The following is a 461,373-nucleotide window of genomic DNA, read 5'->3' on the forward strand; positions in this document are numbered from 1 at the left end:
CCGGGGTGAGGGCCGCGATGGCGGCGTCGGCGTGCCGCGCGAGGGCGCCGCGCACGCCGCCGAGCGCCTGCCACGCCTCGCCGCTCAGGACGTCGCGCGCGGTCGTCCACCAGTCGGCGAGGGCGAGCGCCACGAACGACAGCGCGGCGCCGCCGCCCCGGAGCTCGCGCTGCACCTCGGCCTCGACCTGAGCGAGACCGCGCACCTCGGCGCCGGCGAGCTTCGCCGGGCCGGCGACGAGGTCCTTCACGGCGGCGGCGGCGGGCAGCCCGACGTAGCGCAGCGCCGCGCGCAGGCCCTCGCCGGCCGGCGTGGCGAGGAGCGCCGCGGCGCGATCGTCGGCCTCGTCGAGCACGCCGACGAGCCGGAGCCCGCGCCGCGCGTCGCCGGTCGCGAGCGCGCTCACGAGGGCGGCGAGCCGCCCGTCGCCGAGGGGCGCGATCGGGTCGATGACGAGCGCGACCCCGACGGCCGACGTCATGCAGAACCTGGTGAGCGCGGCGAGGTCTGCGGCCTCGAGCTCGGGCGAGACGGCGGCGAGCGCGCGGGCGAGGGCGCCGTCCGGGTCGCCGTCGGGGGTGAGACGCGCCTCGATCCAGTCGTCCTTGTGGTCGGCGTGGCGGCGCGCGAGGTGGGGCACGAGGCCGGCCGAGGCGAGCGAGGTCTTGCCGGCGCCACGCGGCCCCTGGAGGACGAGGCACGGCTCGAACTCGAGCTCGCGCCCGAGGCGCGCGATGTCGTCGTCGCGCCCGAACAGGAGGCCTTCGTCGGCGGCCGACAGGGGGGCGAGCCCCCTGTACGGCCGGTCCGGGACGCCGTGGGGTCGCTCCCAGACCTCGTCGATCAGCTGCTTCAGCCGCCCCGGCGCGACGCGCCTGTGCGCGGGATCGACGGAGAGCAGGCGCTTCAGCAGCGCGAGGAGGCCGCGCGGCAGCCGCGCGGGGTCGCCCGCGAGGTCGCGCATGGCGCCGCGCAGGGTCGCGCTGCGGAGCTCGGTCCACCAGGCGGAGACGCTCGACGGGTCGGAGCAGTCGTCCGGCTCGTCGGGGACGTCGTGCGGGAGGCGTCCGGTCGCGAGCTGCGCGATGCACACGGCGAGCGCGTAGGCGTCGGTGGCGGCGGTGGGCTCGGCCATCTCGAGCACCTCGGGGGCCATGAAGCCCGGCGTGCCGATGACGTTGCGCGCGACGGCGGGGCTGTCCGCGCCGGCGAAGGCGCGGCGGGTGGAGGCGTAGACGTCGCGCTCGGCGAGGAAGGCGGCGGTGCCGAGCTCGCCGCTGCCGGCGCCGCTGCCGCCGTCTCGGCCGCCGCTGCCGCTGCCGTCGCGGCCGCTGCCGCCGCCGATGCTGACGGCCGGGGGCGCGCCGGGGGCGCGCGAGAGGGGGCCGCCGGGCGGGGTGCCTGCGCGCCGCGAGATGCCGAAGTCGAGGACCTTGAGGGTGCCGTCCTGGGTGAGGAACAGGTTGGCGGGCTTGAGGTCGAGGTGGACGACGCCGCGCGCGTGGATGACGTCGAGCGCGCCGGCGATGTCGCGGGCCCAGGCGACGACGCGGCGCCAGGGGACGCGCCCGCGGTAGCGGATCAGGTCGGCGAGGTTCCTGCCCTCGAGGAGCTCCATCGAGACGAACGGGGTCCTCGCGGCGCCGTGGAGGATGCCGGCGGCGTAGATCGTGACGAGCGAGGGGTGCCGGAACGAGGCGAGGAGCTTGGCCTCTTCGGCCCAGTCCGCGGCCTCGGCGAAGTCCGAGACGAGGAGCTTGAGGGCGACCTCGCGGAACGGGGCGCCGTCGGGCAGGAGCTCCTCGGCGCGCCACACGTCGCCGAAGCCGCCGCGGCCGAGCCGGACGCGGAGGCGGTAGCGGCGGTCGAGCGCGTCGCCGGGCATGTGCCCGAGGCCGCCCGGGGGCAGCGGTACGACGCCCGGGTCGCGGGAGGAGCTGCCCTCGTCGACGAGCGTGCGGTCCATCGCAGGACGACGGTATCACCGGCGCGGGGAGAGATGGACGGTCTCGCTGCGCAGCACACCGCCCGGTGCTCCACGCGCGCCCGCGGCGGCTCGCCTGCCTGCGCGTGGACATCGCCAGCCCGGCACGCGACACTGGCGCGGGCGTGGCGGCACCGCGACGGAAGCTCTCGCCAGGGGAGTATCTCGAGGTCTACCCCGACGGCTCGGTCGTCTGCGGCCGCCCCGAGTTCGAGGATGAGCGGCGCGATACGCTCCCTGAACCCGGCCCTCGTGATCGAGGCGCTCTCCGATTCGAGCGAGGCGTACGATCGCGGCGACAAGTTCGGGGCCGCCGGCGCGGCAGAGCGCCTCCCAGGGGGTAGAACGCCCCCGTGACCTCGGATCGTTCAGACCGTCGTTCACCGGCCGGAGATCGCGCTGCGGCCGGGCGCCCGCGCCCTCCCGCGGCGCGGGAGCTCACGGTCTTCGCCGGCGACGCGGTCGTGGTCCACCCGCTGCCGCCGAGCGGCTCGGTCTCGATCGGCCGCGCCGCCGAGAACGACATCTGCATCCACCACGCGTCCGTCTCGCGCCGGCACGCCGTCCTGCACCTCGATCCCCCGCTCCGGATCGAGGATTCGAGTCGGCCGACGGGGGCACGGTGTTCCTCGACGAGGTGGGCGAATTGCCCAGGGCCACCCAGGTCAAGCTGCTGCGCGTGCTCGAGGAGCGCCAGGTGCTCCGCGTCGGCGGCCGGGTCCCGCGCAGCATCGATGTCCGCTTCCTGTCGGCCACCCACCGCGATCTGGAGGCCGAGGTCGCGCGAGAGGCGTTCCGGCAGGACCTGTACTTCCGGCTCGACGGGGTCACGCTCACGATCCCGCCGCTGCGCGAGCGCGCCCTGGACATCGCGCCACTGGTCCAGCTCTTCGCGGCCAAGGCGAGCCAGTCGTTCGAGCGACCGCACGTCCCCGCCGTCTCGGCCGAGGCCCTCTCGTTGCTCGAGCGCTACTCATGGCCCGGCAATATCCGGGAGCTGCGCAACGTGATCGAGCGCGCCGTCATGCTCTGCACCGGCGACACGCTGCTCCCGGAGCACCTGCCGGCCAAGATGACGACCGGCGGCGCGCCCGCGGCCCCCGCGCGGGGCGCCGACGCGGCGTCAGGCGAACCGCGGGAGCCTCTTCCGCCGCGCGGCGCCGCGGCGAGAGAGGCGGAGCCGAGCGAGAAGCAGCGCATCGTCGAGGCGCTCGAGAAGTGCGTGGGGAACCAGACCTACGCGGCGAAGCTGCTGGGGATCTCGCGGAGAACGCTCGTGTCCCGGATCAAGGAATACGGCCTTCCGAGGCCGCGGAAGCCCAGGATGCCGGCGCCGGATACGTGACCGTCTCGACGCGGCCGAGATCGTCGTAGCCCAGCCTGGCCTCCAGCGGCCGAGATCGTCGTAGCCCAGCCTGGCCTCCAGGGGAGCGCGCTCGCCGTCGATGCGGAGCGAGATCGTCTCGATCTGGCTGAAGCGGGTGTAGCCGTACGTCTTTTCCCCGTCGTGGCTCGTGAGCGCGTGGAGCTCGCCGATGCCGTTCGCCGCGGCATCCCAGGTCCACGTGGTCGTCAGGCGCTTGACGCCGTCCTGGCCCACGCGCGTGTCGGGTCGGCCGAGCGGGTCATAGTCCCACGTGGTCTCGCGTCCGAGCGCATCGGCCTGTGACATCAGCTCGCCGAAGCCGTCGTGGACCGGGACCGTCGTGCCCCGATCGGGGTCGTCGAGATGCCGGACGCGACCGAACGCGTCGCGCGTCGTGCGCGTCACCGCGCCGCCTGGATCGGTGACCGTGTGCAGCATGCCGAACGGGCCGTAACTATACGGTCCGCGTCGGTGATGGTCTTGATGCGCCCCAGCGGAGCCTCCTCGACCAAGGTCACGTGATCGAGCGGGTCGGTGACACACACGCGGAAGCCATCGTGCTCCGTCGTCGTGACCGCGCTTCACAGCGTCGTATGGCGCACTTCGCGACCTACCGCATCGTACTCGTAACGATCGTACAGGATCGCGCTCTCCGGGGTAACTTCCCTTGAACACCTGGTCATAGCCGCTCGGGTGCCTCAGCCCAGAACCCTTTCGAGACCATCCTTGAGATCCGTTCGACTCTCGGGCGCGAAATCGACCACGAACCCGCCCTCGACGCCAAGGGACTCAGCAGCCTTTGCGTCGAGTAAGATTTTTAGCGAGCTTTGTGTCAGAGCCCAAGACATGACGCCGCCGTAGTGCGTCGCTCCTTCCTCCGTACACAGGCAGTACGTATCTAGTCCGAGCCGCCGGTCCTGCTCGTCTGATGACAAGGGCCTCTGAATCTCCAGCCGCGCCCCGCTGCCGTCGGCGTGCTCAGCCAGTATCACCACAAACGCGTTAATATCTGGACACTCCGCTGATGCCAGCGCCTTCGCCTCGAATCTGCGCATGTTACCGTCCTCCCGCCGTCCAGCGCTGGCTCTCCCAGAAGTAGTGGATCTCCGCTCCCGACGACGATGCCGTATTCCTCATTGCGCCCTTGCATGAGGGGCAAGGAGGGTACTGTCCCTGGATGATCATCGTGTCGCCAGCCTGAAGCGGAATTCGCATAGCACGCGCCTCTGCATGTGTCACCAACGATGATCTTGGGAAACCTAGGGCAGCTTCTTCAGCGGTCATTCCGCCGCTCGACAAGGTGTCGGCGAATGTAACATGTCCGCGTCGGTAGACCGTCACATCGGCGACGTGGGGCGGCCGCCCAGAACCGAATGCTGCCCCCCTTGCGGCTCCCGCCGCAGCTGCCGACCCCTCCGCGAGCGCCCCGATCCCTCTTCCCGCACCGAACACCGTCGCCGCGCCGAGGACGATCGTCTTCACGCCCGCCGCGCCCGCTGCCCGATAGTCGCCCCCGCCGATGGCGAGGGCCGTGTCGGCCCCGTTCCGTGCGACCTGGTAGAGCGGGTTGACGGCATTGATCGCGCCGAGGACGCCGGCTTCGTGGTAGCCGTCCCACATCGCGTGGCCGAGCTCGTAGGCGCCGTAACCACCAAACGTCATCGCATTCAGGACCAGCGATTGCGCGAGGCCGAGCGCCAGCTCGCCCGTCCCCTCGGCGGCGCCGAGCAAGCTCTCGCCGACCAGCCTGGCGGGGCTCGTGGCCTCCGTCGACGACAGCGCCGGCTGGGGCACGAAGCCCGAGCTGGTCCCAACCACGCTGACGTCGATCGGCGGCAGGGCGCCGCCCGTCTCGGCAGCCATGGTGTTTGGTTCGGCGTCGGAGCGCGCCTCTTGCTCCGAGGATGGGAGGACCAGCTCGATTTCGATCGGCGGCAGACCGAGCTCGTCCGAAGTGAACTCCGCGCCGGCCGGCAGCGGTGAGCGAGCCCCGTCCTCCGGAAGCGCTCCCTGAAAGCCGCTCGGATCCACGAAGTTGAGCGGGCTGTTGAGCACGTAGCTGTACGGATTCCAGCTCTGCCCGAAGAACGGGAAGGAAACGATCGGATCGGTCGTCAAGAACCGTCCGATCCTGGGATCGTAGATCCTGCCCTTCATGTTCACGAGCCCGAGCTCGTCATCGCTCTCGTGCCCCGTGAACCCCTGCGTCGTCTCGCTGGAGAACGACGCAGGCGGGCGCTCCCCCCACACGGGGTTCCTGCGCTGCCCGAACGGGTCGTAGCTCCGCCGCTCGATCACGTCGCCGTCCTCGTCGGTGAGCGCATCGACCGAGCCGAGGTGATCGACATGCACGTACCGCGTGCCGTCATCCGAGCCTCCCCGGGTCACGATCGCCACCACGCGCTCCGGCGAGTGGACGTGGTACCGATGCTCTACGGTGCCCGACGCCGCCTCGGTGACCCGCTCGTAGAGATCGCCGAAGTAGAGCGTCTCCTTGTCCGGCGTGGTCTTGCGGATCCGCTGCTGGTCGCCGTCGTACGCGAACGTGATGGTGCTCGTGCCCTGCGTGATGCGCTCCGGGAGGTCGAACGGCGTATACCGCACCGTCGTGCCGCCGGGGCGCGCGATCTGATTTCCGACAGCGTCGTAGCCAAAGGTGCCCGTGAAGAGCTCTGTGCTGGTAGCGGCGTGCGGGTGCAACGGGTCGTCGTACGTGAGCGTGCCGACGTCCGACTTGAAGGTGAGATTGCCGTTCAGCGCGTAGTCGTAGCGGAGCGCGCAGGGCGCCGACGCGCTCTCGACCTCGCCGAAGTACGCGCAGGTCAGCCGGTGGATCGCGTCGTACCGGAAGCGCTCCGTCGTGTTCTGGGGCTGGAGCGCGTCGGTGCGGTGGGTGAGATTCAGGCGATCGTCGTAACCATAGTCCAGGTCTTGCACCTCGCCCGCGCCGCTCTGCGTCACCATGTGCCTCAGGCGCTGCTTGTCGGCGAGGTAGCTCCGCTCCGTGACCGCGCCATTTCTTCTTGGATCCGGGCCGGCACATGGTGCGGGCCCGAGCTCCCGGCCGCGAAGACGGGCTCCATTTCGTCGGCGCCGTGGCCGGCGCGGAGCACGAGATCGCGATGAAACTGCCGCACAAGTCGACGAGCGACGCCAAGGAGGGCGCGCCGGCGCCGCCGAACGAAGCGCGGCAAGCCCCGAGCTCCCCGGCGGCTGCGCGCACGGGGCCTCCCAGCCCATGGGCTTCCTGGCCGGGGACGGCGCGGATCGGCGGCATTGCGGTGACGACGGCCACGGCGGCGGCCGGTGCGGTCTTCCTCCTGCGCGCTCACGTCGCCCACGGCGACCTGCGCGAGGGAGACCTCGCGCGCCGCGCGCGGGGCTGGACGTCGCACACCTGCCGGGAAGCCAGCGCCCCCCCCGGCATGCACCGACATTCACGACCAGGTGAACGAGCGGGACCTGTTCGCCACCCTCGGCAAGGTGTCGCTGGTGACGAGCGCCGTGTTCGGCGTGGCGACGGCGGCCTCCTTTTTCACCGAGGTCGCCGTCTTCGGTGCCGGGCCGAAAGCCACGGGGATCCGCGTCGTACCCATGACAACGAGCGAACGGGCAGGGGCGCTCATCGAGGGAGCCTGGTGAGGCGGAGGCGCGTCATGCGTTCTAGATCCATGGGTCGCGGTCGAGGTGTCCTCCGTTCGCTGGCGCCCATCGCGTTCGGCCTGGCCGGCGCGGCCGGCAACACGGGGTGCTACTCGGACAACTGCGCGGACGACTACCTGTGCGAGGTTCCACCGCCGGAGCCGTCTCCTTGTGATGGGAATCCGACGACGGCGATGGCGCTCGACATGTGCGGCGTGTTCGTCAGCGAGGAGGGCAACGACGACAGCCCCGGCACGAAGGACGCGCCGGTGAGGACGCTGCAACGCGCGGTCGGCCTCGCCGCGCACGTTCGACGCAACGGCCAAGCGCCGACCCGGCGCGTGTACGCGTGCGGCGGGTTGTTCGAGGAGGCCATCTCGCTCCCCCAGGGTGTCGACCTCTGGGGCGGCCGTCTGTGTGCCGGCGACGACTGGTCCTATGGAGGGCCGCTCGACGGGCCGAGCCCGTTGACCGTCATCGCGCCGCCCGTGGGGATCCCGGTGCGGGTCCTCGCGGGCGAAGCCGCGGTCCTCGCGGGGGAAGACGCGACGTCGGTGATCTTCGGCGTGCGCGCCGTGGCGGCCGACGCCTCCGCGAGCGATGGCAAATCGTCGATCGCGATGATCCTGGAGCATGGGGCCAGGGCGATCGTGCGGTCGAGCGTGGTGCTCGCAGGCGACGGCAAGGACGGAGAGCCGGGCGAGGACGCGCCGAGCTTCCGCGCGAAGGCCGGCGTGGTTGGGAACGACGGCGCCGACGCCTGCACCGCGGACGCGGCGCGGGGCGCCCTTCCGGTCGTGACCGTGTGCGGCGACGGCATCGAGTCGGCGGGTGGCGAGGGGGGCGATGGAGGCCTCGAGACGGGCGGCGACGGGACGTCAGGATTACCGGAACCGGTTGGGAATCCGGACAACATTGGCCTGGCTGGCGGTGGCGCGTCCGGCATGCCGTGCACCGATGGGCAGGACGGAGCAGCGGGCGCCCCTGCAGAGCGCGCTGCCGGAGCGGTGGACGCCGGCCTCCTGAGCGTCGACGGATGGGTCGGCGTCCGCCGGAAGGACGGGAAGCCGGGCGGCGTCGGCCAGGGCGGTGGCGGGGGTGGTGGCGGCAAAGGGCGCGGCCTCATGAACGCATGTCCGACCGGTCGGCCCCAGGGCGGTGCGGCCGGCGGATCGGGGGGCAGCGGCGGCTGTGGGGGCAAGGGGGGCCAGGGTGGCGACCACGGCGGCGCGAGCATCGCGATTGTGGCATTGCAGGGGAGCGCCCTCACGGTCGAGGACAGCACGGTCCTCGGGGCCAAGGGCGGCAAGGGCGGCGTCGGCGGAACGGGCCAGTGGGGAGGCGCTGGCGCCGGCCCCGGTCGAGGCGGACGCGCTCTTGTGACCGGCACGGCGCTAGGGTGCCGCGGCGGCTTTGGCGGCCACGGCGGCCGCGGCGGCGATGCCGGCGGCGGGCTTGGGGGCCACTCGCTCGGCATCGGCTCGGTGGGCGCCTCCGTGGCGCTTTTGGAGGATGCGACGGTCTTGCCCGGACAGGCCGGCAAGGGGGGCCTCGGCGGCAATTCATCCACGGAAACCACGTCCGGCGAGGGAGACGATGGGATTGCGCGGTTCTGGCACAGGTTCGATGCACCCGATCCGGATCCGCCTCAATGAACCGCCCCGTGCTGGCGCCACACGTCAGGAGATGCACATGAGGAAGGCCACTGCCGCTACCCTGTTCCTTCTGTTGTCACCGTGGGCCACCGGCTGTGGAACTGTGCCCGACGTGAACGACCCTGGCGTGACGCCTTGTGAAGGCACCTCGTGTGCCGACGAGCCGCCCCCGGAGTCGGTCTGCGTCGAGCACGTCGCCGCCGACATCCTCGACGACGGTTGCGGCGTGTTCGTCGCCGGAGCCTTTGGTGGGGGCGACGATGGGAACCCCGGCACCAAGGCGAAGCCGGTGTACACCGTCGAGCTCGCCGTCGAGCTCGCGCGCACTGGACCAGGGCGCGTGTTCCTCTGCAATGACGAATTCGATGTAGAAGAATACATCACGCTGCCCTCCGGCGTGGATCTCCTCGGGGGCTTCGACTGCCGGCGATGGGATCGCGCCCCCCAGACCCTGCGGACCAGGTTTCATCGCTCTTGGACCGTCGAGCCCATGGTGATGGTCGTGCCCGCGGGCCCCGGGGACACGGGGGCCGCGGACGGGGTATCGATGCTCGCCGATCTCGACCTCCGGACGTCTAGCCCGCTCGGCGTGCTCGTCCAGTCCAACACGGTGGTGGAGATCCTGCGGAGCGAGATCGGCGCAGGCGGCACACTGGAAGCCATCGCCGGCGAGAACTGGCCTCAGTACAGCCCGCCGGACGGACCGGATGGCATGTTCGGTGGAGACGCGTGCTCGGCAGCCGTCGTCGCCGGCGGACCTGCACCCGTGAACCGGTGCGAGAGCGGGCACACGAGCATCGGCGGCAAGGGAGGGGACGGGCGGTCCGACAGCGCCGAGGATGGAGGCGACGGTGAGCCCGCTTCAGGGCGGGACCCTTCGCCCTCAGGGGTCGGTGGCACCGCGGAGCAGGACAACGCCGATTGCTACGTCGGATCCGACGGGGGCCCGGGGGCTCCGGGGACGCAGGGGGGGGGCGCCCGGCAAGGGCATCGGGCGCCTCACCGAGACAGGATGGGAGGGCGACACGGGGGGCGAGGGCAGCTGGGGCACGCCGGGCCAGGGCGGCGGCGGCGGCGGCGGTCGCCGGGGCGGGCTTGCCGTGTGCGGCATGGCCTCCAAGGGAGGCGCCGGCGGAGGCTCAGGCGGGGCCGGCGGTTGCGGAGGTCGCGGGGGCCGCGGGGGAGCGAACGGACATCCGACCATCGGCCTCCTCGCGCTTCACGCCCGGGTGACCGTGCGCGACAGCGTGATCACGACGGTCACCGGCGGCTATGGCGGCGACGGCGGGCCCCCCCAGGAAGGCGGCCGAGGCGGCCGAGGCGCACCGGGCGGAGCGCTGGGGGATGGATTCTCCGCCTGTTTCGGCGGCCGGGGCGGCCAAGGAGGGCCCGGCGGCTACGGCGGCCCGGGGCGCGGCGGCGACTCGATCGGCATTGCCTACCTCGACGAGGACCAGCTCACGCTCGAGGGCGTCACCTTCGAGATCGGACGGCCGGGCATGGGCGGCACCAGCTGGAACTACGATGGCAGCACGACGGTGGGAGAGAGCGGCACCTCCGTCGAGACGCTGCGGTTCCCCGAGTCGTTGGAATGAACCCCACGGGTCGAGCAGGCGCGCGCTGGCGATCGAACGCTCGCGCGCGCCGCGCTCTCAGCACCCCCGAGCATCACGACCTGGTCCGACGCTCCATTTCAGCCTCCCTGCCAGGTCACGATCTGGCCGGGCGCTCCTTTCCGGCCCTGCGGCAAGATCACGACCTGGCCAGGCACTCCTTTCCGGCCCTGTGGCAAGGTCACGACCTGGCCAGGCGCTCGCTTCCAGCCCCCCGGCAAGGTCACGACCTGGCCAGGCGCTCGCTTCCAGCCCCCCGGCAAGATCGCGACCTGGCCAGGCGCTCGTTTTCAGCCCCCCGGCAAGGTCGCGTCCTCGCCTGGCGCTCCTTTTCAGCCCTCCGACAAGGTCGCCTCCCACCCGAGAGGCTCCCCGGAACCCGCCGGCCTGGCCAGGATCTGGCCGTCACTTCAAAATTATGCTCCGCGCCAGATCGCGACCTCCGCCATACGTCCGTCATGGACGACCTGCAAAGGCACGCCGCCCCACGGCCTCCAGCATCGCGACCAAAACCTGCTTCGAGGCCAGCGCACGCAGAAAGAGCATTGACACGCTTGCCCCTTTGAAGATGTCCTTGCGGGACACGTTTTGCCCCGAATCAGGAGGTTGATGCGATGTTGAAGCACCTGATGATCGAAGAGATGGTCGCGCTGCTGGCTCCCTGGGTCGAGAACGCGCAGCGGAAGCGGCTGTTCCTCTCGATCCCGGAGATCGCCGGTCTGCACCCCAGGGTGGTCGAGGCGCATGAGACCGTGCTCGCGGTGCGCCCCGCCAAGACCGCTGGTTCGCCCAGGATGGTCGAGCTCACCCAGGAGCTCGCCGTGGTCGATACGCGCCACGACCACCTCGCCAAGGCGGTGTCGTGGGGCATCGACGCGCATCGCGAGCACTGCCTCGCCGGGGAGCCGCCGGACGCCGAGCGCGCCGCCGCCTGTGATCAGGTGCAAGGCAAGCTGTTCCCGAGCGGGCTCAGCATCATCAAGGCGTCGCCAACGGCGGAGTCGGGCAACACCGCGCGGATCGCCCGGCTCCTCGACGAGGAGCCGGCCATCGCCGAGTTCCTGAAGGGGATCCCTGCCGCAGGCAAGACAACGCTGCTCCACACGACGCAGCGGTGGATCAAGGCCGGCAAGGAGCTCTCGGCGATCGAGCACGAGCGGGACGCGCTCGCCGCCAAGGAGAAGACCGCGCCCGTGCCGAACGCGACCATCCTCTCGGCGCGCAGCAAGTGGTTGCGGGTCGTCTCCGCGGTGCTCTCCAACCTGGACCTCTCCGATGCGCCGGCCGAGGCCATCGAGACGATCCGCGGCCCCGTGCTGAAGGCGTCGGAGCGCGCCGGCAAGCGGTACGCCGGCGTCGGGCCGAGCGAGACCGCCGTCGAGGAGCCGCCGGCCCCGGCGGCTCCTGCGGCGCCCAGCGAGGTCGACGCGGCCGGGAGCGATGCCCTCGGCGGCTGAGCTGTCCTGCCCGTGACGCGGGCCGACAGGCCGCGGAAGGCAAGGGGACGCGCCCCGCCCTCTCCGCGCCCCGCCCTCTCCGCGCCCGCCCTCGCCCCGCCGCAGATCGTCGAGCAACGTCTCCACTATCCCCCGGCGCGCGCCGCGCCCCGCTCACTCGTCGCGGAAGCCGAGCCCGAACCGGTCGATGCGCCGCTTGATCATGACCCGGGTGATCCCGAGCTGCCGCGCCGCCTCGGACAGGTTGCCGCGCGCCGCCTTCAGCGCCTCCTCGATGAGCCGCCGCTCCGTCGAATCGAGCGCCTGTCCCTGGCCGAGCGGTTCGCGGCGCTCGATTCGACGGAGCGGCGGCCACCGAGAGCCGCGTGAAGTCCCGTTCGTTGAACGTGAGCAGTACCCCCGCGTCAACTGCCTCCGCCGTCGCCAGATGGATCGCGTCGAAGATCGCGCCCGACCGGAGTCCTTTGGAGGCACAGCGCTCGACAGCCTTCATCTGGATCTGCACGGTCAGCGACACCACCTCGAATCGGTCCAAGAGGTCGCGGATCGCCTCCCAGGCTACGAACGGGGAAATGGGCGGAGACACGGGGAGCTTCGTCAGGTCCGACCACGGCTCGCTGAGCGCGTGCACGCTCACCACGCCATCGATTGCTCCTTCGGACACCGCGCTCAGCCACACGATGGCGCGCGGATGGTCCCGGTGCGAGGCGACCAGGGCCGCGGTGAGCACCGACGTGTCAAAGGCGACCTTCACCGGAGCCCTTCAAGAGCGAGTCGATACGTTCGTCGCGTGCTGAGCGATGATCGGGGATGTCCTCGGAGGCGATCTCGCCGTCGAACACGAGAAACCCGTGCCGCCGCACGAACCGTGGATCCAATCCTGCCTCGCTCGCCCCCGAGTCGCGTGCCTCGGCGCTGTTCGGCTCCGGATCGGCGCGGAGCCTCTCGCGAAGCAACCGCGAGGCTTCTTTCTCCGGGGTCGTGCCCAGCCGTTTGGCCCGGAGCTCAAGTTTCTCCATGACTTCCGGTTCCAGGTTGTCCAGAACGAGCTGCGCCATAGGTCCTCCGGCGTTTGCAGCCGCAGTCTACCTGATCCGCGCTCCGCTGCTCCTCCGGCCGGACGCGCTGCGCTCGAGCGCGATCCGGGCCGCCGTCGCGGTCGACGGCGGCCCGCCTCACGTCGCGCGCGGCGCCCGGAGGCCCCGCGCGCGCCAGGAGCCGCGCGTCAGCCGGTCACGATCCGCTCACAGGCTCATGCAGAGCGTGAGCTGACCCGGCCACTCGATCAGCACGTCGGAGCAGCCGGCGCCCCCGAGCATCGGGGCAAGCTGGAACGGGCCCGATCCGTTGCAATCAGCAGAGTCCATGCCCCAGTCCTGGAGCTCGGTCGACTGATCGCGGTGCGCGATGCAGCAGTTGTCCGACGGCTGGTGCTTGTACGTCTTGCCCACGAACCCGGGCGCGATGCGGCTCAGCGCGCCCTGCGGGGCCAGCGTGTAGCCGGCGTCGCACGCGCCCCCCGAGCCGTCCAGGTAATAGCAGTGCCCGTCGAGCTCGACCTCGGTCGCCGGATCGCACAGGCCGATGTGGCAGGGCGCGCAGGGGCCGCCGCAATCGACGCCCGTCTCGCCCTGGTTCTGGAGGCCATCGTGGCACGTGGGGGCGGCGCCGCCCTCGCCCGAGCACACGACGGAGATCGTCTGGCTCGGCGCCAAGCAGGTCTCGCCGGCCACGCCGCCCCAGTTCTCGTTGCCGATGCACGGCCGCGCTGTGTACCCGCTGGTGCACGCGCACTGCGCGCCGTCCGCGGTGATCTCGAGCACCTCGGAGGTGGGGCCGCAGCCCGCCCCGACGACCCAGGTCCGGCCGTCGCACGCGATCGGCTCCGTCGGCGTCCCGTTGTGGAGCGCCTGGCAGAGCGTGTTCGCCGCCGCGCCCGTGCAGGTCACCCCCTCCGGGTCCTGGCTGCCCCGGATCGTGACGGCCGAGTACTCGCCCGTGAGCGACGCGCGGAACGCGTCCCAGGCGCCGCACTGCTCGGAGGACGGCTGGCCCTGCGTGAACTCCTCCGAGAACTCGACCGTGGTGCCGGTGCAGGGCGCGCAGGGGCCGCCGCAGTCGACGCCCGTCTCGCCCTGGTTCTGGAGGCCGTCGTCGCACGTGGGGGCGGTGCCGCCCTCGCCCCCGCACACGACGGAGATCGTCTGGCTCGGCGCGAAGCAGGTGTCGCCGCCCACGCCGCCCCAGTTCTCGTTGCCGATGCACGGCCGCGCGGTGTACCCGCTGGTGCACGCGCACTGCGCGCCGTCCGCGGTGATCTCGACCACCTCGGAGGTGGGGCCGCAGCCCGTCCCGACGACCCAGCTCCGGCCGTCGCACTCGATTGGCCCCGTCTGCGTCCCATCGTGGAGCGCCTGACAGAGCAGATTCGCCGCCGCGCCCGTGCAGGTCACCCCGCCGGGGTCCTGGCTGCCCCGGATCGTGACGAACGAGTACTCGCCCGTGAGCGACGCGCGGAACGCGTCCCAGGCGCCGCACTGCTCGCTCGACGACTGGTCCTGCGTGAACTCCTCCGAGAACTCGACCGTTGTGCCGGGGGTGCCGCAGTCCGCGGAGACGTGGATGGGGAAGGTCAGCGAGGAGCTCCCGCCCAAGGGGTCCGTCGCCCTCACCCTCACGGTGACATCACCCGGGCCGTCCGGGGTGAACGTCGCGGCGTTGCCGTCGCCCGTGATCGAGCCGGCGCCGGCGGCCAGCTCCCACGTGTAGAAGATCGCGTCGCCGTCGGGATCCTCCGCGACCGCGGTGATCGTGGCCGTTTCGCACCGGGTGATGAACTTGCTCGGCGCGATGTCGAGGTCCTGGAACGCCGGCGGGTCGTTCAGCGCGACGACCGTGTCGAGCCCGCCGTTGCCCGCCCCGAGGCACTGGGACACGAGGAAGAGCTCGGTCGTGGCCTCGGAGATGACGGTCGCGATCCCCTCGGTGGGCCCGCACTCCAGGGAGGGTCCGGCGTTGCCCATCGGCGTCGCGCAGACGCGGTAATCGCCGGGCGGCACCACGAACAGGCCGTCGGCGCCGGCGTGGGTCCCCGCGCCCGGGGGGAGCGCCCCGCCGGGGAGCGCTTCTTCTTCGAGGGGGCTCGTGGTCTCCGCGATGGCGGAGTCGCTGCACCGGCTGCTCGCGTTGACGACCTTGTAGTGGACGGCGGTGACGTCGTGTCGCGCGCCGCCGACGGTGAGCGCCGCCTGGATAGATCCGTTCGCCGCTGATTCTCTTGCTGTGGAACCCCCCTTGTCCGCGTCGCACGCGGAAGCTCCCAGTGCCAGTGCAATGACCATCGATCCGCACGCGCATGCGCGTGCATCAAACCGCTGTGCCATGGCCTCTCCTTGTCCAAGGATGATCGACTTAAGACGAGCACCGCAGTCCCAACGGGGCTGCGGGCGGCTCGGGGCGGCTTCGTCGTTGCCGAACGCCCAGCACGCCCGCAAGCACCGTGTGTGCCACGAAACGTTCTGGAGAGATTCGGCCTCGTGCGCGGGTTGGCGGAGGGGCGCGGCGCGTTCTTGCGTCAGGATCTTGCCGGATCCCGCAAAAGGCTGCGCGGTCGGCCGGCGCGGGGGGTGGCGCGCCGCCGGGCGGTTTCCGGAGTTGATCCATCGCTGGTGGCGTCGTGCCCACCGCGAGACGAGCAGACGAGAGCAAGAACGCCGCGCCCCCGCGGAGCCCTCAGCCCCTCACCCGCCCGCCGCGTCCAGCATCGCCCTCAGCAGCGGCGCCATCCTCCGCGCATCGCAGGGCGCCTTCACCGCCTTTCCCGCCACGACCGCGCTCATATTGCACGCCCCCGGCCGCGGCAGGTGATCCATCCAGTAGAGATCGAACCTGTCGTCCGGCGCGAGCCGCCGCACCATCGGATCGAGCGGCAGCATCAGCCCTTCGCGGAAGCGGGCCAGATAGACAACGTTCGACAGCCGAACCGGCGAGTTCAGCCCGATCCGCCGCCGCGTCCCCGACGCGAACGGGCCTGTGTGATCGATGAACTCCACCGTCTGGAGATCGCCGTAGAGATCCGGCTCCGTCTTCTCGACCGTCACCAGGGTCCACGCGCAGAGCGGCCGCTGCGCCCGGAGCAGCGCGCGGGTCATCTGCTCGAAATCGGGCAGATCCGCGGCCGCCCGCGCCTCGGTGTAGTGACCGTGCGCGAACTGGTTGCGCTCGGCCTGCATCAGGTTCGAGAGCGTCTCGAACGTCTGGTTGTGCGACAGCTTGACGTCGAGCACCTCCCTCGCCATCGAGCCGATCGGATCGTCGCGATCCCCGAACGCCCGCGCGGCCGTGCGCGCGAGCTCGCGCCACGCGCCGAGGGCCAGGCCGTCGCGCGTGCGCGTGCGGCCATAGAGATCGAGCAGCGCGCCCCACCCCGGGGGAACGCCGCCCGCGCCGCCCGCGCCGCTCGGGCTGCTCGGCCTGCCGCCGCTCGCCGGGGCCACCGACCCGCGCCCGCCGCCCGATCCGGCCCCATCGCCCGATCCGCTCGCGCTCGCGCTCCCCCCGCCGCCGCGCCCCGACCCGGGCGGCGCGCTTCCTCCGCTGAAGAACGCCGAGACGAGCACCGTCGCGATGAACCGCCACGTGCCCTCGAGCACGTCGAACAGCATCTTCACCCGCTCGATCGCGCTCGACGCCCCGATCGCCGCCCGCACCCTCCCGGCGATCGGATAGGGCAGGCCCCCGCTCAGCGCCGAGAGCACCCCGTGCGGATCTCCGCACTCGCGCGAGATCTCCTCCGCCCGCGCGCCCGCGTCGGCGCCGTGCAGGAGCTCCCACGACAGGGTCCGCGCGTGCTCGACCCTGCCGTCCAGGATCGGCGGCCGGCCGTGCCAGTCGCACTGCACCGCGCTCGCCATCACCGCCGGATCCGCCTTCCGGGGCACGCACGCGGCGACCACGCCGGGCGCGAGCGGCGCGATCAGCGCGCCGGCGCCCGCGTGGCTCGCGACGACCGCCGCGAGCTCCTGCGCGAGCGCCCCGATGACATGCGGCCCGACGCCGCCGAGCGCGCTCTGCTCCTCGATGCCGAACAGGACCGTCGCCCGGCGCCCGCTCCGCGACGCCTCGATCACCTCGCCCGGCGCGGCGAAGCGCGCGCTCGCCGCGGCGTCGCGGAGCTCCGCCACGGGGGTGGACCCCCCCGGGGCGCACCGCTCGCGCTCCGCCGCGAGCGAGGCGATGGCGTGCAAGCCGAGCTCGACCTCGCGGCCGGCGACGTCCGCCTCCCCGGCCACCGTGAAGTAGCCGCACGCGAACGCCCCGAGCCCCTCCGCCTCGACGGCCTCCAGGGCGCGCCCCGCCGCCGCGGCCGCCTCCGCCGCGCCGCCCCGCACGAGCACCACCGCCGTGCCGTCCGCGTCGCCGACCGGCAGGTCCGGCCAGAGCCGGTGCACCGCGACGAGGGCGGCCGCCGCGGCCGCCGCGCGCGAGGGCGCGCCCGCCTCGATCGGCCGCAGCAGGACGAGCGCGCCCTGGCCCTTCCGCGCGAGGAGCGACGCGCACTCCTGCTCCAGGCCGCCGCGCGCGAGCAGGCCCGTCGCCGGGTCGACCGCCCCGGCGGGGACCGACAGCGCGGCATAGCGGCGGTCGAAGAACGTCGCGCGCATGCCGCCGACGCAGACGAACGTGCCGTGGACGAGCGGCGACTCCTGCCCGCGCGCGAGGTGCCGCGCGCCCACCTGCACGGGCACGCTGCACTCCTCGCGGCGGCGCAGCCACCAGCGCACGCCGTCGTGGCGCAGCGTGGCCGCGAGCCGCGACGCGACGTCGGCGTAGACGAGCTCGTTGCGCTCGTCGCCGACGCGCTCGGCGCGGCCGAGCCGCAGCACGCCGACCGGCTCGAGCCGGAGCTCGTGGAGGTACCCGTCGCGCCCCTCGATCCGCAGCCGATCCGGGGCGGCCACCTCGCCGCGCCACAGCGAGAACCCGGGCGATTGCGTGAGCCAGAGGGTGGCGCCGCTCGCAGCGACCGAGCGCAGCTCCGCCCCGGGCGCGCCCTCGGAGCCGCTCGCCTCGACGGGCGCAGGCGGGATGCTCTCGCCCGCCGGGAAGTCTCCTCCGCTGTCTCGTGCGCCCGTCACGCGTGCCTGTCCATGGTGATCCCGGCGTCCGATCCACGCCGCCCCCGGCGCGCGCCGCCCGAGCGCACGGCGGGCTCCTCGAGCGATTACCGCACCGAGCCTCGGCAAATTCAACGCAAATGCGCCGCTGCGCATTCCTCGATCGCCGTCCGCGTCCCCCTCGATCCCCTCCCCCGCGTCACCCCCCGCCCTGGGTGGTCCTGGCCAGGGTCACCGACAGCGGCCATGGAGCAACGCGCGCGTCACCGTCGAGCTCGGAGCCAGGGAAATTGCTGCGCTCCACGCGAACAACGTAGAGAGAACCGATGGCAAATACACAGAGACCTCACGGAGTCACCTCAGGGCGCCGTAACGCCTTGCGCTTCTTGCTCGATCTGCCCAGGCCGAGGCTCGGGCGCTTGCCACGATTTGCGCTCATCGCCGCGGCGATCGCGCTGACGGCTGGTGCATCGGGGCGCCCCGCGCTGGCCGCAGACCCGGCGCCTGACGGACGATGGGTCTCCGCATGGCACGGCAGCCCGACGCCGGGCGGCACGTTCAACTCGCAGGATTGTCCCTCGGATGTCGGCCTCACCGGCCAGACGGTCCGGAACATCGTCCGCCTGAGCGCCGGCGGGAGCTCGGTGCGCGTGCGGATCTCCAACGCCGGGGGCAGCGAGCCGCTCAAGGTGGGCGCAGCGTCGGTCGCCGCCTCGGCGGGCGGCGCGGCGACGGTCGCCGGGACGTCGAAGCCGCTGCGCTTCGCAGGTCAGGCCTCGATCGTCATCGCCGCGGGCGGCGAAGCGGTGAGCGACCCCGTGGCCCTGAACGTGCAACCCCTCCAGACGCTGGCGGTGAACATCCACCTCCCGGCCAAGACCGGGCCGGCCACGCAGCACTACTTCGCTGCGCAGGACAACTTCCTCGCCGCGGGCAACCAGACCGGGGCCGGCGCTGACAAGCAGTTCACACGGAAGATCTCGTGCTGGATGTTCGCGTCGGGCGTCGACGTCAAGGCCGCGCCGAACGTCGTCGGCACCCTGATCGCGCTCGGCGACTCGATCACCGATGGATATCTCTCGACAAAGAACAACAACCAGCGTTACCCCGACTTCCTCGCGCAGCGCCTGGCCAGCCGGAAGGGGCAGACCCTCTCGGTGGTCAACGCCGGGATCATCGGGAACGAGCTGCTCACCGTCCGCCCCCAGCTCCAGTTCGGCTACCCCGTCCCGGCCCGCCTCGCGCGCGACGTGCTGACCCAGCCCGGCGCGCGCGCCGTCATCCTGCTGGCAGGCATCAACGACATCGGCGACCGCTCCGCGAAGGCCGCGGATCTGATCCCGGTCTACCAGCAGATCATCCAGGCTGCCCGCGCCGCGGGGCTCAAGATCTACGGCGGCACCCTGGTGCCGTTCGCCGGCTCGACCGGGACCTACAAGGGCGATTATGGAACCGCCAAGGGCGAGCAGGAGCGACAGAAGCTGAACACCTGGATCCGCACCAGCAACGCCTTCGACGGCGTGATCGACTTCGACAAGGCGCTGCGAGATCCGGCCGATCCGAGCCGCCTCCTCCCGGCCTACGACGCGGACAAGCTGCACCCGAACGACGCCGGCTACCAGGCGATGGCGAACGCGGTGAACCTGGACGCGATCCTCGCCGACGTCGTCAAGGCGACCTCGCCGTAACCTCTTCAGTCCCGACGCCACAGGCGCGCTGCGGCTTCGAGGGCCGGTGAGCCGCCGCCCACGGGAGGAGGCGGCCCGCCGGCCTTCGCCTCAAGCGCTCTTCGCGGCCGTGACCGGGTCCACGTACGGCGCGACGGCGAGCTGCTCCCACGTGTCGTGGAGACCGTCCAAGTAGATCACCGGCACGCCGGAGAGATCCGCGTCGTCGAGGCAGTTCAGGTTCACGGAGCAATACTCCCCGCCGAGCTCAGGGAGGTTGCCGTGGCCGAAGACGCGGATCCCGCAGGTCTTGCAGAAGCGGGCGTGGCCGGCCTCGGACCGCGAGTGGTCGCCGAGGACCTCCTCGCCGGCGACAAGACGGAAGGCGCTCGGCTTCACGATGACGCCCCACCACCTGGTCTTCGCGCAGATGGTGCAGTTGCACTGCGTCGTCCCGGCGCTCGGGTCGAAGTCGGCCTCGAAGCGAACGGCGCGGCAGGCGCAGCTTCCCCTGTGGGTCCGGGGGCCGAGGGTCGTCGTGGTTTGCGCGGAAGCGGCGTTGCTCATGGGCGGTAACTCCAGGGATGAGGGGGGCGGGGCGCCTTCAGGCGCCTCGCCCGCGGGTTGAGAGGAGGCTACACTCGATTGCGGACAGATTCGGTCCGCAAGGTTCACCGATGAGGAGCGGCACGTGATCCAGACCTCCGCGCGCCTGCTGAAGCTCCTGTCGCGGCTCCAGTCCCGGCGCTTCTGGACGGGCGGCGAGCTCGCCCGCGAGCTCGAGATCACCGAGCGCAGCGTCCGGCGCGACGTGGACCGGCTCCGGAGCCTCGGGTACCCGGTGCACGCGGCCCCCGGGATCGGCGGCGGCTACCAGCTCGGCGCCGGCAAGGAGCTGCCGCCGCTGCCGCTCGAGGACGACGAGGCGGTCGCCGTCGCCGTGGGGCTGCGCGCCGCCGCGACCGGCCCGGTGAAGGGGCTGGAGGAGGCGTCGGTCCGCGCGCTCGCGAAGCTCGAGCAGGTGCTCCCGAAGCGGCTCCGGCGCAAGGTGAGCGCGCTCGATGCCGTGAGCGTGCGGCTCGGCGAGGGCGGGCCCGGCTTCGACGCGGACGCGCTGGCCGTGATGGCGAACGCGTGCCGCGATTCCGAGGTCCTGCGCTTCGAGTACAGCAGCCACGACGGCACGGCGAGCGCGCGCGTCGTCGAGCCCTACCGGCTCGTGCACACGAGCCGCCGCTGGTACCTGCTGGCGTACGACCTCGATCGGGGAGCGTGGCGGACGTTCCGCGTCGATCGCATCCAGGGCAGGCCGAGGACCGGCGGTCGCTTCAAGCCGCGCCCGCTGCCCGCCGAGGACGTGGCCGCCTACGTGTCGCAGTCGGTCTCGACGGACGCGTACCCGTTCCGCGCGCGCGTGACGGTGCACGCCGCCGCGGACGCCGTCTCGACGCAGCTGTCCGGCGTGGCAGGGCGCATCGAGCCGCTGGGGCCGGACCGCTGCGTGGTCCACACCGGCGGCGGGAGCCTCGAGGCGCTCGCATTCCACCTCGGGTTCATGGGGTTCGACTTCGAGGTGCACGAGCCGCGGGAGCTCATCGAGGTCCTCCGCCGTCTGGCCGAGCGTCTCGGCCGGGCCGCGGGGCGGGGCGAAGCGGCGGCGCACGACCCGGGCGAGCGCTGAACGACCGCGGCGCGCGCCCGCTCACTCCGAGAGCGCCGCCGCCATCGTCGCGTCGAGCCCGGCCCCCCGGCCCTCGGCGAAGCGCGCCTCGTGGACGGCATCCCCGAGCGCCGCGCGCGCGGCCCCGGCGCACGCGACGAGCGCCGGCCGCTCGATGGGCGGCACCGGCGTGCCGATGGCCTCGCGGAGCGCCGCCGCGCCGCCGAGGAGGCGGGCGCCGCGCTCCGGCTTGCCCGCCCACACCGCCGCGCGCGCGAGCGCCTCCAGGACGCTCGCCGACCGCCAGAGATCGCCGAGCTCCCGGTGCAGCCGCAGGCTCGCCCGCAGGCGCCGGCCCGCGAGGACGAGATCGCCGCGCTCGATCGCGACGAGCCCCAGGAGGTTGCTCGTCCAGGCGATCCCCTCCTTGAACTTCACCTGCTGCGACAGGCCCTCGCTCTCCTCGCAAAGGCGGGCCGCCTCGTCGAGATCCTCGCGGTAGAACGCCGCGCAGCCGAGGTAGAGCAGCGCCGTCGCGGTCCCCTCGCGATCGCCCGCGCTGCGGAGCTCCGGCAGCGCGAGGCGGCAGGCGCCCTCCGCGCGCGCCGTGTCGCCCGAGAGCCACGCCGCGAAGCCCGAGTAGCCGAGCGCGCGCGCCGCCTCGAGCGTGTCGCCGCGGCGCGTGGCCAGCGCGAGGCTCTCGCCGTGCAGCGAGAGCGCGCGCTCGTAGTCGCCCTGCTCGCGGGCCACGCTCCCGAGGATCTGGATCACCGAGGCGAGCCCGCCCTCGTCCCCGAGCTCGCGGTAGAGCGCCGCGCCCCGCTCGAGCAGCGCGCGCGCCTCGCGGTAGTCGCACTGGAGGAGCGCGAGCGTCCCCGCGCCCCGGAGCGCCGGGGCCACGTGCTCGGGCGCGACGCCCGCGGCGGCCCCGAGCGCCCGGCGGAGCCACGCGCGGCCCTCCTGGTAGTGCCCGTGGATGTACCAGAACCGCGCCATCGCGGCGGCGAGCCGGACCGCAGCGCCCGCGTCTCCGCCCTCGATCGCGAGCTCCAGGGCGAGGCGGAGGTTGTCGTGCTCGAGGTCGAGCGCGGCGAGCCACGCGGCCTGCTCGGGCCCGCGGAGCGCCTCGGCCGCGCGCTCGGCGAGCTCCAGCGAGAGCTCCACGAAGCGCCGGTTGCACGCCGCGGCGGCGCCCTCCTCCGCGAGCCGATCGAGGCCGTACTCGCGGAGGATCGCGAGCATCTGGAACCGGGGCTCCTCGCCCGCGGCCTGGAGCAGCAGGCTCTTGTCGATCAGCGACTCGAGGATCCCGAGCGTGTCGAGCGCCGGGTCGCGGAAGGCGCACATCGGGTCCGCCATGGCCAGCGAGAAGCCGCCCGCGAAGACGGCGAGCGTGCGGAAGGCGAGCTGCTCCTCCGGCTCCAGCAGGCCGTAGCTCCAGTCGATGGCGGCCCGCATGGTCTGCTGGCGCTCGGGCAGGTCGCGCGCGCCGCCCGTGAGCAGGCGGAACGAGCCCGCGGCCCCGGAGGGACGCCCGGCGGCGCCGCGGTCGCGGAGGCGCGCGAGCAGCGCCGCGGGGGTGAGGACCCGGAGGCGCGAGGCGGCGAGCTCGATCGCGAGCGGCAGGCCGTCGAGGCGCGCGCAGATCTCCACGACCTCGGCGACGTTCTCGGGGCCGAGCTGGAAGCCGGGCTTGATCGCGGAGGCCCGGCGGCAGAACAGGCTCACCGCCGAGCTGGCCAGCGCGGCAGAGGCCGTGATCCCGCGCGGCTCCGGCAGCTCCAGCGGCGGCACGACGTAGCGCCGCTCGCCCGAGAGGTTCAGCGCGGCGCGGCTCGTCACGAGGAGCGACAGGCGCGAGCAGCTCGCGGCGAGGTGCGCGATCGCCGGCGCCGCGGCCGTCAGGTGCTCGAGGTTGTCGAGCAGGAGCAGGAGCCGGCGGTCGCGGAGGAAATGCACAACGCGCTCCAGATCCGGCCGCGCGCCGCCGTCGCCGAGGCTGAGCGCCTGCGCGATCGCCGAGGGCACGAGCGCCGGCTCGCGCAGCGACGCGAGGGGGACGAAGCAGACGCCGCCGGGGAACACGGGGACGAGGTCCTCCGCGACCTGGAGCGCGAGCCGGGTCTTGCCGGTGCCGCCGACGCCGGTGAGCGTGAGCAGGCCGGCCCCCGGATCGAGCAGGAGCGCGGCGATCTCGGCGCGCTCGCGGGCGCGGCCCACGAACGGCGTGCGCTGGACCGGCAGGTTGTGGCGAGGCCGCTCGGCCTCCGGCGAGGCGCCCAGCGGCGGCGAGGCGCCCAGCGGCGGCGGGGCGCCCTGCGGCGGCGGAGGGCCCGGCGGCGGGGCGCCCAGCCACGCCGGTAGCGGGCCGGGATCGTGGGGTGTGCCGCCGGGGAAAGGCTGGGAGGGGGCCTCGACCGTCCCCGCAAGCTCCATCGTGGAGGTGCGGAGCATGTCGGTCTCCGCGGGGCCTCCAGCCGACCACGGCCCCCCCGCGCCGGGCGGCTCGGCGGGCACCCTGACCGCCTCGAGCGCGGCGCGCAGCTCGAGGCTCTGCTCGCGGACCGAAGGGAAGCGCCCGGCGGGGTCGCGGTCGCACGACCGCAAGAACCATGCGTCGAACGCGGGCGGGAGCCACCGCCAGCGCGTCGACGGCGGGTAGAGCCGCATGACGAGCAGCGCCACCATCAGCTCGGCCATGCTGTTCGCGGTCCAGTAGATGTCGCCGGTCAGGAGCCGCACGACGATGAGCCCGATCGCCCACACGTCCGCCGCGGGGCCGAGCTGGTCCGAGCGCCCGCGCGCCTGCTCGGGGGCCATGTAGATGGGCGTGCCGATGGCCATGCCCGTCGCCGTGATGCTGCCCGACGCGCCGAGCGCGCCGGGTTCGATCTCCTTGACCAGCCCGAGATCGAGGATCTTCACGCGCTCCCGGCCGTCGTCGCCGATCGCGAGGAAGAGGTTCGCGGGCTTGAGGTCGCGGTGGAAGAGGCCCTGCGCGTGGGCGACCTCGAGGGCGTCGGCGACCTCGCCGAGCCAGCGCTGCACCTCGACGGGCGAGCGCTTGCCCTGGGTGGTGACGAGGTGCTCGAGGTCGTGGCCCTGGAGCAGCTCCATCACCAGGAAGGGCGCGCCGTCGAGCTCGGGGGCGACGCCGGCGTCCAGCATGCGCACGAACCCGGGCGCGTCGAGGAGCCGCATCGCCCGGATCTCGCGCTGGAAGCGGGAAGCCGCCGCGTCTCCGGCCGCGTGCGTCCGGAGCAGGACCTTCACCGCGACCCGGCCGCCGCCGTCGAGGTCGTCGGCCATGTAGACAACGCCCGCGCCGCCCCGACCGATCTCGCTCAGGAGACGGTAGCGGCCACCGAGGACGATCAGGCGATCTGGGGAGCGCATCGGGCGGCCGCGGTAGGGACACGATCTCGCGAGGGCCCGCGGCGCCGGCAGCCTACCACACGGCGCCCGCGGCCCGCCCTCGGCCGCTGCCGACCAGGGTGGTGAGCGGGCGCTCCCTGGCGGTCGACGGAGAACAGCTGTCGCGCCGTCGCGCCGTCGCGGTGAGCCGGAGGCGGATCGCGCCGCGCGAAGCGCTCCCGCGCGCCGCGCGAAGCGGGTATGATCGAGACAGCGTGGAGGGACAGCGCCGAGCACCACCCAGAGCCCGCGCTCCAGCGCGGCGCGCGATCCGGGAGCCGGCGCTCCGCGCCCGGAGGGCCGCCCCCTCGCCGCTCGCCAGGAGAGAGCGCCATGACCAGCCCCGTTGACAAGAACGACGTGTTCCTCATCCCGATGCCCGGCAAGCGCGTCGCGCGCATCCCCGTCGCCGTCCTCGAGCGCTACCTCGACGACGAGACGCGCATGGTGCACGACCCCGGCGAGCCGGAGAGCGACGTGACCGCCCACGCGATGTCCGTCGACCCCGCGACGGGCGCGAGCGTCTGGCACACCGAATGGGAGCTGGGCCCGTGCGATTACACGGACGAGAGCGGGTTCCCGCAGAGCGCCTATGCGTGGCACCGCCACCCGCTCGGGACCGAGTACACCGAGATCTACCAGAAGTGAGCGCACCTCGACCGGCCTTGCCCGTCGCCGCGCGCGCCCGTCGTCCACGCCGACCCGGCGCGGCGCTCCTCGCGGCGGGCGGCGGCGCGCTCGTCCTCGCCGCCGCCTGCATCGAGCGCGGCTACCCCCTCGCCGGGAGCGGGCAGGTCGAGCTCCGCGCCGACGTCGCCGGACCGCTGTTCGCGGCCGACACGCTCGACGCGACGGGCAGGCCGGTGCCGCCCCGCCAGGGCCCGTGGCGCACCGACGTCTCGCTCAAGCTCACCGAGGCGAACGAGCCGGCGTACGGCGCCTACGTCGAGGTCCGCGTGGTCCCGAGCGAGGCGCTCGCGCTGCACCCGGCGGACGGCGCGGAGGGCGACCGGGCCTCGTGCGGCATGAAGGACGGCGCGTTCCGCTGCACCGCCGGCACGCAGGGCTACGCCGGCCTCACCGCGGCCTCCGAGGGCGACTGGTCCGGCGAGGCGCGGCTCGTCGTCGCCTGGGCCGACCGCACCGAGGAGCTCTCGATCACGGTGCTCCCCGCGGGCTTGCCGGAGGACGCCACAAACTTCGCGCTCATCGCGGGGGGCCTCGGCGACAGCGACCGGGTGCTCGCGACGTACCTGCCCCTCGCGTGCACGCTCGGCCCCCTGCCGGACGACCTCGGCGCCACCTGGCGGCCGGGCGCGATCCGGTCGCGCGAGGCGCGCGTCCGCGCGTCGCCCCCCCAGGACGCGCCGGGCGTGGTGGAGCACGCCCCCGTGATCATCGAGTCGCTGCACAGCGAGGCCGCCCTCTCGCTCGCCCCGGATTGCCGCGAGCGGGCCACGCGCCTGCGCGTGCTGCTCGGCGCGACCGGGGAGAGCCCGCCCTTCACCCTGTGCTTCAGCGACCTCGGCGGCGAGGTCAAGCTCGCCGTGAGCTCGGGGCAGAAGGCGATCGAGCCGAACCCCTCGCTCACCGTCGACCCCGAGCCGCGCCTGCTCCGCGTGCGCTCCCTCCGGAGCGTCGTGACCGCGGGGACGCCGGGCGATCTCTTCGAGGTGAGCGCCTACAACGCCGAGCGCGTGCGCATCGCCGTCCCCGTCGACCTCACCGTCGACGACGACCAGGTGATCGCGCTCGGCGGGGCGTCCGTGACCCTGCGCGGCGAGGAGAGCGAGGCGACGATCATCCAGGGCATCGCGGTCGCGCCGGGGACGACGGTGCTGCGGGTGACGCCGCGCCTGCTCGCGCGCCCGGAGTGCTCCTCGGAGCCCATCACCGTCGTCGAGCCCGAGCCGAGGCCCGAGCCGGAGCCCGAGCCCGAACCGGAGCCCGAACCGGAGCCCGAACCGGAGCCCGAGGAAGAAGGGGAGGGCTCGCCGTGAGTGCACGCAAGTCCTCGATATTCCTATCGATCACCGCGCTCGCGGTCGCGCTCGCGGCGCCCGCCACCGCGCCGGCGCAGGACGAGCCCGAGGGCGACGCCGGCGAGGGCGACGCGCCCGCGGGGGGCTCGGCCTCGGCGCGGAGCGCGGCGGGCGCGCTGCCGATGGCCGTCCCCGCCGACTTCGGCGGCAGCCTGCAGGTCGTGCGCGCCCCGGCGGGCACGGCCGGCGCCGCGGCGTCGTCGGCGGGCGGACCGGAGATCTTCCCGGACGCGCGCCGCGTCTGGATGACCGTCCGCGACACCGATCCGGTCCCGATCGAGGCGGCCCGCCGCGGCGGCCGCTGGCTCTGCAGCGGCGGCGGCTGCGCGGCGCAGACCGGCGAGCCCGGGCAGAGCCCCGTCGGCGACCAGGTCCTGCGCTCGATCAAGCTCCAGACCCCGACGCTGCCCCTCCCGCTCACGATCTGGGGGCGGCTCAGCGAGGACGGCCAGCGCCTGCTCGACTTCGATCCGGTGCTCCTCGGCCGCCGCTCGTACCGGCACGTCTGCGCCTACCGGCCGGTCGCCGAGGCCGCGAGGTCCCCCTCCGGCGCGCCGGCCGCGCCGTCGCCCGAGCGCGTCGACGTCTGCCGCGACGGCCGGCCCGAGCCGCCGCCGGCCGACGCGGGCGAGCTCACGCTGGGCATGCAGTGGCCGAAGCAGTCGGAGATGGCCGACTTCCACTACCTCGCCATCGTCGACAGCTGCGGCAACGCCCGGGTGCAGCCGTTCCAGCGCACGTTCACGGTGCCGGTCCTCGAGGTCGCCTCGGGCGCCTGCGGGCGCCCCGACGGCAAGGTGCTCCGCGTCTTCCCGGGCGGCGGCTGGCTCCGCGTCTCCGCCTTCAACCTCCACGCGCCCGCGGCGGGCAACGTGGTCAACGCGACGTACCGGGTCACGATCCCGCCGCTCGAGAACCTCGTCGAGTCGAACCCCGCGCGGCTGCTCTTCCCCGATCCGCTCGCCGACGACCTGAAGGTCGACTGCGGCCCCACGCCGATCGCGCAGCGCGCGGATCTCGGGGGCGCCCCGCCGGGGAGCCACCGTCCGCCCGGGCCCCTGCCCCCGGCCGCCGCCCCGCCGGGGGGCCGGGCGCCTCCGCGCGCCGCGGCCGGTCCGGCGGCGGCGCAGGCCCCCTCGCCGGCGCCGCCGCTCGGCGCCCTGCCGCCGCGCCGGGCGCCCGACGTGGATCCGTCGCGCCCCGGGCCGCAGCCGCTCGCGCACGGCGCGGTCGTCATCTCGCCGGCGCCGCTCCGGCTGGGCAACTGCCGGATCCGGCTGACGGGCCAGACGAAGCACCGCCTCGTGGCGCCGCTCGCGCTCCACGTCTCGCTGACGCGCACCGACCAGCTGCGGGGCGGCGCACCGATCGAGCTCCTCCAGGACGGCACGTGGATCGTCACGCCGAGCAGCGCGGAGTTCCCGCTGCCGCCGCTCGCAGAGGATTTCGACGGGGACGCGCGGCTCCGGCTGGCCGTCTACAGCCATCCGCTGAGCCCGCAAGGCAAGGTGGTGCTCGTCTCCGACGCGGGCCGCGTCGCGAGCTCGCTCCGCTCGAGCGAGCCCGGCGATCCGGAGCGCGCCCGGCGGCTCGTGGGCTCGGTGGCGATCCACTCGGTCCCGCTGTGCGGGGAGGACAACTTCGAGACGCTGGACGCCGCGGGGAGCTGCTTCCGCGCCTACCTGACCGTCCCGGCGATGCTCGCGACCCTGCAGGTCACCCGCGCGCCGTGGGTGGAGAAGCCCCTCGTCACGCGGAGCGTGCTCAGCGCGGTCGGCGTGGCGCTCGCTGTCGATCGCTACGACCCGGTGGAGCGCCGGGCCTTCCCGGTCGCGGCGCAGCTCGGTGGCTTCGTGCAGACGCTCGGCGAGGGGCGGGTCGGGTTGCTCGGCTACGTGGGCGTCGCGCCGACGGTCCCGATCCTCGGCTCGGGGGGCAACACCACGTCGTTCGGCTTCCTGGCGGGGATCGGGCTGGAGTACATCACCAACGAGGCGGGGCCCGACGAAGGGCTCAAGCCGGCCGCGTTCGTCTCCGCGGTCGTGCAGGTGGGCCAGGCCGCCCCGCAGGTCTCCACGAGCGGCCGGGCGAGCTTCGGCACGTACGCGGGCGACTGAGCCGCCGCGCCGCGCGGCGCGCTCTCCGGCGCGGCGCGCGACGCGCGGCGCGCGCTCTAAGGATCGGGCAAGGCCTCGTCCAGCTCGTCGAGCAGGCGCCTGTCGATCGCGGGATCGAGCAGGGCCTCGTCGAGCAGCGTGCGCGCCTCGGGGCGGCGCCCCGCGAGCAGGAGCGCCCGGATCCAGAGCACCTTCCGCTCCACCCCGAAGGCGCTCTGCGGCATCTCGCGCTCGTAGCGCTCGAGCGCCGCGATCGCCCGGGTCGGCTCGCGCCGCTGCACCGCCGCGCTGCACGCCTCGAACAGGGCGATGTCGAGGCTGCTGCCGGGCACCTCGCCCTCGACCGCGGGCACCTCGGGCGCGACCGGCGCCGGAGCGCGCTCCTCCCTGTCGGGCGCGGGGACGCGCGCTCGCCGCTCGACCGGGGTGCGCCTCGGCGGCGCCTGGACGGGCTCCGGGGCCGGCGGCTCCTCGGGCGGCGCCGGCTCCTCGGGCGGCGCCGTCGGCTCGACGGGCGGCGGCGAAGGATGCACGGCGGTGATGATCGCGGGCGCGAGGTGCCTCACCGTCGGTGGCGGCGGCTGCTCCGGGGTCCGGAGCGCCAGCCAGAGCGCCCCGGCCGCCGCCGTGGCCACGACGGGCGCGGCGACGAGGGGCCCGACGCCCACGCTCGGCAGCACCTGCTGGGCGAGCTTCACGAGCCCCTTGAGCCACGCCGCGGCTTCGTTCAGCGCCTTGCCGACGCCGGTCTTCCCTGCGCTGCCCTCCTTGAGCGCCCGCGCCGACTCCTGCACGCGGCGGAGGATCGACAGCTGGACGTCGTCGGGCATGCGCGGCGCGACCTGGGTGGTGGCGAAGAGCGCCGCCGGATCCAGGGGCAGCACGAAGCGCGGGCCCTCTTTCTTCCGCTCCTCGCGCCGGCGCTTCGCGATGAGATCGTGGAATATGGCCATGGCGCGCGCGCGCCACTTGTACGCCGTCGACAGCGGGATGCCGCGCTGCTGCGCGAGATCCGCCATCGGGACGCCCTCGAGGTCGTGCTCGACAAGGATCGAGTGCGCGTCCACGTCGAGCCGATGCAGCAGCTCGATCACCATGAGGCGCTCCTGGTCCGAGATCAACAGCTCGTCCGCGCTCTTGGACTCGTCGACGAGGACCGGGAACTCCTCTTCCTGCACCAGCTCCTCGTAGCGGTGCCGGGCGCGCTCCCGGTAGTGCGCGGCGGTGTGAACCGCGATCCGGTTCAGCCAGCGCTCGGGCCGGGAGATCTCAGGTTTGTAATTGTCGAAGCTCACATACGCAGAAAGCAGGACGTCCTGCGCGAGGTCTGCACGGTCGCGCAGGGGAACTCCCAGGCGCGTCAGCCAGCGCCAGACGAGCATGAATGTTTTTTCACGAAAGAGCAGCTCGAAGGCTCGCTCCTTCTCGGGTGGACCACCTTGGCCCGGGCGGCGAGGTCGTGTCATACACAAGAAAAATTCCGGGCACGGAGGGGGGATTGCCGCTCGGGGCAGGCCACGAGCGGCGAGCGCGGGGGCCTGGCGACCGCTCGCGAGCGCATGGAGGCCTGGATCCGCGCGGGATCCTCGCGCCGGCGGCGTCTCGAGGCGTCCCTGGATCCATCCGAAATTCGAATAATATTCACGCGTACAATTCTTCTGGTGAATGAATCTTTCCGGCTCGCTCCAGGACCCTGAAGGAGGGGCCTTGGGACGTAAGCGCTGGCCGGCGGGATCTGCCAAGATCGTCCCGTGGCGCGAGCCAGGAGCGGGCGCGGCGGGCGGCCCCAGCCGTGTGGCCGCGCGCCAGCACTGCCCATCACGCTCGCGGCATCGGCGCCGAAGCGCGGGCGCTGTTCGCTGCGCAACCGATGTATCTGCGCTGCTCCGTGGCGTGCCGGACAGGCTGCCGCCTCGCTTCGCGACGGGAGCGGGGGAGCAACATTCCGGGTGCGTGCGCGGGCGACTTGGGGCACCCTGGCGCTGCCACGCGGATCCAGCGCATGAACCTCTCTGACTTTTCTCTCGCAGCCATCGCGGCGAGCTCGCGCCGCAACACCATCCGCGAGCTCTGGGACAGGCTGCACCTCCTGCCCGGGGGCAAGCGCCTGTTCAGCCGGCTCATCGGCGCGATGGCGCCGTACACCGGGACGATCCGGGCCGACATCGAGGTCCTCGAGCGCGGCCGCGCGGAGGTATCGATGCGCGACCGGCCCGGGCTGCGCAACCACCTCCGCTCGGTGCACGCCGTCGCGCTCGTCAACCTCGCCGAGCTCACCGCCAACACGGCGCTGGCCTACGCGCTGCCCGACGACGCGCGGTTCATCGTCGCGGGCCTCTCGATCGAGTACCTGAAGAAGGCGCGCGGGACGCTCCGCGCCGTCTGCGAGTGCCCTGTCCCGGACACGAGCGAACGCAGGGAATACCCGATCCCCGTGAGCCTGCGAGACGCGACAGGAGCCGAGGTCGCCCGCGCCGTCCTCCGCAGCCTCGTGGGTCCGAAGAAGCAGCCCTGAGCCACCAGGACACCTGAGCCAGCAGCACACCCGTGCGACGGAGCGGCCCGGTGCTCCAAAGCACCCCTGTGCGACGGAGCGGTCCTGTGCCCGCAGCACCCTTGTGCCTCGGAGCGCCCTGCGCTCCAGGCACCGCTGCGCTCCAGAGCCCCCTGCCCTCGGAGCAATCCTGTGCTTCGCGGCAATCCTGTGTCCCGAGCCACGCTTGAATATCGGGGTTCCACTCACCTCGCTCGAAGCGTCTCACCCAGCACCACACCCGACCAGATTCCAGATTCCAGACAGCGGCTCGGACCAACGCACTCGACAAAGCGCTGTAGGGGTGTTTCGATTCTGTTCATGGAGAACCGCTCAACGATGGTGGCGCTCGCCGCGACGGGGATCTGCGCGATCTTCGCGGCCTGCGGTGGGGCCGATGGCGGCTCGGTCGCCGGCGGCGGGACCGGGGGCGTGGCGGCGACTGGGGCCGGCGCGGGCTCGGGGACGAGCTCCGAGACCGGCTCGGGGACGAGCTCCGAGACCGGCTACGGCCCCGATGAACCGGGAGGAACCAACGCCGGGAACAGCACCGGCACGGGAGAGGGCGCCGGCGGCGACGCCTCGTGCGCGGGCGAGTCGAGCACCGCCGAGATCGTCCCGCTCGACCTCTACATCATGCTCGATGCGTCCGGGTCGATGGACGAGCGGCTCGCGGGGGGCGTCACCAAGTGGGACGCCGTCACCGAGGCGCTCGAGGCCTTCTTCACCGACTCGCAATCGGAGGGGATCGGCGTCGGGCTCCAGTACTTCCCGCTGCCCGACGACGACGTGCCTCGATCCTGCACGACAAACGCGCAGTGCGGCGACAACGGGCCGTGCGCGCTCCGGGTCTGTCGCGACACGTTCTCCACGAGGATGGCGGAGTACTGCGCCACGGACGCGGACTGCTCGGAGAGCGACGCGTGCGTGGACCTCGGCGTCTGCTCCCGCAGCGGCGCTCTCTGCGCGGATGTGGACGCTACCTGCAGCAACCGCGGGGGCACGTGCATGAGGGTGAGCCGGAGCAACTGCGCGAACCCGGACTCGTGCGTCACCGAGGACTACGCGACGCCCGCCGTCTCGATCGAGCCGCTCGACGCCGCGCGGGCCGAGGTGCTCGTCCGGTCGATCGCCCGGACGGATCCCGTCGGGGGCACGCCCACCGCCGGCGCCCTGTCCGGCGCGCTCGCGCAGGCCCGAGCGCACGCCGAGGCGAACCCGACCCACCGGGTCGTCGCCGTGCTCGCCACCGACGGGATGCCCACCGAGTGCAAGCCGAAGGACGCCGACGGCCTGGCGGCGCTCGCGGCCGAGGGGGTGAGCGGCACGCCGAGCATCTCCACCTTCGTGATCGGCGTCTTCGACGGCAACGACGACGGCGCCCAGGCCACGATGGACCGCATCGCCGAGGGCGGCGGGACGGAGTCGGCCTTCTTCATCGACACGAACGAGGACGTGACGCAGGCCTTCCTCGACGCGCTCAGCGCGATCCGCGGCAAGAGCCTGGCGTGCGAGTACCAGGTCCCCGCGCCGTCGGCCGGGCAGACGCTCGATTACGACACGCTCAACGTCCAGCACACCTCGCCGAACGGCGGCGCCGAGTCGACAATCTTCTACGTGGCCGACGAGGCGAGCTGCGACGCGGCCGCCGGCGGCTGGTACTACGACGTCGACCCCGCGACCGGCGGCGCGCCGACGAAGATCGTGATGTGCCCCGCGACCTGCACCCGGTTCCAGGAGGGCGGCCAGGTCCAGCTCCGCGTCGGCTGCAAGACCGAGATCCCGCCGGTCAACTGAGCCCCTTCCCCCTGCGCTCCCGGAGGGGACAGAGATCTCACTCTCTCTGTCCCCTCTGTGCCTCTATGGTCCCAACGCTTCATCCCCCCACGACAGCGGGGACGAGCTTCGGGGATACGGAGCTGGAGGAGCGCTGCCGCGCGGGGCTTCAGGCGTCGACCGCCGGGCGCGCGCCGGGGACCGGGGCGCGCGTGCGCAGCCAGAAGTACGCCGCCGACGCGGCGAAGAGCGCCGCGCAGAGGGAGGCGGTGGCGTAGCTGAAGCCGACGAAGAACTCGATCCACGAGAGCTTCGCCTGGCCGAAGCTCTTGTAGAGCAGCAGCGCCACGCTCCCGAGATAGCCGAACGCGTCGGCCGCGGTGATCAGGAAGCCCGCCGTCGCCACCGAGCCCACCGCGGCGATGAGCCGGTCGAAGAGCACGCAGTTGAACGGGACATACCCCACGTAGAGCCCGAGCCCGACGCTGATCATCCAGGCGACCGGGCCGATGACGCCCGCCTGGTAGAGCGCGGTGCTCAGCCCGGCGAGCACCGCGCCGGCGACCATGATGCCGTGGACCACGACGAGCGCCGTGCGGTTGCTCCGGATCCCCATCATCACCGCGACAGAGACGAGCGCGCCGATGGCCACGGGGATCTCGGCGGTCGTCAGGATCGCCGGCTGATCGGCGTAGTCGAGGGCGTCCCAGATCTCGCGGGCGAAATTGTCCCGGAAATCGCGGTAGGCCGTGAGGACGATGTAGCCGAGGACCAGGGTCGCGAGCCCGCCGGCGTTCGCCGCGACGAACGCGCGCCGCGCGGCGCGGTCCATCGGCGCGCGCCGCGTCCGGAGCGCCTCGTCGTCGGCCGTGGGCGGCGGGATCTGCGCGAGCATCCACACCGAGAGGAGCAGCGGCGGGAAGAAGAGCGCGCCCGTCACCGCGGGCATCCACACCTCCGGCACTCCCCAGCCGAGCGTCAGTTTGCCGATGGTCTTCACGAAGCCGCTGGCGACGATGAAGCTGGCGCAGAGGCCGGCGCCGAGCAGGTCGCTCACGCGGCGGCCCTCGAGGAAGCCGAAGACGAGCCCCCAGACCATGCCGAGCGGCAGCCCGTTCAGCACGAGGAAGAGGGCGGCGTACGGGGTGGGGACGAGCGCGAACAGGACGAGCGCCGCCTCGCTCACGCCGATGCACGTGAGGATGGCGAGGGCGCGCCGCTCGGGCCGCATCTCGGAGACGACCTTGATGCCGAGGAACTTCGAGGCGCAGTACCCGATCACCTGAGCGATGATGTAAAAGCTCTTCAGATCGAGGTCCGGGAGCAGCGGCAGCGCGACCGCGCCCGTGAAGGTCCCGACCGCGAACGGCTTGCGAAAGGCGTACATGCAGAAGTACGTCGCGAACGCGGCGAGCATGGCGAACGCCGAGAACACCGGGGCGGGCGCCCGTTCGAGCCATCTCGTCACGCTTCTCTGGGCCGGCATGGGAGCTCCGAGGAAGGCGGGAGGGTAATCACGGGTGCGCGGCAAGCGCATGGATTTTCGGCGCGGCAAGCGCATGGATTTTCGGCGCGGCAAGCGCATGGATTTTCGGTGCGGCGCACGACCGTTCCCTTCGGCGCGCGTCCGTGCGAGACATGGATCCTGCGCCGTGACCCCCGGCGCGGCCGGGAGGGCACGCCTTGGGAGACCTGTCAGCGCTCGCCGCAACGAAGATCGTGCAGGACGTCGCGCCCGCGGCCCCTTCGCTCGGCCGGGACGAGCGGCTGCGCGGCGCGGTCGCCCTGCTCGCGCTGGGCCTCGCCGCCGGGGGAGCGGGCGAGCTCTCCTACGACCAGCTGAAGCGGCGCTGCCGCGACGCCATGGCGCGGGATCCTGTCGACTCGCTCGCGGTGATGATCCTCGGGAGCTCGTACCTGTTCTACCAGGCCGAGCACGGCGAGAACCCACGGTGCGCCAGCTTCCTGGACGCCCTCCTGTTCATCTCGACCTGCCTGTCCGGCGGCTACGTCGACCGCTTCGCGCACACCGCCGCGGGCAAGGCGATCGCCTCCTTCGTGATGACGATGGGCCCGGCGCTCGCGACCTCCGCGCTCGGCGCGCCGCAGGGCACACAGGATCAGGGCCGGGCGATCGTCGAGCGGCTGGACGGGATCCTCGAGGCGCTGCGCGCGCCGAGGTGAGCGGCGGCGCCGGCGCCGCTGTGTCCGATTGCCTGCGTCGACTCCCTAGGCCATCTCAGGGAGAGCCCTAACTCGCGATGTCGTGGCTGTGGCACAACGTCTCGATGAGACGCTTTGTCGCTCTGGCATGAGGCACTTTGCACCTCGGCGCGTGCGCGGCGGGGCGTAATCTTCCTGAAATCGGAGTGAAACATCGGCCCGCATGGCCTGGAATACCCCTTGCGATGTCCGGGCGCGCCGGGGCATCGGGGCCTGGGCCATTTTCAGGTCACGCGGCGCCGGACAGGCGCGCAGAGCAGGCGGCCCGATCACTGCTGTCCCTCGTGCCCCCGAGCGTCGACCGACGCGTCGACTGGATCACGAGAGAGGAGCGACGCGGCTTCGCTGCCGTGTCGCTCGTATCGCGAGGAAGGCGGAGGAGTCATGCCGAATCGTCAGGGTTGGATCGACGAGGAACATAACGACGGGCGGAGGCACGACGAGGAGAGGTCTGGGCGGCACCAGGGACAGCGAGGGGAGGATGGATATCGAGGCGAGCGCGGGGCCTCGGGCGATGCTAGCTACGGGCATCGTGGCAATTACGAGCAAGTCGTCCAGCGAGACGATCAGCGCCATTCCCGAGGCGGTCAGCACGACTTCCGCGGCGGGTGGGATCAGCGGGAGTTCGGCGGCCGCGGTCACGAGGGTGAGCGCGGCGACGGCGGCGAGCGCGGCTGGGGGGGCCGGCAGGATCGCGGCTGGGCAGAGCGCGAGGATCACGGAGGCCCGCGCCAGGCCTCGGGCGCCCCGCGGGATGACGTCCAGCGAGGAAGTCGCGACGATCTTGGCTCCGGGCGTGGTCACGGAGGCGGCCAGGGCGGCTTCTGTGGCGGCCAGGGCGGCTTCGGCGGCGGCCAGGGCGGTCACGGCGGCCAAGGTCACTTCGGCGTCGGCCAGAGCGGCCACGGCGGCCAAGGCGGCTTCGGCGGCAGCCAAGGCGGTCACGGCGGCGGCCAGGGCGGATCTGGCGGCGGTCAGGGCGGTCACGGCGGTCAGGGCAGCTTCGGTGGCCAGGGTGGACTCGGCGGATATGGCGGCGGCCAGGGTGGATTCGGGGGCAGCCAGCGCGGCTTCGGTGGCCAGGGCGGATTGGGTGGCCAGAGCGGCTATGGCGGCCAGGGCCACTTCGGCGGTGAGCGCGGGTTCGGCGGCGGCCAGAGCGGCTATGGCGGCCAGGGTCACTTCGGCGGTGAGCGCGAGCTCGGCGGCGGCCGGGGCGGCTACGGCGGCCAGGGCCAGGGCGGATTCGGGGGCAGCCAGGGCGGCCACGGTGGCGGCCAGGATGGCTACGGCGGCGGCCAGGGCAGCTTCGGTGGTCAGGGTGGATTCGGCGGCAGCCAGGGCGGCCAGGGCGGCTTCGGCGGCCAGGGTGGATTCGGTGGCCAGGGTGGATCTGGTGGCCGCCAGGGCGGCTTCGGTGGCCAGGGAGGCTTCGGCGGCGGCCAGCACGAAGGCTACGGAGCCCGGGGCGGCCTCCGGCAGTGGGCCGACGACGAGCGCGGCTGGAGCGAGCGATCAGGACACCAGCGTGGGTACGAGGGCCAGGACTCACGCTTCCGCGGCGATCACGGCTATCCGTCCGGCGAACAGCCCTCCGGCGGACAGGGCTCAGGCGGACAGAGCTTCCTCCAGACCGTCGGACTGGGCGGAAACGTCGGCGGTTCGCGCGGCCGCCCGCCCAGAGGATACAAGCGCTCGGACGAACGGATCCGGGAAGACCTCTGCGACCGGATCTCGGATGACCCTGATCTCGACGCGAGCGACGTCGAAGTGAAGGTGCAGAACGGCGAGGTCGTCCTCTCCGGCACCGTCCGCGAGCGCCGCTTCAAGCACCAGCTCGAGGTGCTCGCGGAGCGGATCTCGGGCGTGACCGACGTGCGGAACGAGATCCGGATGTACCGCGAGCAGCAGCAGAACGAGGCGAAGACGAGCGCCGGGCTGTCGTCGAGCGAGCGCTCCGCCGCGGGCACGTCCAGCGCCGCCGCGGGCGCGTCCGGCGCCGCCGCGGGCGCGTTCGGCGCCGCGACCTCCCTCGGCGCCACGTCGCCCTCGGAGACGAAGAACAACGAGTCACGCCGGAACGCCTCCTAGTCATGGGCAGGCGCCGCCCCGCGCCCAGCCGGTGGGGATCGCGCTAGCTGCCTCTGGTTCGGGATCTTCACTCGATTTCTACGCGACGTTCACCTCGGCGCAGCGGACGCTCCGCGTGCACTTCCCGCACGCGCTCAGCGGAGCGCAGCCTCCATGAGGCGCAGCAGATCCTCGAGCTGGACGGGCTTGCTGATGATCCGGAACGCTCCTTCCTTCGAGCAGCGGACGGCGGCGTCGTCGGACGCGAAGCCCGTCACCACGATGACCGGCAGGCTCGGGTGGATCCGCTTCAGGGCGGCCACGGTCTCATCGCCGCCCATGCCCGGCATCCGCAGATCGGTGATCGCCAGATCGAACGCCCCCCTCTTGGCCTGCTCGACCGCCGCTTCGCCGCTCTCGGCGGTAGCGACCTCGTGAGCAGGGCCTCGGGCGCGCGGCGACCTTCGAGATCGAGCCGGCCCGGCGCGGACGGGCGCGCTTCGTTCGATCACGCTGGCGTGCCCGAGATGGGGCACTCAGCCGCGCGCGCCGCTCGCCAGCATTTCCTGAACGGCTGCGAAGCCCTGATCGATCAGCGCAAACAGCACCGCGTTGGCCTTCTTCGCCGAGCCGCCACGATCGAACACACGGACAGCTTCCTGGCGCGCCGTGCGTACCGTCAACACGATCATGCCGGCCGCGAGCCGCGCGAGGCCATCCGGCTCTTTACCGGCGAGCTCGACCGCGAGCCCTTCTGCGGCTTCGTCGTTGAGCTCGCGCAGCCGCGCCTCGAGCGACGGGCTCGCCGCCACGAAGCGCCAGAAGTCGGCGCTGTGGCGGTCGAAATGTGCGAAGGGATGCTTCTGCTCGCGCAGCTCGCCCATGAGCGCACGGAGGGCGGCGATCGGAGCTTGCCCTCGTGGCCTGTCGCGGATCGCCTCGCGAAAGAAGACCAGCTTCAAGTCATCCTGACGATCGAGGATCAGGTCCTCCTTGCGCGCGAAGTAGTTGAAGACCGTCATCCTGGAGACCTGCGCCGCGGCCGCGATCTCGTCGAGCGTCACCGCCTCGAAGCCCCGCGCCATGAAGAGCTCGGTCGCCACGTCGGAGATCCGCTGCCTCGTCTCGCGCTTCTTGCTTTCGCGCCGCTCGCCCATGCCGGCCCATTCTAGCGCACGCGCCACCGGCGCGATACAATTACTTTACTCAGTCCAAAATTCGCTTGTCGAAACGTTATACTGAGTACAAAGTAATCTCCTGACGGGCCCGCGACCAGCGCGGACCCCGCGAAAAGGAGAAGTCCATGCGCGACAATGGCAAGAAGGTGCTCGTCTCCGGGGCGAGCTTCGCCGGGCTCTCGACCGCCCACTGGCTGAGGCGTCTCGGCTACGCCGTCACCGTGGTGGAGCTCGCGCCCGGGCTTCGCTGGGGCGGGACGGCCGTCGACATCAAGGGCAACACCGTCGACATCGTCCGGCGCATGGGGTTGCTCGAGCCCATCCGGGCAAACCGCTCGAGCCTGAAGCGCTGGGATTTCAAGAACGAGCGCGACGTGACCGAGCGCTCGCTGGTGCTCCGAGGCGAAGGCGAGCCAGCTCGGGACGACGAGTTCGAGATCGAACGGGACGTGCTGCTGAGCCTGCTGTTCGATACCGTGAAGGGCGACATCGAGATCGTCTTCGACGCCAGCATCAGGGCGCTGCGCGAGGTGAGCGGCGGCATGGAAGCCACGCTCACCAAGGGCTCAGCGCGCAAGTTCGATCTGGTACTGGGCTGCGACGGCATTCACAGCGCCGTGCGCAAGCTCTGGTTCGGCAACGAGGCCCGGTACACGCACTTCCTCGGGTGCTATTTCTCGATCACGATCGCGGACAAGCTGCTGATCGAGCGAGACACCGCGCAGATGTACAACGTGCCGGGCAAGGCCGTGATGCTCAACGCCTACAAGAACAAGACCGACATCATCCTCTGCTTCGCCTCCGAGCAGGAGGTCCCGTACGACCATCGTGACCCGGACCAGCAACGAAGGATCATCCGCGAGCAGTTCACCGGTCAGGGCTGGCGGACCCCGGAGCTGCTCGAAGAGGTCATGAGCTCGAAGAGCTTCTACTTCGACAAGCTGTGTCAGATACGCATGCCTTCATGGACGAAGGGCCGCGTGGCCCTGGTGGGTGATGCGGGCTACTGCGCTTCGCCCGCTGCCGGCATGGGCGGGTCGCTGGCCATCGACGGCGCGGCGGCGCTGGCGGACGCGCTGCGAGACCGCGACGGCGACTTCGAGCGCGCGTTCCGCGACTACGACCAGGCCTTCCGCCCCTTCATCGACGAGGTCCAGGCGGAGGCGGTGCGCGTCGGGCTGGAGGCACTCGTTCCCATGACCGAAGAGGCCATCCGCGCGAGGAACGCAGCGACGGGTGCGGCCTTCTGAGCTCGCTCCCCGCGTCGGACGTCGCCGGTGCGGAGGGGCGCCGCGGCCCTTTGCTCGGCAGCAGCGCACACGGCTACGTCACCTCCGCCGCTCAGTAGGGTACAGCTATACGGTAGGATGCCTTCCGCTTGGTGCTACGTCGCGGTAATCCCAGGCGTTTCAGGCGTGGAAGACCTGCCTGATCGCATAAGGCCCGTTCTGTCAATGAGCTCATGCAGTCGGACTGCACGAGTCAGGAACGGCTCCGAGAATCTTCACTTTGCGGAACGCGTTTGCTTGTCCTATCCGCCAACGGCAGCTGGACGCCTTCGGCCAGGTTGCCCTTGCCGGGGACGTGGTTGATCTCGAGCCGGATACCGTCCGGATCCTCGAACAGGATCGAGTAATAGCCGGACGCCCACGCGCCCTCCTCGGGCGCGTGCACGAGCTTGCCGCCGAGCGCGGCCAGCGTGCCCGCGAAGAACGCGTGGAAGGCGTCGATGTCCACGCGGCTGCGGGCGCGGAAGCACAGGTGGTGCAGGCCGGGCTTGTACTGGTGAAAGCGGGCGCCGGCGTGCTCCGGGTTCACGGGGCGGATCAACACGCCGGTCTTTCCGCCGATATAATACAGCATGGGCCTCTCGTTCTCGCTGCCCGGATCGTCGTATTGACACTGCATCTCGAAATGCTCGCACAGCGCGCGATAGAACGCGCGGCTGCGCGGGAAGTCGGTGACCGAGAGCTGGATATCGGCGATGCCGGCGAGGTTCATGGCGATCACGGTAGCCCAGGACCGACCGCCGGAGGCGTCCCGCCGTGCACGCCGCGGCGAAGGCGCGGCTGTCGGCGGCCGCGAGCGGGACGGCGCGCTCGGGGTGAGGCGCGCTGGCCGCTCCGCGCGCTCGCTCCTACAAGCGCTCGACGAGGAAGCTCCGTGTCTTGTCGTCGAAGTTCTGAGGGGCGAGGTTCGCGTCTGTCGTGAAGACGCGCTCCTCGGCCGAGTACCGCCAGAGCCCGTCGTAGAGCGTCACCTGGAAGCCGGGGGGGACGCGGACGGAGCTGACCCTCTGGTCCCATGGGGTGCTGAAAAAGAGGCCGGAGCCGACGCCGTACACGAACGATTCGCCCGAGAAGCTGGCGTGCTCGTAGAAGGTGACCACGTCCAGCTGCGGGTCCGAGGCGTGCGAGACGACGAGGCTCGAGATCGCGTCGCTGAAGCCCGCGGCCACGAGATCCGTGTCCGAGGTGAAGACGCGCACCTCGCCCCCGAAGTCGTGGTGGATGAAGGCCGTGACCCGGAGCCCGGCGGGGACCCTGATGGCGCTCGCGCGGTCGTTGCCGATGATCGTCAGGTCCGCGACGTTGTAGCGGCCGATCCCGAAGCCCTGCGAGACGCCGGAGAAGCTCGAGAGATCGTGGAGCACGACCTGGCCGCTGGGGTGGACCGTGGGGCCGCCGGCGATCGTCGCGTCGATCCACGCGCGGTGGCGCGCGACGTCGACGCCGGCGAGCGTCGCGTGCAGGTTCGTGCCGTCCTGGCCGCTCGTGGACGAGAACACGGCGACCTGACGCCCGTCGACGAACCACGGGCCGCCGGAGTCGCCGCTCCAGCCCGAGCCCGTCACGCCCGTCGCCAGGAGCTCGTCGTCGGAGCGCCGGCCATCGATGTGGATGGTCGCCTTCTTGAGCGACGGCGCCATCACCAGCGGCGTGCCCTCGCTCCCCCAGCCGTAAACCGTCGCGTCCCTCCCGTTCACCGCCGGCCCCGCGGGGGCGAGCTGGACGACCGCGCCGCCGGCGTCCTCGGTCAGGTGGAGCAGCGCGATGTCGACGCCGGCCGAGGGCACCTCGACGGCGTCGACCGCGATGCGCCGGCCCTCGCGGTACGTGTTGCTGCCGAGCCGGACCGCCGACGTCTCGCCCTCGTCCGCGATGCAGTGCTGCGCGGTCAGCACCCAGCGCGGCGCGACGAGGGTGCCGGTGCACTGGTAGAAGTCGCCGGTGCTCCCGCGCACGTCGAAGACCTGGACGGCCCAGGGGCTCGCCTCGGCGAGCTCGCCGCCGATGATGGCGGACGAATGCGACTCGAGCGGCTCATCCGACGCGCTTTCAATCGAGCAGCCCGAGGAGAGGCCGAGCGCGGCGCCCGCGCACACCGTGAGACCAAGCTTATGACCAAGTTCTCTCTTCTTCATTCTTCCTCCACATCGTGATTCTGTTCAGACGATCGTTCGCGCCGACGGAGTCCGCCTCCACCAGGAGCCAGCGTTCGTCAGCAATCAGAGTGACGGAGCCTGTGATTACGGCGTGCCCGGCTCGGCGACGGCGTCTCCGAGCAGACCCATGGGCGCATCGGGCCGAAACCGGTGAAGGGACAGCCGGAGCGGCAGGCTCGGAGGCGGGCGTACGAAATCCGCCCGCGACAGCTCAAGCATCACGTCCGGAGCATGCCGCGCTACCCGGAGCGGCGCCAGGCGGCGATCTGGAACGGCCGCGTTCGAGGCGTGGAACGAGGCGGCATCCCGCTGTTCGCATTGAGCTGCATTTTTATGATGGGCGCGCCGGCTCGGTCAGCGCCGGCCGCCTCCAGCGACACCTTCACCCCCTCGGACGTCACCTCCGGCGGCGTGGGAACACGCAGGGTCTCGTCCGGCAGCGCCGTGGCCTCGATCCCGGGCGCGACGTGGTCCTCCGTCGACTGCAGCAGCGTCTGCGGCGAGGTGACGCTGCGGGCGACGTCGAACAAGAGAGGAGCGTTCCATGGGCACCATACTCACCGCAGCGAACTGGATGGAGGGCATCCCGGGCACCACCCCGGTTCAGAACATGAGCATCCCCGGCACCCACGAGTCGTGCTCGCTGTGGGGGGGCGGCCCGACCCAGTGCCAGTGGCTGGAGGTCGGCGACCAGCTGCGACGAGGCATCCGGTTCATCGACCTCCGGTGCGCCCACGCCTACGGGAGCCTGGGCTCCAAGGAGTTCCCCATCTACCACGGTGGCGTCTACCAGTTCACCAACTTCGAGGACGTCCAGCAGGCCTGCATCAAGTTCCTCCAAGCCCACCCCTCCGAGTTCATCCTGATGAACGTCCAGCAGAACATGGTTCCCAACCTGAAGAATCGGACCCCCGACGAGTTCTTCGACACCTTCGTCACGCTCTACAACTCCGCCTACTGGCTGTTCCCGAGTACGATCCAGACCGCCGACGACTGGCGAGGCAAGATCGTCATGGTGCGCACCTACGACTCGGCATCGGGCGCCGGGTGGCCGTCGACCCAGAGCAAGGTCTCAGCCCTGCCGGGTCCGGGCCTGGTGTGGAACGGCTTCGACATCGACGGTACCTCCTCCAACGCCCTGTTCGAGACCCAGAACGGCTGGGAGAAGTGGAGCAACGACCAGGATAAGGAGGCTGCGGTCGAGCAGTACCTCAATCTCGCCTACAATGGCCAGATCTCGCCGGATCGCTTCTTCCTCAACTTTTTCAGCCGCGCCGGCACCGCCTACGTGGGGACCGCGGCCCAGAACATCAACAACTACTTCCAGACCTATCTAGGGAACAACCTGAGCGGAACGGGGCGCCGGTTGGGGATACTGCCGGTCGACTTCACGGGCAACACCGGCTGGACCGGCAGCCTGGAGGAGCTAATCGTCCTCCGGAACACCTTCAAGCCGGGCTACTCGGTGCAGTTCGAGGTGTCGCCTTTCAAGCTCCTGCTGAGCCGGGCGGGCCAGCCGTCGCAGAGGCAGTTCATGGCCATGGGCGAGCACGATTGGGCCATCATCGGCGACCCCGGGAGCCCGGAGATCTTGAGCGCCGACGACCCGATCATCTTCGAGCGATACACCTACGACGGGAAGGACTACTTCAAGCGGAGGGACCATGACCAGTACCTGTCGTGCAGCAGGGAAGGGCCGGTGGGCCTCTACGGCTGGAACGGCGCCAGGACCTTCACCGCCAACGGTCCCGAGCTGCGGTCCGACTACTACGACAACAAGCCGATGCGCGCCAAGAACAACGGGGAGCTGTGGTGCGGCGACGACGGCGACCTGCTGGACGTGGTGTTCGCCCCCGCCTGAAGGAGCCAGTAGGGTACAGCTATACGGTAGGATGCCTTCCGCTTGGTGCTACGTCGCGGTAATCCCAGGCGTTTCAGGCGTGGAAGACCTGCCTGATCGCAGAAGGCCCGTTCTGTCAATGAGCTCGTGCAGTCGGACTGCACGAGTCAGGAACGGCTCCGAGAATCTTCACTTTGCGGAACGCGTTTGCTTGTCCTATCCGCGCGGCACGGTCGAGGGGCTCACGCTCCACGAGTACGAGGCGCTCGGCGCCATCCAGACGAAGATCCCGACCGAGATCATGCTGACCGAGCGCCGCGAGTTCGAGCTCAGCGAGGAGGGCTTCATCGGGCTCACGTTCCGCAAGGACACGGACAACGCGTGCTTCTTCTCCGCGAACTCGGCGCAAAAGCCCGAGTACTTCGGCCAGAGCGATGAGGGGCGCGCCGCCGAGATCAACTACCGGCTCGGCACACAGCTGCCTTACGTCTTCCTCGTCAGCCGGCTCGCCCACTACCTCAAGGTCATGCAGCGCGAGCAGATCGGCACCTGGAAGGAGCGCGGCGACCTCGAGCGCGAGCTGAACGGCTGGCTCAGCCAGTATGTCGCGGACATGGATGTCGTGTCGCCCGCCGTGCGCTCGCGCAGGCCGCTCCGCAAGGGGCGGACCTCTGTCACCGAGGTCGAGGGGAGCGCGGGCTGGTACCGGGTCCACCTCGAGGTGCGCCCGCACCTCAAGTACATGGGGGCCTATTTCACCCTGAGCCTGATGGGCAAGCTCGACCGGGAGTGAGGCCGGGCCCGCTCCGGGCAGATGCGGGCGCGACAGCGCGGGATCCCACGGCGGGCGGCCATCGGCGAGCCCGCGCAACGGCCGGCCCGTGGTAGAGCGCTGTATGCGCACGCACCGACAGCCTGCCGCTCCCCTCGCGCTCACCGTGGCCCTGTCCGCGCTGGCGGCCTGCGGCCCCGCCGCGAGCCCGCCGCCGGCGCCCCCGCCCCCCGCGGTGAAGGCGCTGATGCCGCCGGCGCCGCAGGGCCTCCCTGTCGTCGAAACGAAGCTCGAGAGCGTCGGGCTCGACGAGGCCGCGCTCGACCGATCGGCGAACCCCTGCGAGGACTTCTACCAGTTCGCGTGCGGCGGATGGCTGGCGAAGACCGAGATCCCGGGGGACGAGTCCTACTGGATGCGGAGCTTCAACGAGATCGAGAAGCGCAACGAGGCGGAGCTCCGGCGCATCCTGGAGGACGCCGCGAGCGCCGGCGACCGGGATCCGGTGACCAAGAAGATCGGCGCCTACTACGGCGCGTGCATGGACGAGCCCGCGGTCGAGGCCGCCGGCGCGAAGCCCGTCGCGGACCTCCTCGCGAAGGCGCGGCGGGTGCGCGACCCGAAGGGCCTCGGGGCGCTCGTCACCGAGCTCCACCGCCGCCGCATCTGGGCGCTGTTCGACGTCGAATCCGCGCAGGACATGAAGGACGCGACGCGCGTCATCGCGCAGCTCGACCAGAGCGGGCTCGGCCTGCCAGACCGCGACTACTACCTCAACGAGGACGACAAATCGAAGGCGCTCCGCAAGACTTACGAGGAGCACGTCGCGCGGATGATGCGGCTCGCCGGGGCGCAGGAGGCGGCGGCGAAGGCGGCGGCGCTCGACGTTTTGCAGATCGAGACCGAGCTCGCGAAGATCTCGAAGACGCGGGTCGAGCGGCGGGACCCGGCGGGTCTCTACAACAAGCTCGACCGGGCGGCGCTCGCGAAGGCCGCGCCGGCGTTCTCGTGGGACGCGTATTTCCAGGGGCTCGGCCTCCAGGACGTCAAGGAGGTCAACGTGACCTCCGTCCGGTTCTTCGAGGGGCTCTCCCGGCTGCTCACGTCGGTGAAGCCCGCCGCGTGGCAGAGCTACCTTTCGTGGCACGTGGTGCGCTCCATGGCGCCCGCGCTGCCCAAGGCGTTCGTCGACGAGAGCTTCACGCTGCAGGCCGCGCTCACCGGGCAGAAGGAGGTGCGGCCGCGCTGGAAGCGCTGCGTGGACGCGACCGACAACGCGCTCGGCGAGCTGCTCGCGCAGCCGTTCGTCAAGACGAGCTTCCCCGGCGCGAGCAAGCCTGCGGCCGAGGCGATGGTGCACCAGATCAGCGACGCGTTCGCGCGCAACGTCCGGGCGCTCGACTGGATGGATGAGGGCACGCGGCAGCGCGCGCTCGCCAAGCTCGCCGCGATGGCGTACCTCATCGGATATCCCGACAAGTGGAGGAGCTACGATTTCGAGGTCGATCCGAGGTCGTACGCGAAGAACGCGCTCGCCGCGCGCGCCTTCCACACGCAGTGGGACCTCGGGAAGATCGACAAGCCGCTCGATCGCGACGAGTGGCAGATGAGCCCGCCGACCGTGAACGCCTATTACGACCCGCAGCGCAACCACATGGTCTTCCCGGCTGGCATCCTGCAGCCGCCGTTCTACAGCGTGAGCTCGGCCGCGGCGGTGAACCTCGGCGGCATCGGCATGGTGGTCGGGCACGAGCTCACGCACGGGTTCGACGACGAGGGCTCCCAGTTCGACCAGAAGGGCAACCTGGAGGACTGGTGGTCGAAGGAGGTCGGGGCGGCGTTCAAGGAGAAGACCGCCTGCGTCGAGGCGCAGTACTCGGCCTTCGAGGCGCTGCCGGGGCTGAAGCTGAACGGCAAGCTGACGCTGGGCGAGAACATCGCGGATCTCGGGGGCGTGAAGCTCGCGTTCATGGCGTACCGCGCGATGCGCAAGGGCGCGGCGGAGCAGACGGTCGCGAGCGGCTTCACGGAAGATCAGCAGTTCTTCCTCGCGCACGGGCAGTCCTGGTGCGGCAAGCTGCGCGACGAGGCGCTCCGGCTGATGGTCCAGGTGAACCCGCACTCCCCGCCGCGGTTCCGCGTCAACGGGCCGCTCGCGAACCTCCCGGAGTTCGGCGAGGCCTTCAAGTGCGCGCCGGGCACGCCGATGCGGCCGACCAAGACGTGCGCTGTCTGGTAGCCGCGGGCGGCAGGCTCGGTTAAACGAGCCTCCATGATCCTGATTGGCCAGTACGACTCTCCCTTCGTGCGCCGCGTCGCCCGCGGTGAAGGGCCCCCGGAATCACCGGTCCCACCGTACAGCCACGCTGCTCTGGGCGTCAGTCGTCCCACGCGCAGATGTACGAGGTGTCGATGTTGCCGTCGTCCCAGCTGCCGTCGGCAACCATCTTCACCCAGCGCTCGTTCGCGGGGTTGTCCGGCTGGCCCGGCTGCCAGTGCATGTAGGTCACCGGGCTGCCATTGTCCTCCGACGACGACGGATCAAGGTCGAAAGTGCAACTGCCAGAGCAACCAGGGAAGTCTTGACGGACTCCCCTGAATCGGCCCTGCCGACCGCGCACGACCCAGAATCAGCGCTACCGGCCGGGCCACCAGCCGTGACGGCGCCACCCGTTCCACTGCTCCCGCCGCTTCCGCCTGCGGTGCCGCTTCCGCCTGCGGTGCCGCTCGACCCCGTGCTCCCAGCGGTCCCGCCGCTCGTGCCGCCCTGCCCCTGTCCGCCTCCCCCACCCTCTCCGCCGGTTCCGCCCGCGCCGCCGGTTCCACCCGCGCCGCCGCTTCCGCCCGCCCCACCGCTGCACTCCTCTATCTCGGGATCGACCGGCCCGGTCTTGTCGAGACCCAGAAAGGGGATGACGTACTCAGCGGGGAATAACGCGTCGGATGGGCCGTGATCACCGCCAATCGAGGTGAACGCGTCGAGGACCACGTAGCCGCACTCATTCTCCCAGCGCTGCCGCGTCGCATCGTGATTGCCGAGCCGGACTCCCGTATCGGTCGACGTCGGGCTCGCGCCCACGCCCAGAACATTGGTCCATTGCTTGATGGCCTCCGTGTGGTTCGGGTACCTGATGATAGTGTCCGCGTCGCCGTGGAAAAGCTGCAGCCGCGGGCGATGTCCCGCATACCCGGGGGCCAGCGAACGGGCGATGTCCCCCCACTCTTGCGCGTTGTGGGTCACCGAGCCGCCCGCGCACGCTCCGCTATATCCGCCGCTGTTGCCTGATTCGTTGGCTGCGCGGCACCCGGCCGGCATGCCCGCGAACGCGGCGCCTGCTTTGAAGACGTCCGGGTAGAGGGCAAGCAGGAGCTCGGTCATCATGCCGCCGGACGAATCTCCCGTCGCATAGACGCGATCCGCGTTGCCTCCGTACGTGTCGAGCGCGTACTTCACCATCTGCCTGATGGCGTGACTGTCGCCACCGCCTTCGCGCGTGCGAGTCTTGTCCGAGACGACGTCCCAGCATCTTCCGCTGCTGGGGACGACCATGATGAAGCCATAGTCGTCCGCCGCGTCGACGATGCCCCCGCCCCGCGCCTGACCAAACACTGCACTGGCGGTCCCGCCGCAGTAATGCACCAGAGTCACAATCGGAGGATTCGGCGCCACGTGGTCCGGGGCATAGACGTACATGCTCACGTCACCAGGCAGACCGCTCACCCCCCAGTCCTTGACCTGCTGCAACGTCGCCGCTCCCGCGGAGGGTACCGACCCCAGCATGGCTGCCAGCAAGGCGCCCCAGGCAGTCCAATTTCGGCTCATGATGGAGTTCTCTCCTGTGTGTGAATTTGCTCTCTCGAACCAAGCAAGGTTGCGACAACATGGCGCCGGCGCTGTCACTGGCGAATCGCCACGCTCACCTCAGGTGACAGAAGGTTCCTTACGCGATCCGCCTTCCTCTTGCTGACGATGGCGAAGCAAAAGGATACCGATCGGGTCGATTGTGAGCGTTCACATCAACAACGTCAATTCCAATCGACCGGCACGCGGTGTCCTCCAGCCCGAGGGAGAAGATGCTGGCGGGACGCCTCTGGAGCGCGGCGTCACGAGGAGCGATCCTCCCTCGTTCGCCCTCTCTCGGCGAGGGTGTTCGCCGAGCTCGTCGTCGAGGGAATCCGGGCGCAAGCTCCGGAGCTCGCCGCGGCGGCCGTGAGCTCGTCGCCGGGCCATTTCGGTTGACGCCGCTGATGTGAGCGCTCACAATTGCTCGCGAACCACCCCTTCGCTTTGTCCAGGACAGGCCGTCGAGCGCGCAGGGCGCTCGTCCTCGGGATCGATCCCGGCACGGCTCCGCTCGCTCGAACCAGCTGTGGACCAGGATGTGATCCCGAGCTCCGGACATCGGACCGGGCGGGCGCCGGCGTCCATCGGCGCAGCAACTACGCGGGAAACAGAGGAGCGAGATGGCACGTTCGGGAAGCAGATCGAAAGCACGATTCCTAGTGGCGCTCTTATGGACCTCCGGGTGCAGCGACCCGGTGACGACGACCGGCGGAGACGCAGGACCCGATGCCGAGCCCCCCGCGTGCTCCGAGGGCACCTGGGATCACGATGGCGATAGCGCGACGAGCTGCGTCGCATGGACAGGCTGCACCGCAGGCACCTTCGCTAGCGCCGAGGGCTCGCCCACGGCGGACCGGCGGTGCACGGCGTGCCCGGAGCACACCTTCAGCGACACGATGAACGCGCCGAGCTGCAGGATGCACACGCCCTGCGCGCCTGGGACGAGGCAGACCGCGCCGGGGACGAGCACCACGCCCGCGCAGTGTGACGGCTGCTCGCCGGGCACGTACTGCGCAGGCGGGACCGCCGCGCCTGTCGATTGCGCGGACGGCACCTGGGACGACGACGCCGATCCCGCAACGACATGCGTCGCGTGGACCGACTGCGTGCCAGGGGAGCTCGTCGGCACGGGGGGAAGCAGCACCACGGACCGCAGCTGCGTCAAGTGTACGAACGGCGACCACACGGCCACGATGAATGCAACCAGCTGCTCCCCGGGTGCCTGGGTGCTGAGCTACTTCGGGCCGCATCAGGACGTGGCGAGCGATTCGCTGCATCTCGCCTACAGCACCGACGGGCTAAACTGGTCGACCCTCGCCAATGGCCAGCCTGCGTACCAGCTCACCGGGATGGGCACGAATCACATCCGCGATCCGTTCCTGTTCCGCAAGAACGATGGAACGTACACCTATATCGCCACGGACTGGACGCTCTCGGAGAACGACTCGAACTACTGGAACCATCCGAGCTCCAAGATCTTCGTGGCGGACTCGACCGATCTCATCACCTTCACGAATCCCCGGTTGATCACGCTCACGAACCTTCCGGGCCCCAGGGCCACCCCGATGCACGCGTGGGCCCCGGAGGCTTACTACGACCCCGATCGCAAGCTCTATGCGATCATCTGGTCCGGGAACGACACCACGGGCGCGAACCGCATCTACGTCAGCTACACCGAGGACTTCGTCACCATCGTCAACCCGACACCCGACGTGCTCTTAGATCCGGGCTACAGCGTCATCGACGCGACGATCACGCAATGGAATGACCGCAACTACCTCTTCTTCAAGGACGAGACGGACAGCAGCGGGAGTGCGCTCACCGGATCGGGCAAGGACATCCAGATCGCGCGCTCCTCGACGCTCGCGCTCGATCCGGCGACGTTCACGCGATGGAGTCCGGACTACATCACGCGCGGGTCGACGCAGAGCAGTAGACGAGCGACGGAGGGGCCGTTTGTCATCAAGGATCCGCGGCAGAGTCGATGGTACCTGTTCGCCGACTACTACCTGAACGGCGGTGTGTTCGGGTGCTGGAGCACGACGGATCTCGACGCGGATCCGGGCTCTTGGACGGAGCTCCCGAGCGCGCAGTACCGCTTTCCGTCCGGCGTGCGCCACGCGAACGCGGTCCGGGTCACGCAGGCGGAGCTCGACGCGATCATCGCCCACTACTGAACATTCTACCGGACCCACTGACGGGTAGAGTTTCCCCTTATCATGCGCGCACCGAGATCTTCCCATCCAGAGTGCACTTCCCTCTCTGCGCCACGGGTTGCGCTCACGGCGGCAGCTTTCGCCTTCGCCGCACTGCTCGTGGTGGTCGGGTGCTCGGATGGGCCCTCGACCGATGCGCCGGACGCGTCGACCAATTGATTGCGGATCATGACGGCGGGCACAGCGCTCAGCACCTCGGAGTCCGGCGGGCGGGTGACCGTGCGCGTGGCGCTCGACGGCGCGCCGAGCGCGCCGATCATGGTGCCGGTCTCGAGCTCGGATGCGACCGAAGGCTTCGTCTCGCCGGCGACCATCTCCTTCACGGTGGAAGATTGGAGCGTCCCTCGAGAGATCACGGTCACGGGGGTGGACGATGCGGAGAGCGATGGGGATCAGATCTTCCGCGTCCGCTTCGGGCCCTCGGTCTCTGCAGACCCAGCGTGCGACGGCCTCGTCGCGGAGTCCGCTGACATCACGAACACGGACGACGACGGTCCAGGGACGGCAGCGATCGTCGTCAGCGACCCGTCGGGGACCCTCGCCGAGCGCGGCGCGCCCGTGACATTCACCGTGCTCCTCGCATCGCAGCCGAGCGCGCCCGTGACGATCGCTCTCAGCGTCAGCGACACGACCGAGGCGACGCTGAGCCATGCGGACCTGACGTTCACGGAGGCGAACTGGAGCACGGCGCAGACCGTGACCTTGAGCAGCGTCGATGACTGGCAGGTTGACGGAGCTCAGCCCGTACGCGTCGTCTTCGACTCACCGGCCAGCGAGGACCCCGAGTATGCGGCCCTCGCCTCCCCCGCTGTTCTCGAGCTCTCCAATCTCGACGACGACGTCGGAGGGGGCTACCAGATTCGCACGACGCACAAGGAGGACGCCCCGCTCTACGTCGCGCACTCCTATTATCACGCGATGATCACCAACCTCGACGACAGGGCAAACAACCAGCTTCCTGCCGACTTCCAGTGGAGAGTGGTGCCCGGCCTGGCGAACCCGGATGATCCGACGCTGGTGTCGTTCGAGCCTGTGAGTTTCGGCGGTCGCTACCTGCACGTCGACAGGATGAATTCGACCCGGTACCCGCTGCAGAATGAGACGTCCAACCGGGCTAGCGGGCTCTGGCAGACCCCACCCGAAGAGAGGAGTCACCTTCTGTGGATCGACGTGTTCACGGATACCACCACGTTCCGGAGGGACGCCACGTTCCGGATCGTGCCCGCGCTGAACGGGGATCCGACGATGGTGTCGCTGCAGTGGTACTCAGATGCGACACGTTATCTCCGGCACCTGAACTACCAGATCTATGCGCACGTGCTCGACGGTACGGCGGTCGAGAACTCGGAGGCGTCGTTCGCGCTCGAACCGCTCGGCTATTTGATCTCGCAGCGCGCCGATCCCCACATCAAGCGGCATACGGACGGTTACTACTACTTCACCGCGAGCGTGCCGACGTACGATCACATCGAGATCAGGCGCGCGACCACGATACGAGGCCTGGCCAGCGCGACCCCGAAGGTCGTCTGGACGAAGCACGCGACCGGCCCGATGGCGGCGCACATCTGGGCGCCCGAGCTACATTTCATCGACGGCAAGTGGTACATCTACTTCGCCGCCGGAAGCTCGACCAACATCTGGGCCATTCGCATGTATGCGCTCGAGAACTCATCGGCCAACCCGATGGATGGCACGTGGATCGAGCGAGGGCAGATCGTGACGGACTCGGACACCTTCGCGCTCGACGCGACGACGTTCGAGCACGACGGCAAGCGCTATCTCGTGTGGGCGCAGGAGGACCCCAGCGTCGTGGGCGACAACAGCAGCTTGTTCATCGCGGCCATGGTGAACCCGTGGACGCTGGCCAGGCCCAACGTGCGGATCGCCAGGCCCGAGCACGCCTGGGAGACGGCGGGGTTCGCGGTCAACGAAGGTGCTGCCGTGCTCGAGCGGAATGGGCGGGTCTTCATCAGCTACTCAGCGAGCGCGACGGACGACCGCTACTGCCTCGGCCTGCTCACGGGGAGCGCGACGGACGACCTGCTGAGCGCAAGCTCGTGGACGAAGAACGAGAATCCAGTGTTCGTCAGCGCAAACGGGCTGTATGGCCCGGGCCACAACTCGTTCACGACCTCGGCGGATGGATCGATCGACGTGCTCGTGTACCACGCGCGGAACTACGAGAAGATCACGGGGGACCCGCTCTACGACCCGAACCGTCACACGCGCGTCCAGCGGCTCGAATGGAACGCAGACGGAACGCCGAACTTCGGCGTACCGCTCCTGAACGGCGCGAATACGATTGGCGACTGACTGTTTCGCGGAGGAATCGAGCACGAGCAGCGAGGTGGGGAGCTCAGCACGAGGCGGTGAATTTCACGATCGCATTCCCGCTCGATCGTGAACGAAGCGTCGTTGTTCTGCGTCGTCCCGCCGTCGACCGTCGCCGCGCGACGCCCCGCGCCGCAAGCTCGGGCGGGGACAGGCGGTCTTCGTGCAGTATCAGCGGCCTGGCCATGGCGGTTCCTCGCGACACCCGTCCTTGCGGCGTCGCGCAGACTTGCCGCGCCAAACGACACCGGTTACCGTCGATGACATGAGCTTGGCAGCCTCCCTGTTGCAGATCGATCCCCGAGATGATGTGGCCGTCGCCGTGCGCGGCATAACCGCCGGTGATTCGGTGGCCGGCGCGATCACCGCCCGCGTCGACATCCCCGCCGGGCACAAGGTGGCGCTGCGCGCGATGGCCGCTGGCGAGCTGGTGCGGAAGTACGGCTGGCCAATCGGACGGGCGACAGTGGACATCCAGCCGGGCGACCACGTGCACACGCACAACCTGGCCACCGCGCTCTCCGGCCTCGACACCTACGCCTACGAGCCCACGAACCCTGAGCCCCTTCCTGCCACCGAGGACCGCACCTTCATGGGCTACCGGCGGAAGAACGGGCGGGTGGGCACCCGCAACGAGATCTGGATCCTGTCGACGGTGGGCTGCGTCTCGCGCACCGCCCAGAAGGTGGCCGCCGAGGCGGACAAACGCTTCAAGGGCCGGGTGGACGGGGTCTACGCCCTTACCCATCCCTTCGGCTGCTCCCAGCTGGGGGGCGATCTCGAGGCCACCCGCCGGATGACCGTGGCCCTGGCCGGCCACCCGAACGCGGGCGGAGCGCTGATCATCGGCCTGGGCTGCGAGAACAACCAGCTCGGCCCGCTCCTCGGGAGCGCCTCGCACCTCGATCCCAATCGCCTGCGGTCGTTCACCGCCCAGACGGCCGAGGACGAGCTCGAGGCGGGCCTCGAGGCCGTCGAGGAACTGGTGAGGATCGTCGAGCAGGACCGCCGCGAGCCCTGCCCCGCCTCGGACCTGGTGATCGGTCTCAAGTGCGGCGGCTCGGACGGCTTCTCGGGGCTGACCGCCAACCCGCTGGTGGGCCGCATCGCTGACAAGGTCTGCGCCGCCGGCGGCTCGGCCATCCTGACCGAGATCCCGGAGATCTTCGGCGCCGAGCGCCTGCTCATGACCCGCGCCGAGAGCGAGGCGGTCTATGAGGACATCGTCGGCGTGGTGAACAACTTCAAGAGCTACTTCATCGCCCACGGCGAGCCGGTGTCGGAGAACCCCTCGCCCGGCAACATCGCCGGCGGCATCACAACGCTGGAGGAGAAGTCCCTGGGCGCGGTGCAGAAGGCCGGCCGCGCCCCGGTGACCGAGGTGGTCCATTACGGCGGGCAGATCCGCGGCACGCCGGGCGTGGCTCTGCTGGAGGCCCCCGGCAACGATGCGGTCTCGTCCACAGCGCTCACAGCCGCCGGCGCGACGGTCATCCTCTTCACCACCGGCCGGGGCACGCCCCTCGGTTTCCCCGCGCCGACCCTCAAGCTCGCCACCAACTCCAGCCTAGCCCAGCGCAAGCAGCGCTGGATCGACTTCGACGCCGGCCGCATCGCTTCGGGCGAATCCATGGACGCGGCCGCCGACGCCCTGATGGACCTGGTGTTGGCCACCGCCTCGGGCCGTCCAACCCGCGCCGAGGAGAACGGCGAGCGCGAGATCGCACTTTGGAAGCGGGGCGTCACCCTTTGAGCCGAAAGCGCCTGTCGGAGGCCAGGCTCGGCCTCGCTCCGCCGCACGTCGAACGGCCCGCCTAGCCTCCTCCGGTCACCGAGCCGGATGGACGACCTCATGCTGCGCTATTGGGCGAAAATTCTCTGTCAAACTCCGGGCTGGGGGACCTCGCGGCGATCGGCGCCGACCTGGAGCGGCTCGATCTTGCCGACGATGACGAGGTAGCTGAACGCGCCGAGCAGGCAAAAGCCGCCCGCCACGACGAGCGGGATCGTGAACGATCCCTTGGTCAGCGAGAGCATCACGCCGGTGAACGTCGTGATGACGATGCCGGCCAGATTCGACGCAAAGTTCTGGATGCCGCTGATCGAAGCCACATGGCGCGGCGTGGGCGCGACGTCGCCGGGAAGGGACCAGACGCTGGCGCCAGCGAACGCAAGACTCGCGTAGGAGATGCCGAAGAAGGCGAGCATCAGATAGATGTTGGAGGTCATTGCCGACAACGTGATCGCCGACGACACCAGCATGCCGCCGACCATGCAGGTCTTGCGTGCCGCGGTGAGGCTCCAGCCACGGCGATAGAGCGCGTCGGAGACGAAGCCGCCGATCCAGCCGCCCGGAATCGCCATCAGCGCGGGGATCATGCCGAGCGTGCCGAGCGACTTGAGCGAAAAGCCGCGCGTTTGCACGAGGTAGCTCGGGAACCACGTGATGAAGAAGTAGTTGGTGAAGTTGAGGCAGAAGAAGCCGAGCATCATGCCCCAGAGCGTGCGATGGCGGAAAAGCGACGCCCACGTCACGTTGTTTTGCGCGTCCTCGGCGGGCGCTGCGTGGACGACGTCCTGCTCGCCCGTCATGTCGCCATGTGCGGGGCTGCGGTAGATGACGACCCAGCCGAGGATCCACACCGCGCCGAACAGGCCCGTGATGATGAAGGCCGTCTTCCATCCGAGCGTGTCGACGATGAGCGCGACCAGGGGAATCGACAGCGCCGAGCCGACGCGCGCACCGCTGTCGAAGATGCCCGTCGCGAGCGCGCGCTCGCGCGGCTTGAACCATTGGCTCACAAGCTTGGCGCAGGCCGGGTAGGCGCCGGCTTCGCCTACGCCGAGCAGCAATCGGCAGCCGAACATGGCCGCGACGCTCGACGCGCCGGCGGTCGCCGCGGTGAAGAGCGACCACCAGCCGACGGCGATCGGCAGCGCGATGCGTGCGCCCACACGGTCGACGAACCAGCCGAACGGCATCTGCATGAGCGCGTAGGTCCAGAAGAAGCCGCTCATGATAAACCCCATCTGGGCGGGGCCGATGCCGAGCTCCTTCTCGATCTGGGGCGCCGCGACCGCCAGATTGGCGCGATCGATGTAGTTGATGGCGACGGCGAGAAAGCACAGAAGAAGCACGACCCAACGCATCTTTCTCATCTGCATGTCTCCTTTGATACGGCATCTGTTCGTGCGATCGGCAGCTCTCGCGCGCTGCCCGTCGAGCGGCGCTGCCTTGCGGTACGTCGCGCGGGCGGTGCAACGGCGACCGCATCGGGTTGTCTTGGTTATCGGCGCGGCGATCGCGGCGGCTCGCGCGGCCCGTCGATTGAGCGAAGCCGCCTGTGGCAGCCTCGCATGCTCATGCGGGCACGGCCGCGCGGAGCGCCGCGTGCAGCCGGGGCTGCTCGAGGTTCAGGCCGAGCTCGTGCGCGAGCTCGATCACGGGCCCGAAGCGGCGTCGCTTCTTCTCGCCATGGTTGCGCGCGATATCGGAGAGCCGGTGATCGAGGAATGGGTTCTGGAAGCGCTGGCGCACCTCGTCGAGGTAGGCCCGCGCGGCAGCACCCTTGCCGAGCGCATCGAAGACGGGCACCACCTCGTCGCGCCAGAGCGCCTCGAGATCGGCGCGCAAGGCCGGATCGCGCATCGCGTGCAGCGTGTTCTCGTCCGCGGGGCGCCCGCCGAGCTGCCAGCGCTCGGCGAGGTAGGTGTGCCCGAGGTTCAGCAACAGCAGCTTCAAGCGTTCGTAATGGAGCAGGTCGTCCGTCACGATCATCGCTTCATGCTGGCACGGCAGCACCATCCCCTCGCGCCGCTCGATCGCCCAGAGCGCGTAGGGCTCGGCGATCGCGCCGACGGGGCGGATCGGCTCGGAGACGATCCGGTCGACGAGCGAATTCACCCAGATGCACGTGTGCTCGATGTAGCGCAGGAAGGCGGCATCGGCGTCCCATTGGCGCGCGACGCCGGCGACGAGCGCACGCAGCGTGTCACCGTTGTTCGAGACGAGCTCGCAAGGCAGCAGCGTGAGCGGCGCGGCGCCCGCCTCGAAGCGTGCGCGCAGCAGTACGACGAGCTTCGCGGCGAACCCGCGCGGCACGCCCGCGCCGGGCGCGAGCAATGTCGCTGTGTCCTCGGGCGAGCAGACGTATCCGCTGTCGCTCGTGTTCGAGATCACGACGCGCGCATCCTTCGCGAAGCGCTCGCGCACGAGCGGCCAATCGGTGTTCGCGTCGAGCGCCTCCGTGATCGAGCCGCATTCGATCGTCGTGTCGACGACCTCTTCGCGGCACAGCCCGCGGATCCGCACGGGGTGACGCCCGCGCGCGCGCAGCGCATCGACGCGCGCGCGGCTCTCGGGGTTCGACGTGGTCTGCACCACGGTGACCGTCCCGAGCGCGCTGCCGGCGAGAAGCGCCTCCGAGATGAAAAGGTCCGCGTGGGCCTGCAGGAACCGGCTCGTGCCGAACTGAAGAATCGGATTGCCCATGTCAGTGCTCCGGCGGCTCAGCGGGCGCGCACCCACGCGAGGCTCGTGTCCGCGAGGCTCCCGGTCGCGCTCGGCAACACGGTCGACTCGGGGTCGTGCTTTGAGAGCAGGTTCTTCATCTGCAGAAGCTGGTTGATCGTCTTCATCCGAAATCCCTTCAGTGAAGGCGCCGAATCGCGCACGCTCATGACATGCCCACCATGATCTTGGACGTTCGACCGGGGTGGGCAGCCCAGTCGGCGAGCGCCTCGGGCACGCCTTCGATGGGGATCGATTTCGAGATCAGGATGTTCGGATCGAACGTGCGTCGCTCGAAGAAGGCGATCACGTCCGAGAACTCGTTCAGGCAGTTGCGCGAGCCGAGGATGTCGAGCTCCTTCATCACGAACAGCCTGGTCTCGTAGCTCACCGGCTCTTTGCCGTACCCGATGTACACGACTCGACCGCAAAATTTCACCCACTCCACCGCGTTGCGGTAAGTCGCGGTCGCGCCCACGGCTTCGATCACGACATCCGGCCCGTCGCCGTTCGTCAGGTCCATCACGCGCTCACGTGCATCGGCGTTCCCGAGCACCGCCTCCCGCGCGCCGAGCGCCCTGGCGAGCGCGAACTTTTCGTCCTGCGTGTCGAGCGCGATCACGCGCGCGCCGCGGCTCACCGCGCCGGCGATGGCCCCGAGCCCCACGCCGCCGCAGCCCATCACCAGCACGGTCTCCCCGGCCTCGACGCGCCCTCGCGCCGCCGCGTGAAAGCCTACCGAGAACGGCTCGACGAGCGCGAGCTCCGTGAGGCTCAACTCCCGTGACGTGAAGAGCTTCTGGTACGGCACGGCCACGAGCTCGGTCAGCGCGCCGTCGCGCTGTACGCCCATGGTCTTGTTGTCGCGGCAGGCGTTGCGCCGTCCCGCGCGGCACGAGGGACACCCGCCGCACGCCGTGTACGGCGTGAACGTGACGTCGGTACCGACGCGCCAGTCCGCCTCGACGCCCGAGCCGAGCTCCACGATCGTGCCGGCCACCTCGTGCCCCAGCACCCGAGGGTACGTCACCATCGGGTTCTTGCCCAAGAACGTGTTCAAGTCGGAGCCGCACAAACCGACCCGTTGCACGCGGATCAACACCTCATCGTGCGCCGGTTTGGGCTCGCGGATCTGGCTCACCTGTGCAACCGACGGACCCGTGATCGTCAGGGCTTTCATGATGTCATTGCCTCACTGAGCGACTTCGTTCACTCGCGGCTTTCACGGCGCGCTCCGCAGCCGGGGCCGCTTCGTTCTGCTAAAGAACAGAGCGCCATGTCGAATGGCCGAAGCCGAAGCGACGTGGCGTTGCTCTACGATCCGTGAGCGGGGCGGCAGGCGCCGCCTTCGCCGTGGCGCTCGGAACGCCGCTGTTCAGGGGTGACGCGCGTAGAATTTTTGCGCATTCTTGTACATGACCTTGTCACGTGCTTCCTGACCAAACTCCTTGAGGTAGAGCTCGGCGATCTCGATTTCCGAAGCGAGACTGCCACCCATGTCGACCACGGGCCAGTTGCTGCCCCAGATCAGCCGGTCTTCGCCGAAGGCCTTCATCAGCACGTCGAAGTGCGCCTTGTACGACGCGAGGTCGGTCGGCGCCTTCCAGGGATCGTCCTCGGTGGCGGCCGGGTTGTACATGTCGAAGAACGACGAGAACTTGATGTAGATGTTCGGGTGCCTGGCCAGCCGCTGCATCGCATCGACCCAAGCCGGATCCGGCGTCGGCCCCTTCGCGCCCGCCAGGTGATCGATGATGATACGGAGCTTGGGCACCGCGGTTGCGAGCGCCTCGACCTTGTCCTTCGGGTTCAGGGTGCCGCGGCTGATGATGTCGAGGGTCATGCCCTTGGCCGCGAGCTCCTCCAGCGAGGCGAGTTGCTTGGCGTCGAGCGCCAGCTTCGGGCTCCAGAGGAAGCCGCGAATGCCGACCACGCGCGGGTCCGCGACGAGGCGCGCCAGATCGGCGCTGAAGCTCGGCGAGCCGATCTCGAGCTGCGCGACGAGGAACTTGAAGAAGTCGTTGCCCTTCGTCGCCTCGAGGACCTTGAAGTTGTCGTCGACGACGGGGCTGGCTTCGACGATGCCGGTGCCGATGATGCCATTCTGCTTCGCGATGGCTTCATACTCCGGGGGCAACACGTCGCGGTAAATCGGCTTCTGCTTGGCTTCCGGCCAAACGACGCCGCCCGGACGCGTGACCTGGTAGAGATGGATGTGCGTGTCGAGGATCGGACCACGCTGCTCCGCCGGCACGGCCAGCGGGGCCGCCGCTTTGCTCGCGTCGCCCGCCGTCTCGGGTGGCGTCGCGGTGGTCGCGGAAGACGACGCACACGCCGCGAGCGGCGAGAGCGTCATCATCAGGCACAACTTGGCGAAAGTCGCCGGAATACTCGTGAGTATTTTCATGGTGGAGTCTTTTTGGAGTCGGTGCCGAACGCGATCCCGATAGCGGAGGTGTCGCTGCGCATGACGACCCCCTTATGGCAAAGCAGAATAAGGAGGCCTCAATGTGAACGTTCACATGAGCGATGTCAACACCAATCCGCCCCTGAGGCCAAGCTCGGACTCGGGTGACGGGCAAGTCTCCTCCGGAGCGCCGCGGCAAGAGTGGCGGGCACCGGGCCGCGGTTATGTTCGATGTAGATTCCAATTTCCAATCCGCTTGCCCCCGGTTAAGGGCCTATCCCAGTAGGGAGCATCTGGGATCACCGCTGTCGCGGGCGAGCTGGACGATTCGGTCCCGGTCGTCGCCGTCGACCAACACGACGGCGCGGCGGCGGCGACCCGCCATCTCCTCGACCTTGGGTCATGGGCGCCGTGGCCGGCCGCCGCTGCGCGCCCATCGGGATCGAGGATGGCCTCGCGCCGATCCTTTTTCGTTGACACTCGCAATGTGAACGTTCACAATTTGTCTTGGGGTTTCTCTTCGCGCTCCCCTGAGCAGGCCATCATGCGCGGCGGCTCTTCATCCCTGGGATCGGGATCGATCACCAACCCTGGAGAAGCGACGCTGGAGAACTGTTCGATAATTTTTCCAGCATAGTCGCAGCGCAGCGCCGCACGCTGCCGGCTCGCTTGCCACGCGCACGGCATGGGGCATCGGAGACTGTGTTGAAAGCCTTGTCAAACAGCCCGCTAGTTCAATAACTCATCCATGCATCGAAGGGGCGGCGTTCACTCCACAGCCTGCGGGGCAGAGCTCGGTCGCCTCGACATCCTCGTGAGCAACGCGGGGCGGATCCGCAGGTCGTCAGCCGCCCAGCACTCGGACGAGGACGGCGCTGTGCGCAGAGGCAACCAAGTACATCCACGGCCACGCGCTGGTCGTCGACGGCGGCTGGATGAGCCGTTGAGGAGAAGAAGATGCAGATTCGCAGTGCAAAAGGTTGCCAGTGGGACCAGGTGAGCCTCGGCGAGGTGATGCTGCGCCTCGACCCGGGTGAGCGCCGCGTCCACGCGGCGCGGACGTTCGACGTCGGGGAGGGCGGGGGAGAGTACAACGTGGCGCGGGGGCTCCGGCGCTGCTTCGGGCTCCGCACCGCCATCGTCACGGCGCTCGCGGACAACGCCGTCGGGCGCCTCATCGAGGACCTGATGCTCCAGGGCGGGGTCGACACGTCCTTCCTGCGCTGGGTCGACTACGACGGCGTGGGCCGGGACGTGCGCAACGGCCTCAACTTCACCGAGCGCGGCTTCGGGCCCCGCGCCGCCGCCGGGTGCTCGGACCGCGGCCACAGCGCGGCGTCCAAGCTCAGGCCCGGCGACGTGCCGTGGAAGACGATCTTCGGCGAGCGCGGCGCGCGCTGGTTCCACACCGGCGGCATCTTCTGCGCTCTCTCGGAGACCACGGCCGGCGTGGCGCACGAGGCCATGGAGGTTGCGCGCGCGCATGACGTGCGGATCTCCTACGACCTCAACTACCGGCCCTCGCTGTGGAAGAACTTCGGCGGCCAGCGGCGGGCGCGCGAGGTCAATCGCGCCCTCATGCCGTACGTCGACTGCGTGTTCGGCAACGAGGAGGACTTCGTCGCGGGCCTCGGCTTCGAGGTGTCCGGCGTGGACAGCAGCTACAGCCAGCTCGACACGAGCGGCTTCCGCCGGATGATCTCCGAGGTCGTCGCGGCGTACCCCAACATCTCGGTCGTCGCCACGAGCCTCCGGTCGGCCAGGACCGCCAGCGTGAACGGCTGGGGTGGCATCCTGTACTACGAGGGCGAGTTCCACGAGGTCCCGCAGCGAGACATCGAGATCCTGGACCGCGTGGGCGGCGGCGACTCGTTCGCTTCGGGGATCATCTATGGCCTCTTGACCGAGCAGAGCCCGCAGTGGGCGCTCGAGTGCGGCGTCGCGCACGGCGCGCTGGCGATGTCGACCCCGGGCGACACCTCGATGGCGTCGCTCGCCGAGGTGCGGAGGGCCATGAGCGGAGCCGGCGCGAGGATCGAGCGATGAGCAGGGAGCAAGTCGTCCGCCGCATCGAGGAGATCGGCATCGTCCCCGTCGTGCGCGCGCCGAGCGGAGAGCTCGCCGTGCGGGCCGCTCGCGCGCTGTGCGCGGGCGGCATCGAGGTCGTCGAGATCACGATGACCGTCCCCGACGCCCTGTCCGCCATGCGCGAGATCGCCTCGCGGATGGGGGACCACGTCCTCGTCGGCGCGGGCACCGTGCTCACCGCGGACGCGGCCCGCCGGTGCATCGAGGCCGGCGCCGAGTTCATCGTGAGCCCGGGGCTCGACCTGGAGGTCATCCGCGCGGCGCACGATCTCGGGAAGGCGGTCTTCCCGGGGGCGCTCACGCCGACCGAGGTGATCACCGCGTGGAACGCCGGCGCCGACACGGTGAAGCTGTTCCCGTGCTCCGCGATGGGGGGCGCGAAGTACCTGCGCGCCCTGCGCGCGCCGCTCCCGGAGGTGAAGATGATGCCGACCGGCGGGGTCAACCTGACGACAGCCAGGGATTTCATCGAGGCCGGCGCCGTGGCGCTCGGGGTCGGCGGCGAGCTCGTGGACGCCGCGGCGCTCGCGGCGGGCAAGGACGAGGTCCTCACGGAGCGCGCGCGCGAGTTCATGTCCGTGGTCAGCGCCGCGCGTGCAGAGCTCGAGAACAGCGCGCGGGCGTAGAGAACAGCTCCGGCGGGCGGTGCTCGGCGGGGCAAACGCAGCACCCGCCGGCGGTGCTGCAGCCCCTCCACGTGGCCGTCTAGCTCCTCCGTCGACGCCCTGATGCACGGATGCCGCACCCTTCGCGCCGCCTGCGACGAGGATCGGGACATCAACCGGGCACTACGCAGGCTCAGAGCACCTGACGATACCCCGCTGACACCGTGGCACCGCTCGCGTGCCCGCTCGCTCGAGTGATCCTCGGGTAGCGGCGCGGTGGTCGAGGAAGACGACGCGCACGCCGCGAGCGGCGAGAGCGCCATCATCAGGCACAGCTTGGAGTCGGATGGCTGGCAAGTCTCCTCCGGAGCGGCGCGTCAAGAGGGCGGGCGCAGGGCCACGGTATTGTTCGATGTGGATTCCAATTTCGGGATCGGGGCTCGCCTTGCGCCGGTTCATTTGAGTTGACACGAACAATGTGAACGCTCACAATTTCGTCTCAGGGTGTCCTGCCGGTTTGTCCCGGGTAGCCGTCGTGCGCACCGGACTCTTGGTCCTTGGTATCGGGATCGATCTCTGCACCGATTCTGCTCGGGTGTCGTGAACGCAAGCCATGGCGAGATCGCGGGGGCTCGCCCGCGCTGCGCGCGCTCAGGCGGGGCCGATCCAGGTGAGACAATCCAGGCGGAGGGAACAGCATGGCGATAGGTAGGACGAGTTCGTGGTTCGGATTGACGATGACGGCGTGCCTCGCCGGCGCATGCGGCGGCGCGCAGACCGTCGACACGCCCCCTGCGGCAGCGCCGCCTGCGCCGACGGCGGCCCCCGCGACGGGCGCCTCTCCAGCGGCCCCGGCCGCCAGATCCGAGCTACCTGGTGGTGAAGCAGTGAACGCAAAGCCCGCTCCCGTCTCCAAGTCGCCCTTCGGCAACGCCGATGGCAAAGAGGTGATCCTCTACACGCTCACGAACGCGAACGGCCTGGTCGCGAAGGTGATGACCTACGGCGCGACGGTGACCGAGCTCCACGTCCCCGACAAGACAGGGAAGATGGGCGACATCGTCCTCGGCCACGACAACCTCGACGGGTACCTGAAGAGCAGCCCGTACTTCGGGGCGACGGTCGGCCGCGTGGCCAATCGCATCAAGAACGCGCAGTTCCAGCTCGATGGCAAGACCTACAAGCTCTCCGCGAACAACGGCGCCCACACGCTGCACGGCGGCAAGAAAGGCTGGGACAAGGTCGTCTGGGACGCGGAAGCGACCGAGACGCCGGACGGCCCGTCCATCAAGCTCACGTACGTATCGAAGGACGGGGAAGAAGGATACCCCGGCACGGTCAACGCGACCGCGACCTACACGCTCACCAACAAGAACGAGCTCAGGGTCGAGATGTCGGCCACGACCGACAAGACCACGATCGTCAACATGGCCCACCACGGCTACTGGAACCTGGGAGGGCACGGCTCGGGCTCCGTCGCCGACCAGGAGCTGATGCTGCACGCCGACAGCTACACCCCGCCGGACGCCACCGACATCCCCTCGGGCCAGATCAAGCCGGTGAAGGGGACGCCGCTCGATTTCACCGCCGCCAAGCCGATCGGCAGGGACCTGAAAGCCGTGGGCGGCAAGCCGGTCGGATACGACCACAACCTCGTCATCAGCGGCGACCCGCACAAGCTCCGCGAGGCGGCTCGGGTCAAGGATCCGAAGACCGGTCGGGTGCTGACGATCGAGGCCGATCAGCCGGGGATCCAGTTCTATACCGGCAACTACCTCGACGGGTCGATCAAGGGCAAGGGCGGCGCGGTCTACGACCAGTACAGCGGCTTGTGCCTCGAGCCGCAGAAGTTCCCGAACTCGATCAACGTCCCGGCCTGGAAGAACGAGGTCATCCTCAAGCCAGGCCAGCGCTACGCGCAGACGGTCGTCTTCCGGTTCACCACCGAGTAGCTCGTCGACGGTCACCCGCGCTGCCTCGCCGCGCCTGCGCGCTCACGCGAACGTCACGATCGGCTTCACGTCCGCCGACCGGCGCGCGAGCGCCACGGCCCGACGTCCGTGCCGCACACGCCGATGGCGGGCGGCAACCCAATCCCAGGAGGATTCATGACCCGCTCGATCCCATGCAGTATCTCGCTCCTTGTCGCGCTTGCAATCGCTGCTTGCGGGTCCGACAACGACGCCGCCGACGGCTCGGGCGGCAGCGGAGGAAGAGGAAGCAGCAGCGCTTCGAACAGCAACAGCAGCAGCAGCTCTTCGGACAGCAGCAGCTCTTCGAGCAGCAGCGGCAGCACCTCGGGCGCGGGCGGCACAGACGACCCGAACCCGAGCGGCGGGGGAGGACAGGGCGGGACGGTCGATCCGGTCGGCACCGAAGGCGACGGCGATTTCGAGATCGGGCCTGACTACCAGGACGCCCCGGAGATCAAGAGGGTCGACGGCGTTCCCCAGGGGCGGACGTTCACGTTTTCCCTGTCGTCGCGGGAGAGCGAAATCTTCACCGGCCACGATCCGACTTTGAACGACAACGCCAAGGGGGATTTCAACCGCCGCGTGGAGGTCGCGATCCCCGCGACGTACGTCGACGGCGTGGAGGCGCCGTTCATGGTCGTCCAGGACGCGCGCGACAGGAACGAGATCATCAACACGATCAACAACCTCGTCGCGGACCCGAACAACCGTTTCCCGAGCGTCATCGCCATCTTCGCCGCGAGCGGAGGGGGCGACTCGTACGGCAGCGAGCGGGGGCTCGAATACGATACCATGTCGGACGCCTATCCGAGGTTCGTCGATACGGAGCTCCTCGAGGCGGTCAAGAACGACCAAGCCGTCCACGCCGCGTACCCCAACCTGAAGTTCACGAGCAACCCGGACGGCCGCGCCACGTACGGATGCAGCTCGGGCGGGGCGGCGGCGCTGACCATGGGCTGGTTCGGCCACGACACCTACCGCAAGATCGTCACCTACTCCGGCACGTTCGTCGACCAGCAGAACCCCCGCGCGCCCACCGAGGCCGAGTACCCCGACGGCGCCTGGGAGTACACGGAGGGGCTCATCCGGGAGAACCCGCCCAAGCCGTTGCGCGTCTTCCTGCAGGTCGGCGAGAACGACCTCGGCAGCACCAGGGATGAAGCCAGCCACCACAACTGGGTGATGGCGAACCAGCGCGTGGCGGAGATCCTCAAGGAGAAGGGGTATCATTACCGCTTCGTCTACGCGAAGGGCGCCGCCCACTGCGACGGGAGAGTGATCAGGCAGACGCTCCCCGACACGCTGCGCTGGATGTGGCGGGGCTATCCGGTCGATTGACGGTACGAACCGGTGGCCTGGGTAACGGTTCAGACCGGCAGCCTTGGCTACCTAGGGAGTGTCCTTGCGCGGCGGGATGACGTCGAAGCGCCGGGTCCCCGGCTTCCCCAGGAGGACCTGATCGGCAAAGTCGAAGATGGCGTTCCAGTCCTCCTCGGTGGCGCCGTGCCCGCCGGGCCGGAAGTTCAGCCCCACATGCTCGGGGACGCCGAGGAAGTCGTACACCGGTTGAGCACCGAGGTACGACTGCACGGCCGCGTAGGCCCTTCCGTACTGATCTGTACTGATCTTTGAGCGAGTTGCACATGATGAAGAGCCGCGGCGCGGTGAGGGCGGGCAACCAGTGTTGGTCCGAGGGAAGGCGCTCCGTCCGGTTCCTGAACTCCGGAAGCAGCGGCCCGAACCAATAGGTGTTCTGATCGACGATCTCGGTGATGCCTTGCCCGAGCCCGCCGCCCATCTCGGCGCCGGAGAACCGGAAGGCCATGCCCCCCGCCACCGGGGCCGTGAGCGCGATGCGCTCGTCGAGGGCGCCCGCGAGCAGGACCGCCTGGCCCAGGCGCGACGTGCCCGTGATCATGATCTTGTCCCGATCCACGGCTGGATCGGTCATCAGATAGTCGACAGCGCGGGAGATGCCCCAGGCCCACGCGGAGATGTCCCTCCAGTCGTGGTCCGGGTACGCCGGAAAGAACGCGGTCGACGCGTAGTCGCGGGAGTCCGCGCCGAGCTCCTGGTAGCTGGTGCTACGTCGCGGTAATCCCAGGCGTTTCAGGCGTGGAAGACCTGCCTGATCGCAGAAGGCCCGTTCTGTCAATGAGCTCGTACCGTCGGACTGCACGAGTCAGGAACGGCTCCGAGAATCTTGACTTTGCGGAACGCGTTTGCTTGTCCTATCCGCCCAACCCCGCTGCCTTCGCTGCGCTGCTCGACGCGCTCTACCGCAAGCCCTGGGTGGTCTACGCCAAGCCGCCCTTCGCTGGGCCCGAGCAGGTCTTTGCCTACCTCGGTCGCTATACCCACCGCGTCGGGCTGTCCAATCACCGGCTGCGGTCGATGGATGAGCGCGGCGTGTGCTTCCGGACCCGCGGAGACAAGACCGTGACGCTCTCCGCGGAGGAGTTTCTGCGTCGCTTCCTGCTGCACGTGCTGCCTCATCGCTTCGTGAAGATCCGACACTTCGGCCTGATGGCTGCGTGTCACGCCACCACCACGCTCGAGGTGGCACGCACGAGGATCCTGGCGGCGCCAGACGCAGCGCAGCGCGCTGTCGGGGGAGATGAGCACCGGGAAGGTAGCTCTCACGAGCGCGAGCCCTCTGCGCGCCACGTCGTCAAGGTCGACTGGTGCACGCTGCTCACCGCGCTCACGGGGATCGACCTGTTCATCTGTCCTCGCTGCGGCCAGGCTGCGATGGCTCGCCGCCCGCTGCCGTCGTGCGTCGTCGCCTCTTCCGCTGCTCCTCCGGACACGTCATGAGCATCGCTGGCCTGGGCAAGAGCAACAACACCACCTCCGTCGCGTGGCGGTCAGGCATCGATCCGCCTTCTGCGCCGTCCATGTCGGTGGCGTGCGTGCTGCTGGGCCTCCGTCGGCACCGCGCTCTGTCTCGGCACGTCTGCGCCCGACGTCGTGGCGGCGGGATGCACCACCCGTGCAAGCCCCGCCGCACCCGCCCTCTGCTGCCTTCTCGGGCAGGATCCCCATAGACCTCGCGACCGCCTCGCCCGGCCGCGAACCGGCCCGGTCCAACGCCCTTGGGGCGAAGGCCGCCACCGAAGTGCTCTCCTGACGGTTGGCGGATGCGGCCCGACAAGGCGATGAATCAGACGGGCTTTGCCCGCTGAGTATCGCCAGGGCGTTGGGCCGGCAGAGCGCGGGGACGCAGGCACAATCCCGACACAGGCGGCAGCGCATCGAAGGGTCCGGCAACGGGGCGGCGAGACAGACGGAAACTATGAAAATCGCGGCTGTTTCCGGCGTTCGCTCGTGGTCGAGCGGTTCTTCTGGCGGGATCTCTGACGCACGGAACCAGGTCGAGGCCTGACGCGCCGTCGCTCTCCTCGCCTGCGCGGGGAGCACAGGGCGATGCATTCCGTCTGACCGAGTACGCGCAGGGCGCTTATAGCTCAGCTCCCCGCCGGCGGAGACCTCCGGAGGCCGCGCCGCGGTCGCCGCGCTTCAATGCTGCGCGCGGCGATCGATCGCCTCGATGGCCATCCGGGCCGTGTCGCACACGCGGTCAACGTTGCTGCGGGTGCCGGTCGCGGTGCGCTCGAACGGCTTGGTCTCATCCTCGAGCAGCCGCTCGAGCGCCGGCCGCACCCGCGCGTCGCCGACGTCGCCCAGCATGCGCGCGGCGTCCTGGCGCACGAACGGATCGGCGTGCCTCGTCAGCTCGGTCAGCACCTCGAAGCCCGCGGCGCGGTCCTGCCGGACGAGCGCCCGGCAGGCGCTCATCCGGTGGGAGCGCTCCTCGCCGAGCGCGAACGCCCGCAGCCGCTCCACGAGCGCCGGCGCGTCCACGTGGACGAGCACCTGCAGGCCGTACATCGCCACGCTCGGCTCGGCGTGATCGAGCATCGCCGTCGCGGCGGCGACGAACGCCGCGGCCTCCGACGGCGGCACGCCCCGGCTCGCCATGCCCGCGAGGCGCCAGCCCGCGTCCGTCGCCACGCCCTTGCGCGGGTCGCGGGCGCGCGGCGCGAGGTCGGCCAGCATGATCACCTTCGCCTCGTCCAGGGCGCGGAGGGCCGCCGACGCGATCGAGCCGTCGGCGTCGTCGAGCAGGGCGCGGGCATCGGCGGCCCAGCGCGCGGGATCGCCCTTGCTCACGACCTTCAGCGCCGCCCGGCGCGGCCCCGGCTCCGGATCGCGCAGGAACCGCCGCGCCCGCGCCCCCGCGCCGTCGTCGAATTTGCCGAGCACCTGGAGCGCCTGCTGCCGGACGCCCGCCTCGGGGTGATCGAGCCGCGCGATCACCAGCTCGAGCGTGTCCCCGCCCAGCCGCGGCAGCTGGCACATCGCCGCCAGCGCCGCCGCCACGCGCTCGCCCCGGCGCAGCACGCCGGCCAGCTCGGGCTCGAAGCCCGGCATGCCGGTGCCGAACCAGTGGAACTCGTACCCGGCGAGGAGCTCGTCGAGCCAGCGCTCGTACCAGTCGAGGAAGCCCTCGTTCTCGGGGAAATACGGGCGCCCGCCGTCGAGGTCGACGTACACCACCCGGCCGCGCGCCGGCCCGGTGACCACGAGCTGGCTGAAGTAGCTGCAGCCCTGCATGCCGAGGCTCAGCGTGCCCCGCAGCGCGCGGTCCATCGCCTCGTCCTCGCCGGGCAGGAGCACATCGAGCCAGTCCTCCCCGGGCGGCAGCGTGTCGGGGTGCAGCGGGCACGCGGTGTCGAGGTCGTCGATCGCCTCGTACCGCGCCTCGTCGCACCGCGCGAGCGTCAGGAGCCCGTAGAACGGCCCGGCCCCGCCGTGCCCCACGTGCAGGAGGAACGCGCGGTAGTCCTCGGGCAGCCGCGCCCGCCGCGCGGCCTCGAACGCCGCCACCTCGGCCTCGGTGGCCGGCGGCTTCAGCTCGAAGCGATGAGCGTCGCTGCCAAAACACGAGAGGCCCCGCTCCCGGACCGCGGTCAGCTTGGTGACTATCCCATCGAGGCGCTCGCGCACGGCCTCACGGTAGCACCCGCGAGCGCCGCCGCGCGCCCGCCGGATCACGGCGCCGGGCGCTCGACGGGGGCGGGCGTGGCGCCAGAAGGGCGCCGCGAGGCACGCGCGCCCGCCGCCTGCGGCTGCGCTGGCGGACGTGTCCCCGCGATCTCTGGTAGGCTCGCTGGCCGTCGAGCCGCGCCGACCTCCCGAGCGGAGCGCAGGGCCTCCTGCGGATCGCGAAGGAGCCCGGCGCCATCGTCGTCCGCGATCCGCGGGACGTGATGGGCCCGCGCGACCGCCGCGGGTCGGACTTCATCGCTGCAGCCGATGTCCTCTTCGTCTCTTTCTTTCACCGCGCTCGCCGCGCTCGCGCTCGCCGCGACGGCGGCCGAGGCGCGCGCCAGCGCCGCGGAGGGCGCGGCGAACGCGGGCGGCGTCGAGCTCGACTGGATCGCGCCCGGGGAATGCGCGGATCGAGGGCGCGTGCTGGCCGAGATCGAGCAGCGCCTCGGGCGGTCGTCCGAGGCGAACGGCGAGCCGCCGCTCAAGGCGCGCGCCGTGGTGTCCAGGAACGAGCGCGGGTCGTGGGACCTCCGCCTCACGACGGCGCTCGGCGAGACGACACGGTCGCGCGAGCTCCACGGCGAGACCTGCGCCGAGCTCGCGGACGCGGCGGCGCTGATCATCGCGCTCGCGATCGATCCCGACGCAGCGAGCCGCGGCACCCCGACGGCGGAGCCGGACACCGGCGCGGCGCCAGGCGACATCTCCGGCGCGGGCCGCGTCCGCGCCTCATGCGCGTTCCGAGAAAATCTCGACTGACAGAGACGGATGTTCCTCGCGTCGGTCATGTAGCGATGGATCGCAAGAGACAGGAGGAACCATGAATCGTTCGACCCGCGTCGCGCTCGCGTTGCTCTTCGCGGCTGCCTCGCTCGGGAACACCGGCTGTCAGCCGCAGGATCTGCCCATCGGCGGCGATGAGGCCAGCTCGGGCGGCGGTGAGGCCAGCTCGGGCGGCGAGGGATCCGACGCGGCCGCGCTGCTCGTCGCGCACTGGGAGGGATACGTCGAGAACTTCGAGTTCCGCTCGGGATCGGACGCGGTGCAGCTCGACATCGATACGGTGGAGCGTTCGGCGATCCAGGGGACGGTGCGCTTCGGGGCGGGGCCATCGATGCCCCCGCCCACGGATCCGGACGTGGGTTATCCCCCGAACCCCGGGATAGAGGTTGGTTACGCGCTCGGCCTGCGCTACGATGGCTTCGATTTCACGCTACTGGGCGCGCACCTCAGCGAGAGCCGGCTGCGTTTCTCGATCGCACCCACAGAGCTCTGGAAGGGCTGGTGCGAGCTCCAGACGCCGCGCCTTGTGGTCACCCGGGGCGGCCGAGAGCGCACCTATTTCTGCGAGTCCGACCAGGGCTAGTTGCAAGGCAGCGACGGCTGCTTCCTGGCCGATCAGCCCGTCGACTGTGCCTATATCGATCTGTGCATAAAGGATGTTTGCCATTGTGGCGAGTCCGGGTGCACAGTGGACGCGGAGCTCGCGGAGGAACGGGTCGACTTCGATCTTGAATTCGATCAACAGGAGGCGAACGGCAGCATCGCGATCGAGAGCGCCATTTTTTACAACGTCCGGCTGACGCGCGACCCCTGACGGCGATCGGCTCAGGGACCGGCCGCCTCGACGACGCCGTCATGGTGTGCCGCGCCGTCTGGCACACCGAGGCCCCTCGCCCGCGCGATCCGGGCCGAGATCGGCGGGCGCATCGACCGGACGCCCGGGCATGCTCGTTGCAACTCGCCCGGCATGCCTCGGCACTTATCCCTGGGTCTTGGCTTGCTTAGCTCCCTTCTGCTCGCCGCAGGCTGCTCCGGGAAGGTGGACCCCGCAGGCTCGGGCGGCGGGGACCCGGGCGGAGGCGGTTCGTCTGCGGAGACCGGCGGCGGTGGCGGCGGCGGGCAATTGCCCGTCCGGTGCCTGCTGCCGGCGGATCCGGGTCGGTGTGACGCGGCGTTCCCGAAATACTGGTACGACCCGGCCGCCGGCGCGTGCAGGGAGTTCACCTACGGCGGCTGCGAGGGCAACGAGAACCGCTTCGATTCCCTCGCGGCGTGCGAGGAGGCCTGTCGGGGCGAGCTGCCCGACATAGGCGTCTGCAACGCGCCGAGCGATTGCGTCCTGGTGTCGCGGGGCTGCTGCGGCGCCTGTGACACGGCCGTCGCCGAGAACTTCAGGGCCATCAACCGCGCCGGGACGAAGCTCAACGAGATCATCCAGGGGTGCGGGGGCGTCGCGTGCGGCGCGTGCCCGGAGGTCACCGAGGCGGAGCGCACGACCCAGTACTTCACCGCCACGTGCGAGGCGGGGCGCTGCGTCGTCCTCGACGTGCGCGCGTCGCCGCTGACAGCGTGCGCGGTCGACTCGGACTGCGTCCTGCGCGACGGCCTCGGCTGCTGCGAGGGGTGCGACGGGACAGGCATCGTCGCCCTCAACCGGAGCGCGGGGCTCGATGCCCTGGTCTGTCCCGCCGGCATGGGCGCGTGCCCTCCGTGCGCGCCCGCGTTCCCGGACGGGATGACGGCGGTCTGCTCGTCGGGCAGGTGTCAGCCGCAGATGTCCCCGACACCTTGAACGACGCGGGACGACGAGGAACGACCAGCGCTCCCGGCGTGTGTGGTCAGGCGCTGTCTCGTGAATCGTGGATAAGGCACTTTCCTGCGCCCACCTGGGCGCCTTTCCAGTCTGGGCGCGTCATCGCCGCGCTGCGCCGATTCCGGTGAAGAGCTCCGGCGCATTGGGCGGGACCGACGGAACCGACGGAACCGACCGCTCCACCGTCGCCTCGCATTGACGCTGAGCGCCTGGCCCCGATAGCCATGTTCCATGGAGCGCTCGTAGATTCTTCTTTCTTCGACCTCATTCACGAAGGAGCTCAGCAGGGTACAGCTATACGGTAGGATGCCTTCCGCTTGGTGCTACGTCGCGGTAATCCCAGGCGTTTCAGGCGTGGAAGACCTGCCTGATCGCAGAAGGCCCGTTCTGTCAATGAGCTCGTGCAGTCGGACTGCACGAGTCAGGAACGGCTCCGAGAATCTTGACTTTGCGGAACGCGTTTGCTTGTCCTATCCGCACAGCTGATGGACCTGGTGGAAGACTTCGCCGAGCCTGGGGTCTCGGTGGTCGCCGCGTGCGCCGCGCTGGGAGTGAGCCGTGCGACGTTGTACCGAGGTACGAGCCCGCCGCGGCCACCGGCGATACGAGAGCGCGTGCCGAGTTAGGATTCTCGTGACCGCTGTCTCATCCGCGTTGACAAATTCCACCTCCGTCGACCGAACGAGAATTCGCCGACGTACTTTGGGTTTCGCAGCATCTCGCGAATGGCGAAGTGCATCCAGCCCGCGCCAGCTCGGCGTCGCCCACGAGCGCCCACGTGCTCACCCGCGGATCGGACCGAGGGAGCGAACAGCGAAGGAATAAATTTATAGACCGTGACTCCGGTACTTACAAGCGGTAGGTAAACCCGTACGTCCCCTTTATGGAGAGGCCTAATGAACCGCGCTTCCCTCGTCGTCATTCTCAACTCGTTCGCGTGTGCCTCGGCGCTCGTCGGTTGCTCGTCCGATTCGAGCGACACGCAGGGCTCTGGAGGTAGCGCTCCCAATGGTTCCGCAGGCACCGGTGCCGTGGCCACGGGCGGCTCGGCCACGGGCGGCTCGGACACGGGCGGCTCGGACACGGGCGGCTCGGACACGGGCGGCTCGGACACGGGCGGCTCGGGCACGGGCGGCTCGGGCACGGGCGGCTCGGACACGGGCGGGGCTGCTGGCTCAGGTGGTAGCGGAGCCGGCGGGGCCGGGTCCGGTGGTGGCGCTGGTGGAGGCTCGGACACGGGTACGTTGTCCGCCGGGTGCGGCAAAACGCCGACCATTGACGCCAGCATGTACAATAACGGCAACCCGATCTCGATTACGGCGGCGAATCGGCAACGTCGATACATCCTGAGCGTGCCGGCCAACTACGACAATAAGAAGCCGTACAGATTGGTCATCGCTTGGCATCAGCTCGATGGAAACGACAAGCAGATGTATCAGCAGAACTACTACTGGCTGAAGGACATCGCCGACGCCGCCAGCAGTACGATCTTCGTGGCTCCCAATGGGGAGAAGAACGGAACGCCGTGCACCGGGACTGGCAACGGGGAAAGCGGCTGCGGGTGGCCCGACTCAAGCGGCTCGAACGTGGCACTCGCGGACGCCGTGGTAGAGCAGGTCGAGCAAAATTTCTGTATCGACAAGAGCAAGATCTTCGCAAACGGCTGGAGTTACGGCGGCAGCATGTCCTACCGGACGGCTTGCTCGCGTCCACTCGATGGAACCGGCACTTGGGGTGTCCGCGCCGTCGCCATCTACAACGGAGCGGCGCAGCTCAGTGCCGGCAACTGCAAGCCGAGCGAAGCGGTCGCCTTCTACGCATCCCATGGCACCAACGACAACGTCCTTCAGTACGGTGGCGGTGTCTCGATGGCGCAGACGTACGCCGGGCTGAACGGTTGCACCTGGAAGGAGCCGACAAGGGCCACCGGAAACCACGTGTGCACCAACTTCATGGGCTGCACGACGGGTTATCCGGTCGAGTTCTGCTCCTTCGTGGGACCGCACACGCCTGATCCGCCGCGAGAGGGTGGTCAACGTTGGCAACCGCAAGAGGTTTGGAAGTTCTTCAGTCAGTTCTAGGCTGCCAAGAGTCGAGCCTAAAACCTCTTGAAAGGTCGGATCGAGTGTGAGCTACAGTGCTTTGTGGAAGCCAAGTTTGCCGACGTGCCCGACGCTCTGTGGCGTCGGATCGAGCCGCTGATACGAGCGGAGCCGCCGAAGCCAGTAGGGTACAGCTATACGGTAGGATGCCTTCCGCTTGGTGCTACGTCGCGGTAATCCCAGGCGTTTCAGGCGTGGAAGACCTGCCTGATCGCAGAAGGCCCGTTCTGTCAATGAGCTCGTACCGTCGGACTGCACGAGTCAGAACGGCTCCGAGAATCTTGACTTTGCGGAACGCGTTTGCTTGTCCTATCCGCCCGGCCGAACGCGCTCTTCGTCGTCGCGTCCGTGCAAGCGCTCCCCGAGGAGCTCACCGGGCTCGCCCACACCCTCACCGTCAATTTCCCCTGGGCCTCGCTGCTCTCGGCGCTCGTGCTGCCCGAGGCGCCGGTGATCGAGGCGCTGCGCCGGCTCGTCCGACCGGGCGGGGAGCTCATCGCGCTGCTCAACCAGAGCGTCTTCGACGACCGGCCCTACGCGGCGCGGCTCGGGCTCCCCGAGCTCTCGGACGCGTGGGTCGACGACACGCTGCGCCCCGCCTACCGCGCGGCGGGCTTCGAGATCCGGGCGAACGAGCTCGTCGAGGGGGACATGCCGCACCAGACGAGCTGGGGACAGCACCTCACGCTCGCGTCGGGCCGGAGGACGCGCCTGCTCACGGCCGAGGCGATAGGCTGAGCTCGGCGGTCGACCAGGCCAGAACGGCGGGAACACATCGGCGAGCGCCTGCGAGATCGGCCAGCGCGGCCCGTCGGGACCGGGCTGCAGCCCCGACGATTCGTCGCATGGATTCCAGGGCAGGCGGGAGCGCGCGGGCGTCTCGGGCCGGCAGAGGCGAGGGGCGCCTTCGGACGGCTCGGCTGACGCCGGCGCCCATGGTCACTGCGGTGCTGCGATCGTGATCGAGGGATCGAACCAGTAGTTACCGATGTATTCCCCGCCGATCGCGCAATAAAACTCGAGACCGTACTGGAGCGTTCCCGGCGTGGCGAGCGCCGGAACAAGGATGTACGGGTTGCGCTTCACGGGCGAAGTCAGGCTCGCGTCATGGCGGGTGACCAGGTACTGGTAGCCATTCTCCTGCGCCCACTGCGAGTTCGGCCCGACGACATAGTCATAACCATACGAACTGACGCGGGTGTCCCGGAAGCTGACGTCTCCGATGATCGCATCCCCGCCGGTGAGGTCACCGAGGGTGATCGGATCGGTCTTCCAGGTCATCGCGACGAAGCCCACCGGGGCGCACGCCACGCCGACGTTGGAGTTCGCGTCCTGGACGGAGATGAGGACCTCCTCGTTGAAGTACACAGTCACGGGAGTGTCCCCGCCCTGGTTGGTGTAGGTAGTGGGATCGTTCCCTCTCCCGTACTTGAGAGGAGGGTGCGACCCCGGATAAGTCTTGGGACTGCCAAACTGCCCTCCAGGATTCTGCTTGATAGAATTGCTATCGATCAGAAAAATGATGTGCATTGTCATGTTGTTCTCTCCTATCCTTGGGCGTTGACCGCGCAGACCTGGTACGCAGGCGCGGCAGCGGCGCTCCCCTCGGTCCGGTAGCAGCACCTGCGCGCCTCGCTTCGTTGGCGCGGCGTCACAGCAAGCGACGTAACTGCAAGCGACGTGCCACTTGAGCCGGCACTTCGGGCCCCCAGCGCAAGGGCGCTTCCTCCCCCAAAACCCCCCACAGGCGTCTGGTCGTCCGATCTTCCGGGCACGCCTCGCCCCCCTCGCGGCGCCGGCCTCGCCTCCTGTCGAGAAGCGCCGCTTCATTTCGGGACGCAAGGCTTCATCGCCCCCGCGCGGGTCCCGCTCGACGCGCCCGCCGCAGGTCCGCCTGGATCTCCGCCGGCGCTCCAACGGTCGGATCGGTCCGAGATCGCCCCGAAGCCTCACCGAGCCGTCCAATGGCGGCTGGCATCGCCATTGCAACATTCGCATCAAGGTGGTTGCCCTCGGCCAGGACCCGGACCTCGGCAATCCGAACCCGAAACGTCAACTCCTCCCAATGCAGGAAGCGCAGCGATTCATGACAAGATTCTCTCGAATACTCAGGGCGGCGGCGGCCATCCCCTTCCAGTAGGGTACAGCTATACGGTAGGATGCCTTCCGCTTGGTGCTACGTCGCGGCAATCCCAGACGTTTCAGGCGTGGAAGACCTGCCCCATCGCATAAGGCCCGTTCTGTCAATGAGCTCGTACCGTCGGACTGCACGAGTCAGGAACGGCTCCGAGAATCTTGCCTTTGCGGAACGCGTTTGCTTGTCCTATCCGCACGACTTCGGCCGCTTCGACCTGGCCGAGGAGCCCTGGCCGGCGGATTGAGCCGCCGGGCCGCGGTGTCGTAACGAGTCATGCGTGATCGTCACGGGTGACTCGAGGCCGTCTTCGCGAGCGCCACGAACGTGCGCTTGTCGTCGTGCAGGTTGTTCCAGACGAGGTCGGCCCGGTGATCGCCGTCCACGTCGGCGAGGTGGACCGTGTCCGGGAGCCAGTATCCCTCGGGCTGTTGCCACGCGGCGAGCCCCCGTGTCCAACAAGGCGCGACACCGCCCCGAACAATCCGCGAGATCCCGCCGCAAAGATGCTTGTCTCGAAGGCTGTGAACCGGTGCGAAACAGGCTGTTCGACGTGAAATCGGCTATGCAGGCAGCCCGCGCGCGAGGTGGGTAATCCGCTTCGTGGAGAGCAACATCGGGTCCATTCCGCGGTTCCCCGCCTGGACGGAGCCGAGGCCCCGCGCGCCGGGGGCGACAGCGACAGTCCACTGGAACCGGCCGGCGCTTGTCTGGTAAGAGTGCGGGCCATGGCGACTCGCCGCGATCCGAACGACGATGGAGAGGTGGTCCCGCAGCCGGGGCCGTGGCCGGTGCCCGAGCCATCGCCCTCCCCCGAGCCTTCGCCCAAGCTCTTCCCCGAGCCGCCGCGCAAGAGCGTACCGGCGCCGCCGCCGGAGCGCTTCCCCGAGCCGGCGGCGGAGATCCCGCCCAAACCATTGCGCAAGAACGTCCCGGAGCCGCCGCCGGCGAAGGACACGTTCTCCGATCTGGCGCTGGTCGCCCAGCCACGCGCGGTGCCGCGCGGCGAGCGCATCCACGTGCTCGACGCGATCGGGCCGACGGTCTACGCCTTCGTGAGCAACATCGAAGGGGCCGAGGGCCAGCCGTGGGAGGTCAAGTTCGAGTGTGTCGACGCTCGCTGGATGGATGCCTCGTGGCAAAAGCTGATGTCCACGGCGGCGGGAGCGCGGCTGTTCCGGCTGTTCGACGGCAAGCCGTTCGAGATGGTCTATCCCAAGCTCGGCCTCTCGGACCTGCGTCATCTGTACCTGGTTTATGCCTGGTTCCTCGGCGTTTCCATTGACTCGCCGGTGCTCCAGGGAGCGGCCCCGGTGTCGTTCTTCACGGTCATCCTCCCGCCCGACGATCGCCTCGTCCGTCCCGTCATCAAACACTGCGCCTGGTACGAGCTGAGGCTCGAAGGCGGGGCCCGGGCGGACGAGGCTTATGCCGGCGACTTCGTCGAGTGGGGCGCGACTCCGGACGAGGACGTGCGCAGCGTGCGCCGGGTGGTGACGGCGGCGTTCCGGCGCGTGCCCGCCTCCGGGCGGCGCATCCCGTACGAGACGGAAGGGATGGAGCGAGGCGCGTTCGGGCCGTCGGTGATCCAGGGCGGGCTCAAGGCGCTGCACTTCCCTCAGATCGACCCGCTGCCGGCCGGAGCGGACGCCAACCTGCTCGACGACGACGCGCCGCCGCCCGCGCCGCCGGCCCAGGCGCCGCACGCCGCACCCGCCGCGGCGCCGCGAAGGCCTCGGGCGGTTGCGCCCAGCGTGACGGCCCTGGCGCGGCGAGCCGGACGCTGGTTCGCGGGCGCCACCGCGCTGGTGAAAGGCACGCTGCACGACGTGGTGCAAGACGTCGTCGGCGACCTCACGGCGACGCTGAGCCCGCAGCCGGCCTTCGCGCTGCCAGGGGGCTTCGCGCTGCCAGGCCGCGTCGCGCTGCCAGGTCGCCTCGTTCCGCCGGATCTCGGGGCCAGGCCAGAACCCCTCGCCTACACCGGGAGCCCGCTCAACATCGCGCCGTGGGCCGGGCTGCCGACGATCGCGGGAGCCGGCATCGGGGCCGCCGGGAGTCGGCCGGTGCTGAACCCGATGGCCCGGCTCCTGCCGAACCACGCGCACCAACCTTTCCTCGGCACGCTCAACATCGGCCAGGGCCACTGCACGATGTTCGTCAATCACGACAATCACGTGATTGCCTATTTCGACTTCGGCTATGCGACCGACTTCACCGTGGGCACGGCGCCGGCCGCGCCGACCTCGCCGTGTCTCTGCCGCCGTCCGTTGATCATCCTCTCGCACTGGGACAGCGACCACTGGGCGATGGTGCGGCGCGAGCACCACGCCTTGACGCTGCGCTGGCTCGCCCCGCAGCAGCACATGGGGACAGCCTCGCTCCACGTGATCGCCCGCGTGTTGCAGGCGGGCGGACAGTTCAACCTGTGGCTCGCAGGCGGCGGCGGGGCCGGCTCGCACATGCGCTTTCCGTGGGGCTTCGTCGAGCGCGCCAACGGGCCGACCCCGCTCGACGAGGACAGCCGCAACGACAGCGGGCTGGTCGCCTGGGTGTGTGTGAAGGATCAGATCGGCGGGGCCGAAGCGCCGGCCAACAACGCCGCCGCCGCGGTCCCCGCCGCGGCGGCGAACGTCGCCGCGGCGGCGCCGGCCGCGGCCGCGGGCATCGTCAACTTTCCCAACGTCGCGGGCATCCCCGCCGGCTGGCCGGCCCACCTCGGGCTCGGCGCGGCGATCGGCGCGGCACCGGCGTCTCAGGTCGCGCAGACCTCGGCGACGGCCGCGTACGCGTCGGCGGTGGCCGCGGCGATGGCGGCTCCGGTCCCGGCGATCGCCGCCGCCTGTCAGGCCGTCGCGCAGGCGGTCGCCACCAGCGGAGGCACCGCGCTCGCCGCCGCCGCCGTGGCCCGCAACGTCGCCAACTCGGCGGTGGTCGCGCTCGCCGCGGCGATCGTCGCGGCCGGCGCCGCGCCGCCCGCGAACCATGCGGCGTGGGTGGCCGCGGTCAACGCGCAGCGCGTCGCCGTGGCGAACGAGACCCTGCCGCTGATCGAAGCCGCGGTGAACGCCGTCGTGGCCGCGAACGGGCTGGTCGGGCACGCCGCCCACCGCGCCATTGCCAACGCCGCCGCCGACGTGTTGAGCGGCGCTGCCGCGCCGGGCCTCGGCGACGTCGCCGCGGTGACCCACATCGGCGCGACGCCCCCCGTCATCGTGGCTGCCGACAGCCCCGCCGCGCGCACCCGGAAGCGACGCAACGCCGTCAAGGACATGCTGTTCGGCATCGTCAACAGCGCGGTCAACAACCCTCCCGCGCTCGCTCTCCCGCCGCCCCATCCAGCGATCCCGACCGTGGTCGGCAACCCGGCGCCGTTCACCACACAAGAGCGCTACGTGTTGCTGACGGGCGACGCCAACTACTCGCGCATGCCGACGCAGACGCTGCTCGCCGCCGGCACGCAGACGCCCATCGTCGTCGGCCTGCTCGCCACCCACCACGGCTCGAACCGCGTCGACGGCTCGCAGATCGAGTCGTACTCCATCCCGTGGGCCGGCACGAGCGCCGAGGTCGCCGTCGCCCGCGTCGCACAGACGGTCGCCGCCCGCCCCGGCACCGTCATCGAGATGGCAGTCGCGGCCGCGACACGCTGGGGCAGCGTCGGAACCGCCGCGGCGATCGACGCAGCCGCCGTGGCCGCGGCGAACGGCGCGACCCCGGTGGCGAACGGCGCCACCGCGGCCGTCATCGGCGCGCTCGCCGCCGTCGCCGCCGACGCCAACGCAGCGGCGATCGTCGCCGCTGTAAGCGCTGCGACGCCGCCCGCGGTCCGCTACGCCGCCGCGGCCGTGTGCCTCGTGGAGCGCGTCCGGCTCAACGACTACGCCGCCGCTTTCCCGGCAATCGTCGCCAACGAGCCGGCGGCGGTGGCGTCCGCGGCCGTGGCCGGCTGCACCGCGCAGATCCTCGGCGCTGCCGCCGCCGATCACGCCAACATCATCAACGCGGCCGTGGCCGCCGCGCTCGCGCTCGGGGCGATGGAGCCCAACGCGATCTCGCCGTACGACCTCGGCCGCTACTGTCTCCTGGCTGCGCGTCACGTCTACCCGATGCCACTCGCACCCGTCGTCGGGCTCGTGGCCCTCAGTCAAGCCGCGGAAGCGCACGTCGCCGCCGCGGGCGCGATGGCTCCGTTGATCGGGGGCCAGGTCGTCCAGGCGATGCACCCAGGCGCCCTCTACGCAACGCCGGTCGCCGGTGCGTTGTTCGGTTTGCAGCCGCGCTTCGTCGGGGTCTCTGCCCTCCTCGATTGCCTCTACGCGCGCCGCGCCGCCGCCGTGGTCGCGACCGCCGCGGCCATCCCCGCCGTCGTCGGGGCCTTTCCCCAGACCAACGCCGTCGCCTCGATCGCCGACTGGGCCGCGGTGCTCGGCGCCGAGGCGGGCGCCGCGGCGGCGCTCAACGTCGAGCAACTGGGCATCCGCGCCGCCACGAGCTCGGGTTACCTGGCCGATCCGGTCTACCCCGCGGTGGCGGGAACGGCGGGAGGGCGCATTGCCTACTCTTACGGTCTGAACGGGACCGGACACTGCCACCCGGCCGCACCGGGACCGATGGGCCACCCGCATCCAATCGCGATCGCCAAGTACCGGTCACGCGGCTGGAGAGAGCGGCGCAACACCGTCAACACCGCCGCCAGCCTGCAGCCGGACGCCAGCCCGCACGGCCACATCGCGCTCGGCTGGGAGAACATCGCCGCGGTCGCGCCCGTGCTCGCCGTGGCCCCCGTCGTCGCCGTGCCGGCCCTTGGAATCGTCGGCGTGGCAGGGGTTGCGGCCGTGCCCGGGATCGCGGCCTACGAGGGCCCGCTGCGGCCGGGCGCGGCCCTCGCCGGACACATCCAGTGGAACTGCGCGAACTGCGCCAGGGCCTTCAACTTCGTGGTGTGAGAGGCCGCCCGCCGGGCGGAGCTTCATGCGCCAGGCCGGGCTCGGAGCGCCCCCGAAATCGGACCGACCAATCAGGCAGATGCGCGCTCTCAGGCGCCGTGCACCGTGACGAGGGCTCGTCGCGTTGTTTCGTCGACCACGCCGGTCGGCTCGAGCTCCTGCGCCCGCTGGAACTCCCGCACCGCGGCGATCACCGGCGCCGCCCCTTCAGGCGCGGCTTCCGCCTCGTGCGGCAAGTACCCGAGGCTCACCAGGCGAGCCCGCACGCCCTTCTCCTCGCTCACCGGTGCGAGGTGCCCGAGGGCCAGCTCGTAGCGCTCGGCCTCGCCGATCGCGAGCGTGCCGCGGCGCGCGCCGGGCGGGATCCACGCCTTGACCCGGCCGTCGCTCCCGGTCCGCCCCTCGTGGGCGATGCCGTCGATGGTCAGCACGTAGGCGAGGTCGGCGCGCGGCGCGTTCTCGGCGCGCAGCTCGATGTTGAGCTTCTCGGGCACCCCGCGGCGGCGGAACACGTGCCGCTGCGCCGTCACACACGCCGCCGCGCCCAGGCGCTTGTCCGGGATCTCGACCACGTCGCCCGGGAGCAGCACATTGGGATTGCCGCGAGCCCGGCGCAGCTCGGAGTTCGCGGCGAGCTTCCACAGCGTATCGGGAAAGAAGCCGCGCTCGAAAGCAATGCTGGCGATGCACTCGCCCGGCTCGACCGTATGCTTCTCCGCCATCGAGCGCACGATAGTCGGAGACGCCTTCACTTGGAAGCGCGAACGCCGCCGCCGGGGCCCCCCTCCGCCGCCGGCTCGCGCCGCCAATGACCGAGCACCATGCTCGCTCCGGCGAACCGGCGATGTCCCGGCGACCGCTGGCCGGCGCCCCGTGCAATCGCGGCGCGAGCTCAGTAGGGTGCAGCTATACGGTAGGATGCCTTCCGCTTGGTGCTACGTCGCGGTAATCCCAGGCGTTTCAGGCGTGGAAGACCTGCCTGGTCGCATAAGGTTCGTTCTGTCAATGAGCTCGTACCGTCGGACTGCACGAGTCAGGAACGGCTCCGAGAATCTTGACTTTGCGGAACGCGCTTGCTTGTCCTATCCGCAAAAATTTTGTGAAGGGTGCCAAGGCCCGGGGCGTGGTATTCCCCGCCTTTATTCATCGTCCCATTTCGCTGCGTGGAAAACAGGAGGAAGCCATCATGACCGTGCCCGATCATTTGCGTGATACGTTCGCGCTCCTCTTGCGTGCGTTTCCGGACGGAGTTGCCGAGGATGAGTACATGCCGTTACTCGCAGTCTTGGCACGATACCTGTGCGATGAGAATGTCGTCATTGTCGCCGCGGAGCTCACGGGAAAGAATCGCGGGATCGTGCTGAACGATGTGTACGCAGCGCAGGAACATTCTGAAACCATCGATGTGGACCGAGTCGTTCGGCGTCTAGAGACGGTCGGGTTCAGGGAGTGGCTGAGTAAGGAAGAGTAGAGGTTAGGAGGCGCCCTCGCCCCCATCACCTGTGCTGGCTCCAGAAGATGAATCGAACTCAGGTGACTGCTGTCCCCCTCCGTGCCAGAGTGTGAGGGAGCCTGCGCCGGCGTTCGCACCAGTGGTCTTTACCGAGTAGAGAATCCGCACCGTGCGCCAACACGCCACGTGAAGACGCCGAAGCCGGTGGGGTTGGGGAGATGACAAATCCCCTCATTTTGTGGCCGATTCCAGCGAAAAATTGAACATGAAGGCGGGAAGGCGGGAAGATTTCCCAGAGACTTTGCTTCCCGTCTTCCCGTCTTCATGTGAATTCCCCAAAAATTTGAGGGGATTCCTCAGGTTGGGGAGCCGATCGCCCAGGCCCTGCACCTTCGATAATCCGGTGTTGTTGGTGTTGAGCTTCGCCATCGAGCGATGACCATGCGCCAGGTGCGCAGGCCGCAGATAGGGATGGCGTAGGCCCGGAGCGGATAATGGAGCGGTTCGCAGCGGCGGCTCTCGTTGCAAAGACCACCGTTTCGCCACGTCGCTCGATCCTCCTTCGAGCCCTCGAAAACTCCGAGATTCCGGCCCCTCGATCAGGCCAGTTCCGGCGACGATTGTGGAACAGCCGGGATGGCTCGATGGTGGGTGGTCGGGTGGACGCCGATGGCGCCTTACTTCCCTGCCCTGGCGATTGCGCCGCTCCGCGGCCGGGATTGTCCCTGGCCCCGCGCTGACGCCGTGCCTTTCGCTGGCGCTTCGAGCGCGTGCGCGACCGCTTCGCCGGCGAGCGTGGCCACGGCAGCGAGGCGCTCCGCGCCCACACCCTGTCGCGCCCGCGCGGAGAGGCCCGCCATGGTCGTGCTGACAAGATCGGTCACGCAATCGGCTTGCGCAGGATGGCGTTGCGACACGTACTGGTGGATTGCCTCCTCGGCAGCGCGCTGATACGCCGCTGCCGCACAGCGCGCCTCCGGATCGTCACAGCCCAAGCCTTCCAGCACCATGCAGCCGCGTGCGTCAGGGTCCGCGGCATAGCGCTGTGCGGCATCCATCAGGACGGCCTGAAGCGAATCGGCGACCGGGCGATCCTCGCGCAGCAGCGTGTCCAGCGGCACCCCGTGCTCGCGCGAGTACTGCGCCAGCACCTGCCCGTAGAACGCCGCCTTGCTGCCGTAGGCCGCGTAGAAGCTGGGCGGATTGATCCCGAGCGCCCCAGTCACCGCAGCAATGCTGACCGCGTCGTAGCCCTGTACGTGGAACAGCCGCTGGGCCGTGGACACCGCCGCCTCGGCATCGAAACACCGTGGCCGGCCACGCGGGCGACCTATTTTTGTAGTCATCGCTAAATTTTCCTTGACGGCGTCACTTGGCGACTGTAGCATGCGCTACATAAATCCACAACAGGAGCGGTTCCATGATGTTCAAGCAGAAGCGGGCATTGGTTCTCGGCGGCAGCCGCGGCATCGGTGCGGCCATCGTCCGTCGGCTCGCCGCCGAGGGCGCGCAGGTCAGCTTCACCTATGCCGGATCGGAGGCCGCGGCGCGCCAGGTGGCCAACGAGACCGGCAGCTTGGCGGTGCAGGCCGACAGCGCCGAGCGCGACGTGGTGATCGCCACCGTCCGCGAACACGGGCCACTGGACGTACTGGTGGTCAATGCCGGCATCGGCGTGTTCGGTGATGCCCTAGAACTCGATCCCGATGACGTCGACCGGCTGTTCGCGATCAACATCCACGCCCCCTACCACGCCTCGGTGGAAGCGGCCCGGCAGATGCCGGAGGGCGGTCGCATCGTCATCATCGGCTCGGTCAACGGCGATCGCATGCCCATTCCCGGCATGGCCGCCTATGCGCTGAGCAAGTCGGCCCTGCAGGGCCTCGCACGCGGGCTTGCGCGCGACTTCGGTCCGCGCGGCATCACCATCAACGTGGTCCAGCCGGGCCCGATCGATACCGACGCCAATCCCGCCGACGGCCCCATGAAGGACCTGATGCACAGCTTTATGGCCATCAAGCGCCACGGCCGCCCGGAAGAGGTCGCCGCCATGGTGGCCTGGCTCGCCGGACCGGAAGCCGGCTTCGTGACCGGCGCCATGCACACCATCGACGGTGCGTTAGGGGCTTGAGTGGGAGCTGAGGCAAGGCCGGCCGGTCAGCCGGCCTTGCGGACGAGAGAACTGCCCGACAGACCGGCGCCGAAGGATGCCGCACAAGCCTTTGACAGCTCTACGTGAGCAACACGAACGCGCATCGTGCTCCCGCCATTCTCAGTAGGGTACAGCTATACGGTAGGATGCCTTCCGCTTGGTGCTACGTCGCGGTAATCCCAGGCGTTTCAGGCGTGGAAGACCTGCCTGATCGCATAGGGCCCGTTCTGTCAATGAGCTCGTACCGTCGGACTGCACGAGTCAGGAACGGCTCCGAGAATCTTCACTTTGCGGAACGCGTTTGCTTGTCCTATCCGCCGCGGCGGCGGGCGAGGAGGGCCGGCTCCGCTTCACGGACGGCACGACGGTCGCGCTCGCGCCGGGCAGCGCGCTGCGCGTGGCGGAGGTCGACGCGGCCGGAGCGCGCATGCTGCTCGAGGACGGCCGCGCGTCGCTGCGCGTCGTCCCGCGGCCGAGGGCGCGCTGGTCGGTCGAGGCGGGGCCGTTCGCCGTGCTGGTGACCGGCACGGAGTTCGACGTGGCCTGGACGCACGGCGACGGCACGCTGCGCGTCGACCTGCGCGAGGGGAGCGTGACGGTGCGCGGGCCGCTCGCGCCCGACGGGCTGCCGCTCCGCGCCGGGGCTGCGCGGGAGCGCGCCGGGAAGCTCATCGGAGGCTAGCGCGTCGGCGCCCGCCCCGAGGGCCCAAGGAGCTCAGCGCGCCGTCGGGTCGTTGACGCGCCCCGCGAAGAGGAGCGCCCCCGTCGGCCCATCGCTGATGAAGAAGAAGAACGGGCGGTCCAGGACGATCGCCGCGGGCTCGTGGAAGATGCCCACGCCCGCCGAGGCGAGGACGACCGCCGTCGCCGCCGCCGCCTCCGTCCCGGCCTCGTCGACCCCGATGAATGCCTGGTGAATGACGTCATCGATGTAGATCCCCCGGTTCCCGGTGATGCCCGAGAAGTCGGCGCCGGGGTCGAACGCGATCTCCATGCCGAGCTCGCTGAGCGGCTGCTCGAGAAGGGGGGACGAGCGGAACGAGAACTTCGGCATGGTGATGTCGACCGACCGCTCCTGCATCGAGGCGATGATCTCCTCGAGCGCCGCACCGTCGAGCGACTCCAGGAACGCGTCCGCCGTCCCCTCGGCAGGCAGCACGAGGAACATCGAGACGGGGGTCCCCGCATAAGGGATCTCCACCGCTTCCCAACCGTCGCCGGCGCCGTAGCGCGTCTCCTGCGTGCCGCGCATCATCGGGACGGTGACGCTCGTGGCGTCGCCGCGCCGGAACGTCCCGGGCTTGGTGGCGCGCTCCTCGAACGGCGTGCGCCACGCGGCGTCGAAGTAGATCGCGTTGACGAGCACGTACTCCGTCCCGCCCATGGGCACGCTGGCCAGCAGATTCGATATCTTGCCCTCCGTGTGATGGCTCACCCACTTGTTGATGAGGTCCGCCCCCTCCTCCGCGGAGTCGAAGTTCGCGAGCCGCACGTGCGCCCCATAGTGCTCGCCGAGCACCTTCAAGAACGGCGGCTCGATCCTGAAGCTCTGCGACCAGATCGCGTTGGCCGTGTGGAGCCGGAAGCCGCCTCCCTCCGTTCCGCCGGAGTCCCTGGCGCGCTTCCGGAGCTCGAGGTCCACGGCGTTGAACGCCGGGTGCAGCCGCGCCTGGGGCAGCTCGAACCGCATCGCCTCGGCCATCGCCTCTTCCGTCGTGGTCCGCGCGCCCGCGTAGGTCATCGCGAGCGCTGTCGAGATGCTGAAGGGCGAGTAGACGAGGTTATGGTCCGAGCTCTGGAGCGCGCGCCCGAGATCGAGCGCGAAGCTCGCGTTGTTGCGCGCGAGCGACGCCAGATCCTCCGCCGGGACGCTCGGGTTCTCGACCCGCGGAGCGTCCGAGGGCACAACGCAGCCAGGCTTCGCCTCGAAGCACTCGATCCAGCCCCCGGTCGAGCCGCCCCCTCCCGCCCCGCCGCCGGCCGAGCCGCCCCCTCCCGGTCCCCCGCCCTGCTCCGAGCCGCACCCAACCAGAACCGCCATGAACGCGGCGATCAAGCCCATCGTCGTTCGCATGACGCCGGGACAAAGCAAGCTGCGCGCCCGGAGGACGCTGCGCGGGAATGCTGATGAAACAACGATGTCTTGGCCCCAGTGGTGTGCCACGCGCCGCGAGGGAGTCGGACACAGATTGTGCCATGATGTACCGCCGGCCGCGTGGCCGGTGGTCGACACGCAGCTATGCGCGCGCGTGGCACCGGCGGCTTCCCCTTCCTCCGTCGCGCCCGCGGCGATGTGATGGAGGACAGGGTCGACGTCTACGAGCTGAAGTGATCCGCGGAGGCAGAAGGAGCCGCGCGGCAGGGCGGTCCGGGCGGCACGTTCGGCAAGCGCATCGGAGGCCAGCGCGTCGTCGCCCGGGCTCGTCTCGCGTCACGGCTCCCGGTAGCCCTCGTACTCCCAGGCGAAGTAACGCCGGAGGTTCTCGACGCAGGCGGGCCAGGTCTCGGCCTCGCAGGACGCGACGGTCTTCTCGAGCCAGCGCCAGAGATCGTCGAAGTCGTACCGGCGCATCACGAGCAGCGGGCGGGTGGCGAGGATTCCGTCGCGCGACTCCAGCCGGTCCAGCCCCGCGGCTCCCGGTCAGAAGTGTTACCAGGGCTCCGCTCGTACACCCTCCTGCGCAGCCTCGCCGCCCCTCCTACGCAGCTCCGCCGCCCTCCCACGCAGCCCCGCCGCCCCTCCCACGCAGCCCCGCCGCCCCTCCTGCGCAGCCTCGCCGCCCCTCCTGCGCAGCCTCGCCGCCCCTCCTGCGCAGCTCCGCCACCCTCCTGTGCGCCCCATTCGGTGAACTACGCCACGTTCGCGCGGCTCCTGCGCAGCCTCGTCACCCCTCCTGCGCACCCGCTTGTGTGTCCTACGCAACAGATCGTTCCCTCCTGTGCAGCCTCGCCACCCTTCCTGCGCAGCTCCGCACCCCTCCTGCGCAGCTCCGCACCCCTCCTGCGCACCGATTTCTGTGTCCTTCGCAACACTCTCCCCCTCCTGCGCATCCCCGCCAGCGCCGTGGCCCGCTGCTCGCCGCACGGCGCCGGGCACGCCGCCCCGCTCGACTCCGCGGCACACCGCCGCTCTCAACCCTCAAGCCCGGTACGCCACGCGCGACGTGACGGAAACGTGCTTTCCACTGGCCCATGCCCTGAGTCGCCAATACCTTCGCCAATCCTCCGCCCCTCATTCCGAGGGGCGCCGGCCCCGACAAGGAGGCGTATCTCTACCATGGCAACGAAGGTATCCACCACCACGTCCACCACGTCATCCGCGACCAGCAGGGCTTCAAGGAAGCACGCTTCGCGCGACGCGCAGGGCGCGCCTCGCTCCTCCGCCAGAGCAGCAGCGTACGCGCTCGGCGCCGCCCGGGAGGCCGAGCTCCTCCAAGAGGCCGAGTCGCTCGGCGAGAACACCCTTATTTTTCCCGGCAAGCTCGCCCGGCGCGTCATCTGGGCGAGCCGCATCCAGCTCGCCGCCGAGCGCGACGCGGCGGATCTCGTCCGCACCCCCTTCCCCGAGGACGACCCGCCGCTCACCCTCGAGGAGATCCACGGGCTCCGCGACAAGATCGAGCTCCTGCGCGTCACGCAATCGCGCTGGCAAGCTGCGCATCAGCGCCAGGAGCAGGCCGCCGCGACCTTCGCGAAGCCGGCCGCCGAGGCCGCCCTGCACCGACAAACGCTCCTCCGCTTCTTCGACCTCCGCTTCAAGAAGAGCGCCGAGGGGCAAAAGCGGCTCATGGCGATCCGCGCGGGCAGCGGCGACGCGGATCTGGTCCAGGACGTCTCCGACCTCCTCTTGCTCTGCTCCGAGCACGCCGAGGCCGTCGACAAGGCCCCTCGAGGCGAGGCCGCCGCCGTGGCCCGCCTCCGCGAGCTGTCACCGCTGCTCGCGCGCATGCTCGCCGACAAGACGCTCTCGCCCGAGGCGCTGCGCTCGCGCAAGCTCCGCGACGCCGCGTACACGCTCGTCGTGATCGCCGAGCGAAGGCTGCGCGCCGCCGCGGAGTACTGGTATGCCGGCACTGACAAGATGAAGGCCTATGCGCCTTTCCCCGTCTCCCGTGGCGCCGCGTCCACCGGAGGAGAAGAGGAAGGCGAGACCGCCGCGGAGGACGAGGGCGCGGAGGACGAGGGCGAAACGGAAGACGAAGCGCCGGAAGACGTCGCCCCGGCCGAGGAGGAAGACGAGCAAGGATCGCCCTGAACCGCCGCCGCGGCCAGGCCGCGCCGCGCGCTCGCGCCCTGGCGCTCTGTCCGCAGGCCGATCGGCCCCGGATCGGCGCGCCGCTCCACGGACGCCTGCCGGGACATGTCAAGTCTTTTCGGCGGCATGCCGGACGGCCGAATTTGGCCCCGCTCCTCCCCTCCCTGTGATCCAATCGGGGCGCCGGTCGCGGGCGCCGCATCGCGCCTCGTTCCCCCGCGCCTGCACCCTGCTCGCGTCTGCCCATGGCCGAGGTGCTCGCCGCATCGCTGATGTTCCCTGCCGTGATCTTCACGGTCGTGCTCGCGCTCGCCCTCATCTACTGGCTGTTCGTCCTCGTGGGCGCGCTCGACCTCGACCTGCTCGGCGGCGCCCACGGCGACGCGATGCCCGAGCTCGGCGGGCTCGAGGGCGCCGCCAAGGGCGCGCTCGAGGGCGCCGCCAAGGGCGCGCTCGAGGGCGCCGCCAAGGGCGCGCTCGAAGGCGCCGCCAAGGGCGCGCTCGAGGGCACCGCCAAGGGCGCGGTCGAGGGCGTGGCCGACGCGGCCGACGGCGCGCACGGCCTCGGCTCGGTGCTCGTGGCCCTGGACCTCCACCGCGTGCCCGCGACCGTGACGCTCACGCTGATCGCGGCGTTCGGCTGGTTCACGAGCGCCCTGTCCACGCTGGCCGTCGAGCCGCTCTGGGTCGGCTGGGGGCTGCCGCGCTGGGCGCTCGGCCTCGCGGTGCTCGCGGGGTCGCTCGTCGTCGCCGTGCTGCTCACCTCGCTCGCCGTGCGGCCGCTCGGGCCGCTCTTCGTGACCCGGCACGGCCAGGCGAAGAAGGACCTCGTGGGCCGCGTGTGCGTCATCTCCACCGGGCGCGTCGACGAGCGCTTCGGCCAGGCGGTGATCGACGAAGGCGGCGCGAGCCACATCCTCGACGTCCGGAGCGACACGCCCGGCGCCCTCCGCCGCGGCGACCGCGCGCTGCTCGTGAGCTGGGACCCCGACGGGGAGGTCTTCAGCGTCGAGCCGCTCGATGCCCTGCTCGGCCCGCCCCCTCCCCTCGCCGGGCGGCTTGCGTCCCGCGTGGAAGCGCCCCCGGAGGGCGCCGAGGACGAGCCCACCCCCGCGGTGCGACCCCGGGACGAGCAGCGGCGCGGCGGCTGAACGCCGCTGGCGCGCCGGCGGTTTCGTGTACGCTCTCGCCTGAGGGGGTGTCGTGTGGCCCCCGACCCGGCTCGGAGCGGGCTTGGGCGTTCGACCCTCGCGACGTGAACGCGAGGGTCAGCGCCCTCCCCTCCGCCGAAACGCGAAGGAGCTCCGCGTGCCCAGTTTGACTGTCCCCCTCATTGCCGTCCTCGTCGGTGTCCTCGCCTTCGTCGCCCTCGGGATCCTGGTCATGTACGCCAAGTTCTACCGCCAGGTGGACCAGGGCAAGGCGCTGATCATCAACACCCGAGGCCAGGATCCCATCGTCACCTTCACGGGGACGATGGTCCTGCCGATCATCCACCGCGCCGAGTACATGGATATCTCGGTCAAGACGATCGACATCGATCGGCGCGGCAAGGAGGGCCTCATCTGCAAGGACAACATCCGCGCGGATATCCGGGTCACCTTCTTCGTGCAGGTCAACAAGACCCAGGACGACGTGCGCACGGTCGGGCGGACCATCGGCTGCGTCCGCGCGTCGAACCCGGAGACGCTCGAGCAGCTGTTCGCCGCGAAGTTCTCCGAGGCGCTCAAGACCGTGGGCAAGCGCCTGAACTTCGAGGACCTCTACATGGAGCGGCAGAAGTTCAAGGACGACATCCTCGACGTCATCGGCAAGGACCTGAGCGGGTTCGTGCTCGCCGACGCGGCGATCGACTACCTGGAGCAGACGCCCATCGAGCTGCTCGACAAGCACAACATCATGGATGCCGAGGGCATCCGGAAGATCACCGAGCTCACGGTCACGCAGAACGTGCTGACGAACGATCTCCGCCAGAAGGAGCGGATGGAGATCGGCAGCCAGAACCTGAACTCCGACGAGGCCATCTTCCGCTTCGAGCAGCGCCGGGCCGAGGCCGAGGCGAAGAAGGCGAAGGAGATCGCCGTGTCGCAGGCGCGCGAGCAGAACGAGGCCGCGCGCATCACGAGCGACGAGCGCAAGAAGACGGTGCTCCTCCAGGAGAAGAACGACGAGGAGGCGTTCATCGCCCGCGAGGCGAAGGAGCGCGGCGTCTCGGTCGCCCAGAAGAACAAGGAGCGCGAGATCGCGGTCGAGACCGAGCGCGTCCAGAAGGCGCGCCAGCTCGAGATCGTGAGCCGCGAGCGCGACGTCTCGCTCCAGGAGATCGCCCGCGAGAAGGAGCTCGAGATCCAGCGGAAGGACATCGCCGACGTGGTCCGGGCGCGGATCGCGGTCGAGAAGACGGTGGCCGAGGAGGAGGAGAGGATCAAGGACGTGCGCGCCGTGGCCGAGGCGACGCGCATCAAGGACGTGACGCGCATCAACGCCGAGGCGGAGGCGCAGGAGCAGCTCGTCAAGCACATCAAGGGGGCCGAGGCGAGCGAGGAGGCGGCGAAGTTCCGGGCGCGCGAGAAGCTCCTCACGGCCGACGCCGACCTCGAGGCGAGCGACAAGGCGGCGCGCGCGAAGATCCGCATCGCCGAGGGCGTGCAGGCCGAGTCCGCGGCCGAGGGGCTGGCGCGCATCCGGGTGAAGGAGGCCGACGCGCAGGCGATCGAGAAGCAGGGCTTCGCCGAGGCGCGCGTGGCGCTCGAGAAGATGAACGCCGCCGCCGTCGGCGAGGAGAAGCAGGGCCTCGCGCGGGTGCTCGTGAAGGAGGCGGAGGCGCAGGCGATCGAGAAGCAGGGGCGGGCCGAGGCGCTCGTCACGCGGGAGCGGCTGCTCGCCGAGGCCTCGGGCATCGAGCAGAAGGGGCTCGCGACCGCGAGGACGCGCGAGGCCGAGGCGATCGCCCTCGAGAAGACGGGCCTCGCCGAGGCGACCGCGATCAAGCAGCGGCTCCTGGCCGAGGCGGCCGGCACGGCGGAGAAGGCCGCGGCCATGAAGGCGCTCGACGGGGTCGGGCGCGAGCACGAGGAGTTCCGCCTCCGGCTCGAGAAGGAGCGGGCGGTGGAGCTCGAGGCGCTGCGCATCCGCGCCGAGATCGCGCAGGCGCAGGCCGAGATCCTGCGGGGCGCGTTCGATCAGGCGAAGATCAACATCGTCGGCGGCGACGGGGCGTTCTTCGACCGCTTCGTCAAGGCGATCACCCTCGGCCAGTCGATCGACGGGGTGGTCGATCAGAGCGCCACGGTCCGAGCGTTGGTCGGCGACTACCTGAACGGCAACGCGAGCCTGCCCGAGGACCTGAAGCAGCTCGTCGCGCACCCGTCGCCGAGCGCGAGGTCGTCGGACGGGACGCTGTCGGGGATGCTCACGTCGCTCTTGCCGAGCGCTGACGCCGACGGGAAGAAGAAGATCGAGGCCCTCGCCCAGAAGGCGCGCGAGCTCGGCCTCGACCAGCTCGGGCAGCAGCGAACGCCACGAACCTGAGCGGGGTCGGGAGACGAACCGCCCCGCCAGCCCCGCGCAGGAAGAGCCCCTCGCCGATCCGGCGTGAATCGACCCCGATTTGCCCCAGAGTGATTCACATGAAGGCGGGAAGGCGGGAAGATTATTGATCTTTTCTTCCCGCCTTCATGTTCAAATTAGGCCACCGCCATCTCGTGAGCTCCATCGCGCTCGGCTGGACTCGGGTGATCCTGGAGGGAGTGCGACGGACGGGATTGCCCCGAGCCCAGCGCGCCGATGGCCGCCGCCTTCGCGGCCTCAGGCTCCACAGCGAGGTCGGGGACGACCCCCACCCCGTCGATCGGCTCACCGCCTGGGCGTGCACACCGCCCCACGGTCGCGTGGAGCGCGCCCTCTTCGGTCGAGATCACACGTTGTGCGGTGCCCTTGCCCCACGTGGCCTCGCCCACGACCAGGGCACGGCCGTGGACCTGCAGGCACGCGGCGAAGACCTCCGCCGCCGAGGCCGTCCGCCGGTCCACCAGGAGCGCCAGCGGGAGCGTGCACGGATCGCCGTGGCGGGACCGGTGCACGAGCTCGTCACCGTCCACGTCGACGACACGCACGATCTCCAGGCCCCGATCGAGGAAATCGCCGGCCAGGCGCACGCTGGCGTCCAGGTCACCTCCGGGGCAGCCCCGGAGATCGATCACGAGCGCCAGAATTCCCTCGCCGGTCAGCCGCCGGATCTCGTTGTGGACGAGCGTCGGCAGCGCGCACGAGAAGACGCGGACGCGGAGCACGCCGATCGCGGCAGAGCCCGTCTCCGCCGGCCCCTCCGCGACGATCTCCCCCGGCCCGCACAGCGGCTCCGTCAAGGTCTCCGCGAGCGACGTGAGGGATCCTGCGTCGAGCATCGCCCCGGCCGGCGGGCCGGCGAGGGTGTAGAATACGTTCGTGGCGCTGGGCACCACCACCGCGCCGACACCGTCGTTCATGTTGTTGCCCGTGGTCGGGCAGAGCAGGTTGATCGCGGGGAGGTTGTCGACGTACACGACGGGATTGCCCATCGTGTATTGCCCCGTCCCCTTGACGCTCGGGTGCGCGACGCCCGGGTCGTCGCCAAACGTGACCGGGATCTTCGAGCCCAGGTTGAGCGCGTTGACCATGGAGAGGCGCACGACCGGCGAGAACGGGACGGCCTGCGCGTTGAGCGCGAAGTTGGGATACGGGATCGGCACGACGGCGGGGCCGACCGGCGTGTTGCACACGTCGGGAAAACCGATGTTCATCCCGGCGCCGCGGTTGGAGGCGGTGAGCATCGCCCTTATCCCAGGTGGATCTGCTTGCCGTTGATGGTCACCGTCTCCTCGGTCAGGACGGTGGCGCGCCTGGCGCGGGTGTGCGACTCGTCGTCGACGACCGTGTGCGCCTGCTTGTGGTGCGCGCTGAACAGGCTGGTCACGCGCTGGTAGAGCGAGGCGCACCGCTCCACGATCTCGCCGGCCGTGATCTTCACCTTGTCGACCATCACCTCCAGCCCCTTGCCCGAGATCTCGACGCCGCCGTCGCCCCCGAGGCGCAGCTTCCCGCCCACCGCGCGGACATCGACGTCGCCCGGGAACGCGATCGAGAGGCGGCCGCGCCCGGCGAGGACGCCGATCGCGTAGGTTGCGCCCGGTCCGCCGATGACCAGCAGCACGTCGCCGAGCGACGGCTCGTACGGGAGCGCGAACGCGAAGAACGCGCGCTCGGTGGTGCCGGTCGCGAGCAGCACGGTCGCGCTGTCCGGGCCGAGCGCGGTGACCTCCGCCGGGCCGAGGAACGAGACGGCGCCGCCGGCCGAGGCGAAGATCCCGGCGAGATCCGGACCTGTCTGCGGCGCGCCCATCTGGAGGAAACTGCTGCCCTTCATATCCCTCTCCTTCACTCGTCGTCGAGCCGCTCCGGCATCTGCCAGGACTCGGCCTCGAGCCGCTTGCTGTCCGTGCGCCGCGCGAGCGCCGTGCTCGCGCGGTCCCAGATCGCGCCCTCGTCGAGCACGCAGTGAAGGTTCGCCCGGCCGAGATCGGTCCGCGTGAAATCCGAGCCTCGCAGGTCCGCGTGCGACAGGTCCGCGAAATGCAGCCGCGCGCCGGCGAAGCTCGCGCCCTCGGCCCTGGCCCCGGTCATGATGGACTCGCGGAGATCACAGCCCGAGAGATCGGCGCGCCGGAGCCTCGCCTTCGTGAAGGTCGAGAACCGCAACATGGTGCGGGCGAGGCGCGCGCCCTCGAGATCGGCCTGGCCGAAGAACGCGCCCTTGGCGGCGAGACCCTCGAGGCGCGCGGCGCGCAGATCGGCCTCCATGAAATTGGCCTGCTGGATCACGCAGCCGTCGAGCCGGGCGGCCCCGAGCTTCGCACGGGTGAAATCGCTGCTCGTGAAATCGGCGCCGCGCAGGTCCATGCCCTCGAGGTTGGCGCCGGAGAAGCAACACTGCACCATGGACAGGCCCCGGATCGAGAGCGAGCGAAGGTCCCTGTCGGAGAAGTCCACCCCGTGGAACGTGGCCTTTTCGATGACGGCGCCGTCGAGCGCGGCGCCGTCGAGCACCGTCTGGCGGACGAGCGCGCGCGAGAGGTCGGCGCCCGCGAGGTTCGCCTGAGACAGGAGCACCCGCACGAGGAGCGCGCCGCTCAGGTTGGCGCCCTCGAGGTTGGCGCCGGTCATCATGGTCATCTCCAGGTCCTTGCCGGAGAGATCCACGCCGCGGAGATCCGCGCTGGAGAGGACACAGAACCGCAGCACCGTGCCGGTCAGATCGGCGCCGCGGAGATCACAGCCGGCGAGGATCGTCTTCTCCAGGTGCGCGCCGCGCAGCCGGGCGCCGCGCAGATCGGTGCCGCGGAGCGACGACTCGACCATGCGCACGCCCTCGAGGTCGGCGCCGCGCAGATCGTGGCCCGACAGCTCGGCCCCTTCGAGCTCCCGGCCGCGGAGGTCCGTGCCGGCGAGCGTGGCCTCGTCGAAGACGGCGCGGCTCATCACCCGGGGGAGCCGCGCCTCGCGGAGGTCGGCGCGGAGGAAGATCGCCGTGTTCACCGTCGAGCCGGAGAGATCGGCGCGCGCGAGCACGGCGGACGTGAAGACTGCCTGTTCGATGTGGCAGTCCGTAAGGCGCGCGTCCGTGAGGTTCGCCCGGCTCCATGTCGTGCGGCCCAGCCGTGTGCCCGAGAGATTGGCGCCTTGCAGATCGGCGCCGTCGAGAGAGGCGCCTTCGAGGTCGGCGCCCGAGAGATCGGCGCCACGGAGGTTCGCCCCGGGCAGCGAGGCGCCGCGCAGGCTCGCGCCCCGCAGATCGGCCGCCTCGAGCGTGGAGCGCGCGAGCGCGAGGCCTTCGAGCTTGGCCCCCGCGAGGCGCGCATGGGTGAGATCGACCAGGATCCCCTTCGCGTCCTGGAGACAGGCACCTTCCAGCCGGGCGCCGTGGAGGACGACGCCCATGAGCTGCGCGCCGCGCAGGTCCGCCCGCTCCAGGCTCGCGCCGCGGAGCGTGGCGCGCACGAGCCTCGCGCCGGCGAGGCGCGCCGCGGGGAGATCGCGGCCCGCGAGATCCACGTTCGCGACGAGCGCCCCCTCCAGGGAGCGCCCCGCCCGGACCGCGGCCTCGATCTCGTCGGCGCGTGTCATGCGTGCTCGAACCTCGCGCGCTCCAGGTTGGCGCCGCTCCAGTCACACCCGCGGACGGTGGCGCCGAGGAGCTTGGCGTCGTAGAGGTTGGCGCCCGGCAGGCGCGCGCCGTCGAGCCGGGCCTTGTTGAGCTCCGCGCCGAAGAGGTTGGCGCGCGCGAACCCGGCGCGGAGGAGGCTCGTCCGGTAGAGGCGCGCCTCGGCCAGGTCGGCGCCGTAGAAGCGCGCCTCGTCGGCGATGGCCTCGGTGAAATGAGCGGCCCGGAGGTGGGCGAGGCGGAAATCGGCGCGGCGCAGGAGGGCGCCGGTCCAGATCGAGCCCTCGGCCCGTATGCCGATGAGGTTGGCGTCCTCCAGCGACGAGCCCATGAAGCTCGAGCCGCCGAGGCGCGCGCGGGCCCAGATCGAGCGCGCGGCGCGGCAATCGCGGAAGGCCGACCGGGTGATCTCGGCCTCGGTGAGGTCCGCGGCCTCGAGGACGGCGCCCTCGAAGTCGGCCCGGGAGATGCGCGCGCCGCCGAGCCTGGCCCTCGTGAGATCGGCGTCTGGGAGAGAGACGAACTGCCCGTGTGCGCGCCGCAGGTCCGCTTCCCGCAGGATGGCCCCCTTGAAGCACGCCTGCTCGAGCGACGCGCCCTTGAGAATGGCACCTTCGAGCAGGGCATGGGTCCCGTTGCAGAGCTCGAGATTGCACTGCGCGAGATCCGCGCCGAGCAGGTTGGCCTCGAAGAGCACGGCTCCCTTGAGGCTCGCGCCGGTCAGCCGGGCGCCTTGCAGGCTCGCGCCGGTGAGGATGGCGCCGTCGAGCTTCGCGCCGCGGAGGTCGCGGTCGCGGAGGTCGCGGCCCGTCAGATCCTGCCCGGAGAGGTCGCGACCCGGGCCGGGCTCCTCCGGCGACGGCTCCCGGAGGGTGGGATCGAGCTCTCGAAGGCGCGCGTCGCCCCACAGGGCCTCGGCCTGGGCGAGGAGGCTCAGATCTTCGGGCGTGGCCTGGTTCTGCTGGGCGCGCGCCCGGGCCTTGGTCACCGCTTCGAGCGCGCTCTTCAGCACCTCGCGCAGCGAGACGCGCGGCTTTGCGCCCGGGATGGTCGGCGACACCGGGGGCGGCGTCGTGGCAGCGGGCGCGCCGGACAGGAGCTCGAGGATCCTGGCGCGCATGTCGGTGCCCGGGGGCGCGTTCGCGATCGCGTCGTCGATTCGCTTGCGGACCTGCGCCCGGACGTCGGGCGCGAGAGGGGCGAGCTTCTGCGCGAGGAGGGCGTCCAGCGGGTCGGCTCCGGGCTCGGCCGCCCTCTTCTGCGCGGCCTCGATCTCGCGGCCGCGCGCGACGGCCTCGGCGAGCTGGGGAGACATGTCCTTGAATCCCAGCGGGTCGGCCTCGAAGGCCTCGAGCTGGGCGCGGTAATGGTCCTCGGGGAGGGGGCGCTCGGCCAGAGGCTCCGCGGCGACGAGCGCGAAGGTGATGTCGCTCAGATCGTCCTCGCGCACCTCGGTGAGTCCGCGCCACGAGAGGACGACGCGCTCCGCCTCCAGGTCGGCAAAGAGGGTGTCGAGCACCATCCTCACCTCGCGGAGAGCTCCGTCCCTGTCCTTGACGAAGGCGCGCACGCGCAGCCCTGGCAAGCGAGACGTGTACACGGCGTGGACCGGGTGCAGGCCCTGGAACGAGACCTCCTCGTCGCCGCGCAGGTACGGGAGCTGCTGGTCCGCGGGGGCGGCATTGAAGAAGGACCAGTCGAAGTCCTCGGCGAAGTACGGGGCGCGGGTCCTGCGGTAGGAGGCGCCGTATTCCTTCCCCATCTTGCCGGCGCGCTGAGGCCAGGCGGGGTTGATGGGGCCGAAGCCCGCGGGCTCCGGCCGGTCGTCTCTCGACCGAACGAGAAAGCGCGGGTCCTCGACCGTGGGCAGCTCCCCGGGTCCGAGCCCTTTCCCGGCCGGATTCTTCACGTATCCAGGACCGCCGAAGGCGCCTGTCCAGTCGATCGGCATCTCGACGAAGGGCGCGGGCTCGCCCATGGCGGGGCCGAGGACATGCTCGGTCCAGACGCGCCTGCCGGTGATGCGGAGCGCCTTCGACCACGAGCCCACGGAGAAGCGCACGTCCATCTCGCGGACCGGCCTGCCCCCGGGAGCGTGGCACTTCCCGGCGAGGAGCACGTCGGCACGCAGCTTGAAATCGGCGAAGTCGCCCGGATACAGGCAGTCACCGAGACGCTCGTCGTCTCCGTCGCGGAAGGTCTCGGCCTGGAGAGGGCCCTGGACGATCTGCGGAATGCCCTCGAGCGGCGCCGCCACGGCGCCGTGCCGGAGCGCGAACGTGCCGCGCACGACGAGCGTCATCTCCGGCCGGGGCGGCCTGCGCGAGGTGACCTTCGCCCCGAAGAGCAGGTCCGTCGTGTTCTTCGTGCGCATCGCCGGGGCCCGCGATCAGCCGAGGAAAATGGCCATGGCGAGGCGCTTCATGACGAGGCTCGCGGACATGTCCTGGCCGATGACGGCCGAGTCCGAGTCCCCCATGGTGACCTCGAACTTGTAGCCGATGCGGATGTCGTTGATGGCCTTGGCGACGTTGAGGTCGAGGATGAGCGGCGCGATGCGCATGCCGGTGATGCCGATCGCCGAGATGTCGATCCCGAGCTTCTTGAGGCCGAGGAACAGGTCGAGCGCGGCGCCGATCTGGATGCTCTCGCTGGGGCCGAGGAGGAAGCTGAAGTCGTTTCCGATCAGCATGGACGACGACGTGCCGATCTGCTGGCTGACCGTGTTGCCGATGGTGCTCTCGTTGATGATACCCGCGATGGTCTCGCTGGAGATCGCGCCCGCGACCGTCGATTCGTGGATCGTGGAGACGGGCTTTCCGGTCGAGCCCGTCTGCGAGTCGATGCTGTCCGCCCATGTCTTCTCGGTGATCGTGGGGATGGGTACCTGCTCGGAGCCGGTCTGCGAGTCGATGCTCTGGGCCCACGTCTTCTCGATCAACACCGGGTTTTCACGGGTGACCGTGAAGTCGTTGAGCGGGTTGGGGTTCGTCTCCGGGACGAGGCTGCCCGGGCTCTCGGTGCCGGTGATGCTCTCCTTGAGAGGACCGTAGAACTCCTCCTTGACCTCCCCGTTGTAGATCGCGTGCACATCCCCCTTCTCGGTCTTCTCGTGGACCTTCCACGTGCCGCGGCTCTCGACCCAGGTGATCTCGGTCACGGCGCCGGGGGTGACGCGCCAGTCCTGGACGTGACCGCCCCCCGACTCGTACGAGGTCGTGCCGCCCGTGGCGCCGTCGACGGTGGTCGGATCACCGGTCACCGGGTATCGACCGAGCACGACCATCTTGTAGTTGCCGCGGATCACCTCGATCTTGTCGCCGCGGGTGGTGGAGATGCGGTTGCCGTCCGAGTGGTCGAGCCATCCGCCGCGGGTGTGCAGCTTGGCGCTCTCGGCCTGGCGGTCCGCGACGGGGTGGGCGGAAGGGTCGCGCGGGCGCGTGTCGTCGACGAAACCGTGGACGAGCTTGGCGAGATCGTCGCCGGGCTCGTCGACGATCTGCGGCGGGTCGGAGCCCGGAGCGGTGGGCACGGCCCCGAGGCGGATGTAGCTCGACATCTGGCGGGACGCGATGGTGTCCCCGAGCAGGCTGTCGGTGCCGAAATTCGGAACCACGACGCGAAAGTACTTGCCATTCGACTGGATGTCGTCTCCGCTCATCTCTGGCTCCGTTCGCGTGCCGGTGGACCGGGTGGAAGGCCCGATGATGCGGGTGCGGCGCACGCAACGTCAAGGGTACATTCGCTCGCGCGCCGAGTATGGAAGGGGACGGCGCGGCAAAGGCCTCCGTCGCGATCTTCCCCGTCGGGCCCACCGCCGCGGCGACGGTGTGATTGCGGAGATCCCGCCGGGCTTCGATTTCCGCTGCTTTCACGCGGCGCCACCCGATGCGCTCGGGTTACTGGTTCTTGGTCAGGTAGATCAGGGCGGCGATGCACATCTCGTCGAGCGTGCTCTCGCCGAGGCGCACGTCGACCGGGGCCGGGAGGTGCTGCTCCTTGAGCGCCTTCGCGAGGAACGGGTTGCCTGTCGAGTTGTCGTAGGTGCAGCGCATCGTGAGCAGATCCCCGCCGCGGAGGCGCGGGAGCTCCGCGATGGGGACGTCGTAGTAGAACGCGCGCTGCCACGAGAAATCCCACCGCGGCGTCTGCACCAGGCACTGCTCCCCTGCCCCGCCGGCAGCCCCCTGCTCGTGCTCCAGGCTGACCTTCATGTCCGTGCCGACATAATGCATGTGCGTGCCAGCGCCGTAGAGGTACGTCTCCGAGGCAGACACCGACTCGGGTAGCCTCAATTGCATGGTCTCGACATGATCCTTCGCGCCGGCAGGGATCAGGAACTCGACGCCGTTCGCGTCGTTCGGCCCGGGCAAGAGGCCGCCCCCCTCGGCCAGCGGCGACCCGAAGTTGCCGATCAGCGCGACCCCCATGGCGTACTCCGGCACGCCCTGCGTGAAGCGCATCTGAAGGCGCGTCGTGTCCGGGTCGGCGGTCGCCCCCGCCGGGTGATAATGCACCTGCATCACCAGCCGCGCGCCGACCGGGAGCTCGGCGCCGATGTTCGGCGCGAACTCCAGAGGAACAGCCCCCGGCGCCCACGCGGCCACGAGCTCGCCCGAGAAGCCAGGGCCGCCGAAGCAGTCGTAGCCCCCCTCCTCGTCCGCGAGCTCGTCGGCCACGCCCTCCTTGTCGAGATACACGAGCGCGTGGTGCACCACCTTGCGGTTGCCAGGAAGGACGTGCACGCCGTTGATGTAACGCGTCTCCGCGAGCCCAGGATCCATCACGAAACACCGGAACTGGTCGGCATCGCCGCTCGCGACGAACGGCGCCTCCGGCGAGACCTCCAGCTCGACACCGGCAAGCCCGCCGGCGCCGGCGACGAACGGGGGCGGCGCGGCGGCCGGATCCCCCTCGGGGCCGCCCGCAGCAGCCCACGCCTCGAAGACGGCTATCTCTTCCTCGGTCAGCCGGAGATCATCCCTCCAGCCGTGAGGAGGCTGGCACTCGTCGGTCTCCTCCGCTCCCCACGGCGGCATCGTGCGATCCCGCGTCGAGGCCGCGAGCAGGTTCGCCACCGTGCGGGCGGCGTCGTACGTCGTCAGGCTGAATGGGGCGATGTTCCCGGGGGAATGACAGCTCATGCAGTGCTCCTGCAACAGCGGCTCGACGTCGCGATGGAATGTCGGCGACGTCGCCGTGGAGCCCGGCCCCTCCTCACCAGAACAACCGAGGAGCAACGCCGGCAGGAACACGAGCGACGTGAGCACACCCGATGTCGACTTTCGCATGGAACTCCCTTTCAACAGCCTCCGCCGCGCAGACGTGTCGACGGGATCATGAAGGCCTCATCGCGAGGCAGCCCGGCTTGCATCAGCTCGGATGTCGTGGCGTCGCGACAAGGGGGTCCGTCAGGGGAACCAGAGCAGCTTCTCGGAGGAGGGTTTGTAACAGCTCTCCCTCGCTGCCTCCTCGTCGTCCGTGCAGCTGGACGACGAGAGGCAGTCCGCGATGGCGTGCAGCGCGCCTGCGTTGTACGTGGTCGTGAGCAGCACCCGCTGGGCCGTCTCCAGCTTGTCGACGGCCGTCTTGCAGTCGGCCGCCGACACCTCCTCCTCGCAGCGCGCCGCCCGCTGGCACCGCGCCGCGATCACCTCCTCGCTGCCCGGCCCGTCCGCGCCCATCTCGACCGTGACCCCGTCGTTGCACTCGGTGATGAGCTGGCTGTTGTCCGGGGCATCCGCGCCAGCCGCCTCGTGCCGCGCCGTGAAGCACTTGGTCATCCCGCGCAGGTAGGCCGCCGACGCCGTCGGGTATGCGCCTTTGCACGCCCCGAGGTGCTCCCATGCATCACCCGAGCCGTTCAGCTTGGCGAGCCCCTGGCACCACGCTGCCTGGGCGCTTGTGACATCCGAGCTATCGGGGTAGCTGGCCCCGCCGCCACCGCAGGCGGCGACCAGCAGCGCAGCGATCCCGAGGGCAGGGATCGCGGCAAGGGTCGGAGGTCGGAAGGCGCTCATGCCCGAATGTTTGCCAGGAATGCGCGCGGACCGTCAAGGTTTGTGATGCGCCTGGAGCTCCGCCATCCCTCGACCATCAGCACCGTGTGGGCTCACCGAGCGCGGTGAGGAGGCGGGCGATGCTGCTCGGCTCAGTGAGCAGGGCGACGAGCTTCATCCTGCCCTTGCAGGCCGGGCACTCAAGCACATCGATCCTGCGAACGTCCGGCGCAGCAGCTCGGCCCACGGCCGATAGCCGCCTCGCTTGCGTTCGGGAGCGGGCTCGTCGTCCGCTTTCGCGGGCTGTTGCGGCTTCGCAGGGCGCGGTCCGATGCGCCGGCGCCCCAACGTGGGCGGCTCGCAGGCGCGCGCCCCCCGCGCACTTCACGGTGTGGAAGCGCGAGGGACGCGGGCAGGGGCGGCGCCGTCGGCACGGGCGGGACGCCCGGTGGCAGCGGGGGCGCGGCGGGGGGGGCCCCAAAGCCGCGCTCGAACACGGGCCGACCGCGAGGCGTCTCACCGCGCTCGTCGACCTCGATGTCCAACTCGCCATACATGGCGATGTCCGCGGCGAGGCGACTCAATATCTGGCGGTCCCGCTCGACCGTTCCCTGATGAACGCCCTGACCTTCAGGTGGCCATCGGGTACTGATGAAACGTGCCTCCCGCAGGGCGATGAAGTGAAAGGCGGCCCCTCGATGCGTGGATGGGCGATTCTTGTCGTGTCGCATCTTTCCGGGGGCCCTCGGCGGGATCGTGCGGCGCTGATGAATGCGGTGCCCACGCCGAGCAACGAAGCGATCATGACCAGAGACGCCGAGCGAATCGATTCAGCATCCAGGACCAGCATGGACGCATCGGCCGCCTTGACCATCGCAGCGGTCCTCGCCGCGACGGCGTGTGAGCCGGCAGCGCGCGGGGGCGAAGCAGGCGATGGCCGCAGCGACAACGCTACAGCCGACAGCGGCCATACCGCCAGCGCGCGTGGCGCGCTCGGCGCCGGCGGCGCGGACGGCTGCGAGGCGGCGAGCGGCAGCGGCGGCGAGGGCGGCAGCAGCTCGACCGGCGCCGGCGGCGAGGGCGGCAGCAGCTCGACCGGCAGCAGCATGCCAGGCACGTGCACGCCGGGCTCGGTCGTCGCCTGCTACACCGGCCCCGCCGGGACCGCGGGCGTCGGGCGCTGCGCTCCCGGGACGCAGGCCTGTCGCGCGGACGGTCTTGGCCACGGCCCCTGTACGGGTGAGGTGACGCCCGCCGCAGAGCTCTGCGCCACGCCGGTGGACGAGAGCTGCGACGGCGTCCCCAGCTGCCCTCAGCAGCTACCGTGGGCGCGCGGGTACGGCAGCACTGGCTGGGACAGTGGCATGTCCATCGTGAGCGACGCCTGGGGCAACTACTACGTCTCGGGTGAGTTCGAGGGGACGGTCGACTTCGGCGCCGGCCCCCTCACCAGCGCAGGGCAGTCCGACGTCTTCTTTCTCAAGCTCGATCCTTCGGGCTCGGTGATCTGGAGCAGGCGCTACGGGACCGAGTTCGACGACTGGGGCGGCGTCATGACCGTCGACGGGAATGGCAACATCTTCCTCGCCGGCAGTTACGGCGGCGGCGCGATGGGGCAATTCCCGGGCCCGGATTTCGGCGGGGGCCCGATCTCGGCCGCCGAGGACAGGGGAGCCTTCGTGGCCAAGTTTGACCCCGGCGGCGATCATGTCTGGAGCGCCGGATACACGGTCGTGATCCCCACGTCCATGCAGAGAGTAGCGGAGATCGCCGTCGATGCCCTCGGCGACGTGTACATGATCTACGACATCAGCGACTGGGCGCACCTCACGAAGCTGGGCGCCGGAGGCAGCGGCGTTCTCTGGACACAGCTCGTGCCGGCGTCCGCCGTCAGCAACGGAGCGGTAAGCCTCGCGGTCGACAGCGCCGGCAACGTGATCGTGGCGAACGAGGACCCAATGACTTGCTGCTATGGAGGCCCGCTCTATTTCACTGTCTCCAAGTTCGACTCGACGGGCGCGCTGCTCTGGCAGCGCCTGTTCGAGTCCGACGGATCGGCGATGGCGTCTTCGGTGGCGGTCAATGCGGCGGACGAGGTCCTCGTGGCGGGCTTCACGGACGGTCTCATCGACTTCGGCGGCGGCGTGCTCCCCGCCGGGCCCGTGCTCGTCAAGCTGGATGCTGCAGGCCAGCATCTCTTCAGCCGCTCGGTGCGCTTTGGCGACAAGATCGCCCTCGATTCCGCCGGGGGAATGGTCGTCGCCGGGGGCGGGCTCGCCGGGCTCGACGCGAGCGGGAACGAGCTCTGGTGGGCGGGCTTCGATCCTCTCGTGGACGATATCGCGTTCTCTCCGAATGGCACCGTTGCCATCACCGGAAGCATGACCGATCCGGTGGACTTCGGGACCGGCCCGATCACCTATGCAGATAGTCGCGATATCTTCGTGGCCACGTTCAATCCCTGAGAGCCGCCGTGCCGGTGCACCGCCGGGGCCCCGGCTTCCGACGCCACGCCGCCTGTTCATCCTCGAGCGCGTGCTCAGCCGCCTCGTCGACCTGAGCAGTCACAGGCGAGCGGCGCGGCGGCCCGGGCGAGCCGCCGCGCGCGGATCTCCGTCACGGGTCGATCCGGGTCAGTCGACCTCCTCGTGGCACGTGGCGCTGCAACCGTCGCCGCTCGCGGTGTTGTCGTCGTCGGGTCAGCCGCAACCTGGGTCGGATCGGTGCAACCTCGGATCGGTCCAACCTGGGTCGGGTCGGTGGGTCGGGTCGGTGCAACCTCGGATCGGTCCAACCTGGGTTGGGTCGGCGCAACCTGGGTCGGGTCGGGGCGCCACTCAGCTGATCGTGCCCGTGTTGACGTTGATGTTCCAAGGCGAGGCAGGGATGCCTGCCAGAACGGGCCCAGCCGCAGCCGCGACCGCGCCTCCCATGGGATAGCCGACGCGTGTGGATGCCAAGCGGAGCGGCCCGTAGATGTAGACGTGCCCGTCGCAGCTCAGAACGATGCCTTGCAGGTTGCGCACATAGGCATTTTGTATGTCAGCCTGGCTCGGCGTAGCGTTCCCATGCGTCAATGGGTGGGAGTGAAAATTTGCGATCATCGCATATCCATCGGGGGCGACCTCACCGGAGTAGCTCCCTGGATCCGCGAGATCGATCGCTGCGCCGGTGGCTCGGTCATTGTCTTTCAATGCATTGGAGCGCTTCGTCGAGGCGAGCACGACCTTGTATTCATGGCTGGCCCCGCCCACCTTGAAGAAGATCCAGCCACCGCGCTCTTGGACGGTCTTCCCTTTCAGGTTGATGCTGAGCATCCAGGCTTCCTTCAAGGCATCGCGCACCTTGGAGTCACCGAGGGCATCATTCGCCGTTTTGGCCGCCGCGCCGCCGTACGCGGCGGCGAGTACCGCGTTGTTGAAGCCATGCTGGAGCACCAGCGCTGCGGCCCTCTGAGCCACACGGACAGCTTCTGGAATCCGGGCCTGGGCGGCAGACCGGGCGAGACGCTGCTGCACGACGATCGCCGGATGCGTCAGCCGCGGCACGCCCCCCTTGGACGGGGACTGCGGCGGAATCACCGTCGCCCGGTGCGGCGGCAGGCCCTTCCCTTGCACGACTGTCGCCGGATGCGGCGCCTTCGGCTGCACCGCCGTCGACGGATGAGGAGGCCGCGTGGTGGCACCGCTCGGCGCCGGCTTCGGCTGCGCCACCGTGGCCGGATGCGGCGGCCGCTCGCGCGGCCCGATGGGACGGGAAGGCTCCGATGACATCCTGACCTCTTCATCCGATCGTCGCGGAGCCGGTTCTCGTCGGCCAACTTCTCGGGCACCTCATCAAGCCCGGGCGCGCATCAAGGCAGTCGCAGATAGGACAAGCAAACGCGTTCTGCAAAATCAAGATTCTCGGAGCCGTTCCTGACTCGTGCAGTCCGACTGTACGAGCTCATTGACAGAACGGGCGGCACGGGCGGGGGTTACGGGCTCGGGACGATCGTCATCGGGCGCGAGGTCATGGGTGTTCCCGCCCTCGGGCACGACGGCGCCATTCCCGGCTACGCCACGGAGATGCTGTATTACCCCGAGCAGCAGGCCGCCGTGGTCGCCATCGTGAACTGCGACACAGCGGATCCCGCCCTCATCGCGCTCTCGGCGAGCGGGCTCCTTCTCGACTCCGAGTGAGCCAGGAGGCGCCCCGCCAGGATTCCGAGAGATTCCGCGAGAACGACGGGCGCTGCGACGCTCGCCGTCCGCGCGCGGCGATCGCGCGTGATCCGATGGGCCCGTGCGCACGTTGCTGCCCCTCGCGCTCCTCACCGCGGCGACCCTCGCGGCCTGCGCTCCTGGAACGCCGCCCTGGGGGAAGCCATGGAGACCGCGATCGGGGGCCCGGGGGAGCAGGGCGGCGCCGATCGCTACCGGAAGAGGTAGCAGTAGCTCGCGTCGAGCATCGCGTCGGCGCTGGCGCAGCCCGGGGGCACGCAGTGGCCCTTTTCATAACCGGCGCTGAGGTCGCACTTATACCAGTCCGGGAAGCCCTTGCCCGAGCAGTCCGCGTCCTCGATGCACTCGCTCACGCACTGATCTTCCGCGTCGCAGTACCCGCCGGCCTCCTCGCAGACACCTGGCAGGTTGACGCCTTCCACCTCACACGAGCCGAGGAAGTTGACGCACGTCCCGTGGGAGAAGCTGAACCCGCCCAGCTGGTTGTAGACGCAGGCGGTCAGCCCATTCGCATACGTATCGATGGCGTCGCAGTTGTCGACGCAGAACCACGGCATCTCGCTCACCGCCTCGCGACCCGCCGAGTTACCCGGGTCGGGCAGGCACTTGCCGCCGACCGACGGGCCCCACCCGCTCTGCTCGCTGCCCCAGCAGGAGAGGCTCTCCCCGAGGCCCACGCAGTCGCTGTCGAGCTGACAGGGGCAGCCCAGGTTGGTGTCCTCGCCGCACTCCTGGCAGACAGGGTAGTCCTTGCCCTGCCGGGTGACCTTGCCGCATACCACCTGGTTGCCCGGTGTGGCGGCGGTGCCGTCATCGCAGTACTGACCCAGGCCGTACAGGCCGTTCTTGACGTGGCTGCCGGCTCCGTCGGCGTAGCCGCCGTCGAACGCGGCGTCCTCGGCCTGGACGACGTCGACGTCGGCGCAGGGGCAGCCCACGGTGCCAAAGTACGCAGGGTTCTCCGGGTCGGGGCAGCCGCCGTACTCATAGGGGTTCGGGATCAGCGCCTCCTGGGGGCGATGGCGGCAGGCGTACTCGTCGCGGACGCCGGCCGCGACGTTCTCGGCGTGCTGGAGGTCGACGAACGCAAACCCGTCGGTCGTGCTCAGCCGGCCGTTCGTGAGCTCGAGCCCGATGTACGGGAGCGCGATGTAGGTCTCGATCGGCTTCAGCTTCTCCTCGCACGCCGGCAGATCGGTCGCGACGTCCTGGAGCCACAGCACGACGCGGAGGTCGTCGTCGACGTTCGGGGTGCGGGGTACGACACACCTGGAGAAGATCTCCTCCTGCGTGATGAAGGCGAGCAACGCCGCCTTGACCTGGCAAGCCTCCGAGCTCGGATCGACGCCCTCGTCACAGGCGAGGAGGATCGACGGGTCGTCGACGATCGGCGGTGGAACCGTGAGCGCCGCGAAATCGAGATCGGCGTCGCACTGGCTCATCATGGCGCAGAGCATCGGCATCACCTCGTCGAGCTGAGCCATGGGGATCTTCTGATCGGGGTCGAGCGCGCCGAGCGCCTGGCTCAGGTCGAGCGGGGCGGACCAGTCGATCTCGGACAGCTGAAGCCCGGCGGCCGTCTTCACCGCGTCGATGACATCGATGCTCGGCGCGCTCAGGGGCTGGCCGAAGCTCAGGCGGGCGAGCAGCGCGGCGGGCGCGCTCCGGAAGGGGGCGGCGCCAAGGTCGAAGCCGCCGGGGGCGATCACGCGGTGCCCCAGGCACTCGGCGCCCTCGTCGCATGCCGCCGTGCCCGCCAGGTTGATCGCCACCGCGCCATCGGGGGCGACGTCGACCAGCGCGTCCCCGGCCGGGCAGGCGTCCAGATCCTGGGTGAGCTGCTGGCCTGAGATCGCCTTGTTGATGTCGTGCGCGAGCCGCGACTTGAAGAGCTCCTCGACGCTGCAATCCTTCCCCACGAAGCTGCAGCCGAAGGCGTACACCCAGTCGACGACGTTCAACAGGCCACCCTCGATGCCGACGTCGACCGACGTCGGCGAGACGACGATGGCGTACTTCTCCTTGCCGTTCTTCTTGCCGACCTCCTCGCAGGCGAAGGCCAGCTCGATCTGGAGGCTGAAGTCGCCGAGCGAGGTGTAGAGGGTGCCGCAGTGGTCCGGGCCGTTGCCGAGACCTACGCCGTCGCAGTCGCCGGGGTCGAAGGTCCCGTTGGCGACCTGAAGATCGGCGTCGATGAGGAGCCGCTTGCGATCGCTGCTGCCCTTGATCTCGAGCCAGGGGGAGGGGCTTCGCTCGCTGAGCGGGGCACAGCCGCCGAAGTCGCAGTCGACCTGCCCGCCGTTGCCATGGGTGTCGGCCCAGAAGCCTTGGAGTCCGCGATCGTTGTCGCAGTAAAGGCCGTTCGCACAGCCCTTGGCCTGCGCCGCCAGGACCCGGCCGAACATCCCCTCGATCAGGTGGCTCAGATCCCGGGCGCTGAACTCGAGCACCTCGGGGTTGAAGGCGAGGCGCTTGTTCTCGTCGATGACGACGTGCTTGAAGAGGGCGCTGAGCTCGTTGAAGCTCAAGCCCCAGAGCGGGTTCTTGCGCAGCTCGTCGCCGCCGAAGCCGACGATCCCCGTGTCGCCGGCGCCGCCGGTGGCGCGCAGGAGCGTCGGCTGGGACGTCGCCTTCTTCGCCTCGAAGAGCGGGATGCCGTGCGCCGAGAGGCGGACCTCGTCGATCCACCACTCCCGGGTGTACGACGCGTCGGCGCACGGCACGCCGTGCGGGTTGTCCTTGCAGCGCGTGGCCGGCAGATCGAGCCCGAACTCCAGCTTGTCGATGTCAGCGAGGGTGCGCACGCCCGGCGCATAGACGTTGTAGGTGTCGCTCGTGAACGAGCGGTGATCGCGGAGCCCACGATCGAGGTAGTTGCAGATCGGGGTGGTGTCGTAGTACGGCGGGATGCAGTCGTTGTCGAGCTTGCAGTCCCGGATGCACGTCTTGCACTCGGTGCTCCCCGGGGAGGCGGCGCACGCGCGGCAGGAGCGCTCGCACGTGGCGTTGGCGCAGCGATCGAGGCAGGCCTTGCACGTGGAGCTCTCCGGAGCGGCGACGCAGACGGAGCAGGAGATCTGGCACACGTCGCAGCTCTCCGTCGCCCGCGTGCTCGCGGAGCCCGTCGCGCTCGCCAGATCCGGGGGAGCCTGGGCGCGGAGCGCATCAGCGGCCTGGGGCGAGTCGATCTCTCGCGAGCTCGCGTCGGCGCAGCCGACCAGGAGGGCGGCGAGCGAGATGCTCGCGAGAGCACCTGGATGAAGGGGCGGGGTTCTCGAGGGGGACATCGTATCTAACTCCTTTGCGCCCTGGAGCGCACGCAGGCGGGGCCGCTGGCCGGCGAGGACAGCGACCCCAGTCGTGGTCTACGGAAGCAAGTCGCTCACGCATCGGGCTCGATCCTCATCGGGTAGCAGGGGAGATACCCAGAGGCGCTGCGCGTGGTTCGAGGCGATGGTGTTCAGCCGTCGAAGATCGAATCGTCGCAGCCGCCATCCTCGCCCGAGCATCCGCGACGTCGCGCTGCGCTCGCCACCATGCACCATGTGCTCGCAAGCCGCGTACCAGCGTGCTCCGGCTCGGCCGCCTTGCCGGGGAACAGCGTGTCCCGATCTGTGCTCTGCCCGGATCCCTTCGCGTCGAGCGCCCCGCGATGGTACGCGCGAGTGACGTGCCAGGTGACACGCGCGCGTTACATGTCATCCGCGCATGACACCCGATCCTGGCGCTCGCAGCACGCGAACGTCCGCCGTGCTGTGGCGCGTATCGCCGAGCGCGGACAACCCGCATCGGTATCATGGCCACCGGCTCCCGGCGGACCCGCCCGCGAGACGGTCGCCGCCGCACGTGGCCGCTTCCCGCGCCGGTCCCCGGCGTGCGACCATTGCGCGCCATGGGCAAGGTCACCGCGCTCCACATGGACACCATTACCGACAAATCCGGTCACCAGATGACCGGAATGGCCGTGAGCGTGTGTCTCACCCCTGCCGCGCCGAGCCCCCTGCCGATCCCCTATCCCACGATGGGCACCGTGGCCGAGGGGATCATCGATCCGTGCATGCGCACGAAGATCGAGGGCGCGAAGATCCTCACGGTGGGCGGCTGCATGAAGGCGTGCCACGGCAACGAGCCCGGCACGCTCAAGGAGCTCGTCAGCCTCAACACCGGCGGCCCCTGCTTCCCCTGGCTCGGCGCGCCCAACGTGCTCATCGAGCTCGGCATGGCCGGCATCACCGGCAGCATGGGGCAGATGAACAAGTCAATCACCGTCGGCGCCGGCGCGAGCGCGAGCGGCGCCGGCGGCGGGGGCGGGGGCGGGGGCGGAGAGGAGGCGGCGCCGGCGGGCCGGGCGGGGGCGGGCCGCAGGGCGGGAGCAACGCCGGCGGGGGCGGGGGCGGGAGCAACCAGGGCGCAGGGCCGCCCGGCCCGCCCGCGGCGCCAGGGGCCGACGGTCAAGCCGATGCGGGGCACCCCGTCGACATCGTCACCGGCACGATGTTCACGCCGCCGGAAACGGATTTCCTCCTCCCGGGGCCCCTGCCGGTCGCCTGGATCCGCACGTACCGCACCTCCTCGGTCCTGCGGGAGTGCGGCGTCGGCCGCGGCTGGTCCCACGCCCTGTGCTGGCAGGCCGAGATCCGCGGGGATCGGCTCACCCTGATCGACGAGACCTTCCGCGAGACGACCCTCGCCGTTCCAGCCGGCGACGTCGAGGTGCTGCTCCCCTTCGCGCGGCGCGTGTACTGGGAGGAAGACGCGCTCGTCGTCGACCTCGACGACGGCATCCTCCGCGTCCTCCGGCGCGGGCACGCGCCCGGCACCTTCCGGCTCGCGCAGCTGCGCGATCGGGCCGGCAATCTCGCGGAGATCACCTGGGATGAGCGCGAGGTCGTCCAGCTCGTGGATTCGGTCGGGCGCCGCGCATGGCTCGTCCAGGAGGGCCAGTACAGGAGCTGGTGGGTCGCCGCGGCCGGCGCGGACGGCGTGGAGCACACGACGCGCCTCGTGACGTACGAGCTCGACACGAAGGGAGACCTCGTCCGCGTCATCAACGCCGGCGGCGCGGAGACGCGGTACGCGTACGACGACGAGCACTACCTCGTCCAGGAGCAGCAGCCTGGCGGCCTGCGGTATCATTTCGTGTACGCCGACGTCTCGGGGGAGCGGCGCTGCGTGGAGACCTGGGGCGACCTCGAGGGCGCCGACGTCCTCCAGGAGGTCGGCGCGCCGGAAGCCTCGATGGCGACGCGGCCCAGGGGCCTCTTCCACATGCGCTTCCAGTACGGCCCTGGGCCTCACGAGACCACGGTCATCGACGGCCTCGGCCACAGGTTCCGCTACAAGGGGAACGCGCTCGGCCTCGTGGAGCGATACCAGGATCCGGCGGGCCAGCAGAAGAACCTGTCGTACAACGTCGTCGGCCAGGTCGTCTGCTCCACCACGTCGGACGGGACCGAGCGGCGCACCTACGACGCGAGGGGCCGACTCGCCTCCTTCACGGACGCGATGGGCCGCTCGTTCAGCCTGAAGCGCCGCGAGGACGGCGCCATCGTCGAGGTGCGCGATCCCGCGGGCGCGCTGTATGCCTTCGCCGTCGGCGCTCACGGGCAGATGCTCGAGCGCACCGACCCGCTCGGGGCGAAGACGCGGTACGACCACGACAAGTACGGGCGGGTGATCGCCATCGTCGCGCCCGACGGCTCCGTCGAGTCCTTCGACTACGACGCTCATGGAAACCTCGCCGCGCGGACGCTGCCGGGCGGGGGGACGACGCGGTACACCCACGATCTCTTCGGCCAGCTCGTTCGCGTCGAGATGCCGGAAGGCGCGGTGTACGAGCTCGAGCACGACAGCCGAGGCCTCCCCGTGCGGGTCCGGGCGCCCGGGGGCGTCGTCGTCGAGAAGGCGTACAACGACGCGCGTCGCCCCGTGTCGGCGCGCCATCCGGGCGGCGGCGTCTCGTTCGCGCGCTACGTCGGGCACCTCGTCGTAGAGGAGGTGCAATCGGACGGCGCCCGGTACAGGTTCGGTTACGACGCCCGAGGGCGGCTGTCCTGGGTCAAGAACCCGGCCGGCGAGTCGCTCACCATCGAGCGGGACGGGTGCGGCCGCGTGATCCGGACGAGGACGTTCTCGGGCGTGGAGACGGCCTACGAGCACGACGTGCGCGGCCGTGTCGTGCGCGCCGAGGTGGCCGGAGCGACCGTCCGGAAGATCGCCTACAACGCCAGCGGCGACATGATCCGGCGGGAGGACGGCGATGTCGTGACCACCCTCGATCACGATGACCGCGGCTTCGTCCGCCGCGGCACGCGCGGCGCGACGGAGGTGCTCCTCGAGCGCGACGCCGCGGGGCGCATCGTGAGCGAGGAGCAGCGGGTCGGGGGCTGGCGGTACCGGGTGGATCGGGCGTTCGACGAGAAGGGCTGGGCCACCGCGAAGCGCTACTCGACGGGCTGGCAGGTCCAGATGGCGCGCGGGCCGAGCAGCGCCGTCGAGTCCATCACGCTCGAGTCTGCCGCCGGCGTCGAGCGGATCCTGCGCGAGGTCGACGCCCGCGGGCAGGAGACGACGCGCGTCCGCGAGGGCGGGTATGCCATCCGCACGGAGCGCGACTCCATGGGGCGGCCGATCGTCGTGTCGCTGGAGGACGCCGAGGGGAAGCCCGTCCGCGCGCGCCGCTATGTCTGGAGCAAGCTCGGCCCGCTCGAGCAGATCAGCGACAGCGCCGCGGGCAGGCGCACGTACGAGCTCGACGCCTTCGGACGGCCGCTCGCGGTGAGCGGGCTCGGGGCCCGGGAGCAATTTCGTTACGATCCGAGCGGGACGCCGCTGCGCTCCGGCGAGGATCGCGTGGGGCCGGGCGGGCGCGTGCTCCGCAACGCGGCCGCGGCGTACACGTGGGATGCGCAGGGGCGGCTCGCGTCGCGAGCGCCCGAGGGCGGCTCCCCGGGCTGGACCTACGATTACGACGGGCTCGACGCGCTCGTGCGCGCGACGCGGAGCGACGGGCTCGTCGTCCAGTACCACGTCGACGCGTTCAACCGGCGGCTCGGCGAGGTGAGGAGCGACGGGGCGAGCACCTGGTTCGGCTGGGACGATCAGACCCAGGTCGAGGAGGTGAGCAGCGCGGGCGCCTCGGCGCGGCGGGTGTTCGCCGACGACGAGCTCACCCCGCTGCTCGAGGGCAGCGCCGCGGGCGCGTGGCGGAGCATCGTCACCGACGCGACAGCGACGCCCTGGCTGATGGTCGACCCGACAGGCGCCGCGACGGGCCAGGATCTGGGCGCGCTCGGCGCCGTCACCCGGCGGGAGGGGCCATTCACCGCGCTGCGGTTCGCGGGGCAGCGCCACGATGAGCTCACCGGGCTCACCTACCACCGCGCCAGGTACTACTCCCCGGAGCTCGGGACCTTCACCACGCCCGACCCGCTCTGGATCGACGCCTCGATGTTCGAGCTGGCGTTCGTTCCCAACGTCACGCTCTGGGTGGATCCGCTCGGCCTCGCCATCCTGCTCATGAGCGACGACCCGACCTGCGTGAACGGCGCGAACGCGCGGTCGCGGGCCACGGGGCAGCAGATCGTGCACTATAGCCAGCTCGGGAATCCGAGGGCGCTCGCCGGCGAGAGCGATCTTTACGTCTACGGGCACGGGTCGCCCGGCACGCTCCACTACGCCACGATCCCGGGCGTCACGATCGCCGGCCCCGCCGGCTCGATGCAGCCCTTCACCCGCCGACCCTGACTTCGAGGTCCCATGCCGTCCGTCTGCGCGAGCCTGTCCACGCCGCTCCCGTCGCCCCGGGAAGATCTCGTCTTCTGCGCCGCGTTCGCGCTCGCCTGGGAGCAGCTTCGGGCGCGGTTCGGCCCGATCCGCATGGAGCCTCAGCCGGCCCTGGCCGACGCGCTCAACGCGATGCGGCTCGGCGCCGACGTGGTGGACCCGGCGTGGAGCGTGTCGGGGGCCGGGTTCGGCGGCGAGGGCATCGTGGAGTCGCTGCGCGCCGAGCTCTCCTCGAAGTTCCCCGACGCGAGGCCGGAGTACCTGCCGCAGGCCGTGCCGGCCGATGCCCTGCTGGCGTACGGCTACCTGAGCAAGGTCCTGAAGTTCGGGACGACGTTCGCCGTGCGGGAAGGAACATTCAAGACCTCGCGGGTCCGCGCCTTCGGCCTGGACAACAGTCCGTTTGGCGCGGACCCGGCGCGCAGGACGCAGGTCGTCGTGCACGACAGGGCCACGCCGGAGGACTTCGTGCTCGAGCTCGTCGCCGACGATCCGGACAGCCGCGTCCTCGTCGCGCAGGTCGCGCCGGCGGAGACGCTGGCGGCGACGGTGTCCAGCGCGGCCGCCCGGCTCGATCGGCTCCAGGGAGCGGCGCGGCGGCTCGCGCCGGACGAGGCGCTCGCGATCCCGCGGCTGAGGCTCGATCTGGAGGCGATCTTCGGTGACCTCATCGGCCGGCCCCTGCTCGGCGAGGCGCTGCGAGGGAAGCGCTTCGACGAGGCGAAGCAGCGGGTGCAGTTCCACCTGAACGAGGGCGGCGCCGGCGCGACGGCGGAGGCGGTCGTGGGCTCGTACGGGCCGCCGCCTCCGAGGTCGTTCCTGGTGACACGGCCGTTCCTGGTGCTGCTCCAGCGGCGCGGGGCGAGCGTGCCCTACCTGGCGGCGTGGGTGGAGAGCACGGCCTGGATGGAGGTGCTCGGCCAGGCGGCGCCGCCTGCCGCGCCGCCGCCCGGGTGGGGGGCGCCGCCTGGGTGGGGGCCGCCGCCCTCCGGCAGCGCGACCTAGCGCTGGCCGGCCGCGACGTCATCGAGATCGGGTGCGGCACCGGGCGCAACACGCCGTGGCTCGCCGAGCGCGCCGCGAGCGTGCTCGAGCCGTCGCGCGTGTCGGGCCGGTGCGCGGCGAGGACCGAGCTGCTCCACAGCTCGATCGCGCCCAGATAGGGCGCCGCTCCCGTCCAACGGCTGTACCAGGATGGTACGCGGCATGACCGTCGAGCCCACCACGTTCACCACCATCGAGGACAATGCCCCCGCGGGATGCCGCCCCGAGACGACTTTGCAGCCGTACCTGTTCGTCGTGCTGCACTGCGATCAGCCGCTCGCCGGTGGCGCTCGGCATGGCCTCTCCGACGTCGACCTGGTCACGATCGGCCGCGGGGCAGCGCACGCGGCTGCCCGCACGCGCGATGTTCGGCCATGTCAAGGGCTCCTTCACGGGCGCCGCCCGCGACGAGCCCGGCACCATCCGCCTGCAAATTGGCGCCGATCGAGCCGAACCGGCTAAAGCTCGCCTGCACGCTCTAGCGGGGGACCGGCCGTGTCGCCGGCACGCTGGTTGGCGTCGCGCAGGTCGGGTGGCAGGAGCGAAGCCGTGTCAGCGGCGGAACACGGGGGAGAAGCGCCCTGCGGACGTGACGATGACGTGATCGTGGCCACCGTCGGCCTTGGGAGCGGGAGCGCTGCGGGGAGCTCCGGAGCGAGTGGAGCTCCGGGCCCCCCGCCCTCGTACAGCCGCTCATTCAGGCGCTTGTCTTCTGGCCTCCGCTTGCTCCGAATAGGACAGGGACGGGTTATGGGCTGCCTGCTCGGAGGGCGGCCGGAACTGAAGGCTGTCGATGTACTCGGGGTTTCTATTCCCGACGATGGCGTCGTATATGAATTTGTTGGCCCCGATCTTCCGCTCCACGCACCCAAGCCCGCGTGGTGCTCGTCATGAGCGTCTGTTGGACACCTAAGACGTGGCATCGCAGGTCACAAGCCGGGCGACGATCGAGCGACTTGCCGACGACAACGTGGAGCGCGCGCCCTCCCTGTCCCCTGGCGGAAGATGCCGAACTGACGGCACCCTGACGGATTCCCTCACTTGTGCGGCGTTCTCTTGACGGTTCGGCGCGGCCAATTCGTCCCTGGGCGACGCGGTGCTGGATCGGTCCGGCCCGGAGAGGCGGCCCGCTCAGACGCACACTGGACAAGGACCCTTCGGGGCCCGCCGGGCCCGGCCAGCGGGCCGGCCAGGGCTCAGCGGCCGATGCAGGAAGCGGCGTAAACTACTGGAACCAGACGATTTTCAGCATGCTCGGCGGTCTGGGAGCCGAGCGGCGCGGCGGCCCGGGCGAGCCGCCGCGCTCCGCTCTCCGTCACGGGTCGATCCGGGTCAGTCGACCTCCTGGTGGCACGTGGCGCTGCACCCGTCGCCGCTCGCGGTGTTGTCGTCGTCGCACTGCTCGTACGGCAGCTGCCGCACGCCGTCGCCGCAGTGCGGGCCGAACACGCAACCAGGAGCGCACTCGCCGTAACCGCCGTCGTTCTCCACGTCGTCGCACTGCTCCTGCGGCGCCTGGGTCACGCCGTCGCCGCAGCGCGGACCGTAGACGCAACCGGGAGCGCACTCGCCGTAACCGCCGTCGTTCACGCCGTCGTCGCACTCCTCGCCGAGCTCCGTCTGGGGGAACCCGTCGCCGCAGACGGCCCCGAGCCGGCAGCCGAGGCAGCCCATGCTGCCGTCGTTCACGCCGTCGTCGCACTCCTCGCCCCACTCCTCCTGGGGGATCCCGTCGCCGCACTTCGCCGCGTCGCCGCACTCCGGCGTGCACCCGCCATAGCGGCCGTCGTTCACGCCGTCGTCGCACGTCTCGTCCGGCCTGTGGACCATCGCATCGCCGCACCGCGGCCCGACGAGGCACTCCGGCGTGCACCCGCCATAGCGGCCGTCGTTCACGCCGTCGTCGCACGTCTCGCCGAACTGGCTGTTGATCTCCTCGTCGCCGCACCGGGGCGCCGCCACGCAACCCGGGGCGCAGGCCCCCGAGCCGTAGCCGCCCAGGTTGGTGCCGTCGTCGCAGATCTCGTAGGGCGTCGTCCGGACCCCGTCGCCGCAGTAGAGCCCGAGCGTGCAGGTCGTCGAGCATTTCCCGTAACCAGGGCCGTTCGCCGCCCCGTCGTCGCACTGCTCGTCCGGCGTGACGATCCCGTCGCCGCACACGGGCTCGCAGCGCGAGGGGGCCGCGTTGAAGCCGCCGAGCGTCAGCTTGTAGCTGGACCCGGTGGTGTGCCGCTCCGCCTGGAACACGGCCACCTCGTAGACCCTCCCCTCCGTCAGGCCGAGGTCATCCATGAGCACCGTCCCGCGATCGTCCTCCACGCCGTCGATCTCGCCGGTCCCCATGGGGGCGTGGATGCCGCCGAGGTCGACGCGGAGCCGGTTGTTGACGAACACCCAGACGTCGTCGTCCCCGTAGAAATCGAGCCGCTCCCCGCCGTGGTACTCGAACCAGTAGCGGACCTCGCTCGTGAAGTAGAAGTTGTGGCTGCCCGCAGGAGCCCAGCCGTCGAACGGATCGTTCGCCGGGCGGCTCGCCTCGCGCTGCGCCACCGGCACGGACGTGTGCTGCCAGCCCCTGCCGTCGAGCGGGAAGAACGTGTGATCCTCGTAGACGAACAAGTCCGACGTCCCGACGCGCCCGAGGACGAGCCAGTCCACGACCGGCTTCGAGAGGGTCGAGTCGCTGTACCAGCGGTTGAAATCCGTGGCGTTCGTGAGGAAGCCGTTCGGCCGCGCCGCGGCGAACTGGGGCTTGTTGTTGGCGCCGAGGACGTTCTGCACGATGCCCGTCACGATCGCGTTCGGCCGATTGTCGTTGTCAGGCTCGAAGTTCGGCGCGTCCTCCTTGAAGTCGCGGTACACGATCGGCACGCGGAGCTCGTCGCCCAGGACCACGTCGTTCGTGCAGCTGTACCCCGGCTCGATGGTGCACGTGGACGAGCAGCCGTCGCCGTCCGTCGTGTTGCCGTCGTCGCACGCCTCACCGCCCAGGCGCAGCCCGTCGCCGCACGCCGAGGTGCAGCCGCTGTCGCCGCAGTCCGGCTCGACCTGGCAGAACGGCGTGCAGCCGTCGCCCATCGTGGTGTTGCCGTCGTCGCACGGCTCGGAGCCCTCCTTCTCCCCGTCGTTGCAGACGGTGGCGCGGCAGATGTAACCGCCGGGCGCGGGCTCGCACACGAGGCCCGGCTCCCACTTGCACGTGGCGTCGCACCCGTCGCCGTCCTCCGCGCCGCCGTCGTCGCACTCCTCCCGGGCGACGACCCTCCCGTCGCCGCAGACCGCCGTGCAGCGGCTCCCGGCGCGCGCGCATTCGAACCCAGGCTCGATCTGGCACGTGGCCGAGCACCCGTCGCCCGCGACCCTGTTGCGGTCGTCGCACCCCTCGCCCACGCCGATCTGACCGTCGCCGCAGACGACCGTGAAGACGCAGTTCACGCCGTCGGGGCACACCCAGCCGGCCTCGACCTGGCAGCTCGGCGAGCAGCCGTCCTCCGGCTCCAGGTTGCCGTCGTCGCACCCCTCGCTCGGCCGCAGCAGGCCGTCGCCGCACCGCTCGACCGGCTTGCAAGGCCGCCCCGGGATCGGGCAGGTGATGTTGCCAGGGTCCTCCAGGGCGCAGACCTCGGAGCACCCGTCTCCGCCCACCGCGTTGCCGTCGTCGCAGGTCTCGCCGCCCGAGACCCGCGCGTCGCCGCACGAGTGCAGCCGGTAGCACGGCTGCCCGGGCCCCGGGCACACCCAGTCGCCCGGCTCCCGCTGGCAGCGATCGTCACAGCCGTCGCCCGAGACGGTGTTCCCGTCCTCGCAGCTCTCGCCGGGCTCGATCGCGCCGTTGCCGCACGCGATCGTCGTGCGGCAGGGCTCCCCCGGCTCGCACGCGCAGTACGGCTCTATCTTGCAGGCGCCCGAGCAACAGTCCCCGGGCAGGCTGTTGCCGTCGTCGCACGCCTCGGTCTCCTGGTTGATCTCGCCGTCGCCGCACGCCGGCACCACCGCGTCGCACTCCGGCGGAGGATCCGGCGACTTGCACGGATCGCCGCCGCTGCCGGTGGCCCCCACGGATCCGATGGTGATGAACCCGCCGCCGAGGGCCCCGGAGCTGTCGTCGGTTCCGCCGGTGCCCGTGGCGCCGCCGCCCGCCCCGCCCGCGCCGCTCCCGGCGCCGCCGCTGCCGCCGCCGCCGCCGTCATCCCCGCAGGCGGCGAGCGGACCGGCAAACAGGACGAGGAGCACGGAAGTAAGTCTTTTTCCCAAGCCCATTGATACCACCATCCCAACTCGATGAAGTTCGTCGTGTTGCCCAGGCCGCGCCGCGAGGCGCCCCGGTCGACGAGGTGCGCCGCTGGAGGCGGCGTGGGCTCGCGCGCGCATGCGCGCGGTTCGTCGCCCTCGTCAACGGCCCATCGCAACGCAACACCCCCCGTGGAGCAAGCAGATTTGACGCCGTGGCGGCGTTGCGACGACGCCGTGGCGGCGTTGCGACGCGCCGCCCGCCGGGACGCGGGGGAATCCGCGGGCGGCGCGCCGGCCGACAGGGGGCCAGCCCGGGCTTGACATCCCGGCGCGCCTGGCGGCCGGCGCGCGCCGCGGCCCCCTCGCGGCCCGCGCGCGCCGTGACCCCCCTCACGGCCCACGCGCGCAGCGGCCTGTCTCGCGCCGCCGCGCGGCGCGGTCGCCATCTCGCCCCCCGGACGCGGCGAACGGCTGTAACCTGGCCGCGGACAGGCCGAGGCCCGCGCGGATTCGACGCGGGGGCGGGCATCGAGCCTGACCACACGGAGCATGCATGGTGGCGACAGGGGCCTTGGACGGCGCGGCCCGGACGGCGGGGGCGCCCCCCCCGCAGGCGGCGGAGACGCTGGATGGGGGCAATTACGAGGTCATCCGCCGGCGGCTCGTCGAGCGCGCCGAGGAGCTCGGCCGCCGCGCCGAGGCGCTCAACGCGCGGCGAAAGCAGGTGTTCGGCGGCACCGACCTCGCGCTCCTCGAGAACGCGCGCGTCAGGACCGAAAACAACTGCCTGCCGCGCGACATCGTGAGCATCCGGGGCAAGCTGCTCGTCGGCTACCTCGTGTTCATGGGGCTGAAGGAGGTGAACGTCGACGACGTCTTCAGCCTCCACCGCTTCGCGAGCGAGGGCGGCGCCTTCGACCTGTCGCACGCGCCGCTCGAGGAGAGCGACGCGTTCCTCGGCGACGCCACCTTCGTCAAGGAGTTCAAGGACCTCCACCGCTACGTCAAGGAGCCCCGGCTGCTCCAGCTCCGGCGCAGCGACACGCGGATGCTCGCCGTCTTCCAGGTCGGCGCGACCGAGCGCGACGTCAAGGTGTTCCGCTGGAGCATCGACGCGACAGGGCGCGTCCGCTACCTCGACGCGCGCGGCGACGAGGACAACGTCCGCCCGCGGGCGCACGACTTCGCCTGGACGCAGACCACGCGCGACGACCACGTGCAGGGCAAGCACCCGCACGTCACCATCCTCGGCGAGATCTTCGTCGAGACGGTCGGCGGCGATCTCACCATCAAGGTCGAGAACAACACGGCCACGGGGCTCGGCATCTACCGCGAGCCGGTCGACGACGCGGGCCAGGCGCTCGACGACGCCGACATCCAGTACGCCCGGCTCGGGCCGCTCATCCTGCTCAAGATCAAGCCGTTCCGGGAGCCGTCGTACCGCTACCTCGTCTACAACGGCCGCACCCGGAAGGTCGTGCGCATCGACGCGATCGGCCTCGCCTGCCTGAGCCTCCCGGAGGACCAGGGCATCGTCTTCCCGAACGGCTACTACCTCATCACCGGGGAGATGAAGCGCTTCGAGGGCAGCACCGACAGCCTCGTCTTTGAGCGGGTCATCCGCTCGCCGAACGGGGAAGACGTGCTCTACGTGTTCCACCAGGTCGTGGACGGGCGCTACGTGCTCTTCCCGTACAACCTGATCCGCAAGGAGATCGCGACCCCGATCCAGTGCCACGGGTACAGCCTCTTCGACGACGGCAAGATGGTGATCTTCCGGGCGCTGGGCGAGGAGCCGACCCGCGTCCACCCGATGCAGATCTGGCAGACGCCGTTCATGACCGCGGAGTTCGCGGCGTCGGCGCCGACCGACGGCTCGTACCTCGCGAAGGTCGGCAACGCCGACCTCGTGCGGGGGATCTCGGACGCGCTCAGCATGCGGCGCGCGGCGATGGACGGGTCGCCGACCCGCCAGACGTTCGAGGACCTCATCCGGACCGCCGAGCGGATGACCGACGCCTACTACTGGCTCGGCCACGCCGAGGCGGGCGACCTCCTGTCGACCGTGAACGAGCTCCGGACCGTCTCGGAGAGCATCGTCGACGAGTTCGAGAAGGTCGAGGCCATCAAGGCGCGCGCGGCGAGCGCGCTCGCCGAGACCGAGGCGGCGCAGCGACAGCTGCTCGGCGGGGTGCGGCCCGAGGACGCGGCGAGCGTCGACGCGTTCCTGAAGGCCCTGACCGCGCTGCGGCGGCAGCGGGGGCACCTCATCACGCTCCGCGAGCTCAAGTACATGGACCTCGGCCGCGTCGACGCGCTCGAGGCCGAGATCCTGGCGCGCACCGACGAGGTGAGCGGCGCGTGCGTGACGTTCCTCCTCGGCGACCAGGCGTTCCGGCCGCTGGCCGACCGGCTCGCGGGCCTCATCGCGAAGATCGAGGCGGTCGCGAGGTCGTCCGAGCTCGCCCCGTTCGCCGCGGACCTCGACGGCGTGAACGAGGGGCTCTCGGTGCTCGCCGAGATCGTGGCGGGCCTGAAGGTCGACGACCCCACGGCGCGGACCCGGATCCTGGAGGGGATCAGCGAGGTCTACGCGCAGCTCAACCGCGCGCGCGCGACGCTGAGCGCCCGCGGCAAGGACCTCCGGGGCGCCGAGGGGCGCGCCGAGTTCGGCGCGCAGTTCAAGGTGTTCGGCCAGAGCGTCTCGAGCGCGCTGGCCGTCTGCGACTCGCCCGAGCGCTGCGACGCCGAGCTCTCGAAGCTCCTCGTCCAGCTCGAGGACCTCGAGGGGAAGTTCGGCGAGTTCGACGAGTTCCTCGGCGAGCTCGCCGCGAAGCGCGAGGAGGTGAACGACGCGATCGCCGCGCGGCGGCAGACGCTGCTCGACGAGCGGCAGCGGCGCGTCTCGAACCTCGTCGCCGCGGCGGACCGGATCGTCCAGGGGGTGACGCGCCGGGCGCGCTCGTTCGCGACCGTGGACGAGCTCAACACGTACTTCGCGTCCGACGCCATGGTCGCGAAGATCCGCGATCTCGCGGCGAGCCTGCACGCGCTCGGCGACAGCGTGAAGGGGGACGAGGTCGAGGCGCGGCTCAAGTCGGCGCGGCAGGACGCGCTCCGGGCGCTGCGCGACCGGGAGGACCTGTTCGAGGGCGGCGGCGGCGACGTCATCAAGCTCGGCCGCCACCGCTTCAACGTGAGCACCCAGGCCCTGGAGCTCACGCTGGTCCCGCACGGCGAGGGGCTCGCGCTGCACCTCACCGGGACGGACTTCTTCGAGCCGATCGAGGACCCGGCGCTCGAGAGCGCGCGCGACCTCTGGGGCCAGGAGCTCGTGAGCGAGACCCCGGAGGTCTACCGGGGCGAGCTCCTCGCGGGCTCGATGCTCGCGGACGCGGAGGCGGGGCGCGGCGGGCTCTCGATCGATCGGCTGCGCGAGGCGTCGCTCGGCCCCGGCGGGCTGCTCGCCGCGGTGCGCGCGTACGCGGCGGACCGGCACGACGAGGGCTACGAGCGCGGCGTCCACGACGCGGACGCGGCGCACCTCCTGGAGAAGCTGCTCGCGCTGCGGGCCACGGCGGGGCTGCTCCGCTTCGGCAGCGCGCCGCGGGCGCTCGCCTGCCTGACCTGGGCGGGGCTCGACCCGCGCGCCCGGGATCTCGCGCACCGGCGGGCGCGGAGCCTCGGCCGGCTCGCGGCGCAGCTCGGCGCGGGCGAGGCGCGGGCGGCGCTCGCGGCCGAGCTCGCGGCGGGCGTGGCCGCGGCGGCGGCGGCGCACCGGCTCGCGGCGGACGTGAGCAGCGCGGCGGACGTGCGCGTCGCGGCGCGGTACCTCGTCGAGGAGCTCGCGGCGGAGCACCCGAGGTTCGTGACCAGCGACGCGGCGCTCGATCTGCGCGCCGCGCTGCTCGCGCGCCTCGACCTCGAGGGCGGCCGCGGGGCGCTCGAGGAGGACCTCCGGCAGCTCGAGAAGCACCCGGCCGAGCGGCTGGAGCTCGCGCTGGCGTGGCTGCGGGGGCTCGCCGCGCGAGACGCGGTCAACGATGGGGGCTCGCCCGGCAAGCCGGGCTCTGCCCCCAAACCCCCGTCGGCCCCGCTCGGCCACCTCGCGCTCGAGGCGGCGGTCGTCATGGTGACGGAGCGGCACATCGAGCGCGAGCCGAGCGGGGCCGTGACCGAGGCGCGCGTCGAGGGGCTGCTCGGCCAGCACCCGCGCATCAAGGAGCGCGCGCTCGCGCTGCGGCTCGACGAATTCCTGAGCAGGATCGAGGACTTCCTGCACGAGAGGGCGCCGCGCTACCGCGCCTACAGGAAGGTGCGGAGCGAGATCGCGGAGCGGGAGCGGAGGCGGCTGCGCCTCCAGGAGTTCGCGCCGCGGGTGCTCACGTCGTTCGTGCGCAACCGGCTCATCGACGAGGTGTACCTGCCGCTCGTCGGCGCGAACCTGGCGAAGCAGCTCGGGGCCGCGGGCGACGCGAAGCGCACCGACCTGATGGGCATGCTGCTGCTCATCTCGCCGCCGGGCTACGGCAAGACGACGCTGATGGAGTACGTCGCGAGCAAGCTCGGCCTCGTGTTCATGAAGGTGAACGGGCCGTCGCTCGGCCACGAGGTGACGTCGCTCGACCCGACCGAGGCCCCGAACGCGACCGCGCGCCAGGAGGTCGAGAAGATCAACCTGGCGTTCGAGATGGGCAACAACGTGATGCTCTACCTCGACGACATCCAGCACACGAACACGGAGCTGCTCCAGAAGTTCATCTCGCTCTGCGACGGGCAGCGCCGGATCGAGGGCGTGTGGCGGGGCCGGACGAGGACGTACGACCTGCGCGGCAAGAAGTTCTGCGTGGTGATGGCGGGCAACCCGTACACGGAGTCGGGCGCGCGGTTCCAGATCCCGGACATGCTGTCGAACCGGGCCGACACCTACAACCTGGGCGACATCCTCGACGGCAAGGAGCAGCTGTTCGCGCTGAGCTACCTGGAGAACGCGCTCACGTCGAACCCGACGCTCGCGCCGCTCTCGGGGCGGCCGCCGGGGGACACGCACAAGCTGATCCGGATGGCGCAGGGCGAGCCCGTCGCCACGACGGAGCTCGAGCACGCCTACTCCGCGGCGGAGGTCTCGGAGATCGTCGCCGTGTTCGAGCGGCTCTTCCAGGTGCAGAAGGTGCTCCTGTCGGTGAACCTCGAGTACATCCGGAGCGCGTCGCAGGACGACGCCTTCCGGACGGAGCCGCCGTTCAAGCTGCAGGGCAGCTACCGCAACATGAACAAGCTGGCCGAGAAGGTCGTCGCGGCGCACACGCCCGAGGAGATCGACCGGCTCATCGACGATCACTACGTGAGCGAGTCGCAGACGCTGACGACGGGCGCCGAGCAGAACCTGCTCAAGCTCGGCGAGCTGCGCGGCCGGATGACGCCCGAGCAGAAGGCGCGGTGGGAGGAGATCAGGAAGGGGTACCAGCGCATCAAGCGGATGGGCGGCAAGGAGGACGATCCGGTCGTGCGCGTGACCGGCACGCTCTCGATGCTGGGCGAGCAGCTCGAGGGCATCCGCGGGGCGATCGGCAAGGCGGCCGTGGCGGCGCAGGCGGGCGACGCGCGGGCGCGGGAGATGAAGCAGTGGCTCGCGCCGGAGATCGAGCGGCTCTCCGCGGCGCTCAAGGGGGTCGCGCAGCCGAAGGTCGAGGTGAAGGTCGAGACGGATCGCTCGGTGTCCGAGTTCGTGGGCCACCACCTGTCGCTCGTGGAGCGGATCGTCTCGCCGCTCTCGAAGGCGACGACGCAGAGCGCGTTCGGCATCCGGGCGATCGAGGCGCAGATCGCGGAGCTCGGCCAGGCGCTCCGGTCGCTCGACGAGCGGGTCCGCGCGGCGCGCCCGCAGACCCAGCCGCCGCCGCCGGAGCGGCCTGGTGAAGCAGACCCCACGCGCGGGCGCGGAGGTGCGTGAGCGGATCACAGCACCCGCGCTCCGCAGGCGCGCGGCCGCGGGGCGCTCACCAGGCGGGCGACCGCACGGAGCAGAAGTCTACAAGAGGGGTAGAGAGGGGTCCGTCGTGCGTGTTATCACCATGCCGCGACGCGTATGGTCAGCGGATGGCCTGGACTCGAAGCCCCGCGCTCCGGCGCTGGGCACGTAGGAGCTTCGGCGCATGAAGATGATGACCCTCGGACCCTTTGATGGGAACGCGTGGCTGCTCGGCCGGAAGGTCGAGCGAACGGTCGCGGAGTGGAAGGAGCCCGCGCGGCTCGCGATCCTGGCCTTGCCGAGCGGGGGGAAGCACGAGGAGTACCTCGCCGCGGTCGAGGACGCGACGGGCATCCCGGTGATCGGGGCCACCACGGGCGGGGCGTCGTTCACCGAGCGGGGCTTCACCAGGAGCGGTGTTTCGTGCGCGTTCCTCGGGGGCGCGCACGTCGAGGTGACGTGCGCTGCGGCGCGCGAGCTGCGGGCGGATCACGGCAAGAGCATCCGGGCGGCGCTGAGCGACATGGACGAGGCGGTCTCGAGCAACGGCCCGCGCAGCGGCGCGCCGAGCTCGATCCTGGTGCTGGCGGACGCGTTCGCGTGCGACGGGGACGAGCTCGTGGCGGCGCTCCGGCAGGGGGTGCCGCCGCACACGCGGGTCTTCGGTGGGACGGCGGGCGACGGGTGGACGTTCGAGGGGGCGCGGGTGTTCCTGGGCCGCAAGGCGCTGACGGACGCGGCGGTGCTCGTGCGGCTGACGCACCGGCACCGGGTGAACATCGACGTCGTGCACGGGTTCCGGGCGGCCGAGGGGGGGCGGGATTTCACGATCACGGACATCGAGCGGAACGTGCTCAGGACGCTGGACGGGCAGCCGGCGGCGCGGGTGATCGAGGAGGAGCTGTCGCGGCTCGGGCTGCGCTCGAGCGGCGAGGGGCTGCTCCAGACGATGGCGAAGCACGCGCTCGGGGCGAAGACGCCGTTCGGGGAGGCGCTGAAGATCCGGGGGCCGATCGCGATCCGGGGGGACGGGGCGGTCGTGCTGACCGGCGGGCTGGCCCGGGGGCAGGTGGTGCGGGTGGTGAACGCGACGGCCGACGGGCTGCTCCAGGCGGCGAAGGGGCTATCGACGAAGGTGCTCGGGTCGCTGCCCGCGGTGTCGGGGGCGTTTGTGTTCGACTGTGCGTCGCGGTTCCGGGTGCTGGGGGAGCGGTACCGGGACGAGGTGCGGGCGTTCCTGTCGCCGAGCGGGGCGGCCCATCCGATGTTCGGGATGGCGTGTTACGGGCAGATCGCGAAGTTCGGGGGGAGCGTCGAGGGGTTCCACAACACGAGCGCGGTCATGGTGGCGTGGGGGGAGTCGGACCAGGGGACGGGGCCGGCCAGCGGCTGAGGGGGGCCTTGCCGAGCGGCTCGTGCCCCATCAACGAGCGACGAGATCCTTCATCCGTCGGCTGGGTGTGAGGGGCATGCCGGCGCGCTCGTTCGCGGCCATCTCACCGGGCGCATACGAGAAACGCGCGACGACGGAGGATCGAAATGCACGACGAACCCGGACGCGGTGTGGCCATGACGAAGCATGCGGTGGTGATCGCGGGAGGAGGCCCGACGGGGCTCATGCTGGCGGCCGAGCTCGCGCTCGCACGGGTCGACGTCGCGATCGTCGAGCGGCGCAAGAACCAGGACCTCGTGGGATCGCGGGCAGGCGGTCTGCATTCCCGCACGATCGAGGTGCTCGATCAGCGCGGAGTCGCGGAGCGCTTCCTCTCGCAAGGGAACGTCATGCAGGTGACGGGCTTCGCGATGAACCGCCTCGACCTCAGCGACTTTCCGACTCGCCACAACTACGGGCTCGCGCTGACACAGAATCACATCGAGCGCATCCTCGCCGGCTGGGTCGAGGAGCTGGCGGTACCGACCTATCGCGGCCGCGAGGTGACGGGCTTCGTGCAAGACGACGCCGGCGTCGATGTCGAGCTGAGCGACGGCGGCCGGTTGCGAGCGCAGTACCTCGTCGGATGCGACGGCGGTCGCAGCGTGATCCGCAAGAAATCCGGCATCGACTTTCCGGGATGGGACCCGTCGATCAGTTACCTGATTGCCGAGGTCGACATGACCGAAGAGCCGGCGTGGGGCATGCGCCCCAACGAGAGGGGCATCAATGCCATCGGCAAGCTGGAGGACGGCAAGCGCGTGCGCGTGGTCTTGAACGAGCCGCACGTCAAAAAGGGCGGCGAGGCGACGCTGGACGACCTCCGGCACGCGCTCGTCGCCGTCTATGGGACCGACTTCGGTGTTCACGGCGTCACCTACGTCTCGAGGTTCACCGACATGGCCCGGCAGGCGGCGTCGTACCGGGAGCGACGCGTGCTCCTGGCCGGCGATTCCGCGCACGTGCATGCGCCGACCGGCGGACAAGGACTCAACATCGGTGTCCAGGACGCGGTGAACCTGGGGTGGAAGCTGGCCCAGGTGCTACGCGGCAGCTCGCCGGAGACGCTGCTCGATACCTACCAGGCCGAGCGGCATCCGATCGGTGCGCGCGTGCTGGAGAACAGCCTGGCGCAAGTCGCGCTCATGCGGGGCGACGAACGGACGAAGGTCTTGCAGACGAGGATGTCCGAGCTCTTGAAGATGGCCGAGCCTCGCAAGCACTACGCCGGCATGATGTCCGGCCTGGACATCCACTACGATCTCGGTCCGGGCCACCCGTTGCTCGGTCGTCGCATGCCCGATCTCGATCTGGTGACCGAGCGCGGCTCGACGCGGGTGTTCACGCTTCTGCACGAAGCGCGACCGGTACTGCTCGACCTCGGCGCGCCCGGCGCATTCGACATCGGGCCGTGGGCGGATCGGGTTCGACGGATCGAAGCTCGAACCACCGGGCCGTGGGAGCTGCCCGTGATCGGCCCGGTCGCCGCGCCCACCGCGATGTTGATCCGACCCGACGGCCATGTCGCCTGGGTCGGAGCCGGCACGGATCAGGGCCTTCGGGATGCCTTGACCTGTTGGTTCGGCGCTGGCATCGCGCAAGCCCGCTAGAGATCGGTCTCGGCGTCGCGACCGATCCGGATCGCGATCTTCAGAATCCGAGCGACCGGATCGCCTTGCGGATCGTGTCCGCGCTGGCACGGAGGCCGGCGTCCTCCTCGGGGCTCATCGGTATGGGCAGCTGCGACTCGAGGCCAGACCGGTTCACGATGCACGGCACGCTCAGGCACACATCGTCGATCCCGCGGTAGCCGCTCAGCAGGCTGCTGACGGGCAGCACGCGGTTCTCGTCGCGGAGCAGGGCCTCCAGGATCTTGGCTGTCGCCAGGCCGATCGCGTAGTTCGTCGCGCCCTTGCCGGAGATCACCTGGGCAGCGGCGTTCTTCACGCCGTGGAAGATCGCCGTCCGGTCGCTCGCGCCGATCTTGCCGTGGCCCGGCACCGACCACGCGTCGAGCGGGATGTTCGCGACGCTCGCGCTGCTCCACAGCGGCACCTCGCTGTCGCCGTGCTCGCCGGCGATGTACGCGTGGACGTTCTGCACGGCCACGTTCAGCTGCCGGGCGATCAGGAAGCGGAACCGGCTGCTGTCGAGCACCGTGCCGCTGCCGATCACGCGGGCAGGCGGGAGGCCCGTCAGCTTGAGCGTGACATACGTGATCACGTCGACCGGGTTGGTCACCAGCAGATAGAGCGCGTCCGGCGCGACGGCCAGGAGCTTCGGCAGGAGCTCGCGGCATATCGCGACGTTCGCGGTGGCGAGGTCCATCCGGCTCTGTCCGGGCTTCTGCTTCGCGCCGGCGGTGATGACGACCACGTGCGCCCCGCGACAGACCTCGACGTCATCGCTGCCCTCGAGCGTCGCCGCCGGGACGAACTGCAGGCCGTGGTTCAGGTCGAGCACCTCGGCATCGACCTTGATCCGGTTCACGTCGAAGAGGGCGACCTCCTTCGCCGCGCCGCGGAGCAGGCAGGCGTAAGCGATCGTCGCGCCGACGCTGCCAGCGCCCACGATCGCGACCTTGCTGGGGGAGACAGACGGGTGGTCGGGCATACCGATCGGCTACCGCGGCGGCAGGGCCGGACCAAGCCAAATCAGGGGCCCGACAGGCCGCGACAGGCCGCGTTCGCCCGGGCGGCCGGAGCGAGCGATCTCCGGCGCCCGCTGTGTCCGGTCGCGGGGCTCAGCTCTCCGGGAGCGGCTCGGCGGAGCGCCCCTGGCGCGGCGCTCCCGCGTCGGCCTTGCCGCTCGCGGCGGCGGGCGCCGGGGCGGCCGGCACCGCGACGATCGCCGGCAGGACCAGCGGGGCCATCCTCGGATCGACGGCGGCGCGCGGGTCGATGACGCGCGGATCGAGGGCGAGGCCGGGCTGCGCCGCGGCGGGGCCGAGCGCGACGCCCTCCTCGCGACACGCGCGAAAGAACGCCTTCATCACCTCGGACTCCAGCAGATCGTGGCGCTCGAAGTCGGCGATCCAGAACTTGATGACGTACCGCTGGAAGAGGGGTGTGACGGCGGCGAGCCAGAGCCTGGGCGCCGGCTCGCGGAGGATGTCCGCCACCTGCGCGCAGGCGCGCTGCGCCGCGCGCTCGACGGCCTCCGGGGCGGCGTCGAGCGAGACGAGCATCTCGATGTTGCGCGCGCACGTCCGGTCCGGGGCGCAGAAGTTCTGCACGCGCGCCTTGGCGATGATCGAGTTCGGCAGGATCACGATGTCTCCGGAGAACGTCCTGAGGCGGGTCGAGCGCCAGCCCTCGTAGACGACCTGCCCCTCGATCCCGTCGACGAGGATCCAGTCGCCCGCGCCGAACGAGCGCTCGGAGTGCAAGGCGAGCCCGGCGAAGAGGTTGCCCAGGGTGTCCTGGAGCGCGAAGCCGAGGACCACCGTGATCACGGTCGAGGTCGCGAGCAGCGGCACGAGGTCGACCCCGGTGGCCGCGCCGACGATCGAGAGGCCGGCGACCAGGTAGAGGATCGCGAGCAGGAGGTGCCGTACGAGCGCCGGAATCTGCACCTTCTGGCGCTCGGCGAGCCAGTAGTCGATGATCAGGGTCTCGGCGAACTCGATGACCAGGTACGACGCGAGCGCGAGCTCCAGGAGGAGCACGCCCTTGTGGATCCTGGGCAGCTCGCCCCCGCGCAGGGCAATGTACGTGTGGAGCGCGAGCAGCGCGACGAGCCCGCGCGCCGGCAGCCGCATGCGCCGGAGCAGGAGCTCGTCGAGCGACGTCTGCGTGGCGCGCGCGACGCGCGAGAGCAAGCCGAAGAGCAGGCGGTAGGCGACGAACCCGAGCGCGAGCACGGCGAGCGACAGGCCGAGCGCGACGGGCAGCGAGGCGGGGGAGCGGAAGAGGTCGGCCCAGAGCGCCGGGAGCCGGTCGAGGTTCACGGGGCGTGAGTCTGCCACAAGCGGCGGGCGGGGGGCTTGCGCTGCGCCAGGTCCGTCGCGACGGTCGCGATGCAGCCGCCGGCCCCGACCCAGAAGGACCGGACCGTCGGGGAGGTCCTCGCCGAGGAGGAGGCGAGCGCGGCGGACCTCTTGATTCGCATCCTCAGCAAGAGGCACGAGAGCCGCTCCGTCGTGATCACGACAGATCTCTCCTGCAAGCGGTGGGGCACGGTGTTTGGAGATGCGCCGTGCCTCGGGGCGCTGGTCGACCGCTTCGCCCAGCAGAGCTGGGGACTCCGAGAGGCTCGCAAATTTCGCGACGCAGCGCGGTTGCCTCGTGATGGCTCCCCTGCGTTGCCCGCGCGACGCGTCCGTTTCAAATTTCCGCGGTCCCGGACCGAGAAACCGCTTCGCTTCGAGAGGATCGGTCGACGATCGAGGCGCAGCGAGGGGCGAACGCCGCCGACAATGGAAGAATTCAGCATCAACGGTCTTCTCCCTGTGCTGTCCTGAAGCCGAATCCTGGATGCCAAGCTCCCAAGATGGGATAGGCTAGGTCCCGGCGCTGAGCTCTTTGCGGGCGAGGTTCGCCGCACCGGCGTCGCGACGCCGGCCTACCAATTCCGCCATTCTCTTCAGATCGCGCCCCGGCGCGACGAGGTAACGACCATGACCGAGATGAGCCGCACAGGCCGAGGCACACGCAGACTCCTGCTCCTCCCATTTCTCTTCATCATCGCGGCGTCCGGTTGTGGCGAGTCCGGCGCGACCGGTGAGAACGACAACACCGGAGGGGCCAGTCCGGGGACCGGAGGCGCCTCGACGAGCGGCACGAGCGCGGGGACCGGAGGCGCCGCGGCGGGCAGCACGAGCGCGGGGACCGGAGGCGACGCGGCGGGCAGCACGAGCGCTGGAACTGGAGGTGGCGCCACGGGAGGGACCGCATCGGCTAGCAGCGGGGCAGGCACCGGCGGCGCACCGAGCTCAAGTCCGACGTTTCACGTCTTCATGCTCATGGGCCAGTCGAACATGGCCGGTGTCGCAGACAAACAGGCCAGTGACCAGAATTCTGACGCGCGGCTCAAGGTCCTCGGCGGATGCAATCAGCCGGCCGGACAGTGGAACGTGGCCAATCCGCCGCTCAACGATTGCCCTGGTGAAAAAGGATGGAACCTGTCGACCGCCGTCGACCCGGGCATCTGGTTCGGCAAGACCCTGCTCGGAAAGCTGGCTGAGGGGGATACGATCGGGCTGGTCGGCACCGCTGAGAGCGGTGAGTCGATCAACACGTTCATCTCTGGTGGCTCACATCACCAGATGATCTTGAACAAGATCGCCAAAGCGAAGACGGCTGAGAATGCGCGCTTCGCGGGCATCATCTTCCACCAGGGTGAGTCCGACAGCGGCCAGAGCTCATGGCCCGGCAAGGTCGTCCAGCTCTATAACGAGGTGAAAGCAGCCTGGGGGGCCGACTACGACGTTCCCTTCATTCTTGGAGAGCTCCCCGGGGGCGGATGCTGCAGCGGTCATAACAACCTCGTGCACCAGGCGGCCGACATGTTGCCTCAGGGATACTGGATCACTCAGCAGGGGACCAAGGTCATGGATGAGTACCACTTCGATCATGCGTCCGTTGTTCTCATGGGCACGCGTTATGGCGAGAAGATGATCGAAGCTTTGGGGTGGTAACAAAGCGGCTCGCGGCGGGTGCCCGCGCGACCGAGGCCGCTCGAATCCACTGGATTGGAGCGGCCTTTGATGATGTCGGCCGTGGGGATCGCGGGCTGAGAACGCCTCATTCGTTCGCGTCGTCAGCGCACAGGGACGCCCACGAGCGGGTGGCGATGCCTGCAGTTCTCGATGTCGCAGCCGATCTGCTACCAGTACCACGACACGAGCGGCTTGGCTCTCCTGGCCCCCCTCGTTGATTCTCCGCAAGCTCAACCTCTGAAAGCTGGCCGCCGGGCTCCCTCGCGCGGTGCACGCGAGTTGCCAGGCGGGCGCTGGATCTGACATGCTGAGCCGCATGGTGAGGCAGGTGTTGGGGTGCGCGCTGGGCGTGTTCGTCGTTCAAGGCTGCAGCAGCGTCCCTGACGGACGGCGCTCCGAGAAGACGGTTGACACCGGCACGCAGAAGGTTCGAGCCATCTCGGCCGACGACGCCGCGACGTGTGCGCTGCTGACGAGCGGCGAGGTGACGTGCTGGGGCGGGGGCAACCGCGACGGTCAGCTCGAGCCACCAGCGGGACCGTTCACGCAGATCGCCTTCAGGGGCGACCATGGCTGCGGGCTCCGTCCCGACGGCAGCCTCGGTTGTTGGGGTGACAACTACGGCGGAAAGCTTGACCCACCCGCCAGCCGATTCGCGCAGATCTGCGCCGGCACGTATCACAAGTGCGGGCTCACCAGCGCGGGCGCTATCGAGTGTTGGGGCCAGCTCAGCCGCGGGCTCGACGACTACCCGGCGGCGAGCGGCTTCACGCAAATCGTATGCGGGCAAACCTTGAGCTGTGTGCTCGACGCGGCGGGCTCCGCCACCTGCTGGGGCGACGCCCGGCTCGATCCGCTCATGGTCCCAGCTGGGGAAACGTTCTCTCAGCTCGCGGCCGGCAACTACCATGCGTGCGGGCTACGCGTCTCCGACGGCACGGCGGTGTGCTGGGGCAATGACGAGCACCAGCAGCTCACTGCGCCGACGGGCCCCTTCTCCGCGCTTACCGCCGGCTACGGCTTCTCTTGCGGGCTCGAAGCCGGCGGCGCGGCAACCTGCTGGGGAGAGCGGCCGACGGTCGTCGATGGCGAGCAGGTGTTCATCCCCATGGAGTCGCGACCCAACGACCGCTTTACCAGCATCGAGGGCGGCGCCTTTCACGCCTGCGGCATCAAGGCGGATCAGACGATCACTTGCTGGGGTGACAATTTTTACGGTCAGCTCGAGGCGCCGTAGCGCGCCGCTGCGGCGCCTCGAGCGATTCAATCGCGGCGCGCGCTCACTGGATGCAAGCCACCCCCGGAGCGAGCCCTCTCGGACGACTTCTCGCAAGTTTTCCGAGGGGGCTTGGTCTTCTGTTCCTCAGCAAACCTGATCGGAGCCGCTCAACTATCCATCCATCTTGAAGCTGAGCACCGCGATGAGCGAACCTGTCAGCTTGCTCGCTCCGACGTCCACGCCGCCACCCGACACTTCAGACGGCGATGGCTTCACCCATGTATGCCAACACCCCACCCGAGCGCTCGATCGTGCTCAGGTTGATCTGGGGGCGCAAGGACCTCCGTGGCCAGTACCGATGCTCTACGGGATCCGCCGGACTGGATGGCTCGAGAGCGGACGTTAGGTTTCGCACATGAAGAGCCTGCCCGCTGTCGTCCTCGCTCTGTTTTCCTCGCTCTTCGGCGTCTCGTGCATACTGGATGCCGAGCCAACGAACGCAGGCGATCCGACTGGCGAAGCTCAGCAGCAGTTCCCCATCGTCTCCTTTTCTCACGGAAGGATTTCCCTTTCGGCACCATTGTCAAAGATGACGGCAAGGACGAGGGCGGTGGATGGCAGGAGGCCAAGGCCAACCTGCCATTCTCGAAATTGCATAACCTGCGCCCGGTGCGCCGCTGGACGTGCTCTTTCAGGGTAGGGATGCCGCTACGGACTCAGCGTATGGGGCGAATCCGGCCAAACCGTGCGGCCATGCTCAGCATAGGGATCGCAGAGGACGTCGCACGCCGCATGAACTATAACCTCCCGGAAGGGATCTTCTGCAGTAGGTTCATCGACGAGATGCGGGCGACGTTCAAATCCAAGTACCCGCGGCTCGGCGCCACGGTGATGAGGCCATGATGATAACTCGCTCCGAGCTGCTCGACGTCGTCTACCGCTTCTACCCGCGGGGCGTGCGTAACTTCGAGCGCGTCCACGTGCCTCCCAGCGAGCCCTGCTACGACGACACGGAGGAGCGCCGCCGCCTGGTGGAAGCCGCAAACCGCGGGCGAGCGGAGTACTTGACGTGGAAAGCGATGATCCGCCGCGTGGGGGATCGATACAGCCTTCAGAACGAGTCGCTCAGCCTGTTGGCGGGGGGGGTCGAGCCGGCCTACTCGGCCCGCATCTATCGCCCCGAGGACTCGGGGCCCGTTCCATCGCTCAGCGACAGGGCTTCGCTCAGCTTCCACGTGAGCCTTCTCGGGCCCTATTACGGGATCCACGACAGGGGCGAGCCCGACGAGATCTCGGCGGCGGTCGCAGAAGAGATCGAGGCCACGTACCCCGGCTACCGACCGATCCCACCGGAGCTCGGGAACGAGGTGGTGCCGGATGTGGAGATGGACGGGGCGTTGATGGGCAACGCGACGATCTACGTGTGCCTGTTCTCGGACAAGTGGACTTGGGTGGATCCGGTGTAGCTTCGGCTGGCGCGCGAGCTGCCCGACGCCGAGCGCGCCGGAGGCGTTGGCGCGCGAGCTGCCGGCGGACGCGTGCTGGAGCGTGTGCGCGCTCGCGCCCCACGCGCCTGCCGACCTCGTGCCCGCGCTGGTCCAGGCGTGCGCGGCTGCGCCCTGCTTCCGGCGGCCGATGGTGACGGCGGTCGCGGCGCGCCTGGGCGATCTCGGCCGCGCGGACGACGCGCTCGCGCTCGTGGCGGCGCGGCCCGAGGCATCCGACCGGGTCAAGGCACAGGCTGCCGTGCCGGCGCATCTCCCCGCCGCGGCTCGCGACGCCGTCTGGAGACGGCTGGGACGAGGCGCTCTTCGCGCTGGTCCCGCTGGCCGCCTCGATGACCGAGCGGCACGCGCGCCACCTCTGCCAGCGCCTCCTGCAGCACCTCGACTGGAAGCGGCGCCCCGATCTCCTCGACGACTGGACGAAGGACGACCTCGGGCACCTGGCGCCCTTGTTCGCTCGCGTCGCTGGACCGCAGGGCGTCGCCGCGGTGGCCCGGGAGATTGTCGACGTCGTGGCTTCCCTGAGCGCCTGCGGGGCGCCCCTGCCCGGCCTCTGGGTGCTCCCGCTCCGCCCCCGTGGACGCGTCCTCGGGCCTCGCGTCGTCGTCCTGCAAGGGAGGTCCTCATGGCCCGGCCGACGCACCGGCGGAAGGCGGAGCGGGGGCTCCAGTGGCTGATGGGTCTGCGCAGGAACAAGGCTGATGCGGCGATGGAGCGCCATCGTCCAGCTGGCCATCGAGGACCGCAAGATCCTCCGCGAGCTCGGCTTCAGCCGCTGCAGCGGAGGCAAGGCGTCCGCCATGGGTGCCACGCCGGCTCGGCGGACGTACACTCCCTGCATGAACGACATTCGCGACATCAGCCAGGACGAGGCCCGGGTCGCCGAGCTGGTCCGCTCAGCGAGGCGCGTCGCCGTGCTCGGCATCAAGATCGAGGCGCAGGCGGATCAGCCCGCCTTCTACGTCCCGAGCTACCTGCAGAGCGCGGGCGTGGAGGTGATCCCGGTCCCCGTCTACTACCCCGACGTGAAGACCATCCTCGGCCAGCCGGTCTATCGCCGCGTGGCGGACGTCCCGGGACCGATCGACATCGTCGTCGTCTTCCGGCGCGGCCAGGACGTCACAGCGCACCTCGCCGACCTGCTCGCCGCCCGGCCGCGCGCCGTCTGGCTCCAGCTCGGCATCCGGAACGACAGGGTGGCCGAGCGGCTCGTCGAGGCCGGCATCCTCGTCGTGCAAAGCCGCTGCCTCATGGTCGACCACCGCCGCGTCGTCGGGCAGGGCTGAGGCTCGTTAGGGACATCAGGCACCGAGGGCACGGCGGACGACGAGCGTGAGCCGGTGTCGCCGCCGCGCAGCTACAGCGGCCGGTGCTGCGTCCCCTTGCCGTACGTGATCGACAGGAGGTCCCCCGGCTCGCGCACGATGAACCGGTGCCACGCGCCTTGCGGGACCTTGCACGTCGTCCCGGCGACCAGCGCGACGACCCGCTCGCTGCCCTGCTCCTCCAGCACGACGTCGCTCGCGCCCGACAGGAGACACAGGATCTCGTCCCCGGCCGGGTGCATCTCCCACTGCGGCGTGTCCTCGGTCAGGTGAAACCGCATCACCAGCCAGCCTCCATCGTCCGTGATCCGCCGGATGTCCGCGGCCTTCGAGTCGCCGGACATCAGCTCTTGCCAGAACGTCGGCCTCACCTCGATGGGCAGCGCGTCGCCCCCGTCGGCGAGGTGCAGGTAAGTGCTGCGAAGATCGAACCCGGGCTGTCTCTGATTGGCCATGTCCCTCACGTCGCTCCTGAGCGCCCTCATGCCAGCAGGCCGCCCCTGCCCTGTCAATCCGCTCTCCCCGGCGCCGCCGCGCGCCTCCCCGGCGCGCCCGCCGCCGCTCAGCCCGCCGCGATGTGGAGCCCGCCGGTCTCCACTGAACAAATGCTCCCATCCCGGCCAGGACGCGCTACACTGCGCGCGCAGCGACCGCCTCCTCGCCCGGCGCTGACCACACCATGCCGCGCCCCGTGAACAACCCTCCGAACCCGTGGTCGTCGACGCAGGTCGAGTACCTCGAAGAGGCGCCCCCGGCGACGCTGCAGGTCTTCGAGGAGCAGGCCCGATCCATCGTGACCGCGAACGACAGCCCCGATCTTCCATTCCGGTACAGCGTCAACCCGTACCGGGGCTGCATCCACGCCTGCGCCTACTGCTATGCCCGGCCCTCGCACCAGTACCTCGGCTGGGGCGCCGGGACAGACTTCGACCGCAAGATCGTGGTCAAGGCGAACGCGCCCGAGCTGCTCGAGAAGGAGCTCAACAAGCCGGGCTGGCAGGGCGATACGATCGTGTTCTCCGGCAACGTCGATTGCTACCAGCCGCTCGAGGCGAGCTACGAGCTCACCCGCCGCTGCCTCGAGGTCTGCCTCGCGTTCCGGAACCCCGTCGGGCTCATCACCAAGGGCGCGCTCGTGCGGCGCGACGCCGCCCTGCTCGGCGAGCTCGCGCGGCGCGCGCGCGCCCGCGTCCACTTCAGCATCCCCTTCGCCGACGACGCGGTGGCGCGCAAGATGGAGCCGTACGCGAGCCGCTCATCGCTGCGCTTCGAGGCCATGCGCGCGCTCTCGGACGCGGGCGTGCCGACCGGGATCTCCCTGTCGCCCATGATCCCCGGCCTGAACGACAGCGACGTGCCGGAGCTCCTCGAGCGCGCCCGGGACGCCGGGGCGCAGAGCGCCTTCATGATGCCGCTGCGCCTGCCGCGCGAGGTGCTCCCAGTCTTCGACGAGCGCCTCGAGGAGGCCTTCCCGGACCGCGCCGGCAAGGTCCGCCGCGGCATCCAGGAGATGCGCGGCGGCAAGATGAACGAGGCCGCCTTCGGGGCGCGATTCCAGGGCGCAGGCGCGCGCTGGGCGGCGATCCAGCGGCTGTTCGAGGTGCACTGCCAGCGCCTCGAGCTGAACGCGGCGCGCGTTGGCGACGAGGCGGACGAGGCAAAAGAGCGCTCGACCTTCCGGCGGCCGAGCCGGCAGGGGACGCTGTTCGACCTCTGAATGACCCTTGCGACCGGCGCAAGGAATGGGGTACCAGTGAGAAGGCAGTGCATTTTCGGGGGGGTCGCACCGGCGCGACCCCGCTCGCGCCCTGTCCTGGGCAGGCGGTGATGCCGTCCGCCCGCTGACGAGACCTCATGACCTCTCCCGCCCAGGATCACGCCACAGCCCGCCCGGCCCCACGCCGCAAGCTGCTCCTGAATCCGCGATTCCAGCTCAAGTACACGGGGCTCCTGGTCTCGGTGGTGCTCGCGGTCATGGCGGTGCTCGGACTCGTCATCTGGCAGACCGCGAGCGTCGCGAACGAGCAGGCGCAGTACGCGGCGACCCAGGCGGAGCTCGCGCTCAAAGAGGCGGCCAACAGCGCCAAGATCCTGAAGATGAGCACCGCCGCGCTGGGCGGCGACAACGCCGAGCTCGACAGCACCCTCGACGAGGAGCTCGAGAAGACGAACCGCGAGCACGAGCGCAACCTGGCGGAGGTCGCGAAGCGGCGCGCCGAGGTCGAGGGGCTGCGACAGCGCCTCCTCAACATCCTCGTCGGCGGCGGCGTGTTCCTCCTCGTCGTCCTCGGCGTGCTCGGGATCTTCATCACCCAGCGCATCGTGGGGCCGGTCCACCAGCTGAAGCGCCTCTGCCGCCAGGTGGGCACGACGCGGCTCACCATCGGAGGGGGGCTGCGCAAGGGCGATGAGCTCGGGGACCTCTTCGACACGTTCGTGCAGATGACCTACTCGCTCAAGGCGCTCCAGACAGGCCGGCTCGCGACGCTCGACGCGGCCATCGAGCGGGCCGAGTCGGAGAAGGTCTCGGCCGAGGTGCTCGAGGGGCTGCGCGCGCTCCGGGCGCAGCTCTGCCTCGGGCTCAGCGAGGCCGAGACGGTGCGGCGCCGCGCTCCGAGAGGTGGTGAGTCATGAGCCGGATCGCCGGAGCGGAGACGACATGAAACCTCCCGCATTGATCCAGCAGGCAGCCGGCTTGCTCCGCGCCCGCTTCGATCTGAACGAGTACAACCCGACCCCGATCGTCGACCTCGGCGCGCTCGTGGCGAACGCCGACGGCAACGTGGACGCCGAGGAGATCGACGCCCTGCGGCAGCTGATCGAGCCGATGCTCGGCACCCAGCTCAACGCCGAGCTCGTCCGCTACCTCATCGAGGCGAGCCTGAAGGTGATCGCGGCGGCGGGCGTCGAGCCGCGGGTGCGATTGCTCGCGGAGATCCTCATGGACTGCGACGCGGTGGAGGAGGGCATCCTCGTCGCGCTGGCGGTGGCCCACGCGAGCGAGGGGATCTCCGACGCGGAGCGCGCGGTGATCGAGTCGCTCGCCCGCGCGGCGGAGCTGCCGGCGCGCCGGCTCGATCAGCTGAACGAGCAGGTCCGGGGGGCGTTCGCGGCCTGAGCCGGATCAGGGCGGCCGTCAGGCCTCTTCCTTTGTCGCGAGCAGCCGCGACAGGCGCTCTGCCTCGATGCGGACGGCGATGACCTTCTCCCGGTCGAAGACCACCGCGCCCGGAGCCGCGCCGCGCGGCTTGCGCACGTAGCGGCGCGGGAGATAGCTCACCTCGCACACCGCCTCGCCGCGCGCGTCGCTGAAGTGCGCCGCCAGGGTCGCGGCGTCCACGAGCACGTCGGCGGGGCAGCTCGCCCCTTTCTGGAGCGGCACGACGACGTGCGAGCCGACGACGCCCTTCGCGTGCAGCCAGAGGTCGTGCGGCCGCGCATGCTTCGTCGTGAGCGCGTCGTTGTCCTCGGCGCCCCGGCCGACGAGGATCGCCGCGCCGGACGCGCTCCGGTAAGCATGGAACGGCCGCCGCGGGGCGGCCCGGGCGGCCCGCCGGCCGCGGGCTCCGGGCATCCCCGGCTCACCCGCCCCCGCGGCGCCCACCCCGGCGAGCTCCGCGCGCGCGACGCCGAGGGAGCGCGCGCGCTGCGCGAGCGGATCGAGCGCCTCTGGCCGCGCCGACGCCGCCGCGACGTCCGCGGCGAGCGCGGCGAGCGCCTCGAGGGCGCGCTCGGTCTCGGCGAGGCGCGCGCGCATCACCGCCTCGCCGCGCTGGTAGCGCCGCGCCTTGGCGAAGAAGGCCTCGGCCTGCGCCTTCGCGGGGCGCGCCGGGTCGAGGGCGACCTCGAGCTTGCCGCCGGTCTCCCAGTCGTCGAGGAGCGCTCGCGCCGCCCCCCGCGGGACCCGCGCGCCCTGCGCGAGCAGGAGCTGCCCCGTCTTCTGGAGGCGCGCCACGCTCCCCAGCCGCCCGAGATCGCCGCGCACCGCCTCGGCCCTGCGCTCGATCGCCGCGCGCCGCGCCTTGACGGCGCGCGCGAGCGCCGCCTTCTCCTGCCCGGCGGCGGCGTCGTCGCTCGCCTCGACCAGCGCCGCGCCGGCGGCCAGGGGATCCGCCGGGTAGGCGCTCTCGGCCGGCGGGGCGCTCCCCTGCGGCGGCCAGCGAAGGATGAGGTTGCCGGCGCCGTCCAGCAGGCGCACCTCGCCGCGGCGGCCCGGCGCGAGCTCCAGCCGCGCCGCGGGGCTCAACCCGGGTGAGGCCGCCGCCGCCCCCGGGCTCAACCCGGGTGAGGCCGCCGCCGCCCCAGGGCTCAACCTGGGTGAGGCCGCCGCCCCCGCCGCCCCAGGGCTCAACCCGGGTGAGGCCGCCGCCGCCCCAAGGCTCAACCCGGGTGAGGCCGCGGGCCCCGCGCTCAACCCGGGTGAGGCCACCGCCGCCCCCGGGCTCAACCTGGGTGAGGCCACCGCCGCCCCCGGGCTCAACCTGGGTGAGGCCACCGCCGCCCCCGCTTCGCTCAACAGTTCGCTCTCCTGGTCTTTTTCCACCAGAAGCACATCGCCGGCGATGACGGCGATCCCGTCGCCCCGCACCTCGATGGCCAGCACGCGGCGGCCGACCAGGTGGGCCCGCATGGCCGCCAGCAGCGGATGCGACGCCTCGGCGCGGAGCCGCGGCAGCCGCGGCAGGACCCCCGACCCCGCGACGCGCGGCCCGATGCCGACGCCAAGCACGCGCCGCGCTCCGGCGTACACGGCCAGCGCGACGAGCCCCGTCGCGGGGTTCGCGTGCGCCGCGTCGATCCGCGCCCCCACCCAGCTCGCCATCGCCTCGGCGAGCGCCCCGCCTCGCGCCGCGCTCCCTTGATCGTCCTCCATGGCGAACGCCGCTCGTACCCCTCAGCGGAACCGCTCGAAGATCGGCCCGCAGCAGCCAAGGGCGAGATCGCACGCCGCGCCGTTGTCCTGACAGAAGTCCACCTCCACGCCGTTGACGAGGCAAGAGCAGCGGATGCTGCCGGGCCCGTTCGGCCGGCACTCGGCGGCCAGGTCCACGCCCGGGCACGAGCCCTTGCAGGTGCAGGCCCTGCCGCCGCCGTCGAAGCACGCGATCGCCCCGCAGGCGGGGTCGGACGCACACGCATTGTACTCATCCAGGAGCGGCTGGCACCTGGGCGGGATGACGTTGCAATTGAACACCTCGTCCATCGCGCAATCGAAGAACGGTACGAGCTGGCCGTTGCACTCTGGCGCCGCGGACACCTGCTCATTACAGAAGTCGCCGCAGTCGCCCGGTCCCTGCCCGCACGTCGCCAGGAAGAGCTCGCAGTAGTCCACACACCTCGACCTCGCGTCGCCGCCGCCCACCCCGGTCGAGGTCCCCACCGTCGAGCTCGTCGTCGAGCTCGCGCTGGTGCTTGTCACGCCGACGCCGACCGCACTGGTGCTTGTCACGCCGACGCCGACCGCGCTGGCGCTTGTCGCGCCGGCGCCTCCTGACCCGCCGGGCATCCCGTCGACGACGACGTTTCCACCGCAGGCGCTCCCCCAGGCCAGGACTGCGAGCGCAGCGATACGCGTCCTAAGCAGCGTCATTCCCATGGCGCGAGACTAACCCGACGCGGGCGGGGGCGCGAGCGCCGCGCGAGCGCCGATGACGAGCCGCCGTGCGGCCTCGCGTGCGGCGCGCGCGGCTTTGCGATAGAGAGCCGCCGCGTGCTCCTCGACCTCCTGCTCGCCCCGCTGCTCGCCCAGGCCGACGCGCTGCCCCGACCCGGGCCAGCGGCGTCCTGCCCGCCCGACATGGTGCTCGTGGAGGGCACCCACACGGAGAACGTGCAGCGGATCTGCACGAGCTACCGGGGCGGCCACTGCTTCAGCTTCTTCCCCGGGCTGTTCGCCGCCGAGCCGCGCTTCACGCCGGTGCGCACGTGCATGGACCGCCACGAGTGGCCGAACCGGGCGGGCGCGCTGCCGGTCGTGATGCTCCGCTTCGTCGAGGCCGAGCGGGAGTGCGCCGCCGCCGGCAAGCGCCTCTGCACCGAGTTCGAGTGGGAGCTCGCGTGCGAGGGGCCGTCCGCGCTCCCCTTCCCTTACGGCCACGCGCAGGATCCGGCCGCCTGCAACGTGAGCAAGCCCTACCGGGGCATCAGCGAGCGGCGGCTCGCGTCGAACGACCCGGCGGTGCGGGCCGCCGAGACGCAGCGGCTCTGGCAGGGCGAGCCGTCCGGCTCGTATCCGGCGTGCGTGAGCCCGTACGGCGCGGTCGATCTCGTCGGCAACGTGGAAGAGTGGGTGTCGACGTCGCGACCCGAGTGGCCGCACCGCTCGTCGCTGAAGGGCGGCTACTGGTCCAAGCCGTGGGCGGGGTGCCGCGGGACCAACGACTCGCATGGACCGATGTTCCGGTTCTACGAGATCGGGTTTCGCTGCTGCAAGGATCCAGGAGCGGGGACGTAGCGCCGCGACGTCAGGCCTGCTCGTCGCGCAGCACCTTCTGCACGGCCGGATCGGCGTTCATCCGCGCGAAGACACGCGCGAGATGGGGAAACTCGGCGAGGCCGCCCGCCAGCTTCTCGGCCCAGCCCAGGTAGACGAACAGGTAGGCATCCACGACCGTCCGGCGCGAGCCCACCGGAAAGTCGCGACCGGCGAGCTGGCGGTCGAGGTGCGCCAGCAACGCGCGGATCTTCTTCACGGCGTGCGCCTTGAGGTCGTCCCACTGGCCGCGATCGGAGATGAACCTCTCCGGCGCGAACAGCGGCACGAACGCCTTGTGCACGTCCGACGTCAGGTGCGCGAGCCAGCGCGTGACCTCGGCGCGGCCGCGCGGCGACCCGTCGCCGCCGAGCTTCGCCTCCGGATACGAATCGGCGATGTAGCTCAGGACCGCCGCGCCCTCGGTGAGGACCCAGCCGTCCTCCTCGACGATCGCCGGCACCGCGCCGAGCGGGTTCACGGCGAGATACTCGGCTTCCTTTGTCTGCGGCGCCGTGAGCTTGACGGTCTCATACGGCTTGCCGGTCCACTCCAGCGCGATGTGCGGCCCCAGCGAGCAGGCGCCGGGCATGAAATACAGTTTCATCTTCGGTCTCCTCAGGAATATCGTCTGTTGACTTGCTGTTGAGTTGCGCTGATTGCCCCGCGCTCGGCTTGCGCGACCTGCGCAAGTTGCAGCATCTGTGCCATCGAGAGCAGTTCAAGGGAGCAGAGACGCCTGGCCGCGGGCCGCCTTCGAGAGCCCCGCGCCGTAACCGGCGTGCACGGCGCATTGGCCCGCGCTGCACAGCGCCTCGAGCTCATCACGCCGCCTGTCTGTCCATCGCGGCGGCCCCTCGCGCCGCGTCCCCCGGAGCGCCTCCCTGGCTCCGGCCGTTCCGCTGGGAACCAGGGAGACGCTCCGGGGACAATCTACGAGCGTCCTGCCTTCAGGACCACCAGCGCCAGGACGCCAGCGACGAGCCCCCAGAACGCCGAGCCGATACCGAACGAGCTCACGCCGGAGGCCGTGACAAGAAACGTGATGAGCGCGGGCTCGCGCTCGCGCTCGTGGCCGAGCGCCGACACGAGCCCGTTCCCGATCGTCCCCAGGAGCGCGAACCCGGCGATCGCCAGCACGAGCTCGCGGGGGAGCGCCGCGAATACGGCGCCGATCGTCGCGCCGAACAGCCCGGTCATGATGTAGAACACCCCGGCCGCCACGGCGGCCACGTAGCGCCTGGCCGGGTCCTCGTGCGCTTCCCGGCCGACACAGATGGCGGCCGTGATCGTGGACAGGTTCAGGGCAAAGGCACCGAACGGCGCCAGCAGCAGGGTCGTCGCCCCGGTCCAGCCGACGAGCGGCGAGCTCGACACCTTGTAGCCCGACGTGCGGAGCGCGGCGACCCCAGGCACGTTCTGCGACGCCATCGTGACCACGAACAGCGGCAACGCGACGCCGATCACCGCGTGCAGGGAGAACCGGGGCACGACGAGCACCGGCTCGGCCAGCTCCAGGCGTATGCCGCCCGTGTGCAGCAGGCCCTGGGCGCCCGCGATGGCCACGCCCACGAGCAACGCCGAGATCACCGCGTAACGCGGCAGGAGGCGGCGCCCGAGCAGGTAGGTGCACAGCATGGCCATCGTCATCGCGAACTGGATCTTCATCGCCGCGAAGGCATCCAGGCCGAAGCGCAGCAACACGCCCGAGAGCATGCCAGAGGCGATCGACATCGGAATGCGGTTCAGCGCGCGCTCGAACCAGCCGGTGAACCCGCACAGCGTGATGAGGCCCCCCGAGACGACGAACGCGCCCACCGCCTCGCGCATCGAGACGCCGGCCGTCCCGGTGATCAGCATCGCCGCGCCCGAGGTCGACCACGCGGTCGCGATGGGCATCCGGTAGCGCAGCGACAGCCCGATGCAGGTCAGCCCCATGCCGAGGCCGAGCGCCCACATCCAGGAGCCGATCTCCCTCTCCGTCGCGCCGAGCGCAGCCGCCGCCTGGAAGATGATCGCCGCCGAGCTGGTGAAGCCCACCAGCACCGTCACGAGCCCCGCGTTCACCGCGGACACAGAGAAGTCTTTTACCAGGGCCATGTCGCTTCCGATCGTGGTTCCGGGGGATCAAACGCCTATCCGTCGCTGCTCTCGATCCTGGAAGAACGGGCTGTCCACGATCCGGTCGCCGTCGTTCTGGCAGACATCGAGGTGGAACCTCGTCGGGCCGGGGTACCTGAAATAGTTGCGCGGGATCTCGATCATGTGGGCCCGCGCGCGGTCGTACCTCGACGTCTCGCAGATGAACCGCAAGGAGAACGCGTCCCTCGACTCGAGAGGACCATCGCCCAGCAGGACGCTCCTGTGGATCACGTACTTGTCCATCAGCAAGATGTCCCCGAGCTCGTAATCGTCCTCGACGGCGAAGAACTCGAGCAGGTTGTTCATGCCGGAGGAGTTCAGGGGGCCGTCGCGCAGAGCGACGTAGTCCTCGAACGCGACCCCGCCGGCGTCGATCCGCTCCTGCATGCACCTGAAGACGGCGGGATCGACGTGAGAGTACATGTATTCACCGGAGATGATGTCCTTCGGGACGTACCTCATGCCGCCGCGCTGACCCTTCGTGTCGATGGGGTGGAGGGGCGCCCAGATGGTGCAGGCGTAATCCTCGGTCCTGTGGAAACCGAAGCTCTGCGACTCGATGTGCCACTCGAAGCCCTTGCTGAGATTCCTCTTCAGCTCGAAGCCAACGCCCTGCGTGAAGAACAGACGGTGCCCGGTGAGCGCCGACATCGCCGCGCGGAACCTCCGGTCGCGCAGCAGCTCGTAGATCACCGCGTCGCCGGAGCACAGGTCGTACCCCAGCCTGCTGAAGCCCTTCTGGTAGCTGTCCGTGGGCGTGGAGAGCTCCGCCCTCACCTTGTCCCTCAGGTAGAGGACCATGTCCTCGGAGAAGAATCTCTTCAGAAGAACGAAGCCGGTTTGCCGGTAACTCTCGATGTCTCTCTCCGTGATGCTGAACCTGTCGCTGATCGTTTCCATGAATCGCCCTGTCGTTGACTCGATCGATGTTCGCCCTGATGGCGGTGGTTGGCCCGTGAAGCTCCCGCCTCGTGACGTCGACGCGGCGCATGGACGAGCCGATGCGCCGCGCCGCGAGGCTATGAAGCCCGTTTCATGCTCCGCACGCGAATGCCCCTCATGACGGCCGGGCCGGTCCTCCGGCTCGGCGTGACGGCGCCGAAGACGCCCTCCCGAGCGAGCGACCTGGTGAACTTCGAGAGCCACTCCTCGCCGAGCTCGGAGAACGAGCATCCGAGCCGCCAGAGCAGCTGGTGCGTTCTATCGTGGTTGTAGCGGACGTTGCGCGGCTTCCTCGACGCCCAGAAATACCCCAGCGCGAGGTCCGAGTCCTCCTGCTCCCGGACGGCGCCGAAGACGCTCGAGAACGAGGCGTGCTCCGACCGCTCGAGCGCGATGCCGCTCCTCCGCAGCGCGTCGAAGACCTGCTCGAGGGCGACCTCGTAGGGGCTGTCGACGTGGAACACGCCGCCCCGCGTGTGGGGATCGAGCGAGATCGCGACGATGCCGGCGGCGACCTGGTCGATGGGGCTCAGCGCGATCGTGTCCTCGATCTGCCGCGGCACCTTCCCCACCTTGGCGCAGGCGGCCAGGAGCTGGACGAGGCGGTTCTCCCGAGCGTTGCGCTGGAAGCGTCCGGTCCGCGAGTGCCCCGAGACGTTCCCGGAGCGGTAGATGAAGCCGCGCCCGCCCGCCGCCTCGAAGCCCTTGATCAGGCGCTCCGCCATGTACTTGGTCGACTCGTAGTGGTTCTGGAACTCCTGCCCCACGTCCAGCGAGTCCTCCGAGAAGCTGACGGGCTCCGGGGCGGGATTGACGCCGCTGACCGCCAGCGTGGACATGTAGTGCAGGTCCTTGGGCCGCCGATGCATCGCCAGCTCGATGCAGGTTTGCACCGGAGTCAGGTTGGTCCTGCGAAACTCCTCGTCCGACCCGAACAGCCGGGTATCGGCGGCGAAGTGGTAGATCGCGTCGGTCTCCGCCGCGAGGTGCGCGTACAGCCCCGGAGACAGCCCGAAGAGCTCCAGCGCGACGTCGCCCTCGATCACGGTGCAGCGCCCGACGAGGCGGTCGAGCGACGCGCCGGGGAAATACCAGTCGAACGCCGCGCGCAGCCGCTGCGCCGCCGAGGAGCCCTCCTTCCCGCGGACCAGGCAGTAGACATGCGCCCTCGACCGCGACAGCAGCTCGTGCAGCACATGCACGCCGAGGTAGCCTGTAGCGCCGGTCAGGAGAACCGCGCCGTACGGCGGCCGGAGCCGCGCGGCGGTCTGCGCGACGAGGTCCGGCGGAACGTACGTGATGAGGCCGGTGCGCGTCCCCGGCTCCGCGACGATCCGGGGGGCCGGCGCGCTCCATCCGAGCAGCGCGGCGAGCTCACGCTTCATGTCCTGCATCACCGCTGTCATCTCCGCTCCGCCCCATGTCCCCGGAAAAGACAGGTCCAGCGCGAGCTGGCCGCCGACGATCCGGGCGGTGAGCTTCAGCTCGTGGCCGCGGTGGTTCCTCTTGGCTCGCGCGCGCCCGATGTCGTACCGGGCCGGGGTGACGGGGAAGCGGGGGTCGTGACCGAAATCGATGTCGCCAAGATAATTGTAGCAGACCGCCGCCGACGGCGTGGCCGGCAGCTCTTCCCGGGCGCCGTCCCTGCGCAGCACGCCGTAAGCGACGCCCAGATCACGGACCTCGCGCACCGCCGACGCCGCGGAGGCCACCGTGTGCCGGACGCTCCCCTCGCTCACGTCGATGAGCACCGGGAACGTGGAGGTGTGCCACCCGACGACGCGGCTGACGTCGACCGAGTCGTCGAACGCGACCCGACCGTGGCTCTCGACGTCGACGCCGAGCTCCCTCAGGCCTCGGCGACGCGCCAGGCAGAACGCGAACGTGCCCAGCAAGACCACGTGAATGGGCGTCCCCAGGTCGGTGGTCACGTCCCGCAGCAAGAGTCGAGTCTCCTCCTCGGAGAAGCCGATCCACAGTGTGTGGGCCGCGCCATCGGTGTTCGACGCGTCGTACCTGGGCGCGGTGAGTCGAGCCGCCGCGGCCGTCGCGTCCAGCCATGCGCCGCCGTTGCTGTAGAGCGTGCTCTTGTGCTCCTCGATGTGGGCGACCCAGCCCCAGAAGGTCGTCCGGCTGGGCGCGACGGGCGAGCACGTACCGGCGCGGTGGTCGCTGTACAGCCTCGCCAGCTCGGACACCAGGACCCGCCAGGAGATCATGTCGACCGCGACGTGGTGCGCGACCAGCAAGAGGTGGTCTGGCCCCGACGCGCGCTTGAACAGGTGGCACCGGAGCAGCCGCCCGTCTGCCAGAGAGAGCGACTGCTGCACTCGCTGCGAGACCTCCTCGATGTGATCCTCGAACGAGGCCTCGCTCGTGTTCGCCGCGATGAACGAGACATCCATCGCTCCCTCCGCGTCCTCTGCGGCCACGACGCGACCCAGGTCGCCGAGGGCGTCGCGGCCGTAGGCCGTACGCAGCGAAGCGTGGTTCGAGATGAGCTGCCCGAGGGCCCTGCGCATCACGTCGGCGTCGACCTCCACGCCGCACTCGAGGAGGACCGCCTGGTTGTAGTGGTCGGGAGCGGCCAGCTGTTGACGGAAGAAGAAGTCCTGGGCGGCCGAGAACGAGCGGCTCTCTCCGGCAGCCTGCTTGCCGCTCCGGGGCAGCAGCGCCCGGGCGCCGTCGCGGATGGCCTGGAGCAGGCCCGACACGGTCGGGCTCTTCAGGAACGAGTGCGCGGTCACCGCGTGGCCCTTGACCTGCAGCTCGGCGATGATCTGGATCGCGTCCAGCGAGTCGCCGCCCAGATCGAAGAAGTCGTCGTCGTCGCCGAAGGAATCCACCTGGAGAGCGCGCTGCCACAGCGCGCGCACCTCCTGCCCGAGCGGGGATCCGGCGGGAGGAGCGTCGGCCGGGCGCTCGGCGCCGCGCGGCGGCGCCTCGGCCAGCCGCGACAGCACCTGCTCTTTCAGCGCCTTCAGATCGGTCTTGCCATTCTCGTTGCGCGGGAGCTGCTCCATCGGCAGAAAGACGCTCGGGATCATGTGCTCTGGCACGAGGCGCTCGAGCCGCGTCTTCAGCCAGTCGAGAGGGTCGTCGGGCTTCGGGCCCGTGAGCGCGGCGACGATCCGGTTCTTGCCCCTGACCTCCGGAAAGAAGACGGCCGCCTCGCTGACGCCCTCGACCGTGCGCAGCACGCTCTCGATGTGCTCGAGCTCCACCCGGTAGCCGTTGACCTTGACCTGGCGATCGACGCGCCCGAGGAACAGGGCCACGCCGTCGTCGTCGATCGACACGTAATCTCCGGTCTTGTAGAACCGCCCGGGCGCCTCCTCGCCTGAGCCGATCAGGACGAAGCTCCTCTCGGTGGCGGCGGGATCCCCGACGTAGCCGGCGGCGACGGAGGGGCCTCCGATGTACAGCTCTCCTCTCGCGCCGCTCTCGCGGAACACGCCGTCCTCGCAGCGGACCTTCAACACCGTGCTGCCGAGCGCGCGGCCGATCGGCACCGAGTCCGATCGCAGCTCGGCTATCTGCTGGACTCCCGCGATCGGATAGGCGGTGACGCCCACGGTCGTCTCCGTCGGGCCGTAGTGGTTCGCGAGCGTGCGGACGAGGCCGGAGTCCAGGATCCTCCGGGCGAGGCTGACAGGCAGCGCTTCCCCGCCGAGCACGAGGTAGAGCAGCCGCAGCGCCTCGTCGCGCCGCTCTGTCGCGAGGGAGAAGATCGCGTTCCAGTGGGAAGGCGTGATCTTCAAGAACTGGATCTGGTTGTCGCTCAGGTAGCCGCGCAGCGCGGCCGGGTCCTTTCTCGTCCGTGCGTCGATCAGGTGGAGGCAGCCGCCCGTGTACAGCGAGAGGAACAGCGATGTGTTGCCCAGGTCAGCCGCGAGGGTGCTGGCGTGGGCGTACCGGAGGCCCGGCTCGACGCTCAGGCGGGCGGCGATCGCCGAGGTGTAGTGCGCGATATTGCCGTGGGTGACGGCGACGCCCTTCGGCTTTCCGGTCGAACCGGAGGTGTACAGCACGTAGGCGACCTGCTCCGCGGTCACCGGCGGCAACGCGACCTCGGCGGAGGGGCGGCGCGCGTCGTCGACGCAGATCGCGGGCAAGCCGAGCGCCCGCAGCGAAGCGAGGCGCTCTCGCTCGCAGAGGATGACGCGCGCGTTGATCGACGCGAGGCGGTTCATGTTCTCTGCGGGGTTCCCGTCGTCCTCCACGACCGTGTACGCGGCGCCGGCCTTCATCACGCCGACCAGGGCCACCAGCGCGTCCGCCGTCCGCTGCATGTAGAGCGCGACCAGCGCGCCGTCCGAGTTGCCAGCCTCCGCCAGGAACGCGGCCAGCTCATTCGCCCGCCGCACCAGCTCGCCAAAGCTCAGGCGGCGCTCGCCGGCGACAACGGCGAGGCGGCCTGGCGTGCTGCTGGCGATTGAATCTATCTGATGAATCAACATACTGCGTGTCTTCCTCGAAGATCCCTGCGATGGGTCTCATGGTGTGTTTTGTTCGTGCGCGACAGCTGTAAGTCGAAGCCAGCCGTGTCGACCGCCGGCCGGAGCGCCTCGTCGGCTCGCTCGAGGGTCGGCGCGGTCGGGGGGGTGATCGCGGCCCGTGTCAGGCCGCGCGGATCGTCGACGTCAGCGCGGCGCTCGCGTCGTGGGCGAGGAACGCGGCCCTCGTGGCCGGGAAGTCCATGATTCCGACGCGTTGCAGCAGCTTGACCAGGTTGGCCTTGGTCTTCGTGATGGTTCCGTTCATGCTCGCGAGATAGGTCTCGTTGGTCTCGTCGATCACGCGGCTCACCTGGCTCTCGGCGAGGCCGTACGCGGACAGGACCTTCCGGTCGAAGCCCCGCGCGGGGTCGCCGGCGAGGTAGTCGTCGAGGTAGCTCGGCAGCAGCGTCGCGATGACGGTCTTCGTCGCGTCGGGGAGCCGCGCCCAGTGGGCCTTCGTCAGCCTCGCGAAGTAGTTCGCGTGCCGGCCCTCGTCCGAGACGTGGTCGGTCATGACCTGCGTGAACGTGCGCGTCGCGTCCTTCTCTCGACCGATGCTCAAGAGGTCCTTCGTCAAGGTGTGCTCCGCGAGGCACACGGAGACGAGCTGGAAGTCATGGTGCATGTGCTGCGGCAGGGCCTCGAAGGCGCGCCGTACGGCGTCCAGGTTGCCGTTGGTGTCGGGCACCTCGATGGGCTGGACGCCGCTCAGCGCCTTCATCTGGATGATGAAATCCAGCGCGACGTAGGCGTGGTAGCCCTCGTCGATCACGATGGCCAGCGCCTCTCGCTTCTCGACGTCGCTCGCGCCCTTGATCTCGTTGTTGACGATGTTGAGAGCGCAATCGATGACGTACCGCGTCTCGAGGAGGCCGATCTCGTACATGTACCTGTAGGCCGACTGGGTGAGGACGAACGAGATCGCGTCCTCGCCCAGGCCCGTTACGATGGGGTGCTCGCTCAACGGCTGGCGTGAGCGTGGAAAGATGTACTCGCCGTGGGCGGTGTCCGGCACGACGATCCGCGGGCTGTTGCGGACCGTGGCCGAGGCATACCACCTCTCGACCGATTCCGGATCTGCCGATGCGCTCCGCGCTGCGATGGGGCTCATGAGTGGATCTCCCTTGCGTTCGGGTGAAATGATGGCCTGTGACATGAAGTGCTCTTCGTGATGCGGGCGGCGCGCTCGGAGCGCGTCAGACGGCCGACGTCGGCTGGCCGTCCGCGGCCGCCCGCTCGGCCCTGGACAGCTGGATCGACTCGGCGAGCGCCTCGGCCAGCGAGGTGAGGTCGTCGAGGCTGTGGGCGGCCGATATGAAGATCGGCTCCTCGAGCGAAGGTGGCATCAGGAAGCCGCGCTCCAGCAGACGAGCGTGAACCTTCTTGAAGACGTCGTAGTCCTGGGTCTTGACGTCCCTGTACGACCTCATCGGCTCCCGGCTGTCGCGGAAGGCGACGCCGGCGAGCGCTCCATGGCGGGAGAAGTGAAACGGGATGTGCCGCGCCGCGAGCTGGCGCCGGATCGCGGCCTCGAGCCAGGAGCCTCTGGCGTCCAGCGCCTCGTAGAAGCCGGGGCGCGCCAGCACGTCGAGCGCGGCGTTGCCGGCCGCCATCGTGAGCGGGTTGGCCGCGAACGTCCCGGACTGGAACACCCTGTTGCCGACGGCGACGTGCCGCATGTAGCGCGCCTTTCCTGCGTAGGCGCCGATCGGCGCGCCGCCGCCAATGATCTTCCCGAAGGTCACGAGGTCGGGGTCGATGCCGAGCGAGTTGCAGACACCACCGAAGTTGAACCTGAAGCCGGTGACGACCTCGTCGAAGATGAGCAGCGCGCCGTGACGGTCGCACAGCGCCCTGATCCGCGCGTGAAACCCAGGCCGCGGCTCGACGAAGCCCATGTTGGTGGCGAAGGGCTCGACCAGGACGGCCGCGATCTGGGGGCCGTGCGCGGAGAACAGCGCTTCGAGCTGGTCCTCGTCGTTGTACTCGCACAGCAGCACCTCGCGGTTCAGCTGCTCGGCGACGCCCTGGGTCGCGCCCTTCATCTTCACCGCTGCCGGGCCGAGGTTCAGCGGCGTCGCCAGCAGAGCATCGGAGTGCCCGTGGTACGCGCCGCCGAACTTGACCAGGAGGCTCCTGCCGGTGTGGGCTCTCGCGATGCGCGCGGCGGTCATGACCGCCTCGGTCCCGCTGCACACGAAGCGGATCTTGTCGATCGACGGTGTGCTCGCGACGATCTTCTCCGCGAGCTCATACTCGAGCGCGGTGGAGAGGCCGTAGACGGTGCCCAGAGAGGCCTGTCTGGAGACTGCCTCGACCACCTCGTCTCGCGCATGACCGAGGAGGAGCGCGCCGAACGCGTTCAGGAAGTCGGTGTAGACGTTGCCGTCCACATCCATGATCTTTGACCCTCTGGCCCAGGCGGCGCAGATCGGGTTGCCCCCGACCTGCGCGAACGCGCGCATCGGGGAGCTGACCCCATCCGGCATGACCGAGCGGCCGTGCATGAACAGATTGGCTGATTTGGTGGTGAATCTCATGGTAGATAGATGTCCACTGCGATGGTTGTTCGACGGCTCTGCTCAGCGGGCCCCGGGGCGAGGAACCAGGGAGGAGCTCCGGGGAGAGGCGACTGGCAGGGCCAGTCCGGCACACCCGAGCAAGCTCATGCGCTGACGCGAACGCGTCGGCGATCTCCTGGTCGCTGAGGATCAGGGGCCCGGCTGGGCTGATGACGACGTTGCCTTCGGCGACGCTGCCTTGGCGACGCTGCCTGGCGACGTGGCGTTGCACCGCGCATGCCAGCGGCGATGTGGCCGGAAGTCTCGCCGATCGCCGCGACGGCCGGCGCCGCGCCGTCGCGGTTCGATCACGGCATTGCCCGATCGAGCAAGCGCGTTCCCGCGCTGACGTGCCCGCGATCTCGGGGTCGAGCCTACAGGGAGCCGACGAGCGGCGTCGTGTGGACGCGCGACCGCGTGAAGGGTCGCGGGCGACCCGTGGGGGTCACGTCATCCGCGCAGCCGGCGCAGGAGGGTCTCGACCTGAGCATTCAAGCTTGTGACGACCTCGCCGGCCGGGCGGCTCGAGCTCATGCCGGCCGCCTGTCCGGCCCACAGCGACATGAGCTCCGCGCGTCCTGCTGCCGCGGCAGCCCGCCGGATGTCCGTGGTGAGCTCGTGCTGGATCGGATAGGGCGGGATGGCGTCGTCGTGACGGCTCATCTCGGCGATGAATCGGTTCGCGATGCCGCGCGCTGGCTTGCCCGAGAAGACCCGGGTGAGCACCGTGCTCTCGTCCGTCGCAGAGAGGACCGCGTCCTTGTGCTTCGGGTGAGCGCCGCTCTCCGGGCACGGCAGGAACGCCGTCCCGAGCTGGACCCCTGCCGCCCCGAGCGCCAGGGCGGCCACGATACCCCGGCCATCCATGATCCCCCCGGCGGCGACGACCGGTACGCGGACCTGATCGACGATCTGCGGGAGCAGCGCCACGAGCCCGACCATCGAGCGGTCGACCGGCGCGAGAAACGTCCCTCGATGTCCGCCGGCCTCGGCGCCCTGGGCCACGACGAGATCGACGCCGGCGTCGGCCAGCGCGGCGGCTTCTCGAACGGTTGTCGCGGTCCCCATCACCGAGCAGCCCGCGCTGTGAAGCCGCTGCAACCACGCCGCGGAGAGCACCCCGAACGTGAAGCTGAGGATGGGCACGCGCTCTTCCAGGACGACGTGCAGCTGCTCATCGAGGAGCGGGACGCCCTTGAGCTGGGTCGGCGCTTCGAGCCCGAGCTCTCTCCGATAGACGAGCATCGCCTCGTTGACCTTGTCGACCCCGCTCGCCGCCTCGGCCCGAGGCTCGCCGACGAAGACGTTGACGGCGAAGGGGCGTCCGGTCAGCGCGCGAATCTCCCTGATGGCGCTCCGGATCGCTTCGGCATCCATGTACCCGGCGCCGAGCGAGCCCAGTCCTCCGGCGTTCGCGACCGCGGCGACCAGCTGAGGTGTCGTCACGCCGCCGGCCATCGGCCCCTGGACAATGGGCAACGCGACGCCGAGCGCCCTCGTCAATTGCGTGTCGGGCCACATCTTCAGGACCTCGCGGTGGGTGCCCGATAACAGGGCTTTCTGCGTGGAACCCTAGCGTGGATCTCGGCGCGGGCAACGGAGGATAACGCGCGACGTCGACGCTGAATCCGCCCGCCGGCACACGCCGCTGCCTTGAGCTCTCCCTCTCCCGCGACGAGAAATATTTCAACCAAGCGGCACAGCGAACGCCCCCGCCCCTCCGGCTTCTCTACGGGAACCGTCGCGTCGACGCGCGTCGAGGGCGACGATCTGCCCGGGGACATCGCGGTCGGCGAGCGCATCTACTGGATCGTCGGCGGCAACATCCACGCCGCGAACAAGGACGGCTCCGGCGCAGGGGTGCTCGCGTCGGCGGACTACCCCGCGCGCCTCCTGGTGGACTCCACCTTCGTCTACTGGTACAGCGGCGGCGATAACCAGCTCCAGCGGGTGCGCTCCTCCGGCGGCGCGCCGGAGCCGCTCGCCGACAGCGCCGCTTACGTCCGCAGCCTCGCGCAGGACTGCCGCGCCCTCTACTGGACGACATGGGCTACCGACGAGGCGCCTGCCTCGGTGATCAAGCTGGCCAAGTGAGCCTGCTGACCGGCCGGCGCGCGGCGACCGATAGAAATGGCGGGGGCCGCGAGGCGGAAAGCAACGCCCGGGCAGACCCGACAGCGCTCAGGTATGTGTAGAATGGATCGAACACCGGCCGCGCCGGCGCCCGAATCCCTTCTTGAGCAGAACGGAGGAACGGATCGATGCCCATGGACCTCGAAAAGCCCACCTGTGACGACTCTCTGATACGGCAGCTCTCGTTATCGATCTTTCAGCTGCCCATCCTCAGCGTTGCGGACGAGCTCGGCGTGTTCTCGCATCTCGATCGGGAGCCCACGGGCATCGCGGAGCTGGCCAGACAGCTCTCTCTCAGCTTCCGCGCGACCGAGGCGCTCCTGGCCTCCCTGGCCGGAATGGGGCTCCTGGCCCGGTTTCAGGGCAAGTTCCACCTCACCGAGACGTCCCGCAACTTCTTGCTCCCGGGCAGGCCGTTCTACTGGGGCCACATGTTGCGGTTGATCGGTCAGGTCCCGGTCTCGCACAGCACCCTGCTGGAGACCCTGCGGCGGGACGGGGCCGTCGCGTGGGACGCCGGCAAGGCCATCACGGAGGCGTGGGACCATGTCGACCTGTCGGAGGAGCGGGCGTTCGTCTTCACCCGGGCGATGCACAGCCACTCCTTCGCGACGGCGGTCGGGCTCGCGCAGCGGGTCGAGCTGACGGGCGTGGAGCGCCTGCTCGACGTCGCCGGCGGCTCTGGCTGCTTCAGCATCGCCCTGGCGCGGCAGAATCCGCGCGTGCGGTTCACGGTCGCCGAGCTGCCGCCCGTGTGCAAGACGACGAGGCAGTACGTCGCGGAGCACGGCCTCGAGGAGCGCATCGACGTGGCGGCGCTCGACATGTTCCGCGACGCGTGGCCTCCGGGTCACGACGTGATCTTCTTCGCCAACGTCCTCCACGACTGGGACAGCGCGCGCCGGCAGCGCTTGATCCAGCGCAGCTTCGATGTGTTGCCCCCGGGCGGCCGCGTCCTCATCTACGAGCTCCTGCTCGCGGACGGGCAGGACGGCCCGCTCACGGCGGCGCTGAGCTCCATGAACATGGTGTATCTGACCCCCGGCAAGCAGCTCACGGCCGGCGAGCTCGACGAGCTCGTCCGCGGGTGCGGGTTCACGGACGTGTCCGTCATGCCGGCGTACGCCGGATACTCGCTCATCAGCGCCAGAAAGCCCCTCGATCGCTGAGACCGGCCTTGTGCCGGCTCACGGACGCGTGACTCCGGCGAAACCCTACGGCGCGTTCAGCGGTTGCGCGTGGACGGCGCGCGGGGCGCGTTGCTACCCTCCCCGGCACCATGAACTACCGCAATCTCGGACGCACCGGCCTGAAGGTCAGCCCCCTCTGCCTCGGCACGATGAACTTCGGCCCGGAGACCAGCGAGCCCGACAGCTTCGCCATCATGGACCGGGCCCTGGAGCACGGGATCAATTTCTTCGACACGGCCAACGTGTACGGCCGGAAGCGCGGAGAGGGGATCACCGAGCAGATCGTCGGGCGCTGGCTCGCCCAGGGCGGCGAGCGGCGCGACCGCACCGTCCTCGCCACGAAGGTCTACGGCGCCATGGGCGAAGGGCCGAACGACAGGAGGCTCTCGGCCTATCACATCCGCCGCGCCTGCGAGGAGAGCCTGCGCCGCCTGCAGACCGACCATATCGACCTCTACCAGATGCACCACATCGATCGCGAGACGCCCTGGGACGAGATCTGGCAGGCGATGGAGCAGCTCGTCCGCGAGGGCAAGGTCCTCTACGTCGGCAGCAGCAACTTCGCCGGCTGGCACATCGCGCAGGCGAACGGCCTCGCCGCGCAGCGGCACTTCCTCGGCCTCGTCTCGGAGCAGTGCGTGTACAACCTGAGCGCGCGCACCGTCGAGCTGGAGGTCCTGCCCGCCTGCCGCGCGTTCGGCCTCGGCGTCCTGCCCTGGAGCCCGCTCGCCGGGGGGCTGCTCGGCGGCGCCCTCCAGAAGGCGCGCGAGGGCCGGCGCGCCTCGGCCGACGCGCAGGCGCGCATCGAGAAGAGCCGCGCCAAGCTGGAGGCCTACGAGGCGTTCTGCGCCGAGCTCGGCGAGAAGCCCGCCGACGTGGCCCTGGCCTGGCTGCTCCAGAACCCGGTCGTGACCTCGCCCATCATCGGCCCGCGCACCGCCGAGCAGCTCGACGGGAGCCTTCGCGCCCTCGAGATCCAGCTGACCCCGCAGCACCTGAAGCGCCTCGACGAGGTGTTCCCCGGCCCCGGCGGCGAGGCGCCGGAGGCCTTCGCCTGGTAGCGCCGCGCCGGGAAACGCTCGTGCACAAGGAGATGAACATGAGTCGATGGCGGTATGATCAAGGGCTGCAGGACGTCGGCAACGGCTGCTTTGCGTATCTCCAGCCGGCCGGCACCTGGGGGCTCAGCAACGCGGGGCTCGTCACCTCGGACGGCGAGGCCCTGCTCGTCGACACGCTCTTCGACCTGAAGCGCACGCGCGAGATGCTCGACGCCATGCGCGCGGCGACCCCCGCCGCGGCGCGGATAGGCACGGTCGTGAACACCCACGCGAACGGCGACCATTGCTACGGCAACGCGCTCGTCGAGGGCGCGACGATCATCGCCACGCGCGCCGGCGCCGCCGAGATGGATGAGATCCCCGCGCCGATGCTCGCCATGCTGATGCGACAGGCGCGCAGCGGCGCCGCCGGCGCGCTGGGCGAGTACCTCGTCCATTGCTTCGGCGCCTTCGATTTCGACGGGATCGTCCCCACGGCGCCGACCCGGGTCTTCGAGGGGGAGCTGACCGTCGCGGTCGGGGGCAAGGAGGTCCGCCTCATCGAGGTGGGCCCCTCCCACACGAAGGGCGATCTGCTCGTGCACGTGCCCGCGGACCGCGCGATCTACACGGGAGACATCCTCTTCATCGACGTGACGCCGATCCTGTGGGCAGGGCCCGTCGGCAACTGGATCAAGGCGTGCGACACCATCCTCGCGCTGGACGCCGACGTCATCGTCCCGGGGCACGGGCCCATCACGGATCGCGCCGGCGTGCGCGCGGTCCGCGATTACCTCGTGTACATCCGCGACGAGGCGCGGCGCCGCTACGACGCCGGCATGCCCCCGGCCGACGCCGCCCGCGACATCGCGCTCGCCGACTACGCGAGCTGGAGCGACGCGGAGCGCATCGCGGTGAACGTGCACACGCTCTACCGCGAGTTCAGCGGAGGGAAGCTCACCCCGCCCGGCCCGGTCGAGCTCTTCGGCCTCATGGGCGAGCTCGCGCGACGGCCGCGCTGAAGCAGCCAGAAAGGGTCATTCAATCACCATGGCAAGCGTGAAGGCGTGAAGAAAAGATAAGCCAAGCACACACCAGCCGTCGTCCCTGGCAGCCGGCACATCGCGGCGGCTCGGCCGCGCGCAAAAGGGGCGCCGCCAGCCGCCGAGGACAGAGAGCTTCCCCCGAGCGCGACTCCGGGTCAAGCAGAGGCGATGACGCGCGGACAGCCAATGTCCTTGCCGTCGCGCCGCCGTGGCGCGCCGCGGATCACCCCTTCAGGCCGGTGCGGGCGACGCCCTCGATCACGTACCGCTGCGCGGCGATGAAGACCGCGAGGACCGGGACGCTCGCCACCACCGCGCCCGCCGTGACGAGCGCGTAATCGGTGGCGTGGGCCGCCTGGAGCAGCGCGAGGCCAGGCGACAGCGTGAGCTTCTCCGGGTTGAACAGCACGTAGATGGGCCAGAGAAAGTCGTTCCAGTTGCTCAGCAGGCTGAGCACGGCCAGCGTGGCCAGGGCCGGCTTCGACAGAGGCAGTACAATTTTCCAGAAGACCTGGAGACGGCTGGCGCCGTCGAGCGCGGCGGCCTCCTCGAGCTCCCTCGGGAGCCCGAGGAAGAACTGGCGCAGGAAGAAGACGCCGAACGCCGAGGCGGCCGGCGGCACGACGAGGGCCGGGAGGCTGTCGAGCCAGCCGAGGGCCCGGACGATCAGGTAGTTCGCGGGCAGGAACAGGATCGGCGGGATGAACAGCGTCGCGAGGGCCGCGGCGAGCACGAGCCGCTTGCCGCGGAACTCCATGCGCGCGAGCGCATACGCCGCCGGGGCCGCCGTGGCCAGCACGAGCAGCGCATGGGCCACGGCGGCCAGGACGCTGTTCAGGAGCCAGCGGAGCACCGGCGCCCCGGAGCTCGAGCCCGCGAGCGCCTCGTAGCTCTCGAGCGTCGCCCGCGCGGGCAAGAGCGTGGGCGGCACCGCCGTCGCCTCCGGCGGCGACTTGAGCGAGGTGAGCGCCATCCAGATCACCGGAGCGAGGTAGACAACGGCGAGGAGGAGCAGCGCGGCATACGACAGGACACTCCCGATCTGCCGGCGGCGGACAGGATAGCTGTCGTCGGCCCGCCGGCGCCTCATCGAGCGTCCCCGCCGCCGCGCCGGCCGAAGAACAGGAGCAACATGCCGAGGTTCACGAGCGCGAGCAAGAACGCCTGGACGTAGCTCATGGCCGCCGCGGCGCCGAGGCGGAAGTTACGGAACCCCTCCTCGGCGATGTACATGATCGTCGTGCGCGTCTCGCTGCCAGGACCGCCCCCGGTCATCAGATAGGCCTGCCCAAACATGTTGGCCGACCCGAGGACGGTCATCGTCACGACGAACACGAACACCGGCCTGAGCCCCGGCACCGTGACGTGGCGGAGCTGCTGCCAGCGGGTCGCGCCGTCGATGCGGGCAGCGTCGTAGAGCTCCCGGTGGATGTTCTGCAGCCCGGCCAGGTAGATCACGGCGTTGTAGCCGAGCGTCCACCACACCGTCATGCCCACAAGCGAGACCCACACCCACGGCACCGCCGTGGTCCAGCCCGTGTCGGCGGGCAAACCCAGCTTCCCCAGCAGGTGGTTGATCACGCCGATGTGCGGGTCGAGCAGGAGCCGCCACATCAGGGCCACGACCGCCACGCCGAGCACGTAGGGGGCGAAGAACATCGCCCGGAAGAACGATCGGCCGGGAAATCGCCGGTTGAGCGCGAGGGCGAGCAGCAGCGGGAGCGTCACGAGGACAGGCACGCTCAGCGCCGTGAACAGCGCGGTGGCCCGCAGCGCGCGCCAGAAATTGCCGCGGGTCGGCGAGCCGGACCGGAACAGATCCGCGTAGTTGTCGAGGCCGACCCACGGCCGCGACGGCAGGTAGGGGTCCCAGTCGTGGAGGCTTATCCACGCGCCGAGGACGATCGGCGCCGCGACGAAGAGGCCGAACAGCGCGAGGTACGGCGCGAGGAACAGGTAGGGAGCCCACCGGCGCGGCCGCGCGAGGCCGCGCTCCCGGAGCCGACCGACGCCGGGGGCGCTCTGCGGGACGCCGTCCGCCTCGGCCCGGCCGGGCTCCACGAGGGGGACGTCGACCGCGGTCACAGGGCCCTCGCGAACTTCTTCAGGTTGGTCGCGAGCAGCGCGTCGGCCTCGCGGGCGGCGCGGTTCAGGGCCTCGCGCGGCGCGGCCCGCAGCAGCACGGCCTCGTTCACCGCGAGATCGAGGGTGGACGCGCGCACCGAGTCGACCCCGGGGAACGCCGGCGGGAAGCGGACCACCGGGAGCTGCTCGGCGAAGATCGCCTGCTCCGTCATCCGCCCGAACGCGGCGCTCTCGCGCGCCGCCCGCCGGGCCGGCACCATGCCGGCCCCCGCCCACTCGAGGGAGTGCTCGCTCAGCCAGGCGAGGAACACAACCGACGCCCTCAGGCGGCCGGCGCCGGTCGATGGCTGCCGCGGAAGCACGAGGTGGTGCGCGTTGCCCCAGACCGCCGGCTGCGCGCCGATGACAGGCACCGGGAGGACACCCCACCGGAGCCCGGGGATCGCCCGGTAGATGTTGATCATCCAGATGCCGTTCCAGAGAAAGGCGTTCCGGTTGTTGGTGAAGGCGATGCTGTCGGCGTCCTGGCCGACGTCGCGCGGGCTGTAGCCTCGCCGGACCAGCTCGAGCATGAAGCCGAGCGCCTCGACGCCGGCCTCGGAGTTGAACATCGCCCGGGCGCCGTCCTCCGAGAACAGCTCGCCGCCCGCCTGCCACAGGATCGACTGGAACATCAGCCCGCCGGTGAACAGGACAGGCGACACCCACGATCCCTGGATCCCCCTCTGCCGGAGGTGCTCGAGGACCGCCATGTAGTCGCGCCGGGAGCGAGGCAGCGCGGCGTCGTCGAGGCCGGCGTCGGCCAGCACGGCGCGGTTGTAGTAGAGGCCGAGCGGGTGGATATCGAGGGGGACGCCGTAACGACGGCCCCGGAAGACGCCGGCGTTCCAGAGCGTCTCGGAGAAGTCGGCGGCGCCGAGGCCGAGCGCCTCGGTCACCTCGTCGAGCGGGAGGAGGGTGCGGTGGACCGCGGCCGTGGCCAGCTGGTCGGCGTGCATGACGGCCACGTCGGGGCCGCTCTCGCTGTCGACCGCGGCCGGCAGCTTCTGGTAGAAGTCGCCCCAGCGGTTCACGCTCATCCGCACCGTGATGTTGTCGTGCTCGCGGTTGAACCGCTCGACGAGCCGCTGCATCGGCGGCCGGTCGCCCCCGGTGAAGCCCGTCCAGAACGAGAGCTCGACGGCCGGGCCCGCGTAACCCCGGCTGCCGCCGGCGGCGATGGCGGCCTGCTCCCGCACGTCGACCGGCTCACCGCGACAGCCGAGCAGCAGCAGACCCGCAGTCGCCCCGACGCCGGCGAGGAGCTCGCGACGGCCCGGCAGCCGCCCGGCGTCCCCTCGCGCAATCGGTGCTCGCCCCCTCTGCATCTGCCGTCTGCTCACGCAATCCCACCGCGGAGGGCTCGCTTCCGGCGTGTTGCCCGCGATCGAGCCGAGTCGCAGCTCACCCGGGTCCCCCGGCTGGCACGGCCATTTACACCTGTGTCACCCACCGTCCACAGGAATATTCCCGGAGCGCAGCGGGGACCACGCGACTGTCGGATGTTGCCGTGTTGTTCGTTCTTCGATCTTGAGATTTTCTCCGCCGAAGTCGTCGCTCACCAGGTCAATACCGACCGGGCGAGCTCATCGACGGCTGCGCGGCCGGCGGCGCGCGCTCGCGCCGGCCGCAGGGCGCGCCCACCTCTGCCAGCAGATGAGCCGCGGGGCCGCGGAGGGCCTCCGCGCCCCGCTCACATCGAGAAGCCGTCGCCCTGCCCGTCCGCAGGACCGTCGCCCTGCCCCTTCGCAGGCGGGGTCTTCCCCTCCGCGGAAGGGGTCTCCCCCTCGAGGAGCTCCTCCACCGCCTTCGCGTGCTCGGAGAGCTCGGGCAGCGTGGAACGGTCGTAGTCGGGCGCGACCCAGAAGACCTCGGGCGCGGGCCTGTACTCGCTCGTATAGCGGCGCTCGGCGGCCCTGCCGTCCTTGTAACGGAGCGTGACGTGGGATCGCACGTCGTATCCGCACGAGCCCTTCTGGTGGCGTTTCACCTTGCCCTCGGAGAGCTCGGACTTCACGTAGATGCGGCGGATGAAGTCGTCGGTGTGCTCGGCCGAGATGCGGTGATCGACCTCCGCCACCGGGTCGCCGCCCAGGATCTCGACGCGGAGCACCGTCGGTTCCGGCAGATAGGCGTGGATCATGACCGGGAACGGGAGCGTGTTCCTGATCTTCAGGTCCGACTCGGGGTAGGTCACCATGGCGTCGAGCCCCATCGGGATGTAGGCGCTCGGGCGGGAGTGGCTCTGTCGGTCCGGCGTGTCGAGCGCGCCGAAGAGCGACGCGGCGTAGAGCGTGCTGGAGACCTGGCAGGTCCCCCCGCCGTAACCGGGGACGGTCTCGTCGCCCAGGATCTCCGGCGCGATGGTGAAGCCGTTCTTGCGCGTCCGCGGGCCGACATGGGCGTTGAACGAGAAGGTCTCGCCGGGTGCCAGGATGGTGCCGTCGATCTTGGACGCCGCGTTCTTGATGTTGACGGCGCGCCCGGCCTCCTTCCCGTGCCGCTTGAACTTCGTCTCGTACGCCGCGACGACCCGGCTGACGTCGACGCTCACCAGATCGTCGACGCCGACCGCGGGCGCGATGTACCGGACCGGCAGCTCGATGAGCTCCTCGTCGTCGTGGTCGCCGGCCCGGAGCGCCGCGAGGGAGGCGTCGATGTCGAGCTCGCGGCCGGCCTGCTCCGGGATCTTGCGCCGGTTCGCGAGGTCGACCCGCGCGTCCACGGGCATCCGGTAGACCTGCGGGGCGAGCCGCTCGAGGAGCGCGCGGGCCCTCGCCTCGTCGACGGCCCACACGAGCGGCACGTCGATCCCGCCGCGCCGCGCCCGCCGGGCCTCCCGGAGCCGCCGCGCCCAGGGGCCCTCGTGGCCGACGCGCTGCGCCGCCGCGAGCGTCTCGCCGACGTCGATCGCGACGCCCACCTCACCGAGCGTCGAGGTCAGCTCCACGTCGTCGTGGCGGAGCCGGACGACGCGCGCGCGCAGGGCGTCGCGCCTCGCCTCGAGCCAGACCGCCGGCGAGGCGCCGTCCGGAAGGAAGCGCTCGCCGATCGAGAGGCCGCGGACCACCGGCGAGACCGGCAGCGCGTCGCGCACCGTCAGGGCGGCGCCCACGCCCGCCGAACCGCCGAGCGCCAAGACAAAGACGAGGGCCCTCGTATCCACGGCAGCTCGCCATGGTAGCCGGATCGCGGACGAACTGGAAGATCGCTAGGCCGTCGAGGGCCCTGCCGAGCTCTGGAGCTGCCAGCCGGGCAGCCTCAGCCGCCGCCGACGAAGTGCACGATCTCGATCACGTCGCCCTCGGCGACCTCGGCGGCCGTGTGCTCGGCCCGCGGCACCACCTCGCCATTGCGCTCCACCGCCACGGGCCCCTCGGTCAGCCCGAGCAGCTCGACGAGCCTCCGCACCGTGACCGCCGCCGGCACCTCGCGCGCTTCTCCGTTCACCGTGATCTTCATGGCCTCTTCACCTCGTCCTTACGCGCCGCCTTCGCGCCTCGCCGCCGCCGCCCCCGGCGCGCCGGCCGCGGTCGCCGCGGCGAGCGCCGCCCGGAAGCGCCTCGCGTTCTCCACGTAGCTCGCGGCGCCCAGCCTGCCGAGCTCGGCCTGGTCCGGCCGCACCTCGCCCATCACCTGGGCCGGGTTGCCGCGCACAAGCGACCGCGGCGGGATCACCTTCCCCGGCGGCACCACCGCGCCCGCGGCGATCACCGAGCCCTCGCCGATCACGACGTTGTCGAGCAGGATGCTCCCCATCCCGATCAGGCACCCGTCGCCGACGCGGCAGCCGTGCAGGATCGCGCCGTGCCCGATGGTGACGTCGGCGCCGACGATCGTCTCCGAGACGCCGCTCGTCAGGTGCAGGCACGCGAGGTCCTGCACGTTGGTCCGCGGGCCGATGCGGATCGCGCCGATGTCCCCGCGCAGCACCGCGCCGAACCACACGCTCGCCTCGTCGCCGAGCGTCACGTCGCCGATCACCGTCGCGTTCGGCGCGAGGAACACGTCGCGCCCGAGCCGCGGCGACGCCCCGCCAAGGTCGAGGACGAGCGCCACGTCAGCCCCCCTCGGCGGCGACCACCGGCAGCGAGCGCCGCGTCGGCTCCGCGCCGCCCCGCTGCCGCGGCCGGGCCGCGGCGCGCGCCGCCTCCGTGAGCTCGGCCTGCAGCGAGTGCTTGTTCGCCCGCGCGATCGAGACCTCGACGACCTCGCCGAGCAGATCGAGCTCCCCCGCGCCCTCGATGTGCGCGATCTCGTGGCGCCCCGTCCGGCCCGACCAGAGCGCGCCGCCCTGGCCGCGCGCGCCGCCCGCGCCGCGCTCCTTGTCGCGCCCCTCGACGAGCACCGCCTGCGTCGTCCCCACGAGGCCCGACAGGTGGGCGGCGAGCAGCGCCTCGCTCGCCTCGAACAGGCGCGAAAGCCGCTCGCCCTTCACGCCCTCGGGCACGTCGTCCGGCAGCTTCAGCGCGGGCGTGTGCGGGCGGCGCGAGTACTTGAAGCCGAACAGCCCCTTGAACCCGACCTCGCGCACGAGCGACAGCGTCGCCGCGAAGTCGTCCTCCGTCTCGCCCGAGAAGCCGACGATGATGTCGGTCGAGAGCGTCAGCCCCGGGACCGCCTCCACGAGCGCCCGCGTCCTCGCGACGTACTCGGCGCGCGTGTAGCGGCGGATCATCCGCCGGAGGACCCGATCGCTGCCCGACTGCACCGGCATGTGCACGTGGCGCGGCAGCACGGCGAGCTCGGCGTGGGCGAGGACGAGCGAGGGCGTCAGGTGCCGCGGGTGCGGGCTCGTGTAGCGCAGGCGCGCGAGGCCGGGGACGTCGGCCGCGACGCGCCGGAGCAGCGCCGCGAACTCGCTCTCGTCCGGGTCGTCCGCGCTCGCGCCGGGGGCCCGCGGCAGCGCGCCGAGCGGATCGCGGTAGCTGTTCACCGTCTGGCCGAGGAGGGTGACCTCGCGCGTCCCCGCGGCCACGAGCGCCGCGATCTCGGCGACGATCTCGTCGCTCGACCTGTAGCGCTCCGGCCCGCGGGTGTGCGGGACGATGCAGAACGAGCAGCGCTCGTCGCAGCCCTTCATGATGGTCACGAACGCCGTCGGCGCGGCGCGCGACGAGGGCGACGGCGACGCAAGGAGGAACCGGGGCGCGTCGAGGTCGAACACCGTGCGCGCGACAGGCAGCCCGCCGAGCGCGAGGTCGCCGAGCAGGCCCGGCAGCTCCGGGATGTTGTCGGGCCCCACCACGACGTCGATCGTCCGCATCTGCTTGAGCAGGCGCTCCCCCTCCTGCTGCGCGACGCATCCGGCCACGACGACCACCCGGTCGGTGCGCTCCCGCTTCCAGCGCGCGAGCCGGCCCACCTCGCTCCGCAGCTTCTGCTCGGCCTTCTCGCGCACGCTGCACGTGTTGAGCACGAGCACGTCCGCCTCCTCGGGGCCGCCGGCCTCGGTGTAGCCGGCGCGGCGGAGCACGTCGTGCATCCGCTCGGAGTCGTGCACGTTCATCTGACAGCCGAACGTCGTGATCGAATACCGGGGCATTGAAGCGATGCACCCTCTAACAGAAGGGGCCCGAGGCCGCCACCTCGCGGCGGGAAGCGCCCGTGCGCGGCGCGCCGCGCGCGCGGCGCGCCGCCTCCCGCGCGACGCGACGCTCCCGGGCGGGACAGACGCGGCGCCGGCCCGGCCCGGTGCCCCCAAGCGTCGCGCGCCGCCGAAAGGACGCAGAGCCGGCGCGTTACCATGGTAAAAATCGGGCCGGGAGGAGACCCGATGGCGAAACTGGAAAACCTGGTAGAACTGCTGGATCGCTCACTGAAGCTTCATGGTCCCCAGCCGATCTTCGGTACGAAGACCGAGGGCCGCTGGGACTGGATCACCTATGCCGAGTTCGGGCAGCTCGTCGCCAGGTTTCGCGGCGGCCTGGCGTCGCTCGGCGTCCAGCGGGGCGATCGGGTGGCCCTCATCTCCAACAACCGTGTGGAGTGGGCGGTCTCGGCCTATGCCTGCTTCAGCATGGGCGTCGCCGTCGTGCCGATGTACGAGGCGCAGCTCCCGGGAGAGTGGGCGTTCATCATCAACGACTGCGAGGCCGTGGCCGCGATCGTCGCCACGCCGCAGATCCACGGCAAGTGCAAGGATCTCCCCGAGAAGGCGCCCTCGCTGAAGCACCTCGTCTGTCTGTTCGAGCCCGGCGGGGCGGGCGACGGCGTCCCCGGCGCGCGGACCACCTCGTACAAGGAGCTCCTCGCCGCGGGCGAGGAGAGCCCGGCGCCGGCCATCCAGCCGACGTCGAAGGACACGGCGTGCCTCATCTACACGTCGGGCACGACCGGCAATCCCAAGGGGGTGATCCTCTCGCACGGCAACATCGCCTCCAACGTCTGCGCCGTGCTGGATCTCATCCCGTTCGGCAACGGCGACCGGAGCCTGTCGTTCCTCCCGTGGGCCCACTCGTTCGGCCACACCGGCGAGCTCCACGTGATGATCACGGTCGGCGCGTCGATGGCGCTGAGCGAGTCCGTCGACAAGATCGTCGCGAACCTCGCCGAGGTGCACCCCTCCGTGCTGATGAGCGTCCCGCGGATCTTCAACCGCATCTACGAGGGCGTGCAGAAGCAGATGACGGAGAAGCCCGCGCTCATCCAGGGCCTGTTCCGCGCCGGGCTGCGCGCCGCGACGAGGCAGAACAAGGGCGAGGCCCTCGGCCTCGTCGAGCGGCTCACCCTGGCCGCGGCCGACCGGGTCATCTTCTCGAAGATCCGCGCGAAGTTCGGCGGCAAGCTGAAGTACGCGATCAGCGGCGGGGCGGCGCTCTCCTACCAGGTGGCCGAGTTCGTCGACGCGCTCGGCATCACCGTCTACGAGGGCTACGGCCTCACCGAGACGTCGCCCGTCGCCACGGTGAACTACCCGGGGGCCCGCCGCCTCGGCAGCGTCGGCAAGGCGATCCCGGGGGTGCGGGTCGTCATCGACAAGTCGGAGACGCACGATCCGAAGCAGGGGGAGATCGTCATCTACGGCCCGAACGTCATGGTGGGCTATTACAAGCGCGACGAGGAGAACAAGGCCGTCTTCACCGAGGACGGCGGCTTCCGCACAGGCGATCTGGGCTACCTCGACGACGACGGCTATCTCTACATCACGGGCCGCATCAAGGAGCAGTACAAGCTGGAGAACGGCAAGTACGTCGCGCCGGCCCCGCTCGAGGAGAAGATCAAGCTGTCTCCGCTGATCAACGGCGCGATGATCTACGGCGACAACCGCCCCTTCAACGTGGCGCTGATCGTGCCCGAGATGACGGCGCTCGCCGAGTGGACGCGGGCCCAGGGGCTCTCGTTCGAGTCGCCCGACGCGATGCTGAAGCACCCGCGGGTGGTCGCGCACCTCCAGGCGGAGGTCGACCAGTACGCCACGGATTTCAAGTCCTTCGAGAAGATCAAGAAGATCGCCCTCTCGGCCGAGGACTTCACCGCGGACAACGGGATGCTCACGCCGACCCTGAAGCTGAAGCGGCGCGTGGCGCTCCAGAAGTACGCGCCCGCGCTCGACGCGCTGTACAGCGGCGCGGCGAGGCCCGAGGCGCGCGAGGCCGCGCCGGCCGGCTGATCCGCGGGCGCCCCCCGGCCGGCGCCTCCCGGCCGGTGGCCACCGCCGCCCCCCGCGGTTCCCCTCCCTTTCCCCTCCACGCCCTCTCCCCTCCCGGCGCGCCTTGGCGTAGGCTGGCGCGCGCTGACGCGGGCTTCACGCCGGGTCGACGGACGGGAGCGGCATGACGACGACAGGCACCCAGAGGCGAACGCTGTATCCCGAGATCGAGCCGTACCGCGCCGGGAGGCTCCGCGTCTCCGATCTTCACGAGATCTATTTCGAGGAGTCGGGCAATCCGCGCGGCAAGCCGGTGGTCTTCGTGCATGGCGGCCCCGGGGGCGGCACCGAGCCGAAGCAGCGGCGCTTCTTCGACCCGGCCGTCTACCGGATCGTGCTCTTCGACCAGCGGGGCAGCGGAAGGAGCACGCCGTACGCGAGCCTGGAGGAGAACACCACCTGGCACCTCGTCGCGGACATGGAGGCGCTCCGCGAGCACCTCGGGATCGAGCGCTGGCAGGTGTTCGGCGGCTCGTGGGGGAGCACGCTCTCGCTGGCCTATGCCGAGAAGCACCCGGAGCGGGTGACGGAGCTCGTGCTGCGCGGCATCTTCCTCCTGCGGAAGCAGGAGCTCGACTGGTTCTACCAGCGAGGCGCGAGCGCCATCTTCCCCGACGCATGGGAGGAGTACCTCGGGTTCATCCCCGAGGCCGAGCGGGGCAATCTGCTCACGGCCTACCACCGGCGGCTCACGAGCCCCGATCCCAAGGTGCAGCAGCAGGCGGCGCGGGCGTGGAGCGTCTGGGAGGGGCGGACGAGCTGCCTGTTCACGAACCAGGAGCTGGTCGCGAAGACGTCAGGACAGCAGTTCGCCCTCGCGTTCGCCCGGATCGAGTGCCACTATTTCATGAACAAGGGGTTCTTCACGTCGGAGACGCAGCTGCTCGACGACGCGCACCGGATCCGCCATCTCCCGACGGTCATCGTGCAGGGCCGCTATGATGTCGTCTGTCCGGCGGAGAGCGCGTGGGCGCTCCACCGCGCGCTCCCCCAGTCCGATCTGCGCATCGTGGCGGACGCGGGGCACTCGGCGATGGAGCCCGGCATCCTGCACGAGCTCGTCGAGGCGACCGACCGGTTCCGCTGAGGCGCGCGCGGGCGGAGGGGCGCCGGCCCGAGCGCGCGCCGAGCAGAGCGCGCGCAGGCGACCGAGGGCGACGCCGAGGAGCGGCCCCCTCTCGTACACCGACGACCGTATTTGTCCCTCAACAACTTCCTGAGGGGCTCTCGCCGTCTCCCGCTCTCCTCGAATTCGCGCTGCACGAGGTGGATGAGCCTGCTCGATCCGGTGTCGCGGCGTGCAATCCGGTCGAATCCCGCCGGTCTGGGCTCTCCGGCCGCTTGCGATGTGCGGGGTCGGTCTTTAACGTAGACAAAGCGAAGGGTTGATTCCCTGTGGAGGCTTATGGCAAACAAGGCAGCACGGAAGACGTGGATCCTGGTCTCCGACGCAAGCCGTGCCCAGCTCTACCGTGAAGAGCCTGCGGGCAAGGGCTTTACCCTGCTCGAGTCCTACAATCATGACGAGAGCCGGGCGCGCGTGCGGGATCTGATGGCCGATGCGCACGGCCGGAAGCCGAACGGCACCCCCGGCGGGAACGGCAACCTCGGCGGCGGCGCGGGCGGCCAGTACCTCGGCCGGTCCGGCGCGGCGCCCGAGACCGATCCCAAGGAGGTCGAGAAGCAGAAGTTCGCCCAGGAGCTCGCGGAGGTGCTGGAGAAGGGTCTCAACGAGCACGCCTACGATTCGCTGGTGCTCATCGCGCCGCCGCACTTCCTCGGCCTGCTCCGCAGCACGGTGAGCAAGCAAGTCAGCCATCACATCGAGACGAGCGTCGACAAGGACCTGAGCTGGCTCGACGGCCCCCGGCTCACGGAGCGGCTGCGCGAGCTGCGGGCGGTGTAGCGCCGCTCGCGCGCTCGTCGAAGGTGTAGGCGACGCCGAGCCCCACGACGTTCGCGCGGGCGCCGTACGCGCCGCCGTTGATGGTGTTCGGGTTCTCGGGCGGATTGCCCTGCACCGGGCTCACCTGCGGGAGGCGCGCTTCCCTCGGGTCGACCCTCACGTCCGCGGCGAAGACGTGCGCATAGCTCGCGTCGAGGCGCCACCTCCCGAGGTGCACGCCGAGGCCGGCCGCCGTCGTCAGCTTCGTCGCGTCGATCGTGAGGACCGAGAGGTACTCGGGCGGGACGGCGCTCTGCTCGAGGCTCACGCCGGCGCGCAGCGCCCACCGCTTGCCCGCGAGTTCGAAGGAATACTCGCCGCCGAGCCGCGCGGAGAGCGAGCTCTCGAACCGCCGGGGGACCACGACCGGGGGCACGCGGAACGCCTCGGGGAAGCCGGCGACGTTCCGGAGCACCACCCCGTCGGGCTCGACGCGGATGTCGTCGTGCATGCCCCAGCCCTCGACGCCGAGCCCGAGCTCCACGCGCAGGTCGTCCACGAGCCGCGCCTCCACGCCGGCGCGGAGGATCCAGGGCAGATCGAAGGAGATGTCGGCGTCCTCGCCCTCCTGGACCGCGCGCTCGAAGACGGGCGCCGCGGGGAGCCGCGCCCTGAAGGTGGCCGGCGCGCGCACCCAGACGGGCAGCTGGAAGGCCAGGCCGATGCGCCATCGCGGGGTCGGGATGAAGAGCGCCCCGAGCTGGCCCGTCGGCGCCACGATGGGCCCGACGGTGAGCTCGGAGTGGATGTCCCAGTCCGGATCCTCGGGCGCGCAGAACATCCGCTCCGGGACGCACCCGGAGACCACCATCCGGCTGTTGAGCGTGCCGACCAGCGCGCCGAGCGCGGCGCCGAGGCGCCACTCGGGCGACGGCGCGTACGCCGCGCCGGCCCCGAGGAACGCGAGCGCCGAGCCCTCGAGGGTGAACAGCGCATACCGCTGCGGCGCCGGCATGCCCTTCACCTGCTCCGGGTAGCTGGAGAGGGCCGCGTACGGCGCCCACATCCCGCCCCAGACGACCCATCGCGGGTCGACCCGGAACGACGCCGCGAGCGTGGGGATCGGCAGCACCGGCGCGCTGCCTGTCACGGGATCCATCGTCTGCACGAAGCTCGCGCCCGTCGGCTCGCCGGTGTTCGGATCGACCTGCCGCACGATCGCCTGGCGCGTGTGCTCGCTGCGCCACTCGAACAGCCCGACGTCGAGCAGGACCTGGGTGCCCGCCTCGTAGACGCCCGCGGGGTTGTAGGCGATCGCCCCGAGATCGTCGCCGCCGGCGATGTACGCCCCGCCGCGCGACGACGGCCGGACGCCGCGCTCGGTGAAGTACAGCCCGGCCGCGCCGGCGTCGCCCGCGAGCAGCGCGAGCGCGCCGGCGGCGGAGGCCGCGAGGAGCGTGGCGCGGAGCGTGGATGGACGCGCGCGGGTCACTCGCGAGGCCGCTTCCTGATGATGGTGTAGAGCTGCTCGAGCCCGCGGGTCTCGTCGGTCAGGAAGTCCCTTGCCGTGAGAAACACCTGCCGGTAGTCCTCCGCCATCAGCGGCTCGCCGCTCGCGGCCTCGACGCGGTGCACGTCCGCGAACGCGTCGAGGAACACCTCGAGCGGCGCGCGGCCGTCGTCCATCGGCGTCACGAGCGCCGGGAGGACGTGATCCATCGCGTGATACCGGTCGTACCGATCGTCGTTGAGCGCCCTGAGCGCCTCGAGCCCCGCGTCGGCCGCGCCCGGGCCGCCGGGGTCGCCCGCCGGGGTCAGCGCGGTCGACGCGGCCTTCAGGGCCGGGAGCAGGGTGTCCTCGTCGCCGAGCAGCTGGAGCGCGTCGGCCAGCGTCGCCAGCAGCGCGCGGAGCGGGGCGCCGCCGGCGCCTTCGTCGAGCAGGTAGGTGAGGAACCGCTCGAGCTCCCGCCGCGCCGGCTCGTGGGCGCGGATCGCCTCCGAGACGTCGGCCGCGGCGGCGAACAGCGGGTGGCTCACCATGTCGCTCACCTTCCTGCCGAGCTCCTCCTGCGCCCAGACGCACCGCCCGGTCGTCTCGCGATCGGGGCAGCGCGCGTTCAGCTGCTCGCGGAGGACGCGCAGCACGAGGGCGCCCATCCTCGGCAGCGCGCGGTTCTTGAACCGGGTCTCCGGCCCTGATCCCTCGACCGCGAGGAGCGCGTCGACGAGCTCGTCCGTGGCGCGCTTCCACTGGCCCTTTCGCGCCATCGCGTCGGGCGCTGCGCTCTGCTCGAAGCGCGCGTCGATCCCGTTCAGCGCGTCGGCGAGGAGGGTGAACGCGGTGAGCTGGTCCTGGGTCCGGCCGTCGGCCCACGTCGCGCTTTTCTTTCCCCAGCGGTCGACCATGCCCACGCTGGCCGCGTGACGGGTGCTGAAGAAGATCCGCGCGAGCTTCTCGATCGCCTGCGCCTTCGTCCAGGTCTGCTCGGCCCTGGGGCCGCGCTGCACCGTCACCGGGGCCGACGGGTCGATCAGCATCCCGGCGAACGCCACCGAGGACGCCATGACGTCCTCGGCCTGGAGCGCGTCGGCCAGGAGCGGCTCGTAGCTGTTCACCCCCGCCTCCGAGCAGTACGCGGTGTTCGTCGCCGGCGAGCCGGCCTTGATGCACTCCGGCCCGTGCTCCTTGCCGGGCCAGTGCCGGTACGCCGTGCTGAAGAGATCGATCAGGATCTCCTCGCCGGTGGTGTCCGGGGCGACGTCGGCGAACGCCTTCACGATGGGGCTCAGGTACGCGCCGAGCCCGAGCCGCTCGATGAGGAAGGTCGTCCCCGGGTGGCGGATCCGGATCAGGTTCTCCGGGGAGCTGCACGCGTTCACGCCCAGCGCGTTCTTCGGGCAGTGGATCGTGCCGGCCGGCTCGAGCGTCCCCGAGATGAACAGGTTCGTCGTCGAGTTCGTCAGGTCCCGCAGCGGGTCGAGATCGACGAGCCCCGGGAACCTGCCCGAGTCGGCCCCGAAGTAGATGAGCCGGCTGAGCGCGGCCGGCGTGGGGTGGCCCGTCAGGCCGTCGATGCCGCTCGAGGACTCGAGCACCGAATCGGTCACCACGAGCGCGAGGACGGTGGGCTTGACCTTGAGCTCTGCCTTCTTGCCGTCCCCTTCCGGGAGCAGGGAGTCGAGGTAGAAGGCCGCCAGGTTGTCGATCTGGAACAGCTCGCACTCATCGAACTCGAGGAAGGGCACCGTGACCTCGAAGGCGCTCACCGTCGCGCCCTCCTTGTTGCACTGCCGGACGCCGGCGGTGTCGTGCATGAGGTGCATCAGCCGCTCCATGGCCGAGCGGTTGTCGCCGATCCTGGGCTTCGTCGGGTCCACAGGCGTCCGCGGGTCGGCCGTCGACGGCGCCCCGACCGTGAGGTTGATCGCCGGGCCGTTCAGGACCGCCGGGTCGTAGGCGTACATGTCGCGGCTCCTGAGCATCGTCGCGATCGCGTCGCCCGCGTGCTGCGCGCTGCCGTGCGGGGCGAGGAGCGCGTCGCTCGCGAGCGCCTCCATCAGGCGCGCCACGAGCCCCGGCTGCTCGACGGCCCGGTCGAGCACCACCGCCAGCTCGTCCCAGAGCGGCGCCTCGCCGTCGATCTGCGCGGCCGCCTCCGCGCCCTCGGCGGCCAGCCGGTCGTGCTCGCGGGCGAGATCGCGGATGCGCAGCGCCGCGCCGGTCATGCGGGCGAGCTCCGCCTCGTGGTCCTCGAGCAGCTCGATCAGCGTGAGGAGGAGGACGTCCGAGTCCTTGTCGGCGAGCACCTGGCCGAGCGCGTGCGCGAGGTCGGCGAGCGGCGAGTCCTCGCCGCGGAAGCGGCGGTAGGCGAGGCAGCCGTCGCACGCCTCGCCCGCCGGCACGATGCGGTCGCTGCGGGGGTCGTGGCGGGCCTCCTCGCGGTCGCCGTAGAGCAGGTACGCGCCGGCGAGGGCGTACATGAGGCCTTCGTGCTCGGTCTTCCACGGCTCGGGGTCGTCCTTGCCCGCGTACCGGGTCCCGTCGACGAGCGGCACGATCGCCCGCAGCGCCGCGCCGAGGAGCGTCTCGGAGGTGTCGACGTAGGCGTAGAGCTCCGGCGACAGGCGCCCGAAGTCGTCCCGCGGCGGCGAGGTGACCCCGGGGATGGCGAACGGCGGGTCGATCGCGAGCGGCGCGCGGCGCTCGTCCACGAACCTGCCGGACGCGTCGACGTCGGCGAGCCCATCGCGGTCGGCGTCGGCGAACGGCGCGGGGACCCCGTCGCCCCGGGGGAGGACCCACCCGCGCCCGTCGCGGCGGGCGATGAAGCTCGACGGCGGCGAGGCGAACGCGTCGTGCTCGGCGAGCAGCGCCGCTTGCGCGAGCTCCAGGAGCGTGCGCGGGCGGCTCGGCTGCGCGGTGGGCGCGTCGACCGAGAGCGGCGCCCGCTCCTCCGGCGAGAGCGCGGCCAGCTCCTGCTTGCCGGCCGCGAAGAGCGCCTGGAGCGCGGGCGCCCCCGGCCCGCCGGGGCCGATCGTGTCGAGCGCCGCCACGGTCATCGGGCGCAGGCCGGGGTACGCGAGCGCCGCGCGCACCGCGCCGAGCCCCACCTCCGCCGACCGGTAGCCCTGGCGCCCCCAGATCCTGGAGAGGGCGCAGACGAGCTCCGCCCCCTCCTCGGCCCGGTCGCAGTCGATCGGCGCCCGCTCTCGCCGTGTCTTCTTCTCCCCCTCGTCCCGGGCCGCGTTCTCCGCGCTGCCGTGGATGAACGCGTCAAGGAGCCGCCCGAGCCCCCGCGTCGATGCCGGCAGGACCGCCTCGGCCCCGGGGCTCGGGTCGAACGGGTTCGTCTCGTAGAGCGGCGCGATCGTGTGCGACAGGCTCAGGAAGGCGTCGTGCAGCCGGATCTCGCCGCCCCCTTCGCCGGGCGCGAGGTTGTCGATCTCGACGTCCGGCACCGCGGCGTTGACGGCGCGCACGAGGTCGCCGCGCCACCGCGCCATGGCCTCCACCTTGGCCACGCCGCGCCTGCGCGCCCGCTCCGCCCGCTCGCCGGAGACGGGCGGCAGCAGGGAGACGTCGACCTCGTCCTCGTACCGGCCCTCGCGGTCATAGTGACAGACACGCTGGTACGAGGCGCCCGTGGGGTCCTCGACGAGGCTCGAGGCGCCCACGCGGTCGCAGAGCATGCCGAAGACGTCGTCGCCCAGCCCGTGGCCCACCGCCACCGTGGGCGGCGCCCGCCGCGTCGTGTCGAGCGGCTCATGGCATGAAGCGGCCGCAGCGCCGGACGCGACGAGCGCAGCCAGCCGAAGCACACAAGCGGCCGAGGAACGCAGCGTTCGTCTGCGCATGGACGACAACCTCCCCGAGACACCGCCAGGGTAGACGATTCCGCTCCAGCTGCGTAGGACTTCGTGCCTGTAGGTGAGGGCGGCGATGACGCGGCGCGCATTCTCCAGGCTCACTGCGCGGCGACAGGGACGGCGGCGGGGCGGAGGGTGATAGGCTGCGGGGCGATGGCGACCGCCCAACCCACCCCGCTCACCGCTGTCGTTCTCGCTGCCGGACAAGGGACTCGGATGAAGAGCGCCCGACCGAAGGTGCTCCACGAGCTCTGCGGCCGGCCGATGATCCACCACGTCGTCGACGCGGCCCTGGCCGCCGGCGCCTCGGACGTCGTGGTCGTCGTCGGCCACGGCCGCGACGAGGTCTCCGGCTACCTCGACAGGGCGTTCGGCGCCCAGGGCAAGAACGTCCGCACCGCGCTCCAGGCCGAGCAGCGCGGCACGGGCGACGCGGTGCGCTGCGCCATGCCGCACCTCGAGGCGACCGCCGAGGCGGTGCTGATCCTGTGCGGCGACACGCCGCTGCTCGATCCGGAGCAGCTCACGCAGCTCCGCGGGGCGCTCGACGGCGCGCGCGACGCGCCCATGGCGATGCTCACCGCGCGGGTCGCCGATCCGACGGGCTACGGCCGGATCCTGCGCGACGGCGCGGGCCGCGTGATCGGCATCCGCGAGCACAAGGACGCGAGCCCCGAGGAGCGCGCGATCACCGAGATCAACCCCGGCGTGTACCTCGCCCGCGGCGCCTTCCTGGAGCGCGCGCTGGCCGGGCTGACGACGGACAACGCGCAGGGCGAGCTCTACCTGACCGACATCGTCGCGCAGGCCGCGAAGGCCGGCGGCGCCGCGGTGGTCGTCGCGCGGGACGCCGGCTCGCTCGTGGGCATCAACGACCGCGCGCAGCTCGCCGCCGCCGAGGAGGCGCTCTACGGCCGCATCGCCGACCGGCTGCGCCGGAGCGGCGTCACGATCCGGACGAGCGCCCGCGTCGACGCCGGCGTGGCGGTCGAGCCGGACGCGGTGATCGAGCACGCGGCGGTGCTGCGGGGGCAGACGCGGATCGGCGCGGGCGCGCGCATCGACGTGGGCTCGGTCCTCACGGACGTGGTCGTCGAGGCGGGCGCCACGGTGAAGCCGTACACCGTGGCCTCGCAGTCGTCGATCGGGGCCGGCGCGCAGATCGGGCCGTTCTCGCACCTCCGCCCGGACAGCCAGATCGAGGCCGACGCGCACATCGGCAACTTCGTCGAGACGAAGAAGACGGTGGTCCGCAAGGGCGCGAAGGCGAACCACCTCGCCTACCTCGGCGACGGCGACATCGGCGAGGGCGCGAACGTCGGCGCCGGGACGATCTTCTGCAACTACGACGGCTTCCGGAAGCACCGGACCGAGATCGGCCCCGGCGCCTTCATCGGCAGCGACTCGCAGATCGTGGCGCCGGTGAAGATCGGCGCGGGCGCCTACGTGGCGACGGGCACGACCGTGACCCGCGACGTGCCGGAGGACGCGCTGGCGATCGGCCGGGTGAAGCAGGAGAACAAGGAAGGCTACGCCGCGAAGCTCAAGGCGAGGCTGAAGGGCGCGGCGAAGAAGTAGCGGGCGCGGCGGCGCGACCTCCGACCCCGGGCCGACGAGGTCGCGCGGCATGTCGAGAACCGCGAGATATCCTGTTCTAGCTCACGGTGTCTTCCGCTAGAGAGCTTTTGTCGTCGGTGTCGCGAGCGCTGCGACCCCTCCCACCTTTTGGCTGAAACCGGTGCGGCCAGCAAGTACACTCGCGCGCCATGCCTGTGGCGGCCCTGCTCCTCTTGCCATTTCTCGGAAGCGTACTCACCGCGGTCCTGCCGACGCGGGCACGGTCCGAGCTCGCGGCTTGCGCAGGGCTCGTGTCGGCCGGCGCGGCGATCTGGGTCATCAGCCTGTTCCCGCAGGTGCGTGACGGGGGCGTGATCCGCGAGACGATCTCGTGGGTGCCTTCGCTCGGTCTCGATCTGGTCCTTCGGATCGACGGGTTCGCGTGGATGTTCGCGGTGCTCATCACCGTCATCGGCGCCCTCGTCTGTCTGTACGCGCGCTACTACATGTCCCCCGAGGATCCGGTGGCGCGCCTGTACGCGTTCCTCCTCGCGTTCATGGGCGCAATGCTCGGCGTCGTGCTCTCGGGCAACCTCATTCAGCTCGTCGTCTTCTGGGAGCTCACGAGCCTCGTTTCGTTCCTGCTCATCGGCTACTGGCATCACCGGGTGGACGCGCAGCGGGGGGCGCGGATGGCGCTCACCGTGACCGGCGCGGGCGGGCTCGCGCTCCTCGGAGGCGTGATCCTCCTCGGCCACATCGTCGGCAGCTACGATCTCGATGTGGCCCTCGCCTCGGGCGACCACGTGCGGGCACACCCGCTCTACCCAGCCGCGCTCGTCCTCATCTTACTTGGCGCGCTCACCAAGAGCGCTCAATTCCCGTTTCACTTCTGGCTGCCGCGGGCGATGGCCGCGCCGACGCCGGTGTCCGCCTACCTGCACTCGGCGACCATGGTGAAGGCGGGCGTATTCCTGCTCGCGCGGCTCTGGCCGGTGCTGTCGGGGACCGAGCTGTGGTTCTGGATCGTCAGCGGCGCGGGCATGACGACGCTCCTGCTCGGCGCGTACATCGCGATGTTCCAGAACGATCTGAAGCGCGTGCTCGCCTACTCGACCATCAGCCACCTCGGCCTCATCACGCTCCTCTTCGGGCTCAACAGCTCGCTCGCCGCCGTCGCCGGCGTGTTCCACATCATGAACCATGCGACGTTCAAGGCCTCGCTGTTCATGGCCGCGGGCGTCGTCGACCACGAGACCGGGACGCGCGACATCCGTCGCTTGAATGGCCTGATTCGTTCCATGCCTCGCACCGGCGCGCTGGCGCTCGTGGCGAGCGGCGCGATGGCCGGCGTGCCGCTGCTCAACGGCTTCCTGTCGAAGGAGATGTTCTTCGCCGAGACGATGTTCTTGTCCGCGCACCCCTCGGTGGAGGTGGTGCTCCCGGTGGCGGCGACGATCGCGGCGATCTTCGCGGTCGTGTACTCGCTGCGCTTTGGCTACGACATCTTCTTCGGCCCGCCGTCGACCGATCTCCCTCGCCAGCCGGAGGAGGCCCCGCGGTGGATGCGGACACCGATGGAGCTCCTGGTGCTCAGTTGCCTCATCGTCGGCATCGCGCCGACGATCTCCATCGGGCCATCGCTCGCAGCGGCAGCCCGCCCCGTGGTCGGTGGGACGCTCCCCGAGTACAGCCTCGCCGTATGGCACGGCTTCAACCTGCCTTTCGTCATGAGCCTCGTCGCCATCTCGGGCGGCGTCGTTGGGTACCTCTGGTTGCGCAAGCATCAGGAGCAGGGGCGGCTCCAGGACGCGCCCTTCGTCGGACGGCTCAACGCAAGGCGGCTGTTCGAGAGCGCGCTGTTCGGGCTCACGCGCCTCTCGCGAAGGGTGCTTCGGCTCGTCGGGACTCGACGACTTCAGACGCAGATGTTCGTGATCATCGCGGTTGCGCTCCTCCTCGCGCTCCTCGCGGCGCGTGGCGTCCCGCTGGAGTGGGGCGACCGGGACCGGCTCCCCGCGTCGCCCGCGTTCGTGCTCTTGTGGGTCATCGGCGCGGTCTGCGCGGTCGGCGCTGCCGTGATGGCAAAGTTCCACAGGCTGATCGCGATCACCTTGATGGGCGGCGCGGGCCTCGTCACCTGCCTGACGTTCATGTGGTTCTCGGCGCCCGACCTTGCCCTCACACAGATCGTCGTGGAGGTCATCACCACCATCCTGCTCCTGCTCGGGCTGCGCTGGTTGCCGATGCGCATCGAAGGAATTTCGAGGCCTGTCACGGCCCGCGACAGGATGCGGCGCGGGCGCGATCTGCTGCTCGCGATCGGCGCCGGCAGCGGTCTCGCCGCGCTCTCCTATGCCATGCTGACCCGGCCGGCGCCGCACAGCATCTCACCGTTCTTCCTCAGCCGCGCGCTGCCGGAGGGAGGAGGCGCCAACGTCGTCAACGTCATGCTCGTCGACTTTCGTGCCTTCGACACGCTCGGCGAGATCACGGTCCTCGGCGCGGTCGCGCTCACGGTCTACGCCCTCCTGCGCCGCTTTCGACCGCCCCCGGAGAGCATCGAGCAGCCCCAGCAACAGAGAACTCTTCCGGCCGACGTCGTCACCGACCTCGTGAAGCCGCGCACGGCCGAGGACGCCGCGCGCGGATACATGATGGTGCCGGCGGTCATCGCGCGCCTGCTCCTGCCGGTCTCCTTCCTCGTCGCAGCGCACTTCCTTCTTCGTGGGCACAACGAGCCAGGCGGCGGCTTCGTGGCCGGCCTCGTCGTCGCGATCGCGATGCTCATGCAGTACATGGTCTCGGGGGCGCTCTGGCTGGAGGCGCGCGCGCGCCTCCGTCCGGTGCGGTGGATCGCCGTTGGACTGCTGCTCGGGGCGACCACGGGCCTTGGGGCGCTCGCCGTCGGCTATCCCTTCCTCACGACGCACACCGCGCATGTCAGGCTGCCGCTGGTCGGCGAAGTACACCTGCCGAGCGCCACCTTCTTCGACCTCGGCGTGTTCGCGGTCGTCGTGGGAGCGACGCTCCTCACCCTCACGGCGCTCGCTCACCAGTCGCTGCGTGCACACCGGCGACCAGCACAGAGCCCGGCGTCGTCGACGAGCAAGGGCACGAGCTAGATGGAAGCCCTGCTCGCGCTCGTCATCGGTGTGCTCGGCGGATCCGGGATCTGGCTCGTGCTGCGTCCGCGGACCTTCCAGGTGATCATGGGGCTCACGTTGCTCTCTTACGCGGTGAACCTCTTCATCTTCAGCATGGGGAGCATCTTCATCGACAAGCCACCGCTCGTGCGACCTGGCGTGCCCGCCGATCTTCAGCACTACACGGATCCGATGCCGCAGTCCCTCGTGCTCACGGCCATCGTGATCGGCTTCGCGACCACGGCGCTCTTCCTCGTCGTGCTCCTCGCTTCGCGCGGCTTCAGCGGCACCGACCACGTGGATGGAACGAGGGAGGAGCCATGACCGAGCGCTTCCCGCACATCATCGTCGCGCCCGTCGTGCTGCCGCTGATGACGGCGGCCCTGTTGCTCCTGCTGGGTCAGAAGCGCAAGCGCGCCAAGTCGATCGCCAACATCGGCGCGGCCTTGGCGGGCCTGCTCGTGGCGCTGGAGATCCTGCGCGGCGCCGACGCTGGCGGTTCGTCCGGCGCCGCTGGCGTGTATCTCATGTCGAACTGGGAGGCGCCTTTCGGGATCGTGCTCGTCGCGGACCGGCTCTCTGCGCTCATGCTGGTGCTGGTCGGCGTGGTGAGCCTCTGCGCTGCCCTCTACGCGGAAGCCGCGTGGGGTCGCGCGGGCGCGTACTTCCATGCGCTCTTCCAGATTCAATTGATGGGGCTCAACGGCGCCTTTCTCACGGGGGACCTCTTCAACCTCTTCGTGTTCTTCGAGGTGATGCTCGCGGCGTCGTATGGCCTGCATCTTCATGGATCCGGGTGGCCGCGGGTGCGCTCGGGGCTCCACTACATCGCGGTGAACCTGCTCGCGTCGTCGCTCTTCCTCGTTGGCCTCGCGGTGCTCTACGGCGTCATGGGCACGCTCTCCATGGCCGACATCGCCGAGAAGCTCGCGCTCGTCCCGGCGCGCGATCGCGGGCTCTTGCATGCAGGCGCGGCGGTCCTCGCCGTGGCGTTCCTCATCAAGGCGGCGATCTGGCCCCTCAACGCCTGGCTGGTGCCGGCCTACTCGGCCACGAGCGCGCCTGTCGCGGCGCTCTTCGCGCTGATGACCAAGGTGGGCATCTACGTGCTCTTGCGCTTGTGGACGCTGTTCTTCTCCGCGGGCGCTTCGGCGCAGTTCGGGGGGACAGTCCTGCTCTACGCGGGGCTCGCGACCATCGCCTTCGGCGCGATCGGCCTCATGGCCTCCATGTCCCTCGGGCGCATCGCGGGCTTCTCGGTGATCGTGTCGTCGGGGACGCTCCTCGCGTCGCTCGGGACGGGGACCCCCGCGGTGACGTCGGCGGCGCTGTTCTACATGCTGAGCGCCACGCTGGCGGTGAGCGCTCTCTTCCTCCTCGTCGAGCTGGTGGAGCGCATCGGCTCCGATGGACAGCGGCGGGTGCCGGACCTCGACGTGGAGCCGGGCGAGGACACGAACCTCGACGACGAGGAGGCGCCGCTCGTCGCCCGCGCGTTTCCGGTGTCCATTGCGTTGCTCGGCCTGGCGTTCATGGTCTGCGCCATGCTCGTCGCAGGGCTGCCGCCGCTCTCGGGTTTCGTCGCGAAGGCCTCGTTGCTGACCGCCCTCCTGTCGCCCCGAGGGGACGGCCACGCGAGCGCCGGCGCCCCCATCCCGCCCGCTGCGTGGATGCTCTTCGGGCTGCTGCTCCTCTCGGGGCTCGCGGCCACCATCTCCCTCGCGAGGGCGGGCATTCGATACTTCTGGTCGTCGGGTGGGCGGCTTCCGCCCCGCTTGAAGGCCGTCGAGGCCGCCTCCGTCCTCGGCCTCATCCTCTGCTGCATCTTGCTCACGCTGTGCGCTGAGCCGGTCCTGCGCACCACGAGCGCGACGGCCGCGGGGCTGCACTCGCCGAAGGCGTACATCGAGGCCGTCTTGTCGATGAGGCCTCGTCCGGGACCGACGCGTTCCGTGATCGAAGAGGAGGAGGCGCCGTGATCTTCGTCGAGAAGCTCGTGCCCGCGCCGCTGTTGTCCGCCGCTCTGTTCGCGCTGTGGCTCGCGCTCGCGCGCTCCACGAGCGCGGGCCAGATCGTCCTGGGGCTGGGGCTCGCGCTGGCGGTGCCGCTCCTTACCTCGGCCCTGCGACTGACGAATGTCCGGGTGCGGCGACCGCTGGTCGTCGTGCGCTTCATCCTGAGGGTCGGCTACGACGTTTTGCTTTCGAATTTCGAGATCGCCTGGGACGTGGTCACATGGCGATGGCGGCGACCGCAGTCGAGGTTCGTGATCGTTCCCCTCGATCTGCGTGACCCCCTCGGGCTGGCCGCGTTATCCATGGTGACGACCGTGGTTCCGGGCACCGTGTGGTCGGAGCTCGCGCTCGATCGCAGCGCGCTCTTGCTGCACGTGTGGGATGTCGGTGATGAAGGCGCCTTCGTCGCCCGCTTCAAGGCTCGCTACGAGGAGCCGCTCAGGGAGATCTTCGAATGAGCGCACTTCTGTCTGGCGCAATCGCCTTCGCGCTCGGCTGCTACGCCGTCGCGTCGGTCCTGGTGGTCATCAGGTTGATCCGGGGGCCGCGGGCACAGGATCGCGTGTTCGCGCTCGACTTGCTCTACTTCCACGCGATGCTGGTCATGCTGGTGCTCGGTATTCGTCACCGGAGCGACACGTACTTCGAAGCCGCGTTGCTGATCGCGCTCTTCAGCTTCGTGAGCTCATCCGCGATGGCGAAGTTCATCCTGCGCGGGGAGGTGATTGAATGAACGAGCTCCCCCTCTGGGTCGAGGCGGCGGTCGCTGCGTTGCTCGTGTTGAGCGGCCTGTTCGTGGTCATCTCCGCGCTCGGGTTCCTGCGCCTGCAAGACTTCTTCCTGCGCATGCATCCCCCTGCGCTGGCGTACACCTTCGGCAGCTGGTGCGTGACGCTGGCGAGCATCCTCTACTTCTCGATGATCGAGTCCCGGCTCGTGCTGCACACGTGGCTCATCATCATCATGCTCTCCATCACGGTCCCTGTGACCACGCTGCTCCTGGCACGTGTGGCGCTGTTCCGCCGCCGCGCTGCGCGAGCAGCCGACACTCCGCCTCCGCTCACTCTACCCCGCGACTCCTGAGGGCGGTTCGAGGCTGGGGAGCGGCTCGCGCGCAGCGTCAGCGTCGCGGCGGCGCGCGCCGCCCCGCGGAGCTCAACCGGAGCATCAGGGCGAGCACCTCCGTGGATCCTTGCTCGAGATCGAGGGCGACCGCGGGCCGGCTGTACGTCGCGCGAGGAGCCAGCCGGACCGCCAGAACCGGGAGCTGCCCGCGGCGGATGACGCGCTCCGCGGTCGAGCCGAGGAAGGTGTCCCGGAGCGCGCGGCTGCCGCCACGACCCCGTGAAGCAGCGTGACGCGAGCTCCATCGGCCAGAGGCAGAAGTGCGACCCGGCCGAGGACGCGGTCCGAAATGGGCGTCAGATCGACGGGGACGAGCAACGAATGGAAGCGCTCGGCCTCGCCCGTCTCGGGCTGCCCTTCGCCTGCCCCGGGCTTCCGCAGACTCTCGGTCATCGCGTGGTCTCCTCTCCAGCTGTCTCCGTCAAGAACGCCTTCCGGCCTCGAACGTGACGGTCCCGACGCCCTCTCGGGGCGGCGGGGCGCGTCGTGGGTGCGCAGGCGACGATGGGCAAGACGGCGATCGGATGCGGCAAGATCTGGCGCTGGCGGGCTAGGCGCCCGGCACGCAGGAGCACGACCTCGCCGGCGGCCAGGGCTCAGCGCACGTCACGACGGATCGCGCCCACCCCGGGCTACTCGGCGTCGCCGGCCGCGGCGCTCTCCGCGACCGCGCCGTCGCGCAACGACGGGATGGCGTGGCCCATCCGGAGGCGCTTCGCCTCGAGGTAGGGCGCGGAGAACGGGTTGGCCGGGACGATGGCCGGGGCGCGCGAGGAGATCCGCACGCCGAGCGCGCGGAGCGCCTCCACCTTGTCCGGGTTGTTCGTGAGCAGCCGGATCGACTCGATGCCGAGGTGGTCGATCATCGCCGCGGCGGGCTCGTAGCCGCGGGCGTCGTCGGGCAGGCCGAGGATGCGGTTGGCGTCGACCGTGTCGTGGCCGAACGCCTGGAGCTGGTACGCGCGGATCTTGTTGGCGAGCCCGATGCCGCGCCCCTCCTGCCGCAGGTAGAGGACGACGCCGAGCCCGCGGCGGCCGATCTCGGCCTGGGACGACTCGAGCTGCTCGCGGCAGTCGCACTTCAGCGAGCCGAACACCTCGCTCGTGAGGCACTCGGAGTGGACGCGGAGGGTGACGTCCGACTTGCCGCGCACGTCGCCCATGATCAGGGCGACGTGATCGGGGGAGAGCCCCTGGTCGGAGCTCGCGGCCCCACCCCAGTGGAACACCAACATCTGGAAGACGCCGTGCTTCGTCGGCACGGGCGCCTGGGCGCGAATATCGAGCTGAGGCCGGATCGCCGTCGTCGGGACGTACATCTCGCTCTCCTGGTGGAGGAATCCTGGGTCTCGTGTCAAGCAAGGAACGGCGCATCACGTATGCCCGCTTACCCTGCCGATGTCCGGCCACCCCTGAAGGTGACGTCAATCAAGTAGCGTAAGCCCTGAACAGGGACAAGGTAAGCTCTCCAAGTTGTTGCTCTGGGGGCATACGGGACGCACCTCAGCGGGCTCAGCGCGGCGCGGGCGCCGGTCTGGCCGAGGTCCCGCGCGAGCTGCGCGGCGAGCGGGCGCGCCACCTCCGGGAGGTCGAAGGGCCACGCGCAGCGGAGGGTGGCCGACGGGTGCTCGGCGCGGAGCCGCGCGATGGCCTCGGGGCCGAGGCGCCTCGGCGCCCGCGCCGCGCGCTCCTCAGAACCACTCCGGTCGCATCCTGGCGTACGAGTCGTCGCCCGAGCGGCAGAGCGCCGCGAGCGCCTCGACCCGCGGCAGCTCCGTCGAGAACCAGTACTGCGCCGCGCACAGCTTGCCCTCGTAGAAGCCGGCCGGCGAGGCGCCCCGGGCCAGCCCCTCCCGGGCCGCCGCGGCCATCGCGAGCCACTGCCAGGCGACCACGAGGACCGAGGCGAGCTCCAGGTAATCTGCGCTGTGCCGCAGCATCCGCTCGACGTCGCCGCGGACCCCCGCCTCCGCGAGGTGGGCCGTCAGCTCGCCGAGCAGCGACATCGACGCGCCGAGCCGCTCGCCCCACGCGGGCTCGACCCCGGCCTGCTGCGCGCGGCCGATCGCCTGCTCGACCTCGCCGCCGAGCGCCAGGAGCGCCGCGCCGCCCCCGGCCACGACCTTGCGGCCGAGGAGGTCGAGGCCCTGGATCCCCGTCGTCCCCTCGTGGATCGAGTTGAGCTTCTGGTCCCGGAGCCACGCCTCCGGGAGGTACTCGCTCGAGTAGCCGTAGCCGCCGTGGACCTGGAGCGCGAGGGCGTTCGACTCGAAGCCCTTCTCGGCGGGGAAGGTCTTGGCGATGGGCGTGAGCAGGTCGAGGAGCCGCTGCGCGCGCTCCCGCTCCGCCGCGTCGGCGGCGTGCGCCGCGAGATCGGCGTACCGCGCCGTCGTGGCGAGCAGCGCGAGGCTGCCCTCCACGATGGCCTTCTGCCGGAGCAGCATCCGGCGCACGTCGGCGTGCTCGAGGATCGGCACCTGCGGCGCCGCCGGGTCCTTCGAGCCGAGCCGCCGGCCCTGCGGCCGGACGAGCGCATAGCCGAGCGCCTCGTGGTAGGCCGCCGAGGCGGTCGCCGCGCCGTTCACGCCCACCATGATCCGGGCCTCGTTCATCATCTGGAACATGTAGGCGATGCCCTGGTGGGGGCTGCCCACGAGGTAGCCGTGGCAGTCGTCCCGCTCGCCGAAGCTCATCGCCAGGCTCGGGAGCCCGCGCCAGCCGATCTTGTGGATCACGCCGGCGACCTCCACGTCGTTCGGGACGAGCTGTCCGCCCTCGGTCCCTCGCTCGGGCCGCCGCTTGGGCACGGCGAACAGGCTCACCCCCTTGATGCCCTGCGGCGCGCCCTCGATGCGCGCCAGCACGAGGTGGACGATGTTCTCGGTGAGGTCGTGATCGCCGCCCGAGATGAAGATCTTCGACCCGCGGACGAGGTAGTGCCCGGCCTGGGTCGGCGCCGCGCGCGTCTGCACGTCGGCCAGGCTCGAGCCGGCCTGGGGCTCGGTGAGCGCCATCGTCCCGGTCCACTCGCCGGCGTACATCCGGGTCATGAAGGCGGACCTCAGGGCGTCGTCGCCGAACGCCTCGATCAGGTGCGCCGCCCCGGTCGTCAGCCCGAGGTAGCCGCACGCGCTCAGGTTGGCCGCCTGCAGGTAGGCGCCGGCGAGCGTGGCGACGACGAGCGGCAGCTGCTGGCCTCCCACCGCGGCCGGCCGCGTCGCGGTGAGCATCCCGAGCTCGACCATCGGCCGGAAGACCTGCTTGAGGGCGGGGTGCACCGTGACGGCGCCGCCCTCGAAGCGCGGCGGAGACGCGTCCACCGGCCGATAGGTCGGGAACAGCACCTCCCGCGCGAACCGCCGGCAGCTCTGGAGGTAGAGGTCGAACGTCTCCCGCGCGTGATCGGCGAAATAGGGGAGCTCGCAGAGGCGCGGCGCGTCGAGCACCTCGTAGAGGAGGAACTCGACGTCGCGGTCGTTGAGCAGCGGGTTCTGAGGGGCGGTCATGGGGTCTCTCGCCGGATCCCGTCCGGTCTTCTCGGGTGAGGCGCTCGCCCGAGGATAGCGCGGTCCACGCGAGGTGGATCCCTCAAGCTCCAGCGCTCCTGGACGCCGCCCCCCGTTTCCTGGACGCCGCCCCCCGTTTCCTGGACGCCGCCCCCCGTTCCTGGACGCCGCCCCCCGTTTCCTGGACGCCGCCCCCCGTTTCCTGGACGCCGCCCCCCATTTCCTGGACGCCGCCCCACGCTTCCTGGACGCCGCCCCCCGTTTCCTGGACGCCGCTCCGTACCCTTCATCGACAGCATCCCAAGGACCGCGACCCCGAGCGAGAGCGGCAATGGGTGCGTTCAGGAGGAGGAGGAGGAGGAGCAGGCGTATTCCGATCAGAGCCCAGCCGGGCTCGAGGTCAACACGCCGCCGAGCGAGGTCCAGCTCGACCAGCCGCCATCGTAGTACCTGTGCCAGATGGCGTTGTCGGCGCCGCGCGCGAACACCGTCAGTCGCCCTTCGGGCGTGACCGCGGAGCCGGGCTGGTCGACCATCGCGCCGCCGAGCGAGAACCAGCCGGACCAGCCGCCGTCATAGTACCGGTGCCAGATCGCGTCGTCGGGGCGGCGCGCGAACACCGTCAGTCGCCCCTCGGCCGTGACGACCGCGGAGGGGCCCGACGCGACGGCGCCGCCGAGCGAGATCCAGCTGGACCAGCCGCCGTCGTAGTACCGGTGGACGAGCTCGCCGCTCGTGCTCCTCGCGAAGACGACAAGGCGCCCATCGGCCGTGACGACCGCCGCCGGATCATGCGTGGTCGCGCCGCCGAGCGAGATCCAGCTGGACCAGCCGCCGTCATAGTACTTGTGCCAGATGGCGTTGTCGGTGCCGCGCGCGAACACCGTCAGTCGCCCCTCGCGCGTCACGGTCGCGGCGGGGGCCGAGGCGAGGGTGCCGCCGAGCGAGATCCAGCCGGACCAGCCGCCGTCATAGTACTTGTGCCAGATGGCTTTGTCGGTGCCCTTCGCGAACACCGTCAGGCGGCCCTCCCGCGTGAGCGTGGCGGACGGCGCCGAGGCGAGGGTGCCGCCGAGCGAGGTCCAGCCGGACCAGCCGCCGTCGTAGAACTTGTGCCAGATGGCGCCGTCCGAGCCCTTCGAGAACACGACGAGCCGCTGCGTCACGTCGCGGAGGATCGGGGACTCCTCGATGATCGACGTGATCCTGACGCCGGCGTTGGCGCCTCCGACCGAGGTGCACCCGCCGTTCGTGTGGACGCCGACGAGCTTGCCAGACGGGCCACGCAGCACGCCTGAGCCGGAGTTGCCGCCGAGCGTGTCGAGGGAGCCATACTGGAGATAATCGCCGCTGAAGCTGCTGGCGGGGCCCGCGTCGATCTGCTTGGGCTCGCCGCTCGGGTGGCCGATGACGGCGAGCATGTCGTTGACCGCGGCGTCCGTCGTGGAGACCACCGTGAAGCCGTAGCTCGCGGCGGCGCTCTGCGCGAGCTGCACGACGGCGTAATCCAGGCCGCCTCGCCGGTGCTCGCGCAGGGACACGATGTCGAACGACACCGCGGTCCTGAGGCCGCCGCTCGGGTCCTCCTGGTAACCGAAGTTGACGCGCATCTCGGCGGCCCCCTGGCTCGCCGAGATCGGCGTGTTCGCGGCGGTCCGGGGCCAGGTCCAGCCACCGCCGTCAGGATCGAAGCAATGGCCGGCGGTCAAGAAGAGGTTGTGCGCGATCAGCGTCCCGGAGCAGGTGCGGGTGCCGCTCACGTTGCCCGGGTTCGCGTAGCGGGACGCGAGATCGCTCTTCCATTGGATCTGCCCGACCGGCGCCTGGTGCGCTCCGACGAACCCCGCCGTCACGCCGAGCGTGCCGTCGTACTGCTCGACGTGCTGGAAATCGCTCGTGCTGCCGCAGATGCTGGGCTGGGATACCTCGCCCACGAGCTGCTCGTCGAGATCAGGCGCCGCAACGCAGCCCATCATCATCGCCGATGCCGCCGTCAACGCGCTCGAGACCATTGCGGAATATCGCATGTCGATTCACCTCGGGTGGTGTTCTGCAGGTCGACGGGGAGCCCTCCCGGCGATCGCCGGAGACGGCGGCGGAAGGGGGACGTCCCTGCGTGTCCGGATGAATAGCAACCTTGATGCCACCGGCGCGCGCGCGCCTATCGGGGCGATTCGCTCGCGAAAACGACCGTTGCGCGGGCCTCGAGGCGCCCGGTCAGCGGCTGGAGTCTTCAGGGGTGGCGGCTCGGGCCATCACCTGGAGCAGCGGTCTGCTCCACCCGCATGCCGGGGCCGCGCGACGGCGGCAGCGCGTCGAGCGCCGGCGACGCGGCCAAGTACGACGGCAGGCGGCGGGAGGCAGCGCCCTCGAAGGGCGCCGCCGTTCGGTGGGACGGGTGAAGGGGGGGCGCTGCGCCTACTGCGCTGTGGATCGAGGATCGCGCTCGCAATCGAACGTCAGGTTGGCCTGGTAGGCCGCCGCCCGGTCCTCGGGCTCCGGCAGCAGGATGGTGCGCGTGCAGGGCATGTCGTAGCGCGCATGCACGAGCTCCTGGTACGACGTCACGGCCTGGTCGTACGAGGACCACCGCACGGTGGCGAGGCACGATTTGCTCCGGCAATCCACGTCCGCCACCTGGAAGCTCCCCTGCGCGGCGAGCGCGGAGAGGCTGGCGTTCAACCTGGCGCTCGCCTGGCCGTTCCACGCAGGGTCAGTCGCGTCGGCGGCGTGCATGGCCAGCCAGTCGTGCTCCCGCTGCCGGAGGATGGCGCGTTCCTCCTCGGGATCCATGTCGATAGCACCCGGCTCGACCGCAGGCTCGACCACGACCGCCTGACCGTCCGCCGACGATTCCGGAGACGCCGCGCGGCCGTCACGCGCCGCGGGCGCTCGATCCTGCGAGGAGCTCTCCGCCGGAGGCGATGGAGCCGCCGCGCCCGCGACGCGCTCCGGCTGCACGAGGCTCGAAGCGCCGACGGATGAAATGACGCCCGCGAGCCCCCCGGCGACGATCGGCAGAATGCGCGTCCACGAGGACAATCTTCCCTGATGCTTGGACATGGTTTATCCCTCGGCCTTGAGGCGATCCGTAGATCTCAGTCTGCGTGGGTCGGAGCTCCGCGTCCGCGGGTTCCTAGCCGCGTGGCTCGGAGCTCCGCGTTCGCTTGTCCCTCACAGGTCGTCGACGTGGTAGCCCATGAGCTTGGCGTACCGGCCGCCGTCGGTGCCCGGCAAGATCACCCTGACCTCGGGGAAATAGCCGACGGCTGCGCTCGTCCATGCAGTGGTGGGGGGAGAGAGGGTCACGAAATCCACCTGGGAGATGCCGGAGCTGACCCACGCCCCGCAGGTGGCGCCCACGCTGTTGTGGAAGGTGGCGCAGGCCGTCGCGTCGACGCTATCGACCGTGCTGTTGTCATAGGCGTAGACCCTCAAGTGGGTGACCTGCCCCTTGCTGAACGTGCTGTCGTCGATGATGGGGCACCCGAGGAAGGTCGAGTCCGCTTCGCCGTTGTTGAGCCGCCCCCCGGAGAAAATCGCGTCACCGTAGCAGAACGTCGAGGAGTAGTGCCGGTAAGCCGCGTCGGCGTCGTTGGCGAGGGTCGCGCCGAAGCCGACGAGCGCGGAGAGCACGAAGGGGGCGATCGTCTTGCTTGTCGTGTTCATGTTGTGGGATTCCTTTTGCTGATGGGTGGCTCCTCGGAGCCAGCGGATCTCGAGCACTGCATCCGCATCCCGGGCGCTGCGTCCCGCGATGCTCGCCCGAGGGAATGAGCAGAAAGCGAGCCACGCACGATCGGGCTCTATTTCGAGGGAATGGCGGGGGCGGGTGCGACGCGCCGGGGGCAGTCGACGGAGCCGCAGGCGCGGGGAGCGCCACGCGCCTGTCGCAGCGGCTGGAACAAGGGGCCAGTCAAGCCATGTCGACGGAGGTGACGCGCCATGCGCCGGAGGGCGATCTCCAGGACCTCGCCGACCTCGCGCGCCAGCAGAGGACCGAGCCTACCCGTCCGCGCCCCCGTCTCCACGCAGGCCGTAACGCTTCATCGCGCGCTGGATGAACTTCCGGTTCACCCGCGCGAGCTCCGCCGCGCGCGACACGTTGCCGCCCGTCTGCCGGAGCGCGGCGTCCAGGTAGGCCCTCTCGTACGCCTCGGCCACGCGCTCCCGGCCGGCGAGCAGCGGCTCGGTCAGGTCCACCGCGGGCGGGCCCTGCGCGCCCTCGCTGGGCACGGCCGGCGCCGGGGGGCCGCCCGCGCCGCCGGCCATGCCCAGCGCGAGCGCGCGGGCCAGCGCGTTGCGCAGCTCGCGGACGTTGCCGGGCCACGAGCGCGCCGCGAGCGCCGCCACCTCGTCCACGGAGAGCGACGGCCGCGACCCGGATCGGGGCTTGTGCCCCTCCTCGAAGTGACGGACGAGCAGCGGGATGTCGCCGTGCCGCTCGCGCAGCGGCGGCACGGCGACCTGGAGGACAGCGAGCCGGTAGTAGAGATCCTCGCGAAACCTGCCGCGCTCCACCTCGCGGGCGAGGTTTCTGTTCGTGGCGGCGACGATGCGCACGTCCACCCGCCGCGTCACGTTGGAGCCCACCCGCCGCACCTCGCGCCGCTCGAGAGCCCGCAGGAGCTTGGGCTGCAGATCGAGCGGCAGCTCGCCGACCTCGTCGAGGAACAGGGTGCCGCCGTCCGCCGCCTCGAACGCCCCCGGGCGCTCGGACACGGCGCTGGTGAAGGCGCCCTTCACATGGCCGAACAGCTCGCTCTCGATGAGCGCGGCGCTCACCGCCGAGCAGTCGAAGACCACGAAGGGCCCGCCGTGGCGTGGGCTCTCCTCGTGCACCGCCTCGGCCACGAGCTCCTTGCCGGTGCCGGTCTCGCCCTCGACGAGCACGGTGGCGTCGGTGAGCACGATCCGCTCCAGCACGGCGAAGAGCCGGCGCATGGCCACGCTGCGCCCGAGCATGCCGCCGAAGCGCTCGCGGTGGGAGAGCGGCAGCTCGATGACGTCGCTGAGCATCCGCAGGCGCAGCGTGGTGCCGCCGACGACGATGGCCGCGTCGGGGCGGGCATAGGCGTCCCGCACCTCCACGCCGTCGACCGATGTGCCGTTGCTGCTGCAGTCGTCGATCACGCGGATGCGCTCGCCCTCGACGCGGACGACGAGGTGGCGGCGGCTGACCGTGGGATCCTTGAGGACGAGGTCGCACTCGCGGCCGAGCCCGACGCGCGCCTCCGGCCCGGGCAGATCGGCGACGAGCCCTCGATCCGGGCCGTCCACGACCTCGACGCGGATCTTGCGTGAGGCGAGCCTGTAGGCGCCGTCGCGCTCGATCGGCTTCGTCAGCTCCTCTGCCACGCATCGAAGTATACGCGGGCGGCGCCTCGCCGGGGGAGCCGGCGGCGTGCGCGCCCGGTGCCATGCCGGGGAGCTGCGCTCGCGGCTCCTCGGCGCGCGCTCGGCACGGTGGGCGCAACGATGGCTCGCAGGAGGAAGGGCGATGCGCGGTAGGATGCGGGCCGCAGGCAGCGGCCGTGGAGGCGCGGGACACATGACCCGAGGGAGTGGATGGATCGGAGGCCTGACGTCGCTCCTCGTGGCCTGGCTCGCGCTGGCGGCGAGCGCCCACGCCGCCGAGCCGCGCGGCGCCGTGCTCGGGCCGGGAGATACGACGGCCGCGCTCTGGTACATGAGCGAGGACTACACGGCCGAGGCACGCTGGGCAGAGTCCCGCATCGCGTCCCTCGAGAAGCGGCCATCGAACCGCGGTGGCCTCCCGGGGGATGCGGTCCAACGTGACGCGACGATCTTCCCTGATCTGATGGTTCTCGGGGCCGCGCGGATGGGGGCCGGAGATCACTCCAGCGCCGTGCCGCTGCTCGCCCGCGCCCTCGCCGTGGCGGCGCGCGATCACGCAGCGCAGCCGGAGGACGACGATCGGCGCGGTCGGCTCGCGATGGCCCTCGCGCTGCTCGGCGAGCTGCGCATGAAGCAAGGCGATTACGCCGCTGCGGAGCCGCTCCTCACGCGCGCGACGTCGCTGTGGGGAGAGGCTCATGGCCGGTGGGCTTACCAGGGATTCGTTGGAGCCCTGGACAGCCTCGCTCGCCTGCTCCTGGCAAAGGCGGAGTACGGCCGGGCCGACGCGCTCCTGAGCGCGCTCCCGAAGGGCACGGCCCGCCAGAATCACTTCGTCCTGACCCTGGCGGAGCTCGAGATTGCACGCGCGCAGCACGGGCGCGCCGAGGACCGCCTCCGGAGACAATCGAGCGGGAGATGCGAAGAGGGCGACCGCCCCAGCGCCGCGCGCTGCCTCCAGGACCTCGCCGACATCCACACCGAAGCGGGCGATCCGGCGCTGGCCCGGCCGCTCCTCGAGCGCGCGATCGGCCTCCTCGAGAGGGTGCTCGGCCCGGAGCACCCGAGCCTCGCCGCCGCGCTGGACCGGCTCGCGGCGGTCCAGCTGCTGCAGGGGGCCGAGCCCTCGGAGGTCGAGCCGCTCGTCGAGCGGGCGCTCTCGCTGCGCGACAGGACGCTCGGCAAGGGTCACGTGGGACGGAGCACCTCCCTGATGCTCCGCGGCGATCTCGCGCTGAGGCGCGGCGATCCTGCGGCCGCGGAGCGCGCCTACCGCGACGCGCTCGCGCTCCGCGAGCAGCGCCTCGGCGACAGGCACCCGGGCGTCGCGGAGGCGCTCGCCGCGCTCGGCCAGCTCCGGGAAGAGTGCGGGGAGCCTCGGGCCGCCGAGCCGCTCCATCGGCGCGCGCTCGCCATCGAGGAGGCCGCCTTCGGCCCGGACCATCCGCGCGTCGTCCGCGCCCTGCTGCGGCTCGGCCGGCACCGGCTCGACCAGGGGGCGATCGGCGAGGCCATGGGCCTGCTCGCGCGCGGCGCGGACATCCAGGACCGGCGCGCGCTCGCGCTGCTCCCCGCGGCGAGCGAGGAGCAGAGGACCGCCCTCGCCGGCGCGCTCCGCGACGAGACAGATCTCCTCCTCTCGCTGCACGCGGACAGCGCTCCTTCCGACGCGGAGGCGGCGCGCCTCGCCTTCACCGCGGTGCTCCGGCGCAAGGGCGTGGTCCTCGACGCCGCCGCGGACCGGATCGCCGCGCTCAGGGACCGGAGCCGCCCCGACGACGCGATGCTCCTCCGGCAGCTCGTCTCCGTCGAGGCGCGGCTCGCCGATCTCATCATCCGCCTCCCCTCCTCGGGGCAGCCTGGCGAGCTCCGCGCGTCGATCGACGAGCTCGAGCGAAAGAAGGAGGCGCTTGAAGAAGAGATCGGCCGGCGCGGCGCCCCGCTGCGGATCGACGACGCGCCGGTCACCCTGGACCGCGTGGTCGCCGCCCTGCCGCAGGGAGCGGCGCTCGTCGAGCTCGTCGTGCGCCGCCCGCGCGTGCGCGAGCGCGGCGGCGCCGCGCCGCTCGCCTGGGGCGCGCCGCGGTATGCGGCGTACGTGCTCCACGCGGACGGCCGCGTCGCCTGGGTCGACCTCCGCGACGCGGCGCCGATCGACGCGGCCGCCGGCGACCTGCGGCGCGCCTTCGCCCAGCTGCTCCGTGACCCGCAGCGCGCCGCGCGCGCCGTCGACGAGCGCGTCATGCAGCCGGTGCGGGCGCTGCTCGGCGGCGTCCGCTGGATCTTCCTCAGCCCCGACGGCGAGCTCAACCTGGTCCCCTTCGGCGCGCTCGTCGACGAGCAGGGCAGCTACCTGCTGGAGCACAGCTCGTTCACCTACCTGACGAGCGGCCGCGATCTGCTCCGCGCCCGGCATCACGACCCGCGGCGCGCCGAACCCGGGTTGTCTGCGCTGGTCATCGGGGCGCCGGAGTTCGGCGACGCGACCCGGCACGCGCGCTTCCGCCGCGAGGCCCCGGCCGGCGCGGCGCCGGCGAGGCGGTCGATCGACATGCGCGCGCTGTCCTTCCCGGCCCTCCCCGGCACGCTGCCCGAGGCGACGGCGATCGCGCGGCGGTTCCCGGGGGCGAAGGTGCTCACCGGGCTCGGCGCGACCGAGGAAGCGCTCAAGAGCGCGGCGCACCCGCGGATCCTCCACCTCGCGACGCACGGGTTCTTCCTCCCCGACAGCGAGCACGCGGGCGGGGCCGCCGGCGAGAACCCGCTGCTGCGCGCCGGCGTGGCGCTCGCCTCGGCCAACCGGCCCTACGACGGCCCCGAGGACGGTGTCCTGACCGCGCTGGAGGCCTCGGGCCTGGACCTGTACGGCACGCAGCTTGTCGTGCTGTCCGCCTGCGAGACGGGCCTCGGCGAGGTGAAGCGGGCGGACGGGGTCCACGGCCTGCGGCGAGCGCTGGTGCTCGCCGGGGCGGAGACCCAGGTGATGAGCCTCTGGAAGGTCCAGGACCGCGAGACCCGCAACCTGATGGAGGCCTACTACGAGAAGCTCGCCGCCGGGGGGGGGCCGGGTCGAGGCCATGCGGCAGGCGCAGATCGAGATGCGGTCCCGACCCGGAACGGCACACCCCTTCTACTGGGCTGCGTTCATCGTCTCCGGCGACGGCGCGGCCCTCGACGGCCGCGAGGTGGCGCCGCGGCCGGCCGCGCCGCGCGCCGTGCCCTCCGTGCCGCCCGGGCCCCGCGGCTGCGCGTGCGACGCGGCGGGTACGGGCGCTTTCTCCGGGAGCGCCGGGAGCGGCGCGCTCCTCGCGGCGGGCGTCCTCGTCGGGAGCCTCCGGCGACGGGGCGCCGCCCTGCGGCCACGGGCCGCTCGATCCGCCGTCCGGGAGGCCTGTCCGGGCGGATCACGCCCGCTTCGTCGTGGCGACCCACGCCCGCGCCTCGTCCATCAGCCCGAGCGTGAGCGGGCGCAACGTCACGCCCGACCCGGCGGCCTCGGCGACCGCCTCCTCCAGGGCCGCGACCACGAGCTCGCCGCACCGCGCGAGGTGCAGGAGCTCCCACAGCCGCGCGCCCAGCGCGAGATCGCGGTCGGCCCGGGCCTCCGCGACGCTCCTGGCCGCGCGCGCGTCGGCGAGCGCGTCGTCGTAGCGGCCGGCCAGGGCCAGGATCTCCGCGCGCCGCAGGAGGGTGAGCGCCTGGCGGCGGTCGCGGTGGGCGCGCTGCAGCGCCTCGGCCTCGTCGGCCGCGGCGAGCGCGCCAGGGAGATCTCCGACGCGCCGGAGCGCGTCCGCGCGCAGCGACAGCGCGCTCGCGCGCAGCCCCGGATCGCCGGCCTCCGCCGCGAGCTCGGCGGTGCGCCTGGCCGTCTCCGCGGCCTCGATCGCGCGGCCGTCGCGTAGCAGGAACGCGGCCAGGTTGGTCAGCACGAGGCGAAGCTGGCCGCGCATGCCGTCCGCCTCGGCCTGACCGGCGATCCTCTCGAGCCGCCCGATCGCCTCGCCGAGCCGGCCGCGCTCGGCGTCGAGCACCGCGAGATCCGCCTCGATGTGCAGCCTGTGCCAGCGCGATCCGAGCGCCGAGGCGATCGCGAGCGCGCGCGTGAGGTCCTCCTCGGCCACCGCGAGCTCGCGGCGGTTCGAGGCGTAGTTCAGCTCGAAGCGCAGCACGCGCGCCCCGAACTCCAGCGCCGGCCCGGCGCGCGCCCCGAGCGCCACCGCCTCCCCCGCGAGCTCCATGGCCCGCTCGGGGACGGCGACGCCGGCGAGCGCCATGCGCGCCTCGCAGCGGAGGGCCTCGTCGGGCTGGGCGTCGGCGGCCGCGAGCAGGCCGGGATCGTCGTAGCCCTCCTCGCGCAGGCCCCGCGCCACCTCCAGCCGGCAGAGCCGGCGCCGCAGCGCCACCTCGGCGCGGCGCGCGGGGAACACCGCCGCGCGCGCGTCGAGCGCGTCGAGCCGCCGCCGCGCCTCCTCGGGCTTCCTGCCGCGCAGCAGGGCGCGCACCACGTCGATCTCGGCGGCGGCGCGCTCGTCCGGATCCTCGATGAGCGCGGCGAGGCGCTCGCCGAGCTCCACCGCCTCGGTGAACAGGCCGGCCGACATCGCCGCGGCCATCGCCGGGCCCAGCCAGCGCCGCGCCTCCGGGGCCGCGCCCAGGCGCTCGTAGCCGGAGGCCAGGAACGCGGCGTCGGCGGCCGCCGTGGGGCGGCGGGCGATGGCGTCGAGCAGCGCGCGGTGCAGGCGGCGCAGCCAGGGGCGCGGCCGGACCAGGTTGAGCACGGAGAGGCGCACCATCTCCTGGACGAAGCTGTACTCCGGCCCGTGCTGGCCGGCCCCGGAGGCGGTGAGCAGGCCGGCGTCCACGAGGGGGAGCAGCGCGGCCTCCAGCGCCTCGTCGTCGCGGCCCGCGGCCTCGGTGAGCACGTCCACGCCGAGGCCGCCGCCGTGGAGCGCCACGGCGGCCAGCGCGCGCAGGGCGAGGCGGCCTTCGTCGCTCGCGGGGTCGAGGTAGCTGGCGAGGCGCGCGACCACGAGGTCGGCGACCCCCGGGACGCCGCGGCTCGCGAGGTCGGGCTCGGCGGCATCCCAGGCGCCCGCGCGATAGACGAGCGCGCCGGTCTCGCGCCACGCGACGAGCGCGTGCACGATGAAGAACGGCACGCCGCCCGAGCCGCGCACGACCGCGCGCTCGAGCGCGGGCGCGACGGGGAGCGTGGCCTGGGCGAGGCGCGCGGCGTCCTCGTCGCCGAGCGGGCTGAGGGCGAGGTGCCGTGCGCCGGGGCGGGCGCGCCCGCGCGCCTCGGCGAGCAGCGCGCGCAGGGGTGGCGAAGGGCTCGGCTCGTCGCGCGCGGCCGCGAGGACCAGGAGGCGCGCCGGAGCGCCCCTGCGCGCCACCGTCGCGCCCACGCGCTCGACCAGGAGCCGCAGCAGCGCGAGGGTGTGCGCGTCGGCCCACTGGAGGTCGTCGAGGGCGAGGACCAGCGGCGCCTCGGTGCTCGCCGAGAGCAGCGCGTCCTCCACGCCCTCCAGCGCCGCGGTCGCGTCCGGCGCGCCGGGGAGCACGCTCGGCGAGAGGGCCCGCTCGATCGCGTCCACCACCAGGCCGAGCGCGCTCGCGGCCTCCGGCGGGAGCGCCTCCAGGGCGCGGAGCAGCGGCCGGAGGGGGCCCTTCCGCTCCGGGGAGCAGGCGGCACGCAGGACGCGGTCCGCGCCGAAGCTCTCGCGCTCGAGCGCCGCGGCGAGCAGGTGGGTGCGGCCGACGCCGAGCGGCCCGGTGATCAACGCGGCGCGGACCCCGCCTCCGCGCACCTCCGCGGCGAGGCGCGCGAGCGCCGCGAGGGCGTCGTCGCAGCCGAAGAGCGGGGTGTGCAGGCAGGGCGCGGGCGGCGCGAGGGTCTCGGTCGGCGCCCTCGAGCCCTCGACCTGCGAGGCCGGACGCGAGACCGGCGCGATCGGGCTCCCGACGTGCGCGGCCGGACGCGCCTCAAGCACGGTCGGGCCCTCGACCTGCGGGGCCCGCCCCGCGATCCCGCGCGGGGCGGTGGGCATCGCAGGCTGGGAGTCGAACGCGTCCAGGTCGTGCGGGGCGGCTCTCTCGCCCGGAGGACCATGCTCCGCGCGCCGGAGGTGCGGCAGAACCTCGCCGGTCGAGAGCGCGAGCACGCGCTCGAGCTCGCGCGCGACCCACTCGGCGTGGCGCGGGCGCGCGCGGGGATCGGGATCCAGGAGGAGCGCGGTGAGATCCGCGAGCGGCGCGAGCGCGGGCGTGTCCAGCGGCAGGATCGCGTCGAGCCGGGGCGCACGCCGCCGGGGATGGACGGCCACGGGCCCGCCCGCGGGGTCGAGCGGGACCTGGCCGGTGCACAGGCGCAAGACGGTGGCGCCGAGGGCGTAGAGGTCGGCGGCAGGGGTGGCCGCGCCGCCGAGCAGGATCTCCGGCGCGATGAAGCCGGGGGTGCCGACGAGGAGCGGCGCGGCGGCGCCTCGCGGCCGGAGCGCGGGGTCATCGACGACGATGCCGAAGTCGATCAGCTTGTGGACCGGATGGGCGGCGAGGCCCTGGCCCTCGCCGCGCGCCCCTCTCGGTGCGGCGCGCTCGATGATGTTGGCCGGCTTGACGTCGCGGTGCACGAGGCCGGCGCCGTGCACGGCCGCCAGCGCCCAGGCGACGCCGAGGGCGGCCCTCGCGACCCCATCGGGGCTCAGCGGGCCGGCCTCCGCGAGACGGACATCGAGGCTCACGCCCGCGATGTGCTCCATGGCGAGGCCCACCACGCCCCAGGCGTCGTCGCGGTGCAGGGCATAGAAGCGGACGACGTTCGGGTGCTCGACGCGGCAGAGGGCGCGCGCCTCGTCGAGGATCGCATCGCGCCAGCGCGTGGCGTCCGCCGAGCCCGGGGAGAGGCCCATCGGGAGGAAAAAGAGCTTGATCGCAGCGTCGCGGAGCTTGCGTCCCTCGTAGACCTCGTCTGCCAGCCAGACGGGGGCGAAGCCGCCGCGGCCGATCTGACGGATCAGCCGGAACGGACCGAGCCAGCGATCCGCAGCGGGGCGCTGCAGGAAAGCGGGCGCTACGGAGGAGGTGGGAGACGGCATCCAGCCGGCGACGATGCTACCGCGGCCGGGCCTGCGCCGGATCACGGTTCGTGGGGGACATGTAGGGTCACCCGGCGGGTCTCGAAGGCGGCCGGGGCATGACCGGACCCGGAGTCCGAGCGCGGGTGCGACACGGCAGGGGCGGCGGCGGCGCGGGACGCGCGGCGCCGGGGACGGCGTGGATTGCTGGTTGCCAGGAGGGTGCTCCTTGAGACCCAATCGCCGCACCGCGCGCGCCGGATCGCCGGACGCAAGCGGATGCTGCCCACGTGCAAGCACGGAGAGTTGTCATGTCCCGAAGCCTGATCCTGATGCTTCTCGCGTCGCTCGCCCTCGCGACGACCGCCTGCCAGAGCAGCCTGCCGCAGCCTGCCGACACCCCTGCCGCCGCCACGCCCGCCGGGGCGCGCGAAGGCGCGACCCCGGACACCGCACCTGCAAGCCGCGCGCAGACGACGGCCGCCGGTGAAGCCGAAGAGGACGTCTGCGCGGACCAGCAGCCGACCGGCGATCCGCCGGTATGCCCTTCAGGCTGCGTCTGGGACGAGGGCAAACAGCGGTGTGCGCAGCTCCGCGGCGTGATCGTCGACCAGCGCCCCGAAACGCTGCGGCCCCCGCTCATCCCGGACGTCCGCCCCGTGAAGATCCCGACGCCGTGATCCTTGCGCGCGTTCGGCCGGCACGCTCGTGCTGGCCGCCCGTCGTTGGGCCGAGGTGGGACTCGGTGGCGGCGCCATGGCGGAGGGCGGGGACCCGACCTCCCCACCCAACGACCGGCCCTAGCTCTCCGGCGCGGCGGGGTGCGCCGGACCGGCGGGCGCCCGGCGCCCTGCGCGCCGCGCCCGGAGCCGCGCGACGCGCCCCTGCACGTCGTCGGCGACCACGTAGAACGCCGGCACCACGAGCAGGCTCAGCGCCGTCGAGACGAGGAGGCCGCCGATGACCGCGGCGGCCATCGGGGCCCGGATCTCGGCCCCGGGGCCGAGCGCCAGCGCCGACGGGACCGCGGCCATCAGCGTCGCCGTCGAGGTCATCAGGATCGGGCGCAGCCGCACCGGGCCGGCGCGGAGCATCGCCGTGCGGGCGTCCATGGCCTCCCCTGCCCCGCGCTCGCGCCCCGGTTCATCGTGGGCCGCGCGCCCGCCCTCACGCCTCACCTCGATCGCGTGATCCACGAGGAGGATCGAGTTCTTCTTCACGATCCCCATGAGCAGGAGGATGCCGATCATGCTGAAGATGTTGAGCGTGTGCCCCGAGAGGTGCAGCGCGAAGGCGGCGCCCGCGATCGACAGCGGCAGGATCGTCAGCACCGTGACCGGGTGCAGGAACGAGTTGAACTGGGACGCCAGCACCATGTAGGCGACAAGGATCCCGAGCCCGAGCGCGAAGAGGAGGCCGCCCATAGACTCGCGGAACGTCACGCTCGCGCCGCCCAGCACGAGGCGGTAGCCGGCCGGCAGGTCCCGGCCGAGCTCCTCGACCCGGGCGACCGCCTCGCCCTGGGAGTGCCCGGGCGCGATGTTGCCGAAGATCGAGATCGCGCGCTCCCGGTCGCGGCGCGTGATCGCCTGCAGCGCCGGGAGCTCCTCGTAGGTGACGACCGACGTCAGCGGGACCAGCGCGCCCGACGCGCTCCTCACCTGGATGCGCGCGAGGTCCTCCGGCCGGCTCCGCTGCTCTGCGAGCAGGCGCGCGCGGACGTCGATGCGGCGCCCGTTGTCGTTGAACTTGGCGACGCGCCCGCCGCCGACCAGCGTGTTCAGCGTCGTCGCGATCGCCTCGACGCTCACGCCGAGATCCGCGGCGCGCGCCCGATCCGGCAGGATGCGGAGCTCGGGCATGCCGAGCTGGTAGTCGGTGTCGAGATCCACGACGAGGCCGCTCTGCGCGAGCTCGCCCCGCATGCGCTCGCTGTGCTTCGTGAGCTCTTCAAACGAGGGGCCGCGGATCGAGAACTCGACAGGGAAGCCGCGCTGCGCCGTGAACCCCGACTGCGAGAGGTCCTGGACCACGGCGCGCAGGCCGGGGTAGCCGTTCAGCTCCTTGCGGAGGACGCCCTGGAGGTCGGCCTGCGAGGACGACCGCTCGTCGGCCGGCTTCATCGTGACGAACAGGATGCCCGTGTTCACGGCGCCCCCGCCGAAGCCGCCGACCACGGCGAAGACGCGCGACACCGCCGGGTGCTCGCCCACGAACGCCTCGGCGCGCTGGAAGAGCCGGTCGGTCTCCTCGATATCCGAGCCGACCGCGGTCTGCAGGCGGACCATGAGCCGCCCCTGGTCCTGCGACGGGACGAACTCCGTCGGGAGCCGCTGCATCGTGACGATCGCGCCGGCGAAGAGGAGCGCGCCGAGCAGGACGACCACGAGCGGGAACCGGAGCGCCCGGGCGAGCAGCCAGCCGTAGCCGCGGGCGAGGGAGTCGAAGCCGCGATCGACGAGCCGCCCGAAGCGGCTCCGGCCCTCGCGCGAGACGTCGAGGATCTGCGCGCAGCGGGCCGGCGCGAGGGTGATCGCCTCCAGGTACGAGAGGAGCACGGCGATGCAGAGGGTCACGCCGAACTGGAGGAAGAAGCGGCCGACCACCCCCTCCATGAAGATGATCGGGATGAAGATCGCGACGACCGCGAGCGTCGCGGCGAGCGCCGCGAAGGTGATCTCGGCCGTGCCCTCGCGGGCGGCGCGGACGCGGTCCTTCCCCGCCTCGGCGTGCCGGTGGATGTTCTCGAGCACCATGATCGCGTCGTCGACGACGATGCCGACCGCGAGCGAGAGCCCGAGCAGCGTGAAGGTGTTCAGCGTGAAGCCGAGGAAGTAGATCGCGGCGACCGTGCCGAGCAGCGACATCGGGATCGCGAGGACGACGTTGAGCGTGCTGGAGAGCGAGCCGAGGAACATCCAGCAGACGAGGGCCGTGAGCGCGATGGCCATGCCGAGCTCGAGCTCGATCTCGTGGACCGACTCCTCGATGAACTTGGTCGAGTCGAAGTTCACCCCGACCTCCATCCCCTCGGGCAAGGTCTTCTCGACCTCGGCGAGCGCGGCCCGGACCCCCTGCGCGACCTCGACCGCGTTCGAGCCCCGCTGCTTCCTCACGCCGAGGCCCTGCGCGGGCTGGCCGTTCACCCGGGCGAGCCGGCGGACGTCCTCGAAGCCGTCCTCGACGAGCGCGACGTCCTCCAGGTACACCGTGCCGCGCGCCGACGACGGCGGGCCCGCCGGCTGGACGGCCGCGTCCGCCGGCCGGGCGGCGGGGCCGAGATCGCCCTGGCGGAGGACGATCTTCCTGAAGGTCGCGAGGTCGAGCGCCTCCCCCATCACCCGCACGTTCACCTCCCGGCCCTCGGTCTCGATGCGGCCGGCGGGGAGCTCGATGTGCTGGCGGCGCAGGGCCTCGGTGACCTCGGCGACGGTGAGCCCCCTGGCGGCGAGGCGCTCGGCGTCGAGCCAGATGCGGACGTTGCGCTCGAGGTAGCCGCCCAGGGTCAGCTCGCCGACGCCGGGCACCGTCTGGAGCTTCTCCTTCAGCCGGTAGCGCGCGATGTCGGCGACGAGCTGGGGGGAGAAGGGGCCGGAGAGCCCGACCCACATGATCGGCTGGTCCTCCGGGTTGCTCTTGGAGACGACGGGCGGGTCGAGGTCGAGCGGCAGCCGCCGCTGCGCCTGCGAGATCTTCGTCTGCACGTCCTGGAGCGCGACGTCGACGTCGCGCGACAGGTCGAGCTCGATGGTGACCGAGGCGCTGCCCTGACGCGACGTCGACGTGATCGACCGGATCCCCTCGACCTGGACGGCCGCCTCCTCGAGCGGCTCGACAACGTCGTGCTCCATGATCTCGGGGGCGGCGCCCTCCAGCGTGGCGGAGATGGTGATGGTGGGGAAGTCGACGTCGGGGAACTGGCTGATGCCGATGCGCGACACGGCCACGAGGCCGAAGACGATGGTCGCCGCCATCAGCATCCAGGCGAAGACCGGCTTCCGGAGGCACGCTTCGGTGAGGCTCACGGCGCGCTCCGCGTCGAGCTGGCGGGAGAGATCGCCGGCGCCGAGCCGGCCGGCGCCGGCGATGAGCTCGCGGGGAAGGTCGGCGACGGTGAGCCGGCCGTTGACCCAGGTGGCGCCGCGCCGGCGCCTTCGCCTTGCCTGGCGTGCCCCGCGGCCTGGCCTTCGGGCATGCTGCCGGGCTGCGCGGCGCGGACCTGGGAGCCGTCGCGCAGCGCCTCTGCGCCGCGCACCACAAGGCGCTCCCCCACGGAGAGCCCCGACTTGACCTCGACGCGGCCGTCCGCCGTGCGCAGCCCCAGCGAGAGCACGCGCTCGCGCGCGGTGGTGCCGTCGACCACGTAGGCGAGGAACCCGCGCTCGCTCGGGCGCACGGCGGTCTGCGGGATCACGGGGGCCTCGCCGCTCGCGCCCACGGGCACGGTCACCTCGGCGAAGGTGCCGGGGCGGAGCAGGTCCTTGCCCTCGCCCTGCACCTCGCCGGTCAAGGCGACCATGCGCGTCGCGGGATCCGCCGCGTCGGCGACGTGCGTGAGCTTCGCGGTGTAGGCCCGCGCGTCGCCCTTCACCGTGAAGCGCGCCTCCATGCCGGGCCGGACGCGCGCGGCGTCGGCGCCCGGGATCTGGAAGCGGAGCAGGAGCGGGTCGCGGCGGAGGAGCGTCGCGAGCACCGTGCCGACGGCGACGTGCTGGCCGGTCTGCACGGTGCGCGTCTGGATCTTCCCCTGGATGGGCGCGCGCACGTACGCGTCGCGCAGGTTGAGGAGCGCCTGGTCGACGGCGACCTTCGCTTCGGCGACCTGCGCGGCGGTCGTCGCCGACCTGGAGCGCCACGACGCGACGTCTTCCTTGCTGAAGACGCCCTCGGCGCCCTCGGCCTCGCGCCGCTCGAGGCCCGAGGCGGCCTCGGCCTGCGTGGCGGTCATGCGGTCGAGCGTCGCGCGCGCGGCGCGGACGGCGAGGTTGTACCGGGCCGGATCGATCTCGACGAGCACCTGCCCCGCCTTGACCTCGTCGCCCTCCATGAACCGCACCGCCTCGACGACGCCGGCGACGCGCGCGGTGAGCTGCACCTGCTCGAACGCATCGACCGAGCCGACGGCGGGCACGGCGTACTCGACCCGCTCCGCCGCGACCTGCGCGATCTCGACCGGGAAGCTCATCCCCTGCTTCCCTGGCCTGCGCCCCTGCTCGGGCGAGGCCTCCTCTCCCTTCTTGCAGGCCGGAGAGCCGATGAAGACAAGGCCCGCCACGAGGGCGAGCGCAGCGACGCGAAAAGGTTGGAGCGCCATCGAGCTGGAGGAGTAGCGCAACTCGCGGCCGTGCGCGCGTGCTTAGGCGGGGCGCGTCACGCCGCCCACGAGGCGCCTCGGAGGGGCGCGGCGCTCCCTACAACTTGCTCTCCGGCTTTCCCGCGCTCGGCGGTGGAACCCCGCGCTTCGCGCTCCCGCCTCGCGGCGCCGGGAGAGCGCTTCCGGCGGAGGTCGCCACCGGGATCGAGCTCACGGCAGCCGGTAGCGCCGCCGGCGGCCAGCGCGTGCACCGGTAGTCCCCGAGGACGATGTGCTCGCGCCGGCACCGGACCGAGATGTCCTTGCCCCGCACGATGAGCTGGAAGCTCCGGCCGAGCGAGCTGCGCACGTAGCCAATCAAGAGCTCATCACACGGAGCCTGCACGCCCTCGCACGCCTGGGCCCGCGCCATCGCGTCCACCTCCGGCTCTTCCGCCGCGTAATTGTTGACCAGCGCCAGCATCAGCCCGAGGCCAACGAGCCAGAGAAGAAAGCCGAACGATTGTCCCAGCACACGTCCCATGGAGACGACGTTAAACCTCCTCTCCCATAGAGAAAATCGATTTCATCTCCATGCTCTCGCGAAATGCACCGCGCCGGGCGACCCTGCCGCAGAGCATTTGCGATGATCCACGAATTTTCATTAACGATTTTTTACCGCTGCTCGTAAGCAGTCACGCCGCGACGCCTCGCGTCGCATCCACAGCGCCACCCATGTCGAATTTTTGATGGATCTGATGTGCTGCTCGTAAGTGTGTGAAGGGCGGTCGGTGCACGCCGAGCCACTCTGGTCGATTTGCTGACGGATCTGACGGGCTGCGCGTAAGTGTGTGAACGGTGTGTCGGCCCGCGACGCACATCGCGCTCAGCAGCGCCTGGGCCGGGGTTCCGTCGGGCGCGCGGGGGCGCCGCAGCGCACGGCGCGACGCGGGCGCCTCCCTCGCGCGATCGGGTTCCGCGCCGATGAGGCCGCCCGGGGACCGCTCGCCGCGCCTCCGCGCTCGCGCTCGCGTCGCGACGCATCTACCCTGGGGAGATGCGCCCCACCGTCCTCCTCTGGGACATCGACGGCACCCTGCTCTCCATCGGCGGCGCGGGCCGGCGCGCCATGGAGCGTGCGTTCGCGCGGTATGCCGGCCGGCCCGACGCGTGCGCGTCGTTCTCGTTCGCCGGCATGACCGACAGGGCCATCCTCCGGGCAGGGCTCGAGGCGCTCGGGCGCGAGGTCACCGAGCGCGCGATCGACGCGCTCCTCGCGATCTACGTCGAGATCCTCGCGGAGGAGATGTCGCTCGCCGAGGAGACCCGGATCCACCACGGCGTCGTCGAGGCGCTCGACGCCGCCGCCCGGCGGGCGAGGTGCGCCGTCGGCCTCGGCACGGGGAACGTCCGCGCGGGGGCGCAGGCGAAGCTCACGCGCGTCGGCATCTACGAGCGGTTCGCGTTCGGCGGCTTCGGCTGCGATCACGAGCGCCGCGACGAGCTCCTGCGCATCGGCGCGACGCGCGGAGCGGCGAGGCTCGCGGCGCCGCTCGAGGCGTGCCGCGTCGTGGTCATCGGCGACACGCCGAAGGACATCGCCGCGGCCCGGGCGATCGGCGCCGAGTCGATCGCCGTGGCCACCGGGACCTACGCCCTCGCGGAGCTCGCCGCCTGCGCCCCGACCCACAGCTTCGGCGACCTCGGGGAAAAGGGCGTGTTCGAGGCGCTGCTCGGCTAGCACCCAGCGCGTCGGTGCCCCTCTGAGCGTTCACGGTCGACTTCCGCCCCGATAGACCGGGCTACCGCAGAGATCCGCTGCATCGCGGACCTGCACACCGCCGCGCCGGTGGGGCGCTCGCGCGCCGGTATAAGGACGATGGCCATCCAGAGCATCAGCGCACAGCAGAGCGAGCGGCCATCATCGAGCGCGAGCTATGGATTCACGGGCTGCCAATAGCTTCAAGACATACCGGAGATGCGCTCTGATTGGGTGAGGCGCCGCCGACGCGTCGGGTGCCAGCTCGACAACCTGGCCACCTATCGAAGGGGCCGCGTTCACTCCACAGCTCAATGCACAGCGCTGCGAGGCGTCCCGATCTTGACCAGTCGTCCGGGACGGAACGATTCGCGCGAGGGCGGCGCCGACACGCGCGTCGGTATCCTGCGAATTCGACGCCGCGCAGCTTTCCCATTGCGCGAAATCGTTCTGAAATGCGACATTTCATGGGCGTCGAGGCGGCGGAGCGTCAGGACTGAAGCACGCGCGGGGAGCTCGAAGGCTCACCACCGAAATGGCTTGACATGCGCGAACGCTCTACGGTCTCCTAACCACTTCGAGGATGCACCTGTACGCTTCGGCAAGGTGCAACCCGGCACGACAACCTTTCGTGGGACGGCGACTCGCCTGTTCTACATTGAAGGGCGACGCGATCGGCTGCGGGGGCAGGGCGAGCACGGGGGGGCGGCGCTGGAACCACTGAGTCCTGTTGCGATTGACACGGAGGCCCTCCCGCACGCGCCAAGAGCGCTGTGACGTCAGAGCGACGTTCAATTGAACCACCCAATTCACAACTGCCTGAGACGGAGAAGCGAGCACGAGTATGATGGAGCCCAGCTCGACACCCAACTGGCGCAAATTCGGGTCCAACCTGCCGGCTGGTAGCGATCTCGTACCGCCGGGGGAAGGCTTTCCCGTCGCGAAGATCTTGGCGCTCAACCTCGGCAAGTGGAAGGACACGGCCGGGCTGCAAATCGCGCAGGCGCTTCACCTGTTCGCGTACGGGTACAAGCGCTACCGCGAGGGGAAATTCGTCATCAAGGCCACGTCCGATCTCGGGCTGGGCGCCATCTTCGAGTCCGTCGATGACTGGGAGACCTTCGACCAGTTCGACGAGTTCTTCAAGCCCTGGACCTTCATGCGCAGGCCCCTGGTAGCGACGCGCTGGATGGAGGACGCCGAGTTCGGGCGGCAGCGCCTGGTGGGGATCAATCCGGCGCACATCCGCCGCGCGACGCCGCGCGATCTCTGCGAGTTCCTGAGCGGCGCCGAGCCCCAGCCGGTCACCCTCGCCGACGGTCGCACGCTGGAGATGCTGTGCGAGAGCGGGAAGCTCTACTCCATCGACTATCGCATCTTCAAGGGCATCGTCGACACCGACGTGCAGCAGGAGCTGGGGAAGTATCCGCTGGCTCCGACGTGCATGCTGCACCAGAACGCGGCCGGCGAGCTCTTGCCCGTGGCCATAAGACTGGCGCACTCGCACGGCGGGGACGGGACGCCGCCCGACAAGATCTTCACCCCTCTGGGCCCGGCGGATGACTGGCTCACGGCCAAGATCGCCGTCGCGAGCACCGACGCCATCTACCAGGGCGAAGTGACCCATTTACTCTTCTCGCACCTGATCATGGAGCCGTTCGCGGTGAGCACCTACCGCAACCTGCCCGCGACGCATCCGCTCCATCAGCTGCTCAGGCCGCATTTCTTCAACACCCTGGCCATCAACGAGCTGGCGCGCCGGCGGTTCCTCGGGCGAGGGCGCTTCTTCGGCGTCACCAGCGCCGTGGCCAGCGAGGGCTCTTTCGAGCTCCTGAGGCGCGCCTATGCCGGCTCGGGCGTCGGAGGATACCGTGGCAAGCCCTGGCGGTTCTTCGAGAGCGCGCTCCCCTACGATCTGTCAGCGCGCGACGTGGGCGACTTGAAGAACTATCACTACCGCGACGATGCGCTGCTGCACTGGACCGCGATCCAGGAGTACGTCGAACAGGTCTTGAAGATCGCCTTTCCGACGCCGCGATGTCTGGCGAGCGACGCCAGCCTGCAGAGGTGGGTTCAAGAGCTGGCGTCTCCTGACCTCGGCGACGTGAACGGCCTGCTCCCGCCGGAGAGCTCCGATCAGCTCAAGACGCTCACGAACCTCGACGACCTGGTCGCCATCGTCACCAACATCATCTTCACGGCGACCGCGTACCACGCCGCCGTCAACTTCGGCCAGGCCGATTATTATACCTGGATCCCCAATGCTCAGTTCTCCACCTATCGCCCCTACAGCGATATCCTGAACGGAGACGACAAGCGACAGTTCAAGCCGCTGGAGCGTCTCCCGGGGCGGACACAGAGCATTCGCCAGATGGTGCTCAGCCGCTCGCTCAGCATCGGCCCCCCGCTGACCAGCGCGAGCCTCACGACGATGAAGTGCATGCTGCAAGATCCGGCGGCAAAGCAGGCGTTCGCTCGCTACCGCGAGCGCCTGGCCCACATCGAGCGGGAGATCACCGAGCGCAATCGCACCCGCGAGCAACCGTATCTGTACCTGCTCCCTTCGATGGTCCCCCAGAGCGTCGCGATCTGATCGACCTGCGAGAAAGGAATTCGCCCCATGAGCATCTGCAACGAAGAAGATGAACAAGACGAGAAGGCGGACTCTTCCAAGGCGCCTTTTGACTACCTCGAGGCCCTCCACAGCGCGCTCTTGCACGAGAATGATCCGGTCAAACGGCAGCAGATCGAGGCCGGCATGGTCTTCAAGTGGCTGAAAGAGGAGCCGCTCCCGTTCCTCCGCCAGCTGCGACGCGAGAGGCCCATCTTCGCCAACCCGGCCCTCACGCTCGTGACTCGATACAACGATGTCATCGAGGTGCTCAACACCAACGACGTCTTCACGATCGACAACATCGCGCCCAAGCTGATCGAGGACGTGGGCCAGAACATCCTGGCGATGAACGACTCGCCCAAGTACGAGAAGGAGAAGTCGCTGCTCCGCCTGGCGTTCCCTCGCGCCGATCTGCCCCGCTACCGTCAATTCGTCATAGAGGAGGCGAACCGGCTGCTGACCCACGTCGGCATCGACAGGCCGTTCGACCTCGCCGGGGAATATGCGCTCAAGGTGCCAGCCGCCGCGATGGCGCGATATCTCGGCGTCGGCGAGATACCGACCGAGAAGGTGGTGGCGTGGACCCACGCGCTGTTCCACGACATCTTCCTCAATCCGACCAACGACCCGGCAGCCGTGGGGGCGGCGAAGGCCGCTCGTCAAGAGGCGCTGCCCATGATCGACGCGATGATCGCCGCGCGCAAGAAGCAGCTCGCGCAATCGCCTCCGCCAGAGCAGCCCTCGGTGATGGACCGCTACCTGCTCATGCAGGCGGTCCCCGAAACCTACGAGAGCGACGAGGGGATCCGCGACGTGATCCTGGGGCTGCTCATGGGCTGCGTGGATCTCAGCGGCGGCGCGATCGTCAACGTCCTGGTCGAGCTGATGAAGCGCCCGCGCGTGCTGCGCGAGGCGCTCAACGTGGCGAACGTCGCGGACGACGCCGCCATCACCGGCTATGTGCTGGAGGCGCTACGCTTCCGGCCCCCGTCGGTCGGCGTCACCAGCCGCTGCGTGCGCGAATACACGGTCGGGCTTGGCACGCATCACCAGGCGAAGATCCCCGCCGGCGCGCTGGTGATGGCGTGCAGCGCCTCGGCGATGCACGACCCAGAGCACATCGCGGCCCCGGACGAGTTCAAGCCCGGGCGCCTCGCGAGCAAGAACTACCTGTTCTGGGAGTCAGGGATCCATACGTGCCACGGCAAGTACGTAGCCATTCTGCATATCTCGATCGCCGTCAAACAGCTGCTGCGGGCCGGCGTTCCCTACCGGATCGATCCCACGCCGCGCCACCACGGGTACCCTTCGGCGTTCCGCGTGCGCCTGGCCCCGGTCGAGGGCTGACCACGCGTTCCCGAGGCGGATCTCGTCCACGGGTGCGCTTGCCCTGGCGGGGGGGCGTACCCTCCCACCATCGTGAACCTGTATGGCAATTGGTTCAATTGACCTCTGTCGAAAATTCAGCCGCTCCCGAGGGCGGCAAGGGAGGAGTCGAAATGGCAACACCGCGAGCGCTTTCGGTCGTGGAGTCGTACTATGACGCTTTTCGCGCCGGCGAATCGGCCGCCGTGGCCCTGGCGCTGGCCGCGGTCTTCCATGAGGAGTTCGTCGTCGAGAGCCCCATGGTGCATGCCAAATATGGGGGCCCGCTGCGCGGTCAGGACGCGGTGAAGGCCGCGACCGCCTTTGCGCCCTACCTGAAGCACCTGACGGTCGAGGCCACTTACCTGAGCCCCGACGGTCACTGCGTGGCGACGCTGATCCGCTTCCCGTCGCCCGTCGGCGAGGTCGTTCAGTCGGAGCACTTCGAGATCGATCCGGACACGCCGAAGATCAAGCGCCTGCGCTCCTACTACGACCCGCGCAAGCTCCTGGCGCCCGGCCCGTAGAAGAAATTGCTCGGAATGAGGCCCCGCTCCGGGGTCCCTCCGCTCCCCGCTTCTCCGCTCCCCGCCCCTCTTCTCCCCTCCCGGATCGAAAGATCCGCCAATCCGGCAACAAACGGGGCCCTGCAGCGGTGGTGCCGCTCGCGCTACGACTCGAGCATGGCGAACGAGGCGAAGGACAGTGGACCGATGACAGACGTGGTTGGCGACATGACGAACCGCCTGCTGGCCGATGCAGGCATCGGCGCCGGCATGCGCGTCCTCGACGTGGGCTGCGGTCCCGGGGATGTCTCGTTCCGGATCGCGCAGCTCGTCGGGGAGCAAGGGCAGGTCGTGGGCATCGACCGCGACGCGCGTCCGCTCGCGGCGGCTCGAGACCGGGCGCGCTCGCTCGGCCTCTCGAACATGACCTTCGCCGAGGGCGACCTGGGCGCGCTGGCGCCCGAGCACGGCCTCTTCGACGCGATCGTGGGCAGACGCGTCCTGATGTACCAGCCCGACGCGGTGGCGGCGGTGAAGAGCCTCTCCCGTGCCCTGCGCCCCGGCGGCCTGGTCGTCTTTCAGGAGCACGACACAACGATGGTGCCGGCATCCGTGAAGCCCCTGCCGCTCCACGAGCGCACGCATCGATGGACGTGGGGAACGGTGGAGCGAGAGGGCGCCGACATCCGCATGGGCTTTCATCTCGCGTCCGTGCTCGAGCAGGCGGGCCTCACCGTCGTGAGCGTGCGCGCGGAGGCGGTCGTGCAAACGCCGCAGACGCGCTACCGCACCGCGGCCATCGTCCGCGCGATGCTGCCTCGCATCGTGCAGCAGGGGGTCGCGACCGAAGCCGAGATCGACATCGACACGCTCGAGGAGCGCCTCGTGGAAGAGCGAGCCAAGGCGAACGCCACGTACATCAGCGACATGGTCTTCGGCGCCTGGGCCCGAAAGCCCGCCTGAGAAGGGCCCGCGCTCTCCCGCTCAGCGCGAGCACATCTCGATCAGCATCGTCTCCAGCACCGCCTGCGCCGGGCGGCGGCTGCTCTTCAGCGCGAGATCGGTCTCGGCGAGCATGCGCATCCAGCCGGCGAGCGCGCCCTTCGGGAGCTGGCGGATCGACTGCGCCACGTCGTTCGCCTTGAAGGGGGCCACGCCCGCGCGCTGCGCGGCCTCGGCCTGGCTCGCGCCCGTGGCGAGCGCCGACTCGAACTTCACCATCTGGCGGACCGACCACGAGACCGCCCCGAGCAGGCGCAGCCCTCCGTCGCGGGGGTCGTACGCGTCGGCGAGCGCCGCGAGCGCGCGGTCGAGCCGCCGCCGCCCGAGCGCGTCGATGAGCTCCCAGACCGTGCTCTGCCGGACCCGGATGACCACCTGCGCGATCGCGTCCTCGGTGATCGGCTGCTTCGGCCCGACGTACAGCGAGAGCCGCTCGATCGCGTCGACCACGTAGCCGAGCTCGGGCCCGGCGAGCTCGGCGAGCTGGTCGGCCACGTCGCTCGAGATCGGGTTGCCCTTCTCGCGGGCCATCGACGTGATGAAGCCGGGCAGGGCGCGGCGGTTCAGGGGCTCGCACGCGACGAGGAAGTCGCCCTTCTTGGCGGACGTGACGAGGCGGCGCTGGCCGTGGAGCTTCGCCGCGACGACGACGACGACCGCGCTCGGCGAGGGCGCCTTGGCGTACTCGGCCAGCGCGTCGAGCGGGCTCACCTGCTTCGACGCGCCCCGCTTGCCGCCCGCGCCGCCGCGCTCGTCGTCCCCGTCGTCCACGTCGTCCTTCTTTTCCCAGCGCTCGACGCTGCGGACGAGCACGAAGCGGCGCGGGCCCATCATCGGGAGCATGCGCGCGGCGCCGAGGACCGACTCGATCGGCGCGTCGCCCGCGGTGAACTTGTCCTCGTTGAAGCCGGCGATGCCCCCCTTGGCCGCCGCTTCCCGGATCGCGCTCACCACGCGATCGACAAGCCAGCGCTCCTCCCCCATCACGAGGTAGACCGGGCGAAGGGCGCCGGTCGTCGCTTCCTTCAAGGCTTGGTCGGGCGTCACCGCTCCGCCATCGGGCGTTCAGGCAGGTGCGTCAAGGGCGACGCGCGGGGTCACGGCCCCGGCGGGCCCGGCGCCCGTCACGGCAGCGAGAACGGGACGTCCACGCGCACGCTCGCTCCGGGCGGCGCGACGGCGACCGGCGGGAGCGCGGTGACCAGGCAGGCCGTGATCTCGGGGCGCGAGGTCTCGCGATCCTCGAGGATGCCGCGCGCGATCTGCCGGCCCTGCGCGTCGAACGTCAGGTCGAAGACGTACTTCACCCCGCGCGGCGCCGGGTGCGCCGCGATCGCCGGCCTGTAGCAGCGCTCGACAAGGGCCGGGCGGTGCGCGTCGAGCGCCCGCGCGGCCTGCCTCGCCACCTCCTCGCGCGGCACGCTCGGCGCGCGCCGAGGCGCCGGCGCGCCCTCTCCGGACGCGCCGGCGCGCTCCGCCGGCCCGGCGGAGGACCCCGACCCGGCGCGGTCCGCGGCCGTGCCCCCGGCGGAGCGCGCGTCCGGGGCGACGGCGGCCGGGCCGTGGCGCAGGCCGAGGTAGACCGCGGCGGCGATCAGGGCGCTGCCGAGGAGGATCGCGGTGGGGGTCGAGAGCTGCCTGCCCATGCCTTGGCGTCCCCGCTGAGCCCGGTCGAGCGCCCCCGCTGAGCCCGGGAGAGCGCCCCGCCCGCGCCTGTGCGAGGCCGTCGCTGCTTACCCGGAATGCGCGCCGGCGGCGAGACCGCCGCGTCGCCTTCGTTTGACAGCCGCGTGCCCGGCCACTCAGATGCCGCGCCGTGTGGTCCGTCCTGCTCGTATTCGCCGCCACGTACGTCCTCATCGCGGCGCGCCGCCTGTCGATCCTGCCCATCGGGCGCCCGGCCGGCGCGCTCGCGGGCGCGTGCGCCATGGTCCTCCTGAGCGCGCTCGAGCCCGGCGCCGGCCTGACGCCGCACGAAGCGTTCGCGGCGATCGAGCCGAACACCATCGGCCTCCTGCTCGGCATGATGCTGCTCTCGGCGTCGCTCGACGGGGCCGGGGTGTTCGAGCGCGCCGCCGCGTGGGTCGCGCGGCGGGATCTCTCGCCGGTCCGCCTGCTCTACCTCGTCACGGTGGGCGCCGGGCTCGCCTCCGCGGTGCTGCTGAACGACTCGGTCTGCGTGATGCTGGCGCCGCTCGTCGACCGGACCGCCCGGCGGGCAGGGCTCGATCGGGTGCCGTACCTCCTCGCGCTCGCGATGGGCGCCAACGCCGGCAGCGCGCTCACGCTCGCCGGCAACCCGCAGAACATGCTCGTGGGCCACCTCTCCGGCATCTCGTACCGCACGTACCTGCTGGAGGCCGGCCCCGCCGCGCTTGTCGGGCTCGCCGTCACGGCCGTGATGCTGCACCTCTTGCTCCGGCGCCGCATCGCGGTCCAGGCGTCCGTGCCCCTGCCCGAGCCCGCGCCGGCGCCGGCGCCGGCGCCGGATGTTCGGCCGAGCGCCCTCGTGCCGCTCGCGTGCATCGCGGTCGTGTCGGTGCTGTTCGTGCTCGGCGCGAACCTGGCTTGGACGGCGCTCGGCGGGGCGACCGCGGCGATCCTGCTGCACCGGCGCGACGCGAACGGGCTGTTCGACAGGGTCTCGTGGACCGTGCTCGTGTTCTTCGGCGCCCTCTTCATCGTCGTGGCGGCCCTCCAGAAGACCGGCATGCCCGAGCAGGCGCTGCGCGCGGCGAGCCCCTACCTCCCCGCGGGGCCGACGCTCGGCCTCCTCGGGCTCGGCATCGCGATGCTCGTCGGGTGCCAGATCGTGTCGAACGTCCCCTTCATCCTGCTCGCGGAGTCCTACATCCAGAGCCAGCCCGATCCGCACATCGCCTGGATCGCGACCGCCCTGGTGTCGACCCTCGCGGGCAACTTCACGCTCCTCGGCTCGGTGGCGAACATCATCGTCGTGGAGACCGTGGGCGCCGAGCGCGAGATCGGCTTTCGCGCCTACGCCAGGGTCGGTGTCCCGGTGACGCTGGCCTCGACCGCCGCGGCGCTCCTCTGGCTCCTCTTCGTGCGCTGAGCCGTACCGCCACAACGCCCTGGAAGCACCGTGTCAATCACAGCCGAGCCTGCTCGCGGGGCCGCTGGAGCCGATGCCGCACTGCAGCGCGGGCGAGGCCGCGCCGCTCCGGCGGCCTTCGCCGCACGTCGAGCCACGCGTGGATCAGCGAGATCCCCACGGCCGCACAGAACACGGGTCCCATGGCGAGCATCACGAGAGGGCGCAGGGCCTGTCGCAACGTGCGTGTATTCATGTGGCCCAGCATACGACGCCCAGGGGTCGATCAGTAGCGCGTTGCGTTGAAAACCTTCAATTCTGCTGGTGAAAAGTCGGAGCATCGGCGCAGCAGCACGGCATAACGACGTAAAAATCCCGTATTGCTGGATCCAGATCGATACCGCAACCGTTGACCGACCTCGGCCCTGTGCGCGCGCGGCGAGCGGCTCCGTGCGCGGCAGGGAGGCTCCCGGAGGCGCGCTTGCGCGGCCGATCTCCTTTACAGTGCCGGGCGAACCGCGATCCCCCATCTCCTGGAGAGGCCTGAATGGCGCACGATCTGTCGAAACGAGTTGTCCTTGTCACCGGCGCCTCGCGCGGCCTTGGAGCCGCCATTGCCCGCAGGCTCGGGGCCTCCGGCGCGCGGGTGGCGGTGAACTACTTCGCCGGCCGCGAGGATGCGGGGCGCGTGGTCGAGGAGATCCGCCGGGGCGGCGGCGAGGCCGAGGCGTTCCAGGCCGACGTGCGCGACGAGCAGGAGGTCGTTCGCCTCGTGGACGGGGTGCGGGCGCGCCTCGGTCCGATCGAGGTGCTCGTGATCAACGCGACGGGCCCGCAGCCGCACGTCAAGCTGGAGGATCTGACGTGGCGTCACTGCCTCGACCAGCTCGAGTTCTTCGTGAAGAGCCCGCTCCTCCTCGCGAAGGCGGTGCTCCCCGGGATGAAGGAGCGCCGCGCGGGCCGGATCATCCAGATCGGGTCCGAGGTCTTCGAGCAGGGTGTCCCCGAGTTCTCCAGCTACGTCTCGGCCAAGGGCGCCCAGCTCGGCCTCACGCGCTCCTGGGCGATGGAGCTCGGCCCGCACGGGATCACCGTCAACCTTGTGGCGCCCGGCTGGGTCCCGGTCGAGCGCCACCTCGGCGAGGGCGCGAACCCTGCGGCCATGCAGTCGTATGCCGCGAGCAACCCGCTCCGGCGCATGGGCACGCCGGACGAGATCGGCGATGCCGTCGCCTTCCTCGCGTCCGACGCCGCCAGGTTCATCACGGGCCAGAAGCTGTCCGTGAACGGCGGCAGGACCCTGGCCTGACCCGGCCCCCGGAAGGACCCGCGGCCGAGGATTTCCGGGCGGCGGGCCCGCTCCGCTCCGGGCCGACGGCGTCGCTCTGCGACCACCGGCCGCCGCAGGGCCGGGGGGCCTGTGTCCGCGCAAGGTGGCCTGCCCATTGCTACGCCTGCGCAGCCATCCCCGGCGGCTTCGCCGGAGAGAGGACGACCCCATGAATCGATCTCCTTCTTCCCTCGTTCGCCTCGACTCCTGCCCGCGCAAGACCGCCGCGCTCTTCGCCGGGCTCACCCTGATCGCCGCGTCCGGCTGCGTCACAAAGCAATGCACCGAGATGGGCTGCACCGACGGCCTCTCGATCACCGCCGCGACGGCGAACAAGAGCTGGGCAGCGGGAGAGTACACGCTGGATCTCGTGGTGGATGGCAGCGAGGTGTCGTGCGCCTACAGCTGGACGAACACGCCGCAGCCCGGCGGCGGCGGCGTGTTCGTCCAGTGCAGCCCGACCGTGTCCGTCTCGATCCAGCCCGTGACACGATGCACCGAGAGGTCGGACCGCGACTCCGTATCGCAGTCCTGCGTCCCGATCCCCGGGCAGTTCACGCAGCTGCTCGCGATCCAGGGCACGCCGGCGCGCGTCGACGTCGTGGCGCGGCGGGACGGCGCCGCCCTCGGAGAGCAGAGCTTCACACCCGGGTACCAGACCTCGTACCCGAACGGCGAAGACTGCGGGCCTGCGTGCCGACAGGCCACGCAGGACTGGGTGCTCCCGTAGCCGTCTCCTCCGCCGAGCCGCCGCGCCGGCCCTTCCGCGAGGGCCGCGGCGCTCGGCGGCGCCCGAGATGCCGAACCGCGCCTGCGGAGCGCGCCTCAGCGGCGGCAGCCGATGCGCTCGGTCGCGATGACGACATCGTCGTACAGGATCGTGCGCGCGTCGGAGACGGTGAGGCCGCGCTCCTCCATCTCCGCCCGCCGGCGCGCGTCGGAGTCACGCTCGTAATACGCGTCGAGCATGAAGCTCTTGAAGCGCACGTCCTCGCTCGATCGGAAGTCGAAGCCCTCGAACGGCTCGGGCGGCGTGCACGCGCTGAACTCGCATCCTGCCGTGTGGAACTGGGCGCGGAGCCAGGTGCCGTCGGGGTAGCCGGGGCGGTAATCGCCGATCGGCGCGCCGTCGATCCAGAACGCGAGCGCGCCGTCGCGCTCGCCCACCGTGTTCGCGCGCGCATGCATCTCGATGCAGAACCAGCGGTCGCGCGGGAACGGCGCTTGTCCCGGCGGCTCGAAGACGTTCCCGTAGTAATACGTGGTCCCCTGATCGCCGGCGCATCCGGGCGTGGCGGTCCCGTCGTTACAGCGGCCGGAGCGCATCTTGTACCAGTAGGCGTAGAAGTTGAAGACGTCGTCGGTGTTCGTGTCGAAGTCGAACCAGAAGCCTTCGTCTCCGGCCGGCACCGTGTTCGCGAGGCCGCTCCAGTCCCATTCCTCGGTGCCCGCCGCCATGCGCACCCAGTGGTGCGGGTTCGGCGCGAGCTCGGGGAAGCGCGCGTGAAAGCGCCAGTAGATCGCGTCGACGCGCTCGTGGGTGACCCACGTGGACGACGAGATGTACATGTCCTCCGCGAGGTCGGCCGTTGTCACGGTCGAGCGGAGGTAGCCCTGTCCCCCGTGGGCGGCGGCCGGATCGGCCTCGATGTGCAGGGTGCGCGTGTCGGCGGTGGGCCCGTCCCAGCGCCCCCACCCTGCCTCGAAGTCGTCGTGGAAGAGCACGGCCGGGTCGTCGCGGATCCCCTCGTCGCCCGGGTAGCGCGCGCTCAGCGTGCCCGGCGGCGGCACCGAAGCGTCCTCGTCGCCCCCGCCGCCGTCGCCCGCCCCGCCGCCGTCCGGGGGCGGCGACACACCGCCGTCCATGGACGACGAGGACCCGCCCGCCGGTGCGCCCCCGTCGCCGGTGGCGCTCGACGGGTCGCCGCAGCCCGCGACGATCACCGCGAGCGCCGCCAGGGTCGATTGAAAATGGTTGCTCATCGTTCCACGCACAAGACGGTTCTTCATCCTTCCACGCTACCTGCTCCAGCACATGAGCGCCCGAGCGAGCGCCCCTGTCCGTGACGCGCGCCTTGCCCGGCCGGCGAGCGCCTCCTGAGAGCGCCAGTCCTCCCCCTCCCGTCCCGCGATCCCCTCAGCGCCGCGCCGGCACCACCGCCTCGGCGTCGCACCCGGCCTGCCGCAGCAGGTCGGCTGCGCGCCGCGCGTGCTCCTCGGTCACGTCCACGAGGATCTCCCGCGGCAGCCCCTCGAGGGCGGCCTTCACCTCGTCGAGGTCGCAGCCGACGGCCTGTCGCACCGCCTTCATTGCCGCGATCCGGTCCGGGCCGATCTGCCAGAGGATCACGTGGAACGGGCCCCAGGGGTTCGGCCGTGCCCGCAGCCGGGCGAACGGATCGGCCACGCCGTGCGGGCACTCCGTCACGCGCACGGTGAGGCGCATTCCGTGCTCGCGCGCCAGACGCCGCACGCCCTGCACGCCCTCGACGAGGTCGGAGAAGACGGCGGACAGGTGCCGCGAGCGCCATTCGCCGCTGTGCCACGCGGGCGCGATGGGGGGCCGGCTGTCGTGCTCGCTCCGGGCCGTCCAGGCGGGGAGCTCGGCGGTGACGCGCTGCTCGAACGCGTCGAGCCGCTCGGCCGCCCCGGGGTCGTCCCAGCGCACGTCCTCGGGCCAGTAGCTGAACTCGACGGCCAGCTCCTCGTGGGCATGCTCGAGCTCCGCCTCGACGCGGCCGCCCTTCGCGTAGAACAGCGCTCCGAAGACGGGCGGCATCGTCACCGTGTACGGCGCGTGGACGATGACCTGATGGCCCGCCGCGATCGCCGCGGGCGAGGGCCCGTACTGGGGCCAGTCGTCGCCGTCGCCTCCGTGGTCGTCCGCGCGCAGGCCCTCGCGCTGCGCAAAGGCCTCGAGCGGCGACTCTCCCTCGGGCGCAGCGGCCTCCGGCGCCGCGTCGCGCGCGCCGAGCCAGGCAGAGTGAGCGTCACAGACCTCCTGCACGAGCCGCGCGACCTCCTCGGCCGTGGCGGCGTCACGGAAGGAGCCGACGATCGTGTAGCTGCCGCTGTTGTTGCTGGCGAAGGCGTTGAAGAGGCGGATTCTCATGGTTCAACCTGCGAGAGGAAGGCTCCGCGGCCCGGCATCGAGGCCGAACCCGGCGGCCCGGGCGCAGCCGGGGTCGCGCGCCGGGGCGGCGAGGGAGGCGCGCTCCTGCTCCCAGACGCGGAGCACCTCGGCGGCCGTCGCGACGGGGAACGAGGCGTGATGAAAGCTGCACGGCGCGAGCCGCCCGTCGCTCGTCAGGACGATGAACTCGCGTCCTGCCGGGCACGGGCCCGGCGCGAAGAGGCGCGGGACGGCCTCCATCCGCTCGCCCCAGCAGACATCGAGCTTGAGCGTCATGCGCCCTTCCAGCGCGCGGCCGAGCGCCCGGACGCGCCGCGCGAGGTCCGCGGCCTGGGCGGGAGAGAGGTGGAGCGCGCGATCGCGGCCGTTGTACGAGAGGAGCAGCGCGTCGCGGCAGCCGCGCTCGAGCAGATCGAAGACGACCTCTTCCATCCGCGCGAGGCGCGCCGGCGTCACGAGCCAGTTGACGCCGAAGCGGGCGCGGCGCGCGGCGAGGCGGGCGATGACCGGGCGGTTGTCGACGTCGTCGTACACGGAGAGGCGGATCTGCCCGACGTGCGGGACGAGCGCGGCGAGGAGCCGATCGGTGAGCCCGGTGCCGTTCGTGGTGAGGCTGACGGCGAGCGCGGTCTCCTCGTCGAGGCGCCGGACCAGATCGGCGAAGCCCTTGAAGACGAGCGGCTCGCCGCCCCCGAAGGCCACCTCGAGCGCGCCCGCGCGGCAGAGGTCGCGGAGCATGGCGAAGGCGCCGCCCGCGGTCCAGACGCTGTCGGCCCCGGCGTCGCGCGAGCAGAAGGAACAGGCAAGATTGCAGGCGTTCGTGATCGCGAACTGGACGACCCGCGGAGCGCGCATGCGCAGGTGAGCCGTCTCGGGGCCATCGCATAGCGCCGTGAGGCCGGAGCGCCGCTCGAACAGCAGGAGAGCGCCGTCGAGCGGGAACCGGCGGAGGTGGGCGAGCGCCGGCGGGACGGCGATGGCGTCTTCGGGACGCTGGTCCATGCGAAGCAGCATACCGAATGAGGGTCTACAGGAGGGGAGCTCCCGCCCGTGCAGCTCGGCCGGCTCGGGCAACGCGGGGTCGATGCCGCCGAGAGCTATCCACTGGGAGCGGACTTTGCTCTGATGAGCGTCTTCATGTTCCGCCTCCGCACCGTTCGCGCGAAGCTCATCGTCCTCGTCGCGCTCTCGTCGCTCGCGACGCTCGCGGCCCTCCCCGTGCTGTCGTGGGTGATGCACCGGCAGCTCATCGCGCAGATCAGCGAGCGCGTCCCGCAGGCGATCCGCAACTTCCGGCTGGAGCTCAGGCAGCAGCAGCGCGCCGTCTCGACGAGCTCGCGCCAGGCGTCTCGTACGCGCGAGCTCGTCGAGGGGCTCCGGCTGTGGAACGAGGCGGCCGTGGGAACGGCGCTCGAGGCCGTCATCGACGCTCATCCGAACGTCGCCATCGCCGCCTTCGACGAGCTCGGCGATCTCGTCGCGGCGAGGGGGTTCGACGCGCCACCGCCGAGCACGGACGAGGTCCCCGGGCTCGCGGAGGGCCTCTCGGGCATCGACGAGATGGAAGACCTGCGGGACGTGCTCGTCCACGGGTGCGATGGACAGCCCGGCTCGCCGCCTGCATACCTGGTCGCCCAGCGCGCGAGGAGCGACGCCGGATCGCTGCTCGCCTGCATCCCCATCGATCCCACGTACTTCAGCGAGGTGGCGACGAAGCTCGGCGTGGAGATCGCGCTCGTCGAGCCGTCCGGTAAGAGGATCACGGGCACGGCACGTTTCCCGACCGAGCTGCTCCAGGGCGCCGTCATCGGCGACGAGGCCCACCCCACGATCGTCGAGGACGCGAGCTCGCTGTGGGCCCTCTCCCGCTTCGCCCCCCGATCGCTGCGCGGCAAGGTCGGTGATTTCTCGATCGTCATGGCGCTCGACGTGAGCGATGTCCGGAAGATCGTGCGCCAGAACCTGACCTTCGCGGCCGGCGTGCTCACCTTCACGGCGATCGTCGCGCTGCTCCTCGGCGCGCGCCTCGCGACAACGATGTCGCGCGCGCTCTCCCGCGTGAACGTGGCGCTCAAGCAGCTCGAGCACCAGCAGTACGTCCACGTGGAGGCGTTGAAGACCGGAGACGAGCTGGAGGATCTCGCGACCGGCTTCAACTCGATGGTCGACGGCCTCAAGGAGCGCGACAAGCTCCGCAGCACCTTCGGCAAGTACATGACCGAAGCCGTGCTCGATCACCTGCTCGCCGGCAAAGTGCAGCTCGGCGGCGAGACGCTCACCGTCTCGATCCTCTTCTGCGATATCCGGAGCTTCACGACGATCAGCGAGAAGATGAACGCCCAGGAGCTCGTGGGGCTCCTGAACGAGTACTTCACCGAGATGGTGGCCATCATCCTCGACGAGGGCGGGGTCGTCGACAAGTACATCGGCGACGCGATCATGGCGGTCTTCGGCGCGCCCGTCCCCAAGCCGAACGACGCCGTGCGCGCCGTGCGCGCGGCCATCCGCATGCGCGCGGCGCTCGAGCGCTTCAACGGGCGCCTCGCCGCGCGGGGCATCCCGGATCTCAAGACCGGTGTCGGGATCCACACCGGCGAGGTCGTCGCGGGCAACATCGGGTCTGAAGCGCGCATGGAGTACACCGTCATCGGCGACGCCGTGAACCTCGCCTCGCGCCTGGAGACCGCGACAAAGGAGCTCGGCGTGAGCGTGCTCCTCAGCGAGGAGACTCACCTCCTCGTGAAGGAGGTCTTCAACACGCGTCCCGTCAGCGAGATCACGGTCAAAGGCCGCGTGCAGCCGGTGATGACCTACGCGGTGGTGGACCTCTGAAGGCCATCGTGCTCCCTCAGCGGCGCCGGCGGCCACGGGGCGTCGCTATAGACGCCCCTGGTGCCACAGGGAGAGGAGGTCCATCGATGTCGCGACGGCGATATGGATCGCGCAGCCGCCCCAGATCGAGCCGCTCTTCAGGCTCACGGTGCCGAGGATGAACCCGGCGATCACCGAGCCGAGCGCCTCGGGCAACGGCTTGCCGAAGTGGATCATCGCGTAAGGCACCATCATGGCGAAGATCGAGGCGTAGCCGAGCGCACGGCGGATGCCGTGGATGAAGAAGCCGCGGTAGAAGAACTCGAGCGCGACGAACTGCGCGGCGTAGAGGGCCTCCCATGCCCAGAACCACGGCCACAGGTCCTCGCCCCGCCCGAGCTTGTAATAGGGGTACTTCGCCTGGAAGGCCGGCGAGAGCGACGCGGCGTAGAGGATCGGCGCCATGACGGCGAAGAAGAAGGCATAGACGTAGATGTGCCGGGCCGTCCCGCGGACGCGCAGGCCGAGGCTCGTTATCGGCACCCGCAGCACGAAGCGCGCGACGAGGAGGGTCGGGACCAGGTAGCCGATGATGCGGCCCACCGCCCAGACGGTCCGCTGGTGAAAGCGACGGTCCGGGGAGGTGTTCAGCGCGTCGTGGAGCCCCGCCGCGGCGTCATCGAGGCCCACGGCGCGCAGGCCCTGGACCATCCAGCGCGTGTCGTTCTCGTTGCAGGCGAACCGGACGAAGAGGAGCACGCCGATCACGGTGAGAAAGACGCTCACCATGCGGCGGGTGACCTCTCCCGCCGGCGTGGTGGCCCGGTGGAGCGCCGCCTCGGCGTCGAGCCGGTCGCGCAGGTCGATTACGTACTCCTGCCAGATCCCGCGGAAAAAGCCTGCGATCACGCGCCGTGCTTATCACCGCCGGTACCCCTGGCACAATCCGGCGCGGGGACGATCGCGCCGGGCTTGGGCATCACGCACGGGACATCCAGGCCCCCGGGAAACAGCGCCGTGGCGCCGAAGGGGGCGGGCGGAGGCGGCGGATCCGGGATCCGCGGCGCTCTCCCCTCGGCGGCTTCACTGCACGGAGGTGGGATTGACGATGATCTCGACGCGCCGGTTGTTGGCGCGGCCCTCGGCGCTCGAGTTGTCCGCCACGGCGCGATCCGGCCCGTGGCCGACGGTCGAGATCTTGTCCGCGGGCAGACCCACGCTGACCAGGTGGGCCTTCACGGAGTCGGCGCGATCGAGCGAGAGCTTGCGGTTCGCCTGGGCGGAGCCGGTCGAGTCGGTGTGCCCCTCGATCCGCAGGGGCGGCGACCCCTGATCCTTCAGGGTGGTCGCGACCTGGTTGAGCTTCTCCTTGGCGATCGGCAGGAGCTCGGACTTGCCCGAGGCGAAGAGCACAGCGCCGGAGAGCGTGATGACCACGCCGCGCTTCTCCTCCTTCACCGCGGCGATCTCCTTGAGGCTCGCGAGCGCCGCGTTCGCGACGCGCTCGGCCTCGCGCCGCGCCGCCTCGGCCTCCTGGCGCCCCTTCTCGGCCACGGTGCGCGCGCTCTCCGCCTGGACCCGCGCGCTCTCCGCCTGGAGCCGCGCGCTCTCCGCCTGGGCGCGCGCCTGGCGCTCCCGCTCGATCTGCTGCTGGCCGCTCTGCAGCGCGTCCTTCGCGCTGGCGAGCTGCTGCTGCGAGAGCTCCTTGTAGGCGTCCTCGGCCGCGGCCTTGTCGCGCTGCGCCTGCTGCAACGCCGCCGCCGCCTCGGCCTCCCGCGCCTTGCGATCGGCGATGTAGGCGAGGTCGCGCGCCTGCTGGGACTCGGCGTCCTCGTTGAACGCCCCCTCGGCGCGGGAGAGCGCCTGCTTCGCCGTGTCGAGCTGGGCGGGCGCGAGGGTCGCCGCGGAGCCCTGGGCCGCGCGCGTGTAGCTGGCGCGGGCGTCGACGAGCTCCTTCGGCGGGATCGCCGCGCTGCACCCCGAGGCCGCAACGAGCGCGGCGCAGAGCGCGAACGACCGGCCCCGCAACGGTCGGTTCTTCATTCCAGAAGCCATCACCTTCACCTCGCGCTTCACTGGACCCCCGCCTGCTTCAGCTTCTCGACCTGCTTCAGCGCCTCCTGCGCCTGGGCCTGCGTGGAGCGCGCCTTGGCGATCGCGAGCGCGAGCTCGGCGTCGGCCTCGGCGCGCTCGAGGAGCCGCAGGGCGGACTCGTTGTCCTCGGCCGCCATCTGCTGCCTGGCCTTGTCGAGCTGCTCGCGGGCGAGCTTGAGGTGGAGGGTGGCCTGGGGATCGGTCTCGGCGCCCACCTCGTCGGCCGCGCGGATGGCGGCCTGGGACGCGGCGAGCTGGTCGTTCGGCGGAGGCACGGAACCGCCGCAACCGACGAGGGCGAGGCCGAGCAATGCAGCGAGCACCGCGGCCGGGCTCGCGAGACGGCGTATGGCTGGCTTGATGTTCGGGCTTCGGTTCACCCGGCGTTTGTACAACACCTGAGGTCCCCGATAAATCAGGAAACCCATGCACTTGCTGGCGATCGTCGTCGTCGCGCGAGCTTGCTCGGTCGCCGCCGCCGCGCGCGTCACGGCGCGCCGCGCCGGATCCACGCTCGATCTGCGCTGGATCCGCGCGGGATCGAGCCACGTGCGTCCGTGTGCGCTCCGGCGCCGGCGCGCGCGGCCGAGCTCGCCTAGTCGACGTGCATCGAGCTCGCGCGGACGATCCGGATCCGCGCGTCGCGCGCGTCGGGCTGGTTGACCGCGCGCGCGAAATCGGGCGCGGCGGGGGAGGCCACCTCGACGACGGACGCGGTGGAGCCGATCCGGATCGCGCCGATCTGACGGCTCGATACGCCGCCACGGCGGCAAACGAGGGCGAGCAGGCGCCGGGGATCCGCGCCGTGGCGCTCCCCCCAGTTGACCTGGAAGGGCACGAAGGGCAGCCGCGGGGATTGCTCGCCGTCGGCGCGATGCGCGGCGGGGCGGCCGCGCGGCGGGGCCTCGGACCACGGCGGCCCGGCGGGGCGACCGCGCGGCGGGGCCCCGGACCACGGCGGCCCGGCGGGGCGGCCGCGCGGCGGGGCCCCGGACCACGGCGGCCCGGCGGGGCGGCCGCGCGGCGCAAGCCCCTCGGAGCGCGGCGCGACGGCGGTGACGGGCTGCGGAGCGCAGGGGCCGGTGTGCTTCGCCCGCGCGAGGAGGGCCGCAACGAGCTCGGTCGCGTCCATGTCCGCGAGCAGCCGCGCGGCGAGCTGCTTGAGCCGCGCGTCGGGCACGAGGCCCGACGGCGCGCGGGGCTCGCGCGCCTCGCGTCCGCCCGACGCGTCCGCGTTGCTCACGCCCTCCGCGCCCGCGTCGCCCGCGTCGCCCGCGTCGCCCGCGACAGCGTTGCTCACGACCGCGTCGTCCGCGTCCGCGTCGTCCGCGTCCGCGTTGCTCACGCCCTCCGCTGCCGCGGCGTCCGCGCCGCCCCAGCGCGCGGCGGCGAGCTCGGCGACGAGCCGCTCGTCGGCGGCGCGCAGCACGTCCTCCGGCGACGGGGCGGGCCGGAACGTGGCCTCGACGCGCGCGCGACGGAACAGCCTCAGCGCGTGCTCGCGCGCGAACGGCGCGACCAGCAGCACGCTCATCCCCTTGCGGCCCGCCCGCCCGGTGCGGCCGCTCCGGTGCGTGAAGATCTCGGGGTCGCCCGGGGGATCGGCGTGGATGACGCGCCCGACCTCGGGCACGTCGATGCCGCGCGCGGCCACGTCGGTGGCGACGAGGGTGGTGACCGCGCCCGAGCGGAACGCGTCGAGGGTGCGCGTGCGCTCGCGCTGCTCGAGGTCGCCGCTCAGGGCGCGCGCGGGCAGGCCGAGCCCGGTGAGCTTGTCGGCGAGCTCGGCGGCGCCCTCGCGCGTGCGCACGAAGACGAGGGTGCGCTCGCCGGGCGCGAGGAGCAGCAGGTTCACGAGGGCCGCGTCGCGCTCCGACGGCAAGACGAGGTGGGCGACGTGCGCGATGTCGACGTTGGCCGCGCCGGGGCGCGTGCCCTGCACGCTCGCCGGGTCCCGCTGGAAGCGGTCGGCGAGCGCGCGGACCTCGCGCGAGAAGGTGGCCGAGACGAGGTGGGTCTGGCGGTCCTCGGGCATCTTGCCGGCGATCGCCTCGAGCTCGTCGCGGAAGCCGAGGTCGAGCATCTGGTCCGCCTCGTCGAGCACGAGGGTGAGGACGCCGCGCGGATCGATGGTCCCGCGCTCCAGGTGGTCGACCATGCGGCCGGGCGTGCCGGCGATGACGAGCGGGTCGCGGCGCAGCGAGCGCGCCTCGGCGCCGAAGCTCGTGCCGCCGGTGACGCACGCGACGCGCACGCCGATGGCCGCGAGGAGCCAGCTGAGCTCGCCGGCGATCTGCGCGGCCAGCTCGCGGGTCGGCGCGATGATCACCGCGGCCGGGGCCGCGGCGGTCCGGGGCGCGGCGTCGGGCGCCGCCGCGGCGGCGCGCTCGGCGAGGACGCGCTCGAGGCGGGGGGCGAGCGCGAGGCCGATGGCCACGGTCTTTCCTGAGCCGGTCTGCGACGAGACGCGGAGGTCGCGTCCGGCGAGCTCAGGGGCGAGGACGGCCTGTTGAACGGGGGTGAGGGAGGTGAAACCGCGGCGGGCGAGCGCGCCCGCGAGCGGCGCGGGCAAGGCGTCGAGCATTGAGTCTGGATTCATGAAAGCCGCGCAATCTAGCAGAAGCTGGACGGTTGTCGCGGCCAATCGCTCGGCGAGCGCGGAAGGGGCCGCGTGTGCGACGGGCGCGTCGTCCGTGCGTCGTCCGTGCGTCGTCCGTGCCACGTTTCCGTGCGTCGTCCGCGCGCGGCTTGCGGGGCGGGAATGCGTGTGCTGGCGGTGCGGCGGGGATGCGCCGCGCGGTCACGCGACCGCACGGCGCCTCCAGATCACTCGGCGCTCGCCTTGGCCTTCTCGTCGAGCCAGGCCACCGTCCACGCGAACGGGCTGTTCCAGTTGATGGTGATCTCGTTGACCGACCACGCCTCGATGTCGTCGATGTAGCACTTCTGCGGGACGCACTTCGCGCGCTCCTCCGTCTCGCCGAGCGCCGCTTTCGCCACGTCATCCTCCAGCCCGGAGTTCGGCCCGCCGGACACCGCGCCGGGCGGAGGGGACGGGTACTCGGGGTCGATCTGGGCAGCCCAGAAGCGATGATGCGGGTTCTCGAGCGGGCTCTCGCCGTAGCCGGAGACATAGGACTTGTCCATCGGGTTGCGCCCGAGGAGGTAATCCGCGCCCGACGCCACGCCGTCGAAGTACCTCTGCTCGCCGGTGAAGTCGTGCGCCAGGGCGAGGACCAGCATGTTGTTGAGCACGAACGAGTTCGAGCCCCAGGGATACCCCCTCTGGTCCGCCTTGAAGGGCACCCGGTACCCCTCCGACCCGATGTTCTCGAGGTACTTGTCGGCGAGGGCGACAAGCTTGGTCCGGACCGCCTCGCGCTCCGCCGCGGCGTGCTGGGCCTCGACCACGGCGAGCGAGATGGCGCCCAGCCCGTCGACCTGGCCCCACGTCATGGCGCTGAACGTGCCGTCCACGCCGATGAGCTCCTCGGTGTACGGCGACGCCGCGAGCTCGGTCTTGTACGCGGCGTCGCCCGTGGTGAGGAAGAGCTCGGCGGCCGCCCAGTAGAACTCGTCGCTCAGCTCGCCATCGCCGTAGGCGCCGCCGCCCACGACCATGCCCTCGTTCGGGATGACCGCCGGGTTCGCCTTCGCCGCGGTCCACGCCCGCTTCGCGGCCTCCAGGCACTTCGCCGAGTACGCGGCGTCGAGCTCGCTCCAGATGCGCGCGGCCTGGGCCGCGGTGGCGGCCAGGTTGAGCGTCGCCGCGGTGCTGACCGGCCGCAGGCGCCGCGGCTGCTGATCCTCGTGCGGCGCCAGCGGCAGGCCGGTCCACTCCACGTCGTGGATCTTGTGGTGCACCATGCCCGCGTTGGCCTCGCCTGCGGGCACCTGCATCTTGAGCATGAAGTCGAGCTCCCACCGGGCCTCGTCGAGGATGTCGGGGATCTGGTTCGCGCTCTCGGGGATCTTCAGCTTGCCGTCGCCGAAGTCGCCGGCCGTGGACCCGAGCGCGACGAACCGCTCGTACTGGTTCAGCAGCGTCCAGGCCGAGATACCGCCGTTGACCACGTACTTGCCGTGATCGCCGGCGTCGTACCACCCGCCGGTGACGTCGAGCGAGTACGCGCAGCCGATGCCGTCGGCGCACGGCGCCTCGTCCGGCAGGTGCCCCGCCGGGCGGGCATGGCTCGGGCCGACGTACTGCCCCAGGATCTCGATGCCAGAGCGGTTGTGATAAAAGTACGCGAGCGCGTCGTACTTCATCTGAGAATAGAGGGTCGGGCTCACGTCGAACGGATGGCTCGACACCTCCCCGACCCGGAGCTCGTAGCCCTCGCCGGCGGTCGTGAAATCGCTGAAGTCGATGGTGTGCACGTGCTCGCCGGAGGCGGCGTCGTCGCCCACGACCCGGGTCGCCCCGCTGTCGACCACCGCGCCGCCGGCGTCGACGAGCTCCCACGCATGCGGCTTGTCCGCCGCGGCGACGACCGTGGCCACCTTGGCGGCGTTCGGCAGGTATCCGACCTGATTGACGCGGATCAGCTCGGTGCCAGAAGGCGGCACCGTCTCGACCGGCGCCTCGCCACCGGCGCCGCCCGCGCCGCCCGAGGCCCCCGCACCCCCCGCACCCCCCGCGCCGCCCGAGGCCCCCGCGCCGCCCGCGCCCCCCGCGCCCCCCGCGCCCCCCGAACCGTTCGAGGCGTTGTCGTCGCCGCAGCCAACTGCGGTGAGGCCGCCCACGAGCGCCAGAAGGAGCGACCCTCCCAAGGACAGCCATGAGCGCCTCCAACCAGCCGACCTAGAAGCAAAAAGCATAATGAGCATCTCCGGATGAAGTTGACAGCCGTGCAGCAGAGGACGATGCGCACGGAACGTTACGACGGCGCAACCTTCAATGGAGCCGGTGTGATTGTCAAGCGCAGACATGCACTCCGGGCGCGGTACGATCACCCGACTTCGTCAACTCGAGATCACGCATCGCGGCGTCATCGAGATCGCGCGTTGCGGCGTCGCTGGACGCGCCGCAACCGTGGACAGGTCGCGCTCGCACACCAAAGACACAAATTTACAGAAAAATTCAAACGCTCGGGTCGCAGGATCCGCGCCCCGCGCCCGCGGATCCACCCCCATTTACTGTCTGTTTTCGAAGCTTTATGCGCGTTCGCCGACCCGTCCTGGGGGGTCGGCCGCGACCCCACGGAGCGGCGCTGTCAGTAGTGCCAGGGAAAGCGCTTGAAATCCGGACGGCGCTTGTCTAGAAAAGCATCCCTGCCTTCCTGAGCCTCGTCCGTACCGTAAGCGAGCCGCGTCGCCTCGCCGGCGAAGAGCTGCTGTCCGACGAGCCCCTCGTCAGGCAGGTTGAAACCATATTTCAACATCCGCATCGCGGTCGGGCTCTTCGAGTTGATGAGCGCCCCCCAGCGCAGCGCCTCGTCCTCGAGCTCGGCGTGAGGGACGACGGCGTTGACCATCCCCATCGCCGCCGCCTGCTCCGCCGTGTAATCGAGCCCCAGGAAGAAGATCTCCCGCGCCTTCTTCTGCCCGACCTGCCGCGCGAGCAGCGCCGAGCCATAACCGCTGTCGAAGCTCGCCACGTCCGGGTCCGTCTGCTTGAACATCGCGTGCTCGCGGCTCGCCAGCGTCATGTCGCAGACCACGTGGAGGCTGTGGCCGCCGCCGGCCGCCCAGCCGGGCACGACGGCGATGACGACCTTCGGCGTGAACCGGATGAGCCGCTGCACCTCCAGGATGTGGAGTCGACCGAGCCGCGCCGGATCCGCCTGCCCCGCGCTCTCGCCCTCGTACTTGTAACCGTCTTTCCCGCGGATGCGCTGATCGCCGCCGGAGCAGAACGCCCAGCCGCCGTCCTTCGGAGAGGGTCCGTTGCCGGTGATCAGCACACAGCCCACGTCGGCGGTCGTGCGCGCGTGCTCGAGCGCGGTGTACAGCTCATCGACCGTGCGGGGACGAAAGGCATTGCGCACCTCGGGCCGGTTGAACGCAATGCGCACGGTGCCCTGATCCACGGCGCGGTGATAGGTGAGATCCTCGAACGAGAACCCGTCGACCTCGCGCCAGCGCGCCGGGTTGAAAATCGCAGAGACGGTCATGGTCCACTCCTTTGGGCGCGGACCGTACCCGCCTCACCAGGGCCTGGCAACCGCGGCGACACCGACAGTGGGCGCGAGCCAGCGGCGCACACGCACCCCCGACCCCGGCCGCCCCTCGTGGCTCTCTGGGCGCCTGCGACGACGCCCTTGACATGGAAATCGATCTCGTGGACAAGCAAGCTTCGACGTACTGGTGGGATCGACTCTGCCTGGACGCGGGCGCCTGCGCGCTCCGACCAGACGGCGTGGGCAACGTTCACGAGCATCTGGGCAGGGACATCGCAGGAAGCGGGCGAGCGCGACGAGGAGCGCGCGCCGCCCACGCAGGGGAGGACACGGGCTTGAGCCACGAAAAGATGTTCCAGGTGTCGGCTGGGCTCCTGGCTACCGCGGACGCGCGCGGCCACTTCCACGATCTGAGCCCTGCTTGGGAGCGGGCCCTCGGCTGGTCGCTCGACGAGCTCAGGGCCAGGCCGTTCATCGAGTTCGTCCACCCAGGCGACCGGGAGGCCACGCTCGCGGAGACCGCCGCCCTGTTCGAGGGTCGCACGACATCCCGGTTCGACAATCGCTATGTGTGCAAGGACGGGTCGTACCGGTGGCTCGGCTGGGCCGCCCGTGTCGACATGGATGCTCCCCCCGCCGAGCGCCTCATCCATGCCATGGCGCTCGACCTGACGAGCGACCGCGAGCGGACAGAGCAGCTCGCGCAGGTGGCGGAGCTCGCAAGAGTGTACGAGCGGCTGTTCCGGGTCTCGGTGGGCCTGCTCGTGACCCTGGACTCGAACGGGTACTTCCGCCACGCAAACCCGGCCTGGGAGCGCACCCTCGGCTGGTCCCCCGAGGAGATGACCGCAAAGCCGTTCATCGACTTCGTCCATGTCGACGATCGCGAGTCCACGGTCGCCGAGGCCGCCGCCCTCTTCGAGGGCCGCACGACCATCCGCTTCGACAACCGCTACGCGTGCAAGGACGGCTCCTACAAGTGGCTCGCGTGGACCGCGCACCTGGACGGGGCCGAGGATCCGGCGAGCCGCCTCGTCTATGCCACCGCCCACGACGTCACGCCCTACCGGGAGCTGCTCGGAGAGTTCGAACGGACGCTCGCGCGGCTCCGCGACTCGATGCAGGCGATGTCGACGCCGCTCATCCCGATCACCGATCGCATCGTGGTCATGCCGCTCATCGGTCAGATGGACTCGGAGCGGGTCGGCCAGGTGATGTCGGTCGCGCTCGACGGAGTCCAGTCGACCCAGACGCAGATCGTCATCCTCGATGTGACAGGGCTCAAGGAGATCGACACGCGGGTCGCCTCCGCGCTCGTCGACACCGCGAGGGCGCTGCAGCTGCTCGGCGCAAGGACCATCCTGACCGGCATCCGGCCGGCGGTGGCGCAGACGCTCGTCGGGCTCGGGCTCGACCTGGCCGGCGTCATCACGAAAAGCACCCTCCAGAGCGCCATCTCCTTCGCGCTGCAAAGCGGCCAGGCCCCGGCCCTCGCCCTGTAACGGTCGCGCGCCGGCGCCGCGGCCGTGCCGCGCCGGCTCCGCCCCCCTGCCCCGCCGCGATCCGCGCGCGGCCGATGCGCGCGGCGCGGCGGCTGGTGTATAAGGCCGCGTGGTGTGCGCGCGTGTTCCCGGAGGTCGCATGGTGCTCGGCAGAGGTCCGGTCGCAGGGGCCTGCTGCGCAACCATCGTGTTGTTCGCCGCCGCACCGGCCTGCTCGACGAAGGTGCGGAGGTTCGAGGCGGAGGGCGCCGGAGGCGACGGGGGCGGCGCCTCGGCGAGCGGCGGCGGCAGCGCCTCGGCGAGCGGCGGCGGGGGCGGCTCGACGGCGAGCGGGGGCGGCGGGCGGCCGTGCGAGCCCGGGAGCCAAAATGGCTGTTACGGCGGGCCGCCCGACACGCTGAACCGCGGCGCCTGCCGCGGCGGCGTGAGGACCTGCGGCGAGGAGGGAGACGGATTCGGCCCGTGCGCCGGAGAGGTGTTGCCGGCGCCCGAGCGCTGCAACACCGCCGAGGACGAGGACTGCGACGGCGTGGTCAACCAGGGGTGCGTCTACCCGAGCTGCGCCGACGTTCCCCCCGGCCTGCCGAGCGGCGTTGTTCTCCTCGATCTGGACGGGCCCGGCCCAGAGCCGGAGTTCCCCGCCTACTGCGATCTGGCGACGGACGGCGGCGGCTGGGCGCTCGTCTACAACAGCGTCGGCTCCGAGGCGGGAGCGACGCTTCCGTTCTGGAACATCCCTTACGCCGAGCGGCTCGGGACCCGGGGAGCCCCGGACATCTCGCAGAACTTCTACCGCGGCTCGCTCTATTTCGTCGGTCGAGAGTACCGCGACGAGATCGAGGACATCGAGGGAACCGTCAAGGAGGCCATGCGCGCGACCGCCGAAGGCATCGACTCGGCGACCATGAAGCTCCTCCGCCCCGCGCACGTCTCGGGGAACGCCGACATCTACGTCGCGCATTTCCTCTCGGGGTGGTCGTCTCACGACCACGACGGCGACCCTGACCCGGGGAACTGTGCGCTCGAGTTCCTGAACGTCACCCAGCACTACGCGCAGTGCTGGGAATACAACCTCGGCGCGGACGCGGACGAGCCGCTCGACGACGGCGGCTGGGGTCCTCACCTCGGGGCGCACATCGCGGAGCGGCTCGGGCTCGCCGGCGACGACACACGCTTCACGCGGGTGCGGCGAATCTCTCGCTGGACGCGGTGGTGAGCTGGGCAGCAGGCGCACATCCGCGGATTTGGTGACAATTTTCGGGCGGCTCGGTATGCTGGCCCGGCCATGCGCTTCTATGCACTATGTTTGCTCATGCTCTTCGCGGGCCTCTGCCTGGCGAGCTGCTGGAACAGCGGCGCCTGCGTGGAGGGAGACGCGTGCGAGTGCTCCAACGGAGACGAGTGTTACCTCGGCTGCGACGGTGACTTTTGCGACCAGCGCTGCTTCCAGATGGATCGCTGCGGCGCGGTCTGCGAGCACGGGTGCTCGTTCGAGTGCTTCGACGTCAACGAGTGCTCGTCCTCCTGCGGCGACGACTGCGATCTCGACTGCCACAACACCGCGTCGTGCGGGGCCATCTGCGACCGCGGCTGCCGGTACGAGTGCCACGACACGAGCCGGTGCGGCGTCAGCGTCGGGTCGAGCAGCGTCGTGACCTGCCGGAACGTGGGGACCTGCGAGATCGAGTGCCGGGGCTCGTGCCGTGTGTTCTGCGAGAACGTGAGCGGCGAGTGCCGCGTCACCTGCCCCGACGGCGAGGCTCCGGTCCTGTGCACGGACCGCTCGCTCGCGTGCGGCGGATGCTGAGGAGACCGAGACCATGCAGACAGCGATGACATCGCAGCTCCGCGCGCCGCGCCTGCTGGCCGCCGCGCTCTCGTTCGTGGCGCTGACCGTCGGATGGGCCGAGGTCGGGGAAGCGCAGATGACGATCAAGCGCCCGGGCGACCGCCCCGACTACAAGGTCGAGCTCGAGCCGCACCTGCTCATCGCGCCGTTCGAGCCGCTCGGCCCCGGCGTCGGGACGGGCGTCGGCGCCGGCTTCCGCGCCACCATCGAGCTCGCGCCCGACGGCTTCATCAAGCGCATCAACGACTCGGTCGGGATCGGCTTCGGCATCGACGGCATCCATTACGGGGGCAACGGGAACTACCGCGGCGACTGCAGGCGCTTCGAGAACGGGCCCGCGGGCACGCGCGTCTGCACCGAGGTCGACACGTACGGGGACGCGTCGAACTACGTGTTCGGCTCGGTCGTGATGCAGTGGAACTTCTGGCTCCACCGGCGATGGTCGGTGTTCGGCGAGCCGGGGCTGTCGTTCTATCTCGGCGACCTGGGGCGCGATCCGTATCCCGGGGTCTCTCCGGTGGTGTTCGTCGGAGGTCGCTTTCACTTCACGGAGAACCTCACGCTCACGATGCGGCTCGGGTATCCCGCGTTCTCGCTCGGCGTGTCGTTCCTCCTGTGAGGTGCGCCGCCGGAGGGCGCGCGCTCCCGTCCACCCCCCGGCCGGAGCGCCGCGCCCGTTCCCCGCAGCGCCGGCCGACCTGATATCCTGCGCCGCATGCCGGAGACGCCGCGATCCGAAGAGCCGCTCGGCTCGGCCTACATCGAGGACCTCACGGTGCCGCGGGTCGGAGCGCCGGCCACAGGGCCCGTGGAGGAGCTCTCGAGCTCGGCCCTCGCCGAGGACGTCGAGGCGGCGGTCCTCGCCGAGGGCGTCGAGGCGGCGGTCCTCGCCGAGGGCGTCGAGGCGGCGGACGCCGCCGGCGGCGCGGGCGGCGACGCGCTGATCGGGAGCCTGATCTCGGGGCGCTACCGCGTGGAAGCGCTCATCGGGGAGGGCGGGATGGGCGCCGTCTACCGCGGCGAGCAGGTGCACCTCCGCAAGCACGTCGCGATCAAGCTGCTCAGGCCGCTCGCCCGGCGGATGCCGGAGCTCGTGGCGCGGTTCGAGCGCGAGGCCGTGGCGGGCGCCCACATCCGGCACCCGAACGTCGTCGCGGCCATCGACTTCGGCCAGCTGGACGACGCGTCGTTCTTCCTCATCCTCGAGTACGTCGAGGGCACGCCGCTCAAGGACGTGATCGCGGCGGGGCGGCTCCAGCCCGCGCGGGCGCTCCGCATCGCGCGCCAGCTCGCGTCTGCGCTCTCGGCGACGCACGAGAAGGGCATCGTCCACCGCGACGTGAAGCCGCTGAACATCCTGCTCGACGCGCACGACCAGGTCAGGCTCATCGATTTCGGGCTCGCGAAGGTGGATGTCGATCTCCTGTCCAGCCAGCGCCGCGAGACGACGAGCCCGAGGCCCGCGCTCACGAGCGCCGGCGAGGTGTTCGGCACGCTCGCGTACCTGGCGCCGGAGGCGCTGCGCGGGATGGATGCGGTCGATGCGCGCGCGGACCTGTATGCGCTCGGGCTCGTGCTCTACGAGATGCTCACCGGACGGCACCCCTTCGACACGAAGAACATCGTGGAGCGGCTCAAGCAGCAGGGCCCGGATGGCCCGCCGCCCCTCCGCCTGCGCGCTCCGGATCTTGTGGTGCCCTACGAGGTCGAGCAGGTCGTGGCGCGGCTCATGGAACACGACGCGTCGTTCCGCTACCAGACGGCGGCCGACGCGATCGCGGCGCTCGACGATGGGCTCGCGGCGCTCGCGCGGGCGACGGCGCCGGCGGCGGTCGGGAGCGGGGCGCACGCGGGGGCGGCGGCGGGGGCGCACGCAGCCCAGGGGGCGCAGGCGGCGGCGGGGGCGCAGGCCCTCCAGGGGACGCAGGCAGCGCAAGGGACGCACGCAGCCCAAGGGACGCAGGCCGCGCAAAGGGCGCACGCAGCCCAGGGGGCGCACGCAGCCCAGGAGGCCCCCAGGGCGGCCCAGGGGGCTCCCAGGGCCCTGGCGCCGCCTGCCTGGTCAGGGCCCCGGAAGACCCTGCTCGCGCACGCGCACCGCCGCTCCGCGCCCTCGGCGGGCTGGGTGCCCCTCGCGGCGGCGCTGGCGGCCGTGACGGTGCTCGCGATCGGCGGCGCGACCTGGCTCGTCCTCCGGCAGCCCAGTGCGACCACGGCGGCGCCGGCCCCCGCCTCCGTGGTGGAGCCCCCGCCCGCGCCGGCAGCACCGCCTCCGGCAACGACGGCGAGCGCGCCGCCCGAGGAGGACGACGACCGAGGCGCCGCGGGGCTGCGCGCTCAGCTCAGCCGGGCGGTGGCGATCAGGAACTGGGTGCTCGGGGCGCAGTCGATGCTGGCCCTGGCGGAGGCCGACCCGGAGCTGATCCTGAGCCGGGGCCTGCGCGAAGAGGTCCTGTCCACGGTGGCGGGCATCGCGTTCGAGGAGGGCAATCCGGCGGCGGACGAGGTCTTCGACCTGCTCACGAACCGGCTCGGCAGCGGCGGCCTGGACGTGCTGCTCGACATCACGCGCGCGCGCGGGGGTACGAAGTCGGCCCGGCGCGCCAGCGAGATCCTGACGCGTCCCGCGGTGATGGCGCGCGCGACCCCCGCGCTCCGCGTCACGTTCGCGTTCCGCAAGGCCACGTGCAACGGCAAGCGAGCGCTGTTCGGCCGCGCCGCGGCCGAGGGCGACGAGCGCACGCTCTTCGAGCTCCAGGTGCTGCACGGCGCGCGGTGCAGGCGCACCGACCCGTGCTGCTTCCGCGAGGACAAGGCGATCGCCGAGGCCATCCAGCAGCTGAAGGCGCGCCTCGGGACGTAGCGAGCGCGCGCGGCGAGCCGCGCCACCAGCGACCCGGCGCGGCGAGGGCCCCGCGCAGCTCGCCGGAGCTCTCGCCGCACCGCGGGGAAGCACCCCTCTTCATGCCGGCTTCGGGCCGTTGCGGACCGCTGACTCGAAGCGAGCAAAGCTCGGGCTGCGCCGCAGCTCTTGCACCGAGAGCCGCTGCGCGATCTCCTCGGAGACACGGGCCGTGTAGATCTCTCCCGGCCCCTCCTTGAGCAGGTGGATCAGGTGTCTCTTCGGGTTCACGATCTCGTCAGGCTGGCTGGTGTCGACGTTCCCGAGGTCCCGCCCTAGGTAGTCACGGAGCGATGCCGCACAGGCGAAGAACCAGGCTTCGAGGTGCCACTTCGCCGCAACGGTAAGGATGGGGACCGGAACGCGATGCCCTACCGCGCTCGCCTTCAAGTCCTCCTCGAACCGAGCCACGACATCCTGCGGGTCCTTCGCGTCGGCGTCGAGCAGGATGACGAACTTGTCAGGTCGGTCCGTCGGCGGCTTCTCGTACCACGCGCTGAGGAGGAGCCTGCATGCATTCTCGCCGGTGATGGCCCGGTTGCGCGAGGGCGTTCGGATCGGCTCGTCGACGAGCGTGCCGTGCTCGCCGAGGTGTCGCAGAAGGTGAGGCAAGGCGAGCCGCTCGGTCTCTCCTGAAGCGATGACGACGACCCGCTTGGCCATGGCTCAGGCCCCGAACCCCTTGGTCTCGTAAAACTCCCCCAGTCCGAAGCCGGACGCATCCAGCGCTGCGTCCACCGCCTCCGGGTGCTGCTCGCGCTCGATGGTGGTGCCGTCCGGCGTACGCCGGACGACGGCGACCTCCTCGGGCTTGGGCAAGCAGTCGAGCAACAGCGGAGAGTGGGTGGTGACCAGGATCTGCGCGCGCTCGCTCGCGTCTCGGAGGTACTCGGCGAAGGCCCTGAGCGCCGAGGGATGGACATGGTTCTCCGGCTCCTCGACCCCCACGAGGCTCGCGTCGGCCTCGCCGAGGAGCGCGGTCATCATTGCGAGGATGCGGAGCGTGCCGCTCGACGCGCCTACCTGGTGCACGTTGTAGGAAAGACCGGACTCGCGCTGGACGAAGTAGACGCGCCCATCGATGTCCGACACCCGGAGCACGATCTGCTCCGGCACGCCGAGCACCCGGCGCGTGGCCGTGACGATCCGATTCAATGCCTCGCCGCCGTCCGGCCCCTTCTGCAGCGCATAGAGCCGAGCTGCAAGGTTGCGCCCGAACGTATCGAGCCGGTCGGCATCCGACACGTTCGACGCACGCCGCAGGAGCGGCGGGCTCGGATCGAAGAACCCCCATCGCTGAACGAAAGCGCCGAGGCGCCTCGCCGGAAACGACTCGTCCGCGCTGGCGACGGCGAGGGCGCAGGCGGTGGGAGCGAGCGCCAGGCTGACTTTGTTGCTCGTGGCCTGGCTCGACCACCACCATGCCTTGCCAGCGTTCGCCTCGAGCAGGTGGCCTGGTGGACCCCCATCATTGATCTGATAGAGGCGCTCCCACGTCGCAAAGCCGCCGTTCACCCGCCGGAAGCCCACGGTCCACTCGTAGCGCTTCCCCTCATCCTCGTAGTGCGTCTCGAGGGAGACCTCGCCGGCGACTTCGCCTTTCCAGGCGAGGTGCACGATACCGCCGCGGTCTGCGACGCTGTCGGCGAAGTCCTTGGCCCTGACGCCCTCCGACAGGAAGCGGAGCGCGTCGAGGACGTTGCTCTTGCCGCTCGCGTTGGTGCCGATGAGCACGTTCAGGCCGCCAAACGAGGTGTCGACGTGCTTGAGGCTGCGGTAGCGGTCTGCTCGGAGGGTCGTCAGCTTCATGGGTGGCTCGCCGGCGCGCGTTGCCAGCGCACGTTATGCCCATTTTCCCGCTCGGGCAAGGGCCGCCACGGCATCGCTCTCGGGGTCGGAACCGAGGCGCCGAGGTCTGCATGCCGAGGCGGCGTGCTCACCCACGCGCAGCGCCGAGGGTCGAGGTCGGGTCCGTCGGCGCGTGAGCGCGCCTCGAGGCGGAGGAGGCCAGCAGATCCTGGATGGCTCGGGCACCGCGCGGGCGGCGCAGCGGCCTCTTCTCGGTCGGGGTCGAGCACGTGGCGGCGCTCAGGAACGAAAAGAGCTTGAACGAGCCGCCGGCCTCCCCTGTAAACTGTCCCTTCGGGGGAGGGGGAAGGGGAAAGAGGACACATGGCCAGATACGGGTATAGCTTCGTCCCCGACCGGGGATTCAGCGCCTTCTCGCGCGATCTGGACGAGGGCGCGTGGAAAGACGTCTCCATCAAGAAGTACGACACGCTCGATCGCATGCCGCCGCAGCTCGTGGAGGCGCCGCGGCCCGTCGCGTGGAAGCTCCGCGCCACCTGGTGCATCGCCGTGGTCGACGAGGCGCTCGGCATCGGCTCGGCCAGCGAGCTCGCCGCGCTCGACGCCGAGTGGGACGCGGCGCAGCGCGCGCTGCACCACTTCGTCGCCTCGGCGGAAGAGGGCGAGGACCCGGCGGTCCGCGAGGCAGCGACCCGGATCCGCTCGGTCATGCTCAAGGGCAACGGCACCGAGCAGACCCGCCTCGGGTACGACGCCGAGGTCGACTTCGGGCGCTTCCAGGCGGCGGCCGCGAGAAAATCGATGGAGGCCGACATCAAGAAGATCGGCGCCGGTGCGCACCTGAAGCGCATCGAGAAGGCCACCGAAGCGCTCGCCAAAGGCATCGGCCGAGGCGGCGGGGAGAAGCGGCCGGGGACGCGGGCGAAGCGCCTGCGCGCGGCCACCAGCGGGTGTGTGACGGCGTTCAATGCCATCCATGACGAGATCACGTGGCTCCTCGCTCAGTCCGCGCCCGGCAAGCAGCGGCAGCAGCTCGAAGCGCTCCATGCTCCCTTTCTCGCGCTGCTCGAGCGCTACCCGCCCCCCGCGCGCTCGGCCGCGATGGACGACGGCGAGGGTGAAGAGGAAGTCGTCACGGAGGAGCCAGCGGACGACGAGGAGGAGCCGGCGAGCGCCCCGCCCTGAGCGCAGCCTCGATCTGAAGGGACATCCTCACGGCGTGCACCGCCGCCCGGCATCCGCTCTCCGGCCCGATCAGGACGCCTTCCGGCCGCCGCCCGGCCCAGCTTGGAGCTCGCTGACTGCTCCCGTTCCCAGCCCGGACGCGACCCGTCCGCTGCCCTTCCCAGCCCGGACGTGACCCGTCCGCCGCCCTTCCCAGCCCGGACGCTACCTGTCCGCTGCCCTTCCCAGCCCGAACGCGACCCGTCCGCCGCCCTTCCCAGCCCGGACGTTACCCGTCCGCTGCCCTCCTCCGCCCGGACGCGATGTGTCCCTCACGGTCCCCAGCGGGGCTCGTCGCGCCCGAGGGGCGACAGTGGCGTGTCCGTGTGGAGGGCACGGCGGCATGGCCCCCCGCGTCAGGCCCCCCGCGCGCCGGCGTCCGTCAGCGCCGGTCAGAGCAGGCCGCAACCCGGGTAGAGCGGGAGGAGATCGACGTCGCGTAGCTCGGTCCGGATCGTCTCCGAGAAGCTCGGCCCGAGCAGCGGCCCGAGCAGCGGCCCGAGCAGCGGGAGCGTGTGGCACGTCTGGTCGCCGGCAGCGTTCTCCGTGCAGGCCAGGTCGCAGAGCCCGAGGAAGGCGATCCCGCACGTCGGCACATGGCCGCAGAGCCTCTCCAGCGCGAGGAGGCTGAGATCGAGCGGGCAGCTCAGCGAGACCCTCGAGAGCTCCCCCGTCAGATCGGGATCGATGCAGGCAAACCCGGCAACGGGCCCAGGAACGAAGGCGTTACCGTACATCGTGGCGTCCCGCACGATGAAATCCACGAAGGGCTCCTCGTCCAGGGGACACTCGAGGACCGGGTGGCCGCCCTTCAGCAAGATATCGACATGCTCGCCGGAACCGTTCAGGTGCTGGAAGATGCACGCCGAGACCCAGCGCTGCTCCGAGGTGTTGAGAGCACGACCGGTCCACCCCGGCGCGAATCCAAAGGCACCGGAGAACACATCGCCGTCCGGCCCATAGACGACCTGCTCCGAGGACAGCGCGCAGCGCACCGTGTAGTCGAGCACGCTCTTCCCGCCGTCGGTGCCGAGCAGCGGCGTCGCGACCAGGACGGCGCCGGCGCCGACGAGCGCAGCGCCGCCGAGCGCCCGGAACGCCGCACGGTTCGGCGTCGCCCAGAAGTGGGCGGGATCCAGGCCGTTCGCGCCGATGGGCACCACCGTGCGAGGTAGGAGCGGCATCTCCGCCGTCTCGACCGGCTCGACGTCCGATGGCCCGACACATCCAGCCGTGAGCACACAGGCACCAAGAAGACACACTGCGACGAAGCGAATCGAGGACATTCCGCGCTCCTTCGAGATGATTACAGCGGTAGATACACGCCGACAATCTCGCTCTTTCCCAAACGCTCAGTATTTCATTTTCCAGGAAGACGCGCAATGCTGAAAAGCGTTACACACTGTTTGCCCGGATATCGGGTCTCAGGTCTCAGGTCTCGGGTCTCGGGTTTCGGGTTTCGGGTTTCGGGTTTCGGGCTTCGGGTCTCAGGCTTCGGGTTTCGGGTCCCGCGTATCGCGTCTCGGGTCTCGCCCGAACGCGGCGCGAGAACAACCGTTGTCGAGTCAGGCCGGCAGGGTTGGACGAACGTCCGGAGCCCGGGACCCCTCCTCCAGCCTGCGCTCCAGCTCGCCGAAGCGGGACAGCCACATGGGGCTCTCGCCGCGGCGCTCCCGCGCGCTCGCGAGCGCTTCCTCGGCCTCCGCGGTGTGTCCCCGACGAAGCGCCATTCGAGCACGCCAGTAGAGGAGCAGCAGCGTGTTCTCGACAAAGGGCTGGTCCTTCGCGAGCTGGATCGCCTCGCTCCACGAGACAGAGGATGAGTTGGCCGGCCGGAGCCCGACCTCGGAGAGCACGAGCTTGAGCAACGTGTAGTCCGGGACGTCGCCCGGCCCGAGGACGCAGGAGCGCTCGATCCACAGGACGAGCTGGCTCGCCTGCTCGTACTCGTCGAGGACGAGGTGGATCTGCCCGAGCAGGATCGCCGTGTGAGGCATCGGGCGCTCCGAGGCCTGCTCCTCCAGCCACCGGGCGCGCCGCGCGAGCGCGAGCGCCTCGCGCTGCCTGTCGCTCCAGTGAAGCAGCACCGCGACGTTGTACGAAGCCATCTTCTCGAGCCACGGATTGCCGATCTCGCGCGCGAGATCGACGGCCCGGCGGAGATCGTCGACCGCGCCCGGCAGAGACCACCTCCAGGCCCACAGCGCGATGCGGTTGATGTACGCCGCGCAGAGGTGAAATCGATCGCCGGCCGCCGAGAGCAGGGTGATGAGATCCCCGAACGCCCGCTCGGCCTCCTCGCGGCGGCCCGCCGACGCGAGCAGGAACGACAGCATGAGCAGGGCGAGGACGCGCGCGTCGTAGTGCCCCGACGCCGCGGCGCGCCCGGCGCAGCCGGTGAGCTCCGCGATCGACGCGTCGAGCCGCCCCCGCCGCCACAAGGTCCGGCCCTCGGCGACCCGGAGGAGCAACGCGAGCTCGGGCGAGCGCTCCGCGTCGACGAGCGGCCGCGCCTCCTCCACCCGGCGCGCCGACTCGTCGAAGTCGAAGGCCCAGTCGAGCGCGATCGCGTCCTCGAGCAGGAGGGTCGCCGTGAGGTGCGCGTCGCCGAGCGCCTCGGCCAGCGCGAGCGCCTCGCCGAAATCGCCGCGCGCCTCCTGGACGCGGCACATGCGGTACCGGCTCCTGCCGCGCCCGGCGAGGCCGCGCGCGCGCCGGCGCGCGTCGCCCCGCTCGGCGACGTGGAGCGCGGCGTCGTAGCGCTGGTCCGCCTCGACGGCGTCGTGGCGCGCGGACGCGAGATCGCCGAGCGCGAGGTAGGCGTCGGCGGCCTCGGCGCGCTCGCCGCAGACGGCCGCGTGGCGCGCGAGCGCGCGGAGCCCGTCGGTCGAGCCGGCCGCCACCTGCGCCCGCCAGTACTCGAGGGCGCTCCGGTGGATCTCGGCGCGGTGCGCCGGGTCGAACATCTCGTAGACAGCCTCCTGGAAGACCGCGTTATGGAACGCGTGCCGGTCGCCGCCCGCGCCGCCGCCGCCCTGGCCGTCGCGCTGCAGGATCCGCCGCTCGACGAGCGCCCCCAGGCCGAAGCCCGCGTCGACCATCGAGCCGGCGCCGCCCGCGCGCTCGAGGCCGTCCAGCACCGCCTCGAGCTCGGCGCGATCGAACGACATGCCGAGCGCCGAGCAGACCCGGGCGCACGCCGCGAGCTCCGCCGGCAGCTCGTCGAGCTGCCGCGCCGCGAGCCACTGCCACGCCGGCGCGGGCGGCAGCGCCGCGACCTCCGCGGTCGCGACGTAAAAGCCGCCGCCGGCGCGCCGGCGCACGATCCCCGCGTACTTGAGCGAGCGGACGATCCGGCGCAGGCAGTCCGGGTTGCCGCCCGCCCAGTCGGCCAGCCGGCGGAGCGTCTCCGCGGGCGGGTACTCGGCCGGCAGGAGCAGGCGCGAGGCGAGATCCATCGCCGCCTCCTCCGCGAGCGGCGCGAGCGTCACGCGGGTGTGGCGCTGGTTGCGCTGGCCCCAGCTGGGGCGGGCCTGCTCGAAGCGAGGGCGCGCGGTCACGACCACCCAGAGCGGGGTGCCCTCGCCGTCGAGCGTGGCGTACTCGAGGGCGTCGAGGAGCACGTCGTCCGCCTGGTCGGCGTCGTCGAGGATCACGGCGAGCGGGCCGCGGCGCGCCCGCTGGCGGAGCGCGTCGGCGAGCGCCAGCATCAGGCCGTGGCGGGCCGCCCCGGACAGCAGCCCGCCCCCCGGGCCGGCCCAGCCGAGCGCCGCCGCGACCGCCTCCCAGGTGGCGCCCCCGTTCGTCTCGCCGAGCCGCTCCACGCAGAACCCCCGCGGATCGTCGGGGATCTCGTCCGGCGCATCGAGCGCGACGCGCAGGAGCGCGCGCACCGCCTGCGCGGCGCCGCCATGGATGGGGTGGAGCGCGCGCACCACAACCACGCGCACGTCCGGGACCGGCACGCCGGCGATGCAGGCGGCCTCGGCCGTGAGGCGCGTCTTGCCCAGGCCGGCGTCGCCGATCAGCGTGAACAGGCCGGGACACGTCCCGTCGAAGGCGTCTGTCGCGCTGCCGGCGAGCGCCGAGAGCACGTCGTCTCGGCCGAGCAGCGGCGGCTCGCTCAGGCTCTCCGGGGCGTCCGGCGGCGTGGGGGCGAGCTCGTCTTCGGGCAGCGCGCGCTGGAACTCCTCGGTCATGACGAGGCCGCGCCAGGGCTCGGCGGGGAGCCACGTCTCGGGGCGCTCGACCGGGGCGCCATAGGCGGCGTGCAGGCCGCCGGCGACCCGGCGCAGGCGCACGCTGGCGAGGTGCAGCGCCACGCGCGCGCCGTCGCCCTCCGTGAGCTCGCGCGCCGCGGCGAGGGCGGCGCGGGCCGGGTCGTCGACGTCCCTCGCGGAGAACACGGCGAGGCAGCGCCGCCCCCGCTGCCGCGCGATGAACCCCCGGCGGCTGCCGACCGCCGCGATCACCGGCCCCGCGCCGGCCTCGACGAAGAGCAGCGCGACCGGCTGCCGCCCCTCGGCGGCGGCCGTCGCGACGTCATCGCCCGGCCTCGACGACCGCGGCGAGGAGCGCGGCGCCGACGGCGGCGGGAGGGTGTCGCCGGACCGGCGCGCGCGCAGGGCGTGCAAGGTGCGGCGAAGCGCGGCGGCGCTGTCCGGGCGGCGGCTCGGGTCCTTGGCGAGGCAGGCGAGCGTGAGCTCCTCGAGCCCCTCGGGGACGTCCGCGAGGTCGCTCGGGCGCGGCGGGCGCAGCGCCAGGTGGCCGTGCTCGACGGCGTTCTCGTCCCCGACGAACGGCGGGCGCAGGGTGAGCAGCTCGAACAGGATGACGCCGAACGCATAGATGTCCGCGCGCGCGTCGATCCTCGCTGCGTCGCCCCGGAGCTGCTCCGGGGCCATGTACTCCGGCGTCCCCACGATGGCGCCGGCGCGCGTCGCGTGGACCGACGAGGCGGGCTGGCCGTCGGCAAGGGCGAGCTTCGCCAGGCCGAAATCGAGCAGCACGGCGCGGCCGCTCGAGCCGAGCAGGAAGACGTTCTCCGGCTTGAGATCGCGGTGGACGACCCCGGCCGCGTGCGCCGCCTCGAGCACCGCGAGGATCGCGTCCGCGCGCCCGGCGGCGCGGTCCGGGTCGAGCGGGGCGCGCAGCGCCGCGAGCTCCTCGGCCAGGGTCCGGCCGAAGAGCCGCTCCATCGCGAGGTAAGACCGGCCGTCGGCGAGCTCGCCGTGGGCGTACAGCTGCGCGACGTGCGGCCCCCCAACGCGCTCGAGGAGCCAGGCCTCGCACCGGAACCGCTCGCGGAAGCTCGACGCCGACTGCCGCGCCACCTTGATGGCGGCCGGCGCGCCGTCGTGGTCCCGCTCCGCGGCCCAGACGTCCGAGAAGCCGCCGCGACCGAGCGGGCCGAGCACCGCGAAGCCCTCGAGCACGGGCGCCGCGGCCTCCACGGCCTCGCGCTCGCCGGGCGGCGGCGTGAAGCCGTCTCTGGCGCAGGGCGCGCCATCGGCGAGCCGCCCGTGACATACGGCGCATCGATGCATGATTCGGCTCGATCTCGGGGCAGCCGACGGTCACGTTGGACGCCGGCTTACGGCTACAGTAACGCGCGAAGTCAACCGCTGTCATGTATGAAGACCTCCCGCCAAGACAATGAGTCGCCGCCCGCCGCGCCGGCGGCGGACGCGCCCGCCACGGGCGAGGCGCCGGCCGGCACGGTGCCGACATGGAACCTCGACACGCACGATCTGGCGGGCGAGGGTCCGGGCATCCCGATCGCCGTGGCGCCGCGGGCGGGCGAGTACCTCCTCGACGGGGTCATCGCCGAAGGCGGGTTCGGCGTCGTCTACCGCGCGGCGCACCGGACGAGCGGGGCGCCGGCGGCGGTCAAGATCATGCACGCCGAGCTGATCTCGCGCATCGACGTGGTGCTCCGCTTCCAGCGCGAGGTGGACGCGATCAAGCAGATCCGGCACCCGAACGTCGTCGAGATCCTCGACGTCGGGCGGCTCGACGACGGGCGGCCCTACTACGCGATGGAGCTGCTGCAGGGCAGGAGCCTCGAGCAGCACCTGCTCTCGCGCGGCCGGGTCCCGGCGGACGAGGCGCTCGCGATCCTCGACCCGCTCTGCAGCGCGCTCGCCGCGGTCCACGCGCTCGGGATCATCCACCGGGACGTGAAGCCCTCGAACGTGATCCTGTGCGAGGAGGGCGGGGGGCTCAGGGTCGTGCTGCTCGACTTCGGCATCGCGAAGCTGCTCGGCGCGACGGATCTCTCGCTCACCTCGTCGCGGCACGTCGTGGGGACCCCGGCGTTCATGTCGCCCGAGCAGCTGCTCAACCGGCCGGTCGACATGCGGACCGACGTCTACGCGCTCGGCGCGCTGCTCTACACGATGGTCGCGGGCTCCATGCCGTTCTCGGCGAGCGCGTACCCCGTGCTGCGCCACCTGCACCTCCACCAGGCGCCGCCCCGCCCGAGCCTGCACGCGCCGGTCGATCCGGCGTTCGACGACATCGTGGTGCGGGCCATGAGCAAGGACCCCGCGGGCCGCCATCCGGACGTCACCGCGTTCCTGGAGGACGTGCGGGCCGCCACGGCGCGGGTCCTGCGCGCCGGGGCGAAGGAGGCGGGGCGCATCCGGCGCCTCGCGATCGGGATGCTCGTCGAGGTCCTCGCCGACACCCGGGCGCTCGAGGCCCCCACCGACTCTTTCCTGACCGATTTCGAGGCGGTGCTCCCGCAGGCGATCGCCCACCTCGCGACCGCGGGGTTCTCGCCGCTCGCGGTCACGAGCACCAGCGTGCTGCTGTCGGCGGACTGGCCGCGCGACGAGCGCGGCGCCGAGGAGGCGCGCCGCAGCGCGATCGCGGCCGCGCTCGCGCTGTACGAGCGGCTCGCCGGGCCCGACGGGCGCGACCGGAGGGTCGGCGTGCGCTTCTGCCTCCACGCCGGCGACGTGGTGGTCACCGAGGACGGCTCCGTGGTGGGCGGGAACGTCCTCGAGCTCTCGTCGTGCCTCCAGGAGGCGGCGGATCCGGGCGTCTACGCGTCGCCGGCCACGCTGGACGGCCTCAACTTCGCGTCGAACCGGGCCTCGGCGGCCCCGGGCGCGGCGATCCCGATGCGCCGCGTTGTCGCTCCGCCGCCGGCGGGACGCGCCGCGGCGCCCGCGTAGCGGCGGGCGCCGACGCGGCGCCGCCTGGCAGCGGGCGCCGCGGCGCGCGGAGGTGAGGTGCGGGTGGGACCGGGGCGGGCGGGGGTCAGCGGGCGGGCTTGACGAACTTGAGGGTCATCCGGTCGCTCTCGCCGATGGCCGCGTAGCGCGCGCGGTCCTTGTCGCCGAGCCGGAAATTCGGCGCCAGCGCCCAGACCCCTTCCGGGTAGTCCTTCGTGTCCTTCGGATTGGCGTTCACCTCGGACTTGCCGCCGAGCTTGAAGCCGGCCGACTCGACCTTCTGGATCACCCACGCTTCCGGGAGGTACCCCTGCTTCGCGCTCTCGTCGGGGTTCGCGTCGGCCTGGGCGCGGTGCTGCACGATGCCGAAGACGCCGCCCGGCTTGAGCGCCTTGAACGCCTCGGCGACGTAGGTGTCGAATTTGCCGACCCGGTGCCAGCCGTGCGCCTCGCGAATGGCGAGGATGATGTCGGCCTTGCCCTCGATCCCGAGCTTCGGGTCCTCGCGGTCGATCACGACGACATCGACCTTGCCGAACAGGTCGGGCGACTTGTCGAGCAGGCGCCTCACCCGCTTTCCATAGAGGGTGTTGCGCGACTCCGCGGGGCCGTTCGGATCCAGCGACGTGACGATGAGCTTGCCCTTCTTCGCGAGCACCGGCGCGAGCAGCTCGGTGTACCAGCCCTCGCCTGCCCCGAGCTCGACGACGGTGCTCGCCGGCTTGAGGCCGAAGAACTCCAGGGTCTCGACGGGGTGCCGGGCCGCGTCCCGCTCGGCGTTGCCCGGGACGCGGTGCTTCCCCTTGAGCGCCGCGCGCAGCGCCGCGCCCGCGCTCGGGTGATTGGCAGCGACGAGCGCCTTGACCTGGGCCTTGAGCGCGTCGTCGAAGCGCGCGGCCTCCTGGTCGGCTTTGGCCTCCATGGCCTTCATGTCCTCGGCGAGCTTGGCGAGCTCTGCCTTCTTCTTCTCCTCTGCCGGGTCCACCTGGGGCGGGGTCGCCGCCTCGGGCTGCGCGGCCGGAACGGCCGGCGTGGGCTGCGTGGGGGCCGGCGGCGCGGGCGGCGGGGCGCTCTCGACGGGCGGCGGATTGGACGCGCAGGCGGCGAGCGCGCCGGCGAGGACGAACGGCAAGGTCCTTGAAGTGATGTGCATGCACGGCTGCGTAGACCGAAGGAAGGACGGCCGCAAGCGTCCACGGCGGCCGGGGCGGCGCGAGCAGCCGTGTCCATCCCCGGGCGCGGTGCGGGCTCACCGCAGCGCGGGGTGGTCATCCAGAGTTTTGCGAGTCAGTCGCCAGTCGCGGAGCGGGCCCGCCGGGCGCACTCATTCCTGGCCGGGCGCCCTCATTCCTGAGGAAAAACAAGGGGAACGACGGCGATGTTCCGCGTTGACCGGGCGACAGGGCCGGGGTAGCGTACGCGGTCCGGGGGGGGCAGCTCGCACATTCACGCAGGTGGTTGATGCCGCTCAAGGTCCATAACACGCTCACGAGGAAGAAGGAGCCATTCGTCTCCGCCCAGCCGAAGATCGTGCGCATTTACACATGCGGTCTCACGGTCTACGCGCCGATGCACATCGGTCATGCGCGTACCTACTGTTTCTGGGACGTCTTCCGCCGCTACCTCGAGTACCGCGGCTATCACGTGTTGAGCATCATCAACTACACGGACATCGACGACCGCATCATGCAGCGCGCGAGCGAGCGCGAGGGCGCCGTCGACGTCGCCGAGCGGAACATCGCGGCGTTCCGGCGCGACTGCCGCAAGCTCCACATCAAGGACTACGCCGTCTACACGCGCGCCACCGACTTCGTCGACGAGCAGGTCGACATGGTGAAGCGCCTGATCGACAAGGGCCACGCGTACACGGTGAACGGCGAGGTCTTCTACGAAGTCTCGACGTGCGCGTCTTACGGTGAGCTCTCGGGGCGCAAGGTCGACGAGCAGGAGGTCGGGGCGAGCGGCCGTGTCGAGGAGGACTTCGCGCGAAAACGGCACCCGGCGGACTTCAGCCTCTGGAAGCCGACCGCCGCCGGCCAGCCGAGCTGGCAGACCGGGGCGGACGCGTGGCCGACGGGGCGCCCCGGCTGGCACATCGAGTGCTCGGCGATGAGCACGGCGCTGCTCGGCGACCACTTCGACGTCCACGGGGGCGGCATCGACAACATGTTCCCGCACCACGAGAACGAGATCGCGCAGAGCGAGCCGCTCTGCGGGAGGCCCTGGGTGCGCTACTGGCTGCACCCCGAGCACCTCGATCTCAAGGAGGTGAAGATGTCGAAGAGCCTCGGGAATGTCGTCTCCATCGAGGAGCTCCTGTCGAGGCACGAGCACGACGAGGCGCGGTGGTTCTTCGTGACGCACCATTACCGGTGCAAGCTCCCGTTCGGCTGGGATCTGCTCCAGCAGAGCGCTCAGGGCTACGCGCGCATCAAGAAGCTCGCGGCGGTCCTCGCCGAGAAGCTGCGCGGCGCGGCGGAGGAGCCCCTCGCCCCCGGCGCCTATGCGTCGCAGCGGCCCGAGGAGGAGCGGTTCCCGAGGATGCGCCACCAGTATGTCCACGGCCGGTTCAAGGAGCACACCGAGCGGTTCATCGGGCGCTTCATCGAGGCGATGGACGACGACCTGAACACGCCGAACGCTGTGGCGGCCTTCTTCGACTACGTGAGCGCGCTCTATTCGGCGGGGATCGAGCAGTGCGACGACCGCGCCTCGCTGCTCGCGGTCTACCGCGCGATCGCGCGTCACCTCTGGGTCTTCGGGGTGGAGATCGCCGAGCCGGCGCTCTATCCGGTGCTCGTGGCCGACTACGCGCTCGTCCCTTCCGAGGGCGAAGCGGGGCGCGGGGGCGACGCCGCCATCGACCGGCTGCTCGCGATGCGCCAGGCCGCGCGGAAGGCGAAGGACTTCGCCAAGGCCGACGCCATCCGCACCCTGCTCGCCGAGGCCGGCGTCGTCCTGGAAGACACCCCCTCCGGGCCCCGCTGGACATCGTCCTGAGGAGCACTCACTGAGGAGCACTCCCGCTTCGGATACGGGCCCATCTCGACGTTTTCGGTGCTCGGCGTACAAGAGTACGCCTCCGCGCCGAAAACGCCGATCTGGGCCCGTCTCCTGTGCGGGAGCGCTCCGCTAACGGGGGGTTCAGAGGTTGGGGGTGAGGAGGTCCGGGGGCGCGGCGGAAACCTGCTGGGGGGACGGCGGGAGACCGCAAACGACGCCTCTTGGGGCTTGGGGATTCGATCCGAAGACCGCGGCCGTTCGCGGGAACGACGAGGACGGGCCGTGACGAGACGGAACGGTCGGCGACCTCCTCCTTATATGAGATAGGGGTGGGCGCCCCCTCCTTATAAGGAGACGTCGAGGCGAGCCGACGCTGGGAGAGCGCGGCGCGGCGCATCGAGGCGGTGGCGCGGCCGGCTTATAGAAGCGGCGGGGCGACGATCGACCAACGCGGCCACGAGCGCGGCACGGCGGACGGCAAAGGCATGGCCCCCGGGACGAAGTGCGACAGGCGCGCGGCTCCGGGGAGGAGCGTTGTTGGATGCGCGGCGAGACAGCACGCGCACCAATCGGACGCGTGGAAAACGTGCTTGTCTGATCTCGAGCCCCCGCCGGTCCCGTAAATATGGTGTGCCAGCTGTGCCAGTGTCGGGCTCCCACGACATGGCCAGGCACGCTGGACTCGACGCAGCAGGGGAAAATCGACCTCCAGGACCGGGCATATCCATTGCCAAGCAGGCGCTCTGCACCAGCACCCAAACCCGAACAGCCCGGTCGGGTCTGACAGACACCTGCTCGCGCCTCCGGTCACAGAACAAGCTGCGGCCGGAAGGCGCTCGTGCAGCCAACTCTTACCTAACGAGAACGCAGATGCGGAAACTCTCCTTCGGCTTCGCCCACCCCCATGCAATCAACACCAGCTCGGCTGCGATCCTCGCCCTGCTCGCCCTCGGCGCCGCCGCATGCGGAAGCTATGGCGTCGATGAAGGCTCACTCGACAATGCAGAACAAGCGCTCGACGAGGCGGTCAGCGCGTCAAGCGTCGTCAGCGTCAGCGTCGGCGTCGGCGGCGGCGGCACCGGCGGCTTCGGCACCGGCACCAGCAGCACCGGCGTCGGCGGCGGCACAGGCGGCGGACCCGTCGATCCGCCCCCGGTCGGGCCGCCGGCCGTCGGATTCTGGCAGTTCGACGATTGCGACAGCTCGACGTCGGATCTGCTCGATTCGTCAGGCAATGACATGACAGCCTCCCGCTCGGCCAGCGCCGCGTGCGCTCAGGGCGTCAGCGGCCTCGCCATCTCCTTCGACCGCAAGAACGACACGGTCGCCGCCGACGACAATCCCAGCTTCACGTTCGGACAGAACCTCGCGGTCGCGGCGTGGGTCAACCCGACCTCGGTGTCCGGGTCGGCGGTGCGGACGATCGTGCAGGAACGGGGCGGCGGAGACACTAGCTTCTCGCTCGACATCCGGAATGACCAGGCGCGGTTCGCCGTGACCCTGACCAACGGGCGGACGATCACCTCCCGCGCCCCCATCCAGGCCAACGTGTGGACGCACGTCGCGGGCATCTACGACGGCAGGTTCGTGCGGCTCTTCCTGAACGGCGAGCAGGTCGGCCAGATCAGCGCCATCGGCACGATCGCCGACATCAACGCGCCCATCCACATCGGCAGCAACCCGCAGAAGCAGCAGCGCTTCAAGGGCCTGATCGACGAGGTGTGGGTCTCCGCGTCCCCGACGACCGGCAACGAGATCGCCCAGCTCTCCTGCCTCAGCCGCCCCACGACGTTCACCGTCACGCCGGAGAGCAGCGGCCCGGTCGCCCCGAACACGCCGGTGACGTACCAGATCGCCGTCACCAACAACGACGTCGGCGCGTGCGTTCCGGGGGACTACCTGATCCAGCTCTTCAGCCAGTCGCCGGGCATCAACGCCTTCGTGGATCCCCAGTTCCTCCCCGGCGTCCCGCCCGGGAGCACGGCGACGTTCGCGGCCACCGTGACCGGCACCGAGGACGCGGACCCCGGCGCCCACCAGCTCCCCTTCGACGTGATCAACTTCAACTCGCCCGAGTTCATCGTCGGCTCAGGGGCCCTCAACTTCGAGCTCGCCGAGCCCACGGGCTGCTTCGTCCGGACGAGCCGCGAGATCTTCGTGAAGGACCTCAGCGTGGTCGAGGATCCCCTCCGCACGACGTTCGACGGGCCGCCAGGAGACCCCCGGACGGGCGCGTGGACGTTCGCGCGCCTCATGGAGGACATGGCGCCCACGCCCGCAGACGCGCCGGCCATGGTCGAGCAGATGTTCACTACCTGGCTGACCGATCAGGTCGTGAACGGGTTCACGCTGCCGGCGCGCCCGTTCATTCAACAGGTCGTGCTCGACGAGTGGCCGAGGAGCCCTGACGGGTCCCTCGACCTGCAGCAGGCGCCGCTCTTGCTGCTGGGCATCGTCAACCGGATCGACGTGCGGAACCTCGCCGAAGGTCACGCCGGCGAAGGGAGGTTCGTGTTCGGCGTCGTCAGCCAGGGCTTCCCGCAACAGTTCACCATCATCCTGGAGTACAAGCTCCCCGCGTCGACCGAGGCGGACGTCCTCGACTGGGCGAACTCCTGGCACGCCCTCGGCAGCCTGCCCTTCCCGTCCGAGGAGTACAACGCCGCACTCCAGGACATCACCACGCAGTTCGCGGGCCGGAACGCCGCGCCCGGCAGGCCGAACGGGAGCTCGCTCGGGCAGCTCCGCACGAACGAGATCGCGCTGGCGTCCCCGTGGGAGCTGCGCGAGTTCGTCCTCTCGGCCCAGACGGGCTTCCTGCGCCCGGAGACCGTCAAGCTGACGCCGGACATCACGTTCGACGGGTCGGCCACGCTCGCGGACTTTGTGAACCAGAACGAGGCGGCGATCGTCGCGGAGCAGCACACGGTGCCCGAGACGTTCCAGGGGAGCCCGTTCCTCGGCGGCTCGTCGTTCAACAACCTGACGGCGTGGACGGCCCCGGGCATCCTCAACAACGAGGCGCGACACAAGTTCTCCCTCAACACCTGCAACGGGTGCCACGGGGCGCAGGAGACGGGGACGGGCTTCCTGCACGTGAACCCGAGGTTCCTCGGGAACGAGACCTCGCTGTCGGGCTTCATGACGGGCATCAACATCCCTGATCCGGTGACCGGCGAGCCGCGGACGTTGAACGATCTCGGGCGCCGCAATGCGGATCTGAAGGCGCTCGTCTGCGAACCTGTCCCGACCTTCGCAGGCGCCGCGGCCGCGGCGCGGGGCGCCGCGCCGGCCGCGAGCCGCTCGGCGTTCATCCGCCGCGGCATCGGGCGCGTGCACTGACCCGTTAAAGCCCCGGCGCGAGAGGGGCGGCGGCGCGGCCGGGGAGCCGCGCCCGCCGCCCCCAGCACGAGCGCGCGCCCCGCCTCCGCGACGGCGAGCGCCGGACACCCCCCTTCGATGCGCCGCCGCTTCAGCCGTCGAGGCCCGCGCAGGAGAGCCGCGCTCCGGGCGGGAGCTCCAGCCCGAAGCGGCTCTTCAAGACGTCGAGGAGCTCGGCGTCGCCGAGCTCGAAGCGCTCGAAGTGGCCGCCCCGGAGCACCCCCAGCTGGCGGTTGCGCAGCGTCAGACGAGCCTCCGGCGAGGGGAGCGCCGCGACCACATTGCTCACGAACAGCGAGCTCGGGTGGCTCGACGTGTAATGGTTCGCCAGCTCGTAGTCGATCGGGAAGTGCTCCTCGAGCGTGAACGCGTAGAGGTCCTGCCACGGCTCGCGCGCCCTCGACTCGAGCACCCACAACGGGCCCTCCCGGCGCAGGCCGACCACGTCGTGCGCCTGCACCTGGCTCTCCCCCTCGACGAGCCGGATGGGCTGCGTCAGGCCCGCACCGCCGAAGCCGACGTCCGCGACGAACGGCCCTTCGGGCAGCTCGACCAGGGACAGCATATGAGTCCGCGGGCCGATGTCGCTCCGCTGGAACCGCACCCGCGCGATGAGCGTCGTGGCCTTGAATCCGATCCGGCGCAGCGCCGCGACGAACAGGGTGTTCTGCTCGAAGCAGTAGCCGCCGCGGCGCGCCCCGACGAGCTTGGCCTGCACGCTGGCCAGGTCGATGCGGATCGGGCGGCCGAGCAGGATATCGAGGTTCTCGAAAGGGATGGAGTGGGCGTGCGCTGTGTGCAGCGCATCGAGCGCCTCCCGCGTGGCGGCGAGCGCCCCGCGGTAGCCGATGCGGGCGAGATAGGCGTCGAGGTCGAGCGAGGCGATGTCCTGTGCGGGCTGATGCATCGGGTCCGTCCAGCAAGGATACGCCCGTCACCAACGGCGGGCCAGACGGAAGTTCCGCCGCCCGGGCGGACGGGGCGGCCAGCGCGATGCCGTCCTCCCCTCCCGCACGCGCGAGCCCGCGTCGCCGCTCAGCTATACTTGCAGTCCGCCCTCTTGGCGCCCTGGCGGTTCAACTCCGCTCCTTCATCAAGCCTTCTAACGTCCTCCCGGCTCAGCGCGCCGTCACGACCCCTGCGCGTCGGGAAAGAGCCTCTGGAAGGTGTCCTTGTCGATCGCCTTCTCGAGCGCCGCCTGGACCGAGATGGTGTCCTTCTTGACGAGCCGCTCGAGCGCCATGTCCATCGTCTGCATGCCGGCGGAGCGGCCGGCCTGCATCAGGTTCGCTATCTGGAACGTCTTCCCCTCGCGGATCATCGCGGACAGCGCGCTGGATCCGACGAGGATCTCGTGCGCGGCGACGCGGGCCGCGCCGTCCTTCGTGCGGAGGAGCTGCTGGGCGATGATCGCGGCGAGGCTCTCGGACAGCATGCCGCGGACCTGGAGCTGCTCGTCGGCGGGGAACGCGTTGATGATGCGGTCGATCGTCGCGGCGGCGCTGTTCGTGTGGACGGTGCCGAAGACGAGGACGCCGAAGCTCGCGAGCTGCAAGGCGAGCTTCATCGTCTCGTTCGTCCTGAGCTCGCCGATCAGGATCACGTCGGCGTCCTCCCGCCCGGCGCTGCGGATCGCGCTCGCGAAGCTGCCCGCGTCGGGGCCGACCTCGCGGTGCGTGATCTGGGCACGGATGGGGCTGTGCACGAACTCGACCGGATCCTCGATCGTGAGGATATGGCAGGCGCGCGAGCGGTTGATGTGGTCGATCATCGCCGCCAGCGTCGTCGACTTGCCGGAGCCGGTCGGCCCCGTGATCAGGACGAGCCCGCTCGGCCGCTCCGACAGCCGGCGGATGGTCTCGGGGCAGCCGAGGTCGTCCAGGGAGAGGATCTTGCTCGGGATGGTGCGGAAGACGGCCGCGAGCCCGGTGGTCTTGTAGAAGTAGTTGGCGCGAAAACGGGCCTTGTCCGCGTACGAATAGGCGAAGTCGAGGTCGAGCTCGTCGACGATCCGCCGCCGCTCCTCGGAGGTCGTGATCTCGAAGAGGAGCGCCTCCATCTCGGCCGCGTCGAGGGGCGTGTCGCGCAGGGCGAGGAGCTCGCCGCGGGCGCGGACGAGCGGCGGATAGCCGATGCCGAGGTGCAGGTCGCTGCCCTTCCTGGACAGGAGCTCGTCGAACAGGCGATCGATCCTGGCCACGCTAGCCTCCCTTCTTCCCGAAGAGCGCGCCCGCGCGCTCGAACAGCCCCTTGCCCGCCTCGGTGACGGCGGGCCTCGACGCCTCGGAAGGCGAGGCGGGAGGCCTCCTGTCCGGCGCGAGCACGGGCTGCCTCCTGCCGGCGAGGACCGCCTCGAGCTCGTCCGGCGCCTCGGCCACCGCGAGCGCGGCCTCCAGCGTGGTCTTGCCGGCGCGGACGAGCTCGGCCAGCGAGTCGTCGAGGCGGATGATCCCGAGGCCCTTCCCCCGCTGCTGGAGGCTCGGGATCTGGAACGTCTTGGAGTCACGGATGAGGTTCCAGAGCGCGACCGAGCCGGGCAGGAGCTCGGCGGCGGCGATCATGCGCTTGCCGTCCGTGCTCGGCAGCAGCCGCTGGCTGACGATGAGCCGGAGGCCGCCCGCGAGGGTGACGCGGACCTGCTGCTGATCGCCGGGCGGGAAGAGATCGATCAGCCGATCGATGGTCTTCGCCGCGCTCGGGGTGTTCATCGTGCCGAGGACGAGGTGGCCCGTCTCGCTCGCCGCCAGCGCCATGCGCACCGTCGCCGTGTCCCTGAGCTCGCCGACGACGATGACGTCGGGGTCCTCGCGCAGCGAGGCCTTGAGCGCGTTCTCGAAGGAGCGGGTGTGCGTGCCGACCTCGCGCTGGCTGATCATCGCCTGGCCGCGCGCGTGAACGAACTCGACGGGATCCTCGACCGTGATGATGTGGTGGCTGGTCTCGCGGTTCAGGATGTCGACGATCGCGGTCAGCGTCGTGGTCTTGCCGTGGCCCGTCGGCCCGGTGATCACGATGAGGCCCTGATGGTGGCGGGTGGCGAGCCCGATGGCGTCGGGCATGCCGAGCGACGCGAGGGTCGGGATGCTGCGCGCGATCAGGCGGAAGCAGCCCTTGTAGCCCTGGCGGTGGCGCGCGATGTTGACCCGGAAGCGGCCGAGCGCGCCGAGCTCCAGCGCGAAGTCGCAGGAGCCCTCGCTCGCGAGGACCGGAGAGAGACGCGCGGGGACGCGCGGGAGCAGGAGGGACTCGACGGCCGCCGGGTCGAGCGGCTCCCCGTGCGGCACGAGCTCGCCCCCCGCCCGCAGGAGCGGCGGGCGGCCGGCGACGAGGTGGAGATCGCTCGCCCCCTGATCGCGCGCCATGGCGAGCAACCCGTCGAGGGCGCCCGCCCGGATGTCGGTGGACGAGGGCCGCGCGCGCGGGCCCGCCGCGGCCGCCCGCGCGGCGGCGCGGGGCTCGGCCGGCGGCGGCGGGGCGCCGCGGAGGTCGAGCGCGATCTCGGAGGAGCTCGTGCTCTTCGCGTCCGGATCGCGCGGCGGCGGGCGCTGCACCTCCTCGATCGGGAGGTGCTCCCGCATGGAGAGCTGCTGCGAAGGGCGGGCCGGCGGCGCGGCGGCCGCGGTCCCGGGCGCGGCGGACGACGGCTGCATCCGCGTCATGCGGGCGTGCACGAGGTCGCCCTGGCGCGCGGCGACGACCGAGATGGCGCCGATGCCCTCGATGCGGATGTGCCACTGCGATGGCTTCGCGCCGAGCGCCTCGATGAAGCGGCCGCCGCCGAGGGCGCTGAGGAGCGAGAGGATGTCCTCGGTGGAGAGGGCGCCGGGATCGACCGCCTGGAAGGCGCCCGAGATCTTCACGCTGGGCATGCGCCCCGTGGCCACGGCGAACTCGGTCACCTCGGGGCGATTCAGTTGCGAGAGCCAGGATCGAAGGGCGTTCATCGTAGTCGCTCGTCTCCGCAAGGCGACTCTATCAACGATGAGGCGCGGCGTTCCAAAATGTCGTCCGGCGACGGCGAGATCCGGAGGGCGGCCTCACCCGCGCCGCGCGCGGCCCGCGCAGGCCGCGCCGACGGCGCGCCGCCCCCCCCCGGGCGACGACGACCGCGCCGGCCGCGGCGCGGCGCGACCGAGCGCGAGCGCACGCCCGCGTGCGCGCTCAGCCGAGAGGCGATGTCGGGGCTACTGGATCGCGAGCTTGAGCCGCGCGCCCTTCACGAAGTGGCCCGGCGCCTTGCCCTTCTCCCCGGCCGGCGCCTGCTCCTCCGAGTCGATGGTGAGCTGCATGTTGCCGGTCACCTCGATCTTCTTCATGGTCACCCTGGCGATCTCGACCCACTTCGTGGGACTCGCGCCCTTGGGGTCCCCGATCCTGCGGAAGAGCACCGCCTTCGTCCCTGCGGCGACCGGCGTCGCGGTGGTGGCGACGAGCGGCAGCAGCGTCGCGACCTTCCCCGCTCGGGAGACCAGCGTGCCATAGACCTCCACGGAGTAGCTGTCCCACTCGCCCGCACCGGACGAACGGGCGAGCTCTGCCGGAGCCGCGCTCTCCGCGGCCCCGACCGCCGCCGGCGCGCCTCCGGGCGCGGGCTGCCGCGGCCCGACCGGGCGCTCTGCCGAGGCCGCGATCGGCATGGCAGAGAGGAGCGCGGCCGCACCGGCCGCGACGAGGGATCGAGAGCACCTGGAGAGCCAACCAACAACCGTCTTCATGCACTCCGCTCCTTCGTTCCAATGAGACCCCACGGCCCTCGTCCACCCGGCGAGGCCGCAAACTCCCCGGTCATGAAACTTCTCATCCTGCACGAGACTGACACTCTCCGCAACTCATTTCTCTGTCTCACGGAGCGCGTCACCGCCGCCACGGCATCACCAGCATCACCAGCATCACCACCGGCATCAAAGATCCCGGACTCCGGTGCTGGCCGCCCCGGCGAGGCGGATCAACCTCCGGGGGGGGGAGCGGCGCACGCAGGAGCGCACCGCGCGCTCGCCCGAGCTCGCTCGGTCATCCGGCTTGCCTGTTGTTCTGGCTCGCCCGCCGTTCTCGCGTCCTCGTTCCGGCTGCCTGGTTACCCGGCTCGACCGCTCGCCTGGGCTCTCCGGCTCGCCTGGCTGGCTCCGCCCACGGGTAGGTCAGCGCGCTTCGCGCGAGGCGCGCTCTCGATGAGCGAGAGGCCCGCGCGAGCGACCGGCGCGCTCGGTCCAAGCTCGCCGTATCTCATTCTGACCCGTCCGACGAAACCAGCTGCGCACAGCACCGCGACCTCTCCCTCTTCAACATCGCTCCGGGATCATCCCCGTTGCCTTCCAACATCGCCGACGCGAAAATCGATGTCGGAGTAAAAGTCGCGTTTCAATCAAGATATCATGGCTCCGTCAAAGCAGAACAGAAATTTTCGAACGCAGGCGATTCTGGTGCGCCCCCGTGCGTCCATGTACGCTTGACGCCTGGTAACGCGCGCGCGCGCCTGGTAACGCGCGCCGCGCGCCGCGCGGCTGTAGGATGACCGCGGAGGAGGAGAGCCATGCCCACGGTCGCCGATCACGACGACAGCCTCCTCGCCGAGCACTACTCCAGGATGTTCGGGGACTACGACGCCAAGGTCGCCGAGCAGCGGGCGCTGTTCGAGCGCCTCGGCGTGCGCCCCGAGGGCCCCTCGGAGGCCATCGACCTCGGGGGCGGCTCGGGCCTTCAGTCCCTCGCGCTGGCGCAGCTCGGCTTCCGGGTGACGGCGGTGAACACCTAGGACAGGCCCCTCGCCGAGCTCGCCTCGCGCCGCGGGCAGCTCGCCGTCGACGTCGTGCGAGGGGATCCCCTCGATGCGCTGGAGCGCTCGGGGCGTCCCTGCGAGCTCGCCGTGTGCATGGGCGACACGCTCCCTCACCTGGACAGCAACGCCGACGTGGAGCGGATGTTCGCCGGCTGCCGCCGCTGTTCCACCGCTCGTTCCACCTCTCATTCCACCTTTCATTCCACCTCTCATCGCTCTTCCAGCGGTATCCATTCTCCCGGCCCCCCCGGGCCGGACCGACGACACGATCCCGGTAAATCTCGTAATCCACGCGGGGCGACCGAGCCGGGCCAGACGCGACCAATTCTATTTGACGGCGATCTCACAAAGTCACAAAGTCGCTCACCCGGATCGCTCTCCGGATTGCGCGGCCAGTCCACGGCGGACGGCCGCGATCCGGCGCAGTGGAGACGCACGGACGCGCTCGGCGTCCAGGGCGAGGCGCGCGGGTACGCCCATACCGAGGAGAGAACAACCTTGATCAGTCGGAGACTGCTCGGAGATGTCGGCTGGGCTGCGGTGGCGCTTGGCGTCGCTGGTTGCGGAGACCCGGGCGTCGAGGCGCTCGAGGAAGAAAGTCATGAATCTGCAGGTTCGGAGCTGAACGACCATCCGACGAGCGGCAGGACCGTATACGCCGATGTCGTCGCGCTCGATCAGGTCTACGTGTACAACCGATTCGGGTCCTTCAACCCCGCGGGGATGATCTACGCGCTCAAGCGGGACGTCGTGCCGATCCGGCCGCACGAGCCGCTCGGCCCGGGCAACGCGAGGTTGCGCCCCGGCAAGCGACCCAGGCCGCTCGTGCTCCGCGTGAACGTCGGCGACGGCCTGAAGATCAGGTTCACCAACCTGCTCAGGCCGGCGGACAGACGTCCTGACGACTCGACAAGGACAAGGAGCGCGTCGGTGCACGTCACCGGGCTCGAGATCAAGGACATCGAGTCGCTCGGCGGCAACGTCGGGCGGGGGTCCGACTCCCTCGCCGAGCCCGGCGAGACGCGCGTCTACGAGCTCTTCGCCAACCGGGAGGGGACATTCTTGATGCACAGCGCCGGCGCGATGGCCGGCGGCGAGGGGGACGGCGGACAGACCGTCCTCGGGCTGTTCGGCGCGGTCAACGTCGAGCCCGCGGGGGCGGTCCCGTACCGGTCGCAGGTCACGGCCGAGGAGCTCGCGGCCGCCTCGCTGCCCGCGCCGAACCCCGACGGGACACCCAGGATCGACTACGACGCGCTGGACGAGGACGGCGAGCCGATCCTCAGGATGATCAACGACCATGACGAGATCGTTCACGGCGATCTCAACGCGATCATCGCCGGCTACGAAGACAGCCAGCTCGACGGCCGATCCCCGGTGGCGAGAGGCCGGTTCCGCGAGCTCACGGTGCTGTTCCACGACGAGCTGAAGGCCGTCCAGGCGTTCGCGGAGCTCGATCGAGACGAGACCTTCCACGGCGTGCGCGACGGATTCGGGGTCAACTACGGCTCCTCCGGGCTCGGTTCCATCCTCCTCGCCAACCGGGCGAGGCTCGGCCCCAGCAAGGAGTGTGTCGAGTGCAAGTTCGAGGAGTTCTTCCTGAGCTCCTGGCCCAACGGCGACCCGGCGATGCTCGTCGAGCGCGACAGGCGCGGCAAGGCGAAGCGGGCGCTGTTCCCGGAGGACCCCTCGAACGTCCATCACGCGTACCTCGGCGACCCCGTCTGGTTCAGGAACCTCCACGCAGGGCCGAAGGAGACGCACGTCTTCCACCTCCACGCGCACCAGTGGCAGAAGGCCCCGAACAACGAAAACGGCATCACCCTGGACTCGCAGAGCATCGGCCCGGGCGCGGCCTTCACCTACAACATCAACAGGGGCGGCAACCGCGTCCTGACGCCCGGCGACGCGATCTTCCACTGCCACCTGTACCCCCACTTCGCGCAGGGCATGTGGGGGCTCCTCCGCAACCACGATGTCTTCGAGGCAGGCACGCGCGACCGGTTCCTGCCGGACGGCGAGATCAAGGACGGGACGCCCACGCCCGCCGTCGTGCCGATCCCCGAGCTCGCGATGCCGCCCATGCCGACCTACAAGCCCACCGTCGTAAAGCTCCCCGGCGGCGGCAAGGAGGTGCGGAAGGCGATGCCGGGGTATCCGTTCTACATCGCTGCCCTGGAGGGCCACAGGGCCTCTCAGCCGCCGCTCGACATCGCCGTCGACGGCGGGCTCCCGCGCCACGTCATCACCAGCGTGCCGCCGGACGGCGCGGTGTTCGGCAGAGACGGCAGGTTCGATGTGGACCTCGAGGAGGCCAACCTCAAGCTGCTGCCGAACGAGGGGACGCCCGAGGAGCGAGCGGCTCAGGACTTCCATTCCGGCAGGTTCCCGGGGGCCACGTCCGTCACGACGACGGACGGGTTCCCCGCGAAGGCCTATCCGGCGTTCACGCCGGAGGGCGAGCCGTCGCAGTTCGCCGTCAACGGCCAGCCGCCGGCGCCGGGCGCGCCCTACGCGAACCCCTGCCCCCCGAACACGCCGGAGCGCTTGTACCGGAGCGCCTTCATCCAGCTCGACGGCGTGGTCAACCGGCGCGGGTGGCACGACCCGCAGATGCGCTTGATGGTCCTCGAGGACGACATCGAGGCCACCCTGTCGGGCGCCCGGCCGCCGGAGCCGCTGTTCATCCGCGCCAACTCGGGGGAGTGCGTCGTCTCCGAGGCGACGAACCTCATGCCCGACGCGGTGGCACAGGACGCGTTCCAGATCTTCTCGCCGACCGATACCGCCGGCCAGCACATTCACCTCGTGAAGTTCGACGTCACCTCCTCGGACGGCTCGGCCAACGGGTTCAACTACGAGGACGGGACGTTCGCGCCGCAGGAGGTGGTCCAGCGCATCGCGGCGGCCAACAACCGCGGCGGCGCCCTGGCCGCGGACGGCTCGGTCGAGGAGCGCGGCGCCCGCGTCGCGCTGACCGCGCGGCCGCACCCGCGCATCCACAGCAAGGTGCTCGGCCTGCAGACCACGACGCAGCGCTGGTGGGCCAATCCGGTGGTGAACCAGCAGGACCAGGATCGCACCCTCAACACCTCCTTCTCGCACGACCATTTCGGCCCCTCGTCGCACCAGCAGCACGGCCTCTACCTGGCCCTCGTCATCGAGCCGACCGGCTCGGTCTGGCGCGACCCCGAGACCGGGACCGTGTTCGGCTCGCGCGCCGACGGCGGTCCCACGAGCTTCCGCGCCGACATCCTCCCGCCGGCCGGCTCGACGCAGCGGCCCTTCCGCGAGTACAACCTCGCGCTCGCCGACTTCGCCCTGCTCTACGACGAGTGCGACGATCCGGTGAACCCGCCGACCACGCAGGAGGCCCCGCTCCCGCTGGCGGTCGACCACCGCGACGTCCTCGCGCCGGAGGTGATCTCCGCGGCCGATCCCGGCGGCGGGCTCATGAACTACCGCAACGAGCCGATCCCGCTGCGCATCGCCGAGCGCGACTGCCGGACGGGCCTCGTGAAACAGAAGCGGGGCGAAGAGGGCGAGATGCACAACGTGTTCAGCTCCCACGTCCACGGCGATCCGTACACGCCCGTGCTCGCGGCGCACGAGGGCGACGACATCCGGGTGCGCCTCGTCCAGGGCGCGCAGGAGGAACAGCACGTCTTCACGGTCCACGGACAGAGGTGGTTCAAGGAGTTCAGCGATCCGGACAGCGGCTACTCGAACGGTCAGCCCATCGGCCTCTCCGAGCACTTCGAGTTCGGGCTCACGCCCCCGGTGTCCGCGCGGGGCGACAGCGGCCCCGGCGACTACCTCTACCAGAGCGCGCCCACCGACGACCTGTGGGACGGGATCTGGGGGATCATGAGGGTGCGGCCGCGGAGCGACCCGGCCCTGCTGCCCTTGCCCGAATCGCCGGGCGCGCCGCGCGGGATGCGGCGCTTCCGGACCTGCCCGGAGGGCGCGCCCGTGACGAGCTATGTCGTCCACGCGATCACCGCAAAAGGCAACCTGCCCGGCGATCGCCTCACCTACAACGAGAGGTTCGATCTCTACGACCCCGACGCCATCCTGTTCGTCCGCGCCGAGGATCTGCCCGACCTCCGCGCCGGGCGCCTCGCCCCGGAGCCGCTCATCCTGCGCGCCGCGGCCGGCGACTGCATCCAGGTCACGCTCGTCAACGAGCTGCCGATCCAGCTGCCCAAGACGCCGCACTGGAACTACGGCCCGCCGATCGTCGACGGCTTCAACACGAACCAGGTCAGGCCGTCCAACCACGTCTCGCTCCACCCGCAGCTCGTCGCCTACGACGTCAGGACCGACGACGGCGCCAACGTCGGGTTCAACGAGGAGCAGACCGTCGCCCCCGGCGACTCCCGCGAGTACACGTGGTATGCTGGAGAGTTCTCCCAGAAGGACGGCAGGTGGGGCCCCGTCGAGCCCCGGGCCGTCGAGTACGGCGCCATCAACCTCAGGGACATGGCCGACGTCGTGAACCACGGCATGCACGGCGCCGTCGGCGCCCTCATCATCGAGCCCCAGGGCGCCACCTGGCGCGCCGATCCGGGCACCCACGCGCAGGCGGAGGTCACCTTCAAGGATGTCTACGGGTACACGCGCTCGTTCCGGGAGCACGTGCTCGTCTTTCAGGACGAGGTCGCCTTGCACTCGGGCGACCCGCGGTTCCAGTGCCTCGATGCGGGTCTCAACTGCGGTACCGCCATCCGGAACTACGACGGCGAGGACGACTCGGAGGACACGGGCCACGAGGCCTTCAACTACCGCACCGAGCCGTTCTGGGCGCGGCTCGGGATCAGGCCCGAGCTCGCGAGGGTGCTGCTCAACGAGAAGGACCTGAGCGACATCTTCAGCTCCCGCGTCCACGGCGACCCGGCGACGCCGATCTTCACGGCCCGCGCCACGCAGAAGGTGCGCGTGCGCGTCGTGCAGCCGTCCGGCCACCGGCGCCAGCACGCCTTCAGCCTCTGGGGCGCGCAGTGGCCGCACAACCCCTTCGCCAAGGGGGAGCGCTCCCGCCGCATCGGAGAGAACCCGGAGGTGCTGAACATCGGAGTCGAGGCCCCCATCAGCGCCATGACGCACCACAACCTGGTTCCGTTCTCCGGAGCCGGCGGGAGGTTCGCCGTCCCCGGCGACCGGCTCTACCTCGATCAGCCGAGCTTCAAGGTCTCGGACGGGCTCTGGGGCATCTTCCGGGTGACGCGGTAGACCCCGTGACCGCCTTCCCCACGCCGGCTCCCGCCGATCGCTGATCCATTCAGCCTACCATGGCGCCGGCCGGCGCTCGGCGGAGGCGGCCTCCTCCACGCCGGCGCGGCGCCGTGCAGACGCGAGACACGGTAAGCCCGCACGCGAGCCGGTCAAACGAGCTTTCGCCGAGACACACGGTTTCGTACGCGCCGGATCTCTCGTCTCCACCCGAGCTCGACATCGAGTTCGCTCTGTCCGCGGGAGATGCCGGCCTGAGCGGCGAAATCCATTGACCCCGATAGGGTACGCCGACAGATTTGTGAGCCACAACACAGGTTGATGGTCTCGGCCGATCTCGGGGACGGTCACGCTCCAATCTCCTGTGGGTGCGCGTGGGACATGCTCGATGTCCGAAGCCAGGCGTGCAGGTGGGGCATGCCGAGGAGAGAAACGTTGATTTCGAACAGGCTGCTTGGAGCTCTCGGCTGGGCTGCGGTGGTGCTCGGGCTCGCGGGTTGCGCCGACGAAGGCGCTCCGCCGGCAGAGGACGAGACCGCGGACCTGGCGGCCGAGTCGGGGGCTCACGGCGCGCGGGCGAGCGGCAGGACCGTATACGCCGATGTCGTCGCGCTCGATCAGGTCTACGTGTACAACCGATTCGGGTCCTTCAACCCGGCGGGGATGATCTACGCGCTTGCGCGGGATGTCGTGCCCATCCGGCCGGATGAGCCGCTCGGCCCGGGCAACGCGAGGTTGCGCCCGGGCAAGCGACCCAGGCCGCTCGTGCTGCGCGTCAACGTCGGCGACAGCCTGAAGATCAGGTTCACCAACCTGCTCGCGCCGGGCAGGCGTCCGGACGACTCTCCCAGGACAAGGAGCGCGTCCGTGCACGTCACGGGGCTCGACATCGCGAACATCGAGTCGCTCGGCGGCAACGTCGGGCGGAGCCCAGACTCCCTCGCCGAGCCCGGCGAGACGCGCGTCTACGAGCTCTTCGCCAACCGGGAGGGGACGTTCCTCATGCATAGCACCGGCGCCATGGCCGGCGGCCAGGGGAACGGCGGGCAGATCGTCCAGGGGCTGTTCGGCGCGGTCCACGTCGAGCCCCCGTGGGCGGTCGCGTACCGGTCGCAGGTCACGGCCGAGGAGCTCGCGGCCGCCTCGCTGCCCACGCCGAACCCCGACGGGACACCCAGGCTCGACTACGACGCCGTGGACGGGCACGGCGAGCCGATCCTCAGGATGATCAACGATCGCGACGAGATCGTGCACGGCGATCTCAACGCGATCATCGCCGGCTACCAGGCGAGCCAGCTGGACGGTGCGCCCCCGCTGATTCCAGGCCGCTTCCGCGAGCTCACGGTCCTGTTCCACGACGAGCTGAACGTCGTCCAGGCGTTCCCGGAGCTCGAGCAGGACGAGGCGTTCCAGGGCGTGCGCGACGGCTTCGGGATCAACTACGGCGCCTCCGGGTTCGGCTCCATTCTCCTCGCCAACCGGGCGAGGCTCGGCCCCAGCAAGGAGTGTATCGAGTGCAAGTTCGAGGAGTTCTTCCTGAGCTCCTGGCCCAACGGGGATCCGGCGATGATCGTCGAGCGGGACAGGAACCGTAACGCGATCCAGGCGCTGTTCCCCGACGACCCCTCGAACGTCCATCACGCGTACCTCGGCGACCCCGTCTGGTTCAGGAACCTCCACGCAGGGCCGAAGGAGACCCACGTCTTCCACCTGCACGCCCACCAGTGGCTACGGGCGCCGAACAACGACAACGGCAGCACGATCGACTCGCAGAGCATCGGCCCGGGCGGCGCCTTCACCTACAACATCGGCCGGGCTGGCGGCCGTGCCCTGGGCGCCGGAGACGCGATCTTCCACTGCCACCTCTATCCTCACTTCACGCAGGGTATGTGGGGGCTCCTCCGCAACCACGATGTCTTCGAGGCCGGCACGCGCGACCGGCTCCTTCCCGACGGCGAGATCAAGCACGGGACGCCCACGCCCGCCGTCGTGCCGATCCCCGAGCTCGCGATGCCGCCCATGCCGACCTACGCGTCCACCGCCGTGCAGCTCCCCGACGGCGCGATCGCGGCGCGTCCGCCCATGCCGGGGTATCCGTTCTACATCGCTGCCCTGGAAGGCCACAGGCCCCCTCAGCCACCGCTCGATCTCGCCGCCGACGGCGGGCTCCCGCGCCACGTCGTCACCAGCGTGCCGCCGGACGGCGCGGTGCTCGGCGAGCGCGGCAGGTTCGATGTGACGCTCGAGGCGGCCAACCTCAAGCTGCTCCCCCAGGAAGGGACCCCCTTCGAGCTGTCGGCCCAGGCGTTCCACTCCGGCCGGTTCCCGGGGGCGCGACCCGTCATGAGCGGTGGGTTCCCCACGAGCGTCTATCCTGCGTTCACGCCGGAGGGCGCTCTGTCGCAGTTCGCCGTCAACGGCCAGCCGCCGGCGCCGGGCGCGTTCTACACGAACCCCTGCCCGCAGGGGACACCCGAGCGCAGGTACCGCAGCGCGTTCGTCCAGATCGACGGCGTGGTCAACGGGCGCGGATGGCACGACGCCCAGATGCGCCTCATGGTCCTCGAGGACGACATCCACGCGACCCTGTCGGGCGTCAGGCCTCCTGAGCCGCTGTTCTTCCGCGCCAACTCGGGGGAATGCGTCGTCTCGGAGACGACGAACCTCATGCCCGACGCGCTGAAAGAGGACCCGTTCCAGATCTTCACGCCCACCGACATCATCGGCCAGCACATCCACCTCGTGAAGTTCGACATCACCTCCTCCGACGGCGGCGCCAACGGCTTCAACTACGAGGACGGCACGTTCGCGGCCCAGGAGGTCGTGCAGCGCATCGAGGCGGCCAACGCCGTCGGCGGCGCCCTCGCCGCCGACGGCACGCTGAGCGAGCACGGCGCGCGCGTCGCGCTGACCCCGCGGCCGCACCCGCGCATCTACAGCCCGGTGCTCGGGCTGCAGACCACCGTTCAGCGCTGGTGGGCCGATCCAATCTTGAACCAGCAGAACGTGGAGCGCACCCTCAACACCGTGCTGTCCCACGACCATTTCGGTCCCTCGTCGCACCAGCACCACGGCCTCTACCTGGCCCTCATCATCGAGCCGCGCGGCTCGGTCTGGCGCGATCCGGAGACCGGCGTCGTGTTCGGCTCGCGCGCCGACGGCGGGCCCACGAGCTTCCGCGCGGACATCCTCCCGCCGAGCGGCTCCTCGCTCGCGCCGTTCCGGGAGTTCAACCTCGCGCTCGCCGACTTTGCCCTCCTCTTCGACGAGTGCGGGCGGCCGGTGAACCCGCCGACCACGGAGGAGGCGCCGCTCCCGCTCGCGGTCGACCACCGCGACATCTTCGCCCCGGAGGTGATCTCGGCGCGCGACCCCGGCGGACAGCTCATGAACTACCGCAACGAGCCGATCCCGCTCCGCATCGCCGAGCGCGACTGCGGCACGGGGCGCGTGCGGCAGAAGCCCGGGGAGGTGGGCGAGATGCACAACGTGTTCAGCTCGCGAGTCCACGGCGACCCGTTCACGCCCCTGCTCCTCGCCAACGAGGGAGACGACATCCGGGTGCGCCTCATCCAGGGCGCGCAGGAGGAACAGCACGTCTTCTCGATTCACGGCCAGCGGTGGCTCACCGAGATCGACGATCCGGACAGCGGCTACTCGAACGGTCAGCCCATCGGCCTCTCCGAGCACTTCGCGTTCGGGCTCGGAGGATCGGGCGCCGCGCTCGGCGAGATCGGCGCCGGCGACTACCTCTACCAGAGCGCGCCCACCGACGACCTGTGGGACGGCGTCTGGGGCCTCCTCAGGGTGAGGCCGCACGGCGCGCCGGGCCTCTTGCCGCTGCCCTCGCACCCGCGCTGGATACCGCGCGCGCAGCGAGGCTTCGAGACCTGCCCGGCGAGCGCGCCGGTCACGAGGTATGTCGTCCACGCGATCACCGCGAAGGGCAACCTGCCAGACGGCCGCCTCATCTACAACAAGGTGTTCGATCTCTACGACCCCGACGCCATCCTGTTCGTCCGCGCCGAGGATCTGCCCGATCTCCGCGCCGGGCGCCGGGCCCCGGAGCCGCTCATCCTGCGCGCCGCCGCCGGCGATTGCATCCAGGTCACGCTCGTCAACGACCTGCCCTTCGAGCTGCCCAAGACGCCGCACTGGAACTACAGCCCGCCGATCGTCGACGGCTTCAACACGAACCAGGTGCGGCCCTCGAACCACGTCTCGCTCCACCCGCAGCTCGTCGCCTACGACGTCAGGACCGACGACGGCGCCAACGTCGGGTTCAACGAGGGGCAGACCGTCGCCCCCGGCGAATTCCGCCAGTACACCTGGTATGCCGGCGAGCTCTCCCAGCGAGACGGCGCGTCGGGCCCCGTCGAGCCCCGAGCCGTCGAGTACGGCGCCATCAACCTCAGGGACATGGCCGACGTCGTGAACCACGGCATGCACGGCGCCGTCGGCGCCCTCATCATCGAGCCCCAGGGCGCCGCCTGGCGCAGCGATCCGGGCACCCACGCCCAGGCGGACGTCGTGTTCACGGACGAGCATGGAGCCACGCGCTCGTTCCGGGACCTCGTGGCCGTCTACCAGGACGAGGTCGGCCTGCACTCGCGGAACCCGAGGTTCCGGTGCCTCGATCCGCGGCTCAACTGCGGCACGGCCCTCCGGAACCAGGACGGCGAGGACGACGCGGAGGACACGGGCCACGAGGCCTTCAACTACCGCACCGAGCCGTTCTGGGCGCGGCTCGGGATCAGGCCCGAGCTCGCGAGCGAGGCGCTCAATGGCCAGAACCTGCGCGATATCTTCAGCTCCCGCGTCCACGGCGACCCGGTGACGCCGATCTTCATGGCCAGCGCCGTCCAGAAGGTCCGCCTGCGCATCGTGCAGCCGTCCGGCCACCGGCGCCAGCACGCCTTCAGCCTCTGGAACACGGCGTGGCCGCACAACCCCTTCGCCGAAGGAGAGCGCTCCCGGCGCATCGGCGAGAACCGCGAAGTGCTGAACTTCGCCGTGGAGAACCCCATAGGACCCATGACTCACCGCAATATCGTCCCGTTCCTCCCGGCAGGCGGGGAGCTCCTCGTCACCGGCGACCGGCTCTACAACGAACAGTCGACCCCCATGCTCGCGAACGGGCTCTGGGGCCTCTTCCGGGTGGTGCCGTGAGGCCCTCGAGCGCTTCGCGCCGCCTCCCGCTGACCGCAGGGCTCCTCGGCGCCGTCGTGGCGCTGGCCTGCGGCCGGCGGGAGCCGCCTCCCCCACCCCCCGATCCGGCCCCGGCCCCCGTCGAGGCCCGCGGCGAAGGCGAACCAGGTCCGGACGTGAGCCGGGTCGAGCGAGAGGGGCTGTCGATCGCCTTCGAGCTCCGGCCGCTCCACGGCGCCGGAGGGCGCCCGGAGGCGCGCTCCGACGCGACGGCCGTCTTCACGATCACCGACGCTGCCACGGGCGCGCCCGCGCGCGACCTGTCGCCGCTCGCGTGGATGACGAGGCGCGCGGGCGCGCCGCCCGACGAGGCGGGGTGCCAGGAGAAGATCAAGAGCTTCATGGGCGGGCTCATGGCCGTCCGCCCTGACGTGGACATGAACGCTTACCTGCTGTGGACCCAGAACGAGGACAACACGCTGTCGGTCATCAACCCGCAGCTCGCGTTCAATCGGAGCAAGCTGCGCAGCCTCGTCACGCTCGCGGCCGGCTCCACGTCGGTCGCGCTCCACCCGGACGGGAGCCGCCTCTACGTGACGCTCCAGAACGGGCGAGGCCTCGCCGTCGTCGACACGAGGCGCAGCCTGGTGGCGGCCAACGTGCCTGTCGGCGCGGCGCCGATGCGCATCGCGGTGGCGCCGGACGGGCGCACCGTGTGGGTCGGAAACGACGGCGACGGGACGGTCAGCGTCGTCGACGCGCGCGTGGCGGAGGTGCTGAAGACGCTGCAGGTCGGCGCCGGACATCACGAGATCACCTTCTCGCACGGCGGGCGCACCGCCTGGATCACGAGCCGCGACGCCGGCGCCGTCACGGCCGTGGACACCGGCACGCTCGAGCCCGTCGCCGAGATCGAGATCGGCGAGGGGGCCGTCGCCGTCGCGGCGAGCGACGCCGCCGGCGCCGTCTACGTGGCGAACGAGGCCAAGGGCGAGGTCGTGATCCTCGACGCCGAGCGCCGCGCCGTCGCCGGCCGTATCGCGGTGAAGGCCGGCGTCAGCGCGATCCAGTTCGCGCCGGGCGGCCGCTTCGCCTTCGCGCTGAACCCCGCGAAGGGCGAGGTGTCGATCCTCGACGCCTCCGTGGGAGCGCTCGCGCACACGCTCACCGGCTTCGCGAGCCCCGACGCGATCACCTTCACGAAGACGTTCGCCTACGTGAGGAACCTCGGCGAGAGCAGGGTCTCGCTCGTCGAGCTGCCCTCCCTGGAGCGGCCCGGCAAGCCGGCGGTCGTCGAGGTCCAGGTCGGCCAGGGGGCACCCCGGACGGCGAACGGCGTCGGGAGCGCCGCGCCGTTCGCCGTCGTGCCCGACGGCAACGGCGCCATCGTCGCGAGCCCGGCCGACAAGGCCCTTTACTACTACGTCGAGGGCATGATGGCGCCGATGGGCACGCTCTCGAACTACGGGCGAGAGCCCCGCGCGGCGCTCATCGAGGATCGCTCGCTCAAGGAGGTGCAGCCCGGCGTGTACGCCACCACGGTCCGGCTCGGCGACGAGGGCGCGTACGATGTCGAGCTCCTGCTCGGCGGCCGCCGCCTCGCCGCGTGCCTCGAGGGGACCGTCGCGCCGTCGGCCGTCCCGGCCGAGGACCGCTCGCCCGGGCTCACCGTCGAGCCGCTCTTCGACGGCAGCGTCGATATCGAGGTCTCGAAGCCGGCGACGCTGCGCTTCCACGCGAGGCCGAAGGCCTCGGCGCCGCCCCTCGAAGCCAAGGAGATGAACGTCATGATCTTCCAGTTCCCGGTCGGCTTCCGAGACATCGTGCGGCCCCGCGCCGAGCCGGACGGCGCCTTCTCGGTGACGTTCACGCCCCCCGAGCCCGGCCAGTACCGCTTCCTGGTGGAGGCCGAGTCGCGCAACGCCCCGCTCGGCGCGCTGCCGTTCGTCGATCTCCACGCCGGCTCGCCCGGCGCCGCGCCGGCGGCGGGAGGCGGGCGATGAGGCGCGCCGCGCCCCTGCTGGCGGCGGCGCTCGCGCTCGCGCTGCCGTGCGCGAGCCCGGCCGCGGAGCCTGTGCCGGACCGGACCCGCGCCCGGATCGGCGCCTCGCCCGCCGGCGACGACGCCGCGGCCGCGGCGTACTTCACCGACACGGAGCTCGTCGATCAGGACGGGCGCGCGCGGCGGTTCTACACCGACCTCCTGCGCGGCCGGAAGGTCCTCATCCACTTCGCCTTCACCTCGTGCAAGGGCGCGTGCCCGACGATGGCGGCGAACCTCGCGCGCGTGCAGGCCCTGCTCGGCAAGCGCGCCGGCAAGGAGGTCGCGATCCTCACGATCACCGTCGACCCCGTGAACGACACGCCGAAGGTGCTCAAGCGGTTCGCCGCAAAGTTCAGCGCGGGCGACGGCTGGCGCTTCCTGACCGGGACCCCGGACAACGTGGAGAAGGTCCTCGGGCGCCTCGGCGGGCTCACGAAGAAGCCGGACGAGCACACCTCGACGCTGCTCATCGGCGACGTGACGACCGGCATGTGGCTGAAGACGCTCGCCACCGAGCGCCCCGAGACGATCGTGCAGCTCGTGGATCACATCAACGACAAGCCGTGAGGTGCATGTGGGTCATCTCGTGACGAAGCGGCGGCGCCGCGCCCTCGCCGCCGCGCTCTCGGCGCTCGGCCTCGCCGCCGCGCTGAAGGGCGCCGCGGCCGTCCGCGACGCGCCCGCGCCCGCCCCCGACGACGCGGCCTCGTGCGCCGAGCTCAGCCCGGCGGCGCTCCGCGGCAGGCGCATCTTCCACCACGGGGCCCTCGCCTCGGGGGAGCCGGTCGAGGGGCGCCTCGGCGCGAGCGGCGCCGCGCTGCACGGCAAGGCGGCGGCGTGCGCCGGCTGCCACGGCCGGAGCGGCGACGGCACGTCGGAGGGCGGCGTCGCGGCGCCGCCGCTCACCCCCGAGCAGCTCTTCGCGGCCGATCGCGCGGGGGGCGCCTACACCGCAGAGACGCTCGCGTCCGCCGTTCGCGACGGGAGGGCGCCGGCGGCGCGGGACCTTTACCTCGTCATGCCGCGCTACCGGCTCGACCGCGCGCAGCTCGACGATCTCTTCGCTTACCTGCGCTGCGTCGGCCGCGACGCCGATCCGGGCGTCTCGCTGGAGGCGCTCCGGCTCGGCGCCGCGCTCCCGCTCACCGGGCGCTTCGCGGCGGCGGGCGCCGCGGCCCGCGACGTGCTCGCCGCGGCGTTCGCGGAGGTGAACGCGCAGGGCGGCGTGTTCCGGCGGCGGCTCGAGCTCGTTGTGGCCGACAGCGAGGACACCCTCGACGGCGCGGCCGCGACCTCGCGCCTCCTCGACCAGCGGGTCTTCGCGCTGGTCGGCAGCGTGTGGAGCGGCGACGGCGACGCGGCGGCGCGCCTCGCCGCCGACGAGGTGCCGCTCGTCGGACCGCTCGGGTCCGGGCTCCCCGCCTCGGACCCGGGCGATGGCGTCGTGTTCCATCTCCAGCCCGGCCTCGACACGCTCGCGCGCGTCGCCGTCGCGCACCTCGCCGGCGCCCCTGCGCCCTCCGGCGCCGGGGCCCTGCTCGTCGTCCATCCGGCGGGCCCGCGCGGGGACGCCTTCCTCCGCGGGGCGCGCTCCGAGGCGCTGCGGCGCGGCCTCCCTGCCCCTGTCTCGCTCCCCTTCGAGCCCGGCCGCTTCGACGCCGCCGCGGCGACCGACGCCGCGGCGCGGCTGCGGCCGCGGGCCGTCCTGCTCGTCGGCGAGGGAGACGAGCTCTCCCGGTGGCTCGCGGCGCCGTCGCCCTCGGCGAGCCCGCGCCCCGCCCTCTACGCGCCCGCTTTCCTGATGCCGCGCGATCCCGGGTCGCTCCGGCTCGCCGCCGCCGCGCGGCTCCTGCTCGTCCATGCGAGCCCCGCCGACGACGCCGAGCGGCTCGATCTGCTCTCGCTCGCCTCGTTCCTCGAGCGCCACCGCATCCCGCCGCGGCACACCGCCTTCCAGGCGAGCGCGTACGCCGCCGCCCGCGTCCTCGTCGAGGCGCTCAAGCGCGCCGGCGCCCACCTCACCCGGCCCGGCCTCGTCGCGGCGCTCGAGGGGCTCCGGGGCTTCGATCCCGGCCCCGGTCCGGCGATCACCTTCGGGAGGAACCGGCGCGTCGGCGCGTACGGGGCGAGCCTCACCGGCGTCGATCCGGCGTCGAACGACGTCTCGCCCGTGTCCGCGTGGGTCGAGGTGGTCCCCTGACGCCGACGCCGCCTGTCGGCTAGGCGCGAAGGCTGGAACGGAGTAGGTTCCGGGCATGGCCGGATACCGCAGTCGTACATCCACCCAGGGACGCAACATGGCAGGGGCGCGCGCGCTATGGCGCGCCACCGGCATGAAGGACGCGGACTTCGAGAAGCCGATCGTCGCGATTGCCAACAGCTTCACGCAGTTCGTTCCGGGGCACGTCCACCTCCACGACGTGGGGCAGCGGGCGAAGAAGGTCATCGACGCCTCGGGCGGGTGGGGCGTCGAGTTCAACACGATCGCGATCGACGACGGCATCGCGATGGGCCACGCCGGCATGCTGTACTCGCTGCCGAGCCGGGAGCTCATCGCCGACAGCGTCGAGTACATGGTCAATGCGCACTGCGCCGACGCGCTGCTCTGCATCTCGAACTGCGACAAGATCACGCCCGGCATGCTGCTCGCGGCCATGCGGCTCAACGTCCCGACCGTCTTCGTCTCCGGCGGTCCGATGGAGGCGGGCAAGCTCGTCGGGACGCACGACCGCGACGGCAAGCCGCTCGTCCGCAAGCTCGACCTCATCGATCCGATGATCGCCGCGAGCGACGAGAAGGTGAGCGACGCGGATCTCGCCGCGATGGAGCGGTCCGCGTGCCCGACCTGCGGCTCGTGCTCCGGCATGTTCACGGCGAACAGCATGAACTGCCTCAACGAGGCGCTCGGGCTGGCGCTGCCCGGCAACGGCACGCTGCTCGCGACGCACGCGGCGCGCTGGGGGCTCTTCGAGGCGGCGTCGAAGCGCGTCGTCGAGCTCGCGCAGAGGTACTATGTCGACGGGGACGCCTCGGTGCTGCCGCGGAGCATCGCGACGTTCGAGGCGTTCGAGAACGCGATGGCGCTCGACATCGCGATGGGCGGCTCGACGAACACGGTGCTCCACCTCCTGGCGATCGCCCGCGAGGCGCAGGTGGACTTCAAGATGGCGGACATCGACCGGATGTCGCGCAAGGTGCCCAACATCTGCAAGGTGGCGCCGTCGTCGCACTACCACGTCGAGGACGTGCACCGCGCGGGCGGCGTGCTGACGATCGTCGGGGAGCTCGACCGCGCGGGGCTCATCCACCGGCAGGTCGGCACGGTGCACGCGCGCACGCTGGGCGAGGCGATCGACGAGAACGACCTCCGTCGCCCCACGGCGGCGGCGGCCGCGAAGAAGCGCTCGCTCGCCGCGCCGGGCGGCGTCCCGACCACGGTCGCGTTCTCGCAGGACAAGTACTTCGCCGACACCGACGACGACGCCCAGAAGGGGTGCATCCGCGACGTCGATCACGCGTACAGCCGCGAGGGCGGCCTCGCCGTGCTCTACGGCAACATCGCGGCGGACGGCTGCATCGTGAAGACCGCGGGCGTCGATCCCGAGATCTGGAAGTTCGAGGGGCCTGCGCGGGTGTTCCAGTCGCAGGAGGCGGCGTGCGACGCGATCTGGGACAACCAGGTCGGCTCGGGCGACGTGGTCGTCATCGTCTACGAGGGCCCGAAGGGCGGCCCCGGCATGCAGGAGATGCTCTATCCGACGTCGTTCCTGAAGGGGAAGGGCCTCGGCAAGGCGTGCGCCCTCATCACGGACGGCCGGTTCAGCGGCGGGACCTCGGGCCTGAGCATCGGGCACGTCTCGCCCGAGGCGGCCGAAGGCGGGACCATCGGGCTCATCGAGGAGGGCGATCGCATCCGGATCGACATCCCCGCCCGGACCATCGATGTCCTCGTCAGCGACGCGGAGCTCGAGCGCCGCCGCCGCGCCGTCGAGGCGCGGGGCGCCGATGCGTTCAAGCCGAACCGTGACCGGAAGGTCTCCCCTGCCCTGCGGGCCTACGCGCTCATGGCCACGAGCGCCGCCAACGGCGCTGTCCGCGACGTCAGCCAGATCGAGCCCGGCCGGCGCGCAGGCGACGCCGCCGCCCAGCGCAAGTAGCCGAGCCCGGTGCTGTCGAGTCGCCGCGTCCGCGTCGATCCACCACCGACGCGACGACGCGGCCCGCCGGGTGACGTATCATGGCGTACATGAGACAATTGGTGCTCCTCGTGTCCGTCTCTCTCGTGTCGGGTTGCAGCCCGATCATCCGTGATTTCTCCGGTGACCACGGGGCCGGGAGCGGCGGAAGTGGGTCCGAGGGCAGCGGCGGCGACGGCGGCGTCAGCAGCACCAGCACCAGCAGCAGCACCACCGGCAGCGGCGGCGGCGGTGACGGCGGCGGCGCGACGGGCACCTGCGTCGACCCGGTGGAGGACTGCCCGCCGGCGCAGAGCGCCTGCATCGAGGTGGCGTGCGGCGAGGGCATGTGCGCGGAGCTGCCGCGGCCGGCGCGGACGCCCTGTGGATCGGACGGCGGCGCCGCGTGCGATGGCGCCGGGGCCTGCGTCCTGTGCGAGGGCGGCACGGCGTGCGGCGAGTGCGGGGAGCCGGGTTGCCCGAACACGTGCGGCTCGCCGGACGTGCTGGCGATGCCTCGGAGCTGCGCCGGCGGCGGGCCGGGCGCCGGGGACAGCTGCGGTCCCGGCGAGGCGAGCTGCTGCGGCAACAGACTGGTCCCCTGCGGCACGTACCTGATGAGCTACGACGGTGAATCGAGCACGGATGACTCGTTCCCTGCGGCCGTCAGCGATTTCCGCCTCGACAGGTTCGAGATCACGGTGGGGCGATTCCGGGCGTTCGTGGAAGCCGGGCGGGGCGTGCAGGAGAGCCCGCCCGCGATCGGGGCTGGCCGTCACCCTCACGTCGACGGCAGCGGGTGGATCGCCGGATGGAACCAGCGGCTCGCGCCGAACACCGCGATGCTGAGATCGGCGCTGCAATGCAATGGTGATCGCCTGTGGACATGGACCGACGAGCCGGGAGCGAACGAGGAGCTCCCGATCAATTGCATCACCTGGTTCGAGGCCTTCGCGTTCTGCTCGTGGGACGGCGGCCGCCTGCCCTCCGAGGCGGAGTGGAACTACGCGGCCGCTGGGGGCGACGAGCAAAGGCCGTATCCCTGGGGCTCCGGGATCGACGGCGCGCGCGCCGCCTATGGGTGCACCGGCGACGGGAGCGCCGCGGGAGATTGCGCGCTGAGCGACATCCTGCCGGTGGGGTCGAAGCCGACCGGAGACGGGCGATGGGGGCACTCGGACCTGGCCGGCAACCTGTGGGAGTGGACGATGGACTGGTGGCGCGACGCGCTCCCCACGTCGTGCATCGACTGCGTGCATCGCGTGGACGGCGAGCGCGACGCGACGCGGGTCACGCGCGGCGGGAGCTACCGTGCGCCGGCGTCGGACCTGCGCGCGGGCAACCGCGATTACAGCTACCCCTTCGACCGGGTCAACAACATCGGCGCCCGCTGCGCGCGGGACCTGTAGCTCCGCGGAGCGCCGCGCTCGCCTCGCTGCCTGCGCGCCCGCCGCGCTCGCCTCGCCCACCGGCGCGAGCGCGCCGCGATCACGGGCCCCTTTCGCCGGCCGCGGCGGCCTCCTCGGGCCAGGCGTTCTCGGAGACGAGCTCCGGGAGCGGGCGCCGCGCTGCCCAGCCGCACGCCTCGAGCATGGGGCGATCGTAGAACGCCCCCACGTGACCGACGCACAGGATGGCGAGCGGCCTGCTGCCCGGCGGCATGCCGAGCAGCGCGGCCAGCCCTTCCGGCTCGAAGAGCGATACCCATCCCACGCCGAGCCCCTCCGCGCGCGCCGCGAGCCACAGGTTCTGGATGGCCGCGGCCACCGAGGCGACATCCATCTCGGGCAGCGTGCGGCGGCCGAACACGTGCGCCTCGCGCCCCGCCATGAGGCCGGCGACGAGCAGCTCGCCGCACTCCAGGATGCCCTCGACCTTGAGGCGCATGAACTCGTCCTCGCGCTCCCCGAGCGCGCGCGCCGTGGCGAGGCGCTCCGCCTCGACGAGCGCGTGGATGTCGCGCCGGAGCTCCGGCGCCGTGATCCGCACGAACCGCCAGGGCTGCATCATGCCCACGCTCGGCGCGGCGTGCGCGGCCGCGAGCAGCCTGGCGAGCGCGTCGGGGTCCACCGGCTCGGGCAGGAAGTGGCGCATGTCGCGCCGCTCGTGGATGGCGCGATACACGGCGGCGATCTCCGGATCGTTGAAGCGGTGGCTCGACATGGTCCCTCGCGCCGCGCGCCGAGCCGCGGGACCGCGGGACCGCGGCGAGCCCGGCGCTGCGGACCGGGACTGCGTAGCACCGTCCGTGCGCGGCCGCGTCAGCGCGCGCGAGGCGCAGACCACCGCGGCCGCGCGGCGCCGTCCGGGGCGCGGCGCGCGGCGGCGCGGGACGGCTGACCGCTCGGCTTCGATCGCCGGGCGCGGCGTGCGATCTCGACGCAGGGGAGCAGCGTGCTAGAGCGCGCGGCCGTGGAGTCATCGATGAGACAGGCACCGGCGCGGCACATCACCGTCGTGGGCGCAGGGGTGATCGGGTTGACCACGGCGGTCGTCCTCCAGCGCGACGGGCACCGCGTGCAGGTGATCGCGGCGGAGCGCGGCGAGCGCACGACGTCCGCTGTCGCGGCCGCGCTGTGGCACCCGTTCGCGGCGGACCCGCCCGAGCGCGTCAACGCCTGGTCGCGGGCGAGCCTCGATGAGCTCACGCGCATCGCAGGGGAGCACCCCGAGGCGGGCGTGGATCTCCTGACCACGCGCGAGGCGTCGGACCGCACGCAGCTGCCCTGGTGGGCCCCGAGCGCCCCGGACCTCGCGCTCGAGCCTGGGCCGCACCCGCTGGGCGCGCCGTACAGCTTCCGGTTCACGGCGCCGCGCATCGAGCCGTCGCTGCACCTGCCCTGGCTGGAGTCGCAGCTCCACAGCCCGGTGCGCATCGAGCGCGTGCAATCGCTCGCCGAGGTCGAGGGCGACGACGTCGTGAATTGCACCGGGCTCGGGGCGCGCGCCCTCACCGGCGACGGCGAGCTCCTCGCCCTTTACGGCCAGGTAGCCCTCGTCGAGCCAGGCGAGATCCCCCTAGATGTCGCACTGGGTGACGAAAGGGACGAATCCGCGCTCGTCTATGTCGTCCCGCGGCGTCGCGAGATCGTGATTGGCGGCTGTGTCATTCCGTCCCCCGACGACCGCCCGCTGACGCCCGACCCCGAGCGTACTGACGCAATGCTCCAGCGGGTGCGCGCGGCCGGTCTTCGACCAGGCCGCTTGCTCGGAGCGCGCGCCGGCCTGCGCCCGTATCGGAGCGCCGTGCGGCTCGAGCGCGAAGGCCGCGTGATCCACAATTACGGCCACGGTGGCGCGGGGTACACGCTGGCGTGGGGTTGTGCCAGCGAGGTGAGCGCGATGCTGCGGCACGTCTAGAAGGAAAAGCGAAACAAACGGCTCCCCTGCACGTTTTCGACGGTGTCGGCATGCTCAGCGCCACGCCTCCGGGCCGGCTCCGCACAGGCAGCCAAGCCGCGCGCTCCGCTCACGTGGCCAGCCACAACGGCGGCGAGAACCACGGCCACCGCGACCTCTGTGAAAGCCGCCCAGCAGAAGAGTCCGCTTCTGGAATCCAGCCAACCAGAAGCCCAACGCATTGCTCCGAAAGTCTCGTTGTGCTCCTGTTGCGAGGCTGCTAGATTGGATTCGTGCTCGTCTGCGAGCAACTCCCGCCTTCTCTCGCAGCGGAAACGCCCATGGCGCTCCCTGTTCATTCGAGAGAATGGCCGTGGAGGACCTCGCTCTGGAGATCGCCGGCCGCTGACGACCTCTCGGTGCGATCCCTGGAGCGCGGTCCCGAGTGGTCGAACGTTCGCTTGCGCTCGATCCGGCGTCCATCGTCCGCTGTCACAAGAGTGAAGATCCGAAGCTTCCCCCGGGAGTGTTGAACGCCATGAACAACGACGAGAATCGACTCAGTCGTCCATCGGGGCGGCCAGCGGCCTGCAGTTTCACGATGAACAACGACGAGCCTCGTTCCAGCCGGCCCTCGGGACGGCCTTCGGGGCGATCGTCAGGGCGGCCTTCAGGGAGGCCGTCCGGGCGGCCCGCGATCTGGAGCGTGCTGCCGCTGGCGAGCGGCCTGCTGCAGACCCGGCCGATCGAGTGGCCGACGCTCGCGCTCTTCGCGGGGTCGTGTGCCCTCTGGGCGGCGGCGGTCTACGCCGGCGTCACGGGCTGGGTGTCGGCGGCGCCGGCGGTGCTCGGGGCGGCGGTGGCCGCGTATGCCGCGTTCACGCCGATGCACGAGGCCGCGCACCGGTCGCTGGCGCGCTCCGCGCTGCTGAACGGCGTGGTCGGACGGCTGTCGGGGCTGCTGCTCATGGCGCCGTTCCTGGCGGTGCGTCACTTCCACATCGAGCATCACAAGCACACGAACGAGGAGGACCGGGATCCCGACCACTGGAGCGGGCGCGGCCCGTGGTATCTCCTCCCGCTCCGCTGGGCGACGCAGGACCTCCACTACTACTACCTGTTCCTGCGCTCGTACCGCGCGCAGAAGCGCAGCGAGCGGATCGAGACGATCGCGACGCTCGCGGCGATGCTCGCGCTCGTGGCGCTGGCCTTCGGGCTCGGCTACGGCGAGCTCGCGCTCCTCTACTGGATCGTGCCGGCGCGGATGGCGATCTTCTTCCTCGCGTTCGCCTTCGACTACCTGCCTCACTACCCTCACGGCGTCACGGCAGCGCAGAACCGGTATCGCGCGACGCGCGCGATCGACAGCGCGCTCTTCAACGTGCTGCTCTTCGGGCAGACGTATCACCTGATCCATCACCTCTACCCGGCGGTGCCGTTCTTCCGCTACCGGACCGTGTGGAAGTACCAGCGCGAGGAGCTCATGAAGCTCCAGTCGGAGAGCCTCGCCCCGCCCCGCGCGCCCTTGCCCCTGATCGCGGCAGGCAGCCTCGCCGCGCCGCGGGCGCCCACGATCCACACCGTCCACTCCGTGCAGGGGGCGGCCGAGCTCGACGCCCTCTGATCCGCGCGGCGCGGCAAGCGTGACCGCGGACCGCCAAGACACAAAGAGAGAGAAAATTCCGCCTCTCTCATCTATCTTCTCCCAGGCGTCCTCCGCGTACCGGCGTCTCGACTCTTTCCCGTCCGAGGACGACCTGGCAGCTCGACTCATTCTCTTCCGAGCGCGGCCTATATGCCTCTTCCGAGCGCGGCCTATATGCGCGCCCGGCGGCGCGCACGCAGCGCTCTCGGTGGCAGCAATGCCTCCCGGAAGAGCAGCGCCTCTGTCACGGCGCGGCGGTCGAGCGCGACCCTGAACGCGCCGGGGGCCGGCGCGAACGCGTCGGGACGCCGCTCGCTCGTGCCGAGCGCCGGGATCGCGGCGCGCGCCCGGGTCAAGATCAGCAGCGCCCTCTCGGGCGCCTGGTGCGCCGCCTGCACCGCGCCCGCGAGGAGCGCCCGCGCGTCGCGGACCGCGGGGACCCGGCCGGCGAGCAGCGCGTCGCGCGCGCGCAGGCCCTCCTGGTGCGCGTGCGGGCCGTAGCCGAGCCCGCTGATGTCCTGCAGACCGAAGCCCGACAGGGCCACGAGCGGTCCGGCATAGAGGCGCTCCACGAGCCGCTCGGCCATCTCGGTGAAGGGCGACAGCGGAAACGCGTGCCACGCGCTCCCCGCGGGCAAGAGCAGCTCGTCGAGGTCCACCTCGGCGTGGCGGCGCGCCCACGCCTCCCTCAGCGCGCCCGCGGCATCGCCGAGCCCGGCCCGATCGAGGACCATGCACCCGATGAGCACCCGCAGGTGCGGCGGAGGGTGCTCGTCATAGCGCGCGCCGCCCGCGTTGGTCTGGATCGCGAGCGACGCGTACGGATAGTCCTCCTCGAAGAACAGCTCGCTCATCGTGAGCACGTAGGCGGGGCCGAACATGAGCGTTCCGAAGACGTCGCAGAAGATCTCCTCGAACCACGCGCCGAACACCCGCCCGAGCTCGGAAGGCCCGGCGCGATCGTCGTCCAGGGCGAGCGGGCGCGCTCGCTCGCTCCGGTCGGGCAGGCCGAGCTCGCGGCGCAGGGCCGGCTCCAGGCCGTCGATCGACGCCAGGAAATCATGGCCTATCTCGTGCGCGAGCGCCGGCCAGCGCAGCGGCGTCGAGAAGAAGTCGGCGGGGAGGAAGATGGGCGCGATCGACGTCGGGATGAAGCCCGTCCAGATGGAGAGCTCGAAGCGCGTGAGCTGCGTGGCCGGCAATCCGCTCCGGAGCGGCAACCCCTCCGCCCGCGCGAACGCGATCACCGGGGCGTAGCAGGCGTCGGCGAGGGCGTCCGCGTCGCCGAGCTCGGGCAGGAGCGAGGGGTCGCGGCGCTGCCGCGCGAGCACCGCGATCTCGCTCACCACGAGCTCGATGTCATCCGCCGCGGCCTCCACCTCGCGCGCTCCTAGGCCCGCGTCGACGGCCGCGCGCAGCCGCGCGATCTCGCGCGGGACGAACGTGGTGAGCACGTCCGCGAAGCGCCGGTTCGCGCGCTCGTGGCGCACCGCCTCGCCGAGCGCGGCGGCGCTCCGATCGAGCTCGGCGAGCCGCGACAGCGCCGCGCGCAGCCGGGCTGCATCGGGCGCCAGCGGGGCACCGAACGGCACCGCCGCCCGCGGCGCCGCGCTCCGCCGCGCGGCCCCGGCGAGCGGCGCGTCGCCCTGCGGCTCGTCCGCGCTCGCTGGCAGCGTACCGCGCCGCGCCTCGACCGCGGCCGCGGCCGCGGCCTCGCGGAGCGCTTCGGCGCGCGCGGCGCGCTCCGCGCGCCGGCTGCCGATCTTGATCGCGGCCTGGATGATCAGCCACGCCGCCGCGATGAGGTAGCCGACGTACCGCTCGAGGTCATCCATGGCGCCCGTCCAGCGTCCTCGGGATGTTGCCAGCCGACCGGCCGCCCGAGCGCGGTCGCATGCGGCGACAGCGCGCGCGCCGGGCCGAGCACCTCGGCCAGCACGAAGCGCCGCACGAGCCCCTCGCGGCGGCCGAGCCACGCGAGGAGCGGGCTCGCAGCGTCCCGCGGCGGCATCTCACGACTCCCCGACGGGGTCGGGCTTGCCCCCCGCGGTGCCGGCGATGCCCTGGCGCATCTCGGTGTCCGCGATGACGTTGCGCATGTTGTAGTAATCCATGACGCCGAGCTTGCCCGTGCGGAGCGCCTCCGCGACGGCGAGCGGGATCATCGACTCCGCCTCGACGAGCTTCGCCCGCATCTCCTGCGTCCTGGCCTTCATCTCCTGCTCCTGCGCCACCGCCAGCGCGCGGCGCGACTCCGCCCGGGCCTGCGCGACCTGCTTGTCCGCCTCGGCCTGCTCCGTCTGGAGCTTCGCGCCGATGTTGGAGCCCACGTCCACGTCAGCGATGTCGATCGAGAGGATCTCGAACGCCGTCCCCGCGTCGAGCCCCTTCTTGAGCACGTTCTTCGAGATGGTGTCGGGGTTCTCGAGGACGTGCTTGTAGTCGTTGGCCGAGCCGATGGTCGAGACCACGCCCTCGCCGACGCGGGCGAGCACCGTCTGCTCGCCCGCGCCGCCGACGAGGCGATCGATGTTGGCGCGCACCGTCACGCGCGCGATCGCGAGGAGCTGGATGCCGTCCTTGGCCACCGCCGAGACCTTCGGGGTCTCGATGACCCGCGGGTTCACCGACATCGCCACCGCCTCGAGCACGTTGCGGCCGGCGAGGTCGATCGCCGCCGCGCGCGAGAAATCGAGCGCTATCCCCGCCTTGCCCGCCGAGATGAGCGCGTAGACGACCGCCTCCACCCGCCCGCGGGCCAGGTAGTGCGCCTCGAGCATGTCGATCGACACCCCCTCGAGGCCGGCCTTCACGGCGCTGATCCGCGCGTTGACGATCTGATCGGGCGGCACCCGGCGCAGGCGCATCGCGATGAGCGTCAGCATCGAGACCGCGGCGCCCGACGCCTGCGCGGCGATCCACAGCCGGAGCGGTATCATGTACAGCGTCGCGACGATGGCGACGAGCACGAGCCCGCCGATCACGATGACCGAGATGATCTCCATATCCACTCTTCAACCCGTCCTGTCCGTGAAGGGCCGCCTCTCGCGCGCGCCCTAGGGCTCCTGCGGCTCGACGACGACCCGATTCCCCTCCACGCTCGCGACACGCACCGGCGTGCCGGCCTCCACGTAGAGGCCGTCGGTCATGACATCGACCGCGCGATCCTCGATCTCGACCGTACCGGCGGGGCGCAGCGGCGTGAGCGCCCTGCCCTCCTTGCCGATCAGCGCGGCGAGCCGCGCGTCCGGGCCGCGCCCGCCCTGGTGGGTCTCGAGCAGCACCATCCTGCGGCCCACCCGGGTCCTCGGGACGGCCCAGAACAGGAGCCCCGTCGCGCAGACGCCCGCGCCGAGCGCGAGCAGGCCGTAGCCGGTCCCGAGGGCCGCCCACGCGAGCGCGACCGCCCCGAGCACCGCGGCGCCGCCGAGGACCCCGACGAGGCCGATGCCGGGCAGGACGAGCACCTCGATGGCGAGCAGCACGAGGCCCGCCACGAGCAAGGCGACGACGAGCAGCGCCGGCGTCACGCGCCGGCCTCCTCGCCCGAGCCGCCCGCGATCGCCCGCACGACGAGCCGGCCCGCGTCCGCCCGGATCACGCGGACGCGGGCGCCCGCCTCGACGTAACCGAGCTCCGAGAGCGCCTCCACGCGCCGACCGTCGAGCGAGACCTTGCCCGAGGGGCGCAGATCGGTGTCGGCCGTGACGACCCTGCCCACAGCCGACGCGAGCGACGCGGGCGCCGCCGCGCTCCCGGAAGGTCCCTCGGTGGCGACGGCGCGGATCGCCGTGTCCAGGACGAGGCGCCGCCCGAGCCGCGTCCTCGGCGCGACGCGGGCGGCGACCACGGCGAGCACCGCCGTCGCGGCGAGGGAGACGCTCGCCGTGGCGAGCGCGCGCGGCAGCCAGCCGGCGTGCCACGCGACGTCGATCGGCACGCGCTCGAGATCGAGGAGCGCGAGGAGGAGGGCGAGCGCCACGCACCCTGCGCCCACGACGCCGGGCACGACGTGCCCCGGGGCGAGGATCTCCACCGCGATGAGGATCGCGCCGGCGACGAAGAGCGCGATCTCCTCCCAGCCGGCGAGCTTCACGACGTGGTGCCCGAAGAAGAACAGCGCGAGGCACGAGAGCCCGACGACGAGCGAGACGCCGTGCCCCGGCGCGTAGAGCTCGAGGAGGATGCCGAGCATCCCGAGGGTCATGAGGATCCCGGAGAGCGTCGGATCGGAGAGGAAGCGCGCGAGCTCTTCGGCGAAGCTGGGGCGCGGGCGCGCGATCTCGCCGGGCGACGGGCGGCCCAGGGCGCCGAAGAGCTCCGCCTCGCTGCCGGCCTGCACCTCGGCGACGCCCCACGCGAGCGCCTGCGCGCCGTCGAGCGTGAGCAGCTTCCCCTTCTCGTCGAGCCCGGGGACCTCCGCGTCGGCGTCGACCATGGCCTCGGCGATGTCGCCGCGCCGCCCCTTCGCCTCCGCGGTCGCGCGCATCTCCTTGCGCATGTACGACACGACCTTCTCGGCGACGGGCTTCATCTCCCCGCCCTCGCCGAGCTGCACCGGCGTCGCCGCCCCGAGCGTCGCGCCTGGGGCCACCGCGATGACGTCGCAGGCGAACGAGATGAGCGCGCCGGCCGAGATCGCGCGCGGGTTGACCCAGCACACGGTGCGGGCGCGGGCCCGGAGCAGCGCGTCCCGGATGGCGAGCGCGGCGTCGATGCGCCCGCCGAGCGTGCTGATGTCGAGCACGAGGAGATCGCCCTCCCCCTGGGCGGCGACCACGCGCTCCAGGAACGGCGAGAGGCCGAGGTCGATCGCGCCGGCGATCGCGACCACGGTGACCTTCCCCTCGCCGGGGATCGGCGGCAACGGCCGCGGCCCCGGCGGCGCGGGGGCGCCGGTCGCTCCCGCCCCACCGGCGGCCCCCGCGGCGGGCGCGGGCGCCGCATCGCCGCGCGCGGGGCGACACAGGGCCATCGTCGCGAGCAACGCGAGGAGCGGGATCGCGAGCCGCCCCCGCCGCGCGGCCTGTTCCAGCAGGCGCCACAAACCAGTCAAGCCCACCCCCTTCGACGGCGGCGCGGCGCTCGCCGCGCACCCGAGGTTCACGCCAAAGAACGTCGGGACGATGGTAGCGCACGCCGGCGCGCCACGATACCCCCATGCTCAGCCGCCGCGCGCCATGAACCTCGCGACCACGTCCGCGAACTCCGCTGGTCGCCCCACGATCCAGTCGTGGCTCCCCTTCGCGGAGACAACAAGGGTCGAGTCCGGGATCAGGCGCTGGATGGCGAGCGCCGAGCCGAGCGGCACCGTGAGGTCGCGCGCGCCCCAGGCCAGCAGCGTCCTCACGCGCACGCGCGCGGCGTAGCCGCTCAGGTCCGCCGTCGCGGCGATCCGCAGGAGGCTCAGCGCGCTCCGCGTGTGGCAGAGCAGGTTGTGGAGGAAAGCGGGCGCCGCCGGCACGGAGAAGCGCGGCACGAACAGCGTGTCGGTCGCGCGCCAGAGGGCGAGCGCCAGGATCGAGCCAGGCGGGTTGACTCCGACGGAATCGGCAAGCACGAGCCCCGATAGCCGCTCGGGGTACAGGGCGCCGGTGACCAGCGCCGCCGCGCCCGAGAGCGAGTGGCCGATCAGCGTGACGCGCTCGAGCTGCAAAGCCCGCAGCGTGTCGGCGACGCAGCGCGCGTACCGTTCCATCGTCCACGGCGCGCGCAGCCGCGAGCCGCGGCCCGAGCCGGGCAGCTCCACGACGATCACCCGGGCGCGCCGCGCGATCGCGTCCACCGTGGACCGGTAGGTCATGCCGCTGACCAGCATGCTGGGCAGAAGCACCACCGGCGTCCCGGCGCCCGTCTCGGTCACATAGACGATCTCGTCCCCGACCCGGATCTCCCGCCCGCGGGTCTCCTCCCGCGCCGCTCGCTTCGCCGCAGGATCCGCGGAGATGCGTGGGCTCTTCTCTCTTCGATCCCGCCGCGGGACAGACAACCCGGTGGCGCCGAGCGAGCGTCCAGCGCACGGTTCCACCTTTCCATGTCGTCGAACACGCTGGCCCATGGAGGGGCAAGCCGATGCCGGGCGTGTGCCAGCGCGGGCGCGGCGCCGGTGCGAAGTCGCGACACGGAGCGCGCGGCGCGAGCCACCACGCGCGAAAACCTGGAAGGTCGTTGAGCCCGTCCCGCGCCGCGCTAAGCTCTTCGCAACAGCAGCAATCTCCAGGCTCATGGGAGCCAGCAGGCGTGTCGTCACGGGCCGAGAGCCCGCCGGCGCCTGCTCGGACAACCAGCTCTTCTGGAATGATAGAGGCGAAATGTTGAGGTTCCGCTCCACGTCCGGAGATCGGAAGACAGCTGAGCTCAGGGTCTCGGTGCTCTCGGTCTCCGCTGCGATGTCCGCCCTCTCTCAGGGTGCATGGGGGACGGAAGCGCCGCCCGCGGCAGAGGTCCAGTGGGCGTATGCGCTCGTCGCTGCGCTCGGGTATCTGCCCGCCGCGGTCGAGATCGCCGCCGCCACGCTGCGACGAACGGGGATGTCGACCGAGGCGTACCTGCGGAAAAATGCGACGTATCTGGATCCAGAAGGGCCCGGGGACGAGATCCTGGCTGTGGTCTTCGGTGACGCGCTGGAGTCCCTCGGCCAGGAGGCGCGCGGCGTTGTGCAAGCGCTCGCCGCGCTGCCCGCGGCGGGGGTTCCGCTCGAGGTGGTCGCCGCCGCGGCGGGGAAGCCCGCGCCTTCCGCCGCGCGGCCGCTCCAGCTGCTCGTGCATGGCCGGCTCGTGTCGCTCGATCAGGCCACGCAGACCTACCGGGTGACGCCGCTCGTGCGCGCCGTGGCCCGAAAGGAGGTGGTCGGCGACGCCGAGCGCTGGGACGCGCTGCACCGCGGGGTGGCGGACGCGATGCAGGCGCTCCTCTTCTGGACGGCCGCGGCCGAGGGGCGACCCGAGGCGGCGATGCGCCGGCGCATCGCCGGCGAGCTCTTCGAGGCCCTCGACATCGCCGCGTTCCGGGACGGCGCGCGCGGCGCCGACGTGCTGGCGCGGGCGCTCGTCGACGCCTGCACGGTGCTCGATCTCGGGCTCACGTCCGAGGTCCAGCAGCGGTTGCTCGACGAGGCGGCGCGCCTCTGCGGCGACGCGCTCCCCGAGCTGCGCGAGCGCGCGCTCGCGGCGATCGAGGGCGCGCGGCGCGCGGAGCTCGCGAGCAAGCGGCGGGGCACCTTCGGGACGCTCCGGGCCACGCCGGCCGCCCGCGAGCGCGGCCGCCCGGGCCACCGCGACGTCCTTCGCAGGGCGGTGCGCGCGAACGCGCAGCGCGCCGCGGCGCGGAGCGCGCCGGTCGAGGACGACGCCCTCCGCGGCGCGAAGGAGCTCCTCGCGCGCGGCGCCCTGCGCCTCCGCGAGGGCGCGCTCGAGGACGCCGCGGCGGACTGCGGCGAGGCGCTCGCCGCGTTCGAGGCGGCCGGGGACGGGCGCGGGCAGGCGACGGCGCTCCTGCTCCGCGGCGACCTGTACCGGCGGCAGGGGGATCTCGCGGCCTCCTTGCGCGACGAGGAGCGGGCGCTCTCGCTCTTCAAGACGGCGGCCGACCGGACCGGAGAGGCGATGGGGCTGCTCGCGCGCGGCAACCTCCGGCTCGACCAGGACGACGCGCAGGGCGCCGCGAGCGACTACGGCTGCGCGCTCATGCTCCTCAGGACCTGCCGCGATCGCCCGGGCGAGGCCAACGTGCTGAAGGCGCGCGGCGATCTGTGCCTCCGGCAGGGGGATCTCGCGGGCGCGGCGCGCGACTACGACCGGGCGCTCTACATCCTCGAGGGCGTGGAGGAGCGCGTCCTCAGCCAGCTCCGCGCGCCCCCGAGCGGCGTCGATGAGCGCCGCGGGGCGAGCGGCCGCGCCGCGCGCGAGATCCTCCCGCAGGCCGAGCTCCTCCGTGCGCTCGGGTGCGAGCAGGCCCACGCGCGCACGTGGCAGGCCCGCGGCGACCTGCGCCTGCGAGAGCACCAGACGGCGCTCGCGGCGCGCGACTACGGCAATGCGATCCTGCTGTACCGAGACAGCGGCGATCGCCCGGGCGAGGCCGCCGCGCTCAAGGTCCGCGGCGACCTGCGCCGCCAGCGGGGCGCGCTCCCGGGCGCGCAGCGCGACTACGAGGATGCGCTCCGGCTCTTCGAAGCGCTCGGGGACGGCGCTGGCCAGGCGGCCGTGCTCAGGGCGCGCGCCGACCTGCGCTGCGAGCAGGGCGACACCGCCGGAGCGGCGCTCGACTACACGAGGGCGCTCGCGCTCGTCGACGCGACGGGCGACCGCGCCGATCAGATGAGCGTAACGAGCGTCCTCACGGGCACCTCGCATCGCGAGGACTCGCCTCGCCCCGCCACAGCGGCTGTCCCGCGGTGAGAACGCGCCGCCCGGGCCCTCGGAGCGACCCGCGCGCCTGAGCCGCGACATCGAGGCACCTTTACGCAGCCCGAGGCGGTCGAGGTCGGGATTCAGCGCTCATCGATGGTTGGCGCGACGCGTGACGCCGTCTCACGAGCGCTGGACTGTTCCTGCTTTGTGACTTCGTTGTTCGTCCGTCCTGCGCTAGGGTTCCGCGTGTCCGGATATTTCGCCCCGGCACCGAGGTGGCCCCGTGCGACGTCGTCGCTCCTTCGTCGGCATCAGCTTCGCTTTGCTCTCGCTCCTGCCCAGGGCGGCGCTCGCCTTGCCGACGGTGACCGGCTCCACGCCGGAGCTCGGAGCGTGGGACGCGCCCCGCGGCGCCCCCCTGCGCGACGACGGGATCGCCCCGGACGCGACGCCCGGGGACGGCGTCTTCACGGCGGCCGTGTCGTTCGCGGCGCGGGGCGACGTCGAGTACAAGATCTCGCGGAACGGCGTCGATCTCGACGATGGCGGCGCGGGCGCGGCCAGCGGTGAGCGCCTGCGCTTCACGCTGGCCGGCGGGACACCGCCCTACGATGTCACCTTCTACTACGACACGCGCGACCTGACCGCACAAGGGTTCTTACCGGCGAGGGAATCGGCCTCGGACTCGCGCAACGCCTCGATCGATGCCGACGGCGCGCCGCAGGTGTGGGTCGCCGTCGGAGACTGGCAGGGTTCAGTGGGCGACACCGACTGGAACCCTCACTCATCGCTCACGGTCGCGCGCGACGATGGCCGCCTCGGGGATCGTCGCGCGGGCGATGAGGTCTATACGTACCGCTTCGTGGCCCGGACGGCGCTCTCCGGTGCGTCCTTCAAGTTCGCGGCGCAGGGCCCGTGGAGCACGAGGCTCGGCGCGAACGGCTGGAGCTACGCCCCGCGAGACTCCTCGAACGGCGTTTTCAGCGCGGCGCCCGGGCAGGTCGTCACGCTGGAGCTCGACGCGCTCCACGGCCGGATGCGCGCGCAGGTGTCGAGCCCCGCGAAGCTCCTCCTGACGGAGCTCCTCGTCCACCCGACGGCCGCGGAGTTCGTCGAGATCTACAACCCGGGCAGAGGCGCGGTCGACCTCTCGGACTACTACCTCGCTGATTACCGCTTCTACTACCAGCTCGTCACGCCGAGCCCCACGCTCCCGAACACGAACGATTTCCTTGTGCGCTTCCCGGACGGCGCCGTGATCGGCCCCGGTGAGATCCAGACCGTGTCGCTCGGAGGCGCCGAGTGCTACCGCATGGGGTGCAACGAGACCAGGGCGTTCGAGGGCTGGGGCTCGCACCCGACTTACGAGATCCACAGCACGGCCACCTATGGCGAGGGGGGGAGCAAGTCGGCCGCCGCCGTGCCCGACATGCGGCTGCCGCTCCAGGCATCGGTGGGAGAGACGCGCGGGCTGACGAACGATCATGAGTGCCTGATCCTCTTTTATTGGGACGGCGTGAGCGACCTCGTGAGGGACGTCGATTACGTCTTCTATGGCGGGACGGGGCCGAACGCGCCTGTCGACAAGACGGGTGTGTCGATCGACGGACCGGACCCCGGGAGCGCGCCGAGCGCCTACCTGGACGACGCGGCGGACGACGTCGCGCTGCACGCGCCGCTCTCGACCGCGGGCGGGAGCTGCCGGCAGGACTTCACCGAAGGCGCCCAGACCGCGAGCGGGGGAAATGGAGTGACCGGCGCTGTCGAGACCGGCGAGCCCTTGTCGTCGACCTGGACCGCATGCGCCGTCCCGACGCCCGGCGCCATCGATTTCGACGGCGACGGCGTGCTCCTGGGCGACAACTGCCCCCTGACGGAGAACCCGCGTCAGGAGGATTCGGACGGCAATGGCATCGGCGACGCCTGCGATATCGACGATGATCAGGATGGCCTGTACAACGACGCGGACAACTGCCCCAAGGTGGCCAATCCCGGCCAGGAGGACTCGGACGGCGACGGGACCGGCGACGCCTGCGACGACGATGGCCTCGACTCGGACGGCGACGGCGTGCTCGACAGCGCGGACAGCTGCCCTGCCGTCCCGAACCCGGACCAGGCCGACACCGACGCTGACGGCGTGGGCGACGCGTGCGACAACTGCAAGGCCAGGGAGAACCCCGCCCAGACCGACACGGACGGCGACGGCATAGGCGACGACTGCGACACGGACGACGACAACGACTTCGTGAGCGACATCGATGACGCCTGCCCGACCGAGGCCGGGCCGGCCGCGACCCGGGGTTGCCCAGGGGCGGAGGGCGGCGGCGGGGCGGCCTCGAGCGCGGCGAGCTCATCGAGCGACGCGTCTTCCTCGTCGGGCAGCGGCGGCGGGCTCGACGGCGGCGGCGACGGCTGCGACTGTCGCGCCGCGGGCGGCTCGCCGGCGGGCGGCTCGCCGGCGCCGTGGCTCGCGCTGCTCGGCGGCATGCTGCGGATCGCGCGCGGCCGGCGGCGCGCGTGAGCGGGGCTTCGGGTCAGCTGCCGAGCCACTGCCGCGCGAGCTCGATCGTGCGGGCGTTGTCGGGGACATCGCGGAGGAAGCGCTCGCGCCAGGTCGGATCGCTGAGCTTCTCGGCGCGCGCGAGCAGGGCCGCCCTGGCCGACGCGATCGCGATGGCGGCCTCCTCGCGGCGACCGTGCGCCGCCAGCGCCTCGGCGAATGCCAGGCGGACGAGCGACTCGCCCTCTTCGATGGCACCGAACGACTCCAGCATGGCGCTCGCTTCGGCGGCCGTCCTGACGGCCTCGTCGACGTGCCCGCGCCCGAGCAGCACGCGCGCAAGGATGGCGAATGCCTGCACGCCGAGCGTCGGCGCGCCGGGAGAGAGCGCCACGGCAGCGCGCACCTCGCGCTCGGCGGTCTCCAGATCGCCGGCGGCGAGGGCGATCCTCGCGATGCAGCAACGAAAGATCATCTCCAGGCGCGCTCCGCTCGCTCGCTGGCTCGGCAGGACGCCTGCCTCCGCGAGCGCCCACGCCTCGACCAGCTGACCGCGGCTCGCGAGGACCTGCGCGAGACTCGACTCCACGATGAGCTTCAAATCGTGCAGCTGTAGCCGGTCGGTCTCCTCCCGGGCCGCGCGCAGCGTCGACTCTGCCCTCTCGAAGTCGCCTAGCTCCGCGTAGGCAAACCCGAGATTCGCGCGGTTGCTACACGCGTTGCGGCGATCGCCGGCCTGCTCGAAGGCGAGCACCGCGGCCTCCAGGCCGCTCACGCCGGCGCTCAGATCACCGGTACACATCGCGTGGTAACAGCGCGCTTCCTGGAGGTGCGTGAGCACCTTCAGGTCCTGTGCCTCTTCTCGCGCGAGAGCGCGCTCGGCGGTCTCAAGCAGAGCATTCCCTTCGGCATAACGCCCCCCCAGGATCAGCACGGTCGCGCCCTCGACCAGACAGGAGAGCTTGACGCACTGCGCGCCGTCTACGGCCGGAGCCTCCGCCGCCACGGTCATCCAGCGCTCGACGTCATCGAACCATCCCAGCTTGGAAGAGGCGATGGCCACCTGCGTGATGGCCGAGAACCATACGGTCGAACCGCGCTCGAGCCGCTCGATCGCCTCGGTGCCTCGCTCCACCGCGAGGGCGGCATCGCCGCGCCACGCATGGGCTTCGGCCTGGACGCCGCGAAGCCTGCCCGCGGTATTTCCGGCAGCGCCGCAGCCGATACCGCGGTTAGCCCGCTCCAGCGTCGTCGCCAGATCGTTACCACGGAGCGCCTCTTCGGCGGCGCGCAGGTACGCATCCGCCGCCCGCGCCGGCGCGCCGCCGATCTCGAAGTGTTCCGCGAGCGCCATCGCGTCCGCGACCCCGGCCCGCTCCAGCCAGTCGCCCGCGAGACCATGCCCGACGCGACGGTCGCGCTCGGTGAGCATCTCGTAAGCGGCCTCCCGCACCAGCGCGTGGCGGAACCCGTACTCGACCTCGCCCGCGATCCGCGCCTCGTGGCGCCGCTGCACGAGCTCCCGCCGCGCGAGCTCGGCGAGCCGCGTCGCCGCCGGCGCGCCGCCCACGAGGGCCGCGACCCCGCCTTCCCAGAACGTCTCGCCGAAGACGCTCGCCGCGCGCAGCACGCGCCGCTCCTCGACCTCCAGCGTCTCGAGCCGCGCCTGCACCATCGCCAGCGCCGTCTCGGGCATGCCCTCGCTCCTGCCCTCGGCGACCGCGCGGATCTGCTCCTCCAGCACGAACGCATTGCCGTCGGCGCGCGCGAGCAGCTCTTCCACCTGCTCGTCCCCCACGCCGTCGCCGAGCACTTCACGCACCAGCCGCTCGCTCGCGCGCCGCGGCAGCGGCGCAAGACGGAGCCGGAGGCCGTTTCGCTCGCTCCACAGCGCCGGGAAGAGCGCGTCGACCTCCGGGCGGGCGAGCGCCAGCACGAAGAACGGCAGGTCCCTGGCGTGCCTTAACGCCGCGTCGACCAGGGTCACCGTGGGCAGGTCGCCCCAGTGCAGGTCCTCCAGCACCAGCAGCACCGGCTGTCGCTGGCACTCGGCCCGGACGAAGTCCTCGAACGCCTGGCGAAGGCGGTCGCTCATCAGCATCGGGTTCTGGCGCGCCGCGCGGAGCTGCGCATCGCTCTCGTCCGCGAACGCCGCCCCCACGAGCTCGCCGAGGAACGCCGCGACCTGCGGGCCCTTGCTCCGGAACGCGTCGAGCCGCTCGACCCGGGCGAGCACCTTGCGCCGCCGCGCCTCGAGCGGCTCGCCGTCGAGGAGGCCCAGGGCGCGGCGGAGCGCCCGGGCGAGCAGGCCGAACGCCGAGCCGGCCGCCATGGGATCGGCCCTGCCGATCCAGACCTCGGCGGCCTCGCTCCGCGCCTCGAGGGCGTGAAGGAACTCCCACGCCAGGCGCGACTTGCCGAGGCCCGGGGTGCCCACGACGACCACGGCGTTCGCGGAGGGCTCGTCCACGCAATGGCGCCACTCGGTCGCGAGCTGCAACAGCTCGCGCTCTCGCCCCACGCACGGCGTCGGCTTGCCGAGCAGCCGAGGCACGGTGTCCGGCTCCTCCTTCGGGCCGCGAAGCCAGCACCCTCCGGGCCCCCGTACCGTCTCGAAGCGGCTCGCGAGCAGGCTCGCCGTCGCGTCGTCGAGCCGGATCTCCCGGGGCAGCGGGCCGTCGCGCCCGGCGATGAGCTGCGCGACCCGATCGACCAGCTCGCCGACCGGCAGCTTCCCCTCGATCTCTGCCAGCCCCGTCGCGACGGACATGGGCACCCCGCCGAGCACCGTCCGGAGCGCGAGCGCGCAATGGGCCGCCCGCGTGGCGAGATCCGTCGGGGACTCGGCGCCGGACAGCGCGATGAGCAGCCAGCGCGACTGCAGCCGATCGACGCTCCCACCGTGGCGCGCCGCGATGTCGCGCAGCGCCTCGGCCCGCGCGGCGCCGTCGGCCTCCGAGAGCGTGGCGTCCGTCTCGGCGCTGCCGTCTTCGGCCAGGAGGACGCACATGACCCGGCGCTCGGCCGTCGTGATCTCCTCGCTCGGCGCGGGCGGCGCCGCGACCGCGCTCGCTCCGGCGGAGAGCCCATCACCGGCCGCGGCCGCGAGCTCCGCCGCGACGGCGGCGCCGTCGCGCGGCCGGTCCCCCGCCTCTTTCGACAGCATCCGCGTCACCAGGCGCTCGAACGGCTCCGGGATGTCGCCGCGGAGCTCCCCGAGCCGCGGCGGCTCTTCCAGGACGACCTTGATAAGCAGCGCGAGCGCGCTGTTGCCGAGGAACGGCGGGCGCCCCGCGATGCACTCGAACAGGACGCACCCGAGCGCGAACACGTCGGCCCGGGCGTCGATGGACAACTCGCCGCGCGCCTGCTCTGGGGCCATGTACCCGGGCGTGCCGAGCACCGCGCCGGGCGACGTGAGGCTCTGCGCGAGCCGGAGATCGCGGGCGATGCCGAAGTCGAGCAGCGTGGCGCGCTCGACGGCGCCGGCGACGAGCATCAGGTTGCTCGGCTTGAGGTCGCGGTGAACGATGCCGAGCCGGTGGACGGCGCCGAGCGTCGTCGCCACGCGGGCGGCCAGCGTCGCGCTCTCGGCGAGCGTGAGCGGCGCTTCGGCGAGCCGCTCCTCGAGGGTGACGCCGTCGAGCCACTCCATCGCCAGGTAGGGCTGTCCAGCGCCGGTCATGCCGTGCGCGACGTACTGCACGACCCCCGGCAGCCGGAGGGTGACGAGCGCCTCCGCCTCCCGCACGAACCGGCGCAGGTCGTGCGCGCTCGCGCCCTGCAGCACCTTGAGCGCGACCGCCTCGCCCGACAGCCGGTCGCGCGCGCGATACACGTCCCCCATCCCGCCGGCGCCGGCGAGCCGCTCGATCTCGAACCGATCCTCGATCACGTCCGCAGCGCGCATGGCGCTCTCCGTGTACTTCGCAGCCAGCCGGGCTCCTAGCTCCCTCGCTGCCGCTCCAGCCGCTCCCTCATCCAGTTGGGGATCCTCCCGGCTGCCTGGATCGCCCTCGCCAGCGCCGCTTCCCCCTCGACGTGACGGCCGCGCCGCGAGCGCGCCCGCGCCCGCGCCTCGATGACCTCGATCTGCTCCTGGCCCACGGAGGAGCGGGCGGACCGCTCCTCGAGCTCATCCCACTCCTCGTCGCTGGCATCGCGCGTCGCCAGGTCGATCATCGACCACTGTACCTCTTCCGCGGGGGCCATCTCGATGCCCCCGCGCCCCTCGGCGATGGTCTTCGCCTGCTGAGCCCGGATGGTCTCGATGATCTCCCGCGCCTTGCCCTCTTCGCCTCGATAGAGGAGCAGCCTCGCCTGGAGCAGCTGCACCAGCGGACGCGCTTCCTCCCCCCGCTGCTGGCGCTCCAGGTGCGCGGCCCGCTCCACGTGCGGCATCGCCATCTCCAGGTTGCCCATCATGTAAAGGTACTCGCCGAGGTTGAACTCCCCCATGAGCTCCATCGCCCCGATGCCCAGCTCGCGCGAGAGGGCGAGGAGACGGCACATGTCCAGGATCATCCCCTCGTTGTCGCCGAGGCACGCGCGCAGGAGCGCCCGGTTGTTGATGGCCGGCCCGAGGTGCAGGAGATCGCCGCGCGCTTCGCACATCCGGATGGCCCGATCCAGCGCCACCCCCGCCTCGTCCAGCTTGCCCAGCCCCTGGTAGATGAAACCGAGGACGAGCAGCGACACCACCAGCGTCTCGTAGCCCTCGTCGCCCAGCGCTTCCGCCTGCGCCGCCGCGCGCTCGAACTCCCGCGCCGCCTCTTCCTCCCGGCTCTCTCGATGGAGCGACAGCGCCACCCCCATCGACAGGCGCGCCGAGAGCGCCGGAGGCAGCTCGCCGCTCGCGAGCGCCTTCGCCTGCTCCACCCGCTCCTTCGATCGCCCGTGGTCGACCATCCAGTCGAGCGCGATGGCCTCGTCGAGCAGGATCTCGATCTGCTCGATCGCCTCGCCCTCCTCGATCGCCATCACGCGCGCGCGATCGAGATCCCCGAGCGCGTCGTGGTAGCGACCGAGCCGGTAGCGCATCAGCCCCCGGCCCCGGTACGCTGCCCTCCGCCGCGCGCCGCGATCGTCGACCGGCTGCGCCAGCGCGCGGCTGTAGTGGAGCTCCGCCTCGATATAGGCGTGCCGCACCCGCGCCCGCGCGGCCAGCTCCAGGTAGGCCTCCTCCGCCACCGCCGAGAGCCCCGCCTCGGCCGCGTGGTACGCGATCTTGAACCGCCGCTGCTCCCGGTTCTCGTGGGTCGCCTCGCGGTGGTGCTCGTAGGCAGCCAGATGGATCCGCCGCCGCTCGGCCTCGGCGACCCCCTGTGCGATCGCCTCCCGCACCAGCGCGTGACGGAGCCCGAGCCGGCCCTTCCGGTCGACCACCAGCACGCCCGCCGCGAGCAGCCGCTCGGTCCCGACCCGCGCGTCGAGCGGGAAAGCCGCGCCCTCGCCGCGCCGATCGAGGTGGCGCAGCACACCCGCGATCTCGTCGGGCGACACCTCGGCACCGAGCAGCGAGACGAGCCGCGCGTGCGCGCCGAGGGCCGGCCCGAGCGCCGCGATCTCCCCCTGCGCCAGCGGATCGAGGAGCGGCAGCACCGGGAGGCGATCGAGCTCGTCGGTCGCCAGGTACCACGCGTCGCCCCGCGGGTGCCGGCGCAGGATCCCCTCGCGCTTCAGCCCGTGAACGAGCTCCACGAGGAGCAGCGGCACCCGCTGCGCGCGCTCGAGGAGGTGGTCGATCGCCGGCTCCGGCACGTCCCGCGCGGGCAGGAGCAGCCGGCGGCAGAGCGCCCGCGCGCTGTCGACGTCCAGAGGGTCGAGCCGCACGACCTCGCGCCGCGCCGCCCGCTCGCCCCAGGAGGGGTGCGCCTCGGCGAAGGCGGGGCGCCCCATCGCGCAGATCCAGAGCGGCGTGGCCCCGTCCCCGAGCGCCGCAAACTCGAGCGCCGCCAGCGTCGCGTCGTGCGCGAACTGCGCGTCGTCGACGATGACGACGAGGGGCGCAGCGGCCATGCGCCGGCGCAGGCACTCGCCCGCCGCACGCACCCGTGCCGAGCGCAGCGCGCCGGGAACGGCCTTGAGCGCCTCGATATCCCGGCAGAACTCGCCGCCCGTCCGCTCGTCCACCCATCCGAGCGCCATCGCCAGCCCCGATCCGAGCTCATCGCCTAGCGCGGAGCCGAGCCGCTCCGCGAGCGCCGCGCGGACGCCGCTCTCGGGGGGCGCCTCGGGGACGTCGAGCGCCTCGCGCACGAGTTCCTGGAGCGTCGCGTCCGCGGCGCCGCTCGTGGGCTCCTGCCCGCGCAGCTCGATCAGCTTGGCCTGGGGCAGGCGCGACCGCAGCTGCTTGCCGAGCTCGACGAAGAGGCGGCTCTTCCCGTACCCGGGCTCGCCGATCACCGACACGACCGTGGGCTGCCTCAGCCGAAGCGCCTCCTCGGCGCCGTGGAGGAGCTGATCGAGGATCTCGCGGCGGCCGATGAACGCGCCGGGGCCCGTCGTTTCCCGCGCGTCGTCGCCGGGCCGGGGCTCCGCCCCGCGCGCAAGCTCGTCCTCCGGCGCGGCGAAGGGTGCCTCCGGGAGCGCGGCCGCTGCCGCGGGGGTGAGGAACGGCCCCGGCGGTCCGGAGGCGGCCGGCCACCGCTCGGCGCGCGAGAAGAGCGGGCTCAGGAACCGCCGAGCCCCGCCGGGGCGGGTCTGGACCGACACGGGCGCGAGATCGATGAGCACCCGCTCGCACAGCCCGCCGCGCAGCAGCTCGTCGGCCGCGCGCCTGGCGTGGCGCGCGGGGCTCGCCGCGCCCTCGTAGCCGAAGACCGCCGCGTAGCGCGAGCCGGACGCGTGCGCGAGCTCGCCGCCGAGCGCCCGGATCCTGCGCTGCACGGCCATCCGGTCCGCGACGCCCTCGAAGAACAGCAGCCCCACCGCGCGGCGCTCTGCGCCGGCCAGGGAGCGAGGTCCGTCGCGCTCGCTCACCGCGAGCTCGTCCCCGAGCGCGCGCTCGACCGCGCGGCGGAGATCGGCCGCGCTCGCGGGCCGCTCGCCCCGGTCCTTTTCGAGGCAGCGGTGCACCACCTCCTCGATCGCCCGCGGCACGGCCGCGCGCGCCGACAGGCGCGGCGGCCTGCGGCTCCGGTGGTCCTCCAGCACCGCCGCGCGGGGCCCCCAGAACGGAGGCCGGCCCGCGAAGAGCTCGTACAGGATGACGCCCATCGCGTAGATATCGGCGCGCGCGTCGAGATCTGCGCGGCCGGCGGACTGCTCCGGCGCCGTGTACTCCGCGGTCCCCAGGGCCAGGTCATCTCCCTGCGCGCCGCCGGGCCGCCCCACGACGCGAGCGATGCCGAGGTCGATGAGGGTCGCCTTTCCCGCGTGATCGACGAAGATGTTTTCGGGCTTGAGATCGCAGTGCACGTAGCCGCGCGCGTGGACGACCTCGAGGGCCGCGAGCGTCGCGAGGCCGAGCCGGGCGGCCTCCTCGAGCCGCGGCGCCGGCCGCGCGGCGAGGCGGGCGGCGAGCGTGGGCGCGGCGACGAGCTCGATCACCGCGTACGGCGAGCCGTCGTCCAGCGCGCCGAATGCGTGCACGGCCGGCACGTGGGGAGCCCCGACGGCGAGGAGCGCCTCGATCTCGCGCCGGAGCCGCGGGCCGGCACCGCGGCGATCGACGCGCGCGAGCTTGATCGCCGCCGGCTGCCCGCCGTCCTCGGGCTCGGCCTCGAACACGGTGCCGAAGCCGCCTTGCCCCAGGACCCTGCGTGTCCGGTAGCCCGGGAAGCGAGGCAGCGAGACGGAGACGACCTCGGTGAGGTCGAGCACGGTCGCGTCGTCCGGCAGCGACGACTCACCCGCCGCCGGGCACTCGGGGCACGAGCCCTGGTTCCGCCGCCCGCAGGACGGGCAACGCCGATATTCCGGGGGTGCGCGCTCGGGATCCTGGTGCCGCTGGACCTCGGAGCCCATGCTCCATCCTACGGCGCCAGGAACGACGTGATCACCACATCCGTGCGCGCCGTGGACGAGATCGCGGGGTTGTCGAGACATCGAAGGTAGAAGCCGCCTGCGGAGCTATCCCAGCTGCACACAGTATCGCATGAGCCCGCGAGCGCGATGGGCCCACACGGCTCCGTGATCGGCGCCCCGGTCACCGGGTCGGCACCGATGTGACCTGCCGCACAATCGCGCTTCATCGCCCGCGCGTGCGTGACGCCTGCCGGCGAGTAGCAGGCCCGCACGTGGGGCGTCGATGTGAACAGATTTCCCCAGAACGCGCCCTCTTTGACCGGGTAGCTCGAGCGCTCCGAGGCCGACGAGGCCAGGGATACCTGGGTGCCGCGCAAGGAGATCATCACCGAGACGCCATACCAGTTCGTGCGCGCGGCGAGGCACGCGGAGATGTAGCGCTGGTGGAATGGATCCGTGAGCGGACCGTAGATCCACCAGTCCGCGATCCCGAGGTAGCCGCTGTACGTCTCCCGTCGATTCGTCCCACCGCTGTCGGTCCACGTGAACGAGAACGACTGGTCCTTCCTCAGCGCGCAGCTCACGACGTACTGAAGGAGCTGCCTTGACAGGACGCCCTCGGGTCCTGGATTCTGGATGGCTGTGCGCGCGGTCGCGCTGAGCGCGCCCGGGTTGAGCGCCTTCTCGCTGAGCTGGCTCGGGACGAGCGCGCCGGAGAGAAGCGCGTTCATGTTGATCAGATTGGGCAGCGAGCCGTTCCCGGCCAGGATGGCCGCCTCCCCCTCCCCGATTGGCTCCGCCGCCTCTTCGTCGAGCTCGGCGTCGAGCTCGGCCCCGATGCAGGCGGTAGTAACCAGAGGTATTGCGAGGAGCGCAACAGCTCGTGGACAGTAAAGAAACATCTCGTTCCCCCTTTCGATGATGGGTCCAGGCGTTTCAGGTCGAGTGACGGCCAAGTTTAAGTTACCATTTGGAAACGCTCCTGAGCGTGCCGGTTCATCAAATATCTTCCTCGAAGGGGACAGCAGCGCGCTGGCGTCCCCCGGTGGTCCCGATGGCCCGCATGGTCCGCATGGCCGCGCGGCTCCGGTGGCCCCGTGACGCGCCGCGCGGTGAGGCGAGATGGCGAAAGAGGACGAGACGAGGCCGTTTTCGGAGTTCGAGCGGACCATCGCGCGCGGCGAGCTCCCGGCGGGGACCCTGGCTGGCGAATACATCCTCGAAGGATTCATCGCGCGCGGCGGCTGCGGCGTCGTCTATGCGGCGAGGCACGCTCGTTCAGGGAAGCCCGCCGCGGTCAAGGTGCTGAGCGAGGCGGTAGCTCATTCGCGCCGTGTGGTCGAGCGATTCGCACGTGAGATCGAGGCCTTGCAGCTGATCTCCCACCCCAACATCGTAGAAATATACGAAGTGGGTGAGCTGAACGACCACCAGCCGTTCTACGTGATGGAGCGTCTGGAGGGGATGACGCTCGACGCGCTGATCAGGGCCGAAACGCGGCTCGCGCCCCGGGAGGCGCTCGAGCTGTTCGAGCCCATCTGCGCGGCGCTCGGGGCCGCGCACGCCGCTGGAATCGTTCACCGCGACGTGAAGGCCAGCAACATCTTCATCTCCTCCGGCAAACCACGAAGCGTGAAGCTGCTCGATTTCGGGATCGCGAAATTGATGGGACCCGAGGAGGGCTCGACCTGGCTGACCACCGCCGGAAGAATGCCCGGGACGCCATCCATCATGGCGCCCGAGCAGATCCTGGGCGGTCCCATTGATGCTCGGGTGGATGTCTATGCGCTCGGCGTGCTTCTCCATCGCATGCTGGTCGGAAGATTACCCTTCCACACCCATGACATGGACGAGATGGTGCGGAAGCACCTCGAGGAGCCGCCGATGCCCCCGAGCCTGCGGGTGCCGCTTCCTCTCGAGCTCGACGCGGTGGTGCTGCGTTGCATGGAGAAGCGTCGGGAGCGGCGGTTCGGCTCGGTCGAGGAGCTGGTGCGGGCGCTCCGGGAGGCGATCGGCGAGCCCGCGTCGGGGGCGAGGGGCGGGCCCGATCCGGCGCAGCCGGCGGTGGGCGTGTACCTGGAGGTGCGGACGCGCGGCGACTCCGACGACCTCGACGAGGCGCTCGCGGCCGATATCGGGCAGGTGCTCGACGCGGCCGAGTCGCAGCTCGAGCGCGCGGGGTTCATCCTGGCCTCGACGACCGGCAACGAGGTGCTCGGCGTGCGTCTCCTGCCCGCCGGGACGGACGAGGAGCGCAGCGCGCGGCGCGCGGCGCTCCAGGTCGCGACGGCGCTGCACGAGGCGGTGGTCCATCGCGCGGGGGCGGACGCGCGCGTGCACGTCAACGTGAGCGTTCACGCGGACGACGTGCAGGTGCGCCCGGCAGCGCAGCCCGAGATCCTCGGGGGCGCGCTGATGTGCGCGGGGCGATGGGCGTCGGCCGACGAGGAGCAGGAGGTCTTCGCGACGCCGAGCGCGACAGCGGGCCTCATCGGCGACGAGCTGCCGTAGCTTCGCGCCGCCCGGCGGCACCTCGGCGCAAGCTCACTGCCGGCGCGCGCCGCCAGGCGGCACTTCGACGTAAGCCATCTTCCTCCAGACCGCCGCCGGGCGGCACTTCGACGTGAGCCATCTTCCTTCAAACCGCCGCCGGGCGGCACTTCGATGTGAGCCATCTTCCTCCAGACCGCCGCCGGGCGGCACTTCGATGTAATCGACATCACTCTACATCGCCGTTCGGTGGCACATTGACGTAAAGCACCTCACTTCAATCGCCGCTTCCCACCCGTTCTGCGCAAGCAGACAGCCGCGCACCTGCCGGCAGGCGGCGCTCAAGGGTAGATGGCTTACGTTTACAAGCCGGCATGCGGCGATCGAGAGAAGCTCGCTTCGCAAGCTGGAGCGCGTCCGATCAACGCAGAGGCGCAAAGCGACGGAGGGGAAATGCACGAGAAGGCGGCCGCGCGCGCGCCGGTGTCCACCTCCAGCCCGCGGCAGCGCCGGAGCGAGCGAGGGACGCTGTCTCGCTCTTCAGGCGGCGCTGGCGGTCGATCGCGCGGTCGCCACGAGGCCGCCGGCGGTCACGAGGGCGCAGGCGGCGAGCAGCTGGGGGCTCGCCTCGGCGTGGCCGGCGAGGCAGAGGAGCAGCGTCGAGAGGACCGGCGCGCCGTAGGACAGCACGCCGAGCTGCGGGACGTCGCCGTGCTTCGTCGCGTGGTCCCAGGCGAAGAACGCGACGCCCACGGGGCCGAGCCCGAGCGCGAGCAGGCCGAGCGCCTGGCCGGCCGTGGGCGCGACCGTGCGCTCGAGGGCGAGGTGCCCGGCGAGGCCGAGGACGGCGGTCGCGGCGCAGGGGCCCGCGAGGGCGTCGGCGGGGACGTCGGCGAAGCGGCGCTGGAGCACCGAGTACGTCGACCAGATGAGCGCGCAGCCGAGCGCGGCCAGGTAGCCGGGCGCGTGCGCGGCGCTCGGGCGGACGGCGCCTCCGGCGGCGAGGACCGTCCAGACGCCCGCGAGCCCGAGCAGCGCCCCGGCCACATGCCTGAAGCGCAGGCGGCCACCGGGGAGCGCCGCCGAGAGCAGGACGATGAGCAGCGGCCACAGGTACGAGATGACGCTGACCTGCACGGGCGGCGCGGCGGTGAGCGCGTAGAAGTAGAGCGCGTGGTAGCCGAACAGGCCGCCCACGCCGACGAGCCACCCGCCGAGCGGCTGGCGGAGCGCGCCCAGGCCGCCCCGGCCGCGCCGGGCGAGCCGCGCCGCGCCGAGGAGCGCCGCGATCGCGAAGGTCGACGCGAGCACCTGGAGCGGCGGCAGGCGGCTCACCGAGGTCGCGAGCAGCGTGAAGCTGCCCCAGAGGCCGATGGCCGCGACGCCCGCCAGGGTGGCGGCTCGCCGCGAGGGTCGCGTCGACGAAGTCGCCTCCGGCAGGACGGGGGGAGCCGCGTCCGGCAGGGCGGGGGGAGCCGCGTCCGGCAGGACGGGGGGAGCCGCGTCCGGCAGGACGGGGGGAGCCGCGTCCGGCAGGACGGGGGAGGTCGTGTCCGGCATGGCGCGGAGAATGGCGCGCCTGCCGGCCGCCGTGTACTGGATGAACACGCTGGACCCAGGCCGCGTGATGAAGCGCGCCACGTGAGCCCGCCCCCGCGGCCGAGCGCGTTTCGCTGGACGTTCGGCCGCGACTCGCGAATCTTTGGCGGCATGAAACTCACGAGCGTCGCCGCAGAAACCGTGCAGTTCGCGAGCCGAGGCGAGTACGCCGCGCCCTCGGGCGCGACGATCCGCATCCGCGATCGCGTGCTCGCCGCGGTGAAGGGCAGCGTGCTTTACCGGCCCGGTTCACTCGACACCTGGGAGCCGAAGGAGCGCCTCGAGCGCCCGGCGACGATCGAGGTCACCGGCGAGACCACGGCGGCGGCCGGGCGGCGACTCGTCGAGCAGGAGGGTGAGGGCCGCGTGGCGATCCTCAATTTCGCGTCCGGCAAGAACCCCGGGGGCGGCTTCCTGCGCGGGGCCAAGGCCCAGGAAGAGGACCTCGCCAGGTGCTCCGCGCTCTACGCCTGCCTGGTCGAGCAGCGCGACTACTACGACCAGAACCGCGCCTCGGGGAGCCTCCTGTACACCGACCACCTCATCTACTCGCCGGATGTGCCGTTCTTCCGCGACGAGCAGCACGCCCTGCTGGAGCGGCCCTTCGCGCTGTCGATCATCACCGTGCCGGCGCCGAACGCCGGGGAGGCGCTCCAGCGCGACGAGGGGTCGGAGCAGGACATCCGCGCGGCCCTGGAGCGCCGCGCGGCCATGGTGCTCGCGGCGGCAGGCGCGCACGGGCACCGGTGCCTCGTGCTCGGCGCCTGGGGGTGCGGCGTCTTCCGCAACGACTCGGTCGAGGTCGCCGACGTCTTCGCCCTGTGGCTCGGGCACCCGCGCTTCCGCGGCGCGTTCTCGCGCGTGGTGTTCGCGGTGTACGACCGGGCCGCCGACCAGCCGAACTACCGGGCGTTCCGGGACCGGTTCGCGGGGGCGTAGGCGTGCACCGTCGCGGGCACGAGCGAGCCCGCGACCCCCGCGACCCCCGCGACCCCCGCGACCCCCCGAATCACCCGCGCGCCGGCCACACCACACGGTGGGAGAGCTACGCCGGGCTGCGTCGAGGTCGCCATTCCCATCCACCTTCAATGGAATAGTCGAGGACAGAAACCGCGCGCCTGCTGCTTTCGAATTGTCGGGTCGTGATTGAGGAGCGACAATCACGGTTCCGCCTTGAGGACGATTGACAGCAAGCTCGCCGTCCGCTTCGCGGCGGCCGCCTTCTCCGCGTCGCTCCCGCTCCTCGGCGCGTGCGCGTCGACCGCGCCCGCGCCGCGGGCCGTCCGGCCTGCGGCCCCCGCGCCGCTCCTCCAGCGCTTTGCCAGCGAGCCCGCGCCGGCGCCCCGCTTCGTCGATCCGGAGCGCGGGCGGAAGCTCCGCGCGGCGACGTCCGACGTGCAGGCGCTGGCGCAGCGCACCGCCGAGAGGGAGCGCCTGCCCGCCCTGGCGCTCGGCGTCGTCATCGACGAGGAGCTCGCGATCCAGAAGGTGATCGGCGTGCGCGACGTCACGCTGGGCGGAGCGGTCGACGAGCACACGCGCTTCCGCATCGGCTCCATCACGAAGGCGCTCACCGCGGCGGCGATCCTGCGGCTCCGCGACGAAGGGCGGCTGTCGATCGACGCCCCGGCCGCGCGCTACCTGCCCGCGCTCGCCGGCGTCGTCTACCCGACGCGCGACTCGCGGCCGATGACGGTGCGCGACCTGCTCACGCACAGCTCCGGCCTGCCCCGGCTCGGCGTGTTCTCCCCCGCGTCGACGGCGCGCGACGTCACCGAGCGCGAGATCCTGGCCACCCTCGACGGCTTCGGGCTCGAGAGCGCGCCCGGCACCGAGACGTCCTACTCGAACCTCGGCTACTCGCTCCTCGGGCTGCTCGTCGGGCGCGCCGCGGGCGTGCCGTACCGGCGCTACATGAGCGACGCGCTGCTCGCGCCGCTCGGCATGCGCGACGCCGCGTGGGACGCCTCGCAGGTGCCGGCCGGCGCGCTCGCGTCGCCGCACGCGCGCGGCGTCGGCGGCGCGGTGACGCCGATCCAGCCGTGGCGGCTCGGCGCCTCCGAGTCGACCGCGGGCCTCTACGCGAGCCTCTCCGACATGGGTCGATTCATCGGGCTCCAGCTCGCCGCCTGGCCCGCCCGCGACGCGCCCGAGGCCGGGGTCCTGCGGCGGAGCACCGTGCGCGAGTCGCACATGATGGCGCGCAACGGCTCGGCGTTCCCGGCGGCCGGCGGCGCCGACGGCCCGGGGCTCGGCTGGCACGTGCGCGAGGACTGCGACCTCGGCCACGTGGTCTTCCACAACGGCCTCATCGATGGCTTCTCCGCCTCGGTGATGGTCCTCCCGCAGCGCGGCGTCGGCGTCGTCGCGCTCGCCAACGTGGCCGGCGCCGATCTCGAGTCGCTCAACACGAAGGTGCTCGGCAGGCTCGTGGCGACCGGCGCGATGGTCGCGCGCGTCGTCCCGCCCTCCCCGTCGGTGCGGCGCGCGGCGCAGGCGGTCGCCTCGGTCATCGGCCGAGCGCGGACGGACCTGCTCGATCGCAGGCTCCGGCCCGGCTGGTTCCCCGAGGATCACCTCGCGTCGCTGCGGCAGGAGCTGCGCGACGTCGGCGCGAGGGTGGGCCCGTGCGCGCTCGACGGCTCCGCGATGGTGGAGAGCGCCACGTCGGCGCGCTTCGGCCTGCGCTGCGAGCGCGGCGCGCTCTCGGTGGCCGTGCGCGTCGACACCTCGCCGGACCCGCGGATCACCGCGTTCAGCGTCGAGGAGCAGACGGGGGCTATCGCCTTGGAAGGCGAGCGCTCACGCGCCCGCCCGTCGCGCTGCCGCTGAGCTCGCCGGCGGCCCCGGCCATCGCGCCACGCCCGTGGCAGAGCGCCGCCGCGCGAAGGCCCGGCAGAGCTCGCGATGGCGCCGTGACGACGCCGCGATGGAGCAGCCTGTTTTCGGCGGCAGTCGTGCGGCTGGCTCGCCTCGTGCAGTCCGCCGCCGGCGCTCGCACCCACGGATTGCCGCTGTCCACGAGACTCGGGACAACGGAGCTCGCTTCAGCCCGCTACCACGCCCATCTCGGGCGGTAGCGAGGCGACAGATCACCATGCGAACTCTCGTTCACACTCTTGCGCTCTCGCCCCTGCTCGCCCCAACGGAGATGGGTCCCGGCGGCGCCGGCACCGGCGACATGACGGGCACCGGGGCCCCGGGTACCGGGACGACGGGCACCGGCAGCAGCGTGACGGGCACCGGGACCCCGGGCACGGGTACGGGCGCCGGCGTCCCCGGCGGCTTCCGCGGCGACACGAGCAGCGGCACGCAGTCGCCCACGACGGGCTCGCAGCAGGGCAATCCACCGAACAAGAAGGGTGGAACGCCCGGCACCGGCACCCAGAGCCCGGGCGCGGGCCCCGGCGCCACGGGCAGCGCCCCGGGTTCCGGCGGCGCGCGCTGATCCGGCGGCGCTGCCGCCGTCCTCTCGCCCGGCGGCTCGCGTGGCCCGCGCGCGCGACCGCAGGAATGACGCGACGCCCCGGCGGCGGGCGCGCCGAGCGAGACACGCCATGAAGGAAGAGATCGCCAAGGCGCGAGGAGGCCCCGAGACTTCCTTTTCTCGGCGTCCTTGCCGCCTTGGCAGTTTGTCGCGCTCTCGTCCGATCACCGCCCTGACGCGGCGGAGGCAGCGCCGGAGCTCGCCGCGCCACCTGCCCTGAGATCACCCGGAGATCGCGAGGGTTGCAACCACGTCGCGCAGCATGGTATTCGGCTCGACCGATCCCGAGGATCGGCTAGTCTAGTCGCGCCCATCGCTCCGGACGTCGAACCGTCCCCCTCACCTGCGGAGGTCCGCTTGAAGCACAACGACGTGGTGGTCTTGATCCTCGGCGGCGGCGTCGGTAGCCGCCTCTACCCGCTCACCAAGCTGCGCTCGAAGCCGGCCGTCCCGACCGGCGGCAAGTACCGACTGGTCGACATCCCGATCAGCAACTGCCTCAACTCGGGCTTCAATCGCATTCACATCCTCACGCAGTACAACTCGGTCTCGCTCCACAACCACATCACGCAGACGTATCGATTCGACGTCTTCTCCGCGGGCGCGGTGCAGATCCTCGCCGCCGAGCAGACGCCGGACCACAGCGACTGGTACCTGGGCACCGCCGACGCGGTCCGCAAGCAGCTGGGCGAGGTCAAGTCGCCGAACCCGCGCGACGTCATGATCCTCTCGGGCGACCACCTCTACCGCATGGACTACGAGCCTTTCCTCGCGCACCACCGCGAGACCCGGGCCGACGTCACGCTCGCCGTGCGGCCCGTCCCGACCGCCGAGGTGTCGCGCCTCGGCATCGTGGACACCGACGACAGCGGGCGGGTGATCAAGTTCGTCGAGAAGCCGAAGGAGATGAAGCTGCTCGACGGCGTGCGGCGGTTGCCCGATCCGAAGTACCCGTGGCTCGCCTCGATGGGCGTCTACATCTTCAGCGCGAAGGCGCTCTACGAGATGCTCGAGCGCGACAACGCCTCCGATTTCGGCAACCACATCCTGCCCCGCGCGCTCGACAGCCACCGGATGGTGACCTACACGTTCGACGGGTACTGGGAGGACATCGGCACGATCCGGAGCTATTACGAGGCCAGCCTCGCCCTCACCGACACGAATCCTCCGTTCTCCTTCTACGATCCGCACCGGCCGATCTACACCCGCCCGCAGTTCTTCCCCCCGGCCCACGTCAGCGCCGGCTCGGTCCTCGACCAGGTGCTCCTCGCCGAGGGGAGCCGGATCATCGAGTCGAAGATCTCCCGGTCGATCGTGGGGCAGCTCTCCTCGATCGGGCCTCACGTCACGATGTCGAACACGGTCATGATGGGCGCGGACTACGAGTTCCTGTTCCAGGCCCAGGGCCCCGAGAGCAGCAGGGGTCTCCCGCCCATCGGCATCGGCCGGGGGTGCAGGATCGACGGCGCGATCATCGACAAGAACGCGCGCATCGGCGAGGGGGTGGTGATCCGCAACATCCCCGATCGAGAGGACTCCGACACCGAGTACTACGCGGCCCGGGAGGGCATCGTCGTCGTCCCGAAGAACGCCGTCGTGCCCCCGGGCACGATCATCTGAGAGGCCGCACGGTCATCTGAGAGGCCGCCCCGCGAAGCCGGCGGCGCGCTCGCCCGCGCAGGTCGGCGCCGCCGCGCCCGCGCGTCCGTAACAACCCGCCACGATGCCGCCCGGCATGGCGCTCTGCGCCGTCCGGGGCGCCATCGCCTCGCCGTCCGTCGATCCCGGGCGATCCCGGGCGATCCCGGGCGATCCCGGGCGATGCGCGCCCCTCCGGGGGCCTGGGCGGCGGCGCGCTGGTGGGGCCCCCGCGCGGGCGCCCTGCCGCGCCCGCCCACTGGCCCCTCGTCGGCTGGGCCCCGGTCTGGTAAAGAGCGCCTTCATGCGAATCTGCATCCTCGGCGCTACGGGCCTCGTCGGTCGCGAGACCATCACCCTCATCGCGCGGGCCTGGCCCGGCGCAACGCTCGCCCTCTTCGCGAGCCGCGACCAGGAGCTCACCCTGGACGGCAAGTCGTACGAGGTGCTCAGCGCGTCGCGGCTCGAGGCGCAGGACGCGCCCCGCGGGGACCTCGCGTTCGTGGCCCTGGATGACGAGCACAGCAAGCGGTACGTGCCGCGGCTGCTCGACCTCGGGTACCGCGTGATCGACAAGAGCAACACGTTCCGCGCCGACCCGAAGGTGCCGCTCGTCGCCGCGGGGGTGAACTCGAGCATCGTCGACGACTCGGTCCGGCTCGTGGCCAATCCGAACTGCACGACCATCCCGCTCACGCTCGCGCTCTCGCCCCTGCGCCGGGAGTTCGGGCTGAGCGCGGTCACGGTGAGCACCTACCAGGCGGTGAGCGGCGCCGGCATCGCCGCCCTCGACGCGTTCATCGCGGACGCGCGCGACGGCTACCAGGCCCTCGACCGGCTGGGCCTCCCGTTCAAGCTCTCGGGCTACGCCGCCAACACCGTCCCGCACAACGGCGGCACCGACGAGAGCGGCTTCTCCTCGGAGGAGCGGAAGCTCATCTTCGAGAGCCGCAAGATCCTGGGCATGCCCGAGCTCGGCATCTCCGCGCAGTGCTGCCGCGTCGCCGTCGCCGTGGGCCACTACGAGAACGCGTGGGTGACGTTCGAGCGCCCGGTGGACCTCGAGCGCGTCGCGAGCCTCCTGAGCGATCCGGCGCAGTCGCCCTATGTGAAGCACCTCGCCGGCGCCGCGGGCGAGGGCCTGAGCGCGCTCCACTGCGTGCAGGACCGCGACCGCGCGCTGGTCGGGCGGATCCGCCCGGATGCACGGGACCGCGACCGGAAGAGCGTGTGCCTCACGGTGGTCGGGGACAACCTGCGGCTCGGCGCGGCCACGAACGCGGTCCGCGTCGCGACGCGCTGGTTCAAGAGCGCCGATCAGGACCTCCAGGCCCCGTGACCGACACGCGATCTCCCCTGGAGGACTCGAGACGATGACGACCCCCAAGGCGCTCATGATCCTCGTCGCCGGGCCCTATCGCTCCGGCACAAACGATGACCCCGTCCTGATCGCCGCCAACGTTCACGCCATGAACGACATGGCCGTTCGCCTGTTTCGCGCCGGCCATCTCCCTGTCCTCGGCGAGTGGTTCGCGCTGCCGCTCATCGAGCACGCCGGGTCGCGGGAGATCGGCGACGAGATCTTCAACGAGATCTTCCACCCCGTCGCCCGCCGGCTCGTCGCTCGCTGCGACGCTTGCCTGCGGATCGGCGGCGCCTCGAAGGGAGCCGACGAGATGGTCGAGCTGTCCCGATCCATGGGCAAACAGATCTTCTTCAGCCTGGACGAAGTACCGAGCTGCGGCTAGCCGCGCGGGGCCCGCGGCGGCGCGGCCTCTTCATGGCGCCATCGCCGGCCAGCCGGCGCCGACGGGGAGCGCCTGCACGTCGGGGAACAGCAGGTAACCGCGCTTCCCGTCCCGCGTCTGCCTGTGCGGCGGCGACGGCGCGGCCGCGGCGGCGCTCGCGCGCACGGCGCGCCCGAGCGCGGTCGCGCCGTCGAGCGCCTGGCTGAGCGCGGCCAGCGCCTGCGCCAGCTCGGAGAGCGGCGTATCGCCCGACGTGCCCCGCGCGACGAGCGCGTCGATCTCGCGGCTCCGCACCCCGAAGTCCGACGGCAGCGGGTGCGCGCGCGGCGCCCTGAGCGCGGCGTCGAGGAGCTGGCGCTTCGCCGCGGCGCCCGCCTCGCCGAAGCCCACGACGAGCTCGAAGAGCGCCGACGCGACGCCGAAGCCGGGCTCGAGGCCCTCGCGGCCCTGGATCAGGAAGGCCCCGATCCCCAGATCATCGAGGTACTCGAGCCCCGTATAGCTCGGCGTCGCCGAGCGCTCCGTCTCGGGCAGGGGCGGCGCGACGCGCACCTCGCCGCTCTCGAACACGACGACGCGCGCGTACGTGAAGCCGGCGTGCGGCACCGCGAGCCGCACGCGCGCGAGCTGCGCGGCGACCTCGGCCGCCGCGCCGATCTCGAAGCGCGCGCCCGGCAGGTAGCGCGCGATGCCCGCCAGCGTCATGCCCGCCGCGTCGGGCCAGGGGCAGACCGCGACGTGGCGCGGCGCGGCCTCCGCCTCGCCCGGCGCGCACACGCGCTCCAGGCCGAACGAGGTGGGCGCGACGAGCGGCGGCCGCTGGCCCTCCACCCGCCGCAGGTCGCCGAACAGCCAGGCGCGGTTCTCCCCGTGGTGCTCGGGCGCGAGCATCCGCGCGCCGACGAGCAGCGCAACCGTGCCCCCGGCGCGCGCGAGCCAGGCCTCGGGCACCGAGAGGTGCTCGTACAGGTAGGCCTCGACGATGAGCTGCCATTCGCGGGGCGGCTCGGGCGGGAGGGACGCAGCGGTTCGGTACATGGCGGGTGCGAGGCCTCGAAGAACAGCATGCTCGGCCCCGGATCCACGCGCAAAGCGGGCGAGCGCGAGAGATAGCGTATCCAAGCCGGGACCGCCGCGAAACACGGCCATGCGCCGCTGCCGCCGATGGGCCCGCGCTCCGCCAGAGGCATCATCATTATCCATCTCCGGCGTGCCCGACGCGCGATCTCGCGCGTCGCGGCGCCCGCGCGAGATCGCCGATCCCCTGCCCCATCGCAGCGCCGCGCCAGCGCTCGGCGCCCGTCGGCGCGCGGGCGCCCCGGTCACGCGAGCCGCTTCACCCAGGCCAGGACGAAGTCGCGGAACACGGCCACGTTCCGCGCCACGTGCCGCGCGCTCGGATAGACGAGGTACACGGCCCCCGCGCGCTGCGACCACTCGGGCAGCACATGGACGAGGCGCCCGCTCGCCAGGTCGGCCGCGGCGAAGGCGCGCGGGAGCGGACCGATGCCGCCCCCCGCGCGGAGCACCGCGCGGATGAGCTGGACGTTGTCGGTGACGATGCGCCCGGTCGACATCGCGTCGCGCACCGAGCTCGCGTCATCGACCGGCCACTGGCCGCGCCGGGCGCTCGGGACGAACACCACCCGCTCGTGGTCGACCAGCTCGTCGAACGCGCGGGGCAGGCCGCGGCGCCCGAGGTACGAAGGGGCGGCGAAGAGCTGCAGGTGCGAGTCGAGCAGCTTGCGCGCGACAAGCGAGGAGTCCGGTAGATCGAGCGTCGCCCGGATGGCGACGTCGAAGCCCTCGCGCAGCAGGTCGACCCGGCGCGAGGACAGGTCCACCTCCACGGAGAGCAGCGGATACCGCGCGCAGAACTCGACAAGCAGGTCGCCCACGAAGGACTCGCCGCCGTCGGGCGGCGCGCTGAGCCGGATCAGGCCCTGCGGCTGGCCCTGGTAGGCGTCGAGCGCCTGGGCCGCGTCGCGGAGGCCGGCGATGTGGGGCGCCACGTCGCCGAAGAAGCGGCGGCCCGCCTCGGTCAGCGCGACGGCGCGCGGCGACCGGTGGAGGAGCCGCACCTTGAGGCCCTCCTCCAGGCGCGTCACCGCGCGGCTCACCGTCGACTTCGGGACCCCGAGCTGCGCGGCCGCGGCCGTGAACGAGCCGAGCTCCGCCACCTTGACGAACGCGGCGATCTCGTCGAGCTGGGGCGATCGGGGCGACTGCGCTCGGGCGGCCGTGCGGGGGCCGGGCATGCGGGGACCTCACGAGGGTTGGGCGGCTTCGGTCGGGCGCGCGATCAGGTGGCGCAGGTCGCGAAGGCAGGCAGGTGGCGAGGGCAGGTTGCTAAAACGCAACGCTGAGTTGAACCGTTGCACAATAGCACCTGGCTCGCCGCGCGCCCATAGAGAGGAAGCGGGCGCTCCGAGCCGGAGCGCCCGCCTCACCTCAGCGAGGCTCATCATGAACATCGTCAAGCGTTTCGCTCCCGCCGCTGCCCGCACCCTTTTCGGGCTCGTGTTCTTCGTCTTCGGGCTCAACGGCTTCCTGCAGTTCCTGCCGCAACCCCCGGCGCCCGAGGCCGCCGCCAGCTTCGGGGCCGCGCTGGCCGCGACCGGTTACATGTTCCCGCTGATCAAGGGGACCGAGGTCGTCGCGGGCGCCCTGCTGCTCTCGAACCGCTACGTCCCGCTCGCGCTGGCGCTCCTCGCGCCCATCGTCGTGAACATCGTCGCTTTCCACACCTTCCTCACGCCGCCCAACCCGGCCGCCTGGCTCATCCTCGCCCTCGAGCTCTACCTCGCCTTCGCCTACCGCGCGGCGTTCCGCCCGATGCTCGCCGCGCGCGTCGACGCTGGTGTCGCGGCGAGCTCCAGCGTGGAGCGCGGCAAGCTCGGCCCCGTCGAGAGCGCCGCCTGAGCCATGGCGCGCCCGCCGTCCACCTGCGCCGTCTCCAGCGCGCCTTCGTGACGTTACCCGCAGGGCAGGATGCGCAGCACCCGGATCCTGGTGCTCGTGCTGCCCGGCGCCGCGAAGGCCACGCTTCCGTCGGGGAATGCCACGAAGTCCTGGTATCGATTGCCGAGCACGTCGACCTGCAGCGGCGCGCCTTCGGCCTCCCCGGTGGCACGATCGCGCGTCTGCACGTACAGCGTGCGCTCCGGGTCGTTGCGGGCGATATCGCCGGCGCGCGGGGTGCTCTCCCAGGCCGCGAGCAGGCGCGAGCCGCCGTAGGCGGCCAGGTGCGGAGCGCGGTGGTTCAGGCCCGCGTCGTCGGCGATCGTGATGTCCTTGTCCGCAGCGCCGTCGGTGAAGTGGAGCAGCCGCACGTCCGCGAGCCCGTTCGACCCCGCCGGCTGGCCCGGGCGGATATCGCTCGTCGTGAGCCAGTAGCCGCCGCCTTTCGCCGTCACGAGGTTGCCCAGGTTCGAGTAGGCGAGATCGACCGGAGCGATGGTCGTGTAATCGGGCGCGAGCGCGATACGATTGTTGTTGTCGGTCTTGCACACCGTCACGAACTTGCCGGCGCTGGGGTCCCAGATAATGCGCTCGTAGCCGCTGTGGCTGCAGCCCCAGTCGAAGCCGTCCCGCTGCAGCTCCCCGCCGGCGTCGACGACCTTCATGCGATCGCCCTGGTGGATGTTGATGCACCCCCCTTGCGAGACGCTGATCGCGGCGCCGAAATAGGCCGCATAGCGCGCGCCGTCGAAGGCGATGCGGCCGTGGTGGGCGTACCACCAGATCATGAACACGCTGGGACCGGTGGGGCCGGTCGAGTAGGGCGGCAGCGCGGCGCTCGAGCTGGTGAGCTTGGTCGCCCAGGTCTCGCGCGCGCCGTCGAAGCGGACCATGTACATGTCGTGGCAGGGGACCGGAGGGGACGGCGGCGTGCCGCACAGGTTCGCCGGTACGCCGCAATTCAACGTTCCGCCGCCCTCGGCGTCGCGGGTGAGCAGCAGCACGCCGCCCGCGTCATCGGCGACCAGATCGGCGAGATCGTTCGCCGGCAGGCCGAGCGAGGGGCCCACGGCCCGATCACCTGCGTCGAGCTGGACGACGTGGACCTGATCGTCGTCGCTCATCCATGCGAGGCGCGACCCGCCGGACGGCATCGGCGAGATGACGAGCGGCATCAGCGCGGCCTCGTCCTCGCTGTTGATCACGCGGACTCCGACGTCGATCTCGGTGATGCGGATACGGTCCTGGGTGACGCCGCACGCGCCTGGCCCAGGATCGCCGCCCGCGCCGCCGCCGCTCGCGCTCGACGCCCCCGCGCCGCCGCCGCTCGCGCTCGACGCCCCCGCGCCGCCGCCGCTCGCGCTCGACGCCCCCGCGCCGCCGCCGCTCGCGCTCGACGCCCCCGCGCCGCCGCCGCTCGCGCTCGACGCCCCCGCGCCGCCGCCGCTCGCCGTCGAGCCCGACTCTCCAGTGCAGCCCGCGGGCAAGACGACGAGAATCAGCGACCAGGCGACTCGCATGCATCGTATCGACATGGCACCAAGCTACGTCTCGCATGCATTGCAACGCAAGCATTCCACGAAGAGCAGAAATGTTCCGGCGACTCTCCCCTTCGCTGTCGCGCCCAGACACTCCGAGGTGAATTCCTCCGGAACGCCATGACACGACGGCGGCCACCGGCTCCCCGCCGAACGGCGCCGTCAAAGGCGCCAGACGCACAGGTCCACCCACGTCGTATCCCCTCTCCTGCACAGTCGGGAGGTGCGGGCAGCGTGCTCCTCCCTTTGCGACTCGTCACCGCAGGTGCGCAGGCACTCATCTCCATGCGGCTCGTCGCCCCATCGGCCTGTCCAGAGACCTCACCTGCCTGGATACCGCGGCAGCACCTCGGACCAGAACAGGCATCAAGGACAGACATCCACGCACCCCGCCACAGCGAGATTCGTCCTGCCGCAACGTGTCCTCGTGGTATCATCCGGGACACAACCACCGCCGGCCACGCCGTGCCGCCAGGGCACGTCCACGTCAGTCAAGGGGAATGATGCTGACGATCTCCGGTTATCAAGCGGTCGCCAAGATCTACGAGAGCGGCAATTCGCTCGTCTACCGAGGCCGGTGCGCCGGCGACGAGCGCCCCGTCATCCTCAAGCTCTTGCGCACAGACTATCCCAGCCAGACGGAGCTCACGCGCTACAGGCATGAATACGCGGTGCTCCGCAACCTGCATGTGCCGGGCGTCGTCGGGGCGCTCGACCTGTGCCGGAACGAGAGAGGGCTCCTCCTCGTCCTCGAGGATTTCGGAGGCCACTCGCTGGCGCACCACCTGCAAAACGTGCAAAACGGCCGATTCGACGCCGCGAACTTCCTCCCCCTCGCGATCGGGATCACGCGCGCCCTCCACGACGTCCATGAGGACGGAATTATACACAAGGATATCAATCCTTCCAACATCGTATTCAACCGCGAGGCGGGTACGGTCAAGATCATCGACTTCGGCATCTCGACGCGGCTCTCGCGGGAGGAGCTGTCGAGCAAGAGCCCCACCGTGTTCGAGGGGACCCTCGCCTACATCTCTCCCGAGCAGACCGGCCGCATGAACCGGGCGCTCGACCATCGCACCGATCTCTACTCGCTCGGGGCCACATTCTACGAGCTCCTCACGGGCGCCCCGCCCTTCGGCGCGGCGGACGCCATGGAGCTCGTGCACTGCCATATCGCCCTCGATCCCACCCCGCCGCGCGCGCGATGCCCGAGCGTACCGGAGGCCCTGTCGGACGTTGTAATAAAGCTCATGGCGAAGACGGCCGAGGGCCGTTACCAGAGCACGGCGGGCCTCCTCCACGACCTGGAGGAATGCCAGCGGCGCCTCGACGCCGCGGGCGAGATCGCCCCGTTCCCGCTGGGCCGCGCCGACGCCTCCGGCGACCTCCGCATCCCGCAGCAGCTCTACGGGCGCCAGCTCGAGGTAGAGGCGCTGCTCGAGGCGTTCGATCGCGTCGCGCGCGGCGGCACCGAGCTGATGCTCATCGCCGGGTACTCGGGGGTCGGCAAGTCGGCGCTGGCGCACGAGCTGTACAAGCCGATCACCGGGGCGCGCGGGTACTTCGTCGCCGGCAAGTACGACCAGCTGAAGCGGAGCACCCCGTACACCGCGATCACCAGCGCGTTCCGCGACCTCGTGCGGCAGATCGTGGCCGAGCCCGAGGCGCAGTTCGCGCTGTGGCGCTCGAAGATCAAGGCGGCGCTCGGGGTGAACGGGCAAGTCCTCGTCGACGTGATCCCGGAGATCGAGCTCATCGTGGGCGAGCAGCCGCCCGTCCAGGCGCTCGGGCCCGCCGAGTCCCAGAACCGCTTCGTCCGCGTCCTCCAGAACTTCGTCCGCGTGTTCTGCGACGCCGAGCGCCCGCTGGCCGTCTTCCTCGACGACCTGCAGTGGGCCGACGCGGCGTCGCTCCGGGTCATCGAGCTCCTGATGACGGACGCCGAGCTGCGCGGGCTGCTCGTGATCGGCGCCTACCGCGACAACGAGGTCGGGGCCGCTCACCCGCTCTCGGCCGCGCTCGCCGCCCTGCGACGCGAGGGGGCCGTCGTGCGCGAGATCTCCCCGGGGCCGCTCGGCACCGAGATGGTCTGCCGGATGCTCGCGGACGCGCTGCGCGCCGAGGCCGCGGCGGTCACGCCGCTCGGCGCGCTGGTCGCGCGGAAGACCGGCGGCAACCCGTTCTTCGTCAACGAGTTCCTCCGCACGCTGCACCAGACCGGATGCCTGCGGTACGACGCCGGCCGCGCGGCGTGGACATGGGACGTCGCCTACATCGAGTCCAGGAACATCACGGACAACGTCGTCGACCTGATGATCGGCAAGCTCCGCGGGCTCCCGGCGGACACGCAGCGAGCGCTCATGTCGGCGTCATGCCTCGGCAACCGCTTCGATCTGGACAGGCTCGCTGTCATCCTCGAGGCGACGCGCGGCGAGGTCCACCGGCACCTCCTGCCCGCGCTGCACGAGGGCCTCATCGTCCCGCTGTCGCCGATGGAGCCCGCGGCCCCGGACGATCTCGGCGCGCCGCTCGTCTTCCCGGACCACAGGTTCCTCCACGATCGCGTCCAGCAGGCGGCGTACGCCATGATCGAGGAGGACGAGCGCAGCGGCCTCCACGCCGACATCGGCCGGCTCCTCTTGCGGAGCCTGGGCGGGCGCGACCCCGTGGAGGAGGTCTTCGACATCGTCTACCACCTGAACCGCGGCGCCGACCTCCTGAGCGACGCCGCCGAGCGGAGGCGCCTCGCGGAGCTGAACCTCCTCGCGGGCCGGCGCGCGCTGCTCTCCGCCGCCTTCGACGCCGCGCGCGGCTACTTCGCCGAGGGCCTCGCGCTGCTGCCCGCGGGCGCCTGGCAGCGCGATCACGCGCTGACGAGCGCGCTGCACCTCGGCGCCGCCGAGGCCGCGTGCATGAACGCCGACTGGCGCGCCATGAAGGAGCTCGTGGACGCGGCCCTGGGCGAGATCCGCGACGTGATGAGCAGGAGCAAGCTCTACGAGCTCCTGATCCTCTATCACCACACCCAGGCGGAGTTCCGCGAGGCCGTGGACACCGCCGTGGAGGCGCTCGCGCAGCTCGGCGAGGCGTTCCCCGCGAGCCCCGGCATGCAGGACTTCCTCGACGCCTACACGAAGACGACGAAGCAGGTCGCCGCGCTCGGCCAGGGGCGCCTCGCCGAGCTCCCCCCGATGACGGAGGCCCCGAAGCAGGCGGCGCTCGTGATCCTCCGGCGCGCGATCCACGCGTCGTACTTCGCCGCGCCGGAGATGCTCGGGCTCTTCATCTGCCGCGCGCTCGACCTGACGATGGAGCACGGCGAGTCGCCGCTCTCGTCCTATGCGCTCGCGGCGTTCAGCGTCCTCGTCAACGCCGGCGTGGGCGACATCAGGACGGGAGCCCAGTTCGGCGAGCTCTCGATCGAGGTGCACCGGCGCCGGGACGAGCCGCTCTACAAGGCGAGCGTCTACAACTTCTATTACGGCCTCTCGCGGCACTTCTACCGTCCGGCGCGCGAGAGCCAGGCGCCGCTCATCGAGGGATACCTGAGCTACGCCGAGAACGGCGACGCCGAGAGCGCCGCGTACTGCCTGATCAACGCCTTCGTCTGCGGCGCCGTCTCCGGGCAGAACCTCCTCGAGCTCGAGTCGATGTTCGAGAGGTACATCGAGGAGGTCTTCAAGTTCAAGCAAGAGCAGGTCATCAACCAGCTCAGCGTGTGGCGGCAGGTCATCCGGAACCTCACCGGCAGGTCCGAGCTCGGGGCGAAGATCAAGGGAGAGTTCTTCGACGCCGAGCAGGCGCTCCCCGGCCTGTACGCGACGAGGAACTTCAACACGGTCAACTACATCCATACGGCGCAGGCCATGCTCTATTTCGTCTTCGGCGAATACGAGCTCGCTTACAAGCACGCTGCCGAGACGGAGCCGACCCTCGGCGCGAGCACGGGCAAGGTGTTCACGCCGCTGCACACCTTCTATTACTCCCTCGCCATGACGGCGCTCTACCCGGCGGCCTCGCCCGAAGACAAGAAGCGCTATCGCGCCAAGGTGTCGGAGAACCAGGCGAAGCTCAGGTCGCTGTCCGAGACGTGCGCCGAGAACTTCCTGCACCGGCACCTGCTCGTCGAGGCCGAGCTCGCGCGGCTCGACGGCCGCGTGGCGGAGGCCCTGGACCTGTACGATCGCGCCATCGCGTCGGCGTCGGAGCACGACTACGTGAACGAGGCCGCGGTGGCCTGCGAGCTGGCGGGCCGGTTCTGGCTCGCGCAGGGCAAGGAGAAGCTCGCGCGCGTGTACCTCGCGGACGCGAGCTACAATTACAACCTCTGGGGCGCCGTCCGCAAGGCGCAGGACCTGGCGGAGCGGTATCCAGAGCTCGCCCCGCGCGAGGCGGTCTCGCAGCGATCACCGGGGGTCGCGCCCTCGCGGACGTTCGTCACGACGACCTCGCTCGGCGCGTCCCGCCTCGACCTGCGGACGGTGCTGAAGGCCGCGCAGGCGATCTCCGGGGAGATCGTGCTCGACCGGCTCCTCGTCAAGCTCATGTCGGTCGCCATGGAGAACGCCGGCGCCCAGCGCGGCTGCCTCGTGCTCCACGACAGCGACGGATTGCGGGTCGAGGCCGAGGTCGACTGGACCGACGGCCGCGACGACGCGCGCTTCCCGGGGCTGCTCCTCGACCAGGCCGCGGCGCGCGATCGCCCGCTCGTCTCGGCCGGGATCGTGCAGTACGTCGCGCGGACGGGCGAGAGCGTCGTCCTCGCCGACGCCTCGACAGACAGGCAATTCCAGCGCGACGACTACGTCGCGCTGCGCCGCCCCAGGTCGGTGCTGTGCGCGCCCCTCATCCACCACAGCGGCCTTTACGGGGCCATCTACCTCGAGAACAACACCGCGACCGGCACGTTCACCCAGGATCGGCTGGAGCTCCTCACGATGCTGTCCTCGCAGATGGCGATATCCATCGAGAACGCGAAGCTCTACACCGGCGTGGAGCAGAAGGTCCGCGAGCGCACGGCGGAGCTCGAGGAGGCCCACGCGACGATCGTCCGGCTGGAGCGCGAGGCGGTCGAGAACCAGATGGCGGGGGGCTTCGCGCACGAGATGCGCAACGCCCTCTCGGGGGCCGCGATGGTGCTCGGGTCGGTGACCCAGGGCGGCCAGACGCTGTGCGCGAAGAACGCGGCCCGGCTCGGTGAGCTCTTCGACCTGCTCAAGGACGACATCCCCGAGGGCAAGCTCAAGCCGGTCCTCGCCCGGCTGGGCGACATCGAGGAGGCCGAGGAGACGCTGGACAGCGTGCTCTGCATGGTGGGCGACTGCACGGCGCGCGCGCTGAGCGTCACGAACAGCATCCTGGAGTACTCGAAGCTCGGCGTCGCGCTCGTCGGCAACGAGGTCGTGAGCCTCCGCCGCATCGTCGAGTCGGTCGCGGCGCGGCACCGCGACGAGTTCGCGCGTCAGAGCGTGTCGGTCGAGCTCGACATCCGCGGCGGCTCGGCGGTCCTCGGGTACGAGTCGCACTTCGACTCCATCGTGAACAACATCGTCCTGAACGCGCGCGACGCGCTGCTCCTTGTCGACGACGGCCGCGGCCGGCGGGTGCGGATCGAGACGGTCGATGAGGGGGAGTTCCAGGTCCTCACCGTCAGCGACAACGCGGACGGGATCTCCGCCGACAACCTGTCGAAGATCTTCCAGCCGTTCTTCTCGACGAAGCCGACGACCGGCGTGGGCCTGGGGCTCAGCTTCGTCTCTCGCACCGTGGCGATGTACGGCGGGACGATCGACGTCGACAGCGACGCGGAGCGCGGCACGACGTTCGTCGTCCGGCTCCCGCGCGCGGTGCCCCGTGGACAGTCGCAGCCGGCCGGCGCCAGCGCCAGCCGTATCGAGCTCAACCTCGCCGGGAACTGAAAAGGGGGCGCCAAGATGACATCGGCGAAATTTACCAGGCGCTTTCGCGGGACCTCGGACGAGGCGCCGGAGGCGCCCCAGCGGGAGCGGCCGATCGTGGTCGTGATCGACGACGACCCGCGGATGCGGTCCGCGCTCGCGTTCACGCTGCGGCACGACTACGACGTGCGCCTGTACGCGAGCGCTCAGGAGGGCATCGCCGCCGTGACGGAGATGACCAGCCTGGTCATCCTGGACATCCGCATGCCGGGGATCGATGGGCTCACTGCGTACCTGAAGATCAGGGCGCTGTACCCGAAGGTGCCTATCATCTTCTACACCGCGTTCCAGGACATCCTGGAGAAGCAAGACCTGCTCTCGACCCACAAGGCGTTCGGCTATTTCGACAAGAACGGCGACGTGTCGGGGCTCAAGGCGGCGGTGGAGAAGGCCGTGCAGCACCACAGCGTTGTCTCGACCATGGCGAGCGCGCAGAAGCTCGTGCGCGGGCTCATGCCCCCGGACGACCACTGACCGGCGCGTCCGGCGCGCGGCCGCGGGATGGCAGGCATCGCGAGGGGCTGCGATCCGTCGTGACGGCCCCCAGCATCCCGGGTGTTCCGACGGATCGCCACGGTTCGCCACCGCAAATTCCTCCTTGGGGGAGGAGGGATCAGGGCAGGGTGTCCTCGCGGGCGATCGAGGACGCCCGGAAGCCGGCCACCTGCGCGTCCACCTCGGCCTGCGACAGGAGGATGTCTTTCGCGAAATAAACCCAGTCGACGTCCTCGGCGTACGTCCGCGGGCCGGACTCTCCGGCAGCGAGCTCGTCAAACCATAGATTGAAGTCGAGGTGCTGGTTCGTTTCGGGGACGTAGGCGGCGTCGTGCGTGAAAAGCAGCGTGCCTTCGATGTAGTACTGGATGCCTGACTCGGCGATCTGGATGAGGAGCCTCTTCCAGCCCGACTGGTCCCCCGCTACGTGGTTCGATTGCGTGCTCTCCAGCGAGGCCGTCTCCCACGAGGTGAGCCACAACGTGCTCGTGTTGCCCTGTCCCCACCCGCCGTTGGGCATGTACTCGAAATCCTGCTCCGAATAGTTGGGATCGGTCTCGGGGTCGTTGATCCACGGGCTGATCGTGAAGAACGTCTCGACCAGCTTGTCGCCGAGGTGCCGGGTCCCGGTCAGGGGAGTGTTGCTGAATTTCACCCTGGCGGAGTAAGTCCCGAGGCGGAACTTGTCGTCGTTGGACTGGAGCTCCGCGTGCGAGGTGCTCGCGCCGGATCCGCTCGTTGTCGCCTTGAGCCGCAGCAGCCTGTTCGAGGCGAGATCGGGATCGTCGATGAACGACACATTGGACGCCGGCCATTGCGCGCCGGCGACCCCGGGCGCTCCGTCGGTCGTCCGCACCCACCACCGGCTCGTGAGATTGCGATCGGCGTTGCCGGTGTACGTGAAGTCGTCGAAGAACGCGGCCGACACCGTGACGCCGCCGCCGCCGCTGCCGCCATCTCCGCCGCTGCCGTCTCCGCCGCTGCCGCCTGCGCCGCCGTCTCCGCCGCTGCCGCCTGCGCCGCCGTCTCCGCCGCTGCCGCCTGCGCCGCTGCCGCCTGCGCCGCCGTCTCCGCCGCTGCCGCCTGCGCCGCCGCTGCCGCCTGCGCCGCCGTCTCCGCCGCTGCCGCCTGCGTCGCCGCCGTTGCCGCCATCTCCGCCGCTGCCGCCGCTGCCGCCGCTACCCCCGTCACCGCCGCTGCCCCCGCCACCGACGCCGGTGTCGCTCGTGCAAGCCAACAGCACCTGCGCCGCAAGAAGCGCCGCCCCCGCAACATGGGCGAAATGCCCACCGCGGGGCGCCCGCGCCGTCGCAGCAACGGTCCTCCGGGATTCGTGATCCATTTCCATCGAGCTTGTTCCCTTCCAGGCCGAGCGTCCCATCCACCGGGATCGAGCGCTGTACCTCAGCGCTCCCGCAGGCATTTGCGGATGTCGACGGAGACGGCCGCCACGATGATGACGCCCTCGATGATCTGCTGCCAGTAGGCCGACACCCCGAGGACGACGATGCCGTCGTTGAGGACCTCGAAGAGGAGCACCTCGGCGCGCTGGGCGATCGCCTTGGTGGCCTGGCCGGCCCAGCGCCGGAGATGGTTGCGTAGCGCAACTTTTCTACCCGGAGATGGTTGCGTATCGCAACGATCTGTGTTTCCATCGGAGGGTGACAACGAGAGAGCTCCGCTCCGAGGTCCGCGCCTTCGTGCGCGGCTTCGGTCTCCTGGACGAGGAGCGCACGCCGTGCGGCGTCCGGGTGGCGCCGCGCGAGGCCCACGCCCTGACGATCCTCGCGGACGCCGAGCGGGCGGGCGTGCAGCTCTCCCAGAGCGACCTGCGGGGGGCGCTCGGCATCGACAAGAGCAACGTCACCCGGCTGATCCAGCGCCTCCGCGAGGACGGCCGGGTGGAGCAGGACGTCAGCGAGGAGGACGGGCGGGTCCGTCGCCTGCGGCTCACCTCGGCCGGGCGCCGGACGGCGGGGCGCCTGGAGGAGCAGAGCCTGCGGAGGTTCCAGTCGATCCTGGACGCCATTCCCTGCGAGGAGCGCGCCGCCGTGGTGAGTGCGTTGCACGTCTTGAACAGCGCGCTCTCGCGCGTGACCGAGGAGCAGCCCCATGCAAGCGATACGAGCGATTCTCTCTAGCGCTCTTCTCGGAGCTCTCCTGATGTCCCCGATCGCCGCCTGCACACCCTCGAGCGAGGCCGCCGCGGAGCCCGCGCCGGGCGCGCCGGCGGCGGTGCCGGTCCGCTCGTTCGGCGCGCTCCGCGCGATCATGCACGAGGGGCAGACGGGGCCCGCCGTGCGCATCGGCGATGTCGTGCCGGGCCCGCACGCGTTCGGGATCGGGGCGCTCAGCGAGCTGCGCGGGGAGGTGACCGTCGTCGACGACGCGATCTGGACCTCCTATGCGCGCGACGACGGGACCCTCGACGTGCGCCCCGCCGGGGCGGAGGAGCGGGCGACGCTCTTCGTGGTGGCGAATGTCGCGCGGTGGCAGGAGGCGACGCTCGACGCCGACGTGCCGGACGGGCAGATCGACGCGCGCATCGAGGCGCTCCTGCGGGAGCGCGGCCTCGACACGGAGGGCGCTGTCCCGGTCCAGGTGCGCGGGGGCTTCCGCGATCTCAGCTGGCATGTCATCGACGGGAGAAAGCTCGCCCCCGGCGGCGGCCACGCGGACCATGTCCGGGCGTCGGTGAGCGGGACGCTCCCCGCCGCCGAGGGGACGCTGGTGGGCTTCTTCTCGAAGCGCCACCACGGTGTCTTCACGCACATGGGGTCGAACACGCATTTCCACGTCGTCCTGCCGGAGCGATCGCTGATGGGCCACGTGGACGGCGTGACGCTCGCTCGCGGCGCGCGCGTCCTCCTGCCGGCGCCTTGAAGCTTGACCTCGCGCGCCCGCGCGCCCTCTGGCACGGAGGTTGATACCGCATCTCCCCATGAATGCCAGACACCGCTGCCGGCCATGTCCCATCACCCGGACGCACGTCGCGGCCGATCGCCGCTCCCCGCCGGGGCGCGATGGCCTGTCCGGTCGAGGCAGGCCGCGCGCCGTTGGCGCCCGGCTCCGGGGCACCGGCGGGGGGCGGCGTGCGCGCACGTGATCTCGGCGTCGCGCCCGGGATCTTCGACCCGGGCCCGCTGAACGCGATCACCGACGTGGGCGGCGTGCGCGTCGGGCACGCCACGGTCGTCGAAGGCGACGCGATCCGCACAGGCGTCACCGCCGTCCTCCCGCACGGGGCGAACCTCTACCTCGATCGCGTCCCCGCGGCGATCCACGTGGGCAACGGGTTCGGCAAGCTCGTCGGCTCGACGCAGGTCCGCGAGCTGGGCGAGCTGGAGACTCCCCTCCTCCTCACGAGCACGCTTTGCGTGTTCCGGGCGGCGGACGCGCTCGTCGAGTGGATGCTGGCGCAGCCCGGCATGGAGGAGGTCCGCTCGCTCAACCCGGTCGTCGGCGAGACAAACGACGGCGTGCTCAACGCGATCCGGCTCCGGCCGATCACCGCCGAGCACGTGCGCGCGGCGCTCACCTCGGCGCGCGAAGGGCCCGTGCCGGAGGGGTGCGTCGGCGCGGGCACGGGGACGATCGCGTTCGGGTGGAAGGGCGGGATCGGCACCGCCTCGCGGGCGCTGCCGGCGTCGCTCGGCGGCGCCTCTGTCGGCGTGCTCGTTCAGTCGAACTTCGGCGGCGTGCTGCAGGTGATGGGGGCGCCTGTCGGCGAGGAGCTCGGCCGGTACGCATTTCGGTCGGAGATCGAGCCGAACCAGGAATCGAACCAGGAAGTCGAACCGGATCAGGGCGGCGGATCCATCCTCATCGTGGTCGCGACAGACGCGCCGCTGTCGGACCGCAACCTCGGACGCCTCGCGGCCCGCGCGATCCTGGGCCTGTCGCGCACGGGCTCCTCCGCCGCAAACGGATCCGGAGACTACGCTGTCGCCTTTTCGACGAGCACCTCGGTCCGGCGCCCCTCCGGCGCGAAGCAGCTCGTGACGACGGTGCTCGCCAACGAGGAGATGTCTGCGCTGTTCCAGGCCGTGATCGAGGCCAGCGAAGAGGCCATTTACAACTCGCTCTTCACGGCTCAGACCACCGCCGGAAACGGCCGTACGGTGGAAGCCATTCCTCTGGATCGGGTCCGTGAGGTGCTGTCCAGGTACGGCGTCCCGCGGCGCGACGGCCGCTCTCGGCGGGAGTGACGCGAGGGCGTCGCAGGCGAGCCGGCGCGACAGGGCGCCGCAATTTGCCCGTGGCGAAGCGCGGCGCTTTGGGCAACATCTCGATCCACGCCTGCGCCTCGGAGGCCGCTCCGGCCTTCCGAAGATCTCTTTATGCCTCAGAGTCCACGTTACCTCGTGCTGGAGGTCCTGCACACCGGGGCAGACACGATCCTGTACCGAGCGCGACGCAACGAAGACGGACTACCGGTCGTGCTCAAGGTCCTGTGGCGCGACCACGCCAGCCCTCAGGCCCTCGGGCGGCTGCGCCACGAGCACGAGGTGGCCAGCCGGCTCGACGTGCCCGTCATCGTCAAGGCGCACGCGATCGAGGCGTTCGGCGACCAGGTGGCCCTGGTCCTGGAGGACTTCGGCGGCCGCTCGCTCGACCAGCTCCTCGACGGGCCGATGCCGCTCGAGCGCTTCCTCCCCCTCGCCCTGCGCCTCTCCGGCGCGCTCGCCGAGCTGCATCGGCACCATATCATCCACAAGGATATCAAGCCCCAGAACCTGCTCTACAACCCCGACACCGGGGAGGTGAAGATCACCGATCTCGGGATCGCCCGCCTCTCGCCCCGCGCGCCGGAGGACCTCGCCCACGACGCGTTCGTCGCGGGGACGCTGGCGTACATGGCGCCGGAGCAAACAGGCCGGATGAACCGCTCCATCGACGAGCGGACCGACCTGTACTCCCTCGGCGTCACCTTCTACGAGATGCTGACTGGCACCCTGCCCTTCCAGGCGAGCGACCCCGTGGAGTGGGTGCATTGCCACATCGCCCTGACGCCGCCCTCGCCTCACGCGATCGTCCCCTCGATTCCCCCGCAGCTGTCGGCGGTCGTGCTCAAGCTGCTGGCCAAGGCCGCCGAGGAGCGTTATCAGAGCGCGCTCGGCCTCCGGCACGACCTCGACCTCTGCTTCGCCCAGCTCCGGTCGCGCGGCGCCATCGAGGCCTTTCCGCTCGGGCAGCGCGACGTCTCGGACCGGTTCCAGATCCCGCAGCGGCTCTACGGCCGCGAGCGCGAGGTCGAGGCGCTGCTCGTCGTCTTCGAGCGCGTCGTGGCCCAGGGCCTACCGGAGCTCGTGCTCGTGTCGGGCTACTCCGGCGTCGGCAAGTCGTCGCTCGTGGCCGAGCTGCACGGGCCGGTCGTGCGCGAGCGCGGCTTCTTCCTCTCCGGCAAGTTCGAGCAGCTCAAGCGGGACGTCCCCTACCACGCCTTCCTCCAGGCGTTCCGCGGGCTCGTGCAGGAGATCCTGTGCGTGAGCGAGCAGGAGCTCGAGCGCTGGCGCCTGCGCCTGCGGGAGGCCCTCGGCGCGAGCGGCGGGCTCCTCACCGGCGTGCTCCCCGAGCTCGAGCTGCTCCTCGGCCCGCAGCAGCCCGTGCCCGAGCTCCCTGCGGTCGAGGCCCGGCACCGGTTGCACGCAACGCTCCAGCGCTTCGTCGCCGCGTGCGTCCAGAAGGAGCACCCGATGGTGCTCTTCATCGACGACCTCCAGTGGGCCGACGCCGGGAGCCTCCAGCTGCTCGAGCAGCTCGTCACGTACGCCGAGGCCGAGCACCTCCTGCTGATCGGCGCCTACCGGGACAACGAGATCGGCCCGGCGCACCCGCTCGCGCTCATGCTGGCCGACGCGCGGAAGCGCGGCGCCCGCGTCACCGACATCGTCCTCGCGCCGCTCTCTCCGTCCGACGTCGGCGCGCTCGTCGCCGGCGCGGTGCACGCCCCGGCCGAGCAGGTCGAGCCGCTCTCGCAACTGGTCTACGAGAAGACCGGCGGCAACCCCTTCTTCGCGATCCAGTTCCTGATGGAGCTGCACCAGGAGGGGCTCGTCGCCTTCGACGCGGAGGCGGGGACCTTTCGCTGGGACATCGCCGCGATCCGCGACAAGGGCTTCAGCGACAACGTCGTCGACCTGATGGTGGGCAAGCTGAAGCGGCTCTCCGCCCCGGCGCAGGAGGCGCTCAAGCTCGCCGCGTGCCTCGGCAGCAGCCTGATCCTCGACACCCTCGCGGTGGTCGCGAAGCGCCCGGCGACGGAGCTCGGCGAGGCGCTCGCGGAGGCCGTGCGGGAGGGGCTGCTCCTCCGCCGCAACGGCGCGTACCGGTTCCTCCACGACCGGGTGCAGCAGGCCGCCCAGGCGCTCATCCCTGCGACGCAGCTCGCCGAGGTGCACCTCTGCATCGGCCGGCTGCTGTTGAAGGGGCGGAGCGCGGCGGAGCGCGAAGATGCGCTCTTCGACATCGTGGGCCACCTCAACCGCGGCGCCGCGCTCATCCGATCTCCGGCGGAGCGGGACGAGCTCGCCGCGCTGAACCTCCGCGCCGGCAGGAGGGCCAAGGCCGCGGCGGCCCACGAGACCGCCGCCGCCCTCTTCGCCGCGGGCATGGCCCTCCTCCCCGAGGAGCGCTGGGAGACGCAGTACGAGCTCGCCCACGACCTCAGCCTGGAGCGCGCGCACGCCGCGTACGTCATCGGCAGCTTCGAAGAAGCCGAGCGGCTGCTCGGAGAGCTCATGGCTCGCACGAGGACCAAGGTCGAGAGGGCCGCTGTCGTCGAGCTCGCCGTCGCGCTGAACGTCACCCGCGGACAAGTCGCGCGCGCCGTGGAGATCGGGCTCTCGTGCCTCCGCGCCTGGGACATCGAGGTATCGCCCTCTGTCACCGACGCGCAGGTCGAAGAGGAGACCGAGAGCGTCTGGCAGATCCTGGGCGATCGGTCCATCGAGGGCCTGATCCATCTGCCCGCCATGACGCACCCGGAGATCAAGATCGCGATGGCCGTCCTCCGGGGCGTGGCCATCCCGGCGTGGTTCGTGGACCAGAACCTGCATTATCTGCTCGTCATGCGCATGGTCAAGCTCAGCCTCCGCCACGGCAACGCCGAGAGCTCCGCCCACGCGTACGCCGCCTTCGCGCGGGTGCTCGCCCCGCGGTTCGGGCGATACAAGGAGGCTTATCTGTTCGGCAAGCTCGCCTGCGACCTGGCGGACAGGAGCCCCGTCCTCGCCATAAAGTCCCCGGTGTTCACGCTGTTCGGACAGCAGATCGTCTTCTGGACGCGCCACTACAGAGAGACCTATTCCTATACTCGACTCGGCTTCAACGCCGCGATGGAGTGCGGCGACTGGAACAATGCCTGTTACAACTGCATCTGGGCGCCGACGTTCCCGCTGCTCTGCGGTGAGCCGCTGGAGGACGTCCTCCACCAGACCGAGGACCGCCTCGGCTTCGTGCGCAAGGCCGGTTACGCATTCGTCCATGACATCCTCCTCGGCGTCCGGTACCTCATCCAGACGCTGCGCGGGCGGCCGGTCCATTTCTCGATGCTGGATGGGTCCGAGCTGGACCGGGCGGCCTTCGAGGCGCGGCTCCTGGCGGGGGACTCGCGCAGCGCTCACAGCCAGTACTACAGCCTGAAGGCGCAGGCGCTGTTCGTCCTCGGCTCTCCGGGCGAGGCGCTCACGGCGTCGTCCCGTGTGATCGTCGATTACGATTGGAGGAACGACGCGCACGCGCTCGTCGTCGAGAGCTTCTATTACCACGCGCTCGCGCTCGCCGCGGTCTGCGGCGAGGCACAGCCGCCCGAGGAGCTCCCCCGGGCGCTCCTCGACTGCGAGCGGCAGCTCGGCGCGTGGGCGGAGAGCTGCCCGCCGAACTTCCGCCACAAGCACGCCCTGGTCCGCGCCGAGATCGCCCGTCTCCTGGGGCAAGAAGGGGAGGCCATCCGGCTCTACGAGCAGGCGGCCTCGTCGGCGCGGGAGCACGGCTTCGTCCAGCACGAGGCCATCGCCTGCGAGCTCGCCGCGGGCTTCTACCGCGCGCGCGGCCTGTCCACGCCCGAAGGCGCCTACCTGCGAAAGGCCCGCGCCGGCTATTTCCGCTGGGGCGCCCACGCCAAGGTGGAGCAGCTCGACCAGCGCTACCCCGACCTCGTCGAGCGCAAGCCGATCGCCCCCACGGTCACCTTCGCCGTGCGGGCCGAGCAGTTCGACGTCCTGTCGGTGGTCAAGGCCGCGCAGAGCATCTCCGGCGAGCTCAAGCTCCCGCGCCTGCTCGAGATGCTGCTGCGCATCGTGGTCGAGCACGCGGGCGCCGAGGAGGGCTATGTGCTCCTGGTCCGGGAAGATCGCCTGTCGACCGCGGCGGCGATCGCGGCGTCCGGAGGCGAGGCGCGGCTGCTCGACGCGGGCGAGGAGGCGGCGGCGGCGCTGCCGCGGTCCATCCTCAACTACGTTCGCCGGAGCCACGAGCGCGTGCTGCTCGACGACGCCGCCGTCAGGCACCCGTTCTCGGAGGACGAGTATTTCACCCGGAAGAGGCCGAGGTCGGTGCTGTGTCTCCCGATCGTGCGGCAGGCCCGGCTGCTCGGCCTGCTCTACCTGGAGAACAGGCTCGTCGCCGGGGTGTTCACCCCTGCGCGGCTCAGCGTGCTCGAGCTGCTCGCCTCGCAATCGGCCATCTCGCTGGAGAACGCCATGCTCTATTCCCAGGTCGAGCAGGAGAACGCCGAGCGCCGGCGGGCGGAGCACGCGCTCAAGGCCAACCAGGCGACCCTCCAGGCGATCGTCGACAACTCGGCCGCGGCAGTCTACCTCAAGAACCATGAGGGCCGGTATGTGCTCGCCAACCGGCAGACGGGCAAGGCCGTGGGGCTGTCGAGCCATGAGGTCCTCGGAAAGACCGACGTCGAGCTCTTTCCTGGGCCGACCGTCGAGACCCTCCAGAGCAACGACCGGCGCGTGCTCGAGGCGGGCAAACCGCTGGAGTTCGAGGAGGAGATATGGCTGGAGGACGGGCCGCACACCTTCCTGTCGGTCAAGTTCCCGCTCGGCGAGGAGCTCATGCCGGGCGTGCTGTGCGGCATCTCCACCGACATCACCGAGCTCAAGCGGGCCGAGCGGGCGGAGCGCTTCCTGGCCGAGGCGGGCCGCAGGCTGATGGCCCTCGGCTACAGCGCGACCCTCGACAGCGTGGCGCAGCTCGCGGTGCCCGAGCTGGCCGACCAGTGCGTCGTCGACGTGCGCCTCGATCACGACGCCCCGGGACACACGGCCACCGCGGGCGTGCCGGACGAGCAGGTCGACGCCGTGAAGGACGCGCTGCGGCCCCTGCTCGCGGCGTCGCCGATCCGGCCCGAGGTGGGCGACGTCGGCGCCGCGCCGCTCCTGCGGCAGCTCGGCATTCACGCGTTCCTCCGGGTTCCGCTCCTCGCGCGCGACCGGTGCTTCGGCGTCATGACCTTGCTGGCGACCGCGCCCTGGCGCCGTTGCGGCCCTGCCGACCTGTGGCTGGCCGAGGAGCTGGGGAGTCGCGCGGCGCTCGCGCTCGACAACGCCCGTCTGTTCGCCGAGGCGCAGAAGGCCATCGAGCGGCGGGACGAGTTCCTCCTCGTCGCCTCGCACGAGCTCAAGACCCCGCTGACCTCGCTGAAGATGCAGTCGCACCTCATCGAGCGGCTGCTGCGTCGCTACCAGCGGGCCGAGATCGCCCCCGAGCGCATCGACGCGGCGCTCCAGGTCCTCAATCGCCAGATCGCGCGGCTCGCGCACCTGGTCAACGAGCTGCTCGACGTGACCCGGCTCAGCGCCGGGCGGCTGACGCTCGTGCGCGCGCCGGTCGATCTGGCGGCCCTGACGCGCGAGGTCGTCGAGCGGATGAGCCAGCAGCTCGCCGACGCCCGCTGCGGTGTCCAGCTCGATCTGGACGAGCCCGTGGTCGGGCGCTGGGATCCGTCTCGCGTGGAGCAGGTCCTCATCAACCTCCTGTCGAACGCGATGAAGTACGGCGCCGGCGGCCCCATTCATGTCGTCGTGCGCGGGCAGCCGGATCGAGCGACGCTCGTGGTCCGGGATCACGGGATGGGCATCGCGGAGGCGGATCAGGCCAGGATCTTCGAGCGCTTCGAGCGCGCGGTGTCGGTCCGCAACTTCGGCGGCCTCGGCCTCGGGCTCTACATCGTCCGCTGGATCGTGACCTCGCACGGCGGCACCATCCGCGTGGAGAGCGCGCCGGGCGCCGGCGCCACGTTCATCGTGGAGCTCCCTCTGGATGTGGCCGAGACCGGGACGGAGACGGACAGCCGGAGTGCCGTGCTCCCGTCGGCGTAGGGCGTCCGGCGGGGATCGCGCAGAGCGATTGACCAGCACCGGACGTCTGGCCGTCCGTGGTCGGACGTCTGACCACCGCATCGCGCCTCACGCCGGCGGCGCGGAGAGCGCCTCGGCCAGCGCGTCGCCGAGGTGAGCGGCGTCGTTCCAGACGACGACGCGGTAGCCGCTGCTCGGGTCGTGCTCGATCAGGGAGACGCCCGTGTTCGCCAGCACCTGCAGCGCCTTCAGCCCGCCGGCGTCCATCTGGAGTATCCGCCCGACAGCGGTCTTGATGGCCGCGCCGTGGGATACCAGCCCGACCGCCTCGCCCGCGTGTCGCTCCGCGATCCGGTCGAGCGCGCGCATCATGCGATCGCCGAGCTCCGCGTACGTCTCGCCGCCCCCGCGCCGGACATCGACGCCGCGCCGCCATGCAGCCCACTCCTCGGGGAAGCGCGCCTGCACGTCGGCGCGGCTGAGCCCCTGCCAGGCGCCGAGGTTCACCTCCCGCAGCGCTGGGTCCGCGACGGCCTCGAGGCCCAGCGCCGAGGCCAGGCGCTCCGCCGTCTCCTCGGCGCGCTCGAGGTCGGAGCAGTAGACCGCCGAGAGCCGGATCCGCGCGCCGACGAGCCGCTCCGCGAGCCGCGCGGCCTGTTCGCGCCCGCGCGCGCTGAGCCCGCGCCCCGCCTGTCCCTGGAAGACCTGCGCGCGGTTGTCGTCGGTCTCCCCGTGCCGGATGAGCATCAGCTTCGTGGTGGCGTGCACGATGGCCGCACTGTAGCAGGGCGCGACGGCGCTGACAGGCGCTCTGCTCCTCTGATAGGGTAGCCCCCTCCAGGAGACCGCCATGCCTCGCTTGAACCAGATCATCGCCATCGAGAAGGGCGTCAAGGCCCGCTCCCACCAGCGCCTCACCGAGGCGCACCACGCGCTGCAGAAGCCGGCGCTGCTCTCCGGGATCACGCGCACCTACAGGCCGAAGGACGAGGAGGGGGAGCAGCTCCCGCCCGAGGCGACGAGGGTGCAGGCGAAGGCCGAGGAGATCATCCGGAGCACGGTCGACATCCTGGGCGAGCTCTTCGACGTCACGGCCACAAAGGACTACGCCAACTGCAAGGCGCGCGCGGACGTGGTGGTCGACGGCAAGGTGCTGCTCACGGGGGCGCCGGTGACCTACCTGCTCTTCCTGGAGAAGCAGCTCGTCGACCTGCAGACCTTCATCAAGAAGCTGCCGGTGCTCGACGCGTCCGAGAGCTGGACGTTCGATCCCTCGGCGGACTCCTGGGCGACCGAGCCGGTGCAGACCGCGCGGACCAAGAAGATCCCGCGCAACCACGTCAAGGCCGAGGCGACGGACAAGCACCCCGCGCAGGTGGAGGTCTATCACGAGGATGTCGTGGTCGGTTACTGGAAGACGGTGAAGTTCTCGGGCGCGCTGCCGGCGCGGCGCATCAACGAGCTGCTCGATCGGGTGGAGAAGCTGCAGAAGGCGGTCAAGTTCGCCCGCGAGGAGGCGAACAACCAGGCGGCCGAGGAGCAGAAGGTCGGGGCCGCCGTCCTCGGGTTCATCTTCGGCGCCTGACGCGCGCCCGCTCCCCTGCACCGGCGGCGCTTGCGCCGCGGCCGCCGGGGCGATATCGTAGCGGCGGAGTGCAAGTTGAAGCTCAAGCTCAGCTTGATGGGCACAGCGCCCCAGTGCAGGTTCGAGCCCTGCCCCCGCCATCTCATCGTCGTCTTCACGGCGGGGTAGCCCAACTCGGTAGAGGCAGCGCTGGCCCGTTCAATGGTCTCAAGCTCTCACTCCAGGCTCGAGCATTCGCCGCCGATCATCCAATCGAACGGGAAGAGGCTAAAATCGTCGGATGCTGGTTCAATTCCAGCCTGGCCAGCCCGCGCCGCGGTGAGGCGATGCCTCTCCTCGCGCGGCGCCGGGGCGTCCCCGCCCCGGCGCGCAGATCACAATGGCCGGTAGTTCAATGGCAGAGCACGACGGTGTGAGGACTGACCTCTGACCTTAAACGTGTGGGTGTGCGCAGATGGCGGCAAACCGAGGCCCGGGGCTAGGCCACAGTCCCGGGCCTCACCTATTTCAGGCGCCACCGGCTCGCGGGCGCCGTCCCCGCGGAGGTCAAACGCCGGTTGACGGCTCTGCCGGCTGCCGGTCCGGTGAGCGCCCGGACGACGAGGCCTCCTCCAGCGCGAGCTTCGCAGGGAGGCGCGCGCTCGGAAACAGCAGATGCGCGAGGACCGGCGAGAGCGCCGCAAGCGCAGCCGCCAGGCTGAAGTGCAACGGATAGCCGAGGCGCCCCGCCGAGAACCCGCTCGCGGCCGAGGCGACCCCCGTGGCGATCACCACCGCGCTGGCCTGAACTGTGTAGTCCGTGGCGGCGCTCTCCCGATCGGTCCAGTCCATCATGCACGTGAAGAGCGCCGCCGTGGCCATCCCCCCGGCGAAGTGCTCGAACGCGCAGAGCGCCGTCAGCAGCGGCACCCCTGCATCTGCGCGGGCGACGTACGCGTACCCGAGCACGCTCGCCGCCTGGAGGACCGCGAAGCCGACGAGCGACGATCGCCGCCCGAGCCGCAGCACAAGCGCCCCACCGGTCAGCGCGCCGAGCAGCCCCGCCACGAAGCCCACCGTCCCGAGCAGCCAGCCGATATCCGCGAGGGAGAGGCCGAGATCGGACAGGAACGGCCGGAGCATGCCGACCGCAAAGGCGTCGCCGAGCTTGTACACGACGATGAGCGCGAGCACCCGCCGGGCATGAGGGCGCTTCCAGAACGAGGCGGCAATGGCGGCAGCGGACGAGGGGGGTCGCGCCCCCTCGCGCCCGCCCCCCGCCTCGCGGGCGAGCAGCGTGGGGACGCTCAGGAGCGCGATGAACAGCGCCATGATGGCGAAGGTGAGCCGCCAGCCCAGCCGCTCGAAGAAGACGAGCAGCCCCCCTCCGCCCACGATCATCCCGGCCCGATAGCCGGCCACCTGGATGCCGTTGGCCCAGCCCCGCTCGCCCGGCTCCAGCATGTCCACCGCCAGGCCGTCGGTGGCGATGTCCTGGGTCGCCGAGAGCAGATTGACGATCAGCACCGCCACGAGGACAGAGGAGAGCCCCTCTCCCGGCTCCCGCAGCGAGACGAGCCCGAGCACGACGATCGTGAGCCCTTGCAGGGGGAGGATCCACGAGCGGCGGCGCCCGAGCCGGGGAAAGAAGAAGCGATCGACGAGCGGCGCCCAGAGGAACTTGAGCGCCCACGGGAGCGCGAGCAGCGAGGCGAGGCCGATGCCCTCCAGCGAGATCCCCTGCTTGCGCAGGAGGACGGGGAGCGCCTGGGTGAAGAACCCGAACGGGAGGCCCTGGCACATGTAGAGCGACGTCAAGAGCCCGAGCCGTCGCAAGGACAGGTGGGGAAAGCGCATCAGCGGCTCGCCTTCCTGGTGGCCGACGAGAGGCCGAAGAGCCCCGACGCCATCGCCCACGTCGCGTCGGCGGCCGAGCCTGGGGGGATGAGATCGCGCGCCGTGGCCGCGAGCACGAAATACCCCTGGATGGTGGCCACGATGGCCGCCGCCGCGGCGTCCACGTCGCCGCGCGCGCAGGAGAACACCCGCTCCCGCGCGCCGCGCCGCGCGATCGCGGCGAGCCTCTTGACCGCGCTCTCGAGCGCTCCCGCGAACGCCTTTTGCACCTCGGCGTCCCGGAGCGCCTCGCCGCTCACGCAGATCCAGCACGCGAGCGCCTGCGGGTCGGCCCCCTCGCCCACCCGCAGGTGCGCGTCGATGAACGCGCGGAGCTCGGCCTCCGGATCGCCCGCCGCGGGAGCGAGCCGCCGCTCGATCCGGTCGGCATGCTCCTGCACGAGCAATGCGACGGCGGCGAGCAGGATCTCTCGCTTGCTCTCGAAGTGGTAGTGGACGAGCCCCGGCGCGAGGTGAGCCGCCGCCGCGATGGCCCCGATGGACGCCCCCTCATAGCCGCGCTCCGCCATGACCTTCAACAGAGCGCGCGCGATCTGGGCTCGACGTTCGGCGGTGTTGGACGGGCGAGGCATCCTGCCGCTCCTGCGCCCGCTGGCGCACGGGTATGTTGGTTGTTCGTACAACCAACTTATGAAGCGACCTCGGCCGCCTGTCAAGGAGGGGCTCGGGGCGCTCGAGCAGGATCGCGCCGGGCGGGCTGCAGAGGCGGCAGCTACGGCATCCCGCCATCGAGGAGCTGGTTCGATGATGTCGCGTCCTCTCTCGCTGATGATCGCAGGGCAGCTCTCCTGCGCCTGCCTCGTCTCCTCGTCCTGCGCGCCGTCGTCGCCCCCCGGCGACCCAGGCGGACAGGGCGGCGGCGGCTCGGGGGCAGGTGGGGGCGGCGGCGGAGAGGCCGGCGCTGGCGGAGAGGCCGGCGCTGCCAGGGGCTGTCGGCCGTTTCGCTGCCCGAGGCCGAGGACTCGGCAGGCAACGTGGGGAAGCCGTTCGACTACCTGCTGCCCGAGTGAGCCACGTCGCTCGCCGGCCGAGGCGGCGCCGGCCTCGGGAGCACGAACCCTTCCGCCGCGAACCCTTCGGACCCCCCTGGCCCCGTCCGGCGGAACCCGAGCTTCTCGAGCACCCTGACCGACGCGGTATTCTCGAGCATCGCATGCGCGACGAGGCGCGGGAGCCCGAGATCCTCGAACGCATACCGGATGCACGCCGCGGCCGACTCCGTGGCGTAGCCCTGGCCCCAGTGCTTCCGGAGGAAGCGGTATCCGAGATCCGCGAGCTCGTCGTCCTCGTGCCACTTCAGCCCGCACCAGCCGAGCTTCTCCCCCGTCTCCCGGTCCGAGACGATGAACCGGCCCATGCGGAAGGCCTCGAACTGGTGCGCGAGCCGCGCGAGCACCGCGCGCGCCTCGTCCTCGCTGGCGAACGCGGGGTCCCCCGTGTAGCGGAGCACCTCGGGATCGGCGCTCATCTCCATCATGAACGGGAGGTCGGAGGGCCGGTGGGGGCGGAGGCTCAGGCGTTCCGTCGAGAGGACAGCGGGGTAGTCGTCAGGTTCGTTCCTGTCGAGGGCGACCATCCTGCGATTTTACCGGGTTCGCCACGGCGATGCACCCGCGGCGTCGACCGGGCGGGAGCGTCGCCCCGGATCGGGCCCTGACACGGTGCGGCCACGGTCGCTCCGGGTGCCTTGTGCGGCCGGCGCGGGGCCCGCGCTCGACGGCGGCCGCCCTCGTCGGGCGCTCCCCGGGCGCCCGGTGCGACGACGATGTCAGGCAGGGGACGCTCACCGTCCGCGCAAAGCGCGAGCTGCACGCGCCGTTCGCAGCGGCACAGAACTTGTTTCGTACGGACGCATATGGCCTCTCCCAACTCCATCGACAAGATCCTGCGTCATGTCCTGTCGCTCTCGCTCGCGCCCCTCGTCGGCGGGTGCGGGATCGACACAAGCGGCTTCGAGACCCTCCCTTGCGCGGCCGACGGCCGCACCCCGTACCTGGCGGGGGTCGAGCCCGGGGCTCCTGCCGACTACATCGAGCTACGGATGTCCACGGGCCCGGGGGGCCCGACGACGAGCACGCTCGAGTTCGTGGGCGAGAAGTGCTCCGGGGCGGCGGACAGGCCGGCGTGCGAGGAGAAGATCGCTGCGGCCACGTCCAGCAAGGGGTTCCACCTCGGAGATTGCGTGGATTTCTGCCCGGATCACGTCCTGATCGTCAACACAGGCGACGAGGTGACCGTCCTCGATACGCGGGACGGGGTGATGGCGTGGCTCGGCCCCGTGAACACGCCCGCGGACGCGGTGCTCGCCGCGTCGCTGGCGGACTACACGGTCCGCTGCAGCAAGCCTGACGAGGGCGGCGTCCGGCCTGCCGGGGACGCATACGAGGTGCTCGCGACGAGGTACACGGAGATCTGTGATCCGATCGAGCGCACGCTCTATGTGCTCGCGGTGGACGCGGGCGGCGATGTGCAGGAGCTGGAATCCGAGGTGATCGAGTCGGAGTCGGGCGCCTGCGTCGGCCGGAGGCCGGCGGGGCTGCTGCGGACCGCGGGCCGGGGCGCGACGCAGGTCGGGGCGTATTTCGCGAACGTGGCGCAGCTCGAGGCGGCGAGCGTCCGGGCCTTCGAGGTGCTCGGGCGCGAGCTCGTCCATCACGGGGCGCCGCGGCCGCTCGTGGAGCGGGCGCGCATCGCCGGGCGCGACGAGGTGCGGCACGCGCGGGTGATGCGGCGCCTTTCGGCCCGTTACGGCGGCCGCTGGCAGCCGCCGCGGGTGGAGCCGAGGCCGGTCCGATCGCTGGAGGAGCTCGCGATCGACAATGCGACGGAGGGGTGCATACGGGAGACGTACGGCGCGCTGGTCGGCATGTGGCAGGGGCGCGTCGCGCAGGATCCGCTGGTCCGGCGCGTGATGACGCGCATCGCGCGCGACGAGGCGCGGCACGCGAAGCTCTCGTGGGCGATCGACGTCTGGGTGCGGCCGCGGCTCTCGGCCGCCGAGCGGCGGCGCGTCGAGGAGGCGCGGCGCGGGGCGCTCGCCGCGCTCGAGGACGAGGCGCGGCGCGACGTCGATCGGGCGCTCGTGGTCCACGCCGGGATGCCGGATGTGCAGGCGGCGAGGAGGCTCTCGCGGAATTTCGCCGAAGCGATCGCCGCCGGCGGCTAGCCGGCGCGCCGGCGAGTCATTCTCCGCGTTCCAGATGAAACGCTGGGTGTTCCGGCGGCGACTCGATTCGCCCGACATCCCTCCGGAACGCTGAAACCATCTCCTCATTTTCGCGGTGATGCTCTCCTGGCGCCGTTGCGCGCTCGCGGGCGCGAGCTGCTGTTTTTCCAGGCGTTCGCCGTGCTCGGCCCTCGCTCGAACCTCGCAGAGCGCGCGGGCTTCGCGGGCTTCGCGGCGGCCCTCGGGCGCTCCGCGGGCGCGGGCCGGCGGGAGCCGTGGTTGTCAACCCCTCAGCAGGGGGCTTGGTGAACCGCCCCCATTAACTTAGGATCGCTCCAGACACAGCGGGTTGGCGACTGGAGCCTTCGAGCGCTGGCAGCATCTGGCTACGCCCGCGTCGTGGCGTGACCCGCCATGTGTCGTATCGACGCATCGCCCTGGCTTTTCGTGCCGGCAATTGGTGGGACTTTCGTAGAGAAATCGGGGCTGGGCAAGGGCGGAGATCCGCCTCGGAGTCGCCCTTCGTCCGATTCGCTCGCCTGTGGGCTCCACCTCATCTGAACACGACTGTGTGCGGGAATCGAGCGCACCGAAGCTCGAAATCGATAGAAAGGCGGACTCACATGCAAAAATATCGAACGAGTGCGGTTTCTGCTGGAATCGTCGCCGGGCTTGCGGGCGTGATGGTCAGCGCAGGCGTGGGCTGGGCCGGCGAGGCAGAGCAGACCAAAGGATTCGTGGGTCAGCAGGCCTTCAAGGGAGAGCGCGGTCCTCAGGGGCCGGCGGGGCCCAAGGGTGAGCGCGGTCCTCAGGGGCCGGCGGGGCCCAAGGGCGAGCGCGGCGAGCCGGGCGCGCATGGGAAGGCGGGGCTCGTCGGCCCTCAGGGCCTCAAGGGCATTGACGGCACGCACGGCCATCAGGGGCTCAAGGGCGAGATCGGCCCTCAGGGCTTCAAGGGCGTCGACGGCGCGCGCGGTCCTCAGGGGCCGGCGGGGCCCAAGGGCGAGCGCGGTCCTCAGGGGCCCAAGGGTGAGCGCGGCGAGCCGGGCGCGCAGGGACAGGCGGGGCTCGTCGGCCCTCAGGGCCTCAAGGGCATTGACGGCACGCACGGCCATCAGGGGCTCAAGGGCGAGATCGGCCCTCAGGGCTTCAAGGGCGTCGACGGCGCGCGCGGTCCTCAGGGGCCGGCGGGGCCCAAGGGCGAGCGCGGTCCTCAGGGGCCCAAGGGTGAGCGCGGCGAGCCGGGCGCGCAGGGGCAGGCGGGGCTCGTCGGCCCTCAGGGCCTCAAGGGCATTGACGGCACGCACGGCCGTCAGGGGCTCAAGGGCGAGATGGGCCCTCAGGGTCTCAAGGGCATTGACGGCACCCACGGCCGTCAGGGGCTCAAGGGCGAGATGGGCCCTCAGGGCCTCAAGGGCGTCGACGGCGCGCGCGGTCCTCAGGGGCCGGCGGGCCCTCAGGGGCCCAAGGGCGAGCGCGGCGAGCCGGGCGCGCAGGGGCAGGCGGGGCTCGTCGGCCCTCAGGGTCTCAAGGGCATTGACGGCACCCACGGCCGTCAGGGGCTCAAGGGCGAGATGGGCCCTCAGGGTCTCAAGGGCATTGACGGCACCCACGGCCGTCAGGGGCTCAAGGGCGAGATGGGCCCTCAGGGCCTCAAGGGCGTCGACGGCGCGCGCGGTCCTCAGGGGCCGGCGGGGCCCAAGGGCGAGCGCGGTCCTCAGGGGCCGGCGGGCCCTCAGGGGCCCAAGGGCGAGCGCGGCGAGCCGGGCGCACAGGGGCAGGCGGGGCTCGTCGGCCCTCAGGGCCTCAAGGGCATTGACGGCACGCACGGCCGTCAGGGGCTCAAGGGCGAGATGGGCCCTCAGGGCCTCAAGGGCGTCGACGGCGCGCGCGGTCCTCAGGGGCCCAAGGGCGAGCGCGGCGAGCCGGGCGCGCAGGGGCAGGCGGGGCTCGTCGGCCCTCAGGGCCTCAAGGGCATTGACGGCACGCACGGCCGTCAGGGGCTCAAGGGCGAGATGGGCCCTCAGGGCCTCAAGGGCGTCGATGGTGCGCGCGGTCCTCAGGGGTCCGTGGGACCCAAGGGCGAGATGGGCCCTCAGGGCCTCAAGGGCGTCGATGGTGCGCGCGGTCCTCAGGGGTCCGTGGGACCCAAGGGCGAGATGGGCCCTCAGGGCTTCAAGGGCGCCGACGGTGCGCGTGGTCCTCAGGGCCCCATGGGACCCAAGGGCGAGGTGGGTCCCCAGGGTCTCAAGGGCGAGCGCGGTCCCCAGGGTCTCACGGGTGCCATCGGTCCCCAGGGCCTCAAGGGCGAGCACGGTCCTCAGGGCCTCCAGGGTCCCAAGGGCGAGCGCGGTCCTCAGGGGCCGGCCGGGCCGGTCGGACCCAAGGGCGAGATGGGCCCTCAGGGCCACCAGGGGCCCAAGGGCGAGGTCGGTCCCCACGGTCTCAAGGGCGAGCGCGGTCCCCAGGGTCTCACGGGTGCCATCGGTCCCCAGGGCCTCAAGGGCGAGCACGGTCCTCAGGGCCTCCAGGGTCCCAAGGGCGAGCGCGGTCCTCAGGGGCCGGCCGGGCCGGTCGGACCCAAGGGCGAGATGGGCCCTCAGGGCCACCAGGGGCCCAAGGGCGAGGTCGGTCCCCACGGTCTCAAGGGCGAGCGCGGTCCCCAGGGTCTCACGGGTGCCATCGGTCCCCAGGGCCTCAAGGGCGAGCACGGTCCTCAGGGCCTCAAGGGCGTCGACGGCGCGCGCGGTCCTCAGGGGCCGGCCGGGCCGGTCGGACCCAAGGGCGAGATGGGCCCTCAGGGCCGCCAGGGGCCCAAGGGCGAGGTCGGTCCCCAGGGTCCCAAGGGCGAGCGCGGTCCCCAGGGCCCCGCGGGCACCATCGGTCCCCAGGGCCTCAAGGGCGTTGATGGCGCAAGGGGCCCCCAGGGTCTCCAGGGCCTCAAGGGCGTTGATGGCGCAAGGGGCCCCCAGGGTCTCCAGGGCCTCAAGGGCGTTGATGGCGCAAGGGGCCCCCAGGGTCTCCAGGGCCTCAAGGGCGAGATCGGTACCCAGGGCTTCAAGGGCACCGACGGCGCACGGGGCCTCCAGGGGTCCCAGGGGCCCAAGGGCGAGATCGGCGCGCAGGGACCCATGGGCCCCCCCGGAATCGCCAAGATCCGCGTGGTCTCCGTGACGCGCGAGGCAGGGCCGACAAGCACGTTCGTCAACGTCAAGGCGCTCTGCAACGCGGGTGAAGTCGTGATCAGCGGTGGATTCTCGATCTCCGGCGGAGCCCAGGCGACCAGCAGGGTGGTTGAGAACTCGCCGTTCGACGCCACCGACCAAGGCCGCCCGGGCTGGACCTCGACCGCCGTGTTCGAGAACGGCTACGGCAAGAAGGGGCAGACGGTGGCGCTGACCACCTTCGCGGTCTGCGCCGAGGTGCCCGAGCGCTGACGCCGAACGACCGCAGGGCCATGCTCACGTGACCGTGAGCCCCACCTCTCGACCAGCTGCCCTCTGTCCCCCCCACCACAGCCCTGAGGACAGGGGACAGCTGGCTCAGCCCCGCAGCCTTGCTCCCCACACACCGCACGGCGAGCGGCCGCGCCGCCGCCGCGCACGCCCCGCCCTCATCCCCCTCCGCCGCGGACAGCAGCGAGCTGACGCCTCCACGCCCACCAGGACCCCCCGACGCGCCCCGGATCCTCCCCACAACGTAGGACAGCTCACGCCATCGGAGCACCAGGACCCGGGTGCCGGGTGGGGCCGTGGTGCAGCTTGCACGCTTTTCGCAAGGAGCCCGGTCGGTGACATCGTGAACATTCGGCTCTTCAACGGCACCGAAAAAAATGCGCGGCTTCCGCGAGATTTGCCGGAATTCCGGCGCGTCGTGGCTGCTGCGCACGATCGCGGCGCCGCGACGCGTGGCGCCACGGCGGCGCCCTTTGTCACAGCTGTCGTCATGTGCCACAGCAGACCTTTCACGTAGTCGACTGACCGGCTGGTGAAGGCATCCCCTCACTTCAACCCAGAGGTACGAGGCATGTTGGAGAGAACCACGGAGAAAGCTCCTTGCCTCATCGACTCTGTGGTAACCTCCCCCACGAACGAGGACACGAAGGAGGGGTTTCTCTCAGGTCAGACCACATGCGTCAGAGCGCCCCCTAGAGGGAAACCATGAGTGTAGATTGCCCTATGAAGACGACCCAGCATGCACCGATGACCCGAGCGCACCACAACCGTCTTGTGATCGCGCACGTGCTGAACTCCTTCCAGGTGGGAGGCGCGGAGCAGGTCGTGGTGGATCTGGCCGGGCTGCAGCGCGCGGCGGGGCATGAGGTGATGGTCGTGGGCATCGAGACGAACCCCGATGGGCCGCGCGCGGCGCAGCTCCGGGAGCGCGACGTCGCGGTGCACATGATGCCGAAGCGCCCCGGCTTCGACCTCAAGCTCCCCGGGAAGCTCGCGGCGTTCTTCGCCAAGCATGGTGTCTCCATCGTGCACTCGCACAATCAGCTGCCGCTCATCTACGCGACGGCCGCGGGCCGGCTCCACCGCGTGCCCGTGTGCCACACGCTGCATGGCGCCATGTTCGATCAGGGCCGCAGGGCCTGGCTGCGGCACATGGCGGCCAGGTTCGCCGACGCGCACGTGGCCGTGTCGCAGCCGACGGCCGACTTCATGCTGAAGCACAACGAGGTCCCGAGCTCGAAGCTGCACGTGGTCCTGAACGGGATCGATCTCTCCCGGTTCAGGCCGGACTCCGTGGCCCGGCGCCGCATCCGGACCGAGCTCGGCATCCCCCAGGACGCGTGGGTCGCCGGGGCGGTCGGGCGCCTGTCGCAGGTCAAGAACCACGCCCTCCTGCTCCGCGCGGCCGCGGGTGTTCTGTCGGACAACGGGCGCCTCCTCCTCGTCGGAGACGGACCGGAGGCCGCCTCGCTGCGCGCCCTCGCCGAGGAGCTCGGCATCGGCGACCGCGTCGTCTTCGCCGGCGAGCGGCACGACGTGCCGGAGCTCCTCTCCGCGAGCGACGTCTTCGTCCTGTCGTCGACGTCGGAGGGGCTGCCGCTTTCCATGGTGGAGGCCATGGCCACCGGCCTGCCCGTGGTCTCGACCGCCGTGGGCGGCATCCCTGCCCTGATCACCGACGGAGAGACAGGCTTCCTCGTGCCCTCGGACGACGTCGACACGCTCGCCGCGAAGCTCGCCGAGCTCAAGGCAGATCCCCGGCGGTCCGCAGCGATGGGCAAGCGAGGGCGGAAGCTCGCGGTGGGGCGCTACTCGGCGGAGCGCATGATGGCGAGCTACATGGATATCTACGAGACGCTCCTCTCCCGGCGGGAGTCGGAGCGACGCGCCGTGCTGCGGCCGAGCGAGCTGCTCGCCGGCCTGAACGCGTAGCCCGCGCGCTCAGGCGAAATGCGCGCCCCGGAGCGAGCCCGGGCTGAGGGCGGGGCCCCTGGCCGCCCGACGCTCGCTTCAAGGCGCGCGGGGGATCGTCGAGAGCGCACCCGGGATCGTGGAGAGCGACGCCGGCGACGAGAGCCCCGGCGTCCGGGGGGGCCGCGTCGGGGTCTGGGGGCGACCTGACGGCGATCGCGCATCGAGCGCGCCGGGGTCGCGCACCTCCGTCGAAGGCGCGAGCGACCCCCGCGGCGGCGGTGGCATGACGGTGCTCCGGGGCAGCGGCACGAGGGTGCTCCGCGCGGGCGGCACGAGGGTGCTCCGCGCGGGCGGCGCGACCGCGACCGCAGCCTGCGCCTCGCGCACCGCCGCCAGCATCGACCGCGCGTCGGGCCAGCGATCCGCCTGCGCGAACTCGAGCGCCCGGTCCACCACCCGCACCACGACAGGGTGCATCGACGGCTGGATCCTCGCGAGCGACGGGATCGGGCACGTCATGCGCAGGAAGAAGAGCTCGTTGACGGTCGACGCGTCCTGCACGTACCGGTTCGTGAGCAGCGAGAACATCGTCGCCCCCAGCGCCCAGATGTCCGTCCGCGCATCGACGAGATCCCAGCGCGCGCGCGCCTGCTCGGGCGGCATGTACGCCGGCGTCCCCATCGCCCGCAGCCCCACCAGCGACGTCTGCCCCGAGGGGACCCGCAGGCGCGCGATGCCGAAATCGAGGAGCTTCACCGAGTAATCGCGCGTGAGGAAGATGTTGTCGGGCTTCAGATCCCGGTGAACGACCTCGTTATCGTGCGCGGTCGCGAGCACGTCGAGGATCTGCTCGCTCAGGGAGAGGACCTCGGCAGGAGGCAGCGGGCCCTCCTGCGCCTTCCAGCGCTGGAGGAGGGTCTCTCCCTCCAGGAGCTCCATCACCAGGAAGGGCGACCCATCCTCGGTCACGTCGTCCGCGAGCACCGCCACGACCCCGGGGTGATTCACGGTGCTCACGATCGCCTTCTCGCGGAGGAACCGGGCCCGATCGACCTTGTCCCTCGCCCGATCAGGGTGCAGCAGCTTGATCGCGACCCGCTGGCCGCTCCGGTGCGTCGCGGCATACACGGCGGCCATCCCCCCGAGGCCGATCAGCGCGTCCAGCCGCCACGCGCCGTTGAGCACCGCCCCCACGCGTGCCTGCGCCCTCTGGCCATGCGTGACATTCTCGAAGTCCATGGCTGGTTCTCTCTGTGTGCCATCGGACAACCGACGCCTGGAACGGGCGGTGTCCAAAAGCAGCTCATTTCATGGAAAAATTCAGCAAGACCTGCGCCACGGCGACCCGCGTCCAGGACCGCGGGCGAACGGGCCGAGCGCATGGGGCGAATTGCCCCATGCGGCAAGATGCCACGACCCTTGCGCCGGGCCTGCCTGAGGCCGCGATTGGCCCCCCTGGCAGCGTCCGTCGCGGTATCGGGCTCAGTGGAGGCCCCTCATCGTCGGGTCGCCCAGCTTGAACGCAGACAGCGCCTGGCGCATGAAGACCGGCACGGAGACGTAGCTCTCGAGCGCGACGCAGGCGCGGTTCGAGGTGCACGTGCAGCTGTAGAAATCGCTGTAATCGTCGTCGTCTGCGGCGGAGTCCTCCTCGCAGCCGGGCACGCCGTCGCTCAGGACCTCACCGTCCGGCGTGATGGCGGCGACCGTCGGATCCCACCGCACGATCGGCTGCCCGCTCTCCGGGCTCAGCTTCACCTTGTGCCAGTCCGCCTTGCCGTCGCCGTCGAGGTCGGGACCTGCCTCCGTGACATACGCCCTGGCCAGGAGCTCATTCCCATGCTCCAGGACGCGCGCGCCGATGCCCTTCTGCACGACCTTGCCGAAGATGGTCTCGGTCCCGTACGTCTTCGCCACAAACACCTTCCCGGACGGATGGTGGAGCTCGATCCGGTTCGGGAACGCAGGATCGGTGTCTGCCCCGGTCTCCCAGACGTGCATCATGTCCAGCCACCTCTGCTTCTGGTTCTCGGGGAGGTAGAGGAGGGTCCAGGCGATGAGGAACTTCTGCTGCTCCCAGCCGATCTGCGGGTCGACGATGGCGACCTTGGCCGGGGCCCGCGGGTTCCACGGCGCGCTGTCGACCGCGCCGTACGCGCTGCAGACGATGCTCCCCGCGCCGGGGAAGCAGCTCTCCGGCCCGCTCTCGCTCCACCACGAGGTCCAGCCGAGCGCGCTGGCCGGATACCCGCTCGCATCCCGGACAGGCCGGCCGCGGTCGTCCGCCTCGACGCGCACGCCCTTGATGGCGTCGTCGCCCGTGAGGTTGTTGCCGAGCCAGCGGCGGTACCCTTCCGGGAACACGTCGGCGAGAGAGACAGCGCGGTAGCGCGCGTCGAGGAAGTCGTGCCGCGAGTCGCTGATGAAGTTGTCGACCGACTCGGTCATCAGCATCGCCACCCACGCCTTGTCGTAATAGGAGCCGGCGTTCATCGTGTACGACGAGTCGTACTCGCCCTTGTCCTCCGCGAGCGCGTTCTCGAGCGGCTTGCCGCCCAGGGCGATGTCGCCGAAATACCCTGTCGCGCCGTTCGGAACGACCACCACCGTCGCCCCGGGCTCGCCGAAGACGTCGCTCGATGACCGGAGGACGGTGTCCCCTGCCGGCAGGAAGTGCTCGCCCGGCTGCGGGCGCGCCATCTGGAGCGCGAAGTGATCGAACGCGATCCCGGCCGCGAGGATGTTCTCCTTGAAGGTGCTGCCCGCGGCGTGGACCCAGAACGTGTCGAAGTCGTAACCACGGTCCAGCGCGAACTCGCGGTAGATGTTCGCGACCAGCCCGAGGCCCTTCGCGCCGTCGCGCATCTTCGCGTTGTAGCGGTTCAAGGTCCGCTCCGACGCCGCGCGCACGCTGAAGGCCTGCCGGTCGCGGCGGTAGTTGTCGAAGATGTGATTCACCTCCTGCTGCGTGATGAAGAAGTTGAAGAGCTCGTACGCGTCCGCGCCGCTGTCGTGCCGGTACACGCTCAGGTTGCCGAGGTCGGCCCACCGGTCCGTCGCGAACCCGTAGGGCACGCGGGTGCGCCCCGCGGGATCCACCGAGGGCCCCTTCACGCCGTCCGGCGTCTCCAGCGCGCGCCACGTCACATAATCGACCTTTTGCTGCCGGCACCGCGTGTACTTGCCGTCGACCGGCACGATCTGCCCATCGAGCACAGGGTGCCAGACGCCGTCCCGCTCCTCGTTCCAGCCCGAGGGTATGTACGCGCTCGGGTCGACCTCGACGCAGCTCCCCGGCTGGATCAGGTCGTATTTGTTCTGCAGGTCGGAGTAGTGGATGTCCTCGTCGTCGTACTCGGGCTGCAAGCCGAGGACGCCGCCGAAGTCGTCGACCTTGGCGAGCATGCCCTTGCCGCGCGGGGTCGTCGCCTTGTAGCTCGGGTCGGCGTGCACGGAGATGACGTCGCCGTAGAACATGCGGGCCGCGGCGAAGTCGTAGGCGCCGAGTCCGATGAGGTCCTGCGTGGGCTCGCCGGCGTAATCCATGGTCGACGAGTGCATGAACATCCAGAGCAGGTTCTTCCGCTCGTTCTCGGTGACGGGGTCGTAGTAGCGCGGCCCGACGCAGGCCTCGCCGTCCTCCGAGAGCGTCTCGCACAGCGTCTTCACCCGCCCGTCGTTCGTGCGCAGCTGCCAGTACTGCGGCCGGTAGCCCCAGGCGTCGGACGAGCTCACGAAGTTGTGGCGCAGGCCGACGGAGTGGCCCATCTCGTGGAGGATCACCGCGTAGTGCGCCCGCTGCGCGAGGTAGCGCCGCATCGCCTCGGCGCGCCGCACCTTCTGCGCGGCGTCTCCCTCGCCGAAGCGGCCGTGCTTGCTCGCGAATTTCTCCTCGAGGATGTCCGCCAGGTTGGCCGTCGCGAGCGGCGCCGGGGCCTCGTGCATGACGCACGCGCCGCGCTCGGCGAGCGCGAGCTCCCGCAGGTTCCTGAGCTCGCGCTGCACGCTCGGGTTCGCCCCTCGGAGCGGCGAGGCGAAGCGCATCACCTCGTCCGTGAGCGGCAGCGCCTCCACGCCGGTGAGCTCCTGGATCATCTTCGTCGTGAGCTCGGCCTCCAGCTCGGTGCCCACCGCGGATCGGCGGCGCGCCTCGTAGACCGCGCGCATGCTGTCCGGCGCCGTCGCGTCGGCCGCGATCGCGCGCACCTCCTTCGAGAGCCGCCGGAGGCTCTCGCGCAGCGCTGGATCGCGCGCCATCTGGCCGGACGCGTCCTCCGCGCCCACCCCGGCGGACCGGGAGATCCGCCGCGCGATCTCCTCGCGCGTGAGCCGCGGCAGCGCGCCGCCCTTCGACGCGCCGTCGCTCGCCTGCGCCCAGTCCCGGACGTAGTCGCCGTCGGTGACCTCCTCGGTCTTCAGCTCTCCCTTGATGTAACGGGCCGTGTCGACGACGCCCTGGCTCCACATGTCGCTGACGTGCGTCCAGACGTTGATGCTCGACGCGATCTTCTCGCCGGTGAGCGGGTCTTCCGAGTCGCTGTAGATGCCCCAGGCCGAGGGCGACTGCGGCGCCTCGAAGTTGTTGATCTGGTGATAGCGCAGGTCGCCGATCCGCGCGTTCAGCGCCTCACGGCACGCCTTCATCAGCGCGGGATCGCGCCCCGCCTCCTTGCGGCGCTCGTCGCCGCACATCCTGGCGGTCACGCCCTCCGGGAGCCGGGGGCCGCCGCACGCCTCCGGGTCGGTCGCCTCGACCGGGCTATGACAGACAACGATCGCCTCGGGCATCTTGGCGAGCGCGACGACGCCAGGCGCGTAGCCGCGTCGTTTTCCGAGCTCGTCGGCCAGGGCGTCGCACCCCTGCCCCTCCCGCGCCCCGCCGCGCCGGCACGCGTCGACCTCGCGCGCGAGCGCGATGGCGTCGGCGCTGTCGTCCATCTGCCCGTCGTAGATCGGGAACTCCGCCCTGCAGCGCGCCGCGTCGCCCGCCGTCCGGACGCACTCGGCGTACCTGGCGGTGACGACGGCGCTGCGCAGGGCGACATCCCACTCGTGGGCTGCCCAGTCCGTGGCGTCGAAGTAGTCGGGGTGGCTGCTCGACGTCACGTACCACGGCTGCGGCACGGCCTTCCGCCGCTGGTACGGCAGGGTGCATCGCTGCTTGAAGGTGTCGCACCGCGAGCCGGGGCCCACCGTCACCTGCGCCCCCTCCTGGTCCATCATCGCCCCGGTGACCGCCTCGCACTCGTCCTCGGTCCCGTTCTTGTCGTCATCGCGGTGCGGATCGGCGGAGGCGGGGGTGGTCTCGGGCGTGAAGCAGGGGATCTCGCCCGTCATGCGCTCCGGATCGGCGTAGTAGTGGCTGCGTTCCCAGAGGTTGTACCGCGTGATCATGCGGTGCCACTTGGCGTCGCTCATGCCGTAGTTGCGCGCGTAGCCGAAGCGCTCGCGCACGAAGGGGCCGAACGCCCGGAAGCGGTAGCCGTCCCACTCGGCCGGCTCGTAGTCCCGCTCGACGACGCGGCGGAAGGACTGCCGGAGCGTGACCTCGACCGGGTTGCAGGACCCCACCGGCGCGGTGCCGCCGGGGAAGTCCGCGTCGAGCATGCAGGCCGGGAAGCTGTCGATGCCCCACCCGAGGTGGCTCAGATCGATGAGCTGCGGCATCGCGAAGGCCTTGTTTGTGACGTCGAAATATCCCGCCTCGGGGTCGAAGTGGGGCGCGTCCGGGTGGCTCGGGTCGCTGACGTAATAGGAGAGCGGCTCGTACTTCACGCCGCCGTAGACGCCGATGAGCGACAGGGTATCGAAGTCGTAGGAGTCGACGTTCAGGTTCTTCGACCAGTCGACCCGCAGGTACTCCCGCGCATACCAGGGACGGTCGGTCGTGTTTTCGACGACGACGTTGCTCTCTTCCCCCGTCGCCCGGTTGTAATCGCGCTGGACGTCGAAATGCGAGAGGATCTTGTACGCGACGGCCACGACACCGTCATCCGTGGCCGCGCCGGCTCCCTTGCCGTCGGTGTCGTTCACGCGCTCGTAGGTGAGGCGCCCGATCAGGAGATCTTCCTGGATGATCCACTTGATGCGCGCGACCTCCGCCTGCGCGTACGAGGACGAGAACAGCCCGTCCTGCGAGGCGCCGTAGCCCACGTCGACCACCGTGGTCCGCGTCCAGAACTCCGGATCGTCCTCTTTGCTCTGCAGATCGGCGCCGACGAAGAACGATTTCGCCAGCGCGTTCGCCTGCACCTGGCTGATCGGCGCCCGCTCCTCGGCGCAGCCCGCGCTCAAGCCCACGGCTGCCGCGAGCAGTGCCAGTCTCACGATCCAACTCATCGCAGAGTCCTCCTCTTGCAGCTCGGTCCCGAGCGCGCGTGCCCCCATGAGAACCTCGGCGTCCGCACGCGATCTGCCGTGACGGCCGCCCCGGTTGCGCGATTGGCGTCTCTGCTCGCCCTCACCGGGGCTGCGGCACATCGCGTGCCACGCGCCTCAAAGCGCCCTTGTTCGCAGCAAACCCCTGCTCGTACGGTGTCTCGTCGACCTCCGCCGTGCGACCGCGCGGCGCCGCCAGCGTTAGCGGACTGACGCCTTCGCCCGCCCGCTCGCGGAACGTCCCAGGCGAGTCGGCGGGGGCCCCGCTCCGCCCCACGAGCCTCCGCTCCGGGGGCCGAGCAGCCCGGCCCCCGCTCCTCCCCTCCGCCTCCCCTCCGCTCCCCTCGCCTCTCTCCGCCCGCTGCGGTATCGACAACCTCACCCGACCGGGAGGAACACCTTGCCTGAGGGAGACGTCCTGCTCTCGAACGCCGACGGCGCCATCCGGGCGCTCGGCCCCGCCGTGCTCGTCTGCGAGTGCCATGGCGACGGCATCGACCTCGCCGTACGTCGCGTCGCCGCGTTCGCGCTGACCGCCTCGCTCATCATCGTGGGCATCGTGGCGGCGCGCGCGGCCCCCTTTCCCATCCTCTTCATCGCGGTCACGTGGACCGCAGGGGCCACCGCGGCGCTGCTCGTCGTCCGGCGGCGCCGCCGGCGCCACGGCCTGTTCCGCCTCGACTTCGAGCGGGCCGAGCTCGTCCAGGAAGGCCGCGGCTTCCGGCGGGTCTTTCCGATCCAGGCGATCGTCGGCATCTCGACCCCGCCGGCCTGGGACGCCGAGGTCGACGAGCCGGGCCTCGCGCCGCGCTGGCTGCTCCTTCGCCTGTCGACCGGGGAGCAGCTGCGCCTGGGCAGGGCGCCCGCGTACGCGCTCGGCCCCGCGCTCGCCTTCCTCAAGCGGGCCGGCGTCGAGGCGTGAGGCCACGCCCGCCGCCGTGCCGTCAGGGCCCGGACAGGCTGGGGTAAGCCGGACCGAATTCCCTGACCATGGTCCGGCTATCCGAGAGGAACGGCGTCTTCATCGCCTCGTCCTGGTAGATCGGCCTGACGATGCAGGTGTTGCTGCCGCCGCACTGCCCCGGATCGGGCTTGGGGAAGAGCACGTCCGCCACGAGCCAGAACCTGTCGCCCGAGTCCTCCGGGAGGAACGAGACGGGCTGCTCCGGGTCGTAGAAGCCGGTCGGCCCGAGGTCGGCCCCGAGCTCGCCGTTGCAGAAGATCTTGACCCGCGGGTGCACGTCCGTCGACGCGGTGCCGCCGAAGTAATGCACGGCGATCCGCATCCAGCCGTCCTTGGGCGGGAAGTCGACGTTGATGTTCTCCGGCGCGCAGAAATTCGGATTGTCAGGGTCGGTGATGCGATGAACGCAGGAGATGTTGTCGAGGTCGAGCCGCGGGTTGTGGCACCCCTGGCCGTTGGCGCGCCACGCGTCCCCCACGCCGCGGGGCGCGTAGAAGCACGTGTTGTTGGCCTCCTCCGGATCCAGATACCAGTTCACCGGCTCGGGCGGCGTCGCCCCGTCGTCGAACCAGCGGATGGACGAGCCGCCCAGGAAGCCGTCGAGCGTGCAGTTCCCGTAACCGCACGCGACGCTCGAGCCGCCGATCGTCCAGGGCTGCGTGTTGTTCGGCTTGTGGAGGTAGAGGTCCAGATCGACGCTGGCCCGATCGTGCTCCCACTCGAGCTCGACGCGGAGGCCGCGGGCGCCGACGAACAGCGGGTAGGCGCAGGTCGCGGTCTCGCCGCCCGCCACGCGCTTCGTGTACGTGACCGTGTACTCGCCCGACTGCAGCGGCTTGAAGTCGTCCGCCGGATCCGTCCCGCCCACCGAGGGGCACGGGTCCACGCCCGGTGGACAGGCCACCGTCCAGACCTCGGAGCCCGCGAGCGCATCCTCGCTGAACGACCCGGTGCCCTCCTTCAGGTCGACCTTCGCCAGCGGAGCCGTCTGCATCGGGTGGCAGCCCGTGCCATCGTTCATGTGGCAGCTCTCGTCCGCGTGCACGCCGCCAACGCACGAACCCCACGAGCCTGTCTCAGCGCAGAGCTGGGTCCCGGGGAAGCACCCCGGGCTGTGCCGGAACGATGGGTCGCCGCGAAAGCAGGAGTGCGCCTGGCCGGGGATGCACGGGCACGTCTCGTCGATTTCACCGTCGCAGTCGTCGTCGAGCCCGTCATGGTCCACGCCGAGCTCATCCACGCCGCAAAGCTCCGTCGGGCCGCAGGCGCTCCCGCACGGGTTGACCTCCACGTGGGGCGTCTCCTGGGTCGACCCCCCATCGATGTTGATCAGACCGCCGAAGCCCTCCGACGCGCCCGTCGGGCCGCCCGCCCCGTCCCCGGCGGCGCCCGCCCCGCCGGCGCCGCCCGCCCCGCCGGCGTTCGCGCTGCCCCCCGTCGTCCTGTCCAATGCGAACCGCTCGCCCTCGGCGCTGCAGCCGGCCGCGATGCCGGCGCCCGACGCGGCGGCTGCGAGGACGACCGGGAACACGGAGAGGACACGAAGACGAGACATGATACCTCCACTCGGGGACTTCGGCGCGGGATCGCAGCGGGCCTGCGTCCGCTCAGCACCACAGCGAAGAACACCGTTGGCAAAGCGGCGACGCTGCAGCCCGGCGACACGCGAGAATGCGCGCCCAGGGATGGCAGACCACGAAGCCTCGATCCTCTTCCGGTGAGAGCCGGAACCGGTGTGCGGGCTCGACAGGTGACGTGCAGGACTCACCGGCTCCCTAGCATGGTTCTCCGGCCGGCGTCGGAGATAACGAGCAGCCGGGAGCCGGAGAAGCGCGCTCTCCGGAGGCGCCGAGTCACGCAAATCACTATCCAGTCAATCATTACAGGGTTATTGCCTGCCGTCAGGCGCGCCAGCGCTCCGTTCCGAGCGCTCGAGCCCGCCGGCTCGCGCGCCGCCAGCCGCAGCGCCGGAGACGCAGCGGCAGCGCTCGCTCGATTGCGGCAGCGCTCGCTCGAGCGGCGGAGGCTGCGGTGGTCCGGATGCGGGGGCGCCCGTCGCGCCCGCGGCTCAGGGCAGCTTCGGGTAGGCTGGACCGAAGCTCGTCTCGACGTCTTCCTCGGTGGTGAGCAGCGGCGTCTTGCTGCCGGTATTCCGGTAGATCGGCTGGACGATGCAGTTCGCCTGACCGCACTCGTCCGACTTGGGGAAGAGCACGTCGGCCACGAGCCAGAACGTGTCTCTCGCGCCCGCGGGCGCGAAGGTGACGGGCCGCTCGGGGCCGTAGAACCCGGTGGGCCCGAGATCGGCTCCGAGGGCGCCGTTGCAGAAGATCTTGATCCGCGGGTGGATATCGCCGGGCGACGCGCTTGCGCGATAGTAATGTACGCCGATCCGCATCCACTGGTCCTTCGGCGGAAAATCGATGTTGATGTTCTCGGGGGCGCAGAAGCCGGGGTCATCGGGGCTGTCCACGGTGGGGTCGCACTCCCCCCTGTTGTCGAGGTCGAGCCGCGGGCTGTGGCAGCCGAGCCTGTGCGCGCGCCACGCGTCCCCCACGCCCTGGGGGGCGTAGAAGCAGCTGTTGTTGCTCTCCAACGGGTCGAGGAACCAGTTCACCGGATCCGGCGGCGTCGCGCTGTTGGTGAACCAGCTGACTCCCGAGCGCTTCACGAAGTGCTCGATTGTGCAGTTGTTCCAGCCGCAGTCCTCCGACGAGCCCGAGGTCGCCCAGGGCTGCGTGCTGTTCGGCCTGTGGAGGTGCAGGTCGAGATCGACGCCGCCGACGTCGTGCTCCCACTCGAGCTCGACGCGCAGGCCGCCCGCGCTGACGAAGAGCGGATACTGGCAGCTCTGCGTCTCGCCGCTCGCGACACGCTTCGTGTAGGTGACGGTGTACTCGCCCGATTGCAGCGGCTTGAAATCGTCCGCTGGATCCGACCCGTCCACGCCGGGGCACGGGTCGATGCCCTCGGGGCATTCGACCGTCCACACCTCGGAGCCCGCGACCGCATCCGCGCTGAAGGTGCCGGTGCCCGGCTTGAGGTTGACATCGGCGAAGGGCGACGCCTGGATCGGGTGACACGCGGCGTCGCTGTTCGCATAGCAGCCCTCGTCGGCGTGCACGCCGCCGAGGCACGGCCCCCACGTGCCGGTCTCGCCGCAGAGCTGGGAGCCGGGGAAGCAGCCCTCGGCGTTCCGGAACGACGGGTCCCCGCGGAAGCAGGAGTGCGCCTGGCCGGGGAGGCAGTGGCAGTCCTCGTCGATCTCACCGTCGCAGTCGTCATCCAGGCCGAGGTTCGCGCCGGCGCACAGCTCCTGCGCGCCGCACGCGCTCCCGCACGGGTTCACCGTCACGACGTCGGGGGGCACCTGCCCTCCATCGACGTTGAGCAGCCCGCCCGCCCCGTCCGCCTCGTCCGCCCCGCCCAGGCCGCCGGCACCCCCTGTGTCGTCACCTCCGCTCGAGTCGCGCCCGCCGGGATTGCCCGTCGCGCTACAGCCGACCGCGATGCCGGCGCTCGACACCGCAGCGCCCGCGATGATGAGGAGCGAGGAGGAGAAACGAAGTCGACCCATGAAACCTCCATTCGAGGGCAATGCGGTGACCCAGCGGGTTAACCCCCCGCCCGCCACCCCCGGCATTCCACAGCTCACACGAGCGTAGCAAAATCAGCAAGCGACAGCTGCACTGTAGCGCAGCAGGGAAACGAGGCCCTCGCATCGCGCGCCGCCGTCGATCCGAGCGCCGTCGATTGGCTACATGTCAGGCGAGCCGGGGCGTTCGGCGAGCCGCAGGCCTGGCCGCCGACACGTGGCGTCCTGTCGCGCCGAGGAGCGGCGCGCTGGAACAGCGCGTCACCACGGGCCAGGAGAGTCCTGTTGCATTGCGTTGCAGCCTGCAGGACGGCGCCATCAGGACGGACGCGCGCCCGCTGACGAAGGGGCACTCTACCCGAGGATCGGCAGCTGCCTGCTGCCCTTGGCCCTCGTCGGCTGGGGCTGCTGCGGCTCCTGCTGCGGCTGCGTCGCGGGCGGAGCGGCGGTGTCCTCGATGTGCACGCCGGACCGGAAGCGCTGCTCTCCCCCCGCGATCTTCCGGTGCGCCAGCGAGTGCTGCATGAAGTTCAGCGGAAAGAAGCCGGCCAGCTGAATCCAGCTCGACTGCCGCGTCAGGGTGAACCTGCGCCAGATCGAGGACGGCGAGTAGAATTTCGTCCATGCCGACACCCAGCCCTCCCGGAGCCGCTCCCGGGACATCTGCTTGGGCACGAAATAGGGTGAGCCGGCGTCGTGGTCGCGGCGCAGCCACCAGCGCTCGTCCGTGAGGCGGCCCTCCGCCTTCAGGCGGCGGTACAGCTGCGTCGCCGGATACGGGGTGAGGATGGCATACAGCGCCATCGTCAGCTTCATGTCGATGCCGAACTCCACGGTGCGATCGAACACCTCGGGATCGTCCGTATCGAACCCGAAGACGAAGCTCCCCCAGACCGAGATGCCGTGCTCGTGGAGCATCGCCATCGTTTCCTTGTACTGCGAGGGCCGGTTCTGCCGCTTGCCGGTGAACTTGACCGTCTCCTCGTCGATGCTCTCGAAGCCGATGAAGAGCGCCTTGCACCCGCTCTCGGCCATGAGCTTCACGTTCTCGAGGCGCTTGACCGCGGCGAGCGAGCACTGGCCAATCCAGTGCTTCTTCATCGGCGCCATCCGGGTGAACAGCTCCTTCGAGTAGGCCCGGTGGATCATCACGTTGTCGTCCGCGAACATGATGAGCTTGCCGAGCGTACCGAGCTCGCTCAGCACCTCGTCGGTCGGGCGGAACCGCATCGTGGTGCCGTTCGCCGTCGACACGCTGCAGAACTCGCACGGGTACGGGCAGCCGCGCATCGTCTGCACGACCTGGAACGGGATGTACTTCTTGGAGGTGAACAGGTCGCGCCGCGGCGGGGGCCTGCCGGCCAGGCTCGGCAGCTCGGGGCGGTAGATGGGTTTGAGCTCGCCGCGCTTCGCGTCCGCGAGCAGGACGGGCCACGCGTCCTCCGCCTCGCCGACCACGACGGCGTCCGCGTGCTGCATGGCCTCGTCAGGACAGGCCGTGGGGTGGATGCCCCCGAGCACCACCTTGACGCCGCGCCTCCGGTAAGCGGCGGCGATATCGTAGCTCCTGCGGGCGGTCTTGCTGTCGACGCTGATGCCGACGAGATCGACGTCCTTGACGTCGCGCTGGAGGTCGAAGGGCTGCACGACGTCATCGGTGTAGATGACCTCGTCCTCGGGGGGCGTGAGCGCCGCGAGGGTGCCGAGCCCCACCCGGGGCAGGTAGGCGGAATCTTCGCTTGCCGTGGCGATGAGCTCGATCTGCATGGCCGATCGTGTTTATCACGGCGCCGGGCCGCGCCGTACCTCCCGCGCGGCGCGCGCCGACAAGGCGAAGAACTTCTTGCTGGCGGCGCTGGAGCGCGAGGCGTCCCTGCGTCCGGCAAGGACGACGAGGCCGCGGCGGTGTGACGCTGGGGTGAGCCGCGGCGCCGGCCGCTCAGTCCTGCTCCTGCTTCGCGCCGATGCCGTGGCGGCGGAGGTAGGCCCGGACGTGCGCCCGCTCCATGCCCGCGCGCCGCGCCATCTCGCTCACGTTGCCCTTCGCGTCCTCGGACAGGGCGGCGAAATAGTCGCGCTCGAACCGCGCGAGGACGTCGCGCTTCGCTTCCTGGAACTGGCGGCCCTTGAGCGAAGCGAACGAGCTGTTGAACGAGCCGCCGCCGGCCGGGTGGATCGACGGCGACGAGTTGCCGTGCACCGGCGTCTCGGTGAGCGCGCCGAGGTGCGCCGCGACGTCGATCTCCTCGCCCTCGCCCGCGAGCGCGAACGCGACGGCGACCGCGTTCCTGAGCTCGCGCACGTTGCCCGGCCAGTCGTGGCGCATCAGCCGCTCGAGCGTGCTGTTCGCGATGCGCTCGTAGGCGCTCTCGTCGCCGAGATCCTTCAGCATCCGGCGGACGAGCACCGGGATGTCCTCCACGCGCTGCCGGAGCGCCGGCAGCTCGATCTTGATCTGCGCGACGCGGAAGTAGAGGTCGCTCCGGAAGTTGCCGCCGTTGACGGCGCGCACGAGGTCGCGGCGCGTCGCCGCGAGCACCCGCACGTCGACCTCGCGGTAGCTCGACCCGCCGACGCTCTTGATGCGGCGCTCGGCGAGCGCGCGGAGGAGCTTCGGCTGCACCTCGAGCGGCAGCTCTCCGAGCTCGTCGAGGAAGATCGTGCCGCCGTCCGCCTCGAGGAACGGCGAGAGGCGCTTGTCGACCGCGCCGGTGAACGCGCCGCGCTCGTGGCCGAACAGCGTCGCCTCGGCCAAGGTCGGCGGGATCGAGCCGCAGTCCACGACGACGAACGGCTTCTTCGAGCGGGCGCTCGCCAGGTGCAGCGCCTGGGCGACGAGCTCCTTGCCCGTCCCGGTCTCGCCCGTGATGAGCACCGTGAGGTCGGTCGGCGCCATCTTGGAGAGGCGCTCGAAGATGGCGCGCATCCCGGGGCTGCTGGCCACGAGCGGGCCGAACGACGGGATCGCCGAGACCGTGATGCGCTCGGGTCGCAGCGGCTCGAACTGGATCTCGGTCTCGCCGAGCCGGAGCTTCGTGCTCGTGAGCAGGTAGATGTCGCCGACCCGCACGCCGCCGACGAACGTCCCGTTCCTGCTGTCGAGGTCGCGCACGCGGACGCCCTGCTCGGTGGCGACGAACTCGGCGTGCACAGCGCTCACCTTGGCGTCGTCGACGACCAGCTGGCAGGCCGCGTTGCGGCCCACGATGACGGGATCGGTGCCGATCTCCAGCCACCCGCCGCCGCGAGCGGCCGACGACTTCGTCGGACGGATACGCCCGCCGCGCACCTCGACCCTGTTCTTCGTGCCTACCGTGGCGTCGAGCAACTCAGTTCCTCTCTGTCTTGCGGCGCGAAGGTGGGCCCTCCGGCCGGGGAATCTCTGCGCCCCCCCTCCTGCTCGGCGGCGCCGGGGGCACCGCGCCTCCGGCCCGGCTCGGCGGCGCCGGGGGTGCTGCGACCCCCGTCCTGCTCGGCGGCGCGGGCGGTGCTGCGACCCCCGTCCTGCTCGGCGGCGCCGGCGGGGCTGCGACCCCCGTCCTGCTCGGCGGCGCCGGCGGGGCCGCGACCCCCGTCCTGCTCGGCGGCGCGGGCGGTGCTGCGACCCCCGTCCTGCTCGGCGGCGCCGGCGGGGCCGCGACCCCCGTCCTGCTCGGCGGCGCCGGCGGGGCCGCGACCCCCGTCCTGCTCGGCGGCGCCGGCGGCACCGCACCTCCGGCCCGGCTCGGCAGCGGCGGGGGCGCCGCGATCCCCGTCCTGCTCGGCGGCGGCGGTACAACGCTCCCCGCCCTGCTCGGCGGCGGCGGCGGCACAACGCTCCCCGTCCTGCTCGGCGGCGGCGGCGGCACAACGCTCCCCGCCCTGCTCGGCGGCGCCGGCGGCACAACGCTCCCCGTCCTGCTCGGCGACGGCGGCGGCGGCGGCGAGCTCTGGCCGACGTCGGCGAAGCCGCCGTTCTCGGTCATCGTCGGGGGGCCGTCGACGACCGTGGGGTTGTCTTCCAGAAACGCATCGGGCAGCTCCGACGGGTACCGGCTCCGCTGCGAGCGGCGCATCGCGCGCGAAATGTTCACCGGCTGGATGGCGCGCCAGCTCGCGAGCGCCTCCGCCGCGGTGCTGAAGCGCCCCTCGCGCCGGCGATCGAGCGCCCGCTCGAGGAAGCGCTCGATGCCCACCGGCCACTTCTCGCCGGTCGCCTCGGCGAGCGACGGCGCCGGGCGGTCGAGCTTCATCGCGACGAGCACCGCGGCCGTCGCGCCCTCGAACGGCAGCCGCCCGGACAGGGCCCGGAAGGCCACCGCGCCGACCGCGTAGATGTCAGCCCGCTCGTCGGCCCGCGCGGCGCCCCGCACCTGCTCCGGCGCCATGTACGCGAACGAGCCCAGCGTCGCGTCGAAGGCCGTGAGCGTCGGCTCCTCCTTCTCACGCCGCGTGAGCTTGGAGATGCCGAAGTCGAGGATCTTCGCGCGCTCGCGCCGATCGGGCAGGCCGAGGTGCTCCAGGTAGATGTTTCCAGGCTTGAGATCGCGGTGAATGACCCCGGCGGCGTGCGCCGCCACGAGCCCCTGGATCACGTCGTCGATGATCGGGCCGACCTCGCTGAACGGCAGGTACTGCTCGCGCTTCAGCCGATCCGCCAGCGACTCGCCGTCGAGCTGCTCGAACACGAGCAGGTGCGCGCCGTCGTTCGCCTCTCCGACGTCGAGCAGCTGGCAGACGTACGGGCTCTTGATGGCCGAGGCGATCTTCGCCTCGCGGTCGAAGCGCCGCACGAGGTCGGGCTTCATCGCGGCGCGCGCCAGCAGGACCTTGATGGCCACCTGCTGCATGTCCGATTCCCGTGTCGCCGCCCAGACTTCGCCCATGCCGCCCCGCCCGAGTAAGCGGGTGACACGGTAACCAGCAACAAGGTCGCCCGGGTGGATCGCCACGTAACCTGGATCGGGACCGTACCACCGCGGACCCAGAACAGGTGAGAAAAAAGCGAGCGCCCAGGTAAACCCTGTGATTCCCGGAGCGAGCAGAACCGATCACGGAGCGGCACCACATCGCGCGCGGAGCGACGGCTCGCCTTGGTTCGGTGGACCACACAACGGCCGGCGCGGCGCGCCCTCGATCCGACGTGGCGGCGGGGCAGCGTGGCCGCGGCTCGGAATCCCGGGAGGAACTCGAGGAGCCGCGGCACTAGCCCGATGCGACATGATTCTGTAGGCTCGCCGCGCCATGCCGCGCACCGCCGAGGACGTTGAAACCTACCTCCTGCAGCTCGATCGCCGGTTCGAGAACGACGCCGGTACCTACCTCGTCTCGGGGGGCCCTGACGCGCCGCCGATCGCGATCCGCATCGATCCGCCGATCGTGGCGGTCCGCGTCTCGATCGGCTCCGTCCCCCCCGACGACGCCCACCAGACCAGGCTCTTCCGCCGCCTGCTCGAGTACAACGCGACGGATCTGATGCACGCTTCGTACGGGATCGAGGCGGGCACCATCGTCCTGTCGGCGGCGCTGGAGCTCGAGAACCTCGACATGAACGAGCTCGAGGCGATCCTCAGCGACATCGATCTCGCGCTCGCCCGCCATGTCCCCGTGCTGCACGATCTCGCGCTGAGCTGACCTGCCGCGACGTTCGACCCTGCGCTACCCGTGAGTTGGAGCTGATCTATGGGAATTTTCGCGCGCCTTGCGACCCTCATCAAGTCGAACCTGAACGACCTCATCAGCCGCTCGGAGGACCCCGAGAAGATGCTGAACCAGGTCGTCATCGACATGGCAAACCAGCTGATCGAGGCGAAGAAGCAGGTCGCCGTCTCGATCGCCGACGAGAAGCGGCTGGCGAAGCAGGCCGAGCAGGAGGCGGCCCACGCCGCCGAGTGGGAGCGCAGGGCGATGCTCGCGATCAAGGCGGGCGACGACGCGCTGGCCAAGGAGGCGCTGAACCGCAAGAAGGAGCACGACCAGCTCGCCACCACCTACAAGGACCAGTGGCAGAAGCAGAAGCAGGCGGTCGACCAGCTGAAGACGGCGCTGCGCCTCCTCAACGGCAAGATCGAGGAGGCGAAGCGCAAGAAGAACGTGCTCATCGCCCGGAAGAAGCGGGCCGAGGCGCAGAAGGCGATCCAGGAGACCATGAGCGGTCTCAACAACGCCTCCGCCTTCGAGACGTTCGACCGGATGTCGACCAAGATCGACCAGATCGAGGCCGAGGCGGAGGCCGCCACGGAGATCGCCGAGCAGTACACGGGCGACACGCTGGCGCACAAGTTCGGGCAGCTCGAGGCGACGGCGGGCGCGGACGACGAGCTGCTCGCGCTCAAGCGGAAGATGGGCGTGCTCCCGCCCGAGCCGCCGCCCGCCGCGACGCCGCCGCAGGTGCGCGTGGCCGGGGCGGGCGGCGCGCCGGCCGGCCCCCAGCAGGCCGAGCAGGACGAGCTCGCGGCGGCCATCGCGGAGCTCGAGGCCGAAGAACAACGTGAACAAGCCAGGATGAAGCGCTAGAGCACGCCCGCCCATGAGCCACGCCGCCACGGCGCTCCGCCGGACCGAGTCGAACGCCGCCCCCTCCGCTCCCATTCCCGTACACGCCGAAGAGGTCGGCGCCTTCCTCGAACGCGTCGGCGTGAGCTCGTCCGGCGGGCTCTCCGAGGCCGAGGCGCAGAAGCGCCTCGAGGAGCACGGGAAGAACCGCCTGCCGGAGACGAAGAAGAAGAGCGCGCTCCTCCGGCTCCTCGAGCAGTTCGCGAACCCGCTCGTCCTCACGCTCCTCGCCGCGGCGACGATCGCCGTCGTCGTCGGCTTCACGGCCGACAAGAGCGAGAGCTTCCTCCACAGGTTCGGCGACGCGATCGCCATCCTGCTCATCGTGATCCTGAACGCGTTCCTCGGTTACTACCAGGAGCGGCGCGCGGAGGCGGCCCTGGAGGCCCTCCAGAAGCTCAGCGCCCCGAACGCGCGCGTGCGCCGCGGCGGCAAGACCGTGATCATCGCGGCCGAGGACGTCGCGCCCGGCGACATCCTCGAGATCGAGGCGGGTGACTCGGTCGCGGCCGACGCGCGGCTCGTGCAGACGATCAGCCTCGCGACCGAGGAGGCGGCGCTGACGGGCGAGAGCGCGGCCGCGGTCAAGGACGCGCTCGCCCCGGTCGCGCACGACGCGCCGCTCGGCGACCGGGTCACGATGATCTTCACGGGCACGAGCATCGTGCGCGGCAAGGGCCGCGCGGTGGTGACCGCGACCGGCGTGCACACCGAGCTCGGCCGCATCGGCGAGATGATCCGCTCGGTCGGCGAGCAGAAGACGCCCCTCGAGGAGCGCCTCGATCGCTTCGGCTCGATGATCCTGCGGGTGTGCCTGGCGCTGTCCGCGGTGCTCCTCGGCTGGGGCTTCATCCGGGGCGGCCGGCCGTGGCACGAGCTCCTGCTCGAGGGCGTGAGCCTCGCCGTGGCCGCCATCCCCGAGGGGCTGCCCGCGATCACGACGATCACGCTCGCGCTCGGGATGCAGCGCATGGCGAAGCGCGGGGCGATCGTGCGCAAGCTGCCCGCGGTCGAGACGCTGGGCGCCGCGACGATCATCGCCTCGGACAAGACGGGCACGCTCACCCAGAACGAGATGACCGTCCGCAACGTGTACGCCGGCGGCCACCGCTTCACGGTCGCCGGCGAGGGGTACAACCCGGTCGGCGCGCTGCGCGACGAGGGCGGCGCGGAGGTCGTCGACCCCTCGGCGCCCCTCGGCTACCTGTTCGCGACGGTCGCGCTCTGCAACAACGCGTCGCTCAACGAGGACCAGGCGACGGGCCGCTGGAACATCGTCGGCGACCCGACCGAGGGGGCGCTGCTCACGCTGGCCGCGAAGGGCGGCCACTCGCGCGAGTCGGTGGCGCCGTCGCACGCGTTCGTGCACGAGCTGCCCTTCGACAGCGATCGCAAGCGGATGACGGTGATCACGCGCGACGAGCGCGGCCGCGACATCGCGCACGTGAAGGGGAGCGTCGACGTGCTCCTGCCGCTCTGCGTGAAGTTCGCCGACGACAAGGGCGTGCGGGCGCTGACCGAGGACGACCGGAGCGCGATCACCGCCGAGGCGGATCGCATGAGCGCGTCCGCGCTGCGCGTGCTCGCGATCTGCCGTCGCGTGCGGGTCAGCCGCGACGAGAACGACGTCGAGCGCGAGCTCACGTTCCTCGGCCTGGTCGGGATGATGGACCCGCCGCGGCAGGGGGTGAAGGAGGCGGTGGCCGAGTGCCGTCGCGCCGGCATCCGCGCCGTCATGATCACCGGCGACCACCGGCTCACCGCGACGGCGATCGCCAAGGAGATCGGGCTCTGGGACGAGGGCGACGAGGCGCTCAGCGGCGCGGAGCTCGCGGCGATGAGCGACGAGGAGCTCGCGCGGCGGATCATGCACGTGCGCGTCTTCGCCCGGACGACGGCGGAGCAGAAGCTCCGGCTCGTGCGGGCGTTCAAGGCGCACGGCCACATCGTGGCGATGACGGGCGACGGCGTGAACGACGCGCCCGCGCTCCGCGAGGCGCACATCGGCGTGGCGATGGGGCGCGGCGGCACCGACGTGGCGCGGCAGGCGGCGGATCTCGTGCTGGCGGACGACAACTTCGCGACCATCGTCGAGGCGGTGCGCGAGGGGCGCGCCATCTACCGCAACATCCAGAAATTCATCTTCTTTCTCCTCTCGTCGAACATGGGCCTCCTCGTGGCGGTGTTCGTCGTCTCGTTCTTCGGCAAGTGGCCTCCGCTGACGCCGCTCATGATCCTCTGGATCAACCTCGTGACGAACGGCTTGCCGGCGCTCGCGCTCGGCATCGATCCGCCGGATCCGAAGCTCATGAGCGAGGCGCCGCGGCCGCGCGACGAGGGCCTGCTCATCAAGCGCGACTACCTGGGGATCCTGTACGTCGGCGCCTTCATGGGGCTCGCGGCGGTGGCGCTCTACGCGACGTCGGACCAGACCGAGGACGGGCTGCTCCGCACGCGCGCCGTCGCCTTCTCGCTGCTCGCGCTGTCGCCGCTCTTCCACGCCTGGAGCTGCCGGAGCCCGGTGATCTCGATCTTCGCGTCGAAGCCGCTCGTCAGCCTGCCGCTCCTGCTGGCGGTGGCGGCCAGCGCGGTGATCCACCTTGTCGCGCTGCTCGTGCCCGCGCTGCGCCCGGTCTTCCGCACGTACGAGATGTCGTCGAGCGAGTGGATGCTCCTGCTCATCCTCTCGGCGCTCATCGTGCCGGCCGTCGAGATCGCGAAGCTCGTGTACCGCTGGATCCGCCCTGCCGACGCCGCCGCTGCCCGCCTCCCCGCCTCCGCCGGCTCCCGCTGACCCGCCGCTCTGGGCCGGCGCCGCCGGCCCCTCTCCTTCTCCGTTCCCCCTTCCCTCCCCCCTCCCCCGCCGCGTCGAGGTAGCCGCCTCGGCCGCGCCGGGGGCGCTGCCTCGAGCGGCTCGTGGCGGCGTCGGGCCCGCGCGCGAAGCGATCCGGAAACAAAGTGCTCGTGGTAAGAACAAGCGGGCGCGGAGAGGCGTCCAAACCCGAGCTTATGAGACGTAGAACACCCTATCTCCGTGCGCCGGGGGCTCCGGCCCTCGGTTTCCGCCTCGCCGCGCTCGCGCCGGCCGCGCTGGCCGTGCTGGCGGTCGCCGCTCCCCCCGCCCTCGCCGCCGGCGCGCCGCTCGCGGCGCCGCTCGTCGAGTCGAAATGGCTCAAGTTCGACGGGATCCCGAAGGAGTGGCCGGTGGCGCTCACCTCCCTCGGCATCAAGGTGAAGGGCAAGCCGAGCAAGGCCGATCTCGCCGCGCATGCGGCCATCGCCTACGACGACGCGCGGATCTACGTGGCGGCCGACGTGACCGATGACGCGCTGCGCGGCGGCGCGGATCACGTGAAGCTCGTCCTTGGCTTCCCGGGCGGGAAGGTCCGCGAGGTCGCGCTCTACCCGGGCCAGCCGGGCAAGACCGCGGGCAGCGTGAAGCTCCCGGGCGGCAAGGCGGTGGCGGGGGCGAAGGTGATCGAGGCGCCGCGGAGCGGCGGGTACACGCTGGAGGCGAGCGTCCCCTGGTCGGCGTTCCCCGAGGCGGCGACGACCCGGGTCGGGCTGCGGGCGGGGCTCTTCGTCCACGACGCCGACGGCGCCGGGGGGGTCGACGCGATCGTCGGCAGCGCCGCCTCGGAGGCGTACGGGGCGCTGTCGCCGCTCGCGACCGAGCCGGAGCTCGCGCTCACCGACGGCCTGCTGAGGAGCAAGGGCATCCGCGGCGCCCCGAAGTACGACCTCGTCGTCGACGTCGCCGGCGACGCGATGCGAGAGCGGGTGATCGTGCACGAGCGCTTCCTTGTCGTCCTTGGCCCCGGGTTCCGGAAGGGGGCGCAGTACTACTTCGAGGACCTCGGGGTCGACGCCAGCGACGGGATGCTGCCGTCGCTCACGGCGCGCGACCTGACGGGCGACGGCCAGGCCGAGCTCATCCTGAGGAAGCGCTCCGGCAGCGGCGCCAGGTACCGCGAGGTGATGCACGTCGTGCAGTTCGGCGCCGGCGACACGCCGAAGCCGATCTTCCAGCACGAGGTCGCGATCTCGACGGAGAAGGGCTCGGTCGTCAACGAGGTCGAGTTCGTGCCCGACGGCGCGAGGATGGCGATCCGCGTGGAGCCGGGCAAGGCGACCCGGTACGACGCGAGCAACTACGCCGAGGGGGTGGAGACGACGTACGACCCGCTGCTCTTGCCGTGGGGGTCGATCAAGTCGCAGCTCTACAAGCTCACCGGGGGGGTGTTCACGAAGGCGAGCGAGCAGCGGCAGGCGCCGGCCGCGGCGGCGCGCCCCGCGGCGAAGGCCGACGAGGCGCGGGGCGCGGCGAAGCCGCCCGCGCTGTCGCCGGCGGAGATGCTCGACAAGGTGTACGCGCTCTACCGGCGCGACCGCGGCGCCTCGTCGAGCAAGCCGCGGTTCGATCTCGGCGCCGACGTGGCCGGGGGTCGCGAGCCCGAGCGGGTGCTCCTGCACGACCGCGATCTCGTGGTGTTCGGGAAGGGCTTCCGGGGCGGCGCGGGGTACGCGTTCATGACGCTCGCGCAGTTCGCTTCCCCGGGCGACATCCGCTCGGTGAGCGCGCGCGATCTCACCGGCGACGGCAAGGCGGAGATCATCGTCCACGGCACCGTCCGCGCGGCGGCGCCCAAGGACGCGGGCGGCGGGACGGTGGATCGCGACGTGGTGCTCATCTTCCGGCTCGAGGGTGAGAGCATCCAGCGGATCTTCGCGGCCGAGGTCGCGCGCAGCATCGACGGCAAGAAGATCGCCGGCGAGCTCAAGTTCGTGCGCGTGGACGACAAGGTGGGGATCGAGCTCGCCCCCGGGCGGGCCATCGAGTGGACGGAGCAGACGTATCCGTTCAACCAGGACAAGGGCCCTGTCGGCGGCTTCGAGCCGCTGCTCCTGCCGTGGGGGGGAGCGCAGCCGGTGCGGTACGTCTGGAATGGGTCCACCTTCGCCAAGTAGGCGGGGCCGGCGATCGGCCGCTGCGCCCGATCGGGGGCGGCGGCCCCTGTGTCTGCGCGATTCGCCTGCTCCTGAAGAAGGCGTGACGAAAGCTTACCTGTCGTCGTAATGCGATGAGACATGGACGTGAGAGGCCTCTCGCGGTCATGTTTTCTTGTCCTGCCCCGGAGGTGGCCGACGAAGAGGACGACGATCTGCTACACTTGCTTGGTCACGGCGCGGCGCGAACGCTCGAGGCCCGCCGGTGGTTGGCCGAGCAGGTCGGTGCAGAGGAGAGCGCTATGGCGATGCGCGAGCTGGAAGGCTTCGACGAGGTGCTGCGGACGCTGCTGACGAAGCTGCCGATCGAGGCGTTGCTGCCAGCGCTGCCGATGGAGGAGTTGCTCGCCGGGGTGCCGCCCGAGCAGCGGGTCGCGGGGCTGACGCCCGAGCAGCGGCTCCTCCTGGCTCCCGACGAGGTGCTGCGGCTACTCCCAGACGACTACCTGCGCTCGCTGCCGGAGGATGTCCGGGCGCAGATCCGCGCCCGGATCGGCCGTCCGCTCTAGCGAGGAGCGGGATGCTTCCCGTCAGGTGCCGCTGCGAGGGTGGAACTCCTGATTGAGAGCGCGCGCGTAGAACGCGGCTTCTCGCGCCACGCGCTTCCAGTCCGGTCCGAACAGAGACTCCATGGACCGAAGAGCGAGCGGGCAGAGCTCGGGCGACCGCTCACCGCCCGAGAGCGCAGCGGAACCTAGCCCGCGGAGTCGCCGCATCCGCTCGACGTCTTCCGCGGTGATGGCCGTAGGCCCATGCAGGCGACCGCGAATCTGCTCCGCCATCGCCCCCTCGACGGCGATCAGGGTGTTTTCCCACGCCACGGGATCCACCTGGAGATCGGCGTCGCCGCGTTCGATCGCGTCGGCGAGGATGCGGATGTAGCCGCCTGCGAAGAGAACGGCCGTAGTCGCCCAGTCGAGCAGATCCTCTTGGTCTTCAGTGAGGGGTTGATCCGGGTGAGGCATACCCGGAGTCTAGTCCAGTCTCACGATGGGGAAGGGCGCGGCGTACATGGGGCCGCTTGGGGCCGACACGGGTGCGCCCTCCCCTCCCGCCCCCTCCGTCGCGCGGCGCCGGTGCGCCCGCAGCGGAGCTCGACAGGTTGACGACTTCCGACGCAGCCGAGCACCCGCAAGAAGCCCTGAAGCGGCCGGGCGGAGGCCGCCGCGTGCGGCTTGGGGTGATTGAAGAGGACCGCGTTCGCGTGGCCGTTTGCCGTTCACGGTCGCGTCATCCGGCGGGCTCTGGCAGGCAGCAGACGGTCGTCGGGCGCGCCTCGCCGCCGGCCGGGTCGCAGAACCCCACGTGATTGACCTCCAATTCGGCGCGGATGCTGCCGAGCGCCGCACCCTCCTCCTCGGGACGCAGGCAGCGATCGACCTCGCCGGCAGTCACCGTCGTCGTCCCGAGGAGCGCGTCTTCGCTGCACGCGCGATCCGAGTAGGCGCTCACCCGCGCGACGCACTCCCTCGGCGTGCGGCTGGGCACGCAGACGCACGGCTCGCAGCTCCGCGTGAGGTCCCGGTTATAGAAGATGAACTTTTCCGAGAACACGGGCCGCTCCCCCGGACCGGCGGGCGGGTAGCATCCGCGATCCCCCTCCAACCCGATCATGCAGTAGCGCCACCCGGGGGGCACGTTGGCCTCTTGCTGGTTGAGCATGCAGACATCCCCGCCCACTGGACACTCGAAGTGGGCCACCCCGCCACTGCACGCGATCGCGATCTTGGCAGGGCCCGCCGGCGGAGAGGGCTCGTCCACGGTGAACGGCGTGCACGAACCATCCGGCCCCGGCGCGATCCAGATCGCGCTGAACTCGTCTGCCGGCACGGTCCCTGGAGACGTGCACTCGCCTCGCCAGTTCCGGGGCGGATTGAACGGCCGGAGCGTCTCCGCCGGGGTGTTCTCGCACGAGGCGTCCGAGTGCGCCGCAACCAGCTCCGGCATGTAGCAGAGCGGAACGCTGCATCCACACTTGGGACAGGGCTCCTCGCCCGGCCGCACCGACCGCAGCCGGGAGAATACCGTCGGAGCGATCTTCTGCGTGTTGCGACGCTGAAGGTCGTATCCGGTGAGGTCTCCGCACGACGGCTCGGGCTCGTCAGGGTCTCCGATCCACAGGAGCAGCGGATTGTAGAAGCCGACCATCGGCCCTATCACGCACCTCCCGGCGCAGACGCCGTTGCTGGTGCCGTCCTCGTTGGTGATGTGGCAGAGATTCCCCGGGAGGCCGCACGGCGGCTCTGCGCTGCCACAGCCGCTCGCGACGAGCACGCCGCCCAGGCCCCCCAGCGACAGCGTGATCGACGCTCGCAGGAGCCACCGCCTTCTGTTCCAAATCATCGCTACCTCACCGCCTTCCCCGCGCGCTCCCGAGGAGCCCGTGCACGCTGAACCACCGGTTGGCTCCTGCCGCGGGCGGCGCGCCCGCCGCCCGCCGGTGTTCTCGACCAGGCCCTCACGGCGCCTCCAGCGCCTTCGGCAGGCAGCAGACCGTCTTGGCGTCGCCGACCACCTTGTCGTGGATGCGATCGCCACCCGTCGGCTTGCACGTCCCGGGCTCGTTCGAGAGCCACGTCGCACTCACGCTGCTCAACGTCGAGCCCGACACGGGATCGACACAGATCCCTTGTCTCTCGTTCACATCGATGCCGACGAGCACGTCGCTGCAGGCGCCGTCCTCCCACGCGACCACGAGCGCCTCGCACCGGCTCGCCGCCGGCGCCTCGCAGGTGCACGGCGAGCAACCCGGCGTGGTCTCCAGGTTCACATAGAACACCCCTAGCTTGTCCGAGAAGATCTTCCGAGGGTCCGCCCCTCCCTCGGGCTGCTGGCAGCCGAGATCCCCCGCCCCGACGATGCAATGGCGCCACCCGTCGGGCAGATGGGCCGGCTGCTGCTCGAGCATGCAGAGCTCCCCCTGCCCCGGACACAGCTCGTCTTCCACCACGCTGTCGCATGCGACGGCGACCTCGCCCACGCCTCTCGAGAGGGGCTGCGGGGGCTCGTCGGCCACGATCGGCGTGCACGGCTCCCAGATCGCTGGACCGATCGAGAGCGAGCCAAGCTGCTCCGCCGCCACCATGCCGGGCGACACACACGAGCCGTCCCAGCCTGCCGGCGGGAGGAACGACGTCTGCGTCCCCGCGCTGCCGTCGCCGCACGCCTCGATCGACGTCGCCGTCACGGTCTGCGGGAGCGCGCACGCAGGCGCCGTGCACGCGCAGGCGGGGCAGCCGTGCGTCGGCTCCGGCATGGCCCGCGCGAAGAGCGTCCGCGTGGCGCCGCCGAACGAGATCCGCTCGCCGGTCCCGGGGACGATCCGCACGAGCTCGGCGCACGACGCCGGCGCGAGCACCTCGGGCCCCGTCCAGACGAGCGTCGGCGCGCCGAACGAGGCCGACGGCGCGTGGACGCACTGCCCCCAGCAGTGCCCGTTGCTTGTGCCGTCGTCGTTCCGGATTTCGCACGCGACCGCCTCCGCGCAGTCGTACGCCCCGGCGCCGCTGCACCCACTGACCGCCGCCACCCCTCCGAAGCCGAGGAGCCAAAGCCCTGCCAGCCCTCTCTGCCGCACGCTCCGCATCGGTACTGCTCCTTCCGGCTCCGGCGCAGCCTCACCAGCTGCCGGAGAAGATCACGCCCCCGCCATGGCTCGCCGCGAGCGGCGCCGCGCGCACGGCGCGCTTTCCCGGCTCCGGCGCCCACAGGAGCGACGAGAGCGCGACCGCGCCGACGACGCCGGCGCCGATGAAGCTCCCCCATGCCGCGGCCTCCATTGTGTCGCGCGCGTCGTTCATCTCGAGCAGCGCACCGCATGGTTCGGTGTATGCCTTGGACAAGCATGCCGCCGCCCCGTTGCGCTGGCGGATCTGGGCGGCCTGCGCCTCCGCCTCCCCGCCGCGCACCGCCGCTGCCACGGCGAAGCCCGTACCCAGCACAACCCCGGCCGACGCGAGCGCGATCCCGCCGACGCGGAACACCGTGCCCGCCGACGGGCCCCCGGGCGCAGCGGCCGGCGCAGGCGCAACCGGCGCAGCGGCCGGCGCAGGCGCAGCCGCAGCCAGCGGCGGGGGCTCGGGCTCCAGATGAAGGCCGATCATCGCCTCCCGGCCCCGCTGCGCCTCGAACGGATAGACCTCATCGACATACCCCTCGAGCCTGCCGCGCGCCTCGTGCCGCCCCGGCTCGACGTAAACGAAGTACATGCCCTGTCCGCTGCCGATCCGCCGGCCGTCGATGAACACCTCGGCCTCGGGCCGGTTCACCGCGACGGTCGCGGGTGACACCTCGCGCTCCGCCCGCTGGAGCCCGTCGGAGAAGCGCCGCCGCACCGCCGGCGCGAGCGTCTCCGGCTCCAGCAGCGACTCCCGGAGGTGCTCCGCCGCATCCCGGAACCGCCCGAGCGCGAGCTCGGAGAGCCCGAGCTCCCCCGCGACCTCCGGCCGCGGATCCGCCTGCCACGCGGCGCGATACGCCGCCTCGGCTTCCGCCCACCGCCTCGCGCGGCGCGCCCTCTCGCCTCGCGCAAACGCCTCCTCGGCCCCGGAGCGCGCCGCGGCCGCTCCGGACGGTCCAGCAGGATGATCTTCGCCGGCAGACACCGCCGCGAGACTCCACACGACAGATGCAGCGGCCACCGCGAGGAGCAACCGGCCCGTGGAGCCCATCTCGCCGGCACACTACGGCTGAGGCTCCATGCGGTCAAGCTGCCTTGGCCCGGAGCGAACGATGAAATCAGCTCAACCGTCAGCCAATTTTGGTAGCTCCTCCGGAATGCTCCGCGCTCCCCTCCACAGCATGATCCAGAGCGCGCACACGCGAGCGCGATCGGCCTGGATCGGCCCGGTCCGGCTCGACGTTTTTCAAATGTCGAACAGACGCGCCACGTAACTGGACTGATATGGGGAAACCTTCTCGCAAGACCGACGCCGCCGCCGAGGGCTCACCGCTCACCCTCGAGACGATCATGGCCGAGCACCAGGACGCCATCCGCCGCTACGTGGAGCGGCGGGGTTTCCGGGGCGCGGATCGGGACGACATGGTCCAGGAGATCTTCCACGGCGCCGCGCGGTCGTTGCCCCGGTTCGATCCCCGCCTTGCCAGCGTGCGCACCTGGCTCCTGCGGATCGCGTTCAACCTCACCTCCAACGAGCGCAAGCGCGCCCATCGCCGACACGAGGCGCTGTGGCCGGACGAGGCGCTGGACGGGCTCCCCAGCGATGCGCCGGACTCCGAGACACGGCTCATCGAGGCGCAACGGAGCGACCTCCTCGCGGAGCTGCTCCTGGACGTCCCTCCGATGCGGCGTGAGATCCTCGTCGCGCACGACCTGGAGGAGGAGGCGGTCCAGGTCATCGCCGACGAGCGCGCGATCCCGCGCAACACCGCGTGGAACCACCTCCGGCTCGCGCGGCTGAGCCTCGACGCCGCCGCGCGGCGATGGCGGGCGCGGAACCGCGGCCGAGGCGCGCTGCTCGCGCCGCTCGCCATCGCGTTCGGCGCGGGCGAAGCGCGCGTGTCGTCGGAGCCGGTCCACGGAGGCCCGCTGCGGCGGCTGCTCGGCTGGGCTCGCCGCGCCCTCGGGCGCGCGCCGTCCCGCGGCGATGCCAGCCAGGCAGCGAGCTCGCAAGGCATATCGCGGGTGGCGACACGCGCTGTCGGAAGATCGGTGACCAACGCCGCCGCCGGCGTCGCGGCGGGCGCTCTCGTGCTGTTCGCCCCGGGTGGGACAGGCGATGTTGCGACGCCGCCAGCCGACGCGGTCTCGCGGAGCTCACCGCAGCTCCAGGCGGCCGTTCAGCGCGGCAGGGCCCTCCCCTGGGCTCCGGCGCGTCCGCCGGATCCACAGGCCGCCGGCGCCGCGGGCGGCGCTCCGCCGGATCCACAGGCCGCCGGAGCCGCGGGCGGCGTTCCCGAGGCGACAGGCCGCAGCCCGTCGAGCCTGCGGCGAGCGCCCGATCCGCTCCAGGGCGGCGGCGCCCTGTCCGAGCGCGAGGACCGGCTGTGGCGAGAGGCCATCGCGACGCTCACCTCGGGAGGAGGAGACGCGGCGCGCCGGCTGCTCGAGCAACACCGGCGCGAGTTCCCCCGGGGCGTCCACGCAGCTGCCCGCGAGGCGCTCCTGCGACGCCGGCCGGCCTCCGCGCGCCCCGAGTGACGCGGTGGGGGTCGGCTGCGAAGGCGAAGGCTGCCGCCCGTCGCTCAGGCCCGAGGGGTCCACGCCGGCGCCGGGGGTGGCTGGATTTCAACAGGAAGGCAGGAAGGCGGGAAGGCGAGCAGAAAAGCTCAATCATCTTCCCGGCTTCTCGCCTTCCTGTGAACCTCTCCGGGCAACTCCGGCGCGACCCCCGTGCGTCGGATTCCTGCCATGGTCTTGCGAAGGGCAGCCGCGCTCGGCGAGCATCGGCTCGTTTGGCTCAACCCAAGGAGGCGCCTGTGGCAGACCCCTACATCGATCCTTTCGAGACGAAGATTTACGGTAAGTTCGCGCGCGAGCAGATGGCCGCTGTCCTGATCGGCAAGCTCCCTGCGCTCGACGGCATGGTCGAGTTCGCGATCGGCAAGCAGCTCATGGCCGATCAGGCGATGTCCGACGTCCTCGATCGCCAGCCCAGGCCCGCGCCGGAGCTCGACAGCGGCGCGGTGCTCGAGGAGGCGCGGGACGTCATCGTGCGGTTCGCCTCGTACCTCGACTCGCTCAAGGGCAGGCCGGTCGATCCAAAGGTGTTCTTCCGCGGCGAGATGCCGAGCGTCCTCGCGCGCCGGCGGCTCACGAAGCTGACCGCGGCGGTCGGGCACATCGCCGACGAGCTGGAGAAGCACCGCGAGAAGATCCGGGGCGCGGAGGTGTGGCAGGCCGAGCTCAGGGAGGCGCACGAGAAGCTCGGGATCATCGAGCGGCAGCAGCGCGCCACGCGCGTCGAGCGGCTCGAGCTCGGCCCCGAGGTGTCGACCGCGCGCGAGGCCTGGCTGGGTGTCTACAACGCGAACAAGAGCCTCGTGCGCGGGCTGCTCGCCCACCTGGGCAAGCCCGAGCTCCTGCCGCTCCTCTTCGACGACCTGGCCGAGGTCCACCGCGTGAGCGGCGTGAGCGACGCGCTCCCGCCCGGCCAGCCGGCCGCGCCGCCCGTGGCGGCGGCCGGGCCGGCGGGCCAGCAGGAGGGCTCGCCGGACGCGTGAGCCTGCGGCCCGCTGCAACGCTTGATGCAAGCGTTGCAGCGGGCGACTCGGTCGCCGAGTCGGCCGTTTCAAGGCTTGAGACGGCCGACTCGGCGGGCCAGCGGGGCGGATCAAGGCTTGAGATGGGCGACTCGGCGGCCGAGTCGACCGTTTCAAGGCTTGAGATCGCCGACTGGGCGACCGAGTCGGGCGTTTCAAGCCTTGAAGCGGGTGACTGCGTGCAGGAGAGGGCGATTTCAAGGCGCTCACCGCGCAGCAAGACGATGCAGGGGGCTGGGTGGACAACCTTCCGGCGCTCCCCCGAACGGTACGCCGCGCAACGACGGAGCTCTCCGGCCACCCTCCCCGCAGCGCTTCGCCATCCGCTCCGACCGGAACGGAGTGGAACGTCGCGAGCCCGATCGAGCACGGATCCGACTGTCACGCGGGGGAATCGTCCCCGTTCCGATGCTGCTGGAGGAACGTGAGAAACTGCTCGGCCCGTTCGATGAGATCGTCGTACGTCAGGATGGCGAGGCCGGCGAGGAAGCCGTTCTCGAGGCGCAGGCGCTCGCGCTCGGCGTCGCTCTGATAGCGCCCGATCACGACGAAGCCGCGGGGGCGCTGGAGATGCACCGTGATGCCCCTGCGCCCGTCGTATCCGAGCGGCCCTCGGGGCTCCTTCTCCGCCGCATCGTAGTAGGACATGAGCTGGCCTATCGCTCGGGCGCACTCCAGGCTATGATGGAGCCAGCCGTTGTAGTCCTTGAACACGGGGTCGCTCGGGCGCTTGAGCTCCCAGAGGTCGGGGAAGCCGTCCCAGCGGATCGCGAGGAGATCGATCTCCCCGCCGCGCGTGATCGGGTACGGCGAACGGACGTCCTGGTACTCGGGCCCGAGGATCGCACCCCAGTGCTGGTGGATGAACTTGCGATACACGTCCTCGGATTCGTTTCGATCGACGAGAGCGCGAAACTCGCGGACGGTGCGGCTCATCTTGAAGGCCGGGCTGGCGAGCGCGACGTTCACGGCCTTCGGCAAGGCGCGGCGGAGATCGTCGTCCTTGAAGACGAACGGAGCGCCGTGCGTCCGCCGCATCGCGCGGCGGATGAGCTCGGGCTGGTTGTGGGCAGTCACGATGCACACGGGGCGAAACGGGTCAGCGGCGAGGAGCGCGTCGAGCACGCGGAAGCCGTGCTCGACGTTCTCGTCGGAGAGGCCCGGCGCAGAGGGGATCTGCAGGTCGAGCAGGACCGCGTCGGGGCCGAAGGTGGCCGCCTTGTCCAGCGCCTCGGAGGCATCGAGGGCGTGCTCGGCCGTGAATCCATTGAGCTGGAGCACGCGCAGAAAATCACCGGCCGTGGCCTTGTTGTCCTCGACGAGGAGCACCTTCGGGGCGTTCTTTTGGTTCATGATGCATCCCTCCACGTGACAAACCGTGCGAAGAAGCAGGTCCCCTCGCGCTCGGGGTCGAGCCCCACGTACGCGCCGAGCTGGGCCGCATAGCGCCGCGCGATGGCGAGCCCCAGCCCCGTACCGAGCGGTTGGTCGCCGCCCTTCTTGGTCGTCACGTAGGGCTCGAAGATGCGTTCCCGATCCTCCGCGCGAATACCGGGGCCGTTGTCGACGATGTCCAGGCGGACGGTATCGCCCTCCAGGATCGCGCGGATCCACAAGCGAGGCGCAGGGCTGGATGCGACTGCGTGGAACGCGTTCTCCAACAGGCAGTGGAGTATCTCGCGCAGCCCCGCGCGGTTGGCCCGCACGCGGAGCGCGGCGGAGATCGCGATCTCACAACCAGCATCCGGGCACCTCTGCCGGAGCGGTGCGACGACATCGATCACGATGTCGTGGAGAGCGAGGCCCTCCGGAGCGTCATTCGGGACTTCCTGCCACCGCCCGGTCTGCTCGGCGAGCGCCGACTGGAATGCGATCTCCTCGTCGATTCGGCGGAACTCATACTTGAACTTCGCCACGTCTAACGCGCCGAGATTTTCCCGAATATTTTGCACATTCATCAAGATCGCGCCGACGGAGCGCTTGAGTTGATGAGCGAGCGTCAGCTGGAGGCGGCGCTCCACCTCGGCCTCGATCTCGGCGCGAACCTCGGCGCCTCGCCCCTCCGCGAACCGGGCCGCCGCCTCTGGGGAGAGGATCGACAGGAACAGGAACACGTACTCCCTGGGGAACTGGTGACGACTCAGAGAGCCGACGTTACCGGCGAGGATCTCGCGCGCCACCCTACGCGCGATGAGGTGGTCGCGGATCAGCGCATTCATCCGGACGCGGCCTTGGCTGTCTATCTTGTACCATGCGAGGATCTGCTCTCGCAGTTCACCCCATGTTCGCTGCGACGCGATTGGGCGGTCGGGCCCGACGGAAATCCACCCGAGCGAGAACTGAGTCAGCGCCGCTTCTTCCAGCGGCATAAGTTGCGCCAGCAGAGCCTTCCCGTCCGGAAAAGCGTCATGCAAGAGCTTGACGATATAATCGTGAACCACATACGCTATCCATTGCGCAGGGCTGCTCGACGCCACATCCCGGCAAATGAGAACGGACTCCAGCAATCGTTGCACATTGGCAGGCGCGTCGGTCAGATCTTTGAATTCCGGGTCACGCTCGCGAGCCGCGAGAAATCGAGCGGTCAAGGCCGACGAAGCCAGCCTGTCACTGAACCAGCGCTGGACATCGCTCGACGCCGGCGCACATACCCTCACACACTTACCTGGCAGGTAGTTGCGGACGCGCTTTTCGTAATCGTAGACTTCCGAACGCTCGAGGCAAACCAACGACGGTGGGCTCCCACGCAACAATTCATCGATATCATCATGCACGCGAATAGCGAACCCGTGCTCGTAAGCCAGGTGCGCTGCTCCGGTCGGAGAATACCTTGCGAGCAGCACCGTGTCGTCCGGTTCGCGCAAGGACCGCAGGCCGATCTCATAAATGGCCTGCTCGACGACCGCCGAGCGGCCGGTCAGATCGTCGTATGATAGCAAGATAGTGGAGGACGTCGGCCTGCTGCTCACCCACTCTTTGAGCCAAGCTACGGCGTCAGGATATCCCATCTCAGGATCGTCGATGCGCCGCGACAAGTACCTCCCCGGCTCGCCCTTCGCCTCATACGCCTTCATGTGCTCACGTATGCCGTCCGCGATCCCTGAGACCTCGAGGACCAGTCTACGGTACGAGATCGCAGCGCAGACATCTGCCCTCAGGTCTGCTGTGTACCCAGGCGGCAGGCTGCCGCCTTCCATCACGACCCCGAGCGCACGATCGGCCGCCGTCGCCCGACGCTTCTCATCGAGCTCCGCCAGCGCGGCATCGAAGCCCTCGGGGCAGCGCATCCAGACGCGGAAGTACGTTCTCGGCCGCACTAGCCCCTTCCGCGGCGTCGCGAACCAATCCACGCTCCCCGGCTCGAGGCCGACCGCCTGCGACACCTCATAATCCGCCGCCTCGAACAGACGGGCGACCGCGTTGTCGCCCGCCAGCATGGGCGTGTGCTCGTCGTCGTTCATGGGCTGCACATCCTCCATGGCACGCACGCGCTCGGGCGCGCAACGTCCCCCTGCATGCCGAGGACCGATCGGACGAAGCGCAGGAGTGCTCGTCCCCCTTCGCGAGCGCGCCCGCGCGCCGCCGCCTCAGATCACCCGGTCCACGAGCGGCTCCCCCCGCTCGAACCGCCGCAGGTTCGCCAGGAAATGCTCGACCTGCGCCTCCGGCTCCTCGCGCCGCCCGCCGGCGGTGTGCGGCGTGATGAAGCAGCCCGGTGCGCGCCAGAGCGGGTGCTCGGGCGGCAGCGGCTCGGGATCCGTCACGTCGAGGTACGCGCCCGCGAGGCGGCGCGCCCCGAGCGCCTCGAGCAGCGCCGCCTGGTCGACCGTGGCGCCCCGGCCGACGTTGAAGAACCACGCGTCGGGGCGCATCCGCGCGAGGAGCGCGCGCGAGACGAGCCGCCTCGTGCTCTCGGCGTCAGGCAGGGTCGAGACCACGTGGTCCGCCCACGCGAAGGCGTCGCCGAGCGCCTCCCTCGCGACGACACGGCCAGGCTCGTCGCCGCGGGGATGGGACCGCAGGATGCGCAGATCCACCTCGAACGGGGCGAGCAGCGCGGCGAGGCGGCGGCCGATGGCGCCGAAGCCGAGGAGCAGCACCCGCCGGCCGCGGAGGAGCGCGCTCCGCGAACGCACGGGCGCGTCGGGCCAGCCGCGCGGGCCGAGCTGGTTCTCGAGGCACTCGGGCAGCCGCCGGGAGGCCGCGAGCAGGAACGCGAGCGCGTGCTCCGCGCAAGGGTCGGCGTAGACACCGCTGCTCGTCGTGAGGACGGCGCCGCGGGCCGCGAGCGCGGCGCGCACGGAGGCCACATCGTAACGGGCATAGCCGGCGGTGCTGAGGTGCACCCAGCGCAGGCGCGGGGCCGCGCAGACGTCGTCCGGATGCGGCTGGCCAAAGACCACATCGGCGCCCAGAACGACCGGATCCGGCGCGACGACGGCGAGGTTCGCCGCCGAGCGCGCCGCAGGCAGCGCGAGCGCGTGCGGCGCGACCCCCTCGGCGAGCAGGCGGGCCGCCTCCGCCGGGAAGACGGTGGTGCAGGCGATGACGATCGGATCCATGGACGCCCCGCTCACCCGTGCACCGCGCGACCGAACTCGCGCATCCACGCATCCTCGTCCGCGGTGAGCGGCCCCTTCGCGAGCGCGTCGAGGTTCTCCTCCACCTCGGCGCGGGTCTTCGGCCCCGTCAGCGCGAGATCCACGTGCGGGCTGGAGAGCTGGAATCGATAGCAGTCGCCCGCCGTCATCGCCGGGCCCGCCCAGCCCTTCGGCTCCTTCAAGAGGCGCCGCCACGCCGTCGCCGTGTAGGCGAGGACGCTCGGCCTCGCGTCGCGCACGTGCGGGAAGATGTCCCGCTCCGCCCCCGGATGCGCGGCGTTGTAGCGGATCATCAGCAGGTCGAGCGGCGAGGACGCCGCGAGCCGGCCCGCACGCGGGCGGTCATGGATGCTCACCCCGAGCGCGCCCACCTTGCCGCTCTCGCGCAGGTGCACGAGCTCGCGCTCGGTCGCGCTCGTCCACGCGGAGCCGACGCCGAGCCAGCTGAGCAGGTAGACGTCGAGGTGATCGGTCCCGAGCTCGCGCAGGAGCTTCTCGACCCCCCTGCGCACGCCCCAGCCGAACCAGCCGACCTGCGCATAGCCGACCACCGCCACGCGATCGCGGCGCTGCTTCAGCGCCTCGCGCAGCGGATTGCCGAGCCCGCGCGCGCGCAGCGTCCAGAGGAAGAGGTTGACGCCGCGATCCATCGCCGCGCGCACGCCGCCCTCGTCGATGCCGTAGCTCGCCGCGAGGCCGAGCCGGAAGATACGCTTGCCGCGGAACGCGGTCGGCGCGCGGTGGAGCCAGTCGTCCATGCGCCGGAGCTTACACCACCTGGCGCCGGCGCTCGCGCCGCGTGCGCCACGTGCGCAACGTGCGCAACGTGCGCAACGTGCGCAACGTCAGTCGATGTCGTCGTACGCTCGGTACAGGAGGCCCGGGATGCGCGGCGTGCGGACGTCGAAGCCGAAGCCGCGATCGACCGCCTCGAAGAGCTCGATCTTGTACGCGAGCCCCTCGGGCTCGCCGACGTTGGACGAGCGGTGGCGCTCTCGCCAGAGGCCCTCGGACCGGACGAGCGGGAAGCCGCGCGTCGCCAGGGCGACAGCGAACGTCCCCGGGCCGAGATACGGCACGTCGGAGGGCTCGCCGCGATAGGCCTCCATCCGGGGCGACTCCACCCACCCGAGCCGGTCGCCCTCGGCCGAGGCGCGGATGAGGTGCTCCTTCCGGCCGTCGACGACGACGCTGAACGTGGCCTCCCGCTCGCCGATCTCGATGTCGTGCGCAGGCAGCCCGCGGCGCCACGTGAAGACGAGCGCGTCCGTCCAGCCGGCGACCCACATGCCCAGGCCGAGATAGAACCGCACCGCCGGCTGCCACGCCCAGCAGGTCTGCACGCGCACGCCAGGCACGCCGTGGGCCCACGCGACGACGTCCGCGCGGCGCAGCGCGGCGCCCGCGACGCCGCGCCCGCGGTGGGCGGGGAGCACGTAGAGGCTCGAGACCTCGATCAGCCGCTCCCCGCGGGCGCCCGTCGACAGCGCGATGGTGCCGACCCGACTGCCACCCTGCATGAGCCAGTACGGACGCACGTAGCGGGCGCCCGCGTGAGGCGTCCCGAGCAGCGCGCCGTCGCGCGTCGCCCTCGGCTCCCAGACGGCGCGCAGCTCGGCGCCGCGCGCCACCGGATCGACGCGCGCGAAGAAGCGGTTCTCGACGAGCGACGCGAGCTCGCAATCCATCCACAGGCACGTCTGTCGGTCATCCATCACCAGGGGCGCGATCGTGCCGCCCGCGACGAGCGCCGCGTGGATCGCACCCATGGGTCGATCGGCGTCGTCGTCCCCCGGAGCGCTCATCGCGCGACGCTACCACGCCGAGCGGTCCGCACGGAGCGCCGCTCGGGTCCACACGGCGGCCGGGGGCCGCTCCCGGCGCGCCACACATTCGCCGCCCACGACGGCCCCGACCTGTGCGAGACTCGCCGCGACCGATGGGCCAGGACAGCTCTCCCCGGTGCGCCGGCTGCAGCGCTCCGCTCCCGGAGAACGCCCGCTTCTGCCCCTCGTGCGGCCACCTCGTCACCGATCCCGGCCCCGGCCTCGCCGCGACGGCGTTCCCCCCCACGCAGCTCGGCGCCGGAGGGCTGCCGCCCCCCTCGCTGCCGCTGCCGCCGGTGCGGCTCCTGCCCGGCACGGAGATCAGCGTCTACCGCATCGAGTCGACGCTCGGCGAGGGCGGCATGGGCGTCGTCTACCGGGCCCACGACCGGGCGCGCGAGCGCGTCGTGGCCGTCAAATGCCTGCACTCGAACCTCTCCGGCAACCCCGAGATCCGGCGGCGGTTCGCGCGGGAAGCGCGGGTGCTCCGCTCCTGGAGCCACGACAACGTCGTCGCCGTCTACGACTTCGTCGAGCGCGAGCACCTGCTCGCGATCATCATGGAGTACGTCGAGGGGTCGACCCTGGTGCGGCACCTCGAGCGGTGGCGCGGGCGCATCCCCTTCCAGGAGATCCGCGCGCTGTTCGGCGGGGTCCTCGACGCGATGGATGAGGGGCACCGGATGGGCATCATCCACCGCGACCTCAAGCCCGACAACATCCTCGTCACGACCGGTAGAGACGGCCTGATGCCCAAGATCGTCGACTTCGGCATCGCCAAGATCCTCGAGGGGACGACCTACACCCTGAGCGGCGCGTTCCTCGGGACGTGCTGTTACATGTCGCCCGAGCAGGTGAAGAGCCCCCACGCCGCGGACCCGCGCTCGGACATCTACTCTCTCGGCGTGACGCTCTACAAGCTGTCGACAGGGCAGGTGCCGTTCGACAGCCCCAACCACTTTGCCGTGATGATGGCCCACGTCGCCGATCCGCCGGCGCCGCCCTCGTCGCTCCGCCCCGACCTCCCGCCGGCGCTCGACCGGCTCATCCTCGACGCGCTCGCGAAGGACCCGGCCGGGCGGCCGGCGTCGTGCGCGGAGTTCCGGGCGCGGCTCGACGAGGCGCTCACGGAGTTCTCGCCCTCGCCGGCGCGGCCCTCGTCCGACGGGCGCGAGCTCGCGCCGACGGTCCGCGAGAAGACCGGCGAGCAGATGCTCCTCGTCCCCGGCGGACCGTTCCTGAGCGGGCAGCAGCGCAGGAAGCTCCATGTCGACGCCTTCTACATGGATCGCACGCCGGTCACGAACCGGCAGTTCAAGGCGTTCGTCGACGTGACGGGATATCGCCCCGACGACGCCGACGCGAGCCGGTTCCTCTCCCATTTCAGGCGCGGCGAGATCCCCGCGGGCCTCGAGGACCACCCCGTGGTCTACGTGTCGTGGGACGACGCGCGGGCCTACGCCAACTGGGCCGGCAAGCGCCTGCCGACCGAGGCCGAGTGGGAGAAGGCCGCGCGCGGCTCCGACGGCCGCAGATACCCCTGGGGGCGCGCCGAGCCGGGGCCGGCGCGCGCGAACTACGACAACCGCGAGGGCGGGACGGTGCCAGTCGGCTCGACGCCGGGCAGCGCCTCGCCCTACGGCATCCTCGACCTCGCCGGCAACGTGTGGGAGTGGTGTGAAGACTACGACGATCCGCACTTCTATGCGGACGGCCCCTCCCACAACCCGCGCAACACGCGGCCTCCGGACAGGCCGCTGCTCGTGATGCGCGGCGGCTCGTGGATGTACGGCGCGCAGTCGCTCCGCACCTGGGCGCGTATGAGCTTCGAGGCGCACTACCGCTTCGCCGACGGCGGCTTCCGCTGCGTGCGCACGGCCTCGTCGAGCTGATCGACGCGGGCGCGGCGGCTCACGCGCTCCTGGCCAACCGGCGCCGGCGCGGATAGAACGCCGGGCGCAGATGACGAAGGCGATGGCGAGCGGCGGCGTCCGCGTGCGGCTGACCGGCATCCGGCGCGTCTTTCCGGTGCTGGACGACGCCGGCCGCGCGCGGGGGGGCAGCGCCTCCGGCCTCGTCGTGCTCGACGGCCTCGATCTCGACGTCGCGCCGGGCGCGTTCGTCGCGCTGCTCGGGCCCTCCGGGTGCGGCAAATCCACCTTGCTGCGCCTCGTCGCCGGGCTCGACCGCGCCGACGCCGGCGCGACCGTCGTGGAGGTCGAGGAGGGCGCTAGCGGCGCGGGCGGCGCGCGCGCGCCCATCGCGTACGTCTTCCAGGACGCGCACCTCCTGCCGTGGCGGAGCGTCCTCGAGAACACCGCCCTGCCGCTCGAGCTCGCCGGGGCGCCGGTCGAGGAGCGCCGCGCCGCCGCGCGGGCCGCGCTGCTCCAGGTGGGCCTCGCCGACGCGGGCGCGCGGTACCCGGCCGAGCTCTCCGGCGGCATGCGCATGCGCGTGTCGCTGGCCCGCGCGATGGTGACGCGCCCGCGGCTGCTCCTGCTCGACGAGCCGTTCGCCGCGCTCGACGAGCTCACCCGGAGCCGGCTCGACGATCAGCTCCGCGCCCTGTGGGCCGAGCTCGGGATGACGGTGCTCTTCGTGACCCACTCGATCACCGAGGCCGCCTACCTCGCCGAGCGCGCCGTCGTGCTGTCCCCGCGCCCGGCGCGCATCGTCGCCGACCGCGCGCTCTCGCTGCCGGCGGAGCGAACCGCCGCGCTGCGCACCGAGCCGGCGTTCGCGCGCGAGGTGCGCGCGCTGCAGGAGGCCCTCGAGCGCGGCGGGGCGTGACGCGCGGGCCAGGAAGCGAAAGGGCGGCTCGACGCGCCCGGGCGTTCCTCGCGTAAACCCTCGCCGCCGCGCCCACCGTGGCCGTCCCGCACGGCGCGCGCGGCGCGCTCCCCCGCGCCACGGACGTCGGCCGCGGGCGACGCCCATCGTGGGCAGAGCTCCCACTCGCCGCACGAAGTCGCGCGCGAACGCGCTTCCATGCCGACTGCGCGCCCGTACAATCGCCTCATGCCCACGTGCCCCCGGCGGATGCTTCCCCTCGCGCTTCCTTGGTTATGGCTCGCTGCAACGGCCTGCAGCAATCCTGAGATCGTGACGAGCCCGGGCGAGGGCGGCGGGGGTGGCGGCAGCACGAGCGGAGGCACAGGCGGCGGGTTCGTCGGGACAACGGTCGGCAGCGGCGGGGCGGGCGGCGTCGAGAGCGGCTGTGGGGACGTGGACTGCCGGCCGGATCAGCGCTGTGAGATGGAGGACGGACAGGGCACCTGCGTCGACAACACCTGCGCCGACCTCACCTGCGACCCGACCGAGCAATGCCAGATGACCCCGGAAGGGGGCGCCATCTGCGTGGATATCAGCTGCGAGGACGACCTCGGCTGCCCCTTCAACCAGTTCTGCAACGGCACCATCTGCGTCGCCGACGCCTGCACCGCCGGCGAGCGGACGTGCGACGGCGAGCGCCTCCTCTCGTGCGTCTCCAACGGCAGCACCACGAGCGAGCTCTTCACGTGCGGCGGCGAGGCCTACTACGAGAGCACCTGCACCGACGACGGCATGGGGAACGCGAGCTGCCCCTGCGAGGACGACTGGGACTGCCCCACCTACGCCGCCTGCGAGGTCGGCTCCTGCTCCGGCACCGGCGCCGCGCCCACGTGCCTCTTGCCCCCGGAGCCGTTCGAGAGCGTCCTGCCGCAGGTCGAGTTCACGTGGGGCGGGAAGAGCCGCGCCAACACGGACGCCGTCGGCAGCCCGTTCCCGGTCTCGGCGCAGAACGTCATGACCCCGCTCGTCGCCAACCTCGACGACGACAACGGCGACGGGCTCATCAACGAGCTCGACTTCCCCGAGATCATCTTCACGACGTTCTGCGGCTCGACGTACAGAGACAGCGGGGTCCTCCGCGCGATCCACGGCGGCGGGCCCGACAAGGGGCGCGACTACTTCGCGGTGCTCGGGGCGCAGGTATGGCACGAAGGCGACCCCATCAACCCGTCCTACCTCTGCGCCGACGCGACGCTGATGCCGACCGCCTCGCTGGCCGTCGGCGATCTCGACGGCGACGGCATCCCGGAGATCGTCGCGATCACCGAGTCGCGAGGGCTCCAGATCTTCACCAACACGGGCGAGACCCGGCTCGTCGCGAACGACCTCTGGCTAGCCGCCGACTACTACAACGAGCCGGCGCCGGCGATCGCCAACATCGACGGAGAGGGGCTCCCGGAGATCGTTGTCGGGGCGCACGTGTTCACGCTCCGCGTCGACGCCACGACCCGCGCGCTCTCGATCGTCGACAAGTTCAGGGGCAGGGAGGCGCAGGGTATCCAGGGGGATCCGGCGAACGCGGCCAACCGGCTCGGCCCCATCGCGTGCGTGGCGAACCTCAAGGACGACCACCGGCTGGAGATCGTCGCGGGCAGCACCGCCTACGCCCTGCCCCGCCCGCCGGAGGGCGTGAAGAGCAGGGCCGAGTGCGCGCCCCCCTACACGGACCCGGAGGCGACCGCGTTCTGCAACGGGGAGCTCGTCGTGGTCTGGGACGGGCAGGCCGTCAACGGCGTGGACGAGCTCGGCGCGAAGAAGATCCCGGACCTCCGCCGCGACGGGTTCTGCGCCGTGGCCGACGTCCTCGGGGCCGACCAGAGCGCCGCGCCCGGACCGAGCAACCCGCTCGACCAGCTTCCGGAGGTGATCCTGTTCAACAACGGGTATTTCTTCGTGCTGAACGGGCAGGACGGCAAGATCGCGCGCAGCATGGCGATGGGCGCGAGCGCCAATTTCGACGGCGGGGCGCCGAACGTGGACGACTTCGACGGCGACGGCTTCCCCGAGGTCGGCACGGCGTTCGGCGGGCGCTACGTGATGCTCGACCTCCAGGAACCGACGGCGGAGTGCCCGGAGTGGCCGAACGCGCTCAACGACAACGGCTCGGGGACAGCCAACCCCGCGCGGACGCCGAACGGGAAGGCGTGCACGACCGACGAGGAATGCGGCGGCACCGGCGCGGCGACCTGCAACACGCAGCGGGGCACCTGCGTCTGCTACCACAACGGCTGGCGGCGCGTCATCGAGGACAACTCCAGCCGCGCCACCGGGTCGAGCGTGTTCGACTTCAACGGCGACGGCGCCGCCGAGGTCATCTACAACGACGAGTGCTATTTCCGCATCTACGACGGCGTGACCGCGGACGTCCTGTTCAAGGAGCACTCCCCGAGCCGCACGCGGACCGAGTACCCGGTCGTGGCCGACGTCGACAACGATGGCAACGCCGAGATCGTGTTCGCCACCTCGAACGAGTCCGACAACTGCCGCGAGGGCGTCGATTACAACAACGGCCTCGAGGTCTGGGGCAGCCCCACCGACACCTGGGTCTCGGCCCGCCGCATCTGGAACCAGCACAGCTACCACGTGACGAACGTGCTCGAGAGCGGCGGCATCCCCGTGCGCGAGCCCGAGAGCTGGAAGACGTACGGCGGCCGCGTCTACAACACCTACCGCTCGAACCCGCGGTCGTACGGGATCGCGCCGGACCTCGCGCTGGACGCCATCCAGATCTCGTCGCCCGACGCGGCCTGCGGCGAGCTCACCAACAACGTCGAGATCACCGTGCGCGTCAAGAACGAGGGCGATCTGCGCGTGGGCCCCGGCGTCGTCCTCAGCTTCTACGGCGAGTGGGACGCCGCGGACGGCTGGGAGGCGCTCCTCGACGCGACCCTCGTCCCGCTGGAGGCGGTCCTCCAGACAAGCATCGAGCCGCACAGCTCGCTGCTCCTCACGGTGAGCTACGACGCCGCGAACAGCCCGCTGGCGATGCTGCCCGGCCGCGTGCGCGCGGTCGTCGACGAGAAAGCCCTCGAGCGCGAGTGCAACGAGAGCAACAACGAGCAGATCGTGGTCGTGGACGAGGGCGACGCGCTGCCGGACCTCCAGATCGAGCTCGGCCGGGTGACGGACGTGAAGTGCAGCACGCAGGAGGTCGACGTCCCGACGACGGTCACAAACGTCGGCTCCGCGCCCGCGAGCGACGTGCGGATCCGGTACTACGCCGGCGATCCCGGTCAGGGCGGGACGGTGCTCCACGAGGAGGTCCTCGCGGGGCCGATCGCGCCGGGGGCGCGCGTGAGCCTCACCGCCACCATCGACGAGTTCCCGTGGAACCTCTCGATCCTGATCTACGGCGTCGTCGACCCGGACGGCGCGATCGACGAGTGCAACGACGGGAACAACAAGGACGCCGCCTCGGACAAGGTGGCGTGTGAGCGCGTCGACTGACGCGGCGCCGTCCGGCCGCCGGGGCCTCCCGCCGGCGGCCGGGCGCGCGCCGCGCCCGTGGGGCTCCCGCGGCGGCGCACGGCGCCCCTGGACGACCGCGGCGGCACACGAACCCCCCGCTCTCCCGGGGCGCAGTGCTATGCCTCTGCCCCCGCGGCGCCGCGCACCGCGCCGCTCCTGACGGCGCGCGCCGCGCCGCCCAAGCCCCCAAAGCGCCATGCTCGGAACGTCCAACCTCGCGAAATCCTTCGGTGATCGGACCCTCTTCGAGGGCGTCTCGCTCAAGCTGAACCCGGGGTCCCGCTACGGCCTCGTGGGCGCCAACGGCTCGGGGAAGACCACCTTCCTCAAGATCGTGGCCGGCGACGAGCCCGCGACCGAGGGGAACGTCAGCCTGCCGAAGGACGCCCGCGTGGGCGTGCTCCGGCAGGACCGGTTCCTCGACGACGACCAGATCATCCTGGATCTCGCGATGATGGGCGATCGCGTCGTCTGGGACGCGCTCGTCGAGTCGCGCCGCCTCGCGGAGGAAGGCGGCGACGCCGGCCGGGTCGCCGACCTCGAGGACCGCATCCGCGCCCACGACGGCTACACCCTGGAGGCGCGCGCGAGCGCCGTCCTCGAGGGGCTCGGCATCCCCGTGGAGGCCCACCGCAGGTCGCTCTCCACGCTGTCGGGCGGCTTCAAGCTGCGCGTGCTCCTCGCCCAGGTCCTCCTCGGCGGCTCGGACGTGCTCCTGCTCGACGAGCCCACGAACCACCTCGACATCCTGTCGATCCGGTGGCTCGAGAAGTTCCTCGCCGGCTACAAGGGGTGCGCCGTCGTCATCTCGCACGACCAGCGCTTCCTCGACAACGTCGCCACGCACATCCTCGACGTCGACTACGAGACCATCACGCTCTACACGGGCAACTACGCCGCCTTCGTGGTCGAGAAGCAGGCGATCCGCGAGCGCAAGCAGGCCGAGATCGCGCGCGCCGAGAAGATCATCGCCGACAAGCGCGCGTTCGTGGAGCGGTTCGGCGCCAAGGCGACCAAGGCGCGCCAGGCGCAGAGCCGGCTCAAGCAGATCGAGAAGATCGAGGTCGAGGAGCTCGCCGACACGTCGCGGCGCACCCCGGCGTTCCGGTTCGCGGTCCAGAGGCCGAGCGGGCGCGACGTGCTCGAGGCGCGGGGCATCTCGAAGGCGTACGGCGACAAGCAGGTGCTGCGCGACGTGTCGCTGTCGGTGCGACGGGGCGAGCGGGTCGCGGTGATCGGGCCGAACGGGCTCGGCAAATCCACGCTGCTCAAGATCCTCGTGGACCGCCTCGCGCCCGACGCCGGCGGCGCGTCGTGGGGGCACGAGGTGCGCGTCGGCTACTTCGCCCAGGACCACCGCGAGCTGCTCGTCGACGGATCGATGACGCCGCTCTCCTTCCTGTGGGAGGCGTGCCCCGACGAGTCGCCGAGCTACGTCCGCGGCCAGCTCGGCAAGGCGCTGTTCTCGGGCGACGACGTGGAGAAGAGCGTCGGCTCGCTCTCCGGCGGCGAGGCGGCGCGGCTCATCTTCTGCCGGATCCTCGTCGAGCGGCCCAACGTGCTCGTGCTCGACGAGCCGACAAACCACCTCGATCTCGAGGCGATCCACGGGCTCGTCGAGGGGCTCAAGGCCTTCGAGGGGACGGTGCTCTTCGTCTCGCACGATCGCTTCTTCGTGTCCGAGCTGGCGACGCGCATCCTCGAGGTCACGAAGGCTGGGCCGCGCGATTTCCCCGGCACCTACGAGGAGTACCTGGCCGGCTGCGGCGACGATCACCTCGACGCCGACACGGTGGTGCTCAAGGCGAAGCGCGAGCACCAGAAGGCGGCCGCCGCGCCCGAGGCGGGCGGCTCCTGGGAGGAGCAGAAGCGGCGGCGCAACCGGCAGAAGGAGCTACCGGGGCGGCGCGACAAGGTGCTCGCGGCGATCGAGGCGGCGGAGGCGCGGAAGAAGGCGATCCACGACCTCTACTGCAGCGACGGGTTCTTCGAGCGCACGGGGCAGGCGGAGATCGCGGCGCTGAACGCCGAGGAGGAGGCGCTCGGGCCGCGCATCGACGCGCTCATGGCCGAGTGGGAGCAGCTGGAGCAGGAGATCGCGGAGCTCGGGGCGCCCTAGTCTCGCCGACGAGCCATCAGGCTGGGATCTGCGCGATGTCCTCGCGGTCCCAGTGGCGGTGCTGCGCGATCGCCCGGAGGAGCTCGTGGGTGAACGGCGCGAGCCCGGCGGGATCGCGCAGGGTGACCACGCCCTTGTCGGAGAGGAGCGGGCCCGCGGCCGGCGTGTCGGCCAGCGCCACGCCGCGGATGAGCGACGACGAGAGGAGCGCGACGCCGTCGCCCGTCGCCCCGATCGCCTTGCAGTGCTTGAACGCCTCGTTGACGAAGTGGACCGCCTCGCCGATCGCCGCGAGCGCCTCCACGCTGGCGCGCCCGCCGGGGACGTAGACCGCGTCGAACATGACGGATTTCGTCGTGAGCAGCGTCCTGTCCGCCTCCACGGTGCTGCCGTCGTCCGCGAGGATCGGTCCGAGGCGCGTCGACACGACCTGCGCATGCGCCCCGGCCGCCTCGAGCGCCGCCCGCACCGCCGCGAGCTCGGCGCCGCTGAACCCGTCGGCCGCGAGCACGGCGACGAGCCGGCTCTTCACCGTGTCCTTCACCGTGTTCTCCATGCTGAGCGCCGGCGATGCGTCCACGGAGCGCTTGCCCGTGGCCTTGCCCTTCGACGGCGCCTGGGGCCGGCCCGCGGGCGGCGCGACGCCGACGCCCTCGGCGACGAGCCTGCCGAGCTGGGTGTCGACCTCGCCGAGCCGCGCGACCATGCGCTCGCGGACGTCCCGGGTCGCGACCTTGCCGAGCTCGAAGCGCGCCGCGCGGACCAGGTGCTTCTTCTCGGGCACAGAGAGGCTGTTCCAGAAGAGCCTCGGCTGGGTGATGTGGTCCTTGAACGTCTCGCTCCGCTCGCGCAGCTTGAGCCCGACGACCCGCTCGGGGTAGTGCACGAAGGCGCCCGTCTGCCACGACGCCGTCACGGGGCAGCCGCCGGCGAGCGAGTTCGGGACGTAGTGCGCGCGCCCCTGCTTGATCCGCTGCTGCATGAAGCCGTCCCGGTTCTGGTTGTGCACCGGGGCGAGGGGGCGGTTGATGGGGATCTGCGGGAAGTTCGGGCCGCCGAGCCGAAGGAGCTGGGTGTCGAGGTACGAGAAGTTCCGGACGTGGAGCAGGGGATCGTCGGAGAAGTCGATCCCGGGCACGACGTTGGCCGTGTGGAACGCGACCTGCTCGGTCTCGGCGAAGAAGTTGTCCGGGTTGCGGTTCAGCGTCAGCTTGCCGATGCGGCGCACCGGCACGAGCTCCTCCGGCACGATCTTCGTCGCGTCGAGCAGATCGAAGTCGAAGGCGAACTCGTCCTCTTCCTCGATGATCTGCACCCCGAGCTCGTACTCGGGATAATCCCCCCGCTCGATGGCGTCCCAGAGATCGCGGCGGTGGTAGTCCGGATCCCTGCCGGCGAGCTCCTGCGCTTCGTCCCAGACGAGGGAGTGCACGCCGAGGAGCGGCTTCCAGTGCAGCTTGACGAAGCGCGATTTGCCCTGCGCGTTGACGAAGCGGAAGCTGTGGACGCCGAAGCCCTCCATCATGCGGAAGCTCCGCGGGATGGCGCGATCCGAGAGCACCCACAGGGCCATGTGGGTCGACTCCGGCATCAGCGAGATGAAGTCCCAGAAGGTGTCGTGAGCGGACGAGGCCTGTGGGATTTCCCGGTCCGGCTCCGGCTTGATCGCGTGGATGACGTCCGGGAACTTGATGCCGTCCTGAATGAAGAAGACCGGGATGTTGTTGCCGACGAGGTCGAAGTTCCCCTCCTCGGTGTAGAACTTCGTCGCGAAGCCGCGCACGTCGCGGACCGTGTCCGCCGACCCGCGCGAGCCGACCACGGTGGAGAACCGGACGAAGACCGGCGTCTTGGCGCTCGGGTCCTGAAGGAACCCCGCCCGCGTGTACTCGGCCATCGGCTCATAGACCTGGAAGTAGCCGTGCGCCCCCGAGCCCCGCGCGTGGACGACGCGCTCCGGGATCCGCTCATGGTCAAAATGCGTAATCTTTTCCCGTAGATGAAAATCCTCAAGGAGTGTTGGCCCTCTGGCCCCTGCCTTGAGTGAGTCATCGGTGCTGTCGATCCGGATGCCCTGGTCAGTCGAGAGGACTGTGCCTGTCAGGTCCTCGCGGTGGGGTTCCAGGCTCGCGACCTTGCTGTTCGGGTCGATGCTCGGGCTTTGGTTCTTCTTCCCTTGGTCGGCCATGCGTCCTCCTCGTCCTCCTGCCGGTCCAGGCCCGCAGCAGGTGCCGATTGGATGCGACCGACAGCCCCCCGTCGCACCAGACGCAACTCTTCCTCTCCGCCCCCTCTACGCGCCGGACAGACCCCCCCTCTCCCGGACGAGCGCCAACTCACGACCCCCCGACCGCCAGCTCACGACCCCCCGACCGCCAGCTCACGACCCCCCGAGCGGCGGCTCACCCGCACAGGAGACGGGCCCAGATCGGCGTTTTCGGCGCGGAGGCGTACTCCAGTACGCCGAGCACCGAAAACGTCGAGATGGGCCCGTATCCGAAGCGGGTGAGCCGCCGCTCGCTCAGTGGGAGCGGGATTTGCGGCTGGCCATGTCGATGCCGACGGCGAGGATGAGGATCACGCCCTTGATGATCGGCTGCCAGAAGCTCTCGGTGTTCATCAGGCTCATGCCGTTGTCGAGCGACGCCATGACGAGCGCGCCGAGCAGCGCGCCCCAGATGGTGCCCTGCCCGCCGAGGAGCGACGTGCCCCCGATCACCGCGGCCGCGATGGCGTCGAGCTCCATCATCCGGCCGGCGTCCGAGGTCGCCGAGCCGACCCGGGCGGTGAGCACGATGCCCGCGATCGCCGCCATCACGCCCATCAGCGTGAACACCGCGATGAGGTGACGATCGATGTTGATGCCGGAGTAGAAGGCCGCCTCGCGGTTGCCGCCGATCGCGTAGAGGTGCCGCCCGAACGTTGTGTGCTTCGCCAGCACCGTGAACGCGCCCGCGAGCAGGATGACGACCAGCACGGGGAACGGGACACCCTGGTAGGAGTTCATCAGCGCGGCGAACGCGAGGGTGAACGCGGTGAGCCCGATCCACGGAAGGCGCGCCGAGCCGGTCGCGCGCGCCGCCTTGTACAGCAGCACGACGGAGAGGAGGCCCGCGCCCGCCCAGCCGAGCGCGTGCGGCACGTACGCCTGGCCGACGAACAGGTAGGGACGCGCCGGCGACACGGAGACGCCCCCGGTGGTGCCGAGCATGGCGCCCTGGAAGATGAGCATCCCGCCGAGCGTGACGATGAAGGGGGGAATGCGCAGACGCGCCACGAGGGTCCCCTGCACGAAGCCAAGGAACGCCCCGAGGGCGAGCGGCAGGAGGAAGGCAGCCGGCAGCGGCCAGTCGAGGTTCACGTAGATGATCGCCGACGTGGCGCCGAGCAGGCCGGCCAGCGCGCCCACCGAGAGGTCGATCTGCCCCGCGACGATGACCATCACCATGCCGATGGCCAGGATCGAGGTCACCGACATCTGCCGCGCGAGCAGCGTCAGGTTGCGCGACGTCACGAACGTCCCGTCGGTCGTGATCGAGAAGGCGACCCAGATCGCGATGAGCGAGCCCACCATCGAGAGGGCGCGCCAGGGGATACGCACGCGAAGCTTCGCCTCGCTCATTCCGTCACCTTCCTCGTTGCTGCAGCCATCACGCGCTCGGCGGTGGCGTCCTTCCGGTCGAGGCAGGCGGTCGCCCTGCCCTGGGTGAGGACCAGCACGCGGTGGCTCATGCCGAGCAGCTCCGGCAGATCGGAGGAGACGAGCACCACGGCGAGCCCGTCCGAAGCGAGCTTGTGAATGAGCTGGTAGATCTCCGCCTTCGCCCCGACGTCGATGCCCCGGGTCGGCTCGTCGAGCAGGAGCACGCGCGGCCCCGTCATCAGCCACTTGCCGATGACGATCTTCTGCTGGTTGCCGCCCGAGAGCTGGTTCGCGAGCGCGAGCGGCCCCGGCGCCTTGGTCCTGAGCGCCCTCATCTGCTCGACCGCCGTGGACTCCCGCGCGGCGTGATCGAGGAAGAGCCCCTTCACGAACCGGCGCAGGGTCGCGAGCGTGATGTTGTCGAGGAGGGTCGCCTCGAGCACGAGGCCGTAGCGCTTGCGATCCTCGCTGACGAGCGCGATGCCCGCCTCGATGGCCTGGGCGGGCGCCGTGAACGGCGGCGACGCGGGCCCTCCGCGGACCGAGATCGCGCCGGTGACGCGGCTCTGGGCCGCGCCGAAGATCGTCGAGACGAGCGCGGTGCGCCCGGCGCCCATGAGGCCGCCGACGCCCAGCACCTCGCCGGCGCGCACCTCGAAGCTCACGTCGCGCAGCACGAACCGCCCGGGGTTCCCCGCTTCCTCGACCGACCAGCGCTCGACCGAGAGCGCGACGGGGCCCTCCGGCGGCGGCGGGCAGGGATAGAGGTTCGTCACCTCGCGCCCGACCATGAACGAGATGACCTTGTCCGGCGAGAGCTCGGTCCGCGGCTGCGTCGTGATCGATTTGCCGTCCCGGAGGACCGTGATGCGGTCGGCGATCTCGAAGACCTCCTCGAGACGGTGGCTGATGTAGATGCAGGAGACGCCGCGGGAGCGCAGGTCGCGCAGCAGACCGAGCAGCGTCCTCACGCCGGAGTCGGTGAGCGCCGCCGTGGGCTCGTCGAGGACGAGGATCTTCGCGTCCTTGAGCAGCGCCTTCGCGATCTCGACCATCTGCTGCTGGCCGATGCCAAGGTCATTGATCGGGCGCTCGGGGTCGACGTCGAGCCCCACGCGCGCGAGCGCCTGCCGCGCCACGGCCCGCACCGCGTCCCAGTCGATGAGCCCTCCCCGGACGGGCTCGCGCCCGAGCACGAGGTTCTCGGCCACGGTGAGGTCGGGGACGAGCGCGAGCTCCTGCGCGATGAGCGCGATCCGGTGCTCCTCGGCGCCGCGCATGCTGCGGAACTCCACGACGCGGCCGTTCAAGCGGATCTCGCCGCCGTACGTGCCGGCCGGGTAGTAGCCGCACAGGGTCTTGATGAGGGTGCTCTTGCCCGCGCCGTTCTCGCCGCAGAGGGCGTGAATCTCGCCCTCCTGGAGGTCGAACGATACGCCGTCGAGGGCTTTCACGCCCGGGAACTGCTTCGTTATCGATGCGAGCTCGAGGAGAGGCATTGTCCTGGGAACAGGTGCGGAAGCGCGGCCACGTTTGCCCGGGACACGCCCGCGATGCAAGCACTTATTTCGGGCGGCGCATCGGCGACGCACGGACGAGCTGCGCGGGCCGTCGTCGCCATCGCCGTCGCCCGGGCCAGCTGGAAGCGCAGGACGCGCAGAGCGAATGACGGCCCGCGGCGCGACGGCCCCTGGGGGGAGGCCGGCGCGAGGGCGCTCAGTTGTAGAAGCCGAGGTCGTCGATGTAGAGGTCGAACGAGGCCGCGTCGGTGATCTGGAACTGGATGGAGTAAAGCTTCGTCGCGTCGATCTGCGCGGTGCCCGCCGGATCGCCCCAGCCGCCCTGCTTCATGTCCGCGAAAGGAATGGTGAACTGCTGCCACTCCTCGGTGACGGCGAGGTCCTTTTTCCACGGGTCGCACTGGTCGGAGCAGGCACCGCCGACCGGGTCCGTGCCCGGGTCCGAGATCAGGACGACCGCGCCCGTGCCGGAGCCCGGACCGACCTTGGCCCAGAGGGTGATTCCGGTGTACGCCGAGGCGTCATATTCGGTCTTGGCCCCATCCGCGCTGCTCAGATCGAAGCCGAACCCGATGCCCCAGCCCTCGAAGCCCGTGCCCCAGGAGCGCGCCGCGTGCGCGCTCTGCCCGCGCGCCGGATCGAGCTCCGCCATGGTGAAAGGCGTCTCCCCCGTCCCCTCCGGATCGGGCGGAGGATTCTGCGTGGCCCCCTCCGTCCCGTCATTGAAGGTGTACCAGTAGCCGACCCGACCCCCCGCGGGCAGGAGGGCGTTGTCGCCGTCCTCCATGTCATCGATCATCTCGATCGTCTGGGGACCGCCGCCCGAGCCCGTCGTCGCCGAGGTGCTCGCGGCCGTCGAGGTCGAGGTGGTGGGGTCCGTGGTCCCCGTCGTCGTGGTCGACGGATCCACGGTGCCCGAGGTGGCGCTGCCCGCGCCGCCCGCGCCGCCCGCGCCCCCGGAGCCGCCGCCGTCGTCGTCGCCGCACGCCGCGAACGCCGCCACGGCCAGCCCGGCGATCGCCAAGTTAAATCCGCGCAGAAAAACTCTAGTCTTCATACGTTCGAGTCTCCGTAATCCGCCAAGTGCTCATCAGGAGTCGCCTTAAGCCGGACATCATGTGAGTTAAGGAGCGTCCTGGCGCGCCGAGTATCGCCCGAAATTTCAGGCACCGCAACCTCCTTCTCTCCACGCTGCAATCCGTCTTTCTCGCGTACGCCGCGAAAGGGAGCGATCGCGCGGAGCTCCTTGCTGGGGCCGCTCGCAACGGCGGTGGAGCGTTCGGAGCATCGTTGAGACGTGAGCGGCTGGATCATCGCGAGTGGCCGGCGGCTTGCAACGCGCCTTCGCGGGCTCTCTGGACGAGGCTCGAGGGGGGGAAGATGGCAAAAAAGAAGGCTGTCCTGCGAGCGCGCGCCGCGGCGCAACGGGCGGAGCAGAGCGCGGTCCGGGAGCGGAGCGCGGGCGAGGGCGCGCCCCCGCCGGAGCAGGAGAGGGCCTCGCCGGGAGCGCAGGTGTTCGCCGCAGGGCCGAGCGAGCCGTGCGCGCCGCTGCCGCGAAGGAGGGGAATCGCGCGGCGGCTCTGGAGCCGCGTGGAGACGGCGGCATACCGCGCCTTCGAGCGGATCTCCGGGCTGTCCGAGGAGCGGCCGGCGCTCGGGGTCGAGATGGCGGCGCCGGTGCTGCGGGCGCTCGGGGTGCGCGCGCCGCGGATCGCGAGCAGCGTGACGGTGGGCCGGGCGCGCGCGGCGGTGCTTTGCGCGCTGTACGACGCGGAGGGCGTGCGGCGCTATCTGCAGCGGGTCGCGCGCGTGGAGATGGGCGTGGCCGAGGGGACCTCGACGATCTGGACCTCCGGCATGGGAGGCCGGGAGCGCGGGAGGACAGGGCTCGTGTCGCTCGCCGAGGCGCCGGGCGCGCGGGGCACCGAGATCCGGGTGGTCCTGCCCGGCGCGCGGCCGAGGGGGCGGCTCGCCCGCGCGGTCGGCGCGCTGCTCGCGGAGGTCCCGAGGCGGCGGCTGCGGGGCGATCTGCGGCGGTTGAGGCAATGGATCGAGATCGGAGAGATCCCGACGACGGTGGGGCAGCCGTCCGGCCGGACAGGCCGTGGAAGGATGTGATCATGCGAGCGATCTGCTGGAACGGGGTGAATGACGTCGTCGTCGAGTCGGTGCCGGAGCCGAGGCTCCTCGGCCCGCACGACGCCATCGTCCGCGTCTCGCTGTCGTCGGTCTGCGGCTCGGATCTGCACCTGCTCCACGGGTACGTCCCGACGATGAAGGAGGGAGACATCCTCGGGCACGAGTTCCTCGGCGAGGTCGTGGAGACCGGCGCGGAGGTGAAGCGGGTGCGGCGGGGCGATCGGGTGGTCGTGGCGTCCATCATCGGGTGCGGGCGGTGCGCGTATTGCCAGAGCGAGCTGTGGTCGCTCTGCGAGAACTCGAACCCTCACCACGTGGTGGCGGACCGGGTGTTCGGGGACACGACGGCCGCGATCTTCGGCTACTCGCACGCCTTCGGCGGGGTCGCGGGGAGCCACGCCGAGTACGTGCGCGTGCCGTTCGCGGATCACGGCGCGTTCAAGGTGCCCGACGGGGTGCGGGACGAGAGCGCCCTGTTCGCCTCCGACGCGCTCTCGACGGGCTACATGGCGGCCGAGCTCTGCGACATCCGCCCGGGCCAGGTCGTGGCCGTGTGGGGGTGCGGCGGCGTCGGTCAGATGGCGATCAAGAGCGCCTATCTCCTCGGCGCCGAGCGCGTGATCGCGATCGACAGGGTCCCGGACCGCCTGGCGATGGCGAAGGCGCACGGGGGCGCCGAGGTCCTGAGCTACGCCGAGGTCGACGTGCAGGAGGCGCTCCGCGAGATGACGGGCGGGCGCGGCCCCGACGCCTGCATCGACGCGGTCGGCATGGAGGCCGACGGCGCGGGCCTGCAGTACGCGTACGACCGGGTGAAGCAGACGTTCCGGCTGCAGAACGACCGCCCGCTCGTGGTGCGCGAGGCGATGCTGGCCTGCCGCAAGGGCGGCACGGTGTCGATCGTGGGCGTCTATTCCGGGTTCGCCGACAAGATCCCGCTCGGCGCGCTCATGAACAAGGCGCTGATCGTCAGGACCGGTCAGCAGCACGGACAGCGGTACATCCCGAGGCTGCTCGAGCTCATGCAGCGCGGCGACATCGATCCGTCGTACCTCGTGACGCACCGGATGTGCCTTGACGACGGGCCGCGCGGATACCGGCTGTTCGACGAGCGCGCGGAAGGGTGCATGCGCGCGGTGTTCGCTCCCTGACGCCGGGCCACGGAGGGAGCGGTCTTCACGGAACCATGGTTGAGCCCGGGAGGAGTGGAGGACGGAGAGAGAGTGAACCGCCAAGGCGCCAGGGACGCCAAGAGAGAGCGATCTCTCGAGAGCTCCTGGCGTCCTGGCGGTGTCGCGCTGGAAAGAGCGGGGAGCTAGCGACCCTGCCCTGACGACGTGCCCTGCTGCTTCTCCAGCGTCGCCAGGATCGTCCGCGCATGCTCCAGGTGGCTCGCCACCTCATCACGAATGCGCTGGAGCTCCTCCTTCAGGGCCGGCGCTTCCGCCTTCGGGATGAGCTGCTCGTCCAGCATCCGCAGGGCGTAGCGGTGCGTCATCACCTGGGTGGCCATGAACACCCGGTCGAATTTCTTGGCCGGCTGTTTGCGAAGGTAATTCGCGAAGACCGGCGAGTGCCCGGTGAGCATCGCGCTCACCCGCGTCGGCTGCACCTGGATCCTGTGACGCCGGAGAAGCGCGCTCAGACGGCGCTCCGCATGGGTGTGGGATTCGAGCATCTCCCTGGCGAAATCCTTGACCTCGCGCGACCGCGCCTGCTCGCGGGCGATCGTCGCCAGGGTGATCTCGACCTGGTTGCTGGCCGAGATGATCCCGGCGATGGCGCCGTCCGACACCTGGACCTGCGCGCGCTGCGAAATCGCCTGCTGCTGCTGCGGCCTCCGCTGCTGGGAGATCTGCGCACCTTGCTGGGCGTAACCTCCCCGCCCGGTCGCGTGCGCGGAGCTGGCGATGACGCTCGCGGCGAGCGCGGCGATCACCGCGACGCGATGCTTGAAATGATGACGCATGATGGTGGATTCCCTTCCTTGATTTCCACGGAGCGCTTCACGGATCCATCCGTGGACGCCCGCGGTTCACGACGTCTCAAACATCAAGCAAGCCGCGGACCCGCTCTCGACGGAATCGGCGCGACCGCGCTGCTCACCTCGATCCACGCAGGGAGGGCGATCGCCGCGCACCCGGCGAGCGCTCGTCGCCGCGTCTCAAGCCTTCACGGCGAAGAGGGAGTCTTCGCCGTCATCCATGCGAGAGAGATCGCCTCCGCGAAAGGCGTCCTCTCCGGCGGAGGCCGGCTCCCTCGGCCCTCGCGCTCCTCCGGGAAATCCCGGGCGCGGGGGGCTTGCGGGGGGCGGGCCCCGGTGGTCAAGTGTGGCGTGGCGCGGAGCGGTCCCGGGCCGCCCGCGCGCCGGCGACGAGCTCGCACGGAGGCCCCCGCGCACCCGCACATGCCTGACCGCGGCTTCATCCTCACGCCCACCTACCGGGTCGTCGCCGGTTGCCCGGAAATCCATCTGTACGCGATGATGGAGGACGGCACCCCGGCGCTCGTCATCGAGGACCGGTTCAGGCCTTACTTCTTCGTGCGCGAGAGCGACGCGGACATCGCGCGGCGGCTCGCGGGCAACCGCGTCTCCCCGGAGGCGCTCGAGACGCTCGACGGCGAGCCGGTCCTGCGCATCGACGCCGCGCTCCCGCGGGACGTCGCGGCGCTGCGCGACAAGCTGGCCGAGGCCGGCGCCGACGCCCTCGAGGCGGACGTGCGCTTCGCCTACCGCTTCCTCATCGATCGCGGCATCCGCGGGGCGTTCGCGGTGTCGGGGCCGTTCGAGCTCCGCCCAGGCGTCGGGCGCGTGTACCGCGACCCCGAGCTCGTCCCCGCGACCTTCGTGCCGGCGCTGCGCGTGCTGTCGCTCGACATCGAGACGAGCCTCGACGGCGAGCACCTCTTTTCAATAGGCCTCGCGGGGGCGGGCGGCGAGCGCTGCCTCCTCGTCCGCGACGAGCCCGTGCCCGGCGGCCTGCCCGCCTACGTCGAGCGCTTCCCCGACGAGCGATCGCTCCTCGAGCGGTTCCTCGCGTACGTCGCGAAGGCGGATCCCGACGTCCTCACCGGCTGGAACATCCCCGACTTCGATCTGCCCGCCCTCCAGCGCTACTGCCGCCGCGCCGGGCTCTCGTGCGCGCTCGGGCGGGGCGCTGACGAGATCGCGATCCTGCGCGATCCGGGCTTCTCGCGCGAGGCGCGCGCCATCCTCCCGGGGCGCGTGGTGCTCGACGGCCTCGCGCTCCTCCGCAGCGCCTTCATGCGCCTCGACGATTACCGCCTCGAGACCGCCGCGCAGACGATCCTCGGGCGCGGCAAGCTGTTCGGGTCCGAGGACCGAGGCGCCCAGATCGAGGCGTCGTACCGCGACGACCCGGCCCGGCTCGCGGCCTACAACCTCGAGGACGCCCGCCTCGTCCGGGATCTGCTGGAGAAGACCGGGCTGATCGAGCTGTCGGTGCGGAGGAGCCTGCTCACGGGCATGCAGGTCGACCGCGTGGGCGCGCAGATCGCCGCGATCGACTCGCTGTACCTGCCCGCGCTCCGCGCCCGCGGCAAGGTGGCGCCGTCGGTGTCGAGGGAGGCGCCGGACGAGGAGGTCGAGATCGCCGGCGGCCTCGTGCTCGAGCCGATCCCGGGGCTGTACCGCAACATCGTTGTGTACGATTACAAGAGCCTCTATCCGAGCCTCATTCGCACCTTCAACATCGATCCGCTGACGTTCGTCGCCGGGGACGGCGCGCCGCCCGAGGCGCTCATCGTGACGCCGGGCGGCGCGGCGTTCCGGCGCGGCGATCCGGGCATCCTCCCCGAGCTCGTCGCGCGGCTCTGGGACGAGCGGGCCGACGCGCGGCGGGCGGGCGACGAGCGGGGCGCGATGGCGATCAAGATCCTCATGAACTCGCTCTTCGGCGTGCTCGGCTCCCCGGCCTCGCGCCTGTTCTCTCCGCCCGTCGCGAACGCCATCACGAGCGCCGGCCAGCACGTCATCCGGCTGACGGCCGAGGCGGTGCGGAAGGCCGGACACCGGGTCCTCTATGGCGACACCGACTCGCTCTTCGTCGATATCGGCGAGCCAGACGCCGCGCGCGCCCTCGCCCGCGCCGAGGAGCTCCGCGACGCCGTCTCGGGGTCGGTCGCCGCCGAGATCGGGAGGACCTTCGGGTGCGAGAGCCGGCTGGAGCTCGAGTTCGAGAAGGTCTATGCGCGCTTCCTCCTGCCCGAGCTGCGCGGCGCCGCGCAGGGCAGCAAGAAGCGGTATGCGGGCCTCGTCGCCGGGGAGGGCGGCGGCAAGCTCGAGATCGTCGGGCTCGAGGCGGTCCGGCGGGACGCGAGCGCCGTGGCGCGGCGCTTCCAGCGGGAGCTGCTCGATCTCGTGTTCCACGATCGCCCGGTCGAGGGCTTCGTGCGGGCCTTCGTGACGGAGCTGCGCGCGGGGCGGTTCGACGCGGAGCTCGTGTACAAGAAGGCGCTGCGGAAGCCGCTCGGCGCCTACACGAAGACGACGCCGCCGCACGTCAAGGCGGCGCGCAAGCTGAGCGGGGACGTGGGGCGGATCGTGACCTACGTGATCACGCGCGCGGGCCCCGAGCCGGCGGGCCAGACGACCGCGCCGCCGGACTACGACCATTACGTGTCGCAGCAGCTCAAGCCGATCGCGGACTCGGTGCTGCGGTGGCTGGGCGGGCCCGATTTCGACGCGATGACCGGCGCGCGGCGGCAGCTGTCGCTCTTCTGACCCGGCGATCCGGCGCCGCGTCCTCACGGCGCCGCCGCGCCCGGGCTCACTCGACCGACAGCGCGTCGGCGACCATCGCGCGCGCCTCGTCGAGCACGCGATCGAGGTGCGCCTGGTCCTTGAAGCTCTCCGCGTAGATCTTGTAGACGTCCTCGGTGCCCGAGGGCCGCGCGGCGAACCAGCCGTTCTCGGCGACGACCTTGAGGCCGCCGATCTCGCCGCCGTTGCCGGGCGCGCGCGTGAGCTTCGCGGTGATCGGCTCGCCCGCGAGGGAGGTGGCGCGCACCGCGTCGGGGGAGAGCTTCTTGAGCACGCTCTTCTGGCTCGGCGTGGCGGGCGCGTCGATGCGGGTGTAGAGCGGCGCGCCGAAGCGCTCGGTCAGGTCGCGGTAGTGCTCGGCGGGGTCGCGGCCGGTGCGCGCGAGGATCTCGGCGGCGAGCAGGTCGAGAATGATGCCGTCCTTGTCCGTCGACCACACCTGCCCGTTGCGCCGCAGGAACGAGGCCCCCGCGCTCTCCTCGCCGCCGAAGCCGAGCGAGCCGTCGAGCAGCCCGTCGACGAACCACTTGAAGCCGACCGGCACCTCGCGCAGCGGGCGGCCGAGGTGCTTCGCCACCCGGTCGATCATGCTGCTCGAGACGAGCGTCTTGCCCACGGCCGCGTCAGGCCGCCAGAGCGGGCGGTTCTGGTACAGATAGGAGATCGCCACGGCGAGGTAGTGATTCGGGTTCATCAGCCCGGCGCTGCGCGTGACGATGCCGTGGCGATCCGAGTCGGCGTCGTTGCCGAACGCGAGATCGTAGTCGTCCTTGAGCGCGATGAGGTTCGCCATCGCGTACGGCGACGAGCAGTCCATGCGGATCTTGCCGTCGTGATCGAGGGGCATGAAGCTGAAGGTGGGGTCGATGACCTGGTTCACCACGGTCAGATCCAGCCCGAACTTCTCGGCGATCGGCCCCCAGTACGCGATGTTCGAGCCGCCGAGCGGGTCGACGCCGAGGCGCAGCTTGGCGCCGCGCACGGCCTCGAGATCCACGACGTTGCCGAGATCGGCGACGTAGGAGCCGATGTAATCGTACGGGTGGGTCGTCGGCGCGTGCAGCGCGGTCTCGTAGGGGATGCGCTTCACGCCCGCGTTGCCGGCGCGGAGCAGCTCGTTGGCGCGGTCCTCGATCCAGCCGGTGACGGCGGTGTCGGCGGGGCCGCCGTTGGGCGGGTTGTACTTGATGCCGCCGTCGTCGGGCGGGTTGTGCGAGGGCGTGATCACCACGCCGTCGGCGAGCCCCGAGGTGCGCCCGCGGTTCTGGGTGAGGATCGCGTGCGAGATGACCGGCGTCGGCGTGACGCCGTTGTGCTCGGCGAAGAGCACGTCGACGCCGTTGGCCGCGAAGACCTCGATGACGGAGCGCTGCGCCGGCTCCGAGAGCGCGTGCGTGTCCATGCCGAGGTAGAGCGAGCCCGTCGTGCCCTGCTTCGCGCGGTAGTCGCAGATGCCCTGGGCGATCGCGAGGACGTGGGCCTCGTTGAAGCTGCGCCGCGCGGCCGAGCCGCGGTGACCGGAGGTGCCGAAGGCGACGCGCTGCTGCGGGTCGCTCGGGTCGGGGACCTCGCTGTAGTACTGCGCGCGCAGCTTGTCCGGATCGATCAGCACATCGGGCGGGGCTTTACGGCCCGCGAAGGGGTGGAGCGGCATGAGCCTCCGCATAGCCGAGCGCGCGGGACGAGCAAAGCCTTCCGCGCGGCGCTGCGGCCGCTCCGCCTTTCGGCGCACCGGACGCCGCGGCGAGCGCGCGGCGCGCCGGGAGGCCTCCTTTCCTGCTGCGATGCGCGCCGCGTCCCGGTATCCTCGTCGGGCGATCACACGACGGACGGCGATGCCGCGCTCGAGGGAGGCTTGCCGTCTCCGCAGGATCCCCGGCCGCCCGCGAGGCCCCTGTCGAGCCGTGTCCAGGCCGTCGTCAACTTCTGCGGACCGACGGACATGGAGGCCTTCTTCGCCTCGGCCAGCACCCCCGAGGAGATCGCCGAGATGCATGGCCGGCTCGATCCGCTCTTCAACGGCCCTCCGCCGGAGCGCGCGGACCTCGTGCGCTCGGCCTCCGCGATCCACCATGTCGACGCGCGGGATCCCCCGTTCCTGTTGATGCACGGCACGCGCGACGAGGTGGTTCCGTTCCGCCTCTCGGAGGCGATGCACGGGGCGCTCTTGCGCGCGGGCGCGCCGAGCGTGCTCGTCCCTGTCGCGGCATGGGGGCACGGCTTCCGTGGCGCCGAGATCGACCGGCGCGTGCTGGCGTTCCTCGACAGGCACCTCTGGCGCGCGCCCATCGTCGTCTCCAGCGAGCCGGTGCGCGCCGAGCGCACGCCCGACTGACGGCCCATGGTGCCCGGCAACGAGCCGCTCAGGCTGCTGCTCCTCCCCGGCCTCGACGGCACCGGCGCGCTCTTCGAGCCGTTCCTCGAGGCGCTGTCCGGCGACATCGCGCCGAAGGTGGTCTCCTACCCTGCGGACAGGGCGCTCCGCGACGCGCTCGAGGAGCTCGTCGCGGAGCGCCTCCCCGCGGACGGGCCGTACGCGCTGCTCGGCGAGTCGTTCTCGGGGCCGCTCGCGCTCCGCCTGGCCTGCCGGCGCCCCGGCGAGCTCGTCGGCGTCGTCCTGGTGGCCACCTTCGTCACGAACCCGGTGTGGCTCGTCCCGTCGCTCGCGCGGCACCTCGTCGGTCCGTGGCTCTTCCGCCGGCGCGCGCCGGCGTTCGTCTCGCGCCGCTACCTCGTCGGCGCGGGCGCCACCGCCGCGTGGATCGAGCGCGTGGCCGCGAACGTGGCGACCGTCGACCCCGCGGTGATGGCGGCGCGCGTGCGCGAGGTGCTCTCGGTGGACGCGCGCGCGCTGCTCCAGCGCTGCGCCGCGCCGCTGCTCTACCTGGGCGCCGCGGGCGACGCGCTGGTGCCGCCGCGCGTGCTCCGCGAGCTCCGCCGCCTGCGGCCCGACCTCGAGTCCGTCACGGTGGACGCGCCGCACCTCGTGCTGCAGCTCGCGCCGGAGGCGTCGGCGCAGGCCACAGAGGGGTTCCTGAGGCGCGCGGCAGCACTGCCCAGGAGCGCAGCGCCCGGCTGTCCGGGCGGCCTCTAGTGCGCCGAACCTGCTGAAGATCCTCCGGCGAGGGGTCGGTACCCATCATCGCCCGTGCATCGTCGCTCCAAATTTCGAGCGAGGCTTCGTAGCAGGAACGCAACGCAGCCGAGTGTTAACGCAAACAATCCGGCGCGCATACGCTGACCTCCGTCCGGCTGAAGCAAGCGGACGTGTGCTGTACGGGGACTACCGGGGCCCCTTCGCGTCGTCCAGCAGGTCATCGGACGAGGCGCCGGACTTTGTGACGATTCAGAGAGCGATGTTCCTGCATCGCAGCCGACCTTTACTGGACTCAATTCAAGGAGATCCTACTGATGGAACAGAGACATGCAGGCGTGAGAGCGCTCGTTGGTGCTGCCTTTGCCCTTCTGGCAGCTGTCGTTTCTTCGGGCTGTATTTACGAAGCTGCCGAGGAGGAGAAGACGGAAGAGTCCGCGAGCGCGCTCTATGACAGCCCGCAGCTTGTGGGGAGCGGCGTGCTGGCGTTGCAGGCCGCGCAGAACCTGACACAAGCCAACGGAAACCTGTGGGAATACTGCGGCCTGGTGGTCCGGAAGGCCAACGGCCAGTACCGCGCCGGAGCCCCGGTGACACAGAATTCCCAGACGTTCTGCTCCGCGAGCATCTCGCTCTCTGCGGGTGAAAGCGTCGTCGGCTACTATCACACGCACCCTGCAGGGGTGGACACCGAGTTCAGCCCCGAGGACATAGCCGACGCCGAGGCCGACAGTCGCATGTATTTCGTGGCGTGCAGCGATGGCTGTGGGTACAGATATGACCCTGCGACGAATATCACCTCGCATCTAGGTTGCTCGTTCTGACAAATCCAGTAGCATCGATCGAAGTCGCAAAAACCGCTCCGCTCGGCCCGCTGCAAGGAGGAGGTCTTCATGCGCATGACGTGGTTGCACTGTATCGGCGGCGTTGCTGCTGCGACGTTCAGTCTCTGCTCATGCGCAGCCAGGAGCGCGAGAGAAGCCGCACCGACGAAGGTAGACCATGGCGTCCACCAACCGGCCACAGGCGCTGCCGATGGGCAGGGGGCCGGGCGTGGGGCTCCGTGGCCCGGTTGGGTCGCTGTCCCGGACCCCCAAACCCGTCCGGACGACATCGAGTGCGCCGGGCAGCTGTCAGCACCGATGTGGGGTCTCCGGCGCGATGACGGGGGACGCGTGCTCCCTGTCCAGGTGGGCAAGTGGGCTCCCGTCGTAGACCCCCTCCCGGTCGAGCTGCCAGCTGAGCTTCGTTCCAGCATCCCCGCCGACGCTGCACGTCGCGTTATCGATGTGGACGATGGCTGGCTGGTCGCGGTCGACAAAGGGGAGTTCGGCGCGGGTCTCTTCTGGGTCGACAAGACGGGGATGCGAGGCCGACGCATCGACTCGGCGCTCGACGAGCGTATCCGATGGATCTCACGCGTCACGTTCGGGCTCATCGGGGTCGCCGGGCTGTGCCATGGCGAGGCGTGCGCGAGGCACACGAAGCTCTATCGAATCGACCGCAACGAGCGAGGTGACTGGGCGCTGACGCCGCACGCAGATGTCGTCGGCTGCCCCGCCGCGCGCGTGCTCGATCCAGGCGCCGATGCGGTGCTCATCGGCACATGCGGCGCCCTGTACCGGGTGACCAAGGCGGGCGTGGATACGGTGGGCCAGTGGTCGAACCTGCTGATACCGCGCGCGTTCGAGGCATCGGTGACAGGGGATGCGCACGGCGACTATCACGTGAGCTTCGGCCGGCTGATCGCACGGTTCTCGGGCAGCGGAAAGCCGGACTGGTTCGCTCCGACGTCCTGCGCGAGCGTGCAGCGTGATGCAGGCGGAGCGTGCTCCTGCGTCCAATGACCGCGCCGAGGCTGACCGGGCCAGCGCCGTCGCGCTCGACTCCCCGCACGACTTCCTGACGAAGCCGATGGCCCCCGAGGCGTGATGTTCGGCGACGCGAAGATCGCCGCCCGCCGCCGAGGAGGTGAGCCAGCCCGCGGCGGGCTCAGGACCTGCGGTTCACAGCGGGCGCTGCGCCGCGAGCGACTCGAGCCACGCCGCGCACGCGACGTCGTCTGCGGGCGGCTGCACGCCCTTCAGGAGATACCACGCCTCCCGGTGCTGCGCGCGGGCGCCGGGCTCCACGCGCTGCAGCGGGCCGAGCGCCTCCACCTCGAGCATGTCCGCGTTCGTGAACGTCTCGAAATTGACCCCCATGTCCGGGTACGTGGCGCCCTCGATGAACGGGAACCGCTTCAGGAACACGTTCCCGTGGTTCGCGTACGCCGCGTAGCCCTGGCTCATGAGCATACCCACCTTCTGCGGGGCCTCGCCGGCGACCTGCCGCAGGCGCAGCACGCGCTTGCCCCAGGTCCACCGGGGATCGCTCATGTCGGTGTACGGCCAGAGCACGAGCGGCCGCGCCGGCAAGAGGCGGTCGGGGTGCGGGAAGAACGGCGCGTGCGGGAACAGGCACTCACCGCCGCCCGCCATCACGGTGAGCGACCAGGGCGTGAGCTCGACCGCATAGGCGCCGTGGTTCTCGATCGTATGATCGAGGACGAACCTGCCCGCCGCGGCGTCCGCCGTGATGCGGATCTCCTTCTGCATCCCGTACTTGTCCGGCGCGGGGCGGAACACGTGCGCGCCGTTCTCCTCCCGATACTCCACCGGGTCGTTGTCGGGCTGCAGCGTCCGCTGCTCGTCCTCCGGGCCGATCCAGAGCCGGTGGCCACCGTAGAACCTGTACCTGGTCCCGCCCGTCGCGCCCTGATCTTCGGGGATCTCGGACAGCTCGTTCGGACCGCCGATGACGCCGTACCGCATGATCCGCGGGCCGATGTCGAGCGTGACGACGAGCTCCGTGTCGCCACAGACGAGGCGCGCGGCGCGCTTCCAACCGCCGTAGGGGATGATCTCCATGAGGGAGGTCTCGTACCGCAGAACCCGATCGCGGTTCAACCCCGACAGCCGGGCGAGCTCTTGGCGCAGGGCCTCCGGAAGGCCCGCACGCGGCGCGCTCGGAGCCGGCGCGGCCCCGCAGCGGTTCGCTCGCTCAGGGCCGGTCGCCGGCGAAGCGCTCCGGAGGAGCGAAGTCGGCCGGACGACCGCCGAGGCCGGCCGCGATCGCGCGCTCCCAGTAGCGGCCGCCGAGGCCGAGCGCGAAGTCCTGCAGCGACGGCAGCGCGTGCGCGCGGCTCGATGCGGCGGCGACGGCGCGGAGCAGCGGCACGGCGAGGAGCAAGCTCTGCCGCGGCACCCCGAGCTGCTCGGCGAGCTCTTCGCCCAGGACGGCGCGGGATACGCAGCAGAAGATGGCCATGATCCGCTCGGCGCGCCGGCGCTCGCCGTCGCTCCGCGCGCTGCGGATGCTGTGGGTGACCAGCGCGTCGACGAGCAGGCGCGAGTCGTTGTCCGGCGCGCCCTGCGTGGCGAAGATCATCTCGGCCAGGCGTCTCGCCTCGGCGCACGACCCCGGGATGAGCTCCGGCTCGACGCCGATGACGTAGGCCACGTAGCGCCAGAGATGGACGAGGTCCTCTTTCTGGTCGGGCGGGATGTGGTAGCCGAGCTTGTCGAAGCCGTCGAGCACCGCGACCGAGAAGAGCAGCGCTGTCGCGACCATGTCGTGCTGGTTGATCGGCTCGCCCCAGAGCGATGTCTGCCACCGGCCGCTCGCGCGGATGAGGCGCCGCACCTGGGCGTGCATGATGCGCACCTTCACGGTGATCGCGAAGCCATCGCCGGAGCGGCGCATGCCGTTCGCCTGGCTCACGGCATAGACGAACCGGCTCGTCTCGCCGAGGCGGCGCCCGGCCTGCTCGCGGAGCCTCCCCGAGAAGACGAGCGGCTTGTTCCCTCCGGGCGAGGCGTACCCGAGGAGGAGCGCCTGCATCGCGAGCAGGACCCCCCCGAGCGCGCCCGTGCGCAGGAACGCCGTCCCGCCGCGGTTCACCGCCTCCCAGTCCACCCAGAGGGGAACGTGGTCGACCGCCGCGAAGAGCGCCCGCAGCTCGGCCGGGGCGTCCTTGGCGACGTGGTCGACGCCGCGCGCGAGGGCGGCCTCGAGGAGGCCAAAGCCCTGGCCCGTGGGCATCGACGCGAACGCCTCCACGACGGCGTCGGCCGTCGGATCGACGCGGAGCAGGAAGGGCGCGAGGCGATCGAGCTGGTCGCCGAAGCGACGGCGGGCATCTGCGGTGTCCTGGAACCGAGCAGGGATCGTCGCGTTCTTCATGCGGTGATACGGAATCCCTTGGCACACCGACGGCGTTCCGCAAAGACGAGCCCGCGCGGCCGGCGCCGCCTTCCGGCGAGCACTTCCCTGGAGCCGTGAGCGGCGATGGGGTGCCAGCCCGGGCGCCGCCCCACAGCGTCGCGGGTCGCCCAGCTCGGTAGTCGACACCCTGCATGGCGGCAGGGCGCCATCCCCCTCGTGAGGTGAATTGGAGAGGTGAATTCCACGATCGCGCGGTCAGCGCAGCGCGCTTTCGTTGTCTCCACCGCCGTGAGGCTCCGCCGCGCTCAGGTCTCCGTCCGGCGCGGCGCCTCGATCTGCCCGGTGCCGCGGCGGATCACCTCGGCGATGTCGTACGTCTTGCGCTGCGCCAGGCAGAACCTGAGGCCCTCCCGCAGGCTGCGCATCGGGTTCAGCTCATCGAACGAGACGCCGAGGGTGACGAGCGTCGCTGCGACGTGACCGCCCAGCCCGGTGAGGACGCAGCGCGCGCCGAGGAGCTGCACCGCCTGGGCGAGCTTGACGAGGTGCAGGGCGGTCATCGAGTCGATGACCGTGACGCCGGTGAGGTCGAGGATCACCCACTCGACGTCGCTGTCGTCCGCCACGCGGGCGAGGAGCCGCTCGGTCACCTCGACGGCCCGCACCGAGTCGAAGAGCCCGACGAGCGGGAGCGTGAGGATGCCGTGCCAGATGTCGATGATCGGCACCGAGAGCTCCCGGATGGCGCTGTCCTGGCGCTGGATGGTCTCCAGCTGGCTCTCGAGCTCCCGCTTCGAGGCAGCGAGCGCGGTGAGCGCCAGCGCGCTCTGCTGCGCCGTGGTGGAGAGCTCGGAGAGAAAGACCCTCAGCGCCTCCTCGATCACCCCGAAGGCGTCCTGTTCGACAGCCTCGAGCTGCTTCAAGGCGAGCGCGATCTCTCCCGTCGATGCGAGCGCGACCGCATCGATGACGCGTTGCATCCGACGCTCCTCGAAAGAGATCATGTTCTCGGATTCTTGCATGGGCTCCTGTGCGCTCAGCAGGGGTTGACCGGGAGGCCTCGGTGCTCCTTCGCGGCGTCGAGGCGCGGTGCCGCCCCCAACGGCGGCCGGCGCGGCCTGACCGCGTGCACCAGGCCACACAACTACACCTGCTTCGATATCCTACCTGATGGCCCGCCTTGGGAATTTGCCTTCGACCAGAGACAGACAAATAGCTCATCCTCGTCACGGCTGGAAGGAACCAGCTCGTGGGATCGGCTGAGCCGCGGCTCGCCTTCGTGGGTCGGCCCACGAACAGGCGGGCTCATCGTTCTTCGAGCGCCTCTCCAAGGCAGGCGGGCAAGGGGGGGTGGCTCGCGCTCAATCGACCGTGCGAGCACAGCGGAATCCGGTCGAGACGTCGCCCGCCTCGCGGTCGTACGCGAGGCGGAAGGTCGACTTCGCCGTGCTCGCCGAGAAGTCCCACGATCCGCCGCGGAGCACGCCCTTGCTGCCGGTCGCCGGCACGCGGGGATCGGTCTGGGCGCCCTTCGTATAGACGCCTGGATCCCAGCCGTCGGCCACCCACTCCCAGACATTGCCCGCCATGTCGAGCGCGCCCGACGGGCTCGCCCCGGCCTGCGCCGAGCCGACCTCCTGGGTGCCTTTGCCGCGCGCGCCGCAGCCCTGTCCGGGAGGCCGCGACACGATCGCGTGCGCGCACCCCGGCGGCTCGTTGCCCCACGGGTACTCGCGGCCGTCGGCGCCGCGCGCGGCGTACTCCCATTCGGCCTCGGTCGGGAGCCGCTTGCCGACGAAGGCGCAGTACGCGGCCGCCTGCGCCTGATCGACGCACGAGATCGGGTGCTGCGACTTCGCGGGATCCCCCGCGGTGCAGAGCGCGCCGCGCTGCTCGACGTCCGCGTCGGTCGCGCGGGGGCCGTGCAGGCCGCTCGGCGTGCACCGGCCCGCCTCGACGCAGCGCTGGTAGGCGGCGACCGTGACCTCGGTGCGATCGAGGTCGAACGCGCGGGTCAGCGTCACCTCGTGCGGCGGCCGCTCGGATTTGCCGCCCTTTGCGCTGCCCATCGTGAACCGACCCGCGAGCACCCGGACCATGTCCGGCGGCGGCGCCTTCACCGGCGGCGCGGCCAGACCGCCGCGCGCGCGCGCCGGCGGCGCGTCGTCGGGGGCGCGGTGCAGGAAGAACGCGACGGCGCCCGCGCCGGCAGCGGCGGCCAGCGCGGCCACCGAGACGACCACGGGCAGCAGGCCGCGCCGCCGGGCGGCCCCGGCGGCCGCGGGCGCGGCGGGTGGCGACCCCGGAGGCAGCGGCCCCGGCGGCGCGCTCGCGGTGAGGGCGCGCATCGTGGTGGCGGGCGGGGCGGGCGGCGCGCCTGCCGGTGCAGGCAGCGCTGCGGGCGCGGACGTCGCGGCCATCGCGGCCTCGAGCGCTCCCCAGAGCTCGCCCGCCGTGCGGTAGCGCTCGCGCGGCTCGACCGAGAGCGCGCGGCGCACCACCGCCTCGACGGCGTCGGGCGCGCTCACGCCCGCGCCGCGCAGGCTCGGGCGGAACGCCGGATCGGTCGCGGCGATGTAGAGCTGCGTGACGTCGCTCCCGAGGAGGGCGCGGTTGCCCGACGCGACCTCGATGAGCACCAGGGCGAGCGCGAAGACATCGGTCCACGGCCCCGTCGCGCCGAAGCGGTGGTGGAACTGCTCCGGCGCGCCGTAGTGGACCGTGAAGGCCCGGAGCGCGCTCCCCGTCTCGGCCATCGCGTGCGTCATGCTCGACAGCTCGCTGAGCACCTTGGCGATGCCGAAGTCGAGGACCTTCATCGTGCGCCGGCCGCCGATGTCCGCGAGGAACAGGTTCGCCGGCTTGATGTCGCGGTGGGCGACGCCCTGCGTGTGCGCGACCTCGAGCGCCTGCGCCGCGGGCGCGAGCAGGGCAACCGCCTCGGCGAGCGGGCGCGCCGCATCGCCGCGGGCGCGCCGCGCGGCGATGTCGTGGTCGAGCGGCGCGCCGTCGAGCCACTCGAGCACGAGGTACGGCGTCCACTCGCCCGACGGCGAGACCGCGGCGCCCGTGTCGAGGGCCTGCACGATGCCGGCGCTCGCCCGGGAGAGGCGGTGGAGGAGCCGGCCCTCGTTGAGGAGCATCCGCTGGAACGCCTCGCGCTCGGCCGGAGCCAGCGCCCCGAGCTGCTTCAGGCACTTGACCGCCACCGGCTCATCGAACCCGAGGTGGTGGCCGCGGTAGACGACCCCGAACCCGCCCTCGCCGACCACGGCGTCGAGCCGGTATTTGCCGCCGATCGTCGCGCCCACCCAGCCGAAGGGATCCGAAGGTGCCATCGCCCGGCGCGAGTCTACACCGGGCGCCGCGGCCGCGCGGAAATCGCGCCGTGCTCGGGTGTGGAGAGCCCGGATGTCGTCATTGCGTTTCAGGGCTCGAGAGGAGCCCGAGACGATCCGGAGGAGGCCTGTGTCCCCGAGCCCCCCTCAGCGCGCCCGCGCCTCGAACCCGCCCGGGCTCAGCGCCCGATCGAAGAACGCGCACAGCTCCTCGTGCCGCGCCCGCGCATCGGCGCGGCCTATCTCGATGAGCCGCCCGGCGAACTCCCCGTCGAACAGCAGGTACGACAGGAAGTCGGCCTCGCGCTGCTCGTCCCCGTCGGCGAGGCGCCGCATCACGCGGCCGAGCACGCTCGTGGTCCGCGCGCGGAACGCCGGCGAGCGCACGAAATCCGCCGCCAGGCTGCCGATGTTCTTGGAGGCGCGGATGAGCAGCGACCGCATCGGCCGGAGCGTGCGCCCCGGCGGGAGCCCGAGCTCGTCGTTCAGGTCGTCGATGAAGCCCTCGCCGTAGCGGCGCCGCCCCGCCTCGAGGATGCCGTTGATGCTCTCCAGGCGCGCCAGGTCGTTGTCGATCCGGTCGAGCATCAGCGCGTTCAGCGTCTTCCCGAGCAGGAAGAGCGGCCCGGGGAAGCCCGGCGCGTCGCGCTCGTCCGCCGCCGAGGCCGGCTCGATGTACCGCGGATTGACGACGATCACGCCGTCGGCCCCGAGGCGCCGCGCCGGCGACAGCGGGACGTTCTGGCGCAGCCCGCCGTCGCAGTAGAGCTCGCCGTCGATGCTCACCGGGCGGAACAGGATGGGGAGCGCGGACGAGGCGAGCGCGTGCTCGGCGCGGATCGCGGTGGCGCGCGGGGAGATCGTCGGATCGTGGCTCCAGGGCGGCAGGCCGGGCTCGCGGCGGTGGACGAAGACGACGGTGCGGCCGCTCTTGACCAGCGTCGTCGACACGGTCACCGCCGACAGGAGCCCTCGCTCGAGGTGGCCGTCGATCCGCTCGAAGGGGACGGCCTCCGCGATCTGCCGCTCGAGGCCCGACGTGTCGAGGATCGCCGCGTGGCCGCCGCTCGAGGGTGCGCTCGCGGCGCCGCCGCGGAGCAGGTCGTGCCCGACCGCGAGCACGCCGCGCACGTCGAGGCGCACGAGGTCGTCGATGCGCAGGCGCGTCCACACCGCGGCGAGCCGCCGCGCGCGGCTCCGCCCCTCGTCCGCGAACGCGGCGAGCCCGCAGACGTTGATGGCCCCGACCGAGGTGCCGCACAGGATGTCGAGCGGCGCCTCGCGGCCGAGGTCGCGCGAGACCTCCTCGAGGATGTGCTGCACGATGCCGACCTCGTAAGCGCCGCGGGCGGCGCCGCCGGCCAGGACGAGCGCGATCTTGGGGGCGCGGCCATTCCGGGTCGAAGCGGGCGAGAGGGCGACCATGCTCTCAGAGTACCATGAGCGCCAGCGCGACACCGACCCTGAAAAGCGCGCCTCGCGCGGCGCCATGCTACATCCGCCGTGCGCTCGGACACGGAGGCGCCCGATGACAGCAATCTACCTCGTCCTTGCCTACCTCCTCGGAGCGATCCCGACAGGCTACCTCTTTGCGCGGTTCGTCAAAGGGATCGACATCCGCACGGTGGGCTCAGGGAACATCGGCGCGACGAACGTCCTGCGCGCGTTCGGCTGGAGACCCGGCCTGGTCGTCATGGCCGCGGACGTGGCGAAGGGCGCGCTCGCCGCCGGTCCCCTCGCGTCGTGGCTCTCCGCCGCGCCGGGCGGGTGGGTCGCGGCGGCGGGCGGCCTCACCGCGGTGCTCGGCCACGACTACACGGTCTTCCTCGGGATGCGCGGCGGCAAGGGCGTCGCGACGTCCTGCGGTGCGCTGCTCGTGCTGGCGCCGCGCTCCACGCTCGCCACCCTCGCCGTCTTCGCGATCGTCGTGCGGGCGACCCGCTGGGTCTCGGCGGGCTCCCTCGTCGGCGCGCTCGTCCTGCCGGCGTTCCTCTGGCTCCTCGGCGAGCGGGACGCCCCGGTCCTCTGCCTCTCGCTCCTCCTCTGCGCGTTCATCTGGCTGAAGCACACCCCGAACATCCGGCGGATCATCGCGGGCACCGAGAGCACGATCTCGTTCGGGAAGCGGCCCGACGGCGGCGCGAGCGCCGACGCGCCGCGCGAGGACGAGCGGCGCTGACGCCGCAGGCCGGCCGGGGCCGCGGGCTTCGTCAGCTCACTTGGCGATCGTCTTCGCGTAGAGGACCGCGCCTTGCTTGTCGATGAACTCGAAGCGCAGCGTGCGCCCCTCGGACTCCAGGTAGGCGAAGCCCTCGGTCCCGTCCGTGTAGAAGAGCTGCCCCGGCTCCCTCGGGGCCGAGGCCGCCGCTCGGCGGATCTTCGAGCCGGCGCCGCTGACGGCGAAATAGGTGCCCGGACAGCGCTCGTCGCGCCCCTTGTCGATGAGCTCGAGATTGTGGTCGTGGCCGCTCATGTACATGTCGGCCCTGCAGTAGATCGCGCGCTGCATGTCGAACATCCCGTCCAGCCCGAACTGTTGATTTTCGGCGGCGTGCGCCCCCGACGTGTAGCGGGGGTGATGGCCGAAGACGATCTTCCACCGGGCGTCCGAGGCGGCGACCCGCGCGCTCATGTCGAGCGCCTGTTCATCGGAGGTGAAGTCGACGGTATCGATCCCGAAGAGATGGACGTGCCCGACGCGAACATCGTAGTACGCGGCGGGCATGTGCCATTTGTCGGTCATCCGCGTGCCCGGCCCGTCGCCCCGCGGCAGCAGCGAATAATCGATCTGCGCTTGCCGCACGCCGTTGCTGCTGGGGCCGTGATCGTGGTTGCCGAGGACTGCGTAGAACGGGAGGCCGTTCAGGCCCGGCCGATCGTAGGGTTGCTCGAACTTCGGGCCCCACTGCGCGTCGCTGGTGTCGACAACGCCGTGATTGTAGAAGTTGTCGCCGTTCATCATCACGGCGTGGCAGCCCCCGACCTCGAGGCACTTGTCGCTCATCCGATCGGCGACCTGGTGCTGCGCGAGGTTGCCCTCGCCGGTGTCGCCGATAGCGATGATCCTGACGACCTTGAGCGGCGCGTCGACGAGCCTGGCGCCGCCCGCGCCGCCCTCTTCCGCGCCCCCACCGTTGCTCGCGGCGCTGCTCGGCGCGGCGCCGCCGCCCTCGCCCGCTGCGTCGCCCGCGCCTGTCGAGTAGCCGCCTGTTCCGGCCTGCGCTCCGCCGCCGGGAGCCGTCGCGCCGTCCGCCCCGCCGCAGCCCGCGCCGCAGGCGACGGCCGGCAACATGGAGAGGACGAGGGCAGCCATGGCCCCCGGAGCTCCGGCGAAACGACAACCTGTACGGAGATGCGTCATCGGTGCGCATTCTAGCCAGGGCTGGCCTCCGGTGATCATCCACCGGCGCGTCCGTTCGCTCTGGCGCACGAGCAGGCTCCATTTTCGCTTGACACCAGCGAGGCCACAATCTATCGAAATTGAACATAACTTTCAATATCAACAATGGAGCCCTCGTGAGCCCGGAGATGCCCCCTGTCCTGAGCCCGTCCCCCTGCGCAGCGCTCGCTGCTTTCCCCTGGTCCGCGGCTCGCCGCGCCATCGCGAGGTGCTGATCGATCGCGTGCGCGGGGTGGATGGATTGCCTCCGCGGCGCGGGCGACGTGCCGACGCTCCTCATCGCCGAGGGCGCCCTGGCCGGCCAGTCGCCCGAGCTCGTCGACGCCTTCTTCACGCGCGCCTCCCTGCGCCTCGCGACGGGGACGGAGCTCCTCCTCGATCTCGACGCGTCGCCGCCGCTGCGGATCCCGCCGCGAAAGCGCGCCTGCCTGGAGCTCCCCACGCTCGATGGATCCGTGGCGCGCTACCCGCGGCTGCGGCCGTTCGGCGGGGACGAGGCCGCGCCGGCGCTCGGGCGGGCGCTGCGCGAAGCGAGCAGGGCGGCGCGCCTGCTCCAGGACGGAGGCGCGCCGTCCGTCCTCCACCTTCGCTTCGCGTGAGCCCCGATGTCGATCGTCGAACCCCAGCTCACGAACGATCCGCGCAACGGCGGCGCACGCAGGGCGCGCGCCGGCTCAGTACACGCGGAACTGACCGCTCAGCGTCAACAGCGAGAGCAGGTGGAGCATCCCCGAGTAATAGCGCGGCTGCCCCGTCGTCAGCTCGGTCGCCCACGCCGCCTCGATAAACTTGGCGCGCTCCTCGCTCGTCGCGACAAGGCCGGTGACGCCGTTCATGACGATGAGCGCAGACTCCCGTGCACCGAGCGCCACGCCGTCGAGCGTGTAGGACCCAACGTAGTAGTCCATGCCCTTGCTCGAGAAGAACGCCAGCAGCCGGTCGGCCTCCTCCACCTGCCACGGGTCGACCCCGAACCAGACGTGGTCGAGCGCGATGTTCAGCAGCGCCCGGTAGGACTCCGAACCGAACCTCTCCGAGCCGGTCACCGGTGTGCCGTCGAAGCGGGCGCGCACCGGGATGAGCCCGGTGCGCGGGTGCGCGACCGCCTTCCAGTGCTCGCGCGCGCGGGCCGCAGCCTCGGACCAGAACGGGTCGCCCGTGGCCTGCGCCCAGAGCTCGTAGTACGCGGGCATCGCGGCGGATGGGCGGGTGATGTCCGCCGCGTCGACGTGCGGGACGTCGAAGACGAGCTTCGTCTCCGCGTCGAAGGTGTTCGTCACGCCGTCGTCGACGCCGCCGTTCAGCGTCTCCTTGTGGCGCATCACCTCGAGCAGGGCGATCGCGTCCGCTCCATAGTCGATGCCCCCGGTGCCGCTCCCCCAGCGGCCGTGGGCGAAGAGCAGCGCCATCGCGAGCTGCTGGAGGCCGAACGGATCGGTGCACCGCACCGTTCTACCTGCCGGGGTGTCGCACCACGACCTGAAGTAACCCTCGCTGGGGCCGGACGTGCGCTCTAGCCAGACCTTGGCGTACCTCCAGAGCCGATCGAACTCGCGCCGCTTGTCGAGCTCGACCGTGATGATCATGCCGAAGCCGATGCCCTCGGTGCGCACCTGCTCGTGCAGGACATCCCAGATGTAGGCCCTGTCGGTGTTGGACAGGTCCGGGTAGAAGATGGCCTCGGTCCATGGATCGCCGTAGAAGAGCTGATTGAAGCGATCGTCGATCTTCTCCGCGATCTCCTCGTCCGTCTTGCCGAGCACGTCGCGGAGCGCGTTGGGGTACTCCGGTGGACCGGTCAGCGGGCGGAGCTCATCGCTGGTCATCCGGTCGTGGCCCAGCCAATCCACCGTTGTCCCACATGCAGGCAACGCGCAGAGCGCCAACGGAGCACATACAATGCCCGACGCTACGCGGAACCAACGGAGGGGGGCGGGACAGCGCATGACCCGGAGTTTAATCAGTTACATAGCGCCGAACCCTGGAGGCAAGCACGCTGTTCGGATGCCGGCGCAGAAACGTCTCGGCGCGCTGCGACGCCGCGTCCGGCCGGCCGCTCTTCGCGAGCGCGTCAATCCGCAAGACCTCGGCCTCGAGCGCCATCCGGCCGCGCGGATGCTCCCTGGAGTAGGCGTCCAGGAGCGCGAGCGCGCCCTGCGCGTTGCCGCTCGCGAGCGTCGTGCGCGCCGCATCCAGCGCGCTGAGCTCCGCCTGGAGCGCCGTGCTCGAGGCGGACGGCTTCGGGGCGACCCTGGGGGCCGCGCCGCCGCTGTCGCCGGCGCGCGCCGGGGCGGGGAGCTCCTCCGGCGGAGCCTCCACGGGCGCCGCCTGGGCCGCCGGGGTCGGGCGCGGCGCGGCCCGCGCGATCGGGTCCGCGAGCGCGCCGCCGAAGCGGTGGACCGCGAGGGGCTCCGGCGCCTGTTGCCCGCGCCAGGCGAGATAGCCGGCCGGGATGCCGGCCAGCACGCCCACCGTCGAGAGCGCGACGAGGATCTTTGTCCAGCCGAGCTTCACGGCGAGCGACGAGGACGCAGCGGCCGTCCCCGCCGCGGAGACCGCAGCAGGCGCGACGACGCTGGCCGACAGCGCGGCGGCGCCGGCGAGGCCCAGCGCGGCCATCGTCTTCGCGCGCGTCTCCGGTGAAGTCTGGTACGACGCGCCGGCGCTCAGCAGCGCGCGCTCGAGCGGGCTGTCGCTCTCTTCCAGCATGCGGCGTGGTTCACTCATCGTCTCACCTCGCTCGTCGCAACGAGCTCGAGCGCGCGGACGCGCTCGCGAAAATCGACCCTGGCCCTTCGTAGCCGAGAGGCCACGGTACCCTGCGGGATCCCCAGCACGCCGGCGATCTCCACCATGCTCATCTCCTCGAATTCGTACAGCACGAACACGGTCCGCAGGTCCGACTCCATCTTGTCGAGTACCTGGTCCAGCATCTGCCGCGCGTGCTTCTGGCTGGTAAGCTGCTCCGGTGTCGCGCCGTCCACGACCTCCGGCGGCTCGGCCGCCGGAAACTCCCGCCGGCGCGCGGCGCTGCGTCGCGCGTGGGCGGCCACGTGAAGCGCTGTCTGGAGAAGAAAGCTCTTCTCGGCCCCCGGCCGGACATCGTCCAGCCGCTGGGCGGCGGCGATGAAGGTGCGCTGCACCGCATCATCGATCTCGGCGGCGGGGGTCCCCGCGTTGCGGAGCACCCGCCCGATGAAGTCGAGATGCGCGTCCACCATCCGGCGCAGGCGCGCATCCCGTTGTCTCAAGCTCGCTGCCGAAGGTTTCACGTTCGCCGGCTCCATTTCAGGCAAAGCAGGCGATGTCAGGACTTCGGCGACCATGTTTCCACTCACCACGAGGCGGGACATGAGACCAGGGAACAGGCGTTCCGCACGGACGACGACCGGCGGCAGTCAGCGCGGAGCAGGTGCGTCGGGTCGGGGTGGGCACCGTGCCTGCCGCGCTGCTTCCTGATGCCGTCCATGTCTCATAATTCCCAGGCTGCATCGAGTTGATCACGGAAGTACCGCCTCAGAAGCTGTGCACGATCCCGACGGCCGCCATCGGCGAGATCACAGGCGTTTCACCGACCGTTTCCGTCGGCAAGGAAATGGTGAAGCGCCGACGAACGAGCGGCACGCCGATCCCCGCCTCGATTTCGAAGGCGGTGCCCCCGCCGAGCGGCACGGCGGCGCGCGCGAGGGCCCCGAGGCTCCACCACGACCGCACGGCGGACCTCGGGTTCGACATGTCTTCCCCCGTCGCCGTGAACCAGCCGCCGCTGGCCACGACACACGGCTCCGCGCTGAAGATGTCGGCGATCTGCCAGCGCAGGGGGCAGGCGGTGAGCACAGCGGCCGTCCAGTGGATCAGGGCGTTGTCGGTGCCCTGCAGGATGTCGTTTCGGGTGTATGTCAGCGAGAGGCCGAGTGAAGGGCTCAGCGCGCTGTCCGTGTGCAAGGTCGCCCGGGCGACGAGCGCGCCGCCCAGGCTCGCGTAGGGCGAGACGACCTGCGTCACCAGGGCCTGCGCTCCGAGCCCGAACGTGAACGGCCGCCCCTGGCGCGGGGCCTCGGGCGGCGGCGGCGGGGGCGACGGGGGCGGCGAGGGCGGCGGCAGGGGCGCTGTCACCTCGGCCACCTCGTCGAGCGCGAGCGCCGCGGTGAGCGAGAGCGCCTGGATCACGACCTCGCACGACGTGGCCTCGACCGTGCGGGTGTCCGTCGCGCCGCGCTCGTGGATCACGCGCAGCTCGCCGTGGACCCTGGACCCGACGCGCATCAGCCGCACGCGCACTTCCCAGCCGCCCTCTCCGTCCTCCGCCTGCCGCACGCGATCCGATCGGGCGCGGATGCCGTCGTAGAGATCGTCGACCGTCGCGCAGCCCGCCGGCGCGTCGAAGTCGAGGCGAATGGGGATCGGCGTCGGCGCCGCGGTGGCCGAGGACCAGCCGAGGACGACGAGCTCGATGAACGAGATGCCGTCACCGGAAGCCACGGGCGCGAAGGTGCCACGAACCGCTCGCAAACCGCCAGACGCTCATGCAGTCCCCGGCTGGGCCGTGCAAAAATCCACGCGGCGACGCGTTGCGGTGGGGGTGTGCGGGCGGGCGCTGTGAGCCAGGTCATCGCCCGAGCGCGAGATCACGCTCGATCTCCCCCGAGGCGCTCGAGCACCTCGCGCAGCGAGCCGAGCTCCTCGTCCGCGCCGGTGAAGTCCGACAGCGCGGTGAGCGGCGACGGGACGACCCAGCACGCGAGGCCCGCCGCCTTGGCCGACCGGAGCCCGCGCTCGGAGTCCTCGATGACGAGGACATCCTGCGCGGCGAGTCCCAGCCGCTCGCAGGCGACCCGGTACGGCTCGGGATCCGGCTTGGCGCGCGCGTACTGGTCCCGCGTGAGCGCGAACTCGAACCACGCGAGGAGGCCCGTCGTCGCGTGCGCGCGGTGGAACGGCTCGGGCTTGCTGCTCGTGACGATGGCCATGCGGAAGCGCGCGGCGAGCGTCGCGACGATCTCACGCACGCCGGGCAACAGGAGGTCTCCGCCCGCGATGAGCTCGAGATAGCGGCGGTCCCTCTCGTCGGCCAGCCGCCGCACCGCCGCATCATCGACCCCGCGCGCGCTGGCGAGGTGCCAGGCGCCGCGCGCCTCGACGAGGAACAGCTGGCGATAGTCCTCGACGGTGAGCTCGACGCCGACCGACGCGATCGTCTCGCGCGTCGCCTGGAAGTAGAGCCCTTCCGTGTCGACGAGGACGCCGTCGTTGTCCCAGAGGATGGCCTTGAACACGCGGGGCGTTCCTAGCGCCGCCCCTCCAGGCCGGCAAGCGAGCCTCGCGGAGCGGGCCCTACCCCTCGATGAGCCGCCGTTCGGCGAGGATGCGCCCGCGGGCGAGGGCGAAGACGGGCAGGAACGCGGCGCCCGTGGCGAGGACGAGGAGCGGCGGGAGGAGGAGGATCCCGCCCGGCAAGAGGCTCGCGAGCGTCGCGTAGCCGAGCGCGCGGGCGGCGCCCTTGGGAGCGCCGGCGGCGAGCTCGTACGTCGACGCCGCGTGGATCGCGCGCGCGTAGCGGAAGGCGAGGTACGCGATGAGGGCGTGCACGTGGCCCACGAGGACCAGGGCGGCGCGCACCCAGCCGTCGAAGTCCTCGGTCAGGCCGCTCAGCGTGGCGTACCAGCCCTCGAAGCAGCAGTAGATCACGAAGTGCAGCGTGAGCGGCGCGAGCGCCACGAAGCCGGCGAGCGGGAGCGCGACGCTGCGGCGCTCCTCTGCGTCGATCATGCCGCGCACGCGCGCCTCGGGCGCCGCGGCCTCGATCCGCGCGCGGTCCGCGTGCACGTCGCCGCTCCGCTGGATCTCGCGGGAGAGCGCGCGCCGGAGCCTCCCGTCGGCGAGCTCCCGGCCCGCGAGGCCGGCGAGCGCAGACGTCGCCCACGCGGCGAGGAGCGCGATCGTGGCGGCGCCGTCGTCGAGGACGCCGAGCAGGGGGGGCGCGGCCGCGGCCATGACCACGAGGGCCGCGCCGCCGAGGGCGACCTGGCCGGCCAGCGTTCGGGCGACGCGGCGACCGTACAGGCGACGGAGGGACTCCGGGATGGCGTCGACCTGCTCGCGGTGGCGCGCGAGGAGCGACTCGATATGTAGGCGGGCAACGTCCTCATCGTCTCGGTACGTGGCTCTCATGACAGGTTCCCCTCGGGCCCGGTGAACCCGGTAAACGCCGGCAGACCGCGGCGGTTTCCCGGTGCCCTTCGCTCAGGCGGTTCAGCAAGCCCGGTGCCTGGTAAAATACCCTTGTTTTCAGGCATATTCCGGGAACCGTCGCCCAGCCGGTGGGCGGCCGGCGTCCACGCCGTGGACACCTCCGGCAGCCGCGCATCGCCCGGAGCAAGCAGGCGGCCTTGCTGAAGGCCCCACCGTCTCCCGGCCGTCCTGCTTATCCGTGGGCGAGCGAAGGCAGCGAGACGGCGAGACGTGCGCGATCGCGAAATACAAAGTTCGTGACTTCGCCGCCGGAGTTGGTGCTACCCTCGATCAAGGTGGATTTTTTACCAACGCGTCCACCGAGGCGGTGCTCCCATGGGTGACAAATCTCCGAAGGCCAAAGATCGTCAGAAGAAGCAGGACACTGCGGACAAGAACCAGAAGAAAGCAGCCGCGGCAGCCAAGGCGTCGCCGGCTCCGGCCGCGCCCGCCAAGAAGGGCAAGTAGTCGGGCCGAGAGGCGCCGCGCTCGGCGCGGTTCACGCCCCGCCTCGACAAGACCCGCTCTCGCCCAAGCCCACCCTCCGCCCGCCGTCGCGGGTGTTCCGGACGCATAGAGATCCACCGCGGTCAGGCACCGGCCGCGCGATGCGTCGCTCTCCACCCCATCTCTCATCGAGCGCGCAGGGCGCTCGCGCCCTCTTCCTGGCGCGGCGGCGTCGCGCTATGAGGCTCGAGCCGTGCGACCGACTCTGCTCCAGGCCGTGGCGCCGCCGCTCGCCGCGCTCGTGCTCTTGCTCGCGCTCTGGGAGGTGCTCGCCCGCGCGCTCGACATCCCCGCCTATCTCCTGCCGCCCCCCTCGGACGTGGCGCGCGCGGGCGCGAGGGACGCCGCTACCCTGCTCGCCGGCGCCCTCACCACCGCCAAGGCGGCGCTCGCCGGCTTCTGCCTCAGCGCTGCGGTCGGCGTGCTCGCCGCCATCGCGCTCGCCTCGTCGCGCCCGCTCGAGAGGGCGCTCTACCCCTATACCGTCTTCCTGCAGACCGTCCCGATCGTCGCCATTGCCCCGCTGCTCGTGCTCTGGTGCGGCCCCGGCCTGCGCGCGGTCGCGGTCTCGGCGTTCATCGTCTCCGTGTTCCCGGTCATCGCGAACACGCTCACCGGCCTGCGCTCCGTCGAGCCCGCGCTGCGCGATCTCTTCCGGCTCTACGGCGCCCGCCGCTTCGCCATGCTCCGCAAGCTCGAGCTGCCCTCGGCGCTCCCCCACATCGTGACCGGGCTCCGGATCGCGGCGGGCCTCGCCGTCATCGGCGCCATCGTCGGAGAGTTCGTCGCCGGCTTCTCGGAGGACGCCGCCGGCCTGGGCATCCTGGTCCTGTCCGCCTACCGCCAGCTGCGCACGGATCTGCTCTTCGCCGCCGTGCTGCTCGCCTCCGCGCTCGGCCTCGCGCTGTTCGGCGCCGTCGACCTCGCCGGCAAGCGGCTCTTGCGGCGCTGGCATCCTTCGGAGATCAATCGCTGATGCACTCCCGTGACAGTCGCCGGCTGGTCCTCCAGCGCCTCGCCTCCCTCATCGCCGTCCCCCTCTTCGCCCCCGCGTGCTCGCGGTCGCCGGAAGGCGATGGACGCTCATCGGCCCCCTCCCCTCAGGGAAGCGCGCCGGCCGCGCCCGCCCAGGGCGCGCAGGGCGCGCAGGGCGCGCCTGCCCAGGGCGCGCCGGCCGCGAAGGTGAAGCTCGCGCTCAACTGGGTCCCGGAGCCCGAGTTCGGCGGGTTCTACGCGGCGCGCGAGACCGGCGCGTTCGCGAAGGAGGGGCTCGAGGTCGAGATCCTCGGCGGCGGCGCCGGCGTGCCGGTCGTCCAGATGGTGGCCGGCGGGCAGGTCGATTTCGGCCTCTCCGGCGCCGACGAGGTGCTCACCGCCCGCGCCCGCGGGGCGGACGTGCTCCCCCTCTTCGCCGTGTTCCAGACCTCGCCGCAGGCCATCATGACCCACGAGAGCCGCGGCGCGAAGGGCATCGCCGACATCCTCGCGTCGGGCGGCACGCTCGCGATCGAGCCGGGGCTGCCTTACGCGGCGTACCTCAAGAAGAAGTACGGGTTCAACAAGGTGAAGGTCGTCCCGTACGACGGCGGCGTCGCCCGCTTCGTCGCCGACAAGGACTTCTCGCAGCAGTGCTTCATCACCGCCGAGCCGATCGCGGCCAAGCGCAAGGGGAGCGATCCCGCCGCGTTCCTCGTGGCCAGCGAGGGGTTCAACCCGTACGTGGTGGTCGTGATCACGCGCGCGGCGCTCTGGAAGGAGAACCCGGAGCGCGTCCGCGCGTTCATCCGCGCCACGCGGGAGGGCTGGCGCACCTACCTGCACGATCCGAAGCGCGCCAACGAGGTCATGGCCCCGCTCAACACCGCGATGGACGCGGAGACCTTCGTCGCCGCGGCGGAGGCGCAGCGGCCGCTCATCGAGACCCCCGAGACCCAGGAGAAGGGCCTCGGCGTGATGACCCGCGAACGCTGGGAGACGCTCGCGAAGCAGCTCGTGGACCTCGGCGTGCTCGAGAAGGTGCCGCCGATCGACGATCTGCTCGTCGCCGCGCGCTGATCGGAGCGGCAGGCCAGCCGGCGCGCAGCGCGAGGCGAGATCTCGGCCCGCGACTTCGTCTAGAATGCGGCTCGCGCGCGCGTCGCGCCCCCCACGGCGCTGCCGCGCCACAACGCAAGGGAAAGCGCCCTCCATGGCTTCCACGCATCGACCTCGGGCCAGCCGGCTCCCGTCCGCCTCGCTGCCCCCCGCGGCGGCGTACGTGCCTGCCGCTGTCGTCGTCGCCGTCGCCGTCGCCTCCGGGGCGTGCGGCGAGGAGTTCACGGCGCGCCCGCCCGACATGTCGACGACCTCCAGCACCAACGGCAGCGGCGGCGGCGGCAGCGGCGGCAGCGGCGGCAGCGGCGGCGGGTGCCCGGGCGGCGGCGAGGTGTGCGGCGACACGTGCGTCGACACGAGGACCGACGCGGAGCACTGCGGCGCGTGCGACGTCGTCTGCTCGGCCTTCGACGGCCTGCCCAGCTGCCGCGACGGCGTCTGCCAGTCGCCGGCGTGCGAGGAGAACCGCGGCAGCTGCGACAAGGACCCCGAGAACGGCTGCGAGGTGGATCTCCTCACGAGCCTCTCGCACTGCGGCAGCTGCGACAACCCCTGCAAGGGCCAGTGCAGGCAGGGTGCCTGCGTCGTGCCCACGCACATCTCGGCCGGCACCGATTACACCTGCGCGGTGCTCAGCGACGGCACGGTCTGGTGCTGGGGCAGGAACACCTGGGGCAACATCGGCGACGGCACGCTGCAGCAGGATCGGCCGATCCCGAGGCAGGTCGTCGGCCTCGGCGGCGGCGCCGCCAAGGTCGCGACGAGCATCTCGTCGGCGCGGTCGCACACCTGCGCGGTGCTGACCGACGGCGCCGTGGCGTGCTGGGGCGCAGGCAACAGCGGGCAGCTCGGCGACGGCGAGGCGACGAACTCCCTCTCTCCCGTGCGCGCCGAGGAGCTCGCGGGCGCGACCCAGGTCGCCGTCGGCGGGAGCCACACCTGCGCGGTGACGACGTCGCGCAATCTCTTTTGCTGGGGCGAAGGCAGCTCCGGCCAGCTCGGTTACGGCGACGAGGCCGATCTGTACGTGCCCACCGTGGTCCTGGACGGCGTGGCCTCGGTGAGCGCCGGCCTCTCGCACACCTGCGCGGGCATGATCGAGCGGATGGGCGAGCGGCGGATGAGCTGCTGGGGCCACAACCAGAGCGGCCAGCTCGGCTCCGGCACCTTCGAGGCGTCGAGCGTCCCGAAGACCCTCCCGGGCCTCACCCGCGTCGCGCTCACGGCCGCGGGCGCCTTGCACACGTGCGCCGCGCCGGCGACCGGCGTGGCCTCCTGCTGGGGTGAGGGAGCGCAGTTCCGCCTCGGGACAGGCACCGAGAACGTCGAGGCGGCGCCGCGCGAGATCCCGGATCTCGTGGACGTGAGCCGGCTCGCGCTCGGCGCGAGGCACTCCGGCGCGGTGCTGGCCAGCGGCGACGTGCTCCTGTGGGGCGACAACACGAAGGGTCAGCTCGGCAACGGGACGCAGGATCCATTGTTGCTCCCGCAGCCGCTCGAGCTGACCGACGTTGTCGAGCTGGCCCTCGGAGCGGACCACAGCTGCGCGCTCAGGCGCACGGGCGAGATGCTCTGCTGGGGAGACAACAGGAACGGCGAGCTGGGCGACGGGACCATCGAGCCGCGGCTCGTGCCGACGCCCGTCGCCTGGCCGGCGCGGCCGTAGACGCGGGGTCCGGCGGGTGAGACGTCGAGGCCAGCGCGGCGCGCCGGGCCACGACGTCTCGCCCGCCGGCATCGACGCGATCTGGACCTGCGCAATCCAGACAAGCTGACCAGGCGCGGGGCGGCGCTCCCGCTGCTCCCGTCACACGGCCCGTACCCGACGCCGTTGCGTGATCGACGCCGGCGCGCCGCGTCGCGCCGAGCCGGCGCCGACAAGACATCGCTTGGTGCGCGAATCAATCACATTCGATCACAGGACGACACGCGCCTGTTAGCCACTCATGTCAACACGTGGTAGCACGTGGTCCAGCGGGGGCGCAAACGCGTAAAGCCGCAGATTCAATCATAGTAAAGACAGGAGCCTGACCGCATCGCGCAGCCGCCTCACCGCGACTTCATGATCGAAGGAAATTTACCTCGACAGCCGATTGGCTCATCGGCATATACTCCAGCCATCATGGACGCGTCTTCGGCTTGACGAAGCCGGGCCGATCGCACCTTGGCATCTCGATGGCGTTCATTTCGACAACCCCGGTCCGTGGACCACGGACCCAGGAGGGAGCATGTCGCATTTTATGCAGTCAAAACTATCGCGCTCGAGCAGAACTGGGCTTGTTTGCGGCGCGCTGACGCTGCTTTCCATCGCGTCGGCGCTGATCGCAGATTCGGCCCGGGCGCACGGGGAATGGCACGGCCAGATCAAGACGTTCGCGACGTTCCCGGCGTCTCCCGGGTTCCCTGAGGGGATCGCGGTCGATGGCAATCGGGTCTTCGTGTCTGGCCCGGCGACGTTCGGCACCGCGGGTCAGGGGCCGTCGAAGATCTTCGTTCACGACAGGGACAGCAAGGTCCTGAAGGGCACGATCACGGTGGCGGGCGAGGCGCTCGGCGCGGAGCATGCGCTGAGCTGCATCGCGGTCGACGGCCAGGGCCGTGTCTATGCGCTCAGCACGCAGCTGGGACTGCTGCGCTTCACCAAGACTGGACACGGATATGTCCAGGAGACCTACGGCGCTCCGCTGCCGGATCTGCCGGCGTGCGTGGCGGCCGCGCCGGGAGAGGCGTGCTCGCCGACGCCCTTCGAGGTGCCGCCGATCCCGAACGACATCGTCTTCGACGAGGAGGGCTATGCCTATGTGACCGACTCGTTCCAGGCGACGATCTTCCGCTATGCGCCCGGGGGCGGCGCGCCGCAGATCTGGTTCCAGAGCCAGGCGCTCGCCGGAGCGCCCCCCCAGCCGTTCGGCGTGAACGGGATCAGGCTCGATCCGCTGCGGGAGCACGTCTATGTCTCGGTGACCTTCTCCCTGTCGGATCCGAGCCTCGGGTCCATCTACCGGCTCCCCTTGGTCGACGCCCCGGAGGAGGCCGATCTGGAGCTGGTCCACGACTACACCGCCGGCGAGGCGCCCGACGGGTTCGCGTTCGGCCAATCGGGGAAGCTCTATGTCACGCTCGCCGCGGCCAACGCCATCTCGGTGCTCGACGAGCACGGGGTCGAGGAGGCGCGCATCGAGAGCTCGCCCGGAGACGAGATGCCCCTCGACGCGCCCGCCAACGTCGCCTTCAACGACGCGGCGAAGATGCTGCTCATCGTGAACCACGCGCTCCTCAGCGGGAACCCGGACCACTTCGGGGTGCTGAGGGTGTGGGTCGGCGACAAGGCAGATCCGCTGGAGAAGCCGTGGCTTCCTTGAGGCGAGGCGGGTAGCCCGCGGGCGGCCCCGTCCCGCGGAAGGGGGCTCATCGCGCGGGGCGGGGGAGCGGAAGGGGGCTCATCGCGCGGGGCGGGGAGACTGACAGCACCCCCCCTCGAGGCGAGGCCCCCTCAGGCGAGCCCCCCGCGCCTCCGCACGATCCAGTGCGCGCCGAGGGCCGCGGCCGCCGCGACCGTCCAGGCCCAGGGGGGCAGGAGCGGCGCGACGTGGCGCTCGGCCGCCACCTGCGTGGCGGCCGGCAGCGGCAGCGAGCCGGCGGCCGACGGCAGCACCGACGCGCCGCCCGTCGCCCTGGCGATCTCCTCCAGGCGCGCGACGTCCGGGCGCGGATCCGCCCACTCGTCGCCGCCGCGCTCGCACGCGAAGTCGCGCCTCGTCGTGGCGCCCTTCGCGTCGCCGGCGGCGCCCTCCGCCGGGACGATCTCCACCGTGGCCGCGTAGCCGCCAGGCTCGAGGCGGCCGGCCGCGAGCTCGATCGGCTCGCCGCCCTCCCCGATCCGCGCGCTCAGCGTCTTCACGACCGTGCCGCTGCCGAGGCGCGCGATCGTCACCCTGGCCTCGCCCCGCTGCCCCGCGAGCGGGCGCAGCACGAGCGCCGTCTCCTCGCCCGCGAGGCAGCCGCCGCGCGGCTCGATCGCGGCGGGCTCGAAGCGCGGGTCGCGCATGAGCCAGCCGAGCAGGGCGTCCCAGAACGCGCCGTGCGCGCGGCCCGCCGAGCTCGAGGCGAACGCGCTGAAGAGCAGGCGGTGGCTGCCGTCGAGCGTCAGCGCGATCGTCCGGCCGCTCTCGTGCTCGCCGAGCGAGAGCACCGGCATCGGCGCGCCCGAGGCCGTCGTGCGCGTCGGGTGCGTCATCAGCACCATCGCCCCGGGGAGCGGATCGCCGACCACGTTGGTCCCCGGCATCTCCGGCATCTCGTCGCCGATCAGCGCGAGCAGCGGCGCGAGCACCGGCGCCGTGCGGCCCGCGGCGGTGATGCGCGGCACGAAGGCGCCGAGATCCGGGGGCGCGCGGCCGATGTCGAGATCCACCGGCAGCACGCGGGCGAGCCGCGTGCGCGCGTAGTTGCCCTGCACGAAGGCGTTCGGGCCGCCCACCATGATGAGGCCCCCGCCCTTGTCGACATACTGGGCCAGCGCCGGCAGGTGCTTGGTCAGGCCGTACGGCGCGGCGTCGAAGTCCTGCAAGACGACCGCGTCGAAGCTGGACAGGTGCACGCTGAAGAGCTCGTCCACCGGGAAGGGGATCAGCGCGAGCTCGTCGGACGACGCGTTCACCTCATCGCCCGGGGTGCGCAGGATGAAGAACGCCACGACGTCGACCGAGGCGTCGGCCTTGAGCCACATCCGGAGCGCGCGCACGTCGTACGTCGGCCGGCCCGCCACGTGGAGCACCCGGATGCGATCGCGCGCGACGTCGAGCGTGACGTAGCGGACGTCGTTCTCGGGGAGCTCGTCGCCGTCCGGCGCGTCGATCGCCACCTCCAGGATGCGCCTGCCGGCGCGGTCGAGCGTCACGCCGAGCTCGACCGTGCCGACGCCTCCCTCGACGTGCGCCGTGCCCGTCGCGAGCGTCGTGGGCGCGCCCTGCTCGCGCAGCTCGCGGGCGACGACGGGGACCGCGTCGCACGCGAGGCCGCCGCTGCAGCCGATGTCGATCCGGAGCGAGAGCGGCTGGTGGGCGACGGCGGCGCCGGAGGTCCGGACCGCGCGGACGCTGGCGTCGCGCACGGACTCGGTCGCCACCGCGACCGTGTGCACCGGGACGTCGAGCCCCTCCAGCGCGGCCCGCGTCGCCGCGGCGGTGCCCTCCGCGCCCGGGCGGTCGAGGCGGCCATCCGAGACGACGACGAACGCCGACGGCCGCTCGTCCGCGGCGCGGGCGAGCGCCTCGAGGGCGGCGCTGAGGTCCGAGCGGCGCTGCGGCCGGCCTCGCGCCGGCGTCGCGGCCAGCGCGGCGGGCGCAGGAGCGCCGGCGCTCCCGCCCGGCGCCGGCGCGGGGCCTGCGCTCCCGCCCGGCGCCGGCGCGGGGCCTGCGCTCCCGCCCGGCGCGGGCGCGAGGCCGCCGGGATCGCCTGCCTGCGCGTCAGCCGGCAGCGGCGCTCCCTCGCCGAACAGGTAGCGGGAGAGCCGGACGTCGGAGCGCTTCCCGAGCTCCGCGAGCGCCAGCTGGGCGCTGTCGCGGCGGGTCCCCGCGAGGCCGGGCAGGTCCATGGACCGGGAGCCGTCGACAAGCACAACGACCTTCGGGCCCACGAGGCTCCCGCGCGACACGACCGCGACCGGGCGGAGGATGGCGGCGAGCAGGCAGAGCACGGCGAGCGCGCCCGTGAGCGCCGTGCCGAGCGCCGCGCCGCGGCCGCCGCCCGCCCCCGCGGCGGCCCGGCCGCGCGAGCGGACGAGCTCCAGCACGAGCAGCCCGAAGCTCAGCGCGGCGACGACGCAGGCGACGGCGACGACCGGCGAGGAGAGATCCCCCGAGGGCGCGAAGCTCCGCGTCACGGCCGCTCCGGGAGCGAGCGAGCAGAGCGAGCAGGAGAGGGCGAAGAGGGTGGCCCGCTGGATGCGCCGGCTGCGTGGGAACGCGACAGCGCGAGCAGCGAGTCGAGGGCGCGCGACACGGGCGGAGCCTAGTACATCGGGCCGAGGGTGTCCCAGCCCGGCGCTCACATCGACGCCGCGTGTCCCAGCCCAGCACCGCCTCTGCGGCGACCTGCCAGGCAACATCGAACAGCCCTGCCAGCGACCTTGAAACGCCGGCGACGCTCCGCGTAGGCTCGTAATCTTGTCGAAGATGCGCGACGATCTGGGCGAAGCCGGGCGGCTTGGAGAAGAAAACGCGGAGCTGCGCGCGCGCGTGGCGGAGCTGGAGAAGGCGCTGGCGGAGCGGTCCGACGGTCGCGCGCCGGACGGCGCGGCGCCGAACGGAGCTGCGCCAGACGACGGGGCGCTGAACGGCGCGGGGAGCGCGGACGCTCACGCCGCGCTCGACGGCCTGCCCACGGCGGTGCCAGCGGTTGTCTACTGGCGCCTGGACGGCACGGTGACACGCTGGAACGACGCGGCCGAGCGCATGTTCGGCTGGAGCGCGGGCGAGGCCGTCGGCCGCAGGCTGACCGACCTCGTGGCCGCGGATCCCGTGTCCCCTGCCGCGGTGCGGGCGTTCGAGTTCACGCGGGAAGAGAGCCGGTTCGCCGCGACAGCGAGCGCGGCCAGGACGAAAGAGGGAAACGCGCTCGTCTGCCGGTGGACCTACGCCGTGCTGCGCGACGACCGGGGCGACGCGCGCGAGATCGCCGCGATCGTCGACGACACCGGCGACCAGCGACGGAGGGAGCGGACGGTGCACGGGCGCTACCAGATGCTCCTGCAGCTCGTGGACAACGCGCGCAGCTCCATCTTCGTCAAGGACATCGCGGGGCGCTACGTCTTCGTCAACCGCGCCTATGCGCAGACCTTGCAGAAGCACGGCGTCGAGCTCATCGGAAGAGATGACAGGGAGGGCTCCATGCCCCCCGAGATCGCCGAGATGCTCGCGGAGAAGGAGCGAGAGGTGATGGCCGGCGGTCAGGTCATGCAGTTCGAAGAGGTGCTGCCGCTCGGCGACGATCGACTCCATTATTTCACGGTCAAATTCCCGATCCACGACGAGCACGGCGAGCCGATCGGCCTCGGCGGCGTCGTGACCGAGATCACCACCCTGAAGCGCGCGGAGGCCGAGCGGGCCGCGCTTCAGGAGGAGATCATCGCCGGGCAACAGGCCGCCCTGCGGGAGCTGTCCACGCCGCTCATCCCGCTCGCCGACGGGGTGGTGGCGATGCCGCTGGTGGGGACGATCGACAGCGGGCGCGCGGAGCAGATCATGGAGACGTTGCTCTCGGGCATCACGAGACAGGGCGCCCACACCGCGATCCTGGACATCACCGGCGTGCGCGCCGTCGACACGCTCGTCGCGGACGCGCTGACGCGGACCGCGCGCGCCGCCCAGCTGCTCGGCACCCGCGTGGTGCTCACGGGCGTCCGCCCGGAGGTGGCCCAGACGCTTGTCACGCTCGGCGTGGACCTCTCCGGGATCACGACGCTGAGCACCTTGCAGAGCGGCATCGCGCACGCCCTGCGTCACGCCCGGCGGTGACGGCGAGCTCCTCGATCGGCAGGGCCGGTGAGCCCGGCGACGGTGAAGCGGTCGCGCCCGTCGACGGGCCCGCCGGTTCGCGACGTGGTGGGATCAACCCGGCCGGTCAAAAACGAGGAGCGAGGGAGGTCGCGACCAGCACCGGCGCTCGTCTGCGAGGCCGAGGAAGGGTCGGGACCTATCGCGGAGGATGAAATTCAGCCTGTAAGAAGGTCCCGATCAAAAGAATTGAATTTTTTCATACAAATGGAGAGTTCGTGACCCCGTCGCAGGCTCCCGTGGAGGCACCGTGGTGGGTCGGGACCTCGCGGGCGGCATCAGCGCGACGAGGCGCGACGGTCCGGACCTCTCACGGATTCAACTCGTGGCAGCAGTGGCGCAATGCCCCTGTCGGCCCATGCTGCGTTGAGCTCAAGATGTGCCATGGGCGAGGCAGCTTCTACCGGGTCGAGGCTGTCTCGGTGCTCGGTCCGTCCTGCTCGCCGAACGAGAACGCGCCCGTGATGCCGAGGTGAAGCGACGTGAAGGCGCCGCCGTAATCCCTCGCCCACATCGCTCCGAAGCCCGCGTGCCCGCCGACCCGGAACCCGCGCGACAGGGCGGCATCCACGGCCAGACCGACGTCCATCAGCGGAGCCTGCGCGCGGCGCTCGTAGCCGTCGGTGTCGCCGGTGATCCACGCGTATCCGCCGCGCGCGAACAGCGACGGGACGACCCGGTCGCCGACGCCGAGGCGCAGGCCGCCGAGGAGACGGAAGGCCAACGGATTCGACGGCAGGAGCGAGGAGCCGTCGGCGACGCCGTCTCCCTGCGCGATGAACACGAATCCCGCGCCGGCCTCGGGGGCGAGGAAGACGCCCTTGCCCAGATCGACCTCGTACCCTGCTCGAGCTGTCATACCGAACGTCGCACCGTTCCAGTCGGCGGCCTCCCCGACCGCGTGGCCGACGTCGACGTCCCCTGACACCGTGGGCGCCGCGATCGCTGGATGGCTCAGCAGCGCGATCGCCGCAAAGGATGCTCCGAGAAGAAGAACGTGTCTCATGGGGTCACCTCGTCCAGAGGCGCCTTAGCAACCGCCATACCCGGCCGCGGAGCGGGGGCGCGTCAGGATCCGCCGCTCAGCCGCCCTGCGCGAGGTACCGCAGGAGCGCGGCCTCGTCGCTCGTGATCAGCCGCTTGATGCTGTCCCTCCTCGCATAGCGCTGGGCCTGCAGCTCGCCGACGACGCTCTGCACGAGCACGCCGACCCTGCGGAAGCCCTGGAACCAGAGCGGCCGGAGGCGGTCGAGGGCAGCCTCGAACGCGGGATCGTTCCGGCCAGGAGCGGCGCGGATGTCGAGGAGGAGGGCATACCGCGAGCGGCCCAGCCCATCCATGCAACGGCAGACCGACGCCATCGAGGCCTCGAGCTCCTCGATCGAGGCGAACGGCTTGCTGCTGCGCACATTCCAGACGATGCCCAGCGGCGCGTCGACCAGGACCGCGTAGTCGTCGTTCTGCCAGACCGGCTTCGGCGCGGGGGCGAGACGATCCGGCATGTCAGCTCAGGGCGCTCGGGGGCGCCCGGGCACGGAGCGGGGTCGCGCATCGTCGATCGCGCGGCGGCGCATCAGGAACGGCGCGTGCACCTGATCGTCCTTGTAGTTCGAGCAGAGCACGTACATCGCGATGTTCACCGCGAGCCGGAACGCGCGCTCGCGCTGCGCCTCGCCCCCGGGCGTGACATCGACGCTCGAACCGCCGCCATCGGAGCGCGCCAGCGCGCCGGCGAGGTCGTGGTCGGAGAAGATCACCTGCGGCAGGCCGCCGCGCACGATCGCCGAGAGCTTCTGCGGGCCCTCGACGCGGCCGACGGCGCGCGGGAGGAGATAGAAGGAGCGGAAGACGACGTTCTCCGTGCCGATCGGGATGGGCGAGCCCTCCGGAAGGACACGGGCGATCTCGCGCCGCGCGGCGCGGCCGAACGCGCCGCTCCCCGGGGCGAAGTCGTCGACGAAGAGCACGCCGCCCAGCGCGAGGAAGCGCCGCAGACCGAAGACCTCGCGCTCGGTGAGCGGCGGGAGATCACCCTCGCCGCCCCAGAGCGCGAACGGCTCGGCCAGGAGCGCCGGGTCGTCGGCGCGGACCGTGGTCGGGTTGCGACGCGCGGGCGCGCTCGTCCGGCGCTCCAGCTCGAACGACCAGCGCGCCGGCGCGGTGGCGCGCACGCCCTCCCACCGCGCGTTGCCCGTGAGCAGCGGCCGCGGGTTCCACGCCCCCTCCTCGCCGAAGGCGCGCGCCGGACGCGGCACGGCCGAGAGAAGCAACGCCGAGACCAGCACAAGCGCCGCCGCGGCGAGGCGGCGAGGCGGCACCGCCGCGACGAGGCGGCCTGGCGCCGCCGCGACGAGGCGGCCTGGCGCCGCCGCGGCGAGGCGGCCGAGCCCGGAGGCGCCGGCTCTGGCGAGCCACCGTTTCAATCGAAGTCCTCGACCCGCCATACACCCGCCTCGCGCCGGAGCTTCACCTCGTGCCCACCCGGGATCTGAACCGTCGCGGAGTCGCCCGCAATCCGGACCTCGAGGCCCTCGGGCTGGGCGAGCCCCTCGACGAGCGAGCGGAGGTCGCTCTCGATGGCGCTGCGCGTGGCCGGCGTGAGGACCCGCAGCAGGCCGGCGTAGCTGCGGCGCGCGAGGACGCGGCGGAGCTGCTCGAGCGCCTGCTCGGGGGTGCGGCCGCCCGCGGGCAGCGCGTCGGCCGCCGAGATCCGGAAGGCGCGCTCGCGGTCGTCGAGCTCGAGCGTCGCGATCTCGCCGTCCGGGTAGCGCACCCGGGCGCGGGTCCTGACCACCACCCCGGGCGCCGTGACGCTCCTGGCCTGCTCGGCGAGCTCGGCGCGCGCCTCGGCCACCCGCCGCCGCACCTCCTCGCGCGACGTCGCGGTGCGGCTCCGCTCGCTCAGCATCCCGTAGATGGCGTCGGCGTCGCCGCGCGCCGCCGCGTCGGCGTAGGCCCGCACCGCCTCCTTCGGGTCGGGGAGCGAGGACGACGCGCACGCGAGGCCGGTGAGCGGCGCGAGGAGCGCGAGCAGCGAGGTGAGGGCACGCGGCACGGGCCGAGCCTAGTACATCGGCGCCGGCGCGTCCCGGCGCCGTCGAGACACGTGGAGACCCGGCCGTGGTAAGGCGGCGCCCTCCGCGCCTCGATCTCCTCCACGACCTGAACGAAGCCATCGCCGCATGACCGACGTTGTTGGAAAGCTCTGGGGGTTCTGCCACACGCTCCGCCACGACGGCATCGATCATGGAGACTACATCGAGCAGATCACGTACCTGCTCTTCCTGAAGATGGCCGCCGAGCGAGGCCTCGATCTCTCGCGCGTCGAGCCCAGGGCGCCCCGCGGCGAGGTCGGGACGATGGATTGCTCCTGGCCGGCCCTGCGCGCGACGAGCGGGCAGGCGCTGCTCGACCGCTACGCCGAGGTCCTCCGGCGCCTCGACCAGGCCCCCGGCGTGCTGGGGGAGATCTACGCGGGCTCGCAGCCGCGCTTCAAGAGCCCCGCGAACCTCCAGCGGCTCGTCGACCTCATCGACGACGTCGCGTGGACGCGCCTCGGCGTGGACATCCAGGCCGCGGCGTACGAGGGGCTCCTCGAGAAGGCCGCCGCCGAGGGGAAGAAGGGCGCGGGGCAGTACTTCACGCCCCGCGTCCTGATCCAGTCGATCGTGCGGTGCATGCGGCCCGACCCGCGGGGAAAGCCGGGCTTCGCCCTGTGCGACCCGGCGTGCGGCACCGGAGGGTTCCTTGTCGCCGCCTGGGAATGGCTCGAGGCCGAGGCGCGGGGGACGCTCGATCGGGAGGCGGCGGGCCGGGTCAAATCCACTGTGTTCTTCGGAAACGAGCTCGTCGCGCGCCCCCGCCGGCTCGCCCTCATGAACCTGTACCTCCACGGGATCGAGCCGAGGATCGCCCTCGGCGACTCGATCGACGCCCCGCCGCCGCCGCCCGAAGAGCGGTTCGACGTGATCCTGACGAACCCGCCGTTCGGCACGAAGGGGGCGCACAAGGCGCCGGCCCGCGAGGACTTCGCGATCGCGACGGCGAACAAGCAGCTCAACTTCATCCAGCACGTGCTGACGATCCTGAAGCCCGGCGGCCGGGCGGCGATGGTCCTGCCAGACAACTGCCTGTTCGCGGACCAGGCAGGCGCCGTGCTCGAGATCCTCGCCGAGGGCTGCGATCTGCACACGGTGCTCCGCCTGCCGCGCGGGACGTTCACCCCGTACAGCCCCGGCGTGAAGGCCAACGTCGTCTTCTTCACGAAGGGTCGCGCGACGGAGAAGGTCTGGATCTACGACGCGCGGACGGGCGTCCCGTCGATCACAAAGAAGGATCGGCCGCTCTCGCCGGCGCACTTCGCCGAGTTCGAGCGGTGCTACGGCGGCGACCCGGAGGGGCGGGCGCGGCGCGAGGCGGCGAGCTCCAGCGAGGGTCGCTTTCGGAGCTTCGAGCTCCGCGAGGTCGAGGAGCGCGAGTTCAAGCTCGACGGGTTCAAATGGCTCCGGGAGGAGTCGCCCGACGACGCCGGCGAGCTGCCGGAGCCGGAGGAGCTGGCGACCGACGCGATCCAGGAGCTGGAAGAGGCGGTCGCCGCGCTGAACCGCGTGCTGGCGCTGCTCGAGGGCGGGGCGAAGGCGGCGGAGGCGTGAGCGGGCGCCTGCCCGAGGGGTGGGCCGAGACGACGCTCGCGTCGCTCTGCTCCCACCGGACCGGGAGCTCGAAGCTCATCAAGGGGAGGCTCCACGCCGAGCAGCGGCCCGGGCGCTTCCAGGCGTTCAGCGCGTCCGGCCCCGACGTGTGGTCCGACCGCTGGGAGCACGAGGGCGAGGCGATCGTCGTCTCCGCCGTGGGGACGCGGTGCGGGAAGGCGTTCAAGGCGCGCGGGCGGTGGTCGGCGATCGCGAACACCCACGTGGTCTGGCCGGACCCGCGGGCCATCGACGTCGACTACCTGTTCCTCCACCTCAACGACGAGGGCTTCTGGGCGAAGGGCGGCTCCGCGCAGCCGTTCGTGAAGGTGCGCGAGACCTTCGAGCGCCCCTTCGCGCTGCCTCCCCTCCCCGAGCAGCGCCGCATCGTCGCGAAGGTCGAGGCCCTGCTCGGCGAGGTGGACGCGGCGAGGGCCCGGCTGGCCAGGGCGTCGCTCGTCGTCAGGCGGCTCCGGCAGGCCGTGCTGGCGGCGGCGTGCTCGGGCAGGCTCACCGAGGACCTCCGCGCGCCGGACGCCGCCGCGCCGCCCTCCGCCGAGCTCCCGGAGGCCCTGCAGCGCTCGTGGCCGGCGGCGCCGGGCGCGGGGAGCGACGGCGGCTCGACGCGGCGCCTGCCGGCGTCGTGGGCCCTCTGCCCGTTCGGCGCCCTCGTCGACAACCACGACGGGCGGCGCGTCCCGGTGAACTCCACGGTTCGAGGGGGGCGCCGGGGTTCATATCCCTATTACGGCGCGTCGGGGATCATCGACTCGATCGATGGCTATCTGTTCGACGGCGACTACCTGCTCGTCGCCGAGGACGGCGCGAACCTCCTGTCCAGGAGCACCGCGGTGGCCTTCGCCGCGAGCGGGCGGTTCTGGGTGAACAACCACGCTCATGTCGTCCAGCCGAAGGCCGGCGTGGTCCTCGGGTACCTCGAGCTGCTCCTGAACTCGCTCGATCTCCAGCACCACGTGACCGGCTCGGCGCAGCCGAAGCTCACGCAGGCGGCGCTGAACGGCATCCCTGCCCCGCTGCCGCCGAGCGAGGAGCAGGCGGAGATCGTGCGCCGCGCGCAGGCGCTCTTCGCGCTCGCCGGCGCGGTCGAGCAGCGCGTGACCGCCGCCGCAGCCCGGGCCGACAGGCTCGCGCAGACGATCCTCGCCCGGGCGTTCTCGGGCGAGCTCGTCCCCACCGAGGCGGAGCTCTCCCGCGCAGAGGGCCGGGACTACGAGCCGGCGGAGGCGCTCCTCTGCCGCGTCCAGAGCGCGCGGGCGGGAGCCGGGGCGAGGAGGAGCGCCGGCCGGCGCTAGGACACAGATCGCTTGAAGACCGAGCTGGCGGCCGCCCAGGCCATCTGGGCGGCGTAGGCGAACCCCTCCGCGGTGACCTCGTAGCGATCCAGGTCGTCCCTGGTCATGCCGACATCCTACTACCGCGCTGCCACCGGGATCCCACAACCTGCGGGGGGCGCTACCCGCCGGCGCGCCGCCCCGCCTCGCCGCTCGGGATCAGGGTGGGTGTCGTGGCCTCGCCGGCCGAGGACACCGGCGAGCGCTCCCGGCGCCTCAGGCGCGCTCCGCGAAGAAGCGGGCGTTGATCTCCCGGTAATGTCCCCACTCGGCCGGCAGCTCGTCCTCATCGAAGATGGCGCTCACGGGGCACTCGCCCTCGCAGGCGCCGCAGGAGATGCACGACTCGGGATCGATGTAGAGCTGGAGGCGCGCAAGGCGCGTCGTCCGCTCTTCTTCTGGGATGCGCGCGATCTCGTCGATCGGGAGCGGGCCGTGGATGCACTCGACGGGGCAGACGGAGACACACGCGGTGTCGCAGGTGGCGATGCAGGGCTCGGCGATGACATAGGCCATGAAGGGTCCTTTCCGCGGAACGGTCGTCCGCGCTCTCCTCTCCTTGCTCGGTTTTGCATTTGCACGGCGCGTACCCGCGGCCCGAGCGGCCCTTTCCCGGGCCTGCGCTGGCCTTGTGCTGCCCGGGCAACGCCCCTACGGTGCCGCGCAACGCCATTTCGGTGGCGTCGCTCCGCGCACGATGACCGCCCCCGCCGATCGCGCCGTTCTCCTGCTCGCCGACCTCGGCGAGGCCGCAGCGCGCGCGCACACGGAGGCGACGCTCGTCCCCGCGGTGAGCGCCGTGCTCGCGCGCCACCTCCCGCTCCGGCGGCTCGATCTCCGCCGCGGCGCGGCCGCGCCGGGCGCGCCGGAGATCCGGCGCGAGGCGGGCGGCGAGACGCTCGCCGTCTTCGCGCTCCGCGACGCGGACGGCGCCGTCGGCTGCGCCACGATGGCGCTCGGCGAGGGCGCGACGCTCGAGCTCTCGCCCGCGCTGCTCGAGGCGCTGGGCCGCCTGCTCGCCGTGGCGCTCCGGCAGGTGCAGGTCCTCGGGCGCGTCGCGGCGATCGCGCGCCGCGCGCAGGGCGAGAAGCGGGCGCTGAAGGAGGAGCTCGACCGCGTCGCCCTGCCCCGGGAGGTGGTCGCGGCGAGCCCGGCGATGCGGGCGATCTTCCAGGAGATGGTGCCGCTCGTGGCGCGGCAGGACACGACCGTGCTCGTGCGCGGCGAGACGGGCACCGGCAAGGAGGTGATCGCGCGCCGCATCCACGCGCTCTCGCGCCGCGCGGAGCGGGCGTTCCTCGCGGTGAACTGCGGCGCGCTGCCCGAGGGGCTCGTCGAGAGCGCGCTCTTCGGCCACGAGCGCGGCGCGTTCACCGGCGCCGCGGCGCGGCACCACGGGATGTTCGAGCGCGCAAACGGCGGGACGCTGCTGCTCGACGAGGTCGGCGAGCTGCCCAAGGCGGCGCAGGCGAAGCTCCTGCGCGTGCTCCAGGAGGGCGAGATCGAGCGCGTCGGCGGCGAGGGCGCGGTGCGCGTCTCGGTGCGGGTGATCGCCGCGACGCACAGGCCGCTCGAGGCCATGGTGGCGAGCGGGGCGTTCCGTGAGGACCTGTATTACCGGCTGCAGGTGTTTCCCATCGTCGTCCCCCCGCTGCGGGAGCGGCCCGAGGACCTGGAGCCCCTCACGCGGGTCATCGTGGAGAAGGTCGCGGCGAGCTTCGGCCGGCCGCCGCCGCGGGTGAGCGCGGCGGCGATGGCGCGGCTGCGGGCGCACGGCTGGCCGGGCAACGTGCGGGAGCTGGAGAACGTGATCGAGCGGTCGATGGTGATGTCGACCGGGGACGAGCTCATCCTGTCAGCGCCGCTCGCCGCGGCCCCCCGCGCGGCGGGGCGCGCGATGACGTACAGGGAGGCGGCGCAGCGCTGCATCGAGGAGGCGCTGCGGGCCTCGGGCGGGAAGATCTACGGGGAGGACGGGGCGGCCGCGGCGCTCGGGCTGAAGCCGACGACGCTGCAAAGCAAGATGCGGAAGCTCGGGATCCGGAGGGAGGGGGGCGAGAAGGGCTGACTCGAGGCCAGCGCAGCCGGACGCCGGACAGCGATGGCCCCGGCGCCATCTTCATCAGCACGAGCGCGCGCGCGCGATCGCGATGACGATCGCGCGCGCGTGCGCGAGGCCCTGCGTGACCACGCCTCGTTCGCAGCTACACAGCCAGTTTCCAGCCATCAGAAGGTGGTTTGCAGGCCTATCGCTCCAGGCCCGAGCACCGGGGTCAGCGCCGCGCGCGAGCCCGCCGTCGGCCCCCGGGGTGGCAGCATCAGCAGGCCGGCGACGCCGACGCCGGCGCCGACGGCGAGGACCGCGAAGCCGGCGTTGGAGACGTTGGCCAGCGTGTTGGCCGTGCTGAGCTCGCCGCGCCGGCTCGGAGGGCAGCGGTCGTCCGGACACGCCTCGGCGAGCGCCCCGGACTTCGAGAGCGTGAGCGCGCCCGCGACGGCCCCGACCACCAGGCCGACCGCGCCGACGCTGAACCCCGTGGCCATCAGCACCGTCCCGGTGCTCCCCGCCTGCGGCCTCGGCGCGGGCGCCGGGCCCGCCGCGCGCGGCGCCAGCGCAGCGGGCGGCGCGTCCTCCAGCGCCGGGACGGTGACGACGATCGTGGCGCGCTCGGGCGGCACCTCGACGTCGGTCGACCACGCCCTCTTCCCCGGCGCCGCAGCGGCGACGCGGTGCTGGCCTGGATCGATGGGGAACGGCGCGTTCAGGGCAGCGCCGCTCAGCGGCTCGCCGTCGAGGGTGAGGCGCAGGCTCGCGGGCGGCGCAGCCATCCTGACCTCGAGCCGCGCGAGCCGCTTCTCCAGCGCCTCGCGCTGCGCGCGCGCGAAGCCCTCACGGTCCTTCCGGCCTTCGCGCCGCGCGACCTCCTCCACCGAGCTCAGCTCGGCCCAGGCGGTCGCGAGCTTCCCCACCTTCTCGTGACAGACGGCGAGGTTGAGGAGCGTCCCGGGCTTCGGCTCGATGCGCTGGCTCTCCTCGAACTTGTCGCAGGCCTCGGGGTACTTCCCGTCCTTGAAGAGGTCGCGCCCCTGCCGAAAGAGCACCTCGGCCACGGGCTTGACCGCGCGTTGCGCGGACGCCGCGCCCGACAGCGCGACGGCCCCGAGCAGCACGCCGGAGCCAAGGAACGAGAGCCCTCGCTTCATGTTCCCGACTCACTCACGCTGGTCGAGGAGCCTCTCCACGCGACCCTGGCTCAACCCCCCGGCGCGCGGGGTCGCGGCGCGCGGAGCCGCGGCGCGTGGAGTCGCGGCGCGTGGGGTCGCGGAGCGCGGCACCGGCGCGGCACTCGGGGCCGCTGGGGCAGCCGAGGCGAGCGGCAGCGCGGCGGCGGACGAGGCGAGCGGCGGCGGCGCCGGCGCGGCGGCGGACGAGGCGAGCGGCGGCGGCGCCGGCGCGGCGGCGGCCGTGGCGCGCGGCGGCGACACGGCGGAGGCCGAGGCGCGCGGCGGCGCCGGCGCGGCGGCGGACGAGGCGAGCGCCACGGCGCTCGAGCCGTCCAGCGGGGGGAGCCCGGAGGGACGCCCGGCCGCCCACATCCACGTCGCGGCGAGGAGCCCCGCGGCGGTCGCGACCAGGAGCTTCCAGCGCCTCGCCGCAGTCGCCCGTGCGGCCGGAACGATCGACGGCGCCTCGACGGCGGCCAGCTCGCGCAGCGACGAACGATCGCCCGCGTCCTCTCCTCGCACCGGGTCCACCCCCCCGGCGGGCGGCCCTGCCGGGGGGAGGGTCGCGCCTCCAGGGCTCGCCATCGTCCCGGCCATGCTCTCGGCGACCGCGATGGCCGATCCCCCGGGCGCGATCGAGGGCTCCGGCGTCGGGCCGGTACCGGCGTCCGAGCAGCGGTCCGGCGCCCAGCCCCCGGCGGTCGCCGAGGGCCCCGTCTCAAAGGGAACGCCCGTCTCCAGGGTGATCGCGTCCTCCCTCGCCGCAGGCGCGGGCCCCGGGCTCCACGTCGCGCTCACCGGCGCCACATCCTCGGTGGCCGGAGACACCCCTCCCGGCGTCCACGTCGCGCTCGCCGGCGCCACAACCTCGGTGGCCGAAGGCTCCATGGCCGATGACGCCAGCCCCGACGTCCACGTCGCGCTCGCCGGCGCCACAACCTCGGTTGTCGAGCGCATCTCTCCCGGAGCCCACGTCGCGACCGGGAGCGCCGAGACGGGCTCCTCCGGCGCGCGGCCCCGCAGGAGCCCGATCCCGCGCGCGGCGTCCAGCAGCGCGGCGACTGCCCTGCTCGCGCTCGGAGGCCTGTCGCCCGCGCGCTTCTCGAGCATGGCGAGCACCGGCAGGTCGAGCTCGCGCGGCAGATCGGCGCAGACGCTCGACATCCGCGGCGGAGGATTCGATACGTGCTTGTACATCATCTCCACGGCGGACTCGCCGGTGAACAGATGCTTTCCCGTCAACATCTTGTGAATCATCACGCCGAGCGCATAGATGTCCGCCGGCGGCCCGATCCGCTGCCCGCGCGCTTGCTCGGGCGCCATGTACTGCGGCGTGCCCAGCACGACCCCGGTGCTCGTCTCCTCCGAGCCGTCCGCGAGCTTCGCGATCCCGAAGTCGAGCAGCTTCGGGAACCAGGTCCCGTCGCGCTCCGCCGCGAGGAAGACGTTGTCCGGCTTCAGATCCCGGTGCGTGATCCCCGCCTCGTGCACGGCGTCGAGCGCGTCGGCGATGCCCCGCAGGATGGGGACGATCGTCGGGAACGGCAGCCGCCTCCTGCGCCGGCACAGCTCGCCCAGCGTGAGGCCGTCGAGCAGCTCCATGACGAAGTAGTGCCGCTGCAGCTCCTGGAGCACGCCGAAGGAGAAGATATCGATGATGTTGCGCTGGCGGATCCGGTTCACCGCGCGCGCCTCGGCGACGAACCTGGCGACGGCCTGAGGCTGCGCGGCAAAGCGCCCGTTCAGGACCTTGATGGCGACCTGCTTGCCGATGATCGGGTGCTCGCCGGCGTAGACCTCTCCAAACGTGCCTGCGCCGAGCTTCCGCTCGATGCGGTACTCGCCGACCATGGTGTGCGCCGCGAGGAGCGGCTCGGCGGGGAGGCTCAGCCGCGCGGGCAGCAGCGGATTGCCGTCTGCCGCACACGTCGTCACATCCTCATCGTACACTGCACCGCACTTGGGGCACGTCGCCATACTGAGCCATGGAAGCTAGGGGTCGCGTGGTCCCGGTTGCCCCGCGCGGGGCAGGTCGTCATGCAAAGCCCTAGAATATCGGGGGCGCGCGGTCTTGGCTACCCCTATCCCCGGCGCCGCCGGGCGCCGTTCTCATCGGCGCGTCTCACTCACGTGCCCGCAAGCGGCACGCGCCCGCAAGCGGCACGCGCCCGCAAGCGGCACGCGCCCGCAAGCGGCACGCGCCCGCAAGCGGCGCGCGCCCGCCGCGTGCGTCCACGCCGCCGCCGCGCCTCCCCGCACGGAGCACGGCGCAGCGCGGCACGGCGCCCGCGTGGATCACTGGCATACCTGCGACATGCACGAGCACGAGCTCCCGCACTCCTGATCGATGATGGTGGTCTCGAGGATGCAAGCAGCAACGCAAATATTCGTTCCACATTCAAATTTCACATTGCTCGCGCACCCCGACCGGCCGCACTCGAGATAACACGGGCCGTCATGGCTGCATCGCATGAGCAGGCCTTGACACCCACCGTCGCCGCAGACGATCTCGCACGGGTGCGGCCCTATGCAGACCACGCTGATGTTGTTGCACTGACCGTTGCACTCGAGCCTCGCCGGGCGCTCCTTCGCGTCGAGCATCCGGTCCTCGACGCACTCGCCTTCGGTGTCGCACCGGGTGACGCACTTGCCACCTTGGCAGTGCTCGCAGCCGTCGCACGGGGCCGGATCGGAAGGGCTCGCCCCGCACGCCATGCACGTCGCGGTCATCGTGTCGCAGACCGCGGCGTCGACGCAGCCGTCGAAGATCGAGCAGCTCGTGGCGCACGCCGTCCCGCCCAGGTTGCAGGCGTAGGACCCGCAGCTCTTCGGCTCGGCGGAGCACGTCCCGTCGCCCCTGCAGGTGCCCGGAGGCGTGGCGATGCCGTCCTCGCACGTCCCGCCGCACCGGGTGCCCGCCGGCCCGCAGTCGCCGATGACGCCGCCCACCGACGGGTCGACGTTCATCCCGTCGATACCCGAGACGAGCTGGCAGCCCACCGCCGTGAGGCTCACGATCAGCGCCAGCGCGCCGCGGGCAGCAAGCGCTATCGAGTCAAGGTCGTTCATCCTGGCGTGGAGTTCAGCCCAGAGGAGCGCCCCGAACAAGCTCGACCTTCAGCGCCCGAGCGGCCGAGCTCAGGCGTGGTGGATTTTTCTTCCCTGGGTCCACGCTGCGGCGCGACGGACCCGCGCCGCCGTCCTGTTCCGGGCACGATCGCCGGCGGGCCGACCGGCGCGAGCGGGACGCGCTTGCCCCCCCGGGCGGCCGGCACCATAGCCGACGGGCCGCGCGCTGCCGCGCTGGCGCGCGGTCGGCCGCGTGCCAGCGCGGCAGCGCGAGATCCGAGCCGCAATGAGGACGTGCCCGTGATCTCGGCATGAAGGTAGATGCGATGCCGTACTTTGTTTTCCGGAATTTCCCCGACAATACGCCGATCCCCGATGACTGCTACAGCTGCGACGGTGAACCGGACTGGGCGGCGTTGCTGGAGTGGATATGCCCCGACCTCTCGCCCGACGAGGCGGAGCGGCTCGCCGCCGTCGGCGAGGCGAGCGGAGACCGGCCGGGCATCTCGAGCCTGAAGCGGCTCATCGAGGAGCACGCGACACCGCAGGCGCGCCGTGAGGAGCGCCCGGACGCGACGGCGTGAGGGGGCGATGGCGAAGATCATCGACCCTCGGCGTCACACGTGGTGTAGCACCCCGGTGGACAGCTTCGGCCTGCTGGTCGATGCCGACGAGTATTACCCCGAGTTCTACCGGGTCGCGTCCGGGGCGCGGCGCTACATGCTCCTCGCCGGCTGGCAGTTCGACAGCGACGTCGCCCTGCTCCGCGGCGGGCGCGAGGCGGGGGTGTCGGGCCCGATCACCCTGCTCAAGTTCCTGGACCACCTCTGCGAGATCACCCCGGATCTCCAGATCTTCATCCTGGCCTGGGACTTCCACCTCGTGTTCGCGCTCGAGCGCGAGTGGCTCCAGCAGCTCGTCTTCGAGTGGACGAACCATCGCCTGCACTTCCTCTTCGACTCCACCCACGTCGAGCGCGCCTCGCACCACCAGAAGTTCGTGGTCGTCGACGGCGAGCTCTCCTTTCTCGGCGGCCTCGACCTCTGCGACCACCGCTGGGACGACCGCAGCCACACGAACAAGAACCCGCTCCGCGTCAGCCGCGGAGAGCCGCACAAGCCGTTTCACGACGTCCAGGCCTACGTGCGCAGCCGCGAGGTCGCCCGGGCGCTGACCGAGATCTTCACGGATCGCTGGCGGCGCGCCGGCGGCGTGGCCATGACGCTGCCGGACATCGAGGCGGCCGACCCGACGTTCCCCGACTACCGGCCCGAGGGCGGTATCCCCCTCGCGGCGCGGCACGTGACGCTGAGCCGCACCGATCCGCACGGCGCGCCCACCGGCGCTCCGCACTGCATGGAGATACGCGACCTCTACCTCGACGCCATCGACGCCGCCGAGCGCTTCATCTACGTCGAGACGCAGTACTTCAGCTCTCACGTGATCGCCGAGGGGATCGTGCGGCGGATGCGCGCCGAGGGCCGGCCGCTCCTCGACGTGGTGCTCGTGCTGAACATGGAGGCCGAGACGATGAAGGAGCAGATCGCCGTCGGGCTCTCCCAGGCCAAGGTGCTCGGCACGCTGCGCGAGGCGGCGGCCGAGACCGGCCACCGTCTCGGCGTCTACTACACCCTGCCGGCCTGCGGCGAGGACGAGACGGCCGAGCGCGCCACGTACATCCATTCCAAGGTGATGATCGTCGACGACCGCTTCCTCACGGTGGGCTCCGCCAACCTGACGAACCGCAGCCTCTCGATCGACACCGAGATCAACGCCTCGGTCGAGACCGACGATCCCGACGACGCGCTGGGCCGCTCGATCCGCAGGGCGCGCGCGTCGCTCATCGGCGAGCACCTCGGCGACACCGAGCTCGACCCGGTGGACGACCTCGTCGCGCACCTCGACGGGCTGGCGAGCCCCGCGACCGGGCCGCGCACGCCGGGGAGCTCGTGCCGGCTGAGGCTCCACCCGTCGCCGACGGCGGACGAGCGCGCCCTGCTCGAGGTGATCGACCCGCATCAGCTGCCGTTCGACCCCGCCGCGGTCGAGGCCATCGACAAGCACAACGGCTCGCTCTTCGTGGGCGGGCTCGGCACGCTCTGGCGCCACCTCTTCAGCAGCCGCAGCGACGCCGGCAGCAGCGATGCCGGCAGCAGCGACACAGGCAGCAGCGACGCCGGCAGCAGCGACACAGGCCGCAGCGACGCGAGCCACAGCGACGCCACCTAGCCGCACAGGCGGCGCTCCGCCCGCACCGTTGCCGGCCGCCGGTGGCACATGATATGCTGGTGTACTGTAAGCCTGCAGCCAGTTTCTTCGGGTTGTCTCTCGAAGTGGAAGCGTTGACGCGACGAGGAGTATGCAAGAGGCAGAGATCAAGATCGGTGGCATTTCGGTGCGCGACCTGGCGGAGCAGTACGGTACGCCGCTCTATGCCTACGACGCCGAGCGCATCCGGGAGAACTTCCGTCGACTCACGCGCGCGCTGAGCAGCTGTTACCCGGAGGTGTCCGTCTTCTACGCCATCAAAGCGTGCAACAACCTGGAGATAGCGAAGCTCCTGGTCGAGCAGGGCTCCGGCGTGGACGCCGCGAGCCCGAACGAGATCCGCCTGGCGCAGGCGCTCGGGCTCTCGGGCGAGCAGATCATCTACACGGGCAACAGCCTCTCGGACGACGACCTGACCGCTGGGCTGCGCGCCGGGGTGATCTTCAACGTGGATGACCACGGCATCCTGCGGCGCCTGTTCTCGCTCGGGCGGCCGCGCTGCATGTCCTTCAGGATCAACCCGAGCGGCGAGGACATCGCGACGCCCGATCTGAAGCCGTTCGCTGGCCCGTCCGCGAAGTTCGGGATCCACCCGCGCTACGTGGAGGAGGCCTACCGCACGGCGCTGGAGAACGGGGTCGAGCGGCTCGGGGTGCACATGATGCCTCACTCGCAGGCGAACAAGCCGGAGAGCTTCGCACATGTCACCGGCAAGCTGCTCGACCTGATCGGCCCGGTCGCCCGGAAGCTCGGCTTCGACCTCGCGTTCCTGGACATCGGCGGCGGGCTCGGCATCCCCTACCGCAGGGAGCAGCCGACGCTCGACGTGGACGCGGTCGCCCGCGAGATCGCCGCGATGGTGCAGAAGAAGTGCGCCGAGCACGGCCTGAAGGCGCCCCGCCTCGTCATGGAGCCGGGGCGCTACTTCGTCGGGGACGCGGGCAGCGTGCTCGGGCGGGTGATCTCGATCAAGCAGGGATACCGGACGATCATCGGCACCGACATCTCGATGAACACGATGGCGCGGCCGGTGATGTACGGCGCTTACCACGAGGTGCGGATCAACGGCCGCCGCGGCCAGACCGCCCCGATGGCGATGACGGGCCAGGTCTGCGAGAACACCGATATGTGGATCAGCGAGCGCGAGTTCCCCGCGGACGTCGCCGAGGGGGACGTGGTCGTCCTGATGGACGCCGGCGCGTACGGCCACGTGATGAGCTACGACTACAACGGCCGGCTGCGACCGGCCGAGGTGCTCATCGAGGGCGGGCGGAGCCGGCTCATCCGGCGGCGCGACACGTTCGAGGACATGGTCTCGCGGATGTGCCTGTCCGACGACATCAAGGAGCGGCTGCGCACGACGGTCGTGGGGGATCCGGCGAGCACGGCGGGGCGCGGCTGAGCGGCTGAGGACCGGGGCGAGAGGCGCACGCCCGGAGGCTTTGCCGGGCTGCCCGGCCCCCTCGCAGGGGTTTGCCGGGCTGCCCGGCCCCCTCGCAGGGGCCTACCGCGCTCGCGAGAGCAAGAGCTGGATCCGGCGCGTCACGGGAACGGGCCGAGCGGAGCCGGGGAGCCAGGCGCGCCGATGCCGGTGGCCGGAGGGGGAAAGGCGCCGAGCGGCGAGCCCGGAAAACCACCGCCCGCGACCGGAGGGGGAAAGAGGCCGGGCTGCGGGCCCGGAAAACCGCCGCCCGCGACCGGAGGGGGAAAGAGGCCGGGCTGCGGGCCCGGGAGACCGACGGCGATGGGGACGCTCGGAGGGCCAGGGCTCTCGCACGGGAAACAGATGACGTTGCCGCGGCCAGTCAGGATGGCGCCGTGAGGGCACCCGTGGGCCCAGGGTGTATAATCGAAGCTGGCAGGCTCGGTGACACAGGTGTTCACCACGGCGACATACGTGGTCCCCGGCGGACAGTGGTGGCAGTGATGAGCGGCGGACGCCTCACCCACGCTCTCCTCGGCGTCCGCAGGCGCCGCGACGGCGGACAGGTCCCCCCGCTCATCCCCATCCACCTCGTCCGTCGCCGCCATGCAGCCAGCGATCACCGTCGACAACGAGGCAGCGAGCAGCACGACGATCTTCGTCGATTCAGCCATGTGGAATCTCCTGATTGAAGGGGAGACAAGATCGCTCGATCTCCTGCCCTGAAACCGACAGAGTCGTCACGACGGAGCTGACCAGCCCCAACTACTTTGGATGACACCGGCAGCTCGTCAAGCGCGCTGGCGGAGCGCCAGGAGACAGCGACTCACACCTGGATTTGCGCGAATCCAGCGATGAACAATCCGCCCACCGGCGGTTCGATCAGCGCGCATGTCGACCGGCGCCGCTCGTGATCTACCCTGTTTTCTTGTATACGTGGCTCATGCCGTTCACGTTCGTCTGCATCGATCACGTGCAGCTCGTCAGGCCGCCGACGCCCGCGACCTGGCCTTGCTCGCGTGACGGTTCGCCGGCCGGGACAGCCCGAGGTTCTCCCGCAGCGTGCGGCCCTCGTACTCCGTTCGGAACAGCCCACGACGCCGCAGCTCCGGGATCACCAGCTCGACGAACTCATCCAGCCCGCCCGGGAGCCACGGCGGCATGACGTTGAACCCGTCGGCCCCGCCCTGCGTGAACCACGCCTCCAGCTGGTCCGCGATCTGCTCCACCGAGCCGACGAGCGTCCAGTGCCCGCGCGCTCCCGCCACCCAGAGATAGAGCTCGCGGATGGTGAAGTTGCGCTTGCGGGCGATGTCGAACATCAGCGCTTGCCGGCTCTTGTTGTTGTTGGTCTCCGGCAGATCGGGCAGCGGACCGTCCACCGGGTACCCCGACAGATCGATCCCGCCCGACAGACCCGAGAGCAGCGACAGGCCGACCTCCGGCAAGATGAGGTCCTGCAGCTCCTGGTACTTCGCCCTGGCCTCCGACTCCGTCCGGGCGACCACGGGGAACACCCCCGGCATGATCTTCAGCTGGTCGGGGTGGCGACCGTACCTGGCCATCCGGCCCTTGACGTCGGCGTAGAAGGCCTGCGCATCCTCCAGCGTCTGCTGCGCGGTGAAGATCACCTCGGCCGTCTCCGCCGCGAGATCCCTGCCCGCCTCCGACGATCCCGCCTGCACGATCACCGGGTGCCCCTGGGGCGGACGCGGGATGTTGAGCGGCCCCCGAACGGAGAAGAACTTCCCCTTGTGATCGAGCGTGTGCAGCTTGTCCGGGTCGTAGTAGGCCCCCGACGCCTTGTCGCGGAGGAAGGCGTCGTCCTCCCAGCTGTCCCAGAGGCCGGTGACCACGTCGACGAACTCGCGCGCCCGGGCATACCGCTGCGCATGGTCGGGGTGGGCGTCGAGCCCGAAGTTCCCCGCCGCCTCGCCCCCACCGGTGGTGACCACGTTCCACCCTGCCCGCCCCTGGCTGAGGTGGTCCAGCGAGGCGAACTTGCGGGCCAGCAGGTAAGGCTCCTCGTACGTGGTCGACGCCGTGGCGATGAAGCCGATGCGCTCGGTGACGGCCGCGAGCGCGGAGAACAGCGTGACCGGCTCGAAGCTGGCCCCGTAGGCGGTGCGGCCCTGCGCCCCCGGCCGGTTCTGCAGCGCGAGCCCGTCCGCGAGGAACACGGCGTCGAACCTGGCCCGCTCCGCCGTCTGCGTGATGCGCTTGTAATGACCGAAGCGGATGCCTCCATCGGCCTGCGCTTGCGGGTGCCGCCAGGCGGCCACGTGGTGTCCTGCGCCAGGTAAGAAGGCGCCCAAACGGATCTGCCGCGGATTGTCGCTCATGGGTTGTCCTCGGTCTCGGTGCTGGCGCTCGCGCGCGGACGTGCCGTCCTGCGCGCCGTGCGTGCCCTGCGTGCCTTGCTTGCCCTGCCTGAGCGCAAGCGGCGTGCCCGCGAGCGGGACCACGGGCGCGCCGGCGCAGAGCGAGGCACCGCCGCCCCCGGCGCGACGACGGCGTGCTGCGGGAGCAGCACCGGACCACCAGCGCTGCGGAAGCGCTGCTGGCAGGGAAGCACCCGCCCGGCCGGAAGGCCCGAGCGCGGCGGCAGCGCGGGCTACTGCCAGCGGAAGAGCTTGAGGGCGAGCGCGAAGCAGACGGCGCCCCAGCCGACCAGCACCGCGAGCTCGGGCGCGAGCGCGGCGAGGGGCGTGGCCTCGAGCATCACGCCGCGGAGCGCGTCGTTGAGCGCGGTGAGGGGCAGCGCCTGGATGAAGGGCTGGGCCGCGGCCGGGAAGCGCTCGGTCGAGAAGAAGACGCCGGAGAAGATCCACATCGGGAACATCGCCAGGTTGGTCAGGCCCGAGACGCCCTCGAGCGTCCGCGGCCGCGCCGCGATGAGCAGGCCGAGCCCGACGAACGAGAGCGCGCCGACCACGATGACCAGCGCGAGCGCGGCGAGCGAGCCGGCGATCGGCACGCCGAGGGCGAGGACCGCGAACAGCAGCAAGGCGATGACCTCGATCGCCAGGAACACGAGCCGCGCCCCGAGGTGCGCGACAAGGAGCTGCCAGCGCTTCATCGGCGCCGCCACGAACAGCTTCAGGAGCTTGCCGATGCGCTGCTGCACGATCGAGAAGCCGATCGCCCAGATCCCGGTCGACATCAGGTTCATGCCGAGCAGCCCGGGCACGAGGAAATCGATGTAGCGCGAGCCCCTCTCGGTCATCTCGAGCGCTGCCGGGCGGAACGCGTCCGCGCGCCCCGCCGCCCGCTGGAGCGCCTCGTCGACCTCGAGCCGGGCGATGCGGCTCTCCTGCCGCGTCGGATCGAACCAGTACGTGGGCGGATCGGTGGCCAGCACGACCAGCGCGACCTTGCCGGCCCGGAGCTCCTGCTGCGCCTGCTCCCGCGGGACCACCCGGGCGACGACCTGCCCGGAGGCCTCGAGCGCGGCGCGCCGCGCCTCGGCCCCGGCGCCCACCTCGACGCTCACCGGCAGCGGCGCCGCGGCCTGGTCCCGGAACGCGACGGCCAGCGCCGACGAGAGCAGGATGGGGAACACGAGCATCCAGAAGAGCGCCTCGGGCTCGCGCAGGAACTCCGCCACCCGCGCCCGGATGAGGAGCACGAGCGGCGCGCCGCGCAGCGAGCGGAACCACCGCGCCATCACGCCGCCTCCTCGCCCGCGAGCTTCCGCCCGGCGAGCGCCATGAACACGTCCTCCAGGCTCGCGTGGTGCGTCGCGAGCCGGCGCGGCGCGGCGCCGCGCGCGGCGCAGAGCGCGAGCAGCGGCGGGAGCACGCGCGCCACGTCACGCACCGTCAGCCGGAGCGCCCCGTCCGCGAAGCGCAGGGCCTCCACCCCGGGCAGCGCCCTGAGCTCCTCCTCGGCGATCTCGCCGTCCACCTCGACCTCCACGACGTGCTCGGCGCCCAGCGACGCGACGAGCGCCGCCGGCGTGCCGAGCGAGAGCAGCCGCCCGCGGTCGACGATCGCGACGCGGTCGCAGAGCCGCGCGGCCTCCTCCATGTAGTGCGTGGTCAGGAGGATCGTGCGGCCGCGCGCCTTCAGGTCCTCGACGACGTCCCAGATCTCGCGGCGCGACGCCGGGTCGAGGCCGGTGCTCGGCTCGTCGAGGAAGAGCACCTCCGGGTCGCCCGCGAGCGCGCAGGCGAGCGAGAGCCGCTGCTTCTGCCCGCCCGACAGCCCGCGCACGAACGCGCCCGCCTTCTCCTGCAAGGACACGCAGCGCAGCGCCTCCTCCGGCTCGAGCCCGCGCGGGTAGAAGCTGCGGAACAGCGCGATCACCTCGCGGACCCGGAGCTTGTCCGGGAAGCGCGTCTCCTGGAGCTGGATGCCGAGGCGCTGGCGCAGCGCGATGCCGTCCCCCGCCCAGCGCTCGCCCAGCACCTCGACCTCCCCGGCGTCGGGGCGGGTCAGCCCCTCGAGGATCTCCACCGTGGTCGTCTTGCCCGCGCCGTTCGGGCCGAGCAGGCCGAAGCACTCGCCGCGCCGCACCTCGAGGTCGAGCCCGTTCACGGCCACGACATCGCCGTAACGCTTGACCAGGCCGCGGCAGACCAGGGCGGGAGAGCCAGACACGGGGCGCATGTATCGCAAGGAACGCCGAAAAGGAACCGCCGCGCGCAACGGCCGGGCGGCGCGTGCGGGGCGGAGACGTGCTCCGGATCGCCCGCGGCGCACGGAGCGCGCCTGCAAGCGCCCACAGGAGCGCCGGAAAATTCGACAGGCGACGCGACGCATTGCCTCTCCGGAGAATCGAATCTCAGCAGAGCCTGCGGTAAGCGCGACGAGCGTGGCCCTGCAAGGAACCATCCGGTCCGAGATCGTGGCTGGTCGGTCTGCAATCTCAGAGCGACGGAGTGGGGGGCGCGTAGTGAGCGATGAAGAGGGAGTGGTGCCCGTGCACTGCGGCGAGGTCATCGCGGACCGCTATCGGGTCGAGCGGCTGCTCGGGATCGGCGGGATGGGGGCCGTCGTCGCGGCGCGGCACCTGTCTTTGGGCGAGCTCGTGGCGATCAAATTCATGCGGGCGGAGCACTGCGGCAACGCGGCGCTGCTGAGGCGGTTCCAGCGCGAGGCGCGCGGGATGTTCCGGCTGAAGACCGAGCACGTGCCGCGGGTCCACGACCTGGGCGCGCTCGCGCCGAGGCCGGGGATCGCGCTGCCGGTCCCGTACATCGTGATGGAGCACCTCTCGGGCAACGATCTCCGCTCGATCGTGGAGCGCCGCGGGCGGCTGCCGGTGGACGAGGCGGCCGAGTACGTCCGTCAGGCCTGCGTCGCGCTGATGGAGGCGCACGCGCTCGGGATGGTGCACAGGGATCTGAAGCCCGCGAACCTGTTCCTGACGTACCGGACCGACGGCACGCCGCTCATCAAGGTGCTCGACTTCGGCGTCGCGAAGTTCTCGTGCGCGAGGCCCGAGGAGGACGGGCTCGAGATGACGACGGCGCGGTCGGTCATGGGCTCGCGCCGCTACATGGCGCCCGAGCAGATGCTCACGCCCAAGGACGTGGATCTGCGCGCGGACCTGTGGGCGCTCGGGGTCGTGCTGTACCAGCTCGTGAGCGGCGCGCTGCCGTTCGGCGCGGAGACGCTGGAGCAGCTCGTGCTCGTGGTGTCGGAGCAGGCGCCCCGGCCGCTCCGGAACGTGTGCGCCGATCTGCCCGAGGGGTTCGAGGAGATCGTGATGGGCTGCCTGGAGAAGAACCGGGCCCGCCGTCCGGCCTCGGCCCGCGAGCTCGCGACCGCGCTCGCGCCGTTCGCGCTGCGCGGGCCGCCCGACGCGACGCTGCCCACGGCGGTCCAGCGGAGCCAGCCGACGTTCACATGGCTGGACGAGGGACCGCCCACGACCGCCTTCCGGCCGCCCACGAGCGCCTTCCGGCCGCCCGCGACCGCCGTTCGGCCGTCCGAGGCGCAGGGGTCCGGGGTCCTCCGCCGCCCCAGGCGGGCATGGCTGGCGGCCGGCGCCTTCTCCGCGAGCGCCGCGCTGGCCATGACCGTCCTTCCGCCCGGGTGGCCGCGCACGGGGGGGGTCACCTGGACCGACCGCGCCGGCGCGCAGCACCTCGCGGCGGTGCCGCAGGGGCTCGCCGCGGAGCCGCAGGGGACCCCCGTGGCAGGCGGGCCGCTCCACGCGCCCCGCGCCGCGGCTGGCGGCGCGCCGCACGGCGGCGCGTGCGGCGCGCCCGAACCCGACGCGAGAGATGCGCCGCCGGCCGCGTTCGACGGCGCCGGCCCCGTCGCACCCGCGAGGGGGGCGCCGCTCGCGCGGGCGAACGCAGGGAGGCCGTCGCGCGCGCCCGCGCGCGCGGCGCTCGCGGCCGGGACGCGGGTGGGCCTGGCGCCGCAGGGCCTGGCGCCGCAGGGCCTGGCGCCGCAGGCGGCCCCGGCGCAGGCCGCTCCGGGGCCCGCGCCCACGACGTCGTCTGCTGCGGCGCCGCCGCCCGGTCGGGACTCCGCGGCCGGCGCTCCGGTCCACGTGGCAGGGCCCAGCCTCGGCGCGAACGCTCCGACGGTGGGGGCGCCGGACAGCCCCTGGTGATCGCCATGCGCCGAGGAGCTCTCCCGAAGGTCTGCAGCTCGCGCCCGCGCCGGCTCGCCTGCGCCCTCGCGGCGCTGTCGCTGTCGCTCTCGCCGGCGAGCGGGGCGGCTTCCGAGCCCGGCTCGAGGCCCCCCAACCCGGGACAGCCCAACCCGGGACAGCTCAACCCGGGACAGCTCAACCCGGGACAGCTCAACCCGGGACAGCTCAACCCGGGACAGCCCAACCCGGGACAGCTCAACCCGGGTCAGCCCAACCCGGGTCAGCCCGGGGGACACAAGGAGCAGGTGCTCGCGCTGTATCAGGTCGCCCGACAGCTGCTCGACGCGGGGCGCGTCGCCGAGGCGTGCGCCGTGCTCGAACAGGGCAGGACCCTCGATCCGACGGCGATCAACCTCCTCCTGCGGCTCGGCGAGTGCCTCGCGCGCGCGGGCAGGACCGCGGGCGCCTGGAACGTCTTCAGCGAGGCCGCGGCCATCGCGAAGAGCGCGGGCGACCCCCGCGCCGCGCGCGCGGCTGCGCTCGCGGCTGCGCTCGAGCCGCGGCTCTCGCGCATGGCGATCGAGCCGCCCGCGGCCGGCGCCGCGCCGGGGCTGGAGATCCGGCGCGACGGCGTGCTGATCCTGCCCGCCCAGTGGGGGCAGGCGCTCCCGGTCGATCCCGGGACCCACACGGTCGAGGCGCGTGCGCCCGGCAGAAGGCGCTGGTCCACCGCGCGCGCCGTCCCGCCGGACGGCGCGCGCGTGGTGATCCACGTGCCCCCCCTGGAGCAGGAGCCGCCCCCGCGCGCGCTCTCCGCGGCGCTGCCGGGCCCCCGCCGGCAGGCGCCTCCCGTCCTGGGGAGCGCCGGCCGCGGCGACGGCGGCGACACCGGCGGCCGCGCGCAGCGGATGATCGCGCTCGCGACCGGCGGCGCCGGCCTCGTGGGGCTCGGCCTCGGCGCCGTGTTCGGCGCGGAGGCGATCGCCCGCCGGGACGCCTCGAACCGGGGCCACTGCGACGCGCGCAACCGCTGCGACGCCGCCGGGGTCGCGCTGCGCGAGGACGCCCAGTCCGCCGGCACCGCCTCGACGATCGCCTTCTCGGCCGGCACCGCCGCGCTGCTCGCGGCCGGCCTGCTCCTCTGGACCGCGCCGCCCCGCGCCGCCGCCCCGCCCGCGCACCGCGCCACGGCGGCGGCCGCCGCCGGCCCCGGGGCGTTCTCGCTCGTCGTGGGCGGGAGCTACTGACGTGGGCGCGCGCGGCGCGATCGGGATCGGCGGGCGCCTCTCGCTCGTGGCGCTCGGCTGCGCCGGGTGCAACACGCTGCTCGGCCTCGAGGACGGCCTCCTCGTCGACGAGCGCTGCGAGCCGCTCTCGGCCGTCGCCTGCTACACCGGGCCGCCGACGACCGAGGGGATCGGCGCCTGCCAGACGGGCCTCCGGCGATGCAACGCCGCCGGCGACGGCTACGGCCCCTGCGAGGGCGAGGTGACGCCCGCCCCCGAGCGCTGCGGCAACGCGGCCGACGACGACTGCGACGGCGCGGTCGACGAGGCGGACGGCGACGCCGGCGACCCCGCGGCCGGCGACGGCGAGGTCTGCGCCTGCGGCCCGGGGACGGTCGAGGTGTGCCCTTACGGCGGGCCGCCGGGGACCGTGGGCGTCGGCGCGTGCAGCGCCGGCCGGCGCACCTGCGGCGGCGACGGCCGCTGGGGCGCCTGCACCGGCGAGGTCACGCCGCGGGCCGAGGACTGCACGACGCCGGCCGACGAGGACTGCAGCGGCGGCGGCGACTGCGGCGCGGTGCTCCCCGGGGGGCTCCTCGGCGCGCTCCTCGGCGGCTCCGGTCAGCAGCGGGCGCGGGCGCTCGCGGCGGGCCGCGGGGGCTTCGCGATCCTGGGCGGCGAGTTCGAGGGCTCCCTCGACCTCGGCGCCGGGCCGATCGCGACCGGCGCCGAGCGGGACGTCTTCGTGGCGCGGATCGAGGCCGACGGCGCGGTCGCGTGGGTGCGGCGGCTCGTCGACGAGGGGCAAGGCGCGCTGCAGGCGCTCGCGGTGGACGCCGGGGGCGAGATCGCGATCGCGGGCGACCTCGTGGGGGTGATGGGCGCCGCCGGGCTCACCGCGCCCGCGCAGCAAGGGTTCGTGGTCAAGCTGGACGCGGGAGGCGGGCTGCGCTGGGGGACGTTGCTCCCCGGCAAACCGCAGGACGTCGCGGTCTCGGCCGCGGGCGACGTCGTGGTCGCGTCGGCGCTCCTCGGGCACGGCGGGAGCGACGTGGCGGTGGCCAGGCTCAGCGCGGCGGGCGTGCCCCTCTGGACGCGGGTGTTCGGCGGCGCGGGGACGCAGGAGCCGACGGGCGTGGCCGTGGACGCGCGCGGGGATGTGGTCCTGACGGGGACCTTCGAGGACGACCTCGACTTCGGCGAGGGGGCGCCCCGGCTGTCGTCCGCGGGGATGAGCGACGTGTTCCTGGCCAAGCTCGACGAGCGCGGCGAGCACGTCGCGTCGCTGGCCTTCGGTGACGGCCGCCGGCAGTACGGGGGCGACATCGAGATCGGGCCGGGCGGCGAGATCGCGCTGAGCGGGACGTTCGAGGGGCTCCTCGACCTGGGCAGCGGCACGCTGTTCTCGGAGGGGCTCTCGGCGTTCGTTGTCGAGCTCGGGGCCGCGCGAGAGCACCGCTTCAGCCGGGCCTACCCGGCGGAGCAGCCGCCGCGCCTCGCGCTCGAGGCGGACGGCGGGCTCGTCCTCGCCGGCAGCGTCGAGGGCCCGACCGATCTCGGCGGCGGCCCCCTCGACGGCGCCGGCCGCGGCAGCGACATCGTGGCGGCGCGGCTCGATGCCGAGGGGCGCCACGTGTGGAGCAAGCGGCTCGGCCCGGGCGCCGGGCGCAGCGGCGGGCGCCGGTCGGCGGCGGGCGTCGCGGCCTCCGTGGACCGCGGTCACGTCCTGCTCGCGGGGACGGTCGAGGGGAGCGTGGACCTCGACGGCGCCGCGGCGCAGTCGACCGCGGCCGACATCCTGGTGGTGCGGCTCGCGCCGTGAGGCCCCCGGAGCGCTGAGCAGGCGGCCATGTCGCGCAGGAGAGCGGCCGAGCCCGGAGCCACCTTCGCGTCGGGCCCACAAAACACGACAGGCGACCTGCGAGAGGCCGCCTGTCCTGCCCGGTCAGGCCGGAGAGCGGTAGATCACTCGCAGGAGTTGAAGCACGCGGTGAGCGCCTGGCAGCCCTCGGCCGCCTCGCAGGCCGTGTAGGCGTCGTCGTAGCACGAGCCCGTGTCCGCCTCCTCGATGACGCACAACTCGCAATCGGTGTTGCTCACTTCCACGTTCACCTCCCCGTCTTCGCCGCAGACGTCGGTCATGAGATCCGTGGTGTCGCAGAACGCGGCGCACCGACTTTCTGCCGCGCAGCCGCAATGCAAGAAGGTCAGCGCATTGAACGCCTCCGTCTCGCTGGGACGTGCTTCAGAACAGCAGGTCATGCACGCCTGGGCCTCCAGGCTGGAGCACTCATTGCCCCCGCCCTCACCGCCCGTGCCGCTATCCTCACCGCCCTCGCCGCCGGCGCCCGACGTGGTGCTCGTGGAGGTGCTCGTCGAGCCGCCCGTGCCGCCCTCACCGCCCGTGCCGCCGTCGCCGTCGGTGATCGTACAGGCCGCCATCGCACACACGCTGACCAGGATCGCCGCAAAACCAAGAGCTTTCATGAATGAATCCTCCGACAAGAAGAGTTGCGCTGCTCATGTGGAAGGACGCGTCGAGCGACGCCGCCCGGCAGCCCTTCCTGTGCACTTCAGCGCCGCCGTTGGCGCCGGGTTCTGTTCCTACACCAGAAATTTACGCGATGGTATCCGCTGCGTGCTCACAGCTGCGCCTTGCGGGCGCCCCCCCGGAGGCGTTCGAAGAGCGCGCGCTTCCGCGAGATGCGCCCGCCAGGCGCGTGTGAGCGATCCACCATCAGCAAACTTGTGAAGCAAGAGCAGATCCTAGCACGGAGGCGACGTGGGGGATCAAGTGTGTCGCGTAGATAACCTGCTCTCCGGGAACCACGACGAGCGCAGGCGTCCTCAGCGGCTCATGCGCGACACCGGGGCCGACAGAGCTCGCTCGTGCGGCATCCTCGTACAGGGGAGCAGCGCCCAGGCGAGCGAACGGCCCAGCCAGGCCGGTTTGCAGCAGCGCGTCATTCCGGCGTTCCCGCGGCTCGTCCGGGCTGTCCCGCCGAGGCCAGAGCGCCGGCGCGGCGCCCGGGCAAGCTGCTTTGAGCTCACGCGAAGTGCGCTGAGCTCACGCGAGGAAGGGAGAGCGCTGGATCGCCGCGCGGCGGGCGGCGCTACGAGCCGCCCGCGGCGCGCCGCATGGCGCAGTCGAGGTCGCCTTTGCAGGGGTCGCTCGCCGCGCGCGCGCCGCCCTGGCTCGGCGGCGGTGCGGCGGCGCCGGCGGCCGGTCCGCTGCTCCCGCCGGTGCGCTTCGCCGCGGCCTTGCCCGCGCCTGCCGGGGCGGCGGGCCGGGCCTTCGCCCCGCGGGCGGCGCGCTCCTTCGCCTTGTCGCCCGACTTTGCCGGAGGCGCCGCCGCGATCGCGGCCGGGGCGTTCGCCTCCGCCTTCGGCAGGTGCGACAGCGCCGCGCTCGCCGCGGATCGCACCCCGGGCTGCGCGGCCGCGTGGAGCGTCTCGCGCGGGGCGCCGAGCCACACCGCGCTGGCGACGACCGCGGCGCCGACGAGGCCCATGACGCCATAGCGCACCCCCGCCGCCCGCCGCGCGCGCGACGGGCGCAGGTCGATCGGGACCTCGGACGGCACCGGCGTGAGATCAGGCGACCTGAACGCCGGCAGCTCGGGCGCGCCGAACGGAAAGAGATCCAGGTAGCTGCTGCGCTCCTGTTCATCGCCGGCGGCCGGTCCGTGGATATCCACCGTCCCGGAGCCCTTCGGGCCCTGATCGACCCGCGCGCCGGCCACCTTCGTGGTCGCTGCCTGCTCCACCGCGAGCAGCGCGCTCAGGGAGATCACCACCGAGTTCTCGTCCCGCGGCCCGGCCACGACGCTGTTCGGCGTCGCTCCACCGCTCGCGGATCGCCCATCCGTCTCACCGGGCATGTGATTCGTGCTTCTCATACGCTCCACCCCGTCTGCCGTCCGTGTCGCTCGAGCACAGGGCGCAGACAGCATCCATCAATGTACCTGGGCTCCACCGCTCTTGATACAAGTTTTTTACTGCACTGGAGAGCGCACCTCATCGCAACAGCGCCGGAGCGCTCAGCGCTCGTGCGCTCGGAGGCCAGAGCTCCCCACACCGTATCGGCGCCGGCGACACCTGGCGTGGCGCGCGCGCCTCGCTGCCGGGGCCGGCGCTCCGGAGCCAACGCCTGCCCGGCCGCGCAGGCGCCTCGGACGGCCCTGCCCTTCGCCCTTCCGCGCGCCGCCCTGCCCGCCCGCGCGCGGCCCGCGTCCGTGCCCGCAGCCGCCGCCGTCGAGGCGGCGCGCGCGAGACTCGCTTTGTGATCGGGGACCCAAATGGCCGGCGGAAAGCGCGCCTCGTCGCCCGACCGGTCGACATTTCATCTCGAGGAAACCTCGAGGAAACATGGCACTCGGCATTAGACATTTCACCGCGACATCGTGTCGCTGGCCCCTGTCCGAGGGCCGAGCCCTGCTGCGCAGGGCGGTCCTTCGGTGTCCAGCCGGGAGTCTCCAGTTGTCGACTCCCGAGCTTTCCCACGGCTCTCGTGCAGTCGGATCGCCGCGTCGATGCAGGGCATTGAACGCGCACCGGCACCCAAGGAGGATGCGTTGAATATGTTCACGTCTGGGTTGGACGTTGAGGAGCGGCCGGCGACGGGCTCCTTTCGGCGGCGGGCGGTCTGCTTCGCGGCGGCGGCCCTCGCCGGCGCGGCCCTGCTCTCCGCCTGCGACAAGGAGGGCGAGGGGGCGCCGGCGCCCGGGACGGCGCCCGCGGCGCCCGCCTCGGACAGCGCCACCATCAAGGTCGGCGTGCTCCACTCGCTGAGCGGCACGATGTCGATCAGCGAGGTGGCCGTGAAGGACGCGACGATCCTCGCCATCGAGGAGATCAACAAGGCGGGCGGCGTGCTCGGCAAGCAGATCACGCCCGTGATCGAGGACGGCGCCAGCGACTGGCCCACGTTCAACGAGAAGGCCAGAAAGCTCATCCAGCAGGACGGGGTGGCCGTCGTGTTCGGCGGGTGGACCAGCGCCAGCCGCAAGGCGATGCTGCCCTCGTTCGAGGAGCTGAACGGCCTGCTCTTCTACCCGGTCCAGTACGAGGGCCTCGAGCAGTCGCCCAACATCTTCTACACCGGCGCCGAGCCGAGCCAGCAGATCGTCCCCGCGATCGACTACCTGCTGGAGCAGGGCAAGAAGCGCATCTACCTGCTCGGCTCGGACTACGTCTTTCCGCGCACGGCCAACAAGATCATCAAGGCCCAGCTCGCGGCGAAGGGCGGCGAGCTCGCCGGCGAGGAGTACCTGCCGCTCGGCGGGACCGAGGTCAGCACGATCATCAGCAAGATCGGCGCGGCCAAGCCGGACGCCGTCTTCAACACGCTGAACGGCGACAGCAACGTGGCGTTCTTCAAGCAGTTCAAGGACGCCGGCTACACGGTCGACAAGATGACGGTCCTCTCGGTGAGCGTCGCCGAGGAGGAGGTGCGCGGCATCGGCGCCGAGAACATCGCCGGACACCTCGTCTCGTGGAACTACTACCAGACCACGGAGACCCCCGAGAACCAGAAGTTCGTCGAGGCGTACAAGGCCAAGTACGGCGCCGCGCGCGTCACGGACGATCCCATCGAGGCGGGCTATTTCGGGGTCTACCTCTGGAAGCTGGCCGTCGAGAAGGCGAAGTCCACGGAGGTGGCCAAGGTGAAGGAGGCCGCGAGCGCCGGAGACATCGAGTACGCCGCGCCCGGGGGGCTCGTCCGGCTCGACGGGAAGAACCAGCACACCTGGAAGACGGTGCGTATCGGCCAGGTGCGCAAGGACGGCCTCATCCAGGAGGTCTGGAGCTCGGGCAAGCCGGTCCAGCCGGACCCGTACCTCGCCGCATACCCCTGGGCGAAGGAGCTGGCCGCGAAGTAGCGCGGCCGGAGGCGGCAGTCCCGCCCTCGAAGCCCGAGGGCCCGACCACGGAGGCGCAGAGCGCACAGGGGGCTCGTCGTGATGCCCGCTGTGCCTCTGCGGCTCTTACCTCTCTTGCGCGGCGTCTCAACCTGTTCGGTGCTCTAGCATGAACGAAGTTCTCCTCCACGCCTTCAACGGCCTGAGCCTGGGCTCGATCCTCCTGCTCATCTCGATGGGCCTCGCGTTCTCGTTCGGGCTGATGAACGTGATCAACATGGCCCACGGCGAGTTCATCATGGCGGGGGCCTACACGACGTACGTCGTCGGGCAGCACCTTGCGCCGCTCGTCGGGGGGACGGACGCCGGGCTCTGGTTCCTGCTCGCGCTGCCGGCCTCGTTCCTCGTGGCCGGCGTGCTCGGGCTCCTGCTCGAGCTCACGATCGTGCGCTTTCTCTATGGCAGGCCGCTCGACACGCTGCTCGCCACGTGGGGGGTCGGCCTCGTGCTGCAGCAGGCCGCGCGCAGCCTGTTCGGCGCGTCCAACGTGCAGGTCTCGAGCCCGTCGTGGCTGAGCGGCGGCGTCGCGCTCTCGGGCGGGGTGCAGCTGCCCTACAAGCGCGTCTTCC

General features: G+C 71.3%; 323 protein-coding genes and 8 pseudogenes (2 of these 331 cut by a window edge). 162 read left to right on the forward strand and 169 right to left on the reverse strand.

Translation table 11 applies throughout. The annotated features are described in order from the left end of the window. Positions 1-1,966 carry the start of an nSTAND1 domain-containing NTPase gene (locus WMF17_RS26975; RefSeq protein ID WP_437644021.1) on the reverse strand. 2,684 nt of this gene lie to the left of the window's left edge, so 1,966 of the gene's 4,650 nt are visible here — the first part of the coding sequence; its start codon is at positions 1,964-1,966; its stop codon lies beyond the left edge, outside the window. 234 nt (positions 1,967-2,200) lie between these two features. Here WMF17_RS26975 and WMF17_RS26980 point away from each other — a divergent pair, with 234 nt between their 5' ends. From WMF17_RS26980 to WMF17_RS26990, 3 genes and pseudogenes are all read left to right on the forward strand, one after another. Continuing rightward, a complete protein-coding gene (locus WMF17_RS26980) occupies positions 2,201-2,341 on the forward strand; it encodes a hypothetical protein (RefSeq protein ID WP_437644023.1) in 141 nt (46 codons plus the stop codon). Between the two features lie 107 nt (positions 2,342-2,448). Next, positions 2,449-2,535: pseudogene (locus WMF17_RS26985) on the forward strand (hypothetical protein); the annotation flags it as partial. Between the two features lie 71 nt (positions 2,536-2,606). After that, complete coding sequence (locus WMF17_RS26990) at positions 2,607-3,329, forward strand: sigma 54-interacting transcriptional regulator (RefSeq protein ID WP_437644025.1); 723 nt, start codon at positions 2,607-2,609, stop codon at positions 3,327-3,329. 719 nt (positions 3,330-4,048) lie between these two features. Here the strand turns inward: WMF17_RS26990 and WMF17_RS26995 are convergent. Together WMF17_RS26995 and WMF17_RS27000 are read right to left on the reverse strand one after the other, a co-directional pair. Then, a complete protein-coding gene (locus tag WMF17_RS26995) occupies positions 4,049-4,405 on the reverse strand; it encodes an Imm10 family immunity protein (RefSeq protein ID WP_437644027.1) in 357 nt (118 codons plus the stop codon). A gap of 1 nt (position 4,406) precedes the next feature. Next, positions 4,407-6,314: an RHS repeat-associated core domain-containing protein gene (locus WMF17_RS27000; RefSeq protein ID WP_437644028.1), complete on the reverse strand. Its 1,908-nt coding sequence runs from the start codon at positions 6,312-6,314 to the stop codon at positions 4,407-4,409. A 483-nt stretch (positions 6,315-6,797) separates the two neighbouring features. Between WMF17_RS27000 and WMF17_RS27005 the strand changes: the two genes are divergently transcribed. Together WMF17_RS27005 and WMF17_RS27010 are read left to right on the forward strand one after the other, a co-directional pair. Then, positions 6,798-6,992: a hypothetical protein gene (locus tag WMF17_RS27005; protein WP_437644030.1), complete on the forward strand. Its 195-nt coding sequence runs from the start codon at positions 6,798-6,800 to the stop codon at positions 6,990-6,992. A gap of 14 nt (positions 6,993-7,006) precedes the next feature. Beyond that, the gene (locus WMF17_RS27010; RefSeq protein ID WP_437644032.1) at positions 7,007-8,647 is read left to right on the forward strand and encodes a hypothetical protein; all 1,641 of its coding nucleotides are present in this window, start codon (positions 7,007-7,009) and stop codon (positions 8,645-8,647) included. A 76-nt stretch (positions 8,648-8,723) separates the two neighbouring features. Here WMF17_RS27010 and WMF17_RS27015 read toward each other — a convergent pair whose 3' ends face one another. Beyond that, positions 8,724-9,116 (reverse strand): hypothetical protein, encoded by a 393-nt coding sequence (locus tag WMF17_RS27015; protein WP_437644034.1) that lies wholly within the window; start codon positions 9,114-9,116, stop codon positions 8,724-8,726. A 766-nt stretch (positions 9,117-9,882) separates the two neighbouring features. Between WMF17_RS27015 and WMF17_RS27020 the strand changes: the two genes are divergently transcribed. Then, entirely contained in the window at positions 9,883-10,242 is a 360-nt protein-coding gene (locus tag WMF17_RS27020; RefSeq protein WP_437644036.1) for a hypothetical protein, read from the forward strand. Between the two features lie 632 nt (positions 10,243-10,874). Then, positions 10,875-11,717 (forward strand): hypothetical protein, encoded by an 843-nt coding sequence (locus tag WMF17_RS27025; protein ID WP_437596040.1) that lies wholly within the window; start codon positions 10,875-10,877, stop codon positions 11,715-11,717. A 153-nt stretch (positions 11,718-11,870) separates the two neighbouring features. Here the strand turns inward: WMF17_RS27025 and WMF17_RS27030 are convergent, their stop codons facing one another. The 5 genes and pseudogenes from WMF17_RS27030 to WMF17_RS27050 all read right to left on the reverse strand — a co-directional run bounded on the left by WMF17_RS27030 (position 11,871) and on the right by WMF17_RS27050 (position 17,854). After that, a complete protein-coding gene (locus WMF17_RS27030) occupies positions 11,871-12,125 on the reverse strand; it encodes a helix-turn-helix domain-containing protein (protein WP_437596041.1) in 255 nt (84 codons plus the stop codon). Positions 12,126-12,135: 10 nt separating this feature from the next. After that, a pseudogene (locus tag WMF17_RS27035) lies at positions 12,136-12,471 on the reverse strand (type II toxin-antitoxin system VapC family toxin); the annotation flags it as partial. Further along, positions 12,455-12,775: a hypothetical protein gene (locus tag WMF17_RS27040; RefSeq protein ID WP_437596042.1), complete on the reverse strand. Its 321-nt coding sequence runs from the start codon at positions 12,773-12,775 to the stop codon at positions 12,455-12,457. The gene WMF17_RS27040 and the pseudogene WMF17_RS27035, both read right to left, overlap by 17 nt. A 186-nt stretch (positions 12,776-12,961) precedes the next feature. After that, positions 12,962-15,058 (reverse strand): PKD domain-containing protein, encoded by a 2,097-nt coding sequence (locus WMF17_RS27045; protein WP_437644038.1) that lies wholly within the window; start codon positions 15,056-15,058, stop codon positions 12,962-12,964. Positions 15,059-15,457: 399 nt separating this feature from the next. Then, positions 15,458-17,854: a hypothetical protein gene (locus tag WMF17_RS27050; protein WP_437644040.1), complete on the reverse strand. Its 2,397-nt coding sequence runs from the start codon at positions 17,852-17,854 to the stop codon at positions 15,458-15,460. A gap of 398 nt (positions 17,855-18,252) precedes the next feature. Here WMF17_RS27050 and WMF17_RS27055 point away from each other — a divergent pair, with 398 nt between their 5' ends. After that, a complete protein-coding gene (locus WMF17_RS27055) occupies positions 18,253-19,521 on the forward strand; it encodes an SGNH/GDSL hydrolase family protein (protein ID WP_437644041.1) in 1,269 nt (422 codons plus the stop codon). A 90-nt stretch (positions 19,522-19,611) separates the two neighbouring features. On the opposite strand, the gene WMF17_RS27060 is transcribed toward WMF17_RS27055, so the two are convergent. Further along, positions 19,612-20,067, reverse strand: a complete 456-nt coding sequence (locus WMF17_RS27060; RefSeq protein WP_437596046.1) for a GFA family protein — start codon at positions 20,065-20,067, stop codon at positions 19,612-19,614. A 124-nt stretch (positions 20,068-20,191) separates the two neighbouring features. Here WMF17_RS27060 and WMF17_RS27065 point away from each other — a divergent pair, with 124 nt between their 5' ends. After that, positions 20,192-21,181, forward strand: coding sequence for a helix-turn-helix transcriptional regulator (locus tag WMF17_RS27065; protein ID WP_437596047.1), 990 nt, complete (start codon positions 20,192-20,194; stop codon positions 21,179-21,181). Between the two features lie 21 nt (positions 21,182-21,202). Here WMF17_RS27065 and WMF17_RS27070 read toward each other — a convergent pair whose 3' ends face one another. Further along, positions 21,203-24,556, reverse strand: a complete 3,354-nt coding sequence (locus WMF17_RS27070; RefSeq protein WP_437644043.1) for a protein kinase domain-containing protein — start codon at positions 24,554-24,556, stop codon at positions 21,203-21,205. A 351-nt stretch (positions 24,557-24,907) separates the two neighbouring features. Here WMF17_RS27070 and WMF17_RS27075 point away from each other — a divergent pair, with 351 nt between their 5' ends. Genes WMF17_RS27075 through WMF17_RS27085 form a run of 3 tightly spaced genes read left to right on the forward strand, consistent with a single transcriptional unit; the run spans position 24,908 to position 28,733 of the window. After that, positions 24,908-25,222, forward strand: a complete 315-nt coding sequence (locus WMF17_RS27075) for a hypothetical protein (RefSeq protein ID WP_437596049.1) — start codon at positions 24,908-24,910, stop codon at positions 25,220-25,222. Beyond that, entirely contained in the window at positions 25,219-26,574 is a 1,356-nt protein-coding gene (locus tag WMF17_RS27080) for a hypothetical protein (protein WP_437644045.1), read from the forward strand. The genes WMF17_RS27075 and WMF17_RS27080 overlap by 4 nt, the downstream gene beginning before the upstream one ends. Further along, positions 26,571-28,733: a hypothetical protein gene (locus WMF17_RS27085; RefSeq protein WP_437596052.1), complete on the forward strand. Its 2,163-nt coding sequence runs from the start codon at positions 26,571-26,573 to the stop codon at positions 28,731-28,733. The genes WMF17_RS27080 and WMF17_RS27085 overlap by 4 nt, the downstream gene beginning before the upstream one ends. A 56-nt stretch (positions 28,734-28,789) precedes the next feature. Here WMF17_RS27085 and WMF17_RS27090 read toward each other — a convergent pair whose 3' ends face one another. After that, positions 28,790-30,115: an RNA polymerase sigma factor gene (locus WMF17_RS27090; RefSeq protein WP_437596053.1), complete on the reverse strand. Its 1,326-nt coding sequence runs from the start codon at positions 30,113-30,115 to the stop codon at positions 28,790-28,792. Positions 30,116-30,735: 620 nt separating this feature from the next. On the opposite strand from WMF17_RS27090, the gene WMF17_RS27095 reads away from it, so the two are divergent. Beyond that, positions 30,736-31,248 (forward strand): hotdog fold domain-containing protein, encoded by a 513-nt coding sequence (locus WMF17_RS27095; protein WP_437573822.1) that lies wholly within the window; start codon positions 30,736-30,738, stop codon positions 31,246-31,248. A gap of 339 nt (positions 31,249-31,587) precedes the next feature. After that, the gene (locus tag WMF17_RS27100) at positions 31,588-33,063 is read left to right on the forward strand and encodes a hypothetical protein (RefSeq protein WP_437644047.1); all 1,476 of its coding nucleotides are present in this window, start codon (positions 31,588-31,590) and stop codon (positions 33,061-33,063) included. Positions 33,064-33,211: 148 nt separating this feature from the next. Here the strand turns inward: WMF17_RS27100 and WMF17_RS27105 are convergent, their stop codons facing one another. Continuing rightward, a complete protein-coding gene (locus WMF17_RS27105) occupies positions 33,212-34,528 on the reverse strand; it encodes a DUF5690 family protein (RefSeq protein ID WP_437644049.1) in 1,317 nt (438 codons plus the stop codon). 197 nt (positions 34,529-34,725) lie between these two features. On the opposite strand from WMF17_RS27105, the gene WMF17_RS27110 reads away from it, so the two are divergent. After that, positions 34,726-35,226 carry a hypothetical protein gene (locus WMF17_RS27110; protein ID WP_437596056.1) on the forward strand — a complete coding sequence of 167 codons (501 nt, stop codon included), beginning with the start codon at positions 34,726-34,728 and terminating at the stop codon, positions 35,224-35,226. A gap of 357 nt (positions 35,227-35,583) precedes the next feature. On the opposite strand, the gene WMF17_RS27115 is transcribed toward WMF17_RS27110, so the two are convergent. Further along, positions 35,584-36,714: a hypothetical protein gene (locus tag WMF17_RS27115; RefSeq protein WP_437651479.1), complete on the reverse strand. Its 1,131-nt coding sequence runs from the start codon at positions 36,712-36,714 to the stop codon at positions 35,584-35,586. 258 nt (positions 36,715-36,972) lie between these two features. Here WMF17_RS27115 and WMF17_RS27120 point away from each other — a divergent pair, with 258 nt between their 5' ends. Further along, entirely contained in the window at positions 36,973-37,356 is a 384-nt protein-coding gene (locus WMF17_RS27120) for a BON domain-containing protein (RefSeq protein ID WP_437651400.1), read from the forward strand. Between the two features lie 134 nt (positions 37,357-37,490). Here WMF17_RS27120 and WMF17_RS27125 read toward each other — a convergent pair whose 3' ends face one another. Both WMF17_RS27125 and WMF17_RS27130 read right to left on the reverse strand, forming a co-directional pair. Then, the gene (locus WMF17_RS27125; protein ID WP_437644050.1) at positions 37,491-37,847 is read right to left on the reverse strand and encodes a response regulator; all 357 of its coding nucleotides are present in this window, start codon (positions 37,845-37,847) and stop codon (positions 37,491-37,493) included. A gap of 24 nt (positions 37,848-37,871) precedes the next feature. Further along, positions 37,872-38,492: a TetR/AcrR family transcriptional regulator gene (locus WMF17_RS27130; protein WP_437644052.1), complete on the reverse strand. Its 621-nt coding sequence runs from the start codon at positions 38,490-38,492 to the stop codon at positions 37,872-37,874. A 146-nt stretch (positions 38,493-38,638) separates the two neighbouring features. Between WMF17_RS27130 and WMF17_RS27135 the strand changes: the two genes are divergently transcribed. After that, entirely contained in the window at positions 38,639-39,763 is a 1,125-nt protein-coding gene (locus WMF17_RS27135) for an FAD-dependent monooxygenase (RefSeq protein WP_437644054.1), read from the forward strand. Positions 39,764-39,995: 232 nt separating this feature from the next. Here WMF17_RS27135 and WMF17_RS27140 read toward each other — a convergent pair whose 3' ends face one another. The 3 genes from WMF17_RS27140 to WMF17_RS27150 all read right to left on the reverse strand — a co-directional run bounded on the left by WMF17_RS27140 (position 39,996) and on the right by WMF17_RS27150 (position 42,488). Then, positions 39,996-40,514, reverse strand: a complete 519-nt coding sequence (locus tag WMF17_RS27140) for a VOC family protein (protein ID WP_437644056.1) — start codon at positions 40,512-40,514, stop codon at positions 39,996-39,998. Positions 40,515-40,650: 136 nt separating this feature from the next. Then, the gene (locus tag WMF17_RS27145; protein ID WP_437644058.1) at positions 40,651-41,937 is read right to left on the reverse strand and encodes a trypsin-like serine protease; all 1,287 of its coding nucleotides are present in this window, start codon (positions 41,935-41,937) and stop codon (positions 40,651-40,653) included. A 260-nt stretch (positions 41,938-42,197) separates the two neighbouring features. Then, the gene (locus WMF17_RS27150) at positions 42,198-42,488 is read right to left on the reverse strand and encodes a hypothetical protein (RefSeq protein ID WP_437644059.1); all 291 of its coding nucleotides are present in this window, start codon (positions 42,486-42,488) and stop codon (positions 42,198-42,200) included. A gap of 14 nt (positions 42,489-42,502) precedes the next feature. Between WMF17_RS27150 and WMF17_RS27155 the strand changes: the two genes are divergently transcribed. From WMF17_RS27155 to WMF17_RS27165, 3 genes and pseudogenes are all read left to right on the forward strand, one after another. After that, positions 42,503-43,819, forward strand: a complete 1,317-nt coding sequence (locus WMF17_RS27155) for a phosphatidylinositol-specific phospholipase C domain-containing protein (protein ID WP_437644060.1) — start codon at positions 42,503-42,505, stop codon at positions 43,817-43,819. 205 nt (positions 43,820-44,024) lie between these two features. Next, a pseudogene (locus WMF17_RS27160) lies at positions 44,025-44,591 on the forward strand (type VI secretion system contractile sheath domain-containing protein); the annotation flags it as partial. Between the two features lie 103 nt (positions 44,592-44,694). Continuing rightward, positions 44,695-46,809 (forward strand): M13 family metallopeptidase, encoded by a 2,115-nt coding sequence (locus WMF17_RS27165; RefSeq protein WP_437596062.1) that lies wholly within the window; start codon positions 44,695-44,697, stop codon positions 46,807-46,809. Positions 46,810-46,948: 139 nt separating this feature from the next. Here the strand turns inward: WMF17_RS27165 and WMF17_RS27170 are convergent, their stop codons facing one another. From WMF17_RS27170 to WMF17_RS27180, 3 genes are all read right to left on the reverse strand, one after another. Beyond that, the gene (locus WMF17_RS27170) at positions 46,949-47,080 is read right to left on the reverse strand and encodes a hypothetical protein (protein WP_437596063.1); all 132 of its coding nucleotides are present in this window, start codon (positions 47,078-47,080) and stop codon (positions 46,949-46,951) included. Next, positions 47,077-48,393: an extracellular catalytic domain type 1 short-chain-length polyhydroxyalkanoate depolymerase gene (locus tag WMF17_RS27175; RefSeq protein WP_437644062.1), complete on the reverse strand. Its 1,317-nt coding sequence runs from the start codon at positions 48,391-48,393 to the stop codon at positions 47,077-47,079. Before WMF17_RS27175 ends, WMF17_RS27170 begins: the two co-directional genes overlap by 4 nt. Before the next feature lie 784 nt (positions 48,394-49,177). Beyond that, positions 49,178-49,561 (reverse strand): hypothetical protein, encoded by a 384-nt coding sequence (locus WMF17_RS27180; protein ID WP_437644064.1) that lies wholly within the window; start codon positions 49,559-49,561, stop codon positions 49,178-49,180. Positions 49,562-49,640: 79 nt separating this feature from the next. Between WMF17_RS27180 and WMF17_RS27185 the strand changes: the two genes are divergently transcribed. The 3 genes from WMF17_RS27185 (at position 49,641) to WMF17_RS27195 (ending at position 54,714) form a co-directional block, all read left to right on the forward strand. Continuing rightward, a complete protein-coding gene (locus WMF17_RS27185; RefSeq protein ID WP_437596066.1) occupies positions 49,641-50,591 on the forward strand; it encodes a glycoside hydrolase family 43 protein in 951 nt (316 codons plus the stop codon). Positions 50,592-50,798: 207 nt separating this feature from the next. Next, positions 50,799-52,943: a family 43 glycosylhydrolase gene (locus WMF17_RS27190; protein WP_437596067.1), complete on the forward strand. Its 2,145-nt coding sequence runs from the start codon at positions 50,799-50,801 to the stop codon at positions 52,941-52,943. Positions 52,944-53,226: 283 nt separating this feature from the next. Beyond that, entirely contained in the window at positions 53,227-54,714 is a 1,488-nt protein-coding gene (locus WMF17_RS27195; protein WP_437644066.1) for a UxaA family hydrolase, read from the forward strand. A 128-nt stretch (positions 54,715-54,842) separates the two neighbouring features. Here the strand turns inward: WMF17_RS27195 and WMF17_RS27200 are convergent, their stop codons facing one another. The 6 genes from WMF17_RS27200 to WMF17_RS27225 form a co-directional block, all read right to left on the reverse strand. Next, on the reverse strand, positions 54,843-56,120 hold the full coding sequence (locus WMF17_RS27200) for an MFS transporter (RefSeq protein WP_437596069.1): 1,278 nt from the start codon (positions 56,118-56,120) through the stop codon (positions 54,843-54,845). 202 nt (positions 56,121-56,322) lie between these two features. Next, positions 56,323-57,453 carry a mannitol dehydrogenase family protein gene (locus WMF17_RS27205; RefSeq protein WP_437596070.1) on the reverse strand — a complete coding sequence of 377 codons (1,131 nt, stop codon included), beginning with the start codon at positions 57,451-57,453 and terminating at the stop codon, positions 56,323-56,325. 17 nt (positions 57,454-57,470) lie between these two features. Further along, positions 57,471-57,599: a hypothetical protein gene (locus WMF17_RS27210; protein ID WP_437596071.1), complete on the reverse strand. Its 129-nt coding sequence runs from the start codon at positions 57,597-57,599 to the stop codon at positions 57,471-57,473. A gap of 38 nt (positions 57,600-57,637) precedes the next feature. Continuing rightward, on the reverse strand, positions 57,638-58,651 hold the full coding sequence (locus tag WMF17_RS27215; protein WP_437596072.1) for a zinc-binding alcohol dehydrogenase family protein: 1,014 nt from the start codon (positions 58,649-58,651) through the stop codon (positions 57,638-57,640). A gap of 195 nt (positions 58,652-58,846) precedes the next feature. Then, positions 58,847-59,878 (reverse strand): amidohydrolase family protein, encoded by a 1,032-nt coding sequence (locus WMF17_RS27220; RefSeq protein WP_437596073.1) that lies wholly within the window; start codon positions 59,876-59,878, stop codon positions 58,847-58,849. Between the two features lie 495 nt (positions 59,879-60,373). Next, positions 60,374-60,565: a hypothetical protein gene (locus WMF17_RS27225; RefSeq protein ID WP_437596074.1), complete on the reverse strand. Its 192-nt coding sequence runs from the start codon at positions 60,563-60,565 to the stop codon at positions 60,374-60,376. A 270-nt stretch (positions 60,566-60,835) separates the two neighbouring features. Between WMF17_RS27225 and WMF17_RS27230 the strand changes: the two genes are divergently transcribed. From WMF17_RS27230 to WMF17_RS27245, 4 genes are all read left to right on the forward strand, one after another. Further along, entirely contained in the window at positions 60,836-61,924 is a 1,089-nt protein-coding gene (locus WMF17_RS27230) for a PfkB family carbohydrate kinase (RefSeq protein WP_437596075.1), read from the forward strand. Further along, entirely contained in the window at positions 61,921-62,592 is a 672-nt protein-coding gene (locus WMF17_RS27235) for a bifunctional 4-hydroxy-2-oxoglutarate aldolase/2-dehydro-3-deoxy-phosphogluconate aldolase (protein WP_437596076.1), read from the forward strand. The genes WMF17_RS27230 and WMF17_RS27235 overlap by 4 nt, the downstream gene beginning before the upstream one ends. A gap of 866 nt (positions 62,593-63,458) precedes the next feature. Then, positions 63,459-64,523 (forward strand): aldose epimerase family protein, encoded by a 1,065-nt coding sequence (locus tag WMF17_RS27240; protein WP_437596077.1) that lies wholly within the window; start codon positions 63,459-63,461, stop codon positions 64,521-64,523. Positions 64,524-64,679: 156 nt separating this feature from the next. Beyond that, positions 64,680-65,882, forward strand: coding sequence for an alpha/beta hydrolase (locus tag WMF17_RS27245; RefSeq protein ID WP_437596078.1), 1,203 nt, complete (start codon positions 64,680-64,682; stop codon positions 65,880-65,882). A gap of 51 nt (positions 65,883-65,933) precedes the next feature. Here the strand turns inward: WMF17_RS27245 and WMF17_RS27250 are convergent, their stop codons facing one another. Beyond that, positions 65,934-66,134 carry a hypothetical protein gene (locus WMF17_RS27250; RefSeq protein WP_437604387.1) on the reverse strand — a complete coding sequence of 67 codons (201 nt, stop codon included), beginning with the start codon at positions 66,132-66,134 and terminating at the stop codon, positions 65,934-65,936. Between the two features lie 46 nt (positions 66,135-66,180). After that, positions 66,181-66,723: pseudogene (locus WMF17_RS27255) on the reverse strand (glucuronyl esterase domain-containing protein); the annotation flags it as partial. Positions 66,724-66,794: 71 nt separating this feature from the next. Here WMF17_RS27255 and WMF17_RS27260 point away from each other — a divergent pair. Then, positions 66,795-67,133, forward strand: a pseudogene (locus WMF17_RS27260) (transposase); the annotation flags it as partial. Positions 67,134-68,063: 930 nt separating this feature from the next. Here the strand turns inward: WMF17_RS27260 and WMF17_RS27265 are convergent. Then, positions 68,064-69,554 carry a HEAT repeat domain-containing protein gene (locus WMF17_RS27265; RefSeq protein WP_437644068.1) on the reverse strand — a complete coding sequence of 497 codons (1,491 nt, stop codon included), beginning with the start codon at positions 69,552-69,554 and terminating at the stop codon, positions 68,064-68,066. A gap of 309 nt (positions 69,555-69,863) precedes the next feature. Between WMF17_RS27265 and WMF17_RS27270 the strand changes: the two genes are divergently transcribed. The 6 genes from WMF17_RS27270 to WMF17_RS27295 all read left to right on the forward strand — a co-directional run bounded on the left by WMF17_RS27270 (position 69,864) and on the right by WMF17_RS27295 (position 75,035). Then, complete coding sequence (locus WMF17_RS27270; protein WP_437596080.1) at positions 69,864-70,358, forward strand: hypothetical protein; 495 nt, start codon at positions 69,864-69,866, stop codon at positions 70,356-70,358. A gap of 61 nt (positions 70,359-70,419) precedes the next feature. Then, the gene (locus tag WMF17_RS27275; protein ID WP_437644070.1) at positions 70,420-70,965 is read left to right on the forward strand and encodes a hypothetical protein; all 546 of its coding nucleotides are present in this window, start codon (positions 70,420-70,422) and stop codon (positions 70,963-70,965) included. Beyond that, complete coding sequence (locus WMF17_RS27280; RefSeq protein ID WP_437596082.1) at positions 70,966-71,196, forward strand: hypothetical protein; 231 nt, start codon at positions 70,966-70,968, stop codon at positions 71,194-71,196. It begins immediately after the preceding gene. Between the two features lie 183 nt (positions 71,197-71,379). Next, positions 71,380-72,174, forward strand: a complete 795-nt coding sequence (locus tag WMF17_RS27285; protein WP_437596083.1) for a BPTI/Kunitz domain-containing protein — start codon at positions 71,380-71,382, stop codon at positions 72,172-72,174. Positions 72,175-73,091: 917 nt separating this feature from the next. Continuing rightward, positions 73,092-74,276 (forward strand): alpha/beta hydrolase family esterase, encoded by a 1,185-nt coding sequence (locus tag WMF17_RS27290; RefSeq protein ID WP_437644071.1) that lies wholly within the window; start codon positions 73,092-73,094, stop codon positions 74,274-74,276. A 321-nt stretch (positions 74,277-74,597) separates the two neighbouring features. Next, positions 74,598-75,035, forward strand: coding sequence for a hypothetical protein (locus WMF17_RS27295; protein WP_437596085.1), 438 nt, complete (start codon positions 74,598-74,600; stop codon positions 75,033-75,035). Positions 75,036-75,236: 201 nt separating this feature from the next. Here WMF17_RS27295 and WMF17_RS27300 read toward each other — a convergent pair whose 3' ends face one another. Next, positions 75,237-75,671 carry a hypothetical protein gene (locus WMF17_RS27300; RefSeq protein ID WP_437644073.1) on the reverse strand — a complete coding sequence of 145 codons (435 nt, stop codon included), beginning with the start codon at positions 75,669-75,671 and terminating at the stop codon, positions 75,237-75,239. Between the two features lie 1,347 nt (positions 75,672-77,018). Between WMF17_RS27300 and WMF17_RS27305 the strand changes: the two genes are divergently transcribed. Beyond that, positions 77,019-81,380 (forward strand): hypothetical protein, encoded by a 4,362-nt coding sequence (locus WMF17_RS27305; protein ID WP_437644075.1) that lies wholly within the window; start codon positions 77,019-77,021, stop codon positions 81,378-81,380. An 89-nt stretch (positions 81,381-81,469) separates the two neighbouring features. Here the strand turns inward: WMF17_RS27305 and WMF17_RS27310 are convergent, their stop codons facing one another. Further along, a complete protein-coding gene (locus WMF17_RS27310) occupies positions 81,470-82,102 on the reverse strand; it encodes a peptidoglycan-binding protein (protein WP_437596088.1) in 633 nt (210 codons plus the stop codon). 377 nt (positions 82,103-82,479) lie between these two features. Here WMF17_RS27310 and WMF17_RS27315 point away from each other — a divergent pair, with 377 nt between their 5' ends. Further along, positions 82,480-82,851 carry a DUF3349 domain-containing protein gene (locus WMF17_RS27315; RefSeq protein WP_437644077.1) on the forward strand — a complete coding sequence of 124 codons (372 nt, stop codon included), beginning with the start codon at positions 82,480-82,482 and terminating at the stop codon, positions 82,849-82,851. A 213-nt stretch (positions 82,852-83,064) separates the two neighbouring features. On the opposite strand, the gene WMF17_RS27320 is transcribed toward WMF17_RS27315, so the two are convergent. Together WMF17_RS27320 and WMF17_RS27325 are read right to left on the reverse strand one after the other, a co-directional pair. Beyond that, positions 83,065-83,262, reverse strand: a complete 198-nt coding sequence (locus tag WMF17_RS27320; RefSeq protein ID WP_437596090.1) for a hypothetical protein — start codon at positions 83,260-83,262, stop codon at positions 83,065-83,067. A 248-nt stretch (positions 83,263-83,510) separates the two neighbouring features. Beyond that, complete coding sequence (locus WMF17_RS27325; RefSeq protein WP_437596091.1) at positions 83,511-84,179, reverse strand: TetR/AcrR family transcriptional regulator; 669 nt, start codon at positions 84,177-84,179, stop codon at positions 83,511-83,513. A 74-nt stretch (positions 84,180-84,253) separates the two neighbouring features. Here WMF17_RS27325 and bdcA point away from each other — a divergent pair, with 74 nt between their 5' ends. Both bdcA and WMF17_RS27335 read left to right on the forward strand, forming a co-directional pair. Continuing rightward, positions 84,254-84,964 carry an SDR family oxidoreductase gene (gene bdcA / locus WMF17_RS27330; protein ID WP_437596093.1) on the forward strand — a complete coding sequence of 237 codons (711 nt, stop codon included), beginning with the start codon at positions 84,254-84,256 and terminating at the stop codon, positions 84,962-84,964. A 322-nt stretch (positions 84,965-85,286) separates the two neighbouring features. Beyond that, positions 85,287-85,667 carry a FecR domain-containing protein gene (locus WMF17_RS27335; RefSeq protein ID WP_437596094.1) on the forward strand — a complete coding sequence of 127 codons (381 nt, stop codon included), beginning with the start codon at positions 85,287-85,289 and terminating at the stop codon, positions 85,665-85,667. Positions 85,668-85,700: 33 nt separating this feature from the next. Here WMF17_RS27335 and WMF17_RS27340 read toward each other — a convergent pair whose 3' ends face one another. Together WMF17_RS27340 and WMF17_RS27345 are read right to left on the reverse strand one after the other, a co-directional pair. Next, on the reverse strand, positions 85,701-87,026 hold the full coding sequence (locus WMF17_RS27340; protein WP_437644079.1) for a serpin family protein: 1,326 nt from the start codon (positions 87,024-87,026) through the stop codon (positions 85,701-85,703). A gap of 390 nt (positions 87,027-87,416) precedes the next feature. Beyond that, positions 87,417-87,611, reverse strand: coding sequence for an Imm8 family immunity protein (locus WMF17_RS27345; RefSeq protein WP_437604315.1), 195 nt, complete (start codon positions 87,609-87,611; stop codon positions 87,417-87,419). A 651-nt stretch (positions 87,612-88,262) separates the two neighbouring features. On the opposite strand from WMF17_RS27345, the gene WMF17_RS27350 reads away from it, so the two are divergent. The 3 genes from WMF17_RS27350 (at position 88,263) to WMF17_RS27360 (ending at position 92,771) form a co-directional block, all read left to right on the forward strand. Beyond that, positions 88,263-89,240, forward strand: coding sequence for an ATPase (locus tag WMF17_RS27350; RefSeq protein WP_437596097.1), 978 nt, complete (start codon positions 88,263-88,265; stop codon positions 89,238-89,240). 245 nt (positions 89,241-89,485) lie between these two features. Then, a complete protein-coding gene (locus tag WMF17_RS27355; RefSeq protein WP_437596098.1) occupies positions 89,486-90,391 on the forward strand; it encodes a glycine zipper family protein in 906 nt (301 codons plus the stop codon). Between the two features lie 157 nt (positions 90,392-90,548). Then, positions 90,549-92,771, forward strand: coding sequence for a hypothetical protein (locus WMF17_RS27360; RefSeq protein WP_437596099.1), 2,223 nt, complete (start codon positions 90,549-90,551; stop codon positions 92,769-92,771). Between the two features lie 155 nt (positions 92,772-92,926). Here WMF17_RS27360 and WMF17_RS27365 read toward each other — a convergent pair whose 3' ends face one another. From WMF17_RS27365 to WMF17_RS27395, 7 genes are all read right to left on the reverse strand, one after another. Beyond that, entirely contained in the window at positions 92,927-94,051 is a 1,125-nt protein-coding gene (locus WMF17_RS27365; protein ID WP_437596100.1) for a S41 family peptidase, read from the reverse strand. A gap of 5 nt (positions 94,052-94,056) precedes the next feature. After that, positions 94,057-94,644: a DUF3540 domain-containing protein gene (locus WMF17_RS27370; RefSeq protein ID WP_437596101.1), complete on the reverse strand. Its 588-nt coding sequence runs from the start codon at positions 94,642-94,644 to the stop codon at positions 94,057-94,059. 11 nt (positions 94,645-94,655) lie between these two features. Then, a complete protein-coding gene (locus WMF17_RS27375; protein ID WP_437644081.1) occupies positions 94,656-96,401 on the reverse strand; it encodes a pentapeptide repeat-containing protein in 1,746 nt (581 codons plus the stop codon). Continuing rightward, positions 96,398-98,812: a DUF2169 domain-containing protein gene (locus tag WMF17_RS27380; RefSeq protein WP_437644083.1), complete on the reverse strand. Its 2,415-nt coding sequence runs from the start codon at positions 98,810-98,812 to the stop codon at positions 96,398-96,400. Before WMF17_RS27380 ends, WMF17_RS27375 begins: the two co-directional genes overlap by 4 nt. A gap of 15 nt (positions 98,813-98,827) precedes the next feature. After that, positions 98,828-100,099 (reverse strand): hypothetical protein, encoded by a 1,272-nt coding sequence (locus tag WMF17_RS27385; protein WP_437596105.1) that lies wholly within the window; start codon positions 100,097-100,099, stop codon positions 98,828-98,830. Between the two features lie 238 nt (positions 100,100-100,337). Next, positions 100,338-101,729: a hypothetical protein gene (locus tag WMF17_RS27390; protein ID WP_437644085.1), complete on the reverse strand. Its 1,392-nt coding sequence runs from the start codon at positions 101,727-101,729 to the stop codon at positions 100,338-100,340. A gap of 120 nt (positions 101,730-101,849) precedes the next feature. After that, on the reverse strand, positions 101,850-102,458 hold the full coding sequence (locus WMF17_RS27395; RefSeq protein ID WP_437644087.1) for a hypothetical protein: 609 nt from the start codon (positions 102,456-102,458) through the stop codon (positions 101,850-101,852). An 845-nt stretch (positions 102,459-103,303) separates the two neighbouring features. Here WMF17_RS27395 and WMF17_RS27400 point away from each other — a divergent pair. After that, positions 103,304-104,902, forward strand: a complete 1,599-nt coding sequence (locus WMF17_RS27400; protein WP_437644088.1) for a hypothetical protein — start codon at positions 103,304-103,306, stop codon at positions 104,900-104,902. Positions 104,903-105,070: 168 nt separating this feature from the next. Here the strand turns inward: WMF17_RS27400 and WMF17_RS27405 are convergent. Both WMF17_RS27405 and WMF17_RS27410 read right to left on the reverse strand, forming a co-directional pair. Next, positions 105,071-105,133 (reverse strand): annotated as a pseudogene (locus WMF17_RS27405) (hypothetical protein); the annotation flags it as partial. A 141-nt stretch (positions 105,134-105,274) separates the two neighbouring features. Further along, positions 105,275-106,210: a Mov34/MPN/PAD-1 family protein gene (locus tag WMF17_RS27410; protein ID WP_437644089.1), complete on the reverse strand. Its 936-nt coding sequence runs from the start codon at positions 106,208-106,210 to the stop codon at positions 105,275-105,277. A 240-nt stretch (positions 106,211-106,450) separates the two neighbouring features. Here WMF17_RS27410 and WMF17_RS27415 point away from each other — a divergent pair, with 240 nt between their 5' ends. Beyond that, the gene (locus tag WMF17_RS27415) at positions 106,451-106,618 is read left to right on the forward strand and encodes a hypothetical protein (protein ID WP_437596110.1); all 168 of its coding nucleotides are present in this window, start codon (positions 106,451-106,453) and stop codon (positions 106,616-106,618) included. A gap of 233 nt (positions 106,619-106,851) precedes the next feature. Here WMF17_RS27415 and WMF17_RS27420 read toward each other — a convergent pair whose 3' ends face one another. Then, positions 106,852-109,947, reverse strand: a complete 3,096-nt coding sequence (locus WMF17_RS27420; protein ID WP_437644091.1) for a hypothetical protein — start codon at positions 109,945-109,947, stop codon at positions 106,852-106,854. 671 nt (positions 109,948-110,618) lie between these two features. On the opposite strand from WMF17_RS27420, the pseudogene WMF17_RS27425 reads away from it, so the two are divergent. The 4 genes and pseudogenes from WMF17_RS27425 to WMF17_RS27440 form a co-directional block, all read left to right on the forward strand. Continuing rightward, positions 110,619-110,873: pseudogene (locus tag WMF17_RS27425) on the forward strand (PAAR-like domain-containing protein); the annotation flags it as partial. After that, positions 110,774-114,406 carry a DUF6531 domain-containing protein gene (locus tag WMF17_RS27430; protein ID WP_437644093.1) on the forward strand — a complete coding sequence of 1,211 codons (3,633 nt, stop codon included), beginning with the start codon at positions 110,774-110,776 and terminating at the stop codon, positions 114,404-114,406. The pseudogene WMF17_RS27425 and the gene WMF17_RS27430, both read left to right, overlap by 100 nt. Positions 114,407-114,418: 12 nt before the next feature. Further along, entirely contained in the window at positions 114,419-115,450 is a 1,032-nt protein-coding gene (locus WMF17_RS27435; protein ID WP_437644095.1) for a hypothetical protein, read from the forward strand. Further along, positions 115,417-115,608, forward strand: coding sequence for a hypothetical protein (locus WMF17_RS27440; protein ID WP_437644097.1), 192 nt, complete (start codon positions 115,417-115,419; stop codon positions 115,606-115,608). Before WMF17_RS27435 ends, WMF17_RS27440 begins: the two co-directional genes overlap by 34 nt. Before the next feature lie 1,213 nt (positions 115,609-116,821). On the opposite strand, the gene WMF17_RS27445 is transcribed toward WMF17_RS27440, so the two are convergent. Further along, complete coding sequence (locus tag WMF17_RS27445) at positions 116,822-119,761, reverse strand: DUF4215 domain-containing protein (RefSeq protein ID WP_437644099.1); 2,940 nt, start codon at positions 119,759-119,761, stop codon at positions 116,822-116,824. Positions 119,762-120,275: 514 nt separating this feature from the next. Here WMF17_RS27445 and WMF17_RS27450 point away from each other — a divergent pair. The 3 genes from WMF17_RS27450 to WMF17_RS27460 all read left to right on the forward strand — a co-directional run bounded on the left by WMF17_RS27450 (position 120,276) and on the right by WMF17_RS27460 (position 128,735). Then, the gene (locus WMF17_RS27450) at positions 120,276-125,675 is read left to right on the forward strand and encodes a DNA repair ATPase (protein WP_437644100.1); all 5,400 of its coding nucleotides are present in this window, start codon (positions 120,276-120,278) and stop codon (positions 125,673-125,675) included. Positions 125,676-125,877: 202 nt separating this feature from the next. Beyond that, the gene (locus WMF17_RS27455; RefSeq protein WP_437644101.1) at positions 125,878-127,086 is read left to right on the forward strand and encodes an FIST signal transduction protein; all 1,209 of its coding nucleotides are present in this window, start codon (positions 125,878-125,880) and stop codon (positions 127,084-127,086) included. A 146-nt stretch (positions 127,087-127,232) separates the two neighbouring features. Next, the gene (locus WMF17_RS27460) at positions 127,233-128,735 is read left to right on the forward strand and encodes an FAD-dependent monooxygenase (RefSeq protein WP_437644102.1); all 1,503 of its coding nucleotides are present in this window, start codon (positions 127,233-127,235) and stop codon (positions 128,733-128,735) included. Between the two features lie 40 nt (positions 128,736-128,775). Here the strand turns inward: WMF17_RS27460 and WMF17_RS27465 are convergent, their stop codons facing one another. The 3 genes from WMF17_RS27465 to WMF17_RS27475 form a co-directional block, all read right to left on the reverse strand. Continuing rightward, positions 128,776-129,738, reverse strand: a complete 963-nt coding sequence (locus WMF17_RS27465; RefSeq protein WP_437644103.1) for an L-lactate dehydrogenase — start codon at positions 129,736-129,738, stop codon at positions 128,776-128,778. A gap of 130 nt (positions 129,739-129,868) precedes the next feature. Next, the gene (locus WMF17_RS27470) at positions 129,869-131,074 is read right to left on the reverse strand and encodes a mechanosensitive ion channel family protein (RefSeq protein WP_437644104.1); all 1,206 of its coding nucleotides are present in this window, start codon (positions 131,072-131,074) and stop codon (positions 129,869-129,871) included. Then, a complete protein-coding gene (locus tag WMF17_RS27475; RefSeq protein ID WP_437651480.1) occupies positions 131,071-131,274 on the reverse strand; it encodes a hypothetical protein in 204 nt (67 codons plus the stop codon). The genes WMF17_RS27470 and WMF17_RS27475 overlap by 4 nt, the downstream gene beginning before the upstream one ends. Between WMF17_RS27475 and WMF17_RS27480 the strand changes: the two genes are divergently transcribed. The 6 genes from WMF17_RS27480 (at position 131,267) to WMF17_RS27505 (ending at position 136,794) form a co-directional block, all read left to right on the forward strand. Beyond that, positions 131,267-131,587, forward strand: a complete 321-nt coding sequence (locus tag WMF17_RS27480) for a hypothetical protein (RefSeq protein ID WP_437644105.1) — start codon at positions 131,267-131,269, stop codon at positions 131,585-131,587. The two genes, WMF17_RS27475 and WMF17_RS27480, sit on opposite strands and share 8 nt — an antisense overlap. 495 nt (positions 131,588-132,082) lie before the next feature. Continuing rightward, positions 132,083-132,763 (forward strand): sialate O-acetylesterase, encoded by a 681-nt coding sequence (locus tag WMF17_RS27485; protein ID WP_437596125.1) that lies wholly within the window; start codon positions 132,083-132,085, stop codon positions 132,761-132,763. A gap of 325 nt (positions 132,764-133,088) precedes the next feature. Further along, positions 133,089-134,021: an RCC1 domain-containing protein gene (locus tag WMF17_RS27490; RefSeq protein WP_437596126.1), complete on the forward strand. Its 933-nt coding sequence runs from the start codon at positions 133,089-133,091 to the stop codon at positions 134,019-134,021. 881 nt (positions 134,022-134,902) lie between these two features. Continuing rightward, positions 134,903-135,469, forward strand: coding sequence for a hypothetical protein (locus WMF17_RS27495; protein ID WP_437596128.1), 567 nt, complete (start codon positions 134,903-134,905; stop codon positions 135,467-135,469). 371 nt (positions 135,470-135,840) lie between these two features. Further along, positions 135,841-136,185, forward strand: a complete 345-nt coding sequence (locus tag WMF17_RS27500; RefSeq protein ID WP_437644106.1) for a hypothetical protein — start codon at positions 135,841-135,843, stop codon at positions 136,183-136,185. A 162-nt stretch (positions 136,186-136,347) separates the two neighbouring features. Further along, complete coding sequence (locus WMF17_RS27505) at positions 136,348-136,794, forward strand: CoA-binding protein (protein WP_437604316.1); 447 nt, start codon at positions 136,348-136,350, stop codon at positions 136,792-136,794. A gap of 71 nt (positions 136,795-136,865) precedes the next feature. On the opposite strand, the gene WMF17_RS27510 is transcribed toward WMF17_RS27505, so the two are convergent. Next, on the reverse strand, positions 136,866-137,288 hold the full coding sequence (locus tag WMF17_RS27510; protein WP_437596130.1) for a cupin domain-containing protein: 423 nt from the start codon (positions 137,286-137,288) through the stop codon (positions 136,866-136,868). A 224-nt stretch (positions 137,289-137,512) separates the two neighbouring features. On the opposite strand from WMF17_RS27510, the gene WMF17_RS27515 reads away from it, so the two are divergent. From WMF17_RS27515 to WMF17_RS27525, 3 genes are all read left to right on the forward strand, one after another. Continuing rightward, complete coding sequence (locus tag WMF17_RS27515) at positions 137,513-138,550, forward strand: PA0069 family radical SAM protein (RefSeq protein WP_437596132.1); 1,038 nt, start codon at positions 137,513-137,515, stop codon at positions 138,548-138,550. 137 nt (positions 138,551-138,687) lie between these two features. Then, the gene (locus WMF17_RS27520) at positions 138,688-139,467 is read left to right on the forward strand and encodes a HAMP domain-containing protein (protein ID WP_437596133.1); all 780 of its coding nucleotides are present in this window, start codon (positions 138,688-138,690) and stop codon (positions 139,465-139,467) included. A 25-nt stretch (positions 139,468-139,492) separates the two neighbouring features. Then, the gene (locus WMF17_RS27525) at positions 139,493-139,951 is read left to right on the forward strand and encodes a tellurite resistance TerB family protein (RefSeq protein WP_437596134.1); all 459 of its coding nucleotides are present in this window, start codon (positions 139,493-139,495) and stop codon (positions 139,949-139,951) included. 18 nt (positions 139,952-139,969) lie between these two features. Here WMF17_RS27525 and WMF17_RS27530 read toward each other — a convergent pair whose 3' ends face one another. Together WMF17_RS27530 and WMF17_RS27535 are read right to left on the reverse strand one after the other, a co-directional pair. Continuing rightward, positions 139,970-141,706 (reverse strand): NFACT RNA binding domain-containing protein, encoded by a 1,737-nt coding sequence (locus WMF17_RS27530; RefSeq protein WP_437644107.1) that lies wholly within the window; start codon positions 141,704-141,706, stop codon positions 139,970-139,972. 21 nt (positions 141,707-141,727) lie between these two features. Continuing rightward, entirely contained in the window at positions 141,728-142,429 is a 702-nt protein-coding gene (locus tag WMF17_RS27535) for a hypothetical protein (protein WP_437644108.1), read from the reverse strand. Between the two features lie 114 nt (positions 142,430-142,543). Here WMF17_RS27535 and WMF17_RS27540 point away from each other — a divergent pair, with 114 nt between their 5' ends. Next, entirely contained in the window at positions 142,544-143,287 is a 744-nt protein-coding gene (locus WMF17_RS27540; protein WP_437644109.1) for a formylglycine-generating enzyme family protein, read from the forward strand. A gap of 10 nt (positions 143,288-143,297) precedes the next feature. On the opposite strand, the gene WMF17_RS27545 is transcribed toward WMF17_RS27540, so the two are convergent. The 7 genes from WMF17_RS27545 to WMF17_RS27575 all read right to left on the reverse strand — a co-directional run bounded on the left by WMF17_RS27545 (position 143,298) and on the right by WMF17_RS27575 (position 154,970). Beyond that, on the reverse strand, positions 143,298-143,912 hold the full coding sequence (locus WMF17_RS27545; RefSeq protein ID WP_437596138.1) for a glutathione S-transferase family protein: 615 nt from the start codon (positions 143,910-143,912) through the stop codon (positions 143,298-143,300). Positions 143,913-144,238: 326 nt separating this feature from the next. Continuing rightward, positions 144,239-145,417, reverse strand: a complete 1,179-nt coding sequence (locus WMF17_RS27550) for a benzoate/H(+) symporter BenE family transporter (RefSeq protein WP_437651402.1) — start codon at positions 145,415-145,417, stop codon at positions 144,239-144,241. 15 nt (positions 145,418-145,432) lie between these two features. Further along, positions 145,433-146,347: a hypothetical protein gene (locus WMF17_RS27555; protein WP_437644110.1), complete on the reverse strand. Its 915-nt coding sequence runs from the start codon at positions 146,345-146,347 to the stop codon at positions 145,433-145,435. Between the two features lie 119 nt (positions 146,348-146,466). Continuing rightward, positions 146,467-150,849 (reverse strand): amino acid adenylation domain-containing protein, encoded by a 4,383-nt coding sequence (locus WMF17_RS27560; RefSeq protein ID WP_437644111.1) that lies wholly within the window; start codon positions 150,847-150,849, stop codon positions 146,467-146,469. A gap of 160 nt (positions 150,850-151,009) precedes the next feature. Continuing rightward, complete coding sequence (locus WMF17_RS27565) at positions 151,010-151,999, reverse strand: diiron oxygenase (protein WP_437596142.1); 990 nt, start codon at positions 151,997-151,999, stop codon at positions 151,010-151,012. A gap of 85 nt (positions 152,000-152,084) precedes the next feature. Beyond that, complete coding sequence (locus WMF17_RS27570; RefSeq protein WP_437644112.1) at positions 152,085-153,428, reverse strand: aspartate aminotransferase family protein; 1,344 nt, start codon at positions 153,426-153,428, stop codon at positions 152,085-152,087. A gap of 471 nt (positions 153,429-153,899) precedes the next feature. Further along, entirely contained in the window at positions 153,900-154,970 is a 1,071-nt protein-coding gene (locus WMF17_RS27575) for an NAD(P)H-dependent flavin oxidoreductase (RefSeq protein ID WP_437644113.1), read from the reverse strand. 132 nt (positions 154,971-155,102) lie between these two features. Here WMF17_RS27575 and WMF17_RS27580 point away from each other — a divergent pair, with 132 nt between their 5' ends. The 4 genes from WMF17_RS27580 to WMF17_RS27595 all read left to right on the forward strand — a co-directional run bounded on the left by WMF17_RS27580 (position 155,103) and on the right by WMF17_RS27595 (position 158,834). Further along, complete coding sequence (locus tag WMF17_RS27580; protein WP_437596145.1) at positions 155,103-155,543, forward strand: hypothetical protein; 441 nt, start codon at positions 155,103-155,105, stop codon at positions 155,541-155,543. A 167-nt stretch (positions 155,544-155,710) separates the two neighbouring features. Continuing rightward, complete coding sequence (locus WMF17_RS27585; protein WP_437644114.1) at positions 155,711-156,751, forward strand: methyltransferase; 1,041 nt, start codon at positions 155,711-155,713, stop codon at positions 156,749-156,751. Positions 156,752-156,861: 110 nt separating this feature from the next. Then, positions 156,862-157,833 carry an aldo/keto reductase gene (locus tag WMF17_RS27590; protein ID WP_437596147.1) on the forward strand — a complete coding sequence of 324 codons (972 nt, stop codon included), beginning with the start codon at positions 156,862-156,864 and terminating at the stop codon, positions 157,831-157,833. Between the two features lie 38 nt (positions 157,834-157,871). Next, positions 157,872-158,834 (forward strand): MBL fold metallo-hydrolase, encoded by a 963-nt coding sequence (locus tag WMF17_RS27595; protein ID WP_437596148.1) that lies wholly within the window; start codon positions 157,872-157,874, stop codon positions 158,832-158,834. 247 nt (positions 158,835-159,081) lie between these two features. On the opposite strand, the gene WMF17_RS27600 is transcribed toward WMF17_RS27595, so the two are convergent. From WMF17_RS27600 to miaB, 7 genes are all read right to left on the reverse strand, one after another. Then, a complete protein-coding gene (locus tag WMF17_RS27600; protein WP_437596149.1) occupies positions 159,082-159,948 on the reverse strand; it encodes a carbohydrate ABC transporter permease in 867 nt (288 codons plus the stop codon). Then, a complete protein-coding gene (locus WMF17_RS27605) occupies positions 159,945-160,943 on the reverse strand; it encodes a carbohydrate ABC transporter permease (RefSeq protein ID WP_437596150.1) in 999 nt (332 codons plus the stop codon). Before WMF17_RS27605 ends, WMF17_RS27600 begins: the two co-directional genes overlap by 4 nt. Beyond that, positions 160,940-162,310: an ABC transporter substrate-binding protein gene (locus tag WMF17_RS27610; protein ID WP_437596151.1), complete on the reverse strand. Its 1,371-nt coding sequence runs from the start codon at positions 162,308-162,310 to the stop codon at positions 160,940-160,942. Before WMF17_RS27610 ends, WMF17_RS27605 begins: the two co-directional genes overlap by 4 nt. 365 nt (positions 162,311-162,675) lie before the next feature. Then, positions 162,676-164,121, reverse strand: a complete 1,446-nt coding sequence (locus WMF17_RS27615; protein WP_437644115.1) for a VanW family protein — start codon at positions 164,119-164,121, stop codon at positions 162,676-162,678. A gap of 122 nt (positions 164,122-164,243) precedes the next feature. Beyond that, positions 164,244-164,444, reverse strand: coding sequence for a sulfur carrier protein ThiS (gene thiS, locus WMF17_RS27620; RefSeq protein WP_437596153.1), 201 nt, complete (start codon positions 164,442-164,444; stop codon positions 164,244-164,246). 18 nt (positions 164,445-164,462) lie between these two features. Then, positions 164,463-165,041: a gamma carbonic anhydrase family protein gene (locus WMF17_RS27625; protein WP_437644116.1), complete on the reverse strand. Its 579-nt coding sequence runs from the start codon at positions 165,039-165,041 to the stop codon at positions 164,463-164,465. 1 nt (position 165,042) lies between these two features. After that, positions 165,043-166,527: a tRNA (N6-isopentenyl adenosine(37)-C2)-methylthiotransferase MiaB gene (gene miaB, locus WMF17_RS27630; RefSeq protein WP_437596155.1), complete on the reverse strand. Its 1,485-nt coding sequence runs from the start codon at positions 166,525-166,527 to the stop codon at positions 165,043-165,045. Between the two features lie 231 nt (positions 166,528-166,758). On the opposite strand from miaB, the gene WMF17_RS27635 reads away from it, so the two are divergent. From WMF17_RS27635 to WMF17_RS27645, 3 genes are all read left to right on the forward strand, one after another. Then, entirely contained in the window at positions 166,759-168,594 is a 1,836-nt protein-coding gene (locus WMF17_RS27635) for an AMP-dependent synthetase/ligase (protein ID WP_437596156.1), read from the forward strand. A gap of 163 nt (positions 168,595-168,757) precedes the next feature. After that, entirely contained in the window at positions 168,758-169,720 is a 963-nt protein-coding gene (gene pip / locus WMF17_RS27640; protein ID WP_437596157.1) for a prolyl aminopeptidase, read from the forward strand. Between the two features lie 318 nt (positions 169,721-170,038). Further along, positions 170,039-170,539, forward strand: a complete 501-nt coding sequence (locus WMF17_RS27645; RefSeq protein ID WP_437596158.1) for a host attachment protein — start codon at positions 170,039-170,041, stop codon at positions 170,537-170,539. Here the strand turns inward: WMF17_RS27645 and WMF17_RS27650 are convergent. Beyond that, on the reverse strand, positions 170,505-172,010 hold the full coding sequence (locus WMF17_RS27650) for an OmpP1/FadL family transporter (RefSeq protein ID WP_437596159.1): 1,506 nt from the start codon (positions 172,008-172,010) through the stop codon (positions 170,505-170,507). The two genes, WMF17_RS27645 and WMF17_RS27650, sit on opposite strands and share 35 nt — an antisense overlap. Beyond that, positions 172,007-175,873: a hypothetical protein gene (locus tag WMF17_RS27655; RefSeq protein WP_437644117.1), complete on the reverse strand. Its 3,867-nt coding sequence runs from the start codon at positions 175,871-175,873 to the stop codon at positions 172,007-172,009. Before WMF17_RS27655 ends, WMF17_RS27650 begins: the two co-directional genes overlap by 4 nt. Before the next feature lie 228 nt (positions 175,874-176,101). Here WMF17_RS27655 and glmU point away from each other — a divergent pair, with 228 nt between their 5' ends. From glmU to WMF17_RS27690, 7 genes are all read left to right on the forward strand, one after another. Next, on the forward strand, positions 176,102-177,463 hold the full coding sequence (gene glmU, locus WMF17_RS27660) for a bifunctional UDP-N-acetylglucosamine diphosphorylase/glucosamine-1-phosphate N-acetyltransferase GlmU (RefSeq protein ID WP_437644118.1): 1,362 nt from the start codon (positions 176,102-176,104) through the stop codon (positions 177,461-177,463). 188 nt (positions 177,464-177,651) lie between these two features. Then, positions 177,652-180,567 (forward strand): monovalent cation/H+ antiporter subunit A, encoded by a 2,916-nt coding sequence (locus WMF17_RS27665; protein WP_437644119.1) that lies wholly within the window; start codon positions 177,652-177,654, stop codon positions 180,565-180,567. Beyond that, the gene (locus WMF17_RS27670) at positions 180,568-180,912 is read left to right on the forward strand and encodes a Na+/H+ antiporter subunit C (protein ID WP_433927340.1); all 345 of its coding nucleotides are present in this window, start codon (positions 180,568-180,570) and stop codon (positions 180,910-180,912) included. It abuts the gene before it with no gap. Then, on the forward strand, positions 180,909-182,567 hold the full coding sequence (locus WMF17_RS27675; RefSeq protein WP_437644120.1) for a monovalent cation/H+ antiporter subunit D: 1,659 nt from the start codon (positions 180,909-180,911) through the stop codon (positions 182,565-182,567). Before WMF17_RS27670 ends, WMF17_RS27675 begins: the two co-directional genes overlap by 4 nt. Next, a complete protein-coding gene (locus tag WMF17_RS27680) occupies positions 182,567-183,061 on the forward strand; it encodes a Na+/H+ antiporter subunit E (RefSeq protein WP_437604318.1) in 495 nt (164 codons plus the stop codon). The genes WMF17_RS27675 and WMF17_RS27680 overlap by 1 nt, the downstream gene beginning before the upstream one ends. Then, entirely contained in the window at positions 183,058-183,336 is a 279-nt protein-coding gene (locus tag WMF17_RS27685; protein ID WP_433927343.1) for a K+/H+ antiporter subunit F, read from the forward strand. The genes WMF17_RS27680 and WMF17_RS27685 overlap by 4 nt, the downstream gene beginning before the upstream one ends. Further along, positions 183,333-183,686: a Na+/H+ antiporter subunit G gene (locus tag WMF17_RS27690; RefSeq protein ID WP_437596164.1), complete on the forward strand. Its 354-nt coding sequence runs from the start codon at positions 183,333-183,335 to the stop codon at positions 183,684-183,686. Before WMF17_RS27685 ends, WMF17_RS27690 begins: the two co-directional genes overlap by 4 nt. 674 nt (positions 183,687-184,360) lie before the next feature. Here WMF17_RS27690 and ribA read toward each other — a convergent pair. The 6 genes from ribA to WMF17_RS27720 all read right to left on the reverse strand — a co-directional run bounded on the left by ribA (position 184,361) and on the right by WMF17_RS27720 (position 192,592). Then, positions 184,361-185,047 (reverse strand): GTP cyclohydrolase II, encoded by a 687-nt coding sequence (ribA, locus tag WMF17_RS27695; protein ID WP_437596165.1) that lies wholly within the window; start codon positions 185,045-185,047, stop codon positions 184,361-184,363. A 372-nt stretch (positions 185,048-185,419) separates the two neighbouring features. Then, complete coding sequence (locus tag WMF17_RS27700) at positions 185,420-187,234, reverse strand: acyl-CoA dehydrogenase (RefSeq protein WP_437596166.1); 1,815 nt, start codon at positions 187,232-187,234, stop codon at positions 185,420-185,422. Positions 187,235-187,611: 377 nt separating this feature from the next. Further along, positions 187,612-189,261 (reverse strand): trypsin-like peptidase domain-containing protein, encoded by a 1,650-nt coding sequence (locus tag WMF17_RS27705; protein WP_437596167.1) that lies wholly within the window; start codon positions 189,259-189,261, stop codon positions 187,612-187,614. A gap of 391 nt (positions 189,262-189,652) precedes the next feature. Beyond that, positions 189,653-190,297, reverse strand: coding sequence for a hypothetical protein (locus tag WMF17_RS27710; protein ID WP_437596168.1), 645 nt, complete (start codon positions 190,295-190,297; stop codon positions 189,653-189,655). A 111-nt stretch (positions 190,298-190,408) separates the two neighbouring features. Then, a complete protein-coding gene (locus tag WMF17_RS27715) occupies positions 190,409-190,903 on the reverse strand; it encodes a hypothetical protein (protein WP_437596169.1) in 495 nt (164 codons plus the stop codon). A 336-nt stretch (positions 190,904-191,239) separates the two neighbouring features. Then, positions 191,240-192,592, reverse strand: coding sequence for a sigma 54-interacting transcriptional regulator (locus WMF17_RS27720; RefSeq protein ID WP_437596170.1), 1,353 nt, complete (start codon positions 192,590-192,592; stop codon positions 191,240-191,242). Between the two features lie 598 nt (positions 192,593-193,190). On the opposite strand from WMF17_RS27720, the pseudogene WMF17_RS27725 reads away from it, so the two are divergent. Then, a pseudogene (locus WMF17_RS27725) lies at positions 193,191-195,635 on the forward strand (CHAT domain-containing protein); the annotation flags it as partial. Positions 195,636-195,996: 361 nt separating this feature from the next. Here WMF17_RS27725 and WMF17_RS27730 read toward each other — a convergent pair. Beyond that, entirely contained in the window at positions 195,997-199,686 is a 3,690-nt protein-coding gene (locus WMF17_RS27730) for a serine/threonine-protein kinase (protein WP_437644121.1), read from the reverse strand. A 290-nt stretch (positions 199,687-199,976) separates the two neighbouring features. On the opposite strand from WMF17_RS27730, the gene WMF17_RS27735 reads away from it, so the two are divergent. Further along, positions 199,977-200,345, forward strand: coding sequence for a hypothetical protein (locus WMF17_RS27735; RefSeq protein ID WP_437596172.1), 369 nt, complete (start codon positions 199,977-199,979; stop codon positions 200,343-200,345). Positions 200,346-200,465: 120 nt separating this feature from the next. Here the strand turns inward: WMF17_RS27735 and WMF17_RS27740 are convergent, their stop codons facing one another. The 3 genes from WMF17_RS27740 to WMF17_RS27750 all read right to left on the reverse strand — a co-directional run bounded on the left by WMF17_RS27740 (position 200,466) and on the right by WMF17_RS27750 (position 205,502). After that, positions 200,466-203,690 carry an efflux RND transporter permease subunit gene (locus WMF17_RS27740; protein ID WP_437644122.1) on the reverse strand — a complete coding sequence of 1,075 codons (3,225 nt, stop codon included), beginning with the start codon at positions 203,688-203,690 and terminating at the stop codon, positions 200,466-200,468. Beyond that, the gene (locus tag WMF17_RS27745) at positions 203,687-204,979 is read right to left on the reverse strand and encodes an efflux RND transporter periplasmic adaptor subunit (RefSeq protein ID WP_437644123.1); all 1,293 of its coding nucleotides are present in this window, start codon (positions 204,977-204,979) and stop codon (positions 203,687-203,689) included. The genes WMF17_RS27740 and WMF17_RS27745 overlap by 4 nt, the downstream gene beginning before the upstream one ends. 97 nt (positions 204,980-205,076) lie before the next feature. After that, a complete protein-coding gene (locus WMF17_RS27750; protein WP_437644124.1) occupies positions 205,077-205,502 on the reverse strand; it encodes a hypothetical protein in 426 nt (141 codons plus the stop codon). 513 nt (positions 205,503-206,015) lie between these two features. Here WMF17_RS27750 and WMF17_RS27755 point away from each other — a divergent pair. The 5 genes from WMF17_RS27755 (at position 206,016) to WMF17_RS27775 (ending at position 212,165) form a co-directional block, all read left to right on the forward strand. After that, positions 206,016-206,699 (forward strand): HAD family hydrolase, encoded by a 684-nt coding sequence (locus WMF17_RS27755; RefSeq protein ID WP_437596176.1) that lies wholly within the window; start codon positions 206,016-206,018, stop codon positions 206,697-206,699. An 862-nt stretch (positions 206,700-207,561) separates the two neighbouring features. Then, positions 207,562-209,310, forward strand: a complete 1,749-nt coding sequence (locus WMF17_RS27760; RefSeq protein ID WP_437596177.1) for a lipoxygenase family protein — start codon at positions 207,562-207,564, stop codon at positions 209,308-209,310. Positions 209,311-209,337: 27 nt separating this feature from the next. Continuing rightward, positions 209,338-210,678, forward strand: a complete 1,341-nt coding sequence (locus tag WMF17_RS27765) for a cytochrome P450 (RefSeq protein ID WP_437644125.1) — start codon at positions 209,338-209,340, stop codon at positions 210,676-210,678. A gap of 152 nt (positions 210,679-210,830) precedes the next feature. After that, positions 210,831-211,223 (forward strand): nuclear transport factor 2 family protein, encoded by a 393-nt coding sequence (locus WMF17_RS27770; RefSeq protein ID WP_437573951.1) that lies wholly within the window; start codon positions 210,831-210,833, stop codon positions 211,221-211,223. Between the two features lie 186 nt (positions 211,224-211,409). After that, positions 211,410-212,165: a class I SAM-dependent methyltransferase gene (locus WMF17_RS27775; protein ID WP_437596179.1), complete on the forward strand. Its 756-nt coding sequence runs from the start codon at positions 211,410-211,412 to the stop codon at positions 212,163-212,165. A 21-nt stretch (positions 212,166-212,186) separates the two neighbouring features. Here WMF17_RS27775 and holA read toward each other — a convergent pair whose 3' ends face one another. After that, the gene (gene holA / locus WMF17_RS27780) at positions 212,187-213,233 is read right to left on the reverse strand and encodes a DNA polymerase III subunit delta (RefSeq protein WP_437644126.1); all 1,047 of its coding nucleotides are present in this window, start codon (positions 213,231-213,233) and stop codon (positions 212,187-212,189) included. Between the two features lie 95 nt (positions 213,234-213,328). Continuing rightward, positions 213,329-213,850, reverse strand: a complete 522-nt coding sequence (locus tag WMF17_RS27785; protein WP_437644127.1) for a hypothetical protein — start codon at positions 213,848-213,850, stop codon at positions 213,329-213,331. Positions 213,851-214,020: 170 nt separating this feature from the next. Between WMF17_RS27785 and WMF17_RS27790 the strand changes: the two genes are divergently transcribed. Continuing rightward, positions 214,021-215,277 (forward strand): SLC13 family permease, encoded by a 1,257-nt coding sequence (locus tag WMF17_RS27790; protein ID WP_437644128.1) that lies wholly within the window; start codon positions 214,021-214,023, stop codon positions 215,275-215,277. Positions 215,278-215,314: 37 nt separating this feature from the next. Here the strand turns inward: WMF17_RS27790 and WMF17_RS27795 are convergent, their stop codons facing one another. Further along, positions 215,315-215,512 (reverse strand): hypothetical protein, encoded by a 198-nt coding sequence (locus WMF17_RS27795; protein WP_437596183.1) that lies wholly within the window; start codon positions 215,510-215,512, stop codon positions 215,315-215,317. 291 nt (positions 215,513-215,803) lie between these two features. On the opposite strand from WMF17_RS27795, the gene WMF17_RS27800 reads away from it, so the two are divergent. Beyond that, positions 215,804-216,565: an SDR family oxidoreductase gene (locus WMF17_RS27800; RefSeq protein WP_437596184.1), complete on the forward strand. Its 762-nt coding sequence runs from the start codon at positions 215,804-215,806 to the stop codon at positions 216,563-216,565. Positions 216,566-216,755: 190 nt separating this feature from the next. After that, positions 216,756-217,316, forward strand: coding sequence for a hypothetical protein (locus tag WMF17_RS27805; RefSeq protein WP_437644129.1), 561 nt, complete (start codon positions 216,756-216,758; stop codon positions 217,314-217,316). 95 nt (positions 217,317-217,411) lie between these two features. On the opposite strand, the gene WMF17_RS27810 is transcribed toward WMF17_RS27805, so the two are convergent. From WMF17_RS27810 to WMF17_RS27820, 3 genes are all read right to left on the reverse strand, one after another. Beyond that, positions 217,412-218,596, reverse strand: coding sequence for a hypothetical protein (locus tag WMF17_RS27810; protein WP_437644130.1), 1,185 nt, complete (start codon positions 218,594-218,596; stop codon positions 217,412-217,414). Between the two features lie 127 nt (positions 218,597-218,723). After that, entirely contained in the window at positions 218,724-219,698 is a 975-nt protein-coding gene (locus tag WMF17_RS27815) for a ribosomal protein L7/L12 (RefSeq protein WP_437596187.1), read from the reverse strand. Positions 219,699-219,701: 3 nt separating this feature from the next. Next, positions 219,702-220,721, reverse strand: coding sequence for a radical SAM protein (locus WMF17_RS27820; RefSeq protein ID WP_437596188.1), 1,020 nt, complete (start codon positions 220,719-220,721; stop codon positions 219,702-219,704). Between the two features lie 123 nt (positions 220,722-220,844). Between WMF17_RS27820 and WMF17_RS27825 the strand changes: the two genes are divergently transcribed. Beyond that, positions 220,845-222,551, forward strand: a complete 1,707-nt coding sequence (locus WMF17_RS27825; RefSeq protein ID WP_437596189.1) for an adenylate/guanylate cyclase domain-containing protein — start codon at positions 220,845-220,847, stop codon at positions 222,549-222,551. Between the two features lie 45 nt (positions 222,552-222,596). Here the strand turns inward: WMF17_RS27825 and WMF17_RS27830 are convergent, their stop codons facing one another. The 6 genes from WMF17_RS27830 to WMF17_RS27855 all read right to left on the reverse strand — a co-directional run bounded on the left by WMF17_RS27830 (position 222,597) and on the right by WMF17_RS27855 (position 230,740). Continuing rightward, entirely contained in the window at positions 222,597-223,439 is an 843-nt protein-coding gene (locus WMF17_RS27830; RefSeq protein ID WP_437596190.1) for a CPBP family glutamic-type intramembrane protease, read from the reverse strand. A gap of 174 nt (positions 223,440-223,613) precedes the next feature. Further along, entirely contained in the window at positions 223,614-224,573 is a 960-nt protein-coding gene (locus WMF17_RS27835; protein ID WP_437644131.1) for an OmpA family protein, read from the reverse strand. Positions 224,574-224,602: 29 nt separating this feature from the next. Then, positions 224,603-225,004, reverse strand: coding sequence for a DUF4398 domain-containing protein (locus WMF17_RS27840; RefSeq protein ID WP_437596192.1), 402 nt, complete (start codon positions 225,002-225,004; stop codon positions 224,603-224,605). Between the two features lie 215 nt (positions 225,005-225,219). Beyond that, complete coding sequence (locus WMF17_RS27845) at positions 225,220-227,223, reverse strand: DEAD/DEAH box helicase (RefSeq protein WP_437644132.1); 2,004 nt, start codon at positions 227,221-227,223, stop codon at positions 225,220-225,222. Between the two features lie 227 nt (positions 227,224-227,450). Continuing rightward, positions 227,451-229,370, reverse strand: a complete 1,920-nt coding sequence (locus WMF17_RS27850; RefSeq protein WP_437644133.1) for a glycoside hydrolase family 9 protein — start codon at positions 229,368-229,370, stop codon at positions 227,451-227,453. 470 nt (positions 229,371-229,840) lie between these two features. Next, entirely contained in the window at positions 229,841-230,740 is a 900-nt protein-coding gene (locus tag WMF17_RS27855) for a 1,4-dihydroxy-2-naphthoyl-CoA synthase (protein WP_437596195.1), read from the reverse strand. Between the two features lie 341 nt (positions 230,741-231,081). On the opposite strand from WMF17_RS27855, the gene WMF17_RS27860 reads away from it, so the two are divergent. The 5 genes from WMF17_RS27860 (at position 231,082) to WMF17_RS27880 (ending at position 236,960) form a co-directional block, all read left to right on the forward strand. Then, positions 231,082-232,248, forward strand: a complete 1,167-nt coding sequence (locus WMF17_RS27860; protein ID WP_437596196.1) for a PAS domain-containing protein — start codon at positions 231,082-231,084, stop codon at positions 232,246-232,248. A gap of 139 nt (positions 232,249-232,387) precedes the next feature. Continuing rightward, positions 232,388-233,464, forward strand: coding sequence for a fibrinogen-like YCDxxxxGGGW domain-containing protein (locus WMF17_RS27865; RefSeq protein ID WP_437644134.1), 1,077 nt, complete (start codon positions 232,388-232,390; stop codon positions 233,462-233,464). Positions 233,465-233,533: 69 nt separating this feature from the next. Further along, a complete protein-coding gene (locus WMF17_RS27870; protein WP_437644135.1) occupies positions 233,534-234,055 on the forward strand; it encodes a hypothetical protein in 522 nt (173 codons plus the stop codon). Positions 234,056-234,068: 13 nt separating this feature from the next. Then, positions 234,069-234,716, forward strand: a complete 648-nt coding sequence (locus tag WMF17_RS27875) for a hypothetical protein (RefSeq protein ID WP_437596199.1) — start codon at positions 234,069-234,071, stop codon at positions 234,714-234,716. A 96-nt stretch (positions 234,717-234,812) separates the two neighbouring features. Further along, positions 234,813-236,960: a protein kinase domain-containing protein gene (locus tag WMF17_RS27880; protein WP_437644136.1), complete on the forward strand. Its 2,148-nt coding sequence runs from the start codon at positions 234,813-234,815 to the stop codon at positions 236,958-236,960. A 99-nt stretch (positions 236,961-237,059) separates the two neighbouring features. Here WMF17_RS27880 and WMF17_RS27885 read toward each other — a convergent pair whose 3' ends face one another. Both WMF17_RS27885 and WMF17_RS27890 read right to left on the reverse strand, forming a co-directional pair. Further along, entirely contained in the window at positions 237,060-237,662 is a 603-nt protein-coding gene (locus tag WMF17_RS27885; RefSeq protein WP_437596201.1) for a DUF4276 family protein, read from the reverse strand. A gap of 3 nt (positions 237,663-237,665) precedes the next feature. Then, positions 237,666-238,808, reverse strand: a complete 1,143-nt coding sequence (locus tag WMF17_RS27890; protein WP_437644137.1) for an AAA family ATPase — start codon at positions 238,806-238,808, stop codon at positions 237,666-237,668. Between the two features lie 363 nt (positions 238,809-239,171). On the opposite strand from WMF17_RS27890, the gene WMF17_RS27895 reads away from it, so the two are divergent. Then, the gene (locus WMF17_RS27895; RefSeq protein WP_437644138.1) at positions 239,172-239,993 is read left to right on the forward strand and encodes a hypothetical protein; all 822 of its coding nucleotides are present in this window, start codon (positions 239,172-239,174) and stop codon (positions 239,991-239,993) included. A gap of 431 nt (positions 239,994-240,424) precedes the next feature. Here WMF17_RS27895 and WMF17_RS27900 read toward each other — a convergent pair whose 3' ends face one another. Both WMF17_RS27900 and WMF17_RS27905 read right to left on the reverse strand, forming a co-directional pair. Further along, positions 240,425-241,216 (reverse strand): hypothetical protein, encoded by a 792-nt coding sequence (locus WMF17_RS27900; protein ID WP_437644139.1) that lies wholly within the window; start codon positions 241,214-241,216, stop codon positions 240,425-240,427. 381 nt (positions 241,217-241,597) lie between these two features. Then, entirely contained in the window at positions 241,598-245,578 is a 3,981-nt protein-coding gene (locus WMF17_RS27905; protein ID WP_437644140.1) for a protein kinase domain-containing protein, read from the reverse strand. Between the two features lie 87 nt (positions 245,579-245,665). Between WMF17_RS27905 and WMF17_RS27910 the strand changes: the two genes are divergently transcribed. Further along, a complete protein-coding gene (locus tag WMF17_RS27910; RefSeq protein WP_437644141.1) occupies positions 245,666-247,213 on the forward strand; it encodes a protein kinase domain-containing protein in 1,548 nt (515 codons plus the stop codon). 85 nt (positions 247,214-247,298) lie between these two features. Here the strand turns inward: WMF17_RS27910 and WMF17_RS27915 are convergent, their stop codons facing one another. Further along, positions 247,299-248,366, reverse strand: a complete 1,068-nt coding sequence (locus WMF17_RS27915) for a class I SAM-dependent methyltransferase (protein ID WP_437596206.1) — start codon at positions 248,364-248,366, stop codon at positions 247,299-247,301. A gap of 308 nt (positions 248,367-248,674) precedes the next feature. Here WMF17_RS27915 and cysS point away from each other — a divergent pair, with 308 nt between their 5' ends. Further along, positions 248,675-250,213 carry a cysteine--tRNA ligase gene (cysS, locus tag WMF17_RS27920; RefSeq protein ID WP_437596207.1) on the forward strand — a complete coding sequence of 513 codons (1,539 nt, stop codon included), beginning with the start codon at positions 248,675-248,677 and terminating at the stop codon, positions 250,211-250,213. An 873-nt stretch (positions 250,214-251,086) separates the two neighbouring features. Continuing rightward, on the forward strand, positions 251,087-253,558 hold the full coding sequence (locus WMF17_RS27925; RefSeq protein ID WP_437644142.1) for a LamG-like jellyroll fold domain-containing protein: 2,472 nt from the start codon (positions 251,087-251,089) through the stop codon (positions 253,556-253,558). Positions 253,559-253,688: 130 nt separating this feature from the next. Here the strand turns inward: WMF17_RS27925 and WMF17_RS27930 are convergent, their stop codons facing one another. The 4 genes from WMF17_RS27930 to WMF17_RS27945 all read right to left on the reverse strand — a co-directional run bounded on the left by WMF17_RS27930 (position 253,689) and on the right by WMF17_RS27945 (position 258,312). Next, on the reverse strand, positions 253,689-254,504 hold the full coding sequence (locus WMF17_RS27930) for an arylamine N-acetyltransferase family protein (RefSeq protein ID WP_437596208.1): 816 nt from the start codon (positions 254,502-254,504) through the stop codon (positions 253,689-253,691). A 222-nt stretch (positions 254,505-254,726) separates the two neighbouring features. Next, on the reverse strand, positions 254,727-255,797 hold the full coding sequence (locus WMF17_RS27935) for a type IV pilus twitching motility protein PilT (protein WP_437596209.1): 1,071 nt from the start codon (positions 255,795-255,797) through the stop codon (positions 254,727-254,729). A 1-nt stretch (position 255,798) separates the two neighbouring features. Continuing rightward, positions 255,799-257,541 carry a type IV pilus twitching motility protein PilT gene (locus WMF17_RS27940; RefSeq protein ID WP_437644143.1) on the reverse strand — a complete coding sequence of 581 codons (1,743 nt, stop codon included), beginning with the start codon at positions 257,539-257,541 and terminating at the stop codon, positions 255,799-255,801. Positions 257,542-257,781: 240 nt separating this feature from the next. Further along, on the reverse strand, positions 257,782-258,312 hold the full coding sequence (locus tag WMF17_RS27945) for a hypothetical protein (RefSeq protein ID WP_437596211.1): 531 nt from the start codon (positions 258,310-258,312) through the stop codon (positions 257,782-257,784). An 815-nt stretch (positions 258,313-259,127) separates the two neighbouring features. Between WMF17_RS27945 and WMF17_RS27950 the strand changes: the two genes are divergently transcribed. The 8 genes from WMF17_RS27950 (at position 259,128) to WMF17_RS27985 (ending at position 277,381) form a co-directional block, all read left to right on the forward strand. Continuing rightward, complete coding sequence (locus tag WMF17_RS27950) at positions 259,128-259,349, forward strand: hypothetical protein (RefSeq protein ID WP_437644144.1); 222 nt, start codon at positions 259,128-259,130, stop codon at positions 259,347-259,349. A 522-nt stretch (positions 259,350-259,871) separates the two neighbouring features. Further along, entirely contained in the window at positions 259,872-264,605 is a 4,734-nt protein-coding gene (locus tag WMF17_RS27955) for a multicopper oxidase domain-containing protein (protein WP_437644145.1), read from the forward strand. Between the two features lie 435 nt (positions 264,606-265,040). Continuing rightward, a complete protein-coding gene (locus tag WMF17_RS27960; protein ID WP_437644146.1) occupies positions 265,041-269,774 on the forward strand; it encodes a copper oxidase in 4,734 nt (1,577 codons plus the stop codon). Further along, positions 269,771-271,756, forward strand: a complete 1,986-nt coding sequence (locus WMF17_RS27965; RefSeq protein WP_437644147.1) for a YncE family protein — start codon at positions 269,771-269,773, stop codon at positions 271,754-271,756. Before WMF17_RS27960 ends, WMF17_RS27965 begins: the two co-directional genes overlap by 4 nt. After that, positions 271,753-272,364: an SCO family protein gene (locus WMF17_RS27970; protein WP_437644148.1), complete on the forward strand. Its 612-nt coding sequence runs from the start codon at positions 271,753-271,755 to the stop codon at positions 272,362-272,364. The genes WMF17_RS27965 and WMF17_RS27970 overlap by 4 nt, the downstream gene beginning before the upstream one ends. A 19-nt stretch (positions 272,365-272,383) precedes the next feature. After that, complete coding sequence (locus WMF17_RS27975; protein WP_437644149.1) at positions 272,384-273,997, forward strand: cytochrome c/ABC transporter substrate-binding protein; 1,614 nt, start codon at positions 272,384-272,386, stop codon at positions 273,995-273,997. A 55-nt stretch (positions 273,998-274,052) separates the two neighbouring features. Beyond that, a complete protein-coding gene (gene ilvD, locus WMF17_RS27980; RefSeq protein WP_437596217.1) occupies positions 274,053-275,954 on the forward strand; it encodes a dihydroxy-acid dehydratase in 1,902 nt (633 codons plus the stop codon). 89 nt (positions 275,955-276,043) lie between these two features. Continuing rightward, positions 276,044-277,381: a formylglycine-generating enzyme family protein gene (locus tag WMF17_RS27985; protein ID WP_437644150.1), complete on the forward strand. Its 1,338-nt coding sequence runs from the start codon at positions 276,044-276,046 to the stop codon at positions 277,379-277,381. 79 nt (positions 277,382-277,460) lie between these two features. On the opposite strand, the gene bluB is transcribed toward WMF17_RS27985, so the two are convergent. Then, complete coding sequence (bluB, locus tag WMF17_RS27990; RefSeq protein ID WP_437596219.1) at positions 277,461-278,135, reverse strand: 5,6-dimethylbenzimidazole synthase; 675 nt, start codon at positions 278,133-278,135, stop codon at positions 277,461-277,463. Between the two features lie 261 nt (positions 278,136-278,396). On the opposite strand from bluB, the gene WMF17_RS27995 reads away from it, so the two are divergent. Both WMF17_RS27995 and WMF17_RS28000 read left to right on the forward strand, forming a co-directional pair. Beyond that, positions 278,397-279,332 carry an FAD-dependent oxidoreductase gene (locus WMF17_RS27995; protein ID WP_437644151.1) on the forward strand — a complete coding sequence of 312 codons (936 nt, stop codon included), beginning with the start codon at positions 278,397-278,399 and terminating at the stop codon, positions 279,330-279,332. 685 nt (positions 279,333-280,017) lie between these two features. Continuing rightward, positions 280,018-280,935 (forward strand): fatty acid desaturase, encoded by a 918-nt coding sequence (locus WMF17_RS28000; protein ID WP_437596221.1) that lies wholly within the window; start codon positions 280,018-280,020, stop codon positions 280,933-280,935. A gap of 191 nt (positions 280,936-281,126) precedes the next feature. Here the strand turns inward: WMF17_RS28000 and WMF17_RS28005 are convergent, their stop codons facing one another. The 5 genes from WMF17_RS28005 to WMF17_RS28025 form a co-directional block, all read right to left on the reverse strand. Continuing rightward, on the reverse strand, positions 281,127-282,791 hold the full coding sequence (locus tag WMF17_RS28005) for a hypothetical protein (RefSeq protein WP_437644152.1): 1,665 nt from the start codon (positions 282,789-282,791) through the stop codon (positions 281,127-281,129). 177 nt (positions 282,792-282,968) lie between these two features. Beyond that, positions 282,969-283,961, reverse strand: a complete 993-nt coding sequence (gene floA, locus WMF17_RS28010; protein ID WP_437494947.1) for a flotillin-like protein FloA — start codon at positions 283,959-283,961, stop codon at positions 282,969-282,971. Positions 283,962-284,012: 51 nt separating this feature from the next. Next, the gene (locus WMF17_RS28015; protein ID WP_437596223.1) at positions 284,013-284,486 is read right to left on the reverse strand and encodes an NfeD family protein; all 474 of its coding nucleotides are present in this window, start codon (positions 284,484-284,486) and stop codon (positions 284,013-284,015) included. Next, positions 284,483-286,063 carry an NfeD family protein gene (locus WMF17_RS28020; protein WP_437644153.1) on the reverse strand — a complete coding sequence of 527 codons (1,581 nt, stop codon included), beginning with the start codon at positions 286,061-286,063 and terminating at the stop codon, positions 284,483-284,485. Before WMF17_RS28020 ends, WMF17_RS28015 begins: the two co-directional genes overlap by 4 nt. A gap of 57 nt (positions 286,064-286,120) precedes the next feature. After that, positions 286,121-286,984 carry an alpha/beta fold hydrolase gene (locus WMF17_RS28025; protein WP_437644154.1) on the reverse strand — a complete coding sequence of 288 codons (864 nt, stop codon included), beginning with the start codon at positions 286,982-286,984 and terminating at the stop codon, positions 286,121-286,123. A gap of 361 nt (positions 286,985-287,345) precedes the next feature. On the opposite strand from WMF17_RS28025, the gene WMF17_RS28030 reads away from it, so the two are divergent. After that, the gene (locus WMF17_RS28030) at positions 287,346-289,355 is read left to right on the forward strand and encodes a hypothetical protein (RefSeq protein WP_437644155.1); all 2,010 of its coding nucleotides are present in this window, start codon (positions 287,346-287,348) and stop codon (positions 289,353-289,355) included. A gap of 235 nt (positions 289,356-289,590) precedes the next feature. Continuing rightward, complete coding sequence (locus WMF17_RS28035) at positions 289,591-291,828, forward strand: thrombospondin type 3 repeat-containing protein (RefSeq protein WP_437644156.1); 2,238 nt, start codon at positions 289,591-289,593, stop codon at positions 291,826-291,828. 13 nt (positions 291,829-291,841) lie between these two features. On the opposite strand, the gene WMF17_RS28040 is transcribed toward WMF17_RS28035, so the two are convergent. Genes WMF17_RS28040 through WMF17_RS28050 form a run of 3 tightly spaced genes read right to left on the reverse strand, consistent with a single transcriptional unit; the run spans position 291,842 to position 300,506 of the window. Beyond that, a complete protein-coding gene (locus WMF17_RS28040) occupies positions 291,842-295,717 on the reverse strand; it encodes a protein kinase domain-containing protein (protein WP_437644157.1) in 3,876 nt (1,291 codons plus the stop codon). A 35-nt stretch (positions 295,718-295,752) separates the two neighbouring features. Continuing rightward, positions 295,753-299,775: a serine/threonine-protein kinase gene (locus tag WMF17_RS28045; protein ID WP_437644158.1), complete on the reverse strand. Its 4,023-nt coding sequence runs from the start codon at positions 299,773-299,775 to the stop codon at positions 295,753-295,755. Between the two features lie 8 nt (positions 299,776-299,783). After that, complete coding sequence (locus WMF17_RS28050) at positions 299,784-300,506, reverse strand: hypothetical protein (RefSeq protein ID WP_437644159.1); 723 nt, start codon at positions 300,504-300,506, stop codon at positions 299,784-299,786. A gap of 391 nt (positions 300,507-300,897) precedes the next feature. Here WMF17_RS28050 and WMF17_RS28055 point away from each other — a divergent pair, with 391 nt between their 5' ends. Beyond that, on the forward strand, positions 300,898-302,286 hold the full coding sequence (locus WMF17_RS28055) for a serine/threonine protein kinase (protein WP_437644160.1): 1,389 nt from the start codon (positions 300,898-300,900) through the stop codon (positions 302,284-302,286). A 519-nt stretch (positions 302,287-302,805) separates the two neighbouring features. On the opposite strand, the gene yddG is transcribed toward WMF17_RS28055, so the two are convergent. Beyond that, a complete protein-coding gene (gene yddG, locus WMF17_RS28060; RefSeq protein ID WP_437644161.1) occupies positions 302,806-303,906 on the reverse strand; it encodes an aromatic amino acid exporter YddG in 1,101 nt (366 codons plus the stop codon). A 69-nt stretch (positions 303,907-303,975) separates the two neighbouring features. Between yddG and WMF17_RS28065 the strand changes: the two genes are divergently transcribed. From WMF17_RS28065 to WMF17_RS28090, 6 genes are all read left to right on the forward strand, one after another. Further along, the gene (locus WMF17_RS28065) at positions 303,976-304,803 is read left to right on the forward strand and encodes a TIGR02452 family protein (RefSeq protein ID WP_437644162.1); all 828 of its coding nucleotides are present in this window, start codon (positions 303,976-303,978) and stop codon (positions 304,801-304,803) included. 234 nt (positions 304,804-305,037) lie between these two features. Then, complete coding sequence (locus WMF17_RS28070; RefSeq protein ID WP_437596234.1) at positions 305,038-306,696, forward strand: serine hydrolase domain-containing protein; 1,659 nt, start codon at positions 305,038-305,040, stop codon at positions 306,694-306,696. Positions 306,697-306,961: 265 nt separating this feature from the next. Further along, positions 306,962-307,312 (forward strand): hypothetical protein, encoded by a 351-nt coding sequence (locus WMF17_RS28075; protein WP_437644163.1) that lies wholly within the window; start codon positions 306,962-306,964, stop codon positions 307,310-307,312. 396 nt (positions 307,313-307,708) lie between these two features. Continuing rightward, a complete protein-coding gene (glgC, locus tag WMF17_RS28080; RefSeq protein ID WP_437644164.1) occupies positions 307,709-308,971 on the forward strand; it encodes a glucose-1-phosphate adenylyltransferase in 1,263 nt (420 codons plus the stop codon). Between the two features lie 322 nt (positions 308,972-309,293). Further along, positions 309,294-310,328, forward strand: a complete 1,035-nt coding sequence (locus WMF17_RS28085; RefSeq protein WP_437596237.1) for an aspartate-semialdehyde dehydrogenase — start codon at positions 309,294-309,296, stop codon at positions 310,326-310,328. A 34-nt stretch (positions 310,329-310,362) separates the two neighbouring features. Further along, positions 310,363-310,737 carry a DUF4406 domain-containing protein gene (locus WMF17_RS28090; RefSeq protein ID WP_437644165.1) on the forward strand — a complete coding sequence of 125 codons (375 nt, stop codon included), beginning with the start codon at positions 310,363-310,365 and terminating at the stop codon, positions 310,735-310,737. Positions 310,738-310,767: 30 nt separating this feature from the next. Here WMF17_RS28090 and WMF17_RS28095 read toward each other — a convergent pair whose 3' ends face one another. Beyond that, positions 310,768-311,775 carry a hypothetical protein gene (locus WMF17_RS28095; protein ID WP_437644166.1) on the reverse strand — a complete coding sequence of 336 codons (1,008 nt, stop codon included), beginning with the start codon at positions 311,773-311,775 and terminating at the stop codon, positions 310,768-310,770. Between the two features lie 284 nt (positions 311,776-312,059). Next, positions 312,060-312,995 (reverse strand): LysR family transcriptional regulator, encoded by a 936-nt coding sequence (locus WMF17_RS28100; RefSeq protein ID WP_437644167.1) that lies wholly within the window; start codon positions 312,993-312,995, stop codon positions 312,060-312,062. Positions 312,996-313,203: 208 nt separating this feature from the next. Here WMF17_RS28100 and WMF17_RS28105 point away from each other — a divergent pair, with 208 nt between their 5' ends. Then, positions 313,204-313,659, forward strand: coding sequence for a DoxX family protein (locus WMF17_RS28105; RefSeq protein WP_437644168.1), 456 nt, complete (start codon positions 313,204-313,206; stop codon positions 313,657-313,659). Between the two features lie 53 nt (positions 313,660-313,712). On the opposite strand, the gene WMF17_RS28110 is transcribed toward WMF17_RS28105, so the two are convergent. Further along, positions 313,713-315,218 (reverse strand): hypothetical protein, encoded by a 1,506-nt coding sequence (locus WMF17_RS28110; RefSeq protein ID WP_437644169.1) that lies wholly within the window; start codon positions 315,216-315,218, stop codon positions 313,713-313,715. A 521-nt stretch (positions 315,219-315,739) separates the two neighbouring features. On the opposite strand from WMF17_RS28110, the gene WMF17_RS28115 reads away from it, so the two are divergent. Next, positions 315,740-321,157, forward strand: coding sequence for a trifunctional serine/threonine-protein kinase/ATP-binding protein/sensor histidine kinase (locus WMF17_RS28115; protein ID WP_437651404.1), 5,418 nt, complete (start codon positions 315,740-315,742; stop codon positions 321,155-321,157). A 15-nt stretch (positions 321,158-321,172) separates the two neighbouring features. After that, positions 321,173-321,670 carry a response regulator gene (locus WMF17_RS28120; protein ID WP_437644170.1) on the forward strand — a complete coding sequence of 166 codons (498 nt, stop codon included), beginning with the start codon at positions 321,173-321,175 and terminating at the stop codon, positions 321,668-321,670. Between the two features lie 139 nt (positions 321,671-321,809). Here the strand turns inward: WMF17_RS28120 and WMF17_RS28125 are convergent, their stop codons facing one another. Next, positions 321,810-322,934 carry a glycoside hydrolase family 16 protein gene (locus tag WMF17_RS28125; RefSeq protein ID WP_437644171.1) on the reverse strand — a complete coding sequence of 375 codons (1,125 nt, stop codon included), beginning with the start codon at positions 322,932-322,934 and terminating at the stop codon, positions 321,810-321,812. Between the two features lie 161 nt (positions 322,935-323,095). Further along, the gene (locus tag WMF17_RS28130; RefSeq protein WP_437644172.1) at positions 323,096-323,230 is read right to left on the reverse strand and encodes a hypothetical protein; all 135 of its coding nucleotides are present in this window, start codon (positions 323,228-323,230) and stop codon (positions 323,096-323,098) included. A 122-nt stretch (positions 323,231-323,352) separates the two neighbouring features. Here WMF17_RS28130 and WMF17_RS28135 point away from each other — a divergent pair, with 122 nt between their 5' ends. The 4 genes from WMF17_RS28135 to WMF17_RS28150 all read left to right on the forward strand — a co-directional run bounded on the left by WMF17_RS28135 (position 323,353) and on the right by WMF17_RS28150 (position 332,025). Further along, entirely contained in the window at positions 323,353-323,832 is a 480-nt protein-coding gene (locus WMF17_RS28135) for a MarR family winged helix-turn-helix transcriptional regulator (RefSeq protein WP_437596245.1), read from the forward strand. A gap of 22 nt (positions 323,833-323,854) precedes the next feature. Next, positions 323,855-324,574 (forward strand): acetolactate decarboxylase, encoded by a 720-nt coding sequence (locus tag WMF17_RS28140; protein WP_437596246.1) that lies wholly within the window; start codon positions 323,855-323,857, stop codon positions 324,572-324,574. 209 nt (positions 324,575-324,783) lie between these two features. Then, entirely contained in the window at positions 324,784-325,899 is a 1,116-nt protein-coding gene (locus WMF17_RS28145; RefSeq protein WP_437644173.1) for a P1 family peptidase, read from the forward strand. 132 nt (positions 325,900-326,031) lie between these two features. Then, the gene (locus tag WMF17_RS28150) at positions 326,032-332,025 is read left to right on the forward strand and encodes an AAA family ATPase (RefSeq protein WP_437644174.1); all 5,994 of its coding nucleotides are present in this window, start codon (positions 326,032-326,034) and stop codon (positions 332,023-332,025) included. Positions 332,026-332,112: 87 nt separating this feature from the next. On the opposite strand, the gene WMF17_RS28155 is transcribed toward WMF17_RS28150, so the two are convergent. After that, on the reverse strand, positions 332,113-332,772 hold the full coding sequence (locus WMF17_RS28155; RefSeq protein WP_437596249.1) for a histidine phosphatase family protein: 660 nt from the start codon (positions 332,770-332,772) through the stop codon (positions 332,113-332,115). A gap of 82 nt (positions 332,773-332,854) precedes the next feature. On the opposite strand from WMF17_RS28155, the gene WMF17_RS28160 reads away from it, so the two are divergent. Beyond that, positions 332,855-333,589 carry a DUF7873 family protein gene (locus WMF17_RS28160; protein ID WP_437596250.1) on the forward strand — a complete coding sequence of 245 codons (735 nt, stop codon included), beginning with the start codon at positions 332,855-332,857 and terminating at the stop codon, positions 333,587-333,589. 546 nt (positions 333,590-334,135) lie between these two features. Here WMF17_RS28160 and WMF17_RS28165 read toward each other — a convergent pair. The 3 genes from WMF17_RS28165 to WMF17_RS28175 all read right to left on the reverse strand — a co-directional run bounded on the left by WMF17_RS28165 (position 334,136) and on the right by WMF17_RS28175 (position 337,061). Continuing rightward, on the reverse strand, positions 334,136-335,425 hold the full coding sequence (locus WMF17_RS28165; RefSeq protein ID WP_437644175.1) for an MFS transporter: 1,290 nt from the start codon (positions 335,423-335,425) through the stop codon (positions 334,136-334,138). After that, complete coding sequence (locus tag WMF17_RS28170) at positions 335,425-336,057, reverse strand: TetR family transcriptional regulator (RefSeq protein ID WP_437644176.1); 633 nt, start codon at positions 336,055-336,057, stop codon at positions 335,425-335,427. Before WMF17_RS28170 ends, WMF17_RS28165 begins: the two co-directional genes overlap by 1 nt. 419 nt (positions 336,058-336,476) lie before the next feature. Further along, a complete protein-coding gene (locus tag WMF17_RS28175) occupies positions 336,477-337,061 on the reverse strand; it encodes a GNAT family N-acetyltransferase (RefSeq protein WP_437644177.1) in 585 nt (194 codons plus the stop codon). Positions 337,062-337,340: 279 nt separating this feature from the next. On the opposite strand from WMF17_RS28175, the gene WMF17_RS28180 reads away from it, so the two are divergent. From WMF17_RS28180 to WMF17_RS28190, 3 genes are all read left to right on the forward strand, one after another. After that, positions 337,341-338,651, forward strand: coding sequence for a ferritin-like domain-containing protein (locus WMF17_RS28180; RefSeq protein WP_437644178.1), 1,311 nt, complete (start codon positions 337,341-337,343; stop codon positions 338,649-338,651). A 737-nt stretch (positions 338,652-339,388) separates the two neighbouring features. Beyond that, entirely contained in the window at positions 339,389-342,088 is a 2,700-nt protein-coding gene (locus tag WMF17_RS28185; RefSeq protein WP_437644179.1) for a collagen-like triple helix repeat-containing protein, read from the forward strand. Positions 342,089-342,853: 765 nt separating this feature from the next. Further along, positions 342,854-344,038, forward strand: a complete 1,185-nt coding sequence (locus WMF17_RS28190; protein WP_437596256.1) for a glycosyltransferase — start codon at positions 342,854-342,856, stop codon at positions 344,036-344,038. A 78-nt stretch (positions 344,039-344,116) separates the two neighbouring features. Here WMF17_RS28190 and WMF17_RS28195 read toward each other — a convergent pair whose 3' ends face one another. Beyond that, positions 344,117-345,259 carry a serine/threonine-protein kinase gene (locus tag WMF17_RS28195; RefSeq protein WP_437644180.1) on the reverse strand — a complete coding sequence of 381 codons (1,143 nt, stop codon included), beginning with the start codon at positions 345,257-345,259 and terminating at the stop codon, positions 344,117-344,119. A gap of 243 nt (positions 345,260-345,502) precedes the next feature. Beyond that, positions 345,503-350,347, reverse strand: a complete 4,845-nt coding sequence (locus tag WMF17_RS28200; protein WP_437596258.1) for a hypothetical protein — start codon at positions 350,345-350,347, stop codon at positions 345,503-345,505. 451 nt (positions 350,348-350,798) lie between these two features. Between WMF17_RS28200 and WMF17_RS28205 the strand changes: the two genes are divergently transcribed. After that, positions 350,799-351,320, forward strand: a complete 522-nt coding sequence (locus tag WMF17_RS28205) for a hypothetical protein (RefSeq protein WP_437596259.1) — start codon at positions 350,799-350,801, stop codon at positions 351,318-351,320. Positions 351,321-351,342: 22 nt separating this feature from the next. Here the strand turns inward: WMF17_RS28205 and WMF17_RS28210 are convergent, their stop codons facing one another. The 5 genes from WMF17_RS28210 to WMF17_RS28230 all read right to left on the reverse strand — a co-directional run bounded on the left by WMF17_RS28210 (position 351,343) and on the right by WMF17_RS28230 (position 359,888). Further along, positions 351,343-352,917: a hypothetical protein gene (locus WMF17_RS28210; protein WP_437644181.1), complete on the reverse strand. Its 1,575-nt coding sequence runs from the start codon at positions 352,915-352,917 to the stop codon at positions 351,343-351,345. Between the two features lie 513 nt (positions 352,918-353,430). Then, the gene (locus WMF17_RS28215) at positions 353,431-354,939 is read right to left on the reverse strand and encodes a hypothetical protein (protein ID WP_437644182.1); all 1,509 of its coding nucleotides are present in this window, start codon (positions 354,937-354,939) and stop codon (positions 353,431-353,433) included. 372 nt (positions 354,940-355,311) lie between these two features. Then, complete coding sequence (locus WMF17_RS28220) at positions 355,312-356,724, reverse strand: B12-binding domain-containing radical SAM protein (RefSeq protein WP_437644183.1); 1,413 nt, start codon at positions 356,722-356,724, stop codon at positions 355,312-355,314. A 172-nt stretch (positions 356,725-356,896) separates the two neighbouring features. Then, complete coding sequence (locus tag WMF17_RS28225; protein WP_437596263.1) at positions 356,897-358,285, reverse strand: sigma 54-interacting transcriptional regulator; 1,389 nt, start codon at positions 358,283-358,285, stop codon at positions 356,897-356,899. 1 nt (position 358,286) lies between these two features. Next, positions 358,287-359,888 carry a protein kinase domain-containing protein gene (locus WMF17_RS28230; protein WP_437644184.1) on the reverse strand — a complete coding sequence of 534 codons (1,602 nt, stop codon included), beginning with the start codon at positions 359,886-359,888 and terminating at the stop codon, positions 358,287-358,289. A gap of 292 nt (positions 359,889-360,180) precedes the next feature. Here WMF17_RS28230 and WMF17_RS28235 point away from each other — a divergent pair, with 292 nt between their 5' ends. From WMF17_RS28235 to WMF17_RS28255, 5 genes are all read left to right on the forward strand, one after another. Then, positions 360,181-360,570, forward strand: coding sequence for a CesT family type III secretion system chaperone (locus tag WMF17_RS28235; protein WP_437477700.1), 390 nt, complete (start codon positions 360,181-360,183; stop codon positions 360,568-360,570). A gap of 48 nt (positions 360,571-360,618) precedes the next feature. Further along, complete coding sequence (locus WMF17_RS28240; protein WP_437596265.1) at positions 360,619-361,452, forward strand: PspA/IM30 family protein; 834 nt, start codon at positions 360,619-360,621, stop codon at positions 361,450-361,452. Positions 361,453-361,465: 13 nt separating this feature from the next. Beyond that, complete coding sequence (locus WMF17_RS28245; RefSeq protein ID WP_437644185.1) at positions 361,466-364,285, forward strand: cation-translocating P-type ATPase; 2,820 nt, start codon at positions 361,466-361,468, stop codon at positions 364,283-364,285. A gap of 215 nt (positions 364,286-364,500) precedes the next feature. Continuing rightward, positions 364,501-366,459 (forward strand): hypothetical protein, encoded by a 1,959-nt coding sequence (locus tag WMF17_RS28250; RefSeq protein WP_437644186.1) that lies wholly within the window; start codon positions 364,501-364,503, stop codon positions 366,457-366,459. A gap of 170 nt (positions 366,460-366,629) precedes the next feature. Continuing rightward, positions 366,630-367,007, forward strand: coding sequence for a hypothetical protein (locus tag WMF17_RS28255; RefSeq protein ID WP_437644187.1), 378 nt, complete (start codon positions 366,630-366,632; stop codon positions 367,005-367,007). Positions 367,008-367,028: 21 nt separating this feature from the next. On the opposite strand, the gene WMF17_RS28260 is transcribed toward WMF17_RS28255, so the two are convergent. The 4 genes from WMF17_RS28260 to WMF17_RS28275 all read right to left on the reverse strand — a co-directional run bounded on the left by WMF17_RS28260 (position 367,029) and on the right by WMF17_RS28275 (position 371,102). After that, entirely contained in the window at positions 367,029-367,463 is a 435-nt protein-coding gene (locus WMF17_RS28260) for a hypothetical protein (RefSeq protein WP_437644188.1), read from the reverse strand. Positions 367,464-367,728: 265 nt separating this feature from the next. Next, a complete protein-coding gene (locus WMF17_RS28265; RefSeq protein WP_437644189.1) occupies positions 367,729-368,841 on the reverse strand; it encodes a hypothetical protein in 1,113 nt (370 codons plus the stop codon). Between the two features lie 115 nt (positions 368,842-368,956). After that, positions 368,957-370,027 (reverse strand): hypothetical protein, encoded by a 1,071-nt coding sequence (locus tag WMF17_RS28270; protein WP_437644190.1) that lies wholly within the window; start codon positions 370,025-370,027, stop codon positions 368,957-368,959. Between the two features lie 88 nt (positions 370,028-370,115). Beyond that, complete coding sequence (locus WMF17_RS28275) at positions 370,116-371,102, reverse strand: hypothetical protein (RefSeq protein WP_437644191.1); 987 nt, start codon at positions 371,100-371,102, stop codon at positions 370,116-370,118. Between the two features lie 299 nt (positions 371,103-371,401). Here WMF17_RS28275 and WMF17_RS28280 point away from each other — a divergent pair, with 299 nt between their 5' ends. Further along, positions 371,402-372,658 carry an RNA polymerase sigma factor gene (locus tag WMF17_RS28280; RefSeq protein WP_437644192.1) on the forward strand — a complete coding sequence of 419 codons (1,257 nt, stop codon included), beginning with the start codon at positions 371,402-371,404 and terminating at the stop codon, positions 372,656-372,658. A gap of 278 nt (positions 372,659-372,936) precedes the next feature. Continuing rightward, entirely contained in the window at positions 372,937-373,680 is a 744-nt protein-coding gene (locus WMF17_RS28285; RefSeq protein ID WP_437644193.1) for a hypothetical protein, read from the forward strand. A 420-nt stretch (positions 373,681-374,100) separates the two neighbouring features. On the opposite strand, the gene WMF17_RS28290 is transcribed toward WMF17_RS28285, so the two are convergent. The 5 genes from WMF17_RS28290 to WMF17_RS28310 all read right to left on the reverse strand — a co-directional run bounded on the left by WMF17_RS28290 (position 374,101) and on the right by WMF17_RS28310 (position 380,125). After that, positions 374,101-375,072, reverse strand: coding sequence for a Shedu anti-phage system protein SduA domain-containing protein (locus tag WMF17_RS28290; protein ID WP_437644194.1), 972 nt, complete (start codon positions 375,070-375,072; stop codon positions 374,101-374,103). After that, positions 375,069-377,180 carry a sensor histidine kinase gene (locus WMF17_RS28295; RefSeq protein ID WP_437644195.1) on the reverse strand — a complete coding sequence of 704 codons (2,112 nt, stop codon included), beginning with the start codon at positions 377,178-377,180 and terminating at the stop codon, positions 375,069-375,071. The genes WMF17_RS28290 and WMF17_RS28295 overlap by 4 nt, the downstream gene beginning before the upstream one ends. 126 nt (positions 377,181-377,306) lie before the next feature. Next, entirely contained in the window at positions 377,307-378,281 is a 975-nt protein-coding gene (locus WMF17_RS28300; RefSeq protein ID WP_437644196.1) for an NAD(P)-dependent oxidoreductase, read from the reverse strand. 11 nt (positions 378,282-378,292) lie between these two features. Then, entirely contained in the window at positions 378,293-379,078 is a 786-nt protein-coding gene (locus tag WMF17_RS28305) for an aldo/keto reductase (RefSeq protein ID WP_437596281.1), read from the reverse strand. An 87-nt stretch (positions 379,079-379,165) separates the two neighbouring features. After that, a complete protein-coding gene (locus WMF17_RS28310; RefSeq protein ID WP_437644197.1) occupies positions 379,166-380,125 on the reverse strand; it encodes a GNAT family N-acetyltransferase in 960 nt (319 codons plus the stop codon). Positions 380,126-380,259: 134 nt separating this feature from the next. On the opposite strand from WMF17_RS28310, the gene WMF17_RS28315 reads away from it, so the two are divergent. From WMF17_RS28315 to WMF17_RS28330, 4 genes are all read left to right on the forward strand, one after another. Continuing rightward, on the forward strand, positions 380,260-382,038 hold the full coding sequence (locus WMF17_RS28315; protein ID WP_437644198.1) for an SUMF1/EgtB/PvdO family nonheme iron enzyme: 1,779 nt from the start codon (positions 380,260-380,262) through the stop codon (positions 382,036-382,038). Between the two features lie 70 nt (positions 382,039-382,108). Next, positions 382,109-382,936, forward strand: coding sequence for an ABC transporter ATP-binding protein (locus WMF17_RS28320; RefSeq protein WP_437644199.1), 828 nt, complete (start codon positions 382,109-382,111; stop codon positions 382,934-382,936). 312 nt (positions 382,937-383,248) lie between these two features. After that, entirely contained in the window at positions 383,249-386,425 is a 3,177-nt protein-coding gene (locus tag WMF17_RS28325; RefSeq protein WP_437644200.1) for an FG-GAP-like repeat-containing protein, read from the forward strand. 217 nt (positions 386,426-386,642) lie between these two features. Further along, on the forward strand, positions 386,643-388,565 hold the full coding sequence (locus WMF17_RS28330; protein ID WP_437596286.1) for an ABC-F family ATP-binding cassette domain-containing protein: 1,923 nt from the start codon (positions 386,643-386,645) through the stop codon (positions 388,563-388,565). A 16-nt stretch (positions 388,566-388,581) separates the two neighbouring features. Here WMF17_RS28330 and WMF17_RS28335 read toward each other — a convergent pair whose 3' ends face one another. From WMF17_RS28335 to WMF17_RS28350, 4 genes are all read right to left on the reverse strand, one after another. Then, positions 388,582-390,753 carry a catalase gene (locus tag WMF17_RS28335; RefSeq protein WP_437644201.1) on the reverse strand — a complete coding sequence of 724 codons (2,172 nt, stop codon included), beginning with the start codon at positions 390,751-390,753 and terminating at the stop codon, positions 388,582-388,584. 333 nt (positions 390,754-391,086) lie between these two features. Beyond that, positions 391,087-392,187 carry a sugar ABC transporter permease gene (locus WMF17_RS28340; RefSeq protein WP_437596288.1) on the reverse strand — a complete coding sequence of 367 codons (1,101 nt, stop codon included), beginning with the start codon at positions 392,185-392,187 and terminating at the stop codon, positions 391,087-391,089. Then, a complete protein-coding gene (locus tag WMF17_RS28345) occupies positions 392,184-393,707 on the reverse strand; it encodes a sugar ABC transporter ATP-binding protein (protein ID WP_437596289.1) in 1,524 nt (507 codons plus the stop codon). Before WMF17_RS28345 ends, WMF17_RS28340 begins: the two co-directional genes overlap by 4 nt. A 217-nt stretch (positions 393,708-393,924) precedes the next feature. Then, positions 393,925-394,752 carry a hypothetical protein gene (locus tag WMF17_RS28350; protein WP_437644202.1) on the reverse strand — a complete coding sequence of 276 codons (828 nt, stop codon included), beginning with the start codon at positions 394,750-394,752 and terminating at the stop codon, positions 393,925-393,927. A gap of 356 nt (positions 394,753-395,108) precedes the next feature. Between WMF17_RS28350 and WMF17_RS28355 the strand changes: the two genes are divergently transcribed. Further along, on the forward strand, positions 395,109-395,846 hold the full coding sequence (locus WMF17_RS28355) for a hypothetical protein (RefSeq protein ID WP_437644203.1): 738 nt from the start codon (positions 395,109-395,111) through the stop codon (positions 395,844-395,846). A 2-nt stretch (positions 395,847-395,848) separates the two neighbouring features. Further along, positions 395,849-397,018, forward strand: a complete 1,170-nt coding sequence (locus WMF17_RS28360; protein WP_437644204.1) for a zinc-dependent alcohol dehydrogenase — start codon at positions 395,849-395,851, stop codon at positions 397,016-397,018. A 164-nt stretch (positions 397,019-397,182) separates the two neighbouring features. On the opposite strand, the gene WMF17_RS28365 is transcribed toward WMF17_RS28360, so the two are convergent. Continuing rightward, positions 397,183-397,836, reverse strand: a complete 654-nt coding sequence (locus tag WMF17_RS28365; RefSeq protein WP_437596293.1) for a DUF4142 domain-containing protein — start codon at positions 397,834-397,836, stop codon at positions 397,183-397,185. Between the two features lie 438 nt (positions 397,837-398,274). Between WMF17_RS28365 and WMF17_RS28370 the strand changes: the two genes are divergently transcribed. Further along, positions 398,275-400,611: a DNA polymerase II gene (locus tag WMF17_RS28370; RefSeq protein ID WP_437596294.1), complete on the forward strand. Its 2,337-nt coding sequence runs from the start codon at positions 398,275-398,277 to the stop codon at positions 400,609-400,611. A 46-nt stretch (positions 400,612-400,657) separates the two neighbouring features. Here WMF17_RS28370 and pgm read toward each other — a convergent pair whose 3' ends face one another. Further along, on the reverse strand, positions 400,658-402,304 hold the full coding sequence (gene pgm / locus WMF17_RS28375) for a phosphoglucomutase (alpha-D-glucose-1,6-bisphosphate-dependent) (protein WP_437644205.1): 1,647 nt from the start codon (positions 402,302-402,304) through the stop codon (positions 400,658-400,660). 201 nt (positions 402,305-402,505) lie between these two features. Here pgm and WMF17_RS28380 point away from each other — a divergent pair, with 201 nt between their 5' ends. From WMF17_RS28380 to WMF17_RS28395, 4 genes are all read left to right on the forward strand, one after another. Continuing rightward, positions 402,506-402,985: a prolyl oligopeptidase family serine peptidase gene (locus WMF17_RS28380; protein WP_437596296.1), complete on the forward strand. Its 480-nt coding sequence runs from the start codon at positions 402,506-402,508 to the stop codon at positions 402,983-402,985. Between the two features lie 6 nt (positions 402,986-402,991). Continuing rightward, positions 402,992-403,744: an alpha/beta fold hydrolase gene (locus WMF17_RS28385; RefSeq protein WP_437644206.1), complete on the forward strand. Its 753-nt coding sequence runs from the start codon at positions 402,992-402,994 to the stop codon at positions 403,742-403,744. A gap of 317 nt (positions 403,745-404,061) precedes the next feature. Further along, the gene (locus WMF17_RS28390; protein ID WP_437644207.1) at positions 404,062-404,568 is read left to right on the forward strand and encodes a DUF4329 domain-containing protein; all 507 of its coding nucleotides are present in this window, start codon (positions 404,062-404,064) and stop codon (positions 404,566-404,568) included. 366 nt (positions 404,569-404,934) lie between these two features. Then, positions 404,935-405,591, forward strand: coding sequence for a hypothetical protein (locus WMF17_RS28395; RefSeq protein ID WP_437596299.1), 657 nt, complete (start codon positions 404,935-404,937; stop codon positions 405,589-405,591). 159 nt (positions 405,592-405,750) lie between these two features. Here WMF17_RS28395 and WMF17_RS28400 read toward each other — a convergent pair whose 3' ends face one another. The 5 genes from WMF17_RS28400 to WMF17_RS28420 all read right to left on the reverse strand — a co-directional run bounded on the left by WMF17_RS28400 (position 405,751) and on the right by WMF17_RS28420 (position 412,713). After that, positions 405,751-406,653, reverse strand: coding sequence for a hypothetical protein (locus WMF17_RS28400; protein ID WP_437644208.1), 903 nt, complete (start codon positions 406,651-406,653; stop codon positions 405,751-405,753). 133 nt (positions 406,654-406,786) lie between these two features. After that, positions 406,787-407,968 carry an oxygenase MpaB family protein gene (locus WMF17_RS28405; protein ID WP_437596301.1) on the reverse strand — a complete coding sequence of 394 codons (1,182 nt, stop codon included), beginning with the start codon at positions 407,966-407,968 and terminating at the stop codon, positions 406,787-406,789. Positions 407,969-408,255: 287 nt separating this feature from the next. Beyond that, the gene (locus WMF17_RS28410; protein ID WP_437644209.1) at positions 408,256-408,930 is read right to left on the reverse strand and encodes an STAS domain-containing protein; all 675 of its coding nucleotides are present in this window, start codon (positions 408,928-408,930) and stop codon (positions 408,256-408,258) included. 381 nt (positions 408,931-409,311) lie between these two features. Next, complete coding sequence (locus WMF17_RS28415; RefSeq protein WP_437644210.1) at positions 409,312-411,288, reverse strand: SUMF1/EgtB/PvdO family nonheme iron enzyme; 1,977 nt, start codon at positions 411,286-411,288, stop codon at positions 409,312-409,314. A 147-nt stretch (positions 411,289-411,435) separates the two neighbouring features. After that, positions 411,436-412,713: a patatin-like phospholipase family protein gene (locus WMF17_RS28420; RefSeq protein WP_437596304.1), complete on the reverse strand. Its 1,278-nt coding sequence runs from the start codon at positions 412,711-412,713 to the stop codon at positions 411,436-411,438. Between the two features lie 103 nt (positions 412,714-412,816). On the opposite strand from WMF17_RS28420, the gene plsY reads away from it, so the two are divergent. After that, on the forward strand, positions 412,817-413,467 hold the full coding sequence (gene plsY, locus WMF17_RS28425; RefSeq protein ID WP_437596305.1) for a glycerol-3-phosphate 1-O-acyltransferase PlsY: 651 nt from the start codon (positions 412,817-412,819) through the stop codon (positions 413,465-413,467). Positions 413,468-413,503: 36 nt separating this feature from the next. On the opposite strand, the gene WMF17_RS28430 is transcribed toward plsY, so the two are convergent. Next, positions 413,504-414,601 carry a metallophosphoesterase gene (locus tag WMF17_RS28430; RefSeq protein WP_437644211.1) on the reverse strand — a complete coding sequence of 366 codons (1,098 nt, stop codon included), beginning with the start codon at positions 414,599-414,601 and terminating at the stop codon, positions 413,504-413,506. A gap of 323 nt (positions 414,602-414,924) precedes the next feature. Between WMF17_RS28430 and WMF17_RS28435 the strand changes: the two genes are divergently transcribed. Then, positions 414,925-415,287: a hypothetical protein gene (locus tag WMF17_RS28435; protein WP_437644212.1), complete on the forward strand. Its 363-nt coding sequence runs from the start codon at positions 414,925-414,927 to the stop codon at positions 415,285-415,287. A gap of 75 nt (positions 415,288-415,362) precedes the next feature. Here the strand turns inward: WMF17_RS28435 and WMF17_RS28440 are convergent, their stop codons facing one another. The 6 genes from WMF17_RS28440 to WMF17_RS28465 all read right to left on the reverse strand — a co-directional run bounded on the left by WMF17_RS28440 (position 415,363) and on the right by WMF17_RS28465 (position 420,682). Further along, positions 415,363-416,538, reverse strand: coding sequence for a glycosyl hydrolase family 8 (locus tag WMF17_RS28440; RefSeq protein WP_437644213.1), 1,176 nt, complete (start codon positions 416,536-416,538; stop codon positions 415,363-415,365). Between the two features lie 106 nt (positions 416,539-416,644). Beyond that, positions 416,645-417,415, reverse strand: coding sequence for a hypothetical protein (locus tag WMF17_RS28445; RefSeq protein WP_437596310.1), 771 nt, complete (start codon positions 417,413-417,415; stop codon positions 416,645-416,647). Further along, the gene (locus WMF17_RS28450) at positions 417,412-418,014 is read right to left on the reverse strand and encodes an RNA polymerase sigma factor (RefSeq protein WP_437596311.1); all 603 of its coding nucleotides are present in this window, start codon (positions 418,012-418,014) and stop codon (positions 417,412-417,414) included. Before WMF17_RS28450 ends, WMF17_RS28445 begins: the two co-directional genes overlap by 4 nt. 190 nt (positions 418,015-418,204) lie before the next feature. After that, the gene (locus WMF17_RS28455) at positions 418,205-419,170 is read right to left on the reverse strand and encodes a hypothetical protein (protein ID WP_437644214.1); all 966 of its coding nucleotides are present in this window, start codon (positions 419,168-419,170) and stop codon (positions 418,205-418,207) included. Positions 419,171-419,316: 146 nt separating this feature from the next. Then, positions 419,317-419,964, reverse strand: coding sequence for an HAD family hydrolase (locus tag WMF17_RS28460; protein ID WP_437596314.1), 648 nt, complete (start codon positions 419,962-419,964; stop codon positions 419,317-419,319). Between the two features lie 58 nt (positions 419,965-420,022). Then, a complete protein-coding gene (locus tag WMF17_RS28465) occupies positions 420,023-420,682 on the reverse strand; it encodes a hypothetical protein (RefSeq protein WP_437644215.1) in 660 nt (219 codons plus the stop codon). 573 nt (positions 420,683-421,255) lie between these two features. On the opposite strand from WMF17_RS28465, the gene WMF17_RS28470 reads away from it, so the two are divergent. The 5 genes from WMF17_RS28470 (at position 421,256) to WMF17_RS28490 (ending at position 426,882) form a co-directional block, all read left to right on the forward strand. After that, on the forward strand, positions 421,256-421,387 hold the full coding sequence (locus WMF17_RS28470) for a hypothetical protein (protein WP_437574097.1): 132 nt from the start codon (positions 421,256-421,258) through the stop codon (positions 421,385-421,387). 232 nt (positions 421,388-421,619) lie between these two features. Next, a complete protein-coding gene (locus tag WMF17_RS28475; RefSeq protein WP_437644216.1) occupies positions 421,620-422,402 on the forward strand; it encodes an ABC transporter permease in 783 nt (260 codons plus the stop codon). Continuing rightward, positions 422,402-423,481 (forward strand): ABC transporter substrate-binding protein, encoded by a 1,080-nt coding sequence (locus tag WMF17_RS28480; protein WP_437644217.1) that lies wholly within the window; start codon positions 422,402-422,404, stop codon positions 423,479-423,481. The genes WMF17_RS28475 and WMF17_RS28480 overlap by 1 nt, the downstream gene beginning before the upstream one ends. Before the next feature lie 133 nt (positions 423,482-423,614). Beyond that, the gene (locus WMF17_RS28485; protein WP_437644218.1) at positions 423,615-425,186 is read left to right on the forward strand and encodes a hypothetical protein; all 1,572 of its coding nucleotides are present in this window, start codon (positions 423,615-423,617) and stop codon (positions 425,184-425,186) included. Between the two features lie 574 nt (positions 425,187-425,760). After that, positions 425,761-426,882 (forward strand): SMP-30/gluconolactonase/LRE family protein, encoded by a 1,122-nt coding sequence (locus WMF17_RS28490; RefSeq protein ID WP_437596319.1) that lies wholly within the window; start codon positions 425,761-425,763, stop codon positions 426,880-426,882. A 131-nt stretch (positions 426,883-427,013) separates the two neighbouring features. Here WMF17_RS28490 and WMF17_RS28495 read toward each other — a convergent pair whose 3' ends face one another. Then, on the reverse strand, positions 427,014-429,404 hold the full coding sequence (locus WMF17_RS28495) for a glutamine amidotransferase (protein WP_437596320.1): 2,391 nt from the start codon (positions 429,402-429,404) through the stop codon (positions 427,014-427,016). Between the two features lie 292 nt (positions 429,405-429,696). Between WMF17_RS28495 and WMF17_RS28500 the strand changes: the two genes are divergently transcribed. Then, complete coding sequence (locus WMF17_RS28500; protein WP_437596322.1) at positions 429,697-431,037, forward strand: PAS domain-containing protein; 1,341 nt, start codon at positions 429,697-429,699, stop codon at positions 431,035-431,037. Between the two features lie 439 nt (positions 431,038-431,476). Here WMF17_RS28500 and WMF17_RS28505 read toward each other — a convergent pair whose 3' ends face one another. The 4 genes from WMF17_RS28505 to WMF17_RS28520 form a co-directional block, all read right to left on the reverse strand. Then, positions 431,477-432,082 carry a hypothetical protein gene (locus WMF17_RS28505; RefSeq protein WP_437596324.1) on the reverse strand — a complete coding sequence of 202 codons (606 nt, stop codon included), beginning with the start codon at positions 432,080-432,082 and terminating at the stop codon, positions 431,477-431,479. Between the two features lie 76 nt (positions 432,083-432,158). Beyond that, the gene (locus WMF17_RS28510; RefSeq protein WP_437596325.1) at positions 432,159-432,578 is read right to left on the reverse strand and encodes a hypothetical protein; all 420 of its coding nucleotides are present in this window, start codon (positions 432,576-432,578) and stop codon (positions 432,159-432,161) included. A gap of 6 nt (positions 432,579-432,584) precedes the next feature. Beyond that, complete coding sequence (locus WMF17_RS28515; RefSeq protein WP_437596327.1) at positions 432,585-433,499, reverse strand: DUF4159 domain-containing protein; 915 nt, start codon at positions 433,497-433,499, stop codon at positions 432,585-432,587. Beyond that, positions 433,496-434,131: a hypothetical protein gene (locus WMF17_RS28520; RefSeq protein WP_437596329.1), complete on the reverse strand. Its 636-nt coding sequence runs from the start codon at positions 434,129-434,131 to the stop codon at positions 433,496-433,498. The genes WMF17_RS28515 and WMF17_RS28520 overlap by 4 nt, the downstream gene beginning before the upstream one ends. A 127-nt stretch (positions 434,132-434,258) precedes the next feature. Here WMF17_RS28520 and WMF17_RS28525 point away from each other — a divergent pair, with 127 nt between their 5' ends. Beyond that, positions 434,259-435,728, forward strand: coding sequence for an N-6 DNA methylase (locus WMF17_RS28525; RefSeq protein ID WP_437596330.1), 1,470 nt, complete (start codon positions 434,259-434,261; stop codon positions 435,726-435,728). Next, positions 435,725-437,080: a restriction endonuclease subunit S gene (locus WMF17_RS28530; protein ID WP_437644219.1), complete on the forward strand. Its 1,356-nt coding sequence runs from the start codon at positions 435,725-435,727 to the stop codon at positions 437,078-437,080. Before WMF17_RS28525 ends, WMF17_RS28530 begins: the two co-directional genes overlap by 4 nt. 255 nt (positions 437,081-437,335) lie before the next feature. Here the strand turns inward: WMF17_RS28530 and WMF17_RS28535 are convergent, their stop codons facing one another. After that, positions 437,336-437,635: a 4Fe-4S dicluster domain-containing protein gene (locus tag WMF17_RS28535; RefSeq protein WP_437644220.1), complete on the reverse strand. Its 300-nt coding sequence runs from the start codon at positions 437,633-437,635 to the stop codon at positions 437,336-437,338. A gap of 181 nt (positions 437,636-437,816) precedes the next feature. Between WMF17_RS28535 and WMF17_RS28540 the strand changes: the two genes are divergently transcribed. Next, complete coding sequence (locus WMF17_RS28540) at positions 437,817-439,187, forward strand: sigma-54 interaction domain-containing protein (RefSeq protein ID WP_437644221.1); 1,371 nt, start codon at positions 437,817-437,819, stop codon at positions 439,185-439,187. A 158-nt stretch (positions 439,188-439,345) separates the two neighbouring features. Here WMF17_RS28540 and WMF17_RS28545 read toward each other — a convergent pair whose 3' ends face one another. The 3 genes from WMF17_RS28545 to WMF17_RS28555 form a co-directional block, all read right to left on the reverse strand. Beyond that, the gene (locus WMF17_RS28545; protein WP_437644222.1) at positions 439,346-440,323 is read right to left on the reverse strand and encodes a hypothetical protein; all 978 of its coding nucleotides are present in this window, start codon (positions 440,321-440,323) and stop codon (positions 439,346-439,348) included. A gap of 9 nt (positions 440,324-440,332) precedes the next feature. Then, the gene (locus tag WMF17_RS28550) at positions 440,333-442,279 is read right to left on the reverse strand and encodes a protein kinase domain-containing protein (RefSeq protein WP_437644223.1); all 1,947 of its coding nucleotides are present in this window, start codon (positions 442,277-442,279) and stop codon (positions 440,333-440,335) included. Between the two features lie 360 nt (positions 442,280-442,639). Then, positions 442,640-443,413 carry a hypothetical protein gene (locus tag WMF17_RS28555; RefSeq protein ID WP_437644224.1) on the reverse strand — a complete coding sequence of 258 codons (774 nt, stop codon included), beginning with the start codon at positions 443,411-443,413 and terminating at the stop codon, positions 442,640-442,642. A 326-nt stretch (positions 443,414-443,739) separates the two neighbouring features. On the opposite strand from WMF17_RS28555, the gene WMF17_RS28560 reads away from it, so the two are divergent. The 3 genes from WMF17_RS28560 (at position 443,740) to lysA (ending at position 447,083) form a co-directional block, all read left to right on the forward strand. Next, complete coding sequence (locus tag WMF17_RS28560) at positions 443,740-443,997, forward strand: hypothetical protein (protein WP_437596339.1); 258 nt, start codon at positions 443,740-443,742, stop codon at positions 443,995-443,997. A gap of 7 nt (positions 443,998-444,004) precedes the next feature. Next, positions 444,005-445,642, forward strand: a complete 1,638-nt coding sequence (locus WMF17_RS28565; RefSeq protein ID WP_437644225.1) for a phospholipase D-like domain-containing protein — start codon at positions 444,005-444,007, stop codon at positions 445,640-445,642. Between the two features lie 130 nt (positions 445,643-445,772). Then, the gene (gene lysA / locus WMF17_RS28570) at positions 445,773-447,083 is read left to right on the forward strand and encodes a diaminopimelate decarboxylase (RefSeq protein WP_437644226.1); all 1,311 of its coding nucleotides are present in this window, start codon (positions 445,773-445,775) and stop codon (positions 447,081-447,083) included. Between the two features lie 140 nt (positions 447,084-447,223). Here the strand turns inward: lysA and WMF17_RS28575 are convergent, their stop codons facing one another. The 4 genes from WMF17_RS28575 to WMF17_RS28590 all read right to left on the reverse strand — a co-directional run bounded on the left by WMF17_RS28575 (position 447,224) and on the right by WMF17_RS28590 (position 451,715). Beyond that, positions 447,224-447,778 (reverse strand): hypothetical protein, encoded by a 555-nt coding sequence (locus WMF17_RS28575; protein WP_437596342.1) that lies wholly within the window; start codon positions 447,776-447,778, stop codon positions 447,224-447,226. Positions 447,779-448,087: 309 nt separating this feature from the next. Then, positions 448,088-449,446 (reverse strand): LLM class flavin-dependent oxidoreductase, encoded by a 1,359-nt coding sequence (locus tag WMF17_RS28580; RefSeq protein WP_437644227.1) that lies wholly within the window; start codon positions 449,444-449,446, stop codon positions 448,088-448,090. A 272-nt stretch (positions 449,447-449,718) separates the two neighbouring features. After that, complete coding sequence (locus WMF17_RS28585) at positions 449,719-450,771, reverse strand: ABC transporter permease (protein ID WP_437644228.1); 1,053 nt, start codon at positions 450,769-450,771, stop codon at positions 449,719-449,721. Next, on the reverse strand, positions 450,771-451,715 hold the full coding sequence (locus WMF17_RS28590; RefSeq protein WP_437644229.1) for an ATP-binding cassette domain-containing protein: 945 nt from the start codon (positions 451,713-451,715) through the stop codon (positions 450,771-450,773). Before WMF17_RS28590 ends, WMF17_RS28585 begins: the two co-directional genes overlap by 1 nt. A 313-nt stretch (positions 451,716-452,028) precedes the next feature. Between WMF17_RS28590 and WMF17_RS28595 the strand changes: the two genes are divergently transcribed. The 3 genes from WMF17_RS28595 to WMF17_RS28605 are packed head-to-tail and all read left to right on the forward strand — an operon-like array spanning position 452,029 to position 456,705. Continuing rightward, positions 452,029-453,675 (forward strand): protein kinase domain-containing protein, encoded by a 1,647-nt coding sequence (locus WMF17_RS28595; protein ID WP_437644230.1) that lies wholly within the window; start codon positions 452,029-452,031, stop codon positions 453,673-453,675. 5 nt (positions 453,676-453,680) lie between these two features. Beyond that, complete coding sequence (locus WMF17_RS28600) at positions 453,681-454,904, forward strand: tetratricopeptide repeat protein (RefSeq protein WP_437644231.1); 1,224 nt, start codon at positions 453,681-453,683, stop codon at positions 454,902-454,904. A 1-nt stretch (position 454,905) separates the two neighbouring features. After that, a complete protein-coding gene (locus WMF17_RS28605; RefSeq protein ID WP_437644232.1) occupies positions 454,906-456,705 on the forward strand; it encodes a hypothetical protein in 1,800 nt (599 codons plus the stop codon). Between the two features lie 143 nt (positions 456,706-456,848). Here the strand turns inward: WMF17_RS28605 and WMF17_RS28610 are convergent, their stop codons facing one another. Continuing rightward, complete coding sequence (locus WMF17_RS28610; protein ID WP_437644233.1) at positions 456,849-457,370, reverse strand: hypothetical protein; 522 nt, start codon at positions 457,368-457,370, stop codon at positions 456,849-456,851. Positions 457,371-457,996: 626 nt separating this feature from the next. Further along, entirely contained in the window at positions 457,997-458,782 is a 786-nt protein-coding gene (locus WMF17_RS28615; RefSeq protein WP_437644234.1) for a hypothetical protein, read from the reverse strand. A gap of 681 nt (positions 458,783-459,463) precedes the next feature. Here WMF17_RS28615 and urtA point away from each other — a divergent pair. Continuing rightward, on the forward strand, positions 459,464-460,765 hold the full coding sequence (urtA, locus tag WMF17_RS28620) for an urea ABC transporter substrate-binding protein (RefSeq protein ID WP_437596351.1): 1,302 nt from the start codon (positions 459,464-459,466) through the stop codon (positions 460,763-460,765). A gap of 148 nt (positions 460,766-460,913) precedes the next feature. Further along, positions 460,914-461,373: the 5' portion of an urea ABC transporter permease subunit UrtB gene (urtB, locus tag WMF17_RS28625; protein WP_437596352.1), read on the forward strand. 437 nt of this gene lie beyond the right edge of the window; the window shows 460 of its 897 coding nt (coding positions 1-460); its start codon is at positions 460,914-460,916; the stop codon falls past the right edge of the window.

The sequence above is a fragment of the Sorangium sp. So ce362 genome, assembly GCF_051519845.1.
GTDB lineage: Bacteria > Myxococcota_A > Polyangia > Polyangiales > Polyangiaceae > Sorangium.

What these genes read in the sequence shown, in the direction of transcription:
- WMF17_RS28470 (WP_437574097.1), top strand. Translation starts at nt 421,256, where the DNA reads ATGGGTGACAAATCTCCGAAGGCCAAAGATCGTCAGAAGAAGCAGGAC.
- WMF17_RS28465 (WP_437644215.1), bottom strand. Translation starts at nt 420,682, where the DNA reads ATGGCCGCGGCCGCGCCCCCCCTGCTCGGCGTCCTCGACGACGGCGCC.
- WMF17_RS27940 (WP_437644143.1), bottom strand. Translation starts at nt 257,541, where the DNA reads ATGAACGCCCTTCGATCCTGGCTCTCGCAACTGAATCGCCCCGAGGTG.
- WMF17_RS27095 (WP_437573822.1), top strand. Translation starts at nt 30,736, where the DNA reads ATGAACCTCTCTGACTTTTCTCTCGCAGCCATCGCGGCGAGCTCGCGC.
- WMF17_RS27945 (WP_437596211.1), bottom strand. Translation starts at nt 258,312, where the DNA reads ATGAAGACGGTTGTTGGTTGGCTCTCCAGGTGCTCTCGATCCCTCGTC.
- WMF17_RS27895 (WP_437644138.1), top strand. Translation starts at nt 239,172, where the DNA reads ATGGCCAGATACGGGTATAGCTTCGTCCCCGACCGGGGATTCAGCGCC.
- WMF17_RS28615 (WP_437644234.1), bottom strand. Translation starts at nt 458,782, where the DNA reads ATGAGAAGCACGAATCACATGCCCGGTGAGACGGATGGGCGATCCGCG.
- WMF17_RS27570 (WP_437644112.1), bottom strand. Translation starts at nt 153,428, where the DNA reads ATGAGATTCACCACCAAATCAGCCAATCTGTTCATGCACGGCCGCTCG.
- WMF17_RS27805 (WP_437644129.1), top strand. Translation starts at nt 216,756, where the DNA reads ATGAATCGATCTCCTTCTTCCCTCGTTCGCCTCGACTCCTGCCCGCGC.
- WMF17_RS28420 (WP_437596304.1), bottom strand. Translation starts at nt 412,713, where the DNA reads ATGGTCGCCCTCTCGCCCGCTTCGACCCGGAATGGCCGCGCCCCCAAG.
- WMF17_RS28150 (WP_437644174.1), top strand. Translation starts at nt 326,032, where the DNA reads ATGCCTCAGAGTCCACGTTACCTCGTGCTGGAGGTCCTGCACACCGGG.
- WMF17_RS28050 (WP_437644159.1), bottom strand. Translation starts at nt 300,506, where the DNA reads ATGAACGCGCTTCTCTCCGGCGCGCTCGTCCCGAGCCAGCTCAGCGAG.
- WMF17_RS28065 (WP_437644162.1), top strand. Translation starts at nt 303,976, where the DNA reads ATGAAACTCACGAGCGTCGCCGCAGAAACCGTGCAGTTCGCGAGCCGA.
- WMF17_RS27760 (WP_437596177.1), top strand. Translation starts at nt 207,562, where the DNA reads ATGATGGAGCCCAGCTCGACACCCAACTGGCGCAAATTCGGGTCCAAC.
- WMF17_RS27060 (WP_437596046.1), bottom strand. Translation starts at nt 20,067, where the DNA reads ATGAGCAACGCCGCTTCCGCGCAAACCACGACGACCCTCGGCCCCCGG.
- WMF17_RS27365 (WP_437596100.1), bottom strand. Translation starts at nt 94,051, where the DNA reads ATGCTCACCGCCTCCAACCGCGGCGCCGGGATGAACATCGGTTTTCCC.
- WMF17_RS28290 (WP_437644194.1), bottom strand. Translation starts at nt 375,072, where the DNA reads ATGAACCAAAAGAACGCCCCGAAGGTGCTCCTCGTCGAGGACAACAAG.
- WMF17_RS27395 (WP_437644087.1), bottom strand. Translation starts at nt 102,458, where the DNA reads ATGAGCGCCTTCCGACCTCCGACCCTTGCCGCGATCCCTGCCCTCGGG.
- WMF17_RS27930 (WP_437596208.1), bottom strand. Translation starts at nt 254,504, where the DNA reads ATGCATCAGCCCGCACAGGACATCGCCTCGCTCGACCTCGACGCCTAT.
- WMF17_RS28210 (WP_437644181.1), bottom strand. Translation starts at nt 352,917, where the DNA reads ATGTCTCGTCTTCGTGTCCTCTCCGTGTTCCCGGTCGTCCTCGCAGCC.
- WMF17_RS28265 (WP_437644189.1), bottom strand. Translation starts at nt 368,841, where the DNA reads ATGATTTGGAACAGAAGGCGGTGGCTCCTGCGAGCGTCGATCACGCTG.
- WMF17_RS27900 (WP_437644139.1), bottom strand. Translation starts at nt 241,216, where the DNA reads ATGCCGCTCCTACCTCGCACGGTGGTGCCCATCGGCGCGAACGGCCTG.
- pip (WP_437596157.1), top strand. Translation starts at nt 168,758, where the DNA reads ATGACGACGACAGGCACCCAGAGGCGAACGCTGTATCCCGAGATCGAG.
- bluB (WP_437596219.1), bottom strand. Translation starts at nt 278,135, where the DNA reads ATGTCGAGCCACCGCTTCAACGATCCGGAGATCGCCGCCGTGTATCGC.
- WMF17_RS27380 (WP_437644083.1), bottom strand. Translation starts at nt 98,812, where the DNA reads ATGCGCACGAAGAACACGACGGACCTGCTCTTCGGGGCGAAGGTCACC.
- WMF17_RS27555 (WP_437644110.1), bottom strand. Translation starts at nt 146,347, where the DNA reads ATGGAAACGATCAGCGACAGGTTCAGCATCACGGAGAGAGACATCGAG.
- WMF17_RS27490 (WP_437596126.1), top strand. Translation starts at nt 133,089, where the DNA reads ATGCTGAGCCGCATGGTGAGGCAGGTGTTGGGGTGCGCGCTGGGCGTG.
- WMF17_RS27500 (WP_437644106.1), top strand. Translation starts at nt 135,841, where the DNA reads ATGACCGAGCGGCACGCGCGCCACCTCTGCCAGCGCCTCCTGCAGCAC.
- WMF17_RS27870 (WP_437644135.1), top strand. Translation starts at nt 233,534, where the DNA reads ATGCGCTTCTATGCACTATGTTTGCTCATGCTCTTCGCGGGCCTCTGC.
- miaB (WP_437596155.1), bottom strand. Translation starts at nt 166,527, where the DNA reads ATGCCCCGGTATTCGATCACGACGTTCGGCTGTCAGATGAACGTGCAC.
- WMF17_RS27670 (WP_433927340.1), top strand. Translation starts at nt 180,568, where the DNA reads ATGGAAGCCCTGCTCGCGCTCGTCATCGGTGTGCTCGGCGGATCCGGG.
- WMF17_RS27220 (WP_437596073.1), bottom strand. Translation starts at nt 59,878, where the DNA reads ATGAAAATACTCACGAGTATTCCGGCGACTTTCGCCAAGTTGTGCCTG.
- WMF17_RS27910 (WP_437644141.1), top strand. Translation starts at nt 245,666, where the DNA reads ATGAAGACCTCCCGCCAAGACAATGAGTCGCCGCCCGCCGCGCCGGCG.
- WMF17_RS27320 (WP_437596090.1), bottom strand. Translation starts at nt 83,262, where the DNA reads ATGGCGAAGCTCAACACCAACAACACCGGATTATCGAAGGTGCAGGGC.
- WMF17_RS28485 (WP_437644218.1), top strand. Translation starts at nt 423,615, where the DNA reads ATGGCTTCCACGCATCGACCTCGGGCCAGCCGGCTCCCGTCCGCCTCG.
- WMF17_RS28160 (WP_437596250.1), top strand. Translation starts at nt 332,855, where the DNA reads ATGCCTCGCTTGAACCAGATCATCGCCATCGAGAAGGGCGTCAAGGCC.
- WMF17_RS27270 (WP_437596080.1), top strand. Translation starts at nt 69,864, where the DNA reads ATGTCCTCTTCGTCTCTTTCTTTCACCGCGCTCGCCGCGCTCGCGCTC.
- WMF17_RS27655 (WP_437644117.1), bottom strand. Translation starts at nt 175,873, where the DNA reads ATGCGCAGACGAACGCTGCGTTCCTCGGCCGCTTGTGTGCTTCGGCTG.
- WMF17_RS28405 (WP_437596301.1), bottom strand. Translation starts at nt 407,968, where the DNA reads ATGAAGAACGCGACGATCCCTGCTCGGTTCCAGGACACCGCAGATGCC.
- WMF17_RS28300 (WP_437644196.1), bottom strand. Translation starts at nt 378,281, where the DNA reads ATGGATCCGATCGTCATCGCCTGCACCACCGTCTTCCCGGCGGAGGCG.
- WMF17_RS27175 (WP_437644062.1), bottom strand. Translation starts at nt 48,393, where the DNA reads ATGAGCCGAAATTGGACTGCCTGGGGCGCCTTGCTGGCAGCCATGCTG.
- WMF17_RS27880 (WP_437644136.1), top strand. Translation starts at nt 234,813, where the DNA reads ATGCCGGAGACGCCGCGATCCGAAGAGCCGCTCGGCTCGGCCTACATC.
- WMF17_RS28370 (WP_437596294.1), top strand. Translation starts at nt 398,275, where the DNA reads ATGCCTGACCGCGGCTTCATCCTCACGCCCACCTACCGGGTCGTCGCC.
- WMF17_RS27905 (WP_437644140.1), bottom strand. Translation starts at nt 245,578, where the DNA reads ATGCATCGATGCGCCGTATGTCACGGGCGGCTCGCCGATGGCGCGCCC.
- WMF17_RS27340 (WP_437644079.1), bottom strand. Translation starts at nt 87,026, where the DNA reads ATGGCGGTTCTGGTTGGGTGCGGCTCGGAGCAGGGCGGGGGACCGGGA.
- WMF17_RS28400 (WP_437644208.1), bottom strand. Translation starts at nt 406,653, where the DNA reads ATGGAGATCATCCCCTACGGCGGTTGGAAGCGCGCCGCGCGCCTCGTC.
- WMF17_RS27925 (WP_437644142.1), top strand. Translation starts at nt 251,087, where the DNA reads ATGCGGAAACTCTCCTTCGGCTTCGCCCACCCCCATGCAATCAACACC.
- WMF17_RS28600 (WP_437644231.1), top strand. Translation starts at nt 453,681, where the DNA reads ATGCGCCGAGGAGCTCTCCCGAAGGTCTGCAGCTCGCGCCCGCGCCGG.
- WMF17_RS28240 (WP_437596265.1), top strand. Translation starts at nt 360,619, where the DNA reads ATGGGAATTTTCGCGCGCCTTGCGACCCTCATCAAGTCGAACCTGAAC.
- WMF17_RS28220 (WP_437644183.1), bottom strand. Translation starts at nt 356,724, where the DNA reads ATGCAGATCGAGCTCATCGCCACGGCAAGCGAAGATTCCGCCTACCTG.
- WMF17_RS27145 (WP_437644058.1), bottom strand. Translation starts at nt 41,937, where the DNA reads ATGAAGAAGAGAGAACTTGGTCATAAGCTTGGTCTCACGGTGTGCGCG.
- WMF17_RS27855 (WP_437596195.1), bottom strand. Translation starts at nt 230,740, where the DNA reads ATGACCGTCTCTGCGATTTTCAACCCGGCGCGCTGGCGCGAGGTCGAC.
- thiS (WP_437596153.1), bottom strand. Translation starts at nt 164,444, where the DNA reads ATGAAGATCACGGTGAACGGAGAAGCGCGCGAGGTGCCGGCGGCGGTC.
- WMF17_RS28310 (WP_437644197.1), bottom strand. Translation starts at nt 380,125, where the DNA reads ATGAGCGCTCCGGGGGACGACGACGCCGATCGACCCATGGGTGCGATC.
- WMF17_RS28575 (WP_437596342.1), bottom strand. Translation starts at nt 447,778, where the DNA reads ATGGCTGAATCGACGAAGATCGTCGTGCTGCTCGCTGCCTCGTTGTCG.
- plsY (WP_437596305.1), top strand. Translation starts at nt 412,817, where the DNA reads ATGACAGCAATCTACCTCGTCCTTGCCTACCTCCTCGGAGCGATCCCG.
- WMF17_RS27075 (WP_437596049.1), top strand. Translation starts at nt 24,908, where the DNA reads ATGACCAGCCCCGTTGACAAGAACGACGTGTTCCTCATCCCGATGCCC.
- WMF17_RS28540 (WP_437644221.1), top strand. Translation starts at nt 437,817, where the DNA reads ATGACCGCCCCCGCCGATCGCGCCGTTCTCCTGCTCGCCGACCTCGGC.
- WMF17_RS27165 (WP_437596062.1), top strand. Translation starts at nt 44,695, where the DNA reads ATGCGCACGCACCGACAGCCTGCCGCTCCCCTCGCGCTCACCGTGGCC.
- WMF17_RS27070 (WP_437644043.1), bottom strand. Translation starts at nt 24,556, where the DNA reads ATGCGCTCCCCAGATCGCCTGATCGTCCTCGGTGGCCGCTACCGTCTC.
- WMF17_RS27450 (WP_437644100.1), top strand. Translation starts at nt 120,276, where the DNA reads ATGGTGGCGACAGGGGCCTTGGACGGCGCGGCCCGGACGGCGGGGGCG.
- WMF17_RS28335 (WP_437644201.1), bottom strand. Translation starts at nt 390,753, where the DNA reads ATGGCCGACCAAGGGAAGAAGAACCAAAGCCCGAGCATCGACCCGAAC.
- urtA (WP_437596351.1), top strand. Translation starts at nt 459,464, where the DNA reads ATGTTCACGTCTGGGTTGGACGTTGAGGAGCGGCCGGCGACGGGCTCC.
- WMF17_RS27825 (WP_437596189.1), top strand. Translation starts at nt 220,845, where the DNA reads ATGAGCGTCTTCATGTTCCGCCTCCGCACCGTTCGCGCGAAGCTCATC.
- WMF17_RS27985 (WP_437644150.1), top strand. Translation starts at nt 276,044, where the DNA reads ATGAGACAATTGGTGCTCCTCGTGTCCGTCTCTCTCGTGTCGGGTTGC.
- WMF17_RS27015 (WP_437644034.1), bottom strand. Translation starts at nt 9,116, where the DNA reads ATGAAACCTGGTCCGCAGGGTCTGGGGGGCGCGATCCCATCGCCGGCA.
- WMF17_RS27510 (WP_437596130.1), bottom strand. Translation starts at nt 137,288, where the DNA reads ATGGCCAATCAGAGACAGCCCGGGTTCGATCTTCGCAGCACTTACCTG.
- WMF17_RS28505 (WP_437596324.1), bottom strand. Translation starts at nt 432,082, where the DNA reads ATGAGACACGTTCTTCTTCTCGGAGCATCCTTTGCGGCGATCGCGCTG.
- WMF17_RS27245 (WP_437596078.1), top strand. Translation starts at nt 64,680, where the DNA reads ATGACCCGCTCGATCCCATGCAGTATCTCGCTCCTTGTCGCGCTTGCA.
- WMF17_RS27835 (WP_437644131.1), bottom strand. Translation starts at nt 224,573, where the DNA reads ATGAAGAACCGACCGTTGCGGGGCCGGTCGTTCGCGCTCTGCGCCGCG.
- WMF17_RS28170 (WP_437644176.1), bottom strand. Translation starts at nt 336,057, where the DNA reads ATGCCTCGCCCGTCCAACACCGCCGAACGTCGAGCCCAGATCGCGCGC.
- WMF17_RS28580 (WP_437644227.1), bottom strand. Translation starts at nt 449,446, where the DNA reads ATGAGCGACAATCCGCGGCAGATCCGTTTGGGCGCCTTCTTACCTGGC.
- WMF17_RS28045 (WP_437644158.1), bottom strand. Translation starts at nt 299,775, where the DNA reads ATGGGCTCCGAGGTCCAGCGGCACCAGGATCCCGAGCGCGCACCCCCG.
- WMF17_RS28105 (WP_437644168.1), top strand. Translation starts at nt 313,204, where the DNA reads ATGAACATCGTCAAGCGTTTCGCTCCCGCCGCTGCCCGCACCCTTTTC.
- WMF17_RS28175 (WP_437644177.1), bottom strand. Translation starts at nt 337,061, where the DNA reads ATGGTCGCCCTCGACAGGAACGAACCTGACGACTACCCCGCTGTCCTC.
- WMF17_RS27815 (WP_437596187.1), bottom strand. Translation starts at nt 219,698, where the DNA reads ATGAGAATCCGCCTCTTCAACGCCTTCGCCAGCAACAACAGCGGCAGC.
- WMF17_RS28430 (WP_437644211.1), bottom strand. Translation starts at nt 414,601, where the DNA reads ATGGCTGCCCTCGTCCTCTCCATGTTGCCGGCCGTCGCCTGCGGCGCG.
- WMF17_RS28320 (WP_437644199.1), top strand. Translation starts at nt 382,109, where the DNA reads ATGACGAAGGCGATGGCGAGCGGCGGCGTCCGCGTGCGGCTGACCGGC.
- WMF17_RS28560 (WP_437596339.1), top strand. Translation starts at nt 443,740, where the DNA reads ATGCCGTACTTTGTTTTCCGGAATTTCCCCGACAATACGCCGATCCCC.
- WMF17_RS27685 (WP_433927343.1), top strand. Translation starts at nt 183,058, where the DNA reads ATGAGCGCACTTCTGTCTGGCGCAATCGCCTTCGCGCTCGGCTGCTAC.
- WMF17_RS28120 (WP_437644170.1), top strand. Translation starts at nt 321,173, where the DNA reads ATGACATCGGCGAAATTTACCAGGCGCTTTCGCGGGACCTCGGACGAG.
- WMF17_RS27215 (WP_437596072.1), bottom strand. Translation starts at nt 58,651, where the DNA reads ATGAAAGCCCTGACGATCACGGGTCCGTCGGTTGCACAGGTGAGCCAG.
- WMF17_RS28190 (WP_437596256.1), top strand. Translation starts at nt 342,854, where the DNA reads ATGACCCGAGCGCACCACAACCGTCTTGTGATCGCGCACGTGCTGAAC.
- WMF17_RS27705 (WP_437596167.1), bottom strand. Translation starts at nt 189,261, where the DNA reads ATGCGATATTCCGCAATGGTCTCGAGCGCGTTGACGGCGGCATCGGCG.
- WMF17_RS28545 (WP_437644222.1), bottom strand. Translation starts at nt 440,323, where the DNA reads ATGAAGCGAGGGCTCTCGTTCCTTGGCTCCGGCGTGCTGCTCGGGGCC.
- WMF17_RS27130 (WP_437644052.1), bottom strand. Translation starts at nt 38,492, where the DNA reads ATGGGCGAGCGGCGCGAAAGCAAGAAGCGCGAGACGAGGCAGCGGATC.
- WMF17_RS27995 (WP_437644151.1), top strand. Translation starts at nt 278,397, where the DNA reads ATGAGACAGGCACCGGCGCGGCACATCACCGTCGTGGGCGCAGGGGTG.
- WMF17_RS28585 (WP_437644228.1), bottom strand. Translation starts at nt 450,771, where the DNA reads ATGGCGCGGTGGTTCCGCTCGCTGCGCGGCGCGCCGCTCGTGCTCCTC.
- WMF17_RS27410 (WP_437644089.1), bottom strand. Translation starts at nt 106,210, where the DNA reads ATGTCATCGGAGCCTTCCCGTCCCATCGGGCCGCGCGAGCGGCCGCCG.
- WMF17_RS27350 (WP_437596097.1), top strand. Translation starts at nt 88,263, where the DNA reads ATGGCAACGAAGGTATCCACCACCACGTCCACCACGTCATCCGCGACC.
- WMF17_RS27735 (WP_437596172.1), top strand. Translation starts at nt 199,977, where the DNA reads ATGTCCCGAAGCCTGATCCTGATGCTTCTCGCGTCGCTCGCCCTCGCG.
- WMF17_RS27140 (WP_437644056.1), bottom strand. Translation starts at nt 40,514, where the DNA reads ATGAACCTCGCCGGCATCGCCGATATCCAGCTCTCGGTCACCGACTTC.
- WMF17_RS28115 (WP_437651404.1), top strand. Translation starts at nt 315,740, where the DNA reads ATGCTGACGATCTCCGGTTATCAAGCGGTCGCCAAGATCTACGAGAGC.
- WMF17_RS28040 (WP_437644157.1), bottom strand. Translation starts at nt 295,717, where the DNA reads ATGCGCGCTGCGGACGTGATCGAGGATCGGTTCGAGATCGAGCGGCTC.
- bdcA (WP_437596093.1), top strand. Translation starts at nt 84,254, where the DNA reads ATGATGTTCAAGCAGAAGCGGGCATTGGTTCTCGGCGGCAGCCGCGGC.
- WMF17_RS28345 (WP_437596289.1), bottom strand. Translation starts at nt 393,707, where the DNA reads ATGCCTCTCCTCGAGCTCGCATCGATAACGAAGCAGTTCCCGGGCGTG.
- glmU (WP_437644118.1), top strand. Translation starts at nt 176,102, where the DNA reads ATGAAGAGCGCCCGACCGAAGGTGCTCCACGAGCTCTGCGGCCGGCCG.
- WMF17_RS27515 (WP_437596132.1), top strand. Translation starts at nt 137,513, where the DNA reads ATGCCGCGCCCCGTGAACAACCCTCCGAACCCGTGGTCGTCGACGCAG.
- WMF17_RS27355 (WP_437596098.1), top strand. Translation starts at nt 89,486, where the DNA reads ATGGCCGAGGTGCTCGCCGCATCGCTGATGTTCCCTGCCGTGATCTTC.
- WMF17_RS28480 (WP_437644217.1), top strand. Translation starts at nt 422,402, where the DNA reads ATGCACTCCCGTGACAGTCGCCGGCTGGTCCTCCAGCGCCTCGCCTCC.
- WMF17_RS27710 (WP_437596168.1), bottom strand. Translation starts at nt 190,297, where the DNA reads ATGTCCAAGCATCAGGGAAGATTGTCCTCGTGGACGCGCATTCTGCCG.
- WMF17_RS28340 (WP_437596288.1), bottom strand. Translation starts at nt 392,187, where the DNA reads ATGAGCGAGGCGAAGCTTCGCGTGCGTATCCCCTGGCGCGCCCTCTCG.
- WMF17_RS27390 (WP_437644085.1), bottom strand. Translation starts at nt 101,729, where the DNA reads ATGCGAAAGTCGACATCGGGTGTGCTCACGTCGCTCGTGTTCCTGCCG.
- WMF17_RS28030 (WP_437644155.1), top strand. Translation starts at nt 287,346, where the DNA reads ATGTCCGCCCTCTCTCAGGGTGCATGGGGGACGGAAGCGCCGCCCGCG.
- WMF17_RS27610 (WP_437596151.1), bottom strand. Translation starts at nt 162,310, where the DNA reads ATGCAGAGGGGGCGAGCACCGATTGCGCGAGGGGACGCCGGGCGGCTG.
- WMF17_RS28555 (WP_437644224.1), bottom strand. Translation starts at nt 443,413, where the DNA reads ATGAACGACCTTGACTCGATAGCGCTTGCTGCCCGCGGCGCGCTGGCG.
- WMF17_RS27090 (WP_437596053.1), bottom strand. Translation starts at nt 30,115, where the DNA reads ATGCTCGTCTGGCGCTGGCTGACGCGCCTGGGAGTTCCCCTGCGCGAC.
- WMF17_RS27000 (WP_437644028.1), bottom strand. Translation starts at nt 6,314, where the DNA reads ATGGTGACGCAGAGCGGCGCGGGCGAGGTGCAAGACCTGGACTATGGT.
- WMF17_RS28510 (WP_437596325.1), bottom strand. Translation starts at nt 432,578, where the DNA reads ATGCCGGATCGTCTCGCCCCCGCGCCGAAGCCGGTCTGGCAGAACGAC.
- WMF17_RS28195 (WP_437644180.1), bottom strand. Translation starts at nt 345,259, where the DNA reads ATGGACTTCGAGAATGTCACGCATGGCCAGAGGGCGCAGGCACGCGTG.
- WMF17_RS27010 (WP_437644032.1), top strand. Translation starts at nt 7,007, where the DNA reads ATGCGTTCTAGATCCATGGGTCGCGGTCGAGGTGTCCTCCGTTCGCTG.
- WMF17_RS28330 (WP_437596286.1), top strand. Translation starts at nt 386,643, where the DNA reads ATGCTCGGAACGTCCAACCTCGCGAAATCCTTCGGTGATCGGACCCTC.
- WMF17_RS28140 (WP_437596246.1), top strand. Translation starts at nt 323,855, where the DNA reads ATGTCCCCGATCGCCGCCTGCACACCCTCGAGCGAGGCCGCCGCGGAG.
- WMF17_RS28610 (WP_437644233.1), bottom strand. Translation starts at nt 457,370, where the DNA reads ATGAAAGCTCTTGGTTTTGCGGCGATCCTGGTCAGCGTGTGTGCGATG.
- WMF17_RS27675 (WP_437644120.1), top strand. Translation starts at nt 180,909, where the DNA reads ATGACCGAGCGCTTCCCGCACATCATCGTCGCGCCCGTCGTGCTGCCG.
- lysA (WP_437644226.1), top strand. Translation starts at nt 445,773, where the DNA reads ATGCAAGAGGCAGAGATCAAGATCGGTGGCATTTCGGTGCGCGACCTG.
- WMF17_RS27195 (WP_437644066.1), top strand. Translation starts at nt 53,227, where the DNA reads ATGAGCTTGGCAGCCTCCCTGTTGCAGATCGATCCCCGAGATGATGTG.
- WMF17_RS27310 (WP_437596088.1), bottom strand. Translation starts at nt 82,102, where the DNA reads ATGGCGGAGAAGCATACGGTCGAGCCGGGCGAGTGCATCGCCAGCATT.
- WMF17_RS28095 (WP_437644166.1), bottom strand. Translation starts at nt 311,775, where the DNA reads ATGTACCGAACCGCTGCGTCCCTCCCGCCCGAGCCGCCCCGCGAATGG.
- WMF17_RS27505 (WP_437604316.1), top strand. Translation starts at nt 136,348, where the DNA reads ATGAACGACATTCGCGACATCAGCCAGGACGAGGCCCGGGTCGCCGAG.
- WMF17_RS27325 (WP_437596091.1), bottom strand. Translation starts at nt 84,179, where the DNA reads ATGACTACAAAAATAGGTCGCCCGCGTGGCCGGCCACGGTGTTTCGAT.
- WMF17_RS28435 (WP_437644212.1), top strand. Translation starts at nt 414,925, where the DNA reads ATGGATTGCCTCCGCGGCGCGGGCGACGTGCCGACGCTCCTCATCGCC.
- WMF17_RS27485 (WP_437596125.1), top strand. Translation starts at nt 132,083, where the DNA reads ATGCTCATGGGCCAGTCGAACATGGCCGGTGTCGCAGACAAACAGGCC.
- pgm (WP_437644205.1), bottom strand. Translation starts at nt 402,304, where the DNA reads ATGCCGCTCCACCCCTTCGCGGGCCGTAAAGCCCCGCCCGATGTGCTG.
- WMF17_RS27105 (WP_437644049.1), bottom strand. Translation starts at nt 34,528, where the DNA reads ATGCCGGCCCAGAGAAGCGTGACGAGATGGCTCGAACGGGCGCCCGCC.
- WMF17_RS28235 (WP_437477700.1), top strand. Translation starts at nt 360,181, where the DNA reads ATGCCGCGCACCGCCGAGGACGTTGAAACCTACCTCCTGCAGCTCGAT.
- WMF17_RS27040 (WP_437596042.1), bottom strand. Translation starts at nt 12,775, where the DNA reads ATGGCGCAGCTCGTTCTGGACAACCTGGAACCGGAAGTCATGGAGAAA.
- WMF17_RS27765 (WP_437644125.1), top strand. Translation starts at nt 209,338, where the DNA reads ATGAGCATCTGCAACGAAGAAGATGAACAAGACGAGAAGGCGGACTCT.
- WMF17_RS27745 (WP_437644123.1), bottom strand. Translation starts at nt 204,979, where the DNA reads ATGGCGCTCCAACCTTTTCGCGTCGCTGCGCTCGCCCTCGTGGCGGGC.
- WMF17_RS28250 (WP_437644186.1), top strand. Translation starts at nt 364,501, where the DNA reads ATGAGACGTAGAACACCCTATCTCCGTGCGCCGGGGGCTCCGGCCCTC.
- WMF17_RS27155 (WP_437644060.1), top strand. Translation starts at nt 42,503, where the DNA reads ATGGGCACCATACTCACCGCAGCGAACTGGATGGAGGGCATCCCGGGC.
- WMF17_RS27950 (WP_437644144.1), top strand. Translation starts at nt 259,128, where the DNA reads ATGCCCACGGTCGCCGATCACGACGACAGCCTCCTCGCCGAGCACTAC.
- WMF17_RS27795 (WP_437596183.1), bottom strand. Translation starts at nt 215,512, where the DNA reads ATGAATACACGCACGTTGCGACAGGCCCTGCGCCCTCTCGTGATGCTC.
- WMF17_RS27750 (WP_437644124.1), bottom strand. Translation starts at nt 205,502, where the DNA reads ATGGGACGTGTGCTGGGACAATCGTTCGGCTTTCTTCTCTGGCTCGTT.
- WMF17_RS27465 (WP_437644103.1), bottom strand. Translation starts at nt 129,738, where the DNA reads ATGCCCGACCACCCGTCTGTCTCCCCCAGCAAGGTCGCGATCGTGGGC.
- WMF17_RS27715 (WP_437596169.1), bottom strand. Translation starts at nt 190,903, where the DNA reads ATGAACACGACAAGCAAGACGATCGCCCCCTTCGTGCTCTCCGCGCTC.
- WMF17_RS26995 (WP_437644027.1), bottom strand. Translation starts at nt 4,405, where the DNA reads ATGCGCAGATTCGAGGCGAAGGCGCTGGCATCAGCGGAGTGTCCAGAT.
- cysS (WP_437596207.1), top strand. Translation starts at nt 248,675, where the DNA reads ATGCCGCTCAAGGTCCATAACACGCTCACGAGGAAGAAGGAGCCATTC.
- WMF17_RS27730 (WP_437644121.1), bottom strand. Translation starts at nt 199,686, where the DNA reads ATGCCGTCTCCCACCTCCTCCGTAGCGCCCGCTTTCCTGCAGCGCCCC.
- WMF17_RS27225 (WP_437596074.1), bottom strand. Translation starts at nt 60,565, where the DNA reads ATGCCGTGCGCGTGGCAAGCGAGCCGGCAGCGTGCGGCGCTGCGCTGC.
- WMF17_RS27600 (WP_437596149.1), bottom strand. Translation starts at nt 159,948, where the DNA reads ATGAGGCGCCGGCGGGCCGACGACAGCTATCCTGTCCGCCGCCGGCAG.
- WMF17_RS28490 (WP_437596319.1), top strand. Translation starts at nt 425,761, where the DNA reads ATGCAGTCAAAACTATCGCGCTCGAGCAGAACTGGGCTTGTTTGCGGC.
- WMF17_RS27820 (WP_437596188.1), bottom strand. Translation starts at nt 220,721, where the DNA reads ATGGACCAGCGTCCCGAAGACGCCATCGCCGTCCCGCCGGCGCTCGCC.
- WMF17_RS27275 (WP_437644070.1), top strand. Translation starts at nt 70,420, where the DNA reads ATGAATCGTTCGACCCGCGTCGCGCTCGCGTTGCTCTTCGCGGCTGCC.
- WMF17_RS28075 (WP_437644163.1), top strand. Translation starts at nt 306,962, where the DNA reads ATGCGAACTCTCGTTCACACTCTTGCGCTCTCGCCCCTGCTCGCCCCA.
- WMF17_RS27700 (WP_437596166.1), bottom strand. Translation starts at nt 187,234, where the DNA reads ATGACCGCCCCTCAGAACCCGCTGCTCAACGACCGCGACGTCGAGTTC.
- WMF17_RS27230 (WP_437596075.1), top strand. Translation starts at nt 60,836, where the DNA reads ATGCAGATTCGCAGTGCAAAAGGTTGCCAGTGGGACCAGGTGAGCCTC.
- WMF17_RS28450 (WP_437596311.1), bottom strand. Translation starts at nt 418,014, where the DNA reads ATGGTCGCCGAAGTCCTGACATCGCCTGCTTTGCCTGAAATGGAGCCG.
- WMF17_RS27845 (WP_437644132.1), bottom strand. Translation starts at nt 227,223, where the DNA reads ATGAATCCAGACTCAATGCTCGACGCCTTGCCCGCGCCGCTCGCGGGC.
- WMF17_RS27590 (WP_437596147.1), top strand. Translation starts at nt 156,862, where the DNA reads ATGAACTACCGCAATCTCGGACGCACCGGCCTGAAGGTCAGCCCCCTC.
- WMF17_RS28215 (WP_437644182.1), bottom strand. Translation starts at nt 354,939, where the DNA reads ATGGGTCGACTTCGTTTCTCCTCCTCGCTCCTCATCATCGCGGGCGCT.
- WMF17_RS27690 (WP_437596164.1), top strand. Translation starts at nt 183,333, where the DNA reads ATGAACGAGCTCCCCCTCTGGGTCGAGGCGGCGGTCGCTGCGTTGCTC.
- WMF17_RS27890 (WP_437644137.1), bottom strand. Translation starts at nt 238,808, where the DNA reads ATGAAGCTGACGACCCTCCGAGCAGACCGCTACCGCAGCCTCAAGCAC.
- WMF17_RS28305 (WP_437596281.1), bottom strand. Translation starts at nt 379,078, where the DNA reads ATGGACGACTGGCTCCACCGCGCGCCGACCGCGTTCCGCGGCAAGCGT.
- WMF17_RS27560 (WP_437644111.1), bottom strand. Translation starts at nt 150,849, where the DNA reads ATGTTGATTCATCAGATAGATTCAATCGCCAGCAGCACGCCAGGCCGC.
- WMF17_RS26980 (WP_437644023.1), top strand. Translation starts at nt 2,201, where the DNA reads ATGAGCGGCGCGATACGCTCCCTGAACCCGGCCCTCGTGATCGAGGCG.
- WMF17_RS27865 (WP_437644134.1), top strand. Translation starts at nt 232,388, where the DNA reads ATGGTGCTCGGCAGAGGTCCGGTCGCAGGGGCCTGCTGCGCAACCATC.
- WMF17_RS28565 (WP_437644225.1), top strand. Translation starts at nt 444,005, where the DNA reads ATGGCGAAGATCATCGACCCTCGGCGTCACACGTGGTGTAGCACCCCG.
- WMF17_RS28360 (WP_437644204.1), top strand. Translation starts at nt 395,849, where the DNA reads ATGCGAGCGATCTGCTGGAACGGGGTGAATGACGTCGTCGTCGAGTCG.
- WMF17_RS27435 (WP_437644095.1), top strand. Translation starts at nt 114,419, where the DNA reads ATGCCGTCCGTCTGCGCGAGCCTGTCCACGCCGCTCCCGTCGCCCCGG.
- WMF17_RS27370 (WP_437596101.1), bottom strand. Translation starts at nt 94,644, where the DNA reads ATGAAGGGCAGCAGTTTCCTCCAGATGGGCGCGCCGCAGACAGGTCCG.
- ribA (WP_437596165.1), bottom strand. Translation starts at nt 185,047, where the DNA reads ATGTACGTCCCGACGACGGCGATCCGGCCTCAGCTCGATATTCGCGCC.
- WMF17_RS27585 (WP_437644114.1), top strand. Translation starts at nt 155,711, where the DNA reads ATGCCCATGGACCTCGAAAAGCCCACCTGTGACGACTCTCTGATACGG.
- WMF17_RS27565 (WP_437596142.1), bottom strand. Translation starts at nt 151,999, where the DNA reads ATGAGCCCCATCGCAGCGCGGAGCGCATCGGCAGATCCGGAATCGGTC.
- WMF17_RS28415 (WP_437644210.1), bottom strand. Translation starts at nt 411,288, where the DNA reads ATGGCACCTTCGGATCCCTTCGGCTGGGTGGGCGCGACGATCGGCGGC.
- WMF17_RS28525 (WP_437596330.1), top strand. Translation starts at nt 434,259, where the DNA reads ATGACCGACGTTGTTGGAAAGCTCTGGGGGTTCTGCCACACGCTCCGC.
- WMF17_RS28005 (WP_437644152.1), bottom strand. Translation starts at nt 282,791, where the DNA reads ATGGATGACCTCGAGCGGTACGTCGGCTACCTCATCGCGGCGGCGTGG.
- WMF17_RS27915 (WP_437596206.1), bottom strand. Translation starts at nt 248,366, where the DNA reads ATGCACATCACTTCAAGGACCTTGCCGTTCGTCCTCGCCGGCGCGCTC.
- WMF17_RS27800 (WP_437596184.1), top strand. Translation starts at nt 215,804, where the DNA reads ATGGCGCACGATCTGTCGAAACGAGTTGTCCTTGTCACCGGCGCCTCG.
- WMF17_RS28100 (WP_437644167.1), bottom strand. Translation starts at nt 312,995, where the DNA reads ATGCCCGGCCCCCGCACGGCCGCCCGAGCGCAGTCGCCCCGATCGCCC.
- WMF17_RS27885 (WP_437596201.1), bottom strand. Translation starts at nt 237,662, where the DNA reads ATGGCCAAGCGGGTCGTCGTCATCGCTTCAGGAGAGACCGAGCGGCTC.
- WMF17_RS27415 (WP_437596110.1), top strand. Translation starts at nt 106,451, where the DNA reads ATGGGTGTTCCCGCCCTCGGGCACGACGGCGCCATTCCCGGCTACGCC.
- WMF17_RS28590 (WP_437644229.1), bottom strand. Translation starts at nt 451,715, where the DNA reads ATGCGCCCCGTGTCTGGCTCTCCCGCCCTGGTCTGCCGCGGCCTGGTC.
- WMF17_RS28295 (WP_437644195.1), bottom strand. Translation starts at nt 377,180, where the DNA reads ATGAACGACGACGAGCACACGCCCATGCTGGCGGGCGACAACGCGGTC.
- WMF17_RS28410 (WP_437644209.1), bottom strand. Translation starts at nt 408,930, where the DNA reads ATGCAACGCGTCATCGATGCGGTCGCGCTCGCATCGACGGGAGAGATC.
- WMF17_RS28260 (WP_437644188.1), bottom strand. Translation starts at nt 367,463, where the DNA reads ATGCCTCACCCGGATCAACCCCTCACTGAAGACCAAGAGGATCTGCTC.
- WMF17_RS27755 (WP_437596176.1), top strand. Translation starts at nt 206,016, where the DNA reads ATGCGCCCCACCGTCCTCCTCTGGGACATCGACGGCACCCTGCTCTCC.
- WMF17_RS27875 (WP_437596199.1), top strand. Translation starts at nt 234,069, where the DNA reads ATGCAGACAGCGATGACATCGCAGCTCCGCGCGCCGCGCCTGCTGGCC.
- WMF17_RS27525 (WP_437596134.1), top strand. Translation starts at nt 139,493, where the DNA reads ATGAAACCTCCCGCATTGATCCAGCAGGCAGCCGGCTTGCTCCGCGCC.
- WMF17_RS28245 (WP_437644185.1), top strand. Translation starts at nt 361,466, where the DNA reads ATGAGCCACGCCGCCACGGCGCTCCGCCGGACCGAGTCGAACGCCGCC.
- WMF17_RS28500 (WP_437596322.1), top strand. Translation starts at nt 429,697, where the DNA reads ATGCGCGACGATCTGGGCGAAGCCGGGCGGCTTGGAGAAGAAAACGCG.
- WMF17_RS28085 (WP_437596237.1), top strand. Translation starts at nt 309,294, where the DNA reads ATGCGAATCTGCATCCTCGGCGCTACGGGCCTCGTCGGTCGCGAGACC.
- WMF17_RS28055 (WP_437644160.1), top strand. Translation starts at nt 300,898, where the DNA reads ATGGCGAAAGAGGACGAGACGAGGCCGTTTTCGGAGTTCGAGCGGACC.
- WMF17_RS27460 (WP_437644102.1), top strand. Translation starts at nt 127,233, where the DNA reads ATGCACGACGAACCCGGACGCGGTGTGGCCATGACGAAGCATGCGGTG.
- WMF17_RS27970 (WP_437644148.1), top strand. Translation starts at nt 271,753, where the DNA reads ATGAGGCGCGCCGCGCCCCTGCTGGCGGCGGCGCTCGCGCTCGCGCTG.
- WMF17_RS28090 (WP_437644165.1), top strand. Translation starts at nt 310,363, where the DNA reads ATGACGACCCCCAAGGCGCTCATGATCCTCGTCGCCGGGCCCTATCGC.
- WMF17_RS27535 (WP_437644108.1), bottom strand. Translation starts at nt 142,429, where the DNA reads ATGGGAATGACGCTGCTTAGGACGCGTATCGCTGCGCTCGCAGTCCTG.
- WMF17_RS27205 (WP_437596070.1), bottom strand. Translation starts at nt 57,453, where the DNA reads ATGGGCAATCCGATTCTTCAGTTCGGCACGAGCCGGTTCCTGCAGGCC.
- WMF17_RS27665 (WP_437644119.1), top strand. Translation starts at nt 177,652, where the DNA reads ATGCCTGTGGCGGCCCTGCTCCTCTTGCCATTTCTCGGAAGCGTACTC.
- WMF17_RS27045 (WP_437644038.1), bottom strand. Translation starts at nt 15,058, where the DNA reads ATGGTCATTGCACTGGCACTGGGAGCTTCCGCGTGCGACGCGGACAAG.
- WMF17_RS28535 (WP_437644220.1), bottom strand. Translation starts at nt 437,635, where the DNA reads ATGGCCTATGTCATCGCCGAGCCCTGCATCGCCACCTGCGACACCGCG.
- WMF17_RS28385 (WP_437644206.1), top strand. Translation starts at nt 402,992, where the DNA reads ATGGTGCCCGGCAACGAGCCGCTCAGGCTGCTGCTCCTCCCCGGCCTC.
- WMF17_RS28280 (WP_437644192.1), top strand. Translation starts at nt 371,402, where the DNA reads ATGGGGAAACCTTCTCGCAAGACCGACGCCGCCGCCGAGGGCTCACCG.
- WMF17_RS27290 (WP_437644071.1), top strand. Translation starts at nt 73,092, where the DNA reads ATGAACCGCGCTTCCCTCGTCGTCATTCTCAACTCGTTCGCGTGTGCC.
- WMF17_RS28110 (WP_437644169.1), bottom strand. Translation starts at nt 315,218, where the DNA reads ATGCGAGTCGCCTGGTCGCTGATTCTCGTCGTCTTGCCCGCGGGCTGC.
- WMF17_RS28165 (WP_437644175.1), bottom strand. Translation starts at nt 335,425, where the DNA reads ATGCGCTTTCCCCACCTGTCCTTGCGACGGCTCGGGCTCTTGACGTCG.
- WMF17_RS27025 (WP_437596040.1), top strand. Translation starts at nt 10,875, where the DNA reads ATGTTGAAGCACCTGATGATCGAAGAGATGGTCGCGCTGCTGGCTCCC.
- WMF17_RS27135 (WP_437644054.1), top strand. Translation starts at nt 38,639, where the DNA reads ATGCGCGACAATGGCAAGAAGGTGCTCGTCTCCGGGGCGAGCTTCGCC.
- WMF17_RS27190 (WP_437596067.1), top strand. Translation starts at nt 50,799, where the DNA reads ATGACGGCGGGCACAGCGCTCAGCACCTCGGAGTCCGGCGGGCGGGTG.
- ilvD (WP_437596217.1), top strand. Translation starts at nt 274,053, where the DNA reads ATGGCCGGATACCGCAGTCGTACATCCACCCAGGGACGCAACATGGCA.
- WMF17_RS27530 (WP_437644107.1), bottom strand. Translation starts at nt 141,706, where the DNA reads ATGGAGGACGATCAAGGGAGCGCGGCGCGAGGCGGGGCGCTCGCCGAG.
- WMF17_RS27100 (WP_437644047.1), top strand. Translation starts at nt 31,588, where the DNA reads ATGGAGAACCGCTCAACGATGGTGGCGCTCGCCGCGACGGGGATCTGC.
- WMF17_RS27635 (WP_437596156.1), top strand. Translation starts at nt 166,759, where the DNA reads ATGGCGAAACTGGAAAACCTGGTAGAACTGCTGGATCGCTCACTGAAG.
- WMF17_RS27545 (WP_437596138.1), bottom strand. Translation starts at nt 143,912, where the DNA reads ATGAAACTGTATTTCATGCCCGGCGCCTGCTCGCTGGGGCCGCACATC.
- WMF17_RS28390 (WP_437644207.1), top strand. Translation starts at nt 404,062, where the DNA reads ATGGAACAGAGACATGCAGGCGTGAGAGCGCTCGTTGGTGCTGCCTTT.
- WMF17_RS27200 (WP_437596069.1), bottom strand. Translation starts at nt 56,120, where the DNA reads ATGAGAAAGATGCGTTGGGTCGTGCTTCTTCTGTGCTTTCTCGCCGTC.
- WMF17_RS28445 (WP_437596310.1), bottom strand. Translation starts at nt 417,415, where the DNA reads ATGAGTGAACCACGCCGCATGCTGGAAGAGAGCGACAGCCCGCTCGAG.
- WMF17_RS27385 (WP_437596105.1), bottom strand. Translation starts at nt 100,099, where the DNA reads ATGAGCGGAGACGACATCCAGTCGAATGGCAAGTACTTTCGCGTCGTG.
- WMF17_RS27645 (WP_437596158.1), top strand. Translation starts at nt 170,039, where the DNA reads ATGGCAAACAAGGCAGCACGGAAGACGTGGATCCTGGTCTCCGACGCA.
- WMF17_RS28355 (WP_437644203.1), top strand. Translation starts at nt 395,109, where the DNA reads ATGGCAAAAAAGAAGGCTGTCCTGCGAGCGCGCGCCGCGGCGCAACGG.
- floA (WP_437494947.1), bottom strand. Translation starts at nt 283,961, where the DNA reads ATGGAGATCATCTCGGTCATCGTGATCGGCGGGCTCGTGCTCGTCGCC.
- WMF17_RS28315 (WP_437644198.1), top strand. Translation starts at nt 380,260, where the DNA reads ATGGGCCAGGACAGCTCTCCCCGGTGCGCCGGCTGCAGCGCTCCGCTC.
- WMF17_RS28180 (WP_437644178.1), top strand. Translation starts at nt 337,341, where the DNA reads ATGGCCTCTCCCAACTCCATCGACAAGATCCTGCGTCATGTCCTGTCG.
- WMF17_RS27420 (WP_437644091.1), bottom strand. Translation starts at nt 109,947, where the DNA reads ATGTCCCCCTCGAGAACCCCGCCCCTTCATCCAGGTGCTCTCGCGAGC.
- WMF17_RS27785 (WP_437644127.1), bottom strand. Translation starts at nt 213,850, where the DNA reads ATGGGCAGGCAGCTCTCGACCCCCACCGCGATCCTCCTCGGCAGCGCC.
- WMF17_RS27770 (WP_437573951.1), top strand. Translation starts at nt 210,831, where the DNA reads ATGGCAACACCGCGAGCGCTTTCGGTCGTGGAGTCGTACTATGACGCT.
- WMF17_RS27595 (WP_437596148.1), top strand. Translation starts at nt 157,872, where the DNA reads ATGAGTCGATGGCGGTATGATCAAGGGCTGCAGGACGTCGGCAACGGC.
- WMF17_RS27235 (WP_437596076.1), top strand. Translation starts at nt 61,921, where the DNA reads ATGAGCAGGGAGCAAGTCGTCCGCCGCATCGAGGAGATCGGCATCGTC.
- WMF17_RS27775 (WP_437596179.1), top strand. Translation starts at nt 211,410, where the DNA reads ATGACAGACGTGGTTGGCGACATGACGAACCGCCTGCTGGCCGATGCA.
- WMF17_RS27445 (WP_437644099.1), bottom strand. Translation starts at nt 119,761, where the DNA reads ATGGTGGTATCAATGGGCTTGGGAAAAAGACTTACTTCCGTGCTCCTC.
- WMF17_RS28365 (WP_437596293.1), bottom strand. Translation starts at nt 397,836, where the DNA reads ATGCGTCATCATTTCAAGCATCGCGTCGCGGTGATCGCCGCGCTCGCC.
- WMF17_RS27810 (WP_437644130.1), bottom strand. Translation starts at nt 218,596, where the DNA reads ATGAAGAACCGTCTTGTGCGTGGAACGATGAGCAACCATTTTCAATCG.
- WMF17_RS27520 (WP_437596133.1), top strand. Translation starts at nt 138,688, where the DNA reads ATGACCTCTCCCGCCCAGGATCACGCCACAGCCCGCCCGGCCCCACGC.
- WMF17_RS27375 (WP_437644081.1), bottom strand. Translation starts at nt 96,401, where the DNA reads ATGACACGCGCCGACGAGATCGAGGCCGCGGTCCGGGCGGGGCGCTCC.
- WMF17_RS27455 (WP_437644101.1), top strand. Translation starts at nt 125,878, where the DNA reads ATGAAGATGATGACCCTCGGACCCTTTGATGGGAACGCGTGGCTGCTC.
- WMF17_RS27575 (WP_437644113.1), bottom strand. Translation starts at nt 154,970, where the DNA reads ATGTGGCCCGACACGCAATTGACGAGGGCGCTCGGCGTCGCGTTGCCC.
- WMF17_RS27495 (WP_437596128.1), top strand. Translation starts at nt 134,903, where the DNA reads ATGATGATAACTCGCTCCGAGCTGCTCGACGTCGTCTACCGCTTCTAC.
- WMF17_RS27210 (WP_437596071.1), bottom strand. Translation starts at nt 57,599, where the DNA reads ATGAAGACGATCAACCAGCTTCTGCAGATGAAGAACCTGCTCTCAAAG.